Below are 447,835 nucleotides of genomic sequence, written 5' to 3'. Positions count from 1 at the left end.
CCTGTTCTTCCATCGTCATCTCCTGCCGTGCGGTCCACGTCTCGGCTGGGAGGCGCGGGCACGCGAGCGTTGCCCCTTCGCCTTGTGGAACGACCGCTTCGAGCCGGGCAGTGGCTTCGGTTCGGTCAGCATCTCGAAGCGCATGGCGCCGGCAAGCGGGGCGATCTCGACCAGCCTGACCTGAACGCGGTCGGCCAGCTGGTAGCCCTTGCCGGTACGCTCCCCGAACAGCGAACGGGCAGCTTCGTCGAAGTGGTAATAATCGTCACCCAAGGATGACACGGGGATGAAACCATCGGCGCCATATTGCGGCAATTGGACAAATAGTCCCGCCTTGACCACGCCGGAGATGCGGGCATCGAAGGTCTCGTCGACGCGCTCGGCCAAGAAGCCGGCGATCAGCCGGTCGACGGTGTCGCGCTCGGCCGCCATGGCGCGGCGTTCGGTCTGCGAGATCAGGCCGGCGATCTCTTCCAGCCGTGCTTCCTCCGCAGGCGTCAGTCCGCCCGCTCCCAGGCCCAGCGAGCCGATCAGCGCGCGGTGGACGATCAGGTCGGCATAACGACGGATCGGCGAGGTGAAATGGGCATAGCGGCGCAGATTGAGGCCGAAATGGCCAATGTTGTCGGGGTTGTACTCGGCCTGGCTCTGCGAGCGCAGCACCACCTCGTTGACCAACTGTTCGTTGTCTTCGCCGCGAACGCGCTCGAGGATGCCGTTGAACTGGCTGGGCCGCATCTGGGCGCCACGCGCCAGTGACAGGCCGATCGTCTGCAGGAATTCGCGCAGCGATTCCTGCTTGGCGAGCGAGGGGCCGTCATGGATGCGGTAGACCAGCTTCTGCTTCTTGTTTTCCAGCGTCTCGGCGGCCGCGACGTTGGCCTGGATCATGAATTCTTCGATCAGCTTGTGGGCGTCGAGCCGATCGGGAACGATGACGGTGTCGACCGTGCCGTCGGGCTTGAGCAGGATCTTGCGCTCGGGCAAGTCGAGCTCCAGCGGCTGGCGGCTGTCGCGGCCGCGCTTGAGCACGTCATAGGCGGCCCACAGCGGCTTGAGGATCGTCTCCAGGATCGGCGTCGTTTTGTCGTCCGGCATGCCGTCTATGGCTGCCTGGGCCTGCGGGTAGGAGAGCCGCGCGGCCGAACGCATCATGACGCGATGGAACGAGTGCCTGACCTTGCGGCCTTCCGCCGAAAACGTCATGCGCACGGCGAGCGCCGGACGGTCGACGCCCTCGCGCAGCGAGCACAAATCGTTGGAGATGCGCTCGGGCAGCATCGGCACGACGCGGTCGGGGAAATAGACCGAGTTGCCGCGCTTCAGCGCTTCGTGGTCCAGTGCGCTGCCGGGGCGCACATAGGCTGCGACATCGGCAATGGCGACGGTGACGATGACGCCGCCGACATTCTTCTCGTCCGTATCGGGCTCGGCATAAACGGCGTCGTCGTGGTCCTTGGCGTCGGCCGGGTCGATGGTGACCAGCGGCAGCTCGCGCCAATCCTCGCGCTTGCCGTCGAGCGTCGCCGGCTTGACCGCCTCTGCCTCGGCAAGGACCTCCGACGGGAAGATGTGGGGAATGTCGTGGGCGTGAATGGCGATCATCGAGACCGCCTTCTCGTTGGTCAGCGAGCCCAGCACCGTGACGACCTTGGCACGCGGCAGGCCGTAGCGGCTGGCGCGTTCGGGCACCACCTCGACCAGGTCGCCTTCCTTGGCGCCGTTCTGGAAATCCTTGTCGACCACCAGTTCCGGCTGGCGGCGCTCGACCGGCTCGATGCGGAAGGTGCCGTCCTTGAGGATGCGGAAAATGCCAAGCGTGGTGTCGCTGCGTTTTTCGAACACCTTCATGATCCGCGCCGTGTAGGCGGGCTCGTTCTCGTCGCCGAGATGGTCCTCGATAGGGAAGGTCTTTGCCAGGACGCGGTCGCCGACGCCTGGTGTCGGGCCGCTTGCGTTGCGCGACATCTTGACGGCGACGATCGGGCCATCGGGTTGCTCGGAGGCGCGCGCCAGGAAGGTGCCTTCCTCGTCGCGTCCGAAAATGTCGAGCACAGCGACATGGGGCAGGGCGCCGACCCTGGTCAGCCGCTTGCGGCTCTTTTCCAGCAGGCCTTCGTCCTGCAGCTCGCGCAGCAGGTGCTTCAGCCAGATGCGATCGTCGTTCTTCAACGCGAAGGCCTTGGCGATGTCGCGCTTGCCGCTGCGATCGGGATTCTCCGCGATGTAGCGGAGGATCTCGTCACGCGAGGGGCGATAGACGTCCTTGCCCCTGACCTCGTCGCTTGCGGCGCGTCTGGTGCCGGCGTTTCGTCCGGATATCTTTCGCGCCAAGGTCGGTCAGTCCTTCTTCTTGGCTTTGCTTGCGGCCGGCTTCTTGGCGGCCGGTTTCTTGGCTGCACTGCGGGCCGGCTTCTTGGCGCCGCCGCCCTTGGCCTCTTTTTCGGCGATCAGGGCAAGCGCATCTTCCACGGTCACGGTGGCGGGATCCTTGCCCTTCGGCAAGGTAGCATTGACCTTGCCGAAATTGACATAGGGGCCGTATTTGCCGTCGCGCACGGTGATGTTGCCGCCGCCGCCTGGATGTTCGCCCAGGTCCTTGAGCGCGGCCGGAGTGCCGCCGCCGCGACCGCCCTTGGCCTTCGACTGCTTCTCGGCAAGCACCGTCACGGCGCGGTTGAGGCCGATGGAGAAGACGTCCTCGATGCTCTCGAGATTGGCGTAGGTGCCATCGTGCAGCACGAACGGACCGTAGCGCCCGAGGCCGGCCGAGATCATCTTGCCCGACTCGGGATGCTGGCCGACGTCACGCGGCAGCGCCAGCAAGGCAAGCGCCTTTTCGTGGTCTATCGTCGCCGGCGTCCAACCCTTAGGCAGGCTGGATCGCTTGGCCTCCTTGCCGTCGCCGCGCTGGATGTAGGGGCCAAAGCGGCCGCTGCGCAGGGTGATCTCTTCATTGGTGTAGGGATCGGTGCCCAGCACCTTGGTGCCGTCTTCGAGCCCGCCATTCTCGCCATTGGCGCCGGGGCCGTCGAGCTGGCGGGTGAAGCCGCATTCCGGATAGTTGGAACAGCCGACGAAGGCGCCGAACTTGCCGAGCTTGAGCGACAGGTTGCCGGATCCGCATTTCGGGCATATGCGCGGATTGGAACCGTCCTCGCGCTCGGGGAAGACCAGCGGCGCCAGTTCCTCGTTGAGCGCATCGAGCACGTCGGTAACGCGCAGTTCCTTGATCTCGTCGACCGCGCCCGAGAAGTCTTTCCAGAAGTCGCGCAGCACGTCGCGCCAGGCGAGCTTGCCGTCCGAAATCTCGTCGAGCTTCTCTTCAAGCGAGGCGGTGAAGTCGTACTCGACATAGTGCTCGAAGAAGCTTTCCATGAAGGCCGTGACCAGCCGGCCCTTGGGCTGGGGCACGAGCTTGCGGTTCTCGATCTTCACATAGTCGCGGTCTTCAAGGGTCTTCAGCGTCGCCACATAGGTGGACGGGCGGCCGATGCCGAGCTCTTCCATCTTCTTGATGAACGAGGCTTCCGAATAGCGGGGCGGCGGTTCGGTCGTGTGGTGGGTGGCGTTGACCTGTTCGCGCTTCAGCGTCTCGTCGGCGCGGATCTCAGGCAGGCGACGGCTTTCCTCGTCCTCCGAATCCTCGTCCTTCTGGTCGGTGTAGGCGGCGATGAAGCCATCGAAACGAGTGACCGAGCCGACGGCGCGCAATCCGGCGGTCCTTGCGCCGTTGGTTGCTTCGATCTCGACCGTGGTGCGCTCGATCTCGGCCGGTTGCATCTGGCTGGCGATCGCCCGCTTCCAGATCATCTCGTAGAGGCGAGCCTGGTCAGCATCGAGATACTTGCGCATCTCGGCCGGCGTGCGGGTGAAGTCGGTCGGACGGATCGCCTCGTGCGCTTCCTGGGCGTTCTTGGCCTTGGTCGTGTAGTGGCGCGGCTTCTCGGGCAGGTATCTTGCGCCGAACTCCTTGCCGATGGCATCACGCGCGGCCTCGATGGCCTCGGGCGCCATCTGCACGCCGTCGGTACGCATATAGGTGATCAGGCCGGCCGTTTCGCCGCCGATCTCCATGCCTTCATAGAGGCGCTGGGCGACCTGCATGGTGCGGCTTGCGGAGAACCCGAGGCGCGACGACGCAGCCTGCTGCAAGGTCGAGGTGGTGAAGGGCGGGCCGGGATTGCGCCGGGTCGGCTTGGCTTCGACCGACAGCGTCTTGAAGCTTGCGCCATCGAGCATCGCCTTGATGTCGTCCGCCATCGCCTGGCTGGAGATGTCGAGCTTCTGCAGCTTCTTGCCGTCATAGACGGTCAGTCTCGCCTCGAAGCTTTCGGCGCGCGGCGTGCCGAGAGTGGCTGCGATCTGCCAGTATTCCTCGCGGACGAAGCGTTCGATCTCGGCCTCGCGGTCGCAGACGAAGCGCAACGCCACCGACTGGACGCGGCCGGCCGAGCGCGCGCCCGGCAGCTTGCGCCACAGCACCGGTGACAGGGTGAAGCCGACCAGATAGTCGAGCGCGCGGCGTGCCAGATAGGCATCGACCAGCTGCGGGTCGACCTCGCGTGGATTGGAGATCGCTTCCAGGACCGCCTGCTTGGTGATCGAGTTGAAGGCGACGCGCTTGATCGACTTGTCCTTGAGCACGCGCTTCTGCTTGAGCACTTCCAGCACATGCCAGGCAATGGCTTCGCCTTCGCGATCCGGATCGGTTGCGAGGATCAGGCCATCGGCTTCCTTGACCGCCTTGGCGATGTCGGTCAGCCGCTTGGAGGATGCTCCATCGACGGACCAGGACATGGCGAAGTCTTCGTCCGGCTTCACCGATCCGTCCTTGGCGGGCAGGTCGCGAACATGGCCAAACGAGGCCAGAACCTTGTAGTTCTTGCCCAGGTACTTGTTGATGCTCTTCACCTTGTTAGGCGACTCGACGACAACGACGTCCATATGTGGCTGATTATCCAGTAGGCGCCAGGCAAGACAGTGGCGTGGCGAACTTCATTCAATTCGCACGTCAAATGGCCGCCCTTTTTCGTTCGGTCAAGGGGAAGGGGGCAAAAACGGGTGCGCCGGGCAGTATTGCAACCGGTTGTTGCGTGCATGATTTCGATGCAATCTTTGGTGGTCTTGTTGTATTTCCACTATCGCAGGTGGAGCCGAGCCTCTTGCGACACGCCGCTGCGGAGCAGACCATCGCACGCGGCCCTTTCTAGGGAAAGTCACAGCCATGCACCAGACTGCGCCCGCCCGCAGGCGGTCCGATACGCTGGACTATGTCCAGACGATGCTAGCTCAGTTGCGACTTATGGCCGAGGCCGAGCGCCGCGGCATGCTCGCCTATCTGATCGAGATGGCGAGAGCTTACCGCTCGTCGGGCGAAACAAGCGAAACACGTCCGCCTGAGTGGCGTTCGAGGCGCCCTGCGAGATCGAGTTCCAGCAGAATCATGAATATCTGCGCCGGATGCAGCCCGGTGTGGCGGATCAGTTCGTCTATCTCGACCGGTACAGGGCCTAGTGCTTCGACGACGCGGGCACGGTCGTTGTCGACAGGTGGGGGCGTGGCTGAAAAGTCCGGCGGCTCCTCGAACTTGTCTGGAGGCAGGGGCTGGCTGCCGGCAAGCGGCGATAGCGCCTCCAGCACGTCGGCTGCTTCGGTGACCAGTGTCGCACCGTCCTTGAGCAGGCCGTTGGTGCCGGCGGCACGCGGGTCGAGAGGCGAGCCCGGCACGGCAAAGACCAGCCGACCCATTTCCCCCGCCAGCCGGGCGCTGATCAGCGATCCCGAGCGATTTGCCGCCTCCACCACCACGAGCCCAAGCGCCATGCCGGCAACGATGCGGTTGCGGCGCGGAAAATCCTGGGCGCGGGGCTCCCAGCCGAAGGGCATTTCCGAGACGATGGCGCCGCGTTCGGCGATCTCCTCGCAGAGCGGGATGTTTTCGGAAGGATAGGGCTTGTCCAGGCCGCCGGCGAGCACGCCAACGGTTCCGGTGTCGAGGCTGCCATGATGGGCTGCCGTGTCGATGCCGCGGGCGAGGCCGGAGATCACCGCATAGCCGTTGCGGCCGAGTTCGGCGGCAAGCGTGCGTGCCATCTTGATGCCGGCCAGCGAGGCGTTGCGGGCGCCGACGATTGCCACCGGCGGCAGCTTGAAGACGGCTGCGTTGCCCTTCACGGCAAGCAGCGGCGGCGGGTGGTCCATGCGCTTGAGGATGGCGGGGTAGTCGGGCTCGCCGATGGCTATGAAACGCGCGCCGCGCCTGCGGGCCGCTTCGAGTTCCGTTTCAGCTTCGGCAATCGAAGGGATGCGGACAAGCCGGTTGGCGCCGCCGGCAAGCATCACCTCGGGCAGCATCTCGATGGCCGTTTCGGCAGAGCCGAAGCGATTGACGAGGTCGCGAAAGCTGGCCGGCCCGACATTGGAGGTCCGGATGAGGCGCAGCCAATTGAGCCGCTGCCGGTCGCTGAGTTGCGGGCCGGCGGCGGGCTTGTTCATCCCTTGGCGCCTATGCGGGACTCGGTCCCTGAAAGCAGCCGGGAGATGTTGGCGCGGTGGCGGATGAAGACCAGGACGCTCATTGCAGCCAGAAGGCCGGCGGCTTTGGGCATGTCCATCATATAAAGAGTGAAGGGCACAACGATGGCTGCGGCAAGCGCGGCGAGCGACGAATAGCGGCTGACGAAGGCAATCAGCAGCCAGGTGACGGCGAATGCCAGGGCGCCGAGCCCGGACAGGCCGAGCAGGACGCCGATATAGGTCGCCACGCCCTTGCCGCCCTTGAAGCCGAGCCAGATCGGATAGAGGTGGCCGATGAAGGCGCCGAAACCTGCGGCAATGGAAGCATCGGTGCTCCAGCGCGCGGCGATCACCACGGCGACAGTGCCCTTCAGCGCGTCGAGCAGCAGCGTTGCCGCCGCCAGCTTCTTGTTGCCGGTGCGCAGCACGTTGGTTGCGCCGATGTTGCCAGAGCCAATCTTGCGCACATCGCCGAGGCCGGCGGCGCGGGTCAGCAGCAAGCCGAACGGGATCGAGCCCAGCAGGTAGCCGAAGACGGCAGCGGCAATCAGGACGTGCACAGCCGTCGGAAAAATGTCATCCGGCATCAAGATAAGTCTACTCCCCCGTGGCCCGAACGTGTCAGGCCGAGAACACTGTGCGTCCGGCGACCAAGGTTTTCAAGACCTTGCCCTGCAGGCGCGCGCCCTCGAAGCAGGTATTCTTGGAGCGGGAGCGGATATCGGTTTCGCGCACGACCCACGGCTCGTCGAGATCGACAAGTGCAAGATCGGCCGCAGTACCAGGCTTCAACGTACCGCCGGGCAGGCCGAACAGCTTTGCCGGCGCGGTCGACAGCGCTTCGATGATGCGGACCAGTGGCACGTCGTCATTGTGATGCAGGCGCAGCGCCACTGCGAGCAGCGTTTCCAGGCCGATCGCGCCCGCAGCGGCATCGGCGAAGGGCAGGCGCTTGGTGTCGACGTCCTGCGGATCGTGCGACGACACGACGATGTCGATGGTGCCGTCCTTCAGCGCCTCGATCACGGCGAGGCGGTCGTCCTCGGCGCGCAGCGGCGGGGTGAGGCGGAAGAAGGTGCGGTACTCGCCGACGTCGTTTTCGTTGAGTGACAGGCTGTTGATCGAAACGCCTGCCGTGACCTTGGCGCCATCGGCCTTGGCGCGGGTGACGGCGCCTGCGGCCATCGCGGTCGAGATTTTCGCTGCGTGATAGTTGCCGCGGGTGAGGCGGGCGAGCGCAAGGTCGCGCTCAAGCGGAATGGTCTCGGCTTCGCGCGGGATGCCGGACAGGCCGAGCCAGCTGGCATAGAGGCCTTCGTTCATCACGCCAGAGGAGGCGAGGTCGGCGTCCAGCGTCTCATGCGCGATGACCGCGCCGAAATCGCGAGCATAAGTCAGCGCCCGGCGCATCATCAGCGAATTGGCGATGGTGTGGCGGCCGTCGGTGAAGGCGACGGCGCCTGCTTCGCGCAACAGGCCGAATTCGGTCATCTCGTGGCCGTCGAGGCCCTTGGTGATGGCAGCGGCCGGAAAGACATTGATCGACGCCGTGTCCTTGGCAGTGCGCAGCACGAACTCGACGAGTGCGACGTTGTCGATCACCGGGTCGGTGTCGGGCATCATCACGATGGAGGTCACGCCGCCGGCGGCTGCGGCCACGCTTGCCGATGCGATGGTCTCGCGGTGCTCACCGCCGGGCTCGCCGATGAAGACGCGGCCGTCGATGAGGCCGGGAATGATTGCCTTGCCGGTGCAATCGACGATTTCAGCCCCCTCGGGGATGCCCTGGTTGAGGGCGGCTGCACCTGCTGCCACGATCTTCTTGCCGTCAACGATGACGGTACCAGTCTCGTCGATGCCGCGCGAGGGGTCGACGATACGCGCGCGCTGGAAAACGGTGATGCTCATGCGTTCTTTCCGTCGCGGTTACGGCGCGGGTCGAGCAGCGCTTCCATCACCGCCATGCGCACGGCGACGCCCATCTCCACCTGTTCCTGGATGACGCTCTGCGGGCCGTCGGCGATTTCAGAGGCGATCTCGACGCCGCGGTTCATCGGGCCGGGATGCATCACCAGCGCGTCGTCTTTCGCGGCCTTCAGCTTTTCGGCATCGAGGCCCCAATAGTGGAAATATTCGCGCACAGACGGCACGAAGGCGCCGGCCATGCGTTCGCGCTGCAGGCGCAGCATCATCACGACGTCGGCGCCCTTGAGCCCTTCGGCCATGGATTGCGTCACCTCGACGCTCATCTGGGCTATGCCAGACGGCAGAAGCGTCGACGGCGCCACCACGCGGACACGGGCGCCGAGCGCATTGAGCAGCAGGATGTTGGAGCGGGCGACGCGCGAATGCAGGATGTCGCCGCAGATGGCGACCGTGAGGCCGCCGATGCGGCCCTTGGCGCGCCGGATGGTCAGCGCATCGAGTAGCGCCTGGGTTGGATGCTCATGCGCGCCATCGCCGGCATTGACCACCGAGCAGCCGACCTTCTGGGCGAGCAGGGCGGCCGCGCCCGCCGACTGGTGGCGGATGATCAGGATGTCGGGCCGCATCGCGTTCAGCGTCATCGCCGTGTCGATCAGCGTTTCGCCCTTCTTTACCGAAGAGCTTGCCACCGACATGTTCATGACGTCGGCGCCGAGGCGCTTTCCGGCGAGTTCGAAGGACGACTGCGTGCGCGTCGAGGCTTCGTAGAACAGGTTGATCTGGGTACGGCCCCTCAGGGTCGTCGTCTTTTTCTCCGACTGGCGCGAAATGGACACGGCCGCGTCTGCGCGGTCGAGCAACAATTCGATATCCAATGGAGAAAGGTCGCGGATGCCAAGAAGATGGCGGTGCGGGTAGGGCGGCAGGGACGTGGCGTCTGTCATCTCAAGGCGCTGCTATAGGCTGAGCTTCAGTCACTCGCAAGTCGTGATTTCGGTGCCTGGAGATCTCCCACGCAATTTTCGCCCCACATGGTTCGCGCAATAAGCTATCCCTAAGCTTTTCGGCTATAAAGCCGCTCATGGCTGCGGATTCGTGCCCGTCGCCCACACCGATGAAGGACATGGCGTGACGCAGGACGTGCCGAACCAGCCACCACCGCTGACGGGTAGCAATGCCTGGCGCGGGGATCCGTTGCTGATCCAGATTGCCGAGAATTTCTCCGAGCCGGTGCGCCGCGACCTTGATGGCCTCGGCCGTTTCGTGCTGACGCATGAGGCGCAGGATCTGGCGCGCCTCGCCAACAGCGAAGTGCCGAAGCTCAGGACACATGACCGCCAAGGCCGGCGCATCGACCAGGTCGAGTTTCATCCGGCCTATCATGCGCTGATGCGCCGCTCGATTGCCGGCGGACTGCATTCGTCCGTGTGGGAGAATGGCGAGGCCGAGACCGGGCGCAGGCACCAGGTCCGTGCGGCGCGGTTTTATCTCACCGCCCAGCTCGAATGCGGACATCTGTGCCCGATCACCATGACCAGCGCTTCGCTTGCGGCGCTGATGGCAAGCCCAAAGCTTTTCCGTGAGTGGGCGCCGCGCGTCACCACCCGCAAATACGATCAGGCGCACAAGCCACCGGTCGAGAAGGCCGGGCTGACGCTCGGCATGGGCATGACGGAGAGGCAGGGCGGCACAGATGTGCGCGCCAACACCACCCGGGCGGAACGTGCCGGCGGCAGCTTCTACCGGCTCACCGGCCACAAATGGTTCATGTCGGCGCCGATGTCGGATGCCTTTCTAATGCTGGCGCAGGCGCCTGAGGGGCTGTCATGCTTCCTGGTGCCGAGGGTGCTGAGCGACGGCAATTCCAACGGCCTGCAGTTCCAGCGTCTCAAGGACAAGCTCGGCAACCGCTCCAACGCCTCATCAGAGGTCGAGGTCCAGGGTGCGATCGGCGATCTGGTCGGCGAGCCGGGCGCGGGCGTCAAGACCATCATGGACATGGTGACGCTGACGCGGCTCGATTGCGCCGTCGCCTCGTCGGCACTCATGCGCGCCGGCCTTGCCGAAGCCGTCCACCACACACGCCATCGCCAGGTGTTCGGCGCCAATCTGGTCGACCAGCCTTTGATGCAGCGCGTACTCGCCGACATGGCGCTCGATGTCGCAGGGGCGACCGCATTGGCGTTCCGGTTGGCGCGGTCATTCGACGAGGCCGCGTCCGACCGTGGCGAGGCAGCCTTTGCCCGGGCCATGACGCCTGTCGTCAAATACTGGGTCTGCAAGATCGCGCCGGCGCTGCTCTATGAAGCGATGGAGTGCCTGGGCGGCAACGGCTATGTCGAGGAAGCGCCGCTGGCGCGCTATTATCGCGAGGCTCCCGTCAACGCGATCTGGGAGGGCTCTGGCAACGTCATGGCGCTCGACGTGCTGCGCGTGCTGACACGAGCGCCGGGGCTGTTCGAGGACGTGCTGGCTTCCATAGAGCGCGATCTCGGTCCGGGTGGCCGCAGCATTCTCGGCGTGTTGCGCGCGGCGATGCAGGTGGCGAGCTCCGACGAGGGATCGGCGCGCATCCTGACCGAGCAGCTTGCCATATCCGCGGCTGCGGCGGAGTTGCGGCGCATGGGGGCAGGGCGCATCGCCGACGCCTTCATCGAGACGAGACTCGCCGGGCAGTGGCGCGGAACCTACGGCATGCTCGATGCCCGCCACGATGCGCGGCTTATCGTCGACACGCTCTATCCACAGGTCGGCTGACACAATCTGGGGCATCAGCCGTCCCATTATTGGACGAGCGCACGTAAATTAACCTTAACAATTGGTTTACGTTGCGCGCCGTCGCTACACGCGTCAGTGTCGTTCGCACAAGGAGAACGGCAACTTATGCGCGCTATCGCCCCCATAGAGCGGACCGAGACTGTGGTGAGCGCATCGCGTGCGTGGCGGCCGTTTTCGGTCTGGGAGCGTATGTGATGCGCTACATTCTTGGCATATGGGCGACACCGCTGGTGCTCTTCTGGGGGTGGTATTTCCTGTCGATCAACGACATCAACTTCGGCTCGTTGTACATGAGCCGGGCCTTCAATCTCGCCATCTTCGATCTCTACGGCGAAATCCTCGGCATGGACCCAGCCACCATCCCCTGGATGATGGGCAAGGCTTTCTTCTTCGACACGCTGATCCTGCTGGCGATCTGGGCGTTCCGCCGTCGCAAGCTGATCGCTGAAAAGGCAAGGGTACTGTGGGCCCGCTACTCGTCGGCCGCGTCGGCACCGAGCGTCTGAAGCCTGTCCAGAACACCCTGGAGGATGAAGGCTGCTGCTGCCGAATCTATGCGCTCGTCGCGCTTGCGGCGTGAGACGTCCATCTCCAGCAATGCTCGTTCGGCGGCGACCGTCGACAGCCTTTCGTCCCAATAGGCGAAGGGCAGTTCCGTCAGCGGCGCGATGTTGCGGACGAAGGCGCGCGACTTCTGCGCGCGCGGGCCTTCCGAGCCATCCATGTTGATCGGCAGGCCGATCACCACTGCGGCGACATTTTCCTTTGTCAGCAGGCCGATGAGTGCTGCCGCGTCGATCGTGAACTTCTTGCGCATGATGACCGGCCGCGGATGGGCAAAGGACAGGCCGCGGTCGGAGACCGCCACGCCGATTGTCTTGTCGCCGAGGTCGAGCCCCGCAAGCGTCCTGCCGCCGGCAAGCAGCGCGGGCAATTGTTCGATGGTGGCAACGGTCAAGCAACGTTCCTTTCGACAGCGCAACGAAGATGTGGGGCGCTGCAATCGCGAGGCACCATTTGACTGGCGCTCGCCGCGTTCTATCCTCTACTGGATGGCCGTCAAAGCCGGAAACGATTTCCGGATAGGCAGCCATTCGAGCCGACAACGAAATACGGGAGCGCCGGACATATGAAACTCACCTGGTTTGGACATTCGGCGTTCCGTGTCGAGGCGGCTGGAGCGAAAATCCTGATCGATCCGTTCCTGAGCGGTAATCCGTCCTGGGGCAAGTCGTGGGAGCAGGCGGCCGACGGCGCTACCCATGTGCTGTTGACCCATGGCCATGACGACCATATCGGCGATGCCGCCGAGATCCTGAAGAAGACCAGCGCCATGCTCGTCGCCAATTTCGAGATATGCATGTATCTCGTCGGCAAGGGCGTTTCCGACAAGCAGATCAATCCCGGCAACATCGGCGGCACCGTCGATTGCGGCGGCTTCACCACCACCTTCGTCGCGGCACAGCACTCGTCGTCGGCGAGCGGCGCGGGTGGGGCGAATACATATCTCGGAAATCCGGCCGGGCTGATCCTTCATTTCGAGGAGGAGCGGACGCTCTATCACATGGGCGATACCGACATCTTCTCCGACATGGGCCTCATCAACGAACTGCACGAGCCAAAGATCGGCATCGTGCCGATCGGCGACCGTTTCACCATGGGCGGGGCGGTGGCAGCACTTGCGTGTCAGCGCTTCTTCAAATTCGAGACCGTGGTGCCCTGCCACTACGCCAGCTTCCCTGTTATCGACCAGACGGCGGAAAAATTCGTCGACGGCATGGACGGTTCGGGCGTCGATGTGGTGCTGCCCAAGGTCGGTGTCACTGTCGAGATCTAGAGCATTTTGCAGCCCGGTTGGAATCAACCGGCGTCGCACAAATGCGGCAAAACGGAATAGTTGGAACGGGCGCACGAACGATAGCGAGTGCATCCGCTCCAACATCAAGTCACGCCCGGCGAGGTGAGCGGCAATGAGGAAAGTTGGTTTGTTCGCGGTCCTGTCGGCGCTGCTATGCGGCGCATCAGCGGCGAGCGCCGAGGACTTCATCAAGGGTGTCTACCTGCAATCCGAGGAACTCTGCGCGCAGGCCAAGAAAGAATCGGTCAAGAGCCTGATCGATTCCGGTACGCTGGTTTTGTCGGCGCGTGGCATCGACAGCGCCGAATACAGTTGCGAGTTCGTCAACATCATCAGGGCCAAGCGTTTCCCTGCCTGGGCGGTGACGGCTCTGTGCCACGAGCCGGGCCACATGTTCCCCGACACGCTGTCGATCCTTGAACTCAGCCCGACGCAGCTGGATGTCGCCTCCGTGCGCAGTGTCGACGACGAGGGGCCGCAGACCGACAATGCCGGCAGCTATTATCTGTGCGACGGTGTCGCCCTGCCGTGATGCATCATCCATGTTGCGCGTCGCGTCCAGCGCCGTTATAGCCCGAGCTATTCCCTTTTCCCGGTTTGCCGGAGTTTTTCGATGTCCGTTGATCTCAAGACCGTCAAGCGCGTCGCGCACCTTGCCCGCATTGCGGTGAGCGAAGACGATGCCCAGCGCATGACGGGCGAACTGAACACCATCCTCGGCTTCGTCGAGCAGCTCAACGAAGTTGACGTGACAGGCGTCGAGCCGATGACCTCGGTGACGCCGATGGACATGAAGAAGCGCACTGACGTCGTCACCGACGGCAACAAGGCGGCCGACATCGTCGCCAACGCGCCGGCCACCGACGAGAATTTCTTCCTTGTGCCGAAAGTGGTGGAATAGGCCCGAGCCAGCCCGTTCCTTGTCCCATCAAAAGCAGCTTTCGGCTGCGTGACACGAAGTGAATTCGCAATGACCGATCTGACCCGACTGACGATTGCCGAAGCGCGCGAGAAGCTGCGCGGCAAGGAAATCACCGCTTCGGAGCTGACCGAGGCCTATGTGCAGGCCATCGAACAGGCCAATCCGACCTTCAACGCCTATATCGCAACGACGCCGGACAAGGCGCGCGAGATGGCCAAGGTTTCCGATGCCAAGCTTGCCAAGGGCGAGGGCGGCGCGCTCGAGGGCATTCCGCTCGGCATCAAGGACCTGTTTGCCACCGAAGGCGTGCACACCCAGGCCTGCAGCCACGTGCTCGACGGCTTCAAGCCGCGCTACGAATCGACCGTCACGGCCAATCTCTGGGCTGACGGCGCGGTCATGCTGGGCAAGCTCAACATGGACGAGTTCGCCATGGGCTCGTCCAACGAGACGTCCTATTACGGTCCGGTGATCAACCCCTGGCGGCGTTCGCGCGGCGAGGGGGCTGGCCGTTCGCTCGACAATACGCAGTTGGTGCCCGGCGGTTCGTCGGGCGGCTCGGCCGCGGCGGTTGCCGCCTGGCTCTGCGCCGGCGCAACCGCCACCGATACCGGCGGCTCGATCCGCCAGCCAGCCGCCTTCACCGGCACTGTCGGCATCAAGCCGACCTATGGCCGCGTGTCCCGCTGGGGTACGGTTGCCTTCGCTTCGTCGCTCGACCAGGCCGGCCCGATCGCGCGCGACGTGCGTGATGCCGCCATCCTGCTCAAGTCTATGGCCTCGGTCGACGCCAAGGACACGACCTCGGTCGACATGCCGGTACCGGACTACGAAGCTGCCATCGGCAAGTCGCTGAAGGGCATGAAGATCGGCATTCCCCGCGAATATCGCGTCGACGGCATGCCCGACGACATCGAGGCGCTGTGGCAGAAGGGCATTGCCTGGCTCAAGGATGCCGGGGCCGAAATCGTCGACATCTCTTTGCCGCATACCAAATATGCGCTGCCGGCCTACTACATCGTGGCCCCGGCAGAAGCCTCGTCGAACCTCGCCCGCTATGACGGCGTCCGCTACGGCCTGCGCGTGCCGGGCAAGGACATCGTCGAGATGTACGAGAACACCCGCGCCGCCGGCTTCGGCCGCGAGGTCAAGCGCCGCATCATGATCGGCACCTATGTGCTGTCGGCCGGCTATTACGACGCCTACTACCTGCAGGCGCAGAAGGTGCGGACGTTGATCAAGCGCGACTTCGAGCTGGCTTTCGCTGCCGGCGTCGACGTCATCCTGACACCGGCGACGCCGTCGGCCGCCTTCGGCGTCGCCGACCAGGACATGGCTTCCGATCCCGTCAAGATGTACCTCAACGACATCTTCACCGTGACGGTCAACATGGCTGGCCTGCCTGGCATCGCCGTACCTGCCGGCCTCGACGGCCACGGCCTGCCGCTCGGCCTCCAGCTCATCGGGCGCCCCTTCGACGAAGAGACGCTGTTCCAGACCGCCCATGTCATCGAGCAGGCCGCCGGCCGCTTCCAGCCACAGAAGTGGTGGTAGGCGCCGACTGCATCCTGTCTTGGGATCGGAATTGATCCTTGGAACGAGTGATACGCCGATTGTTCAATGAGTTGGAGCGCCTTGTGAATCCTGAGGGACACAAGGCGCTCTAACGCTTTTCAGAGGGCGAAATGTTCTTCTACCTCTCAAAGATCTTCTGGTTCTTCGCCCAGCCGCTCAATTTTGCGATATTCCTGCTTGCGGCCGGACTGGTTGCCAGCCTCTTCGGCTGGCGCCGCCTGTTCCGCGCTACGGCCTTGCTGTCCTTCCTGGTGCTTGCGCTGGCCACATGGACGTCGCTCGGCTCGCTCATGCTCAATCCGCTTGAAGAACGGTTCCCGCGGCCGCCGCAGCCTGCCAGGGTCGACGGCATCGTCGTGCTCGGCGGCGGCTTCGAAGGCGCGATCAATCTCGCCCGCGGTGGTTATGAGCTCAACAGCGGCGGCGACCGCATGGTCGAGACCGCTGTCCTAGCGCGTCGCTATCCGGATGCGAAAGTGGTCATCTCCGGCGGCACCGGGACGCTGGTCCTCGAAGGCGAGGGCGATGCCGATACCGCGCCCCGCCTGCTCGAGGCGCTCGGCGTGTCGCGCGATCGGATGATCCTCGAAGGCCGTTCGCGCAACACCTACGAAAACGCTGTCTTCTCCAAGGAGATGGTGACACCTAAGCCGGGCGAAACCTGGCTGCTGGTCACCTCGGCCTTCCATATGCCGCGCTCGATGGCCCTGTTTGCCAAGGCCGGCTTCCAGGTCGTCGCCTGGCCGGTCGACTACCGCACGTCGGGGCAGGAGGGCGTCGGCCTGTTCACCGATAATCCGGCCGATTCTCTGCAGAACACGACGATGGCGCTGCGCGAATGGATCGGACTGTTTGCCTATTGGCTGTCGGGACGGATCGATGAACCGTTTCCCGGCCCGGGGCTCTGAACCAGCACGGCCTGACGCGCTTCCGAGAAGAACTGCCGCCTGATCAGAACTGCGAGAAGTAGGGCTGTGGTGAGGAAGAAGACACGGGCGTCGACGAACCAGCCGAGATAGCCGATCGAGAAGAAGATGCCACGCAGGCCGGCGTTGAAATGCTTGCCGGCGAGCACGTTCATGCGGGTTGCCCGCATCACGGCTGTGAGGATCGCCTCGTCGGGTTCCTTGCTGGCGGTCAGATGCGGCACCGCGCCGATCAGGATCGAGCAATAGTTGAAGAGACGGTAGGCCCAGCCGAACTTGAAGAACGAATAGGCGAGGATGAAGATCAGGCCGAACACCTTGACCTCGAAGAGCGGGCGGGCGGTGTCGCCGGCCAGCGGCACGTCGCTCAATACGGCGAGCACGCGGTCGGACGCGCCCAGAAGCGCAAAGCAGCCGCCGATGGCGATGAGCGAACTGGAGGCGAAGAAAGCCGTGCCTTGCTGCAATCCGTTCATGATCGAGGTGTCGACGATCCGAACCTCGCGCCGCGCCATGGTTGCCATCCAGGCAGCACGCTGCGCGTTCATGGCGCGGGTCAGCGACAGCCGCTTGACGATATGGCCATTGGCTGCGGCGGTATGGAACAGCCAGCCGGCGACGAAGAAGGCAAGTGCTGCCACGTCGAGATGGCTCATCGATGCGAGCAATGGGAAGGAATCGTCGAACATCCGCTAGCAATAGCACGGCCGGAAGCGCGTTTTCGAGGTGCTGCAGCCGCCGTTTTCCGGCCGCAAATGTTGACGATGCGTGAATGCGCGATTTCGAATAAGTCTATGATTTGTCTAAATTTGTAATGACCGAGACGTGACTGTCCCGATGGCCTTGCCATGGTTTCGCCATTTTTCGCAGTTGCGAAGCGTCGCGCAAAGTCGTATCCAGCTGTCGTACTCGGGACGAGCCGGAATGGCGGACGCACCGCCTGCTCGCCGAACGAAAGGTCTTGCAACACATCATGGACGACAACGTTCAGAAATCCTGCTGGGGTCTGACGGCCAAGGCAGTGATCGGATTTGCTGTTTTTCTGCTTCTTGCGTGGCTCGTCAGCGGCGGTGCCGAAAAGGCGGCGGTGGTCGCCGGAGGCTGAACAAGCACCCTTCAAATTGGATACAGAATTGGATACAAAAAGCGCGGCCTAGTCCGCGCTTTTTTGTTTTGCGGTCTTGCGCAAGTCAGAGGTTTTTTCGAATGTCGCGCGCTGAGCAAACCGCGTCGGATCGCGTCTAGCGGCGAGCGTGAAAAGGGCGGAAAGATCGCATAGTAATGCGACAAGAGCCGCCGTCGCAGGGAGTGAGCTTTGTTTCTTTCGGTATTCGACCTGTTCAAGATCGGCATTGGTCCGTCGAGTTCGCACACGATGGGGCCGATGACGGCGGCTGCCCGTTTCCTCGACGAAGTGCTCGGCGGTGACTGGCCGCGACCGGCCGGCGCCAAGGTCGATCGCGTCGGCGCCAGCCTGCATGGCTCGCTCGCCTATACCGGCGTCGGCCACGGCAGCGACCGCGCCGTCATCCTCGGCCTGACCGGCCTGACGCCCGTCACCGTCGATCCCGACACGTCGGACGCCATCGTCGAGCAGGTTGGCCGTGACAAGCGCGTCTCGCCGCCCGGCCATCCGTCCTATCGTTTCGATCCGACCGTCGACATGGTGCTCGACAAGAAGACGCCGCTGCTCGGCCACGCCAATGGCATGGCCTTCTACGCCTATGATTCCTCCGACCGGCTGCTGCTCAAGCGCATCTATTATTCGATCGGCGGCGGCTTCGTCGTCTCCGAAGAAGAGCTGCAGCGCATGAAGGCGAAGACCGCAGCGCCGGCTGCCGGCAAACGCGTGCCCTATCCCTTCTCCACCGCTGTCGAAATGCTGGCCATGGCCGCACGCAGCGGGCTCTCCATCGCGGAGATGAAGCGGGCCAACGAGGAAGTGCACATGGCGCGCGCCGACCTCGACGAGGGGCTCGACGCCATCTGGGACGCGATGAGCCGCTGCATCGACCGGGGCCTGTCGCAGGACGGCATCATGCCTGGCGGGCTCAAGGTTCGTCGCCGTGCCCGCCAGCTGCATGACAAGCTGCAGGAACAGTGGAGCCAGAACCGTCCCAACCCGCTGCTCGCCAATGACTGGCTGTCGATCTACGCCATGGCGGTCAACGAGGAAAACGCCGCCGGCGGCCGCGTTGTCACGGCACCAACCAACGGTGCGGCAGGCACGCTGCCCGCGGTCCTGCGCTACTGGCTGCATTTCCATGTCGAGGCCGACAAGGACAGCATCCGCGACTTCCTGCTGACGGCAGCGGCTGTTGGCGGCATCATCAAGACCAACGCCTCCATCTCTGGCGCGGAGGTCGGCTGCCAGGGTGAGGTGGGCTCTGCCTCGGCCATGGCCGCGGCAGGCCTGTGCGCGGTGATGGGTGGCACTGCCGAGCAGGTCGAGAACGCGGCCGAGATCGCCCTTGAACATCATCTCGGCATGACCTGCGATCCGGTTGCCGGTCTCGTCCAGGTGCCCTGCATCGAGCGCAATGCGCTGGGCGCGGTGAAGGCGGTGACAGCTGCATCGCTCGCCATCAAGGGCGATGGCAAGCACTTCGTGCCGCTTGACGCCGCCATCGAGACCATGCGCCAGACCGGTATGGACATGAGCGAGAAGTACAAGGAAACCAGCCTCGGCGGCCTCGCGGTCAACGTCGTCGAATGCTGAGCCTGTGCAAAACTCCGGCCGGCGTTGAATGCGCCGGCCCGAGGCACTAGTTTCGGACCATGTCGCTCAATCTCATCAAGCTTTGCGTCGGCTGCGATAGCGTCGAGGACCTCGAGGAATGGATCGCCTTCCGCCTTGATGAGCGGCGTCGCGCCAGCGAGCCCGTGGAGCAATTCCACACGACCCGCATGGTGCCGACGCGCGGCGAAGAGCTGACTGCGGGCGGTTCGCTCTATTGGGTGATCAAGGGCTCCGTGCAATGTCGCCAACGGCTTCTTGAAATCAGGCCGTTCACCGATTCCGAAGGCATCGGCCGTTGCCATCTGGTCCTCGAGCCGACTGTGGTGCGTACCGAGTGGCAGCCGCGCCGCGCGTTCCAGGGCTGGCGCTACCTCAAGCCTGCCGATGCGCCGCTGGATCTGGGCCAGGGCAACGCGGCACTTGCCGAAATGCCGCCGAAGCTGCGTCTGGAGCTGGCGGAGCTCGGCCTGCTTTAGGCCAGCTCGTGGCGTGCAAGGACGGGCTTGCAAGCCGACGCGGCTCGCCACATCTTCTTGTGTGATGAGCGACGCAAACAAGCCCCCGGTTACGTCAGCCACCCGTCCGCCGGCCGAGCGCCGTTCGGACGCATCGGAAGTCGACGCGTTTGTCCGTCAGGCGCGTGCTATGGCCAAAGCCGGCCAGGCCGGAGGCCGACTGATCCTCGCGCTCGACGCGACCATGAGCCGCCAGCCGACATGGGACCTCGCCTGCGAACTGCAGGGTCAGATGTTCGATGCCGTCGGCAACACAGGCAGGCTCAATGTCCAGCTCGTCTATTTCCGTGGCCTCGGTGAATGCCGGGCGTCGAAATTCGTTGCCGAAACAGGTTCCCTCAAGAAGCTGATGACGTCCATCCAGTGCCGCAGCGGCCAGACGCAGGTCGGCAAGGTACTGAGCCATGCGCTGAAGGAAACCGGAGCCGCAAAGGTCGATGCCCTGGTCTATATCGGCGATGCGATGGAAGAGAACATCGACGAGCTGGCCGAGAAGGCCGGGCATCTGGGCTTGCTCGGCGTACCGGCCTTTGTCTTCCAGGAAGGGCATGACGCCGCTGCCGAACGCGCATTCAAGGAGATCGCAAGGCTGTCCAAGGGCGCCTGGTTCCGCTTCGATCGTTCGGCCGCCGCCACGCTGTCTCGCCTGCTATCGGCTGTCGCGGTCTTTGCCGCCGGGGGCATAAAGGCGCTGGAGGCCAGGGGCAGACCTGAGGACAGACTGATGATCGAGCATCTGAGGAGCCGCAAGTCGCCATGAGTCTATTCGCAGGCATAGCGGCGGTGCTGCTGTTTTCGGTGCTGGGGCTGGTTGCCTTCATGCGGGCGGATGCTGCCCAACTTGCCAGCGGGCTGAAGCTTGCCGGCCCCGTCGTGCTCGGCGTGGTTGGCCTAGTGCTGCTTCTGCTTGGGCGCGCGGCCGTCGGTGGCGGCCTGATATCGGCGGCATTCGCCTGGTATGCGGCGACAAGAAGGGTGCGCTCGACAGTCAGCACGCCGGGCAAGCGCTCGACGGTTCGAACCGCTGCCCTCGAAATGGAACTCGACCATGACAGCGGTGTATTGACGGGAATCGTTTTGGCGGGCCGTCAGGAGGGCAAGGCACTTGCCTCGCTCGGGCTGGCCGAACTCAAGGCCCTCTTTCGCGAGCTTTCCGGCGACCCGGAAAGCCTGCAGTTGCTAGAGACCTATCTTGACGGCCGGTTTCCCGTCTGGCGCGAAGACACGAAGCCGGACGGTGACCACCGGCAGCGTGTTGCGCCAGGTTCTGGCGCCATGACTAAGGAGGAGGCCTACAAGGTCCTTGGTCTTGAAGCGGGGGCCGCCGCGGCGGATGTCCGCAAGGCGCATCGTCGACTGATTCAGCGCTTGCATCCCGACCTCGGCGGCTCGTCTTTCCTCGCGGCGCGGATCAACGAAGCCAAGGACGTCCTTCTCTCCGATCATCACTAACTCCTTCGACACACTACAAAACCCAGGAGGTTGGCTCTTCGCCTACTGCGCAATCGCGTAGCAGGAGATCTTTTTCTTCTTGAGCGCGTTGCAGGCGTTCCAGGCAGCATCCTTGGAATCGAAGCCGGCAAAGCGGGCACGGTAGTAGGTCACGCCGCCCTTCTCGAAGGGCACGGTGAAGGGCGAGGCATCTGCCAGGGCAGCGCCGGCCTGCTTCGCGGTCTTTTCGAGGATCGCGCGGGCCTCGCCGTCGCTGGGCGAGGACGCCACCTGCACGGCCCAGCCGGCACGCACGGTCGCGGTCTTGATCGCGTCGACTGCCGGAGCTTCCGTGGGGGCCGCATAGGCCTGCTCGACGTTGTCATTCGAGGCAGGAACGGAATCCTTCGCCTTGCGGATCTGGAAGGGGATTGCGCCGCCGAAACGCTCGGCCGAGGCCATGGCGATCTTGGGCTGGGATGCCGCGCTGATGGTCGGCTTCTTGGCCGGGGCGGGCACGGCTTCTGCCACTTTCTCGGTCACGGCCTCTTCGTCGTTTGAGGCGTCGGCGACTTCTATTACTTCGGCCTGCGGGCGCGTATCCGGGGTGGGGGCGTCATGCTTGGGCAGCTGCATCTTGGCAACGGCAACTGCCGGCGTGGGCGTGTCGGTCTTGGCGATCAGGTCGCCGCCACCGCCGCGGCGCGAAGCCTGGGGCAGGTAGGTGTTGATGAGGCTCGCCATCTTGTTGTCGCGGCTGCCACCCGAAGCGCCGCCCATGACGACGGCAACGAGGCTGCGGTTGCCGTCCTGCACTGACGAAACCAGGTTGAAGCCCGATGCACGGGTGTAGCCGGTCTTGATGCCGTCGACGCCCTTGACCCGGCCCAGCAGGCGGTTGTGGTTGGCAATGCGCTGGCGGCCGAAGGCGAAGGAACGGGTCGAGAAATAGCTGTAATACTGCGGATAATGCTCACGCAGCGCGATGCCGAGCATGGCCATGTCGCGCGCGGTTGTGAACTGTCCGGTGTTGGGCAGGCCGTTGGCGTTGCGGAACACCGTGCCTTTCATGCCGAGGCTGCGGGCCTTGGCCGTCATCATGCGGGTGAAGTTTTCCTCGGAGCCGCCGATCAGCTCGCCGAGTGCAGTGGCTGCATCGTTGGCCGAACGCGTGACGAGCGAAAGGATCGCCGCCTCGACGGTGATTGAACCGCCTGCCTTGACGCCGATCTTGGTCGGCGGCTCGTTGGCGGCGTTCTGGGAGAAGACGACCCGTGTGTCCTTGTTGATCCTGCCTTTGGCCATGGCCTCGAAGGTCATGTACAGCGTCATCATCTTGGTCAGCGACGCCGGATAGCGACGCGAGTCGGCGTTCTGCTGGTGCAGCACCTTGCCGGTGTTGGCGTCGATGACAATCGCTGCGTAACGGGCGTCCGTCGCAGCAGCCGTCGGCGCAACCGTTGCCAAGCCAATCGCCGCGGCGAGAGTGAAGGCAACCATGGATTTGAATGAGATAGCCGCCCTGAGGACTTTGCCCGGCAGTATTTGACGCACTGTTACACCCTTGATTTATCGTTGGCTTGGGGCGGCAAAGGTTCCGGCCCCGTATCCAGCCACACTAGGGCGACAGCGTTACCAATCCGTTTATGGTAACCGGCTTGTTCACACTTTCGGTCGGGCTTTATTCGAGTTTTAGTTAATGCCGCAGGGCACCCTCGGTTGGGCGCCAAAAGGGCGAGCCAGCGACTGTGGAAATGTGTTCCGCTGGGTCAGTTGACAATTTGTGCGCTGCACAATATCTAGGCTGCATCGCACAATCGCATAGCGTACCCGCCCAACCCGAAAAGGATGCAGCGATGACCCAGACCTATGAAGATTTCAGCAAGCACGGCAAGGAATTCGTCGACAACGGCCTGAAGAGCTTTGCCTCGCTCTCGAAGGGCGCCCAGGCCATCGCCACTGAAGCGACCGACTACACCAAGAAGAGCTTCGAGGCCGGTGCGGCCACCTTCGAAAAGCTCCTCGGCGTCAAGTCGTTCGAGAAGGCCGTCGAGATCCAGGCCGACTATGCCAAGCAGGCATATGAAGGCTTCGTCGCCGAGGCGACCAAGCTCGGCGATCTCTATGCCGAACTCGCCAAGGAAGCTTACAAGCCGTTTGAGTCGCTCGTCGCCAAGGCGAAGTGATCGCCTGACAGCAGATTCGGAATAGGCGGATCCGCTGGATCCGTCAAAATGAAACCCGGTTGCGCCCGCGCAGCCGGGTTTTTTTGTTTCGAAATCGGCTGAGAGCTTCACGTTTCAGGCAAATCGATGCGGCTTGGCCGACGGCCATATTGTCAGCACGTTAGAAGGGCTTAAAATCTCGGCGATGACACCTACATGACGAGGTGTGTCGGAATTGACGAAGGGCAGGACCAGATTGACGATCGGCTTGGACAGCGCGCGCATGCAGAACGGTGACGAGGGAGGCAACGGCACTGGCCGGGGCACAGCGGTCATCACCCGCACGAAGACCAAGACCAAACGGCCAAGTCTCTATCGCGTGCTCATCCTCAACGACGACTACACCCCGATGGAATTCGTCGTGCATGTGCTCGAACGCTTCTTCCAGAAGGACAGGGAGGCCGCCACCCGCATCATGCTGCACGTCCACAATCACGGCGTCGGCGAGTGCGGGGTCTACACATTCGAAGTGGCCGAGACCAAAGTGTCCCAGGTCATGGATTTCGCAAGACAGAACCAGCATCCGCTGCAATGCGTGATGGAGAAGAAGTGAGGTATTGAATGCCGGCTTTCTCCCAAGGCCTCGAAAAGGCGCTGCACCAGGCGCTGACGCTCGCCAATGAGCGCCACCACGAATATGCAACGCTCGAACACCTGCTGCTCGCGCTGATCGACGACAACGAAGCGGCCGCCGTCATGCGCGCCTGCAATGTCGATCTCGACGAACTCAAGCAGACCGTACTCACCTATATCGACACCGAGCTCGACAATCTCGTCACCGGTTACGACGAGGATTCCAAGCCAACTGCCGGATTCCAGCGCGTCATCCAGCGCGCCGTCATCCACGTGCAGTCGTCTGGGCGCGAGGAAGTGTCGGGCGCCAACGTGCTCGTCGCCATCTTCGCCGAGCGCGAAAGCCATGCGGCCTACTTCCTGCAGGAACAGCAGATGACCCGTTACGACGCGGTCAACTACATCTCGCACGGCATCGCCAAGCGTCCTGGCGCCACAGAGGGGCGCACGCCGCGCGGCACCGACGAGGAACAGCACGGCACGAACAACGAAACGGGCGAAGAGACCGGCAAGGGCAAGAAGCAGCAGGACGCGCTGACGGCCTATTGCGTCAACCTCAACGCCAAGGCGCGCGCCGGCAAGATCGATCCGCTGATCGGCCGCGAGTCGGAAATCAACCGCACCATCCAGGTGCTGTGCCGCAGGTCCAAGAACAATCCGCTCTATGTCGGCGATCCGGGGGTGGGCAAGACGGCGATCGCCGAGGGTCTCGCCAAGCGCATCGTCGAAGGCGACGTTCCCGAGGTGCTCGAGGATGCCACCATCTTCGCGCTCGACATGGGCACGCTGCTGGCTGGCACGCGTTACCGTGGTGATTTCGAAGAGCGCCTGAAGCAGGTCGTCAAGGAACTCGAAGAGTATCCGGGCGCGGTGCTGTTCATCGACGAGATCCACACCGTCATCGGTGCGGGTGCGACGTCGGGCGGCGCGATGGATGCTTCCAACCTGCTCAAGCCGGCGCTGTCGTCGGGTGCCATCCGCTGCATCGGTTCGACCACCTACAAGGAGTTCCGCCAGTTCTTCGAGAAGGACCGGGCGCTCGTCCGGCGCTTCCAGAAGATCGACGTCAACGAGCCGACGGTCGACGACGCCATCGAGATCATGAAGGGCCTCAAGCCCTATTATGAGGACTTCCACAAGGTGAAGTTCACCAACGAGGCGATTAAGGCCGCGGTGGAGCTCTCGGCGCGTTACATCAACGACCGCAAGCTGCCCGACAAGGCGATCGATGTGATCGACGAGACCGGTGCGTCGCAGATGCTCCTGCCGGAAGGCAAGCGCAAGAAGACCATCGGCATCAAGGAGATCGAGGCGACGATCGCGACCATGGCGCGCATCCCGCCAAAGACGGTCTCGGCCGACGACGAGAAGGTGCTTGCAGGCCTCGAGGTCGAATTGCAGCGCGTCGTCTACGGCCAGGATACGGCGATCACCGCCCTTACTTCGGCGATCAAGCTGGCCCGTGCCGGCCTGCGCGAACCTGAGAAGCCGATCGGCTCCTACCTGTTCTCGGGCCCGACCGGCGTCGGCAAGACCGAGGTGGCAAAGCAGCTTGCTCTGTCGCTTGGCGTGGAGCTGATCCGCTTCGACATGTCGGAATACATGGAGCGCCATACGGTCAGCCGCCTGATCGGCGCGCCTCCCGGCTATGTCGGCTTCGACCAGGGCGGTCTCCTGACCGACGGTGTCGACCAGCATCCGCACTGCGTGCTGCTGCTCGACGAAGTCGAAAAGGCCCATCCCGACCTGTTCAACATCCTGTTGCAGGTCATGGATCACGGCAAGCTGACCGACCACAACGGCAAGCAGATCGACTTCCGCAATGTCATCCTGATCATGACCACCAATGCGGGTGCGTCGGATGCGCAGCGCGCGGCGATCGGGTTCGGGTCGACGAAGCGCGAAGGCGACGATGTCGAGGCGATCAACCGGCTGTTCACGCCGGAGTTCCGCAACCGCCTCGATGCCATCATCCCGTTCGGCTCGCTGCCGGTGCCGGTGGTGCATCAGGTCGTGCAGAAGTTCGTCATGCAACTGGAAGCGCAGCTTTCCGAGCGTGGCGTTACCTTCGACCTGTCGCCCGATGCCATCGCCTGGCTGGCCGAGAAGGGCTACGACGAGCGCATGGGCGCGCGTCCGCTCGGCCGCGTCATCCAGGAGCACATCAAGAAGCCGCTGGCTGACGAAGTGCTGTTCGGGAAGCTCAGGAAGGGTGGCACGGTGCGCGTCACCGTCGAGAAGAAGGAAACCGGCGAGTCCGGCCTGAAGCTCGAGACGCTTGCCGACGAAGTGCCGGTGAAGCCGAAGAAGGAAGATCCGGCCGATCGTCCGAAGCTCAAGAAGGCGCCAGCCAAGAAGCCGGTCGCCAAGAAGGTGGTGGCGGCAAAGCCGAAGTCGGAGCCGAAAGGCAAGGACGGTGGCAAGCGCAGCCTGGTGCCGCAACTGCCGCGCAAGAGCTGACTGACGTCGGTCCAGACAAACAAAGGCCCCGGTTCGCCGGGGCTTTTTTTGTTCACGATGGTGGCTGAATGGGTAGGCGATGGAAAGTCGGAGTGTCTATGCCACCACGGCGCTTTCTACTCTGTTCCGGCCCAGCCGCTTGGCCTGGTACAGCCAGCCGTCGGCATCGCCGATCATCTCTTCGGCGCTGATCGATCCGCCTCTTTCCGTGGTGATGCCGATGCTGACCGTTGCGCGTGTGCAGGGCGAGGTGAGGTCGGTGGTTTCGACGGCGGTGCGCAGGCGCTCCGCCAGCACGGCTGCGTCGCCGGCATTCAGGTCCTGGCAGATGGCCACGAATTCCTCGCCGCCATAGCGGAACAGCCGGTCGCCGCTCCTCAACGCCCCGGCCAGCGCACGTGCCACATCCTTCAGCACCTTGTCGCCGGTGACGTGGCCGTATTGGTCGTTGATGCTCTTGAAGTGGTCGATGTCGATCATCAGCAGGCTGACCGGTTTGCGGTCCGTCAGCGCCCGGTCGATGAGCGACTGTGCCACCGCCTCGAACTGGCCGCGATCGCTGATGCCGGTCAGCTTGTCGACGCCGGTACGCTGCAGCAGCTCCTCATAACGGTGGCGGAAAGTAAGGCGGTCGAAGACCTTGAGCAAGGGCTCGGTGCCGGCCGGAAGCGGCTTGGTCTCGACATAGCGCAGGTAGGCGACCAGTAAGGCGCTGTAGAGGGCGGCGGCGCCCATCTTGGCGATCCAGCCGCCATAGAGCGCGCTGATCGGCACGCCGGAAACCAGGTGCAGACCGATGAAGAACATCACCTGGTCGAAGCTGAGCACGATCGCTGCGCTGAGGAAAATGCGCTTGAACAACGTGTTGGCGATGCGCTGCCCGAGCTTTTCGTAGATCAGGATCAGGGCGATGCTGTCGAGGAACAGCAGCGCCGTTCCCCAGATCATCAGGATTCCCATATCGTCGAGGAAGGTGAGATCGGGCCGATAGCCCGGCAACTCGGCGACGCTGCCATAAAGGCGCAGGATCAGCGCCAGCACCACCATCAGGCAGTTGCCGACCAGCAGGCCGTAGATCGGCTGGCGCACGGTCTCCGCGTCCTCCTTGATATAGAGCAGGAGGAACATCATCAGCTTGCCGGAGAACATCACGGTCGAGCCGGGCGAGATGAGGCCGAAGGGCAGGGGCAGGAAGAAGACCGCGGCGAGATATGTCTCGAGGAAGTGCATCACGCCCAGCACGCAGACGAAGATGCCGATGCCGAATTTATGGCGCGAATGGAAGACGGCAGCCATGGTGACGAAGTAGATCAGTGCCTGCACTGCGAGCAGAAACGTGCCGGTCATGATGTCTTCGCTCCCCTATGGGACCTGTCTAGCGAATGAGACTAGGCAAGTGGTTAACGGGCTCTCAAAGGAATCCAATTCTTCCCCAAATTTGATGAGCAATTTGCGCGGCTTGGGCACGGCGCTGCGATCGTTGCGCCAAAGCGGCCGCGCCGCTGACTTGAACGGTCCGGCGTGATATGCGCGGACCTATGCCCGCCGAAGAGATCTTGCCCGCATCGACATCAGCTTCGCGCCGCCGCTGGTACCTGCGCGGCGCGCGCATGGCTTTCTCGGTGCCGGGACTTATCCTTGCCAGTGCCTTCATCGGATTTGCCGGGCTCGCCAAAGAAGCGGGGCTGACGCTGGCCCAGACCGTCTTCATGGTCGGCATGGTCTGGGCATTGCCGGCCAAGGTCGTGCTGATCGGCGCGATCCTGTCGGGCGCTTCGCTGCCGGCTGCGGCCTTTGCCGTTGCGCTGTCCTCGATCAGGCTGGCGCCGATGGTCGTGGCGCTGGTGCCGGAAATGCGCGGTCCGAAGACGCCGCGCTGGGTGCTCTATTTTCTGTCGCATTTCGTGGCCGTCACTTCATGGGTGCTGGCTATGGAAAGGCTGCGCGGCGTGCCGCGAGACATGCGCACCAGCTACTACGCCGGCCTTGGCTCGACGCTGGTGCTTGCAAACATGGTTGTCGTGGCGGTGGTCTATGTGCTCGCCGACAGCATGCCACCGGCCGTTTCAGCCGCGCTCTTCATGCTGACGCCGATGTATTTCCTGACGTCGCTGTGGGGCTCGGCGCGCGAGCGGGCAGGGCATGTGGCCATGGTGCTCGGTATCGTGCTCGGGCCCCTCCTGCATGTGGTGGTCCCCGGCTTCGACCTGCTTGGCGCCGGACTGGTCGGCGGGGGCATTGCCTTCGCTTTCCACAAGCTGTCGCGTCGGAGGGCTTCGGCATGACCTTCCATGCGATCGACGCCTGGTGGTGGCCGTTCCTGTTCATCCTCGTCGCCGGCTGGCTTGCGACCGATGCCTGGCGCTTCCTCGGCGTCTATCTCGGCGACCGCATCGGCGAAGATTCCGATCTGCTGGTGCTGGTCAGGGCACTCGCCACGGCCCTGGTTGCCGCCGTCATCGGCAATCTGATCGTCTTCCCGAGCGGCGAGCTGGCGGACACATCGTTCGCGCTGCGCCTCGCCTCAGCGGCCGTGGGCTTCCTTGCCTATCTGTGGCTCGGCCGGAAGGTGCTGGTGGGGATCGTTGTGGCTGAAATGGTGCTGTTGGCAGGAATGGCTTTCAATTTCTAATCGTTCGCAGTGCCGCCGCCTCTTTACGTGGACTTAACGCGGGGAGGGCAATGGTCATGTCGTCTGGAAGGGCGACCCATGGCATTTCATCCGATCGAACGGCTTATCTTGATGATCGTCGGCGCCTTCATCGTCGTCGACGGGTTCCTCGCATTGTGGAAAGGCATTGGCGTTTCGGCCAATTTCTTCCTTTTCTCGGCGGGTTCCGGACTCTTGTTTGTCGCTCTTGGCCAAATCTATCGCCGTTGGCGTGACAGCGAGCGCATTGCGCTGACCACCCATGTCATCGGCCTTTTCATCCTGTTCTCAATGGTCGGTTCTCTGTTCAATGTGCTGCTTTTGCCGCGGCCAACGGCACCGATTGATGCCATGCTCGTTCGAATTGACGCGTGGCTCGGCTATTCTTGGCCAGCCCTGTGCGCATGGATTGCTGGCTATCCCTTCCTGAATTCTGTGTTGCGCATTGTCTATCAGCTGACTTTGGTTCAGCTGTTCGTTGCCTTTGTGGTGCTTGGAATGTTGCTCGATCGCAGGCGCCTGCATGCCGGCGCGCTGGCCATGGTGCTTGCGGCAATCGCCGGGATATTGTGCTGGGCCATGTTTCCATCGGGCGGTGCTTCCGCCTATTGGACGTTGGCACCGGAGATCGACCGTGTCGTTCGGCCGATCGTCAGCTCCGAGTACGGGGCAATGCTCTACCGCCTCTATGAGGAGGGTGTTCCTCATATTGATTCCTTGCAGGTAACCGGGCTTATCGGCTTCCCATCGTTTCACACGGTCATGGGTCTGGTGTCCCTGGTCGCCGTATGGCCTTACCGCGTTTTTCGCCTAGCCCTGCTGGTCGTGAATGCCCTGCTGGCGCCAGCCATCCTTATCCATGGTGGGCACAATCTGGTCGACGTCATTGCCGGCGTGTTCATATCCATCGTTGCCTGGCGGGCCGGCCTGGCGGTGTTCGATGCGTATGAACGTGCGTCCTCGCAGCAAGCGGGAGTATTCACGCATCAGCAGGGGCAGGCGGCACGCGCCTGACGGACGGAACATCGGCGCGCCCGACCTTGCCCGACGCCGTGGATATTTGGATTTCGTCGGCCAGCGAAGTCCGGCCTAGCCGCGAGCCAAAACCGCCCTCAGCCTATCCGCATTGACCGCCAGCACCTCGGGCTTCTCCATCTGGCCGGTATGCGGCTTGAGCGCCACGCCTTCGAAACGTGGCAGCACATGGACGTGCAGGTGATAGACGGTCTGGCCGGCGGCCGGTTCGTTGAACTGCATGATGGTCACGCCGTCAGCCTCGAAGGCCGTCTTGGCGGCGTTTGCGACTTTCTGGACGACGGCCATCAGGTGACCGAGCGTCGCCGGGTCGGCATCGAGCAGGTTGCGCGAAGGCGCCTTGGGTACGACCAGCGTATGGCCGGTGCCTTGCGGCATCACATCCATGAAGGCCACGACCGCGTGGTCCTCATAAACCCGCTGTGAGGGGATCTCGTCGCGCAAGATCTTGGCGAAGATGTTGTTTGGATCGTAAGCGCCGCTCGACATGGCCTATCCCGTTTGATGCGATTTCGTGGTGGATGTTTCGGCGCTGGCGGGCGGAACGTCAAGCCAAGGCAGGCCGAGAGGAACGACGTTGAACTACATCTATCTGATCGTGGCAGTGGCTTTCGAGGTCGTCGCGACTTCCGCCCTCAAGGAAACCAATGGCTTCACCAGGCTTGTTCCCTCGGTGATCGCGCTTGCGGGCTACGCCTGCGCCTTCTATTTCCTGTCGTTGGTGCTGCGTACAGTGCCCGTCGGCATCGTCTATGCATTGTGGTGCGGCGCGGGCATCGTCTTCATCACTGGCATCGCATGGATCTGGTTCCGCCAGACACTCGATCTGCCGGCGCTGATCGGCATCGGCCTGATCATGGCCGGCGTCATGGTCATCAACCTGTTTTCGAAGTCGATTGCGCACTGACCGGCGTCAGCCGCGGCGGAACGGGCCATGGTCCTCGAGATACTCGCCGATCTCGGCAACTTCCCGCCGTTCCCGCTTGAGATAGTCGGCGATCGCCCGGCGCAGGCCGGGGTGGACGATGTAATGAGCCGATTGCGTCGTCACCGGGCGATAGCCGCGCGCCAGCTTGTGCTGCCCCTGCGCGCCGGCCTCGACGACCTTCAGCTTGCGCTCGATGGCGAAATCGATGGCCTGATGGTAGCAGACCTCGAAATGCAGGAAGGGATGGTCCTCGATGCATCCCCAGTTTCGGCCGTAAAGCCTGTCGGAGCCAATGAAGTTGATGGCACCAGCTATGTAGCGGCCGCTCCGTTTTGCCATCACCAGCAGGATGTCGTCGGCCATGCGCTCGCTGATCAGCGAGAAAAACGTGCGGTTGAGATAGGGGCGACCCCATTTGCGGCCGCCGGTGTCCATATAGAAGGTGAAGAAGTCGTCCCAGACGCTTTCAGTCAGGTCTCGGCCGGTCAGCCATTCGATCGAGATGCCGGCCTCCAGCGCCTGGCGCCGTTCCTTCTTCAGGTCCTTCCGCTTGCGCGATGCCAGCGTCGCCAGGAAATCTTCGTAGGATGAATAGTCCTCGTTGAAGAAGTGGAACTGCTGGTCGGTACGGCGCAGGAAGCCGGTTGCTTCCAGCGTGTCGATCTCGCCCGGCTCGGCAAATGTCACATGCGCCGAGGAGACGCCGACGCCTTCGGCCACGCTGCGCAGCGCGGTCGCAAGCGCTGCCTTGGTTCTGGGGGCGTCAGTTCCGGGGACAGCGAGCAGGCGAGGGCCGGTGGCCGGGGTGAACGGCACCGAGGCCTGGAGCTTGGGGTAGTAGCGGCCGCCGGCGCGTTCGAAGGCATCGGCCCAGCCATGGTCGAAGACATATTCGCCTTGGCTGTGGGATTTGGCGTAGCAGGGGAGCGCGCCGAGAAAATTGCCGTCAGCCGTTTCCAGCCGCAGATGATGTCCCTGCCAGCCGGTCTTTGTGACGGCGCATCCAGACGCTTCAGCGATTGTCAGAAAATCGTACGAAACGAATGGGTTGTAAGGCGTGTCTGAGCTGGTTTTCGAGGTGCCGGCGAGCCTGTTCCATTCGTCGCGGCTGAATTCGCTGATGCTGGAAACGACGCGGACGGCGTAACCGCCATCCGCCTGCTTCGCCCCGGCGTCGCTCGCATTGCTCATGCCCAGTTACTTACGTTCGAAAGCTGCCTTTACAAGACCTCAAGCCACCGGTGTCGCATCGGGGTCGAAGCCCTCGAAGGTCATCTGGTCGGCATGGGCGAAAGTTGCCTTGACCGCGTCCTGATCGCGCACCGTCCAGGTGATGACGGGCATAGACAGCCTGTCGCGAACGAAGCTGATGAAGCGGTTGGGCAGGTGCGTCACGCTGTAGGAGACAAACGAGATGCCGTGCGCCAGCATCGAGAAATGCGCTTCCAGCTCATGATCCTGGTCGCCCCAGGCGGTGAGGCCTGCCGGGATGCCGGGCGCAAGCCTGGCAAAGTCACGGATCAGCCAGTGGTCGAAGGACATGATCGCGACCTTGCCCTTGTAGTTGCGCAACGCTGCGCCCACGCGCTCGACGAGCTCGCCGTCATGCCCAGGGATGCCCTTGAGTTCGATGACCAAGGGCACGCGTCCGTCAACCAGCTTCAACAGTTCGGCAAGTGTCGGTGCGTGGTCGGCGGTGCCGCCGATCCGGAGCGCGCCCATCTCGGCCGCTGTCCGCTGCCAGATATAGCCTTCGGTGCCGGTCAGGCGCTTCAACGTGTCGTCGTGGAAGACAACGACATCGCCGTCCGCACTCAGGTGCACGTCACACTCGATGGCGAAGCCGCGGCTCGCCGCCCGTTCGAATGCGGAAAGCGTGTTCTCCCAGCACTCCTTGTTGAGGTCGTGCAGCCCGCGATGGGCGATGGGTCGGGCGGTCAGCCAGGAAAGGTCGGTCATGTCGCCGCTCACTCGGTCTCGATGATCGCTTCGATCTCGACCGCGGCATTCAGCGGCAGCGAGGCGACGCCGACGGCAGAACGGGCGTGCTTGCCGCGCTCGCCGAGTGCCGCGACCAGGAAGTCGGACGCTCCGTTGGCGACCAGGTGCTGCTCGGTGAAGTCGGGCGTAGAGGCAACGAAGACGGTGATCTTGACGATGCGACGGATTTTTTCGAGGTCGCCGAGCGCTGCCTTGGCCTGTGCCAGGATGTTGATTGCACACTGCTTGGCGCCATCCTTGGCGGCTGCCGTGTCGACGGCGCGGCCAACGAGACCGGAGGCGATGAGCTTGCCATCCTTGAGCGGCAGCTGGCCCGCGGTAAAGACGTAGTTGCCGGTATTCATGAACGGCACGTAGTTGGCCGCGGGTGCGGCGGCGGCCGGCAGCGTCACGCCGAGATCACTCAGCCGCTTTTCGATTGTTTCGCTCATCGTCTTTCCTTATCTCTGAGTCTCGGGTCGTAGGTGAGGTCGCGCCGAAAGTGCTATTTTTGCCTCGCTTCCGCCACGACTTTTTTTATGGTGGACCATCATTCCCAGCGGCCTGTCAGGGCCGCGCCGATCGGAGCATCGTGTATGCGCGCAACGCGCCTTGCTGTACTTGCCACCCTTTCCGCTTCGGCACTTGGCCTTGTGCCCGCTTATGCTGCGCCTGTGCTTGCTCCTCACCGCGCAGTCTACGATCTGGTGCTCGACCAGGCGTCGGATCGCTCGGGGATAACAGGCCTCACCGGCCGCATGGTGTACGAGTTCAACGGTTCGGCCTGCGAGGGCTATACGGTGAAGTTCCGTTTCGTCACGCAGATCGCGACGCAGGAAAACACGCGCCTGACCGACCAGCAGACGACGACGTTCGAGGACGCCGAGGGCAAGACCTTCTCCTTTGTCACCAAGTCCTTCGTCGACCAGAGCCTCGACCGCGAGGTCAAGGGCACTGCGACGCGCGATACGAACGGGGTGAAGGTCGACATCGAAAAGCCGACGCCCGGCACCGTCGATCTCGCCAGGACGCAGTTCCCGACCCAGCATCTGGTCGAGCTCATCGACAAGGCAGAGAGGGGCGAGACCTTCTATGAAACCAGCCTGTTCGACGGTTCCGAGGATGCCGACAAGGTAATGACCACGACCGTCATCGTCGGCAAGAAGGCCGAGGCGCCGAGCGGCGACCCCGAGCTTCCAGCACTGGCAGGATTGGCCAAGGACAAGTACTGGCCGGTCGACATTGCCTATTTCGACGAGAGCAAAGGCAGCGGCGAGGAAGTGCCGGAGTACCGGATCAGCTTCAAGCTGCACGAGAACGGCCTGACGCGTGATCTGGTCATGGACTACGGCGACTTCTCCATGACCGGCAAGCTGGTCAATCTCTCGCTGTTCCCGGTGCCGCAGGGCAGTTGCAAGAAGTAGGCGGCGCGTGGCTGTTTATGTCGACGCGGCGATCTGGAAGTGGGTGGGCCATCGCTGGTGCCACCTGCTGGCCGACGATATCCATGAGCTGCACCGTTTTGCTGCCCAGCTTGGGCTGAAGCGCTCCTCCTACCAGGGGCCACCCAAGACCTCCGCCCCCCACTATGACATTACCGGCTTCGAGCGGGATCGGGCCGTGAGGCTCGGCGCCGTCGAATGCAGCCGCGAGGAGATCGTGGCGGTGTTCCGCCGCGTGCGCGTGCGCAACTTCAAGCGTCGCGAGCCCAGGCCGATGGAAAGTGCCGTGCAGGAAGAGCCGGGCATTTCCCGCTGGGCAGCCGGCAGCTGAACTGCCCCGGTCGCGGGAATCGCCCCCCGGATTTGATCGCGGCGGTTGGCGGTGCCGATGCGACAGGATGCCCATGTCGCGGTGTGGCGGTGCAGAACGCCTTGTTTTCCGCCAATATCGACCTGGTCCCGGGGTTGCACTCACCAGGCAATACGTCTATATGCCGCCCCATTCCACACACGGACTTTGGTTTCTGCCCGGGAGAAATCCGGCTGAGACCGCCCGGTGGCGTTTCGAGCATTTCAGCGAAAAGCGTCATGGTCCGTGGAGGCTAACCGGAAAAGGACATAAAGATGGCATTGCCTGATTTCAGCATGCGCCAGCTTCTCGAAGCTGGCTCGCACTTCGGCCACCAGACCCACCGCTGGAACCCGAAGATGGCGCCCTACATCTACGGCGCCCGCAACAACGTTCACATCATCGACCTGTCGCAGACTGTTCCGCTTCTGCACCAGGCCCTGAAGCAGGTTTCCGACGTCGTGTCGCGCGGCGGCCGCGTGCTGTTCGTCGGCACCAAGCGCCAGGCTTCCGACATCGTTGCTGACGCTGCCCAGCGTTCGGCTCAGTACTACGTCAACTCGCGTTGGCTCGGCGGCATGCTGACCAACTGGAAGACGATCTCGAATTCGATCCAGCGCCTGCGCAAGCTCGACGAGCTGCTCGCTGGCGAAGCCCATGGCTTCACCAAGAAGGAGCGCCTGAACCTCGAGCGTGAGCGCGAGAAGCTGGATAAGGCCCTCGGCGGTATCAAGGACATGGGCTCGACCCCTGACCTGATGTTTGTCATCGACACCAATAAGGAAGCGATCGCCATCCAGGAAGCCAAGCGTCTTGGCATTCCGGTCGTTGCAATCATCGATTCGAACTGCGATCCGGACAAGATCGACTTCCCGATCCCCGGCAACGACGACGCTGCCCGCGCGATCCAGCTGTATTGCGATCTGATCGCCAAGGCCTGCATCGACGGCATCGCTCGCCAGCAGGGCGCCCTGGGTGTCGACATCGGCGCCTCGGCCGAGGCTCCGATCGAGCCGGCCCTGGACAACACCGCTTCGGGCGAAGCCCAGGCTTGATATCACGAAGGCCGGGAAACCGGCCTTCCTTTCTGGATCGGGCGCATACCTCGCGCCGGCGTCAGGCGCATCATCGAACCCTCGGTGGTGCGCCAGCGCATTTCAAAGCAAAGAGGCCACAATGAGCATTTCGGCAGCACAGGTTAAGGAACTCCGCGAACTCTCGGGCGCGGGCATGATGGATTGCAAGGCCGCTCTGGCCGAGACCGGCGGCGACATGGAAGCTGCCGTCGACTGGCTGCGCAAGAAGGGCATCTCCAAGGCCGACAAGAAGGCTGGCCGCACGGCCGCCGAAGGCCTGATCGGCGTTGATGCCGGCGTGCGCGAAGCCGTCGTTGTCGAGGTCAACTCCGAGACCGACTTCGTTGCCCGCAACGCGGCTTTCCAGGAGATCGTCAACAACGTCGCCAAGGTTGCGCTTGCCTACGGCTCCACCGAGGCTGTTGCTGCGGCCAAGTATCCGGGTTCGGACAAGTCGGTCACCGACACGATCAAGGACGCTGTCGGCACCATTGGCGAGAACATGAGCTTCCGCCGTTCGGCCAAGCTTTCGGTTTCGGAAGGCGTCGTTGCCACCTACGTCCATAACGCCGTTGCCGACAATGTCGGCAAGCTCGGCGTGCTGGTTGCTGTCGAGACCGCCGGCAACCACGATGCCGCTCGCGCCTTCGCGCGTCAGGTCGCCATGCACGTTGCCGCGACCAACCCGCTGGCCCTGACCCCTGACGAGGTCGACGCTACGCATGTTGAGCGCGAAAAGGCGATCTTCGCCGACCAGGCCCGCCAGTCGGGCAAGCCGGAAAACATCATCGAGAAGATGGTGGAAGGCCGCATGCGCAAGTTCTACGAGGAAGTCGTGCTGCTCAAGCAGGCCTTCGTGCTCAACCCCGACCTGACGGTCGAGGCAGCCCTCAAGGACGCTGAGAAGCAGATCGGTGCGCCTGCCAAGATCACCGGCTACATCCGTTTCGCGCTCGGCGAGGGTATCGAAAAGGAAGAGAGCGATTTCGCTGCTGAAGTTGCTGCTGCCGTAAAAGGCTAAAAAGTAGCGCTGCATCAAGCGCTTCCTGAGGATAGCCGAAGGGCGCCGCGTGACATCGCGGCGCCCTTCGTGTATCGGAACCCAAATTCAACAGCCGCGAGGAACCCATGACCGACAAGCCGCTCTACCGGCGCGTACTGCTTAAGGCGTCGGGTGAAGCCCTGATGGGCGAGCAGCATTTCGGCATCGACGTTTCTGTTGTCGACCGCATTGCCAGCGACATCGCCGAGGCGAGGGCGCTTGGGGTGGAGGTCGGCGTGGTCATCGGCGGCGGCAACATCTTTCGCGGCGTGGCCGTTGCCTCCAAGGGCGGCGATCGCGTCACCGGCGATCACATGGGCATGCTCGCCACCATCATCAATTCGCTGGCGTTGCGCACGTCGCTGCACAAGCTCGGCGTCGATTCCGTGGTGCTTTCGGCCATCGCCATGCCGGAGCTTTGCGAGAGCTTCTCACAGCGCCAGGCCACGGCCTACATGGACGCAGGTAAGGTCGTGATCTTTGCCGGCGGCACCGGCAATCCCTTCTTCACCACCGATTCGGCGGCAGCACTGCGCGCGGCCGAGATCGGCGCCGACGCCCTGTTCAAGGGGACGCAGGTGGACGGCGTCTACTCTGCCGATCCCAAGAAGGACCCAACCGCGACGCGCTTCGAGCGCATCACGCATCAGGAAGTCATCGCCAAGGGCCTGTCCATCATGGATACGGCAGCGATTGCACTTGCGCGCGAAAACAACATTCCGATAATCGTCTATTCGATCCACGAAAAAGGCGGCTTCGGCGAAATATTGAAAGGTGGCGGCCGCTGCACGATTGTTGCGGACGCCTGACCATTGGAACGATGGCCCCGGACCCGGGACCAAGGAGACTGCTATGAGCACGGATTACAACGATCTTCAGCGCCGCATGGAAGGTGCCATCAACGCTTTCAAGCATGACCTCGCATCGCTGCGCACGGGGCGTGCCTCGAGCAACCTTCTCGATCCGATCCATGTCATGGCCTATGGCTCGCCGATGCCGCTCAACCAGGTGGCGACCGTGTCGGTGCCTGAGCCGCGCATGATTTCAGTGTCGGTCTGGGACAAGTCGATGGTGGGTGCAGTCGATCGCGCCATCCGCGAGTCGAACCTCGGCTTCAATCCGATCGTCGACGGCACCAACCTGCGCATTCCGCTGCCGGAACTCAACGAGCAGCGCCGCAAGGAACTGGTCAAGATCGCCCATACCTATGCCGAGAATGCCAAGGTAGCGACCCGCCACGTGCGCCGCGACGGCATGGATGCGCTCAAAAAGGCCGAGAAGGATGGCGACATCAGCCAGGACGACCAGCGCGTCCAGTCCGACAAGGTCCAGAAGCTGACCGACGACACGATCAGCCAGATCGACAGCCTGCTGGCAGGCAAAGAAGCCGAGATCATGCAAGTCTAAGGCAGGCAACTCGCCTGTCCGAAAGCGAACGGATGACTACGCCCGCGCATGTCGCGATCATCATGGACGGCAATGGCCGCTGGGCAAAGGCCCGGGGGTTGCCACGCGTTGCGGGGCACAAGGCCGGCGTGGAAGCGCTGCGCCGCACCGTTCGCGCTGCGGCCGACCTCGGCATTTCCTGGCTGACGGTCTACGCGTTTTCTTCGGAAAACTGGTCGCGGCCGAAGTCCGAGGTCACAGACCTCATGGGCTTGCTCAAGATTTTCATCCGACGCGATCTGGCCGAACTCCATAACAGCGGCGTGCGCGTGCGCGTCATCGGCGACAGGGCGACCTTGCAGCCCGATATCAGGTCCTTGCTGGAAGAGGCGGAGACGCTGACGGCAGGCAACGATTCGCTGACCCTGGTGATTGCGTTCAACTATGGCGGACGCGACGAGATCGCACGGGCGGCGCGAAAGCTTGCCGAAGCGGTCAAACGTGGCGACCTCGCAAGCGAAGACATCACGCCGGAACTTTTTGCCGAAGAGCTCGACACGTCGGGCATCCCCGATCCGGATCTGTTGATCCGCACCAGCGGCGAGGTCAGGCTTTCCAACTTCTTGCCCTGGCAGTCGGCCTATAGCGAGCTGGTCTTCCAGCCCTGCTACTGGCCAGACTTCACTAGGGAGCACTTGGCGGATGCATTGCGCGAATACACCGGCCGCGAGCGCCGCTTCGGCGGGCTAGCGCCGCGCGACGTTGCGCTGTGACGGCGGAACGCATGAGCAATCTCCAGATCCGTACGATATCGGCGATTGTCCTTGCCGTTGCCGTCCTGCTGCTCACCTGGTTGGGCGGCGTGCCGTTCCGGTTGTTTTCGGCGGCGATCGTGCTCGGCATATTCTACGAATGGTCGCGCATGGCGCGTCCGAAGACGGAGGCCAGCTGGACGGCAGGGGCTCTCGGCTTCCTGCCTGAAGGATTGGTGCTGATCTTCGTCGGTGCGCTTGTCATCGGCATCCCTGCCTTTGCCTTGCTTGCCCTTACGGTGCTTTTTGCCGGGGTGCTCTGGAGTGCCGGGCGGTTGCGCGGCATTGGCGGCTGGGACGCGGCGGGCTTCGGCTATGCGGCCCTGTCCGGCCTGTCGCTGGCTCTGCTGCGTGGCGACGGCGCATCAGGGCTGGTTGCGATCCTGTTTCTCTTCGCCGTGGTCTGGTCGACCGACATCTTCGCCTATTTCGTCGGCCGCAAGGTCGGCGGCCCCAAGCTCGCGCCGGCGATTTCGCCCGGCAAAACGCGCAGCGGCGCCGTCGGCGGCGCCATCGGCGGCGTTGTCGCAGGCCTGCTGCTCGCAGGGGCGATGGGCATCGGCAATCTGCCTTTGCTCGGAATTGTGGCGCTGTTGCTGTCGGTCGTCTCGCAGGCTGGCGACCTTTTCGAATCATGGGTCAAGCGGCGGCATGGCTACAAGGATTCCGGTTTCATCATTCCCGGTCACGGGGGCGTGATGGACCGGGTCGACGGGCTTGTCGCGGCGACATTTGCCCTATACGTCATCGGCTGGCTGTCAGGTTCCGCCGATCATCCGGCGCATGGCCTGTTTCCTGCCTGATCGGCAGTCGGCCATTGTTGACGTCGGGACGTGCGGAACGCACGGCGCCAAGTGGTTGAGGGCTAGACTTGAACGAGTATCTTCCTGCCTTCCTGAGCACCAACGGACTTCTTCTCGGCACCATCGTGCCGTTTCTGTTCGTGCTGACCATCGTCGTCTTCGTGCATGAGATGGGACACTACCTCGTCGGCCGCTGGTGCGGCATCGGGGTGAGGGCGTTCTCCATAGGCTTCGGCCCCGAGCTTTTCGGTTTCAACGACAGGCGCGGCACGCGGTGGAAGCTCTGCGCCATTCCGCTCGGCGGCTATGTCAAATTCGTCGGCGACATGAACGTCACCAGTTCGCCTGAAGGGGCCGAGGTCGACAATCTGAGCGAGGCCGAGCGCAAGGTCGCTTTCCACACACAGCCGGTCTGGAAACGTGCCGCGACCGTCTTCGCCGGCCCGCTGTTCAACTTCCTGCTGACGATCGCAGTCTTTACCGTGCTGTTCACGGCCTATGGTCGCTACGTCATGGAGCCGACCGTTGCCGAAGTGCGCGCCGGCAGTCCGGCAGCCGTCGCCGGCATCATGCCGGGCGACCGATTCGTCAGCGTCGACGGTACGCCTGTCGAAACCTTCTCCGATGTGCAGCGTCTCGTTTCGGGACGGGGCGGCGATCCGATCAAGTTCGTCATGCGTCGCGACGGCAAGGAAGTGGACGTCACGGCTGCTCCCGAACTGATGGAGCAGAAGGACGCGCTTGGCAATTCGGTCAAGGTGGCGGTTATCGGCGTCGTCAACAACGAGGAGATGGGGCAGCCGCGGCTCATCTCTTACAGTGTGGGTGGCGCCTTTGTTCAGGCGACTTCGGAGACCTGGCACGTCATCGAGCGCACTGGGCAGTTTCTCAAGCGATTCGTGGTCGGCCGCGAAGACAAATGCCAGTTGGGTGGACCGGTGAAGATCGCCGACATGGCAGGCAAGGCAGCCAAGCTGGGCTTTGAATGGCTGATACAACTGGTGGCTTTGCTTTCGGTCGGCATCGGTTTTCTCAACCTTCTGCCGATTCCGCCCCTCGACGGCGGACACTTGGCGTTCTATGCAGTTGAGGCTGTCATCAGGCGCCCTGTTTCCGAAAGGGCGATGGAGGCTGTATATCGAGTGGGGATGATTCTCGTGCTGGCTTTTATGGGGTTCGTTTTCTGGAACGACCTGTTTGGCTGCTGAAATCATGAAGAAATTTTAGGCCGGCAAGGGGCTTGTTGAGGGTGCGTTTACCATCCGGGGCAGTTTGCGTGACGCGAAAGTCACGCTCGCTGGGGAAGTAAGCGCAAATTAACCAGAAGCCTTGCGTGTAGGGAAAATCCGGTTATTACGGTACGGGAAAATTACCGCGACGTCCGGTTTTCTCGCCGTGGGGACTTCGAGAAAAGGTTGTAAAGGCCGACTATGAAGGCAGCATTCAAGTTTGCGAGCGCCGCGTCCGCGGTGGCTCTGTCCGCAGCACTGGCCGTTCCCGGAGCAGTCGCTGTCCAGTTTGTTGCCGTGTCTGCCGCCGAGGCGGCGGTGGTCAACCGAGTCGAAGTGCGCGGCAACCAGCGCGTCGATGCCGACACGGTCCGCAACTACATCAACATCAAGCCCGGCAAGTCGTTCACGAACAACGACATTGACGATGCGGTGAAGGCGCTGTTCGGCAGCGGCTTGTTCTCCGATGTGCGTATCAATCAGGTCGGTTCGACCTTGGTGGTTCAGGTCTCCGAATACCAGGTCGTCAACAATGTGCTGTTCCAGGGCAACAAGAAGCTGAAGGACGCCCAGCTCGGCAGCGCCGTTCAGCTGAAGCCGCGCGGTGCCTTCTCGCAAGCGACGCTCGAGTCCGATGCACAGGCGATCAAGGAAGCCTACAAGCGCGTCGGCCGTGATGACGTGACCGTCGGCACGAAGGTCATGGATCTCGGCGAGAACCGCGTGAACGTGGTGTTCGAGATCAATGAAGGTGGCCGCACCAAGATCGCGGCTATCAACTTCGTCGGCAATACTGCCTATAGCGATCGTCGTCTGTCCGACATCATCTCGACCAAGCGCTCGTCGATCCTGTCGTTCATGCTGCGCGACGATATCTACGACGAGGGTCGCCTGCGCGCCGACGAGGAAGCGCTGCGCCGCTTCTATTTCAATCACGGTTACGCCGACTTCCAGGTCGTTTCCGCTTTCGGCGAACTCGACGAAGCGACGAACCAGTACACCATCACCATCACGGTCGATGAAGGTCAGCGCTACACCTTTGGTGACGTGTCGGTCGAAAGCACGATTCCGGAAGTCGATGGCGCGACGCTGCAGTCGTTGGTCGAGACACGCAAGGGCGACGTCTACAACGCCAAGAACGTTGAAGATTCGATCATTGCGATCACCGAGAATGTCGCCGGCAAGGGTTATGCCTTCGCCAAGGTGACGCCGCGTGGCGATCGCAATTTCGAGAGCCGCACCATCAACGTGGTCTACACGGTTGACCAGGGTGCCAAGGCCTATGTCGAGCGCATTGAGATCCGCGGCAACGAGCGTACGCGTGACTTCGTTATCCGTCGCGAATTCGACGTGTCCGAAGGCGATGCGTTCAACCAGGTTCTCATCCAGCGTGCCAAGAAGCGTCTTGAGGCGCTGAACTTCTTCGAGCGCGTCGAAATCTCGACGGCGCCCGGTTCGCAGCCTGATCAGGTGGTGCTGGTCGTCGATCTCATCGAGAAGTCGACCGGTGAGTTCTCGATCGGTGCCGGCTATTCGACCGGTGGCGACAATGCCGGACCGTCTGTGGAAGGCTCGATCACCGAGCGCAACTTCCTTGGTCGCGGTCAGTTCATCAAGTTCTCCGCCGGTGGCGGCAAGAACTCGCGCGACTACGGCTTCTCGTTCACCGAGCCTTATTTCTTGGGACGCCGTATCGCCGCGGGCTTCGATATCTATCGTCAGACCCGCAAATACGATCACTACGATAGCGATATCACCGGCGGTACGATCCGTTTCGGTCTGCCGATCACGGACAATATCTCGACGCAGCTCGCGTATAATATTTCCCAGGAGAAGTACGACCTCAGCTGCGTTCCAACTCCCCCGGGCGGAGATTGCAACGTATCGCAGGCCATCATCAATGGTGTGGCGCAGAGCCCCTGGATCAAGTCGTCGGTCAGCGGTACGCTGGTTTACAACACCATCGACGACATGAAGAATCCGCGCAACGGCATCTACGCCAACTTCACGACGGAAGTTGCTGGCTTGGGTGGCGACGCAAAGTTTGCAAAGTTCACTGGTCGCGCCAGCTACTATCAGACTCTCTCGGAAGAGCTTGATATTGTTGGTCTCGTCTCCGCAGGTGGTGGTCACATCATCGGCTTCGGCGACGATGGGCTTCGCGTGTTCGATCAGTTCAAGAGCAGCGATCGCATGATCCGCGGCTTCGAATATAACGGCATCGGACCACGCGATACGGTTACCGGCGAGCACCTCGGCGGCACGACGTATTTCAATGCGTCGGCTGAAGCCCAGTTCCCGATCCCGGTCGTTCCCGAAAGCTTCGGCCTGCGCGGTGCGGTGTTCGCGGACGCTGCAACACTTTACGGCAGCAAGGTGAAGGACGTGAGCTTCGGTACGTCCACCGATCTGCAGCTGCGCGCTTCCGTCGGCGTTGGCCTGCTCTGGGCGTCGCCCTTCGGTCCGCTGCGTGTCGACTATGCGATGCCGATCAAGAAGCAGGACGGCGACAATACGCAGGAATTCAATTTCGGCATTTCGACCCGCTTCTAATCGCGCGGAACAATGTGTCCGGGCCCTTCGGGGCCCGGATGCTTTTTACCGGCCCAGCTGGAACAGCATCACATGACGGATCCGGTGTTCTTTGTGCCGTCGCGCCTCTATCAGGTGGGCGAGGTGGCCGAACTGACTGGCGCCACTCTCGTCAATCCCGACCATTCCAAGATGGAAATTGCGACAATCGCCTCCGCGCATGACGGCGGCGAAGGAGCACTTGTCTTTGTCGACGGCAAACGCAACGCCGCTTCGCTTGCGACCTTGCAGGCGGTGGCTGTGCTCTGCACGCCCGATGTCGTGGGCCTGGTTCCCGAGGGCATTGCCGTTCTTGTCACGCCGCGACCGCAGCAGGCATTCGCCCGCATCGGACGGCTGCTCTATCCGGAGGCCGAGCGCCCCGTGGGCGTTACCGGCGAGACCGGTGTTTCGGCCCATGCCCATGTCGATGCCAGCGCCCATGTCGAAACAGGTGCGATCGTCGAGGCTGGCGCGGTGATCGGCCCGCTCGCCTCCATCGGCAGCGGTACGGTTATCGCAGCGAATGCGGTGGTCGGGCGTTCGGTGCAGATCGGCCGCGACTGCTACATCGGCCCACACAGTTCTGTGCAATACGCATTGCTTGGCAATGGCGTGATCATCCATGCCGGTGCGCGGATTGGTCAGGATGGCTTCGGTTTTGCCGGCGGGCCGAAGGGCCCGGAGCGCGTGCCGCAGATCGGCCGCGTCGTCATCCAGGACAATGTCGAGATTGGCGCGAATTCCACGGTGGATCGCGGCGCGATGGCCGACACGATCATCGGCGAGAACACCAAGATCGACAATCTGGTCCAGATCGCGCACAACGTGCGGATCGGTCGCAATTGTGTCATAGCCGGACTTACGGGTATCTCGGGGTCGGTGACGGTCGGCGACGGGGTCATGATGGGCGGCGGCGTCGGCCTCGCCGATCATCTCACCATCGGTGCCGGAGCAAAGCTTGCAGCGCGCAGCGGTTTCATGCACGACGTGCCGGCGGGCGAGGTCTGGGGCGGCTATCCCGGAAAACCGATGAAGGACATGATGCGCGAGTTTGTGGCGCTCAAAAAGCTGGCCAAAGGCAAGGCGAAAGAGGGTGGACGAGATGAGTGAGCAGGCAACGACAACGCTTGAAGCGGTCGACATTCTTGGCCTGTTCAGGCTGCTGCCGCACCGCTATCCGTTCCTGCTGATCGATCGCATCGTCGATATCGATGGCGATGATTCCGCCGTCGGCATCAAGAACGTCACCTTCAACGAGCCGCATTTCCAGGGTCATTTTCCCGGCCAGCCGGTGATGCCTGGCGTTCTCATCATCGAGGCCATGGCACAGACCGCCGGTGCGATCTGCCTGCGCCTGGTGATCGACGAAAGCCCTTCGCTGGTCTATCTGATGACCGTCGACGGTGCCAAGTTCCGCAAGCCGGTGGTACCCGGCGACCAGATGCGCATCCATGTCAAGAAGATCAAGAAGCGCGGCAACATCCTGAAATTCGCCTGCGAGGCGCGTGTTGACGGCGCGACCGTCGCCGAGGCCGAAGTGGCGGCCATGATGGTGCCCAAGGAATAACAAGAACGCTTATGCAGACCGAAACTTTCATCCATCCTCTGGCCGTAGTCGAAGCCGGGGCCCAGTTGGGCGTGGGCGTCCGCGTCGGCCCGTTTTGCCACGTCAGCGCCGACGCCGTGGTTGGCGACCGGGTCGAACTGGTCAGCCATGTCTCGATCATGAACGCGACGACCCTGGGCGAAGGCACCAAGGTGTTTCCGCAAGCGACGCTGGGTGCGCCGCCGCAGAACAACAAGCACAAGGGCGGCCGCACGACACTGATCATCGGAAAGAACTGCACGATCCGCGAAGGCGTGACCATGCACACCGGCACCGATACCAGCCGTGGCGAGACCATCGTCGGCGACAACGGCAATTACCTTGCCTATGCCCACGTCGCGCATGACTGCATCGTCGGCAACAACATCACCTTCGCCAATGGTGCGACGCTGGGCGGCCATGTCGAGGTCGGCAACAACGTCACCATCGGCGGCCTGACTGCAGTGCATCAGTTCGTCCGCATCGGCGATAACGCCTTCATCGGCGGTTGCTCGGCGGTTGTCGGTGACGTCATTCCATTCGCCATTGCAGTCGGCAATCGCGCCAGCCTGCGCGGCCTCAACATCGTCGGCCTGCGCCGTTCGGGCCTGCCGCGCGAGGAGATCCACCTGCTGAGGCGAGCCTACAAGACGATCTTCGACCGCTCGCACACGATTGCCGAGAATGTCGAGACTGCGCGCTCCGAATTTGGCTCCTCGCCCATCGCGATGAAGATCGTCGATTTCATCTCCAGCCGCGGCAAGCGACATTATGCCATGCCGCCCCTAAAGGGTGTTGTCGATGACGACGCCGATGACGAAGGTTAAAGGGCGTACGCAATTCGATCTCGGCGCTGCCGATCGGGTCGGCATCATCGCCGGTAGCGGCCGGCTTCCGGTCAATGTTGCCGACAGCCTCGCCGCTGCCGGCCACAGGCCCTACATCATCCGCATTGACGGCGAGACCGATCCAGGCACGAGCTTGGCGGAGCACGATGGCGAAACGCTCGCTGTGGAGCAGTTCGCCGACCTCTTTGCGCTGTTGAAGCGCCAGAAAATCACCCATCTCATCCTCGCTGGTGGCGTTAGCCGCCGTCCGGCATGGAAAGCGATACGTCCCAGCATCTCGCTTCTTCGGATCTTGCCGCAGGCGCTTGCAGCGCTGACGCGCGGAGATGATGGCCTCCTGCGTATCCTGGTCAGCCTGATCGAACGCAGCGGCGTCAAGGTTGTCGGCGCGCACCAGATCGTGCCAAACCTTCTGGCGGTTGAAGGTCCGATGGGCACGCATGTACCGCAGCAAGGTGACTGGGCCGATCTTGAGGCCGGCCTGGAGGCCGCGCGTGCCATCGGTTCTCTCGATATCGGCCAGGCTGCCATTGCCATCGGCGGTCGTGCCATCGCCCTTGAAGGCATCGAAGGCACCGACCTGCTGCTCAAGCGCGTGCGTGAACTACGCGACAACGGCCGTATAGCCGGGCGCAAGCGCGGCGTTCTGGTCAAATGCGCCAAGCCGAACCAAGAGCTGCGCACCGACCTGCCGACCATCGGCCCTGCAACCGTCGATGCGGCACATGCGGCTGGCCTGGCCGGAATCGGCGTGGAGGCCAACCGCTCGCTGGTGCTGGATTACGGTGAACTGGTCGCAAGGGCCGACAGGCTCGGCCTGTTCGTCGTCGGGCTTGCGGACCAGGGGGCGCACAAATGACCTTGCCGGCGCTCAAGATAGCCATCGTTGCCGGCGAGGAGTCGGGTGACCTTCTTGGCGCCGATCTTGTAGCTGCTCTGCGCCGCCTGAGCGGGCGTGAGGTGCGTCTTGTCGGCATTGGCGGGCGTCATCTGCAGGAGCAGGGACTTACGCCACTCTTCGATGGCGGCGAGATCGCGCTCATGGGGCTCAGCGCCATCATCCGCGACCTGCCGCGACTGATGCGGCGCATCGGCGAGACGGCGCGGTTCATCGCTGCCGAAAAGCCTGACTGTGTGGTGACCATCGACAGTCCGGATTTTTCGCTGCGCGTGGCGAAAAAGGTCCGCGCGCTCGATCCCACGATTCCGATCGTCCATTACATCTGCCCCAGCGTCTGGGCCTGGCGTCCCGGCCGCGCCAAGGCGATGAAACCTGATATCGACGAGGTTCTGTGCATCCTGCCCTTCGAACCGGCCGAGCTTGCCCGGCTGGGCGGGCCGAAGGGCACCTATGTCGGTCATCGCCTTGCCAGCGACCCCGGCGTGGCGCTGGCCGCTGCGATGCAGCTGACCGAACGGGATCTTTCGCCTGAACGTGAAAAGACCTTGCTGCTGTTGCCGGGCTCGCGCCGCGGCGAGGTTCGCGGGCTGCTCGGCGCCTTCGGCGAAACCGTCACCGCCCTTCGTGCGCGCGGGCACCGCCTGCGTCTGGTACTGCCGACAGTGCCGCATGTTGCCGGTCTCGTCGAGGAAGGTGTTTCCAGCTGGGCGCACAAGCCGGAGATCGTGCTCGATCCCCGGCGCAAGTGGCAGGCCTTCGGCGAAGCGGATGCCGCACTTATCGCTTCCGGTACGGTTGCGCTCGAACTCGCGCTCGCCGGCGTGCCGATGATGTCCAGCTACAAGCTTGACCCTTTCATGCGTCTTGCCCAGCGGCTGATCACTGTGTGGAGCGCGTCGCTTCCCAATCTGATCGCCGACCGCCCCGTGATCATCGAGGTCTACAATCAGTATGTGCGGCCCGAGTGGATGGCGCGCCATGTCGAGGGACTTTTCTCCGACAGCGGCCTGCGTCGCTGGCAGAAGGACGGCTTTGCTGAAATAGCGCGCCGTATGGCAACCGAACGCCCTTCGGGCGAACTGGCAGCAGAAGCGGTTCTCGGCCACATCCGCACCTGAGTGCTGCGCGCGTCGGCACGGGCATAGAACGCTCCGACACTTTCAACCTTCGCATCGTGCGTTCGCAGCTGTCGCGATTTCGCGGCCTCTGCGCAAAAAAAACGCCCGCCAAAGGGCGGGCGTTTCACGTTCAGGTCGTCCGGATCAGCGCTTGGCGATCGGCACGTAATCGCGCTCGGGAGCGCCGGTGTAGAGCTGGCGCGGCCGGCCGATCTTCTGGCGCGGATCCTCGATCATTTCCTTCCACTGCGCGATCCAGCCGACGGTGCGGGCGAGCGCGAACAGCACGGTAAACATGGTGGTGGGGAAGCCCAGCGCCTTCAGCGTGATGCCCGAATAGAAATCGATGTTCGGGTAGAGCTTCTTCTCGATAAAGTATTCGTCGGTCAGCGCGATGCGCTCGAGCTCCATCGCCACATCAAGCGTCGGATCGTCCTTGATGCCGAGTTCGCCGAGCACTTCATGCGTGGTCTTCTGCATGATCTTGGCGCGCGGATCGTAGTGCTTGTAGACGCGGTGGCCGAAGCCCATCAGGCGGAACGGATCGTTCTTGTCCTTGGCGCGGGCGATGAATTCGGGGATGCGATCGACGGTGCCGATCTCGGCCAGCATGTTGAGGGCGGCTTCGTTGGCGCCGCCATGTGCCGGGCCCCACAGGCAGGCGATGCCGGCGGCGATGCAGGCGAACGGATTGGCGCCCGACGAACCGGCGAGACGCACGGTCGAGGTCGAGGCGTTCTGCTCATGGTCGGCGTGCAGGATGAAGATGCGGTCCATGGCGCGGGCCAGAACCGGGTTCACCTTGTACTCCTCGCACGGCACGGCAAAGCACATGTGCAGGAAGTTGGCAGCGAAGTTCAGCTCGTTCTTCGGGTAAACGAAGGGCTGGCCGATATGGTATTTGTAGGCCATGGCGGCGATCGTCGGCATCTTGGCGATCAGGCGGATCGAGGCGACCATGCGCTGATGCGGGTCGGAGATGTCGGTCGAGTCGTGGTAGAAGGCAGAGAGCGCGCCGACGACGCCGCACATGACGGCCATAGGGTGCGCGTCGCGGCGGAAGCCGGTGAAGAAGCGCGACATCTGCTCGTGCACCATGGTGTGGCGCGTGACGCGATAGTCGAAGTCGTCCTTCTGGGCCTTGGTCGGCAGCTCGCCGTAAAGCAGCAGGTAGCAGACCTCGAGGAAGTCGCCGTGCTCGGCGAGCTGGTCGATGGGGTAGCCGCGGTGCAGAAGCACGCCGGCGTCGCCGTCGATGAAGGTGATCTGCGACTCGCAGCTCGCCGTCGACGTGAAGCCCGGGTCATAGGTGAAGGCGCCTGTCGTGCCGTAGAGGGATGCGATGTCGATCACATCCGGCCCGACCGTTCCGCCTCGGACCTTGAACTCGTGAGTCTGGCCGCGGAATTCAAGTTTGGCGGTCGAATCTGTCATCGCATTCTCCTTAGTGCTCAGCCGCCGCAAGACGGCGAAATTTCAACAAGCAAACCCTTTGCCCGGAACGCTTGAACTTGCCTTCCAGCTTCCCCGCTGCTGTCAAATTGGCTTGTTGCCGCAATGTTGCACCGCAATAGCCTCATTTCAATGCAAAACTAGGAAAGCACTGCTGACCTAATCGATTTGATCGGAAATGCGGCTCAGACTTTCGTCGCGCCCCAGAACCTCCAGAACATCGAACACCCCAGGAGAGGTGCTCTTACCCGTCAGGGCGGCACGCAACGGCTGTGCCACGGCGCCCAGCTTCACATTTTCGCGTGTTGCGAACTCGCGGACGGCAGCTTCGGCGGAAGCTGCACTCCAGCCTGAGTCGACGGAGCTGAGTGCCCCATGCACACCTTTGAGGATGGCCTTTGCCGCGTCGTTGAGCAGGGTCGCTGCCTTCTCGTCGAGCGGCAGCGGACGCTGAGCAAACAGGAAGGCTGCGCCATCGGCGAGCTCGATGAGTGTCTTTGCGCGCTCCTTCAGGCCGGGCATCGCCGCGAGCAGCTGCGCTTTCGTCTTGTCGTTGAGTCCGTCGGCCACGGTCGCGCCGTTGGGCAGATAGGGCAGAGTGGCCACGAAGATGTCGAGCAGCTTGGCGTCGTCCATCTGGCGCATATGGACGCCGTTCAGCGCTTCCAGCTTGGCGAAGTCGAAGCGGGCAGCACCCTTGTTGACGTCCTCGATCTCGAACCAGGCGATCATGTTTTCAATGCTCATCACCTCGTCGTCGCCGTGGCTCCAGCCGAGACGGGCGAGATAGTTGAGCAGCGCCTCGGGCAGGTAGCCCATGCCGCGATAGGCATCGACACCGAGCGCGCCGTGACGCTTGGACAGCTTGGCGCCGTCGGCGCCATGGATCAGCGGAATGTGCGACATCACAGGCACGTCCCAGCCCATGGCGTCATAGATGACGGTCTGGCGCGCGGCATTGGTAAGGTGATCGTCCCCGCGGATGATGTGGGTCACGCCCATGTCATGGTCGTCGACGACGACCGCATGCATGTAGGTCGGCACGCCGTCCGAACGCAGAATGATGAAATCGTCGAGATCCTTGTTGGGGAAGCGAACGTCACCCTGCACGCGGTCGCGCACCAGCGTCTCGCCTTCCTGCGGCGCCTTGATGCGGATGACCGGTTTCACGCCTTCAGGCGCCTCGGAAGCATCGCGGTCGCGCCAGCGTCCGTCATAGCGCGGCGGGCGGCCTTCGGCGCGGGCCTTTTCACGCATCTCGTCGAGCTCGGTCGGCGTGGTGTAGCAATAATAGGCCTTGCCCATGCGAACGAGTTCCTCGGCCACTTCGCGGTGGCGCGGGGCGCGCTCGAACTGCGAGATGGGCGCACCTTCCCAGGTGAGTCCCAGCCAGGTCAGGCCCTCGAGGATCGCGGCGGTTGCAGCATCGGTCGAGCGTTCGCGGTCGGTATCCTCGATGCGCAGCAGCATCTTGCCGCCGGTGTGGTGGGCATAGAGCCAGTTGAACAGGGCGGTACGCGCACCACCGATATGCAGATAGCCGGTGGGCGAGGGGGCGAAGCGGGTGACGACGGACATAGCAGATTCCAAGGAAGCATGGCGTCGCCCGGCCGGAGGACCGGCGGCGCATGGTGTTTCGGTGGCGTTGATGTAGCATAGAAGGTCAGGGGCGCAAGAGGCAGGCCCGATGGGCGACCGGGTGCGGGAGGGGCAGGCCGGAGAAAGTCCGGCGGTGGAGGTCAGCGAGCGCGACTTGCTGAACCGTCCGGCTGCGCTTCCGACTTTGATCCCAGCGCCCGAACGACTGCCCGACGCGCCCGGCAATGCCGCGGAAGCCACGGCCCCAACCCTCTTCGGGGACGTCTCGGATCGTCTGTGGCTGGCTGGATCGGATCTGGCCAGGAGGCTGCGAACCGCTCGGGTTCAGCTTGCCGTCGAGGCCGAGCTCGAACGCGGTGCGGCATTCATGCTGGTCCCGGTCTTCCTCGCCCTGGGCGCGTTGATCTATTTCAACCTGCGCAATGAGCCCGAGCTGCTGCCTCTCGTGGCGGCGTTCGGGCTCATGCTTGCGCTTTGCGTGCTGGCCCGGTCGCGCAGGATCGTCCATCTCGGACTAGCGGCCTGGGCCTGCATGGCGCTCGGCCTGGTCGCCGCCAAGGTTGAAACCATGAGGATGGCTACAAAGATGCTCGGCGCCGAGGTTTCGACCACCCTGAGCGGGAGGGTGGTGGACATCGACCATCTCGACAAGGGGCGTCTGCGCCTTACCATCGATGTGGCTACGACCGCGAGACCCAGGCTGCGTTTTGCCCCCGATAGGGTAAGGCTCGTCGCCCGCCAAGCGCCTGAAGGTCTGGTCGCCGGCTCGACGGTGCAGGGCTACGCCAGGCTCATGCCGCCATCGGGGCCGGTGCGCCCCGGCAGCTACGACTTTTCCTTCGAGAGCTATTTCGACGGCATCGGCGCAAGCGGGTTCTTCATGAAGGGGCCAGATCTGGCGGCCTCGACGACAGAGCAGACGCCAACTCAAAGTATGTTGGCCTGGGTGGCGAATGCCCGTGACCGAGTTGCTGAGCGCATCCGCCAGCGTATTGGCGGTGCCGAAGGCGAGATCGCGGCAGCACTTGTGGTCGGCGTGCGTGGCGGCATCCCCGAAGATGTCAATGAGGCTCTCCGCCGAACAGGGCTCTATCACATCATCTCGATCTCCGGCCTGCATATGGCGATGGTTGCCGGCACGGTGATGTTCCTTATGCGTCTTGGCTTTGCCGCCTTCCCGGATTTCGCATCGCGGCATCCCGTCAAGAAATACGCCGCCGTCGTCGCCCTGGTCGGCATTGCCGCCTATCTGTTCATCTCGGGCGGAGAGGTGGCGGCCCAGCGCAGCTTCGTCATGCTGGCCGTGATGTTGACTGCGGTGCTGTTTGATCGTGCTGCGCTGACGATGCGCAATCTCGCCATTTCCGCCATCATCGTCATTCTGGTGTCGCCGCATGAGGTGGTCGGTCCGAGCTTCCAGATGTCGTTTGCCGCCACCGCAGCACTCGTCGGGGCCTATGGCTGGTGGTCCGAGCGCCGTGAGGAGCAGGCACAGCCTGTTGGCGAGATGACATTGTGGTCGCGTGCCTGGCACTGGGGGCGCAACGCCACAGTCGGCCTTGTCGCTACCTCCATCATCGCCGGTGTCGCCACGGCAGTGTTCGGCGCCTGGCATTTCCAGCGTGTGTCGCCGCTCAGCCTCGTCGCCAATCTGGCGGTCATGCCTGTCGTATCGGTGCTGGTGATGCCGTTCGCGGTGTTCGCCAGCCTAGCCATGCCCTTCGGACTGGATGGGCCGTTCCTCGATGTCATGGGCGCCGGTTTGCGCGTCATGATCGCCATGGCCGAATGGATTTCCGACCGCTCGCCGCTGGACGCCGTCGGGCTGGTATCGACCTGGTCGGTCGTGCTGGTGACAATAGCCCTTGTCGTCGCTGCGACGGCGACGACCTGGCTGCGCCTTGCCGCAGTGCCATTCGTCGTGGCCGGCGTGCTCGTCATCGGCGTCGCGCCGTCGCCGGATGTGCTCGTGGCCGAAGATGGACGCCTCGTCGGCGTCGCCACCGACGATGGCAAGCTCGCGGTCAACAGGCCAAGGCCAAACCAGTTCACGTCAGACAACTGGATGCGGGCGTTGGCGGTGGAAGAGCTTAGCAAGCCGTCGCAGGATGCAGAGAAGACCAGAGGGACCGCAGCTCCGGCGGCCGATGGCCCACGCTTTGGGGCCGCGCCGCAGAGCCTTCCTGCGAATGGTCGGGCCAAAGGCCTTGCGCCAGCTGAGGACGCCGTCAAAACCGTCGCCGGCGCAAGTGCCTTCCACTGCTCCGCGGGTTTGTGCACGCTTCGACATCAATCCGGCGCGACGGTTGTCCACGCGTCCAATGCTGCTGCGGCGTGGCAAGTCTGCCGAACGGCTGCACTCGTCGTCATCGACGATGCGACTGCTGGAGATGTCTGTGGCGGGCAGGTCGCAACCGTAGTGACCAAGCGCGATCTGGCGCGTCTGGGCAGCGCCGCGGTCTATCTGACGCCAGTCGTGGCGGGCGGCGCGTCGGTGCTATCGGTCGAATATGCCATCACCGAGCCCTACCGGCCATGGCATGCGCACCGCCAATTTTCCCGCGAGGCGAGGGGACTTGCACCCAATCGCCAAGAGGCGGTGAGAAAACAGCCAGACAACGCGACGACCGAATAGCCCACCGCAGGCAAGCGTGCCATATGCGGCAAGCTCGAAACTGCGGTCTATACGGCCTCGAAGCATCTCAAGACTACCATCGCCATTTCCGCTCTCCTCGGATTGCGGCCACGCTCAATGTCTTTGCTCTTACACAACTTGAGACGGAAAACGCTTCGTCTTCTGGGAGTTGCCCTAGTAGCGGCGGATCAGCCCGACGAGCTTGCCCTGCACCTTGACCCTGTCTGGCCCGAAGATGCGGGTCTCATAGGCGGGATTGGCTGCCTCCAGAGCGATCGAGGCGCCCTTGCGGCGGAAACGTTTCAGCGTCGCCTCCTCGTCGTCGACGAGGGCCACGACGATCTCGCCGGGGCTCGCGGTACTGGCATTCCGGATGATGACAGTGTCGCCGTCGAAAATGCCGGCCTCGATCATCGAGTCGCCTTTGACCTCAAGCGCATAGTGCTCGCCGCCCATGATCATGTCTGGCGGCACCGAAATGGTGTGTGTCCGGTGCTGGATCGCGTCGATCGGCACACCCGCAGCGATCCGTCCCATGACTGGAATGGCAATGGCGGACACGGCATCGTCGTCGTTGCTTGCAGCGGCCGGGCGCGACGGCTCGGGCTTGCGGCCAAGCGACCCTTCGATGACGCTTGGCGAGAACTTCCTGGCAGCGTTGAGACCGGGCGCAATCGAGTCGGGCAGGCGCAGCACTTCGAGCGCTCGTGCCCTGTTGGGCAGGCGGCGGATGAAGCCGCGTTCCTCGAGTGCGGTGATCAGGCGATGGATGCCGGACTTGGAGGCGAGGTCGAGCGCTTCCTTCATTTCATCGAAGGATGGAGGGATGCCCGCCTCCTTCAACCGCTCATGGATGAACAGCAGAAGCTCATGTTGTTTGCGCGTCAGCATCGCCGCCCCCAAGGAATCGCGAGAAAAACAAACCCGGAACAAACACTATCTGTTCCAGTTGTGTTCCGCAACTGTTTAAATTTCGTGAAGGTTATCGGCGGGATTGTTCAGCGCAGCATCAGCACGCGGCAGGCACTGCCGGATTCGGCCGGTTCCGCAAAGGGGCCGCGGATAACAGCGCAATTGGCGTCGGCCAGCGTCCGGAGCATGGACGAATCCTGCACCGTAAACGGCGTGACGACGAGCCCATCAAGGGTCTGGCGTGCGACAGCGCGGACAAAATCCTGACGCAGATCGTTGGCCGGCATCGGCGTATCGAGCACACCGTCCCTGATGTCGGCGACGTGAGAGCGTCCGCCCAATTTTGCCAGCAGCGGCTTCAGGAAGATGTGCGAGCAGATGAGGCTCGCGACCGGATTGCCGGGCAGGCCGACGCAGCGCGTCGCGCCGAGGCGACCAAACATCAGCGGTTTGCCGGGGCGCATGGCGATCTTCCAGAACGAAAGATCCATGCCGAGGCCGGTTAACACGCGATGCACTAGGTCGTGGTCGCCGACGGACGCACCGCCCAGTGTGACGATGACATCGGCCTTGGCGTCGAGTGCTTTCTGGACCAACCCCGAGATGGCGTCCGTGCTGTCGGCGGCTATGCCGAGGTCGAGCACACGAGCGCCGATCGAGCGGGCAATTGCAGCGACGCCATAGGCGTTGGACGAGATGATCTGGTCGGGGCCGGGCGTGCTACCCGGCAGCAGAAGCTCGTCGCCGGTGGCGATGATCGCGACCAGTGGTGCGCGCACCACCTGGACGTCGGGGTGATTGGCGGAGGCGATCAGCGAGAGGGCTGCCGGATCGAGCAGGCGGCCGGCGTCGAGGATGAGGTCGCCTTCGCTGAAATCGAGGCCGCTGAGGCGAATGTTGCGGCCGGGATCTGTCGGTTCCAGCACTTCGACCGCACCATTGCCGAGATCACGCGCGTTTTCCTGGATCACCACGGTGTCCGCCCCCGCGGGAACCGGCGCTCCGGTGAAGATGCGCACTGCCTGTCCCGTACTGACGGTCCCGGTGAATTGTCGTCCCGCCGGGGCCTGGCCGATGACTGAAAGTTTCGCCGGAAGCGTGGCGATGTCTGCTGCCCTGACAGCATAGCCGTCCATGGCGGAGGCGTCGAAAGGCGGCTGGGTGCGCAAGGCGTACAGCGGTGCCGCCAGAACGCGGTCGGCTGCCTCGTGCAGGGTAACCCGATCCGTGCCGGTGGGTGCGGCACCTTCAAGCAGGCGTTCGAGAGCCTCGGTGACCGGCAGCAGTGCCATCTATTCTGTCGCCTTGAAGTCGCCCGACTTGCCGCCGGTCTTTTCGATCAGCCGGATGCCTGAAATCACCATGCCGCGGTCGGCCGCCTTGGCCATGTCGTAGATGGTCAGGCAGGCAACTGAGGCAGCCGTCAGCGCCTCCATCTCGACGCCGGTCTTGCCGGTGACGCGCGCAAGTGCGGTCACGCGCAGGCCGGGCAGGGTCTCGTCCGGCTCGATCTCAACCGTCACCTTGGTCAGCAGGATCGGATGGCAGAGCGGGATCAGCTCATGCGTGCGCTTGGCCGCCATGATGCCGGCAATGCGCGCTGTGCCCAGCACGTCGCCCTTCTTGGCGTTGCCGGAGAGGATTAGATCAAGCGTCTCGGGCCGCATGGCGATCATGCCTTCGGCGATCGCCGTGCGGGTCGTTTCGGCCTTGTCGCCGACATCGACCATGTTGGCTTCGCCCGCGGCACCGATATGGGTGAGCGCCGCTGCCATGTCAGGCTCCGGCCGCTTGCTGCGCGCCTTCGAGCAGCAAGCGGGTCGCTGCCGCCACGTCGGACTGACGCATCAGGCTTTCGCCGACGAGGAAGCTGCCGATGCCCGACTTCTCCAGCCGCAGACAATCGTCATGGGTGAAGATGCCGCTTTCGCCGACCAGAACGCGATCCGCCGGCACCATCGGCGCCAGCCGCTCCGACGTGGTGAGGCTCACCTCGAAGGTCCTGAGGTTACGGTTGTTGACGCCGAGGAGCCGCGATTCAAGCTTCAGCGCACGCTCGGTCTCTTCCTCGTCATGCACCTCGATCAGGGCATCCATGCCGAGCTCGAAGGCGGTGTCCTCGAGGCGGCTGGCATCGTCGTCGCTCAGGCTCGCCATGATTATCAGGATGGCGTCCGCGCCCCAGGCACGGGCTTCGTAGACCTGGTAGGGCTCGAACATGAAGTCCTTGCGCAGCGCGGGCAGGGCGCAGGCCTTGCGCGCCGCGGTGAGGAATTCCGGGGCGCCCTGGAACGACGGCGTGTCGGTCAGGACAGAAAGGCAGGCGGCGCCGCCCCCGGCATAGGCTTGAGCCAGCGACGGCGGATCGAAATCGGCGCGGATCAAGCCCTTGGACGGGCTCGCCTTCTTGATCTCGGCGATCAGCCCGAAACGGCCCTCGCGGCGCTTGGCTTCCAGCGCCTTGAGGAAGCCGCGCGGCGTGTCGGCATCGCGTGCCTGCGCCTGCAGTTCGCCGAGCGGCAGGCGGGCCTTGGCAGCTGCGATCTCGTCGCGCTTGTAGGCTTCGATGCGGCGGAGGATGTCGGCCATGGTGCTATCCGTTCGAGATGCCGACCAGCCGGTCGAGCACGGCGCGGGCGCGGCCACTGTCGATCGCATCGGCGGCAAGCTTGATGCCTTCGCCAATGGTTGCGACCTTACCGGCGACAACCAGGCCGGCGCCGGCATTCATCAGAACCGTGTCGCGATAGGCACCCTTGGCACCCTCTATCACGCCACGCAATGCCGCCGCATTGTAGGAGGAATCACCGCCACGCAGCTCTTCGCGCGTGTGCCTGGCGAGGCCGACCTGTTCGGGCGTCAGCGTGAAGGTCGAGATCTTGCCGTCGGCCAAGGCCGCGACATGCGTTTCGCCCGTCGTGGTGATCTCGTCATAGCCGTCGCCATGAACGACCCAGGTCGAGACGGCGCCAAGTTCCTTCAGCGTCTCGGCGACCGGAACAATCCATTCGGGCGAGAACACGCCGACGAGCTGGCGGTCGACGCCGGCCGGATTGGAGAGCGGGCCGAGCAGGTTGAAGATGGTGCGCGTGCCGAGTTCGACGCGTGTCGCACCGACATGCTTCATTGCCGGATGATGCGCGGGCGCGAACATGAAGCCGACGCCTGCTTCGTGGATGCATCGGCCGATGGCCTCGGGCGTAAGCTCGATGTTGACGCCCAGCGCCGTCAGCACGTCGGCAGCGCCTGTCAGCGACGACAGGCCGCGATTGCCGTGTTTGGCCACAGGCACGCCCGCGCCGGCGATGACGAAGGCCGATGCGGTCGAGATGTTGACGCTGTGCGAGCCGTCACCACCGGTGCCGACGATGTCGATGGCATCCGCAGGTGCGTCGACGCGCAGCATCTTGTCGCGCATCGTGGCGACGGCGCCCGAAATCTCGCTGACGGTTTCGCCGCGCACGCGCAGCGCCATCAGGAAGCCGCCTATCTGGCCGGGCGTCGCTTCGCCCGACATGATGATGTCGAAAGCATCGCGTGCTTCCTCGAAGGTGAGCGGCGTTCCCGCTGCGACCTTGGCGATATGGGGCTTCAGCGCGCTCATCTTGCCGGTGCCGTGCTTGCCCGGGCCAGGGCCTGCTGGTTGACGGTTGCACCGTATTCGGCCTGCAGTTGCTGCACCAACTGATCGAGCAGGTCGTCCGACATGCCGGTGGCGAAGGACTTCTGCGCGTCTGCCGGAACCGTGCTGGCATCGGCGCCGGCCGGCTCAAACACCTCGACGATCTTGAACAGGATCTGGCCGTCGCCGGTCGGCGAGGGCACGACGCCGGTGCCGCCCTGGCCCATCTCGAACATGGCGGCAGCACCTTCGCGACCGAAGTCGGCGTCATCGGCCTCGCGCTTCAAGCCGCGCTTGGTCTGCTTCTCGAGATTGAGCTCGGAGGCGATGGTGGCGAGGTCGGTACCGTCCTTGAGGCGCTTTGCCAGCTCGTCGGCCTTGTCCTTGAGGCGCTTTGTCGTCTCGGCGGCAGTCCAGTCGGCCACAACCTTGTCGTGGACCTCGTCGAGCGTACGATCACGGGCAGGCGTGATGCCGTTGACCTCGAAGAACACGAAGCCGTTGGTGCCGATGTTGAGCGGCTGGTTGTCGATGCCGGCTTCCGCCTCGAAGACGGCCTGGATCAGGTTGCGTGAGTCCGGCAGGGTGCTGACGACGGTGCCGTCAGGGCGCTGACCGGCGCGGTCGATCGCTTCGATGGTGTTGACCTTGAGCTTCAGCTTGTCGGCAGCCGACTGCATGGAATCGCCTCCAGCGCGCGCGTCTTCGTAGGAATCGTGCACGTCGAGCAGGATGCGATTGGCTTCCGCCAGGGCCAGGTCCTTGCGGATCTGGTCCTTGACCTCATCCAGAGGCTTGGTTGTCTCGGGTGTCACTTCACTGACGCGGACCAGCACCGGTCCGAAGGCGCCCTGAATGACGTCGCTGACCTGGTTGGCCTGCAGCGCGAAAGCGGCTTCAGCAACCGCCTTGTCGGCGATAACGTCCTTGGTGACGGTGCCGAGCGCGACGTCTGCTGCGGTCTTGCCCTGGTCGGCGACCATCTTGTCGAATGCCGTGCCGCCCTTGATCGCGTCCGACGCTGCCTTGGCCGCATCGGCGCTGGCGAAGACCAGTTGGTCGATCTTGCGCGTCTCTGGCGTGGTGAAGTGCGACTTGTTCTTGTCGTAGTCCTGGCGAACCTGCTCGTCGGTCACCGAGCCGAGGTCCATGATGTCCTCGGGCTCAAGCTTGACATAGCTCAGCTTGCGGAACTCGGGTGCCGCGTAGTTCTTCTTGTTTTCCTCAAACCAGGTCTTGAGCGCGTCGGCAGCCGGAGGGGCGATTGGCTCGACCAGCGACTTCGGCAGGGTGAGGTAATCGACGGTGCGGTCTTCGCCGCGATAAAGGGCTACTGCTCGCAGGAAGGTGTCGGGCGCCTTCATGCCGTCGGAAACGGCCTCGACGATCTGCTGGCGCACGGCGACCTGGCCGCGGTTCTTAAGATAGTCCTCGGGGCGCATGCCGATCTGGCGCAGGATGTATTCGAATGCACGGCGGTCGAACTGGCCATCGGGACCCTTGAAGGTCGGATCGTCCCAGGTCAGCTGTGCCAGGCGGTCCTTGGACAGGCCGAGGCCGAGCTTGCGCGCCTGCTCATCGAGCACCGCACCTGCAACGAGCTGCGCCACGACCTGGTTCTCGATGCCGAGCGCCTTGGCCTGTTCGGCAGTCAGGCGCTGGCCGAACTGCTGCGACATGACATTGAGCTGGCGGTCGTAGGCGAGGCGATATTCGACTGCGGACACAGAGGTGCCGCCAGCGGTGATGACCTTGTCGCCGCCGAATTCGTGTAGCATGCGTCCGGAAATGCCCCAGATGGCGAAGCTCACCACAAGCAGCAGAAGCAGCAGCTTCGCGACCCAGGTTCCAGCGGCACTTCGCATCGTTTCGAGCATATTCAGATCCCGTATTCGCGCATTCTCGCATGCGCCTGCATGAACGAAGCGCAATAGCGTCCTTCGACGCCAGTGTCGATTGCTTTGTGGCCTGATTTTGGTAGTGAGGGTGCCCGAGCGTAGTTAGATGTCGAGGGAAGAGCACATGACTCCAGGAATTCGCCCACTCGTTGCCGGCAACTGGAAAATGAACGGCACGAGCGCATCGCTCAATGAATTGCGGAGCATTGCGGGCGGTTTCATGAGCGGCCTCGACGCCGACACCGAAGCTTTGCTCTGCCTGCCGTCGACGCTGTTGTCGCGCGCCTCGGAAATCCTCCATCGCACGCCGGTCAAGGCGGGCGGCCAGGATTGCCACGCCAGGGAAAACGGCGCCCACACCGGCGATATCTCGGCCGAGATGCTGAAGGATGCAGGCGCGAGCCACGTCATTGTCGGCCACTCCGAACGCCGCACCGACCATGGTGAAACCGATGATGTCGTCCGCGCCAAGGCGGAAGCCGCATGGCGGGCAGGGTTGGTCGCCGTCATCTGCATCGGCGAGACGCTTGCCGAACGCGAGACGGGGGAAACCCTGAAGGTGCTGTCGCGCCAGATCGAAGGTTCGGTGCCCGGCACCGCTACCCCATCCAATGCGATCATCGCCTACGAACCAGTCTGGGCCATCGGCACTGGCCTTACCCCGACCGCCGCCGACGTGGCCGAAGCGCATGCGCATATCCGTACACGCCTGACCGACAAGCTCGGCGAGGTGGCTGCCAAGATGCGCATCCTCTATGGCGGCTCGGTGAAGCCGTCGAACGCCGTCGAGCTTCTCAACATCGCCAATGTCGACGGCGCGCTCGTCGGTGGCGCCAGCCTCAAGGCTGCCGACTTCCTCGGTATCGCGGAAGCCTATCGCAAGCTCTGATTTAACCCAGGGTGACCGTTGCAAAGGCAGCGTGTCGCCCCATATTCGGGCGGCGGGCTTGGAAATGCTGTCAAAGCATTGTATTGAGCCGCCTCCGGAATGCCGGGCGCGTTAGCGTGCCGGCCAGTCCCCGTCAGGAAAGATCCCAGGAAGCGCAATGGAAACCGTCATCATCGTCATCCATCTGATGGTCGTGCTCGCCCTCGTCGGCGTGGTGCTTCTGCAGCGTTCCGAAGGCGGTGGTCTCGGCATCGGCGGCGGTTCCGGCTTCATGACTGCGCGCGGCGCCGCCAATGCGCTGACCCGCGCCACGGCAATCCTGGCAACCGTCTTCTTCGTCACGTCGCTGACGCTGTCGATCATCGCCCGCTACGGCGAGAAGCCGATCGACATTCTCGACCGCGCTCCGGCGACGCAGGGAGCGCCGTCGGGCAACGGCCAGGGCATCCTCAATCAGCTCGGCGGTTCGACGGCCCCGGCCCCAGCGGCACCTGCTTCGGGCACGACGGCGCCTGCAGCACCCGCGACCGAACAGCCTGCAGCGCCGGCTACCGCTCCGGCGGCCTCGGGTTCGGCCGAGCAGCCTGCTTCGGGCACGGCTCCTGCCACGCCGCAGGTTCCCAACTAAATCGAGCCTGCCTGCCGCAACCTGTTGTTGTTTGAACACAGTCGCGGCAAATCAGCCTGTATCACGAATTCGCGATCACTTAGCCGGAGTTGCCTCTCTTGAGGCGGCTCCGGCTAATCGCTTATAGCAGGGGCGCGGCAAGTGGACGGGGGCCTCGGGGGCACCGCACGTTGTCGTTGCATTATTTGCCTTGAACGTTCGGGATCTTTCGCCATGCAGCTCCGCCGCATCCTACTCGCCGGTCTTTGCGCCTCCCTTCTGAGCTCCACCGCCGCCCTTGCCGCCACTCCCGCCGGCAGGGTCGAGGCGCCGCAGCCTGGGGTTGCAAGTGACGTGATTGCCGTCGCCGCAAAGAGCGATGTCTCAGAACTGAAGCAGCTCAAGAAAAAGAAGAAGCCGACCGACGACGATCTGGCCCGAATCAAGGAGCTGGAATCCAAGATCAAGGCCGACAACGAGACGGCCCGCCTGAAGATGCTCGAGGCCAAGAAGATGGCCATGCGCGAAGCCGCCAAGCAGAAGGCCGAGCAGGCCCGTGAACTGGCTCGTCTGAAGAAGGCCGAGAAGGCGAACGAACAGGTCGCTTCGGCCGCTCCCGCCAAGCGCAACCTGCAGCCTCTCGAGGTGATGAAGCCTATCGAGCCGCTCGCTCCCGACGCGATGGAGGTGGCTTCCACGGGCAACAGCGGTGAACTGCGCAGCGAGGCTCCGGGCAAGCCCAAGCAGGCCGGCCTGTTCGGCGGTATCTTCGGCAGCGCACCTCAGCAGCAGGCCATGCTGCCGCAGACCCGGGCGCTGGACGCTGTGCTGCAGGCCAAGCAGGCCAAGAAGCAGTTCAAGGTAAAGTCCGATTTCGAGCCGCAGGAAGTTTCGTTCCCCGGCTATGAACGTGGCCAGATCGTTGTCGACACCGGCTCGCGTTACCTCTACCTGATCGAGTCGTCCTCGACGGCCCGCCGCTATGCCATCGCGGTCGGCCGCGAAGGGCTGGAGTTCAAGGGCAAGGCGACCATCGGCGACAAGCAGGAATGGCCGCGCTGGATTCCGACCAAGGAAATGCAGGAGCGCGAGCCCAAGAAGTACGGCCAGTACAAGGACGGCATGAACGGCGGACCGGAAAACCCGCTCGGCGCGCGCGCCATCTACCTTTACCAGGGCAAGAAGGATACCCATATCCGTATCCATGGTACCAACCAGCCGCAGACGATCGGCACAAATTCTTCGAACGGTTGCTTCCGGATGGTCAATGACCATGTCATGGACCTCTACAATCGCGTGAAGATGGGCTCTGAAGTCATCGTCATGTAAGGCGTTCTTCGAACGCTGATAGTGGGCCGGCGGTCACGCCGGCCTTTTTGTTTGCGCGCATTCCCGCACGCAGAACCGTATTGCCAGATAGGGAAAAGTCCGACGCGGCGGATTTTTCTCTGGCGGAATCGATTTGGCCGCGTTAAGCGATGACTCCCATGGCGCGATATGTTTTCATCACCGGCGGCGTGGTCTCTTCCCTTGGAAAAGGCATAGCCGCAGCAGCCCTAGGGGCTCTTCTGCAAGCACGCGGATATCGCGTGCGCATCCGTAAACTCGATCCGTATCTGAACGTCGACCCGGGAACGATGTCGCCTTACCAGCATGGTGAGGTGTTCGTGACCGACGACGGCGCGGAAACCGATCTCGATCTCGGTCACTACGAACGCTTCACCGGGCGTTCGGCGAACCAGAGCGACAACATCACCACCGGCCGCATCTACAAGAACATCATCGAGCGTGAGCGGCGCGGCGACTATCTCGGCGCAACCGTGCAGGTCATTCCGCACGTCACCGACGAGATCAAGAACTTCATCCTCGACGGCAACGATGAGTACGATTTCGTGCTCTGCGAGATCGGCGGCACGGTGGGCGACATCGAGGCGATGCCGTTCCTCGAAGCCATTCGCCAGCTCGGCAACGACCTGCCGCGCAACAACGCGGTCTACGTGCATCTGACCTTGATGCCGTACATCCCGACCGCTGGCGAGCTCAAGACCAAGCCGACCCAGCACTCGGTCAAGGAGCTGCGCTCGATCGGCATTGCTCCGGACATCCTTCTGGTGCGCGCCGACCGCGACATTCCCAAGGAAGAGCGCCGCAAGCTGTCGCTGTTCTGCAATGTGCGCGAATCGGCCGTCATCCAGGCGCTCGACGTAGGCCACATCTACGACGTGCCACTGGCCTACCATAAGGAAGGCCTGGATTCGGAAGTGCTGGCCGCTTTCGGCATCGACCCTGCCCCCAAGCCGCGTCTCGACGCCTGGCAGAACGTGTCGCAGCTGATCCACAATCCCGAAGGCGAGGTCACCATCGCCGTGGTCGGCAAGTACACCGGCCTCAAGGATGCCTATAAGTCGCTGATCGAGGCGCTGTCGCATGGCGGCCTCGCCAACAACGTCAAGGTCAAGCTCGACTGGATCGAGAGCGAGGTCTTCGAAAAGGAAGATCCGGCACCGTTCCTGGAGAAAGTCCACGGCATCCTCGTGCCCGGCGGCTTCGGCGAGCGCGGCTCGGAAGGCAAGATCCTGGCAGCCAAGTTCGCCCGCGAGCGCAAGGTGCCGTATTTCGGTATCTGCTTCGGCATGCAGATGGCCTGCATCGAGGCGGCGCGTTCGTTGGCCGGCATCGAGAATGCCTCTTCGACCGAGTTCGGTTCGACCAAGGAGCCGGTTGTCGGCCTGATGACCGAATGGCTCAAGGGCAACATGCTCGAGAAGCGCAAGGCCTCGGGCGATCTCGGCGGCACGATGCGCCTCGGCGCGTTCGAGGCGCGGCTGTCGGAAGGCTCGAAGATCGCCGAGATCTATGGCGATACCGACATCTCCGAACGTCACCGCCACCGCTATGAGGTCAATATCGATTACAAGGAGCGCCTCGAAGAGTGCGGTCTGGTCTTTGCCGGAATGTCGCCAGACGGCGTGCTGCCCGAGACGGTCGAATATCCTGACCACCCCTGGTTCATCGGCGTCCAGTACCATCCGGAGTTGAAGAGCCGCCCCCTGGAGCCGCATCCGCTGTTTGCAAGCTTCATTGAAGCTGCCGTCGAACAAAGCCGGCTGGTCTGATATCCATGCGCGCCGACGCGAGTTCGCCGGCGCGCATCTTTCCTGAGTGGCATCACGCATGACCACCTACGTGGCGCTGCTCTACAGCATCGTTCTCGGCCCCGGACGACGAGTCGTCATGTCCGACCTGCGCGACATGGCTGCCGATCTCGGTCTTGCCGATCCGCGCACGCTGGTGGCGACCGGAAATCTGGTCTTCGAAGCGGACAGGGTAATTCCCGAGCTCGAACGCGATCTCGAAACGTCTTTCGCCCGGAAATTCGGCAAGCACGTCGATATCATCGTCCGCGATGCAGCTTCATGGACGAAACTTGTAGCTGCCAATCCGTTCCCTGAGGACGCGGAACGCGAACCAGACCAGGTGGCTGTGCGGGTGATGCGTAAGCCGGTGACGCCAGATATCATCGACCGGCTGCGCTCCTACGTGGCACCGGACGAGAAGCTTGCTGCCGTGAACGGAGACATCTGGCTGCATTTCTCCCGCAGTGCCGGAACGTCGCGGCTGCTTGGCGCGCTGACGCCGAAGCGGGCAGGTGGTGTCGGCACGTCGCGGAACTGGAACACGGTCCGCCGGCTGGGCGACATGGTTTCAGGGCTTTGAGGCGCTTCACCTTGCGAAAAACACTGAATTGAGGCACAGCGCTGGCCAATGACCAAAACCGTCCAGAATGGGCCGCGTGCCCTCGACCACGTGGTCCTGCCGACCGCCAGCCTTGCGGTTGCGCGCCAACGCCTGTCATCGCTTGGTTTCACGGTCGCGCCCGAGGGCGTCCACCCCTTCGGTACGATCAATTGCTGCATCTATCTCGCCGACGGCACCTTCCTGGAGCCGCTGGCGGTGGGCGACGCCTCTGCCGTCGATCTGGCCGTGTCCAACAGCAACGTCTTCGTGGCGCGCGACCGTTCGTTTCGCGTCGCTCATGGCAATGAAGGCTTTTCCGCTGTCGTCTTCGCCTCCGATGACGCCGACGCCGACCATCGCGAATTTGTCGAAGCCGGTGTCTCGGCCGGCCCACGCCTCGATTTCTCGCGGCCCTTCGTCGATGCCGGCGGACGCGCCGATGTCGCATCGTTCCGGCTCGCCTTCACGGCTGAGCCCGCGAACACCGGGGACGCCTTCTTCTTTGCCTGCGAGCGCGCCAACGCGCCCAAGGTCGACCGCAGCGCCCTGCAGGTCCATGCCAATGGCGTGCGCCGTGTAGTTGCCATAGAGGCCAAGGCCGCCAACTCCGCCTCGGCCGCAGCCTTCCTGTCGACGGTCGCGCGCAGCGCATCCGAACCAGCAGCCGACGGCACCAAGGTGTCGCTGGCGAACACAGATTTCATCGTTCGCGCGGCGACGGGGAGCAACCATATCCAGCTCGGCTCCATCGTTTTCGCCGTCGACGATCTGGCAAGCCTGCGTATGCTCCTTGCAGAGCGCGGCATCGAACACGATCTAGACGGCCATCGGCTGGTGATTCCGCCAGCGCCGGGGCAGGGTGCTGCCTTCATATTCGAGGAACAGAAATGACCAAGCCGAACGCCACCGTCTCAGTGGGCAACACGCTGTTTGCCAATGACGCGCCGCTGTCGCTGATCGCCGGCCCGTGCCAGTTCGAATCGCGCCAGCATGCCTTCGACATGGCCGGCAAGCTCAAGGAACTGACCCAGAAGCTCGGTATCGGCTTTGTCTACAAGTCGAGCTTCGACAAGGCCAACCGCAGTTCGCTGTCCAGCACCCGCGGTGCCGGCCTCGATGCGGCGCTGCCCGCTTTCGCCGACCTGCGCAAGGAACTGGGTGTTACCGTTCTCACCGACGTGCACACCGAAGAACAGTGCGCTATCGTTGCCGAAGTGGTCGATGTGCTGCAGATCCCGGCCTTCCTCAGCCGCCAGACCGACATGCTCATTGCTGCCGCCAAGACCGGCAAGGTCGTCAACGTCAAGAAGGGCCAGTTCCTCGCCCCCTGGGACATGAAGAACGTCATCGCCAAGGTTACCGGCTCGGGCAATCCGAACGTCCTGGTGACCGAGCGCGGCGCGTCCTTCGGCTACAACACGCTGGTGTCCGACATGCGCGCGCTGCCGATCATGGCCGACATGGGCGCGCCTGTCATTTTCGACGCCACCCATTCGGTGCAGCAGCCGGGCGGGCTGGGCGCCACCTCGGGCGGCGAGCGCCGCTTCGTCGAGACGCTGGCACGTGCGGCCGTTGCCGTCGGCGTCGCTGGCGTGTTTATCGAAACGCACGAGGATCCCGACAATTCCACGTCGTCGGATGGACCCAACATGGTGCCGTTCAAGGACATGCCGGCCTTGCTCGAAAGACTGATGGCCTTCGATCGCGTCGCCAAGGCCTAGCAGGCGCGCTCCGCGCGGCTGCGTCGCCCGCCTGCAACTCCTGCTTGAGCCCGGCCTCGGCCGGGCGTAGGATTCTTCCGTGACTGAGCATTTCAGCAGGAGGACTTCCATGACTGTTGCCCGCGTTACGGAAATCACAGCATCGTCGACCAAGAGCTTCAAGGACGCCATTGAAGATGGTATCGCGCGCGCCTCGAAAACGCTGAAGAATGTCGAAGGCGCCTGGATCCAGGACCAGAAAGTGGTCGTCGAGAACGGCAAGATCGTTGCTTACCGGGTCAACATGAAGGTGACTTTCATCCTCACCGACTGACAGCTGCAGCTGTCGCACGCCCAAAAAAGATCGGAACCTGCCGGCCGGGGCATCGTTAACCCTGCATCCCACAACACAACAGGAGCAGGACCATGACGACTGTCACCGGCCATACCCAGGCCATTCCCGCATCGCGGGTCATCGGCACCAGCGTCTACAATTCCGCCGGCGAGACCATCGGCACGATCGAGGACGTGATGCTCGACAAGACGTCGAACGGCATCATGTTCGCTGTCGTCGGGTTCGGCGGCTTCCTCGGGATGGGCGAGAAGTACCATGCCGTTCCCTGGCCGGCGCTCGGTTACGACAAGACACGGGGCGGCTATGTCGTGCCGTTCTCCGTCGACCAGCTCAAGGCGGCTCCTGCCTATTCGGTCAGCGAACTGACCCAGGATGACGGCCGGGCGGCTCGCGATGCCGCTTTCCTGCATTACCGAGTGAAGCCTTACTGGCATTGACCGGCGGCTCGAGCGAGAAAAAGAAAGCCCCGCAAAATGCGGGGCTTTCTTTGTCCAGAGGCGGCGCACCTATCTCTCGGTCGTGAGCATTCTCACATGCGACTTGCCCAGTGTGGGCGGTTGGCTGTCGCAAGAGGTCAGGAATGCGGCTGCGATGAAGAACAAACTCAGGATACCACTCAACTCGGTCATGGCGAAACTCCCTCTGTTTCGCCCCGCGCGCAGCGAACTTACCCGAAAGTGTCGGGTTTTGCCTGCCTGTTCAGATGAAAAATCGTGACAGCGCTTTGCTGAAAGTGAATCGCGGCTTACGCAACGTGATATTTCGACCCACGCGATTGCCTTTTTGTCTGCTTTGGCTAAGACGGGCGCGGAAATCCAACCGATCCATTCTGCGATCAGCTCCCGGGGATGCCTCTTATGACAGCAATCATCGATATCGTCGGCCGCGAGATTCTCGACAGCCGTGGCAATCCCACCGTCGAGGTGGACGTGGTTCTCGAAGACGGCTCGATGGGCCGTGCGGCCGTGCCGTCAGGCGCTTCGACCGGCGCCCATGAGGCAATGGAACTGCGTGACGGTGGCCCACGCTATCTCGGCAAGGGCGTCGAGCGCGCCGTGGAAGCCGTCAACGGCGAGTTGTTCGAGGCGATCGGCGGCATGGAAGCCGAGCACCAGATCCATATCGACCAGACCATGATCGAGCTGGATGGCACGCCCAACAAAAGCCGTCTCGGCGCCAACGCCATCCTCGGCGTGTCGCTTGCGGTTGCCAAGGCCGCGGCCGAGTCGTCGGGCCTGCCGCTCTACCGTTATGTCGGCGGCCCGAACGCCCGCGTCCTGCCGGTGCCGATGATGAACATCATCAACGGCGGCGCGCATGCAGACAATCCGATCGACTTTCAGGAATTCATGATCATGCCGATCGGCGCGCCTTCGCTGCGTGACGCCGTGCGCTGGGGCTCGGAAATCTTCCACACCCTGAAGAAGGGTCTGAAGGACGCCGGTCACAACACCAATGTCGGCGACGAGGGTGGTTTCGCGCCGAATCTCAAGAGCGCCCAGGCTGCTCTCGACTTCGTCATGGCCTCGATCGAGAAGGCCGGTTTCAAGCCGGGCGAAGACGTGGCACTGGCGCTCGACTGCGCGGCCACTGAGTTCTTCAAGGACGGCGCCTATGTCTATGAAGGCGAGCGCAAGACCCGCGATCCCAAGGCGCAGGCCAAGTACCTTGCCAAGCTGGCTGCCGACTATCCGATCATCTCGATCGAGGACGGCATGGCCGAGGACGACTGGGAAGGCTGGAAGTACCTGACCGACATCTGCGGCGACAAGGTGCAGCTGGTCGGCGACGACCTGTTCGTCACCAATTCGGCCCGCCTGCGCGACGGTATCAAGATGGGCGTCGCCAATTCGATCCTGGTCAAGGTCAACCAAGTCGGCTCGCTGACCGAGACGCTCGACGCCGTCGAGACCGCACACAAGGCGAGCTACACCGCCGTCATGTCGCACCGCTCTGGCGAAACCGAGGATTCGACCATCGCCGACCTGGCGGTTGCCACCAACTGCGGCCAGATCAAGACCGGCTCGCTCGCCCGTTCGGACCGTACCGCCAAGTACAACCAGCTCATCCGCATCGAGGAAGAACTGGGCAAGCAGGCGCGCTACGCAGGCAGGTCGATCCTGCGCGGCTGAAGCTCGCTTCATCAATGTCGAAAGGCGGGGCTTGCCCCGCCTTTTTTGTCTCTCCGTCTTCCCGGATCGCGCTTGCGTAACCCTCCATTAAGCACAATGGAGCGACAAGAGCGTGAGAGAGGGTCGAGCCATGTGGACACGCCATCATAAGCAGAGAAACACCGGGCGGCTGATCGTTCCGGCGCTTGCTGCGATGTTCTTCAGCTATTTCGGCTTCCATGCCTATCACGGCGAATTCGGCATCTATTCCAAGTACAGGCTCGAAGCGCGGGCAGGCGAGCTGCAAGGCCGGCTCGATGCGGTTCGCGGTCATCGCCTGGAGGTCGAGCGGCGCGTTCGCATGCTGCATGACGGCACGCTCGAGAAGGACATGCTTGACGAACAGGCGCGCAACGCGCTCAATGTCTCCCATGCAGATGAGCTGACCATCATGCGTCCGCTCGGCGGTGCGATTAACTGAATTCCAGTTAATCAACAAGAAATTCAACAAATTTAGGCGCTTAACCGCATGCCTGCTATGCATTTTTCCGCATGGCGCAGCGTCACTCCCCATGCTAGCGTTTGGTCATGGAGAGGAGAGACAATGCATGATCTCCTCAATGTCCGCAAAGAGACGCCACTAGGGAGTGATGCATGGCCACCGCCGCCAAAAAAGCGCCTGCCAAAACGAAATCAGATTCAAGATCGTCTACACCGGTAACGCCCAAGCCGGTCGACTTCACCAAGGAGCAGGAGCTCTCCGCCTATCGCGAGATGCTGCTCATCCGCCGCTTCGAGGAAAAGGCCGGCCAGCTCTACGGCATGGGCTTCATCGGCGGCTTCTGTCACCTCTATATCGGTCAGGAAGCGGTCGTCACCGGCCTGCAGATGTCGCTGATCGAAGGCGACCAGATGATCACCGCCTATCGCGACCACGGCCACATGCTTGCCATGGGTCTGTCGGCGCGCGGCGTCATGGCGGAACTGACCGGGCGTCGGGGCGGCTTGTCGAAAGGCAAGGGCGGCTCCATGCACATGTTCTCCAAGGAAAAGCACTTCTACGGCGGTCACGGCATCGTCGGCGCCCAGGTGTCGCTCGGCACGGGCCTTGCCTTCGCCAATCGCTACCGCGAGAACCCCAATGTCAGCCTGACCTATTTCGGCGACGGTGCCGCCAACCAGGGCCAGGTCTATGAAAGCTTCAACATGGCCGCGCTGTGGAAGCTGCCGGTGATCTACGTCATCGAGAACAACCGCTACGCCATGGGTACCGCCGTTACGCGCGCTTCAGCCGAGACGGATTTCTCGCAGCGCGGTGTTTCCTTCAAGATTCCGGGTATCAAGGTCGACGGTATGGACGTGCGCGCGGTCAAGGCCGCCGGCGACCTGGCAACCGAATGGTGCCGTTCGGGCAACGGCCCGATCATCCTCGAGATGGAGACCTACCGCTATCGCGGCCACTCGATGTCCGATCCGGCCAAGTATCGTTCGAAGGACGAAGTGCAGAAGATGCGCTCCGAGCATGACCCGATCGAGCAGGTCAAGGCGCGTGTGCTTGCCAAGAAGTGGGCAAGCGAGGACGACCTCAAGGCCATCGACAAGGACGTGCGCGATGTCGTGGCCGACGCCGCCGATTTCGCCCAGACCGATCCCGAGCCGGATGTTTCCGAGCTCTGGACCGACATCGTGATCTAAGGGAGGGCGAAAAGATGCCGATCGAAATTCTCATGCCTGCGCTCTCTCCGACGATGGAAGAGGGCAATCTGTCCAAGTGGTTGAAGAACGAGGGCGACAAGGTCGCCGCCGGTGACGTGATCGCCGAGATCGAGACCGACAAGGCGACGATGGAAGTCGAGGCCGTTGACGAAGGCGTCATGGGCAAGCTGCTGATCGCCGCCGGTACCGAAGGGGTCAAGGTCAACACGCCGATCGCAGTGCTTTTACAGGACGGCGAAAGCTCGGCCGACATCGGCAAGGCTGCTGCTCCGGCCAAGGCCGAGGCTCCTGCTGCCGCTGCCCCGGCTGCCTCCGCCCCGGTTGCTGCCGCCCCCAAGACGGAAGTCGCTGCCGATCCCGATATCCCTGCCGGCACGGAGATGGTGTCGATGACGGTGCGCGAAGCGCTCCGCGACGCCATGGCCGAAGAAATGCGCCGCGACGGCGACGTTTTCGTCATGGGCGAGGAAGTCGCCGAATATCAGGGCGCCTACAAAATCACCCAGGGACTGCTGCAGGAATTCGGCCCGCGTCGCGTGGTCGACACCCCGATTACCGAGCACGGCTTTGCCGGTGTCGGCGTCGGTGCGGCAATGTCCGGGCTCAAGCCGATCGTCGAGTTCATGACCTTCAATTTCGCCATGCAGGCGATCGACCAGATCGTCAACTCGGCGGCGAAGACGCTGTACATGTCGGGCGGCCAGATGGGCGCGCCGATCGTGTTCCGCGGCCCCAACGGAGCTGCTGCCCGCGTCGCGGCCCAGCACTCGCAGTGCTATGCCGCCTGGTACAGCCACATCCCCGGTCTCAAGGTGGTCATGCCTTACACGGCAGCCGACGCCAAGGGCCTGCTGAAGGCTGCGATCCGCGATCCGAACCCGGTCATCTTCCTCGAGAACGAGATTCTCTACGGTCAGCATTTCGACGTGCCGAAGCTGGATGATTTCGTCCTGCCGATCGGCAAGGCCCGCATCCACAAACCGGGCAAGGACGTCACCATCGTCTCCTTCGGCATCGGCATGACCTATGCGGTCAAGGCCGAGGCGGAGCTGCGCGGCATGGGCATCGACGCCGAGATCATCGATCTCAGGACCATCCGTCCGCTCGACCTCGACACCATCATCGCCTCGGTCAAGAAGACCAACCGCCTGGTGGTGGTGGAAGAAGGCTTCCCGCAGTCCTCGGTCGGCGACTTCATCGCCAACCAGGTGTCGCAGCGCGCCTTCGACCATCTCGATGCGCCCGTCATCACGATTGCCGGCAAGGACGTGCCGATGCCTTATGCGGCCAATCTCGAAAAGCTCGCTCTGCCGAACGTCGGCGAGGTGATCGAGGCGGTCAAAGCAGTCACGTATCGCTGACAGGGGCGGGAGGTCATCATGCCGATCAATATCACCATGCCTGCCCTTTCGCCGACCATGGAAGAGGGCAACCTTTCGAAGTGGCTGGTCAAGGAAGGCGACAAGGTTTCGCCCGGCGACGTGATCGCCGAGATCGAAACCGACAAGGCAACGATGGAAGTCGAAGCCGTCGATGAAGGCACGGTCGCCAAACTTCTGGTTCCGGCCGGCACCGAGGGCGTCAAGGTCAACGCGCTGATCGCCATTCTTGCCGGCGACGGCGAGGATGTCGGCGCTGCCGCCAAGGGCGGCGCTGCTGCGCCTGCCAAGGCCGAAGCGCCGGTCGCGGCGGCGGCTCCTGTTGCGCCTGTGGCCGCGACGCAGCCGACCCCGGCAGCACAGCCTGCCGCGGTTCACGCCAATGGTGCTGCTGCACCGGCCAGCGATGGTCGCAGCTTTGCCTCGCCGCTCGCACGCCGCATCGCCAAGGATGCCAATGTCGACATCTCGGCCGTGACCGGCACCGGGCCGCATGGCCGCGTGGTCAAGGCCGACGTCGAGGCCGCGATCTCGGGTGGCGGCGCCAAGGCTGCACCTGCTGCCAAGGCTCCAGCAGCCCCGGCTGCTGCGCCCGGAGCCAAGGGCATGCCTGACGACCATGTGCTCAAGCTGTTCGAAGAAGGCAGCTACGAGCTCATTCCGCACGACAACATGCGCAAGACCATCGCCCGCCGCCTCGTCGAGGCGAAGAGCACGATCCCGCATTTCTATCTCACGCTCGACTGCAACATCGATGCGCTGCTGGCACTGCGCGCCCAACTCAACGCCGCAGCACCGAGCGTGAAGACTGAGAAGGGCGAGGTTCCCGCCTACAAGCTGTCGGTCAACGACATGATCATCAAGGCGATGGCCCTGGCCCTCAAGGCCGTCCCGGATGCCAATGTGTCATGGACGGACCAGGCCATGGTCAAGCACAAGCACGCCGATGTCGGTGTTGCCGTGTCGATCCCGGGCGGGCTGATCACCCCGATCATCCGCCAGGCCGACATCAAGACGCTGTCGGTCATCTCCAACGAGATGAAGGACCTCGCTAGCCGGGCTCGCAACCGCAAGCTCAAGCCGGAAGAGTATCAGGGCGGCACCAGTGCCGTGTCCAACCTCGGCATGTTCGGCATCAAGGACTTCTCCGCCGTCATCAACCCGCCGCATGCCACCATCCTGGCTGTCGGCGCGGGCGAGGAGCGGGCCGTGGTGAAGAATGGCGAGATCAAGATCGCCAACGTGATGTCGGTGACGCTGTCGACCGATCACCGCGCTGTCGATGGCGCGCTGGGTGCCGAGCTTCTATCGGCCTTCAGGCGCCTTATCGAAAACCCGATGGGCATGCTGGTCTAAGCATCGGCCCTCCTCGTCCGCGAGGAGGGCATTCGCCTTGCTGGTCGAAAGGCTAGGATTGGGGACCCTTTCATGAAGTCAGTTCTTTGCTACGGCGACTCGCTGACCTGGGGCTACGATGCCGCGGGCCCAGGCCGCCATGCGCTCGAAGACCGTTGGCCGAGCGTGCTGCAGGCGGAACTCGGGCAGGGCGTGCATGTCATCGCCGAGGGTCTGAACGGCCGCACCACCGCCTTCGATGATCATCTCGCGGCCACCGACCGCAACGGCGCACGCACCTTGCCGACCGTCCTTGGCACGCATACGCCGATCGATCTCGTCGTCATAATGCTCGGCGCCAACGACATGAAACCATGGATCCATGGCAATCCGCTCGCCGCCAAGCAGGGCATGGCGCGGCTGGTGTCCATCGTCAGGAGCTACGACCACGGCATGGACTACCCTACGCCTGAAATCCTGCTGGTGTCGCCGCCTGCCGTCAGCCGTACCGACAATGCCGAATTCAAGGACATGTTTGCCGGCGGCGACAAGGCCTCGCACAAGCTTGCGCCGCTCTATGCGGCGCTGGCCGACGAGATCGGTTGCGGTTTCTTCGACGCCGGCTCGGTTGCGGTGACAACGCCGCTCGATGGCGTGCATCTCGACGCCGGCAACACGCGCGCCATCGGCAAGGCACTTGCTCCGGTCGTGCGCGTGATGCTGGAGCTCTGATTTGGCCGGCCAAGTCACCATACGCCGTGCCGAGAGGCGCGACGCGGCCGAACTGGCGATCCTTGTCGACCTGTCGTCGCACGGCATCGCCTCGTGGCTCTGGTATGGTGCGGTGCTCGATGGCACCGCACAGACCGCGCTTGAACATGGGCGCAACCAGTTGCGCCGCGACGAAGAGCGCGCCGGATGGAAGGACGCGAGCCTCGCCGAGGTGGGGGGCGAGACCGCCGGCGTGGTGATCGGCCATCTCGTCGATCCGTCCTTTGCCGATGAGACGGCGCCGCATCCGGTGTTCGAACCGATTTTGAAGCTGCAGCAGCAGGTCATCGGCCACTGGTTCATCGACAGCGTCGGTGTGTATCTGCATCACCGTGGACACGGCATCGGCCGCAAACTGCTCGACCATGAACTGGCGCGTGCCGCAGGCCGCCCGGTCAGCCTGATCACCGAAAGCACCAATGAAGTGGCGCTCGGCCTTTACAAATCCAGGGGATTTGCGGAAGCGGCGCGTCTGGCATCCGTACCGATCGACGACAACAGCAAGCAACACGACTGGGTGCTGCTCACGCGCAGCGCGACCTGAACAAGAGGCACACTCATGGCTGAGAATTACGACGTCATCATCATCGGCTCCGGTCCGGGCGGCTATATCGCTGCGATCCGTGCGGCCCAGCTCGGCCTCAAGACGGCGGTTGTCGAACGCGAGCACCTTGCCGGCATCTGCTCCAACTGGGGCTGCATCCCGACCAAGGCGCTGCTGCGTTCGGCCGAAGTGCTGCACCTTGCCGAGCACGCCAAGAACTACGGCCTCAAGCTCGAAGGCTCGATCTCGCCCGACCTCAAGGCCATCGTCGAGCGTTCGCGCGGCATCGCCCAGCGCATGAATGGCGGCGTCGGCTTCTTGATGAAGAAGAACAAGGTCGACGTCATCTGGGGCGAAGCCAAGCTCACCAAGCCCGGCCAGATCGTCGTCTCCAAGTCGTCGAAGAAGCCGATGGAACCGCAGGCGCCGCTGCCCAAGAACACGCTGGGCGAGGGCACCTACTCGGCCAAGCACATCATCGTCGCCACCGGCGCCCGTCCGCGCGCGCTGCCCGGCATCGAGCCCGACGGCAAGCTGATCTGGACCTATTTCGAGGCGATGGTGCCGCCGGAAATGCCCAAGTCGCTGCTTGTCATGGGTTCGGGCGCCATCGGCATCGAGTTCGCCTCGTTCTACCGCACCATGGGCGTCGACGTGACCGTGGTCGAGGTCATGCCTGCCGTCATGCCGGTCGAGGATGCCGAGATCTCAGCCTTCGCCAAGAAGCAGTTCGAAAAGCAGGGCATGAAGATCCATCTCGAGGCCAAGGTCACCAATGTCGAGAAGGGCGCCAATTCGGTCACGGCCCATGTCGAGATGAAGGACGGCAAGATCGAGAAGATCACCGCCGACCGCATGATCTCGGCCGTCGGTGTCCAGGGCAATATCGAAAACATCGGCCTCGAAGCGCTCGGCGTGAAGACCGACCGCGGCTGCATCGTCATCGACGGCTACGGCAAGACCAATGTGCCGGGCATCTATGCCATCGGCGACGTTGCCGGCCCGCCGATGCTGGCCCACAAGGCCGAGCACGAGGCGGTCATCTGCGTCGAGAAGATCGCCGGCCTGCCCAATGTGCACCCGATGGACAAGCTCAAGATCCCGGGCTGCACCTACTGCAATCCGCAGGTCGCCTCCGTCGGCCTGACCGAAGCCAGGGCCAAGGCCGAAGGCAAGGACATCCGCGTCGGCCGCTTCCCCTTCGTCGCCAACGGCAAGGCGATCGCGCTCGGCGAGGACCAGGGCATGGTCAAGACGATCTTCGACAAGAAGACCGGCCAGCTGCTCGGCGCGCACCTCGTCGGCGCTGAAGTTACCGAGCTGATCCAGGGTTTTGTCGTGGCGATGAACCTGGAGACGACCGAAGAAGAGCTGATGCACACCATCTTCCCGCATCCGACGATCTCGGAAACGATGAAAGAAAGCGTGCTCGACGCCTATGGGCGTGCGCTGAATGCATAAGTGCCGCGCGCGGGCTCGTCTTTCGCGACGCGCCCGTTGCCACTATATGCCCTGAACCAAGTGGAATGGCCGGCGACGCCGGAGTGGAGCGATGGAAGAGAGCAGCGGAATTCTCGGCATGCCGGGTGTCGGTTTCTTCGGCATGCTGCTCGTCGGTTTCCTTGCCGGCTACATCGCCGAACGCACGATGAACCGCGATCATGGCTTCCTGACCAACATTCTCGTCGGGATTGCCGGATCCTTCGTCGGCGGCACTCTGGCGGGTCTGCTCGGCATCCATTATTACGGGTTTGCAGGCAATCTGCTGGTCGCCGTCGGTGGCGCAGTGATCCTGCTCTGGATTTTCGGCCGCTCGCAACCGGCGCGGCCACGATAGGAAGAACCGATGGTCACCGTGCTTGATCTCAAAGACCGTCCGCGCACGCGGCACCCGGAAAAGGCCCACCGGCCCGACCAGGAGGTCCTGCGCAAGCCCGACTGGATCCGCGTCAAGGCGCCGGTGTCGCGCGGCTACCAGGAAACGCGCGAAATCGTGAAGTCGCACAAGCTGGTCACCGTCTGCGAAGAGGCCGGCTGCCCCAACATCGGCGAGTGCTGGGAAAAGAAGCACGCCACCTTCATGATCATGGGCGAGATCTGCACCCGCGCCTGCGCGTTCTGCAATGTCGCCACTGGCATCCCGACGCCGCTCGACCCGAATGAGCCGGAGAGCGTGGCAAAGGCCGTCGCCCAGATGGGCCTGACTCACGTCGTCATCACTTCGGTCGACCGCGACGACCTGGCCGACGGCGGTGCCCAGCATTTCGCCGACGTGATCCATGCCATCCGCCGGCTGACGCCGACCACCACCATCGAAATCCTGACGCCGGACTTCCTGCGTAAGGAAGGCGCGCTCGAGATCGTCGTTGCCGCTCGTCCCGACGTCTTCAACCACAATCTTGAGACCGTGCCGTCGAACTATCTGACCGTTCGTCCTGGCGCGCGCTATTTCCACTCGATCCGCCTGCTGCAGCGGGTCAAGGAGCTTGATCCCTCGATCTTCACCAAGTCCGGCATCATGGTCGGCCTCGGCGAGGAACGGAACGAAATCCTCCAGCTGATGGACGACCTGCGCACGGCCAATGTCGACTTCATGACCATCGGCCAGTATCTGCAGCCGTCGAAGAAGCACCATCCGGTCAAGAAGTTCGTGACGCCTGAGGAGTTCGCCTCCTACGCCACCGTTGGCAAGACCAAGGGCTTCCTGCTCGTCGCGTCCAGCCCGCTGACGCGCTCGTCGCACCATGCCGGCGACGATTTCGCCAAGTTGCGCGCCGCGCGCGAGGCCATGCTGGCCAGGAAGGCCTGACGTTCGCTTCCGATGCCGAAGTTCGAGACCACGCGGCACGTCAGCCACTCGCCGGAAGAGATGTTCGCGCTGGTTGCCGACGTCGAGAAGTATCCGGAGTTCTTGCCGCTGTGCGAGGGGCTCAACGTGCGCTCGCGGCGCGAGCGCGACGGCCGCGAGATTCTCGTCGCCGACATGACCGTCGGCTACAAGGCGATCCGGGAGACGTTCACCACGCAGGTGCTGCTCACGCCTGCCGAACACACCATCGACGTCAAATATCTCGACGGCCCGTTTCGCTACCTGACCAATGAATGGAAGTTTCTGGCTTCGCCCGATGGGGGGGCAAAGGTAGAATTCTTCATCGACTACGAATTCAAGAGCCGCATCCTCGGCGCTCTGATGGGCACGATGTTCGACCGCGCCTTCCGCATGTTCGCCGAAGCCTTCGAAAAGCGCGCCGACGCGATTTACGGGCCGGTGAAGTCGGCCTGATGGTCGCTCATTGATCGGGATCGGCTAGTTGGGTGCGGACCGCGAGGCGTCGGAAGGATCATCCGGGCTCTGGCCGGAAAGGTTGAGCGTGTATCCCCTGAGCGGCTCTCTGAAGTAGGCAATTCCTGCGTCGTCCACCGTTCCTCGAAGGACGATTTCCTTGAGGCCGTCCACGATCTCCTGGCCATCGTCGGCCCGAATTTTCGCCTCGACGCAGTCGCCCTGCGCATAGCCCGACGTTTCGATGACCAGGTTCAGGTCGACGTAGTGGTCGACTTCGCTCACGACCACACGTTTGTTCTCGGGGCCTTGGGTCCAGTATATGTCGACTACCGTTCCTTTTGGCGGACGTGTTGGCAGGTCGCACGTGGCCTGAATCGGTGCGTCGATGTGGCCTTGTTTGCCCTGCGTAGTTTCCAGCTCGTCCTGGTCGCTTTTGTCGATGGCGGGCGACTCTGCAAGCGTGGGATTAAGCTGAGCTAGAAGACTGCCAAGAAGCAGCGCCAACCACCAACGAGTACCGCGAGCCAATGGACCGTCGGCAACAGCCAATCGTGGCCTCCCGATCTTAGATCGCCCGCAGCCCGAGCCCCAGGGCCGTTCTGACCGTCTCGTGGCGGATGAAATCGCGGCCCTTGTTCTCGAACAGGCGAAATTCGGCTTCGGCAGGAACTCCGTTCCGCGCCACGCCGAACCAGACGAGCCCGACGGGCTTTTCCGGCGATCCGCCTCCCGGCCCGGCAACGCCGGTCACGGCGAGCGCCAGGCTGGCGCGCGAATGGGCGAGGGCACCGGCTGCCATTTCAAGCGCCGTTTCGCGGGATACCGCGCCATGCGCCTTCAGCGTCTCCTGGGAAACCCCGAGCATGTCCATTTTGGCTTCGTTGGAATAGGTGATGAAGCCGCGGTCGACGACGGCAGATGAGCCGGCGATATCGGTCAGGGCCGCGATGATCATGCCACCGGTACAGCTTTCGGCCGTCGCGATCGTCATGCCCTCGGCGAGGCAGGCGTCGAGCAGGGCCGAGGCGAGGGCGGACGTGTCGCTCATTCCGGCAATTCGCCCGGATAGACCACGCTGGCCGTAGCGATCGCCGCGATGCCTTCCTCGCGCCCCACGAAACCCAGCTTTTCGTTGGTCGTAGCCTTGATCGAGATGCGCTCAGGCGCGATGCGCAGCATGTCGGCGAGCTCGGCTGTCATGGCGGCGCGATGCGGTCCGACGCGTGGTGCCTCGCAGATCAGCGTGATGTCGGCATTGGCGATGCGGCCACCGCGCGAGCGCACGATTGCGGCCGCATGCTCGACGAAGATGCGCGATGCGGCACCTTTCCACTGTGGGTCCGAAGGCGGGAAATGCGTGCCGATGTCGCCGGCGCCGCAGGTGGCCAGAAGCGCATCGGTCAGTGCATGCAGGCAGACGTCGGCATCCGAATGGCCGTTCAGCTTTTTCGTATGCGGGATGTTCACGCCGCACAGCGTGACGTGGTCGCCGGCCTCGAAGGAATGCACGTCGTAGCCGTTGCCGGTGCGGACGTCGGGGAAATGCGGCATCTGGCCGGAAAGGCGCTGGTCGGCCATGGTGATGTCTCGTGCCCAGGTAAGTTTGACGTTGTCAGGCGAGCCGAGCACCAGCCGGACGGGAATACCGGCCCATTCGGCAATAGCCGAGTCGTCGGTGAAATCGGTGCGGCCCGCGTCAAAGGCGCGCTGATGCGCGGAAAAGATCTGCTCGAAGGGAAAGCCCTGTGGGGTCTGCGCCGAATGCAGGCCACCGCGCGGCACGGTTTCCGCCACCGTCCGGTCGAAGGCCTCTTTCTTCAGCGTATCGGAGACGGGTAGGGACGGCAGCGAGCCGTGCTTTTCGTCGATGCCCGATATGGTCCGGTCGATGACCTCTGGGCCAATGAATGGCCGCACGCCGTCATGGATGAGCACGGCCGCCGGCTTGGCCTCCTGCAAGGCAAGCAGCGCAAAACGCGTCGAGTCCTGCCGTGTCGCGCCGCCGACGACAGTGGTGACGCGCGAGGCGAATTCGCCGGCCGCGGCCGTGAACAGATCGCCATCATCGGCATGGATGGCGACCGCCACCGGGCCAACGCGGGGATGTTCGAGGAACGCCTTCAGCGTGTGCCAGATCACGGCCTTGCCGCCGATCTTGCGATATTGCTTTGGCCCGTCCGCCTGACCAGCACGTTCGCCCCGTCCTGCCGCGACGATCACGGCGGCGACGGTTGAATCAATACGGGTCGGCAAAGGCTTCGAATTCATCCGGAGAGGCTTAGTCGCGCGCATCGGAGAAGGCCAGAGAAATCCCGAAAGGGCCTCATTCGCCTGTCATTTCGCAGTTGCACAATGGCCTGAACCTGTCTACTCATTGTGCAGAGACGGATGGTGCTTTGTTTTTGTGCATGAATGATCTTGCGAAACTCGGGGAACCGCTGGCAATCGGCGGCGTGACGATCCGCAATCGTGTCTTCCTCGCGCCGATGTCGGGGGTGACCGACGAGGCGTTCCGCACGCGCGCCTATGCGCATGGTGCAGGCCTGGTCGTGTCGGAGATGGTCGCCAGCGGCGAACTCGCCAAGGGCCGGGGCTCGAGCGGCTTCCGCATCCGCCATTCCGGCCTGCCTGTTCATATGGTCCAGCTTGCCGGTCGCGAGGCTGCCCACATGGCCGAAGCCGCCCGCATCGCCGTCGGCGAAGGTGCCGATGTAATCGATATCAACATGGGTTGCCCGGCCAAGAAGGTCACCGGCGGTTATGCCGGCTCGGCTCTGATGCGCGATCTCGACTTTGCACTGACGTTGATCGACGCGGTGGTCGAGGCTGTCGAGGTGCCGGTAACGGTCAAGATGCGGCTCGGTTGGGACGACGACGTGCTCAACGCGCCCGAATTGGCCCGCCGCGCAGAGCAGGCCGGCGTGCGCATGGTCACTGTCCATGGTCGCACCCGCTGCCAATTCTACCAGGGCAAGGCCGACTGGCGGGCGATCGCCCGTGTCAAGCAGGCGGTTGGCATCCCCGTGGTTGCCAATGGCGACGTGGCGACGCCCGAAGATGCCGCCGAAATTCTTGCACAATCGGGTGCCGATGCCGTCATGGCCGGCCGCTCGCATTACGGCGCTCCGTGGACCGCCGGCGCAATCGCCGCTGCCGCTCAAGGGGCCGAGGCTGCCGGCGTGCCAACATCTGTTGCAGATATGGCCGACTATGCCGTGGCCCACTATGAAGACATGCTGGCGCTCTATGGCACCGAAAGCGGCCTGCGCCAGGCACGCAAGCATCTCGGCTGGTATCTCGACCGCCACACCAGCGGTGTCTCCGATGACCTGCGCCGCGGCGTGCTCACCTCCTTCGAGCCCGCGCAAGTGATTTCGTCGCTGCGTAAGGCACTTACATCATTTGGCGAAAGTCTCCGCGAAAGGAATGCGGCATGAGCTCCAGCTTTGTGCCGGCTTCCGTGAAGGGCGACGATGCCGCCCAGATCGTACTCAACACGATCCGCCGCCCGGTCATCATGATCGGACCCGGCAACTTCATCACCTTCGCCAATGCCGAGGCCGAGGACTTCTTCCGCTCAAGCGCCACGGTGCTTGCACGCAGCGAGCTGTCCAAGCTGTTGCCGTTCGGCAGCCCGATCCTGACCCTGGTCGAGCAGGTGCGCGAGCGCGACACGCAGGTCAACGAATACCGCGTCGACGTCTCGTCGCCGCGGCTCGGCATCGAGAAGATGGTCGACATCTATGTCTCGCCGGTGCCGGAGTTGCCCGGTTCTGTCGTGCTGATGTTCCAGGAGCGCTCGGTGGCCGACAAGATCGACCGCCAGATGACCCACAGGGGGGCTGCGCGCTCCGTCACCGGCCTTGCCGCCATGCTCGCCCACGAAATCAAGAACCCACTCTCAGGCATTCGTGGCGCCGCACAGCTGCTCGAACTCTCGGCATCCGACGAAGACCGCGCGCTGACGCGGCTGATCACCGACGAAACCGACCGTATCGTCTCGCTTGTCGACCGCATGGAGGTGTTCTCCGACGAGCGGCCGATCGACCGCTATCCGGTCAATATCCATGTCGTCCTCGACCATGTGAAGGCGATCGCCAGAAATGGCTTTGCAAACGGAATCAAGATTTTGGAGGACTATGATCCTTCATTGCCTCCAGTGTACGCCAATCGCGACCAGCTGATCCAGGTGTTCCTCAACCTGGTCAAGAACGCAGCCGAGGCGATCGGCCACGTTCCCGGCGGCGAGATCACGCTGTCGACAGCTTTCCGCCCGGGCATCCGCATGTCGATTCCCGGCACGCAGGACCGCGTATCGCTGCCACTCGAATTCTGTGTTCACGACAACGGCCCCGGCGTGTCCGAAGACATCCTGCCGATCCTGTTCGACCCGTTCATCACCACCAAGCCGAACGGCTCGGGCCTGGGCCTGGCGCTCGTCGCCAAGATCGTCGGAGACCATGGCGGGATGATCGAATGCGACTCGTCTCCGCGCGGCACCACCTTTCGCGTGCTGATGCCTGCCTGGAAGGAACTGCCCGTGCACCAGCAGGGCGAACGCGAAGGAGACCACCGATGAGCGTGCGCGGACATATCCTCGTCGCCGACGACGACGCCGCCATCCGCACGGTGCTCAACCAGGCATTGTCGCGCATGGGGCACGATGTCCGCGTCACCTCCAACGCGGCGACCCTGTGGCGCTGGGTGGCGGCCGGCGAGGGCGATCTCGTCATCACCGACGTGGTCATGCCCGACGAGAACGCCTTCGATATGCTGCCGCGCATCAAGAAGGCCCGGCCGGAACTGCCGGTCATCGTCATGAGCGCCCAGAACACCTTCATGACGGCGATCCGGGCGTCCGAGACCGGCGCCTACGAATACCTGCCCAAGCCGTTTGATCTCACCGAATTGCTCTCGATCGTCAACCGGGCCCTGGCCGAGCCGCGCCGGCCCAAGATCGACGCGCGCCATGAGGAGCAGCCCGACGCCATGCCGCTGGTCGGCCGTTCTGCGGCGATGCAGGACATCTACCGCATGCTGGCGCGCATGATGCAGACCGACCTTACGGTCATGATCTCGGGCGAATCGGGCACCGGCAAGGAACTGGTGGCGCGCGCGCTCCACGAATATGGTCGCCGCCGCAACGGGCCGTTCGTGGCGATCAACATGGCCGCCATCCCGCGTGACCTGATCGAATCCGAACTCTTCGGCCACGAAAAGGGCGCCTTCACCGGGGCGCAGAACCGTTCAACCGGCCGCTTCGAGCAGGCCGAGGGCGGTACGCTGTTCCTCGACGAGATCGGCGACATGCCGATGGAAGCGCAGACCCGGTTGCTGCGCGTTCTCCAACAGGGCGAATACACCACGGTCGGCGGTCGCACCCCGATCAAGACCGATGTGCGCATAGTCGCCGCCACCAACAAGGATCTCAGGGCGCTGATCAACCAGGGCCTGTTCCGCGAAGACCTGTTCTACCGCCTCAACGTCGTGCCGCTGCGCCTGCCGGCGTTGCGCGAACGATCCGAGGATATTCCCGATCTTGTCCGGCATTTCTTCAAGCAGGGCGTGAGCGAAGGCTTGCAGGCCAAGCGCATCTCGTCGGGCGGTGTCGAGCTGATGAAGCGCTATCCCTGGCCGGGCAATGTGCGTGAACTCGAAAACCTGGTGCGGCGGCTTGCGGCGCTCTACCCGCAGGATGAGATTTCGGCCGAAATCATCGAGCAGGAACTCAAGACCGGCGAGCAGCCGATGGTGCCCGGCGGCAATCTGATCCCCGACGACCTGTCGGTCGGTCAGGCGGTCGAGCATTTCCTCCAGCGCTACTTCGCCATGTTCGCCGGGGACCTGCCACCGCCTGGGCTTTACCAACGTATCCTTGCCGAGGTCGAATATCCGTTGGTGCTCGCTTCAATGACCGCCACGCGCGGCAACCAGATCAAGGCGGCGGAGCTGCTCGGCCTCAACCGCAACACGCTGCGCAAGAAGATCCGCGAGCTCGGCGTCAACGTCTACAAGGGCGCCCGGCCGGCCTGACACCCTCACGCCGATATGCTTACCTGTCGAAAGTCTGACGAAACATTTTCGCTGGGAGCGGAAATGTTGCATAATCGCCACAATGCGTTGCATACATCCGACGCAATTGATGTCTCAACACGGCAGGAATGGCTATTCAGGCACAACCTCTGAACGAACCGCTTTTCCCCAACAAGGGGCGGCAGGACGGCCGGCGCATATTGGCGCTGCCGGGCGTGGTGGCAATTGTCGCCGCGCTGGTCACGGCTGCCGTGTCCTTCGCCATCCTTGTCGGCGTCACGCCGATCATCCCTGATTCGACCACGACGCTGGTCCTGATCGGCATCAATGCCGCCTTCATCTTCCTTCTGGTCGGCCTGATCGGCTTCGAGATCAGCCGCATCGTCAACGCGCGCCGACATGGCAAGGCGGCTTCTCGGCTTCACGTTCGCATCGTCACGATGTTTGCACTGGTGGCTGCCATTCCGGCATTGCTGGTCGCCATCGTTGCGTCGATCACCCTCGACATCGGCCTCGACCGCTGGTTCGAAATCCGCACCAAGACGATTGTCAGCCAATCGCTGTCGATTGCCGAAGCCTATGTGCAGGAGAACGCCCGCAACCTGCAGGGCACGACGCTGTCGATGGCCAACGATCTCGACAACGCCCGCCAGCTCTATGGCCTGGACCGCAGCGGCTTCCTCGACTTCATGAGCAGGCAGGCGGGCTTCCGCGCACTCACGCATGCGGCGCTGATCCGCGCCGACGGCTCCTTCGTCATGAGCGCCAAGACCGGCGCCGACTTTGCCATGCCCGAGCCGCCGCCGGTTGCGGTCGAAACTGCAGCCGACGGCAAGCCGGTGCTGATCGAGCCGAGGACGCGCAACATCGTCGGCGCCATCGTCAAGCTGCGCGAGATCGAAGGGCTCTATCTCTATACGATCCGCCTGGTTGATCCCGAGGTCATCAGGGCGCGCCAGATCGTCACCGCCAATGCCGACGAGTACCGCGATCTCGGCGCCAACCGGCGCGTGACGCAGATTGCGTTCGGGCTGCTTTATCTCGGCCTGACGCTGATCGTGGTCCTGTCCGCCATCTGGACGGGTATCGCCGTTGCCGACAGGCTTGTGCGCCCTATCCGCCAGCTCATCGGCGCTGCCGACGAGGTGGCGACCGGCAATCTCGATGTTTCGGTGCCGGTGCGTCTGTCGGACGGCGACGTTGGCGCCCTCAGCGACACGTTCAACAACATGCTGCAGGAGCTCAAGTCCCAGCGTAACGAGATCCTCGCCACCAAGGACGTCATCGACGAGAGGCGCCGTTTCTCCGAGGCGGTGCTTTCTGGCGTCACCGCCGGTGTCATCGGCGTCGATCCCTTTGGCAGCATCACCATCGTCAACCGCTCGGCTGAAACCATGCTCGGGCTTTCGGCAGCGGAATCGCTCGGCCAGAACCTGTCGATCCTGTTGCCGCATGTCGGGCGCGTGTTCGAGATCGGCCGCCGTTCGGGCAAGCCCGTCTATCGCGAGCAGGTGACCTTCTATCGCGCCGGCGCGGAACGCACCTTCAACGTTCAGGTGACGGTCGAAGAAAGCGGCAGCGACGATGGCGACAAGTCCTATGTCGTGACGGTCGACGACATCACCGACCTCGTATCGGCCCAGCGCACCTCGGCTTGGGCGGACGTGGCGCGACGTATCGCCCACGAGATCAAGAACCCGCTGACGCCGATCCAGCTGTCGGCCGAGCGCATCCGTCGCCGTTATGGCAAGGTCATTACCGAGGACCGAGAGGTCTTCGACCAGTGTACCGAAACCATCATCCGCCAGGTCGGCGACATCGGCCGCATGGTCGACGAGTTCTCGGCCTTCGCCCGCATGCCGAAGCCGGAGATGAGGGTCATCGACATTCGCGAGCCGTTGCGCGAGGCTTCGTTCCTTGTCGAGGTCAGTCGTTCCGACATCGCCTTCGAGCGCGATATCACGGCGGGTCCGCTCAAGGGAACTTTCGACAGCCGCCTGATGGCCCAGGCCTTTGGCAACGTCATCAAGAATGCCGCCGAGGCCATTGAGGCGGCGGAACGCCAGACCGGCGAGCCGGGTGTGATCCGCATCCAGGCGAAGCGGGACGGAAATTCGATCCGCGTCGACGTGGTCGACAATGGCAAGGGCCTGCCGCGCGAAAACCGGCAACGCCTGCTCGAGCCTTACATGACGACACGAGAGAAAGGCACCGGCCTTGGCCTCGCTATCGTCAAGAAGATCATCGAGGACCACGGCGGACGATTGGAACTGCACGACGCGCCTGCCGAATTCCACGGTGGGCGTGGCGCAATGATCAGCATGATCCTGCCTGCGGTGGCCGAAGAGGCCGTGGCGCCGAAGGGTGCCGGCGACGCAGCGCAGGAAAAGGAAACAGAAAAGGTCGGAAATGGCGTCTGATATCCTTATCGTCGACGACGAAGAAGACATCCGCGAACTGGTTGCTGGCATTCTCAGCGACGAAGGTCACGAAACCCGCACCGCATTCGACGCGGACAGCGCACTGGCCGCGATAGCTGATCGCGCGCCGCGCCTTGTCTTCCTCGACATCTGGCTCCAGGGGTCACGCCTTGACGGGCTGGCGCTGCTTGACGAGATCAAGACGCTGCATCCCAGCCTGCCTGTGGTGATGATCTCTGGTCACGGCAATATCGAGACGGCGGTCTCCGCCATTCGTCGCGGCGCCTACGACTTCATCGAGAAGCCGTTCAAGGCCGATCGGCTGATCCTGATCGCCGAGCGCGCGCTCGAAACCTCCAAGCTCAAGCGCGAGGTGTCCGAGCTCAAGATGCGCAGCGGCGAGACGCATGACCTGATCGGCATGTCGTCGGCGATGAGCCAGCTGCGCCAGACCATCGATCGCGTTGCCCCTACCAACAGCCGCATCATGATCATCGGTCCCTCCGGTTCGGGCAAGGAACTGGTGGCCCGCTCGATCCATTCGCATTCGAGCCGCAAGGCAGGCCCGTTCGTCACGCTGAACGCAGCGACGATCACGCCTGAGCGCATGGAGATCGAGCTGTTCGGCACCGAATCCAACGGCGGCGAGCGCAAGGTCGGTGCGCTCGAGGAAGCCCATCAGGGCATTCTCTATCTCGATGAGATCGCCGACATGCCGCGCGAGACGCAGAACAAGATTCTGCGTGTGCTCGTCGACCAGCAGTTCGAGCGTGTCGGCGGCACCAAGCGGGTCAAGGTCGATGTCCGCATCATCTCGTCGACGGCGCAGAACCTGGAAGGGATGATCGCCGAGGGGCGTTTCCGCGAGGATCTATACCATCGCCTGGCCGTCGTTCCCGTCATGGTGCCGGGGCTTGCCGAACGTCGCGAAGACATTCCCTATCTCGTCGACAATTTCATGAAGCAGATGGCCAAGCAGGCCGGCATCAAGCCGCGCCGCATCGGCGACGATGCGCTTGCCGTCCTGCAGGCGCACAACTGGCCTGGCAACGTTCGCCAGTTGCGCAACAATGTCGAGCGCCTGCTGATCCTTGCCCGTGGTGACAATCCCGAAGCGCCGATCACTGCCGACCTGTTGCCGTCCGAGATCGGCGACGTGATGCCACGCGCGCCGAACCAGTCGGACCAGCACATCATGGCGTTGCCGTTGCGCGAGGCCCGCGAGATGTTCGAGAAGGAGTATCTCATCGCGCAGATCAACCGCTTCGGCGGCAACATCTCCAAGACCGCCGAGTTCATCGGCATGGAGCGTTCGGCACTGCACCGCAAGCTCAAGTCGCTGGGCGTGTAAGGGCTGGTCGGCTGCCGACGGGGTAGGGGTTCCATATGCGCGTGATCATCTGCGGCGCCGGCCAGGTCGGCTACGGTATTGCCGAGCGCCTCGCGGCTGAAAAAAACGACGTCTCGATCATCGACACGGCTCCCGAGCTGATCCAGTCGGTGCGGGATTCGCTCGATGTGCGCGGTTTTGTCGGCCACGGCTCGCATCCCGAGGTGCTGGAGGCGGCCGGCGCCCAGAACGCTGACATGATCATCGCCGTGACCCTGTTCGACGAGGTCAATATCGTCGCCTGCGAGGTCGCGCACGCACTCTTTAACGTGCCGATGAAGATCGCCCGCATCCGCGCCCAGTCATATCTGCAGCCACACTATCAGGACCTGTTCTCGCGCGAGCACTTGCCGATCGATGTCATCATCTCCCCCGAACTCGAAGTCGGCGAAATGGTGCTCCGGCGCATCACGCTGCCGGGCGCGACCGATGTCGTGCGCTTTGGCGAAAACCGCATCATCATGGTGGCGATCGAGTGTCTCGAGGATTGCCCCGTCATCAACACGCCGCTGGCGCAACTCACCGAGCTGTTCCCGGACCTGCCGTCGACGGTGGTCGGCGTCAGCCGCAACGGGCGGCTGTTCATCCCGCATTCCGGCGACCAGCTTGTGGCCGGCGATCTCGCTTATGTAGTAACCACCAAGGACCAGGTGCGCCGCACGCTCGGCCTGTTCGGCCATGACGAGCAGGAGGCGACGCGCATCGTCGTCGCTGGCGGCGGCAATATTGGCCTGTTCGTCGCTCGCACGCTCGAACAGCGCCAGAGCCGCACCAAGATCAAGATTATCGAGTCGAGCAAGGAGAGGGCGGTCAAGGCCGCCGACCAGTTGCGCCGCACTGTCGTGCTCAATGGTAGCGCGCTCGACCAGAAGCTCCTGATGGAGGCCGACATCCAGGACGCCGACCTGATGGTGGCGCTGACCAACAACGACCAGGTCAACATCCTGTCGTCGGTCATGGCCAAGCGGCTTGGGTGCAAGGCCAATCTGGCGCTGATCAACAGCCCGACCTATCACGACCTGACCAAGCCGCTGGGCATCGACGCCCACGTCAATCCGAGTGCCGTGACCATTTCGCGCGTGCTTCAGCACGTCCGGCGCGGCCGCATCCGTCAGGTCCATTCGCTCCAGCGGGGGGCTGCCGAGATCATCGAGGCCGAGGCGCTGGAGACGTCGCCGCTGGTCGGTGCGCATCTGCGCGATCTCGAACTGCCCGACGGTATGCGCATCGGCGCGATCTACCGCGACGGCCAGGTGATCAAGCCGGGCGGTAACGTGAAGATCAAGCCTAAGGATAGGGTGGTCATCTTCGCGCTCGCCCATGCGGTCAAGCAGGTGGAGCAGATGTTCCGCGTCAGCCTCGAATTCTTCTGACGCTGCATTCTTCTGAGTTGGACCATCCGATCTGGCGTTGCCGGGCTATGCAAATCGGGTAGAACTCACGACAAATTTCGAGGGATCAAACAGCCATGCCGCGCATTGCCTATGTCAACGGACGCTATCTCCCGCATTCCCACGCCGGCGTGCATATCGAGGACCGCGGCTACCAGTTTGCCGACGGCGTCTACGAGGTCTGCGAGGTGGCGCGTGGCTTCATCGTCGACAGCGTCGGCCACCTCAACCGCCTCGACCGTTCGCTGTCGGAACTCAGGATCGGCTGGCCGGTGAACCGCGCCGTGCTGGTGCACATCATGCGCGAGGTCATCCGCCGCAACCGCGTCGTCAACGGCCTTGTCTATCTGCAGGTGACGCGCGGCGTCGCCCCCCGCGACCATTTCTTCCCGGCCGAAGGTACGCCTTCGGCCCTGGTCGTGACGGCCAAGCGCACCGACCCGGTTGCGTCCGCCAAAAAGGCGGCTGCCGGCCTCAAGGTCATTACCGTGCCGGAGAATCGCTGGGATCGCGTCGACATCAAGTCGGTCGGCCTGCTGCCCAATGTGCTGGCGCGCCAGCAGGCCAAGGAGGCAGGTGCACAGGAGGCGTGGTTCGTCGATCCTGACGGCACCGTCAAGGAAGGGGCCGCCACCAACGCCTGGATCGTCACCAAGGACGGCGTGCTGGTCACGCGTCCGGCCGACCATGGCATCCTGCGCGGCATCACCCGCACCACGCTGATGGATGTGGCCAGGAAACTCGGCCTGAAGGTCGAGGAGCGTGGCTTCACCGTCGAGGAAGCCAAGGGCGCGCGTGAGGCTTTCATCACCGCAGCCACCACCGTGATCATGCCGATCGTCGCGATTGACGACCAGCCCGTCGCAAACGGTCATCCGGGCTCGGTGGCACTTTCACTGCGCGAGGCATTTTTTGACGTTGCGGAAAAAATCCAAGCCTGATAACCGCTTGGGCGTAAATGGTTAAATTCATCTCGTTCAGCTTGCCGCGCGTTGTGGCAAGGGGTGTCTGCTCGCTTGACATGAGCCCGGGAATTTGGCGCATTGGCAGCAGACAGGGATCGGCGAAAGAAAAGAACAATGGCGGAACGATCGCAGAATCTTCAGGACCTGTTCCTGAATTCAGTTCGTAAGAGCAAAAATCCACTCACCATTTTCCTCATTAACGGCGTGAAATTGACCGGGGTAGTAACTTCCTTCGACAATTTCTGTGTTTTGTTGCGCCGTGACGGGCACTCTCAGCTCGTCTACAAGCATGCCATCTCCACGATCATGCCGAGCCAGCCGGTTCAGATGTTCGATGGCGAGGAAAGCCAGGGCGGCTGATTGGCGCGCGACAGGAACGCCGGCGACAAGGCCGGTGCCAGCAACGGACCCGAATCGATAGGGGGCGACAAGGCCCCCACGCGTGCTGTCGTCATTGTGCCGGTGCTTACGCGCCAGCCCAGGAATGACGACGACAGCGCACGTCCGCGCCTGGCGCGGTCATCAGAAGCCCGCCACGATGAAGCGGTCGGGCTGACGCGTGCCATCGATCTCGAACCCGTGCATACGGCAGTCGTCACGATCAACGACCCGCGACCTTCGACGCTGCTCGGCAGCGGCAAGGTCGAGGAATTCGCCGAGATCGTGAAGGAGCGCAAGGCGGAGCTGGTCATCGTCGACCATCCGCTGACGCCGGTCCAACAGCGCAATCTTGAAAAAGAGCTGAATGCCAAGGTGCTCGACCGCACCGGCCTGATCCTCGAGATCTTCGGCCGGCGCGCGCGCACCAAGGAGGGCACGCTGCAGGTCGAGCTTGCTCATCTGAATTACCAGAAGGGCCGGCTGGTTCGCAGCTGGACCCACCTGGAGCGTCAGCGCGGCGGCGCCGGCTTCCTTGGCGGCCCCGGCGAAACCCAGATCGAGGCCGACCGGCGCGCGCTCCAGGAAAAGATTCTCAAGCTCAAGCGCGAGCTCGAGACGGTGCGCCGCACCCGCGACCTGCATCGCGCCAAGCGCCGCAAGGTGCCGTTCCCGGTGGTCGCCATCGTCGGTTACACCAATGCGGGCAAATCGACGCTGTTCAACCGCCTGACTGGCGCCGGCGTTCTCGCCGAGGACATGTTGTTTGCCACGCTCGACCCGACGCTCAGGCGCGTGCGGCTGCCGCATGGCACGCCGATCATCCTGTCCGACACGGTGGGCTTCATCTCCGACCTGCCGACACATCTGATCGCAGCCTTCCGCGCCACGCTTGAAGAGGTGGTCGAAGCCGATCTCGTCATCCATTTGCGCGACATCTCCGACCCCGATACGGCGGCGCAGGCCGACGATGTCGAACGCATCCTTGCCGATCTCGGCGTCGATGCTGCCGACACCGACCGTGTCATCGAGGTGTGGAACAAGATCGACCAGCTCGACGAGGGCAACCGCGAGCGGCTGCTGTCCGACAGTGCCGATGGCCGCAAGGCCCCGCCGATTGCCATCTCGGCGATTACGGGCGAGGGGATTGCCGTTCTCACCGGGCTCATTGAGCAGCGCGTTTCCGGCGAGCTGGAGACCATCGACGTCACGCTGGCGCCAAGCCAGCTCGGCCAGATCGACTGGCTCTACCGCAATGGCGACGTGGTCAAGCGCACTGACAATGACGACGGCAGCGTGTCGATGACGCTTCAGGCGACAGCCTCCGCCCGCGACGAGATCGCGGCGCGCATCCTGAGGCACGGCAAGCACTGAGCACTGAGCTCAAGCGGGCAGGTCGGCTCGCCCTCATCTGGCCCTTCGGGCCACCCTTCTCCCCGGTGGGGAGAAGACGTTTTGCGTCGATGGCCCATCTCGATCGTCCACATGCCGCGATGGGGCAGGTGATGGTGATGGGGCAGGCGGCGGCGATCGGCGTTTCCTCTCCCCCACGTGGAGAGGTGGTTCGCGAAGGCGAATTACCTACTTCGCCGTCTTGGCCTGCTGCCAGAGTGTTTCCATCTCGTCGAGCGTTGCCGCTTCAAGGCTGCTGCCTGCCTCGTCGAGCGACTTCTCGACATAATGGAAGCGCTTGCGGAACTTGTCGTTTGTCCCGCCGAGCGCCGCCTCCGAATCCAGCTGGAGGTGGCGGCCGAGATTGACCAGCGCAAACAGCATGTCGCCGAACTCGTCCTTGACCGCCGCCTGGTCGCCCTTGGCCATGGCCTCGCGCAATTCGCCGATTTCTTCCTCGATCTTGTCGAGTATGGGTGCGGCTTCGCCCCAGTCGAAGCCGACGCGGGCTGCTTTCTCCTGCAGCTTCAGGGCGCGCGTCAGCGCCGGCAGCGCGACGGGCACGGAGTCCAAAAAGCCGTTGCCGTGATCTTCGGGGTCTAACCCGCGGGCGAGGCGGGCCGCGCGCTTCTCAGCCTTCTCCTCCGCCTTGATCTTTTCCCACATGCCCTTGGCGGAACGGGCCTCGCGCGCCTCGGCGTCGCCAAAGACATGGGGGTGGCGGCGGATCATCTTGGTGGTGATAGCCTGCACAACGTCGCCGAAAGCGAATTCGCCGACCTCCTCCGCCATCTGGGCGTGGTAGACGACCTGAAGAAGCAGGTCGCCAAGTTCTTCCTTCAGGTGGTCGATGTCGTTGCGCGAAATCGCGTCGGCGACCTCATAGGCCTCTTCGATCGTGTAGGGCGCGATCGTTTGGAAGTTTTGCTCGATATCCCAGGGGCAGCCGGTTTTCGGCTCGCGCAGGGCAGCCATGATCTCGATCAGGCGGGCGATGTCTTTGGAAGGTTGCATGGGGCAGATTCTATAGCCCGGCGTGCGGCATCCCAACAATGGCCTGCCGCACACCGCCCTTGTCCACAGCCAATTGGTGGCCGCGGCTTGCGGTTGCGCCCGATGCCGGCGGCTTCGTGCTATTGACCGGATGGTCACGCGCAGGCAGGAAATGCCCATGCTTCATCTATCGCTCGTTGCATTCGGCGGTGCCATCGGTGCGTCGCTGCGCCATCTCGTCAATCTGGTCTCGCTGCGCCTGTTCGGTCCCAATTTCCCATGGGGCACGATGCTGATCAACATTGTCGGCTCTTTCGCCATGGGTCTGTTCGTCGGCTGGCTTGCCCGACGAGCCGGTACGTCGAACGAGCTTCGGCTGTTCGTCGCCACCGGAATATTCGGGGGCTTCACGACCTTTTCGGCTTTCTCGCTGGATTTTGTCACCCTCTGGGAGCGGGGAGCGACGATTTCGGCCTTCGGCTATGCGTTTGCCAGCGTCATATCAGCCATTCTGGCCCTGTTCCTGGGATTGTGGCTCGCAAGAAGCATCGGCTGATGCTATTGGGCCGCTTCGAAAAGGACGATTTGAAAAATGGCTGGCGTTGAACAGATCACGGTGGAAGCCGGCGAAACGGGCATGAGGCTCGATCGCTGGTTCAAGTCCCATTATCCGGGGCTCGGCTTCGGCCATCTGCAGAAGCTGTTGCGGTCCGGGCAGATCCGCGTCAATGGCGGCCGCGCCAAGGCCGATACGCGCGTCGAGCCGGGGCATGTGATCCGCATTCCGCCGCTCGAAGTCGACAAGAAGAACGACGGCCCGCTGACGGCGCGCACCATGCGCGACCAGGACGATGGCGATGTCCTGGCCAAGATGCTGATCTATGAAGATTCCAAGGTCTTCGTCTTCAACAAGCCGGCCGGCCTTGCCGTGCAGGGCGGTTCGGGCGTTGTGCGCCACCTCGACGACATGCTGGAAGCCTGGCGCAACAAGAAGGGCGAGAAGCCGCGCCTGGTGCACCGGCTCGACCGCGACACCTCTGGCGTGCTGGTCGTGGCACGCACGCGTCTTGCGGCGATGAAGCTTTCCGAGGCGTTCCGCGCCCGCGAAACCAAGAAGACCTATTGGGCCCTGGTCAAGGGCGTGCCGCCCAAGCGCGAAGACAAGATCTCGACGTGGCTGATCAAGGAGCAGACGCCCGATGGCGACCGCATGCGCGTTGCCAAGCATGGCGAAAAGGGCGCCGATCACGCCGTTTCCTACTATCGCATCCTCGAGCAGGCTGCGCAGGCGCTGACCTGGCTGGAGATGGAGCCCTATACGGGTCGTACGCACCAGTTGCGTGTCCATGCCGCCTATATCGGCTGCCCGATCATCGGCGATCCGAAATATTTTGAGCACGACACCAACTGGGAATTCCCCGGCGGTTTGCAGAACAAGCTGCATCTGCATGCGCGCCGCATCGTCATTCCGCATCCCGATCATGGCGTTATCGACGTCACCGCGCCGATGCCGCCGCATATGCGCCAGAGCTGGAACCTGATCGGTTTCGACGATGAGAGCGGTGAGCCGGACGCTTGAGCGTCACGGCGACCAAGGGCTGAAGCGCGATGAAACTGGTTCTGTTCGATTGCGACGGCACGCTCGTCGATAGCGTGGGCGTCATCCACGCCTCGATGGTGACGACGTTCCGCGAGGCCGGTTTGCCGGAACCCGACATGGCGGCCACCAAAAGCATCATTGGCCTCACGCTTGATATCGCCATTGCGACCTTGCTCAATCGCGCCCCCGATGCCGAAAGCACAAGGCTCGCAGGACGTTACAAGGAACACTTCATCGCCTCGCGGCAACTGCCGGACTTCGAGGAGCCGCTCTATGACGGCATTGCTGAACTGATCGGGACGCTTGCTCGGCGCGACGACGTGCTCATCGGCATGGTCACCGGCAAGTCGCGCCGCGGTGTCGATCGGGTGATGGAAACACACGGCTTCGGCCGCCATTTCCTGACCATCCGCACTGCCGACGACTGTCCGTCCAAGCCGCACCCGGCCATGGTGCTGGAATGCTGTGCGGAAATGGGCATCGATCCCGCCGTGACCTTCGTCGTCGGCGACGCCATCTACGACATGCAGATGGCACGGAACGCAGGCGCTCGCGCCATCGGCGTCGCATGGGGCTATCATCCCCGCGAGGGCCTGATTGCGTCGGGCGCGCACCAGGTGCTCGCTGCGCCGGCCGAACTGCTCACCCTTATCGACTAGCTGGCCCAACGGGCCGGCGGCGACGTGGGATATGTTCCCCGCCGCGCGCCCTTGGCCTGTACGTGCACGCAGCCGGCGGACAAGAAGAGCCGTGTTATCGGTATTCGACACGCAGATCGCGCGCCGGGCGCGGGGGACTTTCATGACAGCAGCAGCCCAGCCTCTTGATCGCCGCGACAGCATCGACTCTGCTGCTGTCGCCTTCATGCTTCTGCTCACCTTCTCCTGGGGCATGAACGGTGTTGCCGCCAAGCTCGCCACCCTCGGGTTCAACCCGATCTTCCTTAATGTCGCCCGCTCGGGCATCGCGGCGGCGGTGGTGTTCCTGTGGTGCTTCTGGCGCAGTGTTCCGCTGTTCAACAAGGACGGCACGCTGTGGAGCGGCATCCTCGCCGGGCTGCTCTTCGGCGGCGAGTTCATCCTTGTGTTCATGGCGCTCGAGTTCACCACGGTCGGGCGCAGCTCGCTGCTGATCAACACGATGCCGTTCTGGGTGCTTGTCGGTGCACATTTCTGGCTCGGCGAGCGCATGACGATCCTGAAGTTCAGCGGCCTTGTGCTGGCCTTCTGCGGCGTGGCGGTGGTCTTTTCCGACAGGCTTGGCGGCGAGGGCGCTTCGACCCTGTTCGGTGACATGCTCGGCCTGACCGCCGGCTTCCTCTGGGCGGTAACCACCTTGGTGGTCAAGGGATCTCGACTGTCGGCCGCGGGAGCGGAGAAGGTCCTGCTCTATCAGCTGGTCGTCTCGTCGCTGATGGCGATACCGCTGGTGCCGCTTTCTGGCCCAGCAATCCGTGATGTGACACCGGTGGCCGTTGGCGCGTTGCTGTTCCAGGCTGTTTATGTCGTTGCCTTCACCTATATTCTGTGGTTCTGGCTGATGCGGCGATATCCGGCGGCGGGTCTCTCGAGCTTTGCCTTTCTGTCGCCGGCATTCAGCGTCATTTGCGGCTGGCTGGTGCTTGACGAGCCCCTGACCTGGAAGATTTTTCTGGCGCTCGGCCTGATTGGCGCCGGGCTGAGCCTGGTGAACCGGCCGCAGCGAAAACGCGCTGACGTAACGGAGTAGAGATGCGAGACATACTGAGCGACCTCGAAGCCGGCGACATGCTGTCGGATCCGAACCCGATGCGCCGGGCGCAGATTCAGATGCGGACGCCGCTGCCCAAGCGCTTCTACAAGGAAGTGTCGGTCGCGCCGGTCGAGGGCGGCCACGCCGTCCAACTCGACGGCAAGCCGGTACGCACGCCTGGCAAGGCGCTGCTGGCCTTGCCGACGGCAGCTGCCGCACAGCTCGTCGCCGACGAGTTCGCGGCCCAGGTCGAGAGTATCGATCCTTTCACCATGCCGGTACTGCGCTTGGCCAACACGGCAATCGACGGTGTCGCCACCGACCCGCAGGCCGTGCTTGAGGATATCCTGCGCTTCTCTTCGTCGGACCTGCTCTGCTACCGCGCAGACGGCCCCGAAAAGTTGGTCGAGCGCCAGTCGGAAGCCTGGAATCCGGTACTTGACTGGGCACACGCCTCGCTCGGTGCGCGCTTCGTGCTCGCCGAAGGCATCGTGCATGTCGAGCAGCCGCGCGAGGCGATCGCCGCACTTGGCGTGCATCTGTCCCAGCGCAAGGAGCCGATGCGCCTTGCAGCACTGCATCTGATGACGACACTGACGGGCTCGGCGCTGCTGGCGCTCGCGGTGGACATGGGCGAACTCAGTGCCGAAGAAGCCTGGTCGGCCGCCCATGTCGACGAAGACTGGCAGATCGAGCACTGGGGTCAGGATTCCGAGGCCATCGCCCGCCGCTCCAACCGCAAGCGTGATATGCTGGCATCGGTGGCGCTGCTCGAAGCGTTGCGCGGCAGCTGACGCGTGCCTGTCGGAAGCCCAGCCTGATGGTTGGGCAGTTTTGCGCCGGATAACAATCTTGGTGCCTAATATTTGTGCAGGAGCGATTTTGCTGCCTGCCGCCAACCGCGCAAATGCGCCGGAATCCAAACTGGCACAGGGCTTGCTTTGCATATGTCGACAAGGCCGCGGATGGCCTGCGCGACTATGAGAGGTTTAGCATGACGAAGTACAAGCTCGAGTACATTTGGCTGGACGGATACAAGCCGACCCCGAACCTTCGCGGCAAGACGCAGGTCAAGGAGTTCGCTGAATTCCCGAAGCTCGAGCAACTCCCTTACTGGGGCTTCGATGGCAGCTCGACCATGCAGGCCGAAGGCAAAAGCTCGGATTGTGTCCTGAAGCCCGTCGCCGTCTATCCCGATCCCGCGCGCAAGAACGGCGTGCTCGTCATGTGCGAAGTGATGATGCCCGATGGTGTCACCCCGCACGCCTCGAACACCCGCGCTACCGTGCTTGAGGACGACGGCGCCTGGTTCGGCTTTGAACAGGAATACTTCTTCTACAAGGACGGCCGTCCGCTCGGGTTCCCCGAGAGCGGTTTCCCGGCTCCGCAGGGCGAGTACTACACCGGCGTCGGCTACAAGAATGTCGGCAGCATCGCCCGCCAGATCGTCGAGGAGCATCTCGACCTGTGCCTCGAGGCCGGCATCAACCACGAAGGTATCAATGCCGAGGTGGCGAAGGGCCAGTGGGAGTTCCAGATTTTCGGCAAGGGTTCGAAGAAGGCGGCCGACGAGATCTGGCTGGCCCGCTATCTGCTGCAGCGCCTGACCGAGAAGTACGAGATCGACATCGAGTACCACTGCAAGCCGCTCGGAGACACCGACTGGAACGGTTCGGGCATGCACGCCAACTTCTCGACCGCCTATATGCGCGAGACTGGTGGCAAGGCCTATTTCGAAGCGCTCATGGCAGCCTTCGGCGAGGCTCGCGCCGATCACATTGCCGTCTACGGCCCTGACAATCACCTGCGCCTGACCGGCAAGCACGAGACGGCCTCGATCAACGTCTTCACCTGGGGCGTGGCCGACCGCGGCGCCTCGGTCCGCGTGCCGCACAGTTTCGTGCGCGACGACTATCGCGGTTATCTCGAGGATCGCCGCCCGAACTCGCAGGGCGACCCTTACCAGATCGCCTCGCAAATCCTGAAGACGATCTCTACGGTTCCGACCGACGTCGAGACCCGGGCCGCTGCCTAACAATCAGGCAGGTCGCCACCCAAAAAGCCCCGGGTCCCTGGGGCTTTTTTGTTTCCGGCCTGCCAGGATGCGGCGCTAGGCTGCCTGGCGCTTCAAGGCTTCGATCTCGTCGGTGCCCGGCTTGTGGCCGCGTAGATAGAGCGCACAGGTGGTGCGCAGCATTGAAGCGAAATTGGGGATCTCGCCGTTGATCTCGATTGCCTCGTCATAAAGCTTCGAGATGAATTTTGGCGTCGTCAGTCCCTGTGAGGCGGCGATCTCGTCAAGCAGGTCCCAGAAGGTCGCTTCAAGCTGGATGCTGGTCGAATGTCCGGCGATCCGGATCGAACGGTTGATCTGGCGATAGCCCTTCGGATCCTGTCCGGCAAATACCTTGCACATATCAATCCTCCCAATGGCTTGCCCCGGCTGACAGCGCCGGTGCTGGCTCTTGAATGCCATCATCGACCCAACGGCATGCCATCGCAACCATGCATTCGTTCCTGGGTAGCAAACTATGCTCCGGCAAGCGTGGTAACGGGCTGCCACCACTTGGCTTTGCACGGATTCATAATCGTCCTGTTCCAACTGCCAGGAGGGCGAATGGCCAAGGCAATCCATTCCATGGTGCGTGTGCTCGATGAAGCGCGCTCGCTGTCATTCTATCGCACGGCTTTCGGCCTCGAAATCGCCGACAGGCTCGACTTCGAGACCTTCACGCTAGTCTATCTCAGCAATCTCGAGACCGAGTTCGAAGTCGAACTGACGGTCAACAAGGGCAGGGCCGAGCCCTATGCCCTCGGCGACGGCTACGGCCATCTCGCCGTGTCGGTGGCCGATCTCGACGCCGAGCGCGCCCGCATGGTTGCCGCTGGGCTCAGCCCCAAGGACATCGTCGACTTCGCGCCGGGCGGTACGCCATTGGCCCGCTTCTTCTTCATTGAAGATCCCGACGGCTACAAGATCGAGGTTTTGCAGAGGAGCGGCCGCTTCAAGTGACATGCCGCGGCGGAGGAGCGCCGCGCCAGCCAAGCGCCCAGCGCGCATAGCAAGCAAGGGAGGAAATCATGGTGACGATCTATCAAGGCAGGCCTGGCCTGTCGCGGCGTGAGCTGCTCAAGCGGGGCACAGCCGCCGGCGCTCTGCTCATCATCAGTGGCTCTGCCGTACTCAGCGCCGGCGAGGCCTGGGGGCTCGAAAGCACTGCGCTCAAACCCGAAACCGTGGCGACGCTGATCCAGATGGCACGCGATGTCTATCCGCACGACCAGGTGCCGGACAAGTTCTACGCCATCGCGATCAAGAGCCATGACGAGCTCGCCGGCAAGGACCCGGCCCACAAGGAGCTGATCGAGAAAGGCATCGCCGATCTCGATCAGAAGGCCGGCGCCGGCGGGTACACGGGCCTTGGCTGGGAAGACCAGCGCGTCGCCGTCCTCCGGCAGATCGAAAGCACCCCGTTCTTCCAGGCTGTCAGGGGCGGGCTCGTCGTCGGGCTCTACAATCAGAAGGAGCTGTGGCCGATCTTTGGCTACGAAGGCGAGTCCTACTCCAAGGGCGGATACATCGCGCGCGGCTTCGACGACATCGAGTGGCTCTGACCGGCCCGGTCGCGAACCCAGCTTTTCAGCATTCCCGGGAGGAAATCATGCCTGCACCTTATGGTCTCAACGACGATAGCGTCGTCGTCATCATCGGCTCCGGAGCCGGCGGCGGCACGCTTGGCAACGAACTCGCCCAAAAGGGCATCGACGTCGTCATTCTCGAAGCCGGCCCGCGCATCGAATATGAGGACTTCGTCAACGACGAATGGGACTCCTTCGCCCAACTCGCCTGGCTCGACAATCGAACCACAGGCGGCGGTTGGCGCGTGCACAAGGACTTTCCCAATCTGCCAGCTTGGATCGTCAAGGCGGTAGGCGGCACGACCACGCACTGGGCGGGCGCGTCGCTGCGGTTCCAGGAGCATGAGTTCAAGGCACTGACAAACTACGGCAAGGTAGAGGGGGCCAATCTTCTCGACTGGCCGATCACGCTCGCCGACCTCGAGCCCTACTACGCCAAGGCCGAGGACAAGATGGGCGTGACCCGCACCAACGGCATCGAAGGCCTGCCCGGCAACAACAATTTCAAGGTGTTCAAGGCCGGAGCCGACAAGCTCGGCTACAAGGAGTGCCACACTGGTCGCATGGCTATCAACTCGGCCGAACGCGACGGTCGCATGGGCTGCCAACAGACGGGGTTCTGCTTCCAGGGCTGCAAATGGGGCGCCAAGTGGTCGACGCTCTACACCGAAATTCCCAAGGGTGAGGCGACGGGCAAGCTGGAGGTCAGGCCCAACAGCCATGTGCTCAAGATTGAGCATGACGACAGCGGCAAGGTGACGTCAGTCGTTTATGCCGACAAGGAAGGCAAGACGCAGAGCCAGAAAGCGCGCATCGTCTGCGTCGCCGGCAACTCGATCGAAAGCCCGCGCATCCTGCTCAACTCGGCGTCGTCGAAGTATCCCGACGGGCTTGCCAATTCGTCGGGGCAGGTGGGCAAGAACTACATGCGCCACACCACGGGCTCGGTCTACGCCGTATTCGAGAAGCCGGTGCATTTCTGGCGCGGCACGATCATGGCGGGCATCGTCCGGGACGAGGCGAGGCACGATCCGTCGCGCGGTTTCGTCGGCGGTTACGAACTCGAGACGCTGTCGCTCGGACTGCCGTTCATGGCGGCGTTCCTCGACCCCGGCGGCTGGGGCCGGTCTTTCACTTCGGCGCTCGATCACTACGACCGCATGGCCGGCATGTGGATCGTCGGCGAGGACATGCCGCAGGAGCAGAATGCGGTGAAGCTGCATGGCGAGCTGAAGGACAAATATGGCATGCCGATCCCCGACGTGTGGTTCACCGACCATCCCAATGACGTCGCCATGCGCAACCACGCCTACAAGCAGGGCATGGCGATGTATGACGCGGTCGGCGCCACCAGGACGTTCCCGACGCCGCCATACCCCTCGACCCACAATCTCGGCACCAACCGCATGAGCGAGAAGGCGTCCGACGGCGTGGTCAACAAATGGGGCCAGACGCATGATATCAAGAACCTGTTTGTCTCCGACGGCAGCCAGTTCACCACCGGAGCTGCCGAGAACCCGACGCTGACGATCGTTACCCTGGCCATCCGCCAGGCCGACTACATCGCCGAGCAGATGGGCGCGAAGAGCATCTGACGCATCGTTTGGCAGCGCATCCTCCACGGCGTCGAGATTTGTCGATCGCCGTCTCGCCAAACAAAAAAGCCCCGGAGTGATCCGGGGCTTTTCTCTGTCTTTTTCGATGCTTAGATCGAATAGTACATGTCGTATTCGACCGGGTGCGGGGTCATTTCGAAGCGCATGACCTCTGCCATCTTCAGCTCGATGAACGAGTCGATCTGGTCATCGTCGAAGACGCCGCCGGCCTTGAGGAAGCCGCGGTCCTTGTCGAGGCTTTGGAGAGCTTCACGCAGCGAGCCGCAGACGGTCGGGATCTTCTTGAGCTCCTTGGCCGGCAGGTCGTACAGATCCTTGTCCATCGGCTGACCGGGGTGGATCTTGTTCTTGATGCCGTCGAGGCCGGCCATTAGCAGGGCGGCGAAACCGAGATAGGGGTTCGCGCCCGGATCGGGGAAACGAACCTCGACGCGCTTCGACTTCGGCGACGAGCCGAACGGGATGCGGCAGGAAGCCGAACGGTTGCGCGCCGAGTAGGCGAGCAGGACCGGAGCCTCGTAACCGGGGACCAGGCGCTTGTAGGAGTTGGTCAGCGGGTTGGTGAAGGCGTTGATCGCCTTGGCGTGCTTGATGACGCCGCCGATGAAATAGAGGCAGCTTTCCGACAGGCCGGCATATTCGTTGCCGGCGAAGGTCGGCTTGCCATTCTTCCAGATCGAGATGTGGACGTGCATGCCCGAGCCGTTGTCACCGAAGATCGGCTTCGGCATGAAGGTGGCCGTCTTGCCATAGGCGTTGGCGACCTGGTGCACGACATACTTGTAGATCAGCATCTTGTCGGCGTTGCGGACCAGCGTGTCGAACTTGATGCCGAGCTCGTGCTGGGCAGCTGCCACCTCGTGGTGGTGCTTTTCGACGCGCACGCCCATCTCGGACAGCACCGTCAGCATCTCGGAGCGCATGTCCTGGCAGCTGTCGATCGGAGGAACCGGGAAATAGCCGCCCTTGACGCGCGGACGGTGGCCGAGGTTGCCGGTCTCGTAGTCGGTGTCGTCGTTCGACGGCAGTTCGGTCGAGTCGAGCTTGAAGCCGGTGTTGTAGGGATCGGCCTTGTACTTGACGTCGTCGAAGACGAAGAATTCGGCTTCCGGGCCGACATAGACGGTGTCGCCGAAGCCTTCCGACTTCAGATAGGCCTCGGCCTTCTTGGCGATGCCGCGCGGGTCGCGGTTGTAGGCTTCGCCCGAAACCGGATCGAGGATGTCGCACAGGATGACCATGGTCGACTGGGCGAAGAACGGGTCCATATGGACCGTGTCCAGGTCGGGCATCAGGACCATGTCGGATTCGTTGATGGCCTTCCAGCCGGCGATCGACGAGCCGTCGAACATGACGCCGTCGGCGAACATCTCTTCCTCGACCTCGGCGATGTCCATGGTGACGTGCTGGAGCTTGCCCTTCGGATCGGTGAAGCGCAGGTCAACGAACTTAACGTCGTTGTCCTTGATCTGCTTCATTACGTCTTTGGCTGTCGTCATATCAATTTTCCCTTGTGATGACGTTTGAACGCTGATTGCTGCGAGAGGCAGGATCAGATGGCGTCGATGCCTGTCTCGCCGGTGCGGATGCGCACCACTTCCTCGATGTTGGAGACGAAAATCTTGCCGTCGCCGATGCGGCCGGTCTGGGCGGCCTTGCGGATTGCTTCGATGGCCCCTTCGACGGCCTCGTCGCCGAGCACGACCTCGATCTTCACCTTGGGCAGGAAGTCGACGACATATTCGGCGCCGCGGTAGAGTTCGGTGTGGCCCTTCTGGCGGCCGAAGCCCTTGGCCTCGGTAACCGTGATGCCCTGCAGGCCAGCTTCCTGGAGCGCTTCCTTCACTTCGTCGAGCTTGAACGGCTTGATGATCGCTTCGATCTTTTTCATGCGAATACTGGCCTCCACTGCCGGGAACTTCATCGGGGCGACGAACCCACACGCGCATCTCAAGCACGAAGCATGCCAGTTGCCGGATCTGCGGCAAGTTTGATCGGTGTCGACGGCAAGCCGCTGGAAAGGCGGGGATTCGACTTCAATCTCTACGGGTTTTCCAGCGGCCGCACAAATTTTCATCGCTGCGGCAAGATGGTCGTTGGGCAAAAGGGTAGCAGCCTGCCTAAAATTTGGGCGTATGCTGGTGCGATGGGGTGTGCCGGCGCTGTTCCGATCGATGGTTGCGGTATGCTAACTCTGGATCAAACAAGCGCATTTTCCGGATTGTTGCCATGGCATTCGAGCTTCTGACCCCGACTGAAATGGCCGAAGCCGACCGGCTGACGATTGCTGGCGGCCCGGTCGACGGATATTGCCTCATGCGCCGGGCAGGAGGTGCCATCGCCGATCTGATCCTGGAGCGGTTTCCGTCGTCGCAGACGGTCCATGTCCTTTGCGGCCCGGGCAACAACGGCGGCGACGGCTATGTGGTGGCGCGTCTGGTCAGTGAAGCTGGGCATTCCGTCAGGCTGTTTGCACTGGGTACGCCAAGGGCCGGGAGCGACGCCGCCCTGGCGGCAGCCGACTGTGCCGTTGCGCCCGAACCGCTGGCGGCCTTTGCACCCGGCGGCAACGATGTCGTTGTCGATGCGCTATTTGGCGCCGGGCTTGCGAAGCCACTCGGCGGCGAAGTGCTTGCGGCCATCGAGCGAGCCAATGCGGCCGACGTCGCCGTCGTTGCCGTCGACCTGCCTTCGGGCGTCTCGGGTGCGAGCGGCGATGTCCTTGGCGGCGCCTTCGCTGCAACTGTAACCGTGACCTTCGCGCGCAAGAAGCCCGGCCATCTGCTCTATCCGGGGCGGGCGCTGTGCGGTGAAGTTGTGGTTGCCGACATCGGCATTTCCGATGCCACAATCGTTGCCACCGGAACGCGCTGCCTGGAGAGCGATCCGGGCTGGTGGCGCGGGCAGTTTCCGGTGCCTGCCGAAAATGACCACAAATACAGCCGCGGCCATGTCGGCGTCTTCTCCGGCGGGGTTGCGGCGACCGGCGCGGCGCGGCTGTCGGCCATGGCTGCTGCGCGCGCGGGTGCTGGGGCTGTTACGGTGCTGTCACCGGGATCGGCGTTGTCGGCAAATGCGGCGCATCTGACCTCGATCATTCTCAGGCGCTCGGACAGTTTCGAGGACGCCATTGCCTTTCTCGATGCCCGCAGGCCGGCAGTGCTGGTCTATGGGCCCGGCCTCAGCCCCGAGCCCGAGGTGGGCCGCTTCGCGCTTGAACTGATGGGGCATGCGCCAGGCCGTTTTGGCACGCTGGTGCTCGATGCCGACGGCATCACCTCGCTTTCGCGACAGAGGGCAGCCTTTTTCGAAGCGCGAAAACGACCCGGGCCGGCGCTGGTGCTGACGCCTCATCATGGCGAGTTCGGACGGCTGTTTCCTGAGATAACTGCCGATGCGTCGTTGTCCAAACTGGAGCGGGCTCGTGCGGCGGCCGTGAAGGCGCATGCCGTCGTCGTCTACAAAGGCCCCGACACGGTCATCGCCGCGCCTGACGAGCGGGCCGCAATCAACAGCAACGGCACGCCGCTGCTGGCCACTGCCGGCTCCGGCGATGTCTTGTCGGGAATTGTCGCAGCTCTGGTGGCGCAGGGCATGCCGCATTTCGAGGCTGCCTGTGCGGCTGTGTGGATGCATGCCGACGCGGCTCGACGTTTCGGGCCAGGGCTGATTGCAGAGGACCTGCCGCTGGCGCTGAGAGAGGTGACTGCTGGGTTGGTTGGGTGAGGGGGCGAGGGCGCCCCCAGGACGGTTCGGGCGCGCTGACCTGTGAGACCGTCATGCCGGGCGAGCGAAGCGAGACCCACTCGGATTGAGGCTCTGGATCCGTCGCGCTATCACGGTGCCCATTTCCGACACCGCGATGGCGAAGCGTTGTGACGGCGCAGCATTGCCGGTCCGGAGCCGGGATGACGGCCATCTGCCCAGGCCAAACAGGCCACTGCAGCGCGCAAGAGGATGGAAAACGGTTCTCCACCGCTCCTGCCGGAAAAGCTCCTGTAACTCAGGCGTTGGTTCCACCGTCGATGGTGAGTGCGGCACCGGTGACGAAGCGGCCCTGGGGGCCGGCGAGCCAGGTGACGAGGCCGGCGACGTCGTCGGGGGAGCCGAAGCGCGGGATGGCCATGAGATTGCGCTGGTGGTCGGCGCCGTCACCTTCGGCCGGGTTCATGTCGGTGTCGGTGGAGCCGGGATGGACGATATTGACGGTGATGCCGCGCGGGCCAAGGTCGCGCGCCAGTCCCTTGGTCAGACCGACCAGTGCTGCCTTGCTGGCCGAATAGAGACCGATGCCCTCGAAGGGAACACGGTCGGCGAGATTGCTGCCGATGGAAATGATGCGACCGCCCTCGGGCATGACTCCTGAAGCCGCGCGGGAGGCGATAAAGGGGGCACGGAAATTGACCGACATCACCGCGTCGAGCTCGGCCAGCGTGACTGTGTCGATGGTACCGGCATGCCAGATGCCGGCGCTGTTGACGAGGATGTCCAGGCGGCCGAACGAGGAGACAGTTTTGGTGACGGCTGCCTCGACAGCCTTCGCATCGAGATTGTCGGCTTGGATCGCCATCGCGCGGCGACCTTTGGCTTCGATATCAGCGACGACGCCCTGTGCCTTTTCGGCCGAGCGGGCATAGGTCAAGGCGACATCAGCGCCGGCGGCTGCCAGTTGCCGGGCGATGGCCGCACCGATGCCGCGGCTGCCGCCGGTGACGAGGGCGACCTTGCCGTGGAGGTCGGTGGCGTTGGGTGAGGTGGGCATGATCCATCTTTCTGTAATGAACAATACAAAATAGGTGGCACTCTTGCCCCGAGTGGTCAAGGGATTTATGTATCGATCATAACAGAAAGGCTTTCGATGTCTCAGAAGGGTCGTCCGCGCAGCTTCGATCGCGATGCAGCCTTGCGGCAGGCGATGCGGGTATTCTGGAAGAAGGGTTATGACGGGTCGTCCCTGGCGGATTTGACGACAGCGATGGGCATCAACTCGCCCAGCCTTTACGCTGCATTCGGCAGCAAGGAGACGTTGTTTCGCGAAGCTGTCGATCTCTATGGCGCGACCGAAGGCGTCGCGGTTTGGGGTGCCTTCGAGCGCCCCGGCAGCATCAGGGAGGCGATTGCGAGTTTCCTTTGCGCTTCGGCCAGGGCGTTCAGCGAACCCGATGATCCCAGGGGCTGCCTGATCGTGCTGGGCGCGCTCAATGTCAGCGAAAGCAATCGTGAGGTGTTCAACGATCTCAGTGAGCGCCGGCTGTCGAGCACGCGGCAGCTGAACGAGCGGCTGCGGCTTGCCGTGGAGCAGGGCGACCTGCCGTCAACGACCGACTGCGCCGGGCTGGCTGCCTTCATCATAGCCGTACAGCAGGGCATGTCGGTACAGGCGCGCGACGGTGCGACGCGCGAGACGCTGTTGGCGGTGGCCGATGGCGCGATGGCTGGCTGGGACGCGTTGACGGCTGGTTCCGGGCGCGCCGCCGGAGTCTGACGCGTCAAGAGATCAGAGCATTTCCGCGTCGCTTCGAACCGTGGAAACGTCCTTTGTCGTGACGCAGGTGCGGGCGGGAAACCGCCGCACAGATCTCTGGAATTGCTCTATCCGTTGATCCGCTTCATGAAGGCCATGGCGCCGAACGGGGCGCGGACCTTGCCCTCGGTGATGAAGTAGACGAACACGTCGCGCGGCTTGACCGGAGCCTCGGTCGAAGGATCGGCGCGGTCGAGGTCGGCCGGGACGCCGCCTGCAGCGAAGGTCTTTGCACGTTCGACCCATTCGTCGAGTGCTTTTGGCGTGTAGCAGTCGTGATTGTCATCGCTGCCGGTCTGCAGCCGGAGATAGACGAAATCGCCTGTCACGTCGGCAATTGCCGGATAGGTGGCGTGGTCGGCATAAACGATGGCTGCGTTGTACTTGCGAGCCAGTTGGACGAATTCGGGCACGACGAAGCTCGCATTGCGCACTTCGAGCGCATGGCGAAGGGTGATGCCATCCAGCTTTTCGGGCAGCAGCTTGAGAAAGCCCTCGAAATCGTCGGCGTCGAACTTCTTGGTGGGGGCGAACTGCCACAGGATCGGGCCGAGCTTTTCGCCGAGGGCAGCAATGCCCTGGGTGACGAAACGCTCGATCGATTCGCCTGCCTCGGCCAGCACGCGGCGGTTGGTGACGAAGCGGTTGCCCTTGAGCGAGAAGACGAAACCGTCAGGTGTCTCGGAGGCCCATTTCAGGAAGGTCGGTTCCTTGAAACCGGAATAATAGGTGCCGTTGACCTCGATCGATGGCACCTGGCTGCCGGCGAACTGGAGCTGCTTGGCCTTGGACAGCTTCTCCGGATAGAACGTGCCTTCCCACGGCTCGAAGGTCCAGCCGCCCATGCCGGCACGGATTTTTCCACTCATCGACGACCCCCTCAGCGCATGCGTTTGTGCGGCCATTTCTAGCCGAACAGGCTGCCGCGGCAAAGCCGCGATGAGGCGTGCGGCGAACCCTCCTGACATCGTTGCCGCATCGCAGATGGCTATGAGCTCTCGGAAATCAGGGAATTCCTGATTGCCCGCCCCATCGGCATCTATGGCTGGTGGCTGCTGCGCAGCGAAGCTGGGGCAGTGAAGGCCGCCTGACCTGTATGTTCGGTGAATTTGTACAGGTTGTCGCAATGTAGGCGTGCTCAACCCTGTTTTCCGAGAGTCGCCCCCGGCTGTTCAAATGCGTTTGCCGCGCCTATGAGTGTGCCGGGGCTTTTCGAGCGACTTCCACCAATCTGGGGCCGACCATGAGCATGTCTAACCGTACCATCCGCAAGCTGGCCATCGCGGCGGTGGTCCTTGCCGCGGGGCTTTATTTCATTCCCGTGGTCACGTTGTTTTTCCTCGCCACCGGCTTGATCGACGTCATGCGCAACACGCGCCGCGACGCCATGGTGTTCGAGCGCTATTTCCTCGGCAACGGCATCCCGACATGGCTTCTGTCGCCGTTCAACCTGCTGATCGACCTTTTGAGCTATCGCAACAAGGGCATCTACAAGCTGCAGGACCTGCCGCCCGAATGGCAGGAGGAGGTCGACTTCGTGCTCGACACGTTTAGGGCGCGCAAGGACGAGGTCGTCGGCGACATCGACAAGGTGTTCGAGGCCGGCCGGCGCGGCATGTATGTGTACAGGTGGTACGGCAAGGAGAACGCGCACAACATTCAGGAGTTCAAGCGCGAGTTCCGCTTCATCAAGACGATCGCCGTTTCGGTGTTCTCGGGACGCGAATCGACGTCGTTCCACTACGGCCCGATCCGCCTGACGCTGCGCGTGCTCTACAATCTGTCGCCGGTGAAGACAGACCAGATATTCATCGAATGCGGCGACCAAAAGCACTACTGGCACGACGATCCGCTCTACATTTTCGACGACACGCTGATCCATCGCTCGGTCAACCAGTATGACGCCCGGCGCTACTGCGTGTTCATGGACATCGTCAGGCCGACGCCATTCCCGCGTCTGATTTCATCCCTCGTCTCGGTGATTTCGGTGCTGGTCGAGAAGGTCAACGCGATCTTCTACGGTAACTGGAAGATGCTGAAGCCAGGCGCCAAGACCGCCGGTAAGGGCTGAAATCTACAGTCGTGAAACGAGGCAGAGCGTATCCGGCTGCCTCGTGCTTTCCTTGGAAAGTCCTCAGCGAGGGCTTTGCTGCCAGGCAATGACCTGGTGGTCTGTCGCGGAAGCGCTCAGGTCGGGCCCTTTTCCGCATCTGCCCTGATTGCAGCAACCCAGACAGCCTCTTCGAACGACAATATTTCAGTTCGAGACTGATAAAGGACCTCGATTTCGAGACGTCCGCGATCGCCTCGAACGGAGAGCCAATCTTCAAAACATCGTACTGCAGGCGATTCTTCGACCACAATGGTTACATCATACCAATCGCTCGACCCTATCCTTCGCCCAGACTGGCGAACAACGTGAGGGCCGGCGTAAATCCCCAGCCACTCAAAGATGTGGTGCGGGACGTTGCTGTACAGCCTGAAAACCCGGTTTCGGGGCAAAAGGCGACTACTCCGCCGCCTCTCTCTTGCCCTTGGGTCGGCGTTCCAGCAGGTCCTTGAGGAACCGGCCGGTGTAGCTGCGCGGTTCGGCGACGATGTCCTCGGGACGGCCTGCCGCCACCAACTCGCCGCCGCCGTCGCCGCCCTCGGGGCCAAGGTCGAGCACCCAGTCGGCGGTCTTGATGACCTCGAGATTGTGCTCGATGACGACGACCGTGTTGCCCTGGTCGACGAGTTCGTGCAGCACCTCGAGCAGCTTGGCCACGTCGTGGAAATGCAGGCCGGTGGTCGGCTCGTCCAGGATGTAGAGCGTCTTGCCCGTCGCTTTGCGCGACAACTCCTTGGCGAGCTTGATGCGCTGGGCTTCGCCGCCCGACAGCGTGTTGGCCTGCTGGCCGATGTGGATGTACCCCAGGCCGACCTGGTTGAGCGTCGTCAGCTTGTCGCGCACCGCCGGAACCGCGGCGAAGAACTCGACGCCTTCCTCGACCGTCATGTCGAGCACGTCGGCGATCGACTTGCCCTTGAACAACACGTCGAGGGTCTCGCGGTTGTAGCGTTTGCCGTGGCAGACGTCGCAGGTGACGTAGACGTCGGGCAGGAAGTGCATCTCGATCTTGATGACGCCGTCACCCTGGCAGGCCTCGCAGCGGCCGCCCTTGACGTTGAAGGAGAAGCGTCCCGGCTGGTAGCCGCGCGCCTTGGCCTCCGGCAGGCCGGCGAACCAGTCGCGGATCGGCGTGAACGCGCCGGTGTAGGTGGCCGGGTTGGAGCGCGGCGTGCGGCCGATGGGCGACTGGTCGATGTCGATGACCTTGTCGAGGAATTCGAGACCCTCGATGCGGTCGTGCTCGGCCGGGTGCTCGCGCGACCCCATGATGCGGCGCGACGCCGCCTTGAACAGAGTCTCGATCAGGAAGGTCGACTTGCCGCCGCCCGACACGCCTGTGACGGCGGTGAAGGTGCTCAGCGGGATCTCGGCGCTGACGTTCTTCAGATTGTTGCCGCGCGCGCCGACCACCTTGATGCGCTTGTTCTTTTTCAGCTCGCGGCGCGTCGCCGGCGTGGCGATCTCAAGCTCGCCCGACAGATATTTGCCGGTGATCGAGTTCGGATTGGCCATGACCTGCTGCGGCGTGCCTTCGGCGATGATATTGCCGCCATGGATGCCGGCGGCGGGGCCGATGTCGACGACATAGTCGGCGGTCAGGATTGCATCCTCGTCATGCTCGACGACGATTACCGTGTTGCCGAGGTCCCTGAGATGGCGCAGCGTGTCGAGCAGACGGTCGTTGTCGCGCTGGTGCAAGCCGATCGACGGCTCGTCGAGCACGTAGAGCACGCCTGTCAGGCCCGAGCCGATCTGCGAGGCGAGACGGATGCGCTGGCTTTCGCCACCCGACAGCGTGCCGGAGTTGCGCGACAGCGTCAGATAGTCGAGGCCGACGTCGTTGAGGAAGCGCAGGCGCTCGCGGATCTCCTTGAGGACGCGGACGGCGATCTCGTTCTGCTTGTCGTTGAGGAGGGCCGGAAGCTCTTCGAACCAGGCGTTGGCCTTGCGGATCGACTGGCCGGTGACCTCGCCGATGTGCTTGCCGCCAACCTTGACGGCGAGCGCCTCGGGCTTGAGGCGATAGCCAGCGCAAGCCGGGCAGGGCGTCGCCGACATGAAGCGCTCGATCTCCTCGCGCATCCAGGCGGATTCGGTTTCCTTCCAGCGGCGTTCGAGGTTGGGGATCACGCCCTCGAAGGTCTTGGTCGTCTTGTAGGAGCGCAGGCCGTCATCATAGTTGAAGGTGATTTCCTTAGCACCCGTGCCGTGCAGGATGGCTTCCTGGGCTTCCGACGAGAGGTCGCGCCAGCGATCGCCGAGCTTGAAGCCATAGACCTTGCCGAGCGCTTCCAGCGTCTGGGCGTAATAGGGCGAGGTCGACTTGGCCCAGGGCGCGACAGCACCCTCGCGCAGCGAGACATGGTCCTCGGGCACTATTAGGGCCGGGTCGATGGCGCGCTGATTGCCGAGACCGTCGCAGGCCGGGCAGGCGCCGAACGGATTGTTGAACGAAAACAGCCGCGGCTCGATCTCGGGAATGGTGAAGCCCGAGACGGGACAGGCGAATTTTTCCGAGAAAAGAATGCGCTCGTGGGTTTCGTTGGCGGACTTGTTGACCGAGTCCTCGCCGGTCTGGCTGGCGTCGAGCGGCCTGTCGGCGAACTCGGCGACGGCAAGGCCATCGGCGAGCTTCAGCGCCGTTTCCATCGAATCCGCCAGGCGGGTGGCGAGATCGGGGCGGACGACGATGCGGTCGACGACGACGTCGATGTCATGCTTGTACTTCTTGTCGAGAACAGGCGCTTCGCCGATTTCGTAGAAAGCGCCGTCGATCTTGACGCGCTGGAAGCCCTTCTTCTGAAGCTCGGCCAACTCCTTCTTGTACTCGCCCTTGCGGCCACGGACGATGGGGGCAAGGATGAACAGGCGGGTGCCTTCGTCCAGCGCCAGCACGCGGTCGACCATCTGCGAGATAGTCTGACTCTCGATCGGCAGGCCGGTGGCCGGCGAATAGGGCACACCGACGCGCGCAAACAGAAGGCGCATGTAGTCGTAGATCTCGGTGACGGTGCCGACCGTCGAGCGCGGGTTGCGCGACGTCGTCTTCTGCTCGATCGAGATTGCCGGCGACAGGCCGTCGATCTGGTCGACGTCGGGCTTTTGCATCATCTCGAGGAACTGGCGGGCATAGGCCGAGAGGCTCTCGACATAACGGCGCTGACCCTCGGCATAGATGGTGTCGAAGGCGAGCGACGACTTGCCCGAGCCGGACAGGCCGGTCATCACGATCAGCCGGTCACGCGGCAGGTCGAGGTCGACATTCTTGAGATTGTGTTCGCGCGCACCGCGAATGGAAATGTACTTATGATCGGCCATTGCCGCGCCGCGCCTCAAATCTGGAATTGCTCGGAGTGGCGGGTTTGCCCGACCATCCCCTCATGTAGGTATTTTTGCCGCCCGGTCGAGAGGCGGCCGTTCACTCCGCATTGCGTTTAAGCGCCTTTGGCGCCGGCGGGCAAGTGAAAAGAACAAAGGCCGAACGCCATGCTGACAACGGTATGGCAGGAGTGTTGGCTGGATCAGAGCGGCTGAACCCGACCTTCGATCACATTTTTTCCCTCTAACAATGTTGTAGTTGACGTGACCGAATCAGGGATGCAGACTGCTGATGTCGCCTGAGGCCGAGCCTCCCTTGAGGGCTCCTCACCATGCTACGGTCGGTCTGCGAGACGCCGCAGACACGCGAGTTGAGCAGCGGGCGCACAATTGGCACAACTGACGTAGGAGCTAGGCATGACTCCACCGGACAGTCCCAAAAGGTTCCGCTAAGCAGACGGAACCGCAGCAGGCACAGGTGCGGCAATTCCTTGTGAAAAGCCTGGCAAACCGTGATCTGTTGATCCCCTTACAATTTGAGACCATGGTCGGATCTGTGGCCGAGCGCCACTACGCATCCGAGATAGCAAGCCGGTAAACCACTCCCGGCAATCAAGGGCACAACCCGATAAAAGGCCCCGTGCGCTCCCCCGGAGCGGCGGGGCCATGTTTTTGGGATAGGATTCAAGAACTAGGCGACTGGCTTCAAGATTTCTGGCGGCAGCAAGAATCCCGATTATTGCGCAGAGGTCAGCCTAGATCTCGTCAGAATGTCTGCGAGAATACACACTCGTGGCCTGGGTCCTTCCACAGCTAGCGGAATTTGTGCGGTGACATAGACAGGACGCTGGCTTCAAGTCCGCCGGACGCCTATCGTCAAGTACCGTTCACATGGAACGGGTTCAGCTTGCTGTCGGACTTGAATAACTTCCTGTTGATCCCGAACTGATGTCTGTCGTCCGATGTCTGTTCCGGGCGCTTGGGGGGGAAGATGATGACCGGACGCCAGACTGAACTGATCGGTTTGCTTGGGGGCATGAGCTGGGAATCCAGCGCGCTCTATTATCGTCTGATCAATCAGGCGGCACATGGCAGGCTGGGTGGGCATCACAATGCGCGGTCGCTGATGTATTCGCTCGACTTCGACGAACTGAACGACCTTGCCGCCAAGGGCGATTGGGATCGGATTGCCGAGGTGATCACCAAGGCGGCGCGGCATCTGGAGGCGGGCGGTGCCGCTTTCGCCATGCTGACGGCGGTGACGCCGCATTACGTCGCCGACAAGGTCGCCGACGCCATCAGCATCCCGCTGCTGCATATCGCCGATCCGACCGGCAAGCTGTTGCAGGCGGCCGGACACAAGCGGGTCGGGCTGCTGGGCACACGCTACACGATGGAACTTGGTTTTCTCGCTGAGAGACTCAACCGGCAGTTCGGCATCGGAGCGCTTGTGCCGCCGGAGGACGAACGCCTGGCCGTGCACAGGATGATCATCGACGAACTGACGCTTGGCATCGTCAAGCCGGAATCCAAATCGCTGCTGCTGCGTGTGGCGCAGGGCCTGCAGGCGCAGGGGGCAGAAGCGGTCGTCGTGGCCTGTACGGAGCTGCCGTTGGTGCTGGCCATGGAGGACTATCCGATGCCAGCTTATGACATGGTCAAGATCCATGCCGAGGCCGCGGTCGAGCTGGCGCTGGCCGACGAGGTGCAGCATGCATGAGGTTGCAAAGGCGCCCGCGCCGCCGGCACCTAAACCGATCCTCGAAGCGCTCTCGCGTCATCCCGAGACAGTGCGGACCCGGTTGCTCGACATCCGTGACCTGATCTTCGAGGTCGCGGCGGAAACCGAAGGCGTGGGGACGCTGACCGAAACGCTCAAATGGGGCGAGCCTGCCTATCTGACGCAAGCAAGCGGCAGCGGATCGACGGTCCGGCTGGGCGCAACCAGGTCCTTGCCCGGCAGGTGCGCGGTGTTCTTCAACTGCAACACGACGCTGGTAGAGACCTTCCGATCTCATCTTGGCGGCGAGCTGGAGTTCGAGGGCAACAGGGCGGTGATCGTTCCCGCAGACGCGGCCATTCCAGAGGCTGCACTGGCATTCTGCCTGCGGGCGGCGCTGACCTATCATCAACGCAAGGGAGCTGGCTTGCGTCCATGAGGCGACTGCGGGCCGCTGCCCGTCAAGCGGCGTGGGTCAGAAGGTCAGCCAGCCCGGTTGCGCAAGGTCTGGCGCGGCAGTTCGCCGAATTCCTGGCGGTAGGCGGCCGAGAAGCGGCCCAAATGGGAAAAGCCCCATTTGAGGGCAATGTCGGCGACCGAGGTTGCCGCGTCGCCCTGCAGCAGGTCGTAGCGCACGCGGCGCATGCGCTCCTTGTGCAGCGCGTGCATGGGCGAGAAGCCGTAGGTCGACTTGTAGGCGAGCTGGAGCGTGCGGCAGTTGACGCCCGATGCCTCGGCGATGTCGAGCAGGGCGATGGGTGCCTCGGCATGGGTGCGGATGAACTCTTCGGCACGTCTGACATGGCGAGGTGCTGTGGCCTGGCTACGCCCGTCCATGAAGGGCGCGAGATTGCCCGGCTGCGCCCGGATGAAAAACTCGAGCAATTGCTGTTCGCGGAAGGCGCGGCTGAGATCGGCCGCGGGCGAGGGCTCCCGTTCGGCATCATGGACAAGGGCGTCGATGAAGCCGCGCCAGGCGATCATCTCGGGCCGCGTCATATCGATTTCCGGATCGAAGCTGACGGCGTCAGGCAACTCGCGGTCGAGCACGCGCTCGGCAAAAGCCTGGAACGGCGTCCTCCGAACCTGAACAAGCAGCTGCGCGCAGTCCTGCCACCAGCGCATGCGGGTGGCCCAATGCGGGTTGAGCACGGAGGCGGCGCCGCCATGGGAGACGAATTCCTTGCGGCCGTTGCGGATGGTGGCGGCGCCGGCGAGCGGGATCTGGATCAGGTAGAAATGGCCGAGTTCGCCTGGGTCGATCAGAACGTCGGCACCATAGCTGATGTAGTTGAGCGAGATCATGTCGCCGCGGACATGATGATGGGCAGCGCGGAAGGGACGCCGGTCGCCGATGATGTCGAGCCGGTGGTTGCAGAACTTCTGGGCTACCCGCTCCCTGGCGCAGTCGAGGTCGTCGGACTGAAACAGGACATGCCGTGAAAGCGGGGCCGCGCGCGTTGCCACGTCCGTTTCCATCCAGGGATGGTAACACAGTTCGGACGGCCGCCAACCGGAGCCTGAAATGCCGCAGGCGGGGAAAACGATTATTTCGTTTTCTGGATAGTCCGAACGTTTGCCGGATAGCGTTTTGCCGGGATGCGGGCATTCTCTGCCGTGGAGGACCGGGACCTTTCCAAGAAAAGGCGGTCCGGCAAAGGGAGGAAATTCATGTCTGACAATCTCGCCAAGGGCATCACCGAGGACGGCAAGGGCTTTGCCGGCAAAAGCTGGAACATCCTGGGCCAGGTCTATTTTCCGAAGGCCGTGTGCGACTCGACCTTCGCCTTCGAGACCAACAGCGCGCCCGGCCAGTTCGTGCCCGTGCATATCCATCCGACCCAGGACGAGTTCATCCTGGTGCAGGAGGGCGAACTCGACCTCAAGCTCGATGGTGAATGGGTGAAGGCCAAGGCCGGCGATCTCGTGCGCATGCCCAGGGGCATTCCACACGGCTACTTCAACAAGTCGGACAAGCCGACGCGGGCGCTGTTCTGGGTGTCGCCGGCCCGAATGCTGGAAGACCTGTTCATCAAGCTCGACAACATGACCGACGTGGCCGAGGTGGTGAAGGTCTCGGCTGAGCACGAGGTCAACTTCCTACCGCCGGAAGCCAACGACTAGGCGCACCAAGCCGCAGTTCCGGAAAACGATCGCTTGAACGCAGGCCGGACCGGCCTGCGTTCGGGCTGATGCGCCCATCGTTCAACAGTGAATGCCGGCTGCCCGTCGGCGAGAACCTCCCGAACCATGGTGCGGGCGGGGCAGCGGGCCGCTGCCAAAAATCAGGAGGAGCACATGGTCAGCAAGAAGAAAGTGTGCGTGATCGGCGCCGGCGTCAGCGGGCTGGTGGCGGCCAAGACGTTCAGGCAGCATGGGCATGACGTGACCATCGTCGAGCGCAGCGGCGATCTCGGAGGCGTATGGGAGCCGGCGCGCTCCTACCCCGACGTGCAGACGCAGAGTCCCAAGGAGCTCTATCGCTACACCGACATGGCGATGCCGGATGAGTTTCCGGAGTGGCCGAAGGGCGTGCAGGTGCATGCCTATCTTGCCGACTATGCGCGCAAGCACGGGCTGCCCGGCATCATTCGCTACGGCTGCGCGGTCGCCAGCATGGAGCGGGGCGGCGAAGGCGGCTGGACGCTGACGCTCGAGGACGAAAAGGGTGGCACTTCCCGCGAGCATTTCGACTTCGTCGTCGTCTGCACAGGCAATTTCAGCGACAAGAACATCCCTGAGTTTCCGGGCAAGGATGTGTTTGCTGCTGCCGGTGGCGCGGTCATGCATTCGAGCGAATACACTGATCCGGCTGTCGTGAAGGACAAGGACGTGGTGGTGCTCGGCTTCTCCAAGTCAGCCACCGACATTGCCGTCAACGCGGCGCAGAAGGGTGCGCGCAACGTCACCATCGTCTATCGCGAGCCGATCTGGCGCATTCCCTATTTCATCGGCGGCCTGATCAACTTCAAGCGCATCCTCTACACCCGCGCCCAGGAGAACATGTTCCCCGGCTGGGGGCTGAGCGCCTTCGGGCGGCTGAAGCATGCAATTGCAAAGCCGTTCGTCTGGGCGAACTGGCGGGCGCTGGAAAGCCTGCTGACCATGCAGCTCAAGCTCAACAAGGCGGGCATGCGCCCGAAGGTGCCGATCGAACAGGAGATCAACTGCTCGGTACCGATCGTGACGCCCGGCTTCTTCGAGATGATCCGGTCGGGCAGGATCAAGGCGGTGCAGGGCACATTCGACCATTATGAAAATGGTTCGGTGGCGCTGACCGGGGGCGAAATGGTGAAGGCCGATCTCGCCGTGCTGGCAACGGGCTGGAAGATGGGCATTCCGTTCCTGCCCGAGGACGTGCGCCGCAAGCTGATCGACGACGACGGCCAGTACCGGCTGTACCGGGTGATCGCCAATCCTGATGTTCCCGATCTCGGCTTCGTCGGTTTCAACTCGTCGTTCTGCACGGTGCTGTGTGCCGATCTCGCCGCCAACTGGCTGGTGCGTTATGCCGATGGCATGCTGGCGAAGCAGCCATCGGCGCGCGAGATGCGTGAGAACATCGACATGATGCTCGACTGGAAACGCAACGAGCGGCCGGCGGCAAGCGTCTATGGCGGGCTCTGTGTAGCGCCCTATCACTTCAGGCATTTCGATGAACTGCTCGAAGACATCGGCGCAACCGTCAAGAAACGCAATCCGCTGGCCGAACGGTTCGCGCCTCCGAACGCCGATGCCTTCGGGCGCTACCTTCAATCGGCGCCGGTCTACAGCGCGAGCTAGGAGTTCTTTTGGCTCGCGATGTCCCGGGAGCCTGTCTCAGCTGCCAGTTGCTTCACGGTCCGCTTCTTTCTAGCGTGAAGCCATGCTGGACCTGATCCCCTTCGTTCGCCGGTGGAGGCGGCGCGCCGAGCGACTGCCGCTGATGACGCAGGCGGAGACCGAGCTTCTGCGCCGTCACCTCAGGAAACGCAGACTGGTGGTCGAGTACGGAGCAGGCGCCAGCACCTTGTTTGCGCTGGCCAACGGCGTGCGCCGGATCATCTCAGTGGAGAGCGATCCGCTGTGGCTGGCGAGGCTGCGCGATGATCCTGAACTGGTCCGCGCACGGGTTACCCTTGTCCACGCCGATATCGGCCCGGTCAAGGAATGGGGCTTTCCCAAAGATGATGCCGCCCGGCCGAGATGGCCGGGCTATGCGCGTGCGCCGTGGCCGGTGACGGGCGAGGCGATGGTGCTCGTCGACGGCAGGTTCAGGGTCGCCTGCGCGCTGACGAGTGCGCTCAACACGTCGGGTCCGATCCTGGTGCACGACTATTTTTCCCGCCCGCATTATCACGTCATCGAAGAGCATCTCGCGCTTGTCGACCGGGTGGACGATCTTGCGGTGTTTCGAGGCTTGCGGAGCAGCCGACAAACCGTGTCAGAAACGATCGCGACCTTTGAGTTCACGCCAGATTGACCGCATTTTCCGGGGGTGTGCCAGGCAAAGGCGCGCTCCGGTGCGATCGATTTCAGTCGGCCGGCCCGGCGAACAGGATCAGATTGCCATCAGGGTCGAGCACGATGAAGTTGCGGGCTCCCCATGGCTCCTTTCGCAAGGTCTGGTGGAACGTCACGCCGGCGGCCTGGAAATCGAGGAAGAGTTGCTTGATCTCGGCTGCCGTGTCGACGGCGATCGAGGCCGACAGCAAGTGCTCGCGCGTCCTGATGTCGCCGACGAAGACCGGTTCGCAGACGAGCCTGAGGGCGAGTGCGGCCCGGTCGCGGACGACCTGGCCGTAGAAAGGCGGCTCGCCATAGACGAAGTCGACGGTGAAGCCGAGCTTTTCGGTGAAGAATGCGCAGGATGCCGCGATGTCGGCGACGAAGAGTTGCGCCGAGACCGAGCTGAGAGCTGGTTGGCGGGCGTGGTTGGAAGCTGTCACTGCGTGTGCTCCTGATCTGAGCGCCCGCCAATCGTCAAAACCCTGCCGGCGCGCGACGAATTCCTGGGCGTCGCTGAGCTTGAAGGCGGTACGCATGATCTCGCTGTCGCTGAGCCGGCTGAAACGGGGCAACGTGTCCCGGATTTGTGCCGCAACGGGAAAATAGCCTTCGCGATGCCAGCGCAGGACCTGCTTGGCCTGCTTCCTGAGGTTTTCGAGGTTCGACATGGGCGCAACTGGGGTGTCTGTCTATCGCAGGCGGGCATTGCCCTTTCGGCTCGCGCCGATGCGCCCTACGCAGCAAGCGGAGCATGCCCGCAGCCGCTCTGCCTTGTCAACGCTGCGGCTGGGAACTCTCTGCACATCCCCGGCTGGTCGTCAGGATGGCGCGGCGACACCGAGAACGATGGCGATCAAGATCAGCAACGGTCCCATCCATTTGAACTGACGCACGAGGTCGCCAAGCCAAGGCTGGTTGGCTGGTGTCGGCAGGTCGACATAGCCAAAGCCGACAGCCGTCATCCAGGCGCCGGCGCAGAGCATGATGAACTCGTCGATGTAGGCGGCGCCCCCCCCAAAGCCAGATCGGATTTTGCTGCAGCGCAGTTGTCGCGGAGGGCGTGTTCGACTGCAAGCGGGCGCCGGCGGCCTCCTGCCAAATGCGTGGTGGCTGTCTGCGGATCCGCTGGGTATCTCACGGCACAGCAAATTTCATTTGGCTGCTTGACAGGTCAGTATGACGTTATAACCTCTTGGCGCGGATCAGGCCGGGAACATGGCCCCGCATGTGGAGGACGATTTCATGAAACTCGCGTGGATCAAGGGTGCGCTGGCCGCCGGCATCGCCCTGTTGCCGAGCGCCGTGTGGGCGCAGTCAGTCAATATTTCCTACCTGACCCACTGGCCGCCGGAGACGGTGGCGCTGCTGGAGCAGGCGGCCAAGGATTTTTCCAAGGACCATCCCGACGTGTCGGTGACGGTGCGCGCGGTGCCGTTCGGTGACCTTCTGACGACGCTACGCTCCCAGGGCGGCGGGCAGGGTGCCACGATTGCCGGCATCTACGACCTGTGGCTGCCGGAGCTGGCGCGCGACAAGCTGGTCGCTCCGGCGCCCGAGGCTGTTGCCGGCGAGGTCAAGGGCGGCTGGCCGGCAGGCGTAGTGTCTGCCGCAAGCGTCGGCGGGGTGCTCTATGGCGTGCCCAACGAGATCGACGTCTATGCGCTGAACTACAACAAGGCACTGTTCAAGGAGGCGGGAATCGCAGCGGCCCCAAAGACCTGGGACGAGCTGAAGGACGCAGCTGCCAAGCTGACCAAGAAGGATGCGGGACAGCAGGGCTTTGGCATGATCAACAGCTGGGCGGCTGGTGTGGTGCATCCATTCTCGTCGCTTTTGGTGTCCAATGGCGGCGAGCTGGTGACCGACGGCAAGCCGGTGCTGGACAGCAAGAACGCCGGCGAAACCTTCCAGCTCTATGAGGAGCTGATCAAGGCCGGCTCCAGCGACCCGGCCATGGGCACGGCCGACGCCAACACGACCGGGCCGTTCCTCGACAACTTCGTCTCCGGCAAGACCGGCATGATCATCATGGCCAACTGGTGGGAGAGTGCGCTCAAGGCGGGCATGACCGACAAGTTCGCCGACATCGCCACCGCACCAATCCCGGTCGGGCCTTCGGGCGACAAGCCGCGCTCGATCTCCTATTCGTGGATGACGGTGGTGAATGCTAGCGCGGCGGAAGCCGAGCAGAAGGCGGCGTGGGACTTCCTTGCCTGGCTGAACAGCCCGAAATCGGGCCCGAACGGCGCCTCCGCCATGGCCAGCATCCTGATGTCGATGGGTATCCTGCCGTCGCGGACCTCTGACGTCGAAGCCTTCAAGGACAAGCTCGGTTCCGAGTTCCTGTCGGGTTATGTCAGCGTGCTGGCCGACGCCAAGCCGTTCCCGGTCGTGCTCGGCGGCCAGGAGTTCTCGGAGTCGCTGCAGCAGGCCATCGAGGCGCTGCAGTATGGCAAGGTTTCGGCTGCCGAGGCGCAGGCGAACGCGCAGGCCGACGCGGCCTCGATCCTGGAGAAGGCTGCGAAGTAGGACTTTTTCCTTCTCCCCGCTGGCGGGGAGAAGGTGGCCCGAAGGGTCGGAAGGGCGGTGCCCACATCTGAAGTTCGCGCTGCCCCTCATCTGCCTGCCGGCATCTTCTCCCCGTGAACGGGGAGAAGGATGAAGCGTCACCGTCTCACGCACCTTCGAATACACCTGATCCATTCATGACCAGAACCCACCAACATTCCGTCTGGATGATGCTGACGCCGGCCGTCTCGCTAATCGGCGCCTTCATCGTCGTGCCGATGGTGCTGACGGTGTGGCTGTCGCTGCAGGACTGGTCGACGCAGACCGGTTTCCAGACGGCCGAATTCGTCGGGTTCGACAATTTCCGCGAGATTTTTGGCGCAACATCGGTGGGTCGCGATTTCAAGGGCGCGCTGGTCAACACCGCGCTCTACACGCTGATGTCGGTGGCGCTGATCCTGCCTGTTTCGGTCGGGCTCGGGCTGCTGGTCTACCAGCGCAACGTCGCCGGCGGAAACGCGCTGCGAACGATACTGTTTTCGACCTATATGGTGCCGATGATCGCAGTGGCGCTGGTGTGGTCAAAGCTCTATTCGCCGAGCGAGGGGCCGATCAACCAGATGCTCGGCTGGCTGGGCGTTGGGCCGCAGCCCTGGCTGTCGTCGCCCAGCACAGCGCTGGTATCAATCGTGTTCCTCAATGTCTGGCAGCAGGTCGGCTATTTCACCGTGCTTGTGGTGGCCGGGCTGACGCAGATCCCGACCAGTCTCTACGAGGCAGCGACCATCGATGGAGCGAACGTGCGCCAGCAGTTCACCGCGATCACGCTGCCCTTGCTGAAGCGGACACTGCTGTTCAGCGCGGTCATTGCCATCATCAATGCGGTGCAGGTGTTCGAGCCCGTGGCGCTGATCACGCAAGGCGGGCCGGTGGGCTCGACCAATGTGCTGACCTATCACATCAGGCGCGTCGGTATCGAACGCGCCCAGGGCGGCCTGGGCTCGGCCATGGCGGTGACGCTGATGCTGTCGCTGATCGTGGTGATCTTCGCTTTGTTCGCCTTTGCCCGGAAGGGAGACGACGAATGAGCGCCGCAAGCGAATGGCGGCCGCGCCGCGGACTTCTTTTCTACCGACCCCGGCCGGGCGTCGGCGACTACATGGTTGCCGTGCTGATGCTTGTGGTGGCGGTGGCCTCGGCCTTTCCGCTGGTGTGGATGGTGCTGTCGAGCCTGAAAACGCCGGCCGAGACCATGCAGGTGCCGCCGGTGTGGCTTCCCGCGAGCCCGAGCCTCGAGGCGTTCGAAAAGGTCTCCGGCGTCATCAATGTCGGCCGCTCGATGCTGAACTCGGCCGTGATCGCCACCATCACCACGGCCGGCATCATCGTCACCAGCCTGATGGCGGGTTATGCATTCGCCAAGCATCGCTTCCGCGGCCGCAACGTGCTGTTTGCGCTTATGATCGCGACCATGTTCCTGCCGCCGATCGTGACGCTGATCCCGCTCTACCGGATGATCGGCACCATCGGGCTCGATGGCAGCCTTGCCGGCGTGATCCTGCCCAATCTCGCCAACGCCTTCGGTATCTTCCTGATGCGGCAGTTCATATCAGGTGTGCCCGACGACCTGATCGATGCGGCGCGCATGGACGGCGCGTCCGAAATGCGCATCCTGTTCGTGATCGTGGCGCCGCTGGTGACGCCGGCGGTGGCGGCGCTGGCGTTGTTTGCCTTCGTCTATCACTGGAACAGCTATCTCTGGCCGCTGACGGTGCTGCAGGGCAATGCCGATCAGTATCCGATCGTCATCAGCCTCAGCCGGCTGTTGAGCTACAACCGTGGCGCGATGAACACCAACCTCGTCATGGCCGGGGCGACGCTCGCCGTGCTGCCGCCGCTGGTGCTGTTCGTGTTCCTACAGCGCTTCTTCGTCGACTCCATCGTCAGCTCCGGAGTGAAGGGATGAGCAAGGTTCTGGCCATCGATCTCGGCGGCACGCAGCTTCGGGCAGGGATTTGCGACGCCGCCGCGCCTGCTGGCGTCGTGCATATCGGCGCGTGGCCGGCGCCCCAGTGGCTCGACGGCTTCCGCGACAAGATAACCGGGCTGACGCGAGAACATGGCGCCGAGCGGCTCGGAATCTCGGTGCCGGGCACAGCACGTGGCACGCGCTGCCTGTGGATTCCTAATCTGCCCTGGCTCGACGATGTCGATCTGCAAGAGCTGTTTCCAGGTCTTGCAATTGGCCTTGGGCAGGATGCGCAGCTGGCGCTGCTGGCCGAGGCGTCTGCCGGTGCTGCCAAGGAGCTTTCGGACGCCATCCTGGTGGCGATCGGCACCGGCATCGGCTCGGCGGTGCTGTCGGGCTCGCGCATCGTCAGGGGCGGGCAGGGCGCGGCCTGTTCTTTCGGCTGGGCCTGCGCCGACCTCGACGACGACGGCGACGATCGCGACGGCTGGCTGGAGCGGCAGGCATCGGGCAGGGCGCTCGCTGCCATCGGCGAAAAGGCCGGGTTTGGCGACGGGCGCGGGCTGGTGGCAGCGGCACGTGCGGCAAATGCGGATGCGCTCGGCGCATTGGCGCGGCCGGCGCAGGCACTGGGCGTGAGCCTGGCGACAGCGGTGGCGCTGCTCGACCCGCAGGCGGTGATCTTCGCCGGCGGCGTGGCCGAAGCCGCCGATGTGTTGGTGCCGATGGTGAGGACCGCGATGGAGAGGCAATTGCCACCGCATCTGCGGAACGTGCGCATCGAGATGGGTGATTTCGGCAGGGACGCGAGCCTTGTCGGTGCGGCATTCGCCGGGGCGCGGGGGCAACAGTGGGACGAAATCCGATGAGTGGAAATTTCGCGAAACCCAACCGCAGCCGGCCGGAACCGCTGTGGCATCAGGCCGAACAAGCGATGCGGACGCTGATTTCGTCGGGCGAATGGGCGACGGGCGCGCAGATCCCCAATGAGGAGCGGCTGTGCGACCTGCTTGGTGTCAGTCGCATCACCGTGCGTCACGCGCTGCGCAACCTTGAGGATTCCGGTCTGCTCAGCCGCGAGCACGGGCGTGGCACCTTCGTGCGCAGCCCGACCGTCATTGCCGGCGTGCGCGGGCTGACCAGTTTCACCGAAGAGATGGCCAATCTCGGCCTCAACCTGGGCACAAGGCTGCTCGACGCTCGGATCATTCCTGCTGATGCCCAGGTGGCTGGCGCGCTGGAGATCGAGGAGGGCACGCCTGTGCTGCGGCTGCGCCGCCTCCGGCTCGGCAACGATCAGCCCATCGGCATCCAGACGGCGCATCTGCCGGCGGCGCGCGTTCCGGGCCTGCTCGACACTGCGGCTGGCGTCTCATCGCTCTATGAGACGCTGAAGGCGAGCTATGGCATCGTGCCCCAGGAGGCGCGCGAGATCTATCGCATCGGCGAGGTCAAGCCCGAGGATGCCGAGTTGATCCAGCTTGCCGCCGGCAGTCCCGCCTTCATGGTCGAGCGCATCGCCTTCGACCGCTCCGGCCCGTTCGAGTTCACGGTCTCAACCATGCGCGGCGACCGCTACGAAATCCGTTCCGTTCTCCATCTCTGACCATCTGAAAGGTTTTTCCCATGACGACTTCCTACATCAGCCGGCTGGCCAAGCTCATAGACGGGGCAGCGAGCGCCAACGAGGCGGCATTCGAAACCGTCTCGGCAAGGCTCGCCGAGACGCTTGCCAATAAGGGGCTGGTGCATCTCTACGGCTCAGGCCATTCGGTGCTGCCATGCCAGGAGGCGTTTCCGCGCTATGGCTCCTATGTCGGCTTCAATCCGCTGACCGACCCGCGCGTCATGTGGCACAACGTGCTGGGCTCGGGCGGCGTGCGTGAGCTTCTGTGGCTGGAGCGCACCGAGAAATACGCCGAAAAATTCCTCGACCACCAGCCGCTCAACCCCGGCGACTCCATCATCATCTACGGCCATAGCGGCCGCAACGCTTCCGGCATCGACACGGCGCTCTACGCCAAGAAACGCGGACTGTTTGTCGTCGCCATCACCAGCAAGAACAATCTGGACAAGCCGGCAAGCCATTCCTCAGGCAAGCGCCTGGCCGATGCCGCCGACGTCGTCATCGACACGACCTCGCCGATCGAGGACGCGATCGTGCCGGTGAAGGGCTGGAGCCGCCCGGTGGCCGGCTCGTCGACGGTGCTTGCCATGATCATGACGCATGAGCTGATCGCGCGTACTGCGCAAAAGCTCGCCGACCGCGGCATCGAACTGCCGACCTTCGCCTCGCCGACAATCGAGGGTGTAACGCTGCACGACACCGACGTGATCTACGGCATCTATCGCGAGAAGATGATCGAGGCGCAGCGCAAGCATCTTGATTTCTTCAAGGACCGCATGCAGGGCGAGGCATAAGCCCTGCTCCTGACGTCAGAATGCTGGCGGGTCGTCCGAAAGGGCGGCCCGCTTGCATTTGGTGCGACTGGCTCTTGCCATTTACCGCCATTAGCGATAGAACAAAATAAGAACAAAAATGACTTGTGGACGGTATGTGGTTTTCCGTCGGCAGGGGGCGCGGGCGGAGCGTGCTTTGGGCTAGTGTGCGCCCTCACATTTTCTTGGAATTTTGGTTTCGGATAAGCGCGGAGCGGTGTCATGGCAGGTAGTGTCAACAAGGTCATTCTGGTCGGTAATCTGGGTGCCGACCCTGAAATCCGCCGTCTCAATTCAGGCGAGCCGGTCGTCAACCTGAGGATCGCGACCTCGGAAAGCTGGCGCGACAAGAATTCGGGCGAGCGCAAGGAAAAGACCGAGTGGCACCAGGTCGTCATCTTCAATGACAATCTCGCCAAGGTCGCCGAGCAGTACCTGAAGAAGGGCATGAAGGTTTACATCGAAGGCCAGCTCCAGACCCGTAAATGGGAAAAGGACGGTGTCGAGCGCTACACCACCGAAATCGTGCTGCAGAAGTTCCGTGGTGAGTTGCAGATGCTCGACGCACGCGGCCAGGGTGGTGACGCCGGCTACGGCGGTGGCCAGGTCGGCTATGGTGGCGGCCAGGGCGGTGGTTACGGTGGCGGCGGCGGTGGCCGTTCCGACTTCGGTCAGTCGAGCCCGACCGACAGCTATGGCGGCGGCAATCGTGGTGGCTTTGGCGGTGGCGGCGGCGGCAATCGCGGTGGCCAGGGCGGCGGCGGTTCGCGTGACCTCGACGACGAGATTCCGTTCTGATCCGGAATACTCCACTTAACATCAATATTCTTTGAGATAAGGCGTTGTTTCTCAACGCCTTTTTCTTTGCGTGTTTCGCGAAGCGAGTTCCGCCCTCTTTCAGTCGGGGCGGTACATCTTAACTGTGTGCAAACGCTGCGTGAACGCGGGCTACTTTTGTCAGATCGCGGTGGATACGGAACTTCGGCCTGCCGCGGATATGCCTTCGCTCGGCTAGGCCAAAACAAAACCTTCGCCAGCCGAAACAGTGGCGGAAGCTTCAAGGATTGAACATCGGTCGGCAGTGGCTACGACCTGCGACTGCGGCGAGAAGCGTACGAAGTACCTGGACATCGGAGTTGGGAAGCGCTCGCCGATCCATCACGGCAAGCTGCCGTCGCGCTGCCGCCTCGATGCTGATGCCGTGGGGCACCGACAACAGCCAGTCCACGAACACCTCCTCCGGCGGCGGCAGCGGCGATATGGCGGCCATCAACTGGCCGTCTATCTTCTTGCGTGGCGCGGTGACTTTTGCCCGTTCGTCGCTCGCGCTCATGCTTCCAATTCCAGTGCTGACAGCGGTCTGGAACAGCAGGCGAGGATGTAACCCTCGGCGATCTCGTCGTCTAGGATGCCGCCATTGTGGCTCATGGCGACTTCGCCGGAGATCTTCCTGACGCGGCACGTGCCGCACAGACCGAACTCACAAGCAGCAGAAATGCGAACGCCGTTGGCACGTGCAGCTTGCAGCACCGTCTGGTCGGCGGCGCAGCGGCCGTCCACATTAGAACCGACGAAGCTGATGGCAAACGCGGTGCTGCCTTCTGCGTCTTCATTTCCCGGGGCGGTGGTGATCGGCGACACTTCGGCGACAGGCGTGCCGAAGCTTTCCTGGTGATAGTGCGCCATGTCGAAGCCCGCCGCTTGCAACATGTCGCGCACTGCACGCATGAACGGGTCGGGTCCGCAGCAGAAGATCTCGCGATCGCGGAAGTCTGGCGCGAGCAGCGGTAGCCTGACGGCATCGATCCGCCCCATATGGCCGAACCAGCTCTCGCGGCTCGACCGCTCTTCGATCATGAATCCGAGCGACAGGCCCGGCATGCGGCTGCCCAGGAGTTCGAGTTCCTTGCGGAAGATGATCTCGTCGGGCGAGCGGGCGCAGTTGACGAAGGCAACGTCGGTCCATGGGGCGCAGTCGTTGAGCCAGCGCAGCATCGACATCATCGGCGTGATGCCGGAGCCGGCCGAGATGAACAGGTATTTTGCCGCCGGATGGTTGTGGTGAGAGAAGTTCCCGACCGGACCAAACGCCTTGAGGCGCGAGCCCGGGACGAGGTTGTCGAACATCCAGCGCGTGCCTGTACTGCCTGCCTGCGCCTTGACGGTGACGGCGATGGAGAACGGTCGCGATGGCGACGACGACAGCGTGTAGGTCCGCAAGAGCGGACCGTCCGGTGTCGGCAGTTCCAGCGTCACGAACTGGCCCGGCTTGTAGCGAAACCAGGTCTGTGCATCCGAACGGAAGGCGAAAGTCTTCACATCAGGTGCTTCATCCACCACACCGATCACCTCCAGCACCTGGAGGCGATCATTCCACGGGGTCATCTCGTCGAGGTGGCGATAGAGGGCGGGGTCGCTCATGGCATTCATGACCTACTCCCTCTGGCGACGCTGCGCAGGGCGGGCTTTTGCCCGTCGGCGAGCCGTGGTTCGATGAAGCGCGCATACCAGTCGACGAACTGGATCACGCCGCCTTCGTGATGTTCGGAATATGGCCCGGGCTCATAGGCCGGCGACCTGATGCCGAAGGCGTTCTCCTCGACGATGCGGCGGTCCTCGTCGTTGGTCTCGGTCCAGACATGGGTCAACTCCTTCAAGTCGTAATCGACACCTTCGACCGCGTCCTTATGCACCAGCCATTTGGTGGTGACTGCCGTTTCCGTTGTGCTGATCGGCAATACGCGGAAGGTGACGGCATGATCGCCTAGAACATGGTTCCAGGTCGTCGGATAGTGGTAGAGCAACAGCGTGCCGATGCGGTCGGCCGCGACCTGGTCGGACAGGTTCTTGCGCACGGCACGCCTGCCCGTAGTCGTGTAGCTGACGGCCTTGCCGAGAAGCGGGGCGCGGGTGGCGCGGTATTGTCCTTCGTCGTCTATTCGAAAGCGCGAGGGCAGCCCTGCCGCCTCGCAGTGCGACCAATGCGCAAGCATGTCGGGATCGCTTTCGGCGCCGTTAACCCCGGTGACGGTTGGAGCTTCGGGGAAGGTCTTGCACAGCTCAGGATGGTTGGCCGCGCAGTGATAGCACTCCCTGTTGTTCTCCCAGACCAGCTTCCAGTTGCCCTTCTCGACGATGGTGGCTTCGAAAGCGACCTTGGCATCGACCAGATTGTGGGGAGCGAAGTACGGCTCCATCAGTGACCGGAACGGGCGGAAGTCGGCCGGCTCCTTGGCCAGGCAGATGAAGATGTAGCCACCGACGCTTTCGCAGGCGACGGGCTTCAACCCGAAGTCCTCCTTGTTGAAGTTCTCTGCCATCTGGCGGGCGAAGACCAGCTTGCCGTCGAGGTCGTAGGTCCATTGGTGGTAAGGGCAGACCAGTCGCGCCGACGTTCCTTTTTCCGTGGTGCAGACGCGGCTGCCGCGATGGCGGCAGGAGTTGTGGAAGGCGCGGATTTGACCATCGCGTCCGCGTACGATGACGACTGGATAGTCGCCTATCTGGACGGTGAAGAAGCTTCCGGCTTTGGCGACCTCGCAGTCGTGGCCGACGAACAGCCAGTCTCGATACCAGATCAGTTCGAGGTCGAGCTTGTAGAACTCCGGGTCGATGTAGAAGGGTTGCTGCAGGCTGAAGCCATCGCGCCGTTCGCGGATGAGTTTCAGCATTTCATTGCGCGTGTCCATGTCCGTCCTCGCTAGCGGTACAAGGACTGAACTGGTGGTATGGAGGGGAAGATCGCGCGGGTTCAAATGCCCGGACGCTCTGCCTCTTGACCGCCCACCGCGATCAGTCGGTTGAAAGAATTCGAGGCTGGTTTCCGGGCTCCGAAGCTGTCCTTTGTTGAGGACTGTCCCGACACCTTCCCAGGCATTTGCCCAGTGGTTCTCCCGTCGAGACGTCAAGCTTCGCTACCGTTGCGGGGGCAGCGCCGGGATCTAACCGGCTTCCCAATTATCCCGCAGACCACTTCGCCGGCGGGCACCTTGAACATCTTGATCAGATCACGGAAGCATCGCTGACAAAGCCGCGAAAGCGACATCGGCGGAATGCAAAGACGACAGCGGCCATGTTGCCGTCAGGTGCTTGCTGGCTTCACAAGCACTGCGTCCATGATCCATCCGTTGGCGCGACGCGCTTCGTTGCGGACACGCTCGATGTCGTCGATCACCTCTTTGAGCTTGCCCGAGATGAGAACCTCTTCCGGCATGCCGACATAGGCGCCCCAATAGACATCGAGATCGCCGTCGGCTTGCCGCAACGTCTTCTCGGCATTGAGCATGATGACCACGCTGTCGGCATTGTTGGGAAAACCTTCGCCCATGCTACGCCCGGTCGAGATCAGGATCGAGCGCCCGATGTCGCACAAGGCGACTTTGTGCTGGGCCGCCAGCGCCTGAATGCTGCTGATGCCGGGAAGGACCTCATAGTCGAGTTCGAAATCACCGCGGTCCTTGAGGCGATCGAGGATGCGCATGGTGCTGTCGTAGAGGGTCGGATCGCCCCAGACCAGGAATGCCCCGGTCTGCGACGCGTCCAGTTCCTCCATGACCAGCTTGCCGTATGTCGCCTCGACCTCTTCATGCCAGTCGGACACCAGCTGCTCGTAGTCGTCGCCGGCGCGCCGTTCGGGTGTCTTGAACTCTACGGTTCGGAAGGGGCGGTCCCGCACGTGACGCTCAAGGATCTCACGCCGGACACGGGCAAGCTCCTGCTTGCCGATGCCCTTGTTCGGGATGAAAAACACATCGACCTTGTTCATGGCGTTCACCGCCTGAACGGTGACGAAGTCGGGATTGCCCGCACCGATGCCGATGATCAGCACCTTCCTTCTCATTGGAGCCTCCCGGAAATGTGGGAGACCGCCAGTTCCCGACCGAGTTCGATAAACAGCTCTTTCAAGCGGTTGGGGCCGGGATGCGGGCCGCGATAGCCGTCAAGACGACGGATCTCCATGTTGACCGCAGCTGTCAGGTCGCTGCCGTCAGGCTGCGCCATCAACCAGGCTATCAGGACCTCCTCGGGTTGCGGAAGCGGTTTTGCGGTCCGTGCCGTTTGCCGGCGTCCGAGCGTCAGTCCCATGCCAGCGCTCCGCCGTTCTGGTATTCGATGACGCGGGTCTCGAAGAAGTTCTTTTCCTTCTTGAGATCCATGGCCTCCGACATCCACGGGAACGGATTGTCGGTTTCAGCGAAGACCGGCGCGAGACCGAGCTGGGCGCAGCGGCGGTTGGCGATGAAGTGCATGTACTGCTCGCAGAGCGCAGCATTGAGCCCAAGGAAGCCGCGAGGCATCGTGTCTCGCCCATAGGCTGCCTCGAGGTCTGCCGCATCCTTGACCATGCTGCGGACTTCCTCCTGGAAGGCGCGGGTCCACAGATGCGGGTTCTCCAGCTTGATCTGGTTGATCACGTCGATGCCGAAGTTGAGGTGGATGCTCTCGTCGCGCAGTATGTACTGGTACTGTTCGGCGATGCCGACCATCTTGTTGCGGCGGCCGAGCGACAGGATCTGGGCGAAGCCCGTGTAGAACCACATGCCCTCGAAGATGACGTAGAAGGCGACGAGATCGCGTAGGAATGCCTGGTCGGATTCCGGCGTGCCGGTCCTGAACTCGGGATCGTCAAGCGACTGCGTGTGTTTCAGGGCCCATGCGGCCTTGTCGGTGATCGACGTTACCTCGCGGTACATGTTGAACAGCTCGCCCTCATCCAGGGAGAGGCTTTCGACGATGTACTGGAAGGTGTGGGTGTGGATCGCTTCCTCGAAGGCCTGGCGCAGCAGGTACTGGCGGCATTCGGGGTTGGTGAGGTGGCGGTAGATCGCCAGGACGATGTTGTTGGCGACCAGTGACTCCGATGCGGCGAAGAAGCCCAGATTGCGCTTGATCATGCGCCGCTCGTCCTCGGTCAATCCGTCCTTGGACTTCCACAAGGCGATATCGGCCTGCATCGACACTTCGGTCGGCATCCAGTGATTGTTGCAGCCTGAGAGGTATTTTTCCCAGGCCCAGCGATATTTCAGCGGCAGCAGCTGGTTCACATCCGCACGGGCATTGATCATGCGCTTGTCGTCGACCGACACGCGCGCGCCGCCACGTTCGATCACGCCAAGCCCAGTGGCTTCGGCCGATGGAGCCGCGTCGGGTTGCTGTGGCAGGAGGGCGGCCTTTGTGGTTGCCTTTGGTTCGGACCAGTCAAGCATTCTTCTATCCTCTCGTTTGTCCGGGCCGATCACTGGCAGGCTTCGCAGGTGGGGTCGTCGATTGGGCAGGCCTTGCCCCAAGCCGCATTCGTATCGATCTCGATAGGCGTGGCAGCGACGCTGGCCGAGACGGCATTGAGCTTGCCGTCGGTGCCCTTGAGCGTCGACTTCTCGACATGCGTGGCCGAACGCGAACGCAGATAGTAGGTCGTCTTCAGCCCCTTGCGCCAAGCCAGGCGATAGAGATCATCAAGCTTCTTGCCGCTGGGATTGGCGATGTAGAGGTTCAGCGACTGAGCCTGGTCGATCCACTTCTGGCGGCGGGAGGCTGCCTCGATCAACCAGCTTGGCTCGATCTCGAAGGCGGTGGCATAAAGTGCCTTGAGATCGTCGGGCACGCGGTCGATCTGGCCGACCGAGCCGTCAAAATATTTGAGATCGGACACCATGACTTCGTCCCACAGACCTCGGACCTTGAGGTCGTGGACGAGCTGGGCGTTCACGACGGTGAAGTCACCGGACATGTTCGATTTGACGAACAGGTTCTGGTAACCCGGCTCGATCGACTGCGACACGCCACAGATGTTGGAGATCGTCGCAGTCGGCGCGATCGCCATGGTGTTCGAGTTGCGCATCCCGGTCTTCTTGACGCGCTTGCGCAGGGCCTCCCAGTCGAGTGTGCAGGATGCATCCATCTCCACGCTTGGGCGTGCCTCCTCCAGCAGACGGATGGAATCGACGGGCAGGATGCCCTTCGACCACAGCGAACCTTCGAAAGTCGGATAGCTGCCTCGCTCGGCGGCAAGATCCACCGAGGCCGAGATGGCGTGGTAGCTGATCGCTTCCATGCTCTGGTCGGCGAAGGCGATGGCAGCATTGGAAGCGTATGGGATGCGCAGCGCCTGCAAGGCATCCTGGAAGCCCATCAGGCCGAGGCCCACGGGGCGATGCCGGAGGTTCGAGCGGCGCGCCTCGGGGATGGTGTAGAAGTTGATGTCGATGACATTGTCGAGCATGCGCATGGCCGTGCTGACGGTCTTGGCCAGGCGTTCGAGGTCAAGGCCCTTGTCTGTCACGTGGTTGGCGAGGTTGACCGAGCCGAGATTGCAGACCGCGACCTCGTCCTTCGACGTGTTGAGCGTGATTTCGGTGCAGAGGTTCGACGAATGCACCACGCCGACATGGCCCTGTGGCGAGCGGATGTTGCAGGGATCCTTGAACGTCACCCAGGGATGCCCTGTCTCGAACAGCATGGTCAGGATCCTGCGCCACAGATCGACGGCACGAACCTTGCGGTGAACCTTGATGCCGCCGCTTGCCGCCTTGGCCTCATAGGCTTCGTAGGCCGTGCGGAACGGTTTGCCGTAGAGGTCGTGCAGGTCGGCGGTCTCGTCCGGCGAGAACAGCGTCCATTCCGCATCCGCCTCGACGCGCTCCATGAACAGGTCGGGCACCCAGTTGGCGGTGTTCATGTCATGGGTGCGGCGACGGTCGTCGCCTGTGTTCTTCCTGAGGTCGAGGAACTCCTCGATGTCGATGTGCCAGGTCTCCAGATAGGCGCAGACCGCACCCTTGCGCTTGCCGCCCTGGTTGACGGCGATGGCCGTGTCGTTGGCAACCTTGAGGAAGGGCACGACGCCCTGGCTCTCGCCATTGGTGCCTTTGATGTGGGCGCCGAGGCCGCGCACCGGGGTCCAGTCATTGCCGAGTCCGCCGGAATATTTGGCGAGCAGGGCGTTGTCCTTGATGCCCTTGAAAATCGCGTCGAGATCGTCGCCGATGGTGGTGAGGAAGCAGGACGACAGCTGAGGCCTGAGCGTGCCCGAGTTGAACAGGGTAGGGGTCGAGGCCATGAAGTCAAAGGAGGACAGAAGGTCGTAGAATTCGATTGCCTTGGCATCGCGGTCGATCTCCCTGATCGCCAGCCCCATGGCGACGCGCATGAAGAAAGCCTGCGGCAGCTCGATACGCTTGCCCCTGGTGTACAGGAAGTAGCGGTCGTAAAGCGTCTGCAGGCCCAGGTACTGGAACAGCAGGTCACGCTCGGGCTTGAGGGCTGCGCCCAGCCGGACGAGATCGAAACGGCCGAGCTCAGGGTCGATCAGATGGGCCTCGATGCCGGCGGCCACGAACTCACCGAAGTAGGAGGGATAGCGCTCGGCCATCTGGTCCTGCGTAGCCTGCTCGGGGCGGCCGGACACGAAGCTCAGCGCCTCGCGCCGCAGGCGATCCAGCAGCAGCCGCGCCGAGACGAAGGCGTAGTTCGGTTCCTGCTCGACCAGAGTGCGCGCTGCGAGGATCGGTGCCAGCGACAGTTCGTCCAGCGTGATGCCATCATAGAGATTGCGCCGAGCCTCGGTGAGAATGGGCGCTGCCGCTACCGCCTCCAGTCCCTGGCAGGCGTCCTCGACGATGTGCGACAGCCTGATATCGTCGAGCGGGGTAAGAGTTCCGTCGTCGAGCCGGACCTGAAGCGAGGGAGAGGGCAGCGCCGCGATCTCCTTCTCGGCCTGCCGCTCCTTGGCGCGCTCTTCTCGATAGAGCACATAGGCGCGGGCCACCTTGTGATGACCGCCGCGCATCAATGCGAGCTCTACCTGATCCTGCAAGTCCTCGATGTGGATGGTGCGGCCTTCGCCGACCCGGCGCGCCAGCGCAGTCGACACCTGCTCGGTGAGTTCCTCTACCACGTCATGGACACGGCGCGATCCGGCGGCAACCGAGCCTTCGACTGCAAGAAAGGCCTTGGTCAGCGCCACGGTGATCTTGGTCGGATCGAAGGGCGTGACTCCGCCATTGCGGCGGATGACGCGATAGGCAGGTTCTGCCACCGTCGTGTCTTTTCTAGGATTGGAAACAGGGATCGCAGCGATCCCGTTGGAGGTCTGTGTCGAAGTCGCCGGCATCTCTATCCCCGTGGCGTTGCGGACGGGGCTTGCCGGGAACGCTGCTGGACGCAAAATGCCATCGGCCATGCGACTGCAAGCGCACCGCCGGGACACCCCGCCCGAGGTTCGATCAATCCGTCACGGCAGGTCTCCTGGCTCGCAGGTCATTACTTACGTCGGCCTTCCCGATGCGATCGCATCAGTGGCGTTATTCGACGCAAGCTCACTGCTTACAGTTGCGGGGGCAGCGTCGGCATTCCCTTTCGAGGCACCGACTTCCCTCTTAGCTCCCGGGCCGAAATCGACTCGGAAGAACCACGACTTGTATATTTAGTGGTGAAATAACGGGGATGGTCAATATGTGGGTGCTGAGGAATTCGTGGATGATGCTCAACGCAATGTCCATCTGGACCGAGAAACGTCCATTGAGCTGGACAAGCAGGCCCCCACGGGGCAACTGGCGCGACCTCTTTGTCGATCGCTTGCCCGGCTACTCTGTTGAACAGGAGCCATGAATCGGCGCTGTCATCTGTGATGTTTGGGGTGTTGTGAAGAGGCTGCAGCGAAAGGCATGCACGACGCCCCTATGCGTTGACCTCGCTGCAGGGCCCCGATGCGCCTGTTATCGGGTAGTTCCGAGCGGCGAAATCGAGATGCCCCTCTGGCTGATCTTTGAGAAAACCTGCGACAATTCGAAGATTTTCAGATCGCAATTCCCGGATGTTCGCGCTACGGAAGGCCTATGGGGTATGGGGTCTTCATTCACAGGTCGGATTCGATCTACGACGATAGTCCGGCGGAGCGCTATCAATTTCCTTCGCAGTACTTCGGCAGAGTTCAAGCCTGCGTCGGTGACTGGATCATTTATTATGAACCTCGCAAGGTGGCTGACACCAAAGGGTATTTTGCTGTTGCCAGGGTCCAGCAGGTCATAAACGATCCAAGTGTTCCAGGTATGTTCTTGGCGATCATCGAGCCTGGCAGCTATCTCGATTTCGCGAGACCGGTGCCGTTCTCCAATGACGCGGGCGTGATTGAGCGCGGTCTCTTGAACGATGCCGGCGCTATCTCGGGGCGAGCGCAATCTGCTGTTCGAGCACTGTCACCGAGCGACTTCGGTCGGATCGTCAGCCTCGGATTGGATCAGGCGGAGCCACTACTTCCGCGCAATGACCCCGAATTGTCTGTCGACGGCTTCGCGGAGGAGCAGACGCCGTTCGTTTTCGAAGAAGCCCGGGAGCGGACGTCATTTCTCAGTTCGCGCATCGTGCGCGATCGCGTTTTCCGGCAGGTGGTGTTGCGCGCCTATGACGAGCGCTGTGCGGTCACCGGACTAAAACTCATCAACGGCGGGGGACGCGCTGAGGTCGAAGCTGCGCATATCCGACCGGTGGAAGCCAGCGGTCCCGATGTCGTGAGCAATGGCATTGCGCTATCCGGCACTGCGCACTGGATGTTTGACAGAGGGCTCATCAGCCTGTCGGATGAGCTTGAGATCCTGATTTCCCGACAAGCGAACGACGCCGATGGCATTCGCGGGATTATCAATCGTACCGGGCGAGCGCTTGTGCCGACGCGCGGGTCGGATCGGCCTCATCCGCACTTTCTGCGATGGCACAGAGAAAACTGCTTCAAGCACTGAGCGTACGAGTAACCGCTCTGTGCCTTGCGCATCGATATCCGCCGCGCTAGCTGACGATAGAGTCTGCGGTTGTTGCCTGCTGGCATTTTTTGATTGGGAAGGACGTCTTCGTGAAAGCACGTGTGAAATGGGTCGAGGATCGCACCTTCGTTGGCGAGTCCGGCAGCGGACATAAGCTGGTTCTCGGCACCTCGCATGGCGCGGAAGGCCGGACGCCGGGCCCGAGCCCGATGGAACTGGTGCTGCTCGGCACTGGCGGCTGCTCGGCCTATGACGTCGTCCATATCCTTGAAAAAGGCCGCGAGGCGGTCGAGGACGTGGTGGTGGAAATGGATGCCGACCGCGCCGAGACCGAGCCCAAGGTCTTCACCAAGATCCACATGCACTACATCGTCAAGGGCAAGAAGCTGTCGTCCGACAAGGTCAAGCGCGCCATCGAGCTGTCGGTCGAGAAGTACTGCTCGGCTTCGGCGATGATGGCCAAGACGGCCGAAATCACCCATGATTTCGAGGTCATCGACACCTCGAACTGAGCGATTGCCGGATGGATCGCGGCCGGGCCGTGGCGTTTCGGGCGCAGCTTGATCAGACCCGGCCGGTGCCTGTCTAGAGCAGCTTTATCCAGTCATGACCGGGGTGCGTTGCCCCGAGGCTGGCTCCCAGCCAGTCGCGTTCGGCCTTCTCCAGTTTTGGCAAGGCGGTACGGAAGTCGAACTCATCCTTGTCACGCTGGTGCTTGGCCTTGAGCAAGAGGATCGCCGCAGCCTTGAGATAGGGGATGCCGGTGTCGGTGACGCCGACCATCTCGGCGCGGGGGCGGACAATCGACTGGTTGCGCTTGCAGACCCAGCTTTCCGGCGTGCCCGGTTCGACCATCATGTCGACGCGCCAGCAGTTATCGGCAACGTCCAGGCACCACACCTGCGAAATCGACGCCGGGATGGTGCTGCCTTCGGGCAGGTATTCGACAATGCCGCCGCCAGCGGTGAAAAAGGCGACGCCCTTCAGCGCGCTGCGAAAGATCGGCAAGTCCTCGCGCAGGACGGTGAATTCGAGATCCTCGTGATCGCGGGTCTGGTGTCCGTGCCAGAGGTCGAGGGCCCAGCCGCCGACCACGCACCAGGGCCTGTCGACCCCGGTCAGCCGCGCCGCCAGCTCTCGGGGATGCCAGGTGCACCAGGCATCGTGGTCGGGAGCTTCTGGGTGTTTCATGGCAGCGGATCCTTTGAGCCGATGACCTAGCCCATAGATCCGAAAATCGGAATCGATTTTCGGATAGCATGCTTCTCGGCTTCGAACGCTTCGAATGGCCACGGCTCGTCAGCTGGCGGCGCTCCAGCCGCCGGCACACTTCGCGGACCATCAGTCTGCGCCAGCGCGCAAGTGCTAAAGCTTGCGGTCGGCCAAGGGCGATGCAGCAGGTGGTATGTCTTGGACGGCAACTTCGAATCGCGCGGGCAGGCAAAGTTGAAAGATGAGTGTTCCAGATAACAAGGCCGAGTTGCTTGAGGCGATCGACAGCAGCTTCGGCAAGTTGTGGCGCGACCTGGCAACGGTGCCGGAAGCGCTGGCCGGCGAGGTTTCGCTGGAAGGTCATGCGAAGGGCACCATCATGAGCGTGCGCGACCTCGTCGCCTATCTGATCGGCTGGAACGAGTTGGTGCTGAAATGGCATGAACGCCGCCGCGCCGGCCTCGCTGTCGATTTCCCCGACACAAGCTTCAAGTGGAACGAACTCGGCAGGCTTGCCGGGAAATTCTATGCAGACCATGCGGGACTGACTTGGTCGGCCCTGCTTGAGCGCCTGGCGGATGCGAAGATGCGGATCGTGGCGCTGGTCGAAGAATATTCGGATGCCGAGCTTTATGGCGCACCCTGGTATGAAAAATACACGATGGGTCGGATGATCCAGTTCAACACCTCGTCGCCCTATGCCAATGCACGTGGCCGCCTGCGCAAATGGCAAAAGGCGAGGGTGAAGCCTGACATCGCCGCGCTGAAACGCGCTGCGGTCGCGGTCTGACCTGGGCTAGCCTGCTGCTCAAGAAAACGGCGCAGGGCATCGCGGCCCGTCGTGCAGCCAGGGTCTACATCGCCACCAGTTCCTTGATGCCGTCGGCGACGAACTGGACGGCAAGGGCTGCAAGGATGACGCCGAGCAGTCGCGTCAGGATCGAGCGGCCAGTCTGGCCGAGGAAGCGGTCGATGCGCTCCGCAAGGATGAAGACCAGATAGGTCAGAGCCAGGCAGGCGAGGATGATGAGGACCAGCGCCAGCTGGCCGGTCCAGCCGCTGAAGGAGCCCGACAGCAGCACGGTGGCCGAAATCGCGCCCGGACCGGCGATCAGCGGGATGGCGAGCGGGAAGGCGGCGATGTTGTGGATGTGGTCGCGGGTGATGGCGACATCCGAAATCTTCTCCTTTCGGTCCTGCCGCTTTTCGAAGACCATTTCGAAGGCGATGAAGAACAGCAGGAAGCCGCCCGCGACGCGGAAGGCGGGCAGGGTGATGCCGAAAACCTTGAGGATGGCGGCGCCGGCAATGGCGAACAGGGCGAGCACGGCGAAGGCAATGACGCTGGCGCGGATTGACACCTGAACGCGCTGCTCGCGGTTCATGCCGCGTGTCACCGCCAGGAAGAGCGGCGCCAGACCCGGGGGGTCGATGGTCACGAGGATTGTCACGAAGGCATTGAAAACAGTGTCGAAAAGCGTCATTCGGCACCTCCCCGTCGCACGCAGGCTAACCCGGCCGCAGTTGCCGCGCCAGTGCCAAAATCGGTCATGCAGCGGCCATTTTTGCCGGTTTTGCCAGCTTCCCCAACGGCATCTCGTGGCAACCGGGCACAATGGCGGCGAGAATATGACGGACATGTCGCCGCAATGTTGGAAGCCTAAGCTATCCATTTGAAATGACGTGCAAAATCAGCGTTGGAAAAGCGCCGCCGAAGTTGGTCTTCACGGGCGCGATCCTATATAAGGGGTAAATGATTCCCAACATGCGTGATCAAAGTTGACCGACCAGAAATCACCGCGTGGACCTGACGGTCCCTCCGGCATCGAGCCAATTTCCATCATCGAGGAGATGCAGCGCTCCTACCTCGATTACGCCATGAGCGTGATCGTGAGCCGTGCGCTGCCCGACGTGCGCGACGGCATGAAGCCGGTGCATCGGCGCATCCTCTACGCTTCGCATGAGAGCGGTTACCACTGGAACCGCAAATATGTGAAGTCGGCGCGCCCCGTTGCCGACGTGATGGGTAAATACCATCCGCACGGCGACGCCTCGATCTATGATGCGTTGGTGCGCATGGCCCAGGACTGGTCGATGAGCGTCACGCTCATCGACGGGCAGGGCAATTTCGGCTCGATCGACGGCGATCCGCCTGCAGCGATGCGCTACACCGAAGCGCGCCTGACCAAGGTCGCCCACGAACTGCTCGAGGACATCGACAAGGATACGGTCGATTTCCAGGACACCTACGACGCTTCGGGGCAGGAACCGCGCGTGCTGCCGGCACGCTTCCCGGCGCTGCTGGTCAATGGTGCCGGCGGCATCGCCGTCGGCATGGCGACCAACATCCCGCCGCACAATCTGGTCGAGGTCTGCAACGGCGCCATCGCCGTCATGGAGAACCCTGGTATCGACCTGCCCGACCTGATGGAGATCATCCCCGGTCCGGATTTCCCGACCGGTGGCCTGATCCTTGGCCGCTCGGGCATCTACAATGCCTATTCGACCGGGCGTGGCTCTGTCGTCATGCGCGGCAAGGTCAATATCGAACAGAGCCGCGGCGACCGCGAAGCGATCATCATCACCGAAGTTCCCTATCAGGTGAACAAGGCCTCGATGATCGAGAAGATGGCCGAACTGGTGCGCGACAAGCGCATCGAGGGCATTTCCGACATCCGCGACGAGTCCGACCGTCAGGGTTATCGCGTCGTCATCGAGCTCAAGCGCGATGCCAATGCCGAGGTGATCCTCAACCAGCTCTATCGTTTCACACCGCTGCAGACGTCGTTCGGCGCCAACATGGTGGCGCTCAATGGCGGCAAGCCGGAGGTGCTGACGCTGCTCGACATGCTGAAGGCGTTTGTCGCCTTCCGCGAAGAGGTGATCAGCCGCCGCACCAAGTTCCTGCTCAAGAAGGTGCGCGACCGCGCGCATATCTTGGTCGGCTTGGCCATTGCGGTTGCCAACATCGACGAGGTCATCAAGCTGATCCGCACCGCGCCCGATCCGCAGACGGCGCGCGACCAGCTGATGACGCGCCGCTGGCCGGCGTCCGACGTCGAGTCGCTGATCCGGTTGATCGACGATCCGCGCCATCGCATCAACGATGACGGCACCTACAACCTGTCGGAAGAGCAGGCCCGGGCCATCCTGGAACTGCGCCTGCAGCGCCTGACGGCACTGGGTCGCGACGAAATCGCCGACGAACTCAACAAGATTGGCGCCGAGATATCAGACTATCTCGACATTCTGTCGTCGCGGGCCCGCATCCAGCAGATCGTCAAGGACGAGCTGGTCGTCGTGCGCGACGAGTTCGGCGTGCCGCGTCGTACCGAGATCACCGATGCCGGCTCCGACATGGAAGACGAGGACCTTATCCCGCGCGAGGACATGGTCGTCACGGTCAGCCATTCCGGCTACATCAAGCGCGTGCCGCTTTCGCTCTACCGGGCGCAGCGTCGCGGCGGCAAGGGCCGCTCGGGCATGTCGACCAAGGACGAGGATTTCGTCACCCGGCTGTTCGTGGTCAACACGCACACGCCGGTGCTGTTCTTCTCGTCGCGCGGCATCGTCTACAAGGAAAAGGTCTGGCGCCTGCCGATCGGCAATCCGCAGTCGCGCGGCAAGGCCTTGATCAACCTGCTGCCGCTCGAACAGGGCGAACGCATCACCACGATCATGCCGCTGCCGGAGGACGAGGCCAGCTGGGCCGAGCTTGACGTGATGTTCGCCACCACGCGCGGCACCGTGCGCCGCAACAAGCTCAGCGACTTCGTTCAGGTCAACCGCAACGGCAAGATCGCCATGAAACTGGAGGAGGAAGGCGACGAGATCCTCGGCGTTGAGACCTGCACCGACAATGACGACGTGCTTCTGACCGCCGATTCCGGCCAGTGCATCCGCTTCCGCGTCGACGACGTGCGTGTGTTCCAGAGCCGCAATTCGGTCGGCGTGCGCGGCATCAGCATGGCGGACGGCGACCGCGTCATCTCGATGGCGATCATCGAGCATGTCGAGGCAAGCCCGGCCGAACGTGCGGCCTACCTCAAGCAGGCGGTGGCCGAGCGCAAGATGTCAGGTGCCGAAGAGGACGATATCGCGCTGACGAACGAGGATGTGGGCGAGACGACTGACCTCTCCGCTGAGCGTTATGAAGAGCTCAAGGCGCATGAGCAGATGGTCCTGACTGTCAGCGAATATGGTTATGGCAAGCGTTCGTCGTCCTACGACTTCCGCCTGACCAACCGCGGCGGCAAGGGTATCCGCGCCACCGACGTTTCGAAGGTGGGCGAGATCGGCAAGCTGATCGCGACCTTCCCTGTCGGCGGCGACGACCAGATCATGCTGGTGTCGGATGGCGGCCAGGTGATCCGCGTGCCGGTCGACGGCATCCGCGTCGCCAGCCGCGCCACCAAGGGCGTGACCATCTTCAATACCGCTGAAGGCGAGAAGGTGGTTTCGGTCGAGCGCATCTCCGAGCCGCAGGGCGAGGAAGAGGGCGACGAGGCGCCTAACGGCGAAGATCCGGTCAACGAGGAAGGCTGATATGCTGATCCAGCGCCGTTAACAGTGCTGGGTCAAGTGTTTGAGCCGGTTTGTTGAAGAGAAAAGAGCGGCGCCTATGAGGCGCCGCTTTTGCCTGGAGGGGCAGAAATCGGTCAGCGCGGAAGGCGCTGGTTGCGCCAGCCCGGCAGCTGCACGCGGGCCGTCTGCACCTTGGTGCGGACGCGGTGCGCCTCCTGGTGGAGCGCGAAAGCGGTGGCGACAAGCATGGCCAGAGTCATGGCCGCGGCGAGCATATAGATCATCATGGCGCTGTTCTCCTGCTTGAAACAACGGACGAACCGCTATTTGGTTTCATCTATCGTAGAGATGATTTATTCACGTCCGCTTGAACCGATCCTGAGATTGCCGTTCATCCCGCATTCATTTTGTAAACCAAGCGTACGGCGGCGTTGCCCAACTTGGCGGTAAAGTGCGCTTCCACCTTCGGCGCCGATGTTCTAGAAGCAGCCCATGACAGATCGCATCGCCATCTATGCCGGGTCCTTCGACCCCCTCACCAACGGCCATCTCGACGTCCTCAAGGCGTCGTTGGCCGTGGCCGACATCGTCTACGCCGCAATCGGCATCCATCCCGGCAAGAAGCCGCTGTTTTCCTTCGAGGAGCGCGTGGCGCTGATCGAGGAAGCGACGAAGGCCGAGTTTGGTGCCGATGGCGGACGCATCAAGGTGGTGGCTTTCGACGGGCTGGTGATCGACGCGGCGCGCAAGCAGGGCGCCTCGATCATGATCCGCGGCCTGCGCGACGGCACCGACCTCGATTACGAGATGCAGATGGCCGGCATGAACGAGACCATGGCGCCCGAACTGCAGACGGTGTTCCTGCCGGCGAGCCCCTCGGTCCGCACGATTACCGCCACACTTGTGCGCCAGATAGCTTCTATGGGCGGCGACATCCGCCCGTTCGTGCCGGCGGCGGTCGCCGGCGCGCTCACGGCAAAATTCGCGAAATAATCCCGGAGTTTCCGATCATGCAGCTCAAGAAGCTTGCCTCGTCATTCGTTGTTCTTGCAGGCCTTTTGGCCGGTTCGGTGGCGGCCTTCGCTGCCGATCCCGAAAACACCATGATCATCACGCTGAAGAGCGGCGATGTGACGATTGCGCTGCGGCCCGACCTCGCGCCCAAGCATGTGGCGCAGATCAAGACGCTGGTGCGCGAAGGCGCCTATGACAATGTCGTGTTCCACCGCGTCATCGGCGGCTTCATGGCCCAGACCGGCGACGTCGAGTTCGGCAACCAGAACAACAACTACAATCCGGCGCGTGCCGGCATGGGCGGCTCGAAGCTGCCGGACCTGCCGGCCGAGTTTTCGCAGGAGCATTACAAGCGCGGCGTTGTCGGCATGGCCCGGTCGCAGGACCCGAATTCTGCGAATTCGCAGTTCTTCATCATGTTCGACGCAGCGCCCTCGCTCGACGGTCAGTACACCATCGTCGGCGATGTCGAGAGCGGCATGGATCTGGTCGACGGCATCAAGAAGGGCGACGCGGCGCAGAACGGCGTCGTCAGCGACCCAGACAGCATGATCAAGGTCCGCATCGCCGCGGACAAGAAATAACCTGAAGCAAGGAAGGACTTTCACAATGGCCGAGATCAAGGATCGCGAAAACGCGCTGATCATGGAAACCACCAAGGGCAAGGTGGTCATCGAACTGCTGCCAGACCTCGCCCCCGGCCATGTCGGCCGCATCAAGGAACTGGCTCGCGAGGGCGCCTATGACGGCGTCGTGTTCCACCGCGTCATCGAGGGCTTCATGGCTCAGACCGGCGACGTGCAGTACGGCAACTCGACCAAGTCGTCGTTCAACCCGTCGCGCGCTGGCATGGGCGGCTCGGACAAGCCGGACCTGAAGGCCGAGTTCAACAACATGAACCACAGCCGCGGCACCTGCTCGATGGCACGTTCGCAGAACCCGAACTCGGCCAACTCGCAGTTCTTCATCTGCTTCGAGGATGCCGGCTTCCTGAACCGCCAGTACACGGTCTGGGGCCAGGTTATCGAAGGCATGGAAAATGTCGACAAGATCAAGCGCGGCGAGCCGGTGCAGGATCCCGACAAGATCGTGTCGCTGAAGGTTGCAGCGGACGTCGCGGAGTAAGAAATGGCTGGCGCTCTCTGGTCGCTTCTCGGCGTTCTGGCGGGCGCCTTCATTGCCATTCAGGCTCCAATCAATGCGCAGCTGGCGCGCGGGCTGGGTGTGCCCGTCGCGGCGGCTGCGATTTCGTTCTTGTCCGGCGCGATCGTGCTTGGCGTGATCACCGTTCTCACCACCCGCACGCAAGGTCTGGTCATTGACTGGAAAGCACCGGCGCCCTGGCTGTTCGTGGCCGGTGGCGCGCTGGGCGCTGTTTATGTGACGAGCTCGGTGCTTCTGACCCCGCGTATCGGTGCTGCAGCACTGATGGCTTTCCTTGTGGCGGGACAGTTGCTGGCCGGCATGCTGGTCGACAAGGCCGGCCTGCTGGGTGTTGCCGTACGTGAGATTTCCATGGGTCGCATCGTCGGCGCCATGCTGCTGCTCGCAGGCGCACTGATGATCCGTATCTACTGATGCGTGTAGACCTTTTCGATTTCGAACTGCCGGAAGAGTGCATCGCGCTGCGTCCTGCCGAACCGCGCGACACGGCGCGGCTGCTCAGCGTGCGCCCAGGCGAAGCGCTGGCTGATCTGTCGGTGCGCGACCTGCCGTCGTTACTCGAGCCCGGCGACGTGCTTGTTCTCAACGACACGCGCGTCATCCCGGCTCAGCTCAAGGGCCGTCGGGTGCGCGGCGAGGCTGTCGCCCATGTCGACGCGACGCTGCACATGCGCACTGCGCCTGACCGCTGGTTGGCGTTCATGCGGCCGGGCAAGCGGGTGGCGGTCGGCGACCGCATCCAGTTCGGTCACGACGCCGAGGCTTGCATGCTCGGGCAGCTGGACGCCAGCGTGATCGAAAAAGGCGAGGGAGGCGAGGCGCTTCTGGCCTTCGATCTCGCCGGACCAGCGCTGGACGAGGCGCTGCATGCCGTCGGCCACATTCCGCTGCCGCCCTATATCGCCTCCAAGCGCGATGATGACGAGCGCGACCGCAAGGATTATCAGACCGTCTATGCCCGCGAAGAGGGCGCGGTCGCAGCGCCCACCGCCGGCCTGCATTTCACACCCGAGCTGTTTGCGGCGCTCGAGGCACGCGGTATCGAAAAGCAGTTCGTGACGCTGCATGTCGGCGCCGGCACCTTTTTGCCCGTGAAGGCCGACGATACCGCCGAGCACAAGATGCATGCCGAGATCGGCCATGTCTCGGCCGAGACCGCGGCTGCGTTGAATGCGGCGCGGGCGCGGGGCAACAAGGTGGTCGCCGTCGGCACCACCTCGCTGCGCCTGATGGAGAGTGCGGCGCGCGCCGACGGCACGCTGGCCGCCTGGTCAGGCCCGACAGACATCTTCATCACGCCCGGTTACCGCTTCAAATTCGTCGATGCGCTGATGACCAATTTCCATCTGCCGCGCTCGACGCTGTTCATGCTGGTCTCGGCCTTTGCCGGGCTGGAGCGCATGCACGAAGTCTATGCGCATGCCATTTCGAACGGCTACCGCTTCTATTCCTACGGCGACTCCAGCCTGCTGTTCAGGGACGACCGATGAGTTCTGAGTTCACCTTCAAGCTGCTCGCGACCGACAGCAAGGCGCGGCGTGGCGAAATCACCATGCCGCGCGGCACCATCCGTACTCCGGCTTTCATGCCTGTGGGCACCGGCGGCACTGTCAAAGCGATGTATATGGACCAGGTGCGCGGCGTTGGCGCCGATATCATCCTGGGCAACACCTATCATCTGATGCTGCGCCCCGGCGCGGAACGCGTGGCCAAACTCGGCGGCCTGCATGATTTTGCACTCTGGCCGCATCCGATCCTGACCGATTCCGGCGGTTTTCAGGTGATGTCGCTGTCGAAGCTGCGCAAGATCAGTGAAAAGGGCGTGACCTTCCGCTCGCATATCGATGGTGCGCCTTATGAGATGTCGCCGGAGCGCTCGATCGAGATTCAGGGCCTGCTCGATTCCGACATCCAGATGCAACTCGACGAATGCACCGCATTGCCGTCGACGCCCAAGGAAATCCAGCGCGCCATGGAGCTGTCGCTGCGCTGGGCCGAACGCTGCAAGACGGCTTTCGGCGACCAGCCCGGCAAGGCGATGTTCGGCATCGTTCAGGGCGGCGACATTCCCGACATGCGCGTGCGCTCGGCGCAGGCACTGAAGGCGCTCGACCTCAAGGGATATGCCGTCGGCGGCTTGGCGGTCGGCGAACCGCAGGAGGTGATGCTCGACATGCTCGACATCACCTGTCCGGAACTGCCGGCCGAGAAGCCGCGCTATCTGATGGGCGTCGGCACCCCTGACGACATCATCAAATCGGTGGCGCGCGGCATCGACATGTTCGACTGCGTGATGCCGACCCGTGCCGGGCGTCACGGCCTTGCCTACACCCGTCGCGGCAAGGTGAATTTGCGCAACGCCCGCCACGCCGACGATCCGCGTCCGCTGGACGAAGAGAGCGATTGCCCGGCCGCGCGCGACTATAGCCGTGCCTACCTGCACCACTTGGTGAAGTCGGGCGAGTCGTTGGGCGCGATGCTTCTGACCTGGAACAACCTGTCCTATTACCAGCATCTGATGAGCGAAATCCGCGCCTCGATCGAGGCCGGGCGCTTTGCCGATCGGACCGCCGAGATCAGCGAAGGCTGGGCGCGGGGCGATATCCCGCTGCACAAAGGCTGAGCTAAAGCTCCTTTTCGGCGAGTTCGCGGAAGGCATCGGGCACCGAGCCTGCGCGTCCGAGTGCCACCGAGGCGTATCCGACTGCTCCCCAGCCGAAACGTTCGCGGATGGCGTCCATGGCGCGGTCGGCGCCCCAGCGCGCCTGGCCCTTTTGCGTGCCCGGCCGGTGCTTGTCGTCGGCGAGGCCCAGCGGCAGTTCGAGCTGCAGGCCCGAATGTTCCTCCAGATGCGAGACCGAGATTGCCAAGAGCGAGATGGTGCGTTCGCCGGGATATTGGGCAAGTACGCCGCGCACCAGTTCCTCCGCGATTTCGGAGATCATCGCGGTGGCGGAAATCGGTGCGTCCAAGGTGATCGACCGCGTCACCGAACGCAGATCCGCAAAGCGGACGCGGGCGGTAACGGTGCGCCCTGGGCGCGACTTGGCGCGGAGGCGCGAGGCGACGCGGTCGGCGAGATGGCGCAGGGCGGGGATGTAGATTTCGGGTCGTGCCAGCTTCATGCCGAGCGCCGACTGGGCGCCGGCGGAATGGGCGCGGCGATGCGGCTGGAGACGGCGCGGATCGCGGTTACAGGCAAGTGCCGATAGTTTTTCGCCCGCGGCAGGGCCGAGCAGGCGTTCCAGCACCTGCCGGTTGGAATTGGCCAACTGGCCGATGGTGGTGATGCCGGCATCAGCCAGGCGCGTTTCGGTCGCAGGACCGACGCCCCACATCAGGCCGACGGGCAGTCCGTGCAGGAAGGCGATTTCGGTGCCTTCACCGACCAGGACAAGGCCGTCGGGTTTGGCGACCTGCGAGGCGATCTTGGCGAGATGTTTGGTGCGGGCGACGCCGACCGAGATCGGCAGGCCGAGCTCGGTGCGAACCCTGTGTCGGATCTCTTGCGCAATCTCCTCTGGCGAACCGAAGAGATGGGTGCAGCCGGCGACATCGGCGAAGGCTTCGTCGATGGAAATGCGCTCGACGACAGGCGTGAAATCGCCAAGCACCGCAATCGCTGCGTCTCCCAGCCGCTGGTATTCCCTGAAATTGCCGCCGACGAAGATCAGCCCGGGGCACAATTCACGGGCGCGGCGGCCCGGCATGCCGCCACGGACGCCGAAGGCCTTGGCCTCGTAAGACGCCGCGAGCACCACCCCACCGCCGACGGCAACGGGTTTGCCCAGCAAGCTCGGGTCGAGCAGTTGCTCGACCGACGCATAGAAGGCGTCGAGGTCGGCATGCAGGATGGTGGCTGCGCTTTCCATGGGGGCGATCTGGTGAAAATGAAATGGAACATAAAGAGAACATGTGCGCGAAAAGTCAAGCGCTGGCGCAAGCGGTGTCGCCTGGTGCGGGCTTATGGAAACAGTTGGTCTCGACTATGGTGCTGCGCGATCCAAGGAGAATCTCATGACCGTCTCGCCGCGCGTTCCGACTTTCGAAGACGTCAAGGTTGCGGCTTCGCGCATTGCCGGCCACGCGCATCGGACGCCGGTGCTGAGTTCGCGTACAGCCAATGCCAAGGTTGGCGGCGAGCTGTTCTTCAAGGCGGAGAATTTGCAACGGGCTGGCGCCTTCAAGTTTCGCGGCGCCTACAATGCGGTTTCGGCGCTGTCATCAGAAGCCAGGCAAAAGGGCGTCGTCGCCTATTCCTCCGGCAATCATGCGCAAGCGCTCGCATATGCAGCAACGCTCCTCGGCGCGCCGTCGGTCATCGTGATGCCCAAGGATGCACCAGAGATCAAGGTCGCAGCAACCAGGGGCTATTGCGCGGAGGTGGTGTTCTTCGACCGTTACACTGACGATCGCGAGGCGATCGCGCGGGGCATCTCGGAGGCGCGCGGTATGACCATGATTCCGCCCTTCGATCACCCAGACATCATTGCCGGCCAGGGCACGGCGGCACTGGAACTGATCGACGAAGTCGGGCAACTCGACATCCTCATCGCCCCGCTCGGCGGTGGTGGCCTGCTTGCCGGCTGCGCGCTGAGTGCCAAGGCGCTGGCTCCCAGCTGCCGCGTCATCGGCGTCGAGCCGGAGGCAGGCAATGACGGTCAGCAGTCGTTGCGCAAGGGCGAGGTGGTGCGCATCGCGCCGCCCAAGTCGATCGCCGACGGGGCGCTGACCACTTTTGTCGGCGACAACAATTTCCCGATCCTGCAGGCCAAGGTCGACGATATTGTCACCGTCAGCGATGCGCAGCTTGTGTCGACGATGCGCTTCTTTGCCGAACGCATGAAGGTGATCGTCGAGCCGACCGGCTGCCTGGGGGCGGCTGCAGCGCTCAACGGTGTCATCGACTGCGCAGGCAAGCGCGTCGGCATCGTGCTCAGCGGCGGCAATGTCGACCTGAAGGCGCTGAGTGGGTTTTTCGCACAGGCCTGATATCCGGCCGGAGCCTGTAATTTCTCATGTCGCAAGACGTGGTGTCCAGGCCACAGCCAAAGCGCAAAGCTCCGCTCTGAAGATTTCGTGGCTGGACGCGGCAAGCAAGTCAAGCCTATGGCGCAGCTGTGCTCGGCCTCGTGAAGGTCGGCGAAAATTGCCAGGGACAATCGTGGATGAACAACAGATACGGAACGCTTGCTTCCTGGGTCTACAATCTCGACAAGCCTGTCGGCCGCTCTTTCGGCGATATCGAATATTATCGCGAACGTCTTTCTGAATGCACGGGCCCGCTGCTGGAGCCTGCCGTCGGCAATGGCCGGTTCTTCGTGCCGATGCTGGAGGCCGGCCTGGATATCTGGGGCTTTGATCCGTCGGAGGAAATGCTCGGCCATTGCCGCACGGCTTGCGCGGAGCGTTCGCTCGATGAGGCGCGGCTGAGCCGCGGGACGTTCGAGAACTTCAGCTGCGAGCGCAGGTTCGCGGTGATCGTCGTGCCGCTGGGCTCGTTCCAACTGATCACCGATGTGGCTGCGGCGAAGGCTACATTGCGGCGGTTCTTCGATCATCTGGTGCCCGGTGGCAGGCTGATGATCGACCTCGATGCCATCGGCGGCTTCCTGGGTGAGGGCGGCCGGGTGCGTAGCTGGAACACGGGGAAAGGCGACCTGCTGACGCTGACCGACACGCGTGTTTCGACCGACTACGTCGCGCAGACGACGGTGACGCATTTGCGCTACGAGCTATGGAAGGACATCAAGCTCGTCGACACCGAGCTCGAGCTGTTCAGCCTGCGCTGGTGGGGCGTCGAGGAGTTCGCCATGGCTCTGCGCGAGGCGGGTTTCGTCGATGTCGTTGCCTCGGGTGACTATCGCTACGGGCAGGCGCCGGCCAAGGGCTGTGACACGATCAGCTTCGAGGCGGGCCGGCCGGAATGAATTCAGTGGCTTGAACCTTTGCGGCAGCTCGACTATTTAGCGGCCATCAGCAATTTCAACAGGATGTGTGCATCAATGGATTTTGACCCGACAGCAACGCCGAACCGCTTTGCCATTGGGGAATTCCATGCCTGCATCAATCTCTCTGTCGAATATTTCCTGGTCCACGCCTGACGGCCGGATACTTCTTTCTGATCTATCGCTGAATTTCGAGGCCGGCCGCTCGGGGCTTGTCGGACGCAACGGCGTCGGCAAGTCGACGTTGCTGCATCTGATATCTGGCTCCCTGCAACCGCAGGCCGGCAAGGTGTCGGTCAGCGGGACGCTGGGACTGCTGCGCCAGGCGGCGCAGGTATCTGCTGGCGAAACCGTGGCCGACCTCTTCGGCGTTTCGACAGGGCTGGACCTGCTGCGCCGGGCCGAGGCCGGACTTGCAGATGTCGATGAACTCGCCGATGCGGACTGGACGCTGGAGGCGCGCATTGGGGCGGCACTGGCCCGCGTCGGGCTGAGCGCCGAACCCGACACCGGGCTTTCAGCACTTTCAGGCGGGCAGCGCACACGCGCCGGGCTTGCGGCGCTGATCTTCGGCGAGCCCGACTTCATCCTGCTCGACGAGCCGACCAACAATCTCGACCGCGACGGGCGGGCGGCGGTGATCGACCTGCTGGCCGGCTGGCGCGGCGGCGCCATTGTCGTCAGCCACGACCGCGAGTTGCTCGACACGATGGACGCCATCGTCGAGCTGACGTCGCTGGGGACGACACGCTATGGCGGCAACTGGAGCCATTATCGCGAATGCAAGGCGATAGAGCTGGTCACAGCTGAGCACGATCTGGTCGATGCCGAAAGGCGGGTATCGGAGATTGCCCAGAAGGCCCAGGCGACGGCGGAACGCAAGGCGCGCAAGGACGGCACCGGCAAACGCAAGGCCGCTAAGGGCGACATGCCGCGCATCCTGATGAACGGGCTAAAGAACCGCGCCGAGAACACTTCGGGTGAAAACATCCGCCTGACGGAGCGCCGGCGTGTCCAGGCGGAGGCGGATGCAGCGGCCGCCCGAGAGCGGATCGAGGTGCTGCAGCAGATCTCGCGGAAGCTGCCTTCGACGGGCCTGCCGTCGAGCAAGGCCGTGCTGCGGATCGGCGGGCTGTCGGCAGGCTACGAACCGGGAAAACCGGTCATCAGCGACTTCTCGCTTGATCTGACCGGGCCGGAGCGTGTTGCCGTCAGCGGCGGCAATGGATCGGGCAAGACCACGCTGCTCAGGGCGATCTCGGGAAAGCTCGAGCCGTGGGCAGGCAGCGTCTCCGTGCTGACCAGTTATGCCATGCTCGACCAGCAGGTCGGGCTGCTCGATGCCAAGGCTTCGATCCGTGACAACTTTCGGCGCATCAACCCCAAGGCGGACGAAAATGCCTGCCGGGCGGCGCTGGCTCGCTTCATGTTCCGTGCCGATGCGGCGCTGCAGATCGTGGGCAGTCTGAGCGGCGGGCAAATGCTGCGGTCAGGGCTTGCCTGCGTGCTCGGCGGCAAGTCGCCGCCGCCATTGCTGATCCTCGACGAGCCGACCAACCATCTGGATATCGAGTCAGTCGAGGCCGTGGAGGCGGGATTGCGAGCTTATGACGGGGCGTTGCTGGTGGTAAGCCACGACCAGGCGTTCCTCGACGCGATCGGCATCACCAGGCGGGTCGAGATTAAGCCTGCACCAACATGAGGTGAGCGGAGCCGGCTTGTGCCGTGTCGCTATCTGGCGAAGATGGGGCCGAATATTGGGGATGAGACGATGAGCGAAGCCGGGCGAACGACGCACGTGAATGGAGCCGACGTGCTGACTGACGTGCTTCTGCTCAACGGTGTCGATGTCTGCTTTGCCAATCCCGGCACGTCGGAGATGCATTTCGTGGCGGCACTCGACCGCAAGCCGCAGTTGCGCTGCATCCTCGGGCTGCACGAGAATGTCGTCACCGGTGCGGCCGACGGCTACGCCCGGATGACGGGCAGGCCGGCGGCCACGCTTTTGCATACGGGGCCGGGGCTGGCCAATGGCCTTGCCAACATGCACAACGCAAGGCGCGCCCGCACGCCTATGATCAACATCGTCGGCGACCACGCCTCCTACCATCTGCCGCTCGATGCGCCGTTGACCAGCGACATCGACGCCCTGGCGCGGCCGATGTCGAACTGGGTAAGGCGGGTGCGCGGCCCGGATGACGTCGGGCCAGCGGCGGAGGCGGCCTATCGCGCTTCGCTTTCGCCTGCCGGCGTGGCGACGCTGATCCTGCCGGCCGATGCGGCCTGGGGCGAGCCGACAGGCGCGAGGCAGGTCGCGAAAGTGGTTCTCGACCCGCCGCGCCCGCCGGATCCCGATGCCATTCGTGAAGTCGCGAAGGCTATTCGCGCCAATCCCGGTAGGGTCGGCATGGTGTTGAGCGGATCTGCCGTGTTGGCCGACGGGCTCGAGCTTGCCGGACGGATCGCCAGCGACTGCAATGTCCAGCTGTTCAACGAGGTGCTTGTCGCCCACACACAGCGCGGCCGCGGACGGACAGCGCCGGGGCGCATTCCATATCCGATCGACATGGCGCTGGATTTCCTGCGCGACATCGACGTGCTGGTGCTGGTCGGTGCGCCGGAGCCTGTCGCCTTCTTTGCCTATCCGGGCAAGCCGGGCCGACTGGTGCGCGAGGATTGCAGCGTGCTGAAGCTTGCTCGGCATGGCGACGATCTGCTGGCGGCGTTGGATGCGCTGCGCGACGAACTGGGGGTGAAGCGGGGCGGGATCGTGCCGCTGGCGCTGCCGATGGACGAAGGCGTGCCCAGCGGGCCGCTGACCGACGATGCGGTGGCGGTGATCGTTGCGGCGAAACTGCCCGACAATGCGGTCATTGTGGAAGAAGCCGTCACATCGGGGCGCCGCTTCTTTCCGCTGTCGGCCTTCTCGGCGCAGCACGATTTCATCATGACCACTGGTGGTTCCATCGGCGAGGGCATTCCGCTGGCGACAGGGGCAGCCGTGGCCTGTGCCGATCGCAAGGTGATCAACCTGCAGGCCGACGGCAGCGCCATGTACACGGTCCAGGGGCTGTGGACGCAGGCGCGTGAGGATCTCGACGTGACGACGATCATCTTCTCGAACCGGACCTACGCCATCCTGCATGCCGAGATGCGCAATGTCGGTGTGAAAAACGTGGGCCGGAACGCGACACGGATGCTGGACCTCGAAGGACCGGCGCTCGATTGGGTTGCGCTGGCGCGCGGCATGGGCGTGGAGGCGGCGCTCGCCACGACATGCGAAGAGTTCATGAAACTGTTCGATGCGGCGCTCAAGCGCCGCGGGCCGTTCCTGATCGAGGCGCGCCTCTAGCAGTACGCAATTTCGGTTGTTCGGTTCGGATTGCCCAAGTCAGGTGCTGAGCGAGTTAGACGCGCGCAGGCTGACGCCTGTGATGCGCCAGACGCCGTCGGGCTGGAGTTCGAGCGTGTATACGGCCTCGTAATCCTTGCCGTCGGGACCGACAATCATGACCTGCTGGACGATCGAGGTCGGGCTCATTTCTTTCGACTTGCCGAAAGCAAAGCTTTGCGCGCGGTAGACGGGTTTGTAGCCGCCCGATACCATGCCCATGAAGATGTCGAGCGTGGGAAAGATACGCTTCACATTGGGGGCGGCGTAGCCATAGGCAGCTGCATTGTCGCCGGTGCGAAAGGCCTGGAGCTGGGCCGAAATGCTGTCCTGTGCAGACTTGACGTCGGCATCGCCGGCAAAGGCCGGAAAGGTCAGGACCAGGCCCACGAGAAGGGCTGCTGCGCGGTGCATCTGCAAGTCTCCCCTTGGTGACGGCATGGGACCGTCCCTGTTTTCATTGTAACATACGCAGCCGAGACCCCAGCGGTTTCAGGCCTTGTGCGTTTGTGCCGGAAGGGCCGGGCCGGCTTGAAAGCGCGGGCGCGTTCTGCGACAAGGCCGCAGATAACGACAAGCCCGGACGGGACGGTGCGATGAAGACCTTTTTCGTGCAGATCAAATGCGAACTCGGCAAGGCCTATGAGGTGGCGAGCGCGCTCGCCGACGCCGAGATCGCCTCGGAGATTTATTCGACTGCCGGCAACTACGATCTCTTGGCGAAGTTCTACGTCGACGACGAAACCGATGTCGGCCATTTCGTCAACGAGCGAGTCCATGCCATCGGCAACATCAAGGACACGTTCACCACGGTCACATTCCGGGCATTCTAGGGCGCGCCTCTAAAGGCGGGCCCGGGTTGCTGAGCCGGAAACGGGCAGCAATACGCCCAAAAAGCCGGCTTGCTGCCGAAGCGGCGGGCATTTTCGCTGAAATTGAGCCGGCTGCGCGCCAAATGGGCGATTGCGCTTGATTTTCTCCCTTCAGGTCATTTCACTGACCTCAGAGGGGAGTTCATCTGTGGTTGCATTCGACGAAATGCTCCCGGCCGATGCCGGGTTGAGACGGCCCTACGAAGCGTATGACGGCTGGCTGAAAAACCAGGACCCCGCTCGACTTACCGAAAAGATGCATGATGCCGAACGGGTGTTCCGCAAGACCGGCATCACCTTCGCCGTCTATGGCGAGCAGGAGGCCTCCGAACGACTGATCCCGTTCGACATCGTGCCGCGCATCATCTCGGGCAATGAATGGCGCAGGCTGACGCAAGGCATTGAGCAGCGCGTCCAGGCGCTCAACGCCTTTCTCGACGACATTTACCACCGCCAGGAAATTCTTCGAGCCGGGCGCGTGCCGCGCGAGCTGATCGCCACCAACGAGGCATTCCTGCCCGAGATGATCGGGGTGAGGCCGCCCGCCGGCGTCTACACCCATATCATCGGCGTCGATATCGTGCGCATTTCCGAAAACGAGTTCTATGTGCTCGAGGACAATGCGCGCACCCCGTCTGGGGTCTCCTACATGCTGGAGAACCGCGAGACGATGCTGCAGCTGTTTCCCGAGCTGTTCCAGCGCATCAAGGTGCAGCCGGTCGAGAACTATCCGCAACTGCTCAGGCAGTCGCTGTCGGCCGTGCGGCCGAACGGGGTGAGCGGCGCGCCGACAATAGCGGTGCTGACGCCGGGAAGTTTCAATTCGGCCTACTTCGAACACGCGTTTTTGGCCGACCAGATGGGTGTGCAGCTTGTCGAGGGGCAGGATTTGCGCGTGATCGACGGGCGTGTAGCGATGCGCACGACCGAAGGCTACAAGCAGATCGACGTGCTCTATCGCCGTGTCGACGACGCCTATCTCGATCCGCTGACCTTCAAGCCGGATTCAGCACTCGGCGTGCCCGGCATCATGGACGTCTACCGCGCCGGCAACATCACCATCGCCAACGCGCCGGGCACCGGCATTGCCGACGACAAGGCGATCTATTCCTACATGCCCGAGATCATCGAGTTCTACACCGGTCGCAAGCCGATCCTCGGCAACATCCCGACATGGCGCTGCTCTGAACCGGACAGCCTGAAATATGTGCAGGAGCACCTCGCCGAACTGGTGGTAAAGGAGGTGCATGGCTCGGGCGGCTACGGCATGCTGGTCGGGCCCGCCGCGTCCAAGAAGGAGCGCGAGGAGTTTTCAAAGAAGCTCGCAGCTCGGCCATCGAACTACATCGCCCAGCCGACGCTGTCGCTGTCGACATGCCCTGTGATGACCGAGAAGGGGCTGGCGCCACGCCACGTTGACCTCAGGCCGTTCGTGCTGGTGTCAGATCGCATCCGCATTGTGCCGGGCGGCCTGACACGGGTTGCGCTCAAGGAAGGTTCGCTTGTGGTGAATTCATCTCAAGGCGGTGGAACCAAAGACACCTGGGTTTTGGACGACTAGGGGGACACAGAGACTTCATGCTTCTGGGACGCACCGCCAACGGCCTCTACTGGATGAACCGCTACATCGAGCGGACTGAGAACATGGCCCGGCTGATCGATGCCGGGCTGCGTATGGCGCTGACGCGCAGCCAGGATGCATCGGAGGAATGGAACTCGGTGCTGCTGTCGGCGGGAGCGGCCGATTCGTTTTCTGCCAAGCACAGCGACTACACGGCCGAAAATGTCGCCGATTTCCTGCTGCGCGACATGTCCAACCCTTCGAGCGCGGTGGCGGCGATCGAGACGGCCCGCAACAACGCCCGCATGGTGCGCACGGCGCTGACGCGCGAGACGTGGGAGAGTATCAACGAGGCCTGGATGTCACTGAAGCGCATGCTGGCCACCCCGATCGACCAGCGCGAGCTGCCCAGCGTGCTCGATGCCATCAAGCGTGAGACGGCGCTGATCCGCGGCTCGTTCTACGGCACCATGCTGCGCAACGAGATTTTCGACTTCGCCCAGCTCGGAACCTATGTCGAACGAGCCGACAACACGGCGCGCATCCTCGACGTCAAATATTACGTGCTGCTGCCGTCGATCTCGTGGGTGGGGTCGTCGCTCGACAACTACCAGTGGGAATCGATCCTGCGCTCGGTGGCGGCACACCGCTCCTATCGCTGGGTCTACGAAGCCGAATACAAGCCGACCAACATCGCCGAGTACCTGATCCTCAATGTGCGCATGCCGCGCTCACTGACCTTCAGCTACCGCTTCATCGCCGAACACCTGAAATTCCTCTCCGAGGACTACAGCGCAAGGCACGAAAGCAACGATCTTTCCGACCGAATCTATGCGCGGCTGCGCGGAACCGAGATCAAGGATGTGTTCGAGGGCGGGCTGCACGAGTTCCTGGCCGACTTCATCCGCGACAACAACAGACTGGGCGACCAGGTAGCCCAGGATTTCGGCTTCTATTGAGCGGGTATGGCCATGCGGCTCAAGGTTTCGCATCGCACGGAATACAACTACGACCAGCCGATCCGCTACGGCCTGCAGCGCATCAGGCTTTGGCCGGCTAGTGGGCCGGCGCAGACCATACTGACCTGGACCCTGCAGGTGGAAGGTGCCCGCGAAGAGGTGCGCTTCCTCGACCAGTTCGGCAACGACACGCGGCTTTTGTCCATCGACGGGGATCCGCATACGATCAGTGTCGTGGCCGTGGGTGAGGTGGAGACCAATGAGGTATCAGGCGTCTCAGGTCCGCACCGAGGCTTTGCGCCGCTTTGGCTGTTCCAACACGAGACGCCGCTGACAGCGCCGGGGCCAGCGATCAAGGCGCTGGCTGCTGATCCGGGCGAGGGCGGCGAGCTCGAGCGGCTGCATCGGCTTATGGCCGAGATCCGCAAACGCGTCGCCTATGTGCCCGGTACGACCGACACAGGCACGACCGCCGAGCAAGCGCTGAACAAGGGCACCGGCGTCTGCCAGGACCATGCCCACATATTTGCGGCCGCAGCCCGGCTGTTCGGCTTTCCGGCGCGCTATGTCAGCGGCTATTTGATGATGAACGACCGGGTCGAGCAGGCGGCGACACATGCCTGGGCAGAGGCCTATGTCAACGGCCTCGGCTGGGTCGGCTTCGATGCGGCCAACGGCATTTCGCCGGACCAGCGCTATGTGCGCGTGGCGGTGGGCCGCGACTACCGCGAGGCGATGCCGATTTCGGGCATTCTCGTCGGTCAGGCGCAGGAGCGGCTTGCAGTCCACATCACGGTAGAGCAGTAATCCCCGGGAAAAGCTCGCCTTTGGACTGGAACAGATGACTTATTGCGTCGGCCTCAAGATTGATCGCGGATTGGTGTTCATGTCGGACACCCGCACCAATGCCGGCATCGACAGCATCTCGACGTTCCGCAAGATGAAGGTGTGGGAAAAGCCGGGCGAGCGCGTGATCGTGCTTATGTCGGCGGGCAATCTCGCCACCACGCAGGCCGTGGTCAGCCTGCTTGACGAGCGCACGAAGGCAGTTTCCGAGCGCGCGCCGACGCTGTTCGAGACGCCCTCGATGTATCAGACCGCCTGTCTGGTGGGCAGCGTGGTCAAGGAGGTCATTGCGCATTCGGCGCCTGCGGGCCAGACGGCGGACTCGAGCTTCAATGCCTCCTTCATCCTCGGTGGCCAGATCAAGGGCAGCGAACCCAGGCTGTTCATGATCTATCCCGAAGGCAATTTCATCGAATCGACCGACGACACGCCGTTCTTCCAGATCGGCGAGACCAAGTATGGCAAGCCGATCATCGTGCGCGCCTATGACCGTGAGATGAGCTTTGCCGAGACAGTGAAGCTTCTGATGGTGTCTTTCGATTCGACGCTGAAATCGAACCTGTCGGTCGGCCTGCCGCTCGATCTGCAGTTCTATGAGAAGGATGCGCTGAAGGCGGGCCTGAAGAAGCGCATCGGCGCCGATGATCCCTATTACAAGACGATCTCGGACGGTTGGTCGAACGCGCTCAAGGTCGCGTTCCAGAGCCTGCCGGACTTTCCGGACTAGGCTCGCGTTGAAGGGCGCGTGCTTTCGGTGCCGCTTTCGAAATGGCTTTTCACTGCTTTCGTATTCCCCTATCGTTTGTAAAAACGAACTCAGGGGAACGTTGAAATGTATCTTTCGCCGCGCCAGTCGGAAATCGTCCAATTGGCCAAGGACAATGGGCGGGTGCTTGTCGACGATTTGGCCGCGCATTTTCAGGTGACGCCGCAGACCATCCGCAAGGACCTCAACGATCTCTGCGACCAGCGCCTATTGAGCCGCATCCATGGGGGCGCGCTGTTTCCCTCCGGTATCGAGAACCTCGAATATGAGGCACGGCGCAAGATCGCGGCCGACGAGAAGGACGCGATCGGCCAGGCGGCGGCACGTATCATCCCCGACAACGCGTCGCTGTTCGTCAACATCGGCACCACGACAGAAGCCGTGGGTAAGGCGCTGCTCGACCACAAGGGGCTGATGGTCATCACCAACAACATCAACGTCGCCAACCGGATGAGGGTCTATCCCGACATGGAGGTGGTGATCGCGGGTGGCGTGGTGCGTGGCTCGGACGGTGGCATCGTCGGCGAGGCGGCCGTCGATTTCATCCGCCAGTTCAAAGTCGACTATGCGGTCATCGGCGCATCGGCTATCGATCATGACGGGGCGCTGCTCGATTTCGACTTCCGCGAGGTCAAGGTGGCGCAGGCGATCATCGCCAATGCGCGGCATGTGATCCTGGTGTCGGACCGGACGAAGTTCGAACGCACAGCGCCGGTGCGCATTGCCCATCTGTCACAGATGGACACTTTCATCACCGATCACTGCGACATCCCCAGTATCCGCAAGATCTGCGCCGAATCGGACGTCCAGCTCATCGAAACAAAAAAGCCCGCGTAGGTGAACGCGGGCTTTTGTCGTCAGCCTGGCTGAAACGGCTCAATAGGGCGAATAGCACTGCTGACGCGGGCCGTTGTAGGGCTGGAAAGTATTGTCGGACGCCCGGTACGAACGGTAGCGGTTGTAGCACCACTGCACATGTGAATTGCCGTAGGCTGGCGTCACGTAGCGCGGGGGCGGAGGCTGGTTGAGCGCGCCGCCGATGATGGCGCCGGCTATGAAGGCGCCGGCAGGGAACCACCAGTCATTGTAGCGGCGATAGCCCGGGCGGTAGTCGCGATAGCCGCGATGCCCATTGAAATAATAGGCGTCGCCGCGGCGGACAAAGCGCGGGTTTATACCGGGACGCTCCATGCGCATTGGCCGATGGCGGCGCCAGTTGTTGTCATACTGAATCTGCTGCATGTCAGCCGAAGCTTGGGGCGCCTTGGGAACGAATGCCGGAGCCGCCGCAGCAGGCAGTGCTGCGCCGAACGCAAATGACGCGGCAAGTGCCGTCGCCACGAATCCAGAAAGCACCTTGTTCATGATCGTCTCCTGATGGGTTGATGTCCGGGCTGAGGAGTCAAACGATCTTCGCGAAGGAATGTTCCGTATTCAGGCTGAATGAGCACTGCCAAGTGCAGTATCGATGAAGTCGTGCGGAACGGGCGGATAGTGCAGAGACAGGCAAAGCCCCGCGCTTGTGGAAACGCGGGGCTTGATGCTGCTGGCTTAGCCAAAGGGCGAATAGCACTGCTGACGCGGGCCGCCATAAGGCTGGTAAGTATTGTCGTAGGCCCGATACGACCGGTAGTGGTCGTAGCACCACTGCGTATGGGCGTCGCCATAGGCGGGCGTGGCGTAGGTATAGGTCGGGCCTTCGTCATAGAGGGAGCTTCCGATCACTGCTCCGGCCAAAAAGGCGCCGGGGAAGAAGAAGTCGTCGTCGCGGAAGTGACGATGATGACGGAAGAAGAAATCGCGGTCCTGGACAAAGCGACGGCCAGCGAAACGGTCGTCATGCCGCACGAAATCGTGGCGCATGAAGACGTCACGATCGCGGAAGCCGCGTGGTTCGAATCGCATTCCTCGATCCATGTGCATAGCCATCGGGTGGCCATGCGGGATCCACATCGGACCTCCACCGGAAAAATGCGACATGCCGGAGAAATGCGCAGCGGCGGCTGGGGCAGCTGTCGCCATGCCAAATGAAGCCAAGATGGCCAATGCCATCAAACCTGATGTGACCTTGCTCATGATCGCCTCCTCATGAGGTTAAGTTAGCATATGCTAATAAACGTCAGTGAAGCTGCGATTGTTCCTGAACGGTACAGCGCTCGCGGTGTCGTGAACCGTCGCCTGCACATAAGAATGAGAGAACAGGTGGTGAGCGCGCAGGGATTCGAACCCTGGACCTACTGATTAAAAGTCAGTTGCTCTACCGGCTGAGCTACGCGCTCCCGTAGGCCGCGCGGCGACCCCGAAATTGCGGCGGAACATAGGGAGAGTGCCCCGGCCGGTCAACCGGAAAAAAGCGCTCTCCATAGGTCGTCTATCGTGTGGGGCGTGCAGGAGCCCGGGATGCAGGCAATATTACCTGTGGATGATATTGCTGGCGTCATGGGCCGCTGCTAAATCGTGGTGCCCAATATCGGGCCCGCATCGATATGGAAATTCATAAATGCATATTGTTTTGAAACTCGCCGTTGCTTCGGTTCTGGCGTTATCGGCTCTTCCTGCCGTGGCACAAGCGGAAGACCTCGTCTTTACGCTCAAGAACGGCACCAGCTCGGTCCTGACGAATTTCTATGCCTCGCCTGTTGGCGTCGACCAGTGGGAAGACGACATTTTCGGCCGCGACACGCTGGGAGCAGGCGAGAGCATGCAGATTACCATCGCCGACGGCCGCAGTGTCTGCGAATACGACATGCGTTTCGAATTCGAGGAAGGCTCGTCGCTCGACACCACGACCGACAAGCAGAACCTCTGCGAGCTGGGCGAATACACGATCCACGAGTAATTCCGGGCCGGGGATTCGCGGCCGGCGGCGCGCCGCTAACGAAAACGTGTTCGGGCCGCGATGCCGGCCCGCACGACAAACGGCCTTTCGCCGGCATTGCCGGGTTGATAGCGCGCCGAAATGCCACGCAATGGTGATTGGTGCACTGCTGTGCGTGCCGCTATGACGGCGCGTGCAAGACCACGGAGCAGCACAGCATGGCATTGGATATCGGCTATCTCAGCGCATTGGGGGCGGGCGCCCTGTCGTTCCTGTCGCCTTGCGTCTTGCCGCTGGTGCCGCCCTATCTCTGCTACATGGCTGGCGTCTCGGTCGATGATTTCAAGGCCGACGGCGGCGTGGCCACGGTTTCGCGGGCGCGCGGCGCGCTGCTTGCAGCCTCCGCCTCCTTCGTGCTCGGCTTCACCACCGTGTTCGTATCGTTAGGCGCCGGCGCTTCGACCATCGGCCAGCTGCTGCGCACCTGGCAGGAGCCGCTGGCCATGGCTGCAGGTGTGCTGATCATCCTGATGGGCCTCAATTTCCTCGGTGTGTTGCGCATTCCCATGCTGTCGCGCGAGGCGCGTTTCCAGTCGCAGGGCAAGCCGGCGAGCAACCTTGCGGCCTATCTGATGGGGCTTGCTTTCGCCTTTGGCTGGACGCCCTGCATCGGCCCCGTGCTAGGACCGATTCTGACTTTGGCAGGCGGCCGCGAAACGGTGGGCGAGGGTGCGCTTCTGCTCGCCGTCTATTCGCTCGGGCTCGGCATTCCGTTCCTGATCGCTGCGATGTTCTCCGGCGCCTTCATGCGGTTCCTTTCCAAATTCCGTGTCCATCTCGGCAAGGTCGAGAAGGCGATCGGCGGGCTTCTGGTCGTTGCTGGCGTGCTGTTCCTGACCGGAGGCATCCAGACCGCTTCTTACTGGCTGCTCGAGCGCTTTCCCGTTCTTGGCCAGCTCGGCTGACATCGCGCCGAAATTGCGCCCGCATTGGAGCTGATAGCCGGCAATGCTAGAAAGGTGGCCGAATCCAGCCGCTTGTTTGCAACCGGGACGACGCCATGACCTCGAGAACCTGCCTGTCGATCATTCTTGCTGCCGGCGAAGGCACGCGCATGAAGAGCAGTCAGGCCAAGGTGCTGCACAAGATTGCCGGTCTGCCGCTGGTAGCGCATGTGGCAAAGGCAGCGGAAGCTGCCGGTTCGGACGCAGTCGCGCTGGTCGTCGGCCATGGCGGCGACGAGGTCCGGAAGGCCGCCGAGGGTTTTGCGCCGAAAGCGGAAGTGGTCGAACAGAAGGAGCGGCTGGGAACGGCGCACGCCGTGCTGGCGGCGCGCCAGGCAATCGCGCGCGGCTATGACGACCTGCTGGTCATGTTCGGAGACACGCCGCTGGTCGAGGCCGAATCGCTGGCCAGGGCGCGCGGCATGCTGGCCGATGGTGCGGCCGTCGTGGTCATCGGCTTCAGGCCGCCGAGCCCGGCCGGCTATGGCCGACTGATCGAAAGGGACGGCCGGCTGGTCGCTATCCGCGAGGACAAGGACTGCACCGACGAGGAGCGAAAGATCGGCTTCTGCAATGCCGGGCTGATGGCGATTTCAGGCAAGGATGCGCTGAAGCTGCTCGACCAGGTCGGCAATGCCAATGCCAAGGGTGAGTTCTATCTCACCGACATCGTCGAGATCGCCGACAAAACCGGCCTCAAGGTCGTTGCGACCGAGGCGAGCTTTGAAAGCGTGCTGGGCATCAACAACCGGGCGGAACTGGCCGAGGGCGAGGCTGTCTGGCAGAAGCGCCGCCGGCACCGGGCGATGCTTGAAGGTGCGACGCTGATCGCGCCCGAAACCGTCTATTTCTCCCATGATACGCAGATCGGCGCGGATGTGACGGTCGAGCCGAGCGTGTGGTTCGGCCCAGGCGTCAAGGTCGCCGACGGTGCCGTGATCCATGCGTTCAGCCACCTCGAAGGCGCTGACGTCGGCCCACGCGCCGAGGTCGGGCCGTTTGCCAGGTTGAGGCCCGGTGCGGATCTGCGCGAAAAGGCCAAGGTGGGCAATTTCTGCGAGGTGAAGAAGGCAACGGTCGAGAAGGGCGCCAAGGTCAACCACCTGACCTATATCGGCGATGCGCGCGTCGGTGCCGGTGCCAACATCGGTGCCGGCACGATCACCTGCAACTATGACGGGTTTTCAAAGTTCTTTACCGACATCGGCGAGGGGGCCTTTGTCGGCTCGAACACATCGCTGGTGGCGCCGATCGTCATCGGTGCACGCTCCTACATCGCCTCGGGCAGCGTCATAACAGACGAAGTGCCGGAGGATTCGTTGGCCTTTGGCCGCGCGCGGCAGAAGACTCTGCCCGGCAAAGGCAAGGAGCTGCGCGAGCGTTTTGCCGATGCGGCGGCCGCGAAGAAAAAATCGGCGGCAGAGTAACTTCGCTTCAATCCTGCCGTGCAATCCTGTCATCGCTTGTCGGCCCGAAAGGCTGATACGCAGCGAAACGGAATGTGATTTTCGCTGAACCCTGTGGCTGCCTAAAAGGCGGCCAGGGTTTTGTGGGACAGGAGGGGCGCACCATGTGCGGAATCGTTGGTATTGTCGGCCAGACACCGGTTGCGCCGCTGATCGTCGACGCGTTGAAGCGTCTCGAGTATCGCGGCTATGATTCCGCTGGTGTCGCCACCATCGAACATGGTGAGCTCGCCCGCCGTCGCGCCGAAGGCAAGCTCGTCAATCTCGAACGCCTGCTGAAGGCGGTGCCGCTGGACGGCAATATCGGCATCGGCCACACGCGCTGGGCCACCCATGGCGTTCCCAACGAGACCAATGCGCACCCGCATTTCTCCGAAGGCGTGGCGATCGTCCACAACGGCATCATCGAGAATTTTGCCGAGCTGCGCCAGGAACTTACAGCCGACGGTTACGAGTTCACGTCGCAGACCGACACCGAGGTGGTGGCGCATCTGATTGCACGCGAGTTGGCGAAAGGCGCGGATCCGGTCGATGCGGCGTACGCCGCGCTGAAGCGTCTCAACGGCGCCTTTGCGCTCGCCATCATGTTCAAGGGCGACGAGGACCTCATCGTCGGCGCCCGCAACGGCCCACCGCTCGCCGTCGGACACGGCGAAGGCGAGATGTTCCTTGGATCGGACGCCATTGCGCTGGCGCCGTTCACCAACTCGATCACCTATCTCGAGGATGGCGACTGGGCGGTGGTGCGTCGCACGCAGTTTCAGATCTACGACATGGATGCCAGGCCGGTGGAGCGTCCGCGCCGCCAGTCGGTCGGCACCAGCTATCTGGTCGACAAGGGCAATCATCGGCACTTCATGGAAAAGGAAATCCATGAACAGCCCGAGGTGATCTCGCACACGTTGGCGCATTACCTCGACTTCACGCAAGGCACCTCGAAGCCGCTCGACCTGCCGTTCAGCTTCGCCGACATCGACCGCATCGCCGTTTCGGCCTGCGGCACCGCCTATCTCGCAGGACTGGTCGGAAAATACTGGTTCGAGCGCCATGCGCGCCTGCCAGTCGACATCGACGTCGCCTCGGAATTCCGCTATCGCGAAATGCCGATCTCCAAGAACAGCGCTGCCTTCTTCGTGTCGCAGTCGGGCGAGACCGCCGACACGCTGGCCTCGCTGCGCTACTGCCGCAAGCAGGGCGTGCCGATCGGCGCCATCGTCAACGTGCGTGAATCGACCATCGCGCGCGAAGCCGACGTGACCATGCCGACCCTGGCCGGGCCCGAGATCGGCGTCGCTTCGACCAAGGCCTTCACCTGCCAGCTGTCGGTGCTCGCCTCGCTCGCCATCCGGGCCGCCTCGGAACGCGGCACAATATCAGCGGATGAAGAAAAGGCGCTGGTGCGCAGTCTCTCGGAGACGCCGCGCTATGCCGCCCAGGTGCTGAAGCTCGACAAGCAGATCGAGAAGGTGGCGCGCGAGCTCGCCTCCTACAAGCACGTGCTTTATCTCGGTCGCGACACCAATTTTCCGCTCGCCATGGAAGGTGCGCTCAAGCTCAAGGAAATCTCCTACATCCACGCCGAAGGCTATGCCGCCGGTGAGCTCAAGCACGGTCCGATCGCACTGATCGACGAGAACATGCCGGTCATCGTCATCGCCCCGCATGACCGCATCTTCGAAAAGACGGTGTCGAACATGCAGGAAGTGGCGGCCCGCGGCGGCAAGATCATCCTGATCACCGACCAGAAGGGTGCGGCGCAGGCAACGGTGAAGACGCTGGAGACCATCGTTTTGCCCGACGTGCCCGAGTTCATCGCGCCAATCATCTATGCGCTGCCGATCCAGATGCTGGCCTATTTCACCGCCGTGTTCATGGGCACCGACGTCGACCAGCCGCGCAACCTGGCGAAATCGGTGACGGTGGAGTAGCGGGGGGCTGCTTCTACCAACTGGCTAGTTCCAAACCGCTGTGCGTGCGGCTAATGTTGCGCTGCAAACACGCAAGCGGTGATACATGTCGGATCTGCCCAGAACATCCGCGATGACCAGGTTGAGGAACTATTTCCTCACCGGCTTCGTCGTCTGCGCGCCGCTGGTGCTGACCATCTACATCGTCTGGTCGTTCATCGGCTGGGCCGATTCCTGGGTGAAGCCCTACATTCCGGCAACCTACAATCCCGACACCTATTTGACCATCCGGGTGCCGGGCTTCGGGCTGATCGTGGCGCTGGTGCTGATCACGCTGATCGGCTTCCTCACCGCCAATTTCATCGGCCGCGCCATCGTTGGCTTTGGCGAGCGCCTGCTCGCCCGCACGCCTCTGGTGCGTGGCCTCTACAAGACGTTGAAGCAGCTTTTCGAGACCGCACTCTCCAACAAGAGCGACATGTTCCGCACCGTCGGCATGGTCGAGTACCCGCGCAAGGGCGTGTGGTCGATCGTCTTCGTCGGCAACGAGAAGCAGACCGAGATCAATGAGAAGCTAGACAAGGAAGGCGACCCGCTGATCGCCGTCTTCATGCCATGTACGCCGAACCCGACCACCGGCTTTCTGATGTATGTGCATCGCTCCGAGGTCGTGCTGCTCGATATGAGTATCGAGGACGGGGCCAAGCTGATCGTCTCGGCGGGACTGGTGGTGCCCGAGGTGAAGCCCGCGACTGGAGGCAAGGCAAAGGTGATCGAAGGGCCTGTCGGCAATCCGCCAGTTGGGACGATGCCTCAGCCCGCCCTCAGCAGTCTTACCGCCTCGTCGCGGCCGAACAAGTAGAGCAGCAGCCGTATGGCTTCGCCGCGCGGGGATTGTAGCTCCGGGTCGCGGGCAAGGATCAGGCGGGCGTCGTCGCGGGCGATTTCGAGCAGGTCGGCGTGGGCTTCTAGGCGGGCGACCTGGAAGCCTGGTGTGCCGGACTGGCGGGTGCCCAGAAGTTCACCTTCGCCGCGCAATTTGAGGTCTTCCTCGGCGATGAGGAAGCCATCCTCGGTGTCGCGCATGACCGACAGGCGGCGCTTGGCCGTTTCACCAAGCGGGTCCTTGTAGAGCAGCACGCAGGATGACGGCTTCGAGCCGCGTCCAACGCGGCCGCGCAGCTGGTGGAGCTGGGCGAGGCCGAAGCGCTCGGCATGCTCGATGACGATGATGGTCGCGTCGGGCACGTCGACGCCGACCTCGATCACGGTGGTGGCGATGAGCACGCGCGTTTCGCCTTCCTTGAAGGCGCGCATCGCCTCATCCTTCTCCGCCCCCTTCATGCGGCCATGGACCAGCCCGATACGCTGCCCGAAGACGGGCTGCAGAGAGGAGAAGCGGTCCTCGGCGGACATCAGCTTGATCTCTTCGGATTCCTCGACCAGCGGGCAGATCCAGTAGATTTTCTGGCCGTCTGCGACCGCGTCGCGGATGCGGCCGACGAGTTCGTCGATGCGCTCGAGCGGCAGGGTGACGGTCTTGATCGGCTGGCGGCCGGCCGGCTTTTCCGTGAGGCGCGACACGTCCATGTCGCCGAAGGCTGTCAGCACCAGGGTACGTGGGATGGGGGTGGCGGTCATGACCAGCATGTCGGGCGCCTGGCCCTTTGCATTCATGGCGAGGCGCTGGTGCACGCCGAAGCGATGCTGCTCGTCGATGACGGCGAGAGCCAGGTCATGGAAGACGACGGCCTCCTGGAACAGCGCGTGTGTGCCGATAATGATGTCGATTTCGCCGCCTGCAAGATCGGCGAGGATCTGGGTCCGCTCGCGGCCCTTCTCGCGGCCGGTGAGTACGGCGACCTTGAGGCCGACACGTTCGGCCAGGGGTGAAATGCCGGCGAAATGCTGGCGGGCGAGGATTTCTGTCGGCGCCATGAGCGCGGCCTGGCCACCGGCCTCGACGGCGCGCGCCATGGCAAGAAGTGCCACCACCGTCTTGCCCGAGCCGACATCGCCCTGGAGCAGGCGCAGCATGCGTTCGGGCTTGGCCAGGTCTTCGTTGATCTCGACAAGCGCCTGTTCCTGCGAGCCGGTCAGCGCATAGGGCAGGGCCTTGCGCAGCGCATCGACGAGGCGGCCGTCGCCTATGAGCGGGCGGCCATGCAGCTTGCGCACACGGGCGCGAACCAGCGCCAGCGACACCTGACCAGCGAGGAATTCGTCATAGCCAAGGCGACGCCAGGCGGCATTCTCCGGCGAGGCATCGAGCGGATCGGCAGGATTGTGGACGCGTTGCAGCGCTGCCGCGAAGCTGGGAAAGCTCTGCCGGCGCATGACATCGGCGTCGAGCCATTCGGGCAATGGCGGCACGCGCTCGATGGCCTGGCCGATGGCGCGGCGCAACGCCTTGGCCGACAGGCCCGCCGTCAGAGGATAGGCTGGTTCGACCAAGGGCAGCTTGTCGGCTTCGCTGGCGAGCGCGATGTGGTCGGGATGGACCATGGACGGGCGGCCGTTGAACCATTCCATGCGGCCCGAGACGATGACAAGTTCGCCCTCGGGCATGGCCTTTTCGAGATAGGCGGCGTGAGCATGGAAGAATGTCAGCGTGATCTCGCCGGTGTCGTCATGGGCGAAGACGCGGTAGGGCACCGAGCGATTGCCGCGCGGCGCCGGCTGGTGGCGGTCAATGCGCACCTCAAGAGTGACGATGGCGCCTTCGGCAGCATAAGCGATGCCGGGCCGGTTGCGCCGATCGATGACGCTGTTGGGCAGCACGAACAACAGGTCGCCTGTTCGTGCCACCCGGTCGCCGAGATCTGCAGGTACGACCTTCTCGACCAGCACGGCGACCTTCGGTCCGATGCCGGCAAGCGTGGTGATCGGGGAGAACAGGGGATCGAGAAGGGAAGGCCGCATCATGTCAGCTTATGCGTTCGACTTGCCCGGGCAAAGGCTGACAGGGGCGGCTATCCACGCTATATGCGCCCCGACACGAGAGGAATTGCCGAAATGACCGGAACGACACGCTCGAGCGAAGGCCTTGATACGCGCAGGCGTAAGCTTCTGTTCCGGTCGTGGCATCGCGGCATGCGCGAGATGGATCTGATCCTTGGCCATTTCGCCGACACCCGGATCGATAAGCTGAGCGACGAGGAGCTGGACCTCTACGAGGTGCTGCTCGACATCACGGACAGGGAACTGCTGTCCTGGATCATCGGCGAAGCGCCGGTGCCGACAGCGGTCGACACCCCGGTCTACAGGCAGATCGTCGCGTCGCGCGACGCCATCACCGTCTGAGCGAGATCATGAGCTTGCTGAAATCGATCGGCCTGCCCAAAGGTCGCGCCGGACAGTTCATCGTCGATGGCGTCGCCGACGGCTACGAAGCCTTTGCGATTGCCACCGCGGCGGCCGAAATGGCGCCCGATGGCCCGATGCTGTTTGTCGCTCGCGACGGGCAGCGGCTGCCGCAGATCGTTGAAGCGCTCAACTTCGTAGCCCCTGAACTGCCCGTGCTGGAACTGCCCGCGTGGGACTGCCTGCCTTACGACCGTGTGTCGCCTGGGGCGGATGCCGCTGCTCTCAGGCTTGATGCGCTGGCGGCAATGATCACGCTCAGAAAGACCCCGCACCGGGCCATCGTGCTGACCACCGCAAATGCACTGCTGCAGCGGGTGCCGCCGGCCGCGGCGATCGAGGCGCAGGAGTTCCGCGCCAAACCGGGCAACCAGGTGGAGATGAATGCGCTGGTGGCGCGGCTGGAGCGTGCCGGCTTCGAGCGCGTGCCTACGGTTCGCGGCGTCGGCGAGTTCGCCGTGCGCGGCGGTATTCTCGATCTCTACGCGCCGGGCGCTGCCGATGCGTTGCGCCTCGACTTCTTCGGCGACACGCTGGAGACGATCCGCGCCTTCGACGTGGCGACGCAACGCACAACCGGCAGCCGCAATTCGGTCGTGCTCCAGGCGATGAGCGAGGTGGCGCTGACGCCGGAAACGATCAGCAAGTTCCGCCGCAGCTATATCGATGCCTTCGGCGCGCCATCGCGCGACGATGCGCTCTATGCCGCGGTCTCCGAGGGCCGGCGCTTCGCCGGCATGGAGCACTGGCTGCCGTTTTTCTATCCGCACATGGAGACGGTGATCGAGTATCTGCCTGATGCGCCCGTGGTCTTCGACCATCTGGCACGCGAGGCGATGAGCGAGCGCCATGCGCTGATCCTCGACCACTACGAGGCGCGTCGCAAGCAGGCAGAAGGCAGCGGCATCAAGGATGCGGTGCCCTACAAGCCGGTCGCGCCCGGGTTGATGTATCTGTCGCCGGACGAGGTGGCGGCAGCGCTGGCAGACCAGGCCAATGCGGAGCTGACACCGTTCGATACACCCTTTTCGAGTGGGCGCAGGGTGCTGCATGCCGGTTCGCATGCCGGCCGCAGCTTTGCCGAGGAGCGGGCCGACCCCAACGCCAACGTGTTCGACGTGGTGGCGCGTCACATCGCCGATCAGCGCGCGGCCAAGCGGCGCGTGGTCGTGGCCGGCTGGACGGAAGGCTCGCTCGACCGTCTGACGCAGATTCTCGAGGAGCATAATCTCGGCAATCTCAAGCGGGTCGAAAGCCTTGCTGGCGTCGAGGCGCTGAAGCCGGGCGAGGCGGGCCTTGCTGTCCTGCCGATCGAGTCCGGCTTTGAGGCCGGCGACCTGGTGTTCGTTGCCGAGCAGGACATCCTTGGCGACCGCCTGATCCGTCGTTCGAAGAAGCGCAAGCGCGCCGCCGACTTCATCGCCGAGGCTTCGGCCTTGTCGGCGGGCGACATAGTCGTTCACGCCGACCATGGTATCGGCCGTTTCGTCGGGCTGAAGACCATCGAGGCGGTGGGCGCGCCACATGATTGTCTTGAAATCCACTATGCCAGCGATGGCCGGCTGTTCCTGCCGGTCGAGAACATCGAGCTTCTGTCGCGCTACGGCTCGGATTCGGCGGAAGCAACGCTCGACAAGCTGGGCGGTGGTGCCTGGCAGTCGCGCAAGGCCAAGCTCAAGCGCCGCCTGCTCGAAATGGCCGGCCAGCTGATCAAGCTCGCGGCCGAGCGGCAGATGCGCGAGGCGCCTGCGATGAATCCGCCCGACGGCGTCTATGGTGAGTTCGCGGCGCGCTTCCCTTACGAGGAGACCGACGACCAGCAGGGCGCCATCGATGCGGTGATGGAAGATCTTGGCGCCGGCAAGCCGATGGACCGCCTGATCTGCGGCGACGTCGGCTTCGGCAAGACGGAAGTTGCGCTGCGCGCGGCCTTCATTGCCGCCATGGAAGGTTTCCAGGTGGCGGTGGTGGTGCCGACGACGCTGCTGTCGCGCCAGCATTTCAAGACGTTCTCGCAGCGCTTTGCCGGCCTTCCGATCAATGTGCGCCAGGCTTCGCGCCTGGTCGGCACCAAGGAGCTGGCGGAGACCAAGAAGGGCATCGCGGAGGGCACTGTCGACATCGTCGTCGGTACGCATGCGCTGCTCGGCTCGTCGATCGAGTTCAAGAACCTGGGACTTCTGATCATCGACGAGGAGCAGCATTTCGGCGTCAAGCACAAGGAGCGCCTGAAGGAGCTCAAGAGTGACGTGCATGTGCTGACGCTGTCGGCGACACCGATCCCACGCACGCTGCAACTGGCGCTGACCGGCGTGCGCGAGCTGTCGTTGATCGCCACGCCGCCGGTGGATCGCATGGCTGTGCGCAGCTTCATTTCGCCCTTCGACCCGCTAGTCATCCGCGAGACGTTGCTGCGCGAGCGCTATCGCGGCGGCCACAGCTTCTATGTCGTGCCGCGTATCGCCGATCTCGGCGAGATCCACCAGTTCCTGCAGGAATCGGTGCCGGAGCTGAAGGTGGCCGTTGCGCACGGCCAGATGCCTCCCGGCGAACTCGACGACATCATGAACGCCTTCTACGACGGCCAGTATGACGTGCTGTTGTCGACGACCATCGTCGAATCGGGCCTGGACATTCCCACCGCCAACACGCTGATCGTGCATCGCGCCGACATGTTCGGCCTCGCCCAGCTCTACCAGTTGCGCGGGCGTGTCGGCCGTTCCAAGGTGCGTGCTTATGCGCTGTTCACGCTGCCGGCCAACCGCAAGCTGACGGACACCGCCGACCGCAGGCTGAAGGTGCTGCAATCGCTCGACACGCTGGGCGCGGGCTTCCAGCTCGCCAGTCACGACCTCGACATCCGCGGCGCCGGCAATCTGCTTGGCGAGGAGCAGTCGGGCCATATCAAGGAGGTCGGCTTCGAGCTCTACCAGCAGATGCTGGAAGAGGCGGTGGCGGAACTGCGCGGCAGCGGCGAGGAGATCGATACGGGCTGGTCGCCGCTGATTGCCGTCGGCACCGCGGTCATGATCCCGGAAAGCTATGTGCCCGACCTGCAGCTCAGGCTGGCGCTCTACCGTCGTCTCGGCGACCTCGAAAACACCGAGGAGATCGACGGTTTCGGCGCCGAGCTCATCGACCGTTTCGGGCCACTGCCCGACGAGGTCAAGCATCTGCTCAAGATCGTCTTCATCAAGGCGCTGTGCCGCAAGGCCAATGTCGAGAAGCTGGACGCCGGGCCGAAGGGCGTGGTGGTGCAGTTCCGCAAGCGCGAGTTCGCCAACCCGGCGGGCCTCGTGCGCTACATCGCCGAGCAGGGATCGCTGGCCAAGATCAGGCCGGACCACTCGGTGGTGTTTGCGCGCGACTGGCCGAATGCCGAGAAGCGTCTGGCGGGTTCCGCCGTGATCATGACGCAGCTGGCGAAGCTGGCTGTGGCCTGATCGGCGGTCATGCATCCTTCGACAGGCTCAGGATGAGGAGCGGCGGTGCTGCCGCCAATCTCTGAGCGCTTTCGGCTTCATTAAGGGGGCAGCGCGCCTGCGCATCCCCAGAACCTGGGGCCTCCCGGTCGCGTGGCTTGCCACAGCGTTGGCATGTCATTCGGGGTCGGTTTCGCCTTCGTTGATGTCACGACATGGCTCCCGACACTCTGCACTCGCTTTGCTCGCTACGAGGCCGAGATGACGGGGGGCAAGGCGCTACTGGTTGCCATTTGTCGGACGAGACTGGCAGCAGAGCCGCCGGCGGTTGTCCTGAGTTTGTCGAAGGACGCGGGACAGGCCAACTGCTGATCTGGCCCGGGGGCAAACGGGCTGAGCCGGCAGCAGGCTCAGCCGGCGGTCCAATCACCCCCTTCGGTGATCATATTTAGTTCGGCAGCTCGCCGGCTTTTTCGGCTGCGACCTGGCGGATGGCGTCGGCGAGGGTGGCTGTGTCCTGGGCGCCCATGACGGCGTACTTGCCTTCGAGCAGGAAGCACGGCACGCCCGTGATGCCCATGCGCGAGGCGGTGACGATCTCGGTGGAAACCTCGTCGCGATCGGCGTCGGTTGAAAGCAGCGCTTCGACGACCGCGGTGTCCATGCCGGCTTCGCGAGCGGCCTCGACGAGGGTGCCGTGGTCGCCGATGTTCTTGCCCTGCTCGAAATAGTAGCTGAACAGCGTGCTCACCAGCTTGTTCTGGACGCCTTCGCCGGATGCTGCGGCCCAGCGGATCAGCCGGTGGGCGTCGAGCGTGTTGGGAGCGACTGATATTGCCTCGAAGTCGAACGAGATGCCTTCGACCGCGCCGAGCGTCACCAGATTGGCGTGGGCCTGCCTGAGCCGGTTCTCGTCATTGAACTTGGCCAGCATGTAGGCCTTGCGCTCCTTGCCTTCGGGCGGGATCGTCGGGTCGAGCTGGAAGGGGCGCCAGCGCACCTCGACGTCGGTGTCGGGCACTGCCGCAAGCGCGCTTTGCAGGCGGCGCATGCCCAGGAAACACCACGGGCAGACGACATCCGAAACCACATCGATGGTGAGCTTGTTCTGTTCGGTCATGAGACGGTCCTTGTGTAGGCTCGCGGGCGCGGCATGACGGCCATGGCCCGCTGATCCCAGAAATTTGCGGAACTAGCCGCCCTGGCTCCACCAGACCGGCAACTGATAACCGAATATGGGGGTCTTTTCCGGATGTTTCAGCCTTTTGGCAAAAGCGAGCCACTGATCGGAGTTGTGCTGCATGGGCACCATGTAGTTGCCAGAGATCAGCAGGCGGTCGAGTGCGCGCACGGCGGCGACGAAATCCTCCTTCTCGCGCGCCTTGAGCATGGTCTCGATCATGGCGTCGATCGCTGGATTGGCAACGCCGGCGAGATTGAACGAGCCTTCCTTGTTGGCCGAAGACGAACCCCAGCGGCCGATCTGCTCGATGCCCGGCGACAAGGTGCCGGTGAAGCCGGTCACGCCGATCAGCACATCGAAGTCAAAGTTCTGCTTGCGCGACTGGATCTGGTCGGCCTCGAGCGCGCGGATGGTCACGGCGATGCCAAGCTTTTCAAGGGTGCGTTGATAGATGGCCGCCAGCTTCTGCTCGGCGTCCGACGAGGTCAGGATCTCGAAGGCGAGCGGCTGGCCCTGCTTGTCGAGCATCTTGCCACCCTGCAGCTTGTAGCCGACGCCCTTGAGCAGGTCGAAGGCGGCCTTCAGCGCAGCGCGGTCCTGGCCGGAGCCATCGGTAACCGGCGGCCTCCATGTGCCGTCCATGACGTCGGGACGAACGGCACCAGGGAACGGCGCGAGCAGCGCCTTTTCCTTGTCACTGGCAGGCCTGTCATAGGCGGAAAGTTCGGTTCCCTGCCAGAAGCTGACGGTGCGCTCATACTTGCCGGCGAACAGGTTGCGGTTGGCCCATTCGAAGTCATAGAGCATGCCCAGGGCCTGGCGCACGACGGGGTCGGCGAATTTCGGCAGGCGGGTGTTGAACATGAAGCCGGTGACGACGGGTGGCAGCCCGCTCTTGAAGGTTTCAGCGACGATGTCGCCGTTCTTGTAGGCGGGGAAATCGAAACCGCGCTCGCGCTTGACCGGATCGGCCTCGGTGTAGGTGTCGCAAATGCCCTTCTTGAAGGCTTCGAACAGGGCGTTCGTGTTGAGGAAATATTCGATGGTGATCTGGTCGTAATTGTCGAAGCCGCGCTTGGCCGGCACGTCGCGGCCCCAATATTCGGGGTTGCGCTTGAAAACGATGCGCTCGCCGGGCTTGATCTCGCCGACCATGTAGGGGCCGGAGCCGATGATCGGCTTCAGTGTCGTCTGGTCGAACGTCTCCTTGTTGAAGAAGTGCTTCGGCACGATCGGCGTGAGCGCGATGATCAGCGGAAATTCGCGGTCGGCCTGGTCGTTGAAGGTGAAGCGGACACTGAGATCGCCTGTCTTTTCGATCTTCTCGATCTTGGACATTCGGTCGGAATAGGGCGGGCGGCCCTTCTCCGTATAGACCTCATAGGTGAAGATGACGTCGTCGGGCGTGATCGGCTGACCGTCGGACCATTTGGCATTCGGATCGATGTTGAACTCGATCCATTTGCGCTCCGGGTCGATGTCGACCGACTTGGCGATGAGGCCATAGATACTGAAGGCCTCATCGGCGCTGCGCTGCATCAGCGATTCGAAGACCAGATTGCCGTAGATCGTGTCGATCATGCCGCGCGCGGTGGTGCGCAAGCTCTTTATGATGAACGGATTGAGATTGTCGAAGCTGCCGATGACGCAATAGGTGATCTTGCCGCCCTTGGGCGCATCGGGATTGGCATAAGGGAAGTTCTTGAAATCCTGGGGCAGGGCCGGCTGGCCATGCATGGAAATGCCGTGGACGGGCTCGGCATATGCCGTGTGCGGGGCAAAAAGGGCGGTCGCGGCAACGGCTGCCAGCAGCGAAAGAGTGCGTCTCACGACGATTCTCCACGAATTCAGGGTAGCTTGATGATTCGAAGCGTAGCGCAGCCTGATGCGGGCAGTCCATCGCCGGCTCAGAACACAAGAAATGCGTTGTTGCGGGCTGGATTCAGGCCGCGCGGCAGTGTAACACGCGCGGCGAAGTCATGCTGTTGCCTCATTTGCCCAACAGGTAGCGTCGACACACGGCTCCGGGGCCGGTTCCGGGATTGTTTGAGAGGATTTCATGAAGATCACGAACCAGAACTTCGACGGTTTCCGTCTTTCCATCCTGGCGGCAGGTGTCGCCGGTTTGGTGGCGTCGACGCTGTCGCCCGCGGCCGCGCAGCAGCAGCAGGTCCCGCAGGGTTGGTTCAAGGCCTGCTCCAAGCAGGCTGACGTGGACATCTGCAACGTGCAGAACATCCTTACCGCTTCCAACGGCCAGTTGGTCACCGGCATTTCGATGATCGAGCTCAAGGGCAAGGTCAATCGTAAGGTGTTCCAGGTCACCGTGCCGAGCGGCCGTCTCATTCCTCCGGGGATCGGACTGCAGGTCGACGCCGGCAAGGCCCAGAAGCTCGACTACGTGATCTGCTTCCCGGATCGCTGCGTTGCCGAGATCGCGCTCACCGACCAGCTCGTAGGCTCCTTCAAGAAGGGCACCGACCTGACTCTGACCTCGGTCAATTTCCAGAACCAGCAGAACCCGATTAAGGTTTCGCTCGCTGGCTTCACTGGCGCCTATGATGGCGAGCCGATGAAGCAGTCGGACCTGGAAGATCGCCAGAAGAAGCTCCAGGAGTTCGTCTCCAAGAACAATCAGGACTTCGCCAAGAAGCTCAAGGAAGAGCAGGACAAGGCCAAGACGGCCAACTGATCCCGGGCGAAGACCGGAATTGAAAAAGCGGGGCTTTGACCCCGCTTTTTTGTTGCGCAGCCGCTGTTGGCGGGAATCCGAACTCGGCCCGTCGCCCGTCATGGCTGGTTCAGTGGCTGATGGTCGACTTGAGCGCGTAACGTCCGTCGGGCATCTTGTCGAAATAGTCCTTCACCTGCGGATGGCGGACCGGCTCGCCTGAGCTGTCCTCGAGCAGGTTCTGTTCCGAGACATAGGCGACATATTCGGTCTCGGCGTTCTCGGCGAGCAGGTGGTAGAAGGGCTGGTCGCGGCGTGGGCGCACCGCCGCCGGAATCGCCTCGTACCATTCCTCGGTGTTGGCGAATTCTGGGTCGACGTCGAAAATAACGCCGCGAAACGGAAACACACGGTGGCGCACCACCTGGCCGATCGAGAATTTCGCCGTCTTCATGCTGGTCACCATGGTCGCGCATGCTCTTAGAGCACTACGCGAAATCAGATACTTAAGACGTATTTCAGATCCGGAGCGGGAGGTTTCCGGCACAACACGCTTCGTCGGCTCCTATTTGGAGCAGCAAGGCAAGCAATTCAATGGTGTGGCGCTTGACGGGCGGCAAAGCGACGCGATACGGCCGAGGGCATATTTGCCCTTCGCGTCGCTTTTTTTGCTGCGGCCCAACCAATCTCGATCGGGAAAGCGCTGATGTCGGACGTGATCGGTCTGGTCCTGCCGTTCTTCGGGCTGATCTTCATGGGCTTCGTGGTGGCGCGCATCACCCGCCAGCCGCTCGAAGCGCTCGGCTGGATGACGACCTTCATCGTTTATGTCGCGCTGCCGGCGCTGTTCTTCCAGCTGCTGGCCAAGACGCCGTTCGAGCGCCTGACCGAGTGGGCCTACATATCAGGCGCAGTGTTTTCGACCTTCGTCATCTTCGCGATCATGTTTACCGCTTCTTTCATCAAGGGGCGCGGCGAGATTGCCGAATCGACCATCAAGGGGCTGGCCTCGGCCTATGGCAACATCGGCTATATGGGCCCCGGCCTGGCGCTGCTGGCCTTCGGCGAGGAAGCGGCGGTGCCGGTGGCGCTGATCTTCTGTTTCGAAAACATCATGCATTTCACCATAGCGCCGATGATGATGGCGCTGGCCGGCGACGAACCGCGCCCACCTTTGGGCGTGGCGGCCGATGTCGTCAGGAAGATCGCCCTCCATCCCTTCATCATCGCGACGGCGGTGGGCGTTCTCGCTGCCTACTTCGAGTTCCGCGCGCCGGTGCCGGTCGAGCGCTTCCTCGAATATCTGTCGCGGGCGGCAGCCCCTTGCGCGCTGTTTGCCATGGGCGTGACGCTGGCGCTCAGGCCTTTGAAACGCGTTCCACACGAGATGGTGCCGATCGCGCTGCTCAAGCTCATCGTGCACCCGCTGCTTTGCTATGTCGTGCTGAGCTGGATTGGCAATTTCTCACCGGTCTGGGTTTACTCTGCCATGCTGATGGCCGCCTTGCCGACGGCGACGAACGTGTTCGTCATCGCCCAGCAATACGGCGTCTGGGTCGAGCGTGCTTCGGCCAGTGTGCTCGTCACCACCTGTCTGTCGGTTCTGACCGTTACCGGGCTGCTCTACCTGATCCGGCACGGCGTTCTGCCGCCCGATCTTTTCCCTTGAGCCCCCCAGCCAGGTCCTGTCGGACGGGCCGATTTTTCGGATGACCTCCGACCTTATTCGCTCGATACACCGATGCGGCGCGTCGCTCGCAGCGATGAGGCGATGGCCGAAAAGCCGCTGCCCGGGCGCAGGCCTTCACGCATGAAGAAGGCGCGGATGGGGGAGAAGCCACCCAGAACGTTGAGGCCAAGGCCGCGGGCGAGCTGGGCGGGCAGCATGTCCGAAAGCAGCGACATGTTGAGCAGGTTGACGGCACTGGTGCGGGCCAGGATGTCGGGCCGGCGTGCCGCGTCATAAGCCTTGAGCGCCGTCGGCGCGCCCGGATCGGCCGCATGGTGCAGGGCAGTCTCAACGAGCTGGTCGACGTCGCGGATGCCGAGATTGAGCCCCTGGGCACCGATGGGCGGGAAGACATGGGCAGCCTCGCCGACCAGTGCGACGCGGTTCTGGGCGAAGCGAGCGGGCAGCGAGGTCGACAGCGGGTAGATCTGGCGGCCGCTGTCGATGGTGACGCGCCCGAGCATCGATTGCATCTGCCGTTCGACGCGCTGGGCAAGCGCATCGTTGTCGAGCCCGGCGAATTCGCGCGCCGTTTCCGGACGCAGCACCCAGACGAGGCTCGATCGGCGGCCAGGCAGCGGCACCACCGTGAACGGGCCGGTTTCGGTGTGGAACTCCGTCGACGTGAAACCGTGGTCGCGCGTATGGGCAAAATTCAGCACCAGCGCCGATTGCGGCAAAGCGCGCGCGCTGGCGGAAATGCCGGCAGCCATGCGCGCCGGCGAATTGCGGCCGTCGGCGGCAACCGCCAGCGGCGAAACGACAGTCGTGCCGTCCGAAAGGGCAGCGGTGACATGATCGCCCTCAAGCGTCCAGCCTTCAACCAGCGCCCGGCGCCATTCGATATCGGGATGGTGGGCAACTGCCTGTTCGAGCACGGCGTTGAGGACGCGATTCTGGAAATTGTAGCCGAAGTGATCCTCGCCGATCTCGCCGGCACGGAAGGTGACGATGGGGCTGCGGATCAGGCGTGCGGTGCCATCGACGATGCGCATGACCTTGAGTGGTGCGGCATCTGCCGACAGCGCACCCAGCACGCCAATCCGCTCCAGGACCTTCAGCGCGGGCACCATCAGGGCCGTGGTGCGGCCGTCGTCGGCTCGCGCGGGCGGGCCGGCGAGCAGAACGCCGAAGCCGGCATCGGCGAAAGCCAGCGCCGAGATCAGCCCGACGGGGCCGGTGCCGGCCACCAGGATACGGTTCGCTGATTTCTCGTTCGCCATGTGCAGTCCAAATCCGCCGGACCGTCGCCGGCTGCGTCATCGATAGTTTGGTTCTCCGATATATGGCAGGGCCAAGCCATTGATCAACGTGGCGATTGGGCTCATGCGCCGGCGGCTGGCACAAATCGCGCAGGGCTTACGCAACGTTCGTTGGGCACAAATGGCTTTCGGCTTGTATGAACTGCGGCCCTGCTATTAATTGCCGACGAAAGGGGATTGCATGGTGCTGGCCGTATCGAGCAATAGGGACCTTGCATTTCTCTTGCATGACCCTTGTCGTGCGCAAATAGCCGCCTGCGATGTCTTTCGAGACGACGGACGGAACTGGGCGGCAAACTTGATTGGCGAGGACCGTGAAGCCTAAAAAAGTCACATGGCCGCAGGCACGCGCCTTTTCGGTCCACCTCCTCACAGCATCGGGCTCATTCCTGGCCTTCGTGTCGCTGGTCGCCGCGAGCGAGGAGCGTTGGACCGCTATGTTCTGGTGGCTGGGGCTCGCGCTGTTCGTCGACGGAATCGACGGGCCGATCGCGCGCAAGCTCGAGGTCAAGGAAATCCTGCCGACATGGTCGGGCGAACTGCTCGACAACATCATCGACTACGTCACCTACGTGTTGATCCCGGCCTTTGCGCTCTATCAGGGTGGTTTCATGGGCGAGGGACTGTCGTTCCTGTCGGGCGCCATCATCGTCGTGTCGAGCGCGATCTATTATGCCGATACGGGCATGAAGACGAAGGAGAACTTCTTCAAGGGGTTCCCCGTCGTCTGGAACATGGTTGTCTTCACCTTGTTCGTCATTCAGCCCGGGCAATGGGTGTCGTTTGCGGTCGTCCTCGTCGCCGGCATCCTGACCTTCGTGCCGATGAACTTCCTGCATCCGGTGCGCGTCGTCAGGCTCAGGAACATCAACCTGCCGATGACGCTGATCTGGTGCGCCTTCGGCGGATTGGCGCTGTGGCAGGGCATGGAAGCCAGCGAATGGGTCAAGATCGGTATCGCGATCAGCGGCATCTACCTATTCTTCATCGGTGGCGTGATGCAGCTCTTCCCCAATCTCGGAAAGCCCAATCTCGGAAAGAAGGACTGAGGCGTTGCCGAAAGCTCTGCGAGTTCATACCCATGGCGGGCCGGAAGCGCTTGTCTACGAGGATGTGGACGCCGGCAGCCCCGGTCCGGGCCAGGCCCTGATCAGGCACAAGGCGATCGGGCTCAATTTCCTCGACGTCTATTTCCGCACCGGGCTCTATCCGGCGCCTGCCGGAATGCCGGTGACGCCGGGTGGCGAGGCTGCTGGAGTGGTGCTCGAACTCGGTGAAGGCGTCGACTGGCTGAAGGTCGGCGACCGCGTCGCCTATGCCGTGCCGACGGGCGCTTATTGCGAAGAGCGGTTGATCGCAGCCGACAGGCTGGTGAAGGTGCCAGACGGCATTTCCGATGAGCAGGCGGCGGCCATGATGCTCAAGGGCATGACTGCCGAATATCTGTTGCAGCGGACCTTCAAGGTGAAGGCCGGCGACACGATCCTCTATCATGCTGCGGCCGGCGGCGTCGGCCTGATCCTTGGCCAGTGGGCCAAGCATCTCGGCGCGACCGTTATCGGTACGGTCGGCTCGGACGACAAGGGCGAACTGGCCAGGGCGCATGGCTTCGACCACGTCATCAACTATCGCGACAAGGATTTCGTCGCCGAAGTGGCAGCGATCACCGGTGGCAAGAAATGCGCCGTGGTCTACGATTCCGTCGGTGCCGACACCTTCCCCGGTTCGCTCGACTGCCTTAAGCCGATGGGCATGTTCGTGAGTTTCGGCCAGTCGTCTGGTCCGATCCCGCCGTTCAACATTTCGCTGCTGGCGCAGAAAGGCGCGCTCTATGCGACACGGCCGACACTGTTTGCCTACAATGCGCTGCGCGACGACCTTGTGCGTTCGGCAGACGCGCTGTTCGACGTGGTGCTGAAAGGGGCGGTCAAGATCAGGATCAACCAGCGTTATGCTCTGAGTGACGCGGGCCAGGCGCATGCCGATCTGGAAGGCCGCAAGACCACGGGGACAACCATACTTATCCCGTGAGTTTTCACTTTATTTCTTGAAGCTCTTTCAACTTGTGACATGCTTTGCTCCGAGAGCAGGACGCGCCTACCATGCTCTTGGGAACATAAAAAAGTAAGACAATGGGAGGCGTTGTGGACACAACCCCTTTAGCCAATGGTCCGAACCTTCTGGAGGTTCGAGGCCTGACGAAGATATTTGGCACGCTGAAGGCGTGCAATCAGGTCGACCTGACCATCGCAAAGGGTGAAATACACGCGCTTCTCGGCGAGAACGGCGCCGGCAAGTCGACGCTTGTGAAGATGCTGTTCGGTTCGCTCGAGCCCAATGCCGGTGAGATCCTGTGGAACGGCCAACAGGTGCGGATCACCAGCCCGGGCGTTGCCAAGAAACTCGGCATCGGCATGGTTTTCCAGCATTTTTCTCTGTTCGAGGCGCTGACCGCGGCGGAAAACATCGCGCTCTCGCTTGCCGACGACACGCCCATCGCCACCATTGCCGCCAAGGCGCGCGCGCTGTCCTACAGCTATGGGCTGCCGCTGGATCCGGAGTCGCTGGTGGGCGACCTGTCGGTCGGCGAGCGCCAGCGCATCGAGATCATCCGCTGTCTGCTGCAGACACCCGAACTCATTATCCTCGACGAACCTACCTCGGTGCTGACACCGCAGGAGGCCGACAAGCTGTTCGAGACGCTTGAGCGGTTGCGTTCCGAAGGTAAGTCGATCCTTTACATCTCGCACCGCCTCGACGAGGTCCGCCGCCTGTGCGACCGCGCCACGATCATGCGCCACGGCAAGGTGGTCGGCCATTGCGACCCGCGCCAGGAGACGCCGGCGTCGCTCGCCCGAATGATGGTGGGCAGCGACGTCAAGAACGCCGAGCGGACAACGGCTGCGACACGTGGCGAGGAACTGCTCAGCATCTGCGGCATGAGCCGCAAGCCTGCCGGACCGTTCTCGACGCCGCTCAAGAACATCTGGCTGAGCGTCGCCGGCGGCGAAGTCATCGGCATCGCCGGTGTTGCCGGCAACGGCCAGGGCGAATTGTTCGAGGCGATTTCGGGCGAGGCGCTGCAGGACAGTGCCGATGCCATCCGCATTCGCGGCAAGTCGGCCGGCCGGATGGGGATTTCGGCACGCCGTCTCTTGGGTGCTGCCTTCGTTCCTGAGGAGCGGCTCGGCCATGGTGCTGCCCCGCGCATGCGCCTGTCTGACAATCTCTTGCTGTCGCGGCACAGCACCGACGGCAAGGCCTTTGTCGGCGCGGCCGGCATGGTAAAGTCGGGCGCGATCCAGAAGGCGGCTCAGCGCATCATCGAGGTGATGGACGTGCGCAAGAGCGCGCCGGACCCCGAAGCTGCAGCGCTTTCGGGCGGCAATCTGCAGAAGTTCATCATCGGCCGCGAGCTCGATCGCAATCCATCGGTCATGGTGGTCAACCAGCCGACCTGGGGTGTCGACGCGGGTGCTGCCGCGCGCATCCGCCAGGCGCTAATCGAACTCGCCCGCAAGGGCTCAGCCGTGCTGGTCATCAGTCAGGATCTCGACGAGTTGTTTGAAATCTCGGACTCGATCGCCGTCATGCACAATGGCGAGCTGTCGAAGCCGATCCCGATTGCGGACGCGACGCTCGAACGCATTGGCCTCTTGATGGGCGGTGCCGAACCCGGTCACCTCGACCATTCGAAGGAGGTCGCGTGATGCGGATCGAACTCGTCAAACGTCCGGAGCGATCTGCGCTCTTTGCGGCACTCTCGCCGTTCCTTGCGCTTGCGCTGACGCTGATTGCCGGCGCGATCATGTTTTCGGTGCTCGGCAAGGACCCGGTCGAGGCGCTTTATTATTATTTCATCGATCCGCTGCGTGAGGTCTGGTCGCTCCATGAGCTTGCAGTGAAGGCTGCGCCGCTGATCCTGATCGCGGTCGGCCTGTCGATCTGCTACCTTTCCAACAACTGGAACATCGGCGCCGAAGGCCAATTCATCGTCGGCGCCATCGTCGGCTCGATCTTTCCCGTCATGTTCCCCGACTTCCAGTCGTGGGTCGTTCTGCCGCTGATGCTGCTCATGGGCATTGCCGGCGGTGCTGCCTATGGCGCCATTCCGGCCTATCTCAAGGTGCGGTTCAACACCAACGAGATCCTGACCAGCCTGATGCTGGTCTATGTGGCGCAGCTGTTCCTCGACTGGATGGTGCGCGGTCCCTGGCGCAACCCGGCCGGCATGAACTTCCCGGAGACGCGGACCTTCAGCGCCGCGGCAACGCTGCCTGAGATCTGGTCGGCCTCGGGCCGTGCCAACTGGGGTTTTGTCTTCGCCATCGTGGCAGCCGTGGCCGTCTGGTTCATGCTGTCGCGCACGCTCAGGGGCTTTGAGGTGCAGGTGCTGGGACAGAGCCCGCGTGCCGGCAAGTTTGCGGGCTTCTCGTCATCCAAGATGGTGTTCTTCGCATTCCTTCTGTCCGGTGGCCTTGCTGGCCTCGCCGGCATCTCGGAAGTGTCGGGCGCCATCGGCCAGCTGAGGCCGACGATTTCGCCCGGCTATGGTTTTGCCGCGATCATCGTAGCCTTCCTTGGGCGTCTCAACCCGCTCGGCATCGTTGCCGCCGGCCTGGTGCTGGCGCTGTCCTATCTCGGCGGCGAGGCGGCCCAGATTTCGATCGGCGTCTCCGATAAGGTGGTGCGCGCTTTCCAAGGCATGCTTTTGTTCTTCGTGCTCGCCTGCGACACGCTCATTCTCTACCGCATCCGCTTTGTCGGCTCCTCCGCTCCAAAGACCGTGGAGGTCACGCAAAATGTTTGAAGGTATCCTGATAACGATTGCGACGGCGGCAACCCCGCTTCTGATCGCAGCCGTCGGCGAACTGGTGGTCGAACGCTCCGGCGTTCTCAACCTCGGCGTCGAGGGCATGATGGTGATGGGGGCCGTGACCGGCTTCGGCGTGGCGCTCGCCACTGAGTGTCCATGGCTCGGCGTGCTCGCCGCCATCATCGTCGGGGCGCTGTTTTCGCTGCTGTTCGGCTTCCTGACGCTCACGCTGGTGACCAACCAAGTGGCGACCGGCCTTGCGCTGACGCTGCTTGGCCTTGGCCTGGCAGGCATGCTGGGCGAGAGCTTCGTCGGGCTGCCGGGCGTGAAGATGGATTACGTATACATACCCGTGCTCACCGACCTGCCGATGGTGGGCAGGCTGTTCTTCGGCCAGGATCCGCTGTTCTACGTCTCGATCCTGCTGACCGCCGGCGTCGGATACTTCCTGTTCAAGACGCGCGCCGGCCTTACCCTGCGCTCGATTGGCGACAATCACACCTCGGCACATGCGCTCGGCATCAAGGTCATCGCCATCCGCTATATGGCGGTGATGTTCGGCGGTGCCTGTGCCGGCTTGGCAGGCGCCTATCTGTCGCTGGTCTACACGCCGCAATGGAACGAAAACATGACTGCCGGGCGCGGCTGGATCGCGCTGGCGCTGGTCGTGTTCGCGTCCTGGCGGCCATGGCGGGTGCTTGCGGGCGCCTATCTGTTCGGAGCGGTTTCGATCGGCCAGCTGCATGCCCAGGCTTTGGGCATCGGCGTGCCGTCGCAACTGCTTTCTTCTCTACCCTATCTGGCAACCGTCGTGGTGCTTGTGCTCATTTCGCGCAACAGGCGACTGACGATGGTGAACACTCCGGCTTCATTGGGGCGGCCGTTTGTGCCAGATCGCTAAGGGCATGGTCGCCATCTCGAATCTGTCAGGCGGATTTCGAGGACGACCCTGTCTCTGGGACTATAAAAAGGATGGGATAGTGCCCCGGGCAACCACTAAGAGGAACAAAAGCATGAAGAAGACAATTCTGTCGCTGGCCGCGGCCGCCGCCGTGATGTCGTTCGGCACCATTGCCGCCGAAGCCAAGGTCAAGGCCTGCTGGATCTATGTCGGGCCGATCGGTGACTTCGGTTATTCCTACCAGCACCACCAGGGCCTGCTGCAGGCCAAGGAGAAGTTCGGCGACCAGCTCGAGACCGCCTATCTCGAAAGCGTGCCGGAAGGTGCGGACGCCGAACGTGCCATCGAGCGTTTTGCTCGTTCGGGCTGCAACATCATCTTCGCGACCTCATTCGGCTACATGGATCCGCTGAACAAGGTTGCCGGCAAGTTCCCGGATGTGAAGTTCGAGCACGCCACCGGCTACAAGCGCGAGCATCCAAACGTCTCGACCTACAACTCGAAGTTCCATGAAGGCCGCTATGTGCAGGGCGTGATCGCCGCCAAGGAATCGAAGGCTGGCGTCGCCGGCTACATCGCTTCCTTCCCGATCCCTGAGGTCGTGATGGGCATCAACGCCTTCATGCTGGGCGCGCAGTCGGTCAACCCTGACTTCAAGGTCAAGGTCGTGTGGGCCAACACCTGGTTCGACGCCGGCAAGGAAGCCGACGCCGCGAAGGCGCTGATCGACCAGGGCGTCGACATCATCACCCAGCACACCGACTCGACGGCCCCGATGCAGGTTGCGACCGAGCGCGGCATCAAGGCCTTCGGCCAGGCTTCGGACATGATCAAGTTCGGCCCGAAGACCCAGCTGACCTCGATCGTCGACGACTGGGGTCCGTACTACATCGAGCGCATCCAGGAAGTCATCGACGGCACCTGGAAGCAGAGCGACGTCTGGGGCGGCATGAAGGAAGGCCACGTCGTGATGGCGCCTTACGCCAACATGTCGGACGAGACCAAGAAGCTGGCCGAGGAAACCGAAGCCAAGATCAAGTCTGGCGCCTTCAACCCGTTCACCGGCCCTGTGACCAAGCAGGACGGCACCGAGTGGCTGAAGGCCGGCGAAGTGGCGCAGGATTCGGTGCTGCTCGGCCTGAACTTCTACGTCAAGGGCGTGGACGACAAGCTGCCGCAGTAAGCGGATCGATATCGGCTGCGAGACATCTCGCAGGTCAAGGAAAGCCCCCGGTTTTGCCGGGGGCTTTTCGTTTCCGGCGTCGTGCAGCTGGCGCCTAGTCCAAATGGACCTGTATGCCTGACGGCGCAGAGACATTTTGGGCCTATCGCAGCCAGCCCCCGGGATGACCATGAAGACACATGAATTCGTCTGCAGTTCGCACACCATCAGCGGTGTGATTCCGGGCGGCCCGGTCGCTTCGCGCCATGGCTTTGCCGAGCGCGTCGAGGCCTGTGCTGCGGTCGGCTACACTGGCATGTGCCTGCATTTCCGCGACTACGCGGAGCAACGCGCCAAGGGTTTCGGCGACGGCGAGTTGCGCGCCATCCTCGATGCCCATGGCATGAAGCATGTGTCGGTCGAGTTCCTGACCGACTGGTTCATGGACGGCGAGGAGGGAGCGGTTTCGCGACGCAACGAGGAGACCGCCTTTCGGGCGGCGACGGCCTTCGGCGCCAAGGTGGTCAATGTCGGACCCGATCTCGGCGAGCGCGGCATTTCGCTGGAGACCATGCAGCAGAAATTCCATGAACTCTGTAGTCGGGCAGCGGAACACGAGGTGACGATCGCGCTGGAGCTGGTGGCCTGGGGCAATGTCCGTGACGTCGATACGGCGCTTGATATCATCGGCGACATTCCCAATGCCGGGCTCGTCATCGATTCGTGGCACCTCTTCCGCGCCGGAGTGCCGCTCGCCGATCTCAGGCGGATATCTGCCAACAAGGTCCTGTGCGTGCAGGTCAATGACGCAGACAGCGTACCTGTTGGACTGCCAGCAGTGGAGACCATGAACCGCAGGCTGTGCGGGCAGGGTGGTTTCGATCTCACCGCTTTCGCTGCGACGCTGGACGCAATGGGCGTTTCCGTGCCTTTCAGTGTCGAGGTCATCTCGCCCAATCTCGCGGCCCTTGGTCTCAATGAAGCGGCGAATGTTTCGTTGGATACGGCTCGGGACTGCTTTTGCTGACTTGCCGGCATCACCAATTCGGGGGGCGATGGCGGTGGCAAGGACGTTGCCGGTCGACCATCTCCAGCCCCTTGCGCAGGACAGCCAAACGCTGCGTTTGCATGCAATTGTCGTTAGTCCGTTCGAACGATGTTGCGACTGCCGATGGCACGCATAAGCTGACCTCAAAATACCCCTTCCTCGTCAGCGTTCCGGGCTTGCCCGCGGTGCAGGCAAGGCAGGTTCATAAGTGAGGTCAGGGAGGCGAGCTTATGCTCAGCGAAATACTGATCATCGTGATACGCGGGATCGCCATCGGGTCGATCTTTGCCACCATCGCGATGAGCTTCAACATCGTCCATGGGGCGACGAACATCTTCAACTTCGCCCAGGGCAACATGTTCATACTGGGCGGTTTCGCGGCATATTTCCTGGCCAATCAGGTCGGTCTCGGCCAGTGGAGCCTGATGCTGCTGCTGACGGGGCTTGGCATTGCCGCCGTCGTAGCCTTCCAGGGCTACATCACGCTTTTGCCGCTGCGCTCGTCGGTCGAGCAGGACAGTTGGCTGATTTCCACCGTTTCGGTCTCCGTCATCGTTGCAGCGCTTCTGATGATCACGCAGGGGCCGTTCGCCTATTCCGTCCAGAGCGTCGTGCCGAGCTTCCGCATCTTGGGAACGCGCACGCCGGGCGCCTATGCTCTGGCGATCGCGGCAATGATCTTCTGGTTCTTCGCGTTGCGCTTTTTCCTGCGCAAGACCTTCATCGGCCTCGCCATCAGTGCATTGTCGCAGGATTTTGACGCTGCCCGCGCGGCCGGTCTTCCGGTGCGCCGGCTTCAGCTCATCTCGTTTGCAATCAGCGGCCTGATGGTCGGCACGGTCGGCTTCCTTGTTGCACCCGTCATTTCGGTCAGCCCCGACGCCGGCTTGAAATATGTGCTCAACGGCTTCGTTGCTGCCGTTGTCGGCGGTATCGGCTCCAATGCCGGCACGCTGATCGGCGGCCCGCTTGTGGGTGTGGTAGCGATGCTGACGGCCTACAAGGTCGGCGGTGCCTATCAGGACCTGGCGTCGCTGCTGGTTCTGGTGCTGATCCTGATGTTCCGGCCGCAGGGCCTGTTCGGGCGCGTCGGCGCAAGGCGGGTGTGACCATGCAGATAGCCACAAGCATACAAACCGGACCCGTTTCCATGGCCGAGACCAAGCCGAAAGGCCGCTTCAACTCCGACCTGACGCAGGTCTGGATCGGCGTGGCGCTGATCGCCATCACCGGGTTCGGGCCCGTCATCGCCGGCAATTCCTACTGGATTCACACGTTCCAGCTGGTGAACATCTACATCGCCGCGGCCATCTTCCAGAACATGCTGTTCGTCGATGCCGGCCAGAAGTCGTTCGGCCAGGGCGCAATCCTCGGCCTTGCCGCCTATGTCGCGGCGATCCTCTACGGCCTGCATGGCTGGTCGTTTGGCGGCGCCTCGATGGGCGGCATCGTCGCCGCCATTCTCGGCGGCCTGCTGTTTGCCTTGCCGGCGCTGCGCGTGCAGGGCTTCCATCTCGGCTTCGTCACCATGAGCGCGGCAATCGTCTTCCCGCAGCTTCTGGTGACGCTCGACAAGTGGACCAACGGCATCAACGGCATCAGCGTCACGGTTCCGGCGCTCACCAACCCTCTGGTCTTCGGCATGTCGCCGCTGGCGATTGCGGTCGCCGTGTTCCCGATGATCGCGCTTGCCTCGCATTACCTGATCCGCCGCTCGAAGCTCGGCCGCAGCATGTTCGTGGCAGCACTCAGCCCGGAGGCGGCGCGTTCTCTCGGCATCAAGCCGGGCGTGATGCGCTTCACGGCCTTCATCATCGCCTCTATCGGCACCGGCATCTGCGGCATCCTCTACTTGCCGACTGTTGCCTTCGTCAGCCCGCAAGGCTTCAACATCGAGCTATCCTTCGTCTTCTTCTTCGCCGTCGTCGTCGGCGGACGCGGCCAGATGCTCGGTCCCATCATCGGCATCTGGATCGTCTACATCCTGCCGAACATCCTGCTGGCCGGTTTCGTCGAATATCGTCTCTTGATGTATGGCTGCCTGACGCTTCTCGCCGTCATGGCCTTCCCAGATGGCATCGTCGGCTCCGTCGAGCGGCTGCGCGCCAAGCGCAAACAATCAGGTGGTGGCGAGCAGGCCTTCCGCATCGACGGCTTTCTTGCCGACCTGCAGGCCGGCAAGACGGTGCGCGAGCCAAGCGAGGAGATCGCGGTCGAAGTGCGCAACGGCACCAAGAAGTTCGGTGAGGTGGTGGCTGTCAGTGCCGTCGACCTCAAGGTCCGCAAGGGCGAGGTGCACGGCCTGATCGGCGCCAACGGCTCCGGCAAGACCAGCCTGCTCAACGTGCTGAGCGGCCTGTCGCGCCTGAACACCGGCTCGTTCATGATCAATGGCGTCGACGCCACCAACATGGCCGCCGACCGCATCGCCAATATGAGCCTCGGCCGCACCTTCCAGGCGCCGCGCATCTTCAGCCAACTGTCCTTGTGGGACAATCTGAAGATCGGCATGGACGCCCGCGTCGGTCCGGCCAGCGCCGATGTCACCGCACTCGCCAAGGCGATGGAGGAAAGCTTCGGCCAGGACAGCGCCAACCTGCTCTCGCACGGCCAGCGCCGCCTGGTGGAGGTAATGCGCACGGTGCTGAAGGAGGCGACCATCGTGCTGTTCGACGAGCCGGCCGCCGGCCTGTCGCAAAGCGAGCGCACCAACTTCGCCAATCTCGTCAAATTCCTGAGCCGCCAGATGGGGAAGACCGTCATCCTGGTCGAGCACGATCTCGACCTGGTTTGGGGCATTGCCGACACCATCACGGTGCTGGAGCAGGGCCGGGTGGTTTCATCTGGCAAGCCGGACGTGGTCGCCAAGGACCCGGCGGTGCAGCATATGTTCGTGGGGTCGCGCCATGCTTGAGGTCAAGAATCTGGTTGCAGGCTATGGCACCATCCCGGTGCTGCGTGAGGTGTCGCTGACGGCCAAGGCCGGCGAAATCTTGCTCATCGGCGGAGAGAACGGCGCTGGCAAGTCGACGCTGATGCGCGCGATCGCAGGCTTCAACAAGCCTGACAGCGGCGAGATCCTGCTCGACGGCAAAGCGATCGGCGGTCAGGCCCCAGAAAAAATCGCGCAGTCGGGCCTGCGCCTGGTGCTTGACGGGCACCGCGTATTTCCAGAGCTCAGCGTCTTCGACAATCTGCGCATGGGGGCTGCGGCACGCCGCGGCGACCGCGCCGGCTTCAACAACGCGGTCGAGGAGATCTATTCTGTCTTCCCGATCCTGAAGGAAAAGCAGAAGCTCTACGCCCGCGATCTCTCGGGCGGCCAGCAGCAGATGCTGGCGCTGGGGCAGGCCTTCATCGCCCAGCCCAAGGTGCTGCTCTGCGACGAGCCGTCGATGGGCCTTGCCCAGGCGCTGCTGCCGCCGATCCTCGCCTTCCTGCGCCGATGGGCGCAAACGGGCACGGCAGTGGTCATCGTCGAGCAGCATCTCGCTGTGACCGCTCCCTATGCCGATCGTGCCATGATCATCGAGCGCGGCCAGGTGAAGTTCTCCTGCCTCGCGTCCGAACTGGACGAGAAGCTGAACGCTCCGGTGGCCGCGGAGTAAGAGTTGATGAACGACGAAGGCGCGGTCAGGGACGCGGTTTTGGGCGCGAATGCCGGAGACCCCGACAGCGGGCCGCGCCCCTATATCAGCTACCGAGGGCAGGTCGAGCCGCACTGGCTCGACGTCAACCGGCACATGAACGTCTCCTGGTACGACCGCGTCTTCGACATCGCCGAAAGCGATCTGTTCGAGGTCTTCGGCATCCATGACGACTATATCAGACGCACCAGCTACAGCTTCTTCCGGCTTGAAAAGAGCGTTCGTTACGAACGCGAACTGATGCCTGATGCAAAGCTGGAAGCCCGCAGCCTCGTTCTGTGGACCGACCTAAAGCGCGTCCACCATTTTCACGAGTTGTGGAACATCGACCAGAACTACCGCGCGGCAACGGTGGAAGGCCTGTCGATCCATGTCGACCTGCGCCTGCGCAAGGCGGCCAGGATCGTCGAGGCTGCCGTCGCCGACCCTCTGACGAGGCTCGCCCAGGAGCATGCGCGCCTGCCTTGGCCTGTTGGCGTAGCGCGACGCGATTTCAGGAAACGGACGTGACCTTCAGCGACCTCGAGTTCGACTATGTGGTCGTCGGCGCGGGCGCCGCCGGCTGCGTGCTTGCCGCCCGGCTTTCAGAGAACCCCAATGTGCGGGTTGCCGTCATCGAGGCCGGCGGGCTGGACAAGGGCATGCTCATCCGCATCCCCGGCGCCAATGTCGTGACCGGCACGCATCCGGCCTACAACTGGAGCTACGAGAGCGAACCGGTGGAGGCATTGGGTGGACGCAAGCTCTACTGGGCGCAGGGCAAGCTTGTCGGCGGCTCGAGCTCGATCAATGGCATGATGTATATGCGCGGCCACCGCCGCGACTATGACAACTGGAAGGCGCTCGGCAACGATGGCTGGGGCTATGACGATGTCCTGCCCTATTTCAAGAAATCGGAGACCAACGAGCGCGGCGCCAACGACATTCATGGCGGCAGCGGGCCTATGCAGGTGTCGAAGGGGCAGGGCACGGCACCCGTCTGCGACATGTTCCTCGACGCGGCGGCCGGGGAATGCCTGCCGTTGACCGATGACCTCAACAAGGATGCGGCTGAGGCCTTCGGTCATGTCGACCTGACGATCGGCAAGGGCAAGCGCTCAAGCACGGCTGCGGCCTTCCTGCATCCGGCGTTGAAGCGTCCGAACTTGACGCTGATCGTCAATGCGCCAGTAAAGCGGGTGGTGATCGAGGCAGGGGGCGCGACTGGCGTGGTGTTCGCCCATGAGGGGCGGTCACGCGTGGCGCGCGCGGTCAAGGAGGTGATCCTCAGCGGCGGCGCGGTCAATTCGCCGCAATTGCTGATGCTTTCGGGCGTGGGCGAGGCGGGCAGCCTGCAGCGTCTCGGCATCAAGGTAAACGCGGACAGGCCCGAGGTCGGTCAGAACCTGCAGAACCACCCGATGTACCGGCTGATGTACACGACGACCAAGCCGGTCAGCGCCTACAATCACGTCAAACCGTGGGGCGCGCTGAAGGCTGGCGCTCAATATGTGTTGCAGCGACGAGGCGTGTTGAGCCGGGGACTGTTCCCGACATCAGGCTATTTCCACGCCATCGAAGGCGATCCTGGCAGCGAGATCCAGGTCTGCATGGCGCCGGCAACCGTGATCCGTCGAGGGCCGGGCGTGCTTGGCATCCTGCCACGGGAGCATGGTTTCACGCTGCTGCTGAACCACGGTTCGCCTTACAGCCGTGGGGAGGTGACGCTGAAGTCGGCCGATCCGATGGCGCATGCGGCGATCTCGCCGAACTATTTCTCCGATCCGCGCGACCTCAGGATCCTTGCAGAAGGAGCCGACCGGACCCGTGCGATCGTCAACCAGCCGGCATTGCGCAATGTGCTGGACAAGGAGTTGCTGCCGGTGCGGCCGATCCGCTCGCTCGACGACATCGCCGAGGACATACTGGCGACGGCGGTGACGCACTACCATGCCGCCGGCACCTGCCGGATGGGCGCGGATGCCGACTCGGTGGTCGATCCGCAGTTGCGGGTGCGTGGGGTCGAAAGGCTGCGCGTGGCCGATGCGTCGATCATGCCCGTTCTGGTCAATGGCAACACTTATGCTGCGACCGTGATGATCGCTGAGAAGGCTGCCGACATGATCAAGATGACGGCCTAGGCAGTTTGCCAACGAATTACGATATTTATCGAATGGACATGATGGAGTAGACGAGATGGAAAAGCGCGTTCTCGGCCGTACGGGCCTTGAAGTTTCAGTTGTCGGTCTCGGCTGCAACAACTTCGGCGGCATGATCAAGAGCCTCGACACCGAGGGGGCCCGCAAGGTGGTGCATGCGGCGCTCGATGCCGGCATCACGCTGCTCGACACCTCGGATTCCTACGGCGTCAATGGCGGATCGGAGATCACGCTGGGCGAAGTGCTGGGCGACCGGCGCAAGGATGTGGTGCTGGCGACCAAGTTTGCCTCGCCGCTCAATCGTGAAAAGAGCAATCGCTACAACGGCTCGCGCGGTTACATCATGGGCGCTGTCGAGGACAGCCTGCGCCGGCTCAAGACCGATTACATCGACCTCTACCAGTATCATTTCCCGGATCCGCAGACGCCGATCGAAGAGACGCTGAGAGCGTTGGACGATCTCGTGAAACAGGGCAAGGTGCGTTATCTCGGTTGCTCGAACCTGCCGGCTTGGATGCTGGTCGATGCCAGCTGGACCTCGCGCCACCACAATCTGCACGGCCTGCAGTCCACCCAGGCCGAGTACAACCTGATCTCGCGCAAGGCAGAAACCGAACTGTTCCCGGCAATGCGCCGCACCGGCATGACGCTGTTGCCCTATTTCCCGCTGGCGAGCGGCCTTTTGACCGGCAAGTACCGCAAGGGCCAGGCGCTGCCAGAGGACACGCGCATGAACATGGCTTATTTCAAGGCCGGCCTGACCGATGCCAATCTCGACAAGGTGGAGAAGCTGATCGGCTTCAGCGAGGCCCGCGGGCGCACCATCCTCGAGCTGGCGTTCTCCTGGTTGGCCTGCCAGCCGATCGTGTCCAGCGTGATTGCAGGCGCCACCCGTGCGGAGCAGGTTGTGGCCAATGCGGCAGCGGCATCGTGGAAGCTGACTGCGGTTGAGCTCGCCGAGATCGACACGATCTGCCAGTGATCGTGCGGCAAATGATTGTGCGGCGCACAAAGTTGGCCACGCGTTAGTCTCTTTGGACGATTGCGCCCCTTGGCGGGGAACGTAGTTTCCCGTCAGCTACCAAGTTGAATTGTCAGCGGAAACCCTTGATATGAGCGATCTGGTTGAGCCGCGTACGGCAGACATCACCTATGAGACGGGCGAGCCGGTTCTCTACGAAACCGAGGGGCCCATCGCCTGGGTGACGATGAACCGCCCGACGTTCAACAATGCCCAGAACTCGCAGATGACCTATGCACTCGACGACGCCTTCAAGCGCGCCGTCGACGATGACGCGGTGAAGGTCATCATCCTGCGCGGCGCGGGCAAGCATTTTTCGGCCGGCCACGACATCGGCACGCCGGGACGGGACGTCAACAAGACCTTTGACCGCCGCCTGATGTGGTCCGACCACACCAACAAGCCGGCGGCCGAAATGCTCTACACCAGGGAGCATGAGGTCTATCTCGGCATGTGCCGGCGCTGGCGCGACATCCCCAAGCCGACGATCGCGCTGGTGCAGGGCGCCTGCATCGCCGGCGGGCTGATGCTTGCCTGGGTCTGCGACTTCATCGTTGCCACCGACGATGCCTTCTTCCAGGATCCGGTGGTGCGCATGGGCATTCCCGGCGTCGAGTATTTTGCGCATGCCTTCGAACTGCCGCCGCGCGTCGCCAAGGAATTTCTGATGATGGGCGAACGTATGCCGGCGGTACGCGCCGAACAGTTCGGCATGGTCAACAAGGTGGTGAGCCGCGACGAACTGGAAGGCGCCGGCCGGGCCATGGCCGAAAAGCTGGCGCAGTACCCGCGCCTCGGCCTCTGGCTATCGAAGCAGGCGATCAATCATGTCGAAGACCTGCGCGGCAAGCGCACCGCCATGGACGCGCATTACCATATGCATCATTTCGCCCATGCCCAGAACGACCTGACCACCGGCAACACGCTGGGCGGGCAGGACGCAAAGAGCATGGCCGCCGCCAACAAGAAGCAGGCCGGCGAGGCCTGAGCCCGCCCGCTGACCAACGGGAATTTCCAAGCGTGGATCTTGATTACACCGACGAGCAGCAGGCCTTCCGCCAGGAAGTGCGCTCCTGGCTCGAGAAGCATGTGCCCGGCAAGCCGCTGCCGTCCTTCGACGCCAGCCGCGAGGGTTTTGAGGCGCATCGCGCCTGGGAACGCGTCCTGGCAGAAGGCCGCTGGGGCATGGTGACCTGGCCGGAGAGCTATGGCGGACGCGGGCTCGACCTGATCCAGTGGTTGATCTTCGAGGAAGAGTATTATCGCGCCGGCGCGCCGCTGCGCGTCAACCAGAACGGCATCTTCCTGCTCGGCCCAACGCTGATGGAATATGGCACGGATGAGCAGAAGGCGCGCTTCCTGACCTCGATGGCCTCAGGCGACGAGATCTGGGCGCAGGCCTGGTCCGAGCCGCAGGCCGGTTCCGATCTTGCTTCGGTGCGCGCGACGGCGGTGCTGGAAGGTGACGAATATGTGCTCAAGGGCCACAAGATCTGGTCGTCGCGCGCTGTGTTCGCCGACTGGGCTTTCGGCCTGTTCCGCACCGATCCGGCCTCGCAGCGCCACAAGGGCCTGTCGCTGATCTTCTTCCCGCTCAACGCTTCCGGTGTGCGGGTGCAGGCGATCCCGCAGATCGACGGCGAGACCGGTTTTGCCGAAATCTTCCTCGATGACGTCCGCGTTCCCGCCTTCAACCGCCTTGGCGGCGAGGGCGAGGGCTGGAACATCTGCATGGCAACGGCCGGCTTTGAGCGTGGCTTGATGCTGCGCAGCCCGGCGCGCTTCCAGGTGGCGGCGCGCAAGCTGGTCGAACTCTACAAGGCACACGAGGCCGAGGTCGAGCCGACAGTCAAGGCAGCCGTGCTGCAGTCCTGGATGGACGCGGAAGCCTACGCGTTGTCGATCTACGCCACTGCGTCGCGGCTCGCCGCTGGCGGCCATATCGGCGCCGAGGCCAGCACCAACAAGATCTTCTGGTCGGAAATGGACATCGCCATGCACAAGGCGGCATTGTCGATCCTGGGCGCGCGCGCGGAACTGCTGCGCAGCGCACCCGAGGCAGGCGACATCGGCCGCTGGCTGGACGGCTATTTCTTCTCGTTGGCCGGGCCGATCTATGCCGGCTCGAATGAGATCCAGCGCAACATCATCGCCGAGCGCATGCTCGGGCTGCCGCGGGCGTAAGGGGAGGCGAAAAGATGGATTTCCGTTTCTCCGAAGAACAGACGATGACGGCTGACGTTGTCCGCGAACTGCTCAATGACGTCTGCCAGCCGGCCGATCTGCGACGCCTGATGGGCGACGGCGCTGCGCGCGATGAGGAGCGTTGGGCCAAGATCGTGGAGATGGGCCTCGCCGGCGCGCTGGTGGCTGAAGGCAAGGGCGGGCTCGGCCTGTCGGCGATCGACTTCGTGCAGATCGCTGAAGCCTGTGGCTACGCCGGGCTGCCGGAACCGCTGGTCGAGAATGCAGGCGTGGCACTGCCGCTGCTTGCTGCCTTCTCTGAAAACGCCCGCGTGGCCGCATTGCTTGAACGTGCGCTGGCTGGCGAAGTGACGGTGACGGTGGCGCATCCGGCCAATCCGTTCGTCGCCGATGGCGATACGGCCGAGGCAGTGCTGGTCGTGCGCGACGGTGCCATGCATCTGGTCGAAACCGCCAAGGCAACGCTCGTGGCGCAGGCGAGCGTCGATCCGTTCCGCCGACTGTTCACGGTCGAGTTCGAGCCGAGCGACGCAACGCTGGTCGCCGGTGCCGATGAGGCTGGCGTCCCTCTTGCAGCCGCGCTCGACCGTGGCGCGCTGTTTGCCGCCGCCCAGATGCAGGGCATCGCCCAGCGCTGTGTAGACCTCGGCGTCGCCTATGCCAAGGAACGCCAGCAGTTCGGCAAGCCGATCGGCTCCTACCAGGCGGTCAAGCACCATCTGGCGACAGCCCAGGTGAAGATCGAGTTCGCCCGCCCGGTGTTGCATGCGGCTGCCGCGCAGTTGGAACAGGGCGATCTCTACAGCCGCGCGCGCATCTCGCAGGCCAAGCTCGCTTGCACTGATGCCGCCGATGTCGCTGCCCGCACCTCGATCCAGGTGCATGGCGCCATGGGCTATTCCTGGGAGGTGGACGTCCATTTCTTCCTCAAGCGCGGCATCGCCTTGACCAACTGGTGGGGCGGGACCGCCTTCCATCGCGAGCGCGTCGCCGCCCGCGTTTTTGCGCGTCCGCTCGGACCCGAACACACCTTTGCCAGAGAGGCCTGATATGCCTGAAGCCTATATCGTCGACGCCATCCGCACGCCGGTCGGACGCAAGAAGGGCTCGCTCGCCGGCTTCCATTCGGCGGATCTCGGGGCCCAGCCGATCAAGGCGCTGATCGCCCGCACCGGCATCGATCCGAATGCGGTCGATGACGTCATCTATGGCTGCACCGACACGATTGCCTCGCAGGCCGGCGACATTGCCCGCACCTGCTGGCTGGTGGCGGGCCTGCCGGACCATGTGCCCGGCGTGACCGTCGACCGCCAGTGCGGCTCGGCCCAGCAGGCGGTGCATTTCGCGGCGCAGGCCGTGATGAGCGGCACGCAGGACCTGGTGATTGCCGGCGGCGTGCAGAACATGAACATGATCCCGATGGCGTCCGCCATGCTGGTCGGGCCGCAGTTCGGCATTCCCGATCCGTTCAGCACCTCGCCGGGCTGGATTGCCCGTTATGGCGACCAGGAGGTCAGCCAGTTCCGCTCGGCCGAGATGATCGCCGAGAAATGGCAGTGCAGCCGCGATGAGATGGAGCAGTTCGCGCTCGAAAGCCATCAGCGGGCGATTGCCGCCATCGATGCAGGCCGGTTCACTGATGAGATCGTTCCTGTCGGCGACTTCGCCGTCGACGAGACGCCCCGCCGTGACACCTCGCTCGACAAGATGGCGACGCTGAAGACGCTGATCGAAGGCGGCCGCGTTCACGCCGGCGTGGCCAGCCAGAACGCCGATGCCTCCGCTGCGTTGCTGCTCGCTTCAGAACAGGCGGTGAAGGACCATAATCTCAAGCCGCGTGCTCGCATCCATCACATCAGCGTGCGTGGCGACGACCCGGTGTGGATGCTGACGGCACCAATCCCGGCGACGCGCCATGCGTTTGCAAGGACCGGTCTCAAGGTCGAGGACATCGATCTGTTCGAGTGCAACGAGGCCTTTGCCTCGATCCCGCTCGCCTGGATCAAGGATCTTAGTATTCCGCGTGACAGGGTCAACGTCAATGGCGGCGCGATCGCGCTGGGTCACCCACTCGGTGCGACGGGCGCGCGCATCATGACGACGATGCTGAACGAACTCGAGCGCCGCAACGGCCGCTACGCGCTGCAGACCATGTGCGAAGGCGGTGGCCAGGCAAACGTGACCATCATCGAAAGGCTCTGACCATGCCGTGCTATGCCTTCGAGGGCATCGTGCCGGTGGTCGACCCGTCGACCTACCTGCACCCGACGGCGGTGCTGATCGGCGACGTGACCATCGGCCCGCGCTGCTACATCGGCCCGGGTGCCTCGCTGCGGGGCGATTTCGGCCGCATCACCGTTGTTGGCGACGCCAGTGTCCAGGACAATTGCACCTTGCACACGGGCTCGGGCTCGGACTGCATCGTCGGACGCGGCGCGACTGTCGGCCATGGCGCCATCCTCCATGGCTGCACGGTGGGCGAGAATGCGTTGATCGGCATGAATGCCGTGGTGCTCGATGGTGCCGTCATCGGCGACGACAGCCTGGTGGCGGCACTCAGCCTGGTGAAAAACGAGGTTGTGACGCCTGAGCGCAGCCTGATCGCTGGCAATCCGGCCAAGGTGATCAAGGAAATGCCCGAGCAGGCGATCATCTGGCGCAACAATGGCGACGGCGAATACCAGCGGCTGGCCGACCGGTCGCTTGCCGATCTCGTGGAATGCGAACCGCTCCGCGTGGCGGAGCCCGACCGCAAGCGCAATGCCGGCAAGGCGCGCGCCGTGCGGCTGTCGACCAAGACAAAGTGAGAAGGACTGAGATGGCAGGGATCTGCGAAAATAGGGTTGTGATCGTCACCGGCGCCGGACGCGGCCTCGGCCGTGCCTATGCACTGGGCCTCGCGGCCGAAGGCGCCAAGGTCGTGGTCAACGATCTCGGCGTCGGCACCCATGGCGATGCGACGACGGAGACGCCGGCGCAGCAGGTGGTGGACGAAATCAAGGCGATGGGCGGCCAGGCTGTGGCCAATTATGACGACGTGACGGATTTCGAGGCTGGCGGCCGCATCGTCAAGGCAGCACTCGACGCCTTCGGCGACCTGCATGCCGTGGTCAACAATGCCGGCTTCGTCCGCGACCGCATGTTCGTGTCGTGCACGCCGGACGAATGGGACGCTGTGCTGCGCGTACATCTGCGCGGCCATTTCTGCGTCAGCCGCCATGCGGTGGACTACTGGCGCGCGCAGCAGAAGGCTGGCAAGCCGGTCGACGCCCGCATCATCAACACCTCGTCAGGCGCCGGCCTGCAGGGCAGCGTCGGCCAGAGCGCCTACTCGGCGGCCAAGGGCGGCATCGCGTCGCTGACGCTTGTGCAGGCGGCCGAGCTTCGCCGCTATGGCATCACCGCCAATGGCCTCGCGCCCAACGCCCGCACGCGCATGACCGAGACGGCCTTTGCCGAGGCCATGCAGGCAAAGGACGGCGAGTTCGACATCTTCGCGCCGGAGAACACCGCACCGCTGGTCGCCTGGCTGTGCAGTTCGGCGTCGGCCGATGTCACCGGCCAGATTTTCGAGCTGATCGGCGGCAAGATCCGCGTCTGCCTCGGCTGGAACGACGGGCCGGAGTTCGACAAGGGCAGCCGCTGGGACGCGGCCGAGCTCGGCGACCGGATCAAGGATCTGGTGGCAACGCGTCCGGCGTCGAAGGCCGTCTACGGCGCGTAGGCCAGCTATACCTGTCCAGGATTTTGGAAGGGCGTCGGGTAACCGGCGCCTTTTCCTTTTTCCGTGATGACGTCGGCAAATAGCACCGGCGACCAAGAAACAGCAGCGACGGCCAAGAAAAAGGGGCGGCGCTTGGCGTACCGCCCCTTTGGGAAAAAATTCTATGCCTGCCGCTCCGGACCCCGCGTCGGAGGGCAGGCGGCGCGGTCAGGCGTCTTGGGGGACCTCTTCGCGCAGAATGTTCTTGAGCACCTTGCCTTGCGGGCTGGTGGGCAGGGAAGGACGGATCTCGACGCTGCGCGGGCACTTGTAATTGGCCATGTTGGCGCGCGACCAGTCGATGATGTCCTTGTCGGTGGCGCTGGTGCCTGGACGCAGCACGACATAGGCCTTGCCGACTTCGCCGAGGCGGTCGTCTGCAACACCAATGACGGCGACGATACCGATGGCAGGGTGCTGGCTCAGGATGCGTTCGATCTCGGCCGGATAGCAGTTGAAGCCGCCGGTGATGTACATGTCCTTGAGACGGTCCTCGATGCGCAGATTGCCGTCCGTGTCGAAGTAACCGATGTCGCCGGTGTGCAGCCAGCCCTCGGGGTCGATGGTCTTGGACGTCGCCTTGGGGTCGTTGAAATAGCCCTTCATGACGATGTAGCCGCGGATGACGACTTCGCCGGGCTTGCCGTCGGGCAGGAAGTGGCCGTCGTCGCCCATGATGCGGACCTCTACGCCGGGAGCCGCCTTGCCGGCTGTGTTGGCGATCACGTCATCCGGGTCGGTTGCCAGGCACATCGTGCCATAGCCGCCGCATTCGGTCAGGCCATAGCCGTTGACGACGCCGGCGAAACCAAGCTCCTCGCGCATGCGGCGGATCAAGATCGAGGGCACGACCGCGCCGCCGGTGACGCCGAGGCGCAGGCTGGAGGTGTCGAATTTCGCCAGTTCCGGATGCTGGAGCATGCCCTGGAAGATGGCGGGCGGGCCGGGAATGACGCTGATCTTCTCCTCGGCGACGCGCTTCAGGATTTCGCCGGCGTCATAAGTGAGATGCGGCAACAGCACCGCGCCGCGCATCAACGAAACGATGGCGCCGGATCGATAACCGAAGGCGTGGAAAAAGGGCGGGATGACCAGGATGCGGTCGTGCTCGCGGATGCCGACGCGCGTCGCCCAGGCGTCGATCGCCTGCAGGCACTGCTGGTGGCCATACATGACGCCCTTGGGATAGCCCGTGGTGCCTGAGGTGAAGAGCATGTCACAGAGATCGTCGGGGCCGACGCTGGCCTCGCGTACAGCAAGTTCGGCGTCGCTGATCGTGTCACCGGCGGCGACGAAATCGTCCCAGCTGCGGTCGCCGTTGCTGCTGTCGCCGATGACGACCACTTCGCGCAGCAGTTCGCGCGTCTCGGCACGGAGTTGGTCTGGATAGTAGGTGTTGAGAAAGGTGCCGACCGAAAACAGCACCGAGGTGCCGCTGCGCTTGACCAGTTCAGCGATTTCGGCGCCCTTGAAGCGGGTGCTTGCGGGGATGAGTATGGCGCCTGCGGTGACGAGGCCAAGGGCCGTGGCAAACCATTTCCAGGTGTTGGGCGCCCAGACCATGATGCGGTCGCCCTTCTGGACGCCGGCGGCAATCATCGCCTTGGCGACGCGCTTGCGCATCGCGTCGAGCTCGACGAAGTTCAGCACGACGCCGTTGTCGTCAACTGCGGTGCGGGTGCCATAAACCTCGGCGGCTCGCGCGCAGAGGGCAGGAATGGTGGTGAACTTCCAGTCGGCGTCTTCTGAGATCATCTGTCTACCTGGAGGCACTGGGCCTGTTCGACGGTATGGCGGCCGCAGGCGGTCACCGGGCTAGTTTGGCGGGAACATAGGCGTCGGCGGGCGGCCAGCATCGTCCGAAGAGACGAATAAACCTTACGGCGACCGACATAAAGGCTGTAGGACTGCGTGCAGATGCACGCGCGACGGACCACGCCCGGAGTTATGACATGAGCAATGCCCCGCAACCTGTTGGCTCGACCTTCGAGGGCAGGGTCGTCATCGTGACCGGCGGCACCAAGGGCATTGGCCGGGCGATTGCCGAAGGTTTTCTTGGCGTCGGCGCGACCGTCGTCGTTTGCGCGCGCACCGAGCCTGACAGCCTGCCGCATTCTAACGGCAACAGGGCGATCTTCATGCAATGCGACGTGCGCACCGCGCAGGCCTGCAAGGAGCTGGTTGACCGTGTCGGCGAGGAACATGGCCGCATCGACGTGCTGGTCAACAACGCCGGCGGCTCGCCCCATGTCGATGCGGCGACCGTATCGCCGCGTTTCTCCGACGCCATCGTCAATCTCAACCTGATGGCGCCCGTCTACCTGTCGCAGGCGGTCTACCACTGGATGGCCAGGCTTCCGGAAGGCGGCAGCATCATCAACATCGCCAGCGTGTCCGGCCGCCGGCCATCTCCGGGCACCTCGGTCTATGGCGCGGCCAAGGCGGGCCTGCTCAGCCTGACCACCAGCCTGGCGCAGGAATGGGCACCCAAGGTGCGCGTCAACGCCATCATCGTCGGCCTCATCGAGACCGAAAAAGCCGATGAAACCTATGGCTCGCGCGAAGCCCAGCAGGCGATTGCCGCATCGGTGCCAATGAAGCGCATGGGACGTGGCGACGACATTGCGCGCGCTGCTCTCTACCTCGCAAGCCCGACCGCCACCTTCGTTACCGGCGCACAGCTCGAGGTGCATGGCGGAGGCGAAACCCCGCTGTTCCTCGATCTCATCAGGCGCTACGCACCGGACGCGAAGTGACAGTGGCTGATCGGGCGGAAGTACCAAGTGCCGCGCCCGACCACGACCAGCTGGTCGAACTGCTTTATGCCGGAATTAGCGAAGTAAAACCCTTCGACAGTTTTCTCAAAGGGTTACGGTCGTCGGTTGATGCTGAAAGCAGCACGCTGATCATCGAGCGCCAGCGCCGCGACCGGCCAGGCGCGATCTACTCGGGTGCCGCATCGGAAGAGCGCATCGCCCGCTACAACGACCTTTACACGCAAGACCCCTTCATCGATCTGCCGCTCGGCAAGGTGACGACGCTGGCAGAGCTTGTTGGCGATGACGGGTTCTCGCGCTCGGAATTCATGCTGAGCTTCATGACCGGCTCGGGCTGGATGCATGTGGTCGGCGCCGACATCGTCGAGCCGTCAGGCGCCCGGGTCAGGATGCGGGCGACACGTGTGCTGGGCCGGGACAATTTCGGTGCCGCCGAGCGGGAGACATTCCAGCGCCTTCTGCCGCATCTGATCCAGGCGATGGGCCTGTTCCTCAGGCTGAACGGGCTGGAGGCCGAACGCGAGCTTTTTGCCGGCGCGCTGGGGCGGCTTGCGGTGGGGGCGATCATTGTCGACCGCGACTGCCGCATCATGCAGACGACACCGCAGGCCGAGGCAATCCTGGGGGAAAAAGATGTGCTGAAGAACGACCGAGGCCGACTGCGCTTGCTCGACGAAGCCGGGCCGAGTGGCGCGTTTGCGGCGGCGGTGGCCGAGATTGCCGAGACCAGCGACGCTTCCTTTGCCGGCTCGCGCGCGTTTTCGATCCACCGCTCCAGCGGCGAGGCGCTCGGGCTCGTCGTCAGGCCGGCACCGCATTCGGCCAAGCTGCATGCACCACTGCGTGGAGCAGCACTCGTCATCATCGCCGACGCCGGCAGCAGCGTTGCGCCGCAGCCGGCAGTGCTGGTCAGGCTGTTCGGCCTGACGCCGGCGGAAGCCGAGCTTGCGGCGCTCATGGGACAGGGTCTCGATCTCGATGATGCGAGCGCAACGCTCGGCATCACCAAGAACACGGCCAAGGCGCATCTGCGCATGGTATTTTCCAAGACCGGCGTCAACAGGCAGAGCGAGCTCGTGCGCCTGCTGCTGCGCTCGGTCGACGAGTTGAGCTAGAGGCCGTTTCTCCGCGATTGCAGGCGGCTCGCCCGTTCGAACGATGCTCCAGGCCCTCGACCGCGCGATGCTGCGATTGTTGCGGATGTGGAGGAGCGCGGAATGTCCATTGAAATCAACGAGCTGGTGGCGGACACGCGAGCGGCGATGCGCCGTCTGGCGAAGTCTGTGGTCATCCTGACCACCAGCCATGAGGGCCAACGGCTGGCGATGGCGGCGACCGCCGTCGACAGCCTCAGCATGGAGCCGCCGTCGCTGCTCGCCTGCGTCAACCGGAGCGCTTCGATCTTTGCAGCTTTTCAGGCAAAATCCCCTTTCTGTGTCAATATATTGGCGCGCAATCATGAAGCATTGGCTCAACGTTGTGGTGGGCTGGTGAAGGGCGAGGCGCGCTTTGCCGAGGGCGACTGGCACGCGCGCCATGGCATTCCCTATCTCGGCGATGCCCAGGCCAACATCTTCTGCGCCAATGACGGCGAGTTCTATTACGGCACCCATGGCGTGTTCGTCGGGCGGGTGACCGCTGTCGCGCTGTTCGGCAACATCGAGCCGCTGATCTACGCCGATGCCCGTTATGTCGGGGCGCATCTGGCGATGTGATACGGACGCAAGTCTCTGCCACATGGCAGAAAGGCCGGCATCGCGATGCCGGCCTTTTTTCTTTCGAATGTGGGAAAGGCGGCCGGTACCTGGCCGCCGGCCCTTCTATTCGGCCGCAGCGATGCGCAGCTTCTTGCCGCGGAAATGGGGGATGACCTCGCTGCCGATCAACTCGATCGTCTCCATGATCGCTTCATGCGGCACGGTGCCCATTTGCGACAGGAACATGATCTCGTCGGCGCCGGCCTCGAACAGGCGCTCGACATAGCGGATGCAGTCCTCAGGCGTGCCGTAGGCGTCGTTGATGTCGTCGAGATAGCCATAGGCTTGCGGATTGTAGGCGATCTTGTCCTCGCCGAGCTTGGCGAACTTGTGCTCGCGCACCTTGTCGAGGGCTGCCAAATGTTCCTGCGGGCTCATGTCGTCGACCTTGGGCTTGGGGCCGCCTTGGTACCAGTGCGACAGCGCCTCGGCGAAGAAGCGCTGGCCACGCAGCCCGATGCGGCGGGCCTTGTCGCGGTCGCGCAGGACGATGGCCGGGCACAGGGCCGAGAGATGTTCGGTCGGGCGGAAACCGACCTGGTCTTCCAGTTTGCGTTCGGCGAAAGCCTTGCGATAGGCATCGCTCTTGGTCTTGATCTCGTCGGGGCCGCCGAAACCCATGACCAGCGCGCCGAGGCCGCGCGAACCAGCCGTCACCACGGCCTCCCAGCGCGTGCAGGCCATGTACATGCGCGGGTGCGGATTCTGCAGCGGCTTGGGATGGACCGGGCGGGCAGGGAACTTGATGTACTGGCCGTCATGCTCCACCATCTCTTCGGTGAAGAGGCGCGGGATCAGATACATGCTCTCGTCGATCAGCGGCTGCAGCTCGGACAACTGATAGCCGAAGGCTCCGGCTTCCTGCTGGCTGCCGCCCTTGCCGACGCCGAAATTGACGCGGCCATTCGACAGGATATCGAGCATGGCGACACGTTCGGCGACCTTGATGGGATGGTTCATCGCCGGCGGCAGGCAGACGACACCGTGGCCGATCTCGAGGGTCTTCGTCTGGCCGGCGACGAAGGCGAGGAAGGTTTCCGGTGCCGACATGTGCGAATATTGGGTCAGGCCGTGGTGCTCGACGCACCAGACGCCATCGAATCCACTCCTGTCGAGCAACACGCATTGCTCCGCCATTTCGCGGAACACCTGCTGTTCGGCTTCCCTGTGGGTTTCGGCGATCTGCGCCTCGTAGATCATGGAAAATTTCATTGGCAGGCTCCTCCGCTTGAGACGATTGCCCTTTCGGCATGAGCTGGAGTGTCTGGCTGCAGGCCTGGAAATTCATCGTTCGATTGGGTGAGAGCCGTTTTGCGCTGATGGCATTGGGCCAGGCCAGTTGGCTGCTGGCTCAATTCAATGGTCCTTATGGACGATGCCGGCCAATCACGTTAGGCCGAAACGGCGGCATCCGATTTCCGAGGAGAGAGACCATGATTTCCAGCAATCGCAGCCGGCGCGCGCTCGCCGCCGCCCTGATGTCGTTCACCGCCCTGGCCGGTGCCGGCACGGCCCGGGCAGAGGAGACGATCAAGATCGGCGGTATCATGTCGTTGACCGGTGCCGGTGCCTCGATCGGCAAGGTGGCGCAGGTCGCCTGGCAGCGCGCCGTCGACGACATCAACGCCTCGGGCGGTATCCTCGGCAAGAAGGTCGAGCTGGTTCTGGCCGACACGATGACCGACCCGACGCATGGCGTCAGCGAGATGCGTCGCCTGGTGGAGAGCGAGAAGGTTGCCGCCGTTGTCGGCCCCGCCACCAGCCAGGAGACAATGCCGGTCGTTCCGATTGCCACCGAAGCCAACATCGCCCAGGTTTCGAGCGCCGCCTCGACGCAGCTGACACCGCAGGTCGGTCCCTACCACTTCTCGACCTCGCCGATCGGCGAGAACCAGATGATCCCTAACATCAGCTATGCACTCGACACGCTGAAGCTGACAAAGCTGGCGCTGATATCGGACAATGGCGGCATGTCGAAGGCGGCGGTGGCCGACATCGTCAACTACATGAAGGGCAAGGGCGTGGAGCCCGTAGCCGTTCAGGAATTTGCCTTCCGCACCGAAGACATGACCCCGCAGCTGTTTTCGCTGCGCAGCTCCGAGGCACAGGCGGTGCTGCTGATCAATTCGATCGGCGACGACGCCCGCAAGATGCTGGAAAACCGCTATGACATCGGCTGGGACGTACCTGTTCTGGCAAGCCTGACCATGACCAACTACGCTGTCGGCAACGCGGCCACCATCGGCACCGAACCGTTCGAGGGCGTCTATTCGGTGCAGTTCGAGGGCATGACCTATTGCCCGGGCGAGGCGCTGGGTGAAAAGGCTTTCGCCAAGTTCGCCGAGAAAGCCAAGGCCGACATCGCCGACCTCGACCGTATGGGCGGCCCCTCGGCACTGGTGCCCTATTACATCCAGCCCTTCATTCTGGCGGCGGCCATGAACGGCTCGGGCAAGACCGACGGCAAGTCCGTTGCCGCCTGGATCGAAGCCAATGCAGGCGAGATCAAGACGCTGACCGGCAAGCTGGCGGCCAGTGCCGACAACCACTTCCTGCCGTCGGTGGAAAGCCTCAAGGTCGTCAAGAACCCTTACCAACTGCGCGAGGACGGTCTCGTCGAGCGCGCCGACTGCGCCCAGTAGGCCCTCAGGACGGTTACACTTGCAAAACGCGCCGCCGGCCCCGGCGGCGCGTTTTTTGTTGGCTCACCCGATCGAACGATGCAGCAGCGCCCCCGGCCGGCTTCAATCGAAGCCAGGTATCAAGGGAGGCGTTGATGGCCGAAATGACAGGCAAAGTGGCGCTGGTGACCGGCGCCGCTAACGGGATCGGTCGTGCCACTGCTCTTGCTTTCGCGAGGCGCGGTGCGTCGGTGGTTCTTGCCGACACGGATGAAGCCGGTGTTCGGGCGCTCGCCAGCCTGATCGGAGAGGATGGTGGGGAAGCTCTTGCTGTCATCGCCGATGTTGGCGATCCCGACCAGTGTCGGGAAATGATCGCGGCCACGCGCACGCGTTTTGGCCGGCTCGACATGGCTTTCAACAATGCCGGAATCTCGGGCGGTGGGCCGGATCGCGCCGATATTGCCGATTACGACCTCCAAGTCTGGCGCAAGGTCATCGACATCAATTTGTCTGGCGTTTTCTACTGCACGAAATACGAGCTGCCGCTGATGCTTGAAAGCGGAGGCGGGGCGATCGTCAATACGAGTTCGATAATGGGGTTCCGCAGCAGCCCCAACATCGCAGCCTATGTCGCTGCCAAGCACGGGGTGCTCGGGCTCACCAAGGTGGTTTGCGATGAATATGGAGCGCGCAACATCCGCTGCAATGCGGTGGCTCCGGGGGTCGTCGAGACGCCGATGACCAAGCGCTTCTTCGAAAATCCTGACATTGGCAAGGCAGCCCTGGCAACGATCCCCCAGTCGCGCTTCGGGCAGCCGACTGATCTGGCGGAGGCCGTGGTATGGCTGTGCTCGCTAGCTGCCGCCTATGTCAACGGCGTCTGCCTGCCGGTCGATGGCGGCTTCCTGGCCCGCTGAACGGCACCGTCACTCGACAAGAACAACGGAATCAACTGGCAGGTTTTGGCCTGCCGGGCAGGGAAGTCGTATCCGCAATCATGCAAGTTGGAGGAGTTGCAATGTCTGGAACAGTTATTGGGAACCGCGTGTTGCATCCGCTCGCACTCGCGCTGCTGACAGCGACGATAATGGGGGGCGGAAGTGCAAAGGCGGACGAAACGATCAAGGTCGGCGGCCTGGTGTCGATCACAGGAGGTGCTGCATCGATCGGCAAGATCGCCGGAACGGCATGGAAACTGGCGATTGACGAGATCAACGCATCAGGTGGCGTCCTGGGCAAGAAGATCGAACTTGTCATGGCCGATACCACGACGGATCCGACGCATGCGCTGAATGAAGCACGGCGTCTGGTCGACAGCGAAAAAGTGGTGGCAATCCTTGGCCCTGCGACAAGCCAGGAGACGGTGCCGACCCTTGCTGTGACCACGGCTGCCAGGGTGACACAGCTTTCAACCGCGGCCTCGACACAGATCACGGTGGAAACGGCGCCATATCATTTCACCACGTCGCCGCGGGGAGCAAACCAGCTCATCCCAAGCATCGACTACGCCCTCGACAGCCTGAAGGTGACCAGGATCGGGCTTATCTCCGACAATGGCGGGGCAGCGAAGTCGGCCATCGCCGACATCGTTCCCTACATGAAAGAAAAGGGCGTTGAACCGTCGAGCGTGCAGGAATTCACCTTCCGCACTGAAGACATGACACCGCAATTGCTGGGACTGCGCAGTTCCGGTGCCGAGGTCGTGGTGTTGATGAATTCGACCGGCGACGATGCACGCAAGTTTCTTGAGAACCGGATGGATATCGGTTGGGACGTGCCGGTTTTGGCCAGCCCGGCGATGACGACGACTGCCGTAGGCAATGCAGCCGTCGTCGGGCACGAACCTTTCAACGGCGTCTACAGCCTGCAATTCGAAGGGCTGACCTATTGCGACGGGGATCCACTCGGCCAGTCGTTGTTTTCCAAGTACGCCAAGCGTGCCGAATCAGCCGTCCCCGATCTGGAGCGTATTGGCGGACCGGCATCGCTGCAGCTCTACTACATCCAGCCTTATCTGCTGGCGGCCGCGATGAACGGATCAGGCAAGACCGACGGGCCATCGGTGACGGCCTGGCTGGAAAACAATGTCCAGACGGTGGACACCATTGTCGGCAAACTGTCGGCCAGTGCCGGCAACCATTTTCTGCCGCCGGCAACCAGCCTGAAAATCGTCAAGAACCCCGACCGGCCCCGCGAAGGCGGGCTGGTCGAAAGAGCGGACTGCGGGCGCCAGGGCTGAAACCGAGCCGAGGCGTCGCCGGTTTCCGACGGCGCCTTTTCGTTGGTTCACCCGATCGAACGATGCGGCGAACCTTAGGGTTGGCCTTCATTTCAGCCGAAGCATGCTGGGAGGTGGCGATGGAAATGGTGCTCGATGCGGATATTGCCGCGATGGCGGAGATCATCGCTCGGCGGCCGCCGCTCGATCTCTCCAACGTCGATGTTCCTGCATTGCGGGCAGCCGTGAACGCGGCAGGATGGCCGACCGAGTGCGCAGAGATGGCCTCGGTCGAGGACATTTTTGTCGCTGGCGGCGCTGGCGGTATTCCGGCGCGGCTTTACAGGCCCCGGCACGGCGAGGCGCTGCCGCTGCTGGTGTTCCTGCATGGCGGTGGTTTCGTGCTGTGTTCTCTGGATACGCATGACAATTTCTGCCGGGCGCTGGCAAAGGCGGGCGACTGCGCCGTGCTGTCGGTCGACTATCGGTTGGCTCCGGAACACAAATTCCCGGCGGCCTATGAGGATGCGCAGGCGGCGCTGGAGTGGGCCGCTGCCAACGCTACCGCGCTGGGTTGCGATCCTAGCAGGCTGGCGCTTGCCGGAGATAGTGCCGGGGGCAATCTGGCGGCAGCCGCTGCGCTCCACGCATCGCCAGAGGTGCGCCAGATGCTGCGGCACTTGCTGCTGTTTTATCCGGCTGCGGATCCGACGGCCTCCGGCGCGAGCTACGAAACCTTTCCACGAACGCCATTCCTCAGTGCTGAAATGATGCACTGGTATTGGCGGCAATATGTCCGCCAACCGGCTGACCTGGCTGATCCGCGAGTCGCGTTGCTGCGGTCGGCTGATCTTGCCGGGCTGCCGCAGACGACGGTGGCCGTCGCCGAGTTCGATCCCTTGCGCAGCGAGGTCGAGGCCTTCTGTGCGGCGCTGGCCGAGGCCGGTGTCGATTTGGAGGCTCGTCGCTATGACGGCGTCTCGCATGGCTTTGCCAGCATGGTCGGCCTGATCGGCAAGGCGCGGCTGGCGATCGACCATGGCGGCGCCAGGCTGCGCGATGCGTTTGCCAGGAGTGCCTGAGATGCTGGAGGCAAGGCTTGCGCGCGCCGAGGCCATGCTCGACATCATTGCGCTGGAGGCGCGCTATGCCCGCGCCTGGGACAGCGGCGACGGCAATGCATGGGCCGATGTGTTCACCGTCGACGGCGTGTTCGAGATTGCGGCCGTCGGCGATCGTCCGGCACTCAAGGTGGAGGGCAGGGAGCAACTGTCGGCTTTCTGCCTCGACTTCACGTCGAAGTTTTCAGGCGTTCACGTTCCGGGACTGCCGTTGCTCGAAATCGACGGCGACGAGGCCATTGGGCACCTGCATTTCCAGTTCGTCGCTATCGGCAGGCTCGCCCAGAACCACACCATGAGCCGCACCGCCTGCGGGCAGTACGATGTGCGCTATCGCAGGACCGAAGAGGGCTGGCGCATGGTCCACCGCTTGGAAAAGGCGTTCACCAGCGCGCGCAGTGAATTCTTCGATTTCTGAAGGTTCAGCGCCTTTCCTGAAGTATCAGATCAGCCGCACGCCAGGCGAGTGCCATGACGGGGCCGTTGGTGTTGCCCGAGATCGGCGCAGGAATGACCGAGGCATCGACGACACGCAGACCCTCGACGCCTCGGACCCGCAGCCGCTCGTCGACGACCGCATCGGCGTCGTCGCCCATCCTGCAGGTGCCGACCGCGTGCAGTCCCGACACGAAGGTCGAACGGAAGGCAGCGAGCATGTCGGCGTCCGATTGCACAGTCCGGCCCGGCCATAGTTCTTCTTTGACGTAGGGCTGCAAGGCCGGCTGGGCGACGAAGTCACGCATGATGCGCATCATTGAGACTGCGGTACGCCGGTCGCTCTCGGTCGCCAGCCAGTTCGGTCGAATAGACGGCATGTCGCGCATGTCGGCGGAGCGGATCGTGATCTCGCCGCGGCTTTCCGGCCGCAGGGCATAGCCGATGATGGTGATGCCGGGCTTGTTCTCGAGCTTCAGCCGGCCCTGGAGCAGCCCGCGGGCGAAGGTGTAGGGCGACAGCGACAGCTGCAGGTCGGGATAGGCGACATCAGGCGATGAGCTGACAAAGCCGCCCATTTCGGATGCGCCGAAGCTCATCAGCCCGGTGCCGGCGAGATAGTAGCGCAGCACCTCGCCGACCAGACGCAAGCCGCTGAGCCGGCGGTTGTGTCCATACAGACCGGCAAGACGATATGGGAGCGCCACGACAAGGTGTTCGGCGAAGTTGCGGCCGACGCCCGGCAATTCCGCCACCGTCTGGGCGCCTGCGGCCGACAGCACATCGGATCGGCCGATGCCGGAAACCTGGAGCAGTTGCGGCGACTGGATCGCGCCGCAGGCGACGATGACCTCACGTGCCGCGCGCGCGGTGCGTTGGCGACCGCCCTCGATGTATTCGACGCCGACCGCCCGGCGCCCGTCGAACAGAATACGCAGGACCTGCGCGCCGGTTTGGACAACAAGGTTCTTGCGCGGCATCGCCGGGCGCAGGAAGGCACGTGCAGCACTCATCCGTCGTCCCTTGTGGTCGACGGTATGGGCATAGGTGCCGACCCCATCGCGCCTGATGCCGTTGAGGTCGTCGAGATGGTCGAGACTGAGCGAGGCACCGGCGTCGAGGACCGCCTGGCCGAGAGGGGCGGGAAGAGGACGAACGCTCACCTGCAAGGGGCCATTGCTTCCCCTGACGGCATCGCCGCCAAGCTGATGGTTCTCGATCTTGCGGAAGATTGACGCCATGTCGGACCAGTCCCAGCCCTTGACGCCGAAATTCGCCCAGCCGTCGTAATCCTCCGGCGCGCCGCGGCAATAGAGCATGCCGTTGATCGAGCTCGAGCCGCCAAGCCCGCGCCCACGCGCCCATGTCTCGGCTTGCGGCCGGCCCTCCTCGTGCTGGACCGGGAAATTCCAGGAGCGCTTGGGGTGTTTGGTCAATTTGACCCATCCCCGGGGCATGCGGACGAAGGGATGAAGGTCTGAAGGGCCGGCCTCGAGCACAAGTACCCTGTGCCCAGGGTTCTCGCTCAGCCTGTTGGCCAGAACACAGCCGGCAGAGCCGGCCCCGACGATGATCGTATCGAATTCACTCATGTCGTGATGTCTTGCTCTCGGATGCCGGCTCGCATCCTGCAAACGAACTAGCTCAGGCGAAGGTCGCTCCGGTCCAGACCGGCATATGCGCTAGTCCGCATGGACGATGTTCGGCTGTCCCGCATCCTGTGATTTCTCCTTGAGGAGTCGACACGCCATCATGCGTGGCGGCCTTGCGCGCACATCCATGCCGGCGCGCATCCAGACCGGCACCAAAGCCTACGTTCCTGGGGAGGAATGACATGAAGAAATCCATTCTCGCGGCAGCGCTGCTGCTGTCGACCGCGCTGACCGCAGCCGCACAGGATGCCAGCGTCAAGCTTGGCGTGCTCAACGACCAGAGTTCGTCCTTCTCCGCGCTCGGCGGTACCGAGGTGACCGAGGCGGTCAAGCTCGCCATTTCCGATTTCGGCGGCCAGGTGCTTGGCAAGCCGATTGAGCTGGTGTCGGCAGATCACCAGAACAAGCCCGAGATCGCGCTGTCCATCGCTCGCGAATGGCTGGAACGCGACAATGTCGACGCGCTGTTCGACGTCGCCAATTCGGCCATCGCGCTTTCGGTCAACAACCTGTTGGGCGAACAGAAGAAGCTCGGCTTCTTCGTGTCGCCGATGACCGACAAGATGACCGAAGCCGACTGCAACGGCTATGGCCTCGCCTGGGCCTACGATGCCTATTCGCAGGTGCGTTCGTCGGTCAGTGCCCAGCTCAAGGCTGGCGGCGAGACCTGGTTCATTCTGTCGCCCGACTATGAGGCCGGCAAGGTCCTGGAAGCCGGCGTGAAGACCGCCGTCGAGGAAGAAGGCGGCAAGATCCTCGGTTCGGTGCGCGCACCGCTCGGCACCACCGATTTCTCGTCCTACATCCTGCAGGCGCAGGCATCGGGCGCAAAGGTTCTGGCGCTGACCGTCAACGGTCCGGAACTGGTCAATGCGCTCAAGCAGGTCCAGGAATTCGGTCTGATCGACCAGGGCATGCGCGTGGCGCTGACCGTGCTCCACCAGTCGGATGCGCGCGCCATCGGCCTCGACGCGCTGAAGGGCATCCAGTTTGCAGCCGCCTGGTACTGGAACACCGACGATGCGTCCAAGCATTTCAAGGAAGAGATGCAGAAGAAGACCGGCAACGCACCGGGTTGGGTAGCCGCGGGCGCCTATTCGGCAGCCACCAACTATCTGAACGCCGTAAAGGCCGCCGGCACCGACGAGCCGACCGCCGTGCTGGCCAAGCTGCGCGAAGGCAAGATCAACGACCTGTTCGCGCACAACGCGACGCTGCTGCCCAACGGCCGTCTCGTGCACGACATGCAGTTGCTCGAAGTGCGCGCGCCCGGCGAGGCATCCGACCCGCAGGACGTGTTCAAGGTCGTGACCACCGTACCGGCTGACGTCGCCTTCCGCTCGATCGACAAGAGCGCCTGCAAGCTGGCCAAGGGCTGAGCCGACAGCGCCGGGTGGCGATCAAGTCATCCGGCGCATTCACCCGATAGGAGTGACCACTTGCCCGGCTATCTGATCTTCGAGATCCAAATCACCGACGAGGCGGCCTGGCAGCATTATCGCGAGGTCGCCGGGCCGATTATGGCCGCCGGCGGTGGGCGCTTCGTTCTGTCGAGCGATCGCGTGGAGAGCCTCGAAGGCGGCTGGCAGCCGGCCTCCATCTCGGTGGTCGAGTTCCCGAGTGCTGACGCTGCGCGGCGTTTCTACCATTCGGAAGACTACCAGAAGGTGGTGGCGCTCAGGCAGCTGGCATCACGTGGCAAGGGCATACTCGTCGAAGCATGACGGGACGGCCCGGGCCCGCGCATTTTCTAGAATACGTGGAGGACAAGGTGCGACAAGGCACTGCGGACGACTACATTATCGAGGCGTCCGGGCTGAGCCGGTATTTCTACGGCTTTGCTGCCGTAAAGGACGTCGACCTCAAGGTCCGGCGCAATACCATCCACGCCCTGATCGGCCCCAATGGCGCCGGCAAGACGACCACATTCAATCTGATCACCAAGTTCCTGCAGCCCAGCGAAGGTTCGATCCGCTACAATGGCGAGGACATCACCGCTCTGAAGCCGGAGGAGGTGGCGCGCAAGGGCATTGTCCGCTCGTTCCAGATATCGGCTGTGTTCCCGCGCATGAGCGTGCGCGAGAACGTGCGCATGGCGCTGCAGCGTCCGACGGGTAGCTCTTACCGCTTCTGGCAGAGCGAACGCACGCTCGGCGTGCTCAACGACCGCATCGACGAGCTGCTCGATGCCGTCGGCATGCTGTCCTATCGCAACCATGTGGCGGTCAACCTGCCTTACGGGCGCAAGCGCGCGCTGGAGATTGCCACCACGCTGGCCCTCGATCCCGAGATGCTGCTTCTTGACGAGCCGACTTCGGGCATGGGCCACGAGGACGTCGACCGCATCGCCGAGCTGATCCGCAAGGTCTCAAGCGAGCGCACCATCCTGATGGTCGAGCACAATCTGTCTGTTGTCGCGGCCCTTTCCGACACCATCACCGTGCTGGCGCAGGGACGGGTGCTGGCCGAGGGCAACTACGAGACCGTGTCGCGCGACCCGCGCGTGATCGAAGCCTACATCGGTGGCGCAGATGACTGAGATTTCCAAGGTGGTGCTCGACATCGCCGACCTCCATGCCTGGTACGGCGAGAGCAAGGCGCTCCACGGCATGAATTTCGACATCCGCGAGGGCGAGCTCGTCACGCTCCTGGGCCGCAACGGTGCCGGCAAGACAACGGCGTTGCGCTGCATCATGGGCCTGGTGCGCAAGAAGACGGGCACTATTGCCTATCGCGGCGAGAATGTCGCGGCGAGGGCGCCCGAGTTCATCGCCCGGCGCGGCATCGCCTATTGCCCGGAGGAGCGTGGCATTTTCTCGAGCCTGTCGGTGGCCGAAAACCTGGAACTGCCGCCCGTCATCGCCAAGGGCGGCATGACGGTGGACGAAATCCTGGAGCTGTTTCCCAACCTCAAGGCGCGCTGGCAGAGCCCCGGCACCAAGCTGTCGGGCGGCGAGCAGCAGATGCTGGCCATCGGCCGCATCCTGCGCACGGGCGCCAAGCTCCTGATCTTCGACGAGCCGACAGAGGGCCTTGCGCCTGTCATCGTCAAGCAGATTGCCGTCGTGCTTGAAAAGCTGAAGGCGAGGGGCTTCACCATCCTTTTGGTCGAACAGAACTTCCGCTTCGCCTCGAAGCTCGCCGACCGGCATTTCGTGGTCGACCACGGCAAGGTGGTCGAGCGCTTCAGCCGTGACGAACTCGCCGGCAACGAAGCCAAAATCCAAGCTTATCTCGGGGTGTGATGGCCATGATGGACCTGATTGGCGTTCCGCCAACCCTTCTTTTCGGCCAGCTGCTCGTCGGCCTCATCAACGGTTCGTTCTACGCCATGATGAGCCTGGGCGTGGCGATCATCTTCGGCATGCTGCGCATCGGCAACTTCGTCCATGGTGCGCAATACATGCTGGGCGCATTCGGCGCGTGGTATCTGATGCGCCTACCCGAACTGTTCCCCGGGCTCGGCCTGCCATCCATCGGCTACTGGTGGGCGCTGGTCATCGTACCGCTGGTGGTGGCGGTCATCGGCGCGCTGATGGAGCGCATCTTCATCCGCCGGGTCTACGACCTCGACCATGCCTACGGCCTGCTCCTGACCGTCGGTCTCGCCATGGCGATCGAGGGCGCTTTCAACGTCTATTACGGCGCTGCCGGCCAGATGTACGGCGTTCCGGACTCGTTGAAGGGTGGCCTGAATCTCGGCTTCATGTTCCTGCCAATCTATCGCGCCTGGGTGATTGCGGCCGCCATCGTCGTTTGCTTCGGCACCTGGTACGTCGTCGAGCGCACCAAGCTCGGTTCATATCTGCGTGCGGCGACAGAAAATCCCGATCTTGTCCGCGCCTTCGGCATCAACGTGCCCAGGCTGCTGATGCTGACCTATGCTTTCGGCGTCGGCCTCGCCGGCTTCGCAGGCGTGATGGCAGCACCGATCTACCAGGTCAGCCCACAGATGGGACAGGGCATCATCATCACCATCTTCGCGGTGGTCGTCATCGGCGGCATGGGCTCGATCTTTGGCGCCATCGTCTCCGGTCTGATGCTCGGCGTGATCGAAGGCCTGACCAAGGTTTTTTACCCGCAGGCTTCGGCGACCGTGATCTTCATCATCATGGCTCTGGTGCTGATCTTCCGCCCGGCCGGCCTGTTCGGCAAGGAGACATCAAGCCACTCTGTCGCTGACGTGTCGTCAGGTCGCTCCGGCAGCTTCCTCGAGAACGGCCGCCTGTGGCTGGCGATCTTTACGGTCGGTGGCGTGGCGCTGCCGTTCCTGGTTTACCCGGTCATGGGCATGAAGATCCTGGTGCTGGCGCTGTTCGCGCTCGCCTACAATCTGATCTTTGGCTACGTCGGCCTGCTCGCCTTCGGCCATGCCGCCTTCTACGGCTCGTCTGCCTATGTCACCGCACACGCCGCGGCCGCCTGGGGTCTGCCGCCTGAACTGAGCATCCTGATGGGCGTGGCTGTGGCGACCGCCATCGGCGCGCTGTTCGGTTGGCTGGCGATCCGCCGACAGGGGCTTTATTTCGCCATGATCACCATGGCGATGGCGCAGATCATCTATTTCTACGCGGTGCAGGCGCCATGGACCAATGGCGAGGATGGTATCCAGTCAGTGCCACGCGGCACTCTGTTCGGCCTGATTGATCTCTCGAACACGCTGAACATGTATTACGTGACGCTTGCAGTGTTCCTGGTCGGCTTCGCCTTCGTCTATCGCATCATCCACTCACCCTTCGGCCAGACGCTCAAATCTATCCGCGAGAACGAGCCGAGGGCCATTTCGCTCGGCTATTCGACCGACCGTTTCAAGCTGATCGCGTTCACGCTGTCGGCCATGCTGTCGGGCGTGGCAGGCGGCCTCAAGGCGATCATCTTCCAGCTGGCGTCGCTGGCTGACGTGTTCTTCATGACTTCGGCCGACGTGCTGTTGATGACGCTGATAGGTGGCGTCGGCACGTTGCTCGGACCAGTGGTCGGTGCAGCGGTGCTGGTGACGTTGCAGCGCGAGCTGGCGACGCTCGGTGCCTGGGTGGTGGTCGTTCAGGGCATCATCTTCGTTCTCTGCGTGCTGTTCCTGCGCAAGGGCATCGTCGGCACGCTGGAAGAGTTTCTGGCAAACCGCGCCGAGCGCAAGGCGCAGCGGACGGCAGACCGCACCGGAGTCGCGACCAAGGCGAAGGTGGCGCAATGAGTGGACCATCGACAATCGTCATCGGCATGGGGCCCGGACTTGGCCAGGCCCTGGTGAAGAAGTTCGCGCGCGAGGGCCATCGCGTTGCCTTCGTCGGCCGCCGGGCCGAGGCGATCGCGCGCTACGAGCAGGACTTCAGGGCCGAAGGGCTCGACGTCTCCGGGTTTGTCGGTGACGCCGGCAAGCCTGAGGAGATGGACCGCGTCCATGCGGCGATCCGCGAGCAGCATGGTGATGCCGAAGCGCTGATCTACAATGCCGCCATCATAGAGCCGGCACGGTTCGTCACGCCATCGCGGCTGGGCGAGGTGAAGTACGGTACCGCCGAAGGCTGGAAGTCACACGGCGAGGCAGCAAGCGTCGACTATGTCGTCGAGGCCTTCAGGACCAATGTCGCTGGTGCGCTGCATGCGGCGCAGGCGGTTGCGTCCAAAATGATCGAGCGCGGCCGCTGCACGATCCTGCTCACCGGCGGGGTGCTCGCCTTCGGGCCGTGGATCGAGTGGGGCGTGACCTCGCTTGGCAAGGCGGCGCTGCGCAGCCTCGGACATTCGCTGGAGAAAGAGCTTTCGCCTGCGGGTATTCATGTCTCGACGGTTGCCATCCACGGCACGATGCAGGCCGGAACGCCCTACGATCACGACCTGGTCGCCCAAGCCTACTGGAAACTGCATGTCCAGCCGCGCGACCAGTGGCAACCTGATTTCCATTTCAAGCAGGATGCGGAAGACGGCGGGGATCCCGACGCATGAGCATAATCCGCTTCGACGGCAAACGCGCGCTGGTCACAGGCGGTGGCAGTGGCATCGGTGAAACAGCAGCAAGGCTTCTGGGCGAACTCGGCGCTCGCGTGGTCATTGCCGACCTCAACCGCGATCATCTCGATCCGGCGGCGCAGCGCACTGCTGCGGCCGGCATCACCCAGGGCGATGTTGCAAGCGAAGCGGATGCCGAGCGCATGGTCGGGGAGGCGATAGCGGCCCTCGGCGGGCTCGACCTCGTCTTCAACTCAGCCGGCATCGGCGACGATCTCGTGCCTGTTCATGAGCAGTCGGTGGAGCGCTGGCAGCGTGTGATCGACGTCAACCTCAAGGGCACCTACCTGATGTGCCGCGCGGCGTCGCGGCCGATGCTCCGGCAGAAGCAAGGCGCCATCGTCAATGTGTCGTCCATCGTAGGGCTCGGCGGCTTCCCCAGACGTTCGGCCTATGCGGCCGCCAAGGCAGGCATCAACCACCTGACGCAGACGCTGGCCTGCGAATGGGGGCCCTCGGGCATCCGCGTCAATGCGATCGCGCCAGCCTATACGCTGACGCCGATGGTCCAGGCGCTGCTCGAGCGCAAGGCATTCGACCCAACGATCCTGGAACGCCGCACGCCGCTCGGGCGGCTTGCGACGCCGGAGGAGATGGCGAAGGCGGCGATGTTCCTGCTGTCAGACTGGGCATCCTACATCACTGGGACGGTTCTGCCGGTCGACGGCGGCTGGAGCGCCTTTGGTGGTGCGGGCGACGTCGCGACGGCCTGAGAAGGCCGACAATTCAGTTCAGCAAGTGCTGGCAACCAACTGATTTATAACAGAGCGGCCGCGTCATGCGCGGCCGTTCTTTTGCTTCGCCAACGTCGCGGGTTCACTTGTTCCGGAAATCGTCCAGGCGGTTCTCGCGCAGCGCCAGTACCAGTGCGCGCTTGCGGATTTTGGCCGCCTCGACCGGCATCGTGTCGATGAAGTGGACGGCGCGCGGGGCCTTGTAGGCGGCGAGGCTCTCGCGGCAATAGCGGATCAGTTCTTCCGCTGTCGCGTCCTGTCCATCGGCCTTGACGATGACCGCGACCGGGATTTCGCCCTTGCTCTCGTCGGGCGCGCCGACCACCGCGCACATGGCGACCGCCGGATGCTTGTAGAGCAGGGCCTCGATTTCCAGCGGATAGACATTGTGGCCGCCGGCGATGATGACGTCCTTCTTGCGGTCGACGATGAACAGGTAGCCGTCCTCGTCGACATAACCGAGGTCGCCCGACTTCCAGCCGCCATTGCCGAAGGCCTCGGCCGATGCCTTCTCATCCATCCAGTAGCCCTGGGCGACGCAATCGCCTGAAATGATGACCTCGCCGATTTCGCCCTGCGGCACGACACTGCCTTCGTCGTCGACGATAGAGATGCGCGAGCTGCCGACCGGAAGGCCGGCCGAGCCAGGCTTGCGAATACCCGCAGTCGGTTCCATGACGTTCTGGCCGCTGGTTTCGGTCGAGCCGTAAACTTGCGTGACGCGGGCGCCCGACAACTCCTCGAAACGGCGGATGACCGGCTGGGGCACCGGCGAGCCGCCCGTGGTGCAGATGCGCAGCGACGACAGGTCGTGTTTCGCTGGATCGACCTCGTTGACCATGTAGACATACATTGTCGGCGTGCCACCGAAATAGGTGGCCTTGTAACGACCAATGTCGGCAAGGACACGCAGGGTGTCCCAGCGCTCGTGCAGCACGATGGTGCCGCCGGTGTAGAGGCACAGGTTCAGCGTCACCGTCAGGCCAAAATTGGTAAACAGCGGCACAGCGCAGAGATAGACTTCCTCGGCAAAGCGCGTGCGGTGGGACACCATCATGTCGCGCAGGGTCGAACACTGGTTGAACTGCGATTGCGCCGCACCCTTGGGGGCGCCTGTCGTGCCCGAGGTGAAGAACAAGGCGCAGATGTCGTCAATATGGCAGGCAACATCTTCGAACGTCTTGGGCGCTGCGGCCATAAGAGAGGTGAGGTCGTCGGCGCTGCCGTCGCCCGACACGACCAGGCAATGAGCGAGATCGGCAAATTCGGCCCTGATCTCGGAGAGGTACGGCCAAGTCGAGCCGTCGGCGATGAGCGCCTTCATGCCGGTCTGGCTGACGATCTTGCGCAGCTCGGCATGGCGGAACATGGCGCTGAGCGGGGCAGGGATCGCGCCGAGACGCTGACAAGCCCAGAAGCCGATGGCCATCATCGGCGTGCTTGGCAGATAGAGCCCGACGCGGTCGCCCTTGGCCACGCCGCGCGCTTTGAGCACGTTGGCAAGCTGTGCCGTCAGCTCGGCAAAGCGCGCATAGGTGATCGTCTCCTTGTCGGTGACGATGAAGTTACGCTCGCCGATCAGCCTCGCGTTCCGCGCCAGCACCTGGCTCAGGATTTCCATGCTCGTATTTCCTGCAGTCGAAATTGGGATTCTGTGCCGACTTGAAAACCTGCCCGAAGGGGCAGGCATCGTCTGCACAGACTAAGCCAGGCCAGGCGCGGCGGTCACGAAATCAGAATACCGCCGTCGATGGGCAATTGATGGCCGGTCATCTTCCGCGATTCGTCGGAGGCCAGGTAAAGGGCTGCATTGGCCACGTCGATGGGTTCGGCGATGCCGAGCAGATAGGCGTCGAACTGCGCCTTGAGATGCGGTTCGCGCTCGAAGAAGCCGAGCACGCGGTCGGTGGCAACCGCTCCCGGCACCAGCACGTTGACGCGGATGTTGTCCTTGGCGAATTCGACCGCCATCGAGCGGGTCAGCGAGATGATCCCGCCCTTGGCCGCCGAATAGGCGTCGCGATTGGGAATGCCCATGGCGCCGACAATGGACGAGCAATTGACGATCGAGCCGCCGCCCGACTGCTGCATCAGCGGGATGGCGTTGCGGCAGCAGACCCAGGTGCCGAACAGGTCGAGCTTGATGCAACGCCAGAACTCCTCGAACGGCGCCACCGTCACCGGACCGTCGGCCGAGCTCGAGCCGCCGGCATTGTTGTAGAGCACGTCGAGCCGGCCCCAGGCATCCATAACGGTCTTGAAGGATGCCCCGACGCTGTCGGGCTCGGTGACGTCGGTCTCGACATAGAGTGCCGTGCCGCCTGATGCCTTGATGGAGGAGGCGATAGCCTCGCCTTTTTCACGGCTGCGGCCGGCAACGGCGACCTTGGCGCCTTCCTGCGCAAACAGCCGCGCTGCCGCCTCGCCGATGCCGCCGGTCGCGCCGGTGATGAATGCTACTTTGCCTGCCAAACGGGCCATGATGATCTCCTCGAAACGGTACCCGCGAACCTGCGCGCGCAGGCGCCGGCAACATCGTCCGAAGGGACTAAGATTGTTCGGCATATCAGCGGTTTGGCGGCCAAAATGCCTGCTGTTCAGCGACTAGTCCCATCAGACGATGTTAGCGGTCTGCCCCTGTCCCATTCCTTGCCTCGATTGAAGAATTTGGCAGTGCCGAAATGGCAGCAACAAGCGGCGTAGGAAAATGAAGGCAGTGATCTGCAAGGAGTTCGCCCCGAGGGCGGAACTCAGGATTGAAGAGGTATCGGACCCGGTGGCAAAGCCGGGTCAGGTGGTGATCCGCATCGAGGCATGCGGCATCAACTTCTTCGACGGTCTGATGGTCGAGGGCAAGTACCAGACCAAACCCGAACTGCCGTTCACGCCGGGCAGTGAGGCCGCCGGCACGATCATTTCGGTCGGCGAGGGCGTCGAACGCCTGACGGCTGGGATGCGCGTCCTGGCCTTTTCCGGTATCGGTGGCTATGGCGAGCAGGTCGCGGTCGATGCCTGGAAGGTGTTTCCGATCCCCGCCGAGATGAGCTTCGTCGAGGCAGCCGGTTTCCTGATCACCTATGCGACCTCGCACCATGCACTCAAGGATCGCGCGCAGATCAAGCCGGGCGAGACCCTTCTGGTTCTCGGTGCAGCCGGTGGCGTCGGCCTGACTGCCGTCGAGCTCGGCAAGCAGATGGGGGCACGCGTCATCGCTGCCGCCTCCAGCGACGAGAAGCTGGCGCTGTGCCGCGAATACGGTGCCGACGAGACGATCAACTATTCGACCGAGGACCTTCGCCAGCGGCTCAAGGATCTGACCAACGGCCAGGGCGTCGACGTGGTCTATGATCCGGTCGGCGGTAGCATGACAGAGACGGCGGTGCGCGGGTTGGCGCTTTTCGGTCGGCTGCTGGTGATCGGCTTTGCCGCCGGCGACATCCCCAAGATCGCGCTCAACCTGTTGCTGCTCAAGCAGTCTGCACTGATCGGCGTGTTCTGGGGTGCCTATGCGCGCTCGTCGCCCGATAAGAATGCCGAGAACATTGCCGAGTTGATGGACTGGTTCGCCAAGGGCGCGCTCAGGCCGCATATCTCGGCCGAATATCCGCTCGACCGCTTCGCCGAGGCGCTCGACGTCGTTATGGAGCGTGCCGTCAAGGGCAAGGTCGTTCTGGTGACAGGCAATTCAGGACATAGCAGGGAAGGAGTGCCGGCATGACCGAGCAACTCGTCAAGACCGTCTCGGTCGTCAAGCAAGGCAACATTCTGGTCGCGACCGTCGACAATGCGCCGGTCAATGCGCTGTCTCATTCGGTGCGCGTTGGGCTGATCGAGGCCGTGAAAGCGCTGGAAAGCGATACCGAAGCACGTGCCATGGTCATTCTGTGCGACGGCCGCACCTTCATCGCCGGCGCCGACATCCACGAATTCAAGAAGCCGATGGTGGCGCCGCTTTTGGGCGAAGTGATCGACACGCTCGACGCAGCGACCAAGCCGATCGTGGCCGCTATCCACGGCACGGCGCTTGGCGGCGGCCTCGAAGTGGCGCTCGCCTGTAGCTATCGCATCGCGCTCGAAGGCTCGAAGGTCGGTCTGCCGGAAGTCAAACTCGGCATCCTGCCGGGGTCGGGCGGCACGGTTCGCCTGCCGCGTCTCGCCGGTGTCGAGCAGGCACTGGCGATGATCAGCGAGGGTGGCCAGATCTCGGCACGCGACGCCCGCGAAAAGGGCATTGTCGACGAGGTCGTCTCGGGGGACCTGAAGGTAGCTGCAGTCGCATTCGCCGCAAGGGTGATTGCTGACGGTGCAAAATTGCGCCGAACCAGCGACCTGCCGGTGCCGGCGTTCGATCCTGCCGTCCTTGAAACCAGCCGTGCGGCATTGGCCAAGAAATACAAAGGCTTCAAGGCGCCTCTTGTCGCGGTTGATCTGATCAAGATGGTCACCGAAACACCAGTCGGCGAGGCCATCGCGCTCGAATACAAGACCTGCAAGGAGCTGTTGGTTTCGCCGCAGTCCAAGGCGCTGCGCCATATCTTCGCGGCGGAACGAGAGGCGCTGAAGATCGACGGCGTCGATGCCGAGGTGAAGCCGCGAGAGGTCAAGAAGGTAGCCATTGTCGGTCCCGGCACCATGGGCCGCGGCATTGCCGCCTGCTTCCTCAGCATCGGCATTCCGGTAACCCTGATCGGCCTGACCGACGAGGGGCTTGCTTCTGCAACCAAGGCGATCGGCAAGATCTATGAAGGCAGTGTCAAGCGCGGAAGCCTGTCGACCGATGAGATGCAGCGCCGCATGGCGTTGCTGAGCGCCACGACTGCTTATGACGGCCTTGGCGATGTCGATTTGGTGATCGAGGCGGTGACCGAACAGCTCGACGTCAAGAAGGACGTATTCGCCAAGCTCGATGCAGTCCTGCGCGACGATGCCATCATCGCCACCAACACCTCGTTCCTCGACATCGAGGAACTGGCCGCGTCGTCGAAGAACCCGGCGCGCGTCGCCGGCATGCATTTCTTCAACCCCGCCAATGTCATGAAGCTGCTTGAAAACGTGCGGGCAGCGAAGACGGCTCCGGACGTTCTGGCGACCACCACGGCGCTGGGCAAGCGCCTCGGCAAGGTGCCGGTCATGGTCGGACGCTCCGAAGGTTTCGTTGCCAACCGCATGCTTTCCAAGCGCACGCGCGAGGCTCAGTTCCTGCTCGAGGACGGTGCGACGCCGCAACAGGTCGACCGCGTGCTAACCGCTTTCGGCTTCCCGATCGGCCCGTTCGCGCTGGCCGATCTCGCCGGCATGGACATCATGGCCGCAGCACGGGCGGCACGCGTCGCCCGTATGTCGCCGCGGGAGCAGCAGTGCAACATCGTCGACAGGCTGGTTGCTGCCGGCCGGCTCGGCCAGAAGTCGGGCGCGGGCTACTATGTCTATGACGAGAACCGCAAGGCTTCGCACGATCCCCTCGTAGACGAACTGCTCGACGCGCATCGCAAGGAGCGCGGCTTCACCGCGCGCACCATCACCGACGAGGAAATCCTCGAACGCTGCCTGTTTGCCATGGTCAACGAGGCAGCCAAGATCCTCGACGAGAGTGCGGCGGCGCGGCCCGGCGATATCGACGTCATCTGGACCAATGGCTTCGGCTTTCCGACCTATCTGGGCGGCCCGATGTTCTACGCCGACCAGGTCGGCCTGCCAGCGGTCAAGGCGGCGCTCGACAAGTACGCCGGGCTCGTGGGCGATCAATATTTCAAGCCGGCCGCGCTCATAGAGCGGCTGGTAGCCGAGGGCAGGGGTTTCTACGGCTGAGCCGTGGATCCTTGTCGAAACAATACGAAGAACAAACGGATTAGGTATCTATGAACAAGGAAATGGACCTGAAATCGGTCGTCGCCCAGCTGCGCGACGGCATGACGATCGGATTTGGCGGTTGGGGTCCCCGTCGCAAGCCGATGGCGCTGGTGCGCGAGATCCTGCGCTCGGACCTCAAGGACCTGACGCTCGTCGCTTATGGCGGGCCGGAAATCGGCATGCTGTGTGCTGCGGGCAAGGTCAAGAAGCTGATGTATGGCTTCGTCTCGCTCGATGCGATGCCGATCGAGCCCTACTTCCGCAAGGCGCGCGAAGCAGGTGCTGTCGAGGTCGCGGAACTCGACGAGGGCCTTCTGCTGCTCGGCCTGCAGGCTGCTGGCCACAACCTTCCCTTCGCCGCGACGCGCGTCGGCCTCGGCTCCGACGTCATGAAGTACAATCCGCACTTCAAGACGGTGAAGTCGCCTTACCACGACGGCGAAGTGTTGCTGGCGATGCCGGCAATCAAGCTCGACGTGGCGCTGATCCACACCAGCCGCGCCGACCGCCTGGGCAACACCCAGACCGACGGTCCGGACCCGTTCTTCGACGGCCTGTTTGCGCGCGCCGCCAACAAGGTGTTCGTCACCACCGAGGTGCTGGTCGACCGCATCGACGCCGAGTATTCCGACAAGGCCAAGAGCCAGCTGTTCGAGCGCTGCCTGGTAACCGGCGTGGTCAAGGCACCGCTCGGCGCCCACCCGACGGCGGCACACGACGCCTATGGCTGGGACATGGGGCACCTCAAGGACTACGCCGCATCGGCGACCGAAGAGGGCGGCTGGCAGCGCTATTTCGACCAATATGTGAAGGGCGACGAGGCCAGCTACGCCGCGAGCGTTGGCGGCGAAGCCAAGATCCGCGCCCTGCCGCTCCCCATTTTCTGATCGGACACGACATGACGACTGCAAAAGAATTCACTCTTGCCGAACTGATCATCGCCGCCGGCGCGCAGGCATGGGCTGCCGATGGTGAAGTTCTCGCCACCGGCATCGGCCCGCTGCCGAGGCTTGCGGCTGGCCTTGCCAAGCTGACCTGCGCCCCCGGCATCATGATGACCGACGGCGAGGCCTACCTCGTCGAAGACCCGATCCCGCTTGGACCGCGCGGCGACTACAAGCCGAAGCTGTCAGGCTGGATGCCTTACAGCCGCGTCTTTGACAGCGTCTGGAGCGGTCGCCGCCACGCCATGGTGACGCCCGTGCAGGTCGACCGCTACGGCCAGGGCAACATCTCCGCACTGGGCGGCGAGTTCCAGAAGCCGAAGGTTGCGATGCTGGGCGTCCGCGGCTTCCCGGGCAACTCGATCTGCCACAAGAACTCAATGTTCCTGCCCAACCATTCGAAGCGCACCTTCGTCGAGGGTGAGGTCGATGTGGTGGCAAGCGTCGGCTATAACGCCAAGAACTGGCCGGAGGGCGCCAAGCCCGCCGACGTCAAGCTCGGCGTGGTCATCACCGACCTGTGCGTGTTCGACTTCAACGGTCCCGATCATGCAGCCCAGGTGCTGTCGCTGCATCCTGGCGTCACCTTCGAGCAGGTACAGGATGCCACCGGCTTCCCACTGCTGCGCGCCGAAGGCATGACCACCACGGCAGCCCCGACCGAGGAACAGCTGGCCATCATCGCCAAGCTCGACCCATACAATGTCCGCGCCACCGTGCTGAAGGGCAATCCTTCAGGCGTCCGCGCCGCGTGACGACATCGCCGCCGGCAGTCATCTGCCGGCGGTTCTTCCTTGGAATGGCATTGGCGGACGCAAGATGGACTTCGAATACAGCGACAAGACGAAAAACCTGCTCGAACGGCTCAATGCCTTTATGGACGAGCATGTCTATCCCAATGAACGCCGCTATCACGAGGAAGTGGAAGCAGACCGCTGGGGGCATCCGGCTGTTCTTGAAGAACTGAAGACCAAGGCCAAGGCCGCCGGACTGTGGAACCTGTTCCTGCCGGATTCTTCTCATGGTGCGGGCCTGACCAACACCGAATACGCACCGCTCTGCGAAGTCATGGGCCGGGTGCATTTCTCGTCGCAGATCTTCAACTGTTCAGCGCCCGACACCGGCAACATCGAGACCATCGAGCGCTACGGCACCGAGGAGCAGAAGGCGCGCTGGCTGCCCGGCATGCTCGACGGTTCGATCCGCTCGGCCTTCGCCATGACCGAGCCTGACGTCGCTTCCAGTGACGCGACCAACATCCAGAGCTCGATTGTCCGCGACGGCGATGACTATGTCATCAACGGCCGCAAATGGTGGATTTCGGGTGTGGGCGACCGCCATTGCGAGCTGCTGATCTTCATGGGCAAGACCGACCCCAATGCGGCCAAGCACCAGCAGCAGTCGATGATCCTGGTGCCGATGGACACGCCAGGCATCAAGGTGCTGCGGCCGATGACGGTGTTCGGCTACGACGATGCCCCGCATGGCCACATGGACATGCTGTTCGAGAATGTGCGTGTGCCGGTATCCAGCATGCTGCTCGGCGAAGGCCGCGGCTTCGAGATCGCACAGGGGCGCCTCGGACCGGGGCGTATCCACCACTGCATGCGTCTGATCGGCCTTGCCGAACGTTGCCTGGAGCTGATGTGCCGGCGGGTGAAGAGCCGCGTCGCCTTCGGCCGACCGATCGCCGAACAGTCGGTGACGCTCGAGCGCATTGCCGAATCCCGCATCCTCATCGACCAGGCCCGGCTGCTGACGCTGAAGGCCGCCTACATGATGGACACTGTCGGCAACAAGGCGGCGCGCGCCGAGATCGGCATGATCAAGGTGGCCGCGCCGAACATGGCCTGCAAGGTCATCGACTGGGCGATCCAGGCGCATGGCGCTGCTGGCGTTTCACAGGACTTCGTGCTCGCCAACTATTATGCGCATGCCCGCAAGCTGCGCTTCGCCGACGGCCCCGACGAGGTGCACCGCAACCAGATCGGGCGCATCGAACTCGCCAAATACGTGGATTGAGCGGGGAGGCGCGCCATGGATGCCAGCCGTTTTGTCGGCACCGAGCCGCTCGCCGCCGACAGCAAGATCGACGTCGCGCGGCTGCATGGCTATCTCAAGGCCAACATTGAGGGTTGCGAGGGTGAGCTTTCGGTCGAGCGCTTCCGCGGTGGCCAGTCCAACCCGACGATGTTGCTGTCTTTTGATGGCGTGCGCAAACTGGTGCTGCGCAAGAAGCCTGACGGGAAGTTGCTGCCGTCGGCCCATGCAGTAGACCGCGAGTTCCGCGTCATCAGCGCCTTGCGCGATAGCGACGTGCCGGTCGCGGGTGCGCGGTTGCTCTGCGACGACGAGAGCATTGTTGGCGCGATGTTCTACGTCATGGATTTCGTCGAGGGGCGTTCGTTCTGGGCACCTGCCTTGCCAGAGCAGTCGCCTGCGGAGCGCAAGGCGATCTACATGGAGATGAACCGCGTCGCAGCCGCTCTCCACACCACCGACTACAAGGCTGTCGGCCTCGAGGATTTCGGCAAGCCGGGAGACTATGTCGCCCGTCAGGTGGCCCGGTGGTCCAAGCAGTATCGCGCCTCCGAGACCGAAATCATCGAGGCGATGGACCGGCTGATCGAATGGCTGCCCGGCAATATTCCGCCGGAAACACGCACGTCGCTGATCCATGGCGACTTCCGGATCGACAACATGATCTTCCACCCGACCGAGGCGCGGGTGTTGGCTGTGGTCGACTGGGAGCTGTCGACGCTGGGCGAGCCCATGGCCGATTTCGCCTATCACATGCTGACTTGGCGCCTGCCCAACCAGCCTTATCGCGGCCTCGGCGACCTCGACATCGGCGCACTCGGCATTCCTGACGAACGCAGCTATCGCGACGCCTATCTCAAGGGCACGCGTCAGGAAGGCGTGTCGGACCGCCACTGGTACGCCTATCTGGCCTACAGCCTGTTCCGCGTCGCCGGCATTCGCCAGGGCATCATGAAGCGTGTGGTCGATGGCAATGCTGCGAGCGCGCATGCCCGCGAGGCCGGTGCTTTGGCACGGCCGGTGGCCGAATTCGGCTGGCACTATGCCGAGCTGGCGATGAAATCATAAGGGAGGATGGACATGAGCGGACTGTATCCGGCCGAGGGAGCGGCCATCGTCATCGGTGGCAGCGGCGGCGTCGGCGCTGAGATTTGCCGGGTGCTGGCACGCGACGGCTGCGACGTGGCGCTGACCTATCACAGCAATCAGGCCAAGGCGGAAGCTGCGGCAGAGTCCGTACGCAGCGAGGGGCGCAAAGCCTCGACCCACAAGCTCAACATCGAGGATGTCGAGGCGACCCGCGCCTTCATTGACGGCGTCGCCGAAGCCTCTGGCGGGATCCACACCGTTATCTACGCTGCCGGGCCGCTGGTGCCGCTGATCCATCTCAGCAAGATCGAGCCCGAGCAGATGCGCAAGCATTTGATGCAGGACGCCTTCGGTTTCTTCAACGTGATCCACTACGCCATCCCGCATCTGCGCAAGACGCGCGGCTCTGTCGTCGCCTGCCAGAGTTCGGCGCAGTATCGCTTCGCCTCTGCCGACGGCCTTTCGGTCGTGCCGAAATCGGCGGTCCATGCGCTGATGAAAGGGGTCGCCAAGGAAGAGGGCCGCTACGGCATCCGCTCCAATGGCGTGGCGCTCGGCATCATCGAGACCGGCCAGCACACCGAGCTCAGCAAGCTCGGCTACATCGACGACAAATACATGCAGGCGGCGGCCATGAACACGCCGCTGCGCCGCAACGGCAAGGCGATCGACATTGCCGAGGCTGTGTCGTTCCTCGCCTCCAGCCGCGCCGGCTTCATTTCCGGCGAGGTCATCAATGTCGATGGCGGCTACCACGTCTGACCCCTTCTTCGGCGCGGGCTGCATTGCCTGCGCCGTTGCCCCTTCCGCACCGGGCTTTTGCCATCGATGCGTGACGCGGAATTGCCGTTAGTCTTTTCAGACGATGTTCGGCCGCCCCGTCGCTCCTAGCAAGTATTTGGAAAACTTCGGTTCCGGGCGCTGCGCAGCAGAAAATGTCCTGCGCGTTGCCTGCCTGGTTCCCTGCTTAAAACAACTGTTCTGGAGCAATCCTTTGCGCGAAGCCGTCATCGTTTCCGTCGCCCGCACCCCCATCGGCAAGGCCTTCCGTGGCGCCTTCAACGACACCGAGGCGCCGGCGTTGTCGGGTCACGCCGTTCGCGAGGCGGTCAAGCGCGCCGGCATCGCCCTCGATACAGTTGAAGACGTGATCATGGGCTGCTCGGCCCAGCAGGGCACGCAGGGCTACAATATCGGCCGCCTGAGCGCCGCCTCCGCCGGCCTGCCCGACAGCGTGCCGGGCATGACCATCGACCGTATGTGCTCGTCGGGCCTGATGGCGGTGTCGATCGCCGCCAAGCAGATCATCGTCGATGGCATGGAGACGATCGTCGCCGGCGGCGTCGAGTCGATCAGCCTGACCCAGAACAAGCACAAGAACAGCTACCGCTCGCGCTCGCAGGCGGTGACCTCGCAGTGGCCGCACATGTACATGACGATGATCGAGACAGCCGAGATCGTCGCGAAGAAGTATGGCATCAGCCGGGAGGCACAGGACGAGTTCTCGCTGACCAGCCAGCTGCGCACGGCTGCCGCCCACCAGGCGGGCCGCTTTGAAGACGAGATCGCCCCGATGGCCTCGCGAAAGATGGTGGTCAACAAGGAAACCAACGAGACCAGCTTCCAGGACGTGACCCTGATGCAGGACGAAGGTTTCCGCGCCGACACCAATCTCGAGGGACTGGCCAAGCTGAAGCCGGTCTTTGCCGACGGCGAAGTGATAAAGCTTGGCGAATATGTGACCGCTGGCAACTCGTCGCAGCTGTCGGACGGCGCGGCTGCGCTGGTCGTGATGGAGGCCAGGCGCGCCGAACAGCTCGGCCTCAAGCCGCTGGGCGCCTATCGCGGCATGGCTGTCGCCGGTTGCGCACCCGAGGAGATGGGCATCGGCCCGATCTTCGCGGTGCCGAAGCTGTTGCAGAAGCACGGCCTCAAGGTCGATGACATCGGTCTTTGGGAACTCAACGAGGCCTTCGCCAGCCAGGCGGTCTATTGCCGCGACACGCTCGGCATCGACCCGGACAAGGTCAACGTCAATGGCGGCGCCATCGCGGTCGGTCATCCGTTCGGCATGACCGGCGCGCGCACGGCCGGCCATGTGCTGATCGAAGGCCGTCGCCGTGGCGTGAAATACGGCGTGGTCACCATGTGCGTCGGCGGCGGCATGGGCGCTGCCGGCCTGTTCGAAATCTTCAACTGACGCAGAGTTTCAAGACGTTGAACCGCCTGCCTCCGCAGGCGGCGTTCCTTGGGGAGGGGATGATGACCGTAGCCGATCTCGGACTTGCACAGGGTTTGAAACCTATCCTTGGGCCGGCAACCCAACTCGGCTTCGTCGTCCGTGACGTTGAAAAGACGATGCGCCACTGGATCGACGTCTTCGGCGTCGGCCCGTTCATCTTCATGGAGCGTGGCGTCAGCCAGCCGGTCAGCACCACCTGGCATCGCGGCCAGCCGGTCGAAGTCGAGCTCAAGCTCGCCTTCGGCTATATGGGCGACGTGCAGATCGAGCTGATCGAACAGACCAACGACGCCTCGTCGCCCTACACGGATTTTTTGGCGGCCGGCCGTGAGGGCCTGCAGCATCTGGGTTTCTGGGTGCATGATCATGCCGAGGCAACCGCTCGCGTCGAAGCCGCTGGCTACGAGCGCGACTATGAAATCCGAGTCGCCGGCCAGGACCAGTCGATCCTCTATTATCGCTCGCCCGACCTCTACGGGCCGATGCTGGAGATCGTGCCGCCGATGTGGCGACGCTCGCGCCAGGCGGTGCTGGACCATATCCGCGCTTACGCCGGCACGGATCCGATCATCCGTTTCGACACCTACAGCGCTTTCATCCAGCATGCCGGCGTGAAGTTCGACTGATTTCCAACAGATTGCGAGATGATGCGGCCGTCTGGAAACCGGCGGCCGTTTCTATTTGACCAGCTTTTCCAGCTCATCGATCTGCTGACGCAGGCCCGAAATGGTCTGGCGCACCGCCTCAGTGTCGCGCGGCTGGTCGTGATGGGCGCGCAGGCCGGCAAGCGCCATGTCGGCGATGATCTCGCCGATTTCAGTCGGCGTGCGGGAGCCTGAAGGCGAGTACCAGCGCGACGTCCAGTTGGCCATGCCGATCACGGCAAAGGCCGTGACCTTGGGATCGACGGTACGGAACTCGCCCGAGGCCATGCCGTCGGAGATGCAGCGCACATAGAAGTCGTAAATGTGGCGGCGACCCTGGTTGTAAAGCGGGCCGAGCGCCTCCGGGATCTGTGTTTCAAGCCGCGACAGCAGAATGAAGCGGGCGCCGGAAGACAGGCGGCGGACGATGCCGTCAACCACGGCGCGGCGCAGCCGCTCGGTGGGCGAAAGGCTGGGCTCCGCCATTAGTTCCTGCAGCCGGTGGGACGGCGTCAGCGCCTCGGATTCGACCAGTGCGGCCAGCATCTCTTCCTTGTTGCGGAAGTAGTGGTAGACGGCCGAACGGCCGAGCCCCAGCGCCTGGGCGATATCGTTGATGCTGGTCTGGACGTAACCCTTGCTGTCGAACAGCTCGGCAGCGATGTCGATCAGCTGCTCGCGCACCAACTCCTTGCGGGGGTTGGTCGACGCACGCGCCGAGGCGTCGCGATCGTAGGTGTCGGTGGCGATGCTGCCCGCGTCCGTCTGTACCATGCGCACCATCCTGCTCATTGCACGGCCTCCCGGCTGGCGGCGCTTCGAAAAGCCCTGTGTTGGACAGTCGTCAACCAAGGGTCGAATCGTCCGGTGCCGGAATGTCTAGCCAAATCGATTATAATACTGATTGCGCCGCTGTAAGCCCGCAACGATGCAGGTTTCTTAAGGCGTTCGTCCGGCATCATGCTGTTCCTTGAACGACCTCGCCCGTCAGGGGCTGGTAAAGCGGTGCGCCAAACAGGGGCCGGCGCGATGTCGGCCGGCGACCATCGGCGTCTGTGACGCCATAGCGGTCGGCAAGCTCGGTCGAATAGAAGGTGCCGCCGCTGAGGGCCATGGCGTCACCGGCAGCATGGACTGCCGCCAGGATGCGGCCGATGAAGAACGGTGTCTCGATGTGCGGCAGGTTGCCGGCGTTGTCGCCGACCACGCCGCCAGCAGCGATGCCCGCGAGGGTACGCTCTGTGCCGATCAGCCCCGGCCACAGCGAGATCGCTGCAACGTCGAAGGGGTGCAGCTCATGGGCCATGTCGTGGGCCAGCTTGTCCTGGCCGGCCTTGCCGACGCCATAGGGCAGGCTGTGGCGGTAGACCTTGCCGCCCGGGCCGGAGGTGTTGGCGATCAGGCCGGAACGCTGGCGCACCATGATAGGCGCGGCGAAATGGCTGGCCGCATAGCTCGAGCGCAGGCCGACATCGATCATGTCGCGCCACAAGGACAAAGGGCGCTCCCAGAATTTGCCGTCGGGCACAGCCCAGTCGGGCATGGCAAAGGCGTTGTTGACCAGCAGGTCGAGACGGCCTTGTTCGGCGTCGACCCGTTTAAAAAGAGCTTCGGTCTGGCTGTCATCGAGATGATCGCAGATGGCAACGACACCCTTGCCGCCGGCCTGATCTATGGCCTCGGCGGTGTCGCGGACGGTGCCACCCCATGGGCCGATGGCCTTGCGGTCGCTGCGGCCCGTACAATAGACGGTGAAGCCTGCCTCACCGAGTGCAATCGCAATGCCGCGGCCGAGGCCGCGGCTGGCGCCGGTGACGACGGCGACCCGCCTGTGTTCGGTGCTGCTCACTTGGGCTTCCTCTGGTAGCCGAGGCCAAGCGGCTGCTGGCTGCCGGCCAGAGGGCCAGCGAAGGCCGCGGCAACCGCCTCGTAGGACCATTCGCCCTCCAGTACAGGATCGGCGATCAGCGGATGGGTGACGAAGGACAGCTGCTTGCCGGCGATGCGGACGACCTGGCCATTGATCTTTTCGGCAGCGTCGGAGAGCAGGAAGCTGACGACGGGCGCGTTGACGCCGGCGTCGGGCAGGGCAGCATAATGCACTTCGCGGCTGGCTGCCTGCTCGGCCATCAGCGCCTTGTTCTGGGCGGCCATGGCGGTTTCCGCCAGCGGCGACAATGCGTTGACGCGGACGCCGGTGCCACGCAGCTCCATGGCCCAGCTGTAGGTGAGGGACGCCACGCCGCCCTTGGTCGCACCATAGCCGCCGAGGGCTACGTCACCAGCCTGGGAACCTGAGGCGACATTGATGATCGAGCCGCCCTTGCCGGCGGCGAGCATACGCCGCGCAGCATGGCTGGCGCAGGCGGCGGTGCCTATCAGATTGATCTCGACCATGCGGCGCATGTCCGCCTCGGTGAGGTCTAGAATCTTGCCGATGCGCAGGATACCGGCATTGTTGACGACGCCTGAAATGGTGCCGAAAGCGTCTATGCAGGCGTCGACGAGTGACTGCGCATAACTCCAGGACGAGATGTCGCCGGCATGCGCGACGGCCTTGCCGCCTGCGGCCATGATCGATTCGACCGTCGACTGCGCGGCCTCAGTGCTGATGTCGTTGACGACGACCGCAGCGCCCAGGCTTGCTGCATGGCGTGCATAAGCTGCGCCCAGCCCTGATCCGGCTCCGGTGATGACCACCGATTTGCCCTGAAGTGTATTCATTTCGTGTCCTCCCGGCCGGCCAGACTCGATGAACCGGCCCCAGAAGGCATCCCACGTTCGGACGATGCCAGCCGAGGGTACCTCCTTGGGCCTGAGGATCGACGGAATGCGGTCAGTCGTCGCTTTTCACGCCGCTCGACAGCAGGTCGCGCGCTTCGACCTGGCCGTTGAGCAGCCGATTGACGCGATTCTGGACGCGCCAGCCGTTGGAGGTGCGAACAAGCTCCCAGCGGTTCGCGCTAGCGCGCTCGACACGCCAGTGATCGCCCTGATTGAGGTAAACGCGCGAGTAGCCCGTCGCCACGGCCTTGTCTCCGTTGACGGTGATATGGGGCATGCTGAGCACATGGGCGCAGCCGTCGGCCACGTAGTGGATATGCGGTTCGATATTGACCAGCGAACCGACCTTTTCGGCGCCGACGAGCGGGTCGCCGCCAAAGTCATAGGCGCCGTCCTCGCTCCAGAGCGAGGCGGTGACGCTGCCGGTGCGGCTGTCGACCGAAGGGCCGTAGGTGGCGATCAGCTGGTAGATGGCAAGTTGGTCCTCCAATCCTGCAATACGCGCTTCGAGCGCGGCAAATCTCGCTTCGAGCTCTGACATCTGTTCCTCCTCCGCTATCTGCTGTCGGCCCATAGCTGACGCGTCGAGCTCGTCCGCCATCGTTCGTTTGGAGGATGAAGGCGCTTTCATCTGACGCGACGGTGGACCGACATCAGGGGAGGATGGGATGAATCTTTTGGATCGGATGGCCGCCGAACATGAATGCGCCAAGCTGGTGCAGCGCTACTGCGTCCTTGTCGACGACTACAGGCATGAGGAACTGGTCGCGCTATGGGCGCCTGACGGCTTGTGGGAAACCTGGAAGGGGCCGCTCAGAGGCCATTCCGAGATGCGCGCCTATCTCGATGCCAAGGCGCGGACCGACACCACCATCCACATGGCGCACAACATCGTCATCGACGTGACTGATGCCGACAGCGCAAGCGGGGTTGCGACCTTCACCTATCACGGCACCAGCCGCGACGATCCGACGGCGACCCTGCCGCGCGTCGTCGGACGCTATTTCGACCGCTTCGTCCGCACCGCCAATGGCTGGCGGTTTGCCCACCGGCGTACCGACATGACCTTCCGCGCCGGCTGAACAATCAACATCAATTATCTGTTTTCACGGGACTATCATGGCTGAAACCTCACTCGCTGGTATGGCAGACGCACTGCTGGGCAAAATCACCCTGATCAGCGGTGGCGGGGCCGGCATCGGACGCGCCATCGCGCTGGCTTTCGGGCGTTGCGGGGCCGTCGTCGTGGTGGCGGAGAAGGACCAGTGTCGCGCCGACAAGGTGCGGGCCGAACTTGATGCCGCCGACGTCTGCAACGTCGTCGTCTGCGCCGACGTCACCGACGCTGCCGCCGTCGACGAAGTGATCGCACGGGTCAAGGACGGTTTCGGCCGTCTCGACGTGCTGGTCAATAATGTCGGCGACTTCCTCGGGGTCCACAAGCCGTTCGCCGAGACGACGCGGGCCGAGTGGAACGCGCTCTACGGCGTCAACCTCGAGCACATCTTCCTGATGACGCATGCCGCACTGCCCCTGCTGCGCCAGGGCGAGAACGCCAGCATTATCAACATCTCGACCATCGAAGCCTTCCGCGGCATTCCCAACTTCGCCGTCTACAGTGCCTTCAAGACCGCGATCACCGGCTTCACCAAGAGCCTGGCGCTCGAACTCGCGCCTGAAAACATCAGGGTCAACGCGATCGCGCCGGAGACGACCGAAACCGAGCAGATCCAGATCCTGAAATGGATTCCCGAAGAACATCAGCACATGGTCAAGCGCTGGATGCCGCTGGGCCGTTATGGCCAGCCTGACGATGCGGCCGGTGCCGCACTGTTCCTGGCGTCGCCACTGTCGAGCTGGATCACCGGCACGACGATCAATCTCGACGGCGGCGCGCTGGCTGCCGGCGGATGGCGCCAGACGGCCGATGGCACGTGGACCAACCGTCCTGTCATCACGGCCCACGCCCACAAAGGTTGAGGACAGGTGCGCCGGCTCAACGGCCGGCGCTTCTCTCAGAAAAACTCAACCAACAGTCTGGGCGCCGTCGACCACCAGCACGGCGCCGGTGACGAAGCAGGCCTCGTCGGAGGCGAGATAGGCGAAGGCGCTGGCGATGTCCTCGGGCTCGCCGCTTTCCTTGCCGTCGAGTTTTGGAGGCTTGACCATGATGTCGGGGTTCTGGTCCTCGATCGGCTGCAGTCCTATGCCGATCTCGGTGCGGACGCGGCCGGGGCAGATGGCATTGAAGCGCACACCCTTGGGAGCGTATTCCGTCGCCAGCGACTTGGTCATGGCGATGATACCCGCCTTGGAGGCGGCGTAGGCGGCGGCATAGGCGATGCCCTGCAGACCGGCGGTCGATGCCGTCGACACGACATTGCCGCGTGAGGCGATAAGTGCCGGCAACGCCTGGTGCACGATGTGGAAGACGCTTTCGAGGTTGATGCCGAACACGAGCGACCAGTCGTCGCCCGTCTGGTTGGCGAAATGATCACGACGGTAGATGCCGGCATTGTTGATCAGGCTGTCGAGGCGGCCGTGCAGCGCCAGCGCTTCGTCGACCATCCGGCGCGCCGAGGCCCTGTCGGCTGCGTCATAGGCAAGCGCGTCGGCGCGGACGCCATATTGCTCGCTGGCCGTGGTGCAGACCTGTCGTGCGCCGTCGACATTGCGGTCGGCGAGGATCAGCGTTGCCCCTTCAGAGCCCAGGCGCAGTGCTGTGGCGCGGCCGATGCCGGATGCGGCGCCAGTGACCAGCACCACCTTGTTGTCGAAACGCTTGAGTCCCATAGTCGCCTCCAGTGCAATGCGCGACCGTTTCGCGCCGGCAGTCTGCTGCGAACAGACCAGTCCGGACCAAGCACCGGCATCCCACATTTGGACGATGTTGCTGGCGCTGGCCGGTGGCATCCGGCATGAAGCGCATTCGTTGCCGCGTGGCGCGACACCGCTGCTCCATTCCTTGCCTGACGGGACCGCATGCTCGAATTCACACCAGACCAGCAGATGATCCGCGAGGAGGCACAGCGCTTCCTGCGCGAACAGTCATCATCCGAAGCGATCCGACGCGTGGTCGACACCGGCGCCAGCCATGACGCTGTGCTGTGGAACAGCATTTCGCGCGAGCTCGGCTGGTGCGCCATGGCGATCCCGGAGGAATTCGGCGGGCTGGGGCTCGGTGCCACCGAGGTGGCGATCCTGATGGAACTTACCGGTGCGCGACTTGCCTGCGTGCCATTCTGGTCGACGGTGTGCCTGGCGGCACCGCTTCTGCAGTCGGCCGGAAGCGAGGAAGCCAAGGTAAGATACCTAGGCGCCATCGCCGCGGGCGAAATGGCCGTGACCGTCGCTTATGCCGATCTTTCTGTGGCCGATCCGGCGGCGACGGTTGCGGTCAAAGCCATCCGTGCCGGCGGCGGGTACAGGCTGGCTGGCAAGGTTGCGCAGGTTATCGACTTCGAGGTTGCCGATGTCGTTCTGGTGCCGGCCGGGCTGGAAGATGGAACGACGGCGCTGTTTGCGCTGACGCGTGATTCTGGCCAGGTGGTCACGCCACTCAAGGTGCTCGACGCGACGCGTTCGGTCGCTGCGCTCGAACTGACGCTGGAGGTTTCCGCCGAAAGCCGCATCGATGACGCAGGCGTCAGCGCCGAACAATTCCAGCGGGCGCTGACCTTCGCCAATCTTGGCCTTGCCGCCGAACAGTTAGGCGCGGCGCAGGGGGCACTCGACGTGACGCTCGCCTACATCGCCGAGCGCGTCCAGTTCGGGCGCACCATCGCGTCTTTCCAGGCGATCAAGCACCGCTGCGCCAAGCTGGTGGTCGACGTTGCTGAGACGCGGTCGCTGGTGTTCGGAGCGGCGCAGGGTGTGGGCACCTCCGGCGCAGTTGAAAGCGCGCTGGAGATCGCCGGAGCCCGTGTGCTCGCCTCCGATCTCCAGTTCCGTGCCGCCGAGGAAGCGATCCAGCTGCATGGCGGCGTCGGCTTTACCTGGGAATATGACCCGCATCTCTATTTCAAGCGCGCGCAGGCGAGTGCGGCGCTGCTTGGGGCACGCGAGGCGCAACTCGACCGAATTGCCGCATCTGTCTTCGCCGACGGAGGCTTGAAATGAGCGAACTGAACGCTTTCCGCACCGAGGTGCGCGAGTGGATGGCTGGCCATCTGACCGGCAAGTTCGCTGCGCTGAAGTATCGTGGCGGCTCGGGCGAAGGTGATGCCCTGCCGGAACTGCGCAAGGAATGGGAACGCGAGCTTGCCGCTGGCCGCTGGACCTGCCCGGGTTGGCCGGCCGAGCACGGCGGACGCGGACTGTCGGTCGCCGAACAGGTGGCATTCCAGGAAGAATACAGCCGCGCCGGCGGTCCCGGCCGCATGGGCCATATCGGCGAGGGGCTGATGGGACCGACGCTGATCGCCTTCGGCACGGAGGAACAGAAGAAGCGCTTCCTGCCTGGCATCCGCAGTGGCACGGAGTTCTGGGCCCAGGGCTATTCCGAACCGAGCGCCGGGTCAGACTTCGGCAACATCAAGACCCGTGCGAAACTCGATCCCGAGACCGGCGACTGGATCGTTTCGGGCCAGAAGGTGTGGACCTCGCTCGCGCATCTGTCCGACTGGATTTTTGTCGTGGCGCGCTGCGAAGAAGGCTCGGTCGGCCGCAACGGCCTGATCTTCCTGCTCATGCCGCTAGACCAGCCGGGCGTCGACATCCACCCGATCAAGCAGATCGGCGGCGGCGCCGAGTTCAATTCGGTGTTCTTCGACGACGCGCGCGCCAAGGCCGATGATGTTCTGGGACAGCCCGGCGATGGCTGGAAGATCGCCATGGCCCTGCTCGGTTTCGAGCGCGGCATCTCGACGCTCGGCCAGCAGATGAGCTTCCAGCAGGAACTCGACCTGATCGTCGAAGTATCAAAGGAGAATGGCTCCGACCGGTCGCCCGCAATACGCCAGCGCGTCGCCTATGCCTGGACCGGCTTGCGCGCCATGCGCTACCTCGCCATGCGCGTACTCAGCGACGACCAGTCGGCGGAAACGCGGCGCGAGGCGCTGACCTACAAGTACCAGTGGTCGAACTGGCATCGCGATCTCGGTCGCCTCGCCATGGACGTGCTGAAGATGGACGCCAACATTGTAGCGGACGATCCGCGCCGCGAACGCCTGCAGCAGATGTTCCTGTTTGCGCGCGCCGACACGATTTACGGCGGCACCAACGAAATCCAGCTCAACATCATTGCCGAGCAAGGCCTCGGCATGCCCAGGGAGCCGCGCGGCAAGCTGTAAGAGGCAAGGACGCGCCTGGGCCAGGGAGGAAATTTGGCATGGGCATACGGGAGGCAGATCTTCAGGAAATCGCGGTGCGCGAGGCGCTGCGGCGGCTGGTGACGGCCTATTCGCGCGCAGTCGACCGGCGCGACTTCAAGCTCTTGCGTAGCCTCTATCACGACGACGCCTTCGAGGAGCATGGCGATATGTTCGTGGGTGGGCCAGACGAATACATGGTCTTCGTCGAGAAGGCCCTGTCCAACTACGCTGCGACCGCACACTACGTGGTCAACACCAGCTTCGAGATCGATGGCGACCGCGCCGAGGGCGAGGTCTACAAGATCAATTATCACCGCACTCACGGCCCCGACGCCCATGAGGTCATAACAGGCAGCCGCAGCCTCGACCGCTACAGGCGCGACGATGGCGAGTGGCGCTTCCTCGGCCGCTCGATCACGCTCGACTGGTCGACAAGGCGGGCCGTCGACGCAGACGCCTACAAGGATTTCGCCGCCGGCAGCCCGCCCGGCCTGCCAGGGCCCGACGACCTGTCCTATCGAGCCCTGACGCTTTTCGGCCGCCACGGCTGACGCCCAATCAGTTCACAGACCAGCATTTCCGCAGGGAGGGAAAGCATGACTGACCAGAGACAATTCGCCGGCAAGATTGCCGTCGTCACCGGCGCCGGCAACGGCATCGGCCGGGCCGCAGCGATCGCTTATGCCCAGGAAGGCGCCGATGTCGCGATCCTCGACCGCGAGGCCGAAGCACTGGCCGAAACCGCCGAACTGGTGCGCGCCCACAAGGTCAAGGCGCTGGCCTTGGTCGGCGACATGACAAGCCAGGAGGTGGTGACAGACAGCTTTGCCCGGATCAAGCGCGAGCTCGGGCCGATCGACATGCTGCTCAACAACATCGGCCAGACCGCCCGCGAGAACTATTCGGAGTTCTGGCAGGCCAAGCCCGAGACGCTGCAGTTCGTCGTTGGCGTGTCGCTGATGACGACGCTGATGTGCACGCGCCAGGTGGTCGAGGACATGCGCGAGCGGCGCTCGGGCAAGATCGTGTCGATCTCGTCGGATTCGGCGATGAACGGCGACATCGGCACCGTCGACTACGCCTCGGCCAAGGCAGGCGTGCTCGGTTTCACCCGTGCGCTTGCCCGCGAGCTCGGGCCCTTCAAGGTCAACGTCAACGCCGTGTGCCCCGGTCCGACCAACACGCGCGCCATGCAGCGCATCCCCAAGGATGCCTATGAACGCGCCAAGAACATGATCCCGCTCGGCGAGCTCAGCGAGCCGGAAGACATTGCAAACGCAGTGATTTTCCTATCGAGCGAGAAGTCGCGTTTCATCACCGGCCAGACGCTGATGGTCAATGGCGGACGCGTCTTCTACTGATCGTTTTCGTTAGTTCATTCAGACGATGTTCCAGTTTGTGCGGCGCATCATTTGAAACAAGACAGTGCGATCGCCCAAGAGAAGCGGGCGGTCGCCGGAACTTCAGCCAGAGAGAATGCCCATGAACCTGCATACCGTCCTGTGCGAACGCCTCGGCAGCCGCTATCCGGTGGTGCAGACGGCCATGGGCTGGGTCGCCGACGCCAATCTCACCGCTGCGACCTGCAATGCCGGCGGCTTCGGCTTCTTTGCCGGTGCGACCACCGAGCCAGGCGACGTCGAGAACCAGATCCTCGCCATCAAGTCGAAGACCGACCGTCCGTTCGGTGTCAATTTCCACATGTTCCAGCCCAACGCCGAGGAAGTCATCTCGGTGGTCATCAAGCACAAGGTGCGCGCCGTCAGCTACGGCCGTGGGCCCGACGCCAAGACGATCAAGCGGCTGAAGGATGCCGGCGTCGTCTGCATGCCGACGGTGGGTGCGGTCAAGCACGCGGTCAAGGCGGTCGAACTCGGTGCCGACATCATCACCGTCCAGGGCGGCGAGGGCGGTGGCCATACAGGTGCCGTGCCGACGACCATCCTGTTGCCGCAGGTGCTCGACGCGGTGAAGGTTCCTGTCGTTGCCGCCGGCGGCTTCTTTGACGGGCGCGGCCTTGCAGCGGCGCTCGGCTATGGTGCTGCGGGCATCGCCATGGGCACGCGCTTCCTGATGACCAAGGAATCGCCAGTTCCCCGTTCCGCGCTTGACCGCTACCTCGCCACCAAGGATCCGACGCTGATCCGCACCACCACCGCCGTCGACGGCCTGCCGCAGCGCTTCATCGAGAACGCCGAGATCAAGCGGCTCGAAAGCATGGGCCTGCCGGCGCGGCTAGCCATGAGCATGAAATACGCCCGCCAATGGGGCAAGGAGAGCGGGCTGGGGCCCATCGCCATGGCCAAGCTTGGTCTCAAGGTGCTGTCGAGCGGCGAGAACAGCTTCGCCCAGACCGTGATGGCGCCGAACCTGCCGACGTTGGTGCAGCGCGGCGTGGTCGAGGGCAACACCGAAACCGGCCTGCTGCCATCCGGTCAGGCCGCAGCCATGATCGACAAGCTCGAAAGCTGCGAAGAGCTGATCGCCCGCATCGTCAGCGAGGCGGAAGCGCGGCTCAAGGCCGTCTCGGCGCTCGTCGCCGCCAACTGATTGGAGAGATTTTCGATGAGCGACCAATTTTGGACCAAGATCGAGGACGGCATTGCCGAGCTCGTGATCGAGAATGCGCCTGTGAATGCGCTCGACAGCGTCGGCTGGCGCAAGCTTTCGCAGGAGATCGACGCGCTCAACGCCAATGCCGACGTTCGCGTGATCGTCATCCGCGCCGAGGGCAGGGGCTTTTGCGCCGGCGTGGATATCAAGGAGTTGCAGAAGTACCCTGAGCGCATCCCTGAGGTGAACGCCGGCAACTGGGAAACCTTCCGCGCCATCCATCGCGGCCTGAAGCCGGTAATCGTGGCAGCCCATGGCTACATTCTCGGCGGCGGCATCGGTATCTGCGGGTCGGCCGACATCATCCTGTGCTCGCCTGACGCGACTTTCGGTGTGCCCGAGGTAGATCGCGGCGCGCTCGGAGCAGGTGCCCACCTGCAGCGCCTGTTCCCGGTGCAGAAGGTTCGCCAGATGTATTTCACCGGCGAGCCGATCGATGCGGCGGAAGCCTATCGCCTTGGCGCGGTCGAGAAGGTGGTGCCGCGTGAGGAACTGCGCGACGCTGCCATCAAGCTCGCCAAGACCATCGCCGCCAAGAGCGCGATCATGATCCGTCTCGCCAAAGAGGCGCTGAACGGCATCGAAGATGGCGATCTCGAAAAGAAATACCGCTGGGAGCAGGGGTTCACTGCCCAGGCCTATCTCACCCAGGAATCGCAGGAGGCGCGCGACGCCTTCGTCGGCAAGCGCGACGCCGACTTCAAGAAATAACCAGACCAGGACGCCCCGACATGACTGCCACCAAGATCCTTCCCGCCCCGCCCTATGTCGAAGGCCATGGCCTGCTCAAGGGCCGCTCGGTGCTGATCACCGCGGCCGCCGGTGTCGGCATCGGTTTTGCCGCCGCCCGCAAGGCGATCGAGGAAGGCTGCCGCGCCATCATGATCTCCGACGTTCACGAGCGTCGCCTGGCGGAAGCTGCGGCGAAGCTGCGCGAATTCTCGCCAACCGTCGAGATCTACAGCCAGCTCTGCAACGTCACCGACGAGGGGCAGGTGCAGGCGCTGGTGGACGCTGCAGAAGACAAGCTCGGCGGCATCGACGTGCTGATCAACAATGCCGGTCTCGGCGGCCTCAAGCCCGTGGTCGAGATGACTGACCAGGAATGGAACCTGGTGCTTGACGTGACCCTGACCGGCACGATGCGCATGACCCGCGCAGCACTCAAGAAGATGCAGCCGCGCGGCAAGGGCGCCATCGTCAACAACGCCTCCGTGCTTGGCTGGCGCGCCCAGAAAGGCCAATCGCATTATGCCGCGGCCAAGGCAGGCGTCATGGCCTTCACCCGCTGCTCGGCGGTTGAAGCTGCCGAATACGGCATCCGCATCAACGCAGTGTCGCCGTCGATTGCCATGCACGACTTCCTCAAGAAGTCAGCGCCGCAGGAGCAACTCGATGCGCTTACCAGCCTCGAGGCTTTCGGCCGCGCGGCGGAAGTGTGGGAAATCGCCAATGTCATGATGTTCCTCGCTAGCGATTATGCCGGCTACATGGTTGGCGAGATCGTTTCCGTCTCCAGCCAGAGGGCCTGACGATGGGCCTCGTCTTCTCCTCGCCCGACGAGGCGGTGGCAGCGATCGGCCAGAACCTCGGCGCGACCGACTGGATAACCATCGACCAGGCGCGCATCGACATGTTCGCTGAGGCGACCGGTGACCACCAGTGGATCCATGTCGACCCGGCGCGCGCCAAGGACGGCCCGTTCGGCGGCACCGTTGCGCATGGCTGCCTGACGTTTTCGCTGATCAACGGCTTCCTGCCGGACCTGTTCAAGGCCGAGGGCATGAAGATGGGCATCAACTATGGCTGCGACCGGCTGCGCTTTCCTGCCCCTGTGCCGGTCAATTCCAGGGTCCGGGCGACGGGCGAGCTCGTCAATGCGGAGTTCCTGCCGGGCAATGCCGTGCAGACGACGGTGCGCGTAACCATCGAGATCGAAGGCTCGGTCAAGCCGGGCTGCGTCGCCGACATGGTCGGCCGCTACTACTTCTGAAGCGCCGAGCGCTTCAGCCACCGGAGGTGACAATGGAAAAGACTGGTGACGCGCAGGCGGAGATCCTGGCGCGGCTGGACAGGCTCGAGTCGCGCGACGAGATCCGCCAGCTGATTTCCAAATATTCGCTGGCGCTAGACATGCGCGACATGAACGCGATGGCCTCGCTGTTTGCGCCCGACGTCAAGGTCGGCGGCGGCAAGTCGGGCAGGGCGGCCCTGCGCGACTGGCTCGACGAGACGATGCGCAAGCAGTTCGACGGCACCTCGCATCACGTCGGCTCGACCATCATCGAGTTCGTCGACGCCGACAATGCGGTGGGGGTCGTCTACTCGAAGAACGAGCACGAATGCGGCGCCGAGTGGGTCATCATGCAGATGATGTATTACGACCGCTACGAGCGCATCGACGGCCGCTGGTTCTTCCGCCGCCGCCAGCCACTCTATTGGTATGCCACCGACCTCAACAAGCCACCGGTCGGCTCGCGCAAGATGCGTTGGCCTGGCCGTGAGCCCTATGAGGGCTCATTCCATGAGCTGTTTCCGTCCTGGAAGGAGTTCTGGGCCCGTTCCGGCCCCGACGAAGCGCTGCCCGAGCCGGCACCGCTCGAAGCCTTCATCGAAACCATGCGCAAAGGCAATGAAATCCGTGGCAACCGTGTGCGCTGACAATCTGACCTCTGACGGGCTGATCGCCGAGAAGCTGTTCCAGCCCATCAAGCTCGGCGGCCTGGAGCTTTCCAACCGCATCGCGATGGCGCCGATGTCGCGCTATTTCTGCGCCGATGGCGTGCCGCACGAGAAGGTGCAGGCCTATTATTCACGCCGGGCGCTGAACCAGGTCGGGCTGATCATCACCGAGGCGACCTATATCGGCCATCCGACCGCGCCGAGCTATGAAGGCGTGCCAAACTTCCATGGCGAGGCGGCGTTGGCCGGCTGGGCCAAGGTCCGGGCGGCCGTGCATGCCGCCGGCGGCAAGATCTTCCCGCAGCTGTGGCACACCGGCAGCTTCCGCAACTCCGCCATGGCGCCGCAACCGGGCGTGCCCGGTGTGGGGCCGTCGGAGAACCTCAATGCCTTCACCGGTCATGCCGAGCCTACCAAGGCGATGACCGAGACGGAAATCTTCGAGGTCATCGAAGCCTATGCCGAAGCTGCGCAAGCGGCGCAGCGACTGGGCTTCGACGGCGTCGAGATCCACGGCGCGCATGGCTATCTGATCGATGAATTCTTCTGGGCGACATCCAACCGCCGTACCGACCGCTATGGCGGCAACCGGCGCGAGCGCACACGGTTCGCGGTCGAGGTGATTGAGGCGATGCGCAGCAAGGTCGGTCCCGACTTCCCGATCTCCTTCCGTTATTCACAGTGGAAGCAGCAGGACTACAAGGCGATGCTGGGCGAGACGCCAGCCGAGCTTGCCGAAGTTCTGGAGCCACTGGTCGATGCCGGCATCAGCATCCTGCACTGCTCGACGCGCCGCATGTGGGAACCGGGCTTTGCGGCCGAAAACGACATGACGCTTGCCGGTTGGACGAAGAAAATCACCGGGCTTCCGGTGATTGCAGTCGGTGGCGTCGGTCTCGACCGGCCGGGCCTCAATGTTGCCGAGGTCGCGCCACTTGACGTGATCGAGAAGCCACTGGCGCGGGACGAGTTCGACATCCTTGCAGTCGGGCGAGCGCTGCTGGCCGATCCGGCCTGGGCGGTGAAGGTCAAGCAGGGCCGGACCGATGAGGGTGTCGGCTACACGAAGGAACAGCTGAAGTCGCTGTTCTGACAGAAAGGCGCCGGCTTCGGCGCCTTTCTTGTTTGTGGCGGCACTCGCCATCAGCCTTTTCCAGACAAAAAAGAAGCGCCGGGGACTTTGTCCGCCGGCGCTTTCAGTTTGGGTCGACAGGGAGCTGGGAGGATACCTGTCAGGCCGCCTGGCGCGGCCCGTGGCCGAGGATGACGGCGCTGTTCAGTACCAGCCGCACCAGTTCGGTCTGGCGCGTGATGCCGCTCTTGGAGAAGATCGAGCGCAGATGGGCGCGCGCGGTGTTGCGGGAGATGTCGAGCGAGGTGGCGGCGTCTTCGAGCGACAGACCAGCGGTGAGGCGGCGGGCGACGGCGGCTTCGGCCGGCGTCAGGTCGAACAGCTGGCGGACCAGGTCGCCTTCAACCTCGGGGTTTGCCTCGGGGTCGCGGATGTAGACCGCTACAGCCGAATTCGCCGCCGCGGCATTGTCCTTGCTGCCGCGGATCGGCCGCACGATCACGCCGAGATTGCGCGAACCCGACTGCTTGGTCAGCGAGAGGCCGCGCGACATCGTGCCCTCGTCGTCGGCCGCCAACTGCATGGCGGCCTTGACCACGGTCTGGAAGTCGCGGTCCTCCTTGGCCGAGGTGGCGCGCAGCTTGTTGCCCTGGATCTGCAGGCCGTCGCGCGCCTCGAGCAGGCGGCTCGCGGCATCGGAAGCGCGGATGATCTTGCCGGAATGGTCGAGGATGACGACACCGACATAGAGCTTGTCCATGACGTCGGAATAGAGCCGGCGCTCGACCTCGGTAGCGCCCATGCGCCAGGACGTTTCGACGCCGCGAGCGAGCTGGGACACAAGGATTTCACAGACCGAGGCTGCATCGTCGTCGAACTTGGCGCCTGAACGGTCGCGGAAGAGCCAGAGCGTGTAGCGGGCGGTGTCGTCAACAGGGACATAGGTGGCCGACATCGGTTGGCAACGCTCGGACAGATAGGCGAGCTGCGCCGGTCGCGTGAGTGCAGCACCGGCGCTGTCGGTCATCTGCTCGTCGATCTCGGTGAAGGCATAGTAGGTTTCACCGGTGCGCAGACGGTCCTCAATCACCAGAACCGCGGCATAGGCGTCGAACTGCTCGCGGACCAGCTCAAGCGAGCTGCGCAGCGGCTTGCCGTTCATGAGGCTGTCGGAAACGCGGTTGAGGAATTGGCCGAATTCGACGATCGATCTGGCGTGAAAGGTCAAGGCAGGAGCTCCCAATATCCGCCGCACGGCGCGAAGGGCGTGCGGAACCAGTGCCCGGCGGCGAGTGCACGCCAGGAGGTCATAAGTTGGATTTTCATGGCTAGGGCCTTAGGCCCAGGCGCCGGCGTATCAGGACGGAGGGAGGAAACCTCGTCGGGCAACATACCGGACCGACGACGACGCAGTTGTCATGCTGATGATGCTTGAACCGGCCATCGCGCTTCCTCCCGAATGCGAAATGCTTAACGTCGACAGTTATGTCACTAAATTGACACCTCGTCAAATCTGAAATGGCCTGCGTGAAATTTTTGACACGGTGTCAGCAGTGGATATGTCTTGAGCACCCTGCAAACAAAACGGGCCGGGTCTTGCGACCCGGCCCGCTCGATCAGGAATGGCTGAAAGGATCAGGCGCCGCAGTCGGCGCGCTCGACTAGACCGTCTTCACGCGGCTTGTAGGGGTTCTTCACCACCTTGATTGACTCAGGTGCCGGCAGGAAGTGGCTCTTGTCGCTGGCCTGGATCGGACCGGTCAGCATCTTGACTGTCGAAGCATTCGCCTGCAGCCAGGCAGCGATCGACTCGCCGTCGGTCTTGCCCGAGCCATTGATGGCAGCAGCGAGTACGATCGGCTGGATGTAGTAGGGGATCAGCGCGGAGGCGCCGCCCATGCGATCGACGTCGGCGACCTGCTCCTTGGCGCGCTTGGCAAACTTGGCGAAGGCATTTTCGCCGACAGGGTCGCTCGGGCAGTAGGTCATGCCGACGAACTGCACGCTGTAGACGTCCTTGAAGGCCTCTTCGCCGACCACGGCGACGTTGCCGACGGCGTAGTTGGTCATCGTCTGATTGGCGAGAACCGGCACGTCCCAACCGATGTCGGCGCGGTTTTCGAGCAGCTTGCGCGAATCGTCGCCGATCGAGTTGATCAGAAGGATCGCCTCGGCGCCCGAGCTGCGCATCTGGAACAGCTGCGGGGTCATGTCCTCGGTGCGGAAGGCGAATTCCTGCACCGCGGTCGGTTCGACGCCCTTGGACTTGAGGTAGTCGACGATCTCGACCACGGCAGCCTTCGACATGCCGCCATTGTCGGAAATCAGCGCCAGCTTCTTGAGCTTCAACACGTCGATGGCGAAGTCGATGTTCGGCTTCATCTGGTTCAGGCCGGTGACCGAACCCGAGAAGTGGAACGGACCGGCCTCAGGCGTCAACTGGGTCGAGGCCGCCGAAGATACCTGGGCGATCTTCTTTTCGCTGGCAACCGGAACGACCGGGATGGTCTCCTGGCTGGTGGCCGGACCGACAAGAGCCTGGACCTTTTCGTTCTCAATCAGGCGACGCACTTCTGCGACCGCATGTGTCGGGTCGGTCATGGTGTCGCCGAGGACCAGTTCAGCCTTCTTGCCGAGAATGCCGCCAGCGGCATTGATGTCCTCGATGGCCAGCCTCCAGCCCACCTCTGCCGTCTTGCCGATCGAGGCACCGCCGCCGGTCATCGACATGATGCCGCCGATCTTGACGACCTCCTGTGCCTGCGAAATGCCTGCCGACAGGGCAAGGGCGGCCACCGAAACCATTCCGATGGCTGTGCGACGGGAAATGGAACTATTCCATTGGAAGTGCATGCGTATCTCCTCCGCTTACTTCGACCGATAAGCAGTCACGGCCATGTGTTCGAAGCATCGTCCGCTTGGACGATGGAGCGGGTGGCGGAGGTGAATTCGTATCAGTTGGCGCTAACAAATGCTCAGGTTGCACCACGTCAGCGTGGCGGCGCTTTCCTGGACACGACGGCGCGGGCGAGGGCGGGCTCCGGCAGCCTGCGCCAGGCGAGCCACGCCAGCACCGCGCCGAGCCCCATCAACGGGACGACGACGGACATGCCGAGCATAGCGTCTCCGAGCAATCCGGCAACGACGGTGCCCAGCAGCCCGCTGCCCATCTGCAGGAACCCGCTCAGCGAGGCGGCCGCTCCTGCGTTGTCGGGAAAGGCAGCGACAGTCGCGGCAGACATGGCCGGCATGACGAAGGAGTTGCCGAAGACGAACATCGCCATGGGGATCATCACCGAGGCAAAAGTGGGCTGATAGAGGCCGAGGAAAACAGCCATGGCCGCCGCCCCCAGGCCGCTGATCGCCAGTCCGACCGGCACCATGCGATAGGCGCCATAGCGCGGAATGAGGTTGCGCATGACCAGCGAGCCCGAGATGAAGCTGGCGGACTGGAACAGCATGGCCAGACCGAACTGCGCTGGGGTGAGCCCCAGCCGGTCCATCAGGATGAAGGGCAGGACCGTTGCCTGGGTATAATAGGCACCCAGCGTGCCAGCGATGACCAGGCTCGAATACAGGAAATAGCCGCTCCCGAGCAGCTTTCCGTACGTTTGAACTACAACCCGCGGCCGCACGCGACTCGGGTCGCGCTCGACGGTCTCGACGAGCGCAAAGCGAACCGTCAGAAGTGCCGCGACACCCATCAGAAACATGATCGAAAAGATCGCGTGCCAGCCGGCGAACTCCATCACCAACCCGCCGACGGTCGGGGCAAGGGCGGGAGCCAGCGCCAGTATCAGCGTGATCAGGTTGAGGATGCGCGCCGACTGCTCGTGGGCAAAAAGGTCCCGCACGATGGCGCGCGACAGCGACAGCCCGACCGCCGCACCCGCGCCCTGCAGCAGCCGTGACAGGATCAGCACGTCGATGGAGGGGGCCACCAGAGCCCCCAGGCTGCCGATGAGGTAGATGCCCAGAAAGACCAGCGTCACCGGCTTGCGGCCATAGCCGTCCGACAACGGGCCGCAGACCAGTTGGGTGAGTGCGAAGCCTGCGAAATAGAGCCCCAGCGTCATCTTGACCGCCTCTTCGGTCGTGCCGAAGGCGTGGACGATTTCGGGCATTGCCGGCGTGAACAGAGACAGCGAGGCAGGGCCGAGGCCGGCAAGAACGGCACCGACGATGGTGACGCGCCGCTCGCTCATGATCGGGCGGTCTTCCTGGTCTGATGTCATGGCGCTGGTCCCAGCTGGAAGGATGGCAGGCGCCTGTGCGGCAGAGTGCCTGTCTCCAGATCGAACCAGACCCGGCAAAGGTCATCCGTCATACGGACTAGCGCCGGGATTAATCGGTTGCGCGTCGCTCAAAAGAAAAGGGCCGCTGTTGGCGGCCCTTCGTGTCGGAAAGCTCAGACGGCGGAGCCGTAGAGATCGTAGGGATCGGAACGTTCGACCTTGACGGTGACGATGTCGCCGACGCGCAGCGGGCGGCGCGACTGGATGTGGACCGAACCGTCGATCTCGGGCGCATCGTACTTGGTGCGGCCCTTGGCTGACGTACCATTGGCTTCGTCGATGATGACGGGCAGGCGCTTGCCGACCTTCTTGGCCTGTGCGGCGGCCGAGATCTTCTGCTGGCGCTGCATGAACCGGTGCCAGCGGGCTTCCTTGACCTCTTCAGGCACCTGCTCGAGGCCGAGGTCGTTGGAACGCGCGCCCTTGACCGGCTCGTATTTGAAACAGCCGGCGCGATCGATCTTGGCCTCGTCGATCCAGTCGAGCAGCATCTCGAAGTCTTCCTCTGTTTCACCAGGGAATCCGACGATGAAGGTCGAGCGGATGGCGAGGTCAGGGCAGACATCGCGCCAGCCGCGGATGCGCTCGAGTGCCTTTTCGCCATGGGCGGGACGGCGCATGTTCTTGAGCACCTGCGGCGAGGCATGCTGGAAGGGAATGTCAAGATAGGGAAGGATCTTGCCCTCGGCCATCAGCGGGATGACGTCGGCGACATGCGGGTAGGGGTAGACATAGTGCATGCGCACCCAGATGCCGAGTTCGCCGAGCTCCTGCGACAGGTCGAGGAATTTGGCGCGGACCTCGCGCTCTTTCCAGACGCTGGTGGCATATTTGACGTCGATGCCGTAGGCGCTGGTGTCCTGAGAGATGACCAGCAGTTCCTTGACGCCTGCGTTCGCCAGCTTCTCGGCCTCGCGCAGCACGTCGGCCGCCGGACGCGAGACGAGGTCACCGCGCAGGTCGGGGATGATGCAGAAGGTGCAGCGGTTGTTGCAGCCCTCGGAAATCTTGAGATAGGCATAGTGGCGCGGGGTAAGCTTGACGCCCTGCGGCGGCACAAGATCGGTGAACGGGTCATGCGCCGGCGGCGCGGCCTCGTGGACGGCGGCCATGACGCTTTCATAGGCCTGCGGGCCGGTGATGGCGAAGACGTTGGGGTGCTTCTCTCGGATCAGCTCGGGCGTGGCGCCCATGCAGCCGGTGACGATGACCTTGCCGTTCTCCTTCATCGCCGTGCCGATGGCATCCAGCGACTCTGTGCGGGCGGAATCGAGGAAACCGCAGGTGTTGACCACGACGAGGTCGGCGCCGTCATGCTTGCGGGCGATCTCGTAACCTTCGGCGCGGAGCTGAGTGAGGATGCGTTCGGAATCGACAAGCGCCTTCGGGCATCCGAGGCTGACGAAGCTGACGCGGGGTGCTGCTGACATAGGCAGGTTTCCAATGGACGCGGGCCGGTTACCCATGAGGTCCGGCCCGGAAATCTGTTGATGTGTCGATCTGGCGGCTCTGAAGAGAGCTCAATTCGGGCGGCGCAATAGCACAGATCGCAGCGCAAGCAAACCGGCTGATCGCCACATGCGGAAAGGGCCGGATTGCTCCGGCCCCCTTTGGTCTGTTGCTCCAGCCTCAGTGGGCGGGGGCTCGGTGTCCGCCGAACCACTGGCTGAGGAAGCCGAACTGGTCCGGGAACTGGTCAACCGCACCGTCGAGCAGCATCTTGATGGCGACATAGAGAATGATCAGCAGGCCGATATAGGCGATCCAGCGATAGCGGTGCAGCAGGCGAGCGACAAAGGATGCGGCAAAGCCCATCAGTGCAATCGACAGCGCCAAGCCGATGATCAGAACCGTCGGATGATCCATGGCGGCGCCGGCCACGGCGAGCACGTTGTCGAGCGACATCGACACGTCGGCAATGACGATCTGCCAGGCGGCCTGCGCAAAGGTCTTGCGCGGTCCCTTGCCGGCGATCTTGCCATCCTTGTCGTAGTCGGCGTCGGAGAGCGCCTCGGTCGCCTCGTGTTCCTCCTCATGGCTGACGCGCAGCTCGCGCCACATCTTCCAGCATACCCACAGAAGCAGCAGGCCGCCGGCGATGAGGAGCATCGGACCAATTGCCAGGAGCCACTGGGTGATAAGCGCGAAACCGATGCGCAGCACGGTCGCAGCCATGATGCCGACGAGGATGGCCTTCTTGCGCTGGTCGGCGGGCAGGCCGGCGGCGGCAAGACCGATGACGATGGCGTTGTCACCGGCCAGAACAAGGTCGATGGCGATGACTTGCAGCAGGGCCGTCAAGCCGGCGGCTGTGAAAATTTCCATGTGGTGTGACCCTCTCCCGTTCGGCGTCGGGAAACGGGCTATAACGTGCGCGGGCGGCGCGTCAACCGACTAGGGTCGCGTTTGTTTGAAATAGCGCAAAACCAGGGTTTTGCTGACGCCAAGCTGACGAAATGTGGTGAAAACTGTCGAAATCGGACGGCGAGTGTTCACGCCGGCCAAGGCATCATTCGCAGGCGTAGCGCACACGGCCTGACGGACCGGTGACGGCACGGCAGGCCAGCGGCGTCGCATCGCTTGCCTGTGCCGGATTGGCCGGCCGGGCACGCGGCGAGCGCCTTGTGGGAGCCGACTGCGGATCGACAAAGCGAATTTCTTCGCTGCCGGCCGGGAAGTTGCCCGCCTGCGCCTGCTCGATGGCGGTGCGCTTCGCCTCGTCATCCTGCCAGAATCGGCGCGAGTCCATGTGCCTTGGGATGATGACCGTGCCATCCGACGATCGGCTGCAGCCGGCGACCAGCGTGGTCGACAGACAGATCGGAAGTGCGAGGGCCAAGCGCTGCAAGGTCATGATGCTTCCTCTATAACCTGCGACGCCGTGGCAAGAAAGATCGCATTTCCAGCATGTTGCAGAAGATTTTGTCGCAGGTCACGTGACGTATTTCAACCGACGCCATGGAGCGCTCCGGCAAAATTCGCACCAGCGTCGGTTGCCGCCGCGAGAGGCCAGCCCTAGCTAAGCGTGGAACGTGCCTGTTTATTGCCGCGCGAACTCCATCCCGACCAGCGATTGCGCAACATCAATGTTGCGCCCGGGGTATTGATGTAGGGCAGGCTTCGCAAGAGCAATCGTTACCTTTCGAATGGGTTGGCGATGCTGAAGCGTATGTTTGTCATGCTTGTGCTGACGGCGCTTGTTCTGGGCGGCGTCTTCGGCTTCCAGGCCTTCAAGGCCTCGATGATCCAGAAGGTGATGGCCTCCATGGCCAATCCGCCACAGACCGTGTCGACGGTGGTGGCGGGCACGCAGCAATGGCAGTCCCAGCTTGAAGCCGTCGGCAGCCTGAGGGCTGTCAACGGGGCCAATCTGAGCGCCGAGGTTTCGGGCATCGTCTCGGCGGTGCATTTCGATTCCGGCGCGGACGTCAAGAAAGACGACCTGTTGCTCGAACTGGCCTCTGCCGACGATGTCGCGCATCTGGAGGCACTGAAGGCCACTGCAGCGCTGAACAAGGTCACCTATGATCGCGACAGCAAGCTCGGCCAGACCGGTGCCGTGAGCAAGGAAGTCGTCGACACGGACCGCGGCAACATGCTCAACGCCCAGGCGCTTGCCGCCCAGCAGCAGGCGCTGGTCGACTACAAGTCGATCAAGGCACCATTTGCCGGCCGTCTCGGCATTCGCCAGGTCGACATCGGCCAATATCTGGCAGCCGGCACGACGATCGTCAGCCTGCAGCAGCTCGATCCGATCTACATCGATTTCTACGTGCCGCAGCAGGCATTGGCGGAGATCAAGGTCGGGCAGGCCATCTCGGCCAAGGTCGACACATTCCCGGACAAGACCTTTGCCGGCACGATCGCGGCGATCAACGCGCAGGTCGATACCACCACGCGCAACGTGCAGATGCGCGCCACCCTTGATAACAAGGACCTTGTTCTGCTTCCGGGGATGTTTGCGACCATCGACATCGAAGTCGCCGAGCCGCAGAAATATGTGACGCTGCCGCAGACGGCCGTCACCTACAATTCCTATGGCAACGTCGTCTATCTCATCGACGACAAGGGCAAGGATGCCGCCGGCCATCCCCAGCTCATCGCCCGACAGGTGTTCGCCACGACGGGAGCGACCCGCGGCGATCAGGTGGCGGTGCTCAGCGGCGTCAAGGACGGCGATGTCGTGGTCACGTCAGGCCAGATGAAGCTTCATAACGGCGTGCCTGTCGAAGTCGACAACTCGGTTCAGCCGACAGACAACCCACAGCCGGCCCCTACGGACAAATGATCGTTCCGACAAAGCGTTAGCAAGCAAGAGCGCAGCAGGTCGCGATGAACTTCACCGACATCTTCATCCGCCGTCCGGTCCTGGCGATGGTCGTCAGCCTGGCCATCCTGGTGCTGGGCCTGAGGGCCATAGGCTCGCTGCCGGTCCTGCAATATCCCCGCACGGAGAACACCGTCGTCACCGTCACCACGACCTATTACGGCGCCGACCCCGATGTGATCGCCGGCTTCATCGCCACACCGCTGGAGAACGCCATCGCCCAGGCGAACGGCATCGACTACATGAGCTCGACCAGCCAATCCGGCGTCAACATCATCACCATCTATCTCCGCCTCAACTACGATGCCGACAAGGCGCTGACCGAAATCAGCACCAAGGTCGCATCCGTCATCAACCAGCTGCCGTCAGGCACGCAGCAGCCGGTGCTGAGCGTCAAGGTCGGCCAGACCATCGACGCCATGTATATGGGCTTCGACAGCGAGGTGCTGCCGCGCAACAAGATCACCGACTATCTGGCCCGCGTGGTGCAGCCAAAGCTGCAGGCGGTGCCGGGGGTGCAGACGGCGGAAATCCTCGGCGGCCAGAATTTCGCGCTGCGCGCCTGGCTCGATCCGGCAAAGCTTGCCGCCTTCGGCCTTACGGCAACCGACGTTTCCAACGCGCTCATGCAGAACGACTATATTGCCGGCCTTGGCGCCACCAAGGGCCAGATGGTGCAGGTCAACCTGACCGCCTCCACCAGCCTGCATACGGCTGAACAATTCGCCGACCTGGTGATCAAGCAGGTGAATGGCGCGGTGGTGCGGCTGAAGGACGTGGCCAATGTCACGCTCGGGGCCGACGATTATGAATCGCAGGTGGGGTTCGACGGCAAGCAGGCGGTCTATATCGGCATCCAGGTTGCGCCGGGGGCCAACCTGCTCGATGTCATCGCCGGCGTCCGCAAGGAGTTTCCCGGCATCCAGGAGCAGCAGCCGGAAGGCCTGCGCGGCCAGATCGTCTATGATTCCACCGATTTCGTGAACAGCTCGATCAGCGAGGTGATCTGGACGCTCGGCGAGGCACTGATCATCGTCACGCTGGTCATTTTTGCGTTCCTGGGATCGCTGCGTTCGGTGCTGATTCCGACTGTCGCCATACCGCTGTCGCTGATCGGCGCCTTCGTGCTGATGCTGGCGCTCGGGTTTTCCATCAACCTGCTGACGCTGCTCGCCCTGGTGCTGGCCATCGGCCTGGTCGTCGACGACGCCATCATCGTGGTCGAAAACGTCAACCGACATCTGGATGAGGGGTTGCAGCCCATGCCGGCTGCGATCATGGCGGCACGGGAGCTGGGCGGACCGATCATCGCCATGACGGTCGTGCTGATCGCTGTCTATGTGCCGATCGGCTTCCAGGGCGGCCTGACCGGTGCACTGTTCACCGAATTCGCCTTCACGCTGGTCGGCGCGGTGACCGTGTCGGCCATTGTCGCACTGACGCTGTCTCCGATGATGTGTTCGCGCATCCTCAAGCCACGCAACCGCAAAAATCCGGGGGTGCAGCAGCGCCTGTCGGATTTCATCGACCGCAGTTTCGAACGCGTCTGCAACAGATACGAGCGCTGGCTGGGCGGCAGCCTGAACTATCTTTCCGTCACCATGACCTTTGCGTTCATAGTGCTCGGCAGCATCTATTTCCTCTATGCCGGGGCCAAGAGCGAATTGGCTCCACAGGAAGACCAGGGCGTCATCATCGCCTCGTCGACGGCGGCGCCGAACGCCACGCTACAGCAGAAGCTGCTCTACACCCGACAGGTCTACCAGACATTCGCGCAACACCCTGAGACTGCGCATGTGTTTCAGATCGACGCGCCGGGCGTCGCCATTGGCGGCATGGTGTTCACGCCCTGGGATCAGCGCACCCAGACGACGAACCAGCTGCAGCCGGTGGTGCAGAACGAACTCAACAAGATTGCCGGCGCCCGGGTGGCGGCGTTCCAGCTGCCGCCGCTGCCGGGCGGGCAGGGGTTGCCCATTCAGTTCGTGCTGGCCACCACCGAGCCGTTCAGCCGCCTCAATGAGGTCGCACAGACTTTTCTCCAGGACGCGCTGAAGAGCGGCATGTTCATCTTCCTCGACACCGACCTTAAGATCGATAATCCGCAGTCGGTCGTGCAGATCGATCGCGACAAGGCTGCCCAGCTTGGCCTGAAGATGAGCGACGTTGGTGCAGCGCTCGGCTCGATGCTGGGCGGCGGCTATGTCAATTATTTCAGCCTCGACAACCGCTCCTACAAGGTCATCCCGCAGGTCCAGCAGCGCAGCCGGCTCAACACCGAGCAACTGATGAACTACTATGTCGGCACGGTGAACGGCGTTCCGATCCCGCTGTCGTCGGTCGCGACCATCACCACCAAGACCATTCCGGAATCGATCAACCATTTCCAGCAGCTGAACAGCGCCGTCATACAGGGCGTGGCCATGCCCGGCGTTGCCCAGGCGGACGCCCTGAAATTCCTGCAGGATTTGGCCAAGCGCACGCTGCCGCAGGGCTATTCGGTCGATTATGGCGGCCTGTCGCGGCAATACATTCAGGAATCGTCCGGGTTTATCACGACGTTCGGATTTGCCCTCATCATCATCTATCTCGCGCTTGCGGCACTGTTCGAGAGCTTCCGCGACCCCATCATCATCCTGGTGTCGGTGCCGATGTCGATTGCCGGCGCGCTCATCTTCATCAGCGTCGGCATCGGCGGCGCCAGTCTCAACATCTACACCGAGGTCGGGCTGGTGACGCTGATGGGGCTGATCAGCAAGCACGGCATACTGATCGTCGAGTTCGCCAATGCGCTGCAGCAGGAGGGCAAGACCAAGCGCGAGGCGATCGAACAGGCCTGCGGCATCCGGTTGCGGCCTATCCTGATGACCACGGCCGCCATGGTGCTGGGCGTGATCCCGCTGATCATCGCCACGGGCGCCGGAGCCGTGTCGCGCTTCAACATGGGGCTGGTGATCGCAAGTGGGCTCTCCATCGGCACGCTGTTCACGCTGTTCGTGGTGCCGGCGGTCTATATGCTGATCGCCGCCGACCATTCGAAACACGCCGAGGCAGGGGAGGCCGTAGAGGCCAGCTGACGACCCGCCTGCTAGCTCTCGGCAGCAACTGCCGGAGCGGCCTGCGGCCAGCGCAAAAGGGCTTCGCGCCCGACATCGGTCAGGTCGTAGATGCCCCGGTCGACGCGTGCGAACCAGCCGTAGACATTGTCGAGCAGGATCTTGGGCGCACGTCCGACATCAGGCGTCAGGTCACGCGGACGTTTTGGCCCGTCGGAAAGGGCAGCCGCGCATTTCAGCGCGTCCTGGCGATAGGCCGTCATGATCGGCGCGCGCGTGCTGCCGCCTCGCACCGGGTCGCCTTGACGGCGACGATGTTCGTTGACCAGCCGCGAACGCCGCTTCGGGTCGCGCCTGGGGGCTGGAGCATCGGGGCTTATCAGCACCTCGACGCGCCCGTCGTCGAAGACGCCGAGCAGGCCGAAGCCGAGCCTGCGGCAGAGATTGCGGAAGCGCCTGTCACCTTCGCGGCCCTTGCCGCGCGGCGACATGCGGGCCGCCAGCCAGACCTCGTCGGCTGCCGCGGCACGGTCGACGCCCTGGAGGATGAGCTCGAGATTGAACTGCAGCTTGAGCTCGCAGACCACGACGATGGGTGGCGCCTCCGCGCTCAAGGCCAGCAGGTCGCAGCCGCCGATCTCGCCCTTGACCGAAAAGCCAAGGTCCTCGAGGAAGCGTTTGACCGGGGCATATAGCGCCGTTTCGAGCAATCTTTATCTCCAGCTGCAGGCTTTGATTCCCGTCTGTAGCGTATCCATATGCTGCGGACATTTCTCGGCAAATGGATCGACTACACCAATGGCGAAAAAGCAGGCGGCTCTTCAAACCACAGTCGATGCCCTAATCGTGATCGACGTTCAGAGGGCCTTCGTGACCGGTGCGGATGCGGTGCCCGACCACGCCCGGCTGCTGCCTACGATCGCGGTTCTTGTCGAAAAGGCACGGTCGGCCGGGGCGCCGGTGATCTTTCTCCAGAATGACGGCGCCGACGGAATGGTCGACGAGCCACATCAGCCGGGCTGGGCCCTCTACTTCGAGCCAAGACCTGGAGAGGCGGTCGTGCGCAAGACAATGGACGACGGCTTCGAGCATACCGATCTCGAGGACATCCTGACCCGCGCAGGTGTGCGCGATGTCGCGATCTCGGGCGTGCTGTCTGAAATGTGCGTGGCGGCGACGGCCAGGTCCGCAATCGAACGCGGCTATGGCGTGCTCCTGCCGCACGATGCGCATGCCACCTACGACGTCCCTGCCGGGCCTGGGTCGGACAGGGTCCCCGCCGCCATGGCTGCGCGTGCTGCCGAATGGTCGCTCGGCGACGAAATCCGGATTTGTGCGACGGCAAGCGAGGTTCGCTTCGTGGCACATGCTCAAGGCATTGCTGCAGCGACTGCGCGAGGCCAGGACGGAGTGGGGAGCTAAAAGGCACCTGGCGGAGGGAGTGGGATTCGAACCCACGGAGAACTTGCGCCCTCGACGGTTTTCAAGACCGTTGCCTTAAACCACTCGGCCATCCCTCCACGGTGCAGGGCGCATATGCGGCGCCCGAACCTTGGTGGCGCGCTTGTAGCGCTCGCATGCGCTTGCCGTCAACGTGTTCGATGCAATCCAAAAGGGCAGGCGATGCCATTCCGCCCGACCACATTTGCGCCACAATCCCGCCCGCTTCGGACCGCATTCGATTAATACGCTGGCAAGCATTTCCTGCGCACATGGGGGATGGGGAAGATGTGCGTAAGAGTTTTTGCATCTTCGGCGCAACGGTCAGCTGATTCGCCGGTCTTGCCCGAGTAGCGTTGGCAGGGGACTTCAGGAACATGCAGCATTCGACGCGGAAGCGCCTCGGTCGCGCAGCCACGATCACGCTCCTTGCTGCGACTGCGGCATTCGTTGCCGGATGCGCCTCAAAGCCGACAGTGACCGCCGGCAAGAAGCGCCCGAAGGAGTATTTTGCCGAGTCCGAATATGGCGTGAAGGCAAGTCCGCGCGTCACAACTGCTATGTCGAACCTGCCGCGCGGCGGTGGTCGCGACCAGACCGGCAAGCCCTACAAAGTGCGCGGCAAGTGGTACTATCCCAAGGAAGACCGGAACTATGCCGCCATGGGTCCGGCATCCTGGTACGGTGATGCCTTCCACGGCCGCCTGACCGCCAATGGCGAAATCTACGACATGACGCACCTGACCGCGGCGCACCCGACCATGCCGCTGCCGAGCTATGCGCGCGTCACCAACACCAAGAACGGCTCGTCGGTGATCGTACGTGTCAACGACCGCGGCCCTTACTCGAACGACCGGGTGATAGATCTTTCCAAGCGCGCCGCCGAAATGCTCGACTATGCCCATAGCGGCACTGCCGACGTGAAGGTGGAATATGTCGGCCGGGCGCCGCTCGACGGCCAGGACGACCGCTATCTGCTGGCTTCCTACAGGCCGGGCAAGGGCGCGAACGATCCGACCAATATCGGCCTGCCTGCGGGCGTGATGGTGGCGATGAACGGCCCGACCCCGAGCGCTGCCGTCGGCAACGCGCCGGCATTCCCGGTGGCGATGGCATCGGTTGTTCCGCTGCCCACAAGCGCTCCCGTCAACACGCTTGCGGCACAGGCAGCCCAGTTCGAGGAGCCGGCCGCTGACATGGCGCCGCAAGGGCAGGGCGTCGTCAACATCGTACTGCCGGAGTTCGGCCCGATCGCACCGGAGCGGCCAGAGGGCATTCACGGCCAGCCGACCCGCATGGCACTCGCAACCCTTGGCTACGCCAGCGAGCGCGTCGCGACAGCCTCGCGTGCCTTTTCGGCGCTCGAAGGCAAGGGCATGTCGTCCAATGACATCGTCGATTCGTGGAAGCGCCTGAACCCCGGCCCGCGCGCCATGAATGAAAACGCCGAGCCTTACGTCTCTGCAGGCACCTTCGAGAGCGATGAAGAGGCCCGGCGCGTCGCCAAGGCGCTTTCAGCCTATGGCCGGATCGCCGTCGACCACACCGAATTCGATGGCAAGACCTGGTATTCGGTCGACCTCTATCCGAACAAGGCGACCTCGCTTGACGCGGCGCTGAAGGCGGCATGGTCGCATGGCGCGCCCGACGCCTTCGCCGTTCACGATTAGAATAGGGCGCCCGCGTGGACGCTCCAAATTACTCGCTCGGCACATCGCATTTGCCGAAAATCGTCGGTGGTTTTCGGGCCGATGTGCCAAGCGGCTCGGCAACTGTGGCTATCTGCCCGGCCACAGTTGATCCGATCAGTTGAAGCCTGATAGGCTCGCTTAGCTCGACCGGAAGACGGGTTCGAACGGGGCAGTTTCCTCCATGACTTCAAGAATTTCAGTGCCGCTTGCTCTTTTGGCCGGCCTGTTTGCAGCCATCGCCATGTCGGCTCCGGCAGGCGCGCAGCTGTTTGAGACCAAAGCGCCCCAAGCCTACATGATCGATGCCGAGACCGGCACCGTGCTGTTCTCCAAGGATCCCGACAAACCGATCTCGCCCGCGTCGCTGGCCAAGCTGATGACGATGGAAGTGGTGTTCAACGCGGTGAAGTCAGGCCGCTACAGCCTCGATGACACCTTTGCCGTCAGCGAGAACGCCTGGCGCACAGGTGGTGCTGCCTCCCGTGCCTCGACCATGTTTGCCGCGGTGCGCTCGCAAATCCGCATCGAGGACCTGATCAAGGGCGTGACGGTGCAGCTCGCCAATGACGGCTGCATCATCCTGGCCGAGGGCATGGCCGGGTCGGAGGCCAATTTCGCCCAGCAGATGACGGAGCGGGCGCGCGAGATCGGGTTGGAAAAATCGACCTTCGTCAATTCGACCGGCCTGCCGGCACCGGGCCAGACGACTTCGGTGCGCGAGCTTGCCGAACTCGGCCTGCACCTCTGGCGCACCTATCCCGATTTCTACCAGTATTATTCGCTGCCGGAGTTTACCTGGAACAAGATCCTGCAGCGCAACCGCAACCCGCTGATTGCCATGGGCTTCGGCGCCGACGGCCTGGCCACCGGCTTCACCGAGGGAGAGGGATTCGCCATCGTCGGCTCGACCAACAGCGGCGGCCGACGGCTGTTTGCGGCGATGTCGGGCATGGCCAGCGACCGCGAACGCTCGGAAGAAGCGCGCAAGCTGCTCGACTGGGGCATGCGCGCCTTCGAGAAGACCCAGATTTTTGCCCAGGACGAGACGGTCGGCGAGGCGCAGGTGTTCGGCGGCACCAAGTCGCATGTGCAGCTTGTGGCGCAGAAGCCCATCGCCATCTTCCTGCCCATCACCAACAGGGAGCGGCTGGTGGCGCGCGTCGTCTATGACGGGCCGATATCGGCGCCGATCGACAAGGGCACGCCCGTCGGCAAGCTGAAGGTGTGGATTGGCGACACGCTCAGCCAGGAGACGCCGCTCTACGCCGCCGAATCCGTCGGCGTCGGTTCGTTGCAGAGCAGGGCATTCGATGCGGTCAAGGAACTCGCCATAGGCTGGCTGCGATAGTGCGGGTGGACCTTTAGACCTCACGACGCTAGATCATCGGCAGACACATAAGCTGCGGCGAGCCGGTCGTTTCGACCGGATGCCGCAGATGGAAAGGCATCGGAGTGGCGCGCGGCTTCTTCATCACATTCGAGGGCGGCGAGGGGGCAGGCAAGTCGACCCAGATCGAGCGTCTGGCCGCCAAGCTGCGCGACAAGCGCTACGACATCATCGTCACCCGCGAGCCCGGTGGATCGCCCGGCGCCGAAGCTGTGCGTCATGTGCTGTTGTCGGGCGCTGCCGAACCCTTCGGCCCCGAAATGGAGGCGCTGCTTTTTGCCGCCGCCCGCTCTGATCATGTCGAGCAGGTCATCCGCCCTGCGGTCGAACGCGGCGCCATCGTGCTGTGCGACCGCTTCCTCGATTCCTCGCGCGTCTACCAGGGCGTAACGGGCAATCTCGATCCCGATTTCATGGCGGCCGTCGAGCGCGTAGCGATCAACGGCATGATGCCCGACATGACGCTGATCCTCGATCTCGACCCGGCGGAAGGGCTGAGGCGGGCCACGGCGCGTCGCGGCGCAGACATCGCCGACCGGTTCGAGAAGGAAACACTCGAAATCCACCAACGGCGGCGCGATGCCTATCTGGCCATCGCCGCAAGCGAACCAGAGCGCTGCGTGGTGATCGATGCGGCGCAGACGCCCGAGAATGTGGAGAACGCCATCACAGCGGCGGTGTTTGCCGGACTGGAGCAGCGTGCGGCAAGCAGCGACCGGGCGAGGGCGGACGCCTGATGTTCGAACGCATCGCACCCGAACAGCACGACACCCTCGACGGCGTACCGGAGCCAGCAGAGAACCCGCATCTCTATGGTCACGAACAGGCTGTCTCGATGCTGACTGCAGCCTATCGCGCCGGCAAGCTGCCGCATGCGCTGATCTTCGCCGGACCGGTCGGCATCGGCAAGGCGACGCTCGCCTTTCATCTCGCCAGCTACCTGCTGCGCCATCCTGACCATCGCAACGCGCCCGAGGCGTTCGTCGCGCCGGATCCGGGCTCGGCGCAGTTCCGTCAGGTCGCATCGGGCGCCCATCCTGGTGTGCTGCACCTGACGCGGCCGCAGAACGACAAGACCAAGGGTTTCAAGACGGTTGTGACCGTCGATGAGATCCGCAAGGTCTCGCGTTTCCTGTCGATGACCTCGCATGACGGCAGCTACAGGGTCGTGATCGTCGACCCGGCCGACGACATGAACGTCAATGCCGCCAATGCCTTGCTGAAGAACCTTGAAGAGCCGCCGGCGCGCACGCTGTTCATCCTGATCGTGCATGCGCCGGGCAACCTTTTGCCCACCATCCGATCGCGTTGCCAGACGATCCGGCTGACGCCGCTCGACGATGCGAGCCTTTTGTCGGCTTTGGCCGGCACCGATCAGCTAGCGCCCGACGAGCCGCAAGCGCGGGCAGCACTTGTTGAACGGGCAGGGGGGAGCGTGCGCGGCGCGATCCTGCTGACCCAGTATGGCGGCCTTGATATCGCCGATGCGCTCGACAAGGCGGTGTCGGGCGGGCGCACCGGGATAGCCGACGCACACAAGCTCGCCGACGTGGTTGCCGGACGCGACAGCGCCATCCAGTTCGAGATCTTCAACCGCCGGGCGCTGGACCTGCTCGCCGAAAGCGCGGCGGATGCTGCGCGCAGCTCCGAGTTGGCCCGGGCCAATGCTCTGGCTGACGCTTGGCAGGACGCGCAGAACGCGATATCTGAGACCGAGACCTACAATCTCGACAAGAAGCAGCACGTACTGGCCATGATCGACCGCTTGAATGCCGCAATGCGAATGTGACGCTCGTCCGCCGGGTGGCAATCGGCCGCCCGATGCGTTATCTGACCCGCGACCATTTCATTCTGCATTCAGGACGGCCTCCCATGTCCCGCGAAAAATTCTACATCACGACCGCAATCTCTTATCCGAACGGCAAGCCCCATATCGGCCATGCCTATGAGTTGATCGCCACCGACGCACTCGCCCGCTTCCAGCGCCATGACGGCAAGGACGTCTTCTTCCTGACGGGCACCGACGAGCACGGCATCAAGATGCTGCAGACGGCCAATCGCGAGGGCATCACCGCTCGCGAACTGGCTGATCGTAACTCGAATGAATTCAAGAAGATGGCGACGCTTCTCAATGCGTCGAACGATGATTTCATCCGCACCACGGAAGAGCGCCACTACGCCGCCTCCCAGGCGATCTGGAAGGCGATGGCCGACAGGGGCGACATCTACAAGAGCAGCTATGCCGGCTGGTACTCGGTGCGCGACGAAGCCTATTACGGCGAGGAAGAGACCGAACTCCGTCCCGACAATGTTCGCTACGGGCCGCAGGGCACGCCGGTCGAATGGGTCGAGGAGGAGAGCTACTTTTTCCGTTTGTCGGCCTACCAGGACAAGCTGCTGGCGCTCTATGACAGCCAGCCCGACTTCATCGGCCCCAACGAGCGCCGTAACGAGGTGGCTAGCTTTGTCCGCTCCGGCCTGAAGGACCTGTCGATCTCGCGCACGACATTCGACTGGGGCGTGCCGGTGCCCGGTGACGACAAGCATGTCATGTATGTCTGGGTCGACGCGCTCACCAACTACATCACCGCTCTTGGCTATCCCGACACCAGCGCCGAGAAGTGGGCCTACTGGCCTGCCGTGCACATTATCGGCAAGGACATCGTGCGCTTCCATGCCGTCTACTGGCCGGCTTTCCTGATGTCGGCGGGCATCGAGTTGCCCAAGCGGGTGTTCGGCCACGGCTTCCTGTTCAACCGCGGCGAGAAGATGTCGAAGTCGCTTGGCAATGTCGTCGATCCGTTCAGCATGGTCGAGCATTACGGCCTCGACCAGGTGCGCTACTTCCTGCTGCGCGAGGTTCCGTTCGGCCAGGACGGCAGCTACAGCCATGAGGCGATCGTCAACCGCACCAATGCCGATCTCGCCAACGATCTCGGCAATTTGGCGCAGCGCTCGCTGTCGATGATCGGCAAGAACTGCAACGGCGTGGTGCCGCAGCGCGGCGAGCTGACCGACGCCGACAAGGCGATCCTCGACCAGGCCACTGCGGCGCTGGCGACGGCGCGCAAGGCGATGGCGGAGCAGGGGATCCATCATGCCCTCGCTGCGATCTTCGCCGTGGTGGCCGAGGCCAACCGCTACTTCGCGGCACAGGAGCCGTGGGCGCTGAAGAAGACCGATCCGGCGCGCATGGAGACAGTGTTGTGGACCACCGCCGAGGTGATCCGCCGCGTCGGCATCATGTGCCAGCCCTTCATCCCGGCATCGGCGTCCAAGCTGCTCGACCTGCTTGATGTGAACGAACGCGACTTCGTCCATGTCGACGAGAAGCATGCGCTGGTTCCGGGGGCGGCTCTGCCGGCGCCACAGCCGGTGTTCCCGCGCTATGTCGAACAGGCTACCGAAGGCTGAGGCAGTCGAAAGATGCTTGTCGACAGTCATTGCCACCTCGATTTTCCCGACTTCGCCGAGGAGCGCGCGGCCATTGTCGCGCGCGCCAAGGCAGCAGGTGTCGAGCGCATGGTCACCATCTCGACGCGGGTGAAGCGCTTTGCGCAAATCATTGCTATCGCTGAAGAATTCGACGAAGTCTTTTGCTCGGTCGGCACCCATCCGCACAATGCCGATGAAGAACTCGACGTGACTTCGGACGAACTCGTTCGTCTGTCGCAGCACCCGAAGGTGGTGGCGATCGGCGAGGCGGGGCTCGACTATTTCTACGACAAGGCGCCTCGCGAGGCCCAGGCCAGGGGCCTGCGCACGCACATCGCGGCTGCCCGCGAGACGGGATTGCCGCTGGTGATCCATGCCCGTAGCGCCGATGAGGACATGGCTGCGATCCTGACCGAAGAGACGGGGAAGGGCGCCTTCCCCTTCATCCTGCACTGCTTCTCCTCGGGGGCGGATCTGGCGCGTGTCGGCGTCGAGCTTGGAGGCTATGTGTCCTTCTCTGGCATCGTGACCTTCAAGAACTCGGCCGAGTTGCGCGACATCGCCAGGCAGGTTCCGCACGATCGTCTCCTGGTCGAGACGGACGCGCCTTACCTTGCGCCCATCCCGTTCAGGGGAAAGCGCAACGAGCCGGCCTATGTCGCCAACACGGCCGCCGTGCTGGGCGAAACCATCGGTGTCAGCGCCCAAGAGATCGCCGACATCACCACGGCCAACTTCTTCCGGCTGTTTACCAAGATGCCAAGGCCGGCCTGACGCCATGGCGGATACGCTGCGCCTCACGATTTTAGGTTGCGGCTCTTCGCCGGGCACGCCGCGCATCACCGGTGACTGGGGCGCATGCGACCCTGCCAATCCCAGGAACAGGCGCACGCGCGCGGCCGCCATGGTCGAGCGTATTTCGGCCAGTGGCACGACACGCGTCGTCATCGATACCGGCCCGGATTTCCGCGCCCAGATGCTGGCTGCCGATGTCAGGCACATCGATGCGGTGGTCTACACGCATCCGCATGCCGACCATATCCATGGCATCGACGACATCAGAGGCTATGTGCTCGAGCGCGGCAGCCTGATCGACATCTGGGCCGACGACTTCACGCTCGGCCGGCTCAAACAGGCGTTCGGATATTGCCTCGAAACGCCACCCGGAAGCTCGTATCCGCCGATCGTGCGGCCGAGCATTATCGAGCACGACAAGGCGTTTTCAGTGGAAGGAGAGGGCGGTCCCCTCACCTTTTTGCCGCTGCCGCAGATCCACGGCGACATCATTTCGCTCGGCTTCCGCATCGGCCCGATTGCCTATTGCTCCGACGTCAGCGACTTCCCGAAGACTACGGCTGCGCTGATGGACGGCCTGGAACTGCTGGTGGTCGATGCGCTGCAATACAGGCCACATGTGAGCCATTTGTCGCTGTCGGAAGCGCTTGATTGGATCGAGCGCCTGAAGCCCAGGCAAGCGGTGCTCACGCACATGCATGTGCCGCTGGATTACGACACGGTTCTGGCAGAGACGCCTGACAACGTCGTGCCGGCATATGACGGCATGGTCATCGATGTGCCTTTGATTCCAGCACCGTAGCCGCTGGCGTGAATGTCCGCTGCGAGCGTTGGCCCAGCGATTGAGCTAGGCGAAGACAAAGCCAGGTGCTGCGCTTAAAGCCCGCATCTCTGCTGCGGCAATCGCATCAATAAGTTCCATAATCTATCTTATGCGACCTTCCGGCAATGCCGGATGGGCGAAGCATCTGACCCGATTGCATACCTCTTTCGGTTCGCACAATCGGTCCGGCTCCGCCCGCCCCGTCAGTCAAGCACGACCACGGCCTCCACCTCGAACAGCATGGGATCAACGGCGAGCTTGGGAACCGGCACCAGAGTCTGTGCCGGCAGCGTCTCGCCGAACATTTCCTTGACGTTCTGGGTCAGCACCCCAAGCTTGGACATATCGTGGTCGACAACGAAGACCGTCAGCTTGGCGACCTGATCCGGTTTGGCGCCGATACCGTCGAGCGCAGCGCCGAGGTTTGCGTAAGCCTGTTTGACCTGAACGGCAAAGTCCGGCGACAAGGCTCCCGTGGCGTCCTGGCCGCCTTGTCCGGAGATGTAGGCCACTCGTGCCCCAACCGGCACGATGACGGCCGTGCTGTAGCCGTTCGGTGTCGGGTCGTAGAGGTTGTTCGGGTTGACGACGGTCAGCTTGCGGTCATTCGCGTTGGCTGTCGTTGCGGTGGTAACTCCGATGGCCATTGTGACCAAGCCTCCAACAAGCAGTTTCATAATTGGGTGTGACATGATTTCTCTCGGGCTCGCGGACTGCAGGCGGCATGCCTCTCTGTCCGTTTCAACCTATCTTGCGCAAATACTCATACGCCGTACGAGTCGATTCATGGTATGGCGTACGAGATGATTGTTCAAGGCCGCTTTTCATGGCATTGCTGGTGCCGATGCACCGAACTGCAAGGAAATGCGCATGACAGCCAAAGCCAGTGGCCGCAAACGATCCCGAAGGGCTGGCGAACAGACGTCGCCGGAACCGGGTAGCGAACCGCCGCTGTCCAGGGAGCGTATCGTGGCGGTCGCAGTACAACTGCTCGACGACCAGGGGATCGACGGCTTGTCGATGCGCAGGCTCGCCGAACGCCTCGGCTCGGGTGTGATGAGCCTGTACTGGCACGTCGACAACAAGGAGGTCGTCCTGGACCTGGCCCTCGACAAGGTGCTCGAAAAAAGCGGATTGCCGCATGTCTGCGCGTCACAGGACTGGCGTGGCGAAGTCGTCTTCATGCTCGAGGAATGGCGCGCCATCATGCTGCGCCATCCGTGGTCGGCATCGCTGCTGCCGCGCCGCGTGCTCGGCCAGAACATGCTCGGTCGCCTGGAGCGACTGGGCAGGACCTTGTCCAGAGCCGGGGTCGCCGACGCGGATATGAATGCGGCGATATGGTCACTCTGGAACTATGTGATGGGCGCCACCCTCACCCGTGCGAGCTTCGATGTCTCGGAGGAAGACAGAGCAGCCGCGCAACTGCGCCTTGCAGGTCTCAGCGAACCATACCCGACAATAGAACGCTCCCGGCTGCTGTTGGACAATGATTGGGACGGTGCTTTCGAAAAAGGCCTTGGTTTCCTGCTGGACGGACTCTCTCCAGGATAGGACTATGGCTCGCAACGAGGTCGCGCCGAAGCCGGCGTCTCACTCCGGAAGGCCGGCCTTGCGGAAGCCGTCGACGAAATGCCCGAGCGTGGTGGTGTCTCGGAACGGTTCGGTCGCTGCCCAGTGGCTCGTGGTGAAGTCAGGATTGCCGACAAGGAACAATTCGACCTCCGCCCGCGCCTCATCAAGCCGGCCGAGCTGCGCAAGGCTGGCCGCCAGGAAACGGCGCGAACTTGTCCAGTAGGTCTCGTCCCGGCGCATCGTCTCGACGGCGGCTTCGTAGTCGCCGGTAGCATACTGCGCCTGGCCGAGCGTCAGATAGTACCAGTTCGCCGGATATGGGTTGAGCCGGAACGCCTTGCGAATGTGCTCAAGGCCCTCCTCTACCCGCCCAGCCAACACTGCGATGTCGGACAATGCCGCCCAGGTGTCCGCCTCGTTCGGGTCGAGCTCTATCGCCTTGGCGAACTCGGCATCCGCCTCGGCAAATCTGCGCTCATAGGCCAGCAGATAAGCCAGCACCCAGCGGCAGCCGGCGTCGTTGGGATCGATTGCAACAGCCTTGCAAGCGAGATCCAGCGCGACCTTGCGGGCATGTTCGGTCGGCCCGCCGCTGTGAACTGATCCCATCCAGTGATTCAGGGCTAACCAACGATAGGCCTCGGCGTATTCAGGATCGAGCGAGACCGCGCGCGTCAGCATCAGATGCGCTTGCCGCGCCGTTCGCGGCTCATCATCCATCAGTTTGCGCGCCCGCACGCAGAGATCATAGGCTTCGAGGCTCCTGGGCCGATTGCGTGGTGGCAGCGAAGTACGCAGCCGGCCGAGCAACGCATCGACGATCTTGGCTGTGACTTCGTCCTGGACAGCAAAGATATTGTCCAGGCTGCGGTCGAAACGTTCCGCCCACAGATGCTCGCCACTTGCCGCGTCGACCAGCTGGGCATTGATGCGCACGCGCCCAGCGGCACGCCTGGCGCTGCCTTCCAGCAAGTAGCGTACGCCGAGGTCCTCGGCGATCATGCGCACGTCCATCGCCCTTCCCTTATATGCAAAGGCCGAGTTGCGCGCGATGACGAACAGGCCGGCATGCCTGGACAGGTCGGTGATCAGGTCTTCGGTCAATCCGTCGGCGAAGGCTTCCTGCTCGACATCGTTGCCAACATTTACAAAGGGCAGCACGGCGATCGACGGCTTGTCGGGCAGCGGCAAGGATTTTCGCTTGGTGTTACCAAGCTTTTGGACAGCACCGGTGAAGCGGTAGCCGACGCGTGGAACCGTCGATATCCATTCGCCGTCGTCGCCGGTCGGGCCAAGCAGCTTCCTGAGCTGTGCGATCTGGACGGTGAGGTTGCCCTCCTCGACCGCCCTGCCCGGCCACGCCGCGTCCATCAGCTCGGCCTTGCGGAGGATTTCGCCCGGGCGTCCGGCGAGCGCCGCAAGCAGCTTCACTCCACGATGGCTGACAGCAACAGGATCATCGTTCCGGAGGAGCGTTCCCGCATCCGGATCAAGCACGAACGGACCAAAGGCAAAGCGCGATCCCTGCATGCGGCGCATCTATAGCTCGTTTGGAAGTTTTTGGAACTATTTGGCCGAGCTTAACGACGGCGCTGCTCGTATCCTTCAGTAATCATCCTCTTTCAGGTCGAAGGCCCCGCCCCTTCAGATCTACGGAGGTTGAGATGAACGATGCTTTCACCCTTTTGCCGACCCGACATAAGACAACGCGGCCTGGGGTGCCTGTTGCAGCGGTTGATATGCCGCGCCTGGCGACTTTGCGAAACATGGTCGCGACCTGGAGCTGGCGGTCCCGCTTTCGCTGGGACCTTGCACAGAAGTCGAGGGACGAACCTCATCTGATCGACGACATCGGCCTGACGAGACGGCAAGTCGAGGCTGAAATCGCCAAGCACTTCTGGCAGGCATGAGGCGAATGGCACAGGATCGAGAGTTTACGGCGGCGGCAGCGGTTCGCCCGCACCAGCCATCGCGAGAGGATCGTCTCCCATGGGTCGCGATGACAGGCATCATGGCGACGGTTTCGGTTTTCGCCCTGGCACAGGGGCTGACCTATCCGCTGCTCAGCTTCATCCTCGAACGGCAAGGGACGACATCAAGCCTGATCGGCCTGTCGGCGGCGATGACGCCGTTGGGATTCATCGTATCCGCTCCCTTGATACCTGCCCTGGCGCTGCGCGTGGGCGCGGCACGGCTTGCGATGCTGTGTTCGACGCTCGCAGCAGCCACTCTCGTGACGATCGCCCTGATGCAGGACGCCTGGGGATGGATGCCGTTGCGGTTCCTGCTCGGATTCTTCGCCAACCCGCTCTACGTGATCAGCGAAACCTGGCTAATCTCGATCACGCCCGCACGACGCCGGGGCCGCATCATGGGCCTCTATTCGTCTGTTGTTTCGGGTGGCTTTGCCATCGGCCCGCTGTCGCTCGGCCTGTTCGGCGCACAAGGGTGGCCGCCCTTCATGATCGGCATAGCGGCCTTCCTTCTCTGCGGCCTCGTCGTGCTTGCCGTCGCATCCCGCCTGCCCGACATGCCGCATGAAGGCCAAGCAATATCGGTCGGTGGCTTCTTTTCGCTGGCACCGCTGCTGTTGCTTGCGGTTTTCACGGCCGCCGCCTTCGAGCAGACCTTGCTTTCGCTGTTTGCGGTCTATGGCGCAGCTCTCGGCAGCGTCGAGGGACGCATCGCTGCGCTCATCACCTGTTTCGTCGCAGGCAATGCCACGCTGCAGATCGTACTCGGGCGCATGGCCGAGCAATTTGGCTCGACGCAGGCTATGGTGTTCTGCGTCCTGTCCTCGCTGGCCGGCTGCCTGTTGCTGCCGTTGGCCTTCAACGCCTGGCTCATCTGGCCGCTCGTCTTCGTCTGGGGTGGGGTCTCGTTCGGGATCTACACGATATCGCTGATCCAGCTCGGCGAGCGTTTCGGCGGCCAGGCCTTGATCGCGGGCAATGCGGCCTTCGCCCTCGCTTGGGGTATCGGCGGCATCGTCGGCTCGCCTGCGACGGGCCTCGCGATGCAACTGATCGGGCATCATGGCCTGCCGTTATCGCTGGGCCTGCTGTGTTGCGTACTGGCGGTGCTTCTGATGGCCCGAAAACGGCGAGGCTGATCGCCGCTTATACCTCACCATTTGTCGGCGTTCGGGCCGCAAGAACCGGCGCGCGCTTCTTTTGCACGTCGGTTCGTGGTTGGAGACGACGTTCTTGCAACCAGAAATGTCTTCAGTTTCAGGCCGGCAGCAGCACCGGGCGCTCCTGAACGATGTCGGATGCAGCGTCCAGCGAGACGGTCGGCCTCTTTTCACCTGACAGCCGACGTCCGCTTTGATCAAACAGTTGCACATGTTCGGGCGCAATGCGGAACGACAGCGGCTCGCCAGCCTTGCGCACCGAACTGCCGACGACATGAGCGATCACGCTCGACTTCGCCACCGTGCCATGAACGAGCTGTGCGGCGCCGAGTTCTTCGGAGAAATCGTACTGTCCGGACAGGCCGCCCGAGCCGAGCTCCACTGCCTCGGCACGGAAGCCGATCGTGATCGGCCCTGGAGCGGCGGCCGGCCAGCGGCTGCGGTCATAGGCCACTGCCTGCCCGTCTTCGAGCGTTACCGTGCCCTTCTCCGGATCGATGATGCCAGGCAGAAGGTTCAGGCCCGGCGTGCCGATGAAGCCCGCGACATAGGTCGTCGCCGGGCGTTGATAGATTTCGGCCGGCGAGCCGACCTGTTCGATACCGCCCTTGTTCATGACCACGATCCGGTCGGCCAGCGTCATCGCCTCAATCTGGTCGTGTGTGACGAACAGCGTCGTCGCACCCAGCCGCTGGTGCAGTTTGCGGATTTCGACGCGCATCGCCACGCGCAGCCTGGCGTCTAGGTTGGACAGCGGCTCGTCATAGAGGAACACCTTGGGCTCGCGGATCATCGCCCGACCCATCGCCACACGTTGGCGCTGGCCGCCGGACAGCTGGCCCGGCTTGCGGTCGAGGAACTCGGCGAGGCCGAGCGACGTCGCCACGGCTTGCACACGCTCGCGACGCCCGGCCTTCGATATGCCGGCGATCTTCAGCGCATAGCCGATATTGTCGGCGACCGTCATATGCGGATAGAGCGCATAATTCTGGAACACCATGGCGCAGCCGCGCTCTCGCGGCTCGAGCTTGTTGACGACCTTGCCTTCGATGGAGATCTCGCCGTCGGAGATCGTCTCAAGCCCGGCGACCATGCGCAGCAGCGTCGATTTCCCGCAACCCGAAGGCCCCAGGATGACGACGAGCTCGCCGCTGGTGACATCGAGGTCGATGCCATGGACGACCTCGCTCTTGCCGTAGGTCTTGCGCACCGCGCGAATGGCGATTTCGGCCATTTTCGAACTCCTTACTTGTCGGTCTGGATGAGGCCGCGCACGAACCAGCGCTGCAGAAGCATGGTCACCAGCACCGGCGGGGCCAGGACGATCAGGTTGGCCGCCATGGCGATGTTCCAGACCGGCGGCTCGCCGAACAACGGTCCGGGAACGACCTTCTGCAGCTGCATGGTGGCGGTGGCGTAGTTCTGGTGGTCGGTGACGACGAGCAGCGGCCACAGATACTGGTTCCACGACCACACGAACATGATGGTGGCGAGTGCGGCCATGTTGGTCTTGGACAGCGGCAGCAGCACCTCGAGGAAAAAGCGTACCGGCCCTGCCCCATCCATCTTGGCGGCTTCCGTCAACTCGTCGGGCACGGTGAGAAAGAACTGGCGGTAGAGGAAGGTGCCGGTGGCGGTCGCGATCAGCGGCAGGATCAGCCCCGAATAGGAATTGAGCAGGTTCCACTCCGGCAGGTTGATGCTGATTCCAACGAAATCGAGCATCGACTGGAATGGCCTCAACGCATCGGCTGCGACCGCATAGGTCGGCACGATGCGCACTTCCAGCGGTAGCATCAGGGTGATGAAGATCAGCCAGAACATCACCATGCGCAGGCGATAGTTGAAGTAGACGATCGAGAAGGCCGAGATCGCCGAAATGCCGATCTTGCCGATGGTAACGCCGCCGGCGACGATCAGCGAGTTGACCATCACACGGTCGAAGTTCCCCCGTTCCCAGGCGGCGGACAGGTTCTCGAACAGATGGCTGCCGGGCCATAGCGGCATCGGCACCTGGTTGACGGTGTGGAAGTCGTGGCTGGCGGCCACGAACACGATCCAGAGCGGAATGAGCAGCGCGATCAGGCTGACGATCAGCAGCGCATGGGTGGCGAAATCGAGGATGGGGGTGCGTTCGATCATGGCTGGCGCTCCGATCAGCTGTAATGGATGCGCCGCTCGACATAGCGGAACTGGATGACGGTGAGTGCGATGACCAAGAGCATCAGCACGATCGATTGGGCAGCGGCGAGCGAGTAGTCCTTGCCCTGGAAACCGTCGGCATAGATCTTGTAGACCATCAGGTCGGTCGCGCGCGCCGGTCCGCCGCCGGTGGTGATGTCGACGATGCCGAAGCTATCGACGAAGCTGTCGGTGATGTTGATGACGATGAGGAAGAACAGCGTCGGTGCGATCAGCGGCAGCTGGACGTCGCGCATCCGCCGCAGCACGCTGGCGCCATCCATGGCGCAGGCCTCGATCACCGATCGCGGGATCGACTGAAGTGCTGCGAGGAAGAAGATGAAGTTGTAGCCAACCATCTTCCAGCTCTGAGCGAAGACGATCAGGGCAAAGGCGTCATAGCCGTCGAGCGCGGGGTTCCAGATGTCGGGGAATACGCGGTTGATGACCGAGACGAAGCCGGCATCCGGCGAAAAGATGAAGCGAAAGGCCAGGCCGACGGCGGGGGCTGCCAGCGCATAAGGCAGGAAGAAGGTGAATTTGTAGACCTGGTGCCCAGGCAGCCGGCGGTCGACGAACAGCGCAAGGATGACCGCGATCACCAGCGACAAAATCGTTGCCATGCCGGCGAAGGCCAGCGAGATCCGCACTGAACTCCAGTACTTTGGGTCGGCGAAGACAGTCTGGAAATTGAGCAGCCCGACCCAGTCATTGTTGCCGCCGAAGGGCGGCTCGAGGGTCAGTGCCCAATAGAGCGCCTCGCCCGAGGGCCAGTAGAAGAAGACGAAGATGAGCAGCATCTGCGGCGCAATGAATGCCGCCGCCAGCCACAGATTGGAAAAAGTGGAGCGCTTTTCCAAGCGACGTCTCCCGGTTTCGCATGCTGAGATGGGCGCCGCACAAGGCGGCGCCCGATTACTTCCTGAGCTTCAGAAGGCTCAAGGCAGAGCAGCGCCCTTGTAGGTCTGCTCGTAACGACGAAGGATCTGGTTGCCGCGTTCGACGGCAGCATCGAGGGCCGTCTGCATGTCCTTCTGGCCGGTGAAGGCCGCCTCGAGTTCGGCGCGGACTTCGGCGCGGATCGAGGTGAAGTTACCGAGGCGGATGCCACGCGACAGCGGGCCGACATCGGAGGCGGTCAGCGAGGCGATGGCGACCTCACGGCCGGCATGCTTGGGGTCGGCATAGAAGCCTTCCTGCTTGAGCAGGTCGAAGCCCTTGGTGGTGACCGGGATGTAACCAGTGTTTTCGGCGATGTACTTCTCGCCGGTATCTGCGGCAGTCACGTATTTCAGGAACGCGGCCGCAGCCTCATATTCCTTCTCCGACTTGCCCTGCATCAACCACAGCGAGGCGCCGCCGACCAGCGAGTTGGTGCGCTTGGCGGCGTCGATCACCGGCAGCATCGCCACGTCCCACTTGAGATCGGCGACCTGGGTGTTCTTGACAGTGCCGTGGTTGGCGATCGAGCTGATCGTCGAAGCGCAGCTGCCGTCGGCGAAGGACTGGATCAGGTTCTTGCCGACCTGGGTGGTCTGGATCTTGGCGTAGCCGGCGTCGAGCCAGCCCTTGAAGTCCTTCATGTGGTCGACGAAGGCGGTCTTGTTGAAGACCAGTTCGGCGCCGAGGCCACCATAACCATTGTCCATCGAGGCGACGGGAATGTTGTTGGTGGCGGAGAACTGCTCGAGGTTCATCCAGGTGTCGAAATCGAAGGCGAAACCGCATTCGACGCCGGCGGCCTTCATGGCCTTCAGGTCTTCGCCGAACTCGGCCCAGGTCTTGGGAGCGCTGGTCTTGTTGATCTTCGCCCAGGCATCCTTGTTCCAGTAGAACACGGCCGACGACGAGTTGTAGGGGAACGACCACATGTCGCCGCTGTTGGTGGCGTAATAGTTGGCGATGCCTGGGAAGTAGCCCTTCCAGTCGATGTCCATCTTGTGGTCTTCGGCGAACTTGTTGGCCGGGTAGATGGCGCCCGACAGCATGAAGTTGACCGTACCGGCGTCATAAATCTGGACGATCGTCGGCTGCTGCTTGGCGCGGTAGGCGGCAATCGTGTTCTGCTCGGCCTTGTCGTAGCCGCCCTGGCCGGTGCAGACGGCCTCGTACTTGTCCTGCGATTCATTGAACAGCTGGCACTGCTTGGCAACGACCTCTCCGAGGTCGCCGGTCAGGCCATACCAGAATTCGAACTTGGTGCGCTCGGCCGCGCCCGCGGCCGTTGCAATGGCGCTTGCCGCAGTCGCAAGCAGGATCAATCGTTTCATCCGTCGTCTCCCTCGGGAAGCTGGTGAGCACTACGCTCGCAGCAGCCCCTACCCCGCCGGGATGACAGGCACGTTTTGATCCAGTGACAGAACGACGACAATCAACTGGCGCGCAGACAAGGCCTCCGCACGGTGCTCTCTGCAACAAGACAAGCGATCAGACGCCGGTCTCTCTGATCTCGAAAACATTGCCGCCGCTGGTCTCGAAACGGCCGGCAGCACCGCGCTGGAGCGAATAGCATTTCTCCTCGCCGGAGCGGAAATCGCCCCATTCGGTGCAGAGTTGGTCGCCGCGCACAGACCAGCGGCCGGTGTCGCCGGCACGTTTCGGCGCATCGACCGATATCTCGGCGCGGCCGTCGGGCAGAAGCATCAACTGGCCGCTGAACCAGCCGCCCTGTTCCCACCAGGAGATCGAGCGACCGACGAGTTCGTTGCGGATCTCGCCAGAACTCATCTCGCCGGCATATGCGGCGGCAGGCGCGGCCAGGCTCGCCGACCCGATCAAGAGCACCTGCAGGAAGCGTCCCATTGCCGCAAATCCGTTCATGACATTGCGATGACGATTCAATGACATTTGCCGGCCAATGTCCATGGGCGGACACGGCCTGTGCGCTGTCAACAAAGCGTCACGCACGCGCAAAACGGCTGACACGAAGCGGCATCAGTCTGGCCGGGGTTTTCACCCGAGGGGCCGAACGCCCCGCCAATCTCCACGAGGAACAGACAATGCTTGCCAATGGCACCGCCGGCACCGGCATATCAGCGCACAAGCGCGCCGACGACCTTTCCGATTTCGCTGACGAACTCGACATGATCGAGGCGTTGGGCGTCGAATCGATCGAGTTGCCCACCTACGACATGGACATCGTGGTCGGCGGCAAGATCCGCAAGCCACAGCTCGAAGCGTTGAAGCGCGCAACCGCCGGCCGCGACGTCGGCTTCTCCGTACATGGCCCGCTCGCCATCAACTTCATGGACGAGGCCTTCCGCCTGCCGCGCCATCTCGAAATTCTCGAAGCCTCGCTCGAAGTGGCCGCCGAAGTCGGCGCCGAGAACTATGTCGTCCATTCCGGCTTGGCGCCGCTTCAGCAGGGCAACGGTCTCGAGGCAGCCTATGGCCGCCAGCGCGAGTGGCTGGCCAAGGCCGGCGAGATCGCCCTCCAGCACGGCCAGTTCCTCTGCGTCGAGACGTTGTTTGCGGGTTATGACGGCCGCATCCACACCGCCTCCCCTTCGCGCCTGGCCAGGGAACTCGAAGCCATCGGCCACCCCAACGTCGTGGCTACCATCGACTTTAGTCACGCCTATCTGAAGCTCGACTTCGACGGCCGCCGTGACGACTTCGTCGAGGAGATCAAGGCGCTGGCGCCTTATGCCCGCCATCTGCACATCCACGACAGCTTCGGCCGCCAGGACGATATCTGGATGTTCACCGACGGCGAGCGCCTGGCCTATGGCCATGGCGACCTGCACCTGCCGGTCGGCTGGGGCGACATTCCGTGGGATGCGCTGATGGCCGAATGCAGCTTCCCCGAGGGCGTGCTGTTCAACATCGAACTCAAGCAGCGCTACTGGTATGCGGCCCAGGACACCGTCGACGCCACCAAGGCGATGGCCGAAAAGGCACAGGTGATCGGCCAGGCCCGCGCTGCCTGATCAGCCTTCATCATATTTGCCAACACGGCGTCGGGGGAACCCGGCGCCGTTGTCTTGTTTTCGGGCTGTCGGCTTGGCTATCTCGGCCCGATTGTGCTTGTCACAAAGGGATCCGGCGCAGATGCACGGCGCTCGGTCTCGGTCGACAATACCACCAACATGCCCAGGCCGAGCGCGATGGGCGCAAACAGCATCGCCACATGTGCGAGGCACAGCAGCGTGCTCCACCGCTCGGTTTTCCTGCGCCCGTCGTCCATGGTCCGTCCCCAGAGAAGTCGTATCCTCGGTACCTGGCGATGATGTCCAGATTGGGCCGCAATTCAGCTGGCTGCCAACAGGGTTAATGCCTGGTATCTTTCGTGCCGCCTGAAAAATCGGCGGTGCTCGGCGCCCTCTGCCATTCAAGACCTTGGCTGTCGTCGTGTTCCGGCATTAGCCTCGCTTTTGAACAACCGGAGACACGGCGTTGAGCGACGAACGCACCGCCCACTGGGACAACATCTACGGCACCAAGGCCGAGGACAGCGTCAGCTGGTTTCAGGACACGCCGGAGCCGTCGCTGTCGCTGCTCAAGCTTGTGGGCGCCATGCCGACCTCAGCGATCATCGATATCGGCGGCGGCGCTTCGCATCTGGTCGACGCACTGCTCGATCTTGGTTTCGTCGATGTCACCGTGCTCGACCTGTCACAGACGGCACTGGACGCCGACAAAGCCCGGCTGGGCGCTGCGGCCGGCGATGCCAAGTGGATTTGTGCCGATGTGACCGAATGGCGGCCTGGACGACGCTACGACGTCTGGCATGACCGCGCTGCATTTCATTTCCTGACCGACCCCGCCGATCAGGCGCTCTATTCCGCAGCGCTGGTCCAAGGGCTGGCGATAGGCGGGCACGTCATCTTTGGCACGTTTGCGCCCGATGGGCCGGAGAAATGCAGCGGCCTGCCGATCGTCAGGCACGATGCCTCCAGCATCGGCAAGATCTTGGGCGACGGCTTCGAACTGGTCGACAGCAGGCGACACGACCACCGCACGCCATGGGACAGCGTCCAGCAATTTCAGTTCAGCACATTCCGCAGGAGGCACTGAGGCACGCCCTGCCCGCGTGTTAGCCGCCGAGCAGATTGCGCCAGGCCATGTAGACGGCAACGACCATGATCATCAGTGCAAACAACACGTTGAGCGCGCCCTTGCGCGTCTGCAGCATCATGGCTGCGCGCGAACCACCGAGCCCGCCGACAACACCTCCGGCGACGAAGACCAGGGCCAGCGGCCAGTCGACCATGCCCGACAGGGCGTAGGAAATTGCTGTCGTCATGCCGAAGGCAGCAACCGCCACCAGCGACGAGCCGATGGCGTTGATCATCGGCATGCCGGTCGAAGCGACCAGGCCGGGCACGATGAGGAAGCCGCCGCCAATGCCGAAGAAACCCGACAGCAGCCCTGTGCCGCCGCCAAAGCCTATGACCTTGGGCGCGTTCTCACGCGTGCAGACGGCAGCTGGGTCACCGACGATACTACGGCTCCGGAACATCAACGCGCCGACGACCAGCATCAGGCCGGCAAACAGAAGCAGCAGGTGGCGGCCATCGATGGCCTTGCCGAGCGACGAGCCGAAGAATGCGCCGAGCACGCCTGAGGCGCTGTAGACGGCCGCGCAGCGCCAATTGACCGTGCCGTTGCGGGCATGGCTAGCGAGGCCGGTCACAGCGTTGGCCGCCACTGAAACCGCACTGGTGCCGATGGCGAGATGGGCGTTGGGTACGCCCACGAGATAGACCATCAGTGGTACGGCGAGGATCGAGCCTCCGCCACCGAACAGCCCGAGAGTGAGGCCGACGACCCCGCCCGAGAGGGCGCCCAACAAATATTGAACGGGTTCCAGCAACATGGCCCCGGCCCTTTGCAAACTGAATTGTCGAAGTGGATGGCCGGATCCGCTGCCGCGGTCCGGCCGGGAAGATCATACCGTAGCGGCGGCGAGCTTCCTGCCGGCGGCCATGCGGGCCAACCACATGCCGAGGAACATCATCGGCAGGAACACATAGGCGCCGGCGGCGCCGAGCGTTGTGGCCGTGAGCGCCGGCCCCGGGCAAAAGCCGCCAAGACCCCAGCCGATTCCGAAGACGGCAGGTCCGACCAGCACTTTTCGGTCTATGCCGGTCGTCGCCGGCAGATGGAAACTGTTGGCGGCCACGGGTTTGGGGCGCTTGAGGACGATGCGGTAGCCGAAGAAGGCTGTGACGACCGCGCCGCCCATGACGAAAGCAAGCGACGGATCCCATGTACCGAATACGTCGAGGAAATTCAGCACCTTGGCCGGATCCGACATGCCCGAGACGACAAGACCGACGCCGAACAGCAGGCCGAGCGCGAGATTGACAAGGAATGACATGGTCATGCTCCCACGAGGTGGCGGACGACGAAGACGGTGGTGAAGGCAGTCGCCATGAAGGTCAGCGTCGCCATGAGCGAACGGAGCGAGAGTCTTGATAGTCCGCAGACGCCATGACCGCTGGTGCAGCCATTGCCGTAGACCGAACCGAAACCGACGAGCAGGCCGGCGACCGCCATCAGTGGCAGGTTGGATGAGACCAACTGCAGGACTGCATGGCCCGTGGCGGCGGAATAGATCAGGGGAGCCGCGACCAACCCGAGCACGAAGCCGAGCCGGGACAAGAAGGCGCCGTCGAGATAGGGCGGCAACAGGCGGCCGGCGATGCCGCTGATGCCGGCGATGCGCCCTTCCCAGGCCATCAGCAGAACCGCGGACAAGCCAATGAGCACGCCGCCAAGAGTGGAGGCGATCGGAGTGAACTCAGTCATTTCTTTCAGCTTTCGTTGCTGGCGCCCCCGTCAGGGGCACAGAACATCTGGTAGAGCAGGGTGACGACCGCCCTCACCCGATCATCGGCGAGCCGGTAGAAGACGGATTTCGATTCCTTGCGTCCGACGATCAGTCCGGCATCGCGCAATTCGGCAATCTGCTGCGACAGCCCCGGCTGCCTGATGCCGAGACCATCCTCCAGTTCACGCACGGAGCGCTCGCCGTCGACGAGCGCGCAGGCGATCATCAGCCGGTTGGGATTGGCGAGTTTCTTCAGGAATTCCGATGCCTCCCCTGCCCGTTCGAGCAGATCGGAAACCGGCATATTCGGTTCCTGGGCCATGGTCCTCTACCCCCAGTTTGCGCCCTGCAGCGCGTCGAGCGGGAACTTCAGATAGCGCTTGCCGTCGGCTTCGGGCTCGGGCAGGCGGCCGCCATTGATGTTGATCTGCAGCGCATGCAGGATCAGCTTCGGCATTGGCAAGGTGCGGTCACGCGCTTCGCGTACCTCGACGAACTCGGCCTCGGTCGGCAGCTTCGAGATATGGGTATTGCGGGCTTTCTGCTCGGCAACGGTGCTTTCCCATCTCGGCTCGCGACCGCCCGGCTGATAATCGTGGCCGGTGAACAACCTGGTTTCCGCCGGCAGAGCCAGGATCTCCTGGATCGACTGCCACAACCGCTTGGCGCTGCCGCCGGGGAAGTCGGCACGAGCGGTACCACTGTCGGGCATGAACAGGGTGTCGTGGATGAAGGCTGCATCACCGACCACATAGGTGATCGAGGCCAGCGTGTGTCCGGGTGAAAACAGCACCTTTGCCTCGAGTTCGCCGATCGTAAAAGTCTCGCCCTCGGCGAAGAGCTTGTCCCACTGCGAGCCGTCGGTGGCGAGGCTGGGCCAATTGTAGATGGCCTTCCAGAGTTTCTGGACGTCGACCACGCGTTCGCCGATGGCGGTGGACGCACCGGTCTTCGATTTGAGATAGCGCGCCGCGGAGAAGTGGTCGGCATGGGGGTGAGTGTCGAGGATCCACTCGACCGTCAGCCCCTGCTCCTCGATGAAATCGAGAATGCGGTCGGCGCTTACAGTTGCGGTCGACCCCGACTTCTCATCGAAATCGAGCACCGGGTCGACGATCGCGCACTTCTTCGTGGCCGGATCGGCGACGACATACTGCACCGAAAACGTCCGGGGATCGTAAAATGCGGTCACTTCGGGTTTCAAAGTCATGGTCAGCCCCATCGTCATGTCGAAGGTCGTCAGGAATTGTTGCTCAGCCAGTCCTTGGCGCCGGCGAAATTGACGTCCAACCGCTGGCCGAGTGCGTCGAGATCGGTCAGCGCCAGCCGGCCGTCGAGCACTTCGCCGATCGCCCAGAGCGTGGCCGAGCGCGTGCCGCCCTTGCAGTGCGCAAGCACTGGCCCCTCTGCCTCGGCGACCGCCTTCTGGAAGGCGCGGACGGCTTCCAGCGTGTAGCGGCCCGGTGCAACCGGGATGTTGACGAAATCCATGCCCGACTGCCCTGCCCGATCGGCGGCGTCCGCCATGCTCGGCTGGCTCGGATCTTCATGCTCGGGGCGATTGTTGATGATCCTGCGGATACCAGCTTTTCCAGCCGCAATCACGTCCGCGTCGGTCGGTTGCCCCGAAATCCAAAGCTTGTCCGTCAGCTGCTTCATCACACATCCTCTCAAAATCGTTCCAGGCATCAGCCTCAACAACTAGATATGCATGATTGCATTTTTATGCAATAGTTTTTTTGCAATTAAAAGGATTACGCCTACTCGTCGCGTTCGTGACGTCGCTTGTTCCAATAGTCGAGGCGCTTCTTGATATCACGCTCGAAGCCGCGCTCGTTCGGTACATAGAAATCGCGCCGGTTGGGGCCGGCAAGCTCGTCCGGCATGAACTCCTGGCCCGAGAAAGCGTCGGGATAGTCGTGATCGTAGCGGTAGCCTTCGTGGTAGCCCAATTCCTTCATCAGCTTGGTCGGCGCATTGAGGATATGCTTGGGCGGCGCAAGCGAGCCAGTCTGCTGGGCAAGGGCGATCGCCTGGTTGAAGCCCATATAGGAGGCGTTCGACTTGGGCGCGGTGGCCACATAGGTGATGGCCTGCGCCATGAACAGGCGCCCTTCGGGCCAGCCGACCCGCTCGAACGCCGTCCAGGCGGCGATGACCTGCTGAAGCGCCTGGGGGTCGGCCATGCCGACATCCTCCGAGGCAGCGCAGGCGAGCCGGCGGAAGATCGTGCCGGGGTCTTCGCCACCGACCATCATGCGCGCGCCCCAATAGAGCGCCGCCTGCACATCCGAACCGCGCAGGCTCTTATGGAAGCAGCTCAGGAGGTTGTAGTGCTCCTCCTGGCCCTTGTCGTAGATCGGCGCGCGCTTCTGCACGGCCTCGGCCAGCCCGGCGACATCGAGCATGGTGCCAGCAGGCAGGGCGAAAAGTTCCTCGCACAGCCCGATGAGATAGCGGCCGTCGCCGTCGGCCATGGTGAACAGGGTGTCGCGGGCGGCATCGTCGAGCGGCAGCTTTTTGCCCGAATGCGCCTCGGCTCGCTCTGCCAGGATCGCCAGATCTTCCTTTTCGAAGCGGCGAAGCGTGTAGACCTTGGCGCGCGACAGAAGTGCCGCGACGAGGCTAAAGCTCGGGTTCTCGGTCGTCGCGCCAATCAGCACGATCGTGCCGTCCTCGACATGCGGCAACAGCGCGTCCTGCGTCGTGCGGTTGAAGCGGTGCAGCTCGTCGACGAAAACCACCGTCTGCCGCCCTGCCCCGCCGCGCAGTTGCCTGGCAGCTTCGACGACTTTGCGCAGGTCGGCAACGCCCGACAGCACCGCAGAGAGCTGGACGAAATCGAGCCCGACCTCCTTGGCCACCAGGCGTGCAATCGTCGTCTTGCCGACGCCGGGCGGCCCCCACAGGATGAAGGACGAAACCTTCCTCGACTTGATCATCCGGCCGATCGGCCCGTCCGGCGCGAGCAGATGATCCTGCCCGATGACCTCGGACAGGCGCTGCGGACGAAGTGTTTCGGCAAGCGGGCGCGGCACGGCCTCGTCGAAAAGGGAGCTCATAAGGCCACCCTTTCCGAATGTTGGCTGTCGTGCAGGCTTGCGGCCGCTTTCAGCATGACTGCCGAACCGGTCAGTAACGCAGCATCTGCCGCATGAGGCGACCGTCGCGCTCGACGGTGAAACGCCACCAGCGCGTGTCGATCTCGACAAGCTGCTTCAGCTTCGCAGCACTGTCGATCACCTCGCCGTTGACCTCGCGGACGATGTCGCCGCGCTGGAAGCCGAAACCGGCCGCCGGCGAGCCGCTGTCGATGCCTACGATCGCCACACCCTTGGCGTCGGTAGCAACGCGCAGGCGCTGGGCCAGGCGCGGCGACAGCTCTGCCACCTTGGCGCCGGCGAACGGGCTGCGCCCGCGCAGCACAACTTCATTGGAACTGGTGCCTTCGGGTGCACGCTCGAGTGCCACCTCGACATGGCGTTCCTCGCCCTTGCTCAACACGGAAAGCGTTGCCTTGCCACCGATAGGTTGGGTAGCGAGGCGATAGTCGAGTGCCTCCATGTGCTCGATTGCGGCGCCATTGAAGGCCAGCACGACATCGCCCGGCTTGAGGCCGGCGCGTGCAGCGGGGCCGTTGTCGTCAACCGAAGAGATCAGCGCGCCGGACGGGTGGTCCATGCCGAGGGATTCGGCGATCTGGGCTGTCACCGGTTCGAAAGACGCGCCGATGAACGGCTTTTCGAAGAACTCGGCGCCGCTCTTGGCAGCCTCGGTGAAGGCCCGAACCATGTTGGACGGAATGGCGAAGCCGATGCCGATCGAGCCGCCGCTGCGGCTGAAGATCGCCGTGTTGATGCCGACCAGCTGGCCGCCCATATTGATCAGCGCGCCGCCCGAGTTACCAGGGTTGATGGCAGCATCTGTCTGGATGAAGAAACCGGAATCCGACACGCCGATGTGGGTACGCGCCAGCGCCGAGACGATGCCGCTCGTAGTCGTCTGGCCGACGCCGAACGGATTGCCGATGGCAAGCACGAGATCACCAACCTGCAGCGCGTCGGAATCGCCTATGGCAATCGTCGGGAACGGCTTGTCGGACTCGATCTTGAGGACCGCGAGATCCAGCGTCTCGTCCTTCAGCAGCACCTTGCTGGTGAACTCACGTCCGTCGGAGAGCGCGACCTTCACCTGGTCGGCATCCTGGACGACGTGATTGTTGGTGACAACGATGCCGCTGGGATCAACCAGCACGCCGGAGCCAAGCGACGAGCGCTGCCTCGGGCCAGAACGGCCGAAGAACTGCTCGAAGAAGGGGTCACCCTCGAAGGGCGAACGGACGCGCACTTGCTGCGAGGCATAGACGTTGACCACGGAGGCCGCCGTGTCCTTGACCAGCGGTGCAAAGGACAGCTGCATTTCCTCGCGACCGAATGGAACGCGGCGATCGGGTGCGGCCGGGGTCGCTGCCCCGTCCTTCTTGCCGCCGTTCAGCAGGTCGGTCAGAACATCCGACAGGCCGGGCTCATCGGTACTGGGCTTCGCCGCCTCCTGGGCGACCGCTGCACCTGATAGCGCCATCCAGGCGCACAGCACGAGCAGGGACAAACGTTTCGCGCGCATGGCGAATCCTCCAACGCATAGTTGGCGCCATTGTCCCGACGATTGTGCAAATTGAAAGGCTTAACAGCCGCTGGAAGCGCTTATTTCGGCCCATTTGGCCGACGCAGCGGAAGACACGAAGCCGCGAGCTGTCATCCAGAAAAACAAAAGGGGCCGCGAGGGCCCCTTCGTTTCGTTCCAAGAAAGCAAAAGCTTATGCAGCTTCGGCTTCGTTGGCCGCCTCGGCTTCGAGGCGGATACGGTCGCCAGCACCCTTGGCCGAGGTGTCGCGATCGACAAACTCGATGACCGCCATCGCGGCGTTGTCGCCGTGACGGAAGCCTGCCTTCATGATGCGCAGGTAGCCGCCGTGACGCTGTGCGTAGCGCGGAGCGATCGTGTCAAACAGACGCTTGACGATGTGCTCGTTGCCGATCTGGGCGATGACCTGACGGCGAGCGTGCAGGTCGCCGCGCTTGCCGAGGGTGATGAGCTTCTCGACGATCGGACGCAGGTCCTTCGCCTTCGGCAGGGTGGTGACGATCTGCTCGTGTTCGAGCAGCGAAACGGCGAGGTTCGCCAACATCGCCTTGCGGTGGCTTGCACTGCGGCTGAACCGGCGGCCGGCAAATCCATGGCGCATGGTTCTTCTCCTTTTGGTCTGGTTCTAGAGGCCTGGGCCTCAGTATTGATCTTCGTAACGCTTGGCGAGGTCTTCGATGTTTTCCGGCGGCCAGTCCTGCACTTCCATACCGAGGTGCAGGCCCATTGCAGCCAGAACTTCCTTGATCTCGTTGAGCGACTTGCGACCAAAGTTCGGGGTGCGCAACATCTCGGCTTCCGTCTTCTGGATCAGGTCGCCGATGTAAACGATGTTGTCGTTCTTGAGACAGTTGGCCGAACGCACCGAAAGCTCGAGCTCGTCGACCTTCTTGAGCAGCGCCGGGTTAAAGGCGAGTTCCGTGACCTGCTCGGCCGCGGCTTCCTTCTGGGGCTCCTCGAAGTTGACGAACAGCGCCAGCTGGTCCTGCAGGATGCGAGCAGCAAATGCCACCGCGTCCTCGCCGGTAACCGAGCCGTCGGTCTCGATGGTCATCGTCAGCTTGTCCTTGTCGAGCTCCTCGCCGTGGCGGGTGTTCTCGACCTTGTACGAAACCTTCTTGACCGGCGAGTAGAGGCTGTCGACCGGGATGAGACCGATCGGAGCATCTTCGGCGCGGTTACGCTCGGCAGGCACATAGCCCTTGCCGGTGTCGACCGTAAACTCCATGCGGATCTCAGCGCCCTCGTCGAGGGTGCAGATCACGTGATCGGGGTTCAGGATCTCGACGTCGCCCACGGTCTGGATGTCGCCGGCAAGAACCGCACCAGGGCCCTGCTTGCGAACGACCATGCGCTTCGGACCATCGCCTTCCATACGGATGGCGATTTCCTTGATGTTGAGCACGATATCGGTGACGTCTTCGCGGACGCCCGGGATCGACGAGAACTCATGCAGCACGCCGTCGATCTGGACGGCGGTGACGGCAGCGCCGCGCAGCGACGACAGCAGAACGCGACGAAGCGCGTTGCCGAGCGTCAGGCCGAAACCGCGTTCCAGCGGCTCCGCGACCAGCGTGGTCAGCGTCTTTTTCTTTGACGAGAACTCGATCTTGTTTGGCTTGATCAGTTCCTGCCAGTTTTTCTGAATCATGTTCGCTTCCTTCCGTTGCCCCGCCACCATCCAATCGTGACGGGCGACCTGGAAGCCGCGGTCGAGCGCCTATGGCGCCCGCGCGGCGGTGAAATTAGACGCGACGCTTCTTGCGCGGGCGGCAACCATTGTGCGGGATCGGCGTCACGTCACGGATCGACGTGATGGTGAAACCCGCAGCCTGGAGCGCGCGCAGAGCCGACTCACGACCCGAACCGGGACCGCAAACCTCGACCTCGAGGGTGCGCATGCCGTGTTCCTGTGCCTTCTTGGCAGCATCTTCTGCAGCCATCTGGGCAGCGAACGGGGTCGACTTACGCGACCCCTTGAAGCCCTGGGCGCCAGCCGACGACCAGGCAATCGCGTTGCCCTGTGCATCGGAGATGGTGATCATGGTGTTGTTGAAGGTCGAATTCACGTGGGCAACGCCCGACGAGATGTTCTTGCGTTCGCGACGACGAACGCGAGCGGCTTCCTTAGCCATAGCAGTCCTTTCAGTTGATCTCTTCACCGCCGTAATACCAGCGGCTACACCAGCCTGCGTTTAAGGTGTCAGGCCGAACACCCGCCCAAAAGGCGAAACCGGCGGGCCGAAACCCGCCGGAAAAGCATTATTACTTCTTCTTGCCGGCAATTGCCTTGGCCGGCCCCTTGCGGGTGCGCGCATTGGTGTGCGTGCGCTGGCCACGGACCGGAAGCGAACGACGGTGACGCAGGCCGCGGTAGCAGCCGAGGTCCATCAGACGCTTGATGTTGATCGAAACTTCGCGACGCAGATCGCCTTCGACCTGATAGTCGCGGTCGATCGTCTCGCGGATCGCCAGAACTTCGGCATCCGTCAGCTGGTTGACACGACGCTCAGCCGGGATACCCACCTTTTCGATGATCTCCTGGGCGAACTTCTTGCCAATGCCGTGGATGTACTGAAGCGCAATGACGACGCGCTTGTTGGTCGGAATATTTACGCCGGCTATACGAGCCATTTCTTCACTCCATGTGGGCCGGACCATGCCGGCGCTTCAAGTTGCCCCGCGTCCGGTGGAGGCCGGCCCATGCGGGTTTTCCGTATCAATGCCTATGCATGCCCTTACGGGCAAACAACATCATGCCTGAATGGAAGACGGGCCGCCATACTCCAGCCTAGCCCGTCCGTCAAGCCCGCACGCGTTAATTGCGCAGCGTATCGGCCAGAACCGCCTCGATCTGGGCGGTCACGTCGTCGATCTCGGCCATGCCGTCGACCTGCTTGAGCAGATCGTTGGCGTAGTAGTAGCCGATCAGCGGCGCCGTCTTCTTGTAGTACTCGCGCAGGCGCTCGGGGAACACTTCGGGGGTGTCATCCTTGCGAACAGGCAGGCCGGCAGCCTTGGCTTCCTCGGCGCGCTTGACGATTCGGCCAACAAGCGCCTTGTCGTCAACGACGAGCTCGATCACCACGTCGAGCGGCATGCCGCGCTCAGCCAGCATGTCGGCGACGGCGTCCGCCTGAACCAGGGTACGCGGGTAACCATCGAGAATGAACCCGCGGGCGCAGTCGTCCTGGTCGATGCGTTCGGCGACGATTGCATTGACGATCTCGTCCGAGACCAGTTCGCCTGCGTCCATCACCGCCTTGGCGCGCTTACCTACTTCCGTCTCCGCCTTGACCGCCGCACGCAGCATGTCACCGGTGGAAAGCTGAGGTATGCCGTGCTTCTCGACCAGCCTCTGCGCCTGCGTCCCCTTGCCCGCCCCGGGCGGTCCAAGCAATATCAGCCTCATCTTCCCCTCTTACCTCCACGGAGCTTCGACTTCTTGATCAGCCCTTCGTACTGGTGGGCGATCAGGTGACCCTGAATCTGCGCCACCGTATCAAGGGTTACATTGACGACGATCAGAAGCGAAGTACCACCAAGGTAGAAAGGCACGCCGGTCGCCGAAATCAGGAACTCCGGCATCAAGCAGATTACGACGAGATAGGCCGCGCCGATGACCGTGATGCGGGTCAGCACGTAGTCGATGTACTCAGCCGTGCGCTCGCCGGGGCGATAACCCGGGATGAAGCCCGAATGCTTCTTCAGCTGGTCGGCCGTGTCCTTCGGATTGAAGACAATCGCCGTGTAGAAGAAGGCAAAGAACACGATCATTGCGGCGTAGAGCAGCATGTAGAGCGGCTGGCCGTGGCCGAGTGCCGCCATCATCGTGCTGACCCAGCCCGGCAGGTTGGTCGTGTTCGAGAAGCCTGCGACGGTCGCCGGCAGCAGCAGAAGCGACGAGCCGAAGATCGGAGGAATGACGCCGGCGGTGTTCAGCTTCAGCGGCAGATGCGAGGTGTCGCCCTGGAACATGCGGTTGCCGACCTGGCGCTTCGGATACTGGATCAGAAGGCGACGCTGGGCGCGCTCGAAGAAGACGATGAGCGCGATGACGACGACGGCCAGGACGATGATCGCCAGAATCAGGCCGGTCGAAAGCGCGCCGGTACGACCGAGTTCGAGCGTGCCGCTGATGGCGCTCGGCAGGCCGGCGACGATGCCGGCGAAGATGATCAGCGAGATACCGTTGCCGATGCCGCGGGCGGTGATCTGCTCGCCGAGCCACATCAGGAACATGGTGCCGCCGACCAGCGTGATGACGGTCGAGGCACGGAAGAACATGCCTGGATCCGTGACGATGCCGTTGCCGCCTTCGAGGCCGACAGAGATGCCGTAGGCCTGGACGAGCGCCAGCAGCACAGTGCCGTAGCGGGTGTACTGGTTGATGACTTTGCGGCCCTGCTCGCCTTCCTTCTTCAGCGCTTCAAGCGACGGGATGACCGACGTCATGAGCTGCATGATGATGGAGGCGGAGATGTAGGGCATGATGCCCAGGGCAAAGATCGCCATGCGCTGCACGGCGCCGCCGGCAAACATGTTGAAAATGCCGAGCACGCCGCGGCTCTGCTGGGTGAAAGCCTGCGCAAACGCGTCGGGATTGATTCCCGGAAGCGGAATGTAGGTGCCGAGACGATAGACCAGCAGTGCGCCCAGCGTGAACCAGATGCGCTTCTTGAGGTCTTCAGCCTTAGCGAAGGCTGCGAAATTAAGATTGGATGCTAGTTGTTCAGCAGCCGATGCCATTCAGGATTCTCCGCTTGGTCACGCCGCTAAGCCGCAGATGGGCGCGGCGCGTGTCACCGAAGCCACGAGATAGGCTCCGGACGGCAAACATGCAAGCGGCGGTATCTCTACCGCCGCCCACTTGATCAGCCTTTATTCGGCGGCTGCCGCTTCGGGCAACTTCACCGATCCTCCGGCCTTCTCGATCTTCTCGATCGCAGGCTTGGAAGCGCCGGCTACATCGAAGGCCACCTTGGCCTTCAGTTCGCCGTCGCCGAGGATGCGGACGCCGTCCTTGACGCGGCGAATCACGCCGGCCTTGACGAGAGATTCCGCAGTCACGGTCTCCTTCGCATCGAGCTTCTTGGCATCGATCGCGACCTGGATACGGGCCAGCGAAACGGTGTTGTAGCTCTTGGCGAAGATGTTGGTGAAGCCGCGCTTGGGCAGACGGCGGTAGAGCGGCATCTGGCCACCCTCGAAGCCGTTGATGGCGACACCCGAACGAGCCTTCTGGCCCTTGACGCCGCGGCCGCCGGTCTTGCCGGAGCCCGAACCGATGCCACGGCCAAGACGCTTCTTGGAGTGGGTCGCGCCGGCGTTGTCACGCAGATCATTGAGTTTCATGTTCTGTCTCCTGCGCTCGGCTTACGCCTCGTCCACGACGCGGACGAGGTGCTGCACAGCCGCGATCATGCCGCGCACGGACGGAGTATCCTCCAGGGTGCGCTTGCGGTGCATCTTGTTGAGGCCGAGGCCGACCAGCGTAGCACGCTGTTCCTTCGGACGACGGATCGGGCTGCCGATCTGCTCGACGGTGATGGTCTTGGTTTCTTTCTTGGCCATGGTCGTTGTCCCTGGTCCCAGCGACTATTCTTCCGCCGCAACCGCGGAACCGCGGCGGGCCTGAAGCGTCGAGTACTTGATGCCGCGCTGCGCAGCCACATCCTTCGGATGCATCTGGCTCTTCAGCGCATCGAAAGTCGCACGAACCATGTTGTAGGGGTTCGACGAACCCATGGACTTGGCGACGACGTCGTGCATGCCGAGCGTCTCGAAGACAGCGCGCATAGGGCCGCCTGCGATGATGCCGGTACCCTGCTTGGCAGAGCGCAGCAGAACGCGACCAGCGCCCCAACGGCCTTCAACGTCGTGATGCAGCGTGCGGCCCGAGCGCAGCGGCACGAAAATCATGTCGCGCTTGGCCGATTCGGTTGCCTTGCGGATCGCTTCCGGCACTTCGCGCGCCTTGCCGTGACCAAAGCCAACGCGGCCCTTCTGGTCGCCGACAACGACGAGTGCTGCAAAACCGAAACGCCGGCCGCCCTTGACGACCTTGGCAACGCGGTTGATGTGAACGAGCTTATCGACGAATTCGCTGTCGCGCTCTTCGCGGTCACGGCTACGCTCGCGACCACCTTCCCTACGTTCTTGTGCCATTTTCCTATCCTTATTTTTTTCCGGAAGCACGGGGGTTAAAAACCAAATCCGGCGTCTATAGCGTCGCCGGATTTAATGCAACTGTTCAGTGATGCGACGCAGCGCCACGCGCTGCGTCGTAAGACTCAATCAGAAGTTCAGACCACCTTCACGGGCAGCCTCGGCAAGAGCCTTGACGCGACCGTGATAGATGTAGGCGCCGCGGTCGAAAACGACGTCCTTGACGCCAGCCTTCGAAGCGCGCTCTGCGATCAGCTTGCCGACGGCAGTTGCGGCTGCGGTATCGGCGCCGGTCTTCAGCGAGCCCTTGAGATCCTTCTCGAGGGTCGAAGCGGCCGCGATGGTGTGGCCGTTGGCATCGTCGATAACCTGAACATAGATGTTCTTCGACGTACGGTGAACCGACAGACGCGGACGGCCATTTGCGACCTTCTTGATCTGGCGGCGGACGCGTGCCGAGCGACGCAGGGTGGTTTCTTTCGAAGCCATAGTAGCAGTTCCTTGCCTTCTGAAACGGGCGCGGCCATCTGCGGTAGGCCAAAGGGCCTCCCGCGACCGCGCACCGCGGCGTTGTTATTACTTCTTCTTGCCTTCTTTGCGGACGATCTTCTCGCCTGCATAGCGGACGCCCTTACCCTTGTAAGGCTCGGGACCGCGGTATTCGCGGATCTCGGCAGCGACCTGGCCGACCTGCTGCTTGTCGATACCGTTGATCACGATTTCCGTGGGCTTCGGCACCGTGATGGTGATGCCTTCCGGCGTCTGATAGACGACGTCATGGCTGAAGCCAAGTGCCAGCTGCAGGTTCTTGCCCTGCAGGGCCGCACGGTAACCGACGCCGGTGATCTCGAGCTTCTTTTCGAAGCCGTCCTTCACGCCGGTCAGAATGTTGACGATCTGGGTGCGCGACATGCCCCACTTGGAGCGTGCGTCCTTCGACTGGTCGCGAGGCTGAACGGAAATCTCGCCGTTCTCCATCTTGACCAGGACTTCGTCGTTGACCACGAACTTCAGCTCGCCCTTAGGGCCCTTCGCCACCACGGTCTGACCGTTGACGGTGGCGTTAACGCCCTGCGGAAGCTGAACGGGTTTCTTGCCAATACGAGACATAGTCCTCGTGCCTTTCTTTTTTCAGCCTACGCAGATCAGAAGACCTGGCAGAGGATTTCCCCGCCAACATTCTGTTCACGCGCTTCGTGGTCGGCCATCACGCCCTTCGGAGTCGAAAGGATCGAGATGCCCAGGCCGTTGGCGACAGGCGGAATCGACTTGGACGAGACATAGACGCGGCGGCCCGGCTTGGACACACGCGCGATCTCGCGGATAACCGGCTGGCCGTCGAAATACTTCAGCTCGATCTCGATTTCGGACTTGCCGTTCTCGAAGTCGGTCTGGCTGTAGTCGCGGATGTAGCCTTCCGACTTCAGCACGTCCAGGACGCGGGCGCGCAGCCTGGAGGCCGGAGTCGAAACAGACGACTTCTTGCGGCCATAGGCATTGCGGATGCGGGTCAGCATATCGCCGAGAGGATCACTCAAAGACATATCAAATGCTCCTTACCAGCTCGACTTGACCAGGCCCGGGATCTTGCCCGTGGAGCCAAGGTCGCGAAGTGCGATACGCGACATCTTCAGCTTGCGATAGTAGGCGCGCGGACGGCCGGTGACTTCGCAGCGATTGCGGATACGGATCTTGGCCGAGTTGCGCGGCAGCGCGGCGAGCTTGAGCTGCGCACGGAAGCGTTCCTCGATCGGCTTGGACTGATCCATGATGATGTCCTTGAGGGCCTTACGCTTGGCAGCGTACTGGTCCACAAGCTTACGGCGCCTGTTATTCTTCTCGACTGAGCTGGTCTTTGCCATTTCAGATTTTTCCTTTTCTCGCTGCCGTTACTGCCGGAAGGGGAAGTTGAAGGCCTTGAGCAGAGCCCGAGCCTCTTCGTCCGTCTTGGCGGTCGTGCAAACGATGATGTCCATACCCCACATCTGATCAACCTTGTCGTAGTTGATCTCGGGGAACACGATATGCTCCTTCAGGCCCATAGCGTAATTTCCGCGGCCGTCAAAGCTTTTCGGGTTCAGGCCGCGGAAGTCGCGAACGCGCGGCAGCGCGATGTTCACGAGACGGTCCAGGAACTCGTACATACGCTCCTTGCGGAGCGTCACCTTGGCGCCGATCGGCATCTGCTCGCGCACCTTGAAGCCGGCGATCGACTTGCGGGCGCGAGTCACCACCGGCTTCTGGCCGGCGATCATGGCGAGGTCTTCGGCGGCGACCGACGGCTTCTTCGAATCCGCGGTGGCTTCGCCAACACCCATGTTGAGCACGATCTTGTCGATGCGCGGGATCTGCATCTCGTTGTCGTACTTGAACTGCTCCAGCATCGCCTGGCGAATGGTCTCGTTGTAGACCTTCTTCAGGCGTGGCTCGTTGCTTGCCTTAGCCATTGATGACTTCTCCCGAACGCTTGGCGACACGCACCTTCTTGCCGTCCTTCTGGATCTGGAAACCGACGCGGGTCGGCTTGCCATCCTTGGGGTCGGCGAGCGCGATGTTCGACAGGTGGATCGGCGCTTCCTTGGTGATAATCCCGCCCTCTTGGGTCTGGGACTGCTTCTGGTGGCGGCGGATCATGTTCACGCCGCGGACGAGAGCGGTGTCTTCCTTCGGCTGGACAGCCAGCACCTCACCGGTGCGGCCCTTGTCCTTGCCGGTCAGAACGACAACCTTGTCGCCTTTACGGATCTTCTGCATTTTACCGGCTCCTTACAGCACTTCGGGCGCGAGCGAGATGATCTTCATGTGGTTCTTGGCGCGAAGCTCGCGCGGAACCGGCCCGAAGATACGCGTGCCGATCGGTTCTTTCTTGTTGTCGACAAGAACGGCCGCGTTCTTGTCGAAACGGATCACGCTGCCGTCGGGACGACGGATGTCCTTGGCCGTGCGAACCACGACCGCCTTCATCACGTCACCCTTCTTTACGCGGCCGCGCGGAATGGCTTCCTTGATCGACACCACGATGATGTCGCCGACAGAAGCATACTTCCGCTTCGAGCCGCCCAGCACCTTGATGCACATGACACGACGGGCGCCGGAATTGTCCGCGACGTCGAGGTTTGTTTGCATCTGAATCATGACTGGCCGCCTTCTTCTTTTCTAACGGGATGGGCTACCGCCCTCCCCGGCTTGTCCAAAATTCGTTCGTTATTACGCCTGGTCCGAAGACACAACGACCCAGCGCTTGTCCTTGGAGATCGGCTTCGACTCCTGGATGAACACGGTGTCGCCGACCTTGTGAGCGTTGTTTTCGTCGTGCGCCTTGTAGTTCTTCGACATACGCACGGTCTTCTTCATCACCGGGTGCGTGAAGCGACGCTCGACCTTGACGACGACCGTCTTCTCGTTCTTGTCGCTGACGACCGTACCCTGCAGGATGCGCTTTGGCATGGTTTTCGTCCTTAAGCCTTCTTGCCGGCCGACTTTTCGGCGGCGATGGTCTTGATACGCGCGATGTCCTTACGAACCTGTTTCACGCGTGCCGTCTTTTCCAGCTGACCTGTCGCCTTCTGGAAGCGCAGGTTGAACTGCTCCTTCTTGAGGCTGGCGAGCTCGTCGGTGAGCTGGTCCTGGGTCTTCGTCCTGATGTCCGAGGCTTTCATAATCAGCCCTTCCCTATTCTGCGATGCGCTGAACGAAGCGCGTTCTGACCGAGAGCTTGGCGGCGCCGAGACGCAGCGCTTCACGCGCCACTTCTTCGGAGACACCGTCGATCTCGAACATCACGCGACCCGGCTTGATACGGCACGCCCAGTAATCGACGGCGCCCTTACCCTTACCCATGCGGACTTCGGTCGGCTTCGAGGTGACAGGCAGGTCCGGGAAAATACGGATCCAGACGCGACCCTGACGCTTCATTTCGCGAGTGATCGCGCGGCGGGCCGCCTCGATCTCACGTGCGGTGACGCGGTTCGGCTCAAGCGCCTTCAGTCCGAAGCCGCCGAAATCCAGGTTGGTGCCACCCTTCGCGGTACCGTGGATGCGGCCCTTGAACTGCTTACGGAACTTTGTGCGCTTTGGCTGCAGCATCGTTCTAACTCCAAATTCCTATGCGTGTCAGGCGTTTTCGCGACGGCGGCGCTCAGGGCGCTCGCCAGCATGCGAATGCTCGCCTTCGGTTGCGCGACGCTCGGAGGCCATCGGGTCGTGCTCGAGGATTTCGCCCTTGAACACCCACACCTTGACGCCGCAGATGCCGTAGGCGGTCTGGGCTTCGGCCGTGCCGTAGTCGACGTCGGCGCGCAGCGTGTGCAGCGGCACGCGACCTTCGCGGTACCACTCCATACGAGCGATTTCGGCGCCACCGAGACGGCCCGCGCAGTTGATGCGGATGCCTTCGGCGCCGAGACGCATGGCCGACTGCACAGCGCGCTTCATGGCGCGGCGGAAGGCGATGCGGCGCTCGAGCTGCTGAGCGATCGACTGAGCGACGAGCGTTGCGTCGGTCTCAGGCTTGCGAACCTCGACGATGTTGAGGTGCGTCTCGGACTTCGTCATCTCGGTGAGCTTCTTGCGAAGCTTCTCGATGTCGGCGCCCTTCTTGCCGATGATCAGACCCGGACGAGCAGCGTGAATGGTCACGCGGCACTTCTTGTGCGGGCGCTCGATCACGATCTTCGAGATCGCAGCCTGCTTCAGCTCGGCCTCAAGATACTTACGGATCTTGATGTCTTCGTGCAGCAGCTGGCCGTACTCGCCGGTGTTCGCGTACCAGCGCGAGTCCCAGGTGCGGTTGATGCCGAGGCGGAGACCGATCGGATTGATTTTCTGGCCCATTATGCGGCCTCCCCTTTCTCTTCGACTTCACGAACGACGATCGTGAGGTGCGAAAACGGCTTCTCGATGCGGCTGGCGCGGCCACGGCCACGAGCGTGGAAACGCTTCATGACGATCGACTTGCCGACGTAGGCTTCCGCCACCACCAGCGCATCGACATCGAGGTCGTGGTTGTTTTCCGCGTTGGCAATAGCCGATTCGAGGGTCTTCTTGACCGTGCCGGCGATACGCTTGCGCGAAAATTCGAGATCGGAGAGCGCGGTAGCAACCTTCTTGCCGCGGATCAATGCCGCAACCAGATTGAGCTTCTGCGGGCTGACACGGATCGTGCGCAGAACGGCACGTGCCTCGTTGTCAGCAAGCCTGCGCGGAGCTTTGGCCTTGCCCATGTTACTTCCTCTTCGCCTTCTTGTCCGCGCCATGACCGTAATAGGTCCTGGTGGGCGCGAACTCACCGAACTTGTGGCCGACCATGTCCTCGTTCACGGAGACCGGGACGTGCTTCTGGCCGTTGTAGACACCGAAGGTGAGGCCGACGAACTGCGGCAGGATGGTGGAGCGGCGGCTCCACATCTTGATCACCTCATTACGGCCGCCTTCACGCACCTTGTCTGCCTTCTTGAGCAGATAGCCGTCGATGAACGGGCCTTTCCAGATTGAACGAGTCACTGGGCTTACCTCTTATTAGCTCTTGCGCAGATGACGCGAGCGAACGATGAACTTGTCGGTCGCCTTGTTGGACCGCGTCTTCTTGCCCTTGGTGGGCTTGCCCCACGGGGTCACCGGATGGCGACCACCAGAGGTGCGGCCTTCACCACCGCCGTGCGGATGGTCGACCGGGTTCATGGTGACGCCGCGGTTATGCGGACGCTTGCCACGCCATACGGTACGACCGGCCTTGCCGTCGTTGATGTTGCCGTGATCCGGATTGGAAACGGCGCCAACGGTGGCCATGCACGAGCCGTGAACAATGCGCTGCTCACCCGAGTTGAGGCGAAGGATCGCCATGCCCTGGTCGCGACCGACGAGCTGGGCGTAAGCACCAGCCGAACGAGCGACCTGGCCGCCCTTACCGGGCTTCAGCTCGATGTTGTGGACGATCGTGCCGACCGGCATCGAGCCGAGCGGCATCGCGTTGCCGGGCTTCACGTCGACCTGCTCGCCGGCGATGATCTTGTCGCCAGCCTGCAGACGCTGCGGAGCAATGATGTAGCTCAGCTCGCCATCGTCGTACTTGATCAGCGCGATGAAGGCGGTGCGGTTCGGATCGTATTCCAGACGCTCGACCGTACCGACCACGTCGAACTTGCGACGCTTGAAGTCGATGATGCGGTACGAACGCTTGTGACCGCCGCCGATGAAGCGAGCCGTGATACGACCGTAGTTGTTACGGCCACCCGACTTGGTCAGGCCTTCGGTCAGACCCTTGACGGGCTTGCCCTTGTAGAGGCCCGAGCGGTCAACGATGACCAGCTGGCGGGTGCTCGGCGTTACTGGCTTGAATTTCTTAAGTGCCATTGTCCTGTCCTCGCGGCCTTGCTCAGAGACCCGTCGCGACGTCGATCGACTGGCCGTCGGCCAGCGTCACTACCGCCTTCTTGACGTCGCTCTGGCGGCCGATCGTGCCGCGGAAGCGCTTCACCTTGCCCTTGCGGACCAGGGTGTTCACAGCAGTCACCTTCACGCCGAACAGCGCTTCGACGGCAGCCTTGATCTCAGGCTTGCTCGCCTTCTTGGCGACATTGAAGACGACCTGGTTCTGCTCCGAAGCCATGGTCGACTTTTCGGTGATCGCGGGGCTCACGATCACGTCGTAGTGGCGGAGATCCGTCATTTGAAGCGCTCCTCGAGAGCCTCGACGGCGGCCTTCGAAAGGACCAGCGTGCCGCGGCGCAGAATGTCGTAAACGTTGATACCCTGGATCGGCAGGACATCGATGTTCGGGATGTTGGTCGCTGCGCGCTTGAAGTTGACGTCAAGCTCGGCGCCGCCGATCACCAGGGCGTTGGTCAGGCCCAGCGTCGCGAAGTTCGCGAGCAGCGCCTTGGTCTTGCCCTCGGCGAGCGTCAGCTCGTCGACGATGATCAGGTTCGATGCCTTCAGCTTGGCCGACAGGGCGTGCTTCAGGCCGAGAGCACGGACCTTCTTGGGAAGGTCATGCTCGTGGCTACGAACGACCGGGCCATGGGCCTTGCCGCCGCCGCGGAACTGCGGAGCGCGTGCCGAGTGGTGACGAGCGCGGCCCGTACCCTTCTGCTTGTACATCTTGGCGCCGGTGCGCGCGATTTCCGCGCGACCCTTGGCCTTGTGCGTGCCCTGCTGCTTCTTGGCGAGCTGCCAGCGCACGACGCGCTGGAGAACGTCTTCGCGCGGGTCGAGGCCGAAGATCTCTTCCGAGAGCTCAACCTTGCCGGCGTCCTTGCCTGCGAGGGTTGTAATCTTGAGGTCCATTATTCCGCTCCCTCGTTGGCCGGAGCCTGTTTGCTGGCTGCGCGGATCGCGGCCGGCTTCGGCGCGTTCTCAGGCAGCGCAACCTTGGCGGCATCGCGAACCAGGATCCATGCGCCCTTCGTGCCCGGAACCGCACCGCGGATCAGGATCAGGCCGCGGTCGGCATCCGTCGAGACGATCTCGACGTTCTGGGTGGTGACGCGAACGTCGCCCATGTGGCCGGCCATCTTCTTGCCCTTGAACACCTTGCCCGGATCCTGGCGCTGACCAGTCGAACCATGGCTACGGTGCGATACCGAGTTACCGTGGGTAGCGCGGCCGCCACCGAAGTTGTGCCGCTTCATGACGCCCTGGAAACCCTTACCGGTCGAAGTACCGGTGACGTCGACCTTCTGGCCGGCGACGAAGTGATCGACGGTGATCTCGGCGCCAATGTCGAGCATGTTGTCGGCGGAAACGCGGAACTCCGCGAGCTTCGCCTTGGGCTCGACCGAGGCGGCAGCAAAATGTCCGCGCATGGCCTTCGACGTATTCTTCACCTTGGCAAGCCCGACGCCGAGCTGAACGGCGGTGTAGCCATTCTTCTCCTGCGTGCGCTGGGCCACGACCTGGCAGCTCTCCATGCGGAGAACGGTGACGGGAACGTGTTCGCCAGCGTCGTTGTAGACGCGGGTCATTCCCACCTTCTGTGCAATAACACCTGAACGCATCGGTTCGTTTTCCTTCAGAGGAGCCGTTCGGTTTAACCCTTCCGGCTCATGTTAGCTCTTAGAGCTTGATTTCGACGTCGACACCCGCCGCGAGGTCGAGCTTCATAAGAGCGTCGACGGTCTGCGGGGTCGGATCGACGATGTCGAGAAGACGCTTGTGGGTGCGCATCTCGAACTGCTCGCGGCTCTTCTTGTCGACGTGCGGCGAGCGGTTCACCGTGAACTTCTCGATCCGCGTCGGCAGCGGAATCGGGCCGCGAACATTGGCGCCGGTGCGCTTCGCGGTCGACACGATCTCACGCGTCGAAGCGTCGAGAACCCGGTGGTCAAACGCCTTGAGGCGAATGCGGATATTCTGTCCGTTCATGGTCACTTCCTTGTTCTGGCGCGGCGCGGGCGTATTCCCGCCCGCGACAGATCGTTAATTCGGATTATTCTTTGATCGAAGCGACGATGCCGGCGCCGACGGTGCGGCCGCCTTCACGGATAGCGAAGCGCAGCTTCTCTTCCATGGCGATCGGAACGATCAGCTCGACGTCAACGGTGATGTTGTCGCCAGGCATGACCATTTCGGTGCCTTCCGGCAGCGTCACGATGCCCGTCACGTCAGTCGTGCGGAAGTAGAACTGCGGACGGTAGTTGGTGAAGAACGGCGTGTGACGGCCACCCTCTTCCTTGGTCAGGATGTAGGCTTCAGCCACGAACTTCTTGTGCGGCTTCACCGTGCCCGGCTTGGCCAGAACCTGGCCGCGCTCGACGTCTTCACGGGCAACGCCACGGATCAGCGCGCCGATGTTGTCGCCAGCCTGGCCCTGATCGAGCAGCTTGCGGAACATTTCAACGCCCGTGCAGGTCGTCTTCGAGGTCGGGCGGATGCCGACGATCTCGAGTTCTTCGCCGACCTTGACGACGCCGCGCTCGACGCGACCGGTGACAACCGTGCCACGGCCCGAGATCGAGAACACGTCTTCGATCGGCATCAGGAACGGCTTGTCGATCGGACGCTCAGGCGTCGGGATGTAGGAATCGACTGCTTCCATCAGGGCGCGGATCGCGTCTTCGCCGATCTTCTTGTCCGAATCGTTGAGTGCAGCAACAGCCGAACCCTTGATCATCGGAATGTCGTCGCCGGGGAACTCGTACTTCGACAGAAGCTCGCGAACCTCGAGCTCGACCAGCTCGAGCAGCTCTTCGTCGTCGACCAGGTCGACCTTGTTCAGGAACACCACCAGCGCCGGAACGCCGACCTGACGGGCGAGCAGGATGTGCTCACGGGTCTGCGGCATCGGGCCGTCAGCAGCCGAAACGACCAGGATCGCGCCGTCCATCTGGGCGGCACCGGTGATCATGTTCTTGACGTAGTCGGCGTGGCCGGGGCAGTCGACGTGAGCATAGTGACGAGCAGGCGTCTCGTACTCGACGTGTGCCGTCGAAATCGTGATGCCGCGGGCCTTCTCTTCGGGAGCAGCGTCGATCTGGTCATACGCCTTGAACTCGCCGAAATACTTCGTGATCGCCGCCGTCAGCGACGTCTTGCCGTGGTCAACGTGACCAATCGTGCCGATGTTCACATGAGGCTTATTACGCTCGAATTTACCTTTTGCCATGTGAGGTCTCCATTCCTGCTAGCCCAATAAGGGCGTTAAATTAACGAAACGCTGCAATTCCTTGGAATTACGCGTATTTTTTCTGAACTTCCTGGGCGACTGCAGTCGGGACCGGCTCGTAGTGGTCGAACTGCATCGTGTACTGAGCGCGGCCCTGCGACATCGAGCGCAGGCTGTCCACGTACTTGAACATGTTCGCCAGCGGGACCATCGCGTTGACGACGACGGCGATACCGCGGGACTCCTGGCCCTGGATCTGGCCACGGCGGCTGTTGAGGTCGCCGATGACGTTGCCGACGTAGTCTTCCGGCGTCACGACTTCCACCTTCATGACCGGCTCAAGCAGCTGGACGCCCAGCTTCGGAGCGGCTTCGCGCAGAGCTGCACGGGAGGCGATTTCGAAAGCGAGGACCGACGAGTCGACGTCGTGGTAGGCACCGTCGATGAGCGTTGCCTTGACACCGATCATCGGGAAGCCGGCGAACGGACCAGACGACAGGACGCTGCGGATACCCTTCTCGACGCCCGGGATGTATTCCTTCGGGACCGAGCCGCCGATGACCTTGGCGTCGAACTGGAACTCTTCGCTCTCGGTGTTCGGCTCGAACACCAGCTTGACGCGGGCGAACTGGCCGGTACCGCCGGTCTGCTTCTTGTGGGTGTAGTCCTGCTCGTAGGAACGCGTGATGGTCTCGCGGTAAGCAACCTGCGGAGCGCCGACGTTAGCCTCGACCTTGAACTCGCGACGCATGCGGTCGACGATGATGTCGAGGTGAAGTTCACCCATGCCGGCGATGATGGTCTGGCCGGATTCTTCGTCCGACTTGACGCGGAACGACGGATCTTCAGCAGCCAAGCGGTTGAGCGCGAGGCCCATCTTTTCCTGGTCGCCCTTGGTCTTCGGCTCGATGGCGATCTGGATGACCGGCTCGGGGAATTCCATGCGCTCGAGGATGACCTGGTGCAGCGGATCGCAGAGCGTGTCGCCGGTGGTCGTTTCCTTGAGGCCGGCCAAAGCGACGATGTCGCCGGCGAAAGCCTCTTCGATGTCGGCGCGGGAGTTCGAGTGCATCTGCAGCATACGGCCGAGACGCTCCTTCTTGCCCTTGACGGTGTTTTCGAGCGAAGCGCCCTTGACCACCTTGCCCGAATAGATGCGGCAGAAGGTGAGCGAGCCGACGAACGGATCGTTCATGATCTTGAATGCCAGCATCGAAAGCGGCTCGTTGTCGTCAGCGTGACGCTCGATCTCGGCTTCGGTCTTGGCATCGATGCCCTTGATGGCCGGAACGTCGATCGGCGACGGCAGGAATTCAACGACGCCGTCGAGCAGCGGCTGAACGCCCTTGTTCTTGAAGGCCGAGCCGCAGAACATCGGGAAGAACTTGACGGCGATGGTGCCCTTGCGGATCAGCGCGCGCAGTTCGTCGTTCGTCGGCATCTTGCCTTCGAGGTAATTCTCGAGAGCCGTCTCGTCCATTTCGACGGCGGTCTCGATCATCTTCTCGCGGAACTCTTCGGCCTTGGCCTTGAGGTCTTCCGGGATCTCGACGACATCCCAGGCAGCGCCCAGGCTTTCATCGCGCCAGACCAGCGCGTTCATCTCGATCAGGTCGACAACGCCCTTGAACTCCGATTCAGCGCCGATCGGCAGCTGAACGGCAACAGCGGTCGCACCAAGACGCGACTTGATCATCTCGTACGAGCGATAGAAGTCAGCGCCGATCTTGTCCATCTTGTTGCAGAAGATCATGCGCGGGACGTGATACTTGTCCGCCTGACGCCACACGGTCTCGGTCTGCGGCTCAACACCGGCGTTGGCGTCGAGCAGCGCGATGGCGCCGTCGAGAACGCGCAGCGAACGCTCGACTTCAATGGTGAAGTCGACGTGGCCGGGGGTGTCGATGATGTTGAAGCGGCGCTGCTTACCGTCGCGGCCCTTCCAGAAGGTCGTGGTGGCAGCGGACGTGATCGTGATGCCGCGCTCCTGCTCCTGCTCCATCCAGTCCATGGTGGCAGCGCCATCATGGACTTCGCCGATCTTGTGCGACTTGCCCGTGTAATACAGGATACGCTCGGTCGTCGTGGTCTTACCGGCGTCGATGTGCGCCATAATACCGAAATTGCGGTAGTCTTCGATCTTATATTCGCGGGCCATGGGAGGTGCCTCTCAGTCGTTCGGACGCGCTGTTACCAGCGGTAATGCGCGAAGGCGCGGTTGGCTTCGGCCATCTTGTGGGTGTCTTCACGCTTCTTCACGGCGGTGCCGCGGTTGTTGGCCGCGTCCATCAGCTCGCCGGAGAGGCGGTCGACCATGGTGGTCTCGTTGCGGTTGCGCGCAGCAGTGATCAGCCAACGAATGGCGAGAGCCTGGCGGCGCTCCGGACGAACATCGACCGGGACCTGGTAAGTCGCACCACCGACGCGGCGCGAACGGACTTCAACGTGCGGCGCGACATTGTCGAGCGCCTGATGGAAGACCGACACCGGCTCCTGCTTGGTCTTGGCCTGAACCTGGTCCAGAGCACCATAGACGATCGTCTCGGCGATCGACTTCTTGCCGTCATACATGACGGCATTCATGAACTTGGTGATGACCAGATCGCCAAACTTGGGATCCGGGTTGATTTCGCGCTTATCTGCACTGTGACGACGGGACATGGCTTTTGTCTCTCAAACTTTGACTGGCGCTCTATTACGCGGAGAACCTCGCGCAGCACCTAAACTGCAGAACCTGAATTACTTCGGACGCTTCGCACCGTACTTCGAACGGCGCTGCTTGCGGTTCTTCACGCCCTGCGTGTCGAGCACGCCGCGGATGATGTGATAGCGCACGCCCGGAAGATCCTTCACGCGGCCGCCGCGGATCATGACCACGGAGTGCTCCTGAAGGTTGTGACCTTCACCGGGGATGTAGCCGATCACTTCGAAGCCATTGGTCAGGCGAATCTTCGCGACCTTACGCAGTGCGGAGTTCGGCTTCTTCGGCGTCGTCGTGTAGACGCGCGTGCAAACGCCACGCTTCTGCGGGTTGGCCTGCATGGCCGGAACCTTATTGCGCGTCGCCGGCGCCTGGCGCGGCTTGCGGATCAGCTGGTTGACGGTAGGCATTAAACCCTCTTGTCTCTCAAATTCCGTGTCTCAAGCCCGTTCGGGGCGGCTTAAAGCGGCATTTCCATACGCAAATTCGGGCCGTAAACCGCGTTACGCGGTCCTGCCCGAACAAACCGCAGAGGAAGCGGAACCGCTTCATGCAAGACAGAAATGTCATTTCGCTCGTAAAACGAACCCTGTTTGAGGCAAACTCCAAAGCGCGTCGCTTCGGAAAAGCCAGCCTCACATCGGCTCAGACGTTGCGGCTTCTACTCGCATGACCGCCTAGCGTCAACCCCGAGGCGCCAAAATCCTTAAGGAATAAGGGCTGCGCCGCATCACAAGGGACCGAGCGCAACTTTATTGCGCCGCAACCAGGGTTAATGCTTCGTTTGTAACGCTCTTTGGCCTGTCTTGCACCCGACCTTCGTGCGAAAATCGTGGATACAGGAGCGAATCCCCTCGCCCACCCCATCCGGACAAGGAATCAGCGATGAACGACAATGACGAACGCCCTGTGACGATCATCACCGGGCGAGTCTGGCGGCGCAAGGGCGGCCAGCCCGAAGGCGTGCACATCATGCTGGTGGCACCCGACGATGATTCTGCGGTGCGCTCGGCACTCGAGGCGCTGGCCAAGGAAGGTTACGCCGAAGCTGAGCTCGACCAGATCGGCGACATGCAGGGCGAACCCGACGACGAACCGCATATCTCGGCCTACCAGGGCGCGCTCGAAGGCGAAGTGTCGATTGTCACTTTCAACGAGCCGCTCTAGACTGCAGTGCGTCCCAACGGACGCAACAGCTGTTCGAGCTTTTGCGTCGTTCTTTCCGAACACTGTTTCCGACATTCGGGTCTAAGTGGGCAACGCCCCCCACCGCGGCCACAAAGGCGGGCATGGGCCAACCAGAAGGCGCCGTGTCGGGCGCAGCGCGGAATGGGCGAATGCTCAAAGGATCGCCCTCACCCGCGTCTCCAGCCCAAAGGCGCGCTGCATTATGATGAAGGCGCGGCGATGACGGCGACCACGCCGGACAGAAGCAACCCGCCTCGCCGGCCGAACTGCTAGCTTACCCAAAGATCCATACCCGAGGCGCCAGGCCGCTAAAATTGCGTGCGGCCGAACAGCCATACCAAGCAGTCGGCGCCGGAGAACCTAAGCCTATTGGCGTGCAGGCCGAACATGCACACCCCGAACAGCAAAAAGCCGCCGGATCGCTCCGGCGGCTTTTTTTTGTCTCTGTCGTCGACGCTCTTACTGAGCGGCGTTGACCATGTCGGTCAGGATCGGCTCGGCAACTTCCGCGCCCGAGAGCTTGCGGCGCTCGTCGAGGATCAGTTCGTCGCGCGAGGTGGCGATGCGCCGGATCTGGCTCATCATGCCACCCGTACCGGCCGGGATCAGGCGGCCGACGATGACGTTTTCCTTCAGGCCCTGCAGCATGTCGGTCTTGCCGGCAACTGCTGCTTCGGTGAGCACGCGGGTCGTTTCCTGGAAGGAAGCGGCCGAGATGAAGGACGGCGTCTGCAGCGATGCCTTGGTGATACCGAGCAGAACCGGCTGACCTTCGGCAGGCTTCTTGCCTTCCTCGATCAGGCGATCGTTGATCTCGTCGAACTCGATGACGTCGACATGATCACCCGGGATGTAGACCGAGTCACCCTGAACGGTGATTTCGATCTTCTGCAGCATCTGACGAACGATGACCTCGATGTGCTTGTCGTTGATCGACACGCCCTGCAGTCGGTAGACTTCCTGGATTTCGTTGACCAGGTAGGAAGCCAAAGCTTCCACGCCCTTGATCGCCAGGATGTCGTGCGGCGCGGGGTTGCCGTCGAGGATGTAGTCGCCCTTCTCGATCGCGTCGCCGTCCTGGAGGTGGAACGGCTTGCCCTTCGGGATCAGGTATTCGACCGGCTCAAGCGTCGAGTCATGCGGCTCGATGATGATGCGGCGCTTGTTCTTGTAGTCGCGGCCGAAGCGGACCGTGCCGTCGATCTCGGCAATGATGGCGTGATCCTTCGGACGACGGGCTTCGAAGAGTTCGGCAACACGCGGCAGACCGCCGGTGATGTCCTTCGTCTTCGCGCTTTCCATCGGGATACGCGCCAGCACGTCGCCCGGCTTCACATGTGCGCCCGGTTCGACCGAAAGAATGGCCTCGACCGAGAGCAGGAAGCGGGCATCGCCACCCTTCGACAGCTTACCGACCTTACCCTTGGCGTCCTGAACGACGATCGCCGGCTTGAGATCCGAACCGCGCGGCGTCGAGCGCCAGTCGATGACCTCACGCTTGGTGATGCCGGTCGACTCGTCGGCCGTTTCCTGAACGGAGATGCCGTCGACGAGGTCTTCGAACGCCGCACGACCCTCGATTTCGGTGAGGATCGGACGGGTATAGGGATCCCACTCGGCGATACGCTGGCCGCGCTTCACCTTGTCGCCATCGTCCACAAAGATACGCGAACCATAAGTGACGCGGTGCGTGGCGCGCTCCTTGCCGGTCTCGTCGAGGATCAGGATCGCCATGTTACGGCCCATCACCACCAGGTTGCCGTCCGAGTTGCGGACGACGTTGCGGTTGCGGACCTGCACAACACCTTCATACGAGGCTTCGAGGAAGGACGAGTCCACCACCTGTGCCGTACCGCCCATGTGGAAGGTACGCATGGTGAGCTGCGTGCCCGGCTCGCCGATCGACTGAGCGGCGATGACGCCGACAGCTTCGCCCTGGTTGACAGGGGTACCGCGTGCCAGATCGCGACCGTAGCAGACCGCGCAGACGCCGACCTTGACTTCGCAGGTCAGCGCCGAGCGGATGCGGACGGTCTGAACGCCAGCCTTCTCGATGACTTCGATGTCGCGCTCGTCCATCAGCGTACCGCCCTTGACCAGCAGGTCGCCGGTCACCGGGTGGTTGATGTCGTCGAGCGCGGTACGGCCAAGGATACGCTGGCCGAGCGACGCAACGACCTGACCGGCATCGACGATCGGCTGCATGGTGAGGCCCTTCTCGGTGCCGCAATCCACGGAGTTGACGATGCAATCCTGGGCCACGTCGACGAGACGACGGGTCAGGTAACCCGAGTTGGCCGTCTTCAACGCGGTATCCGCGAGACCCTTACGGGCGCCGTGGGTCGAGTTGAAGTATTCAAGAACGGTCAGACCTTCCTTGAAGTTCGAGATGATCGGCGTCTCGATGATTTCGCCCGACGGCTTGGCCATGAGGCCGCGCATACCGGCGAGCTGACGCATCTGGGTGGGCGAACCGCGGGCACCCGAGTGCGACATCATGTAGATCGAGTTCATCGGCTTTTGACGACCGTTGTCCTCGAATTCCACCGCCTTGATGCGCGCCATCATTTCGTCGGCGACCTTTTCCGAGCACTTGGCCCAGGCGTCGACGACCTTGTTGTACTTCTCGCCCTGAGTGATCAGGCCGTCATTGTACTGCTGCTCGTATTCCTTCGCGAGCGCTTCGGTCTGTTCGACCAGGCCGTGCTTCGTATCAGGAATGAGCATGTCGTCCTTGCCGAACGAAATGCCGGCACGGCAGGCGTGCGCAAAGCCGAGAGCCATGATGCGATCGCAGAAGATGACCGTCTCTTTCTGACCGCAGTGGCGGTAGACGGTGTCGATCATCTTGGAGATGTTCTTCTTGGTCATCTCCTGGTTTGCGGTCTCGTAAGGCACGTTGACGTTCTTCGGCAGCAGTTCGCCGAGGATCATGCGGCCAGGCGTGGTGTCGTAGATCTTCGACACTTCGTTGCCTTCGGCGTCGACCGTGCGGAAGCGACCCTTGATCTTGGCGTGCAGCGTCACAGCCTTGGTCTCTAGCGCGTGCTGGAGTTCGCCCATATCGGCAAACACCATGCCCTCACCCGGCTCGTTCTGGTTGACGATCGAGAGATAGTAGAGACCGAGAACCATGTCCTGCGACGGAACGATGATCGGCGCGCCGGAAGCCGGGTGCAGGATGTTGTTGGTCGACATCATCAGCACGCGCGCTTCGAGCTGAGCCTCGAGCGACAGCGGAACGTGAACAGCCATCTGGTCGCCGTCGAAGTCGGCGTTGAAGGCCGTGCAGACGAGCGGGTGCAACTGGATGGCCTTGCCTTCGATCAGAGTGGGTTCGAAGGCCTGGATGCCCAGGCGGTGCAGCGTAGGCGCGCGGTTGAGCAGGACCGGATGCTCGCGGATGACCTCGTCGAGGATATCCCAAACTTCAGGCTTTTCCTTTTCGACCAGCTTCTTGGCCTGCTTGACGGTCGAGGAGTAACCCTTGGCGTCGAGACGCGCATAGATGAACGGCTTGAACAGCTCGAGCGCCATCTTCTTCGGCAGGCCGCACTGGTGCAGCTTCAGCTCCGGACCGGTCACGATGACCGAACGGCCGGAATAATCGACGCGCTTGCCGAGCAGGTTCTGACGGAAGCGGCCCTGCTTGCCCTTGAGCATGTCGGACAGCGACTTCAGCGGGCGCTTGTTGGCACCCGTGATGACGCGACCGCGGCGGCCGTTGTCGAACAGTGCGTCGACAGCCTCCTGCAGCATGCGCTTCTCGTTGCGGATGATGATCCCCGGCGCGCGGAGCTCGATCAGGCGCTTCAGACGGTTGTTGCGGTTGATGACGCGACGATAGAGGTCGTTCAGGTCGGAGGTCGCAAAGCGGCCGCCGTCCAGCGGGACCAGCGGACGCAGATCCGGCGGGATCACCGGCACGACCTTCATGATCATCCACTCGGGACGGTTGCCCGATTCCATGAAGTTCTCGACCACCTTGAGGCGCTTGAGATACTTCTTCTGCTTGAGTTCCGACGTCGTCGAAGCGAGCTCCGTACGCAGGTCGCCGGCGATTTTCTCCAGGTCCATGCTGGCAAGCAGGTCATGGATGGCCTCGGCGCCGATCATGGCGGTGAAGCTGTCTTCGCCGTACTCGTCGACGGCAAGCATGTACTCCTCCTCGCTGAGAAGCTGATGCTCCTTCAGCGCGGTGAGGCCCGGCTCGGTGACGATGTAGTTCTCGAAATACAGAACGCGCTCGATGTCCTTGAGGGTCATGTCGAGCAGCGTGCCGATGCGGCTCGGCAGCGACTTCAGGAACCAGATGTGGGCGACGGGCGCTGCGAGCTCGATGTGACCCATGCGCTCGCGACGGACGCGCGACAGCGTGACTTCAACGCCGCACTTTTCGCAGATGACGCCCTTGTACTTCATGCGCTTGTACTTACCGCACAAGCATTCGTAGTCCTTGATCGGGCCGAAGATGCGGGCGCAGAACAGGCCGTCGCGCTCCGGCTTGAAGGTACGGTAGTTGATCGTCTCGGGCTTCTTGATCTCGCCGAACGACCAGGACAGGATCTTCTCGGGACTGGCGAGCGAAATCCGGATGGAATCGAACACCTGCGCAGGGGCCTGCGGGTTGAAGAGATTCATGACCTCTTGGTTCATGTCGTTCTCCTTTTCGGGGCCCTCGAAAGCCCCTTTGCATCGGGTGCGGGCCAACGTGCCCGCCATACGTGTCGACCAGTGGCCGAAGAATTCTCATCTAAGAAGCGCGATCTGACCGAAACCGGGATCGTGCCCTGCGGCTGCGCCGCGGGGGTCAACCCGCGGCGCGCCACTCTTTCTTACTCGGCAGCGTCCGGAAGGCGCTGCTGGGTGTCGTCGAGCTTGGTGTTCTCCAGCTCGACGTTGAGGCCGAGCGAGCGCATTTCCTTGACGAGAACGTTGAAGCTCTCGGGGATGCCCGCTTCGAACGTGTCGTCGCCGCGCACGATTGCCTCGTAGACCTTGGTACGGCCGGCGACGTCGTCCGACTTCACCGTCAGCATTTCCTGCAGCGTGTAGGCCGCACCGTAGGCTTCGAGTGCCCAGACCTCCATTTCGCCGAAGCGCTGACCGCCGAACTGCGCCTTACCGCCCAGCGGCTGCTGGGTGACGAGCGAGTACGGGCCGATCGAACGGGCGTGGATCTTGTCGTCGACCAGGTGGTGAAGCTTGAGCATGTAGATGTAGCCCATGGTCACCTTGCGGTCGAACGGCTCGCCCGTACGTCCGTCGTAGAGCTGCGACTGGCCCGAGGTGTGCAGACCCGCCTGGGACAGCATCTCGTTGATGTTGGCCTCGTGCGCACCGTCGAACACCGGGGTCGCGATGGAGACGCCGCGCTTCATCTGATCGCCAAGGCGAACGATGGACTCGTCGTCGTAGTCGCGGACCGGCTCGTTGCGGTCGTTGTCGGGGATGATGCTCTCGATCGTCTGGCGAAGCGGCTTGATGTCGCCGCTCTGCTTGTACGCTTCGATGAGCTCACCGATCTTCCTGCCCATGCCGGCGCAAGCCCAGCCGAGATGGGTTTCGAGGATCTGACCGACGTTCATGCGCGAAGGCACGCCCAGCGGGTTGAGCACGATGTCGGCGTGCGTTCCGTCTTCGAGGAACGGCATGTCCTCGACAGGAACGATGCGCGACACGACACCCTTGTTGCCGTGACGGCCGGCCATCTTGTCGCCGGGCTGCATCTTACGCTTCACCGCGACGAAGACCTTGACCATCTTCATGACGCCGGGGGGCATCTCGTCGCCGCGCTGCACCTTTTCGACCTTGTCCATGAAGCGCTGCTCGAGCTGCTTCTTGGAGTCGTCGTACTGGCCGCGCAGAGCTTCAAGCTCACCCTGCATCTTCTCGTCTTCGACGGCGAACTGCCACCACTGCGAACGCGGGTAGTCGACAAGCGTCTCCCGAGCCAGCGTAGAGCCCTTCTTGAAGCCCTTCGGTCCGGCAATCGCGTCCTTGCCGACGAGCATGTCGCTCAGACGGCTGTAGACGTTGCGGTCGAGGATCGCCTGTTCGTCGTCGCGGTCCTTTGCGAGACGCTCGATTTCCTCGCGCTCGATCGCCATCGCGCGCTCGTCCTTCTCCACGCCGTGGCGGTTGAAGACGCGCACTTCGACGACCGTACCGTAGGTTCCGGGCGGCATACGCATGGAGGTGTCACGGACGTCGGACGCCTTTTCACCGAAGATGGCGCGCAGAAGCTTCTCTTCCGGCGTCATCGGGCTTTCGCCCTTCGGCGTGATCTTGCCGACCAGGATGTCGCCCGGCTGAACCTCAGCGCCGATATAGACGATACCGGCTTCGTCGAGGTTCTTCAGCGCTTCTTCCGAGACGTTCGGAATGTCGCGCGTGATTTCCTCAGGCCCAAGCTTGGTGTCGCGCGCCATGACCTCGAACTCCTCGATGTGGATCGAGGTGAAGACGTCGTCGGCCACAATACGCTCGGAGAGCAGGATCGAGTCCTCGTAGTTGTAGCCGTTCCACGGCATGAACGCGACGAGCACGTTCCGGCCGAGCGCCAGATCGCCGAGATCGGTCGACGGACCGTCAGCAATGATGTCGCCCTTGTTGACCCGGTCACCCATACGCACCAGCGGACGCTGGTTGATGCAGGTGTTCTGGTTCGAACGCTGGAACTTCATCAGGCGGTAGATGTCGACGCCGGACTTGCCGGCCTCGAGGTCTTCCGTCGCACGGATGACGATACGGGTCGCATCGACCTGATCGACGATACCGCCGCGGCGCGCACCGATCGCAGCACCCGAGTCACGGGCGACGATCGGCTCCATGCCGGTGCCGACGAACGGAGCCTCGGCGCGCACCAGCGGCACGGCCTGACGCTGCATGTTCGAGCCCATCAGAGCGCGGTTGGCGTCGTCGTTTTCCAGGAACGGGATCAGCGCGGCAGCGACCGACACCATCTGCTTCGGCGAAACGTCCATCAAGTCGACGTTTTCGCGCGGCGCCATCATCACTTCGCCGGCGTTACGGCAAATGACGAACTCGTCGACGAAATGGCCGTTCTTGTCGAGCTCGGCGTTGGCCTGGGCAACGAAGTGCTTGGCCTCTTCCATAGCCGACAGGTAGACCACGTCGTTGGTCAGCTTGCCGTCGACGATCTTGCGGTACGGGCTCTCGATGAAGCCGTACTTGTTGACACGTGCGAAGGTGGCCAGCGAGTTGATCAGACCGATGTTCGGGCCTTCCGGCGTTTCGATCGGGCAGATACGGCCGTAGTGCGTCGGGTGAACGTCGCGGACTTCGAAACCGGCGCGCTCGCGGGTCAGACCACCGGGTCCAAGCGCCGAAAGACGACGCTTGTGGGTGATTTCCGAGAGCGGGTTGGTCTGGTCCATGAACTGCGACAGCTGCGACGAACCGAAGAACTCGCGCACCGCAGCAGCCGCGGGCTTGGCGTTGATCAGGTCCTGCGGCATCACCGTGTCGATCTCGATCGAGGACATACGCTCCTTGATCGCGCGCTCCATGCGGAGCAGGCCGACGCGGTATTGGTTTTCCATAAGCTCGCCGACCGAACGGACACGGCGGTTGCCGAGGTTGTCGATGTCGTCGATCTCGCCCTTGCCGTCGCGCAGTTCGACCAGCGTCTTGACCACGGCAAGGATGTCTTCCTTGCGCAGCACACGAACGGTGTCAGCGGCGTCGAGTTCGAGACGCATGTTCATCTTGACGCGGCCGACGGCCGACAGGTCGTAGCGCTCGGCGTCGAAGAACAGCGAGTTGAACATCGCTTCGGCGGTGTCGATGGTGGGCGGCTCGCCCGGACGCATGACACGATAGATGTCGAACAGAGCGTCCTGGCGGCTCTCGTTCTTGTCCACGGCCAGCGTGTTGCGGATGTAGCCGCCGACGTTGATGTGGTCGATGTCGAGGATGTTGATTTCTTCCTCGCCAGCCGCCAGCAGCGTCTTCAGCGTCTTCTCATCGATCTCGTCGCCGGCCTCCAGATAAATCTCGCCGGTGGCATAGTTGACGATGTCCTCAGCGAGGTAGCTGCCGAAAAGATCGTCTTCCGTCGCCTTGATCGCCTTCAGACCCTTTTCGGCAAGCTGCTTGGCCTGACGCGCGGTGATCTTCTTGCCGGCTTCGACAACGATCTCGCCAGTGTCGGCGTCAACCAGGTCGCCAACAGCCTTGAGGCCGCGGAAACGATCGACCGAGAACGGAATGCGCCAGTGGTCGCCCGACTTCTTGTAGGTGATCTTGTTGTAGAAGGTCGACAGGATCTCTTCGCCGTCCATGCCGAGCGCCATCAGCAGCGACGACACCGGGATCTTGCGGCGGCGGTCGATACGGGCGTGGACGATGTCCTTGCTGTCGAACTCGATGTCGAGCCACGAGCCGCGATAGGGGATGACGCGCGCGGCAAACAGAAGCTTGCCCGAGGAGTGCGACTTGCCCTTGTCATGGTCGAAGAACACACCAGGCGAACGGTGCATCTGCGAGACGATGACACGCTCGGTGCCGTTGACGATGAAGGTGCCGTTGGACGTCATGAGCGGCATGTCGCCCATGTAGACGTCCTGCTCCTTGATGTCCTTGATCGACTTCGCGCCGGTATCCTCGTCGATATCGAACACGATCAGGCGCAGCGTCACCTTCAGTGGCGCAGCGAAAGTCAGGTCGCGCTGACGGCATTCGTCAACGTCGAACTTCGGTGCTTCGAACTCGTACTTGACGAACTCCAGCATCGAGGCGCCGGAGAAGTCGGAGATCGGGAAGACCGACTTGAAAACGGCCTGCAGGCCCTCATCCGGACGTCCGCCCTTGGGCTCGTCCACCATCAGGAACTGGTCATAGGATGCCTTCTGAACCTCGATCAGGTTCGGCATCTCCGCAACTTCGGGGATCTTTCCGAAGAACTTGCGTACGCGTCTGCGGCCATTGAAAGTCTGGGTCTGGGCCATCGTCGCTCCTTGCTGCCTTCTTGGGGTGAGCTTCGCTACTGCTCACCTTGCATACGAGCCGCCTTGGCGGCCTATTCAAAACGGGCGAAAACCCGTTTCCTGAAGGCCGCAACCCGGCCCTCAGGAAATAGGTTCCCTCTCATCCCCCGAACACGGGAGCCGGTGGGCGGCAACGAGGCCGCCCACCGAAACCGTGCTTACTTGAGCTCGATCTTGGCGCCAGCTGCTTCCAGCTGAGCCTTGAGCTTCTCGGCGTCAGCCTTGGAAACGCCTTCCTTGACGGGCTTCGGAGCGCCTTCAACGAGGTCCTTGGCTTCCTTGAGGCCCAGGCCGGTGATGGCGCGGACTTCCTTGATGACTTCGATCTTCTTGTCGCCGGCCGAAGCCAGGATGACGTCGAATTCGGTCTTCTCTTCGACCGGAGCAGCAGCAGCACCGCCAGCGACGGCAGCAACAGCCACCGGAGCAGCAGCGGAGACGCCCCACTTCTCTTCGAGCAGCTTCGACAGCTCAGCCGCCTCAAGGACGGTCAGGGCCGACAGGTCGTCAACGATCTTTGCGAGATCAGCCATTTTTCTATTCCTTCAATCAGTTCGAACGTGTGTTGATGACAGCGAGGAACGGCCTCATGCCGCCTCGTCCTTCCGGGCGTATGCGCCAAAGACGCGGGCAAGCTGACCTGCCGGCGCGTTGACGACCTGGGCAATCCGGGTAGCCGGCGTGGAAATCATTCCAACCAGCTTTGCGCGCAGCTCGTCGAGCGACGGCAGTGTGGCGAGAGCCTTAACACCGTCGGCGTCGAGCGCGGTCGAGCCCATAGCACCGCCAAGGATGACAAGCTTGTCATTACCCTTGGCGAACTCGGACGCGATCTTTGGCGCAGTGACCGGATCTTCCGAATAGGCAACCAGCGTCTGTCCCTTGAACAGATCGATGATGCCTTCGGAACCCGTGCCCTGAAGAGCGATTTTGGCGAGACGGTTCTTCGCGACTTTGACGGTGCCGCCGGCCTGACCCATCTTCACACGAAGATCGTTCATTTGCGCGACGGTGATACCGGCATAGTGGGCCACGACGACTGATCCGGCGCCCTTGAAGGCGTCGTTCAGGCTCGTGACGAGCTCGCGTTTTTCCGCTCTATCCACTGCCTATCTCCAGTTTGACCCCTGCTCCATTCCCGGAAACAGGGATCGGGTTGCCTTTTGCCGGGCGGGCAATCCAGAAATTCCGGATCACCCGAACGGCGCTCGAGGATCCTGTCCCCTTTTCGCCTGCAACAGCTGGCAAAAGGCAAACACGGTTCGAACCTTTCATTGGAGCGATGCTCCTTTGTCCGGTCTTCACCCGTCTCATGCAGGCCCTTACGAATTAAGGCGAGCCACCTGCAATCTCGGACAGGATTTCGAAAGCTGTTTCCAACTTCCGAAATCCGGGCCCGGAGGCCCGGAATTCTTGTTCAGGATCAGACCGTTGCAGGTCGATCCGAATTCAACTTAGGACGCTGCGAGCGTGCCGAGGTCGAGCTTGAGGCCCGGGCCCATCGTCGAGGTGACGGACACGCGCTTGACGAAGACGCCCTTGGCGCCCGACGGCTTGGCCTTGTTGACCGCATCGGCGAAGGCGCGGATGTTTTCTTCCAGCGCCTTGACGTCGAACGAGACCTTGCCGACGCCGGCATGGATGATGCCAGCCTTCTCGACGCGGAACTCAACAGCGCCGCCCTTCGATGCCTTGACGGCAGCAGCGACGTCGGTGGTGACGGTGCCGACCTTCGGGTTCGGCATCATGCCGCGCGGGCCGAGAACCTTACCGAGACGGCCGACCAGCGGCATCATGTCCGGGGTGGCGATGCAGCGATCGAAGTCGATCTGGCCCTTCTGGACGATCTCGACCAGGTCTTCCGCACCGACGATGTCGGCGCCGGCAGCGCGGGCTTCGTCAGCCTTTGCGTCCTTGGCGAACACGGCGACGCGGACGGTACGGCCCGTGCCATTCGGCAGGTTGACCACGCCGCGGACCATCTGGTCAGCATGACGGGGATCGACGCCGAGGTTCATGGCGACTTCGATGGTCTCATCGAACTTCACCGACGAACGAGCCTTCAGCAGCTCGAGAGCTTCGCCGAGGCCGTAGGCGTGGTTCGGATCGATGCCCTCGCGGGACTTGGAAACGCGCTTTGCAATCTTAGCCATGATCTCAGCCCACCACTTCCAGGCCCATCGAACGGGCAGAGCCTTCAACCATCTTGATGGCGGCTTCGACGTCGTTCGCGTTCAGGTCCTTCATCTTGGTCTCGGCGATCTCACGCACCTTGGCGCGGCTGATCTCGCCAGCCTTGACCTTGCCCGGCTCCTTGGAGCCCGACTTCAGGTTGGCGGCCTTCTTCAGGAAGTAGCTCACCGGCGGCGTCTTCATGACGAAGGTGAACGACTTGTCCTGATAATAGGTGATCACGACCGGGATCGGCGACCCCTTCTCGAGCTCCTGGGTCTGCGCGTTGAACGCCTTGCAGAACTCCATGATATTGATGCCACGCTGACCAAGCGCCGGGCCGATCGGGGGCGACGGCGTCGCCGAACCCGCGGAAACCTGGAGCTTGAGCTGGCCTGCTATTTTCTTAGCCATCTCTTTCCTGCTTTCGTTTTACGCCGGATGAACCGGCAGTTGCAGTTCGGTGGTGCGAAAAAGGCAACCGGCTAAGCCGCCTCTTCTCCCACCATGCTTGCGTCAGGCATGCGCCCGACGCTGCCTGCCACCGAAACCGGCGACAGGCGTCTTCGGTCAGCCCTTCTCGACCTGACCGAATTCAAGATCGACAGGCACGGCGCGCCCGAAGATCGAAACTTCCACCTTGAGGCGCGCGCGCTCTTCGTCGACTTCCTGAACGAAGCCGTTGAACGAGGCGAACGGACCGTCGGAGACGCGAACCGCCTCGCCGATCTCGAAGGTAACCGAAGGCTTCGGACGCTCGACGCCTTCCTGAACCTGATTCAGGATGCGCTGGGCCTCACTCTCGGTGATCGGCACAGGCTTCGAATCGCCAAGGAAACCAGTGACCTTCGGGGTGTTCTTCACAAGCGAGAACACGGCGTCCGTCAGATTGGCCTTGAGCAGCACATAGCCCGGGAAGAACTTGCGCTCGGCATCGACCTTGCGGCCGCGACGAACCTCAACGACCTTCTCGGTCGGAACGACGATCTGCTCGATCTGGTCGCTCAGGCCCTTCTGCTTGGCCTTGTGCTCGATGTCCTCGGCGACCTTCTTTTCGAAGTTCGAGTAGGCGTGGACGATATACCAGCGCGCGGTCATCTCAGAAATCTCTCCGTATTCGCAGCCTTAGCGGCCCATGCCCAGGATCTGCTCGACCGCAAAGGCCATCAGCTGATCGGCGGCAAAAAAGAAGATCATCGCAACGGCCGCAAAGCCCAGCACCATGACGGTGGAGATGATCGTCTCGCGCCGCGACGGCCACGTCACCTTCGCCGTTTCCGACCTTACCTGCTGCAGAAAGGTGAAGGGGTTCGTGGTTTTCGCCATGTGCCGCTCTGCTTTCAACGTCCGTTGACCGGACTTCTGGATGATCCCGTGACCGGGAGATATTGCCGCAAGAACCGAACACGCGCCGAATCAGCGCAAATATTCCGCCCATGCAATTCGGACGCGTAAAGCCGGTTTCCCAGCCCCACGCGCCGCGTGTCTGTTTCGCCTACATAGAGCCGATTCTCTTTCCACGCAAGTGGCAGGAACCTTCACTACGTTTGAACGCTGCATCAGGACCATCCAGTCGTCCCGTCCCAGCTATAGAAAGTCTGTTATGCCTGAATAAGCGAATTCTGGCAAGACTGGCACGGGCAGCAGGGCTCGAACCTACGACCTGCGGTTTTGGAGACCGCCGCTCTACCAACTGAGCTATGCCCGTGCATTGCGCCGCGCATCAATTGCGCAGCACCGGCTTCCTAAGGATTTCCACGGCGTCTGTAAAGAGTGGATTGCAGCTTGTTGTGAACATTCACCGCGACGACGCTAGGCTGCCTGACATGGCAGTCCCCGCCCCCGTCCGCACATGGGCCCTGCGCACCGCAGCATCGCCTTCACAACTGGGTCAAGCACCGCGTTCAAGCAGCTTGCGCTGCCTGAAATCTTTCGCCGCTATCAGTCCAGCTAGCGCGCAAATGGCAAGCTCCAGCGCAAAGGTCCAATGCAGCACGAAGCTCAGGATCCAGTGCGGATAGGCAGCCGGAATGGGCACGAGTTCCACCGCCCGCTCGTCGAACGGCATCAGCCAGAACATCGGCGCGGTCACGGAATCGAGAATCATGTGCGACAGTACGGCAAGGAAGAAGATTGCAGCCGCAGCCCTCCAGCGCGGCGCCACGACCGCAACAAACGGGACGACCAGCACAGCGATCAAAGCCCAAAACAGCGGCCAATGCGTCGGATAGGTACGGTGATGGACGCCACCATCGTCGACGAACCAGAACCAGGCGGTATCGAAGTCGGGAGCAACGCTACCGACAAGGGCGGCAAGCATCAGCCCCGGCGCCTTGGGCGCAGCACTCCGGGCGACCGAGCCGATGATGTAGCCAGCCGGCAAATGTGCGATCAGCATGATGCCCTCCTCCTTGCCCGCAATCTTCCGTCCTATTGCGGCGCGAAAAGGTTCAGATTTCGGTCCTTTGAGGTCGCTACCGGCAGAGATACGATAGGTACGCACCGTCGCTACTGGGAAAACGCACTGCCGGCCATGCGGCAGTTTCCGGGCATTGGCAGCCGTGTGCAAATCTCACCATCAACCACCACATCGACCGAGCCACCCTGGCTCAAAAGCTTGGCTTGGATCAGACGGAACTGCCAGTAGTCGTCCAGCTCGCGTGTCGGGCGCACTCTTGCAAGCTCAGCATCCATGCCCATCTGATCGACATAGGAAGCTACTGCCTTGTTTCTTGCCAGATCTTCCCAGCCCAGCAGGACGCCGTTTCCGGCGAGCCGCACCCGTCCAGCTGAAAGGATCAGCACGCAGCTGCCGATGCATTCGCCCCCGCCCGAGGTGGCATTCCCGAAGTAAGGCGTGCCTTCTGCCCCCCTACCCGTACAATCCTTGTCACGTGGCTTGCAGCCGACGAAGAAGGTACTGCCGATGGCAACGTCCAGGCCGCTCTTGCGAATGAGGCGCCCCATTTCCATCGTAGCGGTCATGTCGCCTCCAGCTGTCGAGACGACCAAGGGTAACTTGCGATCGCCGAGCGCGGCCAGCATTGCCTGAAGGCGAACCGCAGCCTCGGCATCAATTGGCCCTTCGGCCGAAATCCACTCAGGGCAGCCTGGTTCGCAACCGGCTTCACTCGAGCGCACGACGGCGAACCACATTGCTTCTCCCTCCGGCACAAGTGCCTTCGGATATGCTGACGGCGGCATCTTGGCACCCGGCGCCAGAATGCAGTTTGCGGCGGGTGCAGCGCCCTTGCAGTTCTCGATGCTTACCAGCACATCAGTGGCATCGAGGCTGGTTATGAGGTTCATGTTGAGCATCTCGACAGGCGCGAGCTGACGCATCTCGGCAGCAGGCGTACTCTGCCCCGCCTCGTACATGGCCTCCTTCACGCCCATCTCCTTGTAGTAGGCCAGCATCTTCGCCGTGAAGGCCTTGCCCATCTTGGTCGTGGTGTAACTGCCGACGTTCTTGCGGCCGACGACCTTGCGGCTGACGGTCTTCTTCTTGCCCTTCACGATCCGATAGGTCTCGCGATAGGTGATCTTCTGCTGGGTCACGTAAGACGTCACCTGATGGACGCCCATATAGGCCCATTGGCCGACATGCCTGCGAACGCCGCCCGCAAACATCATCGAGCAGGCCGAGGCGCAGTAGGCGCCGGCCGAGTACAGGGCGCCGGAATAGATTCCCTTCCTGGCCGGGTCGAGCTTGCAGTTCTGGCCGGGCGCACATTCGACAAAACGCGTAAGTCCCACGCCGATGTCGAGCTTGCGCGCCCGCAGGATTCGGCCCAGCTCCCAGGCCGCCTCGACATGGCCGCCTGGCGAGGTGACGATCACAGGCAGCCGCTTGTCGCCGAGCTTCTTGAGGAATTTCTTGAGTTCGCCGGGCGTCGCACGCACGATCGCGCCTTCAGCCGAAATCCATTCCGGACAAAAGGGCTCGCACCCCGGAGAAGAGCTGCGCACGACAACAAAGCGCATCGGCGGCCCCATGTCGTCCTCGGCGGGCTTGCTCTTGGCCGCCTGCGCCGACGCAGCTGATTGTAGCGCGAAGGCGATTGCGAGCATGCAAGTAAGGACGATCCCCCGCCAGATCTCGCGCAAGTCCTGCCCCATGGAGCCCCCACGATCCACCCGATGTCACGTAGAGCGATAGTAATGCGGGATCGAAGACTTGCAACGTGCCGGCTCCAAAAACAAAAAGGGCGGCCCGAAGGCCGCCCTTGATGCATTCGACGCTGAAAGCGCCGATTATTCTTTGATCGAAGCGACGATGCCGGCGCCGACGGTGCGGCCACCTTCACGGATAGCGAAGCGCAGCTTCTCTTCCATGGCGATCGGAACGATCAGCTCGACGTCAACGGTGATGTTGTCGCCAGGCATGACCATTTCGGTGCCTTCCGGCAGCGTCACGATGCCCGTCACGTCAGTCGTGCGGAAGTAGAACTGCGGACGGTAATTGGTGAAGAACGGCGTGTGACGGCCACCCTCTTCCTTGGTCAGGATGTAGGCTTCAGCCACGAACTTCTTGTGCGGCTTCACCGTGCCCGGCTTGGCCAGAACCTGGCCGCGCTCGACGTCTTCGCGGGCAACGCCACGGATCAGCGCGCCGATGTTGTCGCCGGCCTGGCCCTGGTCGAGCAGCTTGCGGAACATTTCAACGCCCGTGCAGGTCGTCTTCGAGGTCGGGCGGATGCCGACGATCTCGAGTTCTTCGCCGACCTTGACGACGCCGCGCTCGACGCGACCGGTGACAACCGTGCCACGGCCCGAGATCGAGAACACGTCTTCGATCGGCATCAGGAACGGCTTGTCGATCGGACGCTCAGGCGTCGGGATGTAGGAGTCGACTGCTTCCATCAGGGCGCGGATCGCGTCTTCGCCGATCTTCTTGTCCGAATCGTTGAGCGCAGCAACAGCCGAACCCTTGATCATCGGAATGTCGTCGCCGGGGAACTCGTACTTCGACAGAAGCTCGCGAACCTCGAGCTCGACCAGCTCGAGCAGCTCTTCGTCGTCGACCAGGTCAACCTTGTTCAGGAACACCACCAGCGCCGGAACGCCGACCTGACGGGCGAGCAGGATGTGCTCGCGGGTCTGCGGCATCGGGCCGTCGGCAGCCGAAACGACCAGGATCGCGCCGTCCATCTGGGCGGCACCGGTGATCATGTTCTTGACGTAGTCGGCGTGGCCGGGGCAGTCGACGTGAGCGTAGTGACGAGCAGGCGTCTCGTACTCAACGTGTGCCGTCGAAATCGTGATGCCGCGAGCCTTCTCTTCGGGAGCAGCGTCGATCTGGTCATACGCCTTGAACTCGCCGAAATACTTCGTGATCGCCGCCGTCAGCGACGTCTTGCCGTGGTCAACGTGACCAATCGTGCCGATGTTCACATGAGGCTTATTACGCTCGAATTTACCTTTTGCCATTGTCTCTTTCCTTGAGCATCGGGACCTTGGTTCCGGTCGGATGCGGGGCGATTAGCGATAAAGCCCGAAAAAGACAAGCACCTTTTGGCCAAACGGGCTGTCTGGGCCAAAAAGCGACGTCGCTCTTTCAGTGCAGGTTGCACATATAGGGACAAGCAAGTGTAATTGAAAGGCATCCCGCGCCTGGCGAACGCCTGGAGCGGGTAGCGGGAATCGAACCCGCGTATTCAGCTTGGAAGGCTGCTGCTCTACCATTGAGCTATACCCGCATCCCGAGCGCCACGCGCCTGTTCAGGAGCGAAGGACGCTCTGGTATCCACCTCGCTTCGGCGCATGGACTTTTCCGAAAGATGAGCTTTCGGGGCCATGCACTCTGTGGCTCGCGGCCGGCAGTGGTGGAGGAGGTTGGATTCGAACCAACGTAAGCTGAGCTAACGGATTTACAGTCCGTCCCCTTTAACCACTCGGGCACTCCTCCAACTGCTGCCGGAGCCATGCGACGAGGCATTCCAGATCCCGGTTCCTAGCGAAGCGCCCTGCCCCGAAATCTGCGTGGGCTTATGGCGACAAGGATTTGGCCTGTCAACCGGACAGCGTGCGTTTTCATGCGGAATATTCACAGCGCCGACTAACCGGCCGTATCCAAAGCGCAGCGCGGCGGCTATAGCGAGACCATGAACGATACAAAAAAGCCCGGCACGCCCAAGGACACCCATTACGCCAAGCTGCGTCGCACTTTTCGCGACCAGAAGGCTGGCGGCGCCCCCGAATTCAGGCCCAAGCGGCCGGTCCCTCCGGGCGAACTTGCAGCTGACGGCCTCGTGCGCCTCTACGGCCTGCACACGGTGCGCGCAGCGCTCGACAATCCGCGCCGCAAGATCAGCAGGATGCTGGTGACTCGCAACGCCGCCGAACGGCTCGAAATATCCGACATCGGCGCCCTGCCCTTTGCGGCGGAAATGGTCGAACCCAGGGACATCGACAAGATCACCGGCTCGGAAGCCGTCCATCAGGGCGTGTTGATCGAGGCAGAACCGCTGAAGCCCAAGGCACTGTCGGCACTCGGCGATTCGCCGCTCGTGCTGGTGCTTGACCAGGTCACAGACCCGCATAATGTCGGCGCCATCATGCGCTCGGCTGTGGCTTTCGGCGCTGGCGCATTGATCACCACGCAACGTCACAGTCCGCATGAGACCGGCGTGCTCGCCAAGTCGGCTTCGGGTGCACTCGAGCACATCGACCTGATCGAAGTGCGCAACCTTGCCGACGCGCTTGGCCAGCTGCACGAGGCGGGCTTCCAGACCATCGGCCTCGATTCGGACGGCCCGGCGGAACTGGAAAAGACCTTCTCCGCAAAGAAGGTGGCGTTGGTTCTGGGCGCGGAAGGCAAGGGCCTGCGGCAGAAGACGCGCGAGACCGTGACGTCGCTGGCGCGCCTCGACATGCCGGGGGCGATCCGTTCGCTGAATGTGTCCAATGCGGCTGCCGTGTCGCTCTATGCGGCGCGCCTTTGGCTGCGGTAAGCCGCGGCATCTTCACTCACCGGGTAGGCTTGACCTTCCACCTGGCGGAAGCCGTAATTTCCATGGCGCAACGGAGTTTCGCCATGGTCTGCCGCCCCAGAGTTTTTGCTGTCCTGTCAGCCGTCCTCGCGCTCGGCTCGGCCACACCCGCATCCGCGCAGGGAATCAGCATCGCGGATCTCGCCGGCAAGACGCATATTCATGGGCTGGCCTTTGACCGCGCCGCCCCGCCTAATGTCCTGGTCGCCACCCACCACGGACTGATGAAGGCTGCACCCGACGGCACGGTGACGCCGGTTTCCGACAGCCGCGACGACTTCATGGGCTTTGTGCCGCATCCCTCTGACGCGACGATCATGTTCGCCAGCGGCCATCCGCAGGCTGGCGGCAATCTCGGCTTCATCAAGTCCACCGATTCGGGAAAGAGCTGGGAGCAGATCGCGACCGGCGTCGATGGGCCGGTCGATTTTCACCAGCTGGCGGTCAGCCCGTCCAATCCCGACGTGCTCTATGGCTCGTATGGAGCGATCCAGACCAGCCGCGACGGCGGTAAGAGCTGGGCAGTCGCCGGCGACGGCCCGGCCAAGCTGATCGACCTCGCCGTGTCGCCTGCAAACCCCGATACGGTCTATGCCGCGACAGAAGAAGGTCTGCTGGTGAGCCGCGATGCCGCAAAGAGCTGGCAGCCGCTGATGGCAGATGTGCCGGTCACGACAATCGACCTGGCTGCCGACGGCACGATCCTCGCCTATGTGCCGGGTCGCGGGCTGCTCAAGGCAAACGAATCGTCGCCGACATTCGAGAAAGTAGCCGACGGCCCCGATCCTGCCGGCTACATCCTGCATCTGGCGATAGACCAGCAGAAGCCGCTGCGCATGGTGGCTGTCACCTGCACCCGCGCCATCGTCGTTTCCGGCGATGCCGGGGCGAGCTGGAAAATGCTCGGCAAGAAATAGCGCCACGAAGCCGCAACGCTGAACGGGCCCGCTGCGACGCGCAGGGACCCGTTCATCGACAGTGATGAAAAAGATGCGGCGTTGGGAACTTCCGCCGCGCCCTTCCCTGCCTATGCTGCTTCGCTGTTGGCTGCGTCGCCCGAGCCGACCTCGAAATTGGCCATGCGCTCCAGCGCCCGCACCAGCGCCGAGTGATCTTCCTTTGCCCCGCCATTGGCCGCGCAGGAGTTGAACAGCTCCTGCGTCATCGACGTGTTGGGCAGCGAGACGCCGAGCGCCTTGGCGCCCTGCAGTGCGAGGTTGAGGTCCTTCTGATGCAACTCGATGCGGAAGCCGGGCGCAAAGGTGCGCTTGACCATGCGCTCGCCATGCACCTCGAGAATACGCGAGGCGGCAAGTCCGCCCATCAGCGCCTGACGCACCTTGGCCGGGTCGGCGCCTGCCTTGGAGGCGAACACAAGCGCTTCGGCAACGGCCTCGATGGTCAGCGCGACGACGATCTGGTTGGCGACCTTGGTGGTCTGGCCGACGCCGTTGGGTCCAACCAGCGTGATGTTCTTGCCCATCTTTTCGAATACCGGGCGGGCGCGCTCGAACGCCTTGTCGGTGCCGCCGACCATGATGGTGAGCGACGCCGCCTTGGCGCCGACCTCGCCGCCCGAAACCGGCGCATCGAGATAGTCGCAGCCGAGTTCGTTGATCTTCTTGGCAAACTCCTTGGTCTCGATCGGCGAGATCGAGCTCATGTCGATGACGAGCTTGCCCTTGGAGAGGCCTGACGCAATGCTGTTTTCGCCGAACAGAACATCGGCCACCTGCGGTGTGTCGGGCACCATGGTGATGACGATGTCCGAGGCTTCGGCAAGCGCGCGGTGACCTGTGACCTTCTTCAGGCCCTTGGCGACGAGCGCGTCCGGCAGCGCGCCGCGATGGTCGCTGGCATAGACTTCAAAGCCCGCATCCAACAGATGCCCCGCCATCGGGGCGCCCATGATGCCAAGGCCGACAAATCCGATCTTTTCCATTTTCTTTGTCCTTCAAATGCTGGTCAGGCGGCCGCACTGCCCTTGCGGGCAAAGCCGGAGAACCATCCCAGTCCTTCGACCGTGCCGGCCTTGGGCTTGTATTCGGCGCCGACCCAGCCGGCGTAGCCGATGCGGTCGAGGTGCTCGTAGAGGAACGGGTAGTTGATCTCGCCTGTGCCCGGCTCGTGGCGACCGGGATTGTCGGCCAACTGCACATGGGCGATGCGCGAGAGGTTGGCCTCGATCGTGCGGGCGAGATCCCCCTCCATGATCTGCATGTGGTAGATGTCGTATTGCAGGTAGAGATTGTCCGAACCGACCTTGTCGATCAGCGCCAGCGCCTGCTTCGTGTTGGTCAGGAAGAAGCCGGGAATGTCCCTTACGTTGATCGGCTCGATCAGCAGGCGGATGCCTGCAGCCTTGAGCTTCTCGGCAGCAAAACGAAGATTCTCGACGAAGACGTTTTCGACGGCATCGCGATCCACGCCCTGAGGGGCGATGCCGGCAAGGCAGTTCACCTGCGTGCAGCCAAGAGCCTGCGCATAAGCGATTGCCTTGTCGACACCCTGGCGGAATTCGTGGATCCGGTCGGGCAGCACGGCAATGCCGCGCTCGCCTGCCGCCCAGTCGCCGGGCGGCAGGTTGAACAGCGCCTGGGTCAGGCCGTTCTTCTTGAGACGTGCGGCAATCACGTCAGGCGCATGATCGTAAGGCGCGATGTATTCGACCGCCGCAAAGCCGGCACGCGCCGCTGCATCGAAGCGATCGAGGAAGTCGTGCTCGCCAAAGAGCATCGACAGATTGGCTGAAAACTTGGGCATTGTTGTTTCCTCAAAAATCAGTCGAGCAGCATGATCGCGGTGGGAGCGTCTTCGTTGCTCTCGGCAAGCTCTTCGAACTCGACGACATTGTCGATCTCGACGCCCATGGAGATGTTGGTGACGCGTTCGAGGATGAACTCGAGGACGACGGGCACCTGGTGCTCCTTCATGAGCTGCTTGGCCTGCTTGAAGGCCGCGGCAAACTCCTCCGGCTTGCGCACGCGGACCGCCTTGCAGCCCATGGCCTCGGCAACCGCGACGTGGTCGACACCATAGCCTGCCTCGGGGTCGCCGGAGCGGTTGATATTTTCGAACGACAGGCTGACCTCGAAATCCATGCTGAAACCGCGCTGCGCCTGGCGGATGAGGCCGAGATAGGCGTTGTTCACGACGACATGGATGTAGGGCAGCTTGTGCTGGGCGCCGACGGCCAGTTCCTCGATCATGAACTGGAAGTCGTAGTCGCCCGACAGCGCCACGATATCGCGGTCCGGATCGGCGGCACGGACACCAAGCGCCGCCGGCAACGTCCAGCCGAGCGGGCCAGCCTGGCCGCAGTTGATCCAGTTGCGCGGCTTGTAGACATGCAGGAACTGCGCGCCGGCAATCTGCGACAGGCCAATGGTGGTGACATAGGTGGTGTCGCGACCGAAGGCCTTGTTCATCTCCTCGTAGACGCGCTGCGGCTTGAGCGGCACCTGCTCGAAATGCGTCTTGCGCTTCATGGTCTTCTTGCGGTCCTGGCACTGCTTGGCCCAGCCGGACCAGTCGCGCAGCTTGCCTGATGTCTTCCACTCGGTGGCGACGTCGAGCAGGATCTTCAAGGCAGCACCGGCATCCGAGGTCACGCCCAGGTCGGGCGCAAAGACACGGCCGATCTGGGTCGGCTCGATGTCGATGTGGATGAACTTGCGGCCGGCCGTGTATTTGTCGACCGAACCGGTGTGGCGGTTGGCCCAACGATTGCCGATGCCCAGAACGAAGTCCGAGGCCAGCATCGTCGCATTGCCATAGCGATGCGAGGTTTGCAGGCCACACATGCCGGCCATCAGGCGATGGTCATCGGGAATCGAGCCCCAGCCCATCAACGTCGGGATAACAGGAACGCCGGTGATTTCGGCAAACTCGATGAGCAGATCGGATGCGTCTGCGTTGATGATGCCGCCGCCGGCAACGATCAGCGGCTTCTCCGCCTCGTTGAGCATCGACAGCGCCTTTTCGGCCTGCGCACGCGTCATCGCCGGCTTATGGATTGCGAGCGGCTCATAAGCATCGATATCGAACTCGATTTCGGCCAGCTGAACGTCGACAGGCAGATCGACCAGAACCGGGCCCGGACGCCCCGAACGCATCAAATAGAAGGCCTTCTGCAGCGCCATCGGGACCAGATACGGCTCCATGACCGTCACCGCCCACTTGGTGACGGGGGCAGCGATCGCCGCGATGTCGACAGCCTGGAAGTCCTCCTTGTTCAGACGGGCACGCGGCGCCTGGCCGGTGATGCAGAGGATCGGAATGGAGTCGGCGGAGGCCGAATAGAGACCGGTGATCATGTCGGTGCCGGCCGGGCCGGACGTACCGATGCACAGGCCGATGTTGCCGGCCTTGGTGCGGGTATAGCCTTCAGCCATATGCGACGCGCCCTCGACGTGACGTGCGAGAACGTGGCGGATGCTGCCGCGCGCCTTCAACGCCGAATAGAGCGGGTTGATCGCCGCACCCGGCACACCGAAGGCACAGGAAATGCCTTCCTTCTCGAGAACGAGGACTGCAGCATCGACTGCGCGCATCCTGGCCATTTCGTACACCTCCATCGGTCGTCATGTTTGAACGTGACTGGATGGTGTCACCGCATTGCCTATTTTGCAATTTTTTCAGAATACTTTTTCATTTTTTGAAAAACATCATTTCTCGTTGATTTTACGAGGCTTTTCATTTTTCGTTGCGTGTCTTCCAAATTTGGATGAAAAAGTTTTTTACGAACGACGAATGGGAAAACCATGGCAACGACCGAAAAGCGCCAGCGCGGCAGGCCGCGCGCCTTCCAGCCCGCCCCTGATGCAGGTTCGGTGCAGTCGCTCGACAGGGCGCTGCGCATCCTCGCCATCGTCGCGCATGGCGACGGACTTTCGCTGAGTGAGATCGCGGCAGCCTCGGAGCTCGCGGCGTCGACCGCTTACCGTATGCTGACGACGCTGCAGAACCACGGCATGGTCGAGTTCGACAGCGATGCGCAGCTTTGGTCGATCGGCGTCGAGACCTACCGCATGGGATCGGCCTTCCTGCGCCGACGCAAACTGGTCGACCGTGCCCGCGCGGTCATGCAGGAACTGATGGAGAAGACTGGCGAGACAGCCAATCTCGGTGTCGCCGAGGACGATTGCGTGGTGTTCGTCAGCCAGGTGGAAACGCATCAGGCGATCCGCGCCTTTTTCCGGCCGGGCACCAAAAGCCCGTTCCATGCCTCGGGCATCGGCAAGGCCGTACTCGCCCATCTCGACCGCGACCGGGTGAACGCCATTGTGCGAAAGGCCGGGCTCGATGCCTATACCGAGCGGACGTTGTCGGAGCCGGCGTCGCTTGCCCGCGACCTCGAACATATCCGCGAGCGCGGCTGGTCGGTCGACGACGAGGAGCGCTATCCCGGCATGCGTTGTGTGGCGGCAGCTGTGTTCAACGAATTCGGCGAACCCATCGGTGGCGTTTCGGTTTCCGGACCGACTGTGCGCGTGACCCCGGAAAAGGTTCTGCAGATCGGGCCGCTGGTGCGCTCGGCTGCGGCCGAACTGACCCGCATGATCGGCGGCTCCGCCGACGGCCACAAATAGAGTGGCCGGGGAGGCAAGCAGCCTCCCCGGCCTGGCCAGCGTCGGACGGTTACCTGCTACAGGCGGCAGTAGCGCAGCCGGCCATCGAAGCCAACATAGGTATCGGTGCGCGGATCGTAGCTGCGGTAGCGGGCAAAGCAGCGCTGGACATGCGCGTCGTAGGGATCCGCGGGATAGTAGGCGTCGTAGACTTCGTAGGCGGGCGCCGGACGGGTGCCTCCGGCGATGATGGCGCCGGCGATGAAGCCACCTGCGCCGGCAAGGGCAGCAGCCTCGGCCCTGGTGAGGCCACTGGCGGACGACTGCTGGACTGTAGCGACGAGGCCGACGGTCACGACTGTGGCTGCGACCAGACCCGAAATCAGCTTGCTCTTGAAAGACATGGTGCTCTCCTGTTGCCATCTGGGAGGCGATCCATCCGCCTCATGACTGTCAGTCGCGGCGGCAGCGCGAAAGGTTCACGGCAATGGCAAAATTCTTTTTGCCTGGGCCACCAAACATCGGCTGGCCATCGCGGGCATGGGCGGCCGACTTGACAGTTCGCTGGCAAGCGCCGAAGTCATCAGGCGCATTAGCAACGTCGCCAACGCCCCCGGGAAGCCAATGAGCCTTCAGTCCGTCAAAGCCTTCTTCGCTGCAAACGCCCCCGAGATAGTCGTCATCGAGACGGAAGCCAGCTCAGCCACGGTGGCGCTGGCCGCCGAGGCGCACGGGGTAGAACCGGCGCAGATCGCCAAGACCATATGTCTGCGCGTCGGCGAGCGCGTGCTTCTTGTTGTGGCGCGCGGCGACGCCCGCATCGACAATCGCAAGAGCCGTGACGCCTTTGGCGGCAAGCCGCGCATGCTCGACCATGAGCAGGTCGCCGAACTTACCGGGCACCCGGTCGGCGGCGTTTGCCCATTCGGCCTGGCCACGCCCCTTCCCGTCTACTGCGACGTCTCCCTGCGCGCCTATGACGAGGTGGTACCAGCGGCCGGTGCGACAAATGCGGCCGTCAGGATCGGCGTCGAACGCATGGCCGAACTCGTCAATGCCGAGTGGTGCGACATCTGCCAGGACGCAAACGACAAGGCGGAAGCTGCGGAATAATCAGATTTGCGCGTGGGCGGAGGCCCTTCTCCGCTCGGCTGCATCGACAACAATTTGAACGTAGAAGCGTCCTGGTCATGTTGGAAATCGAGCGAGCGGCGCGGCGCCTGCACTACTACTTCCAAAATATCGGCCGCGACGCTCTCCCACAGCTGTTTTTCCGAAAGCAGCTGGCCAACGTGCTCAACGAAATCGAGCGCCGCGACATCGCAGATATCGCCCGGCGCCTGAACCACTACAACAAGCTATCGCGCCCGCAGGTCGTGCCGGAGACTGCATCGGCTGTCGGACGCATCCCGATGCGCAAGAGCCGCTACTATTACGACCTCAAGGAGCACGCGCGCTATTTTCCGCGCCATTTCAAGGTGATGCATATTTTCGGCGACGTCACTGTCGTGCCGGACGTTCCTGCGGTCGTGAAGAGCCGGCCAATCTCCGGCGACAACAGCAATGCGGTGCTGATGAAGCTCGACAAGTATCGCCATTTTCAGATCCTGCACGACAAGACGCGGTTCGAGGACAAGATCCCGAAGGCTGTATGGCGCGGTGGTGGACACAACCCCAAGCGGATTGCCCTGGTCGACGGCTTTCATTCGCACCCGCTTTGCGATGTCGGCCGAACCAGCGGCACCAATGACGATCCGGGACGCAAGGGGTTCCTCACGCCCGTCGAGCAGATGAGCTACCGCTACCTGCTCTCGATCGAGGGGGTGGACGTTGCCACCAACCTCAAATGGGTGATGGCCAGCAATTCGCTTTGCATGATGCCGAAGCCGACCTTCGAGACCTGGTTCATGGAAGGTCTGCTTCAGCCGGGCGTCCACTATGTGCAGTTGCGCGACGACTTCGCCGATCTGGAAGACAAGATCGTCCACTACGAACGCCACCAGGACGAGGCGCGCGAGATCATCCGCAACGCCAACGCACATGTGAGGCAATTCGCCGACAAGCGACTGGAAAGGCTGCTGTCGCTGCTGGTGCTCTACAAATATTTCGCCTTGAGCGGCCAGCTGGACGCCGATGCCAATATTGCCAGCCTATGGGAGGCGAACTGACAGCAGCGTTTCCGGCGGGCAGGCTGCTTCGGCAATTCGAGTTGTTTGAGAGATGGTGCCCCCGGCAGGAATCGAACCCGCGACCTTCGGTTTACAAAACCGCTGCTCTACCAGCTGAGCTACAAGGGCAATTCGCCCCGGTTAGCACATCTGGCGGCCCAGTAAAGCATTTTCCGGGAGAAGGCGCGTCGTTCCCCACGCCTTCGCAGCGAGAAGGCTAAAACTCCACCGTTGCGATCACTACATGGTGGCCAAGGGGTTCCAGCCCCTTCAGGAGAATGGCTGATGATCAGGTTTGTCGTCCTGGCGCTTGTGGTGATTGCGGCGTGGTTTGTGCTGTTCAAGCTGTTTCATGCGATCAAGGAACGGCGAATCGACTGGACTGGTGTAGCTACGATCGCTGGCTTCATCGTGCTTGCCTTTTACCTGCGCCACGTCACCGGCATGGGCTGAACCACTGGCGGCGAAGCGTATTCGCGATCCCTTTGCTTCCTCCGGGCCGCGTGCTACCCCGTTGCCGGCGGACGACATGGGCGTTCGCACCGCCGGCAGGAAGCACATGGACGCCAAGTCGCTGACATTTTCATTTGCATCGTCAGGCACGCCAGAGGCGGATGCCGCAGCAAAGCGGCTTGCCGGCAAATACGGGCAGATGCCGGTCGGCCAGGCCGACATCATCGTCGCGCTCGGCGGCGACGGTTTCCTGCTGCAGACGCTGCGCGAGACGATGAGCACGGGCAAACGCGTCTACGGCATGAACCGTGGCACGGTCGGCTTTCTCATGAACGAATACAATGAGCGCTCCCTGCCCGAGCGCCTTGCCGTGGCAGTCGCCGAGACCATTCGTCCATTGGAGATGGAAACCATCGACGACACCGGCGTGGCGACGCAGGCGCTCGCCATCAATGAAGTGTCGTTGCTGCGCCAATCCTACCAGGCCGCACGGCTGCGCATCTCGGTCGACGACAAGGTGCGGCTCGAGGAGTTGATCTGCGACGGCGTGATGGTGGCAACCCCGGCCGGCTCGACTGCCTATAATCTCTCAGCGCACGGCCCCATCCTGCCGCTGGACGCACCACTTCTCGCCCTGACCCCCGTCAGCCCGTTCCGTCCGCGCCGCTGGCGCGGTGCGCTGCTGCCCAAGACGGCAGTGGTGCGCTTCGACATTCTCGAGGAAAAGAAGCGTCCAGTGAATGCCGTGGCCGACCATACCGAGGTGAAGTCGGTCGTCTCGGTGAAGGTGCAGGAGTCCGCTGTTCACACGGCCACGTTGCTGTTCGATCCAGGCCACTCCTGGAGCGAACGCATCCTGGCAGAGCAGTTCAGGTACTGAGATATCTGCAGTGCCAACAAGTAGATGGCTGCAACTGCCCGTCATTGTGCCAGTTTGAGTTGACAAATCGCATACTTACGCCTATCGCGTTGCGGCATTCACAGGCGGTTTGCGCCTGTCGTGGCGAAACTGCCGCGCCCTTGAACGAGCAAAGACAGCCAACAAACTTGTCCGAAGACACTCAGACCGCTCCAGAAGCGTTGACCTTCGCAGACCTCGGCCTTTCGCCGAAGGTCCTTTCTGCAGTCTCCGACGCGGGCTACACGCAGCCTACGCCGATCCAGGCCGGCGCCATTCCGCATGCGCTCCAGGGCAAGGATGTGCTTGGCATCGCGCAGACGGGTACCGGCAAGACGGCCTCCTTCGTGCTGCCGATGCTGACGCGTCTCGAAAAAGGCCGCGCCCGGGCCCGCATGCCGCGCACGCTGATCCTCGAGCCGACGCGCGAACTTGCAGCACAGGTCGAAGAGAACTTCGTCAAATACGGCAAGAACCATCGCCTCAACATCGCGCTCCTGATCGGCGGCGTTTCCTTCGACGAGCAGGAAAAGAAGCTTGAGCGCGGCGCCGACGTCCTGATCGCAACGCCTGGCCGCATGCTCGACCATTTCGAGCGCGGCAAGCTGCTGCTCACCGGTGTCGAGATCCTCGTCATCGATGAGGCCGACCGCATGCTCGACATGGGTTTCATCCCCGACATCGAGCGCATCTGCAAGCTGATCCCGTTCACGCGCCAGACGCTGTTCTTCTCGGCGACGATGCCGCCCGAAATCACCAAGCTGACCGAGCAGTTCCTGCACGCGCCGGTGCGCGTCGAGGTCGCCAAGGCATCGTCAACGGCATCGACCGTCACCCAGCGGCTCGCCAAGTCCGGCCCCAAGCCCTGGGACAAGCGCGAGACGCTGCGCCGCCTGATCAAGGCGGAAGGCGATGAGATCAAGAACGCGATCATCTTCTGCAACCGCAAGGTCGATGTCTCGGAGCTGTTCCGTTCGCTGGTCAAGCATGACTTCAATGCCGGCGCGCTGCATGGCGACATGGACCAGCGCGCGCGCATGACCATGCTGTCCAACTTCCGCGACGGCAAACTGCAGTTGCTCGTCGCCTCGGATGTTGCCGCACGCGGCCTTGATATCCCCGACGTCAGCCACGTCTTCAACTACGATGTGCCGATCCACGCCGAGGACTATGTCCACCGCATCGGCCGAACCGGCCGTGCTGGCCGGTCGGGCAAGTCGTTCACGATCGCGACGCGCTCCGACACCAAATATGTCGATGCCATCGAAAAGCTGATCAACCAGAAGATCGAATGGCACGACGGCGACCTGTCGACGGTGGTTGCCAGCGAGGGCGACGACGAGGCGACGCGCCACGGCCGCAGCCAGTCGCGCCGCGGCGGCAAGGAGCGGCACCCCCGCGACCGCAAGCCTCGTCGTGAGGACGCCCCGCTCGCCCAGGAAGCAGCTACGGTCGAAGTGGTGGCCGACACCAATGTGGTCTCCGACATCGACGAGCGCCGCGCCCGCAAGGATGCCATCCGCAACGGCAATACCGAGCGCAAGGGCGGCCGTCCGGACCACGAAGACAGGAACCGGCGGGACGATCGCAATCGCCGCCATGGGCGTGAACGCGACGACGACGACGACCGGGTCGTCGGTTTCGGCGACGACATGCCTGCCTTCATGCTGATTGCAACCAACGTTTGACGACAGACGCTTCGCAATTGCCTCAATGAAAAACGGCCCCTTTCGGGGCCGTTTTCTTTTTGCCTGCGGTGATCGCCGCTCAGGTGAGCGGCGACAACTGGATTTCGACGCGACGGTTCTGAGCCCGGCCTTCGGCCGTGGCATTCGAAGCAATCGGGCGGGTCGCACCGAAGCCGGTGACGGCAAAGCGGCGCGAATCGACGCCCTGGGCGCCAAGGTAGTTCGCCACCGACAGCGCACGGCGCTGCGACAGGTCGAAATTGTGCTGGTCGCCGCCGGTCGAGTCGGTGTGGCCGAACACGTCGACAGTCGTCTGGTTGAACTTCTTCAGCACCAGCGCCACGGAATTGAGCGTCTGGTAGAAGCCCGCCTTGACCGCATCCTGGTCGGTGTTGAAGGTGATGTTGGACGGCATGTTCAGGATGATCTGGTCGCCGGCGCGGGTAACGCTGACGCCGGTCCCCTGAAGCTGGGCACGGAGTTCAGATTCCTGCCTGTCCATGTAACCACCAGCCAGGCCACCGGCGAGTGCGCCGACGCCAGCACCGATCAACGCGTTGCGACGGTCATTGCCGCCGGCCAGCAAACCAAGCCCGGCACCGGCAAGCGCGCCGATACCGGCACCTGCTGCGGCATTGGAAACCTTCTGCTGACCCGTGTAGGGGTCGGTCGTGCAGGCACCGACAAACATGCTGCCAGCCAGCGCGAGAATCACTGTCTTTTTCATTCTGGGATGTCCCTCTCCGTACCGCGAAACGCAACGGCGCTTCGCGCAAAGCCCTTCCCCGGCCTTGTAGCATGAAATACGGCGAAAAGCGGAACGGAAGCAGCAACAAGCGAGCAAACTCGGCGCCGCCAGCATGAGAAATTTTGCCTGTTACCAGAGGTTCTTGCCGTCGATGACGACAACCTCGATCTGATCAAGGTCAGAGTCGTCGAACAGGCGCGAATTCACGCTGATCTTGGGATTGTCGAAATCCGGCTCGCCGGTCGACCAGTCGGGCGTTTCGGTGAAGGTGCCGCAGCCGCAGACAGCGCAGAAGCCGTGCTTGACCGTCTTCGAACCCCATTCATAGACGGTGACGTTCTCCGCCGGGCTCGTCAGCTTGAACTGAGCCGGGCTGTAGTAGGCCCACAAGGAGCCGCGCTTGGAGCAGAAGGAGCAGGTGCAGAACACCTCGAAAGTCGTTGCCTTGCAGCGGCAGCTTGCCTTGATGACCATGAGCACTCTCTTCGCTTGCTTGAGCCGCCCTGCTGGCGACAGCACTTCATAGCAGGCGCCTGCTGACACGCTGGTGGCAGGAATGCAGCAAGCCGGTGCCCATTCAATAGGATTTCGGCGGCACGAAGAGGCAGATGGTGCGGGTGTTGTCTGCGCCATCGACCGAGCACCAGTGATACTCACCGTCGGGCGAATCGTGCAGGCGAACATCCTTGTATGGAACGACCTCACCGGTGCCTTCGATGACGTAGCCCTTCGGGCTTTCGCCGATCGCCTTTTTCGGCACCTCACGGCAATCGTAGCCCGAGCAGCAGGCGAAGGGGTAGGCCCAGCCCTTGGGCGCATCGTGCCCTTCAGCTGGTGGCATGCCGAAAGCGATCAGAACAAGGATGGAAAAGGTCGGCGCTACTCGGCGCGGCAGGCATTGTTCCGGGCACAGCATTCCGCTCTCCCTGAGACCAAGCATTGCCAGCACCCACACGATTAACGGGCTCTCGCGCAGATTGTTCCGGCGCTGCCTTACGCCTGCCAGAAAATGCTTCGGCCCGGGCGCTTGCAGGCGCCCGGGCCGAACAATGTTTCCAAGCTCGCGAGCCATACGCCCGCGTTTGCGGCCGTGTCAGTCGATATCGGCCACAGCCTGCCCTACGCCGCCTTCGATGCGGTTGGCGAGCGAGGCTTCCATGAACTCGTCGAGGTCGCCGTCCAGCACGTCGGACGGGCTGGTGCTCTCGACGCCGGTGCGCAGATCCTTGACCAGTTGGTAGGGCTGCAGCACGTAGGAGCGAATCTGATGCCCCCAGCCGATGTCGGTCTTGGACGCGGCCTCGGCGTTGGCCGCAGCTTCGCGCTTCTCGAGCTCGACCTCATAGAGGCGCGAGCGCAGCATTTCCCACGCCTTGGCGCGGTTCTGGTGCTGCGAGCGGCCCGCCTGGCAGGCAACGGCGATGCCGGTCGGGATATGCGTGATCCGCACCGCCGAGTCGGTGGTGTTGACGTGCTGGCCGCCGGCGCCCGACGAACGATAGGTGTCGATGCGGACTTCCGATTCCGGAATGTCGATCTGGATCGTGTCGTCTACAACGGGATAGACCCAGGCGCTGGAGAAGGACGTGTGCCGGCGGGCGTTGGAATCGTAGGGCGAAATGCGCACCAGACGATGCACGCCGGATTCGGTCTTCAGCCAGCCATAGGCGTTGTGGCCCTTGATCAGCAGCGTCGCCGACTTGATGCCGGCTTCTTCGCCATCGTGCATTTCCAGCACCTCGACCTTGAATCCGCGGCGTTCGGCCCAGCGGGTGTACATGCGCAGCAGCATGTTCGCCCAATCCTGGCTCTCGGTACCGCCGGCACCGGCATGGACTTCGAGATAGGTGTCGTTGGAGTCTGCCTCGCCAGACAGCATGGTCTCGATCTGGCGCTCGCGCACCTCGGCGGCCATGGCCTTGATGCCGGCCTCGGCATCGCTGATGATGCTCTGGTCGCCCTCGGCCTCGCCCATTTCGATGAGTTCGAGATTGTCGGACAGCGTCTGCTCAAGGCGCTTCACGCCGTTGACGCCGTCGTCCAGCGACTGGCGCTCGCGCATCAGCTTCTGCGCTTCCTGCGGGTCGTTCCAGAGGGTTGGATCCTCTGACCGCATGTTCAGGTAATCAAGCCGCTTTACCGCCTGATCCCAGTCAAAGATGCCTCCTCAGCAGGCTTATGGCCTGCTTGATTTCGTCGACAACGTTCTGCGTTTCCGCGCGCATGATATCTTGCTTCTTCTTGCTGGTTTCGGCCCCAAAAGGCCTATTGAATCGGCGCGGACCATAGGGAGGAGCCTGTCGCCTGTAAAGTAAAATGGGCAGGCGCCGCCGCACCTGCCCATCAGACTGGCTGTTGTCGCAGAGGTCTAGCCGGCGGAGGCGGCCTCGAGCTTGGCCACCTCAATCCTGGTCATCTGTAACATCGCCTGCATGACGCGGCCGGCCTTTGCCCCGTCGGGGTCGCTCAGCAGGCGCGGCAGCGCCTCGGGCACGATCTGCCACGACAGGCCGAACTTGTCCTTCAGCCAACCGCACTGCCCCGGCTGACCGCCCTCCGACAGCGCATACCAGTAGTGATCGACCTCGGCCTGGTTGTTGCAGTCGACCACCATCGATATCGCTTCGGTGAACTTGAACATGGGACCGCCGTTGAGCGCGGTGAACCGAAGTCCTTCCAGCTCGAATTGCGCCACCATCACGCTGCCTGCCGGCCCCGGCCCGGCCTCGCCGTAGCGCGTAACCGAGCCAATCCTCGAGTTCCTGAAGATCGACGTATAGAAATTCACGGCCTCCTCAGCCTGGGTGTCGAACCACAGGAACGGGCTGATCTTCTGCATCTGCATCACATGCTCCCTTGGCATTGAATTCGAGCGGGACCGGCGTTTGCCGCTCCCTGTTCAAATGACGCCGGGCGGTCACGGTTCCCAAGGAACCTCAACAGGCAAGTAGCTCGGCACCAATTTATAACCAAGAAGCTATATAACTTCAAAGGAATGCGCAAGGCATCATATATGGCCGGACAAACAAAAATGCGCGCGGCCTTGCCGCGCGCATTGTTTTGTTCTCGTCAGGCTGGCGGCGCTTAGTACAGACCGCCGCCGCCTTCGCTGATGGCCTTGCTGGCCTGTGGCGAGAGTGCCTCGCCGTAGCCGTTGCTGCCGTCCTCGCCCATGCCGATGACCCAGTAGCTGTCGGCCGGGCCAGTGCCGGGCTTGAAGGCTTCCATGATGGTTCCAGGCGCGCCCTGGGCTGCCTGCATGCCTGTCTTGCGGTCGATCGAGATCAGGCTCATGCCCTCGGGAACCACGAAATCGACCTTAGGCGTACCGTCGAGCGCGACCTTCATGAAGTCCTTGAACACGGGGGCAGCGAGACCGCCGCCGGTCGTGCCCTTGCCCAGCGACTGCGGCTTGTCGAAGCCCAGATAGAGGCCGACAACCAGGTTGGGCGTATAGCCGACGAACCAGGCGTCCTTCTCGTCGTTGGTGGTGCCGGTCTTGCCGGCCATCGGGCGATTGAGTTCGAGCAGCGTGGTCGCCGTGCCGCGCAGGATGACGCCTTCCATCATCGAGGTGATCTGGTAGGCGGTCATCGGGTCGAGCACCTGCTCGGAATTGTCGACCAGCTCAGGCTCGGCCTGGTTGGCCCATTCGGTGGCGTTGCAGCCCTCGCAGCCACGCTCGTCATGCTTGAACACGGTCTTGCCGTAGCGATCCTGGATGCGGTCGATCAGCGACGGCTTGATCTGGCGTCCGCCATTGGCCATCACCGAATAGGCCGAAACCATGCGCATAACCGTGGTTTCGCCCGAACCGAGCGACATCGCCAGCACCGGCAGCATCTTGTCGTAGACGCCGAAACGCTCGGCATATTCGGCGACCGTTTTCATGCCCATGTCGTTGGCCAGACGAACCGTCATCAGGTTGCGCGAGCGCTCGATGCCGGCGCGCAGGGTCGAAGGACCGGCGGCCTTGCCGTCATAGTTCTTCGGCGTCCAGCTGGTGGAGCCGGTCTGGATGGTGATCGGGCCGTCCATGATGACCGACGCCGGCGTGTAGCCGTTGTCGAGTGCTGCTGCGTAGACGAACGGCTTGAAGGCCGAGCCCGGCTGACGCATCGCCTGGGTGGCGCGGTTGAACTCCGACTGCGAGAAGGAGAAGCCGCCGACCATAGCCAGCACGCGGCCGGTGTGCGGGTCCATGGCGACGAGGCCGCCGGAGACTTCAGGTGGCTGCTGCAGTGAGTAGCCGTCACCCTTGTCATTCTTGAGCACGAAGACGACGTCGCCTGGCTTCAGCACTTCGGCCGGGGAATTGGCCTTGACGCGCTTGCCGTCGACAACGTGGCGCATGGCAAAGGCCATGTCGTCCTTGGAGACGGTGGACTCTTCGCGATCCTTCGACAGAGCGCCGGAGACCTCGCGCTTGGGCTGCAGGCCGATGGTCAGGCCGCTCTTGTCGCTGGCGAGCACGACGGCGAGGCGCCATTCGGGAACGTCGTCGAGGCTCTTGACCTCGCCCAGCGGCACGCCCCAATCGCCTGAAACGTCGATGTTCTTGACCGGACCGCGATAGCCACGCAGGCGGTCGTATTTGAGCAGGCCTGCCTGCATCGACTTGCGGGCCATGGCCTGCAGCTTGGGATCGAGCGTCGTGCGTACCGAAAGGCCGCCCTCGTAGAGCGCGTTCTGGCCATAGCGGGCAATCAGCTCGCGCCGCACTTCCTCGGTGAAATATTCGCTTGCAAACACGTAGCTGCCGGTACGGCGCGGAGTGACGCCGAGCGGCGAGGCCTTGGCCTTGTCGCCTTCCTCACGCGACACGTAACCATTCTGCACCATCTGATCGATGACCCAGTTGCGGCGTTCGATCGCGCGCTCGGGGAAACGGAATGGGTGGTAGTTCGACGGGCCTTTGGGCAGCGAGGCGAGATAGGCGGCTTCGGCGACTGTCAGCTCGTTGACCGACTTGTCGTAATAGGTTAGTGCCGCGCCGGCGATGCCATAGGCGCCGAGACCGAAGAAGATTTCGTTGAGGTAAAGCTCAAGGATGCGATCCTTGGAGTAGGCCTGCTCGATGCGGAAGGCCAGGATCATCTCCTTGATCTTGCGCTCGTAGGTCTGGTCGGCTGTGAGAAGGAAGTTCTTCGCCACCTGCTGGGTGATGGTCGAGGCGCCGACCTGACGGCGGCCGGAACCGAAATTCTGGAAATTCGTCAGCACGGCGCGGCCGAGGCCGGTGACGTCGATGCCGGGATGATTGTAGAAATTCTTGTCCTCAGCCGACAGGAAGGCTGCCTTGACCCGGTCGGGGATCGCCTGGCTCGGCAGATAGAGGCGGCGCTCACGTGCGAACTCACCCATCAGCGCGCCGTCGGAGGCGTGGATGCGCGTCGTCACCGGAGGCTCGTACTTGGCCAGCACTTCGTAGTCGGGCAGCTCCTTGTTGAGCTTGCCGACATAAAGCGCCACGCCTGCCGCGACCATCAGCGCAAGCGTCGTGCCGATGCCGAAGAAATAGCCGATAAGACGAATCATGCCCGCTCCAGTACAAGGTTCGGGGATTCCCTAAACAAACCCGCCATCATCGCAAGCTGTCGGAACCGTCCCGATCCGCAATCGGCCACCCATGTCGCGTGGTTGTGGGCAAAATACGGCAATCGCCGCCAAGCGCCAAAGAATTTGGCCGCAAAAGCTACAAAGGCGACCGACGTGGCCTCGACGCAACGCCGCAAAACGGCGGAGCGCCTGCTAGCCGCCCGCCCCGCCGCGCTCGGCCACGAATGCAGCCACGGCCTTGGAAATGCTTGTTGCCGCCTTGTCGCGCCATTCGGCACTTTGCAGCAACTCTTCATCCTTGGCATTGGACAGGTAACCAAGTTCGACGAGCACCGAAGGCACATCGGGGGCCTTGAGCACCCGGAAGCCAGCCGAGCGATGCGGATTGTTGATCATGCCGACAGTGGGCGACAGCTCGCCGACAAGCGAGCGTGCGAAACGCGTCGAAAAGCCATGGGTCTCGCGGCGGATCAGGTCGACGAGAATGTCCGATACCTCGTGGTTCTCCTCGACGACATCGACGCCGGCCAACTGGTCGGAGAGGTTTTCGCGATCGGCGAGCGCCTGGGCTTCGGCGTCGGATGCCTTGTCGGAGACGGTGTAGACGGTTGCGCCACGAATGCCCTTCAGCCTGATCGTGTCGGCATGGATCGAGATGAACAGATCGGCCTCGTTCTGGCGGGCGATGCGGACACGGTCGTCGAGACGCAGGAAGTCGTCGCCCTCGCGGGTCAACACGACCTTGTAGCTGCCGCCAGCGTCGAGCTTGGCCTTCAGTTCCTTGGCGAAGGCGAGCGTCACTGCCTTCTCGACGGTGCCGTTCAAACCCTCGGCGCCGCCGTCGATGCCGCCATGGCCGGGGTCGACGACGATCGTGAAGGGATGGTTGCCACGCTGGGCGACCTTGCCGATGCGGTCGGTCTTGGGCGTGGATACCGTCGAACTGGTCGTTTCAGCCTGGATAGCCAGCGCGGCATCGAACTCACGGTCGGAAGCAGCAGCAATGTCGGCAACCAGGCGGTAGCCTTTGCCGTCGTCATTCTCGATGACGTCGATTTTCTCGACTGCGAACGGCCCCTTGGAGGTCACAACCAGCCTGGAAGCGCCCTCACCCGAAGCACCGTAGCGCACGCTCTTGATCAGGCCGCGCGGCTTCAGGTCCTTGGCATCGAAGGCGAGCGCCGTATCGGGCAGATCGATGACCAGGCGATGGGGACCGCGCAGCAACAGCCATTTCGGCTCCGGCTCGCGGTCGAAATTCATGACGATGCGCATGCGGGTCGCGTCGCCTGCCATCTTGTAGTCGAGCGCCTTGGCGACATCGGCGGCACAGGCGGGGCTGCATTCGAACACGGCAAAGGCGAACATCAGCGCCAGCAGCCCGAAGATCGAACGGCAGGTCCAGCTCCTCGGCCGGGTGCCTCCAAACAGGAAGCTCTTGCCAGTCAAAGCCGCCGACCCCATCTCAGTAACGCCGCTCCAAAATGCAGGCGCTCAGGCGGCGCCCGTCAAAGTCTGCAACGGCGCGCATAGGCGACCGCTTCGATTAACGACTGGTAACCAGAGAAGGTTAACCGAGTCTTGTCTGGAGTGCATCTTCGATACCGCGGAAACGGTCTTTGCCGGCATCGGAAATCAGGGTTGCGCTCATCCTCGCCAAATCATAAAAGCGACGTTGGATCACTGCAATCCAGGGCCGCGCCCTCAGCGCCTTCCGCTAGGGAACAACGCTACGAGCGATGGCCCTCATTGCAACAGAGATAAGTTCTCGGTGATCGAGTCGATTTTCGCAGGCGCCGGCTCGTGGCGGGGCCGTACCTGCGTCAGGAAAACGGCCGGACCTTCAGTTCCGCGCCGGCTCTGTAAGAGCAAAGTAGCTGGTCCGGATGTCCGGGCTTAGATTTGAAACAAGGTTCCGCAAGGTCACGCATTGGCCACATACGCAATCATGGACAGGTCCGCAGGTAACCGCGCCATCACGGCAGCGGGCGGCACCGCCATAGCGTTTCGGCAGCGACCGGCGGGCGCAAAATCATCCGGCACCCTTTCCTCAGCGCACTCACGGCGGCGGACGAGTTCCCGCACGCCGCGGCTGACGGTCGCCGGGAGGACACCAAATAATGCCCAACAAGATGCTAATAGACGCCTCCCACCCGGAGGAAACACGGGTTGTCGTAGTTCGCGGTAACCGTATCGAAGAATTCGATTTCGAATCGCAGGACAAGAAGCAGCTAAAAGGAAATATCTACCTCGCTCGCGTGACGCGGGTCGAACCTTCGCTTCAGGCCGCGTTCGTCGAATATGGCGGGAACCGTCACGGCTTCCTCGCTTTCAGTGAAATCCATCCCGACTACTACCAGATCCCGGTTGCCGACCGGCAGGCGCTGCTGCGCGCCGAGGCTGAAGAGGCCGAGGACGAAGACGACGACGAAAACGAAGGCGACGACAGCAAGGGCCAGGACCGCAACCGCGGCCGCCGCAGGCGTCGTGGCGGAAAGAATCGACGTAACGGCGACGAGCAGAAGGCCGAAGGCGGCGAGGACAATGCCGTCGCCTCCAGCGAAGATGGCGAATCGCACGCGTCGGACGACGAAGCTCATGACGACGCCGCCGACGCGGGCCAGGCCGTTGCCAACGACGACGGCAGCGAGCCCGACTCGATTGCAGCTTCGGTCGATGCCGAAGTGATCTCCGAGCCTGCGCCCGAGGCCGCCACCGAAAACGAGGATCGCGGCACGGTCGAGGAAGTCCATTCGGGACACCACGACGACCACGAAATCGAGTCGGTCGGCGCCGAAGATGCGATCGAGGAAGCGCGCGACCGCCGCAAGCCTGTGCGTCGTCACTACAAGATCCAGGAAGTCATCAAGCGTCGCCAGATCCTTCTGGTGCAGGTGGTCAAGGAAGAGCGCGGCAACAAGGGCGCTGCGCTGACGACCTATCTGTCGCTTGCCGGCCGCTATTCCGTGCTCATGCCGAACACCGCCCGCGGCGGTGGCATCTCGCGCAAGATCACCAATGCCCAGGATCGCAAGCGCCTCAAGGAAGTCGTTGCCGACCTTGAGGTGCCAAAGGGCATGGGCGTCATCCTGCGCACCGCAGGCGAGAGCCGCACCAAGGCCGAGATCAAGCGCGACTACGAATACCTGATGCGCCTGTGGGAAAATGTGCGGTCGCTGACCCTGCAGTCCACGGCCCCTGCCCTCGTCTATGAAGAAGGCAGCCTGATCAAACGTTCGGTGCGCGATCTCTACAACAAGGAGATCGACGAGATTCTCGTCGCCGGCGAGGACGGCTATCGCGAGGCCAAGGACTTCATGCGCATGCTCATGCCGAGCCATGCCAAGTCCGTGCAGCCCTATCGCGACAGCACGCCGATCTTCGCCCGCAACGGCATCGAGGCCCAGCTCGACAAGATGCTGCAGCCGCAGGTGACGCTGAAGTCCGGCGGCTACATCATCATCAATCAGACCGAGGCGCTGGTTTCGATCGACGTCAACTCCGGGCGCTCCACCAAGGAGCACTCGATCGAGGAGACGGCGCTCCACACCAATCTGGAAGCTGCCGAGGAAGTCGCGCGCCAGCTCAGGCTGCGCGACCTTGCCGGCCTGATCGTCATCGACTTCATCGACATGGAGGAGAACCGCAACAACCGTGCGGTCGAGAAGAAGCTCAAGGATTGCCTGAAGAACGACCGCGCCCGGATCCAGGTCGGCCGTATCTCGCATTTCGGTCTGATGGAGATGTCGCGCCAGCGCATCCGCGCCAGCGTGCTCGAATCGACGATGAAGCCGTGCCCGCATTGCGGCGGCACCGGCCATGTCCGGTCGGATTCGTCCATCGGCCTGCAGGTCGTCCGCGCCATCGAAGAGTTCCTGCTCAAGGACTCGCGCAGCCACATCACCGTCAAGACGCCGATGGCGACCGCGCTCTACGTGCTCAACCACAAGCGCGCGACGCTGGTCGAGCTTGAAACCCGTTTCGGCGTGACGATCACGCTCGAGGCGGACGAAAGCGTCGGCTCGCAGAACTACGCAATCTTCCGCGGCGCGATCGCCGAAAAGCCCGCCAACTTCGCTCTCCCCGTGATCGCACCGGCCTATGAGGAGCCGGAAGAGATCGAGGACGAGATCGTCGTCGAGGAGGAAGAGGAAGAAGAGGTCGTCGAGGCAGAGGCACAGCCGGCCCGTCAGCAGCAGCAGCCTTCCGCGCCTGCCGGAGAAGGCCACGACCGCAAGCGCCGCAAGCGCCGCCGCCGTCGCGGTGGCCGCGACCGCGATCAGGCAGCGCCGGCCGAGGCCGGCGCTGACAACGTTGTTGCAGTTGCAGCCGAAGGCGAAGCCGAGATCGTTGCGGACGCAGTTGCGGCCGACGAGCCTGCAGAGGCATCCGAGGCGGCTGCCGCCGAAGACAGCGGATCGAAGAAGCGTCGTCGCGGCAAGCGCGGCGGCAAGCGCAACCGCAAGGAAGACGGCGACGAGTTGAACGCTGTCGATGGCGACGAGGCCGAGACTTCGGAAGCGAGCGCCGAAGCAGTTGTCGTCGAAGCCGTGACGGTGGACGCCGTCGCGGAGGAAGCGGCAGCCGAACCGGTCGCAGAGGCGAAAGCCAAGAAGCCGCGCCGCACCGCCAAGGCGAAGAAGGCTGCCGAAGAAACCGTGGAGGCGCCGGCAACGGACGCTGCAAGCGACGCTGAACCGGAAGCCGACGCCAAGCCTGCGAAAAAGGCGGCCAAGCCGCGTGCACCGCGCCGCAAGGCAGCCGCGGCTCCCGCCGAAGCGCCTGTGGTGACGGACGAAGCACCGGCTGTGGCTGAAGAAGCGCCGGTTGCACCCAAGAAGGAGCCGGCAGTTGCGAAGGCTCCGGCCGAACCGGTCGTCACCTCGGCGGTCGAAGCCGACGCTGACGGCGAAGCCAAGCCCAAGAAGGGCGGCTGGTGGCAGCGTAAAAGCTTCTTCTGAACTAGCTAATATACTGAGATAAAAGACCCCGGCAGACAATTGTCTGACCGGGGTCACTAGTTTTTGAGATTATCTATCTTGCCGTCTGCTTGCTTTGCGCCGATATACGGCGCGGCGCATGAAAAGACTCATATATTACGGCACAATGCTAAAGAGGGACGGCCGATGACGAACGATAGCAAGATCGACATTTTAGGACTGACTGCCCACATCGTCAGCGCCTACGTGGAAAACAACAAAGTACCGGCCACCGGTCTTCCCGACCTCATCGCCAGCGTCAACAACTCGATCCTCGCGCTCGACAAGCCGGCTGCGGAACCGGTCGAGGCACAGCAGCCGGCCGTGAACCCGAAGCGCTCGGTTTTCCCTGATTACATCATCTGTCTCGAGGACGGTAAGAAGTTCAAGTCGCTGAAGCGGCATCTGTCCGTCGACTTCGGCCTCTCGCCCGAAGAGTATCGCGCCAAGTGGGGCCTGCCGGCAGATTATCCGATGGTTGCGCCAAACTATGCGGCTGCCCGTTCACAGCTGGCCCGTACCCTCGGCCTCGGCCGCAAAGCCGGCGAAACCCAGGCAAAGCCGCGCGGTCGCGCCAAGAAGGCCTGAACTTTCCAGTGAATTCTGCCGCTCCGGCGTTGCCGGAGCGTGCTCTTATCCCGCAGCAACCACATCGGCCGAAAAGCGCAGCTCGCGCATCGGCCTGACGCGCAAAGTCGTCTGGTTGTAGAGCGGATGGGCCTTGTAGGCCGCCAATGCTTCCTGGTCTGGAAATTCCGCGTAGACGACGATATCGATCTCGTCGCCGAATGGATCGACCTTGGTGTTGATCGTCACTTCGAAGACGGTCGAGTGCGGAATGCCCCCAAGTGCCGAGAGTTCCTCGCGGATCGTCTCGATTTCCTCTTTCCGCCGCGCACTGAAGAACACGATGTGCCGGATCAAGCCGCGATTCCTTCTGCTGTCTTGCAGCCGCCTTTTGGTTCGGCTTTTCGCCGCCGTCAATCGGGCAAAAGGAAGCGCAGGCGACAGAAAGGCGTCAGCCGGTCACCATCCGCACGACGCGGTGGACCTCGCGCACAGTCGTGCCAACCGCCCGGCTCTGGTTGTAGAGCACGTCCCAGATCAGGAACAGGGTGATGCTCATGATCACCACGACATAACGCATGGCGGGGCCTCCAGGCAGATCAGGGAATGAATGCCGGCTGGCGGTCGGCACCATCCGGCAACATTAGACCTCACTAACATTTACGAAAGATGACCGCCCTGGCCGAAATGTCAGCAGCGTCCCGCTGGCATATCGGAGCATGCCAGATGTCCCTTGAAGTTCGCGATTTTGCCGGTGAAGATCAGCACAGGATTTCATCGCGGTGGACGGCAGTCTTGGCGAAAGGAGGCCAAGTCTAAGCCCTTCCCGGTTGGCGGCGTGACCGGCGGCACGTCTCATCCGGCACAGGCACTCGATGGAGAGGCTTGCAACAGTGGCCCGACAGCGCTGAGCCGGGCAATTGGATTTGGGACGTCGAGATGGCCCAGAACAAATCGGATGGACCTGGCAGCGGCGTGACGCGGCTGCATGAAGGCAATATCGCCGACTTCGCCCGCGGCCTGCCGGCGCGCGTACGCATGGCTCTTTCGGCGGCGCTGCATCTGCCGCGCGGCACGCTGAAGGTAAAGATGCCCGACGGGCGCAGCGTGCTCGTCGGCGGCAAGGCGCCCGGCCCGCAGGCCGAAATCGTGCTGCACAACTGGAACCTGCCCGGCCGCGCCTTCAGCGGCGGGACCATCGGCCTGGCCGAATCCTACATGGACGGAGACTGGGAAAGCCCCGATGTCACCAGCTTCCTCGAACTGTTCGTGGTCAATTCCGAGGCAGGCGAGAAGATCGCGGGCGGCGCAAACTGGCTGCTGACGACGATCCAGCGCGTCCGCCACTGGCTCAACGACAACACACGCAAGGGATCGAAGCGCAACATTTCGGCCCACTATGACCTCGGCAACAATTTCTATCGCCAGTGGCTCGACCCGAGCATGACCTATTCGTCCGCGCTTTATGCTACCGGCGCCAACGACCTCGCCGGCGCCCAGGCGGAAAAATACCGGGCACTGGCGCGCGACACCGGCATCGGCGCAAACGACCACGTGCTTGAGATCGGCTGCGGCTGGGGCGGCTTTGCCGAGTTCGTCGCCCGCGAGATCGGCTGCAAGGTCACCGGGCTGACGATCAGCCGCGAGCAATTCGATTTTGCCCAGAAGCGCATCCAGGAGGCAGGCCTCGCCGACAAGGTGACGCTCAAGCTGCAGGATTATCGCGACGAGGCGGGCAGATATGACCGCATCGCCTCGATCGAGATGTTCGAAGCAGTGGGCGAGAAACACTGGCCAACCTTCTTCGCCAAGATGAAGGACAGCCTGCGTCCGGGAGGCACAGCGGGGCTGCAGATCATCACCATAAACGAGGCCGCCTATCCGATTTACCGCAAGCGCCCCGACTTCATCCAGCGCTACGTGTTTCCGGGCGGCATGCTGCCCACGCCGGCACTGCTCAAGTCGCTGGGTGCCGACCATGGGCTCGACTTCCTGCGCGAGCGGGTCTTTGCGCAGGACTATGCGCGCACCCTGGCGGAATGGCGGGCCCGTTTCTGGTCGTCCTGGGAGCGCATCGTGCCGCTCGGCTTCGACGAACGCTTCAAGAAGCTCTGGGAGTTTTATCTCCACTATTGCGAGGCAGGCTTCCGCGCCGAATACATCGACGTGCGGCAGGTGGTATATAAGGCTTAGGCGATCCACACACGCCGCCGGTCTTGGCTACAGGAGGCTGCGATGCGCGTCCTTTGGGCTTGTTGCATAACGCTGGCACTGACGACGGGCGCCTACGCCAAAATGGGCCTGTCGTTCGAGTGGGGACCGACACAAAAGTGCTTCGATCCCAAGTCGCCGCCAATGTCGCTCTCAGGCGTGCCAAAGGACACGGAAAGCCTCGACATCCGCATGGTCGACCTCGACGCCACAGGCTACCCACATGGCGGCGGCAAGGTGGCATACCAGGGGCGGAAATCCCTTGCCTATGGCGCATTCACCTACAAGGGCCCCTGCCCGCCCAGGCCGCATCGCTACCAGTTCACGGCGAAGGCGATCGACGCCTCGGGCAAAGTGCTGGCCACAGCCACCGCACGCCGCAAATTTCCGGAATAGTCTTTCCGCCGGCTGTGCTTGCTCTCAACCGTCACCTGGCTTCGCCCGCCGAATTGTTCTTGGAATAGACTTCATCCTGCTCATTTTAGCCGTGAAAAAGCCTGCTCGCCGTTCTGTATGTCTCTCGGGCCGGGCATCGGAGCGAATCGAGACATGCGCAAACGCAGTATTTTCCTGCTCCTGGCCGTGGCGGCCACCGGGGCCATCTACCTCAACAACACGTCGCTGCTCTCAAGTCGAGCCGCCGGAAAGCCGGTGATTCTCGCCCATCGCGGCTTGTCGCAGGAGTTCGACAGTGTCGGCCTGGAACGCGACACATGCACCGCCGAGCGCATCCGCCCGCCGCGGCACGATTATCTCGAAAACACACTCCGCTCGATGAAAGCGGCCTTCGAACGCGGCGCCGATGTGCTTGAGTTCGACATCCACCCGACGACCGACGGCAAGTTCGCGGTGTTCCACGACTGGACCGTTGACTGCCGCACCGAGGGTACGGGCGAGACGCGATCGCATTCGATGGCCGAGCTCAAGAAACTCGACGTCGGCTACGGCTACACGGCAGACGGCGGCAAGACCTATCCGTTCCGGGGCCTGGGCGTCGGTCTGATTCCGTCGCTAGACGAGGTTCTGGCCGAGTTTCCGGACAAGCGTTTCCACATCAACGTCAAGAGCAATGACGCCCAGGAAGGCGAACGGCTCGCGGCATTCATCGCGACCCTGCCGCCCAGCCGCCAGGACGACCTGGCGGTGCTTGGCGGCGACCGGCCGGTGCAGGCGTTCAAGCAGGCCTTGCCCGGTATCAGGACGCTGTCCAAGCAGTCCCTGAAGCGCTGCCTGATCCGGTACCAGGCGCTTGGCTGGAGCGGCTACGTGCCCGACGAGTGCCGCAACCGGGCAATGCTGTTGCCAACGAACTTTGCGCCCTGGCTGTGGGGATGGCCCAACCGGTTCCTGGACCGGATGGCAGCGAGCGGTACCGAGGTCTTCCTCATCGCGCCCTATCATGGCAGCGGCTTCTCGGAAGGCATGAACGACCCCGAGATGATCGACGCCCTGCCCGAGGGCTATTCCGGCGGCATCTCGACCGACGCCCTCGACATGATCGCTCCAGCCCTCCAGCGGCAGGCGCTCTGATCGCACAAATGCAAAAGCGGCCGGGTCACTCCGGCCGCTCCCCTAGCCAGTTCCAACGATCAGAGAGTGATGCGGTATTTGGCGAAACCTTCGGCACCCTCGCCAGCCGGCTCGATCTTGACGGCCTTGACCTCCGATATGTGGTCCTTGGCCTTGGGACCGGTCTCGAAGATCACCGAGGCACCTGCAACCGGTGCGAACGACCAGTTGGCGTCGGCCGACGGATTGATCGTGCCCTGGTCGACGATGTAGCGCACGATCACGTCGCGGTTGGTATCAGGCGCCTCGAAAACCAGCTTGGACGCGTTGATCTCTGGGAAATTTCCGCCACCGCCGGCGCGATAGTTGTTGGTGGCGACGACGAACCTGGCGGCCGGATCGATCGGCTTGCCGTCGAACATCAGATCGACGATGCGGTTCGAACCGGCGTTGAGCACGGCACCCTTGGGATCGTATTTCGGCGGCTGGGCCAGGTCGATCTTGTAGGTCACGCCGTCGATGACGTCGAAATTGTAGGACGGGAAGTCGGCGTTGATCAGCACTTGGTCGGCCTTATCAGGCTCGACCTTGTTGAAGATGCCGGCCGACATCTCCAGCCACTCCTTCACCTGCGCGCCCGTAATCGCCACGGCCTGCACGGTGTTGGGGTAGAGATAGAGGTCGGCCACGTTCTTGATGGCGACGTCGCCCGCCGGCACGTCGGTGTAATAGTCCGGACCACCGCGGCCGCCCGACTTGAACGGAGCGGCTGCCGAGAGCACCGGCAGATCCTTGTGCTCGGTCGCCTTCAGCATATCCTTGATGTACCAGATCTGCGCCTGGCTCACGATCTGTACCGACGGATCGTCGGCAACGAGCGCGAAATAGGAATAGAGCGGAGCAGACGTCTTGCCGACAGGTGTGCGCACATAGGCGAGCGTCGCCTCATGTTCTTCCTTGGCTGCGGCCTCGACCGCGGCCTTGCTCTCGACATTGGGCACGACCTTCTTGTCGACACGCTTGAAGATCGGCCGCGCTTCGCTTGAGGATTTCACCACCTTCCAGGTTTTGCCGTCGCGTTCGAGCAGCAGGTCGATCAGGCCGAGATGCGAGCCCCAGAAGCCGCCCATGACACCGGGCTTGCCGTTGATGGTGCCCTTGGCGTTGTCGAGGCCCTCGATCTTGTCGAATTTCGGACCGGGGAAATCGAGATGGCTGTGGCCGGTGACAATGGCGTCGATGCCGTCGACGCCGGCAAGCAGGATGGAGGCGTTTTCGAGATTTTCGCCCTGTTCGAGCGTGCCCATGCCCGAATGCGAAAGCGCAATGACGATGTCGGCGCCCTCTTCCCTGATCTGCGGCACCCAGGCCTGGGCGGCCTTGACGATGTCGCGGGTCATCGCCTTGCCGTCGAGATGGCGCGAATCCCAGGTCATGACCTGCGGCGGGACGAAGCCGATCAGGCCGATGCGGATCGGATGCTCGGCGCCGGAGCCGTCCTTCACCTTCCTGTCGAGGATCACATAGGGCTTGAGGAACAATTCGTCCTTGGTGGCGTCGCCTGCCAGCTGGCCCTTGGTCAGGTTGGCGCAGACGAACGGGAAATTGGCGCCGTTCAGCACCTTGAACATGTAGTCGAGGCCGTAGTTGAACTCGTGGTTGCCAAGCGTCGAGCAATCGTAGCCCAGCGTGTTCATTGCCTTGATGATCGGGTGGACGTCGCCGTCCTTCATGCCGCGCTGATAGGCCATGTAGTCGCCCATCGGGTTGCCCTGGAGGAAGTCGCCATTGTCGACAAGCACGGAATTGGCGGCCTCGGCGCGGATGGCGTCAATGATCGAGGCGGTGCGGGCTAGGCCCATCGTGTCGTTCGGCTTGTCGGCGTAGTAGTCGTAAGGAAAGACGTGGACGTGTAGGTCGGTCGTTTCCATGATGCGAAGATGGGCCTGGTTGGCCTGGGCGCGCGCCGCGAACGGGTGCAGCATCACGAGTGCGCCCGCGGCAGCTGAGCCCGCGAGAAAGGAACGACGAGAAATCGGATGAAGCGTGGTGGACATTTCATTCTCCAGGGAAATGAAGTGACAGTATTTAGCCGGCGTCCGAAAGATCAAATCTTGCGCCAAAATCCCCTGAAGTCCAGCCGACTCGCATGACAGGTTCGCGACAAGTTGTGAGGAATGCATTGGTCCAGGAAATTTGCGACCTCTTGGGCCATGGCATGTCGCCGATTGACCACAAGCATGGTGCGTGCAGGACTAGGCTTCCGCAGTGTTTGAAATCCCGATGCATCGCCCGGAACGCGTTTTCGGAAAGCGCGATGCGCAGATACAGCCAGCTAGAGCGTCCTCGTGCGTTCATCCGGACACAGGCGCTTCAGGAGGTCCTGACATGGGCGATCTCGACGACGACGGTCCGGCGCAATACGCCTCACCTCCCTGTTTCATGCATGAGCTTGATCCGGAGTTCCGTGCCCCGTCGCCGCCCGATTGGGCCGAGGTGCGGCGCTGGCGCAAGGCTGAGCGCGCACGGCTGATCGAACACAGGCTGGAGGTCTCAGCCGACGCACGGACGGCCATGGCCGGACTGATCGCGCAAGGTCTCGACAAGATTGTCGGCGACGTTGCCGGCAGGCTGGTCAGCCTCTACTGGCCCTTCCGAGGCGAGCCAGACCTCAGGCCTTGGCTCGCCTCGGTCAATGCTCGTGGCGGCAAGACCGCGCTGCCAATCGCCATCCAGCTGGGCCGGCCACTGACCTTCAAAGCCTACGCGCCGGGCGACAAGCTGGAGCGCGGCGTCTGGAACATTCCGGTGCCGGCTACCGGACCGGAGGTCATTCCAGACATCGTCATCGCCCCTTTGGTCGGCTTCGACGGATCGGGCTACCGGCTTGGCTATGGCGGCGGCTTCTTCGACCGCACTTTGGCGGCGCTGCCGCGCAAGGCTTTGGTCATCGGCATAGGTTATGAGTTGGCGCGCCTGCCAACAATCTATCCGCAGCCCCACGACATCCCCATGGACAGGATCGTCACCGAGGCCGGCGTCATCCGGTGAGGGCTCACCTCAGGCGAGTTCGGGACGCATACCCATTGCCGTGCGATCGACGACCTCGCGCAGCGCAAAGGACGAGTTGATCTTGGTGACATGCGGCATGGCCGACAGCCATTCCTTGTGGATGCGCTCGTAATCAGGCAGGTCGCGCGCGGCGATACGCAGGATGTAGTCGTATTCGCCCGACATCAGGTGACAGGACAGGATGTTGGGGCAGCGTTTCACCGCGATCTCGAATTCGGTCAGCGTCTTTTCGAACTGCCCCGACAGCGAAATGTGCACGATGACGGTCATCTGGTGACCGAGGGCCGCGTTGGACAGCCGGGCGTGGTAGCCGGCGATGACGCCCGACTTCTCGAGATTGTCGAGGCGGCGCGAACAGGCGGACTGCGACAAGCCGACCTTCTCTGCCAATGCCGCGTTCGGCATGCGGCCATCCTTCTGCAACGCATCGAGGATGGCGATATCGATCCTGTCCAACGGCATTCTTCGAATTTCCTTCGACTATCTGCCAACCATGCGCAAGAAATATCGATCCGGCCTCCGAAACACAATTCATTTCGCAAACATATTCGGGCCGATTCGTGATTCACTTTCTCCCCTAAGGGAACATGGCCGGAAAGGCTGCGGAGGAGCAGGAAATGCGCGTAGGTTGCCCAAAGGAAATCAAGAACCATGAGTATCGCGTCGGCCTGACGCCGGGTGCGGTGCGCGAATATGTGGCGCATGGCCACGAAGTGCTGGTCGAGACCGGCGCAGGTGCGGGCATCGGTGCCGACGACAATGCCTATCGTGCCGCCGGTGCGCAGATCGCCAGGACGGCTGAAGAGGTGTTCACCCGCTCGGATATGATCGTGAAGGTCAAGGAGCCGCAGCCGAACGAATGGGTGCAGCTGCGCGAAGGCCAGATCCTCTACACCTACCTGCATCTGGCTCCGGATCCGGACCAGACGAAGGGCCTGCTGGCCTCTGGCGTCACGGCGGTTGCCTATGAGACGGTGACCGACGATCGCGGCGGCCTGCCACTGCTGGCGCCGATGTCGGAAGTCGCCGGCCGCCTGTCGATCCAGGCTGGCGCAACCGCACTGCAGAAGGCCAATGGCGGGCGCGGCGTGCTGCTCGGGGGCGTACCGGGCGTGCTGCCGGGCAAGGTCGCCGTCATCGGCGGCGGCGTGGTCGGCCTGCATGCAGCGCGCATGGCGGCTGGCCTCGGTGCCGACGTCTCCATCATCGACCGCTCGATCCCGCGCCTGCGCCAGCTCGACGACCTGTTCGCCGGTCGCGTGCACACGCGTTATTCGACCGTCGAAGCGCTCGAGGAAGAATGCTTCTCGGCCGACATCGTCGTCGGTGCCGTCCTGATCCCCGGTGCTGCAGCACCCAAGCTGGTCAGCCGCGAGATGCTGTCGGGCATGAAGAAGGGTGCGGTACTCGTCGATGTCGCAATCGACCAGGGCGGCTGCTTCGAGACCTCGCATGCGACCACTCATGCCGATCCGACCTATGAGGTCGACGGCATCATCCACTATTGCGTCGCCAACATGCCGGGCGCAGTGCCGGTGACCTCGGCGCATGCGCTCAACAATGCCACGCTGCACTACGGCCTGGCGCTGGCCGATCGCGGGCTGAAGGCGCTTGCCGACGAGCCGCATCTGCGCAACGGCCTCAACGTCCACCGTGGTCGCATCACCAACCGTGCAGTCGCCGAGGCGCTCGGTTACGAGATGATCGAAGCCAAGGCTGCACTGGCTGCCTGAGTCGGCTTCAACAGCCGAAACGCCCGTCGCAGCAATGCGGCGGGCGCTTTCATTTCGGCATTTAAGGTATTGATCTGTTTTATTCTCTCTAACATTCGCCGGATACACCCAAAAATGTTTCCGACTAAATGTGCATTGACCCGATCTGTGACATTTTAGCTGCATCGCACGCAACGTAAGCGTGCCAAAACTGCCTGCACTGGTAGTGGGGTAGTAACATGAAATTTTCGAAGACCATCGCAACGCTTCTTCTCGGCGCATCCTCAATTGCAGCACTGGCATCGTCGGCATACGCGGCAGATGCAGTTGCAACCGAGGCACCGGCCGCCGGCTTCAACTGGAGCGGCGTATATGTCGGCTTTGGCGGCGGCGTGGGTGCGGTCGTAAGAGGCACCGAGGTAGTTGCCCCGGGTGGTAGCCCCACCCAAGGCCTTATGGATCTTGGTGGAGATGGCGTATTTGCAGAGGTGAGCGCAGGCTACGACTACTTGGTTTCGGAACGAGTGCTGGTTGGCGGCTTCATCGACGCTCACGCGGGCAACATCGCGTTCTCTGTCGAGAACATGCTGGGCGCCGGGGAACTATCGCTTAAGAACAAGTACGGCTTCGACGTTGCCGCCAGGGCGGGCTATCTGCTTACCCCTACGACCTTGGGATATGTGCTCGGCGGCTATACTTGGCAGCACATCGAGCTAGATGCACCTGGAGCCGTGCCTTTCGATACTGACAAAAATCGTAGCGGATATGTGCTCGGGGTCGGCATGGAAACCGCAATTAGCGGCAACTGGACCCTCAAATCCGAGTATCGCTACGCCAACTATGGCAACAACATCGCTATTGAGGACCTTGGGGGTGGAGCGCTCAAATTTGAGCCCACAACACATACTTTCCACATCGGTGCCAACTATCGCTTTGGCGCACAAAACGGCGGCGGTACATCTTTCGCCGCTCCAGCCTATAGCTGGACGGGCTTTTACGTCGGTGGGGCACTTGGTGCTGGGGCCATTGTAGATGAGCTAAAGGACCCTAGCGGAACTACCAGTATCCATGGCATCGGCGGCGAAGGTCTGTTTGGCGAGTTGAATGTAGGCTACGATCACGAATTCAATGGCATATGGGTGGCCGGCCTGCAGCTTGGCGGCCGATATTCGGGCATGACCACCCAGTTGTTCGACGCCTCTGCGTTCGGTGGTCCGAAGTATGAGGGCAAGGCCGATTATGGCTTTGACTTGCTCGCTCGAGTTGGCGCCAAGCTGAACGAGACTACTCTTGCCTATGCGCTTGGTGGTTATAGCTGGCAGCACGTCGAGGAAAAAATGTCCGTTCCCGGCCTCAGCGAGACGAGGGATTGGAGCGTGAACGGATTTTCAGTGGGCGGCGGACTTGAGACAGCCGTTTCAAACAACGTATCCGTCAATCTTGAGTATCGCTACTCACAGTACAACGGTCATGACAACGAAGATGGATCGGAGACTATCCCTGCCTTCCACACTGTCCGTGTCGGCGCGAAGTACAAGTTCAACTAAGCCACGGGCTTAGCCAGATGAGACAAGGCCCGTGGCAGCGATGCCGCGGGCTTTTCCATTGGCGAAATCAGGCGACAAATTCCCGAGCGTCCGCTTCAGCCAGCTCGATCCGGCACTGGTAGCAATTGTTCCTGGCTGAGCGCATGTGGACATAGGCGACGTCGGGGCGCCGGAGCAGCATGGCTGCCGTCTCAACGATCTCGGGCGTCTCCGTTACCATTCCAGTCCCGTAGACGATGCGATTGTCGGTGCTGTAGCCGCGCAGGATGTAGTCGCGCGTTTTGCTGAAAAGTTCAGGCAACTCGGCACCCTCGTCGGCACGCAAGCATTCTTCCGCATGAAGGAAGATGGGTCCCGTCTCGGCATAGGGCTGGAGTTCGGGAAACGGCCTGTAAGCCAGGATCAGATAGGACTCGCCTGCCCCTACATTCTTGAGGCAGTGGCGGCAGGGTACGCCGACACCGTCTGAAATCTTGCGTTCCGGCCGCATGCCATAGGCATCCGGCGCGCCCTTTTGAAGCGCCCTCACCTCCTGGGACGGCAGTGCCTGGAAACGAACGGTCATGACGACGATCTCCTTGTGACCTTCTTGCTGGATTGCCGCAAGCTAGGCTTGGAGGAGCATGTCGCCCACCCGATTTGCTACACTGACAGTGTTTCGTCCATCAGCGCATCGAGCACCCGCACCAACCCCGTAAATTCACGCACACGCCTGATCGCGAGCAGCGTGCCGGCGACATAGGGCACAGCCGATGTACCCGCATCGTGGCGGATGACCAGGCGCTCCTCGGGCAGGCCGAACACGGTCTCGCAGGACAATTGATAAGACGGCAACCGCAGCGAATGAACCTGCACAGCCGTGCCCTCACCCAGCGTCGCACCGCGCGCCTCCGGGTGGCCGTATATTTCCGACTTCGGCAACGCCGTCGGCGCGCCCCTGATCTCCGATAGGGTCTCAGCCAGTTCGAGTGCTGTGCCCGACGGCGCGTCGGGCTTGCGGGCGCTGGCGTAATCGATGATCTCGACGTCGGGAATGTATTGCGCGGCCATCAACGCGAACTTCTTCATCAGCGTCGCCGTGATGGAATAGTTCCCAGCCGCGACCACACCAACGCCATTGGCACGTGCCGCCGCATTGATCTCGCGATAGTCGGCCGCGCCGAGACCGGAGGTGCCGATGATGACATGCCGGCCGCGTTCGATTGCCTGCATGACATGGCCTTTGACGGCCACCGGCTTGGTGTAGTCGACGACGACATCGGACGGCACGTCGAGCGCTTCGCTCAGGGACGGCCGAATGGCGAGGCCGATCGGCTGGCCGTTGGCGGCAACACCCGCATCGTGGCCAGCAGCGCGGCGAGCCACCGCGCCGACCAGTTGCATGTCGCCCTGCGCCAGTATCGCCGGAACCAGCGCCCTGCCGACCCACCCCGTGGCGCCAGCCATCACTACCTTGGTCGTCATCTCCCCTCCCAATATCGTCATTTCATTTTGGTATACTGTATACCATCGAAATCAGCGTGAATAAAGCCCGGCTTTTCGGGCCGGGCTCTGGGGTATCGTAGCGATCGCTGACGAAGATACCGAATCGACTACCGGATAAAGGCGTCGTAGCGGCGCAATGTGACGCGGCGGTTCTGCCAGTTCTCGTTCTGGGTCGGCACCAGCAGGAATTCCTCGCCGTAGCCGACGGTTTCCAGCGCATAGCGCGGAAGGCCGAATTCGCGAACCAGCGTCTGCTTGAGCGCGGCGGCGCGCCGCTCCGACAGCGCCTGATTGGACGCGTAGGAGCCGACCGCATCGGTGTGGCCCTCGATCAGCACGCGCGCGCCGGGATCGCGGCGCAGGATGCGCTCGAGCGCATTGGCGATATTTTCGACCTTGCCATATTGCGAATAGGGAACCTCGGCCGAGCCGAAGGCAAAATTAATCGACTGGATGTCGATCGACGGGGCCATGCGGCGCAGGTCCGGCCGGCGCTTGAATTCGCGCACGGTGACCCGCTGGTTCGGCTTGAGCTTGACCGTCGGCGCGGCTTGCAGCTGGCGCTCGATCTGCGCAGCCGAGGGCGTCGTCGCCTGGGCGGCGGCGAAGGAAGGGGCTGCGATCAGGGCAATCAGTGCGGCAGCAACGGTACGGCGGTTCAGCATCTACATTCTCCTTTCACTTCGACTTCGCAGTCGAACCTGTTGGCGCGGAAAATGCCTGAAGCAACCTGAAGATGGGATGAACGGTCCATTCACACGCGCACTGCCGATATCTGGCACCGGGCAACCGGTTCTCTTCAGTTCTGCTAGCGCATAACGCTGGCGGAGCGCTCGGCAAAAGTCATGGTGCGTACTGTCTCGCCCTTCTGCGCGACGGGCGAAAAACCCAGCTTCTGATAAAGCGAAAGGGCGGCGGGATGATCGAGCGTGCAGGTCTGCACTGTCACCTTGCGTGGCTTGTACGACCATGCTGCCGCTATGGCTGCGCCCAGAAACCAGCGGCCCAGCCCCTGCCCCGTCGCATGCTCCATAATGCCGAAATAAGCGAGCTCAACCTCGTCGGGCAGATGCGGCTTGAGATCGAAGAAGCCGGCGGGCGCGCCGTCGAGGTAAAGCACCCTGATGTCGCGATCCTCCCGATGGAGACCTGCCGCAAGTTCCTCGTCGTTGAGTCTCAGGATATTGACCCAGTGCCATTTTCGGCCGACGCGGTCGGCGAGGTAACGATAAAAGTGAAGCGGTATGTCGCGCGTCCTCAGCAGCGCGATCTGTTTGTTGACAGGCAGCGGCGGCGAATAGGCCGGCGGCACCTGCATCTCGAGAAAGGTCACTGTGACCGGGATGGTCTCGCTGCGGTCCGCGCCCATGCTCAGGCTTTTCCCGCAACCACAGGTGTATCCGACAGCCCGCCCCATTCGGTCCATGACCCGTCATAGAGCCTGACGTCGCCATGGCCAAGCGACTGCAGCGCGAGCGTGATGACGGCGGCGGTGACGCCGGAGCCGCAGGTGGTGACGACTGGTCTGGAGAGGTCGAGCCCCGCGTCTTCGAGCTTGGCCTTCAGGCGATCGAGCGGCAGGAATTCGCCATTTTCCGACAAGGTGACCGAAGGCACGTTGCGCGCACCCGGCATATGGCCGGAGCGCAAGCCCTGACGCGGCTCCGGGTCGGTGCCCTCGAACCGTCCGGCAGAACGCGCGTCGGCGATCTGGGCGCTGCCCGACTGGACGATGTCGCGCATCTCCGTCAGCGAGACGACCTTGGAAGCATCGTAGTCAACATGGAAGACATTCGGCGCAGTCCTGGTGGGCTCAGCGGTCACCGGCCGGCCATCGGCCTTCCAGCGCCCGAAACCACCATCCAGGATGTAGACCTGGAAGACGCCCATGATGCGGAACATCCACCAGACGCGTGGCGCCGACTGGAAGCCAGGACCATCATAGATGACGATGGTGTCGTCAGCCGAAATGCCCATCGAACCGGCATGGCGCGCAAACAGCGACGCCGACGGCATCGTGTGCGGCAAGGTCGAATCGGGATCGACAACCAGATCCTGATCAAAGAACACCGCGCCCGGAATATGGGCGGCGTCATACTCCTTGCGCGCATCCCGGTTCTGCGCCGGCATGTACCAGGACGCATCGACGATCGACAGTCCGGGCGTTCTCAGCCGCTGTTCGAGCCAGTCAGCGTCGATGACGAAGGCGCTTTTGTCGCCCATGGCAGTTCTCCGGTTCAGTTGGCGGGCATCGCGCCGAAGCGGATGCGGAAGCGGCGGTTCTCGCGCCCTTTCTTCTCGATCTTGCCGATATGGATCTCGCCGATCTCGGCAGTGCTGGCAACATGGGTGCCGCCGCAGGGCTGGCTGTCGATCGAGGCATTGTCGCCGATGCAGACGAGCCTGATGCGGCCGGTGCCGGAAGGCGGACGAACGTTCTTCGACTTCACCAGCGTGGGATTGGCGGCAAGCTCATCCTCCGAAATCCAGCGCGTGTAGATCGGATGGTTGGCCTGCACGAGTTCCATCAGCCTGATGGTGACGTCTTCCTTGGTGAAGCCGGCATCGGGGATATCGAAATCGACGCGCGAATCCTCCTCGCCGACGGCTGCACCTGTTATCGGATAGGGGCAGACCACCGTAAGCAGGTGGCAGGCTGCGTGCATGCGCATCAGCAACAGCCGCCGCGGCCAGTCGATGGCAAGCCTCAGCTTTTCTCCGACCTGGGGCACAGCCTGCTCAAGCGCCGGCACATGGATGATCTCGTCCTTGTGCTCGCCGGTGATGGTGGCGGCCACCGCAATCGGGCTGCCATCGGGGCGCAACATCACACCGGTGTCGCCTGGCTGGCCGCCTGAAGTGGCGTAGAAGATCGTGCGGTCGAGAATGATGCCGCCACGGTCATTGATGCCAACGACAGTGGCTTCGGTCTCACGCAGATAGGCGTCGTCGCGAAAAACCGCTTCGGTCGAAAATGCCATCACGCCACCTGCTCGAACGGAACCTCGATCTCGACCGGACGCTCCATCCAGTTGGGCACGGGCAGGTTCTTTTCGCGCAGGAATGTTGGATTGAACAGCTTGGACTGGTAGCGAGTACCGAAATCGGCGAGCACGGTGACGATGGTGTGGCCCGGTCCGAGTTCGCGCGCCAGGCGAATGGCACCAGCAATGTTGATGCCCGAGGAGCCGCCGACGCAGATGCCCTCCTCTTGGATCAGGTCGAAGACAATGGGCAACGCCTCCTCATCCGGAACCTGGTAGGAGAAGTCGGGCGTGAAGCCATCGAGATTTGCGGTGATGCGCCCCTGTCCGATGCCCTCGGTGATCGAACTGCCTTCGGACTTCAGTTCGCCCGAGGTGTAGTAGCTGTAGAGGGCAGCACCCAGAGGGTCTGCAAGCGCGATCCTTACGCCGGCGTTCTTGCCCTTGAGGCCCATGGCGACGCCGGCCAGAGTGCCGCCAGTACCGACAGCGGAAACAAAGCCATCGACCTTGCCCGACGTCTGCTGCCAGATCTCTTCGGCCGTCGTGCGGATATGCCCTTCCCTGTTCGCGACATTGTCGAACTGGTTGGCCCAGATCGCGCCATTGGGCTCGGTCCTTGCCAATTGCTCGGCCAGCCGCCCGGAAACCTTCACATAGTTGTTCGGGTTCTTGTAGGGCACCGCCGGAACCTCGATCAGCTCGGCCCCAAGCAGGCGCAGCGCGTCCTTCTTCTCCTGGCTTTGCGTATCGGGAATGACGATGACGGTGCGATAGCCGAGCGCCTTGGCGACAACGGTCAGGCCGATTCCGGTGTTGCCGGCGGTGCCTTCGACGATCACGCCGCCGGGCCGCAACAGGCCTCGCTTTTCAGCATCACGGATAATGAACAGGCCAGCGCGATCCTTGACCGACTGGCCGGGGTTCATGAACTCGGCCTTGCCGAAGATTTCGCAGCCGGTCTCCTCCGAGGCACGCCTCAGGCGGATAAGAGGCGTATTACCGATGGCATCGATCACCGAGCGCATGAAGATTCCTTCCCAATTCGCCGGAGAACCCTAGCGCATCGGCCCGAAAATCGGAATCGATTTTCGGAAAGCACGAAGCGCAGATTCAATACTTTAGAGCGTCCTTTATGCGTCCGTTCGGACGCATGGCGCTCTATAAAATGTGAGCCTCGGCTTTCAAGGGAAGATATTCTCTGAACCATCGGCATCACAGGGTCAGCATTCTACTGTGGGCAAAGCGGGCACGGTCCTGAGCGGACCATGCAGCCCTAAAACAGCCCTTGCATATGAACGCCGTGCCGTTAGACCTACATCGAAACTCTGCCCAGGGGACTTGATTGAGCACATACCGGGCTGACCCCAAGGACGGGGTAGCGTGGATAACCGGTGGCAGCACCGGGATCGGCCGTTCGGTCGCGCGCCTGCTGGCCCAGCAGGGCTATACGGTTGCTGTGACCGTGCGCCCAAACGACCCGCTGGACACGCTGATCGCCGAAACCAAGGACATGCCGGGCCGCGTGCTGTCCTTTCCGTCAGACGTCACCGACGAAGCCGGCATGGCGGCTGCGGTTGCAGCAATCGAGGCCCAGGCCGGACCAATCGTGCTCGCGGTGCTCAATGCCGGCGCCTACATGCCCGTGACCGGCGACAACCTTTGCATGAAAGCGTTCCGGCAGAGCTTTGCCGTCAATGTCTTCGGCGTGCTTCATGGCCTCGGTCCGGTCATCGATCGCATGCGCAACCGCGGACGCGGGCACATCGTGTTCATGGGCTCGATCAGCGCCTATTTCGGCTGGCCGACCACCGCCGCCTATGGCTCGACCAAGGCCGCGGTCAACATCATCGCCGAGGCGCTGAAGTTCGATCTCGACAAGATGAACATCCGGACCCAGGTGATGAACCCCGGCTTCATCGATACTCCGCTGACGGAAAAGGCCTCGTTCTCGATGCCGGCCATGATGCCGGTCGAACGGGCGGCCGAACGCATCTGCAAGGCAATCCGCAGCAGTGGTTTCGAGGTCACCTTCCCGCGCCGGCTGACCTGGGGCATGAAGCTGCTTTTCCTGCTGCCGCGGCCTATCCGCGAGAAGGCGCTGGTTGCCTCGACCAGATGGAAGCGCGAGCCGCTCGTCTATCTTCGTCGCAACAGATTCGACTGATCAGTCTGCGCCCCGAGCAAAACAAAAGGCGGCCGGAGCATCTCCGACCGCCTTTTTTGCTACCGCCTTTTTTTGTTCAAGCATTCCTGCCGAACAGAACGCTGATTATGCCGCGCGCGTGTTCGGCTTGCGGTTGCCAAAGCCACGACGCTTGCCGCGGAACGGCTTGCCGCCTTCGGGCCTCTCGCCCTTCGGTGCACCGGAGCCGCCACGCTCGCCACCCTTGGCGAATTTCGGCTTGCCGCCATTACCGCCATTGCCACCGTTGCCACGGCCGCGCTGGCCGTTCGGACGACCCTGGCGACGCTCGCCGGCATCGTCATTGGCCGGCTCGAAGCGCGGCTCACCAGCGGGCCGCTGCGGATCGGGCTGGCCAAGATGGTCCGCATCGACGGTCAGCTTCATGCGGATAATGCGCTCGACCTGCCTAAGCTTGGCGTTTTCCGACGGATCGACAAGCGTGACGGCGACACCATCGGCACCGTTGCGGCCGGTACGGCCGATACGGTGGACGTAGCTTTCAGCCTCGTCCGGCAGGTCGAAATTGACGACGTGGCTGATGCCGGGAACGTCGATACCGCGCGCGGCAATATCGGTCGCCACCAGGATGCGCACCGACCCGTCGCGGAAGCCGTTGAGCGCCTTCTGGCGGGCATTCTGCGACTTGTTGCCGTGAATGACCGCAGCCTCGAAGCCATCGCGCTCGAGATCGCGGGTGACGCGATCGGCGCCGTGCTTGGTACGGGCGAAGACGATCACGGAACGCATCTTCTCGTCGGCAAGCATGTCGGAAAGGATCTTGCGCTTCTGCTTGGTGCGGGCGAGCACGACGCTCTGGCGGATTTCAGCCGCCGTCGTGCCCTGCGGCGCCACTTCGACACGAACCGGATCCCTGAGCAGGCCCTGCGCCAGTTCGGCGATTTCCGCCGGCATGGTCGCCGAGAACAGCGCCGTCTGACGGAACTTGGCGGTCGCCTTGGCGATGCGCTTGACGTCGTTGATGAAGCCCATGTCGAGCATGCGGTCGGCTTCGTCGAGAACCAGCCACTGGGTGTCGGCCAGGATCAGGTCGCCCTCGCGCACCAGGTCGGTCAGACGACCCGGCGTTGCAATCAGCACGTCGACGCCGGGTCCGATCTTCTTGACCTGCGAGAAGCGCGACACGCCACCCAGCACGAGTGCGGTCGAGATATGCGCGCCCTTGGCCAGGATCTTGATGGTGTCCTCGATCTGCACGGCGAGTTCGCGCGTCGGCGCAAGGATAAGGGCGCGGGCGGTCTTGGGCCTGCGCTTGGTACCGAGAGCGATGATCTTGGACAGGATCGGCAAAGCGAAGGCTGCGGTCTTGCCGGAGCCGGTCTGCGCGATGCCGAGAATGTCGCGGCCTTCCAGCTGCGCCGGGATCGCCTCAACCTGGATCGGCTTGGGCTCAGTGAACCCGGCAGCGATCGTCGCCTTGAGCAGCGCGCCCGTAATGCCGAGTTTGGCGAAGCCGTTCAGCTCCGCGTTGTTTTCAATGGTCAATATCTTCTTCTTTCATGCGACGACAATCGTCGCAAACATCAATGGCGGCAGGGCGCAACCTACCGGCCTGAATCTTTCATGAAACGACAAGGCGGCGGACGCTCGTCCGCTCGGCTGCGCTGTCGTGCCCGCATGCCTCATGCCGCGGGTCTTTTTCGCCCGCTAACCGTTGCCGGAAATGGGAGAAATCAGACGCAACCAGTCTCCCCGTGGAGAAAGCCGTAAGCCCGGCTCAAGCGCCTATGCCGCCGCATATGGACGATCTGGCACGAAATTGCAACCCTCCGATGCTGCATCGCAACATAGGCATGCACTTCCGACTTCTCCCGAATCTCAGTGCCGGCGCATGACCTCATTCAGGGTATCGAGATCGACGTAGAAGATTCTGGTGATTGCGACGAACAGCTCGTCGCCCCAATAACCGTGCGATTTCAGGATGTTGATGGCGGTGATCATATCGACCGGCTCGATCAGACGCCTCTTCATGCTTTCCTCGACAAACTGCTCCATCGGGCTGTCCCTCTGTCCGAATGTACAGACGCAGTGAACACACACCGTAACGCTCGATCAGCGTATGGAGCTTCGCTTGCGTGGAACTTGCCGGCGCTTCCATCGACGATCAGGGGACGCGGGAAAAAGCGGCGACTCACAAAGCCTTGGAAAGATTACCACGAACAAAACCAGCGACCAGATGCCTCGTCACCGGACCTCCGACCGCATCGAGGCGACGACGTCCAGTGCCAGCCGGCTCATGTCACAGAAAAGCTCCTGCCGCTCGGATGCGTCGGTCTCTTCACCGTTGACCATGCTGTCGACCACGGTACAGATCGACAGGGCCTTGGCGCCGAAGCGCGCGGCGATTGTGTAGAGCGCACTGGTTTCCATATCGACGGACAGCGCGCCATGCGCGCGCACACCGGCAAAGCGGCCGAGCGTATCGGGATGATAAAAGACATCATTGGAAGCGGTCTGGCCGATATGGTGATCAAGGCCGAGCTCGGCCGCACGCTCGGCCGTGCGCCGCAAAAGATCGAAATCCGCGCTCGGGGCATAGTCATAGAGGCCGAAGAGCTGGCGGTTAACGTGACTGTCGGTGCTTGCCGACTGGGAAATGACCAGGCTGCGCAGCCTGACATGTTCGGCAAGCGCCCCGCATGTGCCGACGCGGATCAACGTCTTGGCGCCGTAGACGTCGAGCAGTTCGTGGGCGTAGATCGACATGGAGGGTGCACCGATGCCAGTCGTCTGGACACTGACCGGAACCCCGCGATAACGCCCTGTATAGCCAAGCGCGCCGCGCACTTGGTTCACCCGGCGCATGTCATCCAGGAAGGTGCGCGCTATCCATTCTACGCGTTGCGGATCACCTGCCAGCAGGACCGCCTCTGCATAGTCTCCGCGTCGAGCCTCATTATGTGGCGTCGTCTGCATGCCTTACCCCAGGACGATGCGCTTTACCCATGATGGCACTACATTAGCCACGGGGAAAGCTAACCAAACGATTGGGCAGAGCGGTACAGATGCCTGATGGCGTCTGCTAACTTTCGAGAACTTCCTTGACGACAGTCGCCAGTTGCTTGAGCGAGAATGGCTTGGGCAGGAAGCCGAACTGTGCGTCCGCCGGCAGATTCTTGGCGAATGCATCCTCGGCATAACCGGAGACGAAGATGAACTTGATGTCGGGCTGACGCTTGCGCAGCTCGCCAAGCAGTGTCGGCCCATCCATCTCGGGCATCACCACGTCGGAGACGACGACGTCGATCTTGCCGCCGAGCTCCTCGAAGACTTCGAGCGCCTCGACGCCTGAAGATGCTTCATGGACGGTATAGCCGCGCGATGTCAGCGCCCGCATGCCGCCCATGCGCACCGCATCCTCGTCCTCGACCAGCAGAACGGTTGCCGAACCGGAGAGATCCTTGGGCTGGGCCGGCTCAGCCGCCTTGGCAGCGGCAGGCACCGGCGCATCGGCTGCCGACTTGCCGTCTGCCTCGACCAGGACTGGTGCCGCCTTGGCGACATGACGCGGCAGGAAGATGCGGAACACCGTTCCCTTGCCAACCTCAGAATCGCAATAGATAAAGCCGCCGGTCTGCTTGATGATGCCGTAGACCATCGACAGGCCGAGACCCGTGCCCTTGCCCACTTCCTTGGTCGTGAAGAACGGCTCGAAGATCTTCTTGAGCACTTCAGGCGGAATGCCGGTGCCGCTGTCCTCGACTTCGACCAGCACATAGTCGGCCGGCACCAGCTCGCGGTAGCCATAGGCCTTGCACTCTTCGAGCGGCACATTCTTGGTGCGCACCATCAGGTCGCCACCTTGCGGCATGGCATCGCGGGCGTTGACCGCGAGGTTGACGACGACCTGCTCGAACTGGCCGATGTCGGCGCGGATCGGCCAGAGGTCGCGGCCGTGATCGACCTTGAGCTTGATGCTGTTGCCGACCAGGCGGGCGAGCAGCGTCCTGAGGTCGGCCAGCACATCGGTCAGGTTGAGCACTTCGGGGCGCAGCGTCTGCTTGCGCGAGAACGCCAGCAACTGCCGGACCAGCGAGGCGGCGCGGTTGGCATTCTGCTTGATATTCATGATGTCGGGGAAAGAAGGGTCCGACGGACGATGATTGGTCAGCAGCAGGTCCGACGCCATGATGATGGCGGTCAGTACGTTGTTGAAGTCGTGCGCGATGCCGCCGGCGAGCTGGCCGACGGCCTGCATCTTCTGGCTCTGGGCCATCTGGCTTTCGAGCGCCTTCTGCTCGGTGGTTTCGACCGCATAGACGATCGCCGCCTCTTCGGCTCCCTCGGCGTCGGCAACTGCATTGACGTAGAAGCGCATGTGGCGCTCCTCGTTGTCGGGCAGGACAGTATCGATCGGGGCGATGTCGGCCTGGCGCTGGTGCGCCCTTTCGAGCGCCGCTGCAAACGCCGCGCGGTCGCGCTCGTGAATGACGGTGTCGAGGCGCACGCGCCGGTCGACGGCGTCGCGATCGACCACTGTCGAAAACAGCGACAGGAACGGCGCATTGGTGCGCAGGATGCGGCCGCTCTGGTCGACGCCGGCAATCGCCATCGGCGTCGAATTGAAGAAGCGGGTGAAACGCACCTCGGAGGCCCTAAGCTGGGCCGACGAATCCTCGCCCTCGGTGCGGTTCAACACGATGGTGCGCGTCGCACCATTGACGCCCTCGCGGCTGGCCGAGACGCGGTGCATGAAGCGCACAGGCAACACCGCACCCTTGACGGTCGCCAGATCGAGATCGATTACGGCGTTGCGGGTCGTGCCGGCGTCGGCTTTAACCGAACGGACCAGCGCCATGCCATCGCCGGCAACGATCTCGTCAAGTGTGATGGCGCCGGGCGTGAAGCTTGCCAGGTCGATGCCGAGCCAGTCGGCCAGCGTGGCGTTGACATAGGTGATGCGACCGTCTTGGTCGGCCGAGAAGAAACCCGCAGGCGCGTGGTCGAGATGGTCGATTGCCTGCTGCAAGTCGAGGAAGAAGCGTTCCTGCTCGGCTCTCTCAGGCGAGATATCGGCAAGTTGCCACGCATTCAGCGGCTGGCGCTGCCCCGGTACATTGAAGGCGCGCGAGCGGACGCGGTACCAGCGTGCGCCGGGAGCTGCACCGGGACGGATGGACTGGGCAAGGCGGAACTCGCCGTCACCGGCCTGACCGTCGCGCAGGCCGGAAGCAAGCTGCGAGATGGTCGCCGAAGCTTCCGGCAGGTCCGAGAGCAGGCTTTCAACGGTCTTGAGTTCAGCGGCAGCGGCAGCGCCCGTCATGTCGGCGTAGGCGCGGTTGGCATAGACGATGCGGCCCTTGGCATCGGTCACGACCAGCCCCTGCGACATTGAATCGACAAATGCCTTGGACAGGCCGTCGGCCGGCGAGCGCGGCGCGATCTGCACGAAGCCGATCGCTGTGGCAAACAGATAGCCGACACCGATCATGGCGAGCACGCCGAGCATGCCCATCAGGAACGGGTCGCCCAGGCGTTCCCGGAACAGGCCGAACAGGATCGCCGCCCCCGTCAACACCACGATGAAGATGACCAGTCGGGTGATGGCATCCGGGCGCGCTGCCTGATCTACGATCGGCATCGGATAAAAGTCGTTGCGCGTTTCCTTGGCCATTCCCTTGCGAGTCTCTCCGGCTCGTTGTCCGCAGCGGTTGAATCACATTCTTAAGACCGGGAAAAGGCCCCACGAGAAGGCGACGCAAGTTCGAGGCAAGATCAGGCGCTTAGACACGGCTCTACCTGCGAAGCTCGAATGGCAACTTGCCGTACGTACTTGCATGGAGTTAGTGTCGCCGCGGCTCGAAGACGGGGGTAGAAATGTTTGATTGGCTGGATAGCGTGGCGGGCCCCGGTTACGCGGCTGCGGTGTTGTGGACCTTCGCGGCGCTCGTGCTGCTCGTCATCGTCCTTGTCATCGTCAAGCTGATCCGCAGCCTGACATTCGGCACGTTCGTCGCCGGCGGCCGCAACAGGAAAACGCGGCTCGCGGTGATGGACGCCACGGCCGTCGACAGCCACCGCCGCCTGGTTCTGGTACGCCGTGACGATGTCGAGCATCTGCTCCTCATTGGCGGACCGACCGATGTGGTGGTTGAAACCGACATCCGCATGGCTGCCCCGCGCCGCCCGGCGCTGACCGCAGCCGACAATGGTCACGAAGCACAACGTCCGGCCGCACCTTCCGCCCCGCAGACACCACGACAGCAGCCACCGGCGCCTGCGCGCGCGCAGCAGCCTGCCCCGACGCAACAGCAGGCGCCTCGACCGGCCCCGGTGCAAGCTGTACCTGCGACACCCGTCATGCCGGCTGCAGCATCGCGCCCTGCAGTAACGCCAACCTATGTGGCCCCAGCGAGACCTGCCCCGACACCTCCGGCGCCGCAGCCGCGCCGAGACGAGATCGACGATACGCTGATGAAGGAACTCGAGGTTTCACTCGATGACAAGCCGGCCAAGAAGGCGGCTGCGCCGGATCTGTCGCTCGACGACGAGATGGCCCGCCTGCTCGGCGAATTCGCTCCGAAGAAATAAGCAGCGCCAGCGACTGACTGAAGCACAAATGAAAAAGGCGGCCGAAGCCGCCTTTTTCCGTGCCTGCGAAGTGGTCAGTCGTCGCGATAGACTTTCTCGCGGCGCTCGTGACGTTCCTGAGCTTCGATCGACAGCGTGGCGATCGGACGGGCGTCCAAGCGCTTCAGCGAGATCGGTTCGCCAGTTTCTTCACAGTATCCGTAGGTGCCTTCGTCGATCCTCTGCAGCGCCGAGTCGATCTTGGAGATCAGCTTGCGTTGACGATCGCGCGCCCTCAGTTCGATGGCACGGTCCGTCTCCGACGAAGCACGATCGGCGAGATCGGGATGGTTGGCGTTTTCCTGCTGCAGAATTTCGAGCGTTTCACGAGCTTCGCGCAGGATGTCATTCTTCCAGGCGATCAACTTAGCTCTGAAGTACGATTTTTGCCGCTCATTCATGAACGGCTCCTCCTCGGAGGGCACGTAGCCAAGTACAACGGTATCGTTCATTAGACTCACCCGACAACCCCGTTTTGGCGCCTATATATTCGCGGGCCAACCCTCACACAAGCGTATTCAGCGAAAAGTTCACACATGCGCGGACACCCAATGATTCGCAGTGGCAGACCTGCAACTCTCTTCCCAAGAAACGCTTTCACGCACCGTCCGGTTGCAAGGCGACAGGGGCTTGGTTACATGCTGAACTGAAACTATGCGCAGGCTCGTCGGGGGCTTGAGCTTCCGGGAGCGAGATTTGAGCAGGCTTCTTCTACTCAGACACGCCAAAGCAGGTTGGGCCCTCCCCGGGATGCGCGATTTCGACCGGCCGCTCGATGCGACCGGAGTGGCCGATGCGGAAGCCACCGGAGCCGCGATGCGGGCATCCGGCTACGTTCCCGAACTGACGCTCTGCTCGAATGCGAGGCGTGCCCGCGAAACGCTGGAAGGCATCGCCGGCAGCACCGATACCGGCCGCGTGATCTTCACCGACGATCTCTACAGTTCTGACGCCGCCGGCTATCTCGACAAGATCCGCGAGAATGGCCGCCACAGCTCGATCCTCGTCATCGGCCACAATCCGATGATGGAGGACCTGGCGATGGCCGTCACCGGCGACGGCGAGGAACAGGCGCTGCATACGCTGCACACCGGCTTTCCAACTGCAGGACTGGCCGTGATCCGTTTCGAACAGGAGCTGTCGGCGGCAGAGCTCGGAAAAGGTTACCTGGAAGCGTTCCTAACCCCGGCCGATCTTTGAAGTCGCCAGCCATTTCAAAGCCCCGTCACGACACCTATATGCAGCCGGACCTTCAGGGGCCGGACCTTCAGGGGAATGACGATTGGCGTCTCTGACCACTTTTACCGACGAGGCGCGCATTGCCCTCGACACGCTTTCCGGCCGCGCGACAGGGATGTTTTCGCCGTCACTAAGACTTGGCGTCACCGGCCTTTCGCGTGCCGGCAAGACCGTCTTCATCACCGCCCTCGTCCACAATCTGATCCATGGCGGCCGCCTGCCACTGTTCGAAGCGCAGAAATCGGGACGCATTTCGCGTGCCTTGCTTGAAGAGCAGCCCGATGACGCGGTGCCACGTTTCCAGTACGAGGATCATGTCGCGGCCCTCGTCGACAAACGCGCCTGGCCTGACTCGACGCGCGCCATCTCCGAGCTCCGCCTGACCGTAGAATTCGAGTCAGCTTCAGGCTGGAACCGCATGTTTTCAGCCGGAAAACTGTCGATCGACATCATCGACTATCCCGGCGAATGGCTGCTCGACCTGCCCCTGCTCGGCAAGAGCTATGCAGACTTCTCACGCGAGGCTTTCGAACTGGCTCGCCTGCCCGTCCGCTCGGATCTGTCGGAGGCCTGGCGGGCGCTTTCGGCAACGGTGAAGCCGGAAGCAGCCGCAGATGAGATGACGGCGCGCGGTCTTGCAGAGAGCTTCGCCGCCTATCTCAAGGCCTGCAAGGACGACGAGCGGGCGCTGTCGACGTTGCCGCCCGGGCGCTTCCTGATGCCCGGCGACCTCGACGGCTCACCGGCCCTGACCTTTGCGCCGCTGCCCGACCTTGGCGAGACCAGGGCAAAGCCAGGCTCACTGCATGCGATGATGGAGCGCCGCTACGAGGCCTACAAGACTTATGTGGTCAAGCCATTCTTCCGCGAACACATAGCACGTCTCGACCGCCAGATCGTGCTGATCGACGCGCTGCAGGCGCTCAACGCCGGTCCAGGCGCGCTTGCCGACCTCGAGCGGGCGGTAACGGAAATCCTCGCTTGCTTCCGCCCGGGTCGCGGCAACATTCTGACCGACCTTTTCTCCCGGCGCATCGACCGCATTCTGGTTGCAGCGACAAAGGCAGACCACCTGCATCATGAAAGCCACGACCGGCTACAGTCGATCGTACGGCGCCTGACCGACCGCGCCGTCGCCCGCGCCAATCTCTCCGGCGCCGAGGTCGACGTACTGGCGCTTGCCGCCGTGCGCGCCACTCGCGAAGGCACGGTCAAGCAGGGGCGCGAGACGCTTCCGGTCATCATCGGCACGCCGATCGAGGGCGAGCGGATCGGTAAGGAACGTTTCGACGGAAATGCCGAAACAGCCATATTTCCCGGTGACTTGCCGGAAAAGGCGGATGTCGTCTTTCAGGACTTTGGCACCAATCATCGGCAGGACGCCAACGATCCGACGATCCGCTTCGTGCGTTTCCGCCCGCCCCGCCTCGAACGCACCGCCGAAGGCGTGACGCTGTCGTTGCCGCATATCCGGCTCGACCGCGCGTTGCAGTTCCTGATCGGAGATCATCTCGCATGAGCCGAAAGCCCGCTGCATTCCGTCTCGAGCCCGAAGTTGCCGTAAACTCACCGACGAAACCCGAGGCGCCAGACCGCTCCGAACGCAAGCCTCGCGCATTGGCCGTCGAGGCCGTCGCGGTCACGCCGGCCGAGATCGACGTCTTTGACGAGGCGGACCTGGCGTCGGCAGCACCGCCACCCGCCACGGCGCCGAAGCGCAAGTCATGGCTCGGAACTGTCTTCCTGAGTGCCGCGAGCATCCTCATCTCGCTCGGCGTCGGCCTGTGGACCGATCGCCTGATCCGCGACCTGTTCAGCCGCGCCGACTGGCTCGGCTGGCTTGCGACAGGAGCAGCTGCTGTGGCTCTGCTGGCCTTGGTCGTCATTCTTTGGCGCGAACTCTTTGCCCTGGTCAGGCTCGCCTCGGTCGAGCGCCTGCGCAATCGCGCAACCGACGCCATCGAACGCAACGACCCGCACGAGGCGCGCGCCGTCGTTGACGAATTGGCGAAGTTCGTTGCCGCCCGCCCCGAAACCGCAGCCGGTCGGCGGATGCTCGACGCGCAGCGCCACGAGGTAATCGACGGTGCTGATCTGGTCAGGCTGGCCGAGACCGAAATTCTGACGCCGCTCGACGCGCAGGCCAAGATTCTGATCCTCGATGCCGCCAAGCGCGTGTCGCTGGTGACGGCGATCAGCCCCCGCGCGCTGGTCGACATCGCCTATGTGGTGTTCGAGGCCGGCCGTCTCATCCGCAGGCTTGCCGAACTCTATGGTGGTCGTCCCGGCACTCTCGGCTTCTTCAGGCTGGCCCGCAGCGCGCTGGCGCATCTGGCGGTCACCGGTTCAATCGCCGTCGGCGACAGCTTTGTCCAGCAGATCGTCGGTCACGGGCTGGCTGCCAAACTGTCGGCAAAGCTCGGCGAAGGTGTGGTCAACGGCATGATGACGGCGCGCATCGGCATTGCAGCGATGGAGACGGCGCGGCCCCTGCCCTTCGATGCCGTCAAGCGGCCGGGCATGGGTGATTTCCTCTCTGCGCTCACCACTTTTGCGACCAAAGACAAGGCCGCCGACAAGTCTAAATAGACGAAGCATTAACCATTTTTCGCCATGGTCCCTGCAACAAATCGTTCCAGTTTCCTGTTGCCGGGTGTGCCTATGAAGCGCTTGTTCCTGTCCGCCGTCCTGCCCGTCATGGCGGTTTCGCTGTCGGGCGCGGCGCACGCCGAAGCCGTCAAGTCGCCCGAACGCGACAAGAAGTTCTTCAAGTCGGTGGAAGGCGCCTGGACCGGCCCCGGCGAGATCGTCGCCGGCAAGTACAAGGGCACCAAGTTCAACTGCAACTTCACCGGTTCGACGCCCGATGGCAAGGTCGGCATGTCGCTCGATGGTGGCTGCCGCGTGGGCGTTTTTACCCAGAAAATGTCGGCGACCATTGAACAGGCCGGTCGCGCTGGCTATCGCGGCACGTTCCTCGACGGCTCCGAGGGCAAAGGCCTCGACATCGTCTCAGGCAATGTGGTTGACGGTCGCAAGGTCATCCTGTCGATCAACCGCAACCAGCTGAACGGCGTCATGCAGGCGCGCGTGCCAGATGAGAACTCCATGCACGTCACCATTTCGGTGCGTGTCGACAAGCAGCTGGTGCCGGTCATCGGCATGAAGCTCATGCGTGTCGACGACACCGCGGTCGGCGCCATCGCCAAGAACTGAATTTTTTGCGTCCAAACAAAAAAGGGCGGCGCCTTAGGCGCCGCCCTTTTTCGATTCTCGCCGCGAAAATCAGCCCTTGATGGCGGTCAGCAGCTCGTCATAGGCCTTGCAGGCATCCGCCGACGTGGTCGCGCCGGTGTACTTGGAAGCGACTTCCTGCACCTTGGTTGCCAGTTCGGCCGCCTTGGTCGGGTCCTTGGTCACGGCTTCCTGCACGGCTGCCGCAACTTCCTGGCTCTTCTTGGTCAGGGTTTCGGCCGTGCATTCCGGCGCCTTGGAACAGGCCGACAGGCCCAGTGCGGCAACGCCGAGCACGGCAAACACTACGTTCTTCATCAAAAAGTCCTCTCCTCGTAGCCGGCGACGTGCCGGCGGCAGTTCAGCCCCACGCTGGCCGAAACGAAGTCCGCCTTAGCGTCATGGCCTGTCACACGCAATGGTGGGTTGTGGGGCCAAGGAAACGAGGACCTGACAAGCAGTGATTCTGCCATGTCGTCATTCGACGGCCGAATGGACTGTTCGCGAGGCTCCGAAGCACCTATCTTTGCCTATCCTCCTGCGGCCCATGCCGCACAATCACTGATAACACGGATACACGCATGGCAGCTGAAGCATCGGGCAGCGAACTGGTTCAGGTGGTGGCGCTGCTTGCGGCCGGCGTCATCGCCGTTCCCATTTTCAAGCGGCTCGGGCTCGGGTCCATCCTCGGCTATCTGTCCGCGGGCGTCGTCATCGGCCCATTCGGCATCGGCGTCTTCTCCGAAGCTGCAACCATCCTGCATGTCGCCGAACTCGGCGTGGTGATGTTCCTGTTCATCATCGGCCTTGAAATGCAGCCATCCCGGCTCTGGGGGCTGAGGCGCGAGATCTTCGGCCTCGGTGCGCTGCAGGTCGGTCTTTGCGCTGTATTGCTGACCGCCGTCGGACTGGCCACAGGCTTCCCCATATCCCAGTCCTTTGTCGCAGGTGCGGGCTTCGTGCTGACGTCGACGGCGATCGTCATGCAGCTGCTCGAGGAACGCGGCGAGCTCGGCACACCAAAGGGCCAGCGCATGGTCTCGATCCTGCTGCTCGAGGACCTTGCCATCGTTCCGCTGCTGGCGCTCGTCGCCTTCCTCGCACCAGTCGCCGCCTCGGACCACGGCACCGGCTGGGCCGAGCGTTTTACCGAGATAGGCATCGGCGTCGGCGCAATCGTCGGCCTGGTCTTCGCCGGGCGCTACCTGCTTAACCCGCTGTTTCGCATCCTTGCCGAATCGCGCGCCCGCGAAGTGATGACTGCAGCTGCCCTGCTTGTCGTTCTGGGGTCGGCGCTCGCCATGCAGCTCAGCGGCCTGTCGATGGCGATGGGTGCGTTCCTCGCCGGCGTGCTGCTCTCCGAATCGACCTTCCGCCACCAGCTCGAGGCCGACGTCGAACCCTTCCGCGGCATCCTGCTCGGCATGTTCTTCATTGCCGTCGGCATGTCGCTCGACCTCGGCGTGGTCGCCGCCAACTGGCAGATGATCGCTGCCTATGTCGTCATCTACATGTTCATGAAGGGGCTCGGCATCTATGTCGTCGCGCGCTTCCTGCGCTCAGGCCATCGCGAGGCGCTGGAGCGCGCCGTCGTCATGGCGCAGGGTGGCGAGTTCGCCTTCGTGCTCTATTCCTCGGCGCTCGCGGTCGGCATCATCGACGGCGAGGCCAACGCCATACTGACGGCCATCATCATCATCTCGATGGTGCTGACGCCGTTGGCCATCGCTGTTCTGCGCCGGATCACGCCTCCGGTCGAACAGTCGCTGGAAGGCGTGGACGTCGCCGCCGAACTCAGCGGCACGGTGCTGATCATCGGCTTCGGCCGCTTCGGCCAGATCGTCAGCCAGCCATTGCTGCTACGCGGAATCGACGTCTCGATCATCGACAACGACGTCGAGATGATCCAGGCGGCCGGCGACTTCGGCTTCAAGATCTATTATGGCGATGGCACCCGGCTCGACATCCTCCATGCCGCCGGCGCAGGCCGGGCACGCGCCGTACTCATCTGCGTCGACAAGGAAGAGGTTGCCGTGCGCATTGCCGAGCAGATGCGAGCCGAGTTCCCGTTGGTGCCGGTACTGGCGCGCGCCTATGACCGCGGCACCGCGATCCAGCTGATCCGTGCCGGCGTAGACTACCAGCTGCGCGAGACTTTCGAATCGGCGCTGATGTTCGGCGGTGCCACGTTGCAGCGCCTCGGAGAAGACCCCGATGACGTCGCCGAAGTGATCGAAGAGGTGCGCGTGCGCGACGCCGCCCGCCTGGACCTGCAGATCGCCGGAGACATCCAGTCAGGGGGCGACTACCTCCAGGGCAACATACCGGAACCGGTGCCGACGCCGCTGACGCAGCCACGCCGCAGCGCCAAGGCTCTGAATGAGGAAGCGGCGGACGCGCTCAGCAAGAAAACCGGCGAGAAGGCGGAGAGGATCTGACAATGACACAAGTGGACAGGAAGCGGGCGAGCGAGGTCGTCGCATTCTGGCGTGAGGCAGGCCTTGAACGATGGTTCGGCAAGGACGATGTCTTCGACAGCCATTTCCGCGAGCGCCTGGGCGACCTGCATATGGCGGCGGCAAAGCGGCAGTGCGACCACTGGGCGGCCGATGCCGAAGGCGCGCTGGCCTTGATGATCCTGCTCGACCAGTTTCCGCGCAACTGCTTCCGCGGCTCGGGCCACATGTACGCTACCGACCCGCTGGCTCGGCACTTCGCCCGCCAAGCCATTGGCGATGGCCACGACATGGCCACCGATGGGCCGATTCGGGTGTTCTTCTACCTGCCCTTCTCGCATTCGGAGACGCTGGCCGACCACGACATCCCGCTGGAGCGGTCGACGAAGCTCGGCGGAGACTTCACCAAGCATGCCATCGGCCATCGCGACATCGTTGCCCGTTTCGGCCGTTTCCCGCACCGCAACTTCCTGCTTGGACGCGAATCCACACCGCAGGAAATCGCGTTTCTGGAAAGCGGCGGGTTCTCAGGCTAGCCGGGCTCAGAGCTCCAGCCGCATCAGCGGACGGCCCGGCTTGCGCTCGGCCGCCCTGATGAAGCCGGCTTTTTCGAAGACCCTGCTCGAGCCGACATAAAGGCCGACCGAGCGCGAATCCTTGGACTGGTCCATAGGGCACGCCTCCAACACCTTCGCACCGGAGCTGCGCGCGAACGCGATACCCGCATCGACAAGCTGGTGGGTCAGGCCCTGGCCGCGCGCCTTGTTGCGAATGAAGAAACACGAGATCGCCCAGACGGCGGCGTCCTTGGCATCTTCGGGCGAAAATGGCGCGGACGCCCTGCCGGAATTGTTGAACTCGGGCACGTCGGCGCGCGGACCGACCTGCATCCAGCCAACCGCTTGACCACCCTCGAAAGCGAGCAGGCCAGGCGGTGGACCGGCCTCGATGCGCGCCTTGATGTGATCCTTGTTGCGCTCGCGCGTGCTCTCGCGGCGCGCGGCCGGCGGCAGCCGGAAATAGGTGCACCAGCAGCCGTAGCACGCGCCCTGCTTGCCAAACAGGTCCTCGAAATGTGGCCACATGTCAGGGGTCAACGGTGAGATGACATCAGTCACGGCATAACTCCCTCACCCCGGCTTGTCGTCGCAGGTCTGCTGGCATAAAATCCGATTTGTTCTCTTTATGTTCGCAGCGATGACGATGCCTGTCAACGACCCCAGCCACGGTTTCTGCCGCGACTGCCTGAGCCTTCAGCGTGGCTCGGGACCACGTTGCCATGCCTGCGGCAGCCCGCGACTGCTGCGTCACCCCGAGCTCTACCGGCTGCAGATCGCCCATATCGACTGCGACGCCTTTTATGCGGCGGTGGAGAAGCGCGACAATCCCGCGCTCAAGGACAGGCCGGTCATCATCGGCGGCGGCAAGCGCGGCGTGGTGTCGACGGCCTGCTACATCGCTCGCATCCATGGGGTGCGTTCGGCAATGCCGATGTTCAAGGCACTGGAGGCGTGCCCCGAGGCAGTCGTCATCACGCCTGACATGGAAAAATATGTCCGCGTCGGCCGCGAAGTCCGGGCGATGATGCAGGCGCTGACGCCAATGGTCGAGCCGCTGTCGATCGACGAGGCCTTCCTCGACCTCGCCGGCACCGAGCAACTGCACGCCCTGCCGCCAGCGCTGGTGCTGGCGCGCTTCACCGCCGCGGTGGAAAAGGAAATCGGCATCACAGTCTCGGCCGGGCTCTCCTACTGCAAGTTCCTCGCAAAGATCGCCTCGGATTTCCGCAAGCCGCGCGGCTTTGCCGTCATCGGCGAAGCCGAGGCGCCTGCTTTCCTTGCTCAGCAGCCGGTGACGATGATCTGGGGCGTCGGCAAGGCATTTGCGGCGACGCTGGAACGCGACGGCATCCGCAGCATCGGCCAGCTCCAACGGATGGAGCTCAACGAGCTGATGCGGCGCTACGGCACGATGGGCAGCAGGCTCTATCACCTGTCGCGCGGCCAGGACGACCGCAAGGTGTCGCCCGATCAGGAAGCCAAGAGCGTGTCGGCGGAAACGACCTTCGACACGGATCTCGCCTCGTCGGACGAGCTGGTGCCGGTGCTGCGGGCATTGTCCGAAAAAGTCTCGGCGCGGCTCAAGAAGGCGGGCATTGCCGGCCGTACCGTGGTGCTGAAGCTCAAATCGCAGGACTTCAAGCTGCGCACCCGCAACCGCCAGCTCGCCGACCCGACCAAGCTTGCCGACCGCATCTTCCAGACCGGGCTGCAACTGCTGGAAAAGGAAACCGACGGCACCAAGTATCGCCTGCTCGGCATCGGCGTCAGCGATCTCTCGGACGACCAGCGCGCCGATCCGCCCGATCTCGTCGACCTTCAATCTCGCAAGCGCGCCCTGGCCGAGGGCGCCATCGATTCGCTGCGCGACAAGTTCGGCCGCAAGGCGGTCGAGACCGGCTATACCTTCGGCAAGGGCAGGAACGCGCACCCGCCGGAACCGCTTGACGATTGAGCCAGGCAGTTTGACCTAGGCGGCCTTCTGGACCGAAGACACGGTGCCCATATTGTCGACCACGCAGATATAGCGTTGGCCCGAGGCGTTTACCTCCACCTGATAGCGGTTGGCGTCGAGTTGCGACGAGCCGATCGGCAACGCCTTGTCGGCGGCGACGCCTGCAGACTGCGCTGCCGCGCTGGCGCAGATCAGCTGCAGGTCGGCGGGCGCGGTCTGGACCGTGGTGCGGGCCATATCCTGCGGCTCGGGTGCGGTGGAACTGCATCCGCTAGAAATGACAGCGGCAAACAGGCCTGCAGTGGCAGCAATGATCGTTCGCATTTCATCCCCTCGTCGAATGCGCCTGACTGTCAAAACGGCCCCGCCTACACTCCCTTGTAGAGGGCAGCACCCTGCATCAGCACCACGACCTTTGCTCCCACCTGGACCTGGGCGTGCAGGTCGACGATGTCGTCGTTGTTCATGCGAATGCAGCCCGAGGACACATCGAGGCCTATGGTCCATGGCTCCGGCGTGCCGTGGATGCGATAGATCGTGTCCTGGTCGCCCTGGTAGAGATAGAGCGCCCGTGCGCCCAGCGGATTGTCGGGCCCCCCGGGCATGCCGCCGGCAAACTTCACCGCGTTGGGATCGCGCGCCACCATTTCGGCCGGCGGCGTCCAGGTCGGCCATTCGGCGGTACGGCCGACGCGCACGATGCCCGCCCAGCCAAAACCTTCGCGGCCGACGCCGATGCCGTAGCGCACCGCCTTCAGGCCGGGCAGCACCAGATAGAGAAAATGCTGGTTGCCATCGATGATGATGGTTCCGGGCTTTTCAGCCGTGCGGAAAGTGACGATCTGCCGGCGAAAAGCCTCGGGAACCTGGCCATGGGCCGCGTAATACTGGCGGGCCTTCTTGCGGTCGTAGTTGACCCATTTGTGCGTCTTGGGGTCGAAGACCTGCGTGGCAGAGCCTACCTGGGCCAGGGCCGCGCCAAGCCCCAGGGCAGTCGCGGCAAAGAAAACCCAGGCAAGCCGTGTCCGGCGACGCTTGGCCACGCCACGTCCGATGTCTGCGTTCGAACCGGACCTCATTGAAGCCATCCCTTCACGCGATCCTTGTGCTCGGCCACCCATTTCAGCGCATAACTTGCCGGATCCTGCTGCTCGACCTCGATGGCGTAGCTCATTGCCGTGATCTCCTCGGGCTTGAGATCCATCTTGTCGAGGAAGCTGGCAGCTGCCGGCAGGCGCTTCGCAAGCGACGCGGCATAGGCGAGGCTGAAACTCGAAGGCTTCCACGCCACCGGCGCATCGGACTTGGAAAGCCACATCGGATCGTCGGCCTGCAGCACGACGTTCCATTTGGCCGGATCGTAGGGGGGCTCGCTCAGCTGCTTGATGTCGTGAAGCTCGAAGACGTGGTGCGGACTGTAGCAATAGAAGGCAATCGGCCTGTCGGTCGCCACGGCCGCGTCGATGCCCGACATGGCGACCTCCTCCGGCATCTCGAGCAGCGTCATCGTGTCGGCATAACCATAACTCTTGGCCCTGATGCGCTCGACATCGGTCGAAAGCCAGCCGCGGGCGCCGATCCACATCTCGCCCTTGCCGTCGCCGTCGGTGTCGAACAGCTTTGCCTTTTCCGGATCCTTCAGATCGGCAACGTCGCGAACGCCTTGGTCATAGGCCTTTTGCGTGACGCACAGACCTTGGGTGGCAGCGACATCATGCTTGCTCAGATGCACGGTGCCGCGCTCGTCGACGTATTTCTTTACCAGCGGATCGAAGTTCGGCCGCCAAACCTCTGGATAGACGTCGATTCCGCCGCCATCCAGCCCGGTGAACGCAATAAGCGTCCCCATCTCCTGGACATCGACCTTGATCTTCAGCGCATCTTCGAGCGCTGTCTTGATGATGTTGGCAGTGGCCTGCCCCGAAGGCCAGCTCGGCATCGCCACGACCATGTCGGCAGCCTGGGCGGAAGCGCTCCCGCCACCAAGCAAAGCCGCAACGCAGATACCACGCAACAGGGTCTTCATCTTGACCGCCAGCCTCGTTTCCGCTGTCCGGCAGGATTTATTTATAAGATGATTAAGTCAAGCGGCGTTGTGTTGTTGAGGCCGGCAACAATCTTGCGAGAAAATCAGGCCGGTCGCGCCTCGATGACATCGATACGACCGGCCGGCATCACCCTGGCGAGGCTGAATCCCGCTGCTTGAAACAGGCGCGCAAACTCGTCTTCGGTCCGTTCCTGACCGCCTGGAACGGCCAGCATGTTGAGGTCGGCGAACTTGGCGCGCGCGCCTTCGTTTGGCGGTGCCAACACCGCTTCCAGCACAACCAGCTTGCCGCCCGGCCTGATGGCCCGGCGGCAGCTTTTGAGGATGGCGATCGAGCGCTCGTCGTCCCAGTCGTGCAATATCCATTTCAACACATGCGCATCAGCGCCTTCTGGAACCGCCACAAAGAAATCGCCGCCAACCGATGTGCAGCGATCGGCCACCGATGCCGACCGAAGCAAAGGCCCCGCCCCCTCCACGACTTGCGGCTGGTCGAACAGAATGCCCCGTTGCGACTGATTGTGCGCCAAGATCGCCGCGAGAAGGGCACCCTGGCCGCCGCCGACATCCATGACGAGTTCGAAGCCGCTGAAGTCGTAGGCCGCAAGCACGGCAGCAGCCAGCGCGGGCACGAAGGACGACATCGCCCGATCGAAGATCACGGACTCCTCGGGATGGTCGATGCGGTATTGCCAGACGCCTGTTCCGTGCGCATGGGCGAATGCATTCTCGCCGGTGCGCACGCTGTGCAGCAATTCGCCCCACGCGTCGCGATAATAGGCGCGACCGACCATCCGCGCCCATGGGGCGACGGAATGTTCCGCGTCGGACCGCAGGCCCTGGCCGAGAGGCGTCAGCGAGAATTGTCGCGCTCCCCCTTCATGCAACACGCCGACTGCAGCCAGCGCCCGCAGGAGCCGGTAAAGCGACTGCGGGTGGGCGTCCACCAAGGCGGCGAGCTCGTCGCTCGAACACGCTCCTTTGGAAAGGTGATCGGCGATGCCGAGAGTTGCGGCGACACAGATCGCCTGTGACAGCTGGTACCCGTTCACCATCTGCATGAGGTCTGCTGCGGCGGCCTTCTCGTCCATGACGACGCCCTCTCATTGGCTGGCCAAGCAAGTTGCCAAGATACCAGCGGCTGTTGGCTGCCGCAACGAAGCGTGGACTTTGGTAGCTGAAGAAAATTCCGGCTGCAGTGTCGATTCTGCGGCCTTCTGCTCGTCGTGTTGGCAGAGTAGGCTCGGACAATGGTGTCCGGCCTCAAGTTTCGGGAGCGAAATCAATGCGTTTCATGTTCGTGGTCAAGGCTAGCAAGGACTCCGAAGCCGGCGTCATGCCGCCGGCGGAAATGATCTCCGCCATGGCCGACTATCATGGGGAATTGGCCAAGGCCGGCGTGCTGCTCGACGGCAGCGGCTTACAGCCGAGCTCCAAGGGATGGCGGATCACCTGGGCGGGCGGCAAGAAGACGATTACCGATGGACCTTTCGCGGAAACCAAGGAGCTGATCGCGGGCTACACCATCATCCAGGTGAAGACACGCGAGGAAGCCATGGAATGGGCGAACCGCTTCCCCAACCCGCAGATCGAGAACGGGCAGATCGAGGTACGCCAGATGTTCGACCTCGAAGATTTCGAACCCAGCGAGGGCATCGACCGTTTCCGTGACATGGGCATCGCCCAAGACAGGAAGTAGATGGCTGCGACCGATAGCCATTCGTCCGAGCCGATGCCGTCTCTCGACGGGAAAGCCGAAGACAGCGTTGCCAGAAGCCGCGCGACACACCGGACCATCGAAACCGTGTTCCGCATGGAGCGGGCACGGATCCTGGCAGCGCTTGCCCGCTTCACGCGCAGTGTCGACCTGGCCGAGGAATTCGCCCAGGACGCGCTGATCGCAGCGCTTCGCAACTGGCCGGAGGCAGGCATTCCCGACAAGCCGGGCGCATGGCTGATCGCCTCCGCCAAGCGGCGGGCCATCGACCATTTCCGTCGGGCCAAGATGGCTGAAGGAAAGCTCGCCCTGCTCGGTATAGATGCCGAGGCGGAGGTGACTGTCGAGCCGCTTGAGATCGACGACAATCTGGGCGACGAACTGCTCGCGCTGATGTTCGTGTCCTGCCACCCGGTGCTTTCGACCGAAGCGCGGGTGGCCTTGACCTTGCGGCTGGTCGGCGGCCTGAGCACGGAAGAAATCGCCCGCGCCTACCTCGTCTCCGAAACCGCGATGGCGCAGCGCATTGTCCGCGCCAAGCGCACCCTGTCGGACGCCGGCGTGCCGTTCGAAATGCCTGGCTACCCCGATCGCGGCGAGCGCCTGGGCTCTGTTCTGGAGGTGCTCTATCTGGTCTTTAACGAGGGGTACTCCGCCACCAAGGGCGACGACTGGATGCGGCCGCAACTGTGCCAGGAGGCGATGCGGCTCGGGCGCATGCTTGCCGGGCTCGCGCCCGACGAGCCCGAGGTCCACGGCCTGATCGCGCTGATGGAGATCCAGGCGTCGCGGCTGCCGGCGCGCAGTGATGCCGAAGGGCGGCCGATCCTGCTGCTCGACCAGAACCGCGCGCGCTGGGACCATCTGCTGATAAACCGCGGGCTCGCCGCCCTTGCCAGGGCACAAGCCCTGCCCCGTCAGGGTCCGTATACACTTCAGGCGGCCATTGCCGCCTGCCACGCCCGGGCGCATACGGCCGAAGAGACCGACTGGCCGCGCATCGCCGCTCTCTATGCCGCACTGGCCGAGCTTGCGCCATCGCCCGTCATCGAGTTGAACCGGGCCATGGCGCTATCGATGGCATTCGGGCCGGCGGCCGGGCTGGAGCTTGCCGACCAGCTTGTCCACGAACCCGCACTGCGCAACTACCACCTGCTGCCAAGCGTGCGTGCCGATCTGCTGATGAAGCTCGGCCGTTTCCGGGAAGCGCTCGGCGAGTTCGAACGGGCGGCGGCGCTGACCCAGAACGAACGCGAGCGAACCATGCTCATGGAGCGCGCGCACAGCTGCCGCGATGAGTTGGCCCGCAAGAGCGGCAACGTCCATCGATGACCAACTGCCGCCAAGCTAGACGAGCTCGACCTCGACCACTCCCGGCACGGCGCGCATAGCCGATGCAATCGACGGGGTGATGCGGTAGCGTTCGCGCAGCTCGATCTCGATTTCGCCCTGCGCCTCACCTTTGAGCACGATGAAGCTGACCTCGCCCTCGCCACGCGTCGTCAAGTGATTGGACAGCGTGTTGAGGGGGGCCGCATCACGCACGAAGATGCGCAGGGTCTTCTGGACACGGCTTGCCTCGTCCTCCAGCGATTGCACCGTCTGGATGCGTAGGCTGACGCCCTCCGGCCGGTCTTCGGCAGCCACCGTTATGACCACCGATTTGCCGGGCTCACAGAAGTCGCGGTACTGCGCCAGCGTCTCGGAGAACATGACGGCCTCATACTGGCCTGACACGTCCGAGAACTGGACGATGCCCATCTTGTTGCCGGTCTTGGTCTTGCGCTCCTGCTTGGTGGTGACGGTGCCCGCCAATCGTCCGGCAGTAGCGCCACGCTTCACGGCCGCTGCAAAGTCCCCCCAGTTCTGGACACGCATCTTTTCGAGCGCCGACTTGTATTCGTCGAGCGGATGCGCCGAGAGATAGAAGCCGACCACCTGGAACTCGCGGTGCAACCTGTCGGCTGCCAGCCAGGCGTCGGTCTGTGGCAGGTGCAGCACCGGCGCCTGGCCGGAGAAGGCGCTGCCGAAGATGTCGGACTGGCCGAGCGTCGCATTTTCATGGGCCAGCGATGCCAGGCCCATCATGCGCTCGATACCGGCCATCATGGCGGCACGCTCGTGACCGAAGCAATCGAGCGCGCCGGCCATGATAAGGCTTTCGAAGACGCGCTTGCCCACCACCTTCGGATCGATGCGCTCGCAGAAATCGGCGAGGCTCGCGAAGGGCTTTTCCGCGCGCTTGGCGACGATGTGATGGACGGCCGCTTCGCCCACGCCCTTGATGGCGGCGAGCGAGTAGAAAATCTTCTTTTCGCCGACCTCGAAATCGCGATAGCTGGTCATGACCGACGGCGGCACGACCTCGATGCCGAGGCGCATGGCATCCTGGCGGAAGTCGTTCAGCTTGTCGGTGTTGGACATATCGTAGGTCATCGAGCCGGCGAGGAACTCGACCGGGTAATGCGCCTTGAGATAGGCCGTCTGGTAAGAAACGATGGCGTAGGCGGCTGCGTGCGACTTGTTGAAGCCATAGTCGGCGAACTTTGCCAGAAGGTCGAAAATGAAGTTGGCCTGCGGCTTGGAGACGCCGCCTTCCATCGCACCGGTGACGAAGCGCTCGCGCTGCTTGTCCATTTCGGCGCGGATCTTCTTGCCCATGGCGCGGCGCAGAAGGTCGGCTTCGCCGAGCGAATAGCCCGACAGAACCTGGGCGATCTGCATGACCTGCTCCTGGTAGACGATAACCCCTTGGGTCTCCTTCACCAGGTAGTCGATCTTCGGATGGATCGACTCGATCTCCTCCTCGCCGTGCTTGCGGGCGTTGTAGGTCGGGATGTTTTCCATCGGGCCCGGGCGGTAGAGCGCCACCAGCGCGATGATGTCCTCGATGCGATCGGGCTTCATGCCGATCAGCGCCTTGCGCATGCCGGCACTTTCAACCTGGAAGATGCCGACCGTCTCGCCGCGCGACAGCATGGCGTAAGTCTCGGGGTCGTCGAGGGGGATCAGCGCAAGGTCGATGTCGACGCCGCGGCGGCTGATGAACTGCACCGCCTTCTGCAGCACCGTCAGCGTCTTCAGGCCGAGGAAGTCGAACTTCACCAGGCCGGCCTGTTCGACATATTTCATGTTGAACTGGGTAACCGGCATGTCCGAGCGCGGGTCTCGGTACATCGGCACCAGCTCGGACAGCGGACGGTCGCCGATGACAATGCCGGCAGCATGGGTCGAGGCGTGGCGGTACAGGCCCTCCAGCTTCTGGGCCATTTCGAGCAGCGTCTGCACGATCGGCTCGCGCTCGGCCTCCTCGGCAAAACGCGGCTCGCCCTCGATCGCCTGCGCCAGCGTCACCGGGTTGGCCGGATTCTGCGGCACCATCTTGGTGAGCTTGTCGACCTGGCCGTAGGGCATCTGCAGCACGCGGCCGACGTCGCGCAGCACCGCGCGCGCCTGCAGCGTTCCGAAGGTGATGATCTGACCGACCTGGTCGCGACCGTACTTGTCCACCACATAGCGGATCACCTCTTCACGGCGGTCCTGGCAGAAGTCGATGTCGAAGTCGGGCATCGAGACGCGGTCGGGGTTGAGGAAGCGCTCGAACAGCAGCGAGAAACGCAGCGGGTCGACGTCGGTGATGGTCAGCGCATAGGCGACAAGCGAACCTGCGCCCGAACCACGACCGGGTCCGACGGGGATGCCTTGCAGCTTGCCCCATTTGATGAAGTCGGCAACGATCAGGAAGTAGCCGGGGAACTTCATCCGCTGGATGATGCCGATCTCGAACTCGAGACGTTCCCGATACTGCTCTTCGGTAAAGCCCGGATAGATGCCGCGCGTTGCGATGCGCTCGGCCAGGCCTTCGCGAGCCTGGCGAGCAAGCTCGTCGCCCTCGGCACGCTCGGCAGCTTCCGCGTCGGCAACTTCGGCGCCGGCGAAACGCGGCAGGATCGGCTTGCGGTTCTTGGGATAGTAGGAGCAGCGCCGGGCGATCTCGACCGTGTTGTCAATCGCTTCGGGCAGATCGGCAAAAATCTCTGCCATCTCCTTCTGAGACTTGAGGAAATTGTCCGGGGTCAGGCGCCGGCGATTGTCCTCCGCGACCACCGATCCCTCGGCGATCGCGATCAACGCGTCATGCGCCTCGAAGTCCGCGCGGGACGGAAAGAAAGCCTCGTTGGTGGCGACCAGCGGCAAGTGGTGGCGATAGGCAAGATCGATGGTGGCCGCCTCGATGAGACGGTCATAACCAGCGAGGCGCTCGATCTCGACATAGAGCCGATCGCCGTAAATCTCCCGCAGCCCGAGCAGCCGGCTTTCGGCCTGAGCATGATGATCGTTTTTGATGGCTGTGCCGATCGGCCCGCGCGGCCCACCGCTAAGACAGATGATGCCATCCGACAGCGCACTCAGCCATTCGAGCTTGGCATGAATGGGTTCACCGTTCGGCGTCGAAAGATACATGCGGCTGATGATGCGGACGAGGTTGGCGTAGCCGTCTTCCGTCGCTGCAATCAGCACAATCGGGTAGAGCTCGTGCGCCTGCTTCCAGACGGGACCGCGCTGGCCGTTATCTGCCGTCTCAGCGAAGTCGACGTCTACCTGGCAGCCGATGATGGGCTGCACGCCGTCCTTGGTCGCCTTCTGGGCAAACTCCAGCGCACCGAACAGATTGTTGCTGTCGGCGACCGCGATGGCGGGCGCATCGTCCTTGACGGCGTGGCCGACGACCTTGCCAAGCGGCAACGCACCTTCGAGCAGAGAATAGGCCGAATGGACGCGAAGATGGATGAAAGTCCGCGGCGAAGCCTCTGGTTTTGCTTCCGCTTTCAGCGCTTCACGCTTGAGCGGATCGCGCGGCAGCCTGTCACTCGACATCGAATCGTCTATCCTTCGGGGAATATTGCAACTGTCATGTTCGGCCAGCGCGGCGGTCGTGTCCACCCTGCCCAGCGACGCACCGGCAGAGGCTTGTGGAATTCGAACGCAAACGCCGCTTTGCGACCGCGGGGTGTCGCGTTGCCGGTTGATCGATGCGGCAAAACCTGAAACCCTGAGGCCAACATTTTTTCCCCTGATTACGCATAAAGGATGACCGTCATGAAAACCCGCGCCGCCGTAGCCGTTGGAGCAGGCAAGCCGCTCGAGATCATGGAGGTGGACCTCGAAGGCCCACGCGAGGGCGAAGTTCTGGTCGAGATCAAGGCGACCGGCATCTGCCACACCGACGAGTTCACGCTGTCGGGTGCAGATCCCGAAGGCATCTTCCCGGCCATCCTCGGCCATGAGGGTGCCGGCGTCGTGGTCGATGTCGGCAAGGGCGTGACCTCGCTCAAGAAGGGTGATCATGTCATCCCGCTCTACACGCCCGAATGCCGCTCGTGCCCATCCTGCCTTTCGCGCAAGACCAACCTCTGCACCGCGATCCGCTCGACGCAGGGGCAAGGCGTGATGCCTGACGGTTCGAGTCGCTTCTCGATCGGCAAGGACAAGATTTTCCACTACATGGGCTGCTCGACCTTCTCGAACTTCACCGTGCTGCCCGAGATCGCATTGGCCAAGGTCAACCCGGACGCGCCCTTCGACAAGATCTGCTACATCGGCTGCGGGGTGACGACCGGTATTGGTGCGGTCATCAACACCGCCAAGGTCGAGATCGGTGCAACGGCCATCGTCTTCGGCCTCGGCGGCATCGGCCTCAACGTCATCCAGGGCCTGCGCCTCGCCGGCGCCGACATGATCATCGGCGTCGACCTCAACAACGACAAGAAGGCCTGGGGTGAGCGCTTCGGTATGACCCACTTCGTCAATCCGAAGGAAGTCGACGGCGACATCGTTCCCTATCTCGTCAACATGACCAAGCGCGGCGCCGACCAGATCGGTGGCGCCGACTACACCTTCGACTGCACCGGCAACGTCAAGGTCATGCGTCAGGCGCTCGAGGCCAGCCATCGCGGCTGGGGCGAGAGCATCGTCATCGGCGTGGCGGGCGCTGGCCAAGAGATCTCGACGCGTCCGTTCCAGCTGGTCACCGGCCGGACCTGGAAAGGCACCGCCTTCGGCGGCGCGCGCGGCCGCACCGATGTTCCCAAGATCGTCGACTGGTACATGGAGGGCAAGATCCAGATCGACCCGATGATCACCCACACCCTCAAGCTCGAAGACATCAACAAGGGCTTTGACCTTATGCATGCCGGCGAGAGCATCCGGAGCGTCGTGGTCTACTGATGAGCGGGATCGCATACGAGGTCGACGTCAGAGGCTTGGACGACCTGTCTCCACGCGACCTCTATGCGATGCTGAAGATGCGTCTCGACGTCTTTGTCGTCGAGCAGCAATGCGCATTTCCCGAAATGGACGGCAAGGATCCCGAAGCCCTTCACCTCAGGCTGCTTGCCGGCAAGGAGTTGCTGGCGAGCACGCGCATTATCGCCCCTTCCGGCATTGACGATCCGGCCTATATCGGCCGGGTCGTGGTATCTCCCGACCATCGGGGCAAGCGCCTTGGCGACAAGCTGATGGTGGAATCCATCGCTGCCTGCGAGCGGCTGTTTCCGGGCCGGCCGATCGCCTTGTCGGCGCAGAGCCATCTCGAGAAATTCTACGTGTCCTTCGGCTTCGCCACCGTGTCGGAGGAATATCTTGAAGACAATATTCCGCATATCGACATGCTGCGCGCCCTGCCTGCCTGAGGTTCACGAATGCAAGGTGAAACGATGGACAGCAAGCCGATCATCTATGTCGACGCCGATGCCTGTCCGGTAAAGGACGAGGTGGTGAAGGTCGCCGAGAGGCTGGATCTCGTCGTCACCTTCGTCTCCAACGGCGGGATGAGGCCATCACGCGATCCGATGATCCGCAACGTCGTGGTGTCCAAGAGCGCGGACGCGGCCGATGACTGGATCGTCGACAATGCCAGGACCAACGACATCGTCGTCACCGCCGACATCCCGCTGGCTGCCAGAGCCGTCGCCCTTGGCGCACACGTGCTGGGACCGACCGGCCGACCTTTCACGCCGGAAAGCATCGGCATGGCGGTTGCCATGCGCGACCTCAAGCAGCATCTGCGCGAGACCGGTGAGAGCAAGGGCTACAACGCCTCCTTTGCACCGCAGGATCGCTCGCGTTTTCTAGGGGCACTTGACCAGATGGCGCGACGAGCGCTGAAATCGGCGCAGGCATGATCAAACCCTTCAAGCGCCACCTCATCTTCAAGATCAGCCTCGGCGTCGGCGCCCTGGCCCTTGCCGCAGCATTGCTGGCCAAAATCCCGCTGGCTTATGCCATCGGCGCAAATGTGTTCTTTGTCGTTTTCATCGGCCTGGTGCTGAGGCAGATGCCGGCGCTCACAGCCGACTATCTGAGCCGGCGGGCGCAGGAAGCCGACGAGCCGGTCAGCATCATCTTTGCGGCCATCATCGCCATCGTCGCGGTCGCAGTCGGCTCGCTCTTCGTGCTGATGAACGCCAAGGGGGCAGCCAACTGGATCGCGCTGACCTTCTCGCTGCTGTCGCTGCCTTTGGGCTGGGCGACCATCCATGCCATGGCAGCCCTGCACTACGCCCATCTCTACTGGAAGGGCGACAAGAAGACGGAGTCGACTTCTACACGCAGCCGCAAGCCCGTGGGCGGATTGATCTTTCCGGGCACTGAACGCCCCTGCGGCTGGGACTTCCTCTACTTTTCCATCGTCATCGGCATGACCGCCCAGACGGCGGATACCAACATCTCATCGACATCGATGCGTCAGGCGGCGATGGCCCACTCGGTGCTGTCGTTCTTCTTCAACACCATCATCGTCGCCGCTGCCGTCAACCTGGTGGTTTCGCTCGCCAGTTGACTTCACGTCGAAGTCATCGCCTGCAACGAAACCCTGACCTTGCCACATCCGTAATTCGACCGAGATAAGCGCTCAGCGGGCAACATCCCGTAGCGCCCGACGGAGGTCAGCTACGATGGAAAGCCAGGCTCTCATGGAACACGACGTGGACGGCCAGCCAGCCGACGCGACGGCGGGCGAACTGGTCTATCGCCAGACGCGGTGGACACGCTTGACGCATTGGATCTGGGCACTGTGCCTGTTCTTCCTGCTGCTCAGCGGCCTGCAGATCTTCAACGCGCATCCTGCACTCTATATCGGCAGGCAATCCGGCTTCCAGTTTTCGAACAGCGTCCTCGTCATCGACGCGGCCGATACGGCTACGGGAACAACGGGTTACACCGAGATATTCGGAAATAGATTCAACACGTCCGGCGTGCTTGGCCTGTCCGGCCCGGCAGACAATCCAAGTGTGCGCGCGTTTCCCGCGTGGGCGACGATCCCCTCGAGCCAGGACCTGGCTACCGGGCGCGTGGTGCATTTCTTCTTCGCCTGGCTTTTGTCCTTCACGCTGCTTGCCTGGCTGATCGGCAGCATCTGGAACGGCCACCTGCGCCGCGATCTGGTGCCGACCGCTACCGATCTGCGCAACCTGCCCAAGGACATCTCCGACCATGCCAGGCTGCGCTTTAACCACCGGCGGGAATACAACACACTGCAGAAGCTGACCTATGGCGGCGTGCTGTTTGTGCTGCTGCCACTGATGATCCTGACCGGGCTCGCCATGTCGCCGAGCATGAATGCGGCCGTGCCGTTCCTGACCGACATGCTGGGCGGCCGGCAAACGGCACGCACCATCCACTTCGCCACCATGCTGCTGCTGGTTGCCTTCTTCTTCGTCCACATACTGATGATCCTGGCTGCAGGCCCGATCAACGAACTGCGTTCGATCATCACCGGCTGGTACCGCACCGATCCGCCCGCACATGACGGCAAGCCTGCCGAGGGGAGCGACTGACATGGCCAAGTTCCAGCTCAACCGCCGCCGCTTCCTCACCGCCGCCTCGCTCGGCCTGTCAGGCGCGGCATTGTCCGGCTGCGACGCATTCGACTTCCTCGTCGATCGCGACAACAAGGTCCGCAATTTCCTCGGCGGAGCAAACGACCTGACCTATCGCGCGCAGCGGCTGGTCGCCGGGCGCAACAGTATGGCGCAGGAATACCGCGAGGCCGACATACGCCAACCGCAGCGGCCGAACGGGGTAACCTCCCCCGACGACGCGACTTACAAAGCGCTTCTCGCTAACGACTTCGCCGACTGGCGGCTGGAGGTGACGGGACTGGTCGAAAAGCCGATGTCGCTGAGCCGGCAACAGCTCATGAACATGCCGGCACGCACCCAGATCACCCGCCACGACTGCGTCGAGGGCTGGAGTTGCATTGCCAAATGGACCGGCGTGCCGCTGTCTCTGGTGCTCGACGCGGCCATGGTGAAACCCAGCGCCCGTTACGTCGTTTTCCACTGCCTCGACACCATCGAAAACAGCCTCTCGGGCGAGGTGAAATATTACGGCTCGATCGACCTGGTCGATGCCCGCCACCCACAGACGATCCTGGCCTATGGCGTCAACGGCAAGCCGCTGCCGGTCGAGAACGGCGCGCCGCTCAGGGCCCGTGTCGAGCGCCAACTCGGCTACAAGATGCCGAAATACCTCAAGGGTATAGAACTGGTCGACAGCTTCGGCGCGATGGGGCTGGGCAAGGGCGGTTATTGGGAAGACCGCGGCTACGACTGGTATGGCGGCATCTGACGCCGGCCTCCACGCAGCCATGCAAGCAAGACTACCCGAACGGGTGAATCGTCACCATCTATCAGGTGAATAAGCACTGCGCGGAGAGGTGACAAAGTGTCGTCGTTGGGATATTGACGACTCGTCTGGGGCCTTTGCGGGCTCCACCTGTTTGCGGGAGAGAGCAGCGAAAGCTGACGCCGAAGGGGAAATCGCCCGAAATCTCTCAGGCAAAAGAACCGTAAGCAGGAAGGACACTCTGGAAAGTCGGGACCCTGGTCCCGCGCCGAAGGTGTAAGCGCTGCCGACAGAGTTCCGGAGCGCGAGTCTCTCAGGCTTCAGACAGAGGGGCACGGAATGGCCGCCACAGCGGCTGGACACGTGCGACTCTGGAGAAGACATGACGGGCGACCATACCAACCAACTACCCCTTGCAGACCTGCATACAGCAGCTGGTGCGCGCTTTGGCGCGTTCGCCGGCTGGAACATGCCGCTGACCTATCCCGCCGGCGTGATGAAGGAACACCTTCACACCCGTGAGCATGTCGGCCTGTTCGACATCTCCCACATGAAGCTGTTCCTGGTCACGGGAACGGGTGCTGCCGACCTCATCAACCGCGCCTGCCCGCTCGATGCGCGCGCGCTTGAGACAAGGCAGTCGAAATACACCTTCTTCCTGACCGAGGCCGCCGGCATCATCGACGACCTGATCATCACCCGCCTCGGCGACGAGCGCTTCATGGTGGTGGCAAATGCCGGCAATGCGGCGACCGACGAGGCGCATCTGCGCGCGCTGGCCAAGGATTTCGATGCCAACATCGAGCCGCTCGACCGCGTCTTCATCGCGATTCAAGGCCCGGAAGCAACTGCCGTGCTCGAAAAGGTCGGCATCGCCACCGACGAGCTGTTCTTCATGCAGGGCTTCGAGCCACGCGCCAACTGGTTCATGAGCCGCTCGGGCTACACCGGCGAGGACGGTTTCGAGATCGGCCTGCCGGAAGCAGATGCCCGCGAGTTGCTCTCCAAGCTTCTCGCCGACGAGCGCGCCATGTGGATCGGCCTTGCCGCCCGCGACAGCCTGCGTCTTGAAGCCGGGCTGTGCCTGCATGGCAACGACATCACGCCCGACAACGATCCGGCAAGTGCCGGCCTGATGTGGGCGATCCCCAAGGACCTGCGCGCTGAAGGCAATTTCATCGGCCGCGCGGCCCTTGCAACAATCCTCGCCGAAGGCGCCAAGCAAAAGCGTGTCGGACTGAAGCCCGAGGGGCGCCAGCCGGTGCGCTCGGGCGCTGAACTGTTCGACGCCGACGGCGCCCTGGTCGGCCGCGTCACTTCGGGTGGCTTCGGCCCGTCCGCCGGCTTCCCGGTCGCAATGGGCTATGTCTCCGCTTCGCTGGTCAAGGCCGGCACCCGAGTCTTCGCCGATGTCCGCGGCACAAAAGTGCCTGTCGACGTCCATTCCCTTCCCTTCACGCAGCATCGCTACCGCAAAGGATAATTTCATGACCAAGACCTATTTCACCGAAGATCACGAGTGGATCCGCGTTGAAGGCGACATCGCCACCGTCGGCATCACCGACTACGCCCAGGAACAGCTCGGCGATCTGGTCTTCGTCGACCTGCCGGAAGCCGGCCGCAAGCTCGCCAAGGGCGACGTCGCCGTGGTCGTCGAGTCGGTCAAAGCCGCTTCGGACGTCTATGCGCCGATCGACGGCGACATCACCGAAGCCAATGCCACGCTCTCTTCCGACCCGGCACTCGTCAATTCGGCTGCCTCCGGCGACGGCTGGCTGTGGAAGATGAAGATCGCCAATGCGGGCCAGCTCGACGGCCTGATGGATGAAGCGGGCTACAAAGCCCATATCGGTTGACAGGATCGCCTGAGATGACCACTGCACCTTATCCCTTTTCGGCCCGTCACATCGGGCCCGGCGCGGCCGATACCCGCGCCATGCTCGCCGCCATCGGCGTGCCCTCGGTGGAAACGCTGATCTCGCAGGCCGTGCCGAAGTCGATCCGTCTCGACCGCGCGCTCAACCTGCCCGCGCCAGCATCCGAGCATGAAGCGCTCGCCGAACTCGGCGAGAAGATGGGTCGCAACAAGGTGCTGAAGAGCTTCATCGGCGCCGGCTATCACGGCGTCAACGTGCCGCCGGTCATCCAGCGTAACCTGTTCGAAAACCCGGCCTGGTACACCGCCTACACGCCTTACCAGGCCGAGATCAGCCAAGGCCGCCTGGAACTGCTGTTCCACTTCCAGACCCTGGTTGCCGAACTCACCGGCCTGCCGGTGGCGTCCGCTTCTCTGCTCGACGAAGCGACTGCGGTTGCCGAGGCCGTGGGCATTGCGCTGCGCCATCATCGCGACAAGCGCAGCCGCGTCGCCCTCGCCGGCACCCCTCATCCGCAGACGCTCGACGTCGTGCGCACCCGCGCCGAGCCGCTGGGCACTGAGATCGACGACGAGACCATCGACGACAACACTGCAGCCCTCATCGTCTCCTGGCCAGACACCAACGGTGTCTATGGCGACCACAAGGCCGCGATCGAGAAGGCCAAGGCCGTCGGCGCCATCGTCATCTTCGTCTCCGACCCGCTCAGCCTCACCGTCACCGACGCGCCTGCCAGCCTCGGCGCCGACATCGCTGTCGGAACGATGCAGCGCTTCGGCGTGCCAATGGGCTTCGGCGGCCCGCACGCTGCCTATTGCGCCGTTTCCGACAAGCTGACCCGCCTGATGCCGGGCCGCCTCGTCGGCCAGTCGGTCGACAGCAAGGGCCGTCCCGGCTACCGCCTGGCGCTGCAGACGCGTGAGCAGCACATCCGCCGCGACAAGGCGACGTCGAACATCTGCACGGCGCAGGCCCTGCTCGCCAACATGGCCGCATCCTTCGCCATCTGGCACGGCCCGGCCGGACTGCAGGCGATTGCCGAGCGCATCCATGGCCTGGCCAGCCGTCTGGCTGAAGGCCTGAAGGCTGCTGGCGTGACCGTCTCTGGCACTGAGCGTTTCGACGCGGTGACCGTCGAAGCCAAGGGCAAAGCCGAAGCGATAGCAACCGAAGCCGAGAATATCGGCCGCCTGCTGCGCGTCATCGACGCCGACCACGTGTCGGTCGCCTTCGACGAGACCTCGACCGAAGCTGACCTCGAGGCCGTTGCCGCCCTGTTCGGCGCCAAGGCACCGAAGGACGCTAAGCGCACCCTGCCCGGCAAGCCGCGCGGCAAGGACTTCCTGACCCAGCCGGTGTTCCACGAAAACCGCTCGGAAACGGAAATGATGCGCTTCCTGCGCAGGCTCGCCGACAAGGACCTGGCGCTCGACCGCGCCATGATCCCGCTCGGCTCCTGCACCATGAAGCTCAACGCAGCCGCCGAGATGATGCCGGTCAGCTGGCCGACGGTCGCCAACCTCCATCCCTTCGCGCCGACGAGCCATTCGCTCGGCTATCGCGCGATGACCGACGACCTCGAGGCATGGCTGTGCGAAATCACCGGCTTCGACGCCGTCAGCCTGCAGCCGAACGCCGGCAGCCAGGGTGAATATGCCGGCTTGCTGGCGATCCGCCGCTATCACCACTCGCGTGGCGAGACGCAGCGCAACATCTGCCTGATCCCGTCCTCGGCGCATGGCACCAACCCGGCAAGTGCTGCGATGGCAGGCATGGAAGTGGTGGTCGTGCACTGCCTCGAAGACGGCGACATCGACGTCACCGACCTCAAGGTCAAGGCCGAGCAGCACGCCGACAAGCTGGCTGCGCTGATGTTCACCTACCCCTCGACGCATGGCGTGTTCGAGGAAGGCGCCCGCGATATCTGCGAGATCGTGCACGCCCACGGTGGCCAGGTCTATTTCGACGGCGCCAACCTGAACGCGATGGTCGCACTTTCGCGGCCCGCCGACATCGGCGCCGACGTCTGCCACATGAACCTGCACAAGACGTTCTGCATTCCGCACGGCGGCGGCGGCCCCGGCGTCGGCCCGATCGGTGTGAAGGCGCATCTTGCGCCCTTCGTGCCGGGCCATGTCGAAGCCGGCAGCGACCATGCGGTCTCGGCTGCTCCCTTCGGCAGCGCCTCGATCCTGCCGATCACCTGGATGTACATCCGGATGATGGGCGCTTCGGGCCTGAAGCAGGCGACCGAGCAGGCGATCCTCAACGCCAACTACATCGCGACCAAGCTCGAAGCGCACTATCCGGTGCTGTTCAAGGGCAAGAATGGTCGCGTGGCGCATGAGTGCATCCTCGACACCCGCGTGCTCAAGGAGCGTGCAGGCATCTCTGTCGAGGACATCGCCAAGCGCCTGATCGACTACGGCTTCCATGCGCCAACCATGTCGTGGCCGGTTGCCGGCACGCTGATGGTCGAGCCGACCGAATCCGAGCCGAAGCGCGAGATCGACCGCTTCATCGAGGCGATGGCGGCGATCGCGGCAGAAGCTGCCAAGGTCGAAAAGGGCGAATGGCCTAGGGATGACAATCCGCTGATCAACGCCCCGCACACGGCAACCGAGACGCTAGCAGGCGAATGGAAGCACCCCTATTCGCGTCTCGAAGCGGCCTACCCCGGCGGCGATCCCGACACGACTGCCAAGTACTGGTCTCCAGTGTCGCGCATCGACAACGTCGCCGGTGACCGCAACCTGGTCTGCTCGTGCCCGCCGCTGACGGAATATCTCGGCGCCGCCGAGTAATTTCGACGGCAAACACTTTATCGGCGGCGTTCCTCACGGGCGCCGCCGATTTGATTCATGACGTTGCCGGACAGGTTTTGGACGGGACACGATCGGCGGCGGCTCAGCGCAAACATCTATGATCAATGCGGCCGCAGCCTGCGCCTTCCAGGTCGTTAGGCCTAAGCCAGCCTGTCGGAACTGCCCCATCGCAGACCGGCGATCTGGCAGCCCCCCCGGGGTTGGTCCGACTGTGATCCCAAGTGGGACGGAGAACACTTGGCTCTCCGACGAGAAAACAGCCTTAGGCGAACAAAAGTTCCGGCTCGCGGTAACCTTCACTGTCGGCGGTCTCGGCTGTTGCAACGCGGTTGCGGCCGGCGCGTTTTGCAGCGTAGAGCGCCGCGTCTGCGCCAAGCAGCATCTGCTCAACCGTCCGCATCTCGCCGTCGCCGAAACAGACGCCGACGCTGACCGTGCTGCGGAGCGGGCCGAGCTTGGTGCCGACGACCTCTGCGCCGAAGGACGCGCCGACCTTGCGGAGGATTTCGTAGGCCTCCAGCGCGCTCATTCCGGACATGACGATCGCGAACTCCTCGCCACCAAGCCTGAAGACCTCGACGTCGTCATTCGCGTAGCGCCTGACGACATCGGCGAAACGCTGCAAAACCCGGTCGCCCACGGCATGGCCGAAAACATCATTGGTGCGCTTGAAGTGGTCGAGGTCGACCATGGCCAGCGCCATGTGCTGCCCAAAGCTGGTGTCACCATGCAGCGAATTGAGTGCCCGGCGGTTCATCAACCCCGTCAGCGGATCGGTTAGCGTTTCCTCGGTCAGCCTGCTCTGGGTGCGCAGATGATGGAAAGAGATCGTGAGTGCCCCAAGGGCCGTCATGCAGGCGACGACGACGACAGTGTTCACGTCCTCGGCCCAGTTATGAGGCACGCTGCCAAGTGTCCATTGCTTCTGCTGGATGATGACGAAGGCACACAGTGCGAAGGATATGGCGCTGCTGCCGGTGAGCAGCGACACCGGCGCGAGCACGCGGCGGTCGACATCCTTGCAGGTCCAGAATGCGGTCGCCGTCATGATCAGGATACCAGTGACCGCCGAATAGGCGATGATAAAGCCGATGCCATCAAGGCCGAACGCTGTCACCACGACCGTCAGCGCGATGATCGCAGCGATCGGCAGCGCCGCGGGTTTCGACCAGCCACGCTCGATGTATTGGTCGGCGGCAGCGAAGACGACAAAGAAGCCGGCGACGAGCAACGCCAGCATTGCCGGCCCGAGCCAGGGTGAGGCATCGCGTCCGTAAAGCCAAAAGGCGATGACATGGGTGACGAGAAGTAGTATTCCGACCGCCATCGTGAGAACGAAACGGGACTGACGCGCCGTCAGCCAGATCGCGACGAGCGTTCCGCTCAGACACGCACCGGACAGGGCCGTGGCGAGCAACAAGGAACCGAAGTCAAGCACGGGGGCGCGGCCTTCCTGATGTCCGAATGTTCGGGCAGCAGTTATTGGGCAATACAGGTTAGCCGCAACCTTACAAACCCGCTTCCGTCGCCGCCCAACCGCGGCGATTTCGGATAGCGTTTACGAATGGTTGCACCCTCACGGCCAATTCGGACATATCGAACGGGCCGGGGACGAACAGATCAGGAACTATTGCCAGACCGTCAAAACTGGCAAACTCGACCAAGTGATTCGCAGCTCGGAAAAATCGTATTGAGCATGGACGACAACAGCGACCTTTTCGGCAATCTCGGCAATCAGCCCGCACGTCCCGTGTCCCGTCCGGCCGACCCGCTGGTCGCAGCCGCTGCGGCGGCAAAGCGCCCTGCTCCGGTCAAGGATGCCAGCGACAGCTACAGCGCGGCCGACATCGAGGTTCTCGAAGGGCTGGAGCCGGTGCGTCGCCGTCCGGGCATGTATATCGGCGGCACCGACGAAAAGGCGCTGCACCATCTTTTCGCTGAGGTCATCGACAACTCGATGGACGAGGCCGTGGCCGGCCACGCGACCTTCATTGAGGTCGAGCTCGACGCCGAGGGCTTTCTCACGGTCACCGACAACGGCCGCGGCATCCCCGTCGATCCGCATCCGAAGTTCAAGGACAAGTCGGCGCTCGAGGTCATCATGACCACGCTGCATGCCGGCGGCAAGTTCGATTCCAAGGTCTACGAAACCTCGGGCGGTCTGCACGGCGTCGGCGTCTCCGTGGTCAACGCGCTGTCCGACCAACTCGAAGTCGAGGTGGCGCGCAACCGCAAACTGTTCCGTCAGCGTTTTTCGCGCGGCGTCCCGCAGGGCGGATTGGAAAGTCTCGGCGACGTCCAAAACAGGCGCGGCACCAAAGTACGCTTCCACCCCGATCCCGACATTTTCGGCAAGGGTGCGCATTTCGAGCCGGCCCGCATCTGCAAGATGGCCCGCTCCAAGGCCTATCTGTTCGGTGGCGTCGAAATCCGCTGGAGCTGCGATCCGGCACTCATCAAGGAAAAGGACGAAACGCCGACCAAAGCGGTGTTCCATTTCCCCGGTGGCCTCGGCGACTATCTCAAGGCTTCTCTCGGCAACGAGATGCAGGTCACGCGCGAGATCTTCGCGGGCAAGAGCGACAAGCAGAGCGGCCACGGTTCGGTCGAATGGGCCGTCACCTGGTTTGGCGGCGACGGTTTCGTCAATTCCTACTGCAACACCATCCCGACCGGCGACGGCGGCACCCATGAGATGGGCTTCCGCAACGTGCTGACGCGCGGCCTGCGCGCCTATGCCGACCTCGTTGGCAACAAGCGCGCCTCGATCGTCACCAGTGAAGACGTGATGATCTCGGCAGCCGGCATGCTGTCGGTGTTCATCCGCGAGCCTGAGTTCGTCGGCCAGACCAAGGACAAGCTGGCGACAGTCGAGGCCATGCGCATCGTCGAGACAGCGCTCCGCGATCCGTTCGACCACTGGCTTGCCGACAATCCCCAGGAAGCCTCGAAGCTGCTCGACTGGGTGATCGCGCGCGCCGACGAGCGCGTGCGCCGCCGCCAGGAAAAGGAAGTGTCGCGCAAGAGCGCCGTGCGCAAGCTGCGCCTGCCCGGCAAGCTGGCCGACTGTACACAGAACGCGGCAGCGGGCGCAGAGCTGTTCATCGTCGAGGGTGACTCGGCAGGCGGATCGGCCAAGCAGGCGCGCGACCGCTCGATGCAGGCGATCCTGCCGCTGCGTGGCAAGATCCTCAACGTCGCCAGCGCCGGCAACGACAAGCTGGCGTCCAACCAGCTGATCGGCGACCTGATCCAGGCGCTGGGCTGCGGCACGCGCTCGAAATACCGCGAAGAAGACCTGCGCTACGACCGCGTCATCATCATGACCGACGCCGACGTCGACGGTGCCCACATCGCCTCGCTGCTGATCACCTTCTTCTATCAGGAGATGCCCGAGCTGGTCCGTGGCGGACACCTCTATATGGCGGTGCCGCCGCTCTATTCGATCCGCCAGGGCGGCAAGGTGGCTTACGCCCGCGACGACGCCCATAAGGACGAATTGCTGAAGACCGAATTCACCGGGCGCGGCAAGGTCGAGATCGGCCGTTTCAAGGGCCTTGGCGAGATGATGGCCTCGCAGCTCAAGGAAACGACGATGGACCCGAAGAAGCGCACGCTGCTGCAGGTCGAGGTCAATGAAAGCGAAGACGACACCAAGAATGCCGTCGATGCACTGATGGGCACCAAGCCGGAATTGCGCTTCCGCTTCATCCAGGAACGCGCCGAGTTTGCAGCTGCGGACGCTCTCGATATCTGATCGAGGGCGAACCGTCCGTCGTCAGGCGGCCGCTATCGCCAAGGCGTGACCCCTGGCGTTTTCGCGCAGGGCGTCGAGATGGATCGACTTGACCAGGCTGGCCAGTTCGCCTTCCGCACCCTGGCCGCCAAGCTCTTTCAGCATCAGCCAACTGACTTCCTGTGCACCGGCAACGCGGCGGCCGTTGGCTACCTCGCGCCAGACTTTCAGCGCGCGCAAGATGATCGCGTGCGTCGCGTCGGCCAGGCCGGCGGCGCGGAACAATGCCGTCAGGGCGACGTCCTGCCCGCTCGAGAGCAGCGCCCTCACCCGCTGTTCATCGCGTCCGGTGAGCACAACCAGCGCCGCACCAAAGAAATCGACCTTGCCGTGCGCCAGCACACGGATGATGAAGCTCGCGGTCAGATCGCCGCGCAGGCGCAGATGTTCGACCAGTGCCGCCTGCTCCTTGGCACTTGTACCTTCGATCAGGGTCAGCGAAGCCTTGACGCAGGCGTCGCGCATCACCCGGTCGGCGCGGGCAGTGCCCATCAGCGCCATGACCAGCGGCGACGCCTTGAGCGCCTCACCCAGCTTGACCAGCAGCAGGTGCCGACAATCGGACGGCAGGCGCGGATCGGCGACAAGCGCCTCGCGCAGGCTTGCGTCATGGCCGAAGCGCTCGGCCATGCGGCGGAAGCTCAGCGAGGCGATTTCGGCACCATAGTTGCGGACCAGGGTCACGCAAGCCCTGGCTTCCCCCACCTCGGCGATGGCCGCCGCGAGCGACATGGAGACGTAAGGTCGGTCGGCAATGAGGTTCTGGACCGCCGGCGAACCGGCAGCGACACGATCGATCAGGTCGGAATCGGTAAGCAGCGGCGACCGCGCCAACACCATGGCGGCAACATCAGGCTGGTCGGAAGCAAGTGCCGATATGATCTGCAGGGGCGCGTTGGCGCTCATCGACAGTGCTTCGGCGAGCGCCTGACGAACCTTCGGCGATGGATCGTCAAGCAGCAACGTGAGGGCGGCCTCGGCGGCACAGCGGTCCTCGAACGGCAGTTCGCGCCCCACATAAGCGCTGGCAAGCGCAGCGGCGGCAGCGGCGCGTTCGCCCACCTTCGCCGTATCGATCCATTTGAGGAAATGCGAAACGACCATCCGCTCTTCTTCACCCCCGGCAGCATGTGCCCCAACCCAGCATGACCCTAGGAACAAAAGGTTTACGAACGGTTCACCATATCCGTTAACCCGCTTGCCGGCTGTCGTGGCAGCGCCTATCAAGCCGATGATAACAGGAGGATGTGTCGATGGCCGGTCTCTATCTCGAGGAATTCAAAGTCGGCCAACTCATCCGCCACCAACTCACCAAGACCGTCACCGAGAGCGACAACATGCTGTTCTCGACGATGACGCTGAACGCCCAGCCACTGCACATCGATTTCGATTTCGCCGCCAAGAGCGAATGGGGCAAGCCGCTGGTCAATTCGCTGTTCACGCTCGGTCTGATGATCGGCATTTCGGTGCACGACACCACGCTTGGCACCACCATCGGCAATCTCGGTATGACCGAGACGATCTTCCCTCACCCGGTCTTCCACGGCGACACCATCCGCGTCGAGACCGAGGTGCTTTCGGTGCGCGAATCGAAGTCCAAGACCGATCGCGGCATCGTCGAATTCGAACATCGCGCCTACAATCAGGACGGTGCCCTGGTTGCCAAGTGCCGGCGGCAGGCCATGATGAAGAAGGCTGCCTGATGCGGTCGCTGCTGTTTGTTCCTGCTGATTCGGAGAAGAAGCTCGCGCGCGGCTTCGCCTCGGGCGCCGATGTCGTCATCGTCGATCTCGAGGATTCGGTCGCACCGCAGAACAAGGCGCATGCGCGCGCCATTGCCGCCGACTTCATCGCCAACACGCGAAACGATGCCAAGGCGACCATCTATGTCAGGGTCAACGATCTCGGCACCGGTATGACCGACGACGACCTGCGCGCCATCATCCCGGTCGGGCCGCACGGCATCATGCTGCCCAAGTCGAATTCGGGCGTCGACGTTCAGCACCTCTCGGCCAAGCTTCGGGTCCACGAGGCCGAGAGCGGCCTGCCCGACGGGTCGACAAGGATCATACCGATCATCACCGAGACGGCCGCAGGCGTGCTCGCCACCGGCACATATGCCGGTGCAAGTGCCCGCCTTGCCGGCCTGACTTGGGGGGCGGAAGACCTGTCGGCCGCCATCGGCGCACGTGCAGCCCGCGATGAATCGGGCCGCTACACCGATGTCTTCAGGCTGGCGCGCGCGATGACCATCCTTGGGGCTACGGCTGCAGACACCGCCGCCATCGACACCGTGTTCGTCAATTTCCGAGACCCCGCTGCCTTGCGAGTGGAATGCATCGACGCTGAGCGCGACGGTTTTACCGCCAAGATGGCGATCCATCCGGACCAGGTCGCCGTCATCAACGAGGCGTTCACGCCGACATCAGAGGCAGTGGCCCGTGCGGCAGCAGTCGTTGCGGCATTCGAAGAAGCCGGCAATCCCGGGGTCGTCGGCATCGATGGCAAGATGTATGACCGGCCGCATCTCAGGCTCGCCCAGCGGCTGCTGGCCCGGGCGCGCGCCGCTGGCGTCTAGCTATCTTCCCAGCGCGGGCGTCGCATCGAGAAGACGGCATCCACGGTCGAGTAGTCCATGTAGCCAAGGCGGGCGACGTTGCCGGCCTTGACCGCATCGAACAGCCCATCCGTCAGGAACGCCTCGTCGATGTGGATGCCAACCACCTCGCCAATGACCACGATCGGGCCGGCTTCCTTGCCATCGAGCCCCTTGGGCCGGAATATCTCCGTGACCTTGCACTCAAGTGCCGCAGGTGCTTCGGCGACACGAGGCGGCGCCACCAGCCGTGAAGGTGCCGCCGTCAGCCCGGCGTAGTCGAATTCGCTTGTGCCGCGAGGCGCGTTGACCGAACTGCGGTTCATCTTCTCGGAAAGGTCACGCCCGACGATGTTGGCGACGAATTCACGGGTCTCGCCGGCAAAGGTGGCGCTATCCTTCTGGCCCTCGGATGAAAACCACACCAGCGGCGGCTTGCCTGAAAGCGCATTAAAAAAGGAATAGGGCGCGAGGTTCAGCGCCCCATCCTTGGCGACCGTCGAAATCCAGCCGATCGGCCGCGGCGCAACCAGCGCCTTGAACGGATCATGTGGCAGGCCGTGGCCCTTCGACGGTTCATAGAACATCTGCTCAGCCTTCCCAGGGACCGGAATAATCGGCGTAGAGCTTGCTCACATCGGGGCGCGGACGCTCCTGCCCTGCGCCCTCGTAGGAGCCAATGTGGACGAAGCCCACGACGCGCTCATGCGGCGCAAGGCCAAGCAAGGTCCTTCCTTCCTCGGAATCCGAATACCAGTTGGTGATCAGGTTGGTGCCGTAGCCCAGCGCGTTCGCCGCGGTGATCAGGTTCATCGCAGCCATGCCGCCGGACAGGAACATCTCCCACTGCGGGATCTTCGGGTTTTCCTTGGGGCTGGAGACGACGCCGATGACCAGCGGCGCGCGCGAGAAGCGGGCAAGCTCCTGGTTGCGGCGGCCCTCCGGCAGCGGCCCTTCGCGGCGTTCGGCGAGTTCGGCCAGTTGCTTGCCGATCTCGACGCGAACGTCGCCGCGATAGAGGATGAAGCGCCAGGGCTCCAGTCGGCCATGGTCGGGCACGCGGGCGGCGGCGCGCAGCATCGTTTCGATGTCGGCATCCGAGGGCGCTGGCTCACGCAACTCCGGAATGGGAGCGGAATTTCGGGTCAGCAAAAAGTCGATGATCGGCGATGTCACAGCGCGGGCACTCCTGGTTTTCGGGCTGAAGCGCCAACCGGAATGGCGGCTGCTCTGGCAGCGGCGCGTCTCGGGAGATTCCATCGCGCCGGAATAGCCTTGAAATTGCCACCGCCTTGGGCTTCAAACAAGGCATGTTCAGGGGACGCTTCCGATTTTTCGCGCCGATTCTGGGTGCCGCACTGTTTACGGTGCAGCCTCTGGCCGGCCACGCGCAGGATGGTGCCTCTGCCATCAACGGGCTCAGCCTGCCCGGCATCTCGGGATTTGCCCCACCGCGCAGCGACGAGCCGCTGGCAACAAGCGGGCTCGGCGAGATCACACTGACGGCGCAGCTTACCGATAAGAGCAAGGACATCGCGCGCGGGCTGGTCTGGCGCGTCTTCCGTCCCGAGGCCGGGCCTGACGGCAAGCTGCCGCTGGTGGCTTCCGCCCAGGGCGGCACCAGCATGTTCCAGCTGCCGCCCGGCAGCTATCTGGTTCATGCCTCCTATGGCCGCGCCGGCGCCACCAAGCGCATCACCGTCGGCAAGGAAGGCAAACGCGAGAACCTCGTGCTCGACGCCGGCGGACTCAAGCTCGACGCCGTGCTTTCGGGCGGTGTGCGCATCCCCTCGGGCAAGCTCAAGTTTTCCATCTATGAGGCCGAGCCCGGCAGCGACGGAGAACGCGCGCTCATCATCCCCAATGTCGCGCCCAACACGGTGGTGCGGCTGAATTCCGGCACCTATCACGTCGTCTCGACCTATGGCAGCGTCAACGCCGTCATCCGCTCCGACATCCGCGTCGAGGCCGGCAAGCTGACCGAGGCAACCGTCGAGCACCGTGCCGCAGACGTCACCTTCAAGCTGGTGCGCGAGGCCGGAGGCGAGGCGATCGCCGACACCTCGTGGTCGGTGCTGACAGAATCCGGCGACCCGCTGCGCGAAGCCGTGGGCGCCTTCGCCTCCATGGTGCTGTCGGAAGGCGAATACACCATCATCGCCAAGAACCGCGACCGCATCTACCAGCGCGACTTCACGGTCGTTGCCGGCCGCGGCCAGGATGTCGAAGTGGTGGCTTCTGAAGATGCCGCCATAGACCCGACCGAAGGCGCCGACTGACCTCAGCCTGTGGTGCGCTTCACGCGGCATTCCAACGGATCAAGCACAAGTATGGCGCAACCTGCGGCAGTGGCGCTTCCATCGCCGGAATCGGGTACCTCGTCGACCCGCATCTCCCCCTTGGCGATAGCGAAACGTCGAGGCTCGGGGCGGGCGACTACGGCTCAGCTAGGCGTCCCGAACAGGCAGTTCATTAGCTGCGAGGCGCAACCTCGCCCCGCTTGAAGCGGAACGCACCCAAGTCGGAGCTCCGTCTGGATCGTGAGGTTTCCCGAAAGCTCTCGTGACAACAGGCGAAGGCCCTCAGGCAGCAAGCCGGCGACGCACGGTCGGCTTCGCCAGGCCAAACACCTTGCCATGAAGAAAAGCCAACAGCGCCTTGCGATCGCCAATGTCGTGCATGTCCTGCCAGGGGATGACGTCGCCAATGCGGACGCTGATGGAACGGCCGGACATGCGGGCGAACTCACGGATCAGCAGCGACGTCCGCAAGGCCAACGACACACCGCCGACGAAACGCACCACGCGCCTTTCGCTTTCCAGCAGCCCCATCGGGCTGCTGACGATGTGGAAAAGCCTGCCATTCTGGCCGGAGAAATGCATCGGCACCACCGATGCCTGCGCTTCCTGAACCAGCCGCGCCGGAAATATCTTCCATGGCAGGTCAACGGCACGACCGAACCCCTTTGGCGCTGTCGCCACGCCGCCGCCAGGAAAGACGACGATGGTCGTGCCTTCGCGCAGCAGCCGCAGCGCTTCGTGGCGCACGGCGAGGTTGTTCTTCAGCGCATCCTTGGTTTCGTTGAAGTCGACCGGCAGCGAGTACGGCGCCATCTCGGGAATCTTCAGCAATTCGGCATTGATCAGCACCTTGAACGGACGGTCGAGCTGTTCGGCGAGCGAAAGCACGGCCACACCGTCGGCGATGCCAAATGGGTGATTGGCGACGATGACCAGCGGGCCATCGGGGAGATTGGCGGGTGGCCAGACGCCGTCGCGCTCGACGCGAACGTCGATCAATTCCAGCATCCGCCCGAAGATGCGGTCGCGCGTCGGCACGATGCTGTCGCGCCAGATTCCGTAAAGCCTGGCATAGCGGTCGCGGCCCGACAGGCCTTCAACCGAGCGGATGAACCAGCGCTTGACGCGCGGCTGCGAGGGATTGGCGTAGGAAAGCTCTGGAAACAGCATGGCCTTGAATCAAGAACGCCTGTCACACCTGCTGATCGCTCAGCTGTGTGACAGGCGTATGAAAGCTTGATCCGCCGGCAGGTTTATCCCCACCGGCATATCTTAATGTCAGGCCGCCTCCGTGCGGCGGCGATCCGGCGTCCTCGCCTCCTCGCGCAGCGAGGCGATAGCCTCGTCGAGGCCCATCGAATGCTGATCGCGCGAACCGAGACGGCGGACGTTGACGGTCGCCTCCTCCGCCTCGCGCTTGCCGCAGACGAGAATGACCGGAACCTTGGCCAGCGAATGCTCGCGGACCTTGTAGTTGATCTTCTCGTTGCGCAGGTCGGCCTCGGCCGAAAGCCCGGCGGCCTTCAGCTTCGCCACGACCTCGCGGGCGTAGTCGTCGGCATCAGAGGTGATGGTTGCCACCACCACCTGCTGCGGTGCGAACCACAGCGGGAAATGGCCCGAATAGTTCTCGATCAGGATTCCAAGGAAGCGCTCCATCGAGCCGCAGATGGCGCGATGGATCATGACCGGCTGCTTCTTCTCCGAATCCGAACCGATATAGAAGGCGCCAAACCGCTCCGGCAGGTTGAAGTCGACCTGGGTCGTGCCGCACTGCCATTCGCGGCCGATGGCGTCCTTCAGCACATATTCGAACTTGGGACCGTAGAAGGCGCCCTCGCCCGGATTGATAGAAGTCTTGATCTTGCCGCCGGACTGCGCCTCGATGGTCTTGAGCACATTGCCCATGATCTCTTCGGCGTGGTCCCAAGCCTCGTCGGAGCCGACGCGCTTGTCTGGCCTTGTCGACAGCTTCACCGAGATCTCGTCGAAGCCGAAATCGGCATAGGTGGTCAGGATCAGGTCATTGATGCGCAGGCACTCGGCAGCGAGCTGCTCCTCAGTGCAGAAGATATGCGCATCGTCCTGCGTGAAGCCACGCACGCGCATCAATCCGTGCAACGCGCCCGACGGCTCGTAACGGTGGACGTTACCGAATTCGGCAAGCTTCACCGGAAGGTCGCGGTACGACTTCAAGCCATGCTTGAAGATCTGCACGTGGCCGGGGCAGTTCATCGGCTTGAGCGCAAAGACGCGGTCGTCGTCGGTGTCGTCGCCGGCAACCGTGACCTTGAACATCGCATCGCGATACCAACCCCAGTGGCCGGACGTCTCCCACAGGCTCTTGTCGAGCACCTGTGGGGCGTTGACCTCCTGGTAGCCTTGCGTATCGAGCCGCCGGCGCATGTAGCTGACGAGGTTCTGGAACATCTTCCAGCCCTTGGCGTGCCAGAAGACGACACCGGGGCCCTCTTCCTGGAAGTGGAACAGGTCCATCTCGCGGCCGAGCTTACGATGGTCGCGCTTCTCTGCCTCTTCCAGCATATGCAGATACTGGTCGAGCTGGGCCTGGTCGACCCAGGCCGTACCGTAGATGCGCGTCAGCATCGGATTGTTGGCATCGCCGCGCCAGTAGGCGCCGGCAACCTTCATCAGCTTGAAGGCATTGCCGATCTGGCCAGTCGAGGCCATGTGCGGACCACGACAAAGGTCGAACCACTCGCCCTGGGCGTAGATGTTGAGGTTCTGATCCTCGGGGATCGCGTCGATCAGTTCGAGCTTGTAGGCCTCGCCCTTGTCGCGGAACACCTGCTTGGCCTTGTCGCGCGACCAGACCTCCTTGGTGAAGGGCCTGTTGCGCGCGATGATCTCCCGCATCTTCTTTTCGATGACGGGAAAATCCTCCGGCGTGAAGGGCTCGTTACGGGCAAAGTCGTAATAGAAGCCGTTGTCGATGACGGGGCCGATGGTGACCTGGGTTCCCGGCCAAAGCTCCTGCACGGCTTCCGCCAGTACGTGGGCGGTGTCGTGGCGGATGAGCTCGAGCGCGCGCGGGTCGTCGCGGGTGACAATCTCGACCTTACCGGACTTGCCGAGCGGGTCGGAGAGATCGCGCAGCGTGCCGTCGATCGCGTAGGCCACGGCCTTCTTGGCCAGCGACTTCGAGATCGACTCAGCCAGGCCAGCACCGGTCATCGCCGCGTCGTACTCGCGGACGGAACCATCGGGAAATGTCAGGGAAACGGAATTCAGCAAGGTTCTTCTCCTATCCAGTCCCGCAAACGAACGCGGGTGGTTAATCACCGGATGCGTCCGGCACGAGCGGTCTTTTAGGGGGAGTTTTCGGGCTCGTAAAGCCAGACAGCGGCGCTTGACGCGCCGCTGTCGTCGATTGTGAGACGTTCAGAGCCTAGTTGGCCGGCTTCATCAGCCTGGGCAGGTCGGCAAGGAAGTCGGCGCGCACCTTTGGTCCGAGGAGCACCGGGCTCTTGCCGTCGTTGACGAAGAGCCTGGCAAAGACGATGCGCTGGTCGCCTTTCTCGGCCCAGCCAACGAACCAGCCAAAGGGCCTGTTGCGGTCGACCTTGCCCGACTTGCCGGTCATCCAGCCGGTGCCGGTCTTGCCCTTGACCTTCCAGTCGCCGGCATCAAACGCCGGAATGACGGCGTCGGTCATCTCGAAAGCCTTGGCGGATACGGGCAGGCTGTGGTCGAGGATGCGGCGGACGAAATAGACCTGTTCCTTGGGCGAGATCTGCAGCGACGAGCTCAGCCAGGAATGGGTAAGCCCATCGCGCTTGCCCGGATTGCCAGCAATGTCGCCGTTGCCATAGCCAAAGCGGCCGATATAGGCGGCAAAGCGCTCATTGCCGAGCTTGCGGGTAATCTCTTGCGAGAACCACACGACCGAATCCTTCTCCCAGGCAGTTGGGTCAACGGCGTGGCGGTCGCGCTGTACGGCATTGAATTCCGGCTTGTAGTCCCAAAGCGGCGTTTTTTCGTCCTTGAGAATTCCGGAGTCGTAACCCATCAGCGCCAGCGGGATCTTGAAGGTCGAGGCTGGGCTGACCTGCTGGTCGCAGTTGCCGTCACGGCGAAACGTGGCGCCACTACCGGCGTCGACGATCAGGGTGCACTCCAGCACCGACTTCAGGGCGGCATCTGCCGCATGGGCCTGCGGTGCCGCCAAGGTCCCAGTGGCAAGCATGGCAATTGCAAGGATCGAAAAGAGACTTTTTTGGCCGGGCACTGGCGTGGCATCCTCTATCGGTTGGCCGACAAGGCCTATGAGAGCCAGTTGTCTCGAATATGACCAGATTTGGACAGGACCTGTTTACCCTGAGCAAATCGTAAACCGCGTGCAATTCCCGTTAACGAGGCGGCTTCAGGTCTGCGGCGGATTGTGCCCGATCCGCCAGTAGCGCCACGGCGTGAACCAGCGATAGCGGCCGGCAAGCTGCTCGGGCACGCGGTCGATGCCGTGTGTCCCCCAGGGACCGCAGCGCAAAACACGAAACAGCCCCATCCAGCCGCCGGCCCACAGGCCATGCCGTGCGATCGCCTCATGGGCGTACTCCGAACAGGTCGGCATGTGCCGGCAGGCATTGCCGACAAAGCCGGACAAGGTCAGCTGATAGAAACGGACCAGCGACGTGCCGAGCACACGGCCGGGCGTCTTGCGCCAGGGCCCGGACCAGTTGCGGCCGCGCCCGACCGGTTTGCCGTGACTATGGTCATGGCCGTGGCTCATCGCCCTGGGCGCCTCTGAGTGTTCATCGGCAATAGATGTCAATTTCGACATGCAGACGCAATGTTCAGCGCATAGTACCGCGCGGCTGCGGCGCCGTGTCACGCAAGCCAGCTAAATTTCGCCGGTCGGTGGGGGCATCGACGCTGCGGGATCTCTACTTGTCGCCGATCGGCGCTGCAGCGCCCTGCCGAACGAACGGAATGGCCAGCCTGGAACGTGGCGATGCGGAACACATCCGCATAGGCGGTAATGAGCGTCGGCATGGTCTTGCCTCCTTTTCTGGCAAGATTAGACCTCCCCTAGCCGGTCGCTTCAAACGAGTATAACGTCCTATTTGGATAACCTGAGGTTATGCGTATGAAACGCGGTCGCCTGCCGTTGACCGCCCTGCGGAGCTTCGAGGCTGCCGGACGGCACCTGAGCTTCAGCCGCGCGGCGGAAGAGCTGTTCGTTACCCAAGCTGCCGTGAGCCGGCAGATCCGCGAGCTTGAGAGCTTTCTCCGGCAACCGCTGTTCGTGCGCCACCATCGGCGCGTGGAACTGACGGACGCTGGCCAGAAACTGTTGCGGCAGTTGGTGAAGAGTTTCGACGACATCGACCAGCGCCTGGACGAACTCGTGGCGCGGCCGGCGCAGTCGGTCGTCACAGTCAGCGCCGAACCTTCTCTCGCGGCAAGCTGGCTGGTGCCGAGGCTGAACCGCTTTCGTGAATTGCGGCCGGACATCGATGTCTCGCTCGACGTCGATCCGCGCCTGATCGACTTCCGCAGCGGGCAAGCGGAACTTGCGCTGCGCTTCGGCGCGCAAGCGACCTCCTGGCCGCGCAGCGAGGCCGAAAAGCTGGCCCCAGTCATCGACTCACCGATGTTGTCGCCCGCGCTGCTTGCATCAGGCCCGGTGCTCGACCATCCGGCGCAACTCGCACGCTACACGCTGCTGCACGAAGAAAACCGCAGCGGATGGGCGCGATGGTTCGAAGCCGCTGGTGTGGCCGAGGAGCTGGCACCTGATCGTGGCCCGCTGCTCGCGGACGCGTCGCTGTCCAAGCAGGCGGCGCTGCTCGGCCACGGCGTGGCACTTGGCGACCTTTTGCTGGTGCGTGACGAACTGGCCTCGGGGGCGCTGATCAAGCCGTTCGAGACCAATGTCGTGTGCGGCGCCTACTGGCTGGTGGCGAAGAACTTGCGCAAGCTTTCGGAGCCGGCAGAAGCTTTTGCCGACTGGATCAGGACCGAATTCGTCGAAAGCCGACGCTACCTGCTGACGTTCTAGCGCTAGGCGGCAGCCTCTGCCTTCTTGCGCTCGATCTGGCCGATGGCGTCGACCACCGCGTCGAAGGTCAGCATGGTCGAGGTGTGGCGCGCCTTGTAGTCGCGCACCGGCTCGAGATATTTCAGGTCTTCGAAACGGCCCTCAGGCGGCGCGCCGTTCTCCTTGAGCATGCGCAGCATGGTCTCGCGCACGGCGCGCAATTCCTCGGCAGTCGAGCCCACCACGTGCTGGGCCATGATCGACGACGATGCCTGACCGAGCGCGCATGCCTTCACGACATGGGCGAAGTCGGTGACGACACCGTCCTTCATCTGGAGATCGATGGTGACGGTCGATCCGCACAGCTTGGAATGAGCCGTCGCCGATGCATCGGGATTTTCGAGCCGGCCGAGCCGCCCGATATTCCCGGCAAAGGCAAGGATTTTCGAGTTATAGATGTCGTCGATCAACTTTTTTCACTCTGAGTGCATGTTGCGACCATCTCATGTCGCTGTCACATCTTTCAATCGTCGTCTTCACCCATATATAATGGTGAGGTTCGCGTCCCGACAAGGCACAGAGGAAGCATCGGGATCGGACAGAATACGCAGCTTTGGGTACGGCACTATTACGGTGGTCCCTGAAGTGGCTGTGTCCGTTCAACTCGTCCCTGCATCGACAGGGACTACTGGAGACGCCTGAGATGGATGCCGTGATCAAGAAGCTGATGCCACAGTCAGCCTATATGGAGAAGCCTGCCACCGACCGGCCGAGCGAGGCCGAGGTCGAGGCGGCAGTGCGCACATTGCTGCGCTGGACCGGGGATAATCCGGAACGCGAAGGCCTGATCGACACACCCAAGCGCGTCACCAAGGCATTCCGTGAGATGTTCAACGGCTACGACATGTGCCCGGCGGAAGAGCTCGGCCGCACCTTCGAGGAAGTAGCCGGCTATGACGACCTGGTCATCGTCCGCGACATAAAATTCCATTCGCATTGCGAGCACCACATGGTGCCCATCATCGGCAAGGCGCATGTCGGCTACCTGCCCGATGGCAAGGTCGTCGGGCTGTCCAAGATCGCCCGTGTCGTCGACATCTTCGCCCATCGCCTGCAGACCCAGGAAGCGATGACGGCGCAGATTGCCGGTGTCATCCAGGACGTGCTAAATCCGCGCGGAGTCGCCATCATGATCGAGGCCGAGCATATGTGCATGGCGATGCGCGGCATCCGCAAGCAGGGTTCGACGACCCTGACCTCCACCTTCACCGGCGTTTTCCGGGACAGCCCCGAAGAACAGGTCCGGTTCGTGACCATGGTGCGAGCCGGCGGCAACGGAATCTGATCCGTTCGCCGGTTCCCGAACTTTCAGGATCCGGCGATGGCCGCTTTGACTTTTCCCCAGGCTTCCGACGACAAGCGCGCTCTTGAGGAGGGTGAGGCCTTCACCCCCCGATTCGACGCCAATGGCTTCGTCACCGCCGTCGTCACCGATGCGGCCGACGGCGTGCTGTTGATGGTCGCCCACATGAACGCCGAGGCACTGGCGCTGACAATCGAGACGGGCATCGCCCACTACTGGTCGCGCTCGCGCAATTCGCTTTGGAAAAAGGGCGAAACCTCGGGAAATTTCCAGCAGGTTATCGAGTTGCGCACCGACTGCGACCAGGACGCGGTGTGGTTGCGCGTAAATGTTACCGGCCACGATGCAACCTGTCACACTGGCAGACGTTCATGCTTTTATCGGACGGTGGGGCTCAAGGACGGCATTGCGACCCTCAGCACAGACGGCAGTGAACCGCTGTTCGATACAGACGCAGTCTACCGCAAAGAATAGTGAACCTGCCTGACGCCCTGCGACACTAAGATTCACGATTTCGATACGGCCTGGATGTAGTCTGGGTTCGGGACAAGGTGTTGCAGCGCGTTTCGCTCCCTCCGGGACGTGGAGCGCTGCGGGGAGATTGTGATGCTCGAGTGGGCGTCATTTCACGCGCGTCAAAACCTCCGGGAAGCCAACGGTTTCTCTTCCGGGACGAGCGTCAACGAACCTGAAAAATCCAAACCAACCGGCATTTCGCTGGCGCTCGGCGGTGGCGCCGCACGCGGCTGGGCCCATATTGGCGTTCTGCGTGCGCTCGATGAAGCTGGCATCCGCATCAACATGATCGCCGGCACTTCGATCGGCGCGCTGGTCGGCGGCTGTTATCTCGCCGGCAAGCTCGACCAGCTCGAGGAATTCGCCCGCAGCCTGACCAAGCGCCGCATCTTCGGCCTGTTCGACCTGCAGCTGGGTGGCAACGGCCTGTTTGGCGGCATGAAGCTGGACGCGCGCATGCAGCAGCATATGGCCGGCCTCACCTTCGAGGACCTGCCCAAACCCTTCGTCTGCGTTGCTGCCGAAATCCGTACCGGCCACGAGATCTGGCTGTCGAGCGGCTCGCTGATCAAGGCTATGCGCGCCTCCTATGCCCTGCCCGGCGTCTTCGAGCCGGTCACCTGCAACGGTCGCGTGCTGGTCGACGGAGCGCTGGTCAACCCGGTCCCGGTTTCGGTCTGCCGCGCCAACGAGCAGCCGCTCGTCGTCGCCGTCAACCTGCATTACGACCTCTTCGGGCGTGCCGCCGTCATCAAGCACAGCGCCGGCGAACTGGTCGTCGAGCACCCGGCCAAAGTCAACGGCAAGGACTTAGACCGCAGCGAGCGCGAGACGCGCCTTGGCATCACGGGCGTCATGGTCGAAGCCTTCAATATCATCCAGGATCGGATTTCCAGGGCCCGGCTTGCCGGCGATCCGCCCGATCTGTCACTGCAGCCAAAGCTCGGCCATATCGGCCTGTCGGATTTCCATCGGGCAGACGAGGCGATCCGCCTCGGCTACGAAGCCACCAAGGCGCAGATGGAAGAGATCGTCAGGCTGCAGGCAGTGCTCGGCTAATTCGAAAAGTCTGGACTAGGTCCTGATCGCCAGCGGTTTGCCGTGGGCATGCTGCACATTGGCGGGTATTTTCGGGACCATTCCTGCGCGCACCCGTCTCACCCGGGCGTTCATCCAGTGTCGGATACAATGGCGATAGAGCAGCCCGCGCAGCCAGCCGAATTCCTGGCGATGCCGGCGATAGAACTCGTCTGGGCTGTTGAACAGGCCAAGATCGGCATTGATTCCCGTCTTCTGGATGTAGGTGCTTTCGCCGGCCCAATCGACCGGAGGCGCAGACAGGCAGTCCGTGCCGGCGCCATAGCCGCAAAGCCTGTCGCCGCTGCCCGCGAACCTCTCCTGCAAGGCCTTGAGGAACGGCGCGTCGAGGATAAAGCCTTCGAGATTGATCCAGCGCCCCTCGTACAGGACCTCCACCCAGCTGTGCAGGATGCTCTCAGGCGCCAGGCCATAGACAAGCTCGGGCACGACGCCGCGCTGCAAGGCCTTGTGGATAGTAAAACCGTGCAGGCGGCAGGGAATGCCCAGGCCGCGCAACAGCGCCATCAGCAATGTTCCCTTGGTGTTGCACTGGCCGTAACCGTCGCTGAGCACCTCCGATGCAGCGATGTCGTCGGCGCGATTGTAGCCGAAGGCGATCTCATCGCGGACGAAAGCGTAGGCCGCGCCGATCCTGTCGAAGGGCTGCAATTCATTCCAGCCGCGCCTTGCGATCAGCAACTGGATCGAACGTGCATCGAAGTCGAGCAGCGGTGTCTGCCCAAAATATCGCTCCATGCTTGCCGCAGTCATCCGACTCTCCCCTCTCTCGATCGCAGCGACCGTAATTCCTCTAGTCACTAGAGGATCAAGGGAAAAATCAGAACCAAGAAAATGGATTTGCCTGCGATCACGGTCCGGCCAGCGACGCATCGATGACGCGCAGTTGCACGGTGCGATTGCCGTTCCAGTGATTGACCGACAGCGAGCCCGCCACATGGACGGTGCGGCCACTGTTCCTCAGCAGGAATTCGCCGAGCGGCGCCTCGGCCGTGCGGAAGGCGATGCCTTGGATACGGCCGCCGCTTTCCGAACGCAGGTCGACGCGGACATGGCCCGTTCCAATCACGCGGACATCGGCAAGCTTGTGGCGCGGCAAGACAAAGGTTGGGGCGATGTGCCCCTGCCCGTATGGCCCGGCCTTTTCCAAAGCCTCGACAAGCGCCAGCGTTGCACCTTCGGCGGCAAGCGCGCCGTCGATCAGGAGGCTCTCCTCTTCCTGCAGGCGGAACACATCGGCAGCAGCACGCGTCTCGAAGAAGGCGCGTAGCTCGCCAAGCTTTTCCTTCTGCACGGTGATGCCAGCGGCCATGGCGTGGCCGCCACCTTTCACCAGCAACCCGGCATCGACTGCCTCGCGCACCATACGCCCAAGGTCGAAGCCGGAGACGGAACGACCCGAGCCGGTTCCAACGCCGTTGCCGTTGAAGGCGATGGCGAAAGCGGGGCGGCGGGCATGATCCTTGAGCCGCGAGGCAAGCAAGCCAACGATACCGGGGTGCCAAGTGGGGCTGGCGGTCACCAGCACTGCCGGTCCAGGTCCGGCGCCGATCTCGGCATCGGCCTCGGCGCGCGCCTCGGCCAGCATTTCGGTTTCCATCGCCTGCCGTTCCTGGTTCAGGCGGTCGAGCGTCTCGGCGATTGTACCGGCCTCGACCGGATCGTCGGTGGCAAGCAGCTTGCTACCGAGTGCCGCATCGCCGATGCGCCCGCCGGCATTGATGCGCGGGCCCAACAGGAACGACAGGTGGAAGGTATTGAGCGGCTCTCCGATCCGGGCGACCCGGGCAAGCGCGGTCAGCCCCGGATTGTTCTGCTGACGCATTGCCTGCAAGCCCTTGACGACAAAGGCTCTGTTGACGCCAGTCAGCGGCACGACGTCGGCAACGGTAGCAAGTGCGGTCAGATCGAGAAGCTTGAGCAGATCCGGCCGTGGCGCATCCGGCAGACGTTCGCGCAGCACCTTGGCGGTTTGAACCAGTGTCAGAAAGGTGACACCCGCAGCACACAGATGGCCCTGCCCCGAAAGATCGTCGTCGCGGTTGGGATTGACCACGGCAACGGCATTGGGCAGCGGCCCGCCGACCTGATGGTGGTCGAGCACGACCACATCCGCACCGGCTTCGTTGGCGGCGTCGATAGAGGCGGCGCTGTTGGTGCCACAGTCGACGGTGATGATGAGGCTGGCGCCGCGACCGATAAGCTCGCGCATCGCGTCGGGATTGGGGCCATACCCCTCGAAGATTCGGTCGGGAATGTAGATCTCCGACTGCACGTCGTAATGAGACAGGAAGCGCTTCATCAGCGCCGACGAGCAGGCGCCATCGACGTCGTAGTCGCCGAAGATGGCGACCTTTTCGCCACGGATGACGGCGTCGGCGATGCGTTCGGCCGCCTTGCCCATGTCGGTGAGCGATGCAGGATCGGGCAACAGGTCACGGATCGTCGGGTCGAGGAACCGTTCGGCATCCTCGGGCAGCACGCCACGGCCCGCCAGCACGCGCGCCACGATGTCGGGCACGCCGTGCCCTTGCGCGATCGCCAGGGCCAGCATGTCCTGGCGTTCGGTCAGCCGGTGCTCCCAGGAGACACCGGTGGCCGAACGCCTAACACCGAGAAAATTCCGCTTTTCAGTCGCCATTCAATCCCAGTCCGCCCGGTTCGGGCCGACCATAGGCGACCGCAGCGGGCGCGTAATCAGAATTTTTCGATATCCTGGTGACGTGCCTTGATCTCGCGCACCGTCTTGGACGACGAGCGCAGTACAATGGTGTGCGTGGTGATGGCATCGCGGCCGAACTTGACGCCGGCCAGCATGTTGCCGTCGGTGACGCCGGTTGCCGCAAACAGTACGTCGCCGCGCGCCATTTCCTCGATGCGATAGACCTTGTTGGGGTCGGTGATGCCCATGGTTGCCGCACGGGCGACCTTGTCGGCGCTGTCGAGCAGCAGGCGGCCCAGCATCTGGCCGCCGGTGCAGCGAAGTGCTGCCGCAGCCAGCACGCCCTCGGGCGCACCGCCGGTGCCGAGATAGATGTCGATGCCGGTTTCATCGGGATCGGTGGTGTGAATGACACCGGCCACGTCGCCGTCGCCGATCAGGCGGATAGCGGCACCGGTCGCACGGACCGCCTCGATCAGCTTGGCATGACGCGGGCGGTCGAGGATGCAGGCCGTGACTTCTTGGACCGGGACACCCTTGGCCTTGGCAACGCTGGCGATGTTTTCAGCCGGCGAGGCATCGAGGTCGATGACGCCCTCGGGGTAGCCCGGGCCGACCGCGATCTTGTCCATATAGACGTCGGGGGCGAACAGCAGGCTGCCCTTTTCGGCGATGGCGATGACGGCCAGCGCGTTGGGCAGGTTTTTGGCGCATATGGTGGTGCCTTCGAGCGGGTCGAGCGCGATGTCGACTTCGGGGCCGCCGGCGCCGACTTCCTCGCCGATATAGAGCATCGGTGCTTCGTCGCGCTCGCCCTCGCCGATCACCACGGTGCCGTTGATGGCGAGCCGGTTCAGTTCCTGGCGCATGGCGTCGACCGCCACCTGGTCGGCGGCCTTTTCGTCGCCGCGCCCGCGCAGCCGCGCTGCCGCCACTGCCGCACGCTCGGTCACGCGCACCAGTTCCATGGTGAGAATCCGGTCGAGGCCGGCAACAACGCTTTTCGCCATATCAGGGTCCTGCTGTCGAGAATTTGGGGCGCCCAGGGCGGGCTGGCCCTTATTGTCAAACAGTTATGACATCGGCAAGACCTGTTGTCCGCATAATCGAAAGCGAAACAATATCAATCGATTAAATAGGAGTAGCCGCTTTGGCGGGGCGCGGAAGGGGCAATCCGCCCCCTCTCCCCGGCCAGCGATCAGCCGGCGCGTTCGATGCGGATGACCTGCGGCTTGTCGGTCAGGTGGCCGTCCTTGGTGACACCGTCGACCGCCTTGCGCACGGCAGCTTCCGTGGTCTCGTGGGTGACCAGGATCACCGTCTTCTGCGTCGAGCCATTGGCGCCGTTGGCGTGCTGGACGATCGATTCCAGCGAAATGTCGTTGTCGGCCATGCGCTTGGCGATCGCCGCAAAGACGCCCGTGCGATCATGCACCGTCAGGCGGATGAAGTAGCCGCCGGCGTGGCTGCGCATCTGCGCTTTCTTGTAAGGGCGCAGTTCCTTAGCCGGACGGCCGAAGACCGGACCGTGCTGGAAGCCGGGGCGGCTCTTGGCGATGTCGGCGATGTCGCCGACGACGGCCGATGCGGTGGCATTGCCGCCGGCGCCGGGGCCGGAAAGCAGCAGTTCGCCGAGGATGTCGGTCTCGATCGCAACCGCGTTGGTCACGCCATGCACCTGGGCGATGACGGAGGCCGTCGGCACCATCGTGGGATGCACGCGCTGCTCGATGCCGGTCTCGGTGCGCTGGGCGACACCCAGCAGCTTGATGCGATAGCCGAGCTCGCCTGCCGCGCGGATGTCGGCCTGGGTGATGTTGGAAATGCCCTCGAGATAGATGTCGTCGGCCGCGATCTTGGTGCCGAAGGCAAGGCTGGTCAGAATCGCCAGCTTGTGGGCAGTGTCGTTGCCTTCGATGTCGAAAGTCGGATCGGCCTCGGCATAACCAAGGCGCTGTGCGTCCTTGAGGCAGGCCTCAAAGGTCAGGCCTTCGGCTTCCATACGCGTCAGGATGTAGTTGCAGGTGCCGTTGAGGATGCCGAAGACACGCGACACGGTGTTGCCGGCCATGGCTTCACGCATGGTCTTGATGACCGGAATGCCGCCGGCGACCGCCGCCTCGTAGTTGAGCAGCACGCCCTTCTTCTCGGCGACCTCGGCCAGTGCCACACCATGCTTGGCAAGCAGCGCCTTGTTGGCGGTGACGACATGACGGCCGGCATCGAGTGCCGCGCGCACGCAGGAACGCGCCGCGCCCTCGTCGCCACCGATCAGCTCGACGAAGACATCGATGTCGGCCTTCTGGGCCAGCTCGATCGGATCGTCGAACCACTGCGCGCCACCCAGGTCGATGCCGCGGTCGCGCGAACGGTCGCGGGCCGAAACGGCGGTGACGACGATCTCGCGGCCGCACTGGCGGGTGAGCTCGGCAGCCTTGTCGCGCAGCACGCGCGCCACCGAAGCGCCGACGGTGCCGAGACCGGCAATTCCAACACGCAATGCTTCAGCCATGGTCTGCGGCGCCTTTCAGGTCGGTAGTACTGGAGTGTCCGTGGTGCGCTCAGCGATGGGCTGCGAGCGGAACCACATTGTTGGGCTGTTTGGCCGTCGTCGTCAGGAAGCGCTTGATGTTGCGCGCTGCCTGGCGGATGCGATGCTCGTTTTCGACGAGCGCCAGACGGACATAGTCGTCGCCGTGCTCGCCAAAGCCCACACCGGGAGCAACCGCCACGTCGGCGTGCTCGATCAGGAGCTTCGAGAATTCGAGCGACCCAAGATGCTTGAACTGCTCGGGGATCGGCGCCCAGGCGAACATGGTTGCGGCCGGAGCCGGAATGTCCCAGCCGGCGCGCGAGAACGCGTCCACCATGATGTCGCGGCGCTTGTGATAGACCTCGCGCACTTCGGCGATGTCGGAGCCATCGCCGTTCAGTGCTGCGGTCGCCGCCACCTGGATCGGCGTGAACGCGCCATAGTCGAGATAAGACTTCACACGCGTCAGCGCGGCGATCAGCCTTTCATTGCCGACGGCAAAGCCCATGCGCCAGCCCGGCATCGAGAAGGTCTTCGACATCGAGGTGAATTCGACCGTCACGTCGATGGCGCCGGGCACCTGCAGCACCGAAGGTGGCGGATTGCCGTCGAAATAGATCTCCGAATAGGCGAGATCCGACAGGATGATGATGTCGTTCTTCTTCGCGAAGGCGACGACGTCCTTGTAGAAGTCGAGTGTCGCCACATGCGCCGTCGGGTTCGACGGATAATTCAGGATCAGCGCCAATGGCTTGGGAATCGAGTGGCGAACGCCGCGCTCGAGCGCCGGGATGAAGCCGTCATCGGGCTTTGCCTGCAGCGAGCGGATGACGCCGCCCGACATGATGAAGCCGAACGCATGGATCGGATAGGTCGGATCGGGGCACAGGACCACGTCGCCGGGGGCGGTGATCGCCTGCGCCATGTTGGCGAAGCCTTCCTTGGAACCGAGCGTGGCGACGACCTGGGTGTCGGGGTTGAGCTTCACGCCGAAACGGCGGGCGTAATAATTGGCCTGGGCGCGGCGCAGGCCGGGAATGCCGCGCGACGACGAATAGCGGTGGGTGCGCGGGTCCTGCACGACCTCGCACAGCTTGTCGACGATGCTCTGGGGCGTCGGCAGGTCGGGATTGCCCATGCCGAGATCGATAATGTCTGCGCCGCGCGACCGGGCGCTGGCCTTCAGTCGGTTGACCTGCTCGAAGACATAGGGCGGAAGGCGGCGGACCTTGTGAAATTCTTCCATGTCGCTTCTCAGGTAAACGGGGGCGCTTTTGCGTGCGCGGTATATACTCAATTACAGGCGGGGTCGATAGGGTCGCACTTGCCTTGAATGGCCTTCAGCGTGTCAGCGCCGTGCTCTCTGGCCAGCGTCGTCATCGCCTTCGAATCACCACCAGCAACAACGCCCTTGCCACCCTGGCGACGCTTTGCCGCCCCAAGTTCAGCAAGCTTTGCCGTCTTCTGGTCGTCGGTCAGTTGGGGGGCGGCAACCTTGGGTGCTATGTTGAGATTGGGATAGGTGCCGGTGTCCTGGGCGCCGCGTCCGCCTGCCAGCGCCGGTCCGGCATCCGTCGTATTCGTGCTGGTGCACCCGCTTGCCGCGAACGGCAGCGACAACATGCCCGCGCACACGATCATGCGGGCACCGAAAAAAACATGCCGACCAACACTATATGTCATAAAGTTTCCCCGACAGGCGCGGTAGAGCGCGTTGGACCCGGTAAGACGTCGCATGATAGTATGTCAATAAAAGGCCCTTTGGGAGGACCTGCGAGGACCATGGCGAAGGCAGACGATTCGGACAAGCCAAGCGGCGATTCCCCCTCCTCCGTCGAGCAGTATCTGGTGAAAGACCCTGAGCGCTTTGCGCTGAACATGGCCCGCATGATCGAGCAGGCCGGCAAGGCAGCAGCGGCATGGGCAGAGCCGCGCGAGCGCGGCGAGATGCGCGACACCGTCGCCGAGCCCTTCACTGAAGTGATCAAGACCTTTTCCAAGCTGACCGAATACTGGCTGTCCGATCCGCAACGGGCAATGGAAGCGCAGACACGTCTGTTTGCCGGTTACATGGAAGTCTGGGGCAATTCGGTCCAGCGCATGTCGGGCGAGCAGGTCGAGGACGCGGTCAAGCCGGAGCGCACCGACAAGCGCTTCCTCGATCCCGAATGGGGCCGCAACGCCTTCTTCGACTTCCTCAAGCAGGCCTATCTGGTGACGACGCGTTGGGCCGGCGATCTGGTCGAACATGCCGACGGCCTCGACGAGCACACGCGCCACAAGGCCGGTTTCTACGTCAAGCAGGTCTCGAACGCGATCTCGCCGTCGAACTTCATCCTGACCAATCCGGAACTGTTCCGCGAGACGGTCGCCAGCAACGGTGAAAACCTCGTGCGCGGCATGAAGATGTTCGCCGAGGACATCGTCGCCGGCAAGGGCGACCTCAAGTTGCGGCAGGCCGACTATTCCGGCTTCGAGATCGGCAAGAACATCGCCATGACGCCGGGCAAGGTGGTCGGCCGCAGTGACGTCGCAGAAATCATCCAGTATGCGCCAACGACGGACAAGGTGCTGAAGCGGCCGCTGCTGATCTGCCCGCCATGGATCAACAAGTTCTACATCCTCGACCTCAACCCGCAGAAATCATTCATCCGCTGGGCGGTCGAGCAAGGCCACACGGTCTTCGTCATCTCGTGGATCAACCCAGACCAGCGCCACGGTCTCAAGAACTGGGAGGCCTATATCCGCGAAGGCCTGCAATACGGCCTCGATACCGTCGAGCAGGCGACCGGCGAGCGTGAAGTCAACGCGATAGGCTATTGCGTCGGCGGCACGCTGCTCGCCGCAGCCCTGGCGCTGCTGGCGCAGGAGGGTGACCATCGCATCCGTACCGTCACCTTTTTCACCACGCAGGTCGACTTCACCTATGCCGGCGATCTCAAGGTGTTCGTCGACGAGGAACAGATCGGCGCACTCGAGCGCGCGATGAAGGAAAAGGGCTATCTCGACGGCACCAAGATGGCGACCGCCTTCAACATGCTGCGGTCGGGCGACCTGATCTGGCCCTACGTCGTCAACAACTACATGCGCGGCAAGGAACCGCTGCCGTTCGACCTGCTTTACTGGAACGCCGACTCCACCCGCATGGCGGCGGCCAATCACTCCTTCTATTTGCGCAACTGCTATCTCGAGAACAACCTGTCGCAAGGCCGGATGGAACTTGCCGGCCGCACCGTCTCGCTCGCCGACATCACCATCCCGGTCTACAACCTCGCAGCCCGCGAGGATCACATCGCGCCTGCCCGCTCCGTCTTCCTCGGATGCCAGTATTTCGGCGGCGACGTCGAATATGTCGTCGCGGGCTCCGGCCACATCGCTGGTGTGGTCAATCCACCTGCCGCCGGTAAGTATCAATTCTGGTCGAACGGCAAGCCGACAGGCGACTTCGACCATTGGCTGAGTGGCGCGACGGAGACGCCCGGCTCGTGGTGGCCGCACTGGCATCGCTGGATCGAGGCCGCCGATAACACCAGCGTAGAGCCACGCAAGCCTGGCGTAAGCGGACGGGTGCTAGAAGATGCACCCGGCAGCTATGTGAAGGTTCGAGTGTAACTCCCCGTAATGCGCGGTGAGTTGACGCCCTTAACAAAGGGGGCGAAAAGATGGCGCCCAATCATGATCCCGCCTCAATTGGGGCCTAGCCCGCAGTCGGGGATCACTTCCATATGATCGGGTGCCGTTTCTTGTTCCGAAACGTCGTTGCGTAGCAGTTCGATTTTATTGCCAAGCGTTTGTTGGCCTGCATTTGCGTGAGAGGGGACCGGTTTGACGTCAGGACGACTGCGATTCGCAGACCGGCGATGCGGCGTTGCACTGACTGTGCTGGTTTCGCTCCTCGCCGTTTCGTGCACAGCCACCGGCGAGCCCGACCTCAACATCGCAAATCCTGCCCTGACCGCAGGAACAACCGCCCAGACGGCAACGGCCGAAGTTGCGACCGCCACCGGCCAACCCGGCACTCCGGCAACGGCCCTTGCCATGAGTGTCGAGGGCGACACCGCCCTCCCCGATCAGGTCGGTTATGTACCGATCATGAAGCCGGGCAGCGAAACGCCGGCTGAAGTGGCGATCGTCGACGCCGAGCAGCAGCCGCAGACGGCTGCGGCCGTGGAGCAAGCCAAGGCCGAACCCGAGCAGCAGACGGCAGACGCCAAGCCCGCCAAGGGCCCCGTCCAGCAGGACACCGGATTCTATCTGACCAACGGGCCGGCCGCCGCGCCGGAAGCGCCCAAGAAAAAGGGCTTCCTTGCCTCACTGTTCGGTTCTTCGCCGGCGAAGGCTGCTCCCGTGCCCGCGGAACAGAAATCCAAGCCGGTGATCGCAACGACGACCGCCGCGCCGGAACCGGCGGCCGAGGCCAAGCCGGCCGAAGAAAAATCAAAACCGCTCATCTCGCTTGCGTCGGCCAAATCCGGTTCGAAGCCGCTCGAACTCGCGTCGCTCGGCGGCAGCTCGTCGGGCAGCGATTCGGAATGGGCACTGCCTGGCGTGCGCACCACCGATCTGTTCGAGATCAAGCGCAAGTCGGGTCTCAACGACGACAGCGACGTCGATCTGCACGAGGACGAAGACCCCGAGCTCTACCAGGTGGCTTCGGCCGCCGGCATGGCCCGCCTCGCTCCCAACGGTCTGCTCAAGCAGCATGAAAGTGTCGATGTCGGCTGCCTCAAGCCGTCGCTGGTGCGCATCCTGAAATCGGTCGAGCAGCACTTCGGCAAGAAGATGGTCGTCACATCGGGCTATCGTAATCCGGAGCGCAACCGACGCGCCCGCGGCGCCAAGAACTCGCAGCACATGTATTGCGCCGCAGCCGACATCCAGGTGCCCGGCGTCAGCAAGTGGGAACTTGCCACCTATCTGCGCGCCATGCCCGGTCGCGGCGGCGTCGGAACGTACTGCCACACCACTTCCGTCCACGTCGACGTCGGCCCGGAACGCGACTGGAACTGGCGCTGTGGACGTCGTGGCTAAAAAAATTTGGCGATGCAGCAAAAGACGGGTTGCCTATCGCGAACAAGCTAAGTATACCCCGCCTCACCTGAGCGCGCCCATCGTCTAGCGGTTAGGACACCGCCCTTTCACGGCGGTAACAGGGGTTCGATTCCCCTTGGGCGTACCAGGTTTTCCTCTTCAAAAAGCTTCAGCTTCAAGCATCAATGCAGTGATGTTCTGCATCGGGCAAGACGGTCGCGCTGGTCCGCATCTACCTTTCGAGGCAGACCACCTGCCTGGCCAACGAAGCCGCCGGGCGCGAAGTTGATGTGCGGGAACCCAGAACAGATTCGCGACCTGGAGCGGCAGGCCTGAGCATTGCGCCGGAAGCAGTGCGCCACTCCCCTTAAGTCTCATAGGGACAGTTCCACGCGCGAAGCAGCACACTCCCCAATTGTGAAACCTGCGGTCGACAAGACGTTCATGGCCGACACTGGGCTGGCAATGCAGAGACGAAGCCGACGACCTTCCGACGCAGTTGCAAATGCAAATCAGAATTGTTCAACTATTTGTTTTATTTGATATATTTTCCGTCCTGCAATAGATGGTCGGCCATCGGGGAGTAGCCACCACGCAAGTGGGACCTCATCAACACGATCGCCTTGTGGCGTGGTGCGGTCAGTCGACATCGTTCGACCCGGCAAGACCGTGGCAGCAGCCATCCGACGACGGACGGATGACAAAGTGCCCGGTCCAATTCCGTCCGCTGGTTCTCATCATGCCCATCGCAGCTATTTTCCTGCTCTCCATCAGCATGTCCGTCGATGCCTTCGCTGTTGCCGTTGGCCGCGGAACGACATTCAACCGTGCCCGTATCGGCCAGGCCCTGCGCACCGGCATCATCTTCGGCGTGGTGGAAACCATCACCCCCTTCCTGGGATGGTCGGCCGGCATTGCCGCGAATGGCTGGGTCGCACATTTCGACCATTGGCTGGCATTCCTGCTCCTGGCCGCGGTCGGACTGCACATGATCTACAGCGCATTCCATGGCGATGAGGGCGACAGGTCTCAGATCGGCAATTCATTGCCTGTTCTGGTTGCCACGGCGCTGGGCACAAGTCTTGACGCCATGGCCGTGGGGCTGTCGCTGGCATTCATCGGCGTGGACCTTGCAGGGATCGTCTTGATTTCGATCGCGATCGGCTTCGCGACATTCATGATGTCGACCGCCGGCATATTGCTGGGAGGAGTGATCGGCGCCCGCTTCGGGAAACTTGCCGAAGTGGCCGCCGGCATCGTGCTTCTCGGCATGGGAACGACAATCCTGTGGGAGCACCTCAGCGCAGCGTGATTCCCTGCCGTCCTTCGCCGACGGCATAAGGCTGACAAGCTGCGGAAAGTGCCGCCGCAGCGCAACGCCGGACTGGCAAGGCCGCGATCGCCTGTGCCAAAGGATAGATGAAGCGTCGCCTCAACCATGAGGCGGCCCTGATGAAGTGGAGAGAATCATGTCCGACGATATCGTGGTGAAAGACAGCAACGGCACGCAGCTCGCCGACGGCGATTCGGTGACGCTGATCAAGGATCTCAAGGTCAAGGGAACCTCTGAGACCATCAAGCGCGGCACGCTGGTCAAAAACATCAGGCTGAACGGCAATGCCGGCGAGGTCGAATGCAACACCAAGCAGGTCAAAGGCCTGGTGCTCAGGACCGAGTTCCTGAAGAAGGCCTGACTGCCTGGCCGGGCGTGGCCAACGTCAACGCGGTTTTAAGCTCTGAAGTCCAGACTCAGCCCATGACTGGATTCGCCCTTCCCAAGATGAGATGGCTGCTGCTCGGCGCGCTTGCTGCCGGCGGCTGGGCGATGACGCAGGAAGCGCCGAGCAAGTTCAAGTTCGACGACCGCCCTGCCCGCTCCGCCTCTCGTCCGAAGGCTGAAATCGCTCCGCGCAAGGAGGCGACCGTAGCAAGGCCGAAGCCTGTCCAGACCGCCAAGCCGGGCGTCGAGGTCGTACGGCCGAAGGTCGATGTCGAACCCGTAAAGACCGCCAAAGCCCAGCAGCCCAAGCCGGCAGCCACGGCTCCGAAACCGGTGGGCGCGACGAAGGCCACGCCCCGTCCGGACAGCGCCTCCGGCCCACGCAAGCCCGCCGCCGATCTTGCGACAGCCTCCATCTCCCGCCCACCGACGCCGCTGCCGCGTCCAGCGACCAGCGCAAAGACGGACTCGCCGAAGGAAACTGCGGCCAAGGCGCAGAACACCGCTCCACTGCTCAACGTGCTGTACACCAGCACGACCGTCTATTTGCGCAAACGCCCGAGCGTGACGGCCCCTGTCATCTACAGCCTGAAGCAGGGCGAGATGGTGCGCGTCTTCGCCCGCGACGGCAAATGGGCGCTGGTCTCGACGCCTGCCGGCAAGGGCTGGCTCCATGACGAAATGCTGCTGCGGCCTGCCGATCCGGCGGCACCGCGCCCGAGGGAAGTGCTGGCCGAGCCGGCTAAGAGCGCCACGCCCGGCTGAAGACCGCGTTTTTGACCCTCCTGAGGCCGCATTTGCCGGTGGTTTTGCCTTTGCGGGTTGAAACCTGGCGCGTCAGGTGCCAAATCTGCCTCGACATCCCGCAAATCCTTGCGCATATCCTGAAAACACCCGGCAGAAGTTCATGGTCAGCTATCTCGACGCCGCCACGGCGCCCCTCAGGAATACCGGCCAGATCCGCCTCTATGGCGCGGATGCCTTCGAAGGCATGCGCAAGGCCTGCCAGCTCACCGCCCGCTGCCTCGACGAGATGGTCGACCGCGTTGCGCCCGGCGTGACGACCGAAGCCATCGACCGCTTCGTCTTCGAGTTCGGCATGGACCATGGCGCCATGCCCGCGACGCTGAATTATCGCGGCTACACCAAATCCAGCTGCACCTCGATCAACCACGTCGTCTGCCACGGCATTCCCGACAACAAGCCGCTCAAGGATGGCGACGTGGTCAATATCGACGTCACCTACATCCTGGATGGCTGGCATGGCGATTCGAGCCGCATGTACCCGGTGGGCAGCATCAAGCGCGCCGCCGAGCGCCTGCTCGAGGTCACCCATGAATGCCTGATGCGCGGTGTGGCCGCCGTGCGCCCCGGCGCCCGTACCGGCGCCATCGGCGCCGCCATCCAGACCTATGCCGAAGGCGAACGCTGCTCGGTCGTGCGCGACTTCTGCGGCCATGGCGTTGGCGCGCTGTTCCATGACGCGCCCAACATCCTGCACTACGGCAACGTCAATGAAGGCGTCGAGATGCGCGAAGGCATGATCTTCACCATCGAGCCGATGATCAATCTCGGCCGGCCACATGTGAAGGTGCTGTCCGACGGCTGGACTGCGGTCACCCGCGACCGTTCGCTGTCGGCGCAATACGAGCACACGGTGGGTGTAACCGCCACCGGCTGCGAGATCTTCACGCTCTCGCCCAAGGGGCTCGACCGCCCGGGTCTGCCCGCATAAGATCGTTTCGCCGGGTTCATTCCGGCGGGGGCGACATCGGCTGATATGGCTGGCAACGACCACGACGAACGCGGTTTCTTCGGCGAGCGGACGTTGCCGCCCGCAAAAGCTGGCACCGCGCCCGAGCAACCTGCCAAGGCAGCTGACAAGCCCCACTATCTCGGCCATCGCGACCGGCTGCGTGAACGCTTCGTTGCTTCAGGCGATGCGCTTGCAGATTATGAGCTGCTCGAACTGCTGCTGTTCCGGCTGATCCCACGTACCGACACCAAACCCGTGGCCAAGGCCCTGCTCGCGCGCTTCGGTACGCTGGCCGAAGTTCTCGGCGCGCCGCCGAGCCTGCTGCAGGAGGTAAAAGGTGTCGGCCCGGCGGTAGCGCTCGACCTCAAGGTGATCGCAGCAGCTGCAAGGCGCATGGCGCGTGGCGAGATCAGCCGCCGCGAGGTGCTGTCATCCTGGACCAAGGTGCTCGACTATTGCCGGGCGGCCATGGCCTTCGAGGAGCGCGAGCAGTTCCGCATCCTGTTTCTCGACAAGAAAAACGCGCTGATCGCCGACGAAGTCCAGCAGACGGGCACTGTCGACCACACGCCCGTCTACCCGCGCGAAGTCATCAAGCGCGCTCTGGAGCTGTCGGCGACGGCAATCGTGCTGGTCCACAACAATCCCGTTCGATACCCTTCGGGCATTGCATGTCACGCATGATCCCGCTCCGTCACGAAATCCTTATTAATCAGTTTCTTATCGCTTCGGGGGCCTCATCAAGTCGGGTGGTACTTTATCAGTTTTCGCGCTTTTCTTGATTTGCGGAAAGCTCCAATTGACTTGCTATTTCTATAGCAAAATCAATATTTTACATCTAAAATATCCATTAGCCTCATCAGAAGCGTTCCGACTTAGCCGAGGAAACGCTCTATCCTGATGCCAGCGCAGAGCATCCATACTGGGGGGCAGTCATGATTGGGTAGGCAGACGCAGCGGCCGCCTCGCCAAGTCGTAGTAGTGCTTCGCCGTCACTCACTTCGCAGCTGTTTGAACCGCGTCAAAACTACTGGGCAGCGATCAACGCTCGTTGTTGTCATCCTCATAGCCTTCATGGTCGTCCTGCGGCGCATAATATTCCGCTGCATCGTAGACCTGGGTCTTCTTGTAGCGCTCGCCAAGGCCAGCCGCAGCGAGGCGCGAAAAGCCGTTGATCTTCAAGCCGCAAGCGATGCATTCAAAGCGATTGGGCAGATATTCCTGCGTCTCGGTGATCTCGCCGTCATCAAGTTTCTGTGTCGGCGCGGTGACGGGCTCACCCACGACCAACGCCTGGGAAGCGCAAGATGGACAGTTCACCCGATGGCCGGCGTGGCGGGTTGCCCAAACAGCTGCCGACTGACTGAGCGTAGTGCGCTCCTCGTCGCCCTTCCCGGCCCAGACTTTCTTGTGGGCTTCAACATCTCCCAGAACCGCCTTAGCACTGTCATCGACCGCGGCGGCGATGAGCTTGGAAGCGACTTTCGCCTCGGACTGCCCAATGAAGTCGGGTAGCGACATGCCCATCGAACGAAGGAGAACCTCGCAGACCTGATAGAACTGTGGCTGCCAGATGACCGCATTGACGTTCTCGAAGACGGCCTCACCGGAGTGCAGTTCGCTATTGCGGCGGCCGGTATGCAAGATGCCGAAATCAGCATGTTCCTTGGTGAACTCCGGAAAGATCGCCGCGAGGCGGCGGAACGCCTCGCTGACCGGTATCGACTTTGGCGTAAACTTTGCCTCGGTCGGTTCAAAACCAAGGGCGTGGAAAAGACTAGACCAGCCTTCCTTGTTTTCCGTCAGCAGTGCGGGGCTGACATTGGCAAGCGCGGCTCTGGCAAGAAACTCGAGGGACAGGCTCGACCAAAGAGCATACTCCCATTGCTCGCTGTCGACGGCGAGCATGTTCTCAATATACCGCTGGGCTTTGACGAATAACGCCTCTGGGTGCCACGTGGCCGGCGTATCACCCGCTTTTACTATCTGCTTCAAATCAACGCCTCCAAATAGACTCGTTCAATCATCCGGCTCTCCCGTCCTTCGAAAACTCGTGATCGCGCATGCAGCATGCGCCAGTTGTCGACGAGAAGTGTGTCGCCTGCATTAGCAAGCGCGATTGACCGAGGATCGACTTCCGACAACAGGGTCGTGATCTGTTGGCTGGCTCCCTCTCCGACCCTACTGGCGGGCTTGAGGAAAACCTCGTCCCATCTGACACGGTGACCATTGTCGACTTGTTCGCAGAGGCGCAGCAGAGGAACGGCGCCGTTCTGCGGCCGTCGCGGTTTGACGATCGCGCGGGTCAGGACGTCGAGTGTGACGGTATCGACGATCGTTTGCCCGTCTATCAGGAGCGTCGGAACGTCGAGAAAGCCCTTAATACAGCGAAGCAGCAGATAGCGGGGCGGCTGACGCCAATGGGCAAGATCAGTATGAAACGGGAAACGGTCGAGACCATAAATCCCGCTATAAGTGTTTGGCGCCGCGCTGGCACGAGGGACTAATTTCTGGATGAGTCCTCCCTCCCAGGGCGCGAGTGGCACACCAAGCTCAGTCGCGACCCCAAGGGTGTCCACTTCCGGACGATAGTCTTGGACGAACGCGTACCCGCAAGTTGCGATTTGGTCTTTGATTGATGGCACCATACCGCGTGATTCTGAAAGGTTAGGCAGGATTTTCTCGAAGAGCGGCAGAGCATCCGCTCGACACGCACACACTCATATAGCGATCAAACCAAGCTAGATCGCGAATTGCTTAGAACGAAATTCAGTCACCCGCTCGATCCGGTTAATCAGGTAGTTTCGGTAGCCGGCCAGGATGCCATCGCCCTCAGCCCCACTGCCATCCAATAACGTCTGCGTTTCTTGCAGCGCCTGGTTCAGCGTCAAACCGCCGGCTTCATCGTCGATCAACCGATCCGTTAATCCGCGCTCCACTATGAGCCGCACATCATTTGGCAAGGCCGATCGACCGCCAAAATAGATTAGGCGAAGGCCAAACGTTCGAAGGCGCTCGTCATCAAAGCTCTGAACAATGGCCAACGCCTCGGGCCAGCTCGCATCATGGAAGGCCGCCATGCGAGCCTCATCATCAGGTCCGGGGAAACCCTCATAAATCCGCCCTTCCGCATGAATGGAGGGCGGGCGTGGTTCGCGCGTGGCCACGTAGGACGAGACGATTCGGGCGCAGAACGCCGCGTCCTCTTTCATTTCGCGAGCACGGGCTTCCAAGTCGTCGAGGTTGGCGCCATTCAGCATCTGATCCGGAGCATCATAGAATGCTGTCAGCGTAGGCGCGGCGTTGATTCTGAGGCGACGAACAGGGCTCGGCTTCGCTGTCAGTTCTGCGCGCAACGCCTCATCCGGCAACGAGGCAAGCCGCTCCATGTCAATGTCCAACCGCAAGCACAACCGACCGTTAGGCTGTTCCGGATCCCGGCCCACGCAGACGACCGGCGTGTGGTATGCCTCGTTGGCGAAAAATTCCGTGAGGAAAAAACCGTCCTCGGAGTCAACGAAATCGCCGACCGTCGCTTTCTTTGAAAATCGTACGAAGCGCTGCCAGAGTTCAGGTGCGCGTTCATGCACGCATCGACAAAGACCGAGCGTGGCGCCGACATCTGCCATAGCGTCGTGAGCTTGCGCGTGTGCGACCTCATTTGCCGACGCAAGCTGCTCCAGCCGGAATACCGGACGCCCTTCCGGACCGAGTGGCACAGCAATGCAAGCAGGGGAAAGAGCCGAGGCGGCCATCACCAGGCCCAAAGCATCCGCTCGGCAATTGCCGTGATTGCTCGTCAGATAGGCTGAATGAAGGGTTTGAAAAAGGGCGTGCCTAAGCATCTCCTCGTCGAAACGAATGGAATTGTAGCCTACGAAGACCGATGGAGACCACGACAGAAGCTTCCGTCGGATGGCCAAGACCATCTCATAGTGCGAAGGAAGCCCCTCATCGACCAGCCGCGCAATAGGTAGGCCGTTTGTGCGCAGAGCGCTCGGGTGAGGAACCACGTGCGGCAGGAGACGCGAACGCGCCTCAAACCGATCGATCTCATTGAGATTGTTATCTGTCCGGACTGCCGCAAAATGTACGATCTGGTCGAAGCCGTGCCTAAGCCCCGTTGTTTCTGTGTCGAAGAAAACGAAGCTCATCCAGCTGCCTCGACCTAGAAGCGTCCAGCCAGACGAAATCGCATGGCCGACGCGCTGACCCGGAATTTTTTGGCAAGCGCCTCTATTCCAGCATCATCCTCGATATCCAATCCACTTGCGTCCAACGCGCTCGCGAGAAAATCCCGTGGCATCAGGAGTTCCGAGGCGAAGGCATTGGCTTCGATCTCTAGCGGATCGATGCCTTGTGAAGAGATGTCATCCCGCAACAGAACCCGAAATCCCTTGTCGACGTGAACGGCCTTACGAATCTCATCGGCATGCAGTTCATGATGCGCAAGCTCGTGTGCGGCCGAGAATCGTTGTCGGTTAGGATGGTGCAGAGCGTTGACGCCAATGATGCCGACACCGTCCTTTATGAAGGCCATTCCCGAGAGGTCGTCCTCCAATGGAGCATATTGAAGGACGATGTTTCTTGCCTTGATGATGCGTTCGACCGGGATCGGCGCCCCCTTTACTCCGAACTCCTGCAAGATGCTGCGCGCAGCTTCCCGAGCCCTTTCTGGATCCGCCCTCACGACCCAGCCTTCGGGGATCCGCGCCGAGCGAGCGCACTCGCAATCAGATCCGTAATTTGGGCCTTGCCCCGCGCGGTTACCGTTTCGTCTGACAAGATCATGTCGAAATCCTCCTGAGTCTCTGGTTTAGGTTGCGCCGGCAGCAGGTCTGAGACTTTGGAAAACTCCAGCGCCGACGCGAGGCTGTAAACATGATGCAGCAGCACGTTTTGCCGGCCGCTCTCGATATTGGCCACAGACGCTCGTGACATTCCAACTCTGGCTGCCAACTCAGCCTGAGTGAGCTCGAGCTTCTTTCGCCGCGTGGCGACGACGCGCCCAAACGCCTTGTAAATCACTTCGTCCGACATCGCGCATGTTTGCTCCCAGCAAACCAAGATGTCAACGTCGCAAACATTATGTGCTTAATAAGCACATTAATATTGTGCTTATTGACAACATTACCCCACTCTGGAATCCATAGCTCGTCGACGAGTGTTGGATTCGGCCGACTGCGAGCAGAAGGAAGATAGAGAATGTCCAAGCGCATCCATGTCGTTCCCCATGAGTCCGGTTGGGCGGCGCGCCGTGAGGGAGCATCGCGGGTCGGGTCGATCCACGACACACAGGCCCAGGCTACGGAAGCGGCGCGCAGCACCGCGATCCGTGAGCGTGGTGAAGTGGTCATCCATCGCCCCGATGGCCGCATCCGGGACGCGAACTCCTATGGCAATGACCCTTTCCCCCCGAAGGGTTGATCCCTGAAACCGCGCTCTCCCGGGCGCCTTTTTTCAACCACGCCGGACAGGCGACGAGAGGACGATTGGCGATGCAGAAGCTGGCTGCCGTACCAAATGACGATTTCGACCGACCGAAGGGTATTCAGCGCGCACGCCGGCTTCCCGATCCCAAACTTGGTTCTCTCTGGGACTCGATCATCCTGGAGGAGCGCCTGAAAGCGCAGCTCCTCTCTCAGGCGATGCTGAACTTCACGATGCGGGGAAAGGTCGATCGCAACGTCATTCCGCTGCATGGAGTGATCCTGCTCGTCGGACCGCCAGGTACGGGCAAAACTTCTCTCGCCAAGGGACTAGCGCACCGCACGGCCGAATCCTTCCAGGGCGGCGGCTTCCGCCTCCTCGAAGTCGAACCGCACGCACTGACCAGCTCTGCAATGGGCAAAACGCAACGGGCGGTGTCGGAACTGTTTTCACAATCGATCGCGGAGTCAGCTGCGGCTGGCCCGACGATCGTCCTTCTAGATGAGGTCGAAACGCTGGCGGCCGACCGGTCGAAGATGAGCCTCGAAGCCAATCCGATCGACATCCACCGCGCGACCGATGCTGTCCTCGTTCAGCTCGACGCTCTCGCCGAGCAGCACCCGAATCTGCTGTTTCTCGCCACCAGCAACTTTCCCCAGGCCGTCGATGCGGCCTTCACCTCGCGCTGCGACCTAGTCGTCCACGTGCCTTTGCCAGACCGCGAGGCATGCGCCCGTATCTTGAGGGATTGCCTGACCGGTCTCGGAAGGTCCTATCCGGCCATCGCGAGATTGCCCACCGTTGCTGGTTTTGACCGCTGTGCTGCGGAATGCGTCGGCCTTGATGGACGCGCCATCCGCAAAATGGTGGCCAATGCTTTGGCCAGCAGCCCGCAAACCGCTATGAACCCGGAACGGGTAACGATTGAAGATCTGCTTGCCGCCGCGCGCGCCGCCAAAACGGGGCGCATTTTGGGAAGCAAGGCATCGTGAGCACCGTCGCCAGCCGCACCTTCAAGAGCACACCCGAACGCGACACCGCTCGAACCTGGGCCGCGATAGTCGACCTGTTGACCCAAGGCAAAACCAGCGATGCGCGCACCGAGCTTCTCGCCGTCGCCGGCATAGCTGCCAGCGTCATCGCGGATCAAGCGCCGAAGGACGCCGCGATCACCGTGACCTGTGACGGTCCCCGCACCCGCATCTACTGCATCTATGATGATGATGCAGTCGAAGGCTCGGACGCTAACGAGGCCCCTCTCGGCTTCGACCCGCTGAAAGGCGACTGGCGAGTTTCGCTTCCCTGCTTGGCTGATGATCTCACCTGGGTTCAGGGCGCCCTGAAAAAGCACAGCACCCGCATTACGGCGCGCGATCTCAGCGCGGCCGTATCCAGCGCGGATGAGGCAGCGACGACGAAATCGCAGACCCTTGTCTTCGACCAAAAAGGGTTTCTCGGCTCATGACCAGCGTCGCCGTCAACACCTACACCCACTCCGTCACCTATGTGGCCGACAATATCCTCAAGAGCCTGAAGGACATCATTCGTCTAAGCGGCCTTGATCCGTCGGAGTTCGTCGGTGATTGGGACTTGAACATGCGCGGTGTCCAGACGTGGCTGAACACTGGCGATCTCGAAACCGTAAAGCTGGAAATCTATAATCCGAAAACGGATACGCTGATTTTCCGGTGGGACATCGACATCGCGTACGGCTGGTCTGGCGGCGACGGCAATTTCTGGACGGATACCGAGCAACTTAGATACGCGATCAAGAAAGCGGGCCTAGCACCGAGTGAGGCTCGATATCGGCTGCTTCTGCAAAGCAAGCCCGGCCGCCCGGACGTGGCTGGCTGGAGCAAGGCGAGCGGACGCTCAACAGAGGGTATGGTTCGGCAAAGCCTCGGAACGACCGTCGAGCACAGTGGCCTCGGCGCCAGCACATCATATCTGAGGAGAGCCTGATGCTCACTGTAGATGAAGCGTTTCGGAAATTCAAAAGCCGCCTTGAACTCAATGATAGGGAGCAAGCTAACGCGTCCGCACGCCAGAAGGAGGTCCGGGACTACCTCGACACTAAGTTCAAGATCGACCGTAGCTTCCTCACCGGGTCATATGCACGGTGGACCAAGACGAAGCCGTTGAAGGACGTCGACATATTCTTCGTCCTGAAGTCCTCCGAGGATCACTACCGCTCGAAGTCGCCATCGGTGGTGTTGACCGACTTTCATAACGCTTTGGCGGAAAAATATGGCGACAAGGCCAAGAAGCAGAACCGCTCAATCAACGTCGATTTCGGCGTAAAGGCCGATACTGACGACAATACCGATTATCGCGTCATCAGCGTCGATATCGTTCCGGCGTTCGATAAGGACGATGATTTCGAGATCCCCGATAATGAACTCGGCAAGTGGATCGGAACCAACCCTCAAACCCATGCCGCAGAGGCCACCGCCGCGCATCAGGCTTATTCCAACGAATGGAAAGGCCTCGTGCGGATGGTAAAATATTGGAACAACAAAACAAAGCACGGCGAGAAGCCGGTGAAGCCCTCATTCCTCATCGAGGTAATGGCGCTCCAGTGCCTACATGGCGGCTGGGGCGGCAGCTTTGATCGCGAGATTCAGGGGTTCTTTGCGACGCTCGCGGCGCGGATTTTCGATGAGTGGCCCGACCCCGCTGGCCTCGGCCCCGCGATCAGCAACGGAATGGACACTGCGCGCAAAACGCGAGCGCGCGACCTTCTGCGTGCGGCGGAGCGCGAAGCAACTCTTGCAATCGACCATGTACGTCGCGGCCGGAACGGTGAAGCGTTGCGCGCCTGGCGCGAACTGTTCGGCCCGAAATTTCCGCTGTCCTGACGGCAAGCTTTAGAATCACAGTGAGGTTTACCGATGTCAGAATGGTCTCTGTCCCAGCTTCTCTCCTCGTTGCATGAAGATATTCAGCAGCGTCTCGCAACCGTTCGGAAGTCGTTCAACCATCCGGGTACGAAGGGTGATGCGAGCGAGAATGTCTGGATCAGCATGTTGGAGACGTATTTGCCGAAGCGCTACCAAGCAGCAAAGGCACATGTGGTAGACAGCCTCGGAAACTTCAGCCAGCAGATCGATGTCGTGATCTTTGATCGTCAATACTCCCCCTTCATCTTCACGTACGAAAACGAGACGATCATTCCCGCGGAGAGCGTGTATGCCGTATTCGAGGCGAAGCAGACGGCGAACGCCGGCCTAGTCGCATACGCACAGGAGAAGGTCGCGAGCGTTCGTCGCCTGCACCGTACGAGCCTCCCCATTCCATACGCCAAGGGTGTCTATCCGGCGAAACCGTTGATCCCAATCTTGGGCGGCCTCCTGACCTTTGAGAGCGAATGGAGTCCGGCGCTGGGACCGTCATTTGAGAAGGCGCTTGTCGCCGACATCGGCGACGGGAGGCTCGACATCGGCTGCGTAGCGTCACATGGCCATTTCTTCTTCGACCAAGCGATCTCAAGCTACAGTTTCGTCAACGAAAACAAGCCGGCAACGGCATTCCTGTTCAAATTGATATCTCAGCTTCAATTCAGCGGGACCGTGCCAATGATCGATGTGGAAGCATATGGACAATGGTTGACGAAGTAGCGATCCAGACGCGTGACGAATATCATTGCGCGAATCTAATATATTTAGATCCCGCTCCATAGGAACCGCGAGAAATGCGAATCACTACGCTTACATTTATTGCATTCTATCTAAACGGCGCGATTGACACCGGCCGCTACGACGATCTGACGGTCGCCGAAGCAAAAACTGAGATCGGAAACGGAACGATCTTCGACTTTCTCCGACAACGTCTGGGGAACGATATCGACCTCAGCATCCTGACGAAGGAGGACGAAGCGGAGCTTCTCTCGGAGTGGCAGGATTTGCTAGCGGCCGTGAACGAGCGTCGAAAAATGGGCATCGAAATGCGCGGCTTACCCCTCCTTATCGCGTATCTTTTGGAAGGTATCCAGCGTCGCCTTCCTCGCTAGGCCGACACATGACGAAGCCTCCCACATATTTCGGCACATGGGGCAACGTGCCCGTCGATGATGACGTGCGGCCGTTCAGCGTCCTGAATCCCAGGGGGAGCGATGCCAACCGCAACAACCGCCGGCACCACTTCATCTCGGCCGTGTATATGGACGGCTTTGCGGATGAACGTGGTCGCGTACAGGTTTACCGCAGCGAGGCCCCCGAAGACCCACACCCGATGAGCCCGCGTGCCATCGGATTCGAGCGAGACTACTATTCCCAGAATCTACCCGAGGGTGGCCAGGAGAACCATCGCTTCGAAGACTTGTGGAACACCATTGAGACTGTGTGGCCGGAGACGGTCAAAGCGCTCGCGGCACGCCGACTGTCACCCGCCATTTCCTTCAACGTCTTGGGTATGCAAACAATTATGCGCGCTCGCGTTCCGGCGACGCGCGACCGCCATGCCTTGATGCTTGAGGCCAAGCTTCGCAGTGAATGTAAGGTCGGCGAAGAGATCGGCGCGCTTCCGCCAGAAATTGAACGCTACGCTGGCCAGTTCGACACCGTTCCCATCGGAATCAATCCGCATGAGACACTGTTGGCGATGCAGGGCGAGTTCAAGAATTTTGGCGATCTCTGCTTCCGACTCGGCTTTGAGGTGCTCCACAATAAAACCAGCACCCCTTTCCTCACATCGGACAATCCGGTCTGCACCTACAACCCATGTCAGGCGGTGCATGCGCGGAGGCCCTATGAGCATTCCGGCGACGTCGAGCTGATCTTCCCAATTTCCGCGCGTATGCTCGTGCGCGGATCCAGCAAGCGCAGGCCGGTGAACATGATCTCACGGCACCGCGACATCTCTGACAGCCGGAAGGTGCGGCAACTCAATCGGACGATCACGCAATTTTCATATCGCATGTCGATCGGCCAGGATCGGTCGAGCGACGACTTGATACGCGCCCACGCTGCGCTTGTGCCCACCATAACCACTGAAGTGCGTCGGCTCGGAATGGAGATTCAGATTATCTGCCGGAATGTCTTCGGTCCTCGGCCGGTGCTGTCACAATATATCGACACCCCAGAAAAGGCCGCGCGTCTCGAGGCCAAAATGGCAATCGCTACGACCCAGGAGAGCCAAACTTCCGGCTGAATAGAACAGCAACGCAGTGCCTCACGCGGTGACGAGATGATGTTTCGATCTATCCTTGGACTAGCGGGAGGAAATTGAGGGGCGATACCAAGCGTGGACTCGGACCCTGCCACCTCGGCAGCGCAACAAGGTGTCAGATGATGCCTACGAGGCCAGCAGTTCACGCAGAGATAGGCGTGCCGGCCAGCGCTCCCGACACGCCCATCAATCCTCATGGGGGCAAGCATGCCCACATGCGGCTGGTCCATATGACGGCCAGCCTAGTGGGCCTCATGCGGGTTCGCCGCCACTCCCACCACCATGCTTGATCCGCCCCAAAGTGCGGCTTCTCCCATGGTCCCCGCGCTTATCGGGTCCGGGTCCCCATTTCGCGTTCAGACGTCCGGCGCCTCGGCAATCGGCCCGAGCGTGTCGATCTCAGCGATCTTCTGAAACTCGCCCAGATAATCCTGCTGATGGGTCGCCAGCCAGCGGACGACGCGGCTGTTCGCAAGGAGCTTGGCGATATATCCGCGCGCAACTGTCAGATGCAGGTTGTCGACCCCGTAGGTCTCTTCAACCGATTCCACCTGGGTCTGAAGAGCCGCCAGCTCTCGTTCCATGCGCGCCATCTGCTGACCGGAAGGGGTGGGAACGGCTGCGCCTTTCCCCTTTTTGGCAGCGACGAGTTGATTATCGGGCGTGGCCGCGCGGATCGCACGTGCGAACATGATCGAGAAATTGTTCTGACCGATCATCAGATCGGCGGCTTCGATCTGCCTAACGGCCGACATCTGACGCAAAATGTCGAACACCTTCATCGAGCAAGGTGTATCTTTCAGCATCTCGGCCGCTTCGGGGCTGATCCCCTCCAGCAATTTGAAACGCCGCAAAACGGACTCGACCTGAAGATTCAAGGCATCCGCAATATCATTAGCCGAGACTCCACGCTCCATGGCGCGCACGATCATTCGGTGCTCCTGGATTGGCGGAATGCGATTGACGCGCTTGTTGTAGGTATAGGTGTCATCGTCGGTGGCGAGCAGGCACTCGACTTCTGTGATGCCAAGTTCCTTGAGCGCCTCTAACCGCAGATGGCCATCGAGGAGGAACCATGTCCCTTCCTTCTTGGGGTCCGCCAAGACGACAGGCGCTTCGATCAGACCGATGGCCTTAATGGAACTCAGAACCTGCGAATAGGATCGGCTCTCTCTGGCACCGTCCGGGAGGCTCTTGAGCGGCATGATCGAGGCAATCGGAATCGTCAGGAAGTCCTGTCCGAAAGCCAGGTGGATATGGCCATCGTCCCGGCTTTTTGATCCATCAGCCATGGTCGCCCCCTGAGACTCGGACGGAGAGTGCCCGAGGCATGGTTGCCAGCCCCTCCGCCCGCAGCAAATTGACGAAGCCATCGTTGACAAGCAGGTCCTTCAGCGCCTCAACGATGAACAGCAGCCGCGTCTGAGTGAAATCAGATTTCTTGACCAAGAGGCGCTGCTTCTCGGCCTCGCGCTGATAAATCTCCATGAGATCGGCAGCCGTCAGCCGTCGACTATTGGTCTTCCTGCCCAGGCGCCCGGTCGGCAGCAACCCCTTGCGTTGGCTCCGCATGCGCATGTCGAGCATGCGCCGGACAGCGGCGAGCTTCTTGCCTCTCAACTTGCCGGTTTCATAGGCGTCGAGGAGCAGGTTCTGCGCCTCCTCCGTCTCCGCCTTGGAAATCTCCATCGCCAAAGTAATCGGAATGAGCCCGGTCTCGACCGCAGCCACCAGACGCTCCTCGCCGCGTTCGAGAAGCGATGCGATCATGTTGACCCAGGACGCCCCGACACCAATCTTTTCACCGATAGCACCGTCGCTATACCCGCGTGACCGCAGGGCGCCGATTTCCCGCATGATGTCGATGGGACGAGGTGTGCGACGGGCGATATTCTCGACCAGACTCATCACAAGACATTCGTTCTCGCTGGCTTCGATCACCACAGCGGGTATCTCGGACTGGCCGAGCATCTGGAAAGCTTCCAGCCGCCCTTCCCCGCAGACCAGATCATATCTCGGACCACCGGCTCCTTCACGGCGGCTCACCGTGATCGGCCGCTTTAAGCCGATGGCTTCGATGTTGTTCACGATCTCCCGATGCTGACGCTTGTTGCGCGCGCGTGGGTTCAAGACCGTGATCCGGGAGATCGGGATCATTTCAATTCGATTGGGGCGAACGGCAGGCATTAAGCGGCCTCCGAAAAGGGAACGGGTGTTGCGATGTCATAGAGAAGATCGAGGTCGTCGAAGCGATAGGCATCGAGCCTCAGAGCATTGTCCTCCATCAGCCGAAGCTTCTCGGAGAGCATGTCGATGCGCGGAAATAGGTAGTAGTCGAGTGGCGCGCGGTTGGCGCGGTCCATGCGCACGACGATAGTGATATCGGGCGCGAGCGACGTGTCGAAGCGCAATTTCCAGCGCAAAAGCCCGGTCGAGGTCTCGAAGCATCGAGCCACCACCACCGAAAGGTTGAACTCGCCATTGACGATTACCCGATCGGTTTGGAGATCCTGCCAGGCATCGCTACCTGTCGCATGCAAACCATCGAGCACGTCCCGGAGAATTTCAGGGTGGAGTTTGCGTACATCGCGATTGATCTCGATATAGCGATAGTCCCGATCTGGCGTGAAACCGACCAGGCTGTAAGCTCTGAGCAGGCTGCCGAAACGAGAGCTATAGGCACTGCTGGACGGCAACTCGTCGCATTCGTCAATGACGATACCCGAAAGCAGCCCCTGCTTCTGATACAACTCCCGCAGAGCCTGCAACATTTCTTCGTCGCTTAGGCGAAACGACCGCGCATTGATGATGGTTCTGGCTGCTTCGAATAGTTCGCGCTCAACGATGGCGTCGAATACATCCTTGGCCCTGATCCATTTTTCTGGGGTGTTGCGGACCCGCTTTTTCTTCAGCTTGAACGAGCGGCGGTTCCAGACATTGTCGCCGGCATATTTCTCATTGATCAGAAGCTGATGGATCGTCCCCCGGGTCCAAGGGCGACCAAGATCGGTCACGAAACCGCGCGCATTGAGGTCGGCGGCAATCTGGTTCTCGTTACGTCCAGCGTAGACGAACGCTTGATAGATCTCTCGAACCAGATTGACCTCATCGTCAGGCCCGAGCGTGAGGATCACGCGGTCGGTCTGGATGCTCTTTTGCTCACCGCGCTCGAGGCATCCCTTGATCGTGCCGTGTTCGTCGATGAGTGTTCGCCGCAGGCCGAAACCCGCTGGACCGCCCTGCCGATACCCTTTTTCGATCAGACGTCCCTGACCGGCGAAAACCTTGACTGAGAGTTCGCGGCTGTATTCCCCGGCCATCGCGCTCTTCACGCCCTTGATGATAGCCGCGATCGGGCTACCGTCGTTCTCGAACTGCTCGGCACAGTATTGGACACGCACGCCTGCGCGCTTGCAGATGTATTCGTAGTACGCGCTCTCATCCGTATCCTGAAAGCGGCCCCAGCGGCTCACGTCATAGACGAGGATCATCTCGAAGTCGGCCCGGCCTTCCGTAACATCGGCGATCAGGCGCTTGAATGCATCACGGCCATCAACGCTCAGCCCGCTTTTCCCTTCATCGGCATAGGTCCTGACGATTTCGATCCTACGCGCTTCAGCATGGTGCCGGATCGCATCGGCTTGGTTTTCCGTCGAGTATTTCTGATGATCTGTCGACATGCGGACGTACTCGGCAGCCCGAACAGGACGTTCCGGCTGCTGTGATCGATCATCATCGTTGAGTTTCCGGCTCGTCAAAATTCGCCCTCTCCAATCCCCGACTGCGGTGGTCCGGGCGACCAACCGCCGCAGCGCATGACGGGCTTCTGCCGCCAATCCGCACTGAGACCAGTCTAACTGCGGAGGAAACGGAAGATGTTGCCGAAAAAGGGCAGGAAATTACCCCTATGGACGGGTGTTCTTGGTGGCCGTGAGGCCTACGCCAGGACCATTGCCGAATTGCTGCGCAAGGAGCATGGGGACAGCCATCGCGCGGTGAAGCAGCTCATGCAGCAGACTGCCGCCAGCGAGAGAACCGTCAAGCATTGGCTTGCGGCACAACACGGCCCAGACACCGTATATTTTCTGCGCCTTTTGGTTTCATCGCCCGTCATCCGAGCCTTCGTTCTCGGCTTGATCGAGGGGCCCGCAGCGAATGCTCAGGCTCATCGGATCGATCGCTTTTCGCTCTCGGCAACCAGAGAAGCCTACGCCGCCGGCGAGGCCGTTGGCGGTGGACCAGCAACGAGTGGCCGGAAAAATGACCCTGAACGTGTCCCTAAACATGACCCTTTAAATGTCCCTGATCCCGTAGAACTCAACGAGCGGCAGCGCTGGTTTCTGGACCGAGTCGTGGAAGGCCGTTGCGGTGCTAACGAGATCTCGGCGGTATGGGAGGTAAGCTTGAAAACCGCGCGTCGAGATATCGCTGCCCTCCAGAAGGTGCGGCTCGTCGAATATGTCGGGTCGCGGAGGAAAGGGCGATATCGGCGAATACACGACGGATGGGGTTAGTCGCTACGTGCTGAAGCGCAACCGCTCCCACATAACCGGCCAGTTACTGCGACTTATCAGCAGGTCGCCGCTTCAAACGAAATTGTGGAGGTACGAGCGTGCATGCCGCCCCGGCATGCACAGCACGGAGAAATCATATGCACTTGTCTGGTCTTTCAACACGTTATGTCCGCACTGACGAAGCTGCGCTCTTCCTTGGATTGTCGCCACGGACGCTCGAAAAGCATCGCACCTACGGAACCGGACCAACCTACCGAAAACTTGGCGGCCGCGTGGTCTACGCGCTCGAAGATCTGAAGGCTTGGGCAGACTTAGGTACGACGACATCAACGTCCGATCCAAACAGCCGAACGATACGCCCCGCCGCACGCCGAGCAGGCGAGCTTCGCCGCAAGGCATAGCCGTGCCGATCGCACTCGCGGACGCTCGCAAGGGTCCGCAAGCCATAGGGCGGCTGCGTGCCGCGCCTCCATTTGTGCAACAGGCCGTTGCACAATTTATCATTCTACCCTGGAGATATTGTGTCTGGTCCTGCTTATCTGACCTGCGAAGAGGTCGTCGAACGCTATCGTAACAAGGTCAGCGACGGCACGTTGCGAAACTGGCGATGGAAGAGGATCGGGCCGTCATATATCAAGATCGGCAAAGCGGTCTTATATCCTACAGACGAGCTCGATCGATGGGATCGGTCAAACTTGACTCCGTGCAAGCAGATATCGTCAGCATCTGCCACCACAGATCAATCTGAGGCCGAAACCAACTAAGATGGGGGCTGGCTTCCGAAACGTGACGACCACGGTCAGCAGGCCTATCGGAGGTCAGCCCTTGTTCGTGCCGTGGCAATGGGCCAAAAAAGTCATGCGTCAGCGTGTAAGTCCGGGCCCTTGCGGGACCGGCCGGTGCGTACCGGAATTTCGATTAATCGAGGCGAATTACATACCCCAATTAACGGCTCCACTCCCACCGGGTCGAGCTTTAACATATTGATTAATATAATGATTTTTGAATACCACGATAGATCCACAACCATCCCTCCGGCGATCCCGCCCCGTCTCGCGCCGACATCGACATGACCAAGACCATTGTCGAGACGGCCAAGCCGCTCGGCATCATGGTGCACGACCACATCATCATCGGCCGCAAAGGCTATGCCAGCATGAAGGGGCTGCTGCTGATCTGACGCCGTCAGACGCGGCTCAGGCCTCGGCGCGCGGCGCATAACGCTCCAGCTGATCCAGTGTGAAACCACCGATACCGACAGGCGCGCGCCCGTCGACCACCTCGATGATGCGGCCCGCGCCGGCCGAGGTGAAGCCGCCATAGAGTTCGATCAGGCCATAACCTGCAGCAACAAGTTCCGCTGCCACATCTGCCCCCGTAGCCTCGTCGGGAACGGGTACGAATGTCGTCTCGAGCGGGGGAAATGCCTGCACGAAGCGGTCGCGCACCGCGTTCGCTCCCGGCTGGAGGATAATGAAAGCGGCCCTAGGCGGCACGCCCTTCAGATACGCCTCGTTGTAGGCCGCGGCGGCCGGCAGAGATTCAATGCCGAAGGCAACGGAACTGACCTTTACCCCTTCGCCGACGACCGCCTCGACCCTGGGCCGCCAGGACGGCGATATGCCGCCGCACAGTTCGATCAGCCTGACGCCCTGAGACGCAAGTTCGCGGGCAACGCTAATGACCTCGCTTGAGGCACCAATAGGAACGATTGTCAGACGACCGCTTGGGTGCTCGCGGACGATCCGGTCCCTCCTGGCGTCCGCGCGTTCGGCTTCGTAGATCAGTGCCTTGTCGATGGTCTTCATCGTTCATTCCTCGTGATTGCAGGAGGAATATGGTTGCGCAACCGATGCATGGGAGCTGTATAATTCAGACGAAACCGATCGAAGAAATCGAACCCCGATGCTTGCAGCCTCACGCTTGACCAGATGCGCACCTTCGTCGCCGTTGTCGAAAGCGGCAGCTTCCGCGCCGGTGCCGTCAAGCTGTCGCGTGTGCAGTCTGCCGTCAGCCACGCCATTGCCAACCTTGAGGCGGAGTTGCAGATCAAGCTGTTTGACCGCAGCAATCGTAAGCCAGAGCTAACCGAACAGGGGCGCGTCCTGCTCGCCGACGCGCGCGCCATCCTCGTCAAGGTCGACGCCATGCGCGCCCGCGCCCGCGGACTTGGAAAAGGGCTGGAGTTGTCGTTGTCGGTTGCAGTCGACCCGCTTGTGCCTCTGCCACGGCTTGCGGCAGTGCTCGAAGCGTTGCGCCAGCGCTACCCGTCAGTGGGGGTATCAGTGAAAACCCTGCCGCTTGCCTCGGCGCTGCATGCCCTCGTCCAGAACGAATGCACGCTCGCCGTCACAAGCGATGCGTCGCGCGTCGATGCAATAGAATGCGAGTATCTGGCACCGCTGCCGCCATTCGTTGCCGTATGCGGCGCCTGCCATCCGCTCGCCTCACAATCTGCCAAATGGTCGGCAGAGCAACTGGCCGATTACATCCAGATCGTCGTCACGGACCCGTCACCGATGACCGCCGGCCGGGATTTCGGCGTGTTGTCGCCGGGGACCTGGCGGGTAAGCGACCTCGCCACCAAGCTGGCGCTCATCCGCGCCTGTACCGGCTGGGGCAACATGCCGCTCTGGATGGTCGAAGACGACCTGAAGTCCGGGCGGCTAGTCCGCGTCTCCGCGGCGGCGCTCGGCTCGACCTCGGAGACCGCCCTGACGGCATATCTTCTGTGGCGCATCGACACGCCACTCGGGTCTGCCGCGCGCCACCTCCGGGAGCTGTTGCTGGCAGCCTTCGCCAACATTGCCCGACCAGACTAGCTGGCAGGGTTACCGGAGGACGTATCAGCAAAAAGGCCGCCGGGTCGCCCCGACGGCCTTTTGTTCTTGCGAAGAAGCGCAGCCTTATTCGGCGTCGCCTTCCTTGGCCTTCTTCTTCGGAGCGGCCTTCTTCTTGGGCTCTTCGCCCTCTGCCTTTT

At 62.8% G+C, this 447,835-nt stretch carries 438 protein-coding genes, 7 tRNA genes, 5 pseudogenes and 3 riboswitches (2 of these 453 running past the window's edge); of the genes and pseudogenes, 256 read left to right on the top strand and 194 right to left on the bottom strand.

Annotation, left to right across the window (positions count from 1 at the left end):
* The 3 genes in view from B015_RS0113035 to topA are tightly spaced (at most 6 nt apart) and all read right to left on the bottom strand, a layout consistent with a single transcriptional unit that may run on beyond the window.
* Positions 1-13, bottom strand: partial view of a DUF983 domain-containing protein gene (locus B015_RS0113035; RefSeq protein ID WP_018428144.1) — the 5' portion only. It extends 425 nt beyond the left edge of the window; the window shows 13 of its 438 coding nt (coding positions 1-13); its start codon is at positions 11-13; its stop codon lies beyond the left edge, outside the window.
* A 2-nt stretch (positions 14-15) separates the two neighbouring features.
* A complete protein-coding gene (gene rnr / locus B015_RS0113030) occupies positions 16-2,334 on the bottom strand; it encodes a ribonuclease R (protein WP_018428143.1) in 2,319 nt (772 codons plus the stop codon).
* 6 nt (positions 2,335-2,340) lie between these two features.
* Complete coding sequence (gene topA / locus B015_RS0113025) at positions 2,341-4,947, bottom strand: type I DNA topoisomerase (protein WP_018428142.1); 2,607 nt, start codon at positions 4,945-4,947, stop codon at positions 2,341-2,343.
* 41 nt (positions 4,948-4,988) lie between these two features.
* Here topA and B015_RS33250 point away from each other — a divergent pair, with 41 nt between their 5' ends.
* The gene (locus tag B015_RS33250) at positions 4,989-5,213 is read left to right on the top strand and encodes a hypothetical protein (protein WP_157632722.1); all 225 of its coding nucleotides are present in this window, start codon (positions 4,989-4,991) and stop codon (positions 5,211-5,213) included.
* Between the two features lie 148 nt (positions 5,214-5,361).
* Here B015_RS33250 and dprA read toward each other — a convergent pair whose 3' ends face one another.
* From dprA to B015_RS0113005, 4 genes are read right to left on the bottom strand one after another with little or no spacing between them, the layout of a single operon-like run.
* Positions 5,362-6,498 carry a DNA-processing protein DprA gene (dprA, locus tag B015_RS0113020; protein ID WP_018428141.1) on the bottom strand — a complete coding sequence of 379 codons (1,137 nt, stop codon included), beginning with the start codon at positions 6,496-6,498 and terminating at the stop codon, positions 5,362-5,364.
* Positions 6,495-7,106, bottom strand: coding sequence for a glycerol-3-phosphate 1-O-acyltransferase PlsY (gene plsY, locus B015_RS0113015; protein WP_018428140.1), 612 nt, complete (start codon positions 7,104-7,106; stop codon positions 6,495-6,497). The genes dprA and plsY overlap by 4 nt, the downstream gene beginning before the upstream one ends.
* A 34-nt stretch (positions 7,107-7,140) precedes the next feature.
* The gene (locus tag B015_RS0113010; protein WP_018428139.1) at positions 7,141-8,427 is read right to left on the bottom strand and encodes a dihydroorotase; all 1,287 of its coding nucleotides are present in this window, start codon (positions 8,425-8,427) and stop codon (positions 7,141-7,143) included.
* On the bottom strand, positions 8,424-9,389 hold the full coding sequence (locus tag B015_RS0113005) for an aspartate carbamoyltransferase catalytic subunit (RefSeq protein WP_018428138.1): 966 nt from the start codon (positions 9,387-9,389) through the stop codon (positions 8,424-8,426). The genes B015_RS0113010 and B015_RS0113005 overlap by 4 nt, the downstream gene beginning before the upstream one ends.
* 184 nt (positions 9,390-9,573) lie before the next feature.
* Between B015_RS0113005 and B015_RS0113000 the strand changes: the two genes are divergently transcribed.
* Positions 9,574-11,202, top strand: coding sequence for an acyl-CoA dehydrogenase family protein (locus tag B015_RS0113000; RefSeq protein WP_026227224.1), 1,629 nt, complete (start codon positions 9,574-9,576; stop codon positions 11,200-11,202).
* A gap of 215 nt (positions 11,203-11,417) precedes the next feature.
* A complete protein-coding gene (locus B015_RS0112995; protein WP_018428136.1) occupies positions 11,418-11,729 on the top strand; it encodes a DUF6105 family protein in 312 nt (103 codons plus the stop codon).
* Here B015_RS0112995 and ruvX read toward each other — a convergent pair.
* Positions 11,696-12,181 (bottom strand): Holliday junction resolvase RuvX, encoded by a 486-nt coding sequence (gene ruvX / locus B015_RS0112990; RefSeq protein ID WP_018428135.1) that lies wholly within the window; start codon positions 12,179-12,181, stop codon positions 11,696-11,698. The two genes, B015_RS0112995 and ruvX, sit on opposite strands and share 34 nt — an antisense overlap.
* A gap of 171 nt (positions 12,182-12,352) precedes the next feature.
* Between ruvX and B015_RS0112985 the strand changes: the two genes are divergently transcribed.
* The 5 genes from B015_RS0112985 (at position 12,353) to B015_RS0112965 (ending at position 16,486) form a co-directional block, all read left to right on the top strand.
* A complete protein-coding gene (locus tag B015_RS0112985; RefSeq protein ID WP_018428134.1) occupies positions 12,353-13,060 on the top strand; it encodes a metal-dependent hydrolase in 708 nt (235 codons plus the stop codon).
* 133 nt (positions 13,061-13,193) lie between these two features.
* Entirely contained in the window at positions 13,194-13,613 is a 420-nt protein-coding gene (locus B015_RS0112980) for a hypothetical protein (RefSeq protein ID WP_051091906.1), read from the top strand.
* Positions 13,614-13,694: 81 nt separating this feature from the next.
* Complete coding sequence (gene gatC / locus B015_RS0112975) at positions 13,695-13,982, top strand: Asp-tRNA(Asn)/Glu-tRNA(Gln) amidotransferase subunit GatC (protein ID WP_018428132.1); 288 nt, start codon at positions 13,695-13,697, stop codon at positions 13,980-13,982.
* A gap of 69 nt (positions 13,983-14,051) precedes the next feature.
* Complete coding sequence (gene gatA, locus B015_RS0112970; protein ID WP_018428131.1) at positions 14,052-15,557, top strand: Asp-tRNA(Asn)/Glu-tRNA(Gln) amidotransferase subunit GatA; 1,506 nt, start codon at positions 14,052-14,054, stop codon at positions 15,555-15,557.
* Positions 15,558-15,688: 131 nt separating this feature from the next.
* Entirely contained in the window at positions 15,689-16,486 is a 798-nt protein-coding gene (locus tag B015_RS0112965; RefSeq protein WP_018428130.1) for a YdcF family protein, read from the top strand.
* Here B015_RS0112965 and B015_RS0112960 read toward each other — a convergent pair.
* Entirely contained in the window at positions 16,435-17,193 is a 759-nt protein-coding gene (locus B015_RS0112960) for a DUF599 family protein (RefSeq protein WP_018428129.1), read from the bottom strand. The genes B015_RS0112965 and B015_RS0112960 overlap by 52 nt on opposite strands.
* 284 nt (positions 17,194-17,477) lie before the next feature.
* On the opposite strand from B015_RS0112960, the gene B015_RS34080 reads away from it, so the two are divergent.
* The 5 genes from B015_RS34080 to B015_RS0112935 all read left to right on the top strand — a co-directional run bounded on the left by B015_RS34080 (position 17,478) and on the right by B015_RS0112935 (position 21,211).
* A complete protein-coding gene (locus B015_RS34080) occupies positions 17,478-17,609 on the top strand; it encodes a hypothetical protein (protein WP_018428128.1) in 132 nt (43 codons plus the stop codon).
* A 210-nt stretch (positions 17,610-17,819) separates the two neighbouring features.
* A complete protein-coding gene (locus tag B015_RS0112950) occupies positions 17,820-19,223 on the top strand; it encodes an L-serine ammonia-lyase (protein WP_018428127.1) in 1,404 nt (467 codons plus the stop codon).
* A 59-nt stretch (positions 19,224-19,282) separates the two neighbouring features.
* Positions 19,283-19,720, top strand: a complete 438-nt coding sequence (locus tag B015_RS0112945; protein WP_018428126.1) for a DUF1489 family protein — start codon at positions 19,283-19,285, stop codon at positions 19,718-19,720.
* 169 nt (positions 19,721-19,889) lie between these two features.
* Positions 19,890-20,519: a VWA domain-containing protein gene (locus B015_RS0112940; protein WP_343122976.1), complete on the top strand. Its 630-nt coding sequence runs from the start codon at positions 19,890-19,892 to the stop codon at positions 20,517-20,519.
* Positions 20,516-21,211 carry a DnaJ domain-containing protein gene (locus tag B015_RS0112935; RefSeq protein ID WP_018428124.1) on the top strand — a complete coding sequence of 232 codons (696 nt, stop codon included), beginning with the start codon at positions 20,516-20,518 and terminating at the stop codon, positions 21,209-21,211. The genes B015_RS0112940 and B015_RS0112935 overlap by 4 nt, the downstream gene beginning before the upstream one ends.
* 42 nt (positions 21,212-21,253) lie before the next feature.
* On the opposite strand, the gene B015_RS0112930 is transcribed toward B015_RS0112935, so the two are convergent.
* A complete protein-coding gene (locus B015_RS0112930; protein WP_026227221.1) occupies positions 21,254-22,744 on the bottom strand; it encodes a D-alanyl-D-alanine carboxypeptidase in 1,491 nt (496 codons plus the stop codon).
* Between the two features lie 302 nt (positions 22,745-23,046).
* Between B015_RS0112930 and B015_RS0112925 the strand changes: the two genes are divergently transcribed.
* The 3 genes from B015_RS0112925 to clpA all read left to right on the top strand — a co-directional run bounded on the left by B015_RS0112925 (position 23,047) and on the right by clpA (position 26,448).
* Positions 23,047-23,376, top strand: coding sequence for a phasin family protein (locus B015_RS0112925; protein WP_018428122.1), 330 nt, complete (start codon positions 23,047-23,049; stop codon positions 23,374-23,376).
* 262 nt (positions 23,377-23,638) lie between these two features.
* Positions 23,639-23,968, top strand: a complete 330-nt coding sequence (gene clpS / locus B015_RS0112920) for an ATP-dependent Clp protease adapter ClpS (RefSeq protein ID WP_040456709.1) — start codon at positions 23,639-23,641, stop codon at positions 23,966-23,968.
* A gap of 8 nt (positions 23,969-23,976) precedes the next feature.
* Complete coding sequence (clpA, locus tag B015_RS0112915; RefSeq protein WP_018428120.1) at positions 23,977-26,448, top strand: ATP-dependent Clp protease ATP-binding subunit ClpA; 2,472 nt, start codon at positions 23,977-23,979, stop codon at positions 26,446-26,448.
* 96 nt (positions 26,449-26,544) lie between these two features.
* Here the strand turns inward: clpA and B015_RS0112910 are convergent, their stop codons facing one another.
* Positions 26,545-27,795: a GGDEF domain-containing protein gene (locus B015_RS0112910; RefSeq protein WP_018428119.1), complete on the bottom strand. Its 1,251-nt coding sequence runs from the start codon at positions 27,793-27,795 to the stop codon at positions 26,545-26,547.
* A 263-nt stretch (positions 27,796-28,058) separates the two neighbouring features.
* Between B015_RS0112910 and B015_RS0112905 the strand changes: the two genes are divergently transcribed.
* The 3 genes from B015_RS0112905 to B015_RS0112895 all read left to right on the top strand — a co-directional run bounded on the left by B015_RS0112905 (position 28,059) and on the right by B015_RS0112895 (position 30,112).
* Positions 28,059-28,733, top strand: a complete 675-nt coding sequence (locus tag B015_RS0112905; protein ID WP_245262321.1) for an AzlC family ABC transporter permease — start codon at positions 28,059-28,061, stop codon at positions 28,731-28,733.
* Positions 28,730-29,080 (top strand): AzlD domain-containing protein, encoded by a 351-nt coding sequence (locus tag B015_RS0112900; protein WP_018428117.1) that lies wholly within the window; start codon positions 28,730-28,732, stop codon positions 29,078-29,080. Before B015_RS0112905 ends, B015_RS0112900 begins: the two co-directional genes overlap by 4 nt.
* A gap of 78 nt (positions 29,081-29,158) precedes the next feature.
* The gene (locus B015_RS0112895) at positions 29,159-30,112 is read left to right on the top strand and encodes a phosphatase PAP2 family protein (RefSeq protein ID WP_018428116.1); all 954 of its coding nucleotides are present in this window, start codon (positions 29,159-29,161) and stop codon (positions 30,110-30,112) included.
* A 75-nt stretch (positions 30,113-30,187) separates the two neighbouring features.
* Here B015_RS0112895 and B015_RS0112890 read toward each other — a convergent pair whose 3' ends face one another.
* The gene (locus tag B015_RS0112890) at positions 30,188-30,622 is read right to left on the bottom strand and encodes an HIT family protein (RefSeq protein WP_018428115.1); all 435 of its coding nucleotides are present in this window, start codon (positions 30,620-30,622) and stop codon (positions 30,188-30,190) included.
* An 88-nt stretch (positions 30,623-30,710) separates the two neighbouring features.
* Between B015_RS0112890 and B015_RS0112885 the strand changes: the two genes are divergently transcribed.
* A complete protein-coding gene (locus tag B015_RS0112885) occupies positions 30,711-31,040 on the top strand; it encodes a multidrug efflux SMR transporter (RefSeq protein ID WP_018428114.1) in 330 nt (109 codons plus the stop codon).
* Positions 31,041-31,046: 6 nt separating this feature from the next.
* On the opposite strand, the gene B015_RS0112880 is transcribed toward B015_RS0112885, so the two are convergent.
* From B015_RS0112880 to B015_RS0112870, 3 genes are read right to left on the bottom strand one after another with little or no spacing between them, the layout of a single operon-like run.
* Positions 31,047-32,252 carry a GNAT family N-acetyltransferase gene (locus tag B015_RS0112880; RefSeq protein ID WP_018428113.1) on the bottom strand — a complete coding sequence of 402 codons (1,206 nt, stop codon included), beginning with the start codon at positions 32,250-32,252 and terminating at the stop codon, positions 31,047-31,049.
* A gap of 39 nt (positions 32,253-32,291) precedes the next feature.
* Positions 32,292-33,020: a glycerophosphodiester phosphodiesterase gene (locus B015_RS0112875; RefSeq protein ID WP_026227220.1), complete on the bottom strand. Its 729-nt coding sequence runs from the start codon at positions 33,018-33,020 to the stop codon at positions 32,292-32,294.
* A gap of 8 nt (positions 33,021-33,028) precedes the next feature.
* Positions 33,029-33,493 (bottom strand): RidA family protein, encoded by a 465-nt coding sequence (locus B015_RS0112870; protein WP_018428111.1) that lies wholly within the window; start codon positions 33,491-33,493, stop codon positions 33,029-33,031.
* Between the two features lie 144 nt (positions 33,494-33,637).
* Between B015_RS0112870 and B015_RS0112865 the strand changes: the two genes are divergently transcribed.
* From B015_RS0112865 to lpxB, 15 genes and pseudogenes are all read left to right on the top strand, one after another.
* Positions 33,638-34,465 (top strand): cell envelope integrity EipB family protein, encoded by an 828-nt coding sequence (locus B015_RS0112865; protein ID WP_018428110.1) that lies wholly within the window; start codon positions 33,638-33,640, stop codon positions 34,463-34,465.
* Between the two features lie 7 nt (positions 34,466-34,472).
* Positions 34,473-34,727, top strand: a pseudogene (locus tag B015_RS0112860) (DUF4031 domain-containing protein); the annotation flags it as partial.
* 380 nt (positions 34,728-35,107) lie between these two features.
* The gene (rpsB, locus tag B015_RS0112855) at positions 35,108-35,887 is read left to right on the top strand and encodes a 30S ribosomal protein S2 (RefSeq protein ID WP_026227219.1); all 780 of its coding nucleotides are present in this window, start codon (positions 35,108-35,110) and stop codon (positions 35,885-35,887) included.
* Between the two features lie 121 nt (positions 35,888-36,008).
* Positions 36,009-36,929, top strand: a complete 921-nt coding sequence (gene tsf / locus B015_RS0112850) for a translation elongation factor Ts (RefSeq protein ID WP_018428107.1) — start codon at positions 36,009-36,011, stop codon at positions 36,927-36,929.
* Between the two features lie 107 nt (positions 36,930-37,036).
* The gene (pyrH, locus tag B015_RS0112845; protein ID WP_018428106.1) at positions 37,037-37,759 is read left to right on the top strand and encodes a UMP kinase; all 723 of its coding nucleotides are present in this window, start codon (positions 37,037-37,039) and stop codon (positions 37,757-37,759) included.
* Positions 37,760-37,802: 43 nt separating this feature from the next.
* Entirely contained in the window at positions 37,803-38,357 is a 555-nt protein-coding gene (gene frr / locus B015_RS0112840; RefSeq protein WP_018428105.1) for a ribosome recycling factor, read from the top strand.
* A 14-nt stretch (positions 38,358-38,371) separates the two neighbouring features.
* Positions 38,372-39,109 carry an isoprenyl transferase gene (locus tag B015_RS0112835; protein ID WP_198292898.1) on the top strand — a complete coding sequence of 246 codons (738 nt, stop codon included), beginning with the start codon at positions 38,372-38,374 and terminating at the stop codon, positions 39,107-39,109.
* Positions 39,110-39,120: 11 nt separating this feature from the next.
* Complete coding sequence (locus B015_RS0112830; protein ID WP_026227218.1) at positions 39,121-39,951, top strand: phosphatidate cytidylyltransferase; 831 nt, start codon at positions 39,121-39,123, stop codon at positions 39,949-39,951.
* A 68-nt stretch (positions 39,952-40,019) separates the two neighbouring features.
* On the top strand, positions 40,020-41,159 hold the full coding sequence (gene rseP / locus B015_RS0112825) for an RIP metalloprotease RseP (RefSeq protein WP_018428102.1): 1,140 nt from the start codon (positions 40,020-40,022) through the stop codon (positions 41,157-41,159).
* Between the two features lie 222 nt (positions 41,160-41,381).
* Complete coding sequence (bamA, locus tag B015_RS0112820; protein ID WP_018428101.1) at positions 41,382-43,733, top strand: outer membrane protein assembly factor BamA; 2,352 nt, start codon at positions 41,382-41,384, stop codon at positions 43,731-43,733.
* Between the two features lie 72 nt (positions 43,734-43,805).
* A complete protein-coding gene (gene lpxD / locus B015_RS0112815; protein WP_018428100.1) occupies positions 43,806-44,864 on the top strand; it encodes a UDP-3-O-(3-hydroxymyristoyl)glucosamine N-acyltransferase in 1,059 nt (352 codons plus the stop codon).
* Complete coding sequence (gene fabZ, locus B015_RS0112810; RefSeq protein ID WP_018428099.1) at positions 44,857-45,321, top strand: 3-hydroxyacyl-ACP dehydratase FabZ; 465 nt, start codon at positions 44,857-44,859, stop codon at positions 45,319-45,321. Before lpxD ends, fabZ begins: the two co-directional genes overlap by 8 nt.
* Positions 45,322-45,332: 11 nt before the next feature.
* Positions 45,333-46,166, top strand: a complete 834-nt coding sequence (lpxA, locus tag B015_RS0112805; protein WP_018428098.1) for an acyl-ACP--UDP-N-acetylglucosamine O-acyltransferase — start codon at positions 45,333-45,335, stop codon at positions 46,164-46,166.
* Complete coding sequence (lpxI, locus tag B015_RS0112800) at positions 46,153-47,046, top strand: UDP-2,3-diacylglucosamine diphosphatase LpxI (RefSeq protein WP_157632721.1); 894 nt, start codon at positions 46,153-46,155, stop codon at positions 47,044-47,046. Before lpxA ends, lpxI begins: the two co-directional genes overlap by 14 nt.
* Positions 47,043-48,206, top strand: a complete 1,164-nt coding sequence (lpxB, locus tag B015_RS0112795) for a lipid-A-disaccharide synthase (protein WP_018428096.1) — start codon at positions 47,043-47,045, stop codon at positions 48,204-48,206. Before lpxI ends, lpxB begins: the two co-directional genes overlap by 4 nt.
* Before the next feature lie 144 nt (positions 48,207-48,350).
* Here the strand turns inward: lpxB and gltA are convergent, their stop codons facing one another.
* A complete protein-coding gene (gene gltA, locus B015_RS0112790) occupies positions 48,351-49,640 on the bottom strand; it encodes a citrate synthase (protein WP_018428095.1) in 1,290 nt (429 codons plus the stop codon).
* 177 nt (positions 49,641-49,817) lie between these two features.
* Positions 49,818-51,236, bottom strand: a complete 1,419-nt coding sequence (gene gltX, locus B015_RS0112785) for a glutamate--tRNA ligase (protein ID WP_018428094.1) — start codon at positions 51,234-51,236, stop codon at positions 49,818-49,820.
* A gap of 109 nt (positions 51,237-51,345) precedes the next feature.
* Here gltX and B015_RS0112780 point away from each other — a divergent pair, with 109 nt between their 5' ends.
* Positions 51,346-53,892 (top strand): ComEC/Rec2 family competence protein, encoded by a 2,547-nt coding sequence (locus B015_RS0112780; RefSeq protein ID WP_040456200.1) that lies wholly within the window; start codon positions 51,346-51,348, stop codon positions 53,890-53,892.
* Between the two features lie 174 nt (positions 53,893-54,066).
* Here B015_RS0112780 and lexA read toward each other — a convergent pair whose 3' ends face one another.
* The 6 genes from lexA to B015_RS0112750 form a co-directional block, all read right to left on the bottom strand.
* A complete protein-coding gene (gene lexA / locus B015_RS0112775; protein ID WP_018428092.1) occupies positions 54,067-54,783 on the bottom strand; it encodes a transcriptional repressor LexA in 717 nt (238 codons plus the stop codon).
* 107 nt (positions 54,784-54,890) lie between these two features.
* The gene (gene glp / locus B015_RS0112770; protein WP_018428091.1) at positions 54,891-56,096 is read right to left on the bottom strand and encodes a gephyrin-like molybdotransferase Glp; all 1,206 of its coding nucleotides are present in this window, start codon (positions 56,094-56,096) and stop codon (positions 54,891-54,893) included.
* Entirely contained in the window at positions 56,097-56,579 is a 483-nt protein-coding gene (gene moaC / locus B015_RS0112765; protein ID WP_018428090.1) for a cyclic pyranopterin monophosphate synthase MoaC, read from the bottom strand.
* Between the two features lies 1 nt (position 56,580).
* The gene (trpC, locus tag B015_RS0112760; protein ID WP_018428089.1) at positions 56,581-57,393 is read right to left on the bottom strand and encodes an indole-3-glycerol phosphate synthase TrpC; all 813 of its coding nucleotides are present in this window, start codon (positions 57,391-57,393) and stop codon (positions 56,581-56,583) included.
* A 4-nt stretch (positions 57,394-57,397) separates the two neighbouring features.
* A complete protein-coding gene (trpD, locus tag B015_RS0112755) occupies positions 57,398-58,408 on the bottom strand; it encodes an anthranilate phosphoribosyltransferase (protein ID WP_018428088.1) in 1,011 nt (336 codons plus the stop codon).
* The gene (locus B015_RS0112750; protein ID WP_018428087.1) at positions 58,405-60,303 is read right to left on the bottom strand and encodes a peptidylprolyl isomerase; all 1,899 of its coding nucleotides are present in this window, start codon (positions 60,301-60,303) and stop codon (positions 58,405-58,407) included. The genes trpD and B015_RS0112750 overlap by 4 nt, the downstream gene beginning before the upstream one ends.
* Positions 60,304-60,448: 145 nt before the next feature.
* On the opposite strand from B015_RS0112750, the gene tpiA reads away from it, so the two are divergent.
* The 20 genes from tpiA to B015_RS0112650 all read left to right on the top strand — a co-directional run bounded on the left by tpiA (position 60,449) and on the right by B015_RS0112650 (position 78,752).
* Positions 60,449-61,213, top strand: a complete 765-nt coding sequence (gene tpiA / locus B015_RS0112745; protein ID WP_026227216.1) for a triose-phosphate isomerase — start codon at positions 60,449-60,451, stop codon at positions 61,211-61,213.
* Between the two features lie 157 nt (positions 61,214-61,370).
* Positions 61,371-61,841, top strand: coding sequence for a preprotein translocase subunit SecG (secG, locus tag B015_RS0112740; protein ID WP_018428085.1), 471 nt, complete (start codon positions 61,371-61,373; stop codon positions 61,839-61,841).
* Between the two features lie 213 nt (positions 61,842-62,054).
* The gene (locus tag B015_RS0112735) at positions 62,055-63,149 is read left to right on the top strand and encodes a L,D-transpeptidase (RefSeq protein ID WP_018428084.1); all 1,095 of its coding nucleotides are present in this window, start codon (positions 62,055-62,057) and stop codon (positions 63,147-63,149) included.
* A gap of 149 nt (positions 63,150-63,298) precedes the next feature.
* Complete coding sequence (locus tag B015_RS0112730) at positions 63,299-64,936, top strand: CTP synthase (RefSeq protein WP_085941092.1); 1,638 nt, start codon at positions 63,299-63,301, stop codon at positions 64,934-64,936.
* Between the two features lie 58 nt (positions 64,937-64,994).
* Entirely contained in the window at positions 64,995-65,537 is a 543-nt protein-coding gene (locus B015_RS0112725) for a DUF1697 domain-containing protein (RefSeq protein ID WP_018428082.1), read from the top strand.
* A 48-nt stretch (positions 65,538-65,585) separates the two neighbouring features.
* On the top strand, positions 65,586-66,449 hold the full coding sequence (locus B015_RS0112720; RefSeq protein WP_018428081.1) for a VOC family protein: 864 nt from the start codon (positions 65,586-65,588) through the stop codon (positions 66,447-66,449).
* On the top strand, positions 66,446-67,279 hold the full coding sequence (gene kdsA / locus B015_RS0112715; protein ID WP_018428080.1) for a 3-deoxy-8-phosphooctulonate synthase: 834 nt from the start codon (positions 66,446-66,448) through the stop codon (positions 67,277-67,279). Before B015_RS0112720 ends, kdsA begins: the two co-directional genes overlap by 4 nt.
* 109 nt (positions 67,280-67,388) lie before the next feature.
* Entirely contained in the window at positions 67,389-67,592 is a 204-nt protein-coding gene (locus B015_RS0112710; protein WP_018428079.1) for a dodecin family protein, read from the top strand.
* Positions 67,593-67,684: 92 nt separating this feature from the next.
* On the top strand, positions 67,685-68,050 hold the full coding sequence (locus B015_RS0112705; RefSeq protein ID WP_018428078.1) for a PRC-barrel domain-containing protein: 366 nt from the start codon (positions 67,685-67,687) through the stop codon (positions 68,048-68,050).
* Positions 68,051-68,470: 420 nt separating this feature from the next.
* Positions 68,471-69,745, top strand: coding sequence for a phosphopyruvate hydratase (gene eno / locus B015_RS0112700; RefSeq protein WP_018428076.1), 1,275 nt, complete (start codon positions 68,471-68,473; stop codon positions 69,743-69,745).
* A 130-nt stretch (positions 69,746-69,875) separates the two neighbouring features.
* Complete coding sequence (locus B015_RS0112695; protein WP_018428075.1) at positions 69,876-70,205, top strand: septum formation initiator family protein; 330 nt, start codon at positions 69,876-69,878, stop codon at positions 70,203-70,205.
* Positions 70,206-70,378: 173 nt separating this feature from the next.
* The gene (pdhA, locus tag B015_RS0112690; RefSeq protein WP_018428074.1) at positions 70,379-71,419 is read left to right on the top strand and encodes a pyruvate dehydrogenase (acetyl-transferring) E1 component subunit alpha; all 1,041 of its coding nucleotides are present in this window, start codon (positions 70,379-70,381) and stop codon (positions 71,417-71,419) included.
* A gap of 14 nt (positions 71,420-71,433) precedes the next feature.
* A complete protein-coding gene (locus B015_RS0112685) occupies positions 71,434-72,801 on the top strand; it encodes a pyruvate dehydrogenase complex E1 component subunit beta (RefSeq protein WP_018428073.1) in 1,368 nt (455 codons plus the stop codon).
* A gap of 18 nt (positions 72,802-72,819) precedes the next feature.
* A complete protein-coding gene (locus B015_RS0112680) occupies positions 72,820-74,175 on the top strand; it encodes a pyruvate dehydrogenase complex dihydrolipoamide acetyltransferase (protein ID WP_018428072.1) in 1,356 nt (451 codons plus the stop codon).
* A gap of 72 nt (positions 74,176-74,247) precedes the next feature.
* Positions 74,248-74,886 (top strand): SGNH/GDSL hydrolase family protein, encoded by a 639-nt coding sequence (locus tag B015_RS0112675; RefSeq protein WP_018428071.1) that lies wholly within the window; start codon positions 74,248-74,250, stop codon positions 74,884-74,886.
* Between the two features lies 1 nt (position 74,887).
* The gene (locus B015_RS0112670) at positions 74,888-75,469 is read left to right on the top strand and encodes a GNAT family N-acetyltransferase (protein ID WP_018428070.1); all 582 of its coding nucleotides are present in this window, start codon (positions 74,888-74,890) and stop codon (positions 75,467-75,469) included.
* A gap of 15 nt (positions 75,470-75,484) precedes the next feature.
* Positions 75,485-76,930 carry a dihydrolipoyl dehydrogenase gene (gene lpdA / locus B015_RS0112665; protein ID WP_018428069.1) on the top strand — a complete coding sequence of 482 codons (1,446 nt, stop codon included), beginning with the start codon at positions 75,485-75,487 and terminating at the stop codon, positions 76,928-76,930.
* Between the two features lie 91 nt (positions 76,931-77,021).
* The gene (locus B015_RS0112660) at positions 77,022-77,306 is read left to right on the top strand and encodes a GlsB/YeaQ/YmgE family stress response membrane protein (protein WP_018428068.1); all 285 of its coding nucleotides are present in this window, start codon (positions 77,022-77,024) and stop codon (positions 77,304-77,306) included.
* 9 nt (positions 77,307-77,315) lie between these two features.
* The gene (gene lipA, locus B015_RS0112655) at positions 77,316-78,278 is read left to right on the top strand and encodes a lipoyl synthase (RefSeq protein ID WP_018428067.1); all 963 of its coding nucleotides are present in this window, start codon (positions 77,316-77,318) and stop codon (positions 78,276-78,278) included.
* A 12-nt stretch (positions 78,279-78,290) separates the two neighbouring features.
* Positions 78,291-78,752 (top strand): type II toxin-antitoxin system RatA family toxin, encoded by a 462-nt coding sequence (locus B015_RS0112650; RefSeq protein ID WP_018428066.1) that lies wholly within the window; start codon positions 78,291-78,293, stop codon positions 78,750-78,752.
* Between the two features lie 24 nt (positions 78,753-78,776).
* Here B015_RS0112650 and B015_RS32175 read toward each other — a convergent pair whose 3' ends face one another.
* The 3 genes from B015_RS32175 to B015_RS0112635 are packed head-to-tail and all read right to left on the bottom strand — an operon-like array spanning position 78,777 to position 81,008.
* Complete coding sequence (locus tag B015_RS32175) at positions 78,777-79,304, bottom strand: hypothetical protein (RefSeq protein WP_157632720.1); 528 nt, start codon at positions 79,302-79,304, stop codon at positions 78,777-78,779.
* 16 nt (positions 79,305-79,320) lie between these two features.
* A complete protein-coding gene (locus B015_RS0112640) occupies positions 79,321-79,803 on the bottom strand; it encodes a CinA family protein (protein WP_018428064.1) in 483 nt (160 codons plus the stop codon).
* Positions 79,800-81,008 (bottom strand): bifunctional 2-C-methyl-D-erythritol 4-phosphate cytidylyltransferase/2-C-methyl-D-erythritol 2,4-cyclodiphosphate synthase, encoded by a 1,209-nt coding sequence (locus B015_RS0112635; protein ID WP_026227214.1) that lies wholly within the window; start codon positions 81,006-81,008, stop codon positions 79,800-79,802. Before B015_RS0112635 ends, B015_RS0112640 begins: the two co-directional genes overlap by 4 nt.
* Before the next feature lie 155 nt (positions 81,009-81,163).
* Here B015_RS0112635 and dusB point away from each other — a divergent pair, with 155 nt between their 5' ends.
* From dusB to hflX, 9 genes are all read left to right on the top strand, one after another.
* Entirely contained in the window at positions 81,164-82,192 is a 1,029-nt protein-coding gene (gene dusB, locus B015_RS0112630) for a tRNA dihydrouridine synthase DusB (RefSeq protein WP_018428062.1), read from the top strand.
* Positions 82,189-83,334 (top strand): nitrogen regulation protein NR(II), encoded by a 1,146-nt coding sequence (locus B015_RS0112625; protein WP_018428061.1) that lies wholly within the window; start codon positions 82,189-82,191, stop codon positions 83,332-83,334. The genes dusB and B015_RS0112625 overlap by 4 nt, the downstream gene beginning before the upstream one ends.
* Positions 83,331-84,788, top strand: a complete 1,458-nt coding sequence (gene ntrC, locus B015_RS0112620; protein WP_018428060.1) for a nitrogen regulation protein NR(I) — start codon at positions 83,331-83,333, stop codon at positions 84,786-84,788. Before B015_RS0112625 ends, ntrC begins: the two co-directional genes overlap by 4 nt.
* Positions 84,789-84,916: 128 nt before the next feature.
* The gene (locus tag B015_RS0112615) at positions 84,917-87,208 is read left to right on the top strand and encodes a PAS domain-containing sensor histidine kinase (protein ID WP_018428059.1); all 2,292 of its coding nucleotides are present in this window, start codon (positions 84,917-84,919) and stop codon (positions 87,206-87,208) included.
* Positions 87,198-88,559 carry a sigma-54 dependent transcriptional regulator gene (locus B015_RS0112610; RefSeq protein ID WP_018428058.1) on the top strand — a complete coding sequence of 454 codons (1,362 nt, stop codon included), beginning with the start codon at positions 87,198-87,200 and terminating at the stop codon, positions 88,557-88,559. Before B015_RS0112615 ends, B015_RS0112610 begins: the two co-directional genes overlap by 11 nt.
* Positions 88,560-88,594: 35 nt before the next feature.
* Positions 88,595-89,971, top strand: coding sequence for a Trk system potassium transporter TrkA (trkA, locus tag B015_RS0112605; protein ID WP_018428057.1), 1,377 nt, complete (start codon positions 88,595-88,597; stop codon positions 89,969-89,971).
* A 95-nt stretch (positions 89,972-90,066) separates the two neighbouring features.
* Positions 90,067-90,930 (top strand): D-amino-acid transaminase, encoded by an 864-nt coding sequence (locus tag B015_RS0112600; RefSeq protein WP_018428056.1) that lies wholly within the window; start codon positions 90,067-90,069, stop codon positions 90,928-90,930.
* A 138-nt stretch (positions 90,931-91,068) separates the two neighbouring features.
* The gene (gene hfq / locus B015_RS0112595; protein WP_018428055.1) at positions 91,069-91,314 is read left to right on the top strand and encodes an RNA chaperone Hfq; all 246 of its coding nucleotides are present in this window, start codon (positions 91,069-91,071) and stop codon (positions 91,312-91,314) included.
* Between the two features lie 57 nt (positions 91,315-91,371).
* A complete protein-coding gene (hflX, locus tag B015_RS0112590) occupies positions 91,372-92,706 on the top strand; it encodes a GTPase HflX (RefSeq protein ID WP_245262319.1) in 1,335 nt (444 codons plus the stop codon).
* 207 nt (positions 92,707-92,913) lie between these two features.
* Here hflX and mazG read toward each other — a convergent pair whose 3' ends face one another.
* Positions 92,914-93,738 (bottom strand): nucleoside triphosphate pyrophosphohydrolase, encoded by an 825-nt coding sequence (gene mazG / locus B015_RS0112585; protein WP_018428053.1) that lies wholly within the window; start codon positions 93,736-93,738, stop codon positions 92,914-92,916.
* 157 nt (positions 93,739-93,895) lie between these two features.
* Here mazG and crcB point away from each other — a divergent pair, with 157 nt between their 5' ends.
* From crcB to B015_RS0112555, 6 genes are all read left to right on the top strand, one after another.
* Positions 93,896-94,273, top strand: coding sequence for a fluoride efflux transporter CrcB (gene crcB, locus B015_RS0112580; RefSeq protein WP_026227212.1), 378 nt, complete (start codon positions 93,896-93,898; stop codon positions 94,271-94,273).
* Positions 94,274-94,309: 36 nt separating this feature from the next.
* A complete protein-coding gene (locus tag B015_RS0112575; RefSeq protein WP_018428051.1) occupies positions 94,310-95,296 on the top strand; it encodes an RluA family pseudouridine synthase in 987 nt (328 codons plus the stop codon).
* 29 nt (positions 95,297-95,325) lie between these two features.
* Positions 95,326-95,976 carry an HAD family hydrolase gene (locus B015_RS0112570; RefSeq protein ID WP_018428050.1) on the top strand — a complete coding sequence of 217 codons (651 nt, stop codon included), beginning with the start codon at positions 95,326-95,328 and terminating at the stop codon, positions 95,974-95,976.
* A gap of 142 nt (positions 95,977-96,118) precedes the next feature.
* Complete coding sequence (locus B015_RS0112565) at positions 96,119-97,045, top strand: DMT family transporter (protein WP_018428049.1); 927 nt, start codon at positions 96,119-96,121, stop codon at positions 97,043-97,045.
* 2 nt (positions 97,046-97,047) lie between these two features.
* Entirely contained in the window at positions 97,048-97,842 is a 795-nt protein-coding gene (locus B015_RS0112560; RefSeq protein ID WP_018428048.1) for an ATP12 family chaperone protein, read from the top strand.
* 200 nt (positions 97,843-98,042) lie between these two features.
* A complete protein-coding gene (locus B015_RS0112555) occupies positions 98,043-99,083 on the top strand; it encodes a glutamine synthetase beta-grasp domain-containing protein (protein WP_026227211.1) in 1,041 nt (346 codons plus the stop codon).
* Between the two features lie 75 nt (positions 99,084-99,158).
* On the opposite strand, the gene B015_RS0112550 is transcribed toward B015_RS0112555, so the two are convergent.
* Positions 99,159-99,464 carry a ribbon-helix-helix domain-containing protein gene (locus B015_RS0112550; RefSeq protein ID WP_018428046.1) on the bottom strand — a complete coding sequence of 102 codons (306 nt, stop codon included), beginning with the start codon at positions 99,462-99,464 and terminating at the stop codon, positions 99,159-99,161.
* A gap of 201 nt (positions 99,465-99,665) precedes the next feature.
* Between B015_RS0112550 and B015_RS0112545 the strand changes: the two genes are divergently transcribed.
* The 3 genes from B015_RS0112545 (at position 99,666) to B015_RS0112535 (ending at position 102,282) form a co-directional block, all read left to right on the top strand.
* A complete protein-coding gene (locus B015_RS0112545) occupies positions 99,666-100,061 on the top strand; it encodes a VOC family protein (RefSeq protein WP_018428045.1) in 396 nt (131 codons plus the stop codon).
* Positions 100,062-100,129: 68 nt separating this feature from the next.
* The gene (locus B015_RS0112540) at positions 100,130-100,663 is read left to right on the top strand and encodes a twin-arginine translocation pathway signal (RefSeq protein WP_018428044.1); all 534 of its coding nucleotides are present in this window, start codon (positions 100,130-100,132) and stop codon (positions 100,661-100,663) included.
* Positions 100,664-100,710: 47 nt separating this feature from the next.
* Positions 100,711-102,282 (top strand): GMC family oxidoreductase, encoded by a 1,572-nt coding sequence (locus tag B015_RS0112535; RefSeq protein ID WP_018428043.1) that lies wholly within the window; start codon positions 100,711-100,713, stop codon positions 102,280-102,282.
* A 110-nt stretch (positions 102,283-102,392) separates the two neighbouring features.
* On the opposite strand, the gene glnA is transcribed toward B015_RS0112535, so the two are convergent.
* Both glnA and B015_RS0112525 read right to left on the bottom strand, forming a co-directional pair.
* The gene (glnA, locus tag B015_RS0112530; RefSeq protein WP_026227210.1) at positions 102,393-103,802 is read right to left on the bottom strand and encodes a type I glutamate--ammonia ligase; all 1,410 of its coding nucleotides are present in this window, start codon (positions 103,800-103,802) and stop codon (positions 102,393-102,395) included.
* Positions 103,803-103,855: 53 nt separating this feature from the next.
* Entirely contained in the window at positions 103,856-104,194 is a 339-nt protein-coding gene (locus tag B015_RS0112525) for a P-II family nitrogen regulator (RefSeq protein ID WP_018428041.1), read from the bottom strand.
* A 72-nt stretch (positions 104,195-104,266) separates the two neighbouring features.
* On the opposite strand from B015_RS0112525, the gene B015_RS33245 reads away from it, so the two are divergent.
* Together B015_RS33245 and B015_RS0112520 are read left to right on the top strand one after the other, a co-directional pair.
* A complete protein-coding gene (locus B015_RS33245) occupies positions 104,267-104,551 on the top strand; it encodes a hypothetical protein (protein ID WP_157632719.1) in 285 nt (94 codons plus the stop codon).
* On the top strand, positions 104,533-106,029 hold the full coding sequence (locus B015_RS0112520) for a bifunctional ADP-dependent NAD(P)H-hydrate dehydratase/NAD(P)H-hydrate epimerase (protein ID WP_018428040.1): 1,497 nt from the start codon (positions 104,533-104,535) through the stop codon (positions 106,027-106,029). The genes B015_RS33245 and B015_RS0112520 overlap by 19 nt, the downstream gene beginning before the upstream one ends.
* A 277-nt stretch (positions 106,030-106,306) precedes the next feature.
* Here B015_RS0112520 and B015_RS0112515 read toward each other — a convergent pair whose 3' ends face one another.
* Entirely contained in the window at positions 106,307-107,065 is a 759-nt protein-coding gene (locus tag B015_RS0112515; RefSeq protein WP_018428039.1) for an SDR family oxidoreductase, read from the bottom strand.
* 96 nt (positions 107,066-107,161) lie between these two features.
* On the opposite strand from B015_RS0112515, the gene B015_RS0112510 reads away from it, so the two are divergent.
* Positions 107,162-107,788: a TetR/AcrR family transcriptional regulator gene (locus B015_RS0112510; RefSeq protein ID WP_018428038.1), complete on the top strand. Its 627-nt coding sequence runs from the start codon at positions 107,162-107,164 to the stop codon at positions 107,786-107,788.
* Between the two features lie 107 nt (positions 107,789-107,895).
* Here B015_RS0112510 and B015_RS0112505 read toward each other — a convergent pair whose 3' ends face one another.
* Positions 107,896-108,696, bottom strand: coding sequence for a DUF72 domain-containing protein (locus B015_RS0112505; protein ID WP_040456194.1), 801 nt, complete (start codon positions 108,694-108,696; stop codon positions 107,896-107,898).
* 374 nt (positions 108,697-109,070) lie between these two features.
* Here B015_RS0112505 and B015_RS0112500 point away from each other — a divergent pair, with 374 nt between their 5' ends.
* Positions 109,071-109,898, top strand: coding sequence for an aspartyl/asparaginyl beta-hydroxylase domain-containing protein (locus B015_RS0112500; protein WP_018428036.1), 828 nt, complete (start codon positions 109,071-109,073; stop codon positions 109,896-109,898).
* Positions 109,899-110,336: 438 nt separating this feature from the next.
* On the opposite strand, the gene uvrA is transcribed toward B015_RS0112500, so the two are convergent.
* The gene (uvrA, locus tag B015_RS0112495) at positions 110,337-113,258 is read right to left on the bottom strand and encodes an excinuclease ABC subunit UvrA (protein ID WP_018428035.1); all 2,922 of its coding nucleotides are present in this window, start codon (positions 113,256-113,258) and stop codon (positions 110,337-110,339) included.
* 991 nt (positions 113,259-114,249) lie between these two features.
* Here uvrA and B015_RS0112490 point away from each other — a divergent pair.
* Both B015_RS0112490 and B015_RS0112485 read left to right on the top strand, forming a co-directional pair.
* Positions 114,250-114,978, top strand: coding sequence for an amino acid racemase (locus tag B015_RS0112490; RefSeq protein WP_018428034.1), 729 nt, complete (start codon positions 114,250-114,252; stop codon positions 114,976-114,978).
* On the top strand, positions 114,971-115,417 hold the full coding sequence (locus B015_RS0112485; protein ID WP_081623472.1) for a DUF1801 domain-containing protein: 447 nt from the start codon (positions 114,971-114,973) through the stop codon (positions 115,415-115,417). Before B015_RS0112490 ends, B015_RS0112485 begins: the two co-directional genes overlap by 8 nt.
* A gap of 44 nt (positions 115,418-115,461) precedes the next feature.
* Here B015_RS0112485 and B015_RS0112480 read toward each other — a convergent pair whose 3' ends face one another.
* Positions 115,462-116,445 (bottom strand): AraC family transcriptional regulator, encoded by a 984-nt coding sequence (locus tag B015_RS0112480; protein WP_245262167.1) that lies wholly within the window; start codon positions 116,443-116,445, stop codon positions 115,462-115,464.
* A gap of 204 nt (positions 116,446-116,649) precedes the next feature.
* Between B015_RS0112480 and B015_RS0112475 the strand changes: the two genes are divergently transcribed.
* The 3 genes from B015_RS0112475 to B015_RS30785 all read left to right on the top strand — a co-directional run bounded on the left by B015_RS0112475 (position 116,650) and on the right by B015_RS30785 (position 119,440).
* Positions 116,650-117,102: a cupin domain-containing protein gene (locus B015_RS0112475; protein WP_018428031.1), complete on the top strand. Its 453-nt coding sequence runs from the start codon at positions 116,650-116,652 to the stop codon at positions 117,100-117,102.
* Positions 117,103-117,276: 174 nt separating this feature from the next.
* Positions 117,277-118,761: an NAD(P)/FAD-dependent oxidoreductase gene (locus B015_RS0112470; RefSeq protein ID WP_018428030.1), complete on the top strand. Its 1,485-nt coding sequence runs from the start codon at positions 117,277-117,279 to the stop codon at positions 118,759-118,761.
* An 82-nt stretch (positions 118,762-118,843) separates the two neighbouring features.
* Positions 118,844-119,440: a hypothetical protein gene (locus B015_RS30785; protein WP_018428029.1), complete on the top strand. Its 597-nt coding sequence runs from the start codon at positions 118,844-118,846 to the stop codon at positions 119,438-119,440.
* A 52-nt stretch (positions 119,441-119,492) separates the two neighbouring features.
* Here B015_RS30785 and B015_RS0112460 read toward each other — a convergent pair whose 3' ends face one another.
* A complete protein-coding gene (locus B015_RS0112460) occupies positions 119,493-120,134 on the bottom strand; it encodes a VOC family protein (RefSeq protein WP_018428028.1) in 642 nt (213 codons plus the stop codon).
* A 150-nt stretch (positions 120,135-120,284) separates the two neighbouring features.
* Positions 120,285-120,449: a hypothetical protein gene (locus B015_RS33555; protein ID WP_018428027.1), complete on the bottom strand. Its 165-nt coding sequence runs from the start codon at positions 120,447-120,449 to the stop codon at positions 120,285-120,287.
* A gap of 259 nt (positions 120,450-120,708) precedes the next feature.
* Between B015_RS33555 and B015_RS0112450 the strand changes: the two genes are divergently transcribed.
* The 7 genes from B015_RS0112450 to ssb all read left to right on the top strand — a co-directional run bounded on the left by B015_RS0112450 (position 120,709) and on the right by ssb (position 127,180).
* Positions 120,709-121,995, top strand: a complete 1,287-nt coding sequence (locus tag B015_RS0112450) for an extracellular solute-binding protein (RefSeq protein ID WP_026227209.1) — start codon at positions 120,709-120,711, stop codon at positions 121,993-121,995.
* Positions 121,996-122,171: 176 nt separating this feature from the next.
* On the top strand, positions 122,172-123,062 hold the full coding sequence (locus B015_RS0112445; protein WP_026227208.1) for a sugar ABC transporter permease: 891 nt from the start codon (positions 122,172-122,174) through the stop codon (positions 123,060-123,062).
* Positions 123,059-123,940 carry a carbohydrate ABC transporter permease gene (locus B015_RS0112440; protein ID WP_018428024.1) on the top strand — a complete coding sequence of 294 codons (882 nt, stop codon included), beginning with the start codon at positions 123,059-123,061 and terminating at the stop codon, positions 123,938-123,940. Before B015_RS0112445 ends, B015_RS0112440 begins: the two co-directional genes overlap by 4 nt.
* The gene (locus tag B015_RS0112435; RefSeq protein ID WP_018428023.1) at positions 123,937-124,812 is read left to right on the top strand and encodes an ROK family protein; all 876 of its coding nucleotides are present in this window, start codon (positions 123,937-123,939) and stop codon (positions 124,810-124,812) included. Before B015_RS0112440 ends, B015_RS0112435 begins: the two co-directional genes overlap by 4 nt.
* On the top strand, positions 124,809-125,549 hold the full coding sequence (locus B015_RS0112430) for a GntR family transcriptional regulator (RefSeq protein ID WP_018428022.1): 741 nt from the start codon (positions 124,809-124,811) through the stop codon (positions 125,547-125,549). Before B015_RS0112435 ends, B015_RS0112430 begins: the two co-directional genes overlap by 4 nt.
* Positions 125,550-125,569: 20 nt before the next feature.
* A complete protein-coding gene (locus B015_RS0112425; protein WP_018428021.1) occupies positions 125,570-126,364 on the top strand; it encodes a sugar isomerase domain-containing protein in 795 nt (264 codons plus the stop codon).
* A gap of 240 nt (positions 126,365-126,604) precedes the next feature.
* Positions 126,605-127,180 (top strand): single-stranded DNA-binding protein, encoded by a 576-nt coding sequence (ssb, locus tag B015_RS0112420; protein WP_018428020.1) that lies wholly within the window; start codon positions 126,605-126,607, stop codon positions 127,178-127,180.
* A gap of 259 nt (positions 127,181-127,439) precedes the next feature.
* Here the strand turns inward: ssb and B015_RS0112415 are convergent, their stop codons facing one another.
* The 7 genes from B015_RS0112415 to B015_RS0112385 all read right to left on the bottom strand — a co-directional run bounded on the left by B015_RS0112415 (position 127,440) and on the right by B015_RS0112385 (position 135,494).
* A complete protein-coding gene (locus tag B015_RS0112415) occupies positions 127,440-127,715 on the bottom strand; it encodes a hypothetical protein (RefSeq protein WP_018428019.1) in 276 nt (91 codons plus the stop codon).
* Positions 127,712-128,803, bottom strand: coding sequence for a hybrid-cluster NAD(P)-dependent oxidoreductase (locus tag B015_RS0112410; RefSeq protein ID WP_026227207.1), 1,092 nt, complete (start codon positions 128,801-128,803; stop codon positions 127,712-127,714). The genes B015_RS0112415 and B015_RS0112410 overlap by 4 nt, the downstream gene beginning before the upstream one ends.
* A 5-nt stretch (positions 128,804-128,808) precedes the next feature.
* On the bottom strand, positions 128,809-130,071 hold the full coding sequence (locus tag B015_RS0112405) for an aromatic ring-hydroxylating dioxygenase subunit alpha (RefSeq protein ID WP_018428017.1): 1,263 nt from the start codon (positions 130,069-130,071) through the stop codon (positions 128,809-128,811).
* A gap of 107 nt (positions 130,072-130,178) precedes the next feature.
* Positions 130,179-130,389: riboswitch (cobalamin riboswitch) on the bottom strand.
* 74 nt (positions 130,390-130,463) lie between these two features.
* Positions 130,464-131,222, bottom strand: a complete 759-nt coding sequence (gene cobF, locus B015_RS0112400) for a precorrin-6A synthase (deacetylating) (RefSeq protein WP_018428016.1) — start codon at positions 131,220-131,222, stop codon at positions 130,464-130,466.
* Positions 131,219-131,467 carry a hypothetical protein gene (locus B015_RS0112395; RefSeq protein WP_018428015.1) on the bottom strand — a complete coding sequence of 83 codons (249 nt, stop codon included), beginning with the start codon at positions 131,465-131,467 and terminating at the stop codon, positions 131,219-131,221. The genes cobF and B015_RS0112395 overlap by 4 nt, the downstream gene beginning before the upstream one ends.
* On the bottom strand, positions 131,458-132,588 hold the full coding sequence (locus B015_RS0112390; protein ID WP_018428014.1) for a ribonucleotide-diphosphate reductase subunit beta: 1,131 nt from the start codon (positions 132,586-132,588) through the stop codon (positions 131,458-131,460). Before B015_RS0112390 ends, B015_RS0112395 begins: the two co-directional genes overlap by 10 nt.
* Positions 132,589-132,617: 29 nt before the next feature.
* Positions 132,618-135,494, bottom strand: coding sequence for a ribonucleoside-diphosphate reductase subunit alpha (locus B015_RS0112385; RefSeq protein WP_026227205.1), 2,877 nt, complete (start codon positions 135,492-135,494; stop codon positions 132,618-132,620).
* A 106-nt stretch (positions 135,495-135,600) separates the two neighbouring features.
* A riboswitch (cobalamin riboswitch) is annotated at positions 135,601-135,811 on the bottom strand.
* A gap of 407 nt (positions 135,812-136,218) precedes the next feature.
* Between B015_RS0112385 and B015_RS0112380 the strand changes: the two genes are divergently transcribed.
* Positions 136,219-137,118, top strand: a complete 900-nt coding sequence (locus B015_RS0112380) for an HNH endonuclease (RefSeq protein WP_018428012.1) — start codon at positions 136,219-136,221, stop codon at positions 137,116-137,118.
* A 110-nt stretch (positions 137,119-137,228) separates the two neighbouring features.
* On the top strand, positions 137,229-137,651 hold the full coding sequence (locus B015_RS0112375) for an OsmC family protein (RefSeq protein WP_026227204.1): 423 nt from the start codon (positions 137,229-137,231) through the stop codon (positions 137,649-137,651).
* Between the two features lie 73 nt (positions 137,652-137,724).
* Here the strand turns inward: B015_RS0112375 and B015_RS0112370 are convergent, their stop codons facing one another.
* Positions 137,725-138,330, bottom strand: a complete 606-nt coding sequence (locus B015_RS0112370) for a hypothetical protein (protein WP_018428010.1) — start codon at positions 138,328-138,330, stop codon at positions 137,725-137,727.
* Between the two features lie 262 nt (positions 138,331-138,592).
* On the opposite strand from B015_RS0112370, the gene B015_RS0112365 reads away from it, so the two are divergent.
* Complete coding sequence (locus tag B015_RS0112365; RefSeq protein ID WP_018428009.1) at positions 138,593-139,141, top strand: ClbS/DfsB family four-helix bundle protein; 549 nt, start codon at positions 138,593-138,595, stop codon at positions 139,139-139,141.
* A 64-nt stretch (positions 139,142-139,205) separates the two neighbouring features.
* Here B015_RS0112365 and B015_RS0112360 read toward each other — a convergent pair whose 3' ends face one another.
* Positions 139,206-139,835 (bottom strand): MarC family protein, encoded by a 630-nt coding sequence (locus B015_RS0112360; RefSeq protein WP_018428008.1) that lies wholly within the window; start codon positions 139,833-139,835, stop codon positions 139,206-139,208.
* 295 nt (positions 139,836-140,130) lie between these two features.
* Between B015_RS0112360 and gyrA the strand changes: the two genes are divergently transcribed.
* Entirely contained in the window at positions 140,131-142,896 is a 2,766-nt protein-coding gene (gene gyrA, locus B015_RS0112355; RefSeq protein WP_018428007.1) for a DNA gyrase subunit A, read from the top strand.
* A gap of 113 nt (positions 142,897-143,009) precedes the next feature.
* Here the strand turns inward: gyrA and B015_RS33550 are convergent, their stop codons facing one another.
* Positions 143,010-143,162, bottom strand: coding sequence for a hypothetical protein (locus tag B015_RS33550; protein ID WP_018428006.1), 153 nt, complete (start codon positions 143,160-143,162; stop codon positions 143,010-143,012).
* A 205-nt stretch (positions 143,163-143,367) separates the two neighbouring features.
* On the opposite strand from B015_RS33550, the gene coaD reads away from it, so the two are divergent.
* From coaD to tgt, 6 genes are read left to right on the top strand one after another with little or no spacing between them, the layout of a single operon-like run.
* Positions 143,368-143,868, top strand: a complete 501-nt coding sequence (coaD, locus tag B015_RS0112345) for a pantetheine-phosphate adenylyltransferase (protein WP_018428005.1) — start codon at positions 143,368-143,370, stop codon at positions 143,866-143,868.
* Positions 143,869-143,885: 17 nt separating this feature from the next.
* Positions 143,886-144,473: a peptidylprolyl isomerase gene (locus B015_RS0112340; protein WP_018428004.1), complete on the top strand. Its 588-nt coding sequence runs from the start codon at positions 143,886-143,888 to the stop codon at positions 144,471-144,473.
* A 25-nt stretch (positions 144,474-144,498) separates the two neighbouring features.
* A complete protein-coding gene (locus B015_RS0112335; RefSeq protein WP_018428003.1) occupies positions 144,499-145,014 on the top strand; it encodes a peptidylprolyl isomerase in 516 nt (171 codons plus the stop codon).
* Between the two features lie 3 nt (positions 145,015-145,017).
* Positions 145,018-145,467: a DMT family transporter gene (locus tag B015_RS0112330; RefSeq protein ID WP_018428002.1), complete on the top strand. Its 450-nt coding sequence runs from the start codon at positions 145,018-145,020 to the stop codon at positions 145,465-145,467.
* A complete protein-coding gene (gene queA, locus B015_RS0112325; protein ID WP_018428001.1) occupies positions 145,467-146,543 on the top strand; it encodes a tRNA preQ1(34) S-adenosylmethionine ribosyltransferase-isomerase QueA in 1,077 nt (358 codons plus the stop codon). Before B015_RS0112330 ends, queA begins: the two co-directional genes overlap by 1 nt.
* Complete coding sequence (gene tgt, locus B015_RS0112320) at positions 146,540-147,676, top strand: tRNA guanosine(34) transglycosylase Tgt (protein ID WP_018428000.1); 1,137 nt, start codon at positions 146,540-146,542, stop codon at positions 147,674-147,676. Before queA ends, tgt begins: the two co-directional genes overlap by 4 nt.
* A 1-nt stretch (position 147,677) precedes the next feature.
* Here the strand turns inward: tgt and dinB are convergent, their stop codons facing one another.
* The gene (gene dinB / locus B015_RS0112315) at positions 147,678-148,925 is read right to left on the bottom strand and encodes a DNA polymerase IV (protein WP_018427999.1); all 1,248 of its coding nucleotides are present in this window, start codon (positions 148,923-148,925) and stop codon (positions 147,678-147,680) included.
* 145 nt (positions 148,926-149,070) lie between these two features.
* Between dinB and B015_RS0112310 the strand changes: the two genes are divergently transcribed.
* The 4 genes from B015_RS0112310 (at position 149,071) to B015_RS0112295 (ending at position 154,353) form a co-directional block, all read left to right on the top strand.
* Positions 149,071-150,045: a threo-3-hydroxy-L-aspartate ammonia-lyase gene (locus B015_RS0112310; protein WP_026227203.1), complete on the top strand. Its 975-nt coding sequence runs from the start codon at positions 149,071-149,073 to the stop codon at positions 150,043-150,045.
* A gap of 176 nt (positions 150,046-150,221) precedes the next feature.
* Complete coding sequence (locus tag B015_RS0112305) at positions 150,222-150,983, top strand: class I SAM-dependent methyltransferase (RefSeq protein ID WP_018427997.1); 762 nt, start codon at positions 150,222-150,224, stop codon at positions 150,981-150,983.
* Between the two features lie 127 nt (positions 150,984-151,110).
* A complete protein-coding gene (locus tag B015_RS0112300) occupies positions 151,111-152,703 on the top strand; it encodes an ABC-F family ATP-binding cassette domain-containing protein (RefSeq protein WP_018427996.1) in 1,593 nt (530 codons plus the stop codon).
* 96 nt (positions 152,704-152,799) lie between these two features.
* Positions 152,800-154,353 (top strand): acetolactate synthase large subunit, encoded by a 1,554-nt coding sequence (locus B015_RS0112295; RefSeq protein ID WP_026227202.1) that lies wholly within the window; start codon positions 152,800-152,802, stop codon positions 154,351-154,353.
* 39 nt (positions 154,354-154,392) lie between these two features.
* Here the strand turns inward: B015_RS0112295 and B015_RS0112290 are convergent, their stop codons facing one another.
* On the bottom strand, positions 154,393-154,806 hold the full coding sequence (locus tag B015_RS0112290; protein WP_018427994.1) for a DUF4864 domain-containing protein: 414 nt from the start codon (positions 154,804-154,806) through the stop codon (positions 154,393-154,395).
* A gap of 182 nt (positions 154,807-154,988) precedes the next feature.
* Here B015_RS0112290 and B015_RS0112285 point away from each other — a divergent pair, with 182 nt between their 5' ends.
* The 6 genes from B015_RS0112285 to B015_RS0112260 all read left to right on the top strand — a co-directional run bounded on the left by B015_RS0112285 (position 154,989) and on the right by B015_RS0112260 (position 160,233).
* Entirely contained in the window at positions 154,989-155,225 is a 237-nt protein-coding gene (locus B015_RS0112285) for an Lrp/AsnC family transcriptional regulator (RefSeq protein ID WP_026227201.1), read from the top strand.
* A gap of 187 nt (positions 155,226-155,412) precedes the next feature.
* Entirely contained in the window at positions 155,413-156,825 is a 1,413-nt protein-coding gene (locus B015_RS0112280) for a circularly permuted type 2 ATP-grasp protein (protein WP_018427992.1), read from the top strand.
* 17 nt (positions 156,826-156,842) lie between these two features.
* Positions 156,843-157,784: an alpha-E domain-containing protein gene (locus B015_RS0112275; protein ID WP_018427991.1), complete on the top strand. Its 942-nt coding sequence runs from the start codon at positions 156,843-156,845 to the stop codon at positions 157,782-157,784.
* A 12-nt stretch (positions 157,785-157,796) separates the two neighbouring features.
* Positions 157,797-158,591 (top strand): transglutaminase family protein, encoded by a 795-nt coding sequence (locus tag B015_RS0112270; protein WP_026227200.1) that lies wholly within the window; start codon positions 157,797-157,799, stop codon positions 158,589-158,591.
* 34 nt (positions 158,592-158,625) lie between these two features.
* Positions 158,626-159,357, top strand: coding sequence for a proteasome-type protease (locus tag B015_RS0112265; protein ID WP_018427989.1), 732 nt, complete (start codon positions 158,626-158,628; stop codon positions 159,355-159,357).
* A gap of 105 nt (positions 159,358-159,462) precedes the next feature.
* On the top strand, positions 159,463-160,233 hold the full coding sequence (locus tag B015_RS0112260; protein ID WP_018427988.1) for a DeoR/GlpR family DNA-binding transcription regulator: 771 nt from the start codon (positions 159,463-159,465) through the stop codon (positions 160,231-160,233).
* A 39-nt stretch (positions 160,234-160,272) separates the two neighbouring features.
* On the opposite strand, the gene B015_RS0112255 is transcribed toward B015_RS0112260, so the two are convergent.
* From B015_RS0112255 to B015_RS0112240, 3 genes are all read right to left on the bottom strand, one after another.
* Positions 160,273-160,761 (bottom strand): BA14K family protein, encoded by a 489-nt coding sequence (locus B015_RS0112255; protein ID WP_018427987.1) that lies wholly within the window; start codon positions 160,759-160,761, stop codon positions 160,273-160,275.
* Positions 160,762-160,947: 186 nt separating this feature from the next.
* The gene (locus B015_RS30780) at positions 160,948-161,472 is read right to left on the bottom strand and encodes a BA14K family protein (RefSeq protein WP_040456188.1); all 525 of its coding nucleotides are present in this window, start codon (positions 161,470-161,472) and stop codon (positions 160,948-160,950) included.
* A gap of 127 nt (positions 161,473-161,599) precedes the next feature.
* Positions 161,600-161,675 (bottom strand) — tRNA-Lys (locus tag B015_RS0112240).
* A 221-nt stretch (positions 161,676-161,896) separates the two neighbouring features.
* Here B015_RS0112240 and B015_RS0112235 point away from each other — a divergent pair.
* The 5 genes from B015_RS0112235 (at position 161,897) to B015_RS0112215 (ending at position 167,453) form a co-directional block, all read left to right on the top strand.
* Positions 161,897-162,235, top strand: coding sequence for a hypothetical protein (locus tag B015_RS0112235; protein WP_018427984.1), 339 nt, complete (start codon positions 161,897-161,899; stop codon positions 162,233-162,235).
* Positions 162,236-162,432: 197 nt separating this feature from the next.
* On the top strand, positions 162,433-163,179 hold the full coding sequence (locus B015_RS0112230; RefSeq protein WP_018427983.1) for a cytochrome c biogenesis CcdA family protein: 747 nt from the start codon (positions 162,433-162,435) through the stop codon (positions 163,177-163,179).
* Between the two features lie 95 nt (positions 163,180-163,274).
* Positions 163,275-164,645 carry a bifunctional UDP-N-acetylglucosamine diphosphorylase/glucosamine-1-phosphate N-acetyltransferase GlmU gene (gene glmU, locus B015_RS0112225; protein ID WP_018427982.1) on the top strand — a complete coding sequence of 457 codons (1,371 nt, stop codon included), beginning with the start codon at positions 163,275-163,277 and terminating at the stop codon, positions 164,643-164,645.
* Positions 164,646-164,788: 143 nt separating this feature from the next.
* Positions 164,789-166,612 carry a glutamine--fructose-6-phosphate transaminase (isomerizing) gene (gene glmS, locus B015_RS0112220; RefSeq protein ID WP_018427981.1) on the top strand — a complete coding sequence of 608 codons (1,824 nt, stop codon included), beginning with the start codon at positions 164,789-164,791 and terminating at the stop codon, positions 166,610-166,612.
* An 85-nt stretch (positions 166,613-166,697) separates the two neighbouring features.
* Entirely contained in the window at positions 166,698-167,453 is a 756-nt protein-coding gene (locus tag B015_RS0112215) for a DUF502 domain-containing protein (RefSeq protein ID WP_026227199.1), read from the top strand.
* Here the strand turns inward: B015_RS0112215 and recG are convergent.
* Positions 167,405-169,513 (bottom strand): ATP-dependent DNA helicase RecG, encoded by a 2,109-nt coding sequence (gene recG, locus B015_RS0112210; RefSeq protein WP_026227198.1) that lies wholly within the window; start codon positions 169,511-169,513, stop codon positions 167,405-167,407. The genes B015_RS0112215 and recG overlap by 49 nt on opposite strands.
* A gap of 93 nt (positions 169,514-169,606) precedes the next feature.
* Here recG and B015_RS0112205 point away from each other — a divergent pair, with 93 nt between their 5' ends.
* Complete coding sequence (locus B015_RS0112205) at positions 169,607-169,894, top strand: succinate dehydrogenase assembly factor 2 (protein ID WP_018427978.1); 288 nt, start codon at positions 169,607-169,609, stop codon at positions 169,892-169,894.
* An 8-nt stretch (positions 169,895-169,902) separates the two neighbouring features.
* The gene (mfd, locus tag B015_RS0112200) at positions 169,903-173,397 is read left to right on the top strand and encodes a transcription-repair coupling factor (RefSeq protein ID WP_018427977.1); all 3,495 of its coding nucleotides are present in this window, start codon (positions 169,903-169,905) and stop codon (positions 173,395-173,397) included.
* 427 nt (positions 173,398-173,824) lie between these two features.
* On the opposite strand, the gene B015_RS0112190 is transcribed toward mfd, so the two are convergent.
* Entirely contained in the window at positions 173,825-174,496 is a 672-nt protein-coding gene (locus tag B015_RS0112190) for a DsbA family oxidoreductase (RefSeq protein ID WP_018427975.1), read from the bottom strand.
* Between the two features lie 72 nt (positions 174,497-174,568).
* Positions 174,569-176,296 carry an extracellular solute-binding protein gene (locus B015_RS0112185; RefSeq protein ID WP_245262317.1) on the bottom strand — a complete coding sequence of 576 codons (1,728 nt, stop codon included), beginning with the start codon at positions 176,294-176,296 and terminating at the stop codon, positions 174,569-174,571.
* Between the two features lie 328 nt (positions 176,297-176,624).
* On the opposite strand from B015_RS0112185, the gene B015_RS0112180 reads away from it, so the two are divergent.
* Positions 176,625-177,251 carry an invasion associated locus B family protein gene (locus B015_RS0112180; RefSeq protein WP_026227197.1) on the top strand — a complete coding sequence of 209 codons (627 nt, stop codon included), beginning with the start codon at positions 176,625-176,627 and terminating at the stop codon, positions 177,249-177,251.
* Between the two features lie 109 nt (positions 177,252-177,360).
* On the opposite strand, the gene hspQ is transcribed toward B015_RS0112180, so the two are convergent.
* The gene (hspQ, locus tag B015_RS0112175) at positions 177,361-177,684 is read right to left on the bottom strand and encodes a heat shock protein HspQ (protein ID WP_026227196.1); all 324 of its coding nucleotides are present in this window, start codon (positions 177,682-177,684) and stop codon (positions 177,361-177,363) included.
* Positions 177,685-177,936: 252 nt separating this feature from the next.
* Between hspQ and B015_RS0112170 the strand changes: the two genes are divergently transcribed.
* The gene (locus tag B015_RS0112170; RefSeq protein ID WP_018427971.1) at positions 177,937-178,899 is read left to right on the top strand and encodes an AEC family transporter; all 963 of its coding nucleotides are present in this window, start codon (positions 177,937-177,939) and stop codon (positions 178,897-178,899) included.
* A gap of 53 nt (positions 178,900-178,952) precedes the next feature.
* Here the strand turns inward: B015_RS0112170 and B015_RS0112165 are convergent, their stop codons facing one another.
* Positions 178,953-180,182 (bottom strand): UbiH/UbiF family hydroxylase, encoded by a 1,230-nt coding sequence (locus B015_RS0112165; protein WP_018427970.1) that lies wholly within the window; start codon positions 180,180-180,182, stop codon positions 178,953-178,955.
* 353 nt (positions 180,183-180,535) lie between these two features.
* Here B015_RS0112165 and pcsA point away from each other — a divergent pair, with 353 nt between their 5' ends.
* From pcsA to B015_RS0112070, 19 genes are all read left to right on the top strand, one after another.
* Positions 180,536-181,270: a phosphatidylcholine synthase gene (pcsA, locus tag B015_RS0112160; RefSeq protein ID WP_018427969.1), complete on the top strand. Its 735-nt coding sequence runs from the start codon at positions 180,536-180,538 to the stop codon at positions 181,268-181,270.
* 4 nt (positions 181,271-181,274) lie between these two features.
* Positions 181,275-182,252, top strand: coding sequence for a quinone oxidoreductase (locus B015_RS0112155; RefSeq protein ID WP_026227194.1), 978 nt, complete (start codon positions 181,275-181,277; stop codon positions 182,250-182,252).
* 113 nt (positions 182,253-182,365) lie between these two features.
* Complete coding sequence (locus B015_RS0112150; protein WP_245262164.1) at positions 182,366-183,931, top strand: ABC transporter ATP-binding protein; 1,566 nt, start codon at positions 182,366-182,368, stop codon at positions 183,929-183,931.
* The gene (locus B015_RS0112145) at positions 183,931-185,031 is read left to right on the top strand and encodes an ABC transporter permease (protein WP_018427966.1); all 1,101 of its coding nucleotides are present in this window, start codon (positions 183,931-183,933) and stop codon (positions 185,029-185,031) included. The genes B015_RS0112150 and B015_RS0112145 overlap by 1 nt, the downstream gene beginning before the upstream one ends.
* Positions 185,024-185,938 (top strand): ABC transporter permease, encoded by a 915-nt coding sequence (locus tag B015_RS0112140; protein WP_018427965.1) that lies wholly within the window; start codon positions 185,024-185,026, stop codon positions 185,936-185,938. The genes B015_RS0112145 and B015_RS0112140 overlap by 8 nt, the downstream gene beginning before the upstream one ends.
* Before the next feature lie 112 nt (positions 185,939-186,050).
* Positions 186,051-187,121: a BMP family ABC transporter substrate-binding protein gene (locus B015_RS0112135; RefSeq protein ID WP_018427964.1), complete on the top strand. Its 1,071-nt coding sequence runs from the start codon at positions 186,051-186,053 to the stop codon at positions 187,119-187,121.
* Positions 187,122-187,290: 169 nt separating this feature from the next.
* On the top strand, positions 187,291-188,127 hold the full coding sequence (locus tag B015_RS0112130) for a sugar phosphate isomerase/epimerase (RefSeq protein WP_157632718.1): 837 nt from the start codon (positions 187,291-187,293) through the stop codon (positions 188,125-188,127).
* 251 nt (positions 188,128-188,378) lie between these two features.
* Positions 188,379-189,257, top strand: a complete 879-nt coding sequence (locus B015_RS0112125; protein WP_018427962.1) for a branched-chain amino acid ABC transporter permease — start codon at positions 188,379-188,381, stop codon at positions 189,255-189,257.
* A gap of 41 nt (positions 189,258-189,298) precedes the next feature.
* A complete protein-coding gene (locus tag B015_RS0112120; RefSeq protein WP_018427961.1) occupies positions 189,299-191,062 on the top strand; it encodes an ATP-binding cassette domain-containing protein in 1,764 nt (587 codons plus the stop codon).
* Positions 191,055-191,756: an ABC transporter ATP-binding protein gene (locus B015_RS0112115; protein WP_018427960.1), complete on the top strand. Its 702-nt coding sequence runs from the start codon at positions 191,055-191,057 to the stop codon at positions 191,754-191,756. Before B015_RS0112120 ends, B015_RS0112115 begins: the two co-directional genes overlap by 8 nt.
* Positions 191,757-191,762: 6 nt before the next feature.
* Positions 191,763-192,305 (top strand): thioesterase family protein, encoded by a 543-nt coding sequence (locus tag B015_RS0112110; protein WP_018427959.1) that lies wholly within the window; start codon positions 191,763-191,765, stop codon positions 192,303-192,305.
* A complete protein-coding gene (locus tag B015_RS0112105) occupies positions 192,302-193,915 on the top strand; it encodes a GMC family oxidoreductase N-terminal domain-containing protein (protein ID WP_018427958.1) in 1,614 nt (537 codons plus the stop codon). Before B015_RS0112110 ends, B015_RS0112105 begins: the two co-directional genes overlap by 4 nt.
* A gap of 55 nt (positions 193,916-193,970) precedes the next feature.
* Entirely contained in the window at positions 193,971-194,915 is a 945-nt protein-coding gene (locus B015_RS0112100; RefSeq protein ID WP_018427957.1) for an aldo/keto reductase, read from the top strand.
* 130 nt (positions 194,916-195,045) lie between these two features.
* Positions 195,046-195,942 carry an enoyl-CoA hydratase gene (locus B015_RS0112095; RefSeq protein ID WP_018427956.1) on the top strand — a complete coding sequence of 299 codons (897 nt, stop codon included), beginning with the start codon at positions 195,046-195,048 and terminating at the stop codon, positions 195,940-195,942.
* Positions 195,943-195,974: 32 nt separating this feature from the next.
* The gene (locus tag B015_RS0112090) at positions 195,975-197,138 is read left to right on the top strand and encodes an acyl-CoA dehydrogenase family protein (RefSeq protein WP_018427955.1); all 1,164 of its coding nucleotides are present in this window, start codon (positions 195,975-195,977) and stop codon (positions 197,136-197,138) included.
* Between the two features lie 14 nt (positions 197,139-197,152).
* Positions 197,153-198,208: an acyl-CoA dehydrogenase family protein gene (locus tag B015_RS0112085; protein ID WP_018427954.1), complete on the top strand. Its 1,056-nt coding sequence runs from the start codon at positions 197,153-197,155 to the stop codon at positions 198,206-198,208.
* A 1-nt stretch (position 198,209) separates the two neighbouring features.
* Positions 198,210-199,361: an acetyl-CoA C-acetyltransferase gene (locus tag B015_RS0112080; protein WP_018427953.1), complete on the top strand. Its 1,152-nt coding sequence runs from the start codon at positions 198,210-198,212 to the stop codon at positions 199,359-199,361.
* Between the two features lie 2 nt (positions 199,362-199,363).
* Positions 199,364-199,966: a hypothetical protein gene (locus B015_RS0112075; protein ID WP_018427952.1), complete on the top strand. Its 603-nt coding sequence runs from the start codon at positions 199,364-199,366 to the stop codon at positions 199,964-199,966.
* A gap of 11 nt (positions 199,967-199,977) precedes the next feature.
* Positions 199,978-200,883, top strand: a complete 906-nt coding sequence (locus tag B015_RS0112070; protein WP_026227193.1) for an SDR family oxidoreductase — start codon at positions 199,978-199,980, stop codon at positions 200,881-200,883.
* Between the two features lie 207 nt (positions 200,884-201,090).
* Here the strand turns inward: B015_RS0112070 and B015_RS0112065 are convergent, their stop codons facing one another.
* Positions 201,091-202,677 (bottom strand): FadD3 family acyl-CoA ligase, encoded by a 1,587-nt coding sequence (locus B015_RS0112065; RefSeq protein ID WP_018427950.1) that lies wholly within the window; start codon positions 202,675-202,677, stop codon positions 201,091-201,093.
* A gap of 197 nt (positions 202,678-202,874) precedes the next feature.
* On the opposite strand from B015_RS0112065, the gene B015_RS0112060 reads away from it, so the two are divergent.
* From B015_RS0112060 to B015_RS0112050, 3 genes are all read left to right on the top strand, one after another.
* Positions 202,875-203,678, top strand: coding sequence for an SDR family oxidoreductase (locus B015_RS0112060; RefSeq protein ID WP_018427949.1), 804 nt, complete (start codon positions 202,875-202,877; stop codon positions 203,676-203,678).
* Between the two features lie 2 nt (positions 203,679-203,680).
* Positions 203,681-204,814, top strand: coding sequence for a helix-turn-helix transcriptional regulator (locus B015_RS0112055; RefSeq protein WP_040456178.1), 1,134 nt, complete (start codon positions 203,681-203,683; stop codon positions 204,812-204,814).
* 102 nt (positions 204,815-204,916) lie between these two features.
* Entirely contained in the window at positions 204,917-205,414 is a 498-nt protein-coding gene (locus B015_RS0112050) for a flavin reductase family protein (RefSeq protein WP_018427947.1), read from the top strand.
* 105 nt (positions 205,415-205,519) lie between these two features.
* Here the strand turns inward: B015_RS0112050 and B015_RS0112045 are convergent, their stop codons facing one another.
* Positions 205,520-206,668, bottom strand: a complete 1,149-nt coding sequence (locus B015_RS0112045) for an LLM class flavin-dependent oxidoreductase (protein WP_018427946.1) — start codon at positions 206,666-206,668, stop codon at positions 205,520-205,522.
* A gap of 221 nt (positions 206,669-206,889) precedes the next feature.
* On the opposite strand from B015_RS0112045, the gene B015_RS0112040 reads away from it, so the two are divergent.
* From B015_RS0112040 to B015_RS30775, 5 genes are all read left to right on the top strand, one after another.
* On the top strand, positions 206,890-208,098 hold the full coding sequence (locus B015_RS0112040) for an ABC transporter substrate-binding protein (RefSeq protein ID WP_018427945.1): 1,209 nt from the start codon (positions 206,890-206,892) through the stop codon (positions 208,096-208,098).
* A 134-nt stretch (positions 208,099-208,232) separates the two neighbouring features.
* The gene (locus tag B015_RS0112035; protein ID WP_018427944.1) at positions 208,233-208,997 is read left to right on the top strand and encodes a glucose 1-dehydrogenase; all 765 of its coding nucleotides are present in this window, start codon (positions 208,233-208,235) and stop codon (positions 208,995-208,997) included.
* Entirely contained in the window at positions 208,922-210,319 is a 1,398-nt protein-coding gene (locus B015_RS0112030; RefSeq protein WP_245262162.1) for an ABC transporter substrate-binding protein, read from the top strand. Before B015_RS0112035 ends, B015_RS0112030 begins: the two co-directional genes overlap by 76 nt.
* A gap of 119 nt (positions 210,320-210,438) precedes the next feature.
* Entirely contained in the window at positions 210,439-211,380 is a 942-nt protein-coding gene (locus B015_RS0112025) for an alpha/beta hydrolase (RefSeq protein WP_018427942.1), read from the top strand.
* Position 211,381: 1 nt separating this feature from the next.
* Complete coding sequence (locus B015_RS30775; RefSeq protein WP_018427941.1) at positions 211,382-211,837, top strand: nuclear transport factor 2 family protein; 456 nt, start codon at positions 211,382-211,384, stop codon at positions 211,835-211,837.
* 4 nt (positions 211,838-211,841) lie between these two features.
* Here the strand turns inward: B015_RS30775 and B015_RS0112015 are convergent, their stop codons facing one another.
* A complete protein-coding gene (locus B015_RS0112015) occupies positions 211,842-213,446 on the bottom strand; it encodes a GMC family oxidoreductase N-terminal domain-containing protein (RefSeq protein WP_018427940.1) in 1,605 nt (534 codons plus the stop codon).
* Between the two features lie 242 nt (positions 213,447-213,688).
* On the opposite strand from B015_RS0112015, the gene B015_RS0112005 reads away from it, so the two are divergent.
* The 8 genes and pseudogenes from B015_RS0112005 to B015_RS0111975 all read left to right on the top strand — a co-directional run bounded on the left by B015_RS0112005 (position 213,689) and on the right by B015_RS0111975 (position 220,228).
* Positions 213,689-214,885, top strand: coding sequence for an ABC transporter substrate-binding protein (locus B015_RS0112005; protein ID WP_018427939.1), 1,197 nt, complete (start codon positions 213,689-213,691; stop codon positions 214,883-214,885).
* Between the two features lie 60 nt (positions 214,886-214,945).
* A complete protein-coding gene (locus B015_RS0112000) occupies positions 214,946-215,230 on the top strand; it encodes a DUF1330 domain-containing protein (RefSeq protein WP_018427938.1) in 285 nt (94 codons plus the stop codon).
* Positions 215,231-215,277: 47 nt separating this feature from the next.
* Positions 215,278-216,045: an ABC transporter ATP-binding protein gene (locus B015_RS0111995; protein ID WP_040456694.1), complete on the top strand. Its 768-nt coding sequence runs from the start codon at positions 215,278-215,280 to the stop codon at positions 216,043-216,045.
* On the top strand, positions 216,038-216,751 hold the full coding sequence (locus B015_RS0111990; protein ID WP_018427936.1) for an ABC transporter ATP-binding protein: 714 nt from the start codon (positions 216,038-216,040) through the stop codon (positions 216,749-216,751). The genes B015_RS0111995 and B015_RS0111990 overlap by 8 nt, the downstream gene beginning before the upstream one ends.
* 5 nt (positions 216,752-216,756) lie before the next feature.
* Positions 216,757-217,665: pseudogene (locus B015_RS33835) on the top strand (branched-chain amino acid ABC transporter permease); the annotation flags it as partial.
* A 126-nt stretch (positions 217,666-217,791) separates the two neighbouring features.
* Positions 217,792-218,700, top strand: coding sequence for a branched-chain amino acid ABC transporter permease (locus B015_RS33545; RefSeq protein ID WP_343123002.1), 909 nt, complete (start codon positions 217,792-217,794; stop codon positions 218,698-218,700).
* Positions 218,697-219,452, top strand: coding sequence for an SDR family NAD(P)-dependent oxidoreductase (locus B015_RS0111980; RefSeq protein ID WP_157632717.1), 756 nt, complete (start codon positions 218,697-218,699; stop codon positions 219,450-219,452). Before B015_RS33545 ends, B015_RS0111980 begins: the two co-directional genes overlap by 4 nt.
* Positions 219,449-220,228 carry an SDR family NAD(P)-dependent oxidoreductase gene (locus tag B015_RS0111975; protein WP_018427933.1) on the top strand — a complete coding sequence of 260 codons (780 nt, stop codon included), beginning with the start codon at positions 219,449-219,451 and terminating at the stop codon, positions 220,226-220,228. The genes B015_RS0111980 and B015_RS0111975 overlap by 4 nt, the downstream gene beginning before the upstream one ends.
* Positions 220,229-220,331: 103 nt before the next feature.
* Here B015_RS0111975 and B015_RS0111970 read toward each other — a convergent pair whose 3' ends face one another.
* Positions 220,332-221,870, bottom strand: coding sequence for an AMP-binding protein (locus B015_RS0111970; protein ID WP_018427932.1), 1,539 nt, complete (start codon positions 221,868-221,870; stop codon positions 220,332-220,334).
* Positions 221,871-221,974: 104 nt separating this feature from the next.
* Positions 221,975-222,730, bottom strand: a complete 756-nt coding sequence (locus B015_RS0111965; protein ID WP_018427931.1) for an SDR family NAD(P)-dependent oxidoreductase — start codon at positions 222,728-222,730, stop codon at positions 221,975-221,977.
* A 226-nt stretch (positions 222,731-222,956) separates the two neighbouring features.
* Between B015_RS0111965 and B015_RS0111960 the strand changes: the two genes are divergently transcribed.
* The 9 genes from B015_RS0111960 (at position 222,957) to B015_RS30770 (ending at position 233,040) form a co-directional block, all read left to right on the top strand.
* Complete coding sequence (locus B015_RS0111960; protein ID WP_018427930.1) at positions 222,957-223,967, top strand: NADPH:quinone oxidoreductase family protein; 1,011 nt, start codon at positions 222,957-222,959, stop codon at positions 223,965-223,967.
* Positions 223,964-226,057 carry a 3-hydroxyacyl-CoA dehydrogenase NAD-binding domain-containing protein gene (locus B015_RS0111955; protein ID WP_018427929.1) on the top strand — a complete coding sequence of 698 codons (2,094 nt, stop codon included), beginning with the start codon at positions 223,964-223,966 and terminating at the stop codon, positions 226,055-226,057. The genes B015_RS0111960 and B015_RS0111955 overlap by 4 nt, the downstream gene beginning before the upstream one ends.
* 50 nt (positions 226,058-226,107) lie before the next feature.
* Positions 226,108-226,986, top strand: coding sequence for a CoA-transferase (locus B015_RS0111950; protein WP_018427928.1), 879 nt, complete (start codon positions 226,108-226,110; stop codon positions 226,984-226,986).
* Between the two features lie 11 nt (positions 226,987-226,997).
* A complete protein-coding gene (locus B015_RS0111945; RefSeq protein ID WP_018427927.1) occupies positions 226,998-227,798 on the top strand; it encodes a hypothetical protein in 801 nt (266 codons plus the stop codon).
* A gap of 64 nt (positions 227,799-227,862) precedes the next feature.
* Positions 227,863-229,065: an acyl-CoA dehydrogenase family protein gene (locus B015_RS0111940; protein WP_018427926.1), complete on the top strand. Its 1,203-nt coding sequence runs from the start codon at positions 227,863-227,865 to the stop codon at positions 229,063-229,065.
* 15 nt (positions 229,066-229,080) lie between these two features.
* Positions 229,081-230,151: a phosphotransferase family protein gene (locus tag B015_RS0111935; RefSeq protein ID WP_018427925.1), complete on the top strand. Its 1,071-nt coding sequence runs from the start codon at positions 229,081-229,083 to the stop codon at positions 230,149-230,151.
* Between the two features lie 12 nt (positions 230,152-230,163).
* Complete coding sequence (locus B015_RS0111930) at positions 230,164-230,934, top strand: SDR family oxidoreductase (RefSeq protein WP_026227190.1); 771 nt, start codon at positions 230,164-230,166, stop codon at positions 230,932-230,934.
* A 232-nt stretch (positions 230,935-231,166) separates the two neighbouring features.
* On the top strand, positions 231,167-232,372 hold the full coding sequence (locus B015_RS0111925) for an acetyl-CoA C-acyltransferase (protein WP_018427923.1): 1,206 nt from the start codon (positions 231,167-231,169) through the stop codon (positions 232,370-232,372).
* Positions 232,373-232,431: 59 nt separating this feature from the next.
* The gene (locus B015_RS30770; RefSeq protein WP_018427922.1) at positions 232,432-233,040 is read left to right on the top strand and encodes a VOC family protein; all 609 of its coding nucleotides are present in this window, start codon (positions 232,432-232,434) and stop codon (positions 233,038-233,040) included.
* A 51-nt stretch (positions 233,041-233,091) separates the two neighbouring features.
* Here B015_RS30770 and B015_RS0111915 read toward each other — a convergent pair whose 3' ends face one another.
* The 4 genes from B015_RS0111915 to B015_RS0111900 all read right to left on the bottom strand — a co-directional run bounded on the left by B015_RS0111915 (position 233,092) and on the right by B015_RS0111900 (position 236,383).
* Positions 233,092-233,850 (bottom strand): TetR/AcrR family transcriptional regulator, encoded by a 759-nt coding sequence (locus B015_RS0111915; protein WP_018427921.1) that lies wholly within the window; start codon positions 233,848-233,850, stop codon positions 233,092-233,094.
* Positions 233,851-234,016: 166 nt separating this feature from the next.
* Positions 234,017-234,907 carry an SDR family NAD(P)-dependent oxidoreductase gene (locus B015_RS0111910; protein WP_018427920.1) on the bottom strand — a complete coding sequence of 297 codons (891 nt, stop codon included), beginning with the start codon at positions 234,905-234,907 and terminating at the stop codon, positions 234,017-234,019.
* Positions 234,904-235,782 (bottom strand): SDR family oxidoreductase, encoded by an 879-nt coding sequence (locus B015_RS0111905; RefSeq protein WP_018427919.1) that lies wholly within the window; start codon positions 235,780-235,782, stop codon positions 234,904-234,906. The genes B015_RS0111910 and B015_RS0111905 overlap by 4 nt, the downstream gene beginning before the upstream one ends.
* A 112-nt stretch (positions 235,783-235,894) precedes the next feature.
* The gene (locus tag B015_RS0111900) at positions 235,895-236,383 is read right to left on the bottom strand and encodes a nuclear transport factor 2 family protein (protein ID WP_026227189.1); all 489 of its coding nucleotides are present in this window, start codon (positions 236,381-236,383) and stop codon (positions 235,895-235,897) included.
* A gap of 127 nt (positions 236,384-236,510) precedes the next feature.
* Here B015_RS0111900 and B015_RS0111895 point away from each other — a divergent pair, with 127 nt between their 5' ends.
* Both B015_RS0111895 and B015_RS0111890 read left to right on the top strand, forming a co-directional pair.
* On the top strand, positions 236,511-236,924 hold the full coding sequence (locus tag B015_RS0111895) for a nuclear transport factor 2 family protein (RefSeq protein ID WP_081623467.1): 414 nt from the start codon (positions 236,511-236,513) through the stop codon (positions 236,922-236,924).
* A gap of 37 nt (positions 236,925-236,961) precedes the next feature.
* Positions 236,962-237,822: an SDR family oxidoreductase gene (locus B015_RS0111890; RefSeq protein WP_198292856.1), complete on the top strand. Its 861-nt coding sequence runs from the start codon at positions 236,962-236,964 to the stop codon at positions 237,820-237,822.
* A gap of 45 nt (positions 237,823-237,867) precedes the next feature.
* Here the strand turns inward: B015_RS0111890 and B015_RS0111885 are convergent, their stop codons facing one another.
* On the bottom strand, positions 237,868-238,635 hold the full coding sequence (locus tag B015_RS0111885) for an SDR family NAD(P)-dependent oxidoreductase (protein ID WP_026227188.1): 768 nt from the start codon (positions 238,633-238,635) through the stop codon (positions 237,868-237,870).
* Positions 238,636-238,824: 189 nt separating this feature from the next.
* Between B015_RS0111885 and B015_RS0111880 the strand changes: the two genes are divergently transcribed.
* The 10 genes from B015_RS0111880 to B015_RS0111835 all read left to right on the top strand — a co-directional run bounded on the left by B015_RS0111880 (position 238,825) and on the right by B015_RS0111835 (position 247,542).
* Positions 238,825-239,961, top strand: a complete 1,137-nt coding sequence (locus tag B015_RS0111880; protein ID WP_018427914.1) for an acyl-CoA dehydrogenase family protein — start codon at positions 238,825-238,827, stop codon at positions 239,959-239,961.
* Positions 239,958-241,133 (top strand): acyl-CoA dehydrogenase family protein, encoded by a 1,176-nt coding sequence (locus B015_RS0111875; RefSeq protein ID WP_018427913.1) that lies wholly within the window; start codon positions 239,958-239,960, stop codon positions 241,131-241,133. Before B015_RS0111880 ends, B015_RS0111875 begins: the two co-directional genes overlap by 4 nt.
* A gap of 38 nt (positions 241,134-241,171) precedes the next feature.
* Positions 241,172-241,705, top strand: coding sequence for a nuclear transport factor 2 family protein (locus B015_RS0111870; protein WP_018427912.1), 534 nt, complete (start codon positions 241,172-241,174; stop codon positions 241,703-241,705).
* 45 nt (positions 241,706-241,750) lie between these two features.
* The gene (locus tag B015_RS0111865; RefSeq protein WP_018427911.1) at positions 241,751-242,515 is read left to right on the top strand and encodes an SDR family oxidoreductase; all 765 of its coding nucleotides are present in this window, start codon (positions 241,751-241,753) and stop codon (positions 242,513-242,515) included.
* 121 nt (positions 242,516-242,636) lie between these two features.
* Positions 242,637-243,704 (top strand): nitronate monooxygenase, encoded by a 1,068-nt coding sequence (locus B015_RS0111860; RefSeq protein ID WP_018427910.1) that lies wholly within the window; start codon positions 242,637-242,639, stop codon positions 243,702-243,704.
* A gap of 15 nt (positions 243,705-243,719) precedes the next feature.
* Positions 243,720-244,478 carry an enoyl-CoA hydratase family protein gene (locus B015_RS0111855; RefSeq protein WP_018427909.1) on the top strand — a complete coding sequence of 253 codons (759 nt, stop codon included), beginning with the start codon at positions 243,720-243,722 and terminating at the stop codon, positions 244,476-244,478.
* A 20-nt stretch (positions 244,479-244,498) separates the two neighbouring features.
* Entirely contained in the window at positions 244,499-245,299 is an 801-nt protein-coding gene (locus B015_RS0111850; RefSeq protein ID WP_018427908.1) for an SDR family oxidoreductase, read from the top strand.
* A 2-nt stretch (positions 245,300-245,301) separates the two neighbouring features.
* Positions 245,302-245,760, top strand: a complete 459-nt coding sequence (locus B015_RS0111845; protein ID WP_018427907.1) for a MaoC family dehydratase — start codon at positions 245,302-245,304, stop codon at positions 245,758-245,760.
* 32 nt (positions 245,761-245,792) lie between these two features.
* Positions 245,793-246,428, top strand: a complete 636-nt coding sequence (locus B015_RS0111840; protein ID WP_018427906.1) for a nuclear transport factor 2 family protein — start codon at positions 245,793-245,795, stop codon at positions 246,426-246,428.
* Positions 246,400-247,542 carry an NADH:flavin oxidoreductase gene (locus B015_RS0111835; protein WP_051091905.1) on the top strand — a complete coding sequence of 381 codons (1,143 nt, stop codon included), beginning with the start codon at positions 246,400-246,402 and terminating at the stop codon, positions 247,540-247,542. The genes B015_RS0111840 and B015_RS0111835 overlap by 29 nt, the downstream gene beginning before the upstream one ends.
* Before the next feature lie 139 nt (positions 247,543-247,681).
* Here the strand turns inward: B015_RS0111835 and B015_RS0111830 are convergent, their stop codons facing one another.
* The 6 genes from B015_RS0111830 to B015_RS0111805 all read right to left on the bottom strand — a co-directional run bounded on the left by B015_RS0111830 (position 247,682) and on the right by B015_RS0111805 (position 254,670).
* Entirely contained in the window at positions 247,682-248,749 is a 1,068-nt protein-coding gene (locus B015_RS0111830) for a LuxR C-terminal-related transcriptional regulator (protein WP_018427904.1), read from the bottom strand.
* 407 nt (positions 248,750-249,156) lie between these two features.
* Positions 249,157-250,374 (bottom strand): ABC transporter substrate-binding protein, encoded by a 1,218-nt coding sequence (locus tag B015_RS0111825; RefSeq protein ID WP_157632716.1) that lies wholly within the window; start codon positions 250,372-250,374, stop codon positions 249,157-249,159.
* Between the two features lie 137 nt (positions 250,375-250,511).
* The gene (locus B015_RS0111820) at positions 250,512-251,756 is read right to left on the bottom strand and encodes a multidrug effflux MFS transporter (protein WP_018427902.1); all 1,245 of its coding nucleotides are present in this window, start codon (positions 251,754-251,756) and stop codon (positions 250,512-250,514) included.
* 173 nt (positions 251,757-251,929) lie between these two features.
* Positions 251,930-253,246 (bottom strand): 30S ribosomal protein S12 methylthiotransferase RimO, encoded by a 1,317-nt coding sequence (gene rimO / locus B015_RS0111815; RefSeq protein WP_018427901.1) that lies wholly within the window; start codon positions 253,244-253,246, stop codon positions 251,930-251,932.
* 199 nt (positions 253,247-253,445) lie between these two features.
* Positions 253,446-254,141, bottom strand: coding sequence for a TerC family protein (locus tag B015_RS0111810; RefSeq protein WP_018427900.1), 696 nt, complete (start codon positions 254,139-254,141; stop codon positions 253,446-253,448).
* A 184-nt stretch (positions 254,142-254,325) separates the two neighbouring features.
* A complete protein-coding gene (locus B015_RS0111805; protein WP_018427899.1) occupies positions 254,326-254,670 on the bottom strand; it encodes a hypothetical protein in 345 nt (114 codons plus the stop codon).
* 303 nt (positions 254,671-254,973) lie between these two features.
* Here B015_RS0111805 and B015_RS0111800 point away from each other — a divergent pair, with 303 nt between their 5' ends.
* A complete protein-coding gene (locus B015_RS0111800; RefSeq protein ID WP_018427898.1) occupies positions 254,974-256,104 on the top strand; it encodes an efflux RND transporter periplasmic adaptor subunit in 1,131 nt (376 codons plus the stop codon).
* Between the two features lie 44 nt (positions 256,105-256,148).
* Positions 256,149-259,220, top strand: a complete 3,072-nt coding sequence (locus tag B015_RS0111795) for an efflux RND transporter permease subunit (RefSeq protein ID WP_018427897.1) — start codon at positions 256,149-256,151, stop codon at positions 259,218-259,220.
* Between the two features lie 11 nt (positions 259,221-259,231).
* Here the strand turns inward: B015_RS0111795 and B015_RS0111790 are convergent, their stop codons facing one another.
* Positions 259,232-259,909 carry a DUF2161 family putative PD-(D/E)XK-type phosphodiesterase gene (locus tag B015_RS0111790; protein WP_018427896.1) on the bottom strand — a complete coding sequence of 226 codons (678 nt, stop codon included), beginning with the start codon at positions 259,907-259,909 and terminating at the stop codon, positions 259,232-259,234.
* 136 nt (positions 259,910-260,045) lie between these two features.
* Between B015_RS0111790 and B015_RS0111785 the strand changes: the two genes are divergently transcribed.
* Positions 260,046-260,621: an isochorismatase family protein gene (locus tag B015_RS0111785; protein ID WP_245262160.1), complete on the top strand. Its 576-nt coding sequence runs from the start codon at positions 260,046-260,048 to the stop codon at positions 260,619-260,621.
* An 8-nt stretch (positions 260,622-260,629) separates the two neighbouring features.
* Here the strand turns inward: B015_RS0111785 and B015_RS0111780 are convergent.
* Positions 260,630-260,719: transfer RNA gene (locus tag B015_RS0111780), tRNA-Ser, on the bottom strand.
* A 297-nt stretch (positions 260,720-261,016) separates the two neighbouring features.
* On the opposite strand from B015_RS0111780, the gene B015_RS0111775 reads away from it, so the two are divergent.
* The 7 genes from B015_RS0111775 (at position 261,017) to B015_RS0111740 (ending at position 268,749) form a co-directional block, all read left to right on the top strand.
* Positions 261,017-262,309: a septal ring lytic transglycosylase RlpA family protein gene (locus tag B015_RS0111775; protein WP_018427894.1), complete on the top strand. Its 1,293-nt coding sequence runs from the start codon at positions 261,017-261,019 to the stop codon at positions 262,307-262,309.
* Positions 262,310-262,571: 262 nt separating this feature from the next.
* Positions 262,572-263,678: a D-alanyl-D-alanine carboxypeptidase family protein gene (locus B015_RS0111770; protein ID WP_051091964.1), complete on the top strand. Its 1,107-nt coding sequence runs from the start codon at positions 262,572-262,574 to the stop codon at positions 263,676-263,678.
* Between the two features lie 104 nt (positions 263,679-263,782).
* The gene (tmk, locus tag B015_RS0111760) at positions 263,783-264,454 is read left to right on the top strand and encodes a dTMP kinase (RefSeq protein WP_018427891.1); all 672 of its coding nucleotides are present in this window, start codon (positions 263,783-263,785) and stop codon (positions 264,452-264,454) included.
* A complete protein-coding gene (locus B015_RS0111755; RefSeq protein WP_026227743.1) occupies positions 264,451-265,506 on the top strand; it encodes a DNA polymerase III subunit delta' in 1,056 nt (351 codons plus the stop codon). Before tmk ends, B015_RS0111755 begins: the two co-directional genes overlap by 4 nt.
* A gap of 83 nt (positions 265,507-265,589) precedes the next feature.
* Positions 265,590-267,131 (top strand): methionine--tRNA ligase, encoded by a 1,542-nt coding sequence (metG, locus tag B015_RS0111750; RefSeq protein WP_026227183.1) that lies wholly within the window; start codon positions 265,590-265,592, stop codon positions 267,129-267,131.
* Positions 267,132-267,143: 12 nt separating this feature from the next.
* Positions 267,144-267,926 (top strand): TatD family hydrolase, encoded by a 783-nt coding sequence (locus B015_RS0111745; RefSeq protein WP_018427888.1) that lies wholly within the window; start codon positions 267,144-267,146, stop codon positions 267,924-267,926.
* Positions 267,927-267,930: 4 nt separating this feature from the next.
* A complete protein-coding gene (locus tag B015_RS0111740; protein WP_026227182.1) occupies positions 267,931-268,749 on the top strand; it encodes an MBL fold metallo-hydrolase in 819 nt (272 codons plus the stop codon).
* A gap of 224 nt (positions 268,750-268,973) precedes the next feature.
* Here B015_RS0111740 and B015_RS0111735 read toward each other — a convergent pair whose 3' ends face one another.
* Positions 268,974-269,462 (bottom strand): RidA family protein, encoded by a 489-nt coding sequence (locus B015_RS0111735; protein ID WP_026227181.1) that lies wholly within the window; start codon positions 269,460-269,462, stop codon positions 268,974-268,976.
* 178 nt (positions 269,463-269,640) lie between these two features.
* Here B015_RS0111735 and B015_RS0111730 point away from each other — a divergent pair, with 178 nt between their 5' ends.
* Complete coding sequence (locus B015_RS0111730; RefSeq protein WP_026227180.1) at positions 269,641-270,324, top strand: TetR/AcrR family transcriptional regulator C-terminal domain-containing protein; 684 nt, start codon at positions 269,641-269,643, stop codon at positions 270,322-270,324.
* 39 nt (positions 270,325-270,363) lie between these two features.
* On the opposite strand, the gene B015_RS0111725 is transcribed toward B015_RS0111730, so the two are convergent.
* On the bottom strand, positions 270,364-271,884 hold the full coding sequence (locus B015_RS0111725; RefSeq protein ID WP_018427884.1) for a winged helix-turn-helix domain-containing protein: 1,521 nt from the start codon (positions 271,882-271,884) through the stop codon (positions 270,364-270,366).
* Positions 271,885-272,084: 200 nt separating this feature from the next.
* Between B015_RS0111725 and B015_RS33830 the strand changes: the two genes are divergently transcribed.
* On the top strand, positions 272,085-272,255 hold the full coding sequence (locus tag B015_RS33830; protein WP_245262314.1) for a DUF1127 domain-containing protein: 171 nt from the start codon (positions 272,085-272,087) through the stop codon (positions 272,253-272,255).
* Between the two features lie 89 nt (positions 272,256-272,344).
* Positions 272,345-273,457, top strand: coding sequence for an MFS transporter (locus B015_RS0111715; protein ID WP_018427882.1), 1,113 nt, complete (start codon positions 272,345-272,347; stop codon positions 273,455-273,457).
* Positions 273,458-273,575: 118 nt separating this feature from the next.
* On the opposite strand, the gene ugpC is transcribed toward B015_RS0111715, so the two are convergent.
* The 5 genes from ugpC to B015_RS0111690 form a co-directional block, all read right to left on the bottom strand.
* Positions 273,576-274,712, bottom strand: a complete 1,137-nt coding sequence (gene ugpC, locus B015_RS0111710) for a sn-glycerol-3-phosphate ABC transporter ATP-binding protein UgpC (protein WP_018427881.1) — start codon at positions 274,710-274,712, stop codon at positions 273,576-273,578.
* 11 nt (positions 274,713-274,723) lie between these two features.
* Positions 274,724-275,620, bottom strand: coding sequence for an ABC transporter permease subunit (locus B015_RS0111705; RefSeq protein WP_018427880.1), 897 nt, complete (start codon positions 275,618-275,620; stop codon positions 274,724-274,726).
* 14 nt (positions 275,621-275,634) lie between these two features.
* Positions 275,635-276,519: an ABC transporter permease subunit gene (locus tag B015_RS0111700; RefSeq protein ID WP_018427879.1), complete on the bottom strand. Its 885-nt coding sequence runs from the start codon at positions 276,517-276,519 to the stop codon at positions 275,635-275,637.
* 78 nt (positions 276,520-276,597) lie between these two features.
* Positions 276,598-277,929 (bottom strand): extracellular solute-binding protein, encoded by a 1,332-nt coding sequence (locus tag B015_RS0111695; protein ID WP_026227177.1) that lies wholly within the window; start codon positions 277,927-277,929, stop codon positions 276,598-276,600.
* 157 nt (positions 277,930-278,086) lie between these two features.
* The gene (locus tag B015_RS0111690) at positions 278,087-278,506 is read right to left on the bottom strand and encodes a hypothetical protein (protein ID WP_157632715.1); all 420 of its coding nucleotides are present in this window, start codon (positions 278,504-278,506) and stop codon (positions 278,087-278,089) included.
* 152 nt (positions 278,507-278,658) lie between these two features.
* Between B015_RS0111690 and B015_RS30765 the strand changes: the two genes are divergently transcribed.
* Positions 278,659-279,588 carry a sugar phosphate isomerase/epimerase gene (locus B015_RS30765; RefSeq protein WP_018427876.1) on the top strand — a complete coding sequence of 310 codons (930 nt, stop codon included), beginning with the start codon at positions 278,659-278,661 and terminating at the stop codon, positions 279,586-279,588.
* A 77-nt stretch (positions 279,589-279,665) separates the two neighbouring features.
* Here B015_RS30765 and B015_RS0111680 read toward each other — a convergent pair whose 3' ends face one another.
* Positions 279,666-279,845: a hypothetical protein gene (locus tag B015_RS0111680; protein ID WP_018427875.1), complete on the bottom strand. Its 180-nt coding sequence runs from the start codon at positions 279,843-279,845 to the stop codon at positions 279,666-279,668.
* Positions 279,846-280,054: 209 nt separating this feature from the next.
* Between B015_RS0111680 and B015_RS0111675 the strand changes: the two genes are divergently transcribed.
* The gene (locus tag B015_RS0111675; RefSeq protein WP_018427874.1) at positions 280,055-280,675 is read left to right on the top strand and encodes a class I SAM-dependent methyltransferase; all 621 of its coding nucleotides are present in this window, start codon (positions 280,055-280,057) and stop codon (positions 280,673-280,675) included.
* A gap of 19 nt (positions 280,676-280,694) precedes the next feature.
* Here the strand turns inward: B015_RS0111675 and B015_RS0111670 are convergent, their stop codons facing one another.
* The 38 genes and pseudogenes from B015_RS0111670 to rpsL form a co-directional block, all read right to left on the bottom strand.
* Positions 280,695-281,477, bottom strand: coding sequence for a sulfite exporter TauE/SafE family protein (locus B015_RS0111670; RefSeq protein ID WP_018427873.1), 783 nt, complete (start codon positions 281,475-281,477; stop codon positions 280,695-280,697).
* Positions 281,478-281,549: 72 nt separating this feature from the next.
* A complete protein-coding gene (locus B015_RS0111665) occupies positions 281,550-281,981 on the bottom strand; it encodes a DUF6691 family protein (RefSeq protein ID WP_026227175.1) in 432 nt (143 codons plus the stop codon).
* 2 nt (positions 281,982-281,983) lie between these two features.
* The gene (locus B015_RS0111660) at positions 281,984-282,412 is read right to left on the bottom strand and encodes a YeeE/YedE family protein (protein ID WP_018427871.1); all 429 of its coding nucleotides are present in this window, start codon (positions 282,410-282,412) and stop codon (positions 281,984-281,986) included.
* 5 nt (positions 282,413-282,417) lie between these two features.
* Positions 282,418-282,738 carry a metalloregulator ArsR/SmtB family transcription factor gene (locus tag B015_RS0111655; RefSeq protein WP_018427870.1) on the bottom strand — a complete coding sequence of 107 codons (321 nt, stop codon included), beginning with the start codon at positions 282,736-282,738 and terminating at the stop codon, positions 282,418-282,420.
* A 24-nt stretch (positions 282,739-282,762) separates the two neighbouring features.
* Positions 282,763-284,093: pseudogene (gene blh, locus B015_RS0111650) on the bottom strand (bifunctional sulfur transferase/dioxygenase Blh).
* A gap of 101 nt (positions 284,094-284,194) precedes the next feature.
* Positions 284,195-285,496: a replication-associated recombination protein A gene (locus tag B015_RS0111640; protein WP_018427867.1), complete on the bottom strand. Its 1,302-nt coding sequence runs from the start codon at positions 285,494-285,496 to the stop codon at positions 284,195-284,197.
* A gap of 70 nt (positions 285,497-285,566) precedes the next feature.
* Complete coding sequence (locus B015_RS0111635) at positions 285,567-287,057, bottom strand: DegQ family serine endoprotease (RefSeq protein ID WP_018427866.1); 1,491 nt, start codon at positions 287,055-287,057, stop codon at positions 285,567-285,569.
* A 193-nt stretch (positions 287,058-287,250) separates the two neighbouring features.
* Positions 287,251-287,679, bottom strand: coding sequence for a 50S ribosomal protein L17 (gene rplQ / locus B015_RS0111630; protein ID WP_018427865.1), 429 nt, complete (start codon positions 287,677-287,679; stop codon positions 287,251-287,253).
* 39 nt (positions 287,680-287,718) lie between these two features.
* Entirely contained in the window at positions 287,719-288,729 is a 1,011-nt protein-coding gene (locus tag B015_RS0111625; protein WP_026227173.1) for a DNA-directed RNA polymerase subunit alpha, read from the bottom strand.
* Between the two features lie 94 nt (positions 288,730-288,823).
* Positions 288,824-289,213, bottom strand: coding sequence for a 30S ribosomal protein S11 (gene rpsK / locus B015_RS0111620; protein ID WP_018427863.1), 390 nt, complete (start codon positions 289,211-289,213; stop codon positions 288,824-288,826).
* Positions 289,214-289,343: 130 nt separating this feature from the next.
* Positions 289,344-289,712 carry a 30S ribosomal protein S13 gene (rpsM, locus tag B015_RS0111615; protein ID WP_018427862.1) on the bottom strand — a complete coding sequence of 123 codons (369 nt, stop codon included), beginning with the start codon at positions 289,710-289,712 and terminating at the stop codon, positions 289,344-289,346.
* Positions 289,713-289,896: 184 nt separating this feature from the next.
* On the bottom strand, positions 289,897-290,490 hold the full coding sequence (locus tag B015_RS0111610) for an adenylate kinase (RefSeq protein ID WP_026227172.1): 594 nt from the start codon (positions 290,488-290,490) through the stop codon (positions 289,897-289,899).
* A complete protein-coding gene (gene secY / locus B015_RS0111605) occupies positions 290,487-291,827 on the bottom strand; it encodes a preprotein translocase subunit SecY (RefSeq protein ID WP_018427860.1) in 1,341 nt (446 codons plus the stop codon). The genes B015_RS0111610 and secY overlap by 4 nt, the downstream gene beginning before the upstream one ends.
* 132 nt (positions 291,828-291,959) lie before the next feature.
* Positions 291,960-292,433 carry a 50S ribosomal protein L15 gene (rplO, locus tag B015_RS0111600; protein WP_018427859.1) on the bottom strand — a complete coding sequence of 158 codons (474 nt, stop codon included), beginning with the start codon at positions 292,431-292,433 and terminating at the stop codon, positions 291,960-291,962.
* Between the two features lie 21 nt (positions 292,434-292,454).
* Complete coding sequence (rpmD, locus tag B015_RS0111595; protein WP_018427858.1) at positions 292,455-292,652, bottom strand: 50S ribosomal protein L30; 198 nt, start codon at positions 292,650-292,652, stop codon at positions 292,455-292,457.
* 24 nt (positions 292,653-292,676) lie between these two features.
* Complete coding sequence (gene rpsE, locus B015_RS0111590; RefSeq protein WP_026227171.1) at positions 292,677-293,246, bottom strand: 30S ribosomal protein S5; 570 nt, start codon at positions 293,244-293,246, stop codon at positions 292,677-292,679.
* Between the two features lie 129 nt (positions 293,247-293,375).
* A complete protein-coding gene (rplR, locus tag B015_RS0111585; protein WP_018427856.1) occupies positions 293,376-293,735 on the bottom strand; it encodes a 50S ribosomal protein L18 in 360 nt (119 codons plus the stop codon).
* A gap of 87 nt (positions 293,736-293,822) precedes the next feature.
* Complete coding sequence (gene rplF / locus B015_RS0111580) at positions 293,823-294,356, bottom strand: 50S ribosomal protein L6 (RefSeq protein ID WP_018427855.1); 534 nt, start codon at positions 294,354-294,356, stop codon at positions 293,823-293,825.
* Positions 294,357-294,391: 35 nt separating this feature from the next.
* A complete protein-coding gene (gene rpsH / locus B015_RS0111575) occupies positions 294,392-294,790 on the bottom strand; it encodes a 30S ribosomal protein S8 (RefSeq protein WP_018427854.1) in 399 nt (132 codons plus the stop codon).
* Positions 294,791-294,802: 12 nt separating this feature from the next.
* Positions 294,803-295,108, bottom strand: a complete 306-nt coding sequence (gene rpsN, locus B015_RS0111570; protein WP_018427853.1) for a 30S ribosomal protein S14 — start codon at positions 295,106-295,108, stop codon at positions 294,803-294,805.
* A gap of 27 nt (positions 295,109-295,135) precedes the next feature.
* Positions 295,136-295,693 carry a 50S ribosomal protein L5 gene (gene rplE / locus B015_RS0111565; RefSeq protein ID WP_018427852.1) on the bottom strand — a complete coding sequence of 186 codons (558 nt, stop codon included), beginning with the start codon at positions 295,691-295,693 and terminating at the stop codon, positions 295,136-295,138.
* Entirely contained in the window at positions 295,686-296,000 is a 315-nt protein-coding gene (rplX, locus tag B015_RS0111560) for a 50S ribosomal protein L24 (protein WP_018427851.1), read from the bottom strand. The genes rplE and rplX overlap by 8 nt, the downstream gene beginning before the upstream one ends.
* 12 nt (positions 296,001-296,012) lie before the next feature.
* Positions 296,013-296,381 (bottom strand): 50S ribosomal protein L14, encoded by a 369-nt coding sequence (rplN, locus tag B015_RS0111555; protein WP_006205457.1) that lies wholly within the window; start codon positions 296,379-296,381, stop codon positions 296,013-296,015.
* Positions 296,382-296,453: 72 nt separating this feature from the next.
* Positions 296,454-296,693, bottom strand: coding sequence for a 30S ribosomal protein S17 (gene rpsQ / locus B015_RS0111550; protein ID WP_018427850.1), 240 nt, complete (start codon positions 296,691-296,693; stop codon positions 296,454-296,456).
* A gap of 11 nt (positions 296,694-296,704) precedes the next feature.
* Positions 296,705-296,905: a 50S ribosomal protein L29 gene (rpmC, locus tag B015_RS0111545; protein ID WP_018427849.1), complete on the bottom strand. Its 201-nt coding sequence runs from the start codon at positions 296,903-296,905 to the stop codon at positions 296,705-296,707.
* A gap of 13 nt (positions 296,906-296,918) precedes the next feature.
* Positions 296,919-297,332 (bottom strand): 50S ribosomal protein L16, encoded by a 414-nt coding sequence (gene rplP, locus B015_RS0111540; protein WP_018427848.1) that lies wholly within the window; start codon positions 297,330-297,332, stop codon positions 296,919-296,921.
* Positions 297,333-297,359: 27 nt separating this feature from the next.
* Positions 297,360-298,079: a 30S ribosomal protein S3 gene (gene rpsC, locus B015_RS0111535; protein WP_018427847.1), complete on the bottom strand. Its 720-nt coding sequence runs from the start codon at positions 298,077-298,079 to the stop codon at positions 297,360-297,362.
* Positions 298,079-298,468, bottom strand: coding sequence for a 50S ribosomal protein L22 (gene rplV / locus B015_RS0111530; RefSeq protein ID WP_018427846.1), 390 nt, complete (start codon positions 298,466-298,468; stop codon positions 298,079-298,081). The genes rpsC and rplV overlap by 1 nt, the downstream gene beginning before the upstream one ends.
* Position 298,469: 1 nt before the next feature.
* Positions 298,470-298,748: a 30S ribosomal protein S19 gene (gene rpsS / locus B015_RS0111525; RefSeq protein WP_018427845.1), complete on the bottom strand. Its 279-nt coding sequence runs from the start codon at positions 298,746-298,748 to the stop codon at positions 298,470-298,472.
* A gap of 15 nt (positions 298,749-298,763) precedes the next feature.
* Complete coding sequence (rplB, locus tag B015_RS0111520; protein ID WP_018427844.1) at positions 298,764-299,597, bottom strand: 50S ribosomal protein L2; 834 nt, start codon at positions 299,595-299,597, stop codon at positions 298,764-298,766.
* Between the two features lie 22 nt (positions 299,598-299,619).
* Positions 299,620-299,913 carry a 50S ribosomal protein L23 gene (locus B015_RS0111515; RefSeq protein WP_018427843.1) on the bottom strand — a complete coding sequence of 98 codons (294 nt, stop codon included), beginning with the start codon at positions 299,911-299,913 and terminating at the stop codon, positions 299,620-299,622.
* Positions 299,910-300,530: a 50S ribosomal protein L4 gene (gene rplD / locus B015_RS0111510; protein WP_018427842.1), complete on the bottom strand. Its 621-nt coding sequence runs from the start codon at positions 300,528-300,530 to the stop codon at positions 299,910-299,912. Before rplD ends, B015_RS0111515 begins: the two co-directional genes overlap by 4 nt.
* Positions 300,530-301,240, bottom strand: a complete 711-nt coding sequence (gene rplC / locus B015_RS0111505; RefSeq protein ID WP_018427841.1) for a 50S ribosomal protein L3 — start codon at positions 301,238-301,240, stop codon at positions 300,530-300,532. The genes rplD and rplC overlap by 1 nt, the downstream gene beginning before the upstream one ends.
* Before the next feature lie 58 nt (positions 301,241-301,298).
* On the bottom strand, positions 301,299-301,607 hold the full coding sequence (gene rpsJ, locus B015_RS0111500; RefSeq protein ID WP_006205468.1) for a 30S ribosomal protein S10: 309 nt from the start codon (positions 301,605-301,607) through the stop codon (positions 301,299-301,301).
* Positions 301,608-301,671: 64 nt separating this feature from the next.
* Positions 301,672-302,847: an elongation factor Tu gene (gene tuf / locus B015_RS0111495; protein ID WP_026227168.1), complete on the bottom strand. Its 1,176-nt coding sequence runs from the start codon at positions 302,845-302,847 to the stop codon at positions 301,672-301,674.
* 67 nt (positions 302,848-302,914) lie between these two features.
* On the bottom strand, positions 302,915-305,005 hold the full coding sequence (gene fusA, locus B015_RS0111490; protein ID WP_018427840.1) for an elongation factor G: 2,091 nt from the start codon (positions 305,003-305,005) through the stop codon (positions 302,915-302,917).
* Positions 305,006-305,037: 32 nt separating this feature from the next.
* Positions 305,038-305,508, bottom strand: coding sequence for a 30S ribosomal protein S7 (rpsG, locus tag B015_RS0111485; protein WP_018427839.1), 471 nt, complete (start codon positions 305,506-305,508; stop codon positions 305,038-305,040).
* A gap of 78 nt (positions 305,509-305,586) precedes the next feature.
* Positions 305,587-305,958: a 30S ribosomal protein S12 gene (rpsL, locus tag B015_RS0111480; protein ID WP_018427838.1), complete on the bottom strand. Its 372-nt coding sequence runs from the start codon at positions 305,956-305,958 to the stop codon at positions 305,587-305,589.
* Between the two features lie 475 nt (positions 305,959-306,433).
* On the opposite strand from rpsL, the gene B015_RS0111475 reads away from it, so the two are divergent.
* Positions 306,434-306,715, top strand: a complete 282-nt coding sequence (locus tag B015_RS0111475; protein WP_018427837.1) for a hypothetical protein — start codon at positions 306,434-306,436, stop codon at positions 306,713-306,715.
* A 480-nt stretch (positions 306,716-307,195) separates the two neighbouring features.
* Here the strand turns inward: B015_RS0111475 and rpoC are convergent, their stop codons facing one another.
* From rpoC to B015_RS0111405, 14 genes are all read right to left on the bottom strand, one after another.
* The gene (gene rpoC, locus B015_RS0111470) at positions 307,196-311,392 is read right to left on the bottom strand and encodes a DNA-directed RNA polymerase subunit beta' (RefSeq protein WP_026227170.1); all 4,197 of its coding nucleotides are present in this window, start codon (positions 311,390-311,392) and stop codon (positions 307,196-307,198) included.
* Positions 311,393-311,571: 179 nt separating this feature from the next.
* Positions 311,572-315,708, bottom strand: coding sequence for a DNA-directed RNA polymerase subunit beta (gene rpoB, locus B015_RS0111465; protein ID WP_018427835.1), 4,137 nt, complete (start codon positions 315,706-315,708; stop codon positions 311,572-311,574).
* 197 nt (positions 315,709-315,905) lie between these two features.
* Positions 315,906-316,280, bottom strand: a complete 375-nt coding sequence (rplL, locus tag B015_RS0111460; protein ID WP_018427834.1) for a 50S ribosomal protein L7/L12 — start codon at positions 316,278-316,280, stop codon at positions 315,906-315,908.
* A gap of 54 nt (positions 316,281-316,334) precedes the next feature.
* Positions 316,335-316,853, bottom strand: a complete 519-nt coding sequence (gene rplJ, locus B015_RS0111455) for a 50S ribosomal protein L10 (RefSeq protein WP_018427833.1) — start codon at positions 316,851-316,853, stop codon at positions 316,335-316,337.
* A gap of 348 nt (positions 316,854-317,201) precedes the next feature.
* The gene (rplA, locus tag B015_RS0111450; RefSeq protein WP_018427832.1) at positions 317,202-317,900 is read right to left on the bottom strand and encodes a 50S ribosomal protein L1; all 699 of its coding nucleotides are present in this window, start codon (positions 317,898-317,900) and stop codon (positions 317,202-317,204) included.
* Positions 317,901-317,904: 4 nt separating this feature from the next.
* The gene (gene rplK, locus B015_RS0111445; protein ID WP_018427831.1) at positions 317,905-318,333 is read right to left on the bottom strand and encodes a 50S ribosomal protein L11; all 429 of its coding nucleotides are present in this window, start codon (positions 318,331-318,333) and stop codon (positions 317,905-317,907) included.
* Between the two features lie 156 nt (positions 318,334-318,489).
* Positions 318,490-319,017: a transcription termination/antitermination protein NusG gene (gene nusG / locus B015_RS0111440; RefSeq protein ID WP_018427830.1), complete on the bottom strand. Its 528-nt coding sequence runs from the start codon at positions 319,015-319,017 to the stop codon at positions 318,490-318,492.
* Between the two features lie 27 nt (positions 319,018-319,044).
* Positions 319,045-319,245, bottom strand: a complete 201-nt coding sequence (gene secE / locus B015_RS0111435; RefSeq protein ID WP_018427829.1) for a preprotein translocase subunit SecE — start codon at positions 319,243-319,245, stop codon at positions 319,045-319,047.
* A gap of 306 nt (positions 319,246-319,551) precedes the next feature.
* Positions 319,552-319,627, bottom strand: a tRNA-Trp gene (locus B015_RS0111430).
* A gap of 183 nt (positions 319,628-319,810) precedes the next feature.
* A complete protein-coding gene (locus tag B015_RS0111425; protein WP_018427828.1) occupies positions 319,811-320,317 on the bottom strand; it encodes a metal-dependent hydrolase in 507 nt (168 codons plus the stop codon).
* A gap of 110 nt (positions 320,318-320,427) precedes the next feature.
* Complete coding sequence (locus B015_RS0111420) at positions 320,428-321,990, bottom strand: hypothetical protein (RefSeq protein WP_018427827.1); 1,563 nt, start codon at positions 321,988-321,990, stop codon at positions 320,428-320,430.
* Between the two features lie 183 nt (positions 321,991-322,173).
* Positions 322,174-323,349 (bottom strand): elongation factor Tu, encoded by a 1,176-nt coding sequence (gene tuf / locus B015_RS0111415; RefSeq protein ID WP_026227168.1) that lies wholly within the window; start codon positions 323,347-323,349, stop codon positions 322,174-322,176.
* Between the two features lie 195 nt (positions 323,350-323,544).
* Positions 323,545-323,618 (bottom strand) — tRNA-Gly (locus B015_RS0111410).
* Between the two features lie 124 nt (positions 323,619-323,742).
* A tRNA-Tyr gene (locus tag B015_RS0111405) sits at positions 323,743-323,827 on the bottom strand.
* A gap of 196 nt (positions 323,828-324,023) precedes the next feature.
* On the opposite strand from B015_RS0111405, the gene rlmB reads away from it, so the two are divergent.
* Both rlmB and B015_RS30760 read left to right on the top strand, forming a co-directional pair.
* Entirely contained in the window at positions 324,024-324,872 is an 849-nt protein-coding gene (gene rlmB / locus B015_RS0111400) for a 23S rRNA (guanosine(2251)-2'-O)-methyltransferase RlmB (RefSeq protein ID WP_018427825.1), read from the top strand.
* Between the two features lie 62 nt (positions 324,873-324,934).
* Positions 324,935-325,828 (top strand): F510_1955 family glycosylhydrolase, encoded by an 894-nt coding sequence (locus tag B015_RS30760; RefSeq protein WP_157632714.1) that lies wholly within the window; start codon positions 324,935-324,937, stop codon positions 325,826-325,828.
* Positions 325,829-325,938: 110 nt separating this feature from the next.
* On the opposite strand, the gene B015_RS0111390 is transcribed toward B015_RS30760, so the two are convergent.
* Genes B015_RS0111390 through gcl form a run of 3 tightly spaced genes read right to left on the bottom strand, consistent with a single transcriptional unit; the run spans position 325,939 to position 329,473 of the window.
* Positions 325,939-326,853, bottom strand: coding sequence for a 2-hydroxy-3-oxopropionate reductase (locus B015_RS0111390; RefSeq protein WP_018427823.1), 915 nt, complete (start codon positions 326,851-326,853; stop codon positions 325,939-325,941).
* A gap of 23 nt (positions 326,854-326,876) precedes the next feature.
* Positions 326,877-327,674, bottom strand: a complete 798-nt coding sequence (hyi, locus tag B015_RS0111385; RefSeq protein WP_018427822.1) for a hydroxypyruvate isomerase — start codon at positions 327,672-327,674, stop codon at positions 326,877-326,879.
* A gap of 17 nt (positions 327,675-327,691) precedes the next feature.
* Positions 327,692-329,473, bottom strand: a complete 1,782-nt coding sequence (gene gcl / locus B015_RS0111380) for a glyoxylate carboligase (protein ID WP_026227167.1) — start codon at positions 329,471-329,473, stop codon at positions 327,692-327,694.
* A 201-nt stretch (positions 329,474-329,674) separates the two neighbouring features.
* Between gcl and bhcR the strand changes: the two genes are divergently transcribed.
* Positions 329,675-330,502 carry an HTH-type transcriptional regulator BhcR gene (gene bhcR, locus B015_RS0111375; protein WP_018427820.1) on the top strand — a complete coding sequence of 276 codons (828 nt, stop codon included), beginning with the start codon at positions 329,675-329,677 and terminating at the stop codon, positions 330,500-330,502.
* A 56-nt stretch (positions 330,503-330,558) separates the two neighbouring features.
* On the opposite strand, the gene B015_RS0111370 is transcribed toward bhcR, so the two are convergent.
* Positions 330,559-330,885 (bottom strand): BA14K family protein, encoded by a 327-nt coding sequence (locus B015_RS0111370; protein ID WP_018427819.1) that lies wholly within the window; start codon positions 330,883-330,885, stop codon positions 330,559-330,561.
* A gap of 220 nt (positions 330,886-331,105) precedes the next feature.
* Here B015_RS0111370 and B015_RS0111365 point away from each other — a divergent pair, with 220 nt between their 5' ends.
* Positions 331,106-331,594, top strand: a complete 489-nt coding sequence (locus tag B015_RS0111365) for a YbaK/EbsC family protein (protein WP_026227166.1) — start codon at positions 331,106-331,108, stop codon at positions 331,592-331,594.
* A gap of 77 nt (positions 331,595-331,671) precedes the next feature.
* Entirely contained in the window at positions 331,672-332,649 is a 978-nt protein-coding gene (locus tag B015_RS0111360) for a glycosyl transferase family 90 (RefSeq protein WP_018427817.1), read from the top strand.
* Positions 332,650-332,702: 53 nt separating this feature from the next.
* On the opposite strand, the gene B015_RS0111355 is transcribed toward B015_RS0111360, so the two are convergent.
* Positions 332,703-332,778, bottom strand: a tRNA-Thr gene (locus B015_RS0111355).
* A 156-nt stretch (positions 332,779-332,934) separates the two neighbouring features.
* Here B015_RS0111355 and B015_RS33540 point away from each other — a divergent pair.
* The 3 genes from B015_RS33540 (at position 332,935) to B015_RS0111340 (ending at position 335,688) form a co-directional block, all read left to right on the top strand.
* A complete protein-coding gene (locus tag B015_RS33540; RefSeq protein ID WP_018427816.1) occupies positions 332,935-333,102 on the top strand; it encodes a hypothetical protein in 168 nt (55 codons plus the stop codon).
* A 76-nt stretch (positions 333,103-333,178) separates the two neighbouring features.
* Complete coding sequence (locus B015_RS0111345) at positions 333,179-333,982, top strand: NAD kinase (RefSeq protein ID WP_245262157.1); 804 nt, start codon at positions 333,179-333,181, stop codon at positions 333,980-333,982.
* 167 nt (positions 333,983-334,149) lie between these two features.
* Positions 334,150-335,688: a DEAD/DEAH box helicase gene (locus tag B015_RS0111340; RefSeq protein ID WP_040456156.1), complete on the top strand. Its 1,539-nt coding sequence runs from the start codon at positions 334,150-334,152 to the stop codon at positions 335,686-335,688.
* Positions 335,689-335,767: 79 nt separating this feature from the next.
* On the opposite strand, the gene B015_RS0111335 is transcribed toward B015_RS0111340, so the two are convergent.
* From B015_RS0111335 to B015_RS0111305, 7 genes are all read right to left on the bottom strand, one after another.
* The gene (locus tag B015_RS0111335) at positions 335,768-336,415 is read right to left on the bottom strand and encodes an OmpA family protein (protein ID WP_018427813.1); all 648 of its coding nucleotides are present in this window, start codon (positions 336,413-336,415) and stop codon (positions 335,768-335,770) included.
* Between the two features lie 150 nt (positions 336,416-336,565).
* Positions 336,566-336,910 carry a GFA family protein gene (locus B015_RS0111330; RefSeq protein WP_018427812.1) on the bottom strand — a complete coding sequence of 115 codons (345 nt, stop codon included), beginning with the start codon at positions 336,908-336,910 and terminating at the stop codon, positions 336,566-336,568.
* Between the two features lie 103 nt (positions 336,911-337,013).
* Positions 337,014-337,277 (bottom strand): hypothetical protein, encoded by a 264-nt coding sequence (locus B015_RS0111325; protein WP_051091963.1) that lies wholly within the window; start codon positions 337,275-337,277, stop codon positions 337,014-337,016.
* 252 nt (positions 337,278-337,529) lie between these two features.
* Positions 337,530-338,661 (bottom strand): peptide chain release factor 2 gene (gene prfB / locus B015_RS0111320; protein ID WP_157632713.1). Its coding sequence is split into 2 segments (ribosomal slippage): positions 337,530-338,594 and positions 338,596-338,661, totalling 1,131 coding nucleotides; the frame shifts between segments, so codons are not numbered across the junction.
* 143 nt (positions 338,662-338,804) lie between these two features.
* Complete coding sequence (locus B015_RS0111315; protein WP_026227161.1) at positions 338,805-339,275, bottom strand: VOC family protein; 471 nt, start codon at positions 339,273-339,275, stop codon at positions 338,805-338,807.
* Between the two features lie 245 nt (positions 339,276-339,520).
* Positions 339,521-341,974 (bottom strand): penicillin-binding protein 1A, encoded by a 2,454-nt coding sequence (locus B015_RS0111310; RefSeq protein ID WP_018427808.1) that lies wholly within the window; start codon positions 341,972-341,974, stop codon positions 339,521-339,523.
* A gap of 213 nt (positions 341,975-342,187) precedes the next feature.
* Positions 342,188-343,363: an N-acetylmuramoyl-L-alanine amidase gene (locus B015_RS0111305; RefSeq protein WP_157632872.1), complete on the bottom strand. Its 1,176-nt coding sequence runs from the start codon at positions 343,361-343,363 to the stop codon at positions 342,188-342,190.
* A gap of 752 nt (positions 343,364-344,115) precedes the next feature.
* Between B015_RS0111305 and B015_RS0111295 the strand changes: the two genes are divergently transcribed.
* Positions 344,116-346,956: a ribonuclease E/G gene (locus B015_RS0111295; RefSeq protein ID WP_026227160.1), complete on the top strand. Its 2,841-nt coding sequence runs from the start codon at positions 344,116-344,118 to the stop codon at positions 346,954-346,956.
* Between the two features lie 165 nt (positions 346,957-347,121).
* On the top strand, positions 347,122-347,562 hold the full coding sequence (locus B015_RS0111290; RefSeq protein WP_018427805.1) for a MucR family transcriptional regulator: 441 nt from the start codon (positions 347,122-347,124) through the stop codon (positions 347,560-347,562).
* 45 nt (positions 347,563-347,607) lie between these two features.
* Here B015_RS0111290 and B015_RS0111285 read toward each other — a convergent pair whose 3' ends face one another.
* Both B015_RS0111285 and B015_RS34075 read right to left on the bottom strand, forming a co-directional pair.
* Positions 347,608-347,898: a Dabb family protein gene (locus tag B015_RS0111285; protein ID WP_018427804.1), complete on the bottom strand. Its 291-nt coding sequence runs from the start codon at positions 347,896-347,898 to the stop codon at positions 347,608-347,610.
* 94 nt (positions 347,899-347,992) lie between these two features.
* Entirely contained in the window at positions 347,993-348,121 is a 129-nt protein-coding gene (locus tag B015_RS34075) for a hypothetical protein (protein WP_018427803.1), read from the bottom strand.
* Positions 348,122-348,480: 359 nt separating this feature from the next.
* Between B015_RS34075 and B015_RS0111275 the strand changes: the two genes are divergently transcribed.
* The 3 genes from B015_RS0111275 (at position 348,481) to B015_RS0111265 (ending at position 351,282) form a co-directional block, all read left to right on the top strand.
* A complete protein-coding gene (locus B015_RS0111275) occupies positions 348,481-349,734 on the top strand; it encodes a cyclopropane-fatty-acyl-phospholipid synthase family protein (protein WP_018427802.1) in 1,254 nt (417 codons plus the stop codon).
* 42 nt (positions 349,735-349,776) lie between these two features.
* Positions 349,777-350,148 (top strand): hypothetical protein, encoded by a 372-nt coding sequence (locus B015_RS0111270; protein ID WP_026227159.1) that lies wholly within the window; start codon positions 349,777-349,779, stop codon positions 350,146-350,148.
* 153 nt (positions 350,149-350,301) lie between these two features.
* Positions 350,302-351,282: a glycerophosphodiester phosphodiesterase family protein gene (locus B015_RS0111265; RefSeq protein ID WP_018427800.1), complete on the top strand. Its 981-nt coding sequence runs from the start codon at positions 350,302-350,304 to the stop codon at positions 351,280-351,282.
* Positions 351,283-351,341: 59 nt separating this feature from the next.
* On the opposite strand, the gene B015_RS0111260 is transcribed toward B015_RS0111265, so the two are convergent.
* The gene (locus B015_RS0111260) at positions 351,342-353,318 is read right to left on the bottom strand and encodes a bifunctional 2',3'-cyclic-nucleotide 2'-phosphodiesterase/3'-nucleotidase (protein WP_018427799.1); all 1,977 of its coding nucleotides are present in this window, start codon (positions 353,316-353,318) and stop codon (positions 351,342-351,344) included.
* Positions 353,319-353,649: 331 nt separating this feature from the next.
* Here B015_RS0111260 and B015_RS0111255 point away from each other — a divergent pair, with 331 nt between their 5' ends.
* Positions 353,650-354,312: a 5-formyltetrahydrofolate cyclo-ligase gene (locus B015_RS0111255; RefSeq protein WP_018427798.1), complete on the top strand. Its 663-nt coding sequence runs from the start codon at positions 353,650-353,652 to the stop codon at positions 354,310-354,312.
* A gap of 9 nt (positions 354,313-354,321) precedes the next feature.
* Here the strand turns inward: B015_RS0111255 and B015_RS0111250 are convergent, their stop codons facing one another.
* The gene (locus tag B015_RS0111250; RefSeq protein WP_018427797.1) at positions 354,322-354,795 is read right to left on the bottom strand and encodes an Lrp/AsnC family transcriptional regulator; all 474 of its coding nucleotides are present in this window, start codon (positions 354,793-354,795) and stop codon (positions 354,322-354,324) included.
* 155 nt (positions 354,796-354,950) lie between these two features.
* On the opposite strand from B015_RS0111250, the gene ald reads away from it, so the two are divergent.
* The gene (ald, locus tag B015_RS0111245) at positions 354,951-356,066 is read left to right on the top strand and encodes an alanine dehydrogenase (protein WP_026227158.1); all 1,116 of its coding nucleotides are present in this window, start codon (positions 354,951-354,953) and stop codon (positions 356,064-356,066) included.
* A gap of 218 nt (positions 356,067-356,284) precedes the next feature.
* On the top strand, positions 356,285-357,592 hold the full coding sequence (locus tag B015_RS0111240) for an outer membrane beta-barrel protein (RefSeq protein WP_018427795.1): 1,308 nt from the start codon (positions 356,285-356,287) through the stop codon (positions 357,590-357,592).
* Between the two features lie 67 nt (positions 357,593-357,659).
* Here B015_RS0111240 and B015_RS0111235 read toward each other — a convergent pair whose 3' ends face one another.
* The 7 genes from B015_RS0111235 to B015_RS0111205 form a co-directional block, all read right to left on the bottom strand.
* Complete coding sequence (locus B015_RS0111235; RefSeq protein WP_018427794.1) at positions 357,660-358,157, bottom strand: DUF1203 domain-containing protein; 498 nt, start codon at positions 358,155-358,157, stop codon at positions 357,660-357,662.
* A 77-nt stretch (positions 358,158-358,234) separates the two neighbouring features.
* Positions 358,235-359,056, bottom strand: a complete 822-nt coding sequence (gene dapB / locus B015_RS0111230) for a 4-hydroxy-tetrahydrodipicolinate reductase (RefSeq protein ID WP_018427793.1) — start codon at positions 359,054-359,056, stop codon at positions 358,235-358,237.
* Between the two features lie 128 nt (positions 359,057-359,184).
* Complete coding sequence (locus tag B015_RS0111225; protein ID WP_018427792.1) at positions 359,185-359,742, bottom strand: OmpA family protein; 558 nt, start codon at positions 359,740-359,742, stop codon at positions 359,185-359,187.
* Between the two features lie 143 nt (positions 359,743-359,885).
* A complete protein-coding gene (locus B015_RS0111220) occupies positions 359,886-360,446 on the bottom strand; it encodes a GNAT family N-acetyltransferase (protein ID WP_018427791.1) in 561 nt (186 codons plus the stop codon).
* Positions 360,447-360,448: 2 nt separating this feature from the next.
* On the bottom strand, positions 360,449-361,300 hold the full coding sequence (sseA, locus tag B015_RS0111215; RefSeq protein ID WP_018427790.1) for a 3-mercaptopyruvate sulfurtransferase: 852 nt from the start codon (positions 361,298-361,300) through the stop codon (positions 360,449-360,451).
* Between the two features lie 14 nt (positions 361,301-361,314).
* Positions 361,315-362,058, bottom strand: coding sequence for an alanyl-tRNA editing protein (locus B015_RS0111210; RefSeq protein ID WP_018427789.1), 744 nt, complete (start codon positions 362,056-362,058; stop codon positions 361,315-361,317).
* Positions 362,058-363,089, bottom strand: a complete 1,032-nt coding sequence (locus B015_RS0111205; protein WP_018427788.1) for a cysteine synthase A — start codon at positions 363,087-363,089, stop codon at positions 362,058-362,060. The genes B015_RS0111210 and B015_RS0111205 overlap by 1 nt, the downstream gene beginning before the upstream one ends.
* A 317-nt stretch (positions 363,090-363,406) precedes the next feature.
* On the opposite strand from B015_RS0111205, the gene B015_RS0111200 reads away from it, so the two are divergent.
* Positions 363,407-364,228, top strand: coding sequence for an SDR family NAD(P)-dependent oxidoreductase (locus tag B015_RS0111200; protein WP_018427787.1), 822 nt, complete (start codon positions 363,407-363,409; stop codon positions 364,226-364,228).
* A gap of 105 nt (positions 364,229-364,333) precedes the next feature.
* Here the strand turns inward: B015_RS0111200 and B015_RS0111195 are convergent, their stop codons facing one another.
* The 4 genes from B015_RS0111195 to B015_RS0111175 form a co-directional block, all read right to left on the bottom strand.
* Entirely contained in the window at positions 364,334-365,752 is a 1,419-nt protein-coding gene (locus B015_RS0111195) for a DEAD/DEAH box helicase (RefSeq protein ID WP_018427786.1), read from the bottom strand.
* A 333-nt stretch (positions 365,753-366,085) separates the two neighbouring features.
* Positions 366,086-366,262: a hypothetical protein gene (locus B015_RS33530; RefSeq protein WP_018427784.1), complete on the bottom strand. Its 177-nt coding sequence runs from the start codon at positions 366,260-366,262 to the stop codon at positions 366,086-366,088.
* 189 nt (positions 366,263-366,451) lie between these two features.
* Positions 366,452-367,183 (bottom strand): purine-nucleoside phosphorylase, encoded by a 732-nt coding sequence (deoD, locus tag B015_RS0111180; protein WP_018427783.1) that lies wholly within the window; start codon positions 367,181-367,183, stop codon positions 366,452-366,454.
* Between the two features lie 106 nt (positions 367,184-367,289).
* Positions 367,290-369,881 (bottom strand): PAS domain-containing sensor histidine kinase, encoded by a 2,592-nt coding sequence (locus tag B015_RS0111175; protein WP_018427782.1) that lies wholly within the window; start codon positions 369,879-369,881, stop codon positions 367,290-367,292.
* A gap of 203 nt (positions 369,882-370,084) precedes the next feature.
* Here B015_RS0111175 and B015_RS0111170 point away from each other — a divergent pair, with 203 nt between their 5' ends.
* Positions 370,085-370,798, top strand: a complete 714-nt coding sequence (locus B015_RS0111170; protein WP_026227157.1) for a flagellar biosynthetic protein FliO — start codon at positions 370,085-370,087, stop codon at positions 370,796-370,798.
* A gap of 74 nt (positions 370,799-370,872) precedes the next feature.
* On the opposite strand, the gene dksA is transcribed toward B015_RS0111170, so the two are convergent.
* Positions 370,873-371,289: an RNA polymerase-binding protein DksA gene (gene dksA, locus B015_RS0111165; protein WP_026227156.1), complete on the bottom strand. Its 417-nt coding sequence runs from the start codon at positions 371,287-371,289 to the stop codon at positions 370,873-370,875.
* Between the two features lie 244 nt (positions 371,290-371,533).
* On the opposite strand from dksA, the gene B015_RS0111160 reads away from it, so the two are divergent.
* The 4 genes from B015_RS0111160 (at position 371,534) to B015_RS0111145 (ending at position 375,292) form a co-directional block, all read left to right on the top strand.
* The gene (locus B015_RS0111160) at positions 371,534-372,037 is read left to right on the top strand and encodes a histidine phosphatase family protein (protein WP_026227155.1); all 504 of its coding nucleotides are present in this window, start codon (positions 371,534-371,536) and stop codon (positions 372,035-372,037) included.
* 82 nt (positions 372,038-372,119) lie between these two features.
* Positions 372,120-373,595: a YcjX family protein gene (locus tag B015_RS0111155; protein WP_018427778.1), complete on the top strand. Its 1,476-nt coding sequence runs from the start codon at positions 372,120-372,122 to the stop codon at positions 373,593-373,595.
* Complete coding sequence (locus B015_RS0111150) at positions 373,592-374,665, top strand: TIGR01620 family protein (protein ID WP_018427777.1); 1,074 nt, start codon at positions 373,592-373,594, stop codon at positions 374,663-374,665. The genes B015_RS0111155 and B015_RS0111150 overlap by 4 nt, the downstream gene beginning before the upstream one ends.
* A 72-nt stretch (positions 374,666-374,737) precedes the next feature.
* On the top strand, positions 374,738-375,292 hold the full coding sequence (locus B015_RS0111145) for a hypothetical protein (RefSeq protein ID WP_018427776.1): 555 nt from the start codon (positions 374,738-374,740) through the stop codon (positions 375,290-375,292).
* Positions 375,293-375,361: 69 nt separating this feature from the next.
* Here the strand turns inward: B015_RS0111145 and B015_RS0111140 are convergent, their stop codons facing one another.
* Entirely contained in the window at positions 375,362-375,628 is a 267-nt protein-coding gene (locus B015_RS0111140) for a hypothetical protein (RefSeq protein WP_018427775.1), read from the bottom strand.
* A 263-nt stretch (positions 375,629-375,891) separates the two neighbouring features.
* Here B015_RS0111140 and B015_RS0111135 point away from each other — a divergent pair, with 263 nt between their 5' ends.
* Together B015_RS0111135 and B015_RS0111130 are read left to right on the top strand one after the other, a co-directional pair.
* Positions 375,892-377,748 (top strand): monovalent cation:proton antiporter-2 (CPA2) family protein, encoded by a 1,857-nt coding sequence (locus tag B015_RS0111135; protein ID WP_018427774.1) that lies wholly within the window; start codon positions 375,892-375,894, stop codon positions 377,746-377,748.
* A gap of 2 nt (positions 377,749-377,750) precedes the next feature.
* Positions 377,751-378,302 (top strand): DUF924 family protein, encoded by a 552-nt coding sequence (locus B015_RS0111130; protein ID WP_026227154.1) that lies wholly within the window; start codon positions 377,751-377,753, stop codon positions 378,300-378,302.
* 6 nt (positions 378,303-378,308) lie between these two features.
* On the opposite strand, the gene B015_RS0111125 is transcribed toward B015_RS0111130, so the two are convergent.
* The gene (locus B015_RS0111125) at positions 378,309-378,884 is read right to left on the bottom strand and encodes a GNAT family N-acetyltransferase (RefSeq protein ID WP_026227153.1); all 576 of its coding nucleotides are present in this window, start codon (positions 378,882-378,884) and stop codon (positions 378,309-378,311) included.
* A 67-nt stretch (positions 378,885-378,951) separates the two neighbouring features.
* On the opposite strand from B015_RS0111125, the gene B015_RS0111120 reads away from it, so the two are divergent.
* Positions 378,952-380,280, top strand: coding sequence for a DNA polymerase IV (locus tag B015_RS0111120; protein ID WP_018427771.1), 1,329 nt, complete (start codon positions 378,952-378,954; stop codon positions 380,278-380,280).
* A gap of 15 nt (positions 380,281-380,295) precedes the next feature.
* Here B015_RS0111120 and B015_RS0111115 read toward each other — a convergent pair whose 3' ends face one another.
* From B015_RS0111115 to B015_RS0111100, 4 genes are all read right to left on the bottom strand, one after another.
* Positions 380,296-380,604, bottom strand: coding sequence for a hypothetical protein (locus B015_RS0111115; protein ID WP_018427770.1), 309 nt, complete (start codon positions 380,602-380,604; stop codon positions 380,296-380,298).
* A 44-nt stretch (positions 380,605-380,648) separates the two neighbouring features.
* The gene (locus tag B015_RS0111110; protein WP_018427769.1) at positions 380,649-381,359 is read right to left on the bottom strand and encodes a L,D-transpeptidase; all 711 of its coding nucleotides are present in this window, start codon (positions 381,357-381,359) and stop codon (positions 380,649-380,651) included.
* Complete coding sequence (locus B015_RS0111105) at positions 381,356-382,306, bottom strand: glycine betaine ABC transporter substrate-binding protein (protein ID WP_018427768.1); 951 nt, start codon at positions 382,304-382,306, stop codon at positions 381,356-381,358. The genes B015_RS0111110 and B015_RS0111105 overlap by 4 nt, the downstream gene beginning before the upstream one ends.
* A 104-nt stretch (positions 382,307-382,410) precedes the next feature.
* Complete coding sequence (locus B015_RS0111100; protein WP_018427767.1) at positions 382,411-383,418, bottom strand: methyltransferase; 1,008 nt, start codon at positions 383,416-383,418, stop codon at positions 382,411-382,413.
* Between the two features lie 194 nt (positions 383,419-383,612).
* Between B015_RS0111100 and B015_RS0111095 the strand changes: the two genes are divergently transcribed.
* Both B015_RS0111095 and B015_RS0111090 read left to right on the top strand, forming a co-directional pair.
* Complete coding sequence (locus B015_RS0111095) at positions 383,613-384,026, top strand: YciI family protein (protein ID WP_018427766.1); 414 nt, start codon at positions 383,613-383,615, stop codon at positions 384,024-384,026.
* On the top strand, positions 384,027-385,376 hold the full coding sequence (locus tag B015_RS0111090) for an RNA polymerase sigma factor (protein WP_018427765.1): 1,350 nt from the start codon (positions 384,027-384,029) through the stop codon (positions 385,374-385,376).
* A gap of 15 nt (positions 385,377-385,391) precedes the next feature.
* Here B015_RS0111090 and dnaE read toward each other — a convergent pair whose 3' ends face one another.
* Positions 385,392-388,922: a DNA polymerase III subunit alpha gene (dnaE, locus tag B015_RS0111085; protein ID WP_018427764.1), complete on the bottom strand. Its 3,531-nt coding sequence runs from the start codon at positions 388,920-388,922 to the stop codon at positions 385,392-385,394.
* A 222-nt stretch (positions 388,923-389,144) separates the two neighbouring features.
* Between dnaE and B015_RS0111080 the strand changes: the two genes are divergently transcribed.
* The 9 genes from B015_RS0111080 to gcvP all read left to right on the top strand — a co-directional run bounded on the left by B015_RS0111080 (position 389,145) and on the right by gcvP (position 398,352).
* Positions 389,145-390,272 carry an S-(hydroxymethyl)glutathione dehydrogenase/class III alcohol dehydrogenase gene (locus B015_RS0111080; RefSeq protein ID WP_026227151.1) on the top strand — a complete coding sequence of 376 codons (1,128 nt, stop codon included), beginning with the start codon at positions 389,145-389,147 and terminating at the stop codon, positions 390,270-390,272.
* Positions 390,272-390,736 carry a GNAT family N-acetyltransferase gene (locus tag B015_RS0111075; RefSeq protein WP_018427762.1) on the top strand — a complete coding sequence of 155 codons (465 nt, stop codon included), beginning with the start codon at positions 390,272-390,274 and terminating at the stop codon, positions 390,734-390,736. Before B015_RS0111080 ends, B015_RS0111075 begins: the two co-directional genes overlap by 1 nt.
* Positions 390,737-390,760: 24 nt before the next feature.
* Entirely contained in the window at positions 390,761-391,228 is a 468-nt protein-coding gene (locus tag B015_RS0111070; protein WP_026227150.1) for a YaiI/YqxD family protein, read from the top strand.
* On the top strand, positions 391,225-391,884 hold the full coding sequence (locus B015_RS0111065; RefSeq protein WP_018427760.1) for a DUF1345 domain-containing protein: 660 nt from the start codon (positions 391,225-391,227) through the stop codon (positions 391,882-391,884). The genes B015_RS0111070 and B015_RS0111065 overlap by 4 nt, the downstream gene beginning before the upstream one ends.
* A 133-nt stretch (positions 391,885-392,017) precedes the next feature.
* Positions 392,018-392,881 carry a cytochrome b/b6 domain-containing protein gene (locus B015_RS0111060; RefSeq protein ID WP_051091960.1) on the top strand — a complete coding sequence of 288 codons (864 nt, stop codon included), beginning with the start codon at positions 392,018-392,020 and terminating at the stop codon, positions 392,879-392,881.
* 1 nt (position 392,882) lies between these two features.
* Positions 392,883-393,674 carry a molybdopterin-binding protein gene (locus B015_RS0111055; RefSeq protein ID WP_018427758.1) on the top strand — a complete coding sequence of 264 codons (792 nt, stop codon included), beginning with the start codon at positions 392,883-392,885 and terminating at the stop codon, positions 393,672-393,674.
* 144 nt (positions 393,675-393,818) lie between these two features.
* Positions 393,819-393,905, top strand: a riboswitch (glycine riboswitch).
* A gap of 148 nt (positions 393,906-394,053) precedes the next feature.
* Positions 394,054-395,154, top strand: a complete 1,101-nt coding sequence (gene gcvT / locus B015_RS0111050; protein ID WP_018427757.1) for a glycine cleavage system aminomethyltransferase GcvT — start codon at positions 394,054-394,056, stop codon at positions 395,152-395,154.
* A 4-nt stretch (positions 395,155-395,158) separates the two neighbouring features.
* The gene (gene gcvH, locus B015_RS0111045; RefSeq protein ID WP_018427756.1) at positions 395,159-395,527 is read left to right on the top strand and encodes a glycine cleavage system protein GcvH; all 369 of its coding nucleotides are present in this window, start codon (positions 395,159-395,161) and stop codon (positions 395,525-395,527) included.
* A 14-nt stretch (positions 395,528-395,541) separates the two neighbouring features.
* Positions 395,542-398,352: an aminomethyl-transferring glycine dehydrogenase gene (gene gcvP / locus B015_RS0111040; protein WP_018427755.1), complete on the top strand. Its 2,811-nt coding sequence runs from the start codon at positions 395,542-395,544 to the stop codon at positions 398,350-398,352.
* 283 nt (positions 398,353-398,635) lie between these two features.
* Here gcvP and B015_RS0111035 read toward each other — a convergent pair whose 3' ends face one another.
* Positions 398,636-399,811, bottom strand: a complete 1,176-nt coding sequence (locus tag B015_RS0111035; RefSeq protein ID WP_018427754.1) for a GGDEF domain-containing protein — start codon at positions 399,809-399,811, stop codon at positions 398,636-398,638.
* 258 nt (positions 399,812-400,069) lie between these two features.
* Here B015_RS0111035 and parE point away from each other — a divergent pair, with 258 nt between their 5' ends.
* A complete protein-coding gene (gene parE, locus B015_RS0111030; RefSeq protein ID WP_018427753.1) occupies positions 400,070-402,130 on the top strand; it encodes a DNA topoisomerase IV subunit B in 2,061 nt (686 codons plus the stop codon).
* A 21-nt stretch (positions 402,131-402,151) separates the two neighbouring features.
* On the opposite strand, the gene B015_RS0111025 is transcribed toward parE, so the two are convergent.
* Positions 402,152-403,273: a DUF2336 domain-containing protein gene (locus tag B015_RS0111025; protein ID WP_018427752.1), complete on the bottom strand. Its 1,122-nt coding sequence runs from the start codon at positions 403,271-403,273 to the stop codon at positions 402,152-402,154.
* A 149-nt stretch (positions 403,274-403,422) separates the two neighbouring features.
* On the opposite strand from B015_RS0111025, the gene B015_RS0111020 reads away from it, so the two are divergent.
* On the top strand, positions 403,423-403,872 hold the full coding sequence (locus B015_RS0111020) for a MaoC family dehydratase (RefSeq protein WP_018427751.1): 450 nt from the start codon (positions 403,423-403,425) through the stop codon (positions 403,870-403,872).
* Positions 403,872-404,747: a CoA ester lyase gene (locus B015_RS0111015; RefSeq protein WP_018427750.1), complete on the top strand. Its 876-nt coding sequence runs from the start codon at positions 403,872-403,874 to the stop codon at positions 404,745-404,747. The genes B015_RS0111020 and B015_RS0111015 overlap by 1 nt, the downstream gene beginning before the upstream one ends.
* On the opposite strand, the gene B015_RS0111010 is transcribed toward B015_RS0111015, so the two are convergent.
* Together B015_RS0111010 and B015_RS0111005 are read right to left on the bottom strand one after the other, a co-directional pair.
* On the bottom strand, positions 404,744-405,352 hold the full coding sequence (locus B015_RS0111010; protein WP_018427749.1) for a flavin reductase family protein: 609 nt from the start codon (positions 405,350-405,352) through the stop codon (positions 404,744-404,746). The two genes, B015_RS0111015 and B015_RS0111010, sit on opposite strands and share 4 nt — an antisense overlap.
* 4 nt (positions 405,353-405,356) lie before the next feature.
* Positions 405,357-405,941 (bottom strand): nitroreductase, encoded by a 585-nt coding sequence (locus tag B015_RS0111005; protein ID WP_026227148.1) that lies wholly within the window; start codon positions 405,939-405,941, stop codon positions 405,357-405,359.
* Between the two features lie 134 nt (positions 405,942-406,075).
* Between B015_RS0111005 and B015_RS0111000 the strand changes: the two genes are divergently transcribed.
* Entirely contained in the window at positions 406,076-407,044 is a 969-nt protein-coding gene (locus tag B015_RS0111000; protein ID WP_018427746.1) for a hypothetical protein, read from the top strand.
* Positions 407,045-407,347: 303 nt separating this feature from the next.
* Here the strand turns inward: B015_RS0111000 and B015_RS0110995 are convergent, their stop codons facing one another.
* The 4 genes from B015_RS0110995 to yidD form a co-directional block, all read right to left on the bottom strand.
* The gene (locus B015_RS0110995) at positions 407,348-408,235 is read right to left on the bottom strand and encodes a lysophospholipid acyltransferase family protein (protein WP_018427745.1); all 888 of its coding nucleotides are present in this window, start codon (positions 408,233-408,235) and stop codon (positions 407,348-407,350) included.
* 108 nt (positions 408,236-408,343) lie between these two features.
* Positions 408,344-410,320: a threonine--tRNA ligase gene (thrS, locus tag B015_RS0110990; protein ID WP_026227147.1), complete on the bottom strand. Its 1,977-nt coding sequence runs from the start codon at positions 410,318-410,320 to the stop codon at positions 408,344-408,346.
* Between the two features lie 154 nt (positions 410,321-410,474).
* Positions 410,475-411,272: a class D beta-lactamase gene (blaOXA, locus tag B015_RS0110985; RefSeq protein ID WP_018427743.1), complete on the bottom strand. Its 798-nt coding sequence runs from the start codon at positions 411,270-411,272 to the stop codon at positions 410,475-410,477.
* Positions 411,273-411,449: 177 nt separating this feature from the next.
* Complete coding sequence (yidD, locus tag B015_RS0110980) at positions 411,450-411,815, bottom strand: membrane protein insertion efficiency factor YidD (RefSeq protein ID WP_018427742.1); 366 nt, start codon at positions 411,813-411,815, stop codon at positions 411,450-411,452.
* A 357-nt stretch (positions 411,816-412,172) separates the two neighbouring features.
* Between yidD and B015_RS0110975 the strand changes: the two genes are divergently transcribed.
* On the top strand, positions 412,173-413,087 hold the full coding sequence (locus tag B015_RS0110975; protein ID WP_018427741.1) for a LysR substrate-binding domain-containing protein: 915 nt from the start codon (positions 412,173-412,175) through the stop codon (positions 413,085-413,087).
* Between the two features lie 2 nt (positions 413,088-413,089).
* On the opposite strand, the gene B015_RS0110970 is transcribed toward B015_RS0110975, so the two are convergent.
* Positions 413,090-413,536, bottom strand: coding sequence for an iron-sulfur cluster assembly scaffold protein (locus B015_RS0110970; protein WP_018427740.1), 447 nt, complete (start codon positions 413,534-413,536; stop codon positions 413,090-413,092).
* A 233-nt stretch (positions 413,537-413,769) separates the two neighbouring features.
* On the opposite strand from B015_RS0110970, the gene folE reads away from it, so the two are divergent.
* The 3 genes from folE (at position 413,770) to B015_RS0110955 (ending at position 416,004) form a co-directional block, all read left to right on the top strand.
* Positions 413,770-414,411 carry a GTP cyclohydrolase I FolE gene (gene folE / locus B015_RS0110965; RefSeq protein WP_018427739.1) on the top strand — a complete coding sequence of 214 codons (642 nt, stop codon included), beginning with the start codon at positions 413,770-413,772 and terminating at the stop codon, positions 414,409-414,411.
* 36 nt (positions 414,412-414,447) lie between these two features.
* Complete coding sequence (gene hisI, locus B015_RS0110960; RefSeq protein WP_018427738.1) at positions 414,448-414,903, top strand: phosphoribosyl-AMP cyclohydrolase; 456 nt, start codon at positions 414,448-414,450, stop codon at positions 414,901-414,903.
* A gap of 132 nt (positions 414,904-415,035) precedes the next feature.
* On the top strand, positions 415,036-416,004 hold the full coding sequence (locus B015_RS0110955) for a patatin family protein (RefSeq protein WP_018427737.1): 969 nt from the start codon (positions 415,036-415,038) through the stop codon (positions 416,002-416,004).
* A 15-nt stretch (positions 416,005-416,019) separates the two neighbouring features.
* Here the strand turns inward: B015_RS0110955 and B015_RS0110950 are convergent, their stop codons facing one another.
* The 6 genes from B015_RS0110950 to B015_RS0110925 all read right to left on the bottom strand — a co-directional run bounded on the left by B015_RS0110950 (position 416,020) and on the right by B015_RS0110925 (position 422,975).
* Positions 416,020-416,796 (bottom strand): transglutaminase family protein, encoded by a 777-nt coding sequence (locus B015_RS0110950; RefSeq protein WP_018427736.1) that lies wholly within the window; start codon positions 416,794-416,796, stop codon positions 416,020-416,022.
* A gap of 97 nt (positions 416,797-416,893) precedes the next feature.
* A complete protein-coding gene (recJ, locus tag B015_RS0110945; RefSeq protein WP_018427735.1) occupies positions 416,894-418,684 on the bottom strand; it encodes a single-stranded-DNA-specific exonuclease RecJ in 1,791 nt (596 codons plus the stop codon).
* A 56-nt stretch (positions 418,685-418,740) separates the two neighbouring features.
* Positions 418,741-419,715, bottom strand: coding sequence for a class II fructose-bisphosphatase (gene glpX / locus B015_RS0110940; RefSeq protein WP_018427734.1), 975 nt, complete (start codon positions 419,713-419,715; stop codon positions 418,741-418,743).
* A gap of 188 nt (positions 419,716-419,903) precedes the next feature.
* Positions 419,904-421,217 carry a homoserine dehydrogenase gene (locus B015_RS0110935; protein WP_018427733.1) on the bottom strand — a complete coding sequence of 438 codons (1,314 nt, stop codon included), beginning with the start codon at positions 421,215-421,217 and terminating at the stop codon, positions 419,904-419,906.
* Positions 421,218-421,266: 49 nt separating this feature from the next.
* Positions 421,267-422,484, bottom strand: coding sequence for an LL-diaminopimelate aminotransferase (locus B015_RS0110930; RefSeq protein WP_018427732.1), 1,218 nt, complete (start codon positions 422,482-422,484; stop codon positions 421,267-421,269).
* A gap of 47 nt (positions 422,485-422,531) precedes the next feature.
* The gene (locus tag B015_RS0110925; RefSeq protein ID WP_245262155.1) at positions 422,532-422,975 is read right to left on the bottom strand and encodes a hypothetical protein; all 444 of its coding nucleotides are present in this window, start codon (positions 422,973-422,975) and stop codon (positions 422,532-422,534) included.
* A gap of 45 nt (positions 422,976-423,020) precedes the next feature.
* Here B015_RS0110925 and phaC point away from each other — a divergent pair, with 45 nt between their 5' ends.
* From phaC to radC, 8 genes and pseudogenes are all read left to right on the top strand, one after another.
* Positions 423,021-424,850, top strand: a complete 1,830-nt coding sequence (phaC, locus tag B015_RS0110920) for a class I poly(R)-hydroxyalkanoic acid synthase (RefSeq protein WP_018427730.1) — start codon at positions 423,021-423,023, stop codon at positions 424,848-424,850.
* Positions 424,851-425,111: 261 nt separating this feature from the next.
* Complete coding sequence (locus tag B015_RS0110915; protein WP_157632871.1) at positions 425,112-426,269, top strand: YcbK family protein; 1,158 nt, start codon at positions 425,112-425,114, stop codon at positions 426,267-426,269.
* 73 nt (positions 426,270-426,342) lie between these two features.
* A tRNA-Glu gene (locus tag B015_RS0110910) sits at positions 426,343-426,417 on the top strand.
* A 591-nt stretch (positions 426,418-427,008) separates the two neighbouring features.
* Positions 427,009-427,581, top strand: a complete 573-nt coding sequence (locus tag B015_RS0110905) for a manganese efflux pump MntP family protein (protein ID WP_026227143.1) — start codon at positions 427,009-427,011, stop codon at positions 427,579-427,581.
* Between the two features lie 157 nt (positions 427,582-427,738).
* Positions 427,739-427,963, top strand: a complete 225-nt coding sequence (locus tag B015_RS0110900; protein ID WP_018427727.1) for an alkylphosphonate utilization protein — start codon at positions 427,739-427,741, stop codon at positions 427,961-427,963.
* Between the two features lie 62 nt (positions 427,964-428,025).
* Positions 428,026-428,754, top strand: coding sequence for an SH3 domain-containing protein (locus tag B015_RS0110895; RefSeq protein WP_157632712.1), 729 nt, complete (start codon positions 428,026-428,028; stop codon positions 428,752-428,754).
* Between the two features lie 142 nt (positions 428,755-428,896).
* The gene (map, locus tag B015_RS0110890; protein ID WP_018427726.1) at positions 428,897-429,724 is read left to right on the top strand and encodes a type I methionyl aminopeptidase; all 828 of its coding nucleotides are present in this window, start codon (positions 428,897-428,899) and stop codon (positions 429,722-429,724) included.
* Between the two features lie 45 nt (positions 429,725-429,769).
* Positions 429,770-430,393: pseudogene (gene radC, locus B015_RS0110885) on the top strand (DNA repair protein RadC); the annotation flags it as partial.
* Between the two features lie 393 nt (positions 430,394-430,786).
* Here the strand turns inward: radC and B015_RS0110880 are convergent.
* The 5 genes from B015_RS0110880 to B015_RS0110860 all read right to left on the bottom strand — a co-directional run bounded on the left by B015_RS0110880 (position 430,787) and on the right by B015_RS0110860 (position 434,785).
* Positions 430,787-431,740 (bottom strand): hypothetical protein, encoded by a 954-nt coding sequence (locus tag B015_RS0110880; RefSeq protein WP_026227141.1) that lies wholly within the window; start codon positions 431,738-431,740, stop codon positions 430,787-430,789.
* Positions 431,737-432,393 (bottom strand): TauD/TfdA family dioxygenase, encoded by a 657-nt coding sequence (locus tag B015_RS0110875; RefSeq protein WP_018427723.1) that lies wholly within the window; start codon positions 432,391-432,393, stop codon positions 431,737-431,739. Before B015_RS0110875 ends, B015_RS0110880 begins: the two co-directional genes overlap by 4 nt.
* A gap of 93 nt (positions 432,394-432,486) precedes the next feature.
* Positions 432,487-433,899: an exonuclease domain-containing protein gene (locus B015_RS0110870; protein WP_018427722.1), complete on the bottom strand. Its 1,413-nt coding sequence runs from the start codon at positions 433,897-433,899 to the stop codon at positions 432,487-432,489.
* Positions 433,900-433,913: 14 nt separating this feature from the next.
* The gene (locus B015_RS0110865) at positions 433,914-434,435 is read right to left on the bottom strand and encodes an ImmA/IrrE family metallo-endopeptidase (protein WP_018427721.1); all 522 of its coding nucleotides are present in this window, start codon (positions 434,433-434,435) and stop codon (positions 433,914-433,916) included.
* A complete protein-coding gene (locus B015_RS0110860) occupies positions 434,432-434,785 on the bottom strand; it encodes a helix-turn-helix transcriptional regulator (RefSeq protein WP_018427720.1) in 354 nt (117 codons plus the stop codon). Before B015_RS0110860 ends, B015_RS0110865 begins: the two co-directional genes overlap by 4 nt.
* A gap of 165 nt (positions 434,786-434,950) precedes the next feature.
* Here B015_RS0110860 and B015_RS30755 point away from each other — a divergent pair, with 165 nt between their 5' ends.
* The 8 genes from B015_RS30755 (at position 434,951) to B015_RS0110825 (ending at position 440,323) form a co-directional block, all read left to right on the top strand.
* The gene (locus B015_RS30755) at positions 434,951-435,172 is read left to right on the top strand and encodes a DUF2188 domain-containing protein (RefSeq protein ID WP_018427719.1); all 222 of its coding nucleotides are present in this window, start codon (positions 434,951-434,953) and stop codon (positions 435,170-435,172) included.
* A gap of 71 nt (positions 435,173-435,243) precedes the next feature.
* On the top strand, positions 435,244-436,167 hold the full coding sequence (locus B015_RS0110855; protein WP_018427718.1) for an AAA family ATPase: 924 nt from the start codon (positions 435,244-435,246) through the stop codon (positions 436,165-436,167).
* Positions 436,164-436,640 carry a hypothetical protein gene (locus tag B015_RS0110850; RefSeq protein WP_018427717.1) on the top strand — a complete coding sequence of 159 codons (477 nt, stop codon included), beginning with the start codon at positions 436,164-436,166 and terminating at the stop codon, positions 436,638-436,640. Before B015_RS0110855 ends, B015_RS0110850 begins: the two co-directional genes overlap by 4 nt.
* A complete protein-coding gene (locus tag B015_RS0110845) occupies positions 436,637-437,137 on the top strand; it encodes a hypothetical protein (RefSeq protein ID WP_018427716.1) in 501 nt (166 codons plus the stop codon). Before B015_RS0110850 ends, B015_RS0110845 begins: the two co-directional genes overlap by 4 nt.
* Positions 437,137-438,033, top strand: coding sequence for a CBASS oligonucleotide cyclase (locus tag B015_RS0110840; RefSeq protein WP_018427715.1), 897 nt, complete (start codon positions 437,137-437,139; stop codon positions 438,031-438,033). Before B015_RS0110845 ends, B015_RS0110840 begins: the two co-directional genes overlap by 1 nt.
* A gap of 33 nt (positions 438,034-438,066) precedes the next feature.
* Positions 438,067-438,792, top strand: a complete 726-nt coding sequence (nucC, locus tag B015_RS0110835; protein ID WP_018427714.1) for a CBASS effector endonuclease NucC — start codon at positions 438,067-438,069, stop codon at positions 438,790-438,792.
* A 74-nt stretch (positions 438,793-438,866) separates the two neighbouring features.
* On the top strand, positions 438,867-439,184 hold the full coding sequence (locus tag B015_RS0110830; RefSeq protein ID WP_018427713.1) for a hypothetical protein: 318 nt from the start codon (positions 438,867-438,869) through the stop codon (positions 439,182-439,184).
* An 8-nt stretch (positions 439,185-439,192) separates the two neighbouring features.
* On the top strand, positions 439,193-440,323 hold the full coding sequence (locus B015_RS0110825; RefSeq protein ID WP_018427712.1) for a DUF4238 domain-containing protein: 1,131 nt from the start codon (positions 439,193-439,195) through the stop codon (positions 440,321-440,323).
* Between the two features lie 374 nt (positions 440,324-440,697).
* Here the strand turns inward: B015_RS0110825 and B015_RS0110820 are convergent, their stop codons facing one another.
* The 3 genes from B015_RS0110820 to B015_RS0110810 are packed head-to-tail and all read right to left on the bottom strand — an operon-like array spanning position 440,698 to position 444,099.
* Positions 440,698-441,633: a plasmid partitioning protein RepB C-terminal domain-containing protein gene (locus B015_RS0110820; RefSeq protein WP_018427711.1), complete on the bottom strand. Its 936-nt coding sequence runs from the start codon at positions 441,631-441,633 to the stop codon at positions 440,698-440,700.
* On the bottom strand, positions 441,626-442,528 hold the full coding sequence (locus B015_RS0110815; RefSeq protein ID WP_026227140.1) for a plasmid partitioning protein RepB C-terminal domain-containing protein: 903 nt from the start codon (positions 442,526-442,528) through the stop codon (positions 441,626-441,628). Before B015_RS0110815 ends, B015_RS0110820 begins: the two co-directional genes overlap by 8 nt.
* A complete protein-coding gene (locus B015_RS0110810; RefSeq protein ID WP_081623462.1) occupies positions 442,528-444,099 on the bottom strand; it encodes a recombinase family protein in 1,572 nt (523 codons plus the stop codon). Before B015_RS0110810 ends, B015_RS0110815 begins: the two co-directional genes overlap by 1 nt.
* A 117-nt stretch (positions 444,100-444,216) precedes the next feature.
* Between B015_RS0110810 and B015_RS0110805 the strand changes: the two genes are divergently transcribed.
* The 4 genes and pseudogenes from B015_RS0110805 to B015_RS32525 all read left to right on the top strand — a co-directional run.
* Positions 444,217-444,855: a hypothetical protein gene (locus tag B015_RS0110805; protein ID WP_018427708.1), complete on the top strand. Its 639-nt coding sequence runs from the start codon at positions 444,217-444,219 to the stop codon at positions 444,853-444,855.
* Positions 444,856-444,992: 137 nt separating this feature from the next.
* Entirely contained in the window at positions 444,993-445,256 is a 264-nt protein-coding gene (locus B015_RS32535) for a helix-turn-helix domain-containing protein (RefSeq protein WP_081623461.1), read from the top strand.
* Positions 445,257-445,376: 120 nt separating this feature from the next.
* Positions 445,377-445,619, top strand: coding sequence for a helix-turn-helix domain-containing protein (locus B015_RS33825; RefSeq protein WP_018427707.1), 243 nt, complete (start codon positions 445,377-445,379; stop codon positions 445,617-445,619).
* Positions 445,620-445,873: 254 nt separating this feature from the next.
* A pseudogene (locus B015_RS32525) lies at positions 445,874-446,035 on the top strand (JAB domain-containing protein); the annotation flags it as partial.
* 16 nt (positions 446,036-446,051) lie between these two features.
* Here B015_RS32525 and B015_RS0110795 read toward each other — a convergent pair.
* A complete protein-coding gene (locus B015_RS0110795) occupies positions 446,052-446,663 on the bottom strand; it encodes a DUF6506 family protein (RefSeq protein WP_018427705.1) in 612 nt (203 codons plus the stop codon).
* A 123-nt stretch (positions 446,664-446,786) separates the two neighbouring features.
* On the opposite strand from B015_RS0110795, the gene B015_RS0110790 reads away from it, so the two are divergent.
* On the top strand, positions 446,787-447,677 hold the full coding sequence (locus tag B015_RS0110790; RefSeq protein WP_018427704.1) for a LysR family transcriptional regulator: 891 nt from the start codon (positions 446,787-446,789) through the stop codon (positions 447,675-447,677).
* Positions 447,678-447,761: 84 nt separating this feature from the next.
* Here the strand turns inward: B015_RS0110790 and tig are convergent, their stop codons facing one another.
* On the bottom strand, positions 447,762-447,835 hold the end of the coding sequence (gene tig, locus B015_RS0110785) for a trigger factor (protein WP_026227139.1). It continues 1,387 nt past the right edge of the window; 74 of the gene's 1,461 nt are visible here — the last part of the coding sequence; the start codon falls outside the window, past its right edge; its stop codon occupies positions 447,762-447,764.

Origin of the sequence: Hoeflea sp. 108, from assembly GCF_000372965.1 — a bacterium.
In the GTDB taxonomy this organism is placed as follows: domain Bacteria; phylum Pseudomonadota; class Alphaproteobacteria; order Rhizobiales; family Rhizobiaceae; genus Aminobacter.
Note: the sequence above shows the minus strand (reverse complement) of the source record. Positions and strands in the feature narration are given on the sequence as shown.

What these genes read in the sequence shown, in the direction of transcription:
- topA (WP_018428142.1), bottom strand. Translation starts at nt 4,947, where the DNA reads ATGGACGTCGTTGTCGTCGAGTCGCCTAACAAGGTGAAGAGCATCAAC.
- dprA (WP_018428141.1), bottom strand. Translation starts at nt 6,498, where the DNA reads ATGAACAAGCCCGCCGCCGGCCCGCAACTCAGCGACCGGCAGCGGCTC.
- plsY (WP_018428140.1), bottom strand. Translation starts at nt 7,106, where the DNA reads ATGCCGGATGACATTTTTCCGACGGCTGTGCACGTCCTGATTGCCGCT.
- B015_RS0113010 (WP_018428139.1), bottom strand. Translation starts at nt 8,427, where the DNA reads ATGAGCATCACCGTTTTCCAGCGCGCGCGTATCGTCGACCCCTCGCGC.
- B015_RS0113005 (WP_018428138.1), bottom strand. Translation starts at nt 9,389, where the DNA reads ATGACAGACGCCACGTCCCTGCCGCCCTACCCGCACCGCCATCTTCTT.
- B015_RS0112995 (WP_018428136.1), top strand. Translation starts at nt 11,418, where the DNA reads ATGCGCTACATTCTTGGCATATGGGCGACACCGCTGGTGCTCTTCTGG.
- B015_RS0112985 (WP_018428134.1), top strand. Translation starts at nt 12,353, where the DNA reads ATGAAACTCACCTGGTTTGGACATTCGGCGTTCCGTGTCGAGGCGGCT.
- B015_RS0112980 (WP_051091906.1), top strand. Translation starts at nt 13,194, where the DNA reads ATGAGGAAAGTTGGTTTGTTCGCGGTCCTGTCGGCGCTGCTATGCGGC.
- gatC (WP_018428132.1), top strand. Translation starts at nt 13,695, where the DNA reads ATGTCCGTTGATCTCAAGACCGTCAAGCGCGTCGCGCACCTTGCCCGC.
- gatA (WP_018428131.1), top strand. Translation starts at nt 14,052, where the DNA reads ATGACCGATCTGACCCGACTGACGATTGCCGAAGCGCGCGAGAAGCTG.
- B015_RS0112965 (WP_018428130.1), top strand. Translation starts at nt 15,689, where the DNA reads ATGTTCTTCTACCTCTCAAAGATCTTCTGGTTCTTCGCCCAGCCGCTC.
- B015_RS0112960 (WP_018428129.1), bottom strand. Translation starts at nt 17,193, where the DNA reads ATGTTCGACGATTCCTTCCCATTGCTCGCATCGATGAGCCATCTCGAC.
- B015_RS34080 (WP_018428128.1), top strand. Translation starts at nt 17,478, where the DNA reads ATGGACGACAACGTTCAGAAATCCTGCTGGGGTCTGACGGCCAAGGCA.
- B015_RS0112945 (WP_018428126.1), top strand. Translation starts at nt 19,283, where the DNA reads ATGTCGCTCAATCTCATCAAGCTTTGCGTCGGCTGCGATAGCGTCGAG.
- B015_RS0112940 (WP_343122976.1), top strand. Translation starts at nt 19,890, where the DNA reads ATGGCCAAAGCCGGCCAGGCCGGAGGCCGACTGATCCTCGCGCTCGAC.
- B015_RS0112935 (WP_018428124.1), top strand. Translation starts at nt 20,516, where the DNA reads ATGAGTCTATTCGCAGGCATAGCGGCGGTGCTGCTGTTTTCGGTGCTG.
- B015_RS0112925 (WP_018428122.1), top strand. Translation starts at nt 23,047, where the DNA reads ATGACCCAGACCTATGAAGATTTCAGCAAGCACGGCAAGGAATTCGTC.
- clpS (WP_040456709.1), top strand. Translation starts at nt 23,639, where the DNA reads ATGCAGAACGGTGACGAGGGAGGCAACGGCACTGGCCGGGGCACAGCG.
- clpA (WP_018428120.1), top strand. Translation starts at nt 23,977, where the DNA reads ATGCCGGCTTTCTCCCAAGGCCTCGAAAAGGCGCTGCACCAGGCGCTG.
- B015_RS0112910 (WP_018428119.1), bottom strand. Translation starts at nt 27,795, where the DNA reads ATGACCGGCACGTTTCTGCTCGCAGTGCAGGCACTGATCTACTTCGTC.
- B015_RS0112905 (WP_245262321.1), top strand. Translation starts at nt 28,059, where the DNA reads ATGGCTTTCTCGGTGCCGGGACTTATCCTTGCCAGTGCCTTCATCGGA.
- B015_RS0112900 (WP_018428117.1), top strand. Translation starts at nt 28,730, where the DNA reads ATGACCTTCCATGCGATCGACGCCTGGTGGTGGCCGTTCCTGTTCATC.
- B015_RS0112895 (WP_018428116.1), top strand. Translation starts at nt 29,159, where the DNA reads ATGGCATTTCATCCGATCGAACGGCTTATCTTGATGATCGTCGGCGCC.
- B015_RS0112890 (WP_018428115.1), bottom strand. Translation starts at nt 30,622, where the DNA reads ATGTCGAGCGGCGCTTACGATCCAAACAACATCTTCGCCAAGATCTTG.
- B015_RS0112880 (WP_018428113.1), bottom strand. Translation starts at nt 32,252, where the DNA reads ATGAGCAATGCGAGCGACGCCGGGGCGAAGCAGGCGGATGGCGGTTAC.
- B015_RS0112875 (WP_026227220.1), bottom strand. Translation starts at nt 33,020, where the DNA reads ATGACCGACCTTTCCTGGCTGACCGCCCGACCCATCGCCCATCGCGGG.
- B015_RS0112870 (WP_018428111.1), bottom strand. Translation starts at nt 33,493, where the DNA reads ATGAGCGAAACAATCGAAAAGCGGCTGAGTGATCTCGGCGTGACGCTG.
- B015_RS0112865 (WP_018428110.1), top strand. Translation starts at nt 33,638, where the DNA reads ATGCGCGCAACGCGCCTTGCTGTACTTGCCACCCTTTCCGCTTCGGCA.
- rpsB (WP_026227219.1), top strand. Translation starts at nt 35,108, where the DNA reads ATGGCATTGCCTGATTTCAGCATGCGCCAGCTTCTCGAAGCTGGCTCG.
- tsf (WP_018428107.1), top strand. Translation starts at nt 36,009, where the DNA reads ATGAGCATTTCGGCAGCACAGGTTAAGGAACTCCGCGAACTCTCGGGC.
- pyrH (WP_018428106.1), top strand. Translation starts at nt 37,037, where the DNA reads ATGACCGACAAGCCGCTCTACCGGCGCGTACTGCTTAAGGCGTCGGGT.
- frr (WP_018428105.1), top strand. Translation starts at nt 37,803, where the DNA reads ATGAGCACGGATTACAACGATCTTCAGCGCCGCATGGAAGGTGCCATC.
- B015_RS0112830 (WP_026227218.1), top strand. Translation starts at nt 39,121, where the DNA reads ATGAGCAATCTCCAGATCCGTACGATATCGGCGATTGTCCTTGCCGTT.
- bamA (WP_018428101.1), top strand. Translation starts at nt 41,382, where the DNA reads ATGAAGGCAGCATTCAAGTTTGCGAGCGCCGCGTCCGCGGTGGCTCTG.
- lpxD (WP_018428100.1), top strand. Translation starts at nt 43,806, where the DNA reads ATGACGGATCCGGTGTTCTTTGTGCCGTCGCGCCTCTATCAGGTGGGC.
- fabZ (WP_018428099.1), top strand. Translation starts at nt 44,857, where the DNA reads ATGAGTGAGCAGGCAACGACAACGCTTGAAGCGGTCGACATTCTTGGC.
- lpxA (WP_018428098.1), top strand. Translation starts at nt 45,333, where the DNA reads ATGCAGACCGAAACTTTCATCCATCCTCTGGCCGTAGTCGAAGCCGGG.
- lpxI (WP_157632721.1), top strand. Translation starts at nt 46,153, where the DNA reads ATGACGAAGGTTAAAGGGCGTACGCAATTCGATCTCGGCGCTGCCGAT.
- lpxB (WP_018428096.1), top strand. Translation starts at nt 47,043, where the DNA reads ATGACCTTGCCGGCGCTCAAGATAGCCATCGTTGCCGGCGAGGAGTCG.
- gltA (WP_018428095.1), bottom strand. Translation starts at nt 49,640, where the DNA reads ATGACAGATTCGACCGCCAAACTTGAATTCCGCGGCCAGACTCACGAG.
- gltX (WP_018428094.1), bottom strand. Translation starts at nt 51,236, where the DNA reads ATGTCCGTCGTCACCCGCTTCGCCCCCTCGCCCACCGGCTATCTGCAT.
- B015_RS0112780 (WP_040456200.1), top strand. Translation starts at nt 51,346, where the DNA reads ATGGGCGACCGGGTGCGGGAGGGGCAGGCCGGAGAAAGTCCGGCGGTG.
- lexA (WP_018428092.1), bottom strand. Translation starts at nt 54,783, where the DNA reads ATGCTGACGCGCAAACAACATGAGCTTCTGCTGTTCATCCATGAGCGG.
- glp (WP_018428091.1), bottom strand. Translation starts at nt 56,096, where the DNA reads ATGGCACTGCTGCCGGTCACCGAGGCTCTCGAACGCCTGCTTGAAGGT.
- moaC (WP_018428090.1), bottom strand. Translation starts at nt 56,579, where the DNA reads ATGGCAGCGGCGCTCACCCATATCGGTGCCGCGGGCGAAGCCAACATG.
- trpC (WP_018428089.1), bottom strand. Translation starts at nt 57,393, where the DNA reads ATGGCCGACATCCTCCGCCGCATCGAAGCCTACAAGCGCGACGAGATC.
- trpD (WP_018428088.1), bottom strand. Translation starts at nt 58,408, where the DNA reads ATGAGCGCGCTGAAGCCCCATATCGCCAAGGTCGCAGCGGGAACGCCG.
- B015_RS0112750 (WP_018428087.1), bottom strand. Translation starts at nt 60,303, where the DNA reads ATGCTCGAAACGATGCGAAGTGCCGCTGGAACCTGGGTCGCGAAGCTG.
- tpiA (WP_026227216.1), top strand. Translation starts at nt 60,449, where the DNA reads ATGACTCCAGGAATTCGCCCACTCGTTGCCGGCAACTGGAAAATGAAC.
- secG (WP_018428085.1), top strand. Translation starts at nt 61,371, where the DNA reads ATGGAAACCGTCATCATCGTCATCCATCTGATGGTCGTGCTCGCCCTC.
- B015_RS0112735 (WP_018428084.1), top strand. Translation starts at nt 62,055, where the DNA reads ATGCAGCTCCGCCGCATCCTACTCGCCGGTCTTTGCGCCTCCCTTCTG.
- B015_RS0112730 (WP_085941092.1), top strand. Translation starts at nt 63,299, where the DNA reads ATGACTCCCATGGCGCGATATGTTTTCATCACCGGCGGCGTGGTCTCT.
- B015_RS0112725 (WP_018428082.1), top strand. Translation starts at nt 64,995, where the DNA reads ATGACCACCTACGTGGCGCTGCTCTACAGCATCGTTCTCGGCCCCGGA.
- B015_RS0112720 (WP_018428081.1), top strand. Translation starts at nt 65,586, where the DNA reads ATGACCAAAACCGTCCAGAATGGGCCGCGTGCCCTCGACCACGTGGTC.
- kdsA (WP_018428080.1), top strand. Translation starts at nt 66,446, where the DNA reads ATGACCAAGCCGAACGCCACCGTCTCAGTGGGCAACACGCTGTTTGCC.
- B015_RS0112710 (WP_018428079.1), top strand. Translation starts at nt 67,389, where the DNA reads ATGACTGTTGCCCGCGTTACGGAAATCACAGCATCGTCGACCAAGAGC.
- B015_RS0112705 (WP_018428078.1), top strand. Translation starts at nt 67,685, where the DNA reads ATGACGACTGTCACCGGCCATACCCAGGCCATTCCCGCATCGCGGGTC.
- eno (WP_018428076.1), top strand. Translation starts at nt 68,471, where the DNA reads ATGACAGCAATCATCGATATCGTCGGCCGCGAGATTCTCGACAGCCGT.
- B015_RS0112695 (WP_018428075.1), top strand. Translation starts at nt 69,876, where the DNA reads ATGTGGACACGCCATCATAAGCAGAGAAACACCGGGCGGCTGATCGTT.
- pdhA (WP_018428074.1), top strand. Translation starts at nt 70,379, where the DNA reads ATGGCCACCGCCGCCAAAAAAGCGCCTGCCAAAACGAAATCAGATTCA.
- B015_RS0112685 (WP_018428073.1), top strand. Translation starts at nt 71,434, where the DNA reads ATGCCGATCGAAATTCTCATGCCTGCGCTCTCTCCGACGATGGAAGAG.
- B015_RS0112680 (WP_018428072.1), top strand. Translation starts at nt 72,820, where the DNA reads ATGCCGATCAATATCACCATGCCTGCCCTTTCGCCGACCATGGAAGAG.
- B015_RS0112675 (WP_018428071.1), top strand. Translation starts at nt 74,248, where the DNA reads ATGAAGTCAGTTCTTTGCTACGGCGACTCGCTGACCTGGGGCTACGAT.
- lpdA (WP_018428069.1), top strand. Translation starts at nt 75,485, where the DNA reads ATGGCTGAGAATTACGACGTCATCATCATCGGCTCCGGTCCGGGCGGC.
- B015_RS0112660 (WP_018428068.1), top strand. Translation starts at nt 77,022, where the DNA reads ATGGAAGAGAGCAGCGGAATTCTCGGCATGCCGGGTGTCGGTTTCTTC.
- lipA (WP_018428067.1), top strand. Translation starts at nt 77,316, where the DNA reads ATGGTCACCGTGCTTGATCTCAAAGACCGTCCGCGCACGCGGCACCCG.
- B015_RS0112650 (WP_018428066.1), top strand. Translation starts at nt 78,291, where the DNA reads ATGCCGAAGTTCGAGACCACGCGGCACGTCAGCCACTCGCCGGAAGAG.
- B015_RS0112640 (WP_018428064.1), bottom strand. Translation starts at nt 79,803, where the DNA reads ATGAGCGACACGTCCGCCCTCGCCTCGGCCCTGCTCGACGCCTGCCTC.
- dusB (WP_018428062.1), top strand. Translation starts at nt 81,164, where the DNA reads ATGAATGATCTTGCGAAACTCGGGGAACCGCTGGCAATCGGCGGCGTG.
- B015_RS0112625 (WP_018428061.1), top strand. Translation starts at nt 82,189, where the DNA reads ATGAGCTCCAGCTTTGTGCCGGCTTCCGTGAAGGGCGACGATGCCGCC.
- ntrC (WP_018428060.1), top strand. Translation starts at nt 83,331, where the DNA reads ATGAGCGTGCGCGGACATATCCTCGTCGCCGACGACGACGCCGCCATC.
- B015_RS0112615 (WP_018428059.1), top strand. Translation starts at nt 84,917, where the DNA reads ATGGCTATTCAGGCACAACCTCTGAACGAACCGCTTTTCCCCAACAAG.
- B015_RS0112610 (WP_018428058.1), top strand. Translation starts at nt 87,198, where the DNA reads ATGGCGTCTGATATCCTTATCGTCGACGACGAAGAAGACATCCGCGAA.
- trkA (WP_018428057.1), top strand. Translation starts at nt 88,595, where the DNA reads ATGCGCGTGATCATCTGCGGCGCCGGCCAGGTCGGCTACGGTATTGCC.
- B015_RS0112600 (WP_018428056.1), top strand. Translation starts at nt 90,067, where the DNA reads ATGCCGCGCATTGCCTATGTCAACGGACGCTATCTCCCGCATTCCCAC.
- hfq (WP_018428055.1), top strand. Translation starts at nt 91,069, where the DNA reads ATGGCGGAACGATCGCAGAATCTTCAGGACCTGTTCCTGAATTCAGTT.
- mazG (WP_018428053.1), bottom strand. Translation starts at nt 93,738, where the DNA reads ATGCAACCTTCCAAAGACATCGCCCGCCTGATCGAGATCATGGCTGCC.
- crcB (WP_026227212.1), top strand. Translation starts at nt 93,896, where the DNA reads ATGCTTCATCTATCGCTCGTTGCATTCGGCGGTGCCATCGGTGCGTCG.
- B015_RS0112575 (WP_018428051.1), top strand. Translation starts at nt 94,310, where the DNA reads ATGGCTGGCGTTGAACAGATCACGGTGGAAGCCGGCGAAACGGGCATG.
- B015_RS0112570 (WP_018428050.1), top strand. Translation starts at nt 95,326, where the DNA reads ATGAAACTGGTTCTGTTCGATTGCGACGGCACGCTCGTCGATAGCGTG.
- B015_RS0112565 (WP_018428049.1), top strand. Translation starts at nt 96,119, where the DNA reads ATGACAGCAGCAGCCCAGCCTCTTGATCGCCGCGACAGCATCGACTCT.
- B015_RS0112560 (WP_018428048.1), top strand. Translation starts at nt 97,048, where the DNA reads ATGCGAGACATACTGAGCGACCTCGAAGCCGGCGACATGCTGTCGGAT.
- B015_RS0112555 (WP_026227211.1), top strand. Translation starts at nt 98,043, where the DNA reads ATGACGAAGTACAAGCTCGAGTACATTTGGCTGGACGGATACAAGCCG.
- B015_RS0112550 (WP_018428046.1), bottom strand. Translation starts at nt 99,464, where the DNA reads ATGTGCAAGGTATTTGCCGGACAGGATCCGAAGGGCTATCGCCAGATC.
- B015_RS0112545 (WP_018428045.1), top strand. Translation starts at nt 99,666, where the DNA reads ATGGCCAAGGCAATCCATTCCATGGTGCGTGTGCTCGATGAAGCGCGC.
- B015_RS0112540 (WP_018428044.1), top strand. Translation starts at nt 100,130, where the DNA reads ATGGTGACGATCTATCAAGGCAGGCCTGGCCTGTCGCGGCGTGAGCTG.
- B015_RS0112535 (WP_018428043.1), top strand. Translation starts at nt 100,711, where the DNA reads ATGCCTGCACCTTATGGTCTCAACGACGATAGCGTCGTCGTCATCATC.
- glnA (WP_026227210.1), bottom strand. Translation starts at nt 103,802, where the DNA reads ATGACGACAGCCAAAGACGTAATGAAGCAGATCAAGGACAACGACGTT.
- B015_RS0112525 (WP_018428041.1), bottom strand. Translation starts at nt 104,194, where the DNA reads ATGAAAAAGATCGAAGCGATCATCAAGCCGTTCAAGCTCGACGAAGTG.
- B015_RS33245 (WP_157632719.1), top strand. Translation starts at nt 104,267, where the DNA reads ATGCCAGTTGCCGGATCTGCGGCAAGTTTGATCGGTGTCGACGGCAAG.
- B015_RS0112520 (WP_018428040.1), top strand. Translation starts at nt 104,533, where the DNA reads ATGGCATTCGAGCTTCTGACCCCGACTGAAATGGCCGAAGCCGACCGG.
- B015_RS0112515 (WP_018428039.1), bottom strand. Translation starts at nt 107,065, where the DNA reads ATGCCCACCTCACCCAACGCCACCGACCTCCACGGCAAGGTCGCCCTC.
- B015_RS0112510 (WP_018428038.1), top strand. Translation starts at nt 107,162, where the DNA reads ATGTCTCAGAAGGGTCGTCCGCGCAGCTTCGATCGCGATGCAGCCTTG.
- B015_RS0112505 (WP_040456194.1), bottom strand. Translation starts at nt 108,696, where the DNA reads ATGAGTGGAAAAATCCGTGCCGGCATGGGCGGCTGGACCTTCGAGCCG.
- B015_RS0112500 (WP_018428036.1), top strand. Translation starts at nt 109,071, where the DNA reads ATGAGCATGTCTAACCGTACCATCCGCAAGCTGGCCATCGCGGCGGTG.
- uvrA (WP_018428035.1), bottom strand. Translation starts at nt 113,258, where the DNA reads ATGGCCGATCATAAGTACATTTCCATTCGCGGTGCGCGCGAACACAAT.
- B015_RS0112490 (WP_018428034.1), top strand. Translation starts at nt 114,250, where the DNA reads ATGATGACCGGACGCCAGACTGAACTGATCGGTTTGCTTGGGGGCATG.
- B015_RS0112485 (WP_081623472.1), top strand. Translation starts at nt 114,971, where the DNA reads ATGCATGAGGTTGCAAAGGCGCCCGCGCCGCCGGCACCTAAACCGATC.
- B015_RS0112475 (WP_018428031.1), top strand. Translation starts at nt 116,650, where the DNA reads ATGTCTGACAATCTCGCCAAGGGCATCACCGAGGACGGCAAGGGCTTT.
- B015_RS0112470 (WP_018428030.1), top strand. Translation starts at nt 117,277, where the DNA reads ATGGTCAGCAAGAAGAAAGTGTGCGTGATCGGCGCCGGCGTCAGCGGG.
- B015_RS30785 (WP_018428029.1), top strand. Translation starts at nt 118,844, where the DNA reads ATGCTGGACCTGATCCCCTTCGTTCGCCGGTGGAGGCGGCGCGCCGAG.
- B015_RS0112460 (WP_018428028.1), bottom strand. Translation starts at nt 120,134, where the DNA reads ATGTCGAACCTCGAAAACCTCAGGAAGCAGGCCAAGCAGGTCCTGCGC.
- B015_RS33555 (WP_018428027.1), bottom strand. Translation starts at nt 120,449, where the DNA reads ATGCTCTGCGCCGGCGCCTGGATGACGGCTGTCGGCTTTGGCTATGTC.
- B015_RS0112450 (WP_026227209.1), top strand. Translation starts at nt 120,709, where the DNA reads ATGAAACTCGCGTGGATCAAGGGTGCGCTGGCCGCCGGCATCGCCCTG.
- B015_RS0112445 (WP_026227208.1), top strand. Translation starts at nt 122,172, where the DNA reads ATGACCAGAACCCACCAACATTCCGTCTGGATGATGCTGACGCCGGCC.
- B015_RS0112440 (WP_018428024.1), top strand. Translation starts at nt 123,059, where the DNA reads ATGAGCGCCGCAAGCGAATGGCGGCCGCGCCGCGGACTTCTTTTCTAC.
- B015_RS0112435 (WP_018428023.1), top strand. Translation starts at nt 123,937, where the DNA reads ATGAGCAAGGTTCTGGCCATCGATCTCGGCGGCACGCAGCTTCGGGCA.
- B015_RS0112430 (WP_018428022.1), top strand. Translation starts at nt 124,809, where the DNA reads ATGAGTGGAAATTTCGCGAAACCCAACCGCAGCCGGCCGGAACCGCTG.
- B015_RS0112425 (WP_018428021.1), top strand. Translation starts at nt 125,570, where the DNA reads ATGACGACTTCCTACATCAGCCGGCTGGCCAAGCTCATAGACGGGGCA.
- ssb (WP_018428020.1), top strand. Translation starts at nt 126,605, where the DNA reads ATGGCAGGTAGTGTCAACAAGGTCATTCTGGTCGGTAATCTGGGTGCC.
- B015_RS0112415 (WP_018428019.1), bottom strand. Translation starts at nt 127,715, where the DNA reads ATGAGCGCGAGCGACGAACGGGCAAAAGTCACCGCGCCACGCAAGAAG.
- B015_RS0112410 (WP_026227207.1), bottom strand. Translation starts at nt 128,803, where the DNA reads ATGAGCGACCCCGCCCTCTATCGCCACCTCGACGAGATGACCCCGTGG.
- B015_RS0112405 (WP_018428017.1), bottom strand. Translation starts at nt 130,071, where the DNA reads ATGGACACGCGCAATGAAATGCTGAAACTCATCCGCGAACGGCGCGAT.
- cobF (WP_018428016.1), bottom strand. Translation starts at nt 131,222, where the DNA reads ATGAGAAGGAAGGTGCTGATCATCGGCATCGGTGCGGGCAATCCCGAC.
- B015_RS0112395 (WP_018428015.1), bottom strand. Translation starts at nt 131,467, where the DNA reads ATGGGACTGACGCTCGGACGCCGGCAAACGGCACGGACCGCAAAACCG.
- B015_RS0112390 (WP_018428014.1), bottom strand. Translation starts at nt 132,588, where the DNA reads ATGCTTGACTGGTCCGAACCAAAGGCAACCACAAAGGCCGCCCTCCTG.
- B015_RS0112385 (WP_026227205.1), bottom strand. Translation starts at nt 135,494, where the DNA reads ATGCCGGCGACTTCGACACAGACCTCCAACGGGATCGCTGCGATCCCT.
- B015_RS0112380 (WP_018428012.1), top strand. Translation starts at nt 136,219, where the DNA reads ATGGGGTATGGGGTCTTCATTCACAGGTCGGATTCGATCTACGACGAT.
- B015_RS0112370 (WP_018428010.1), bottom strand. Translation starts at nt 138,330, where the DNA reads ATGAAACACCCAGAAGCTCCCGACCACGATGCCTGGTGCACCTGGCAT.
- B015_RS0112365 (WP_018428009.1), top strand. Translation starts at nt 138,593, where the DNA reads ATGAGTGTTCCAGATAACAAGGCCGAGTTGCTTGAGGCGATCGACAGC.
- B015_RS0112360 (WP_018428008.1), bottom strand. Translation starts at nt 139,835, where the DNA reads ATGACGCTTTTCGACACTGTTTTCAATGCCTTCGTGACAATCCTCGTG.
- B015_RS33550 (WP_018428006.1), bottom strand. Translation starts at nt 143,162, where the DNA reads ATGATGATCTATATGCTCGCCGCGGCCATGACTCTGGCCATGCTTGTC.
- coaD (WP_018428005.1), top strand. Translation starts at nt 143,368, where the DNA reads ATGACAGATCGCATCGCCATCTATGCCGGGTCCTTCGACCCCCTCACC.
- B015_RS0112340 (WP_018428004.1), top strand. Translation starts at nt 143,886, where the DNA reads ATGCAGCTCAAGAAGCTTGCCTCGTCATTCGTTGTTCTTGCAGGCCTT.
- B015_RS0112335 (WP_018428003.1), top strand. Translation starts at nt 144,499, where the DNA reads ATGGCCGAGATCAAGGATCGCGAAAACGCGCTGATCATGGAAACCACC.
- B015_RS0112330 (WP_018428002.1), top strand. Translation starts at nt 145,018, where the DNA reads ATGGCTGGCGCTCTCTGGTCGCTTCTCGGCGTTCTGGCGGGCGCCTTC.
- queA (WP_018428001.1), top strand. Translation starts at nt 145,467, where the DNA reads ATGCGTGTAGACCTTTTCGATTTCGAACTGCCGGAAGAGTGCATCGCG.
- tgt (WP_018428000.1), top strand. Translation starts at nt 146,540, where the DNA reads ATGAGTTCTGAGTTCACCTTCAAGCTGCTCGCGACCGACAGCAAGGCG.
- dinB (WP_018427999.1), bottom strand. Translation starts at nt 148,925, where the DNA reads ATGGAAAGCGCAGCCACCATCCTGCATGCCGACCTCGACGCCTTCTAT.
- B015_RS0112310 (WP_026227203.1), top strand. Translation starts at nt 149,071, where the DNA reads ATGACCGTCTCGCCGCGCGTTCCGACTTTCGAAGACGTCAAGGTTGCG.
- B015_RS0112305 (WP_018427997.1), top strand. Translation starts at nt 150,222, where the DNA reads ATGAACAACAGATACGGAACGCTTGCTTCCTGGGTCTACAATCTCGAC.
- B015_RS0112300 (WP_018427996.1), top strand. Translation starts at nt 151,111, where the DNA reads ATGCCTGCATCAATCTCTCTGTCGAATATTTCCTGGTCCACGCCTGAC.
- B015_RS0112290 (WP_018427994.1), bottom strand. Translation starts at nt 154,806, where the DNA reads ATGCACCGCGCAGCAGCCCTTCTCGTGGGCCTGGTCCTGACCTTTCCG.
- B015_RS0112285 (WP_026227201.1), top strand. Translation starts at nt 154,989, where the DNA reads ATGAAGACCTTTTTCGTGCAGATCAAATGCGAACTCGGCAAGGCCTAT.
- B015_RS0112275 (WP_018427991.1), top strand. Translation starts at nt 156,843, where the DNA reads ATGCTTCTGGGACGCACCGCCAACGGCCTCTACTGGATGAACCGCTAC.
- B015_RS0112270 (WP_026227200.1), top strand. Translation starts at nt 157,797, where the DNA reads ATGCGGCTCAAGGTTTCGCATCGCACGGAATACAACTACGACCAGCCG.
- B015_RS0112265 (WP_018427989.1), top strand. Translation starts at nt 158,626, where the DNA reads ATGACTTATTGCGTCGGCCTCAAGATTGATCGCGGATTGGTGTTCATG.
- B015_RS0112260 (WP_018427988.1), top strand. Translation starts at nt 159,463, where the DNA reads ATGTATCTTTCGCCGCGCCAGTCGGAAATCGTCCAATTGGCCAAGGAC.
- B015_RS0112255 (WP_018427987.1), bottom strand. Translation starts at nt 160,761, where the DNA reads ATGAACAAGGTGCTTTCTGGATTCGTGGCGACGGCACTTGCCGCGTCA.
- B015_RS30780 (WP_040456188.1), bottom strand. Translation starts at nt 161,472, where the DNA reads ATGAGCAAGGTCACATCAGGTTTGATGGCATTGGCCATCTTGGCTTCA.
- B015_RS0112235 (WP_018427984.1), top strand. Translation starts at nt 161,897, where the DNA reads ATGCATATTGTTTTGAAACTCGCCGTTGCTTCGGTTCTGGCGTTATCG.
- B015_RS0112230 (WP_018427983.1), top strand. Translation starts at nt 162,433, where the DNA reads ATGGCATTGGATATCGGCTATCTCAGCGCATTGGGGGCGGGCGCCCTG.
- glmU (WP_018427982.1), top strand. Translation starts at nt 163,275, where the DNA reads ATGACCTCGAGAACCTGCCTGTCGATCATTCTTGCTGCCGGCGAAGGC.
- glmS (WP_018427981.1), top strand. Translation starts at nt 164,789, where the DNA reads ATGTGCGGAATCGTTGGTATTGTCGGCCAGACACCGGTTGCGCCGCTG.
- B015_RS0112215 (WP_026227199.1), top strand. Translation starts at nt 166,698, where the DNA reads ATGTCGGATCTGCCCAGAACATCCGCGATGACCAGGTTGAGGAACTAT.
- recG (WP_026227198.1), bottom strand. Translation starts at nt 169,513, where the DNA reads ATGCGGCCTTCCCTTCTCGATCCCCTGTTCTCCCCGATCACCACGCTT.
- B015_RS0112205 (WP_018427978.1), top strand. Translation starts at nt 169,607, where the DNA reads ATGACCGGAACGACACGCTCGAGCGAAGGCCTTGATACGCGCAGGCGT.
- mfd (WP_018427977.1), top strand. Translation starts at nt 169,903, where the DNA reads ATGAGCTTGCTGAAATCGATCGGCCTGCCCAAAGGTCGCGCCGGACAG.
- B015_RS0112190 (WP_018427975.1), bottom strand. Translation starts at nt 174,496, where the DNA reads ATGACCGAACAGAACAAGCTCACCATCGATGTGGTTTCGGATGTCGTC.
- B015_RS0112185 (WP_245262317.1), bottom strand. Translation starts at nt 176,296, where the DNA reads ATGCATGGCCAGCCGGCCCTGCCCCAGGATTTCAAGAACTTCCCTTAT.
- hspQ (WP_026227196.1), bottom strand. Translation starts at nt 177,684, where the DNA reads ATGAAGACGGCGAAATTCTCGATCGGCCAGGTGGTGCGCCACCGTGTG.
- B015_RS0112170 (WP_018427971.1), top strand. Translation starts at nt 177,937, where the DNA reads ATGTCGGACGTGATCGGTCTGGTCCTGCCGTTCTTCGGGCTGATCTTC.
- B015_RS0112165 (WP_018427970.1), bottom strand. Translation starts at nt 180,182, where the DNA reads ATGGCGAACGAGAAATCAGCGAACCGTATCCTGGTGGCCGGCACCGGC.
- B015_RS0112145 (WP_018427966.1), top strand. Translation starts at nt 183,931, where the DNA reads ATGCGGATCGAACTCGTCAAACGTCCGGAGCGATCTGCGCTCTTTGCG.
- B015_RS0112140 (WP_018427965.1), top strand. Translation starts at nt 185,024, where the DNA reads ATGTTTGAAGGTATCCTGATAACGATTGCGACGGCGGCAACCCCGCTT.
- B015_RS0112135 (WP_018427964.1), top strand. Translation starts at nt 186,051, where the DNA reads ATGAAGAAGACAATTCTGTCGCTGGCCGCGGCCGCCGCCGTGATGTCG.
- B015_RS0112130 (WP_157632718.1), top strand. Translation starts at nt 187,291, where the DNA reads ATGAAGACACATGAATTCGTCTGCAGTTCGCACACCATCAGCGGTGTG.
- B015_RS0112125 (WP_018427962.1), top strand. Translation starts at nt 188,379, where the DNA reads ATGCTCAGCGAAATACTGATCATCGTGATACGCGGGATCGCCATCGGG.
- B015_RS0112120 (WP_018427961.1), top strand. Translation starts at nt 189,299, where the DNA reads ATGGCCGAGACCAAGCCGAAAGGCCGCTTCAACTCCGACCTGACGCAG.
- B015_RS0112115 (WP_018427960.1), top strand. Translation starts at nt 191,055, where the DNA reads ATGCTTGAGGTCAAGAATCTGGTTGCAGGCTATGGCACCATCCCGGTG.
- B015_RS0112110 (WP_018427959.1), top strand. Translation starts at nt 191,763, where the DNA reads ATGAACGACGAAGGCGCGGTCAGGGACGCGGTTTTGGGCGCGAATGCC.
- B015_RS0112100 (WP_018427957.1), top strand. Translation starts at nt 193,971, where the DNA reads ATGGAAAAGCGCGTTCTCGGCCGTACGGGCCTTGAAGTTTCAGTTGTC.
- B015_RS0112095 (WP_018427956.1), top strand. Translation starts at nt 195,046, where the DNA reads ATGAGCGATCTGGTTGAGCCGCGTACGGCAGACATCACCTATGAGACG.
- B015_RS0112085 (WP_018427954.1), top strand. Translation starts at nt 197,153, where the DNA reads ATGGATTTCCGTTTCTCCGAAGAACAGACGATGACGGCTGACGTTGTC.
- B015_RS0112080 (WP_018427953.1), top strand. Translation starts at nt 198,210, where the DNA reads ATGCCTGAAGCCTATATCGTCGACGCCATCCGCACGCCGGTCGGACGC.
- B015_RS0112075 (WP_018427952.1), top strand. Translation starts at nt 199,364, where the DNA reads ATGCCGTGCTATGCCTTCGAGGGCATCGTGCCGGTGGTCGACCCGTCG.
- B015_RS0112070 (WP_026227193.1), top strand. Translation starts at nt 199,978, where the DNA reads ATGGCAGGGATCTGCGAAAATAGGGTTGTGATCGTCACCGGCGCCGGA.
- B015_RS0112065 (WP_018427950.1), bottom strand. Translation starts at nt 202,677, where the DNA reads ATGATCTCAGAAGACGCCGACTGGAAGTTCACCACCATTCCTGCCCTC.
- B015_RS0112060 (WP_018427949.1), top strand. Translation starts at nt 202,875, where the DNA reads ATGAGCAATGCCCCGCAACCTGTTGGCTCGACCTTCGAGGGCAGGGTC.
- B015_RS0112050 (WP_018427947.1), top strand. Translation starts at nt 204,917, where the DNA reads ATGTCCATTGAAATCAACGAGCTGGTGGCGGACACGCGAGCGGCGATG.
- B015_RS0112045 (WP_018427946.1), bottom strand. Translation starts at nt 206,668, where the DNA reads ATGAAATTTTCCATGATCTACGAGGCGCAGATCGCCGAAACCCACAGG.
- B015_RS0112040 (WP_018427945.1), top strand. Translation starts at nt 206,890, where the DNA reads ATGATTTCCAGCAATCGCAGCCGGCGCGCGCTCGCCGCCGCCCTGATG.
- B015_RS0112035 (WP_018427944.1), top strand. Translation starts at nt 208,233, where the DNA reads ATGGCCGAAATGACAGGCAAAGTGGCGCTGGTGACCGGCGCCGCTAAC.
- B015_RS0112030 (WP_245262162.1), top strand. Translation starts at nt 208,922, where the DNA reads ATGGCTGTGCTCGCTAGCTGCCGCCTATGTCAACGGCGTCTGCCTGCC.
- B015_RS0112025 (WP_018427942.1), top strand. Translation starts at nt 210,439, where the DNA reads ATGGAAATGGTGCTCGATGCGGATATTGCCGCGATGGCGGAGATCATC.
- B015_RS30775 (WP_018427941.1), top strand. Translation starts at nt 211,382, where the DNA reads ATGCTGGAGGCAAGGCTTGCGCGCGCCGAGGCCATGCTCGACATCATT.
- B015_RS0112015 (WP_018427940.1), bottom strand. Translation starts at nt 213,446, where the DNA reads ATGAGTGAATTCGATACGATCATCGTCGGGGCCGGCTCTGCCGGCTGT.
- B015_RS0112005 (WP_018427939.1), top strand. Translation starts at nt 213,689, where the DNA reads ATGAAGAAATCCATTCTCGCGGCAGCGCTGCTGCTGTCGACCGCGCTG.
- B015_RS0111990 (WP_018427936.1), top strand. Translation starts at nt 216,038, where the DNA reads ATGACTGAGATTTCCAAGGTGGTGCTCGACATCGCCGACCTCCATGCC.
- B015_RS33545 (WP_343123002.1), top strand. Translation starts at nt 217,792, where the DNA reads ATGGGCATGAAGATCCTGGTGCTGGCGCTGTTCGCGCTCGCCTACAAT.
- B015_RS0111980 (WP_157632717.1), top strand. Translation starts at nt 218,697, where the DNA reads ATGAGTGGACCATCGACAATCGTCATCGGCATGGGGCCCGGACTTGGC.
- B015_RS0111975 (WP_018427933.1), top strand. Translation starts at nt 219,449, where the DNA reads ATGAGCATAATCCGCTTCGACGGCAAACGCGCGCTGGTCACAGGCGGT.
- B015_RS0111970 (WP_018427932.1), bottom strand. Translation starts at nt 221,870, where the DNA reads ATGGAAATCCTGAGCCAGGTGCTGGCGCGGAACGCGAGGCTGATCGGC.
- B015_RS0111965 (WP_018427931.1), bottom strand. Translation starts at nt 222,730, where the DNA reads ATGGCCCGTTTGGCAGGCAAAGTAGCATTCATCACCGGCGCGACCGGC.
- B015_RS0111960 (WP_018427930.1), top strand. Translation starts at nt 222,957, where the DNA reads ATGAAGGCAGTGATCTGCAAGGAGTTCGCCCCGAGGGCGGAACTCAGG.
- B015_RS0111955 (WP_018427929.1), top strand. Translation starts at nt 223,964, where the DNA reads ATGACCGAGCAACTCGTCAAGACCGTCTCGGTCGTCAAGCAAGGCAAC.
- B015_RS0111950 (WP_018427928.1), top strand. Translation starts at nt 226,108, where the DNA reads ATGAACAAGGAAATGGACCTGAAATCGGTCGTCGCCCAGCTGCGCGAC.
- B015_RS0111945 (WP_018427927.1), top strand. Translation starts at nt 226,998, where the DNA reads ATGACGACTGCAAAAGAATTCACTCTTGCCGAACTGATCATCGCCGCC.
- B015_RS0111940 (WP_018427926.1), top strand. Translation starts at nt 227,863, where the DNA reads ATGGACTTCGAATACAGCGACAAGACGAAAAACCTGCTCGAACGGCTC.
- B015_RS0111935 (WP_018427925.1), top strand. Translation starts at nt 229,081, where the DNA reads ATGGATGCCAGCCGTTTTGTCGGCACCGAGCCGCTCGCCGCCGACAGC.
- B015_RS0111930 (WP_026227190.1), top strand. Translation starts at nt 230,164, where the DNA reads ATGAGCGGACTGTATCCGGCCGAGGGAGCGGCCATCGTCATCGGTGGC.
- B015_RS30770 (WP_018427922.1), top strand. Translation starts at nt 232,432, where the DNA reads ATGATGACCGTAGCCGATCTCGGACTTGCACAGGGTTTGAAACCTATC.
- B015_RS0111915 (WP_018427921.1), bottom strand. Translation starts at nt 233,850, where the DNA reads ATGAGCAGGATGGTGCGCATGGTACAGACGGACGCGGGCAGCATCGCC.
- B015_RS0111905 (WP_018427919.1), bottom strand. Translation starts at nt 235,782, where the DNA reads ATGAATACACTTCAGGGCAAATCGGTGGTCATCACCGGAGCCGGATCA.
- B015_RS0111900 (WP_026227189.1), bottom strand. Translation starts at nt 236,383, where the DNA reads ATGTCAGAGCTCGAAGCGAGATTTGCCGCGCTCGAAGCGCGTATTGCA.
- B015_RS0111895 (WP_081623467.1), top strand. Translation starts at nt 236,511, where the DNA reads ATGAATCTTTTGGATCGGATGGCCGCCGAACATGAATGCGCCAAGCTG.
- B015_RS0111890 (WP_198292856.1), top strand. Translation starts at nt 236,962, where the DNA reads ATGGCTGAAACCTCACTCGCTGGTATGGCAGACGCACTGCTGGGCAAA.
- B015_RS0111885 (WP_026227188.1), bottom strand. Translation starts at nt 238,635, where the DNA reads ATGGGACTCAAGCGTTTCGACAACAAGGTGGTGCTGGTCACTGGCGCC.
- B015_RS0111880 (WP_018427914.1), top strand. Translation starts at nt 238,825, where the DNA reads ATGCTCGAATTCACACCAGACCAGCAGATGATCCGCGAGGAGGCACAG.
- B015_RS0111875 (WP_018427913.1), top strand. Translation starts at nt 239,958, where the DNA reads ATGAGCGAACTGAACGCTTTCCGCACCGAGGTGCGCGAGTGGATGGCT.
- B015_RS0111870 (WP_018427912.1), top strand. Translation starts at nt 241,172, where the DNA reads ATGGGCATACGGGAGGCAGATCTTCAGGAAATCGCGGTGCGCGAGGCG.
- B015_RS0111865 (WP_018427911.1), top strand. Translation starts at nt 241,751, where the DNA reads ATGACTGACCAGAGACAATTCGCCGGCAAGATTGCCGTCGTCACCGGC.
- B015_RS0111860 (WP_018427910.1), top strand. Translation starts at nt 242,637, where the DNA reads ATGAACCTGCATACCGTCCTGTGCGAACGCCTCGGCAGCCGCTATCCG.
- B015_RS0111855 (WP_018427909.1), top strand. Translation starts at nt 243,720, where the DNA reads ATGAGCGACCAATTTTGGACCAAGATCGAGGACGGCATTGCCGAGCTC.
- B015_RS0111850 (WP_018427908.1), top strand. Translation starts at nt 244,499, where the DNA reads ATGACTGCCACCAAGATCCTTCCCGCCCCGCCCTATGTCGAAGGCCAT.
- B015_RS0111845 (WP_018427907.1), top strand. Translation starts at nt 245,302, where the DNA reads ATGGGCCTCGTCTTCTCCTCGCCCGACGAGGCGGTGGCAGCGATCGGC.
- B015_RS0111840 (WP_018427906.1), top strand. Translation starts at nt 245,793, where the DNA reads ATGGAAAAGACTGGTGACGCGCAGGCGGAGATCCTGGCGCGGCTGGAC.
- B015_RS0111835 (WP_051091905.1), top strand. Translation starts at nt 246,400, where the DNA reads ATGAAATCCGTGGCAACCGTGTGCGCTGACAATCTGACCTCTGACGGG.
- B015_RS0111825 (WP_157632716.1), bottom strand. Translation starts at nt 250,374, where the DNA reads ATGCACTTCCAATGGAATAGTTCCATTTCCCGTCGCACAGCCATCGGA.
- B015_RS0111820 (WP_018427902.1), bottom strand. Translation starts at nt 251,756, where the DNA reads ATGACATCAGACCAGGAAGACCGCCCGATCATGAGCGAGCGGCGCGTC.
- rimO (WP_018427901.1), bottom strand. Translation starts at nt 253,246, where the DNA reads ATGTCAGCAGCACCCCGCGTCAGCTTCGTCAGCCTCGGATGCCCGAAG.
- B015_RS0111810 (WP_018427900.1), bottom strand. Translation starts at nt 254,141, where the DNA reads ATGGAAATTTTCACAGCCGCCGGCTTGACGGCCCTGCTGCAAGTCATC.
- B015_RS0111805 (WP_018427899.1), bottom strand. Translation starts at nt 254,670, where the DNA reads ATGACCTTGCAGCGCTTGGCCCTCGCACTTCCGATCTGTCTGTCGACC.
- B015_RS0111800 (WP_018427898.1), top strand. Translation starts at nt 254,974, where the DNA reads ATGCTGAAGCGTATGTTTGTCATGCTTGTGCTGACGGCGCTTGTTCTG.
- B015_RS0111795 (WP_018427897.1), top strand. Translation starts at nt 256,149, where the DNA reads ATGAACTTCACCGACATCTTCATCCGCCGTCCGGTCCTGGCGATGGTC.
- B015_RS0111775 (WP_018427894.1), top strand. Translation starts at nt 261,017, where the DNA reads ATGCAGCATTCGACGCGGAAGCGCCTCGGTCGCGCAGCCACGATCACG.
- B015_RS0111770 (WP_051091964.1), top strand. Translation starts at nt 262,572, where the DNA reads ATGTCGGCTCCGGCAGGCGCGCAGCTGTTTGAGACCAAAGCGCCCCAA.
- metG (WP_026227183.1), top strand. Translation starts at nt 265,590, where the DNA reads ATGTCCCGCGAAAAATTCTACATCACGACCGCAATCTCTTATCCGAAC.
- B015_RS0111745 (WP_018427888.1), top strand. Translation starts at nt 267,144, where the DNA reads ATGCTTGTCGACAGTCATTGCCACCTCGATTTTCCCGACTTCGCCGAG.
- B015_RS0111740 (WP_026227182.1), top strand. Translation starts at nt 267,931, where the DNA reads ATGGCGGATACGCTGCGCCTCACGATTTTAGGTTGCGGCTCTTCGCCG.
- B015_RS0111735 (WP_026227181.1), bottom strand. Translation starts at nt 269,462, where the DNA reads ATGTCACACCCAATTATGAAACTGCTTGTTGGAGGCTTGGTCACAATG.
- B015_RS0111730 (WP_026227180.1), top strand. Translation starts at nt 269,641, where the DNA reads ATGACAGCCAAAGCCAGTGGCCGCAAACGATCCCGAAGGGCTGGCGAA.
- B015_RS0111725 (WP_018427884.1), bottom strand. Translation starts at nt 271,884, where the DNA reads ATGCGCCGCATGCAGGGATCGCGCTTTGCCTTTGGTCCGTTCGTGCTT.
- B015_RS33830 (WP_245262314.1), top strand. Translation starts at nt 272,085, where the DNA reads ATGCCGCGCCTGGCGACTTTGCGAAACATGGTCGCGACCTGGAGCTGG.
- B015_RS0111715 (WP_018427882.1), top strand. Translation starts at nt 272,345, where the DNA reads ATGACAGGCATCATGGCGACGGTTTCGGTTTTCGCCCTGGCACAGGGG.
- ugpC (WP_018427881.1), bottom strand. Translation starts at nt 274,712, where the DNA reads ATGGCCGAAATCGCCATTCGCGCGGTGCGCAAGACCTACGGCAAGAGC.
- B015_RS0111705 (WP_018427880.1), bottom strand. Translation starts at nt 275,620, where the DNA reads ATGATCGAACGCACCCCCATCCTCGATTTCGCCACCCATGCGCTGCTG.
- B015_RS0111695 (WP_026227177.1), bottom strand. Translation starts at nt 277,929, where the DNA reads ATGAAACGATTGATCCTGCTTGCGACTGCGGCAAGCGCCATTGCAACG.
- B015_RS0111690 (WP_157632715.1), bottom strand. Translation starts at nt 278,506, where the DNA reads ATGTCATTGAATCGTCATCGCAATGTCATGAACGGATTTGCGGCAATG.
- B015_RS30765 (WP_018427876.1), top strand. Translation starts at nt 278,659, where the DNA reads ATGCTTGCCAATGGCACCGCCGGCACCGGCATATCAGCGCACAAGCGC.
- B015_RS0111680 (WP_018427875.1), bottom strand. Translation starts at nt 279,845, where the DNA reads ATGGACGACGGGCGCAGGAAAACCGAGCGGTGGAGCACGCTGCTGTGC.
- B015_RS0111670 (WP_018427873.1), bottom strand. Translation starts at nt 281,477, where the DNA reads ATGTTGCTGGAACCCGTTCAATATTTGTTGGGCGCCCTCTCGGGCGGG.
- B015_RS0111665 (WP_026227175.1), bottom strand. Translation starts at nt 281,981, where the DNA reads ATGTCATTCCTTGTCAATCTCGCGCTCGGCCTGCTGTTCGGCGTCGGT.
- B015_RS0111660 (WP_018427871.1), bottom strand. Translation starts at nt 282,412, where the DNA reads ATGACTGAGTTCACTCCGATCGCCTCCACTCTTGGCGGCGTGCTCATT.
- B015_RS0111655 (WP_018427870.1), bottom strand. Translation starts at nt 282,738, where the DNA reads ATGCCGGTTTCCGATCTGCTCGAACGGGCAGGGGAGGCATCGGAATTC.
- B015_RS0111640 (WP_018427867.1), bottom strand. Translation starts at nt 285,496, where the DNA reads ATGAGCTCCCTTTTCGACGAGGCCGTGCCGCGCCCGCTTGCCGAAACA.
- B015_RS0111635 (WP_018427866.1), bottom strand. Translation starts at nt 287,057, where the DNA reads ATGCGCGCGAAACGTTTGTCCCTGCTCGTGCTGTGCGCCTGGATGGCG.
- rplQ (WP_018427865.1), bottom strand. Translation starts at nt 287,679, where the DNA reads ATGCGCCATGGATTTGCCGGCCGCCGGTTCAGCCGCAGTGCAAGCCAC.
- B015_RS0111625 (WP_026227173.1), bottom strand. Translation starts at nt 288,729, where the DNA reads ATGATTCAGAAAAACTGGCAGGAACTGATCAAGCCAAACAAGATCGAG.
- rpsK (WP_018427863.1), bottom strand. Translation starts at nt 289,213, where the DNA reads ATGGCTAAGGAAGCCGCTCGCGTTCGTCGTCGCGAACGCAAGAACATC.
- rpsM (WP_018427862.1), bottom strand. Translation starts at nt 289,712, where the DNA reads ATGGCTCGTATAGCCGGCGTAAATATTCCGACCAACAAGCGCGTCGTC.
- B015_RS0111610 (WP_026227172.1), bottom strand. Translation starts at nt 290,490, where the DNA reads ATGAGGCTGATATTGCTTGGACCGCCCGGGGCGGGCAAGGGGACGCAG.
- secY (WP_018427860.1), bottom strand. Translation starts at nt 291,827, where the DNA reads ATGGCATCGGCTGCTGAACAACTAGCATCCAATCTTAATTTCGCAGCC.
- rplO (WP_018427859.1), bottom strand. Translation starts at nt 292,433, where the DNA reads ATGAAACTCAATGATCTGCGTGACAACGCCGGCGCGACCCACTCCAAG.
- rpmD (WP_018427858.1), bottom strand. Translation starts at nt 292,652, where the DNA reads ATGGCCAAGAAAGAAACCAAGACCATCACCGTCGAGCAGATCGGCAGC.
- rpsE (WP_026227171.1), bottom strand. Translation starts at nt 293,246, where the DNA reads ATGGCACAAGAACGTAGGGAAGGTGGTCGCGAGCGTAGCCGTGACCGC.
- rplR (WP_018427856.1), bottom strand. Translation starts at nt 293,735, where the DNA reads ATGGCTTCGAAAGAAACCACCCTGCGTCGCTCGGCACGCGTCCGCCGC.
- rplF (WP_018427855.1), bottom strand. Translation starts at nt 294,356, where the DNA reads ATGTCTCGTATTGGCAAGAAACCCGTTCAGCTTCCGCAGGGCGTTAAC.
- rpsH (WP_018427854.1), bottom strand. Translation starts at nt 294,790, where the DNA reads ATGTCTTTGAGTGATCCTCTCGGCGATATGCTGACCCGCATCCGCAAT.
- rpsN (WP_018427853.1), bottom strand. Translation starts at nt 295,108, where the DNA reads ATGGCAAAGACCAGCTCAGTCGAGAAGAATAACAGGCGCCGTAAGCTT.
- rplE (WP_018427852.1), bottom strand. Translation starts at nt 295,693, where the DNA reads ATGGCTAAGGCAAGCAACGAGCCACGCCTGAAGAAGGTCTACAACGAG.
- rplX (WP_018427851.1), bottom strand. Translation starts at nt 296,000, where the DNA reads ATGCAGAAGATCCGTAAAGGCGACAAGGTTGTCGTTCTGACCGGCAAG.
- rplN (WP_006205457.1), bottom strand. Translation starts at nt 296,381, where the DNA reads ATGATTCAGATGCAAACAAACCTCGACGTCGCGGACAATTCCGGCGCC.
- rpsQ (WP_018427850.1), bottom strand. Translation starts at nt 296,693, where the DNA reads ATGCCAAAGCGCATCCTGCAGGGTACGGTCGTCAGCGACAAGAACGAG.
- rpmC (WP_018427849.1), bottom strand. Translation starts at nt 296,905, where the DNA reads ATGAAAGCCTCGGACATCAGGACGAAGACCCAGGACCAGCTCACCGAC.
- rplP (WP_018427848.1), bottom strand. Translation starts at nt 297,332, where the DNA reads ATGCTGCAGCCAAAGCGCACAAAGTTCCGTAAGCAGTTCAAGGGCCGC.
- rpsC (WP_018427847.1), bottom strand. Translation starts at nt 298,079, where the DNA reads ATGGGCCAGAAAATCAATCCGATCGGTCTCCGCCTCGGCATCAACCGC.
- rplV (WP_018427846.1), bottom strand. Translation starts at nt 298,468, where the DNA reads ATGGGCAAGGCCAAAGCTCCGCGCAGGCTTGCTGACAACGAGGCACGT.
- rplB (WP_018427844.1), bottom strand. Translation starts at nt 299,597, where the DNA reads ATGGCACTTAAGAAATTCAAGCCAGTAACGCCGAGCACCCGCCAGCTG.
- B015_RS0111515 (WP_018427843.1), bottom strand. Translation starts at nt 299,913, where the DNA reads ATGACGGATCTCCGCCACTACGACGTGATCGTGAGCCCCGCGATCACC.
- rplD (WP_018427842.1), bottom strand. Translation starts at nt 300,530, where the DNA reads ATGGACCTCAAGATTACAACCCTCGCAGGCAAGGACGCCGGCAAGGTT.
- rplC (WP_018427841.1), bottom strand. Translation starts at nt 301,240, where the DNA reads ATGCGTTCAGGTGTTATTGCACAGAAGGTGGGAATGACCCGCGTCTAC.
- rpsJ (WP_006205468.1), bottom strand. Translation starts at nt 301,607, where the DNA reads ATGAACGGACAGAATATCCGCATTCGCCTCAAGGCGTTTGACCACCGG.
- tuf (WP_026227168.1), bottom strand. Translation starts at nt 302,847, where the DNA reads ATGGCAAAAGGTAAATTCGAGCGTAATAAGCCTCATGTGAACATCGGC.
- fusA (WP_018427840.1), bottom strand. Translation starts at nt 305,005, where the DNA reads ATGGCCCGCGAATATAAGATCGAAGACTACCGCAATTTCGGTATTATG.
- rpsG (WP_018427839.1), bottom strand. Translation starts at nt 305,508, where the DNA reads ATGTCCCGTCGTCACAGTGCAGATAAGCGCGAAATCAACCCGGATCCC.
- rpsL (WP_018427838.1), bottom strand. Translation starts at nt 305,958, where the DNA reads ATGCCTACCGTCAACCAGCTGATCCGCAAGCCGCGCCAGGCGCCGGCG.
- B015_RS0111475 (WP_018427837.1), top strand. Translation starts at nt 306,434, where the DNA reads ATGAACGACAATGACGAACGCCCTGTGACGATCATCACCGGGCGAGTC.
- rpoC (WP_026227170.1), bottom strand. Translation starts at nt 311,392, where the DNA reads ATGAACCAAGAGGTCATGAATCTCTTCAACCCGCAGGCCCCTGCGCAG.
- rpoB (WP_018427835.1), bottom strand. Translation starts at nt 315,708, where the DNA reads ATGGCCCAGACCCAGACTTTCAATGGCCGCAGACGCGTACGCAAGTTC.
- rplL (WP_018427834.1), bottom strand. Translation starts at nt 316,280, where the DNA reads ATGGCTGATCTCGCAAAGATCGTTGACGACCTGTCGGCCCTGACCGTC.
- rplA (WP_018427832.1), bottom strand. Translation starts at nt 317,900, where the DNA reads ATGGCTAAGATTGCAAAGCGCGTTTCCAAGTCCCGCGAGGGCATCGAT.
- rplK (WP_018427831.1), bottom strand. Translation starts at nt 318,333, where the DNA reads ATGGCTAAGAAAATAGCAGGCCAGCTCAAGCTCCAGGTTTCCGCGGGT.
- nusG (WP_018427830.1), bottom strand. Translation starts at nt 319,017, where the DNA reads ATGACCGCGCGCTGGTATATCGTCCACGCCTACTCGAACTTCGAAAAG.
- secE (WP_018427829.1), bottom strand. Translation starts at nt 319,245, where the DNA reads ATGGCGAAAACCACGAACCCCTTCACCTTTCTGCAGCAGGTAAGGTCG.
- B015_RS0111425 (WP_018427828.1), bottom strand. Translation starts at nt 320,317, where the DNA reads ATGCTGATCGCACATTTGCCGGCTGGCTACATCATCGGCTCGGTCGCC.
- B015_RS0111420 (WP_018427827.1), bottom strand. Translation starts at nt 321,990, where the DNA reads ATGCTCGCAATCGCCTTCGCGCTACAATCAGCTGCGTCGGCGCAGGCG.
- tuf (WP_026227168.1), bottom strand. Translation starts at nt 323,349, where the DNA reads ATGGCAAAAGGTAAATTCGAGCGTAATAAGCCTCATGTGAACATCGGC.
- rlmB (WP_018427825.1), top strand. Translation starts at nt 324,024, where the DNA reads ATGAACGATACAAAAAAGCCCGGCACGCCCAAGGACACCCATTACGCC.
- B015_RS30760 (WP_157632714.1), top strand. Translation starts at nt 324,935, where the DNA reads ATGGCGCAACGGAGTTTCGCCATGGTCTGCCGCCCCAGAGTTTTTGCT.
- B015_RS0111390 (WP_018427823.1), bottom strand. Translation starts at nt 326,853, where the DNA reads ATGGAAAAGATCGGATTTGTCGGCCTTGGCATCATGGGCGCCCCGATG.
- hyi (WP_018427822.1), bottom strand. Translation starts at nt 327,674, where the DNA reads ATGCCCAAGTTTTCAGCCAATCTGTCGATGCTCTTTGGCGAGCACGAC.
- gcl (WP_026227167.1), bottom strand. Translation starts at nt 329,473, where the DNA reads ATGGCCAGGATGCGCGCAGTCGATGCTGCAGTCCTCGTTCTCGAGAAG.
- bhcR (WP_018427820.1), top strand. Translation starts at nt 329,675, where the DNA reads ATGGCAACGACCGAAAAGCGCCAGCGCGGCAGGCCGCGCGCCTTCCAG.
- B015_RS0111370 (WP_018427819.1), bottom strand. Translation starts at nt 330,885, where the DNA reads ATGTCTTTCAAGAGCAAGCTGATTTCGGGTCTGGTCGCAGCCACAGTC.
- B015_RS0111365 (WP_026227166.1), top strand. Translation starts at nt 331,106, where the DNA reads ATGAGCCTTCAGTCCGTCAAAGCCTTCTTCGCTGCAAACGCCCCCGAG.
- B015_RS0111360 (WP_018427817.1), top strand. Translation starts at nt 331,672, where the DNA reads ATGTTGGAAATCGAGCGAGCGGCGCGGCGCCTGCACTACTACTTCCAA.
- B015_RS33540 (WP_018427816.1), top strand. Translation starts at nt 332,935, where the DNA reads ATGATCAGGTTTGTCGTCCTGGCGCTTGTGGTGATTGCGGCGTGGTTT.
- B015_RS0111345 (WP_245262157.1), top strand. Translation starts at nt 333,179, where the DNA reads ATGGGCGTTCGCACCGCCGGCAGGAAGCACATGGACGCCAAGTCGCTG.
- B015_RS0111335 (WP_018427813.1), bottom strand. Translation starts at nt 336,415, where the DNA reads ATGAAAAAGACAGTGATTCTCGCGCTGGCTGGCAGCATGTTTGTCGGT.
- B015_RS0111330 (WP_018427812.1), bottom strand. Translation starts at nt 336,910, where the DNA reads ATGGTCATCAAGGCAAGCTGCCGCTGCAAGGCAACGACTTTCGAGGTG.
- B015_RS0111325 (WP_051091963.1), bottom strand. Translation starts at nt 337,277, where the DNA reads ATGCCACCAGCTGAAGGGCACGATGCGCCCAAGGGCTGGGCCTACCCC.
- B015_RS0111315 (WP_026227161.1), bottom strand. Translation starts at nt 339,275, where the DNA reads ATGCAGAAGATCAGCCCGTTCCTGTGGTTCGACACCCAGGCTGAGGAG.
- B015_RS0111310 (WP_018427808.1), bottom strand. Translation starts at nt 341,974, where the DNA reads ATGATTCGTCTTATCGGCTATTTCTTCGGCATCGGCACGACGCTTGCG.
- B015_RS0111305 (WP_157632872.1), bottom strand. Translation starts at nt 343,363, where the DNA reads ATGTTCGCCTTTGCCGTGTTCGAATGCAGCCCCGCCTGTGCCGCCGAT.
- B015_RS0111295 (WP_026227160.1), top strand. Translation starts at nt 344,116, where the DNA reads ATGCCCAACAAGATGCTAATAGACGCCTCCCACCCGGAGGAAACACGG.
- B015_RS0111290 (WP_018427805.1), top strand. Translation starts at nt 347,122, where the DNA reads ATGACGAACGATAGCAAGATCGACATTTTAGGACTGACTGCCCACATC.
- B015_RS34075 (WP_018427803.1), bottom strand. Translation starts at nt 348,121, where the DNA reads ATGCGTTATGTCGTGGTGATCATGAGCATCACCCTGTTCCTGATCTGG.
- B015_RS0111275 (WP_018427802.1), top strand. Translation starts at nt 348,481, where the DNA reads ATGGCCCAGAACAAATCGGATGGACCTGGCAGCGGCGTGACGCGGCTG.
- B015_RS0111270 (WP_026227159.1), top strand. Translation starts at nt 349,777, where the DNA reads ATGCGCGTCCTTTGGGCTTGTTGCATAACGCTGGCACTGACGACGGGC.
- B015_RS0111265 (WP_018427800.1), top strand. Translation starts at nt 350,302, where the DNA reads ATGCGCAAACGCAGTATTTTCCTGCTCCTGGCCGTGGCGGCCACCGGG.
- B015_RS0111260 (WP_018427799.1), bottom strand. Translation starts at nt 353,318, where the DNA reads ATGTCCACCACGCTTCATCCGATTTCTCGTCGTTCCTTTCTCGCGGGC.
- B015_RS0111255 (WP_018427798.1), top strand. Translation starts at nt 353,650, where the DNA reads ATGGGCGATCTCGACGACGACGGTCCGGCGCAATACGCCTCACCTCCC.
- B015_RS0111250 (WP_018427797.1), bottom strand. Translation starts at nt 354,795, where the DNA reads ATGCCGTTGGACAGGATCGATATCGCCATCCTCGATGCGTTGCAGAAG.
- ald (WP_026227158.1), top strand. Translation starts at nt 354,951, where the DNA reads ATGCGCGTAGGTTGCCCAAAGGAAATCAAGAACCATGAGTATCGCGTC.
- B015_RS0111240 (WP_018427795.1), top strand. Translation starts at nt 356,285, where the DNA reads ATGAAATTTTCGAAGACCATCGCAACGCTTCTTCTCGGCGCATCCTCA.
- B015_RS0111235 (WP_018427794.1), bottom strand. Translation starts at nt 358,157, where the DNA reads ATGACCGTTCGTTTCCAGGCACTGCCGTCCCAGGAGGTGAGGGCGCTT.
- dapB (WP_018427793.1), bottom strand. Translation starts at nt 359,056, where the DNA reads ATGACGACCAAGGTAGTGATGGCTGGCGCCACGGGGTGGGTCGGCAGG.
- B015_RS0111225 (WP_018427792.1), bottom strand. Translation starts at nt 359,742, where the DNA reads ATGCTGAACCGCCGTACCGTTGCTGCCGCACTGATTGCCCTGATCGCA.
- B015_RS0111220 (WP_018427791.1), bottom strand. Translation starts at nt 360,446, where the DNA reads ATGGGCGCGGACCGCAGCGAGACCATCCCGGTCACAGTGACCTTTCTC.
- sseA (WP_018427790.1), bottom strand. Translation starts at nt 361,300, where the DNA reads ATGGGCGACAAAAGCGCCTTCGTCATCGACGCTGACTGGCTCGAACAG.
- B015_RS0111210 (WP_018427789.1), bottom strand. Translation starts at nt 362,058, where the DNA reads ATGGCATTTTCGACCGAAGCGGTTTTTCGCGACGACGCCTATCTGCGT.
- B015_RS0111205 (WP_018427788.1), bottom strand. Translation starts at nt 363,089, where the DNA reads ATGCGCTCGGTGATCGATGCCATCGGTAATACGCCTCTTATCCGCCTG.
- B015_RS33530 (WP_018427784.1), bottom strand. Translation starts at nt 366,262, where the DNA reads ATGGAGCAGTTTGTCGAGGAAAGCATGAAGAGGCGTCTGATCGAGCCG.
- deoD (WP_018427783.1), bottom strand. Translation starts at nt 367,183, where the DNA reads ATGCAGACGACGCCACATAATGAGGCTCGACGCGGAGACTATGCAGAG.
- B015_RS0111175 (WP_018427782.1), bottom strand. Translation starts at nt 369,881, where the DNA reads ATGGCCAAGGAAACGCGCAACGACTTTTATCCGATGCCGATCGTAGAT.
- B015_RS0111170 (WP_026227157.1), top strand. Translation starts at nt 370,085, where the DNA reads ATGTTTGATTGGCTGGATAGCGTGGCGGGCCCCGGTTACGCGGCTGCG.
- dksA (WP_026227156.1), bottom strand. Translation starts at nt 371,289, where the DNA reads ATGAACGATACCGTTGTACTTGGCTACGTGCCCTCCGAGGAGGAGCCG.
- B015_RS0111150 (WP_018427777.1), top strand. Translation starts at nt 373,592, where the DNA reads ATGAGCCGAAAGCCCGCTGCATTCCGTCTCGAGCCCGAAGTTGCCGTA.
- B015_RS0111145 (WP_018427776.1), top strand. Translation starts at nt 374,738, where the DNA reads ATGAAGCGCTTGTTCCTGTCCGCCGTCCTGCCCGTCATGGCGGTTTCG.
- B015_RS0111140 (WP_018427775.1), bottom strand. Translation starts at nt 375,628, where the DNA reads ATGAAGAACGTAGTGTTTGCCGTGCTCGGCGTTGCCGCACTGGGCCTG.
- B015_RS0111135 (WP_018427774.1), top strand. Translation starts at nt 375,892, where the DNA reads ATGGCAGCTGAAGCATCGGGCAGCGAACTGGTTCAGGTGGTGGCGCTG.
- B015_RS0111130 (WP_026227154.1), top strand. Translation starts at nt 377,751, where the DNA reads ATGACACAAGTGGACAGGAAGCGGGCGAGCGAGGTCGTCGCATTCTGG.
- B015_RS0111120 (WP_018427771.1), top strand. Translation starts at nt 378,952, where the DNA reads ATGTTCGCAGCGATGACGATGCCTGTCAACGACCCCAGCCACGGTTTC.
- B015_RS0111115 (WP_018427770.1), bottom strand. Translation starts at nt 380,604, where the DNA reads ATGCGAACGATCATTGCTGCCACTGCAGGCCTGTTTGCCGCTGTCATT.
- B015_RS0111110 (WP_018427769.1), bottom strand. Translation starts at nt 381,359, where the DNA reads ATGAGGTCCGGTTCGAACGCAGACATCGGACGTGGCGTGGCCAAGCGT.
- B015_RS0111105 (WP_018427768.1), bottom strand. Translation starts at nt 382,306, where the DNA reads ATGAAGACCCTGTTGCGTGGTATCTGCGTTGCGGCTTTGCTTGGTGGC.
- B015_RS0111100 (WP_018427767.1), bottom strand. Translation starts at nt 383,418, where the DNA reads ATGGACGAGAAGGCCGCCGCAGCAGACCTCATGCAGATGGTGAACGGG.
- B015_RS0111095 (WP_018427766.1), top strand. Translation starts at nt 383,613, where the DNA reads ATGCGTTTCATGTTCGTGGTCAAGGCTAGCAAGGACTCCGAAGCCGGC.
- B015_RS0111090 (WP_018427765.1), top strand. Translation starts at nt 384,027, where the DNA reads ATGGCTGCGACCGATAGCCATTCGTCCGAGCCGATGCCGTCTCTCGAC.
- dnaE (WP_018427764.1), bottom strand. Translation starts at nt 388,922, where the DNA reads ATGTCGAGTGACAGGCTGCCGCGCGATCCGCTCAAGCGTGAAGCGCTG.
- B015_RS0111080 (WP_026227151.1), top strand. Translation starts at nt 389,145, where the DNA reads ATGAAAACCCGCGCCGCCGTAGCCGTTGGAGCAGGCAAGCCGCTCGAG.
- B015_RS0111075 (WP_018427762.1), top strand. Translation starts at nt 390,272, where the DNA reads ATGAGCGGGATCGCATACGAGGTCGACGTCAGAGGCTTGGACGACCTG.
- B015_RS0111070 (WP_026227150.1), top strand. Translation starts at nt 390,761, where the DNA reads ATGGACAGCAAGCCGATCATCTATGTCGACGCCGATGCCTGTCCGGTA.
- B015_RS0111065 (WP_018427760.1), top strand. Translation starts at nt 391,225, where the DNA reads ATGATCAAACCCTTCAAGCGCCACCTCATCTTCAAGATCAGCCTCGGC.
- B015_RS0111060 (WP_051091960.1), top strand. Translation starts at nt 392,018, where the DNA reads ATGGAACACGACGTGGACGGCCAGCCAGCCGACGCGACGGCGGGCGAA.
- B015_RS0111055 (WP_018427758.1), top strand. Translation starts at nt 392,883, where the DNA reads ATGGCCAAGTTCCAGCTCAACCGCCGCCGCTTCCTCACCGCCGCCTCG.
- gcvT (WP_018427757.1), top strand. Translation starts at nt 394,054, where the DNA reads ATGACGGGCGACCATACCAACCAACTACCCCTTGCAGACCTGCATACA.
- gcvH (WP_018427756.1), top strand. Translation starts at nt 395,159, where the DNA reads ATGACCAAGACCTATTTCACCGAAGATCACGAGTGGATCCGCGTTGAA.
- gcvP (WP_018427755.1), top strand. Translation starts at nt 395,542, where the DNA reads ATGACCACTGCACCTTATCCCTTTTCGGCCCGTCACATCGGGCCCGGC.
- parE (WP_018427753.1), top strand. Translation starts at nt 400,070, where the DNA reads ATGGACGACAACAGCGACCTTTTCGGCAATCTCGGCAATCAGCCCGCA.
- B015_RS0111025 (WP_018427752.1), bottom strand. Translation starts at nt 403,273, where the DNA reads ATGGTCGTTTCGCATTTCCTCAAATGGATCGATACGGCGAAGGTGGGC.
- B015_RS0111020 (WP_018427751.1), top strand. Translation starts at nt 403,423, where the DNA reads ATGGCCGGTCTCTATCTCGAGGAATTCAAAGTCGGCCAACTCATCCGC.
- B015_RS0111015 (WP_018427750.1), top strand. Translation starts at nt 403,872, where the DNA reads ATGCGGTCGCTGCTGTTTGTTCCTGCTGATTCGGAGAAGAAGCTCGCG.
- B015_RS0111010 (WP_018427749.1), bottom strand. Translation starts at nt 405,352, where the DNA reads ATGTTCTATGAACCGTCGAAGGGCCACGGCCTGCCACATGATCCGTTC.
- B015_RS0111000 (WP_018427746.1), top strand. Translation starts at nt 406,076, where the DNA reads ATGTTCAGGGGACGCTTCCGATTTTTCGCGCCGATTCTGGGTGCCGCA.
- B015_RS0110995 (WP_018427745.1), bottom strand. Translation starts at nt 408,235, where the DNA reads ATGCTGTTTCCAGAGCTTTCCTACGCCAATCCCTCGCAGCCGCGCGTC.
- blaOXA (WP_018427743.1), bottom strand. Translation starts at nt 411,272, where the DNA reads ATGCTTGCCACTGGGACCTTGGCGGCACCGCAGGCCCATGCGGCAGAT.
- yidD (WP_018427742.1), bottom strand. Translation starts at nt 411,815, where the DNA reads ATGAGCCACGGCCATGACCATAGTCACGGCAAACCGGTCGGGCGCGGC.
- B015_RS0110975 (WP_018427741.1), top strand. Translation starts at nt 412,173, where the DNA reads ATGAAACGCGGTCGCCTGCCGTTGACCGCCCTGCGGAGCTTCGAGGCT.
- folE (WP_018427739.1), top strand. Translation starts at nt 413,770, where the DNA reads ATGGATGCCGTGATCAAGAAGCTGATGCCACAGTCAGCCTATATGGAG.
- hisI (WP_018427738.1), top strand. Translation starts at nt 414,448, where the DNA reads ATGGCCGCTTTGACTTTTCCCCAGGCTTCCGACGACAAGCGCGCTCTT.
- B015_RS0110955 (WP_018427737.1), top strand. Translation starts at nt 415,036, where the DNA reads ATGCTCGAGTGGGCGTCATTTCACGCGCGTCAAAACCTCCGGGAAGCC.
- B015_RS0110950 (WP_018427736.1), bottom strand. Translation starts at nt 416,796, where the DNA reads ATGACTGCGGCAAGCATGGAGCGATATTTTGGGCAGACACCGCTGCTC.
- recJ (WP_018427735.1), bottom strand. Translation starts at nt 418,684, where the DNA reads ATGGCGACTGAAAAGCGGAATTTTCTCGGTGTTAGGCGTTCGGCCACC.
- glpX (WP_018427734.1), bottom strand. Translation starts at nt 419,715, where the DNA reads ATGGCGAAAAGCGTTGTTGCCGGCCTCGACCGGATTCTCACCATGGAA.
- B015_RS0110935 (WP_018427733.1), bottom strand. Translation starts at nt 421,217, where the DNA reads ATGGCTGAAGCATTGCGTGTTGGAATTGCCGGTCTCGGCACCGTCGGC.
- B015_RS0110930 (WP_018427732.1), bottom strand. Translation starts at nt 422,484, where the DNA reads ATGGAAGAATTTCACAAGGTCCGCCGCCTTCCGCCCTATGTCTTCGAG.
- B015_RS0110925 (WP_245262155.1), bottom strand. Translation starts at nt 422,975, where the DNA reads ATGCGACGTCTTACCGGGTCCAACGCGCTCTACCGCGCCTGTCGGGGA.
- phaC (WP_018427730.1), top strand. Translation starts at nt 423,021, where the DNA reads ATGGCGAAGGCAGACGATTCGGACAAGCCAAGCGGCGATTCCCCCTCC.
- B015_RS0110905 (WP_026227143.1), top strand. Translation starts at nt 427,009, where the DNA reads ATGCCCATCGCAGCTATTTTCCTGCTCTCCATCAGCATGTCCGTCGAT.
- B015_RS0110900 (WP_018427727.1), top strand. Translation starts at nt 427,739, where the DNA reads ATGTCCGACGATATCGTGGTGAAAGACAGCAACGGCACGCAGCTCGCC.
- B015_RS0110895 (WP_157632712.1), top strand. Translation starts at nt 428,026, where the DNA reads ATGACTGGATTCGCCCTTCCCAAGATGAGATGGCTGCTGCTCGGCGCG.
- map (WP_018427726.1), top strand. Translation starts at nt 428,897, where the DNA reads ATGGTCAGCTATCTCGACGCCGCCACGGCGCCCCTCAGGAATACCGGC.
- B015_RS0110875 (WP_018427723.1), bottom strand. Translation starts at nt 432,393, where the DNA reads ATGGTGCCATCAATCAAAGACCAAATCGCAACTTGCGGGTACGCGTTC.
- B015_RS0110870 (WP_018427722.1), bottom strand. Translation starts at nt 433,899, where the DNA reads ATGAGCTTCGTTTTCTTCGACACAGAAACAACGGGGCTTAGGCACGGC.
- B015_RS0110860 (WP_018427720.1), bottom strand. Translation starts at nt 434,785, where the DNA reads ATGTCGGACGAAGTGATTTACAAGGCGTTTGGGCGCGTCGTCGCCACG.
- B015_RS30755 (WP_018427719.1), top strand. Translation starts at nt 434,951, where the DNA reads ATGTCCAAGCGCATCCATGTCGTTCCCCATGAGTCCGGTTGGGCGGCG.
- B015_RS0110855 (WP_018427718.1), top strand. Translation starts at nt 435,244, where the DNA reads ATGCAGAAGCTGGCTGCCGTACCAAATGACGATTTCGACCGACCGAAG.
- B015_RS0110845 (WP_018427716.1), top strand. Translation starts at nt 436,637, where the DNA reads ATGACCAGCGTCGCCGTCAACACCTACACCCACTCCGTCACCTATGTG.
- B015_RS0110840 (WP_018427715.1), top strand. Translation starts at nt 437,137, where the DNA reads ATGCTCACTGTAGATGAAGCGTTTCGGAAATTCAAAAGCCGCCTTGAA.
- nucC (WP_018427714.1), top strand. Translation starts at nt 438,067, where the DNA reads ATGTCAGAATGGTCTCTGTCCCAGCTTCTCTCCTCGTTGCATGAAGAT.
- B015_RS0110830 (WP_018427713.1), top strand. Translation starts at nt 438,867, where the DNA reads ATGCGAATCACTACGCTTACATTTATTGCATTCTATCTAAACGGCGCG.
- B015_RS0110825 (WP_018427712.1), top strand. Translation starts at nt 439,193, where the DNA reads ATGACGAAGCCTCCCACATATTTCGGCACATGGGGCAACGTGCCCGTC.
- B015_RS0110820 (WP_018427711.1), bottom strand. Translation starts at nt 441,633, where the DNA reads ATGGCTGATGGATCAAAAAGCCGGGACGATGGCCATATCCACCTGGCT.
- B015_RS0110815 (WP_026227140.1), bottom strand. Translation starts at nt 442,528, where the DNA reads ATGCCTGCCGTTCGCCCCAATCGAATTGAAATGATCCCGATCTCCCGG.
- B015_RS0110805 (WP_018427708.1), top strand. Translation starts at nt 444,217, where the DNA reads ATGTTGCCGAAAAAGGGCAGGAAATTACCCCTATGGACGGGTGTTCTT.
- B015_RS32535 (WP_081623461.1), top strand. Translation starts at nt 444,993, where the DNA reads ATGCACTTGTCTGGTCTTTCAACACGTTATGTCCGCACTGACGAAGCT.
- B015_RS0110795 (WP_018427705.1), bottom strand. Translation starts at nt 446,663, where the DNA reads ATGAAGACCATCGACAAGGCACTGATCTACGAAGCCGAACGCGCGGAC.
- B015_RS0110790 (WP_018427704.1), top strand. Translation starts at nt 446,787, where the DNA reads ATGCGCACCTTCGTCGCCGTTGTCGAAAGCGGCAGCTTCCGCGCCGGT.